Source organism: Rhodobacterales bacterium HKCCA1288 (genome assembly GCA_015693905.1).
Taxonomy (GTDB): domain Bacteria; phylum Pseudomonadota; class Alphaproteobacteria; order Rhodobacterales; family Rhodobacteraceae; genus M30B80.
The window spans coordinates 1,938,760-2,394,775 of sequence record CP065161.1; the positions used below are offsets into that span (position 1 = coordinate 1,938,760).

Below are 456,016 nucleotides of genomic sequence, written 5' to 3' on the forward strand. Positions count from 1 at the left end.
GCCTATAAGGCCGCAACGGCGGATGAGCCTTGCGCAGAAAATTTCATCCGCGCCCATGCCCTCGATTATGCACAGAAAATGGGCTGCGATATCGAGGACGCTGCCTTGCGCGTGTTCTCAAACGCCGAAGGGGCCTATGGGTCGAATGTCAACGCCTTGGTTGATAGTGGCGCATGGGGTGAAGAGGACGAACTGGCCGATGCCTATGAGGCCCGCAAAAGTTTTGCCTATGGCCGTGACGGGAAAGCCAAGAAAAACGCGAGCCTCCTTCAGGCCGCTTTGGGCGATGTTGATTTGGCCTATCAGAACCTTGAATCGGTCGAATTGGGGGTCACCACGGTTGATCACTATTTCGACACTTTGGGCGGCATTTCGCGTGCTGTTAAACGCGCAAAAGGCAGCGATGCGCCCGTGTTCATCGGCGATCAAACCCGCGGTGCGGGCATCGTGCGCAGCCTGCAAGACCAAGTGGCGCTTGAGACGCGGTCGCGCAGTCTGAACCCGAAATGGTTCGAAGGGATGTTGAAACACGGCCACGAAGGCGTGCGCCAGATTGAAGCGCAAGTGACCAACACGCTTGGGTGGTCGGCGACCACGGGACAGGTCGAACCTTGGGTGTATCAACGCCTGTCCGAAACATTTGTGCTGGATGAAGAGATGCGGCGGCGTTTGTCGGCGCTGAACCCGCAGGCTTCTGTGCGGATGGCAAACCGCCTTCTTGAGGCGTTTGAACGCAATTACTGGCAGCCCGATGATGAAACTTTGGCCGCGCTTCAGGCCAGTGCCGATGAGTTGGAAGACCGACTCGAAGGCCTGGATGTTGCAGCGGAATAGGAGAGACCACAATGCTTGACCATAAAAATCCCCCAGCCGCCCGCGCGAACGCGCGAGAGGCCGAAGGACTGGCCAAGCGGGGCTTGGCCACCCCCCCAATTTTGCGCAAGGGCGAGGATGGGGATGGCTCTGTGCAGGTGCATCAGGATGCAAGCCTGAAGATCGAAGGCGCGCAGGTCTTTGCGGTTTATGGCAAGGGCGGGATTGGCAAATCCACAACCTCTTCAAACCTATCTGCTGCGTTCAGCAAATTGGGCAAGCGTGTTCTGCAAATCGGCTGTGATCCAAAACATGACAGCACATTTACCCTGACGGGGCATTTGCAGCCGACTGTGATTGATATCTTGAAGGATGTCGATTTTCACGCCGAAGAACTGCGCCCCGAGGATTTCGTGACCACGGGTTACAATGGCGTGATGTGTGTCGAGGCAGGCGGCCCCCCCGCTGGCACGGGCTGCGGCGGTTATGTTGTGGGTCAAACAGTGAAACTGCTGAAACAGCACCACATGTTAGACGATACGGATGTCGTCTTGTTTGATGTTCTGGGCGATGTGGTCTGCGGCGGTTTTGCGGCCCCCTTGCAGCACGCAGATCGTGCCTTGATCGTCACAGCGAATGATTTTGACAGCATTTATGCGATGAACCGCATCATTGCGGCAGTGCAGGCCAAATCCAAGAATTACAACGTCCGCCTTGCGGGGTGTGTTGCGAACCGCTCGCGCGACACCGATGAGGTGGATCGTTACTGTTCAGAGGTCGGGTTCCGCCGCATTGGCCATATGCCTGATGTGGATGCCATTCGCCGTTCCCGCCTCAAGAAAAAGACATTGTTCGAGATGCCCGATGATGAGGATATCGTGCAATGCCGTGCGGAATATATCCGTTTGGCTGAAACGCTTTGGGCCGGCACAGAACCACTTGCGCCTGAACCCTTGGAGGATCGGCGCATCTTCGAATTGCTAGGGTTTGATTAATGGTCGCAACGCCGACATATGGCGCGACCCGCGCCCGTGTTGAAGAATATTTCGACAGAACCGCCACCAAAACGTGGGAGCGGCTGACCTCGGACGCGCCTGTCTCGCGCGTGCGCCAAACTGTGCGCGAAGGGCGTGATCAGATGCGCGCGATAATGCTTGGGCAATTGCCTGAGGATTTGACGGGATTGCGCATTTTGGATGCGGGCTGTGGTGCGGGGCAGATGACCGCTGAACTGGCTGCGCGGGGTGCATATGTAGTCGCGATTGATATCTCGCCCTCTTTGGTTGAAATCGCGAAAAAACGCCTTCCAGAAACTTTGCAATCTCAGGTCGAGTTCCGCGCAGGCGATATGCTGTCCCCTGATTTGGGCAGCTTTGATCATGTGATCGCGATGGACTCGATGATCTATTACGAGGCGCCAGATTTGGGCCGCGCCTTGGCGCAGCTCTGTCCGCGCGTTTCTGGTAAGGTGGTGTTCACAGTTGCACCGCGCACAGCGTTTTTGATGGCCTTTTGGGGTTTGGGAAAATTGTTCCCGCGCTCGGATCGCTCGCCTGTGATGATCCCGCACACGGCGAAATATCTGCGTCATCATACGTCACAAACAGGGGCAACAGGCTCGATTTCCGAGGTCGCGCGCGTCTCGCGCGGGTTTTATATCTCCTCTTGTTTGGAGTATGTGAAATGAGCGCCTTGTCTCGCATCTCCACCAAATTCTTGCCCTTTGCAGATGCTGCAAGTGACGCGCTGCCTTTGGCACAATTGCTACGCTTGTCCTTGTTTCAGATCTCGGTTGGGATGGCGGGGGTCATGCTTTTGGGCACGCTGAACCGCGTGATGATCGTAGAGCTGTCATTGCCCGCAACATTGGTGGCGATCATGGTCGCCTTGCCTGTGTTGATTGCGCCGTTTCGTGCCTTTTTGGGTCACAAATCGGATCACCACCGCAGCGCGCTGGGGTGGAAGCGGATACCTTATTTGTGGTTTGGCACGCTGTGGCAGTTTGGTGGTCTCGCGATCATGCCTGCAAGCCTGTTGGTTTTGGGCGGTGATGTTGTGCACGAGGTGCCCTTTGCGGGTGAGGTTCTTGCGGGGCTTGCCTTTGTCATGACGGGGTTGGGGATGCATATGACCCAAACCGCAGGGCTTGCTTTGGCTGCAGATCGCGCGACCGAGGACACACGGCCACGGGTCGTGGCGTTGCTCTATGTCATGTATTTGGTGGGCATGGCGATTTCAGCCCTCGTGATTGGCTGGCTGCTGCGCGATTTCTCGGGCTTGACCCTGATCCGTGTCGTGCAAGGCGCGGCTGTTGCGACCTTGGTGCTGAATATGATTGCCCTTTGGAAGCAGGAAAAAGTCCGCCCGATGACCAAGGCCGAGCGGGAAGAGCCTGCGCCAAGTTTTGGCGATGCATGGCGCGATTTTGCGCGCGGTGGCCCTGCGGGCAGGCTTTTGGTTGTGGTGTTCCTTGGCACCATGGCCTTCAACATGCAGGATGTCTTGCTCGAACCCTATGGCGGCGAAATCCTTGGGTTGAGCGTATCAAAAACAACGCTTTTGACCGCGACATGGTCAGCGGGGGCCTTAGTTGGTTTCGCGTTGGCCGCGCGTTGGCTGTCAGATGGCATCAACCCCTATCGGATGGGCGCGCGCGGGATATTGGCGGGGCTTGCCGCGTTTTCCGCTGTGATTTTTGCAAATCCGATGGCGTCTGAATTTATGTTCTTCTCGGGCGCCTGCCTCATTGGTTTTGGCGGCGGCTTGTTTTCAGTTTCAACGCTCACCGCCGCAATGACCATGCCCGCCGAGGGCAGCGCGGGCCGTGGCTTGGCGCTTGGCGCATGGGGCGCGGCTCAGGCAACGGCCGCAGGTCTGTCCATCGCAATCGGGGGTGGCCTGCGTGACACGATTAACCAGATCGCCATCTCTGGCGGCTTGGGCGAGGCGTTGAATAGCCCCGCCACGGGCTATTCGGTCGTCTATCATTTTGAAATTTTGCTTCTGTTTTTCACCCTTGTCGCTTTGGGCCCACTTGTGCGGACGCAAAGCACATACTCGCGCGGGGAGGCCGGCAAGATCGGGCTCGCCGACCTGCCCACGTAACCGCCGAACCTAGGAGGATAAAATCCATGGAAAATGCATTTTTCGGCAATTTTGATCTGGCCAGCCTGTCTATTTGGCTGTTTTGGATCTTCTTCGCCCTACTGATTTACTATCTGCAAACTGAAAATATGCGGGAAGGTTATCCGCTGGAGAATGATGATGGCAGCGTTTCCGCCAATCAGGGGCCTTTTCCTTTGCCAAAGGAAAAGACGTTCAAACTGATGCATGGCCGCGGTGAAGTCACTGTTCCAGGCAAGGATGTGCAAGCGCGTGACAATCTGGCTCTGCGTCAGACCAATGCTGCGAATGGCTATCCGTTTGAGCCCACTGGCGATCCAATGGTTGATGGTGTTGGCCCTGCAAGCTGGGCAAAGCGCCGTGACCTGCCCGAATTGGACGGCCATGGTCATCCGAAAATTGTCCCTATGGGGCAGATGGACGATTACCGCGTTTCAGCGGGTCGTGATCCGCGTGGCCTTGCGGTTATCGCGGGGGATGGCGCTGCAGCAGGCACTGTGACTGATATGTGGGTCGATGCGCCCGAGCAATTGGTGCGGTATCTTGAGGTTGAAGTTGCTGACGGAACCGCCCGCTTGGTTCCGATCCAGATGGCCAAGATCAAATCTGACCGCGTTGTCGTCAATTCGATCTTTGCAGAGCAGTTCACCAAAGTCCCTGTCACCAAGTCACCCAATCAAGTGACCTTGCTTGAGGAAGATAAAATCTCAGGCTTCTACGGTGGCGGCACGCTCTACGCCTCCCAAGAGCGGACAGACCCGCTTTTGTAATTTCTTACCACCTCTAAAGGAGGACGACCCATGCCACATGACGACTTTCAGACCGAGCCTGTTCGTGGTTTGCCCGAAAAGCCCCCTGCTGGAGAAGAAATTCTTTGGCAGGGCGCACCCCATTGGTTTGCTCTGGCGAAAGATGCGCTGAGTTTCTGGTGGGTCGTTGGATATTTCCTATTCCTCTTCGCTTGGCGCACCACATCTGGGGCTGCCGTCACCTCATGGGCCGACAGTGCGATTGCTGCATCCTTCTTCTTGGTGCTTGGCGCGATTGTTGCGGTTCTGCTTTTGGGTGTGGCCTATGTCCAAGCCAAAGCAACGGTTTACACCATCACAAATCGCCGTGTTGCCATGCGGATTGGTGCGGCTTTGACGATGACGTTGAACCTGCCCTACCGTCAGGTGGCCAATGCGAATTTGGGATTGCGCAAGGATGGGACTGGCACGATTGCCTTGGAATTGATGCCATCCAATGTGCGGTTATCCTATCTGAACACATGGCCCCATGTGCGGCCATGGGTGATGAAAAACACCCAACCTGCGTTGCGTTGCATTCCTGATGCGCAAAACGTGGCTGCGATCCTGTCTGAGGCGGCAGAAACCGTGGTCAGCCAACCCGTTGTCAAACGTGATCCTGCGCCAAGTGGCGCGGTTGCGGCAGAATAAGGGGGATCTGATTATGGCAATGAGCCCTGAAGATAAACTGGTCGAACGTGACCGCGAAATGGTGCCCAAGGTTCTGGTGCGCGCAATGTTTGTGCTGTGCATGAGCGTTCTTGTCATCGTGACCTATGCCAAGCTGACGGATCGCCCGCTCGCGGCAATGCCCCCATCCGCGGATGAACTGCCCGTTGTGGAAGAGCGGTTGATCCAGATTTTTGGCTCTATGGATGGATCAGCACGCGTGATGGATACCGAAGGCAATGTGATTGTCACCTTGAGCAAAGAGGAAGGTGGCTTTGTCGCGGGGATTTATCGCGTGCTTGAACGCCGCCGCGGCGCTGTTGGCGCATCTGGCAGCGATCCAATCCGTTTGGTTCGAATGGCCGATGGCCGCCTCGCCCTACGCGATGATCTGACGGATTTCCGCACCGAGCTTTATGGCTTTGGCGCGGATAACGAGCGGGTTTTTGCCCGCATCATGGAGGAATGACCCATGGGATGGATGACCAGAACGACCGAAACGGCCCCTTGCGAGGTTGAGGTGAGCCACAAATTCGAAAGCCTGCACGCGCATGTGAAATTCTTGAACGGCGCAACCATTAATCCAGGTGACGAGGTATTGGTGCATGGCGCACCAGTGATGGCGCCTTATGGCGAAGTGGTGTGTGAAACCCGCACCGCCACGATCACCCGCGCCAGCAAAATCGAACAGCTTTGGACAAAAATGACAGGTGATTTCGAGTTCATGGAGCTGTGTGAATTTAGTTTCTCAGAGGAGGTTTCGCTATGAATGTCCAAGCAAAACATTCCGCAGATGCGACCACCGTTGAAGACGCTTTGGCGGCACGCAATTACGAACAAGCAGTGGTTGATAGTGAAAGCGCAACCGCGCTTGCGATGCAAAACACGCTTTTGACCCCGCGGTTTTACACGACCAATTTTGACGAATTGGATGCGATTGATGTTTCATCAGTCCGCAGCGATTGGGATCAGCTGATTGATCAAATGAAATCCGACCCCAATAAGGGCCATTTCAAGAAAAACGAAGATTGGGATCACATCGATTGGGATGGGATGGAGCCAAAGCTGAAAAAGGAATTCATTGATTTCCTTGTTTCCTCCTGCACGGCCGAATTCTCGGGCTGTGTTCTCTACAAAGAAATGAAACGGCGCGGCAGCAATGAGGACATCACCACATTGTTCCAGTTGATGGCCCGTGATGAAGCCCGCCATGCAGGTTTTATCAATGACGCGCTGCGGGAAGCGGGGATTGCGGTGAATTTGGGCTTTCTGACGCAAGCCAAGAAATACACCTATTTCCAGCCAAAATTCATCTATTACGCCACATATCTGTCCGAAAAGATCGGCTATGCGCGTTATATCACCATCTTCCGCCATCTTGAGGCGCATCCTGAACATCGGTTCCATCCGATTTTCAAATGGTTCAAGGAATGGTGCAATGATGAGTTCAGCCATGGCGAGGCATTCGCGCTGTTGATGAAGACTGACCCCAAGTTGACGCGTGGCGTGAATGTTTTGTGGATCAAATTCTTCCTCACGGCCGTGTTCGCAACGATGTATGTGCGCGACCACCAACGCCCCGCTTTTCACGAGGCTTTGGGTGTAGATACCGATTGGTATGGCCACGAAGTGTTCCGCAAAACCAGTGACATCTCAAAGCAGATTTTCCCAATCACTTTGGACATTGATCATCCCCGTTGGCAGAAAGGTCTGACGGCCTTGCAAGCCGCCAATGCGGATTTGGCCGATGCCAAGGCGCATGGCAAATTCTTCAAGCGAATTGGCGCCAGCATTCGTGCGGGTCTGGCCTTTGTGGCGCTGTATACGATCCCTGCCAAATCTCATGCCGTGCCTGTGAGCACGCGGATGGAGCCTGTCTATTGATCGCGGCTGCGCTGCATAATCCTTGGGTGGCGGCCTTGGTCGCCTTGTTCCTGTGGTGGTTTTCCACAGGGGCAATCCTTTTGGTTGTGCGGCGCGCAGATCAGGCAGGTCGTCAGGCCCGAATTTGGGCCGTTTTGATGAACCTGCCCTTTTTGATCTTGGGTGCGGTTGGGTTTTTGGAATCCCGCTATGACGAGAGCCTAGCAGGGGTTTATGTGGCGTTTTTATCTGCCATTGCGCTTTGGGGTTGGATTGAGCTTGCCTTTTTGACGGGTGTCATCACAGGCCCCAATCGCAACCGTCTGAGGGATGGGGTTCCTGAGTGGGAACGCTTTATCCGCGCATGGGGCACCATTGCTTATCATGAACTTCTGTTGGTGTTCATGATGGTGACGATGATCCTGTTTAGCCTTGATGCGGTGAACCCCTTTGGGATGTGGACATTCGCCATTCTGTTTTTCGCGCGGATCAGCGCCAAGCTGAACCTTTATCTTGGGGTGCGAAAAATCAATGTGGAATTCATTCCCGAACCCCTGAACCATTTGCCAAGTCACTTTCGCACCGCGCGGATGAATTGGCTGTTTCCGCTCTCGATCACGGGCCTCAGCTTTGCCGCTGCCTGTTGGATGGAGCGGATTTGGAGCGCGCAAACCATGTCGCAAGAGATTGGTTTCGCTTTATTGGCAGCCCTGACCATGCTCGCTTTGTTGGAGCATTGGTTCATGGTTCTGCCCCTTCCCGATGAACGGCTGTGGCGGTGGATGCTTCCGTCTCGCCAAAGCAATGGCCAAGACGGCCCCCAGATCGCCATTTTGCAAAATGAGGACGTGCGATGAATTTTGACAAACTCTTTCAGAGCCAGTTGGACACCCTGAAACAAGAGGGCAATTATCGCGTCTTCGCAGAATTGCAGCGCAAATGTGGAGATTTCCCCCGTGTCCAAAATCACGGCGAAGGTCAAGAAGAAGTCACTGTTTGGTGCTCAAATGACTATTTGGGCATGGGCCAGCACCCCGATGTGATCAAGGCAATGATCGACACAGTCGAGGCCTGCGGCACAGGTGCAGGCGGCACGCGCAATATCTCGGGCAATGCCTATCACCACAAATTGCTCGAGGCGGAATTGGCTGACCTGCACGGTAAGGAAGCGGCCCTTCTGTTCACTTCGGGCTATGTTTCAAATTGGGCCGCCCTGTCGACTTTGGGCAGCCGTCTTCCGAATGCGGTGATTTTGTCGGATGCGTTGAATCACGCCTCTATGATTGAGGGCATCCGTCATGCACGATGCGAAAAGCGGGTTTGGAAGCACAACGATGTCGCTGATTTGGATCGGCAATTGGCAGAATTGCCCGCCAATGCGACCAAGATTGTCGCGTTTGAATCGGTCTATTCGATGGATGGTGACATTGCGCCGATCCGCGAGATCGTTGAAGTGGCCGAAAAGCACGGCGCGATGACCTATATTGACGAGGTTCACGCGGTCGGCATGTATGGCCCGCGCGGCGGCGGTGTCGCTGAGCGCGAAGGGCTGATGGATCGCATCACCCTGATCGAAGGCACGCTTGGCAAGGCCTATGGTGTGGTCGGTGGCTATATCACGGGCAGCCATGCATTGGTGGATTTCATCCGCAGCTTTGCCAGCGGGTTTATCTTTACAACGGCGCTGCCCCCTGCCGTTGCGGCGGCCGCGCGCGCCTCGATTCATCATCTGAAAAACTCAAGCTATGAGCGCGACATGCAGCAACGCCAAGTTGCTCGTTTGCGCGCCCGTCTTGATGCCGAAGGCATCCCGCATGTCCACAATGACAGCCACATCATTCCTGTGATGGTGAAAGACCCCGTGAAATGCAAAATGCTGTCGGATATTCTGATGGAACAATTCGGCATTTATGTGCAGCCAATCAATTATCCTACAGTTCCCAAAGGCACCGAGCGCCTGCGCTTTACCCCTGGCCCTTTGCACACGGATGAGGACATCGAATATCTCGTTTTGGCCCTGAAAACACTCTGGAAACAATGCGCTGTTTCGCATGCAGTCGCGTAGATGTGACAAGTTTTCTGTAAATTGCCCTTGGAGCGGCTTGAAAAAGGGCTAGGTTGCTGAGCGGTTACCTTTAACCGAGGGAGAGAGAACCATGAAAAAATCTGCAATCATCGCAGCAGTCGCAGGACTATGCGCTGCAACGTCCGCCTTCGCGGATGGCCATGGCGCATCGGGTGATGCGGCTGCAGGTGAGCGTGTCTTCAATCAATGTGTCGCCTGCCACGTGGTGGCAAACGATGCAGGTGAAACTCTGGCAGGCCGCAATGGCCGCACAGGCCCAAATCTTTACGGCGTTGCAGGTCGTCCTGCGGCTTCGATCGAAGATTTCCGTTATTCTCCATCTATCACCGCCGCAGGTGAAGCAGGGGTTGTTTGGACGGAAGAGGCGTTTGTGGCCTATGTGCAAGACCCGACCGCCTTTTTGAGAGAAGCAACCGGTGACAACCGCGCACGCAGCGCTATGGCGTTCCGTGTCCGTGGTGAAGAAGACGCGAAAAACGTCTATGCATATCTTGCAAGCCTTGCGGCGCAGTAACCGCATCGTTTTGTGACGGCAGTGAAAAGGGCAGACATTGATCTGCCCTTTTTCATTTTTTTCGATGCGATTGGACGAAGTCCGCGATCGCAGCAACCGCCTCGGCGGGATGTGATTCAGGCAAAAGATGCCCTGCATCTGAAATCACCTTCATGGTGCCCTGTGGCACCATCCCTTGGGCGCGTTTGGCGACCTCTAGTGCAACTGCTTGATCCTTAGCGCCATGCAAGAACAGGATTGGCGCTGTGATCTGGGGAAGGCTGCGGTGCAGCGCCTCTAAATCCCACTGCGCCATCATTGCTAAAGTTGCTTCGATATGCGCGCGCCTGCGCATCAATTCGCGATAATGGCCCAAGGTTTCTGCGTCAGGTTCTGAGCCTGTTGTTTGCAAAATGGCAATCAGCCTGCGGTCACTCATCCCCGAGCCTAAGAAAAGCCCCGTCAGCGGGTTCATCGCCATCATTTTTGCCATGATCGGAAAGAGCCAACCCGCAGCGCCAGAGAAATTCTCAAGCGCCCCGTTGATCGCCACGACCCCTTGCGCAGTATCAGGCGCAAGCAGCATCAGCTGCAAGGCAATCGCGGCCCCCGCAGAATGGCCAATAATCACCTCGGGCGTGATGCCTTGGCCCTGCAGCAGCCGCAAAACGTCTTGCGCCATCAAGGACAGGGATGACCGACTGCGGGTGCCAGCACGGCTAAAGCCCTGACCTGGCAGATCAAAGGCAATGACGCGATGAGTTTGTGCCAATAGTGGCATCATGGCCCGCCAAGAATGCGTAGATGCGCCTGCGCCATGGATCAAAACCAGATCAGGGCCTGTGCCCATAATCTGCACATGCCACCGATGGGGATGGGATGCGATGATTTGGCTATGGGCGCGCCATGGCCAGTTGCTTGGAATATCCGCAAGCCCGCTCATGCGCTTGGCAATGCCGCCTCGACAGCGGCGCTGAGGGATTTGGCATCTGCGCGCGGAAGCGGCACGTAAGCCGCGCCCATTACCTTGGCCAGATCATCCAGCCCTCGCGTTGGGCGTTGCCCCGTGTCGATGACAATCGCGGGAACACCGCGACCGCGCAGGGCCTTTGCCATATTCTGCGCATCTTCGCCCGCTTGCGCGCGGTTTGCGCTGCCATCCAGACTGACATTCGCGCGCCCATCCGTCAGAACCGCGATGGACGGCGTCATTCCCTTTCCACTTGTGAGAACCGCCAGATCAAGAGCCGATTTCAGCCCTGCGGCAAGCGGTGTGCCCCCGCCACCTGGTAAGTCTTGCAAGCGGCGTTTGGTCTGCACGAGGGATCGCGTGGGGTTTAGCAAAATATCCGCCCCTGCGCCGCGAAACGCAACCAAGGCCACATGATCGCGCCGCGCATAGGCCTCTGCCAGCATCAACTCAATCGCCCCCTTGGCCTCGGCCATGCGGGACATCGCGCTAGAGCCAGACGCATCCACCACAAAGATAATCACCCTGTCAGAGCTTTGTTCAAACTGCTTTACGCGGATGTCACTTTTGCGGATATGCAGGCCGCGCGGCTTGGGCGCTGTCGTCTGGGCGCGCAGCCCTTGCCATGGGGCAGCGGAGCGCAAGGTTGCCATTAAATCAATCCGCGCGCCGCCCCCCAATTCGCCACTGCGCGAGGCAACGGGGCGGCCACGATGATTGCCCTTCTTGCGGTTTCCCGTTCCTGAGCTGCCCTGGCTTTGCCGTGCGGCGCGCTGTGCTGCCAATCGTGCCAAGAGGTCGGGCGGAAGCATGGCCTTTGCTGCCTCGATCAACGCCTCGAAAGGGGGAAGATCCTCCCCCTCCTTTTGCGGATCTTCGGGATCGGACGGGTTTTCTTGCGCCTCTGGTTCTTGTGGTTGTGGTGGGGGCGCTTGTTCAGGCGGGGCTGGTTCTGGGATTTGCGTGGCGCGTGGGACAAGGGCCAATTCCACAGCCAGTTGCAAATCCGCCTGTTCGACCTGATCCGCCCCCATCAAGGCCGCTGAATGGCGGGCAAGGCGCAGCGCGTGCTGAACGGCGCGCAAGGATGTGACGCCAAGCGCCTCAGCCACCAAGCACAGATCACGATAGTCGTCAGGCGCATGTCGCACATGGGGTAAGCGCGCACGCGCCTCGGTCAAAGCTGCGCTGTCAAATTCCATTTCCTGCGCCGCCGATTGTGGAATAGCATCAAGCTGCAGATGCAGCGCGAGGCGATCACTGAGGCTATGCCCCAACCCTTCGCTTTCTTCGGCGGCTTCATCGAGGGCAATAATCGACAAGCCTGTCTCAGCGTCCAACGCCCCCGCCAATCGTGCCAAAAGCGCGGATTCGGCACGTTCGGCCATTGTCAGGATCACTGTGCCGCCCTTGTTGAGAAGTCCCTCTGTTTGAATAGGGCGCCCAGTTGCCAAGGTTGCGCTTAGGTCTAACCCGCCAAACAGGGCCTCATCACTGATATTTGGGTGAACGCGCGGAAAAAAATCAGTTTCTAACGCCTTGTTTAGAGCCTGAATAATCCGATCCCGAACGGGGCCAACGCGGGCCCGAAGCCAAATACCCCCAAGGGGTGCGGGATCAATCGCAAACAGGGCGATGGCCAGATTGAAACTGGCCCATCTGTCCTGTGCTGATGTCATGGCAGCACAGCCTCAACTGTGCGCATCACGCGCGTGGTTGAGCCTGCCTCATCTAACGGGTCGCGGCGCAAGCGGTGTGACAGCGCCATGGGTGCAACGGCCCGCAAATGCGCGCGTGTGATTTCGGAGGATCCCTCGAACGCGGCTTGCGCGCGGGCGGCGCGTAACAGGGTTAATTCGCCGCGCAACCCGTCTGATCCAAGTTCAAGGCACAGGGCGGCGCAATCCTTCAAGATCGCATCGCTTGTGCGGATTTTTGGCAGGCGTTTGCGCGCGGCAGTGATGGATTTGCGGATAGCCTCATCCGATTTGGCCCAGGATTTCACAAATTTCGCACGGTCTTGGTCAAAGGCATCGCGGCGCTTGATGACCTCAATGCGTGTGTCGATATCCTTTGGGCTTTTCACTTCAACGGAAAGGCCGAAACGATCCAAAAGTTGGGGCCGCAATTCGCCTTCTTCTGGGTTGCCCGAACCCACCAAAACAAATCGTGCAGGGTGGCGGATTGAGAGACCCTCCCGCTCGACCAGATTTTCGCCAGACTGCGCCACATCCAACAAAAGATCGACCAAGTGATCCTCGAGCAGGTTGACCTCGTCAATATAGAGATAGCCACGATTGGCCCGCGCAAGAAGGCCTGCTTCAAAGGCCTTTTCACCCTTGGCGAGCGCCTTTTCGATATCCAAGGCCCCGACCACGCGATCCTCTGTTGCGCCAAGTGGCAGGTCGACCACGGGTGTGGGTTTTTCGACCACTTCGCGATCCGCAACATTGGCCCAATCAGGTATGTCTGCCTCAGTGGCAGAATTCACAGGGCAGCCCTTTATCGCCGTAATCGGTGGCAGCAAAGCGGCCAAGCCTCGCACGGCGGTTGATTTCCCCGTGCCGCGATCCCCGAAAACCAAAACGCCGCCAATGCCCGCATCAATAGCGGTCAAAAGCATGGCTTGTTTCATCGCATCTTGGCCTACGATGGCAGAAAAAGGAAAAGTATGGCTCATATAATGGGCCTTTCATAGGTCGGGATACGGGATTGCAGGGGGCAGCCGCCCTCCCACGTGCCTTCTATATTTTTTAGGGCAAAGCGGGCGTAGAGTTCTTCTTTGAACCATGCGCCATCGCGCACGGCTTTTATGGCGCGGGCATGCGGGCCGTCATGGCGTGCAAAACGCGCCATGGTTTGCGTGTCTGGCCAAATTGAAAACGTGACCTGATGCAGGAGAGGCACTTCGCCAACGCCGATCTTGAACAGAACGTTAGGATCATCGCCAATGACCTGCGAAATATCAGGGACGCGCCGCCAGAAGCGCAGCGCATTTAGGGGTTTTACTGTGGCGCGGGTCAGCGCCGCAATCGGGCCGTTTGTTGGCTCTGACTCGGTCACAAACGGCGCTTGCCCATCCCATTCCCCCCGCGCTGTGCTGGGGGTGAGATACAGGGTGCAATCTTCGACTGCATGTGCGCGATAGCGGCGGAAGGTTGGACTTTTTGCAATCAGCGATTGTGCGGTCACATGGTCGGGCCAAGTGGCAAGGATGGCATAAACCGAAACATTCGGAATGGGCGTAAATCCCTCACCCGTGCCTGAGCCAAGCAATTTGAAAAACCCGATCCCCGCCTCACGGCGCAAGGCGAATCGTGCTGTTGCCATTTGGGCAAAGGCCCACATCCGTGCGGAGACGGTTCCAAATCGAAATAAGCTTAGCGTTACAGATTGCATGGTCGATCTTTTTATCTGTCAACTAATAGTGACAGATTTAGCCAATAAAGGAAAGAGAACAATATATTTCCATGATTTCTTTTGTTTTATTGGTGCGCTTGTATTCGTGATCGGCTTTGGCTGTGAATTCATGTTGTAAATTAAACTAGACAGTTTACGATAGGGCCTATGATGGATGACCACCGAGTGCATAGCGATCCTCGATCAGGCTTTGCCCCAAATGCGGGCGATGCTCGCCCCCATGCGATTGTGATTGGGGCGGGGTTGGGGGGATTGGCCTCGGCCATGCGGTTGGGGGCGAAGGGTTATCGCGTCACGGTCATTGATAAATTGGATATGGCGGGGGGGCGTGGTTCTGCGCTCTACCAGAACGGGCATCGCTTTGACCTCGGCCCGACCATTGTCACCGTGCCACAAGTGTTTCGGGAATTATGGGCGGCTTGCGGGCGCGATTTCGATCAGGATGTTGATCTGCGCCCGATTGAGCCATTTTACGAAATCCGTTGGCCAGACGGATCACATTTTACCGCCAGTCAAAACACCGATGCGATGCGCGCCGAAGTGGCGCGCCTATCGCCACAAGATGCCAAGGGCTATGAGCGGTTCTTGCAGGACAGCGCCGCGCGCTATTGGTTTGGGTTCGAAGATCTCGGTCGCCGTTCCATGCACAAGCTGTGGGATTTGATCAAGGTTTTGCCAAAATTCGGCATGCTGCGTGCGGATCGCTCGGTTTATGCGCATGCGGCAAAGCGGTTTAAGGATGAACGACTGCGGATGGCGTTTAGTTTTCATCCGCTCTTTATCGGGGGGGATCCGTTTAACGTGACCTCGATGTATATCTTGGTCAGCCATCTCGAAAAAGAATTCGGTGTCCATTATGCGATGGGCGGTGTCGCCGCGATTGCCAAGGCCATGGCCCGCGTTGTTCAGGACCAAGGCGGCGCGCTTCGCTTTCATCACGTTGTGGATGAAATCATCTTTCAGGATAACCGCGCCACAGGTGTGCGCCTTGCCACGGGCGAGGCTGTTGCGGCGGATATTGTCGTCTCAAACGCGGATGCGGGCCATACCTATAAGCATTTGATGCGCAATCGCCCCCGCCGCCGTTGGACGGATGGAAAATTAACCCGCGCGCGTTGGTCGATGGGTCTTTTTGTGTGGTATTTCGGAACACGCGGCACGCGCAACAAATGGGCGGATGTGGGTCATCATACGATCCTCAACGGCCCGCGGTATCGTGGTTTGGTCAAAGATATCTTTATCAAAGGCAAACTTAGCGAAGATATGAGCCTTTATGTTCATCGCCCCTCGGTGACTGACCCAAGCTGCGCGCCAGAGGGGGATGATACGTTCTACGCCCTTTCACCTGTGCCGCATCTGGGGTTTGATGATCCTGTGGATTGGGCCAAGATGGGCGAAGCCTATCGCCAAAAAGTGCAGCAGGTTTTGGAAGATCAACTATTGCCTGATTTGGGCACGCATCTTTCCGCCTCCGAGGTGCTGACCCCCGCAGATTTTGAAAGTCGCTATCTTTCCCCCAACGGGTCTGGCTTCTCAATCGAGCCGCGTATCCTGCAAAGCGCCTATTTTCGTCCCCATAACGTGTCGGAGGAGGCGGAAGGTCTCTATCTCGTTGGGGCAGGCACGCATCCTGGGGCGGGTTTGCCTGGGGTCATTTCATCGGCTGAAGTGTTGGCAAAACTGGTGCCAGATGCGGTCTCCGTTTCATCTGGCCATGAGATAAAGATGGCCGCAGAATGATTGACGATCAGGATCTTGCCTATTGCCGCGCGGCAATTGCCGAAGGGTCACATTCCTTCGATATTGCATCGCGTATCTTGCCGCGCAGAGTGCGCGATCCTGCGCTGGCACTTTATGCATTCTGTCGTATTTCCGATGATGCAGTGGATTTCAGCCAGAACAAGGCACATGCCGTTCTTGATCTTAGTAATCGGTTGGATCGTATCTATTGCGGGCGGCCTGTCGACTGTCCCGCTGATCGCGCCTTTGCTGCGGTGGTGCAGGATTTCGAAATGCCCCGCGCCTTGCCCGAAGCCCTGCTTGAGGGCCTCGCATGGGATGCGACCGAGCGGCGCTATAACACCTTGTCAGATTTGCGTGGTTACTCGGCACGGGTTGCCTCGGCTGTCGGGGCGATGATGTGCGTATTGATGGGGGTGCGTTCGGGCGATGCATTGGCGCGCGCCTGTGATCTGGGCGTGGCCATGCAATTAACCAATATCGCCCGCGATGTGGGCGAAGATGCCCGCGCAGGGCGCGTTTATTTGCCCCTAGATTGGCTTGAGGAAGAAGGTGTTAACCTTGATCGCTTTCTCGCAGATCCGCGTATTTCCCCTGCCCTTCGGCGGATCAATCGCAGGCTCTTGGCTGAGGCGCGCAGGCTTTATGAACGCTCCGAGGCGGGTGTGTCGCAATTACCCTTGATCAGCCGTGCGGGGATTTTAGCGGCGCGACACTGCTATGATGCAATTGGCGGTGCTGTGGCGCGGCGCGGGTATGATGGCGTCACGCAACGCGCTTTCACAACGGCGCGACAAAAATTTGGGTTGCTCAGCTATTCTGCAATTCAGGCCACGATCATCACTTTGGCGCCGCGCAGCCCGATGCTTTATGCCCCCCCTTTGGAAGAAACCCGCTTTTTGGTTGATGCCGCCGCCAAGCGGCAACCAGATCGCGCAGGATGGAGTGATCAGGTCATATCTGTTCTGGCGCAATTAGAGGCGCAAGATCGCGGGCGCATACTGGAACCGAACCCATAACGCGCTAACTGACCCATCATGGATTGGTCTGTTTTCATATTATTTTTTGCCGCCTGCGCTGCTGCTGCGGCCACGGGATCTATGTTTCCCCCTGGCGCGTGGTATCGCGATTTGCGGAAGCCATTTTTCACGCCGCCGAATTGGCTCTTTCCCGTTGCTTGGACAGTGCTTTATATCGCCTCCGCCTATGCAGCGGCGCGCGTGGCATTGGTGGCGGAAAATGGCCATGCGATGGGATTTTGGGCGCTGCAAATCGCGCTGAACACGCTATGGAGCCCCGTTTTCTTTGGCTTGCGCCGCATTCGCGCGGGTATGGTCATCCTCAGCGCGCTTTGGGTTGCGGTTTTGGGAACAATGCTGAGTTTCTGGGCGCTTGATCCGCTCGCGGGCGCTTTGATTGTGCCCTATCTGCTTTGGGTCACCATTGCAGGCGCGTTGAATTTTGAGGTTTGGCGGTTGAATCCTGAGGTTGCCAAAGGATCAGCATAAAAAAACGCGCCCCGTGGGGCGCGCTTTTTTGTCATGTTCAGAACGGCTTAGCTGAGCTTACGCTCAACTTCTTCGCGTTCGAAAATCTCGATCACATCGCCTTTGCGGATGTCATCGTAATTCTCAAAGGCCATGCCGCATTCCTGACCCGATTGCACTTCTTTGACTTCGTCTTTGAAGCGCTTGAGGGTTTTTAGCGTGCCTTCGTGGATCACGACATCATCGCGCAACAGGCGCACACCCGCCGAGCGGCGCGCGACACCTTCGGTGACCAGACAGCCCGCAACCGAGCCAACACCAGAGACGCGGAACACCTCTTTGATCTGGGCGTAGCCGATGAAGTTTTCACGAATTTCAGCACCAAGAAGACCTGAAGCTGCCGCCTTCACATCATCCACAAGGTCATAAATCACGCTGTAATAGCGGATTTCAACACCTTTTTGGTTGGCGGAATTGCGCGCAGGGGCATTGGCACGAACGTTAAAGCCCATGACAGGCGCACCCGAAGCCTCGGCCAAGCCGATATCGGATTCAGTGATCGCGCCCACGCCGTAATGCAGAACGCGCACGCGCACTTCGTCATTACCGATTTTTTCCATCGCCTGAACGATGGCTTCGGCCGAACCTTGAACGTCCGCTTTGACCACAATGGGCAATTCTTTTACGTTTTCATCCGCCTTGGCCTTCGCCAGAAGCTGATCCAAGGTTGTTGCTGCACCTGCTGCGGCGCGTTTGTCTTTGGCAACTTGGATGCGGTAATCCGCGATCTCGCGGGCTTGTGCTTCGGTTTGCACCACGTTCAAAACGTCACCCGCTTCGGGTGCGCCGTTCAGGCCCAGAACCTCAACAGGAACGGATGGCCCCGCTTCTTTCACGCGCTCGCCCTGATCGTTGATCAGCGCGCGGACTTTACCCCATTGCTCGCCCACAACGAAGATATCGCCTTGTTTCAGCGTGCCGCGTTGCACCAGAACAGTCGCAACAGGGCCACGGCCCACATCCAACTGCGCCTCGATGACGGCCCCTTCGGCTGAGCGGTCAGGGTTCGCCTTCAGGTCAAGCAATTCGGCCTGAAGCGCGATGGATTCAAGCAATTGATCCAAACCTTGGCCAGTGGCGGCGGAAACTTCGACATCCTGCACCTCACCTGACATCTTCTCAACGATCACCTCATGTTGAAGCAAATCGGTGCGCACCTTGTCAGGGTTGGCAGCGGGTTTGTCGATTTTGTTAATCGCCACGATCATCGGCACTTTGGCCGCCTTGGCGTGGTTAATCGCTTCGATGGTCTGCGGCATCACTGCGTCATCGGCGGCAACCACAAGCACCACGATATCCGTGACATTCGCCCCACGCGCCCGCATGGAGGTAAAAGCCGCGTGACCCGGCGTATCAAGGAAGGTCAAAAGCGCGCCGCTTTCGGTGCGCACCTGATAGGCCCCGATATGCTGCGTGATCCCGCCTGCTTCGCCAGAGACAACATTGGCCTTGCGAATGCGGTCAAGCAACGAGGTCTTGCCGTGGTCAACATGGCCCATGATCGTGATGACGGGTGGCCGTGGTTGCAGCTCGGCTGGGTTGTCTTCTTCGACCTTGATCACATCTTCCACATCCGCGTCAGATACGCGCTGCACGCGGTGACCGAATTCGCTGACGATCAATTCCGCCGTATCGGCATCGATGGATTGGTTCTGCGTGACCATCATGCCCATCTGCATCAGCGATTTAACCACATCGGCCACGCGTTCGGCCATGCGGTTGGCCAATTCGGAAACCACGATGGTTTCTGGAATTTGCACATCGCGGACGATTTTTTCGCGGTCACCTTGGGATGCCATCGCCTTCTGGCGCTGACGCTCCTGCTTGCGTTTCATGGCAGCAAGGCTGCGCTGACGCCCGCCTTCGCCATCAGAGAAAACCTGATTGACGCTCAGCTTGCCGGAACGGCGGCCATCATTGTCGCGATCACCTTTCGAGACGCGCTCGCGCTTGTCGTCCCGATCCGTATCACGGCGCGCAGGTGCTGCGGCTGATTTCGCGCGGGCAGCTGCCACCGCAGGATCAGGCAGATCTGCGGGGGATGTCACCACGGGGGCACTGTCCGCTTTACGGGACTTTGCAGCCTTTGATTCCTCAAGGCGGCGGCGCTCTTCTTCTTCCTTGGCGCGGATGGCCTCTTCGCGTTCACGCTCCTCGCGTTCGCGGGCCTCGGCCTCGGCGCGGCGGCGCTGACGCTCTTCTTCGCGTTCTTGCTCTTCGCGCTGGCGCTGTTCTTCTTCTTCGGCCTCACGGGCCTTGGCGGCCATTACGGCCTTCATACGGCGTTCGAGTTCTGGATTGGCGGAAGCGTTGCCACCCTCCATATTACCCGTGCCATCATCTTTGCCGCCTGCACCCGATTTGGGAACCATCACGCGCTTGCGCTTGGTTTCCACAACAACCGTTTTCGTGCGTCCACGCGAAAAGCTCTGGTTCACGCGTCCGCTGCGGGCGCCGCCAGATAGTCCGAGTGGTTTTTTTCCGTCTTGATCGCTCATGCGTCTTTCTTGTCCTTCCCAACGGTCTTGCCGTTGTTCAAGCTGGTTTTGGGCCTCAGCCCTTGCAGCTTTGCTGCTTCCTCTACAACACGATCGCCGAGTCCGCCAGTCGCCAGCGCGCCATGTATCACAGTTTCTCGCCCGAATGCCAAACCTAATTCAAAAGCGGTTAGGCAATCGAAGTAACGCGCGCCCTCAGGCGTCCAAAGCTTGGACTTTCCCCGTTCAGACCCGTCCGAAGCTTGCAGCAGCACCCGCACAGGGCGCGTGGCAAGCCAATCTTTGACCTTTTCGAACCCTGCAACGGCATCACCAGATTTGCGCGCCAAGGCAATCAAATCGCCAATGCGCCGCGCAAGCAGGGTTTCAAGCGTGCCCACCAAATCATCTGGCACAGTCACCTGCGCTTTGGCTGAGCGGGAGAAAAGGTTTTTCTTGACCGCCAATTCCACCGCCGCGCGATCAGCGCTGCACCATATGCCTCGGCCCGGTAGGCGTTCAAGGATATCGGGCGTCACCACATTCTCAGGGCTGACCACAAAACGCAACAGCCCCGCCTTTGGCGCTGTGTCGCCTGTTGCGATACAGCGCCGCTCGGACGTGTCTTTGGTTTTGGTGGCACCGCCACGGGACATGGATTTGGCTCCTGAAATCGGGCTTACTCTTCTTCTTCGCCTGCGTCTTCTTGGTCAGATGCAAGGTCTTCTTCGGTTACCCAACCCAAGGCCAAACGGGCGGACATGACCATATTCTGGGCTTCTTCGAGGCTGACATCGAATTTCTCAAGCACGCCTTCATCTTTGACGCGCTCGCCGTTTACGGTTGTCCAACCGCCTGCCAATTCCCAATCAGCACAGGTTGCGAAGTCTTCCAGCGTTTTGACCCCATCTTGGCCAAGCGCCTCAAGCATCTGTGGCGTTAGCCCTTCGAAATCAATCAAGCTTTGCTCGACACCAAGCGCCTTGGCGCTTTCGAGGGCTTTGCGATTTTGCTCTTCGATATAGTCACGCGCACGGGCCTGAAGCTCGTCCGCGGTTGCTTCATCGACACCATCAATGCCAAGCAATTCTTCTTGCTCGACATAGGCAACCTCTTCCAAAGAGGTGAAGCCTTCGGATACCAGAAGTTGGGCAAAGAATTCGTCCAAATCCAATGTGTCCATGAACAGCTTGGTGCGTTCGGCGAATTCGGCCTGACGGCGCGCGCTTTCTTCTTCTTCCGTGAGGATGTCGATATCAAGCCCTGTCAACTGGCTTGCCAAACGCACGTTTTGACCACGGCGCCCGATGGCAAGAGACAGCTGTTCGTCAGGAACAACCACTTCGATTTTCCCTGCATCTTCGTCCAAAACCACCTTGGTCACTTCGGCAGGTTGCAGCGCGTTCACAAGGAAGGTTGGGGCGTCCTCATTCCATGGAATGATGTCAATTTTTTCGCCCTGCAACTCGTTCACCACAGCCTGTACGCGGCTGCCGCGCATACCCACACAAGCACCAACGGGATCAATCGAGTTATCAAAGGAAATCACCGCGATCTTCGCGCGAGAGCCCGGGTCACGGGCAACGGCCTTGATCTCGATGATGCCATCGTAAATTTCAGGCACTTCCATCTTAAACAATTCCGCCATGAATTCGGGCGCGGTGCGGCTGAGGAAGACCTGAGGGCCGCGCGCCTCGCGGCGGACATCTTTGATATAGCAGCGGATGCGCTCATTGGGGCGATAGCTTTCGCGCCCAATTTTTTCATTACGGCGCAAAACTGCCTCGCCACGGCCAATATCGACAATCACATTGCCATATTCTTCGCGCTTTACGACACCGTTAATGATTGTGCCTGCACGGTCTTTGAATTCTTCATATTGGCGATCACGCTCAGCTTCGCGCACTTTTTGCAGGATCACCTGCTTGGCGCTTTGCGCGGCGATACGGCCCATTTCAACAGGGGGCACTTCATCAATGATCTCGTCACCGATTTCTGCATCTGCCTTATAGGCACGCGCATCGCGCAGTGTCATTTCAATGAAATGGTTTTCGATTTCCTCAACCACAGTGCGGACACGGGTAAATGTCGCGCGGCCTGTCTTGCGATCAATCGAAACGCGGATATCCAATTCCGAGCCGTAACGCGATTTCGCGGCGCGGGCGAGGCTTTCTTCCATTGCCACGATGACCAGATCGGGGTCGATCATCTTTTCGCGGGCAACGGCCTCTGCTGTTTGCAACAGCTCAAGTTGGTTTGCTGATGTAATAGCCATGGATTTTCAGTCCTCCGCCTCTTCGGGCTCTTGCGTGATTTCATCAAATTGGGTTTCGTCAATGACCCCCGAGGCTTTGCGCTGGCGCAGCATCTCGGCGATCAGGTCATCGGTCAGAACGAGCTTCGCATCTGAAAGCCAATCAAAATCGAGGCCAAGGGTGACCGTCTCGCCACCTTGTTCAACATTGATAAGCACTTCATCGTTTTCGATCCCTGCCAAAACACCCTTAAAGCGCTTGCGGCCATCGATCATTTCGCTTGTTTCAAGTTTGGCTTCATAGCCCTGCCAGATATCAAAATCCTTCAACCGCGTCAGCGGGCGGTCGATACCGGGGCTAGAAACTTCCAGGTTATAGGCCCCCTCAATCGGGTCTTCGACATCAAGGCTTGCCGAAATCGCCGTTGAGATATCGGCGCAATCATCCACATTGATCCCGCCTTCGGGGCGGTCTGCCATCACCTGCAGGGTTTTTGTCTCGCCGCCCATCAGGCGCACGCGCACCAGTTCAAACCCCATATCTTCGATGACAGGGGTGATGATCTCAGCCATGCGGCGATCAATGCTCGATTTTGCGATCAGGTTGGACATAAGACCTATGGACATAAAAAAACGGGCCACAGGGCCCGCGGAAGCATCTAGGGTGGAGCGTGGAGTTTGGACCCCCAAGCACCTGTTGATCCGTTATATAGAGAGAATCGGGGGTTATAGCAAGCTGCCATCTTGCGCTTTGGGGCGCGGCGTGGCCATTTGCGCGACATGAACGCGAAAATCGAAATCACAATTCGTCCAAAAACGGCACGCGATGATGCGGCGCTTGTATCCCTCGTGCTGCCTGTGTTTCGGGCGGGTGATACATATACAGTCGACCCTGACATATCCGCGGTCGATGCCTTGGCCTTTTGGACAGCCCCCGAAAAGTCGGTGTTCATAGCAGAACACGGGGGTGAGGTCGTTGGCACCTATTATATCCGTCCCAATCAGGCGGGCGGCGGCGCCCATATCTGCAATTGTGGGTATATCACTGCCACTGCGGCGCAGGGGCGCGGGATTGCGCGCGCGATGTTGGCGCATTCGCTCCAGACTGCCCGCGCCGAAGGCTATCGCGGGATGCAGTATAACTTTGTCGTTTCGGAAAACACGCGTGCGGTTGCGACATGGCAAAAGGCAGGTTTCGAGATTGTGGGCCGTTTGCCACAAGCCTTTGATCATCCAAGCAAAGGATTGGTGGACGCCCTTGTTATGTTCAAATCCCTTGTAGATTAGGCCTTGCGATACCGTGCCATAAATGTAGCCACCACCTCATCTGCGGCTTCGGACACTTCTTCATGGGTGGCTTCGCTGCTGACGCATAAAAGACGGCGCAGCATTAGATCACCACGGCACAGCTTCATGAACAAATCCGCCGCCTTCATCGGGTCATCTATATCGAGCATGTTGCCCACCTTTGGCGTGCTAAAATAGCCTGCGACATGGGACATGGCCGTTGAAGGGCCTGTTTCATAGAAAGCACGCCCCAATTCGGGGAACCTTTGGGCCTCAGCCACGCAGACGCGGAAGATCGAGACACCTTCGTCCGACATCAGAAATTCAAGCATCGAATAGGCCAAATGGTGCAAGGCATCGCGAACATCGCGCTGCAGAAATTCGATATCCATTTGCGCGCGGCGTTGCAGGTCGCATTCTTGGTTCAGAACCGCCATAAACAACGCTTGTTTGTCGGGGAAATACGAATAAAGCGTGGCTTTGGACACGCCTGCTTGGCGCGCGATCACATCGACACTTGCCCCTTCGAACCCTTGGCTTAGGAAAATATTACGCGCGCCATCAATGACTTGATCGAATTTTCGACCTTTGCGTGTCTGTGCTTGCATGTTCATGGCGCATACTCCCTGACCCCATTGTAAACCGATCAGTTCAGTTTTTGCAAGCCTTGCCGCGATCTATTGGCCCCAATCCGCCGATTGCATCTCGCGCAGGCGGCTGGCGGTGCGTTCAAATTCGAAACTGCCCGTGCCCTCGGCGTAAAGATGTTCTGGCACATCATCGGCAGATAAGATCACGCGGATACCTGCCTCGTAAAGCGCATCAATGAGGGTGACAAAGCGTTTTGCCTCGTTGAAATTGTCGATGCCAAGACGCGGGACGTTTTCCAACATCAGCAGTTTCACCGCCCCAGTGAGCGCCAAATAATCACCCGCGCCTAAAGGTTTGCCGCACAGCTCCCAGAAATCGGCGCGGGCCATGCCCGCCCAATAATGCGGGATGACGACATGGCGGCCTTTGATCTCTAAATCGAGGGGTTCTTCCTGCCCATGGGTCAGATCGTGCCAAATCTTATCAAGGCTTTGCCGCGTGGCGGCGGTGATGGGTGTGAAATAGGTGGTTTCGCCTGACAATCTGTCTTGGCGGTAATCGGTGGGTGATTGCATTTCAATCACCTCTAATTCCTGCTCTAAAAGCGTGATGAACGGCACAAATAGCTGTCGGTTCAACCCGTCCTTATACAAATCTTTTGGCGGGCGATTGGAGGTGGTGACGATGCTCACCCCTGCCTTGAACAATGCCTCAAAGAGGCGGCCTACAATCATGGCATCGGTGATATCGGTGATTTGCATCTCATCAAAACACAGCAGGCGCAGGTCTTTTGAAATCGCCTCGGCCACGGGTTTCAACGCATCATCTGTGCCTGTTTTACGCGCCTCGTGCAGGGCTGATTGGATTTCTTGCATAAAGGCGTGAAAATGGACGCGGCGTTTCCCGTTAATCGCCGTGTGCGCAAAGAACAAATCCATAATCATGGATTTGCCGCGCCCAACCCCGCCCCAGACATAAAATCCGCGACTATGTTGGCCAGATTGTGGTTTTTCCTGAAAAAAACGCGCAAGAAGCCCTGATTTTGGCCGCGCCTCAAGCGTTTCGCGCAAGGATTCAAACCGATGCAAAACCTCGCGTTGTGCGGGGTCTGCGCGCAGTAAGCCTTCGCTGACGCGGGTGTCGTATATGGCGGTTAAATGTTGCGACATAAGCGCCTCTTAGGACATCTCTGGCCCCTCTGGCCAGAGGGATTGCATGCGCAATCAGCATTGACGCTCTTGGGCTTGCGGCGCAATCTCTGTCGCAGCGTGACAGGCCTGCGGCCTTTGACAGGACAAATGAAGATGCAGCGCAATTCGATTTTCACCCCCGTCCTCATCGGGGGCTGTTTTATCATTATGATCAGCTTTGCCATTCGGGCAAGTTTTGGGGTTTTTCAAATTCCCATAGCGGACGAATTCGGTTGGCTGCGCGCCGAATTTTCTTTGGCCATTGCCATTCAAAACCTTGCTTGGGGCGTGGGGCAGCCGATTTTTGGCGCGATTGCCGAGAAGTTTGGGGATCGCAAAGCCATTATCATCGGCGCTTTGATGTATGCGGCGGGTTTGGTCTTTTCGGCTTATGCAATCACGCCCGGCGCGCATCAGCTTTTGGAAATTCTTGTGGGCTTTGGCGTTGCGGGCACGGGCTTTGGCGTGATCTTGGCGATTGTGGGCCGCGCCGCATCGGATGAGCATCGCTCACTCGCGCTTGGGATTGCCACTGCGGCGGGCTCTGCAGGTCAGGTCTTTGGTGCGCCTGTGGCAGAGGCGCTGTTGACGGTGATGCCATGGCAAAGCGTCTTTTTGATCTTTGCAGCGGCAATTTTGGCCGCGCTTTTATTCCTTCCCATGCTGCGCGCGCCTGCGCCCCTATCCAAGGCAGAACTTGAAGAAAGCATGAGCGCGATTTTGGGCAAAGCGTTTCGCGATCCCTCTTTCAGTCTGATTTTTATCGGCTTCTTTTCCTGTGGGTATCAGCTTGCCTTTGTCACCGCGCATTTTCCCGCCTTTGTGACCGAACTTTGCGGCCCGATTGAGCCTGGATCTTTCCTACATTCTTTGGGCATCACGACCACGTCCGCGCTTGGGGCTGTGTCGATCTCGCTGATTGGCTTGGCCAATATTGGTGGCACGATTTTGGCGGGCTATTTGGGCAAACGCTATTCTAAGAAATACCTGCTTGCGGGCATCTATTTTGGCCGCACCATTATTGCGGCCGCGTTCATTTTGTTGCCCATCACGCCCCTGACGGTGATTGTGTTTTCGGTTACGATGGGCGCGTTGTGGTTGGCCACAGTGCCGCTGACCTCAGGACTTGTGGGATATATTTATGGGCTGCGCTATATGGGCACGCTTTATGGTATCGTGTTCTTTAGCCATCAATTGGGCAGCTTCATCGGGGTTTGGCTTGGCGGTTGGATGTATGACCTGCATGGCACCTACACCACGGTTTGGTGGGTGGGTGTTGGCGTGGGGCTGCTTTCGGCCATCGTCCATTTGCCCGTGAAAGAAAGCCCCCTGCGCGAGCGGGCGTTGGCCGCCTAACCTTTCACCGCGTCACGGATATAGGCGGCGGTCATGAGGTCAAGATGTGCGCCGCCGCCGTTCTTGAACAGCGTGATTTCTGCGTCATTGCCCCGCGCAAAGGCGCCAGAGGCGATGTCGTAATAATCGGCCACAACATCATCTGCTGTGATCACCCCCGCCGCGATGGGGCGTTTTAATTCGCCAATATGTTCAATCGTGGTAGCACGGCTGTCGACAAAGATGCGCGCCTTTTTGAGCGCAGCATCATCCGCCTCGCGCATATCGGGGCGATAGGCCCCGATGAGGTCAATATGCTGTCCCGCCTTCAGCCATTCACCTTGCAAGATGGGCTCTGTCACCATGGTTGCACAGGTGACAATATCGGCCTGCTGCACGGCATCCGCTAGGCTTTCGGCGACATCCGTATTGGAGAAATCACGGGCAAGGGCCTCGGCCTGCGCTATATTGCGGTTCCAGATCAAGAAGCGCGCCTCAGGAAACCCCGCGCCATAAGCCGCGCGCAACGACCGGCCAACTGTGCCTGCGCCAACGATCAAAATGGTTTTACTCTCGGGTCGCGCCAGTTTCATCGCGGCGAATAGGCTATCGCCTGCGGTCTTATATTTGGTCAAAAGATGGAAATCGACCAAAGCCTCAAGAAGGCCATTCTTATCGCCATAAAGCGCTGCACCGCCATTCACAGCGGGCAAATTTTGCGCGGCGTTCTCAGGAAAGATTGTGGCCGATTTCACCAAGAGGCCAAGCCCGTCTATCCATGCGGCACGATTAAGCAACGTGTCCTTGCCGCGATAGAGGAAACTATCCGAAATCTCCGCACGCGGTAGCATATGCCCCGCCTCCAACGCCGCGCCAAGTTTGAGCCAATCAAGCTTGGCTTCGGCCTCAGGCCCGATGATTTGGAAGGGGGTTTGTGTCATAGTCCTGCTTCATCCTTGGTTAGAAGGCCATGGTCGACCAAGACTTCGGCCCATCTGTGTGGCGCTGTAAACAGATGCGCATTCCATCCGCGCGCCTCGGCCGCGGTGATGTTGTCAGGGCGGTCATCTGCAAACAAAAGCGCCTCTGGCGCGATTTTGCAATGATCCTCGACCATTTGATAAATTGTTGGATTGGGTTTGATCACCCCCATATGGCCAGAGACATAGGCGTGGTCGAATTCGTTCAGAAAATCGAAATGCTCTTGCGCATAGGCAAAGCTCTCGATCCCGAAATTGGTCAATGCGAAGACGGGCACATTCTTGGCACGAAGGCGGCGCAAGAGCATCACGGAGTGATCAATCACAGGGTTTGCCAATTCCAACCAGTGATCATGCCACATCCGAATTTCCGCGCGAAACTCAGGATAGGCTTCTGCCGTTTCATAGATGATATCGCGGAACCCTTCACCTAAATCCACGCGGTCATTCATGCCGTGCAAATCCACAGTGGCAAACATTTCGCGGCGGCGCGCTTCCCCGATGGTGCGGTCGTAGAACCGCTCAGGCTGCCATTCAATCAGCACATTGCCGATGTCAAAAATCACCGCTTCAATCTTGGACATGATCAAACCTTTCGCGATCAAGGCAGGCTGAGGCCCGCCATTTGAGACAGCCATCCGATCACAAGTGACACGGTGAGGATGGAAATAGCGGTCGACATCAGAATCGAGGCAGACACCCGTTGCGGGGCCACGTTGTAATGCTGCGCCAGCATATAGATATTTCCTGCGACAGGCAGCGAGGAGGCCGCGATCATCACTGCCGCGGCATAGGGATCAACCTCGAAAATTATAAGCGCACCAATGGCGACTGCGGCAGGGTGTAAGATCAGCTTGGCGAAGGACAGCCAAAGCGCGACCGAAGCCCGCTCAGTTGATTTGCCTGCCAATGACGCCCCTATTGCGAAGAGCGCACATGGGGTCGCCGCCGCGCCCAATAGTGCCATGAATTCATCCACAGGTGCGGGAAGGCTTAGCCCCGCGGCCGAGACGGATAGCCCCGCGACCATAGACACAATCATCGGATTTTTAATCAACCCAATCGCGATTGAGCGGAAAATAGTCAGGCTCATGCGGCCATCGCGGCTTGCCGTGATGATGATCACGATCAAGCTTGAGAAAACGATCAAATCAGTGGCCAAGATCATCAAGACAGGGCCCGCCGCCGCAGGCCCCATCAAAACCACCAACATCGGCACGCCCAAGAAACCTGTATTTCCGATCACGGCACATTGTGCTTCAATTGCCGCTTCCGAAGCGGGCCGCTTGCGGATCAAGGCAACGACAGTCGCAAGCGCATAAATCGCGAAACATCCAAACAGATAGGCCCCGATGAAATTCCAATCGAAAATATCGCCAAGCGATAAGGTCGAGGCAAAGCGAAACAACATGGCCGATAGCGCGAAGTAAAACACGAATTTTGTCAGATAGGCGGTCGCGCTTTGCGTGAAAAACCCACGATATGCGGCGAGGAAGCCCACACCGATCAGCGCAAAAAATGGAAGTGTTTTGAGGAATATCGCGAGCATGCAACAGGGCTAGGCCAGAGTGCAGGCGCTGTCTAGTAGCCTAACCGTTTTCTTTTAGAATTTCGCCCGCCAAGTAAAGGGAACCACAGATCAAAACCCGCGCATTCGGGGTTGTGGCGCAGATGTCGCGCAAGGCGCTGATCACATCTGGTGCGGTTTGGGCCGCTATACCTGCACGGGTTGCGGCTGCCTTTGTGTCCTCGGCACTCAGTGTTGCGGCTTGGCCGTCAATTGAGACAGCGTGCAGCGATGATGCGAAGGGCGCAAGCGGGGCCATGAAGCCTGTCACGTCTTTTGTGTTCAGCATGCCGCAAATCAAATGCGTTTCACGTTGCGGCAAGCCTTTGAGCGTGGCGGCAATGGCAAGCGCGGCATGGGGGTTGTGGCCCCCATCAAGCCAAAGTTCAGCATCGGGTGCAGTGTCAAACAGCGGCCCGTGGCGCAGGCGCTGCATACGCGCGGGCCAAGTGACGTTGCGCATGGCACCCTCGCAGGCCGCCTCGTCCAAACCCAACACCCGCATTGCGGCGAGGGCCGTGCCTGCATTTTGGATTTGATGCGGGCCCGCAAGGGCAGGCAGAGGCAAGTCCAAAAGGCCTGTTTCATCTTGGAAAATCAATCGCCCTGCTTCGGTCGTAACATGCCAGTGTTGGCCATAGGCATAGATGGGCGCGCCAAGCCGCGCGGCGCGTGCCTCGATCACCTCCAGTGCGGCCTCTTGTTGTGGGGCAACAATTACGGGACACCCGCGCTTGATAATGCCTGCCTTTTCGCCTGCGATATCCTCGATTGTATCGCCAAGATATTGTTGATGGTCGAGATCAACGGGGGTGATCACGCTCACTGCAGGGCTGTCAATGACATTGGTTGCATCCAAACGTCCGCCCAAACCCACCTCTAACAGCGTGTAATCGGCAGGATTTCTGGCAAATGCCAAAAGCGCGGCGGCTGTGGTGATTTCGAAATAGGTAATTGCATCTGGGCCATTGGCCGCCAAACATTCATCAAGAATGTCTGATAGATGGTTTTCGTCAATCAGCGTTCCCGCCAACCGAATGCGTTCATGAAACCGTGCCAAATGCGGTGATGTATAGGCATGTGCGCTTTTCCCTGCCGCCTCAAGCCCCGCGCGAATATAGGCGAGGGTCGACCCTTTGCCATTGGTGCCCGCAATATGAATGACAGGCGGCAACGCCTGTTGCGGATCACCAAGGGCGGCCAAGATCCGCCACATTCTATCTAGCGTCAGGTCTATGATCTTTGGGTGAAGCGCCATCATGCGCTCCAATAAGAGATCCGAGCGGGGGGTGCTCACTTTTATTTTGCCTCCGCCGCGTTTGGCGCAGCCTCAGTTGGGGCGGGCAGATCCCCTTTGACTGGGGGTTCCATGCCCATCAGCATCCGAAGGATCGAAATCAACTCATCGCGCAACGCAGTGCGATGGGTCACGCGGTCAAGCATCCCGTGATCCAAAAGATATTCGGCGCGCTGGAACCCTTCGGGCAACTTTTCACGAATGGTTTGCTCAATCACCCGTGGCCCAGCAAAGCAGATCAACGCATTTGGTTCGGCAATCTGCACATCGCCGAGCATCGCATAAGAGGCGGTTACGCCCCCTGTGGTTGGATGGGTCAGAACCACGATATACGGCAGGTTCGCCTCTTTGAGCATATTTACCGCAACTGTGGTGCGGGGCATTTGCATCAGGCTGAGGATACCCTCTTGCATCCGCGCGCCACCTGCGGCGGAGAACAGGATCAGAGGGCGCTTTAATTTAATCGCGCGCTCGGCAGCAGCAATGATGGCATTGCCGACATACATCCCCATCGAGCCGCCCATGAAGCTGAAATCTTGCGCACAGGCCACGATGGGCGTGCGCCCCATTTCACCCTCGGCCACAAGCATCGCATCGGTTTCGCCCGTGGATTTCTGTGCCGCCTTCATGCGGTCGGGATAGCGTTTCTGATCGCGGAATTGCAGCGGGTCTGCAATTGGCTTTGGCACTTTGACCTCGGTGAAAATACCGCCATCGAACAAGGCATTGAACCGCTCTCGCGGGGTGATGACCATATGATGATCGCAATTTGTGCAGACATTCAGATTGTCGCTCAATTCACGGTGGAACAGCATGGTTCCGCATTCATCGCATTTCGTCCAAAGGTTCTCGGGCATATCGCGCTTCGAGAACATCGAATTGATCCTTGGGCGGACGTAGTTGGTGATCCAGTTCATTGGGTCTTTTCCATTGGCCGATCCTTACACTCGCAATAGGCAATGGCGCGGCAGATTGCAATCAGCGATGGGCATTTTCGCGCCATATCAGGACAAAACGGATGCCAAGCCAAATCACAATTGTAACAGCAATGTCGCGCAAGATAAGGGGAACCATCGCCTCGGCATCATTGGCCGCAATCGGTAAATGATACAGGGCAAGCCCCCCCAAAGCACCAGGCAGCGAAACAGCCAACATTGCCATCACATTATTCGCAAAGTGAAATCCCCACGCTGGCCCGATTGTGCCAAAGCGATGGGTCAAATCAGCAGCGCAAAGCCCGAAAACGCCTGTGGCCAACACAAGATACCACGCCGCGCCGCCATGTTCTTCTGGTGCAAAATGGGCAAGACCAAACAGAACGGACGGCAAAACCGCCCAGATGATTGGGGATTTGAACCGCGCGGCCAGTTGGCTTTGAATATAGCCGCGAAACAGAAGTTCTTCAGCCCCTGTCTGAATGGCAATCAGCCCAAGGGCGAGAGGCAGCAAAAGCAACCATTGATTGAGGCCCAGACTTCTCACAAGCGCAAAATCGGTAGGGATCAGCGCGCTGAGTGTCGCGAGGGCAGAAAACACCGCCACCGCGACCCAGAACTGTCGGTGCATTTGGCGCAATGGGCCAAACAGTGACCATGGGCTGCGATCATGCAGCAGCCATGCCACAAAAAACGGGCCAACCAGCATTGTCACGAAACTGCCCAGAAGGATCAGCGTCAGGCTCGGGCCAGATGTTTGCGGGTCAGCCGTCCATACGGCTTCGAATTTTGTGCCGATCAGATGCGACATTGCATAGAAATAGGCCAACAGCCCCAAGACATAGGTCAAAAGGCAGATGACCATGCCCACAATCACACGCCACAAAGCAGGTTGCGCCCGCGCGGCCTCGACCATCAAATTGGGCTGATTTTGTGGTGCAAAAAATCCCCGAAGCATCAGCGCTTTAAATCCCCATTCCGCTTGAACCCATAAATGGCCCATCTATAGTCTGAAACTTAGGTTTCATGGGTCTTTTTCCAATCGCGCTTGTGCCGCAGGGGCCCAAAGTTTATGCCGAGTGTAACATTTCTATCGACCCCAAGGGAGGCTGCCATGTCGCAGAGCAAATTCGATAAGTCCAAACTGCCAAGCCGTCACGTGACGCAAGGGCCTGCGCGCGCACCGCATCGCTCGTATTACTATGCGATGGGCTTGACCGAGGACGAAATCGCGCAGCCTTTTGTGGGTGTCGCCACCTGCTGGAACGAAGCAGCGCCCTGTAACATTGCGCTCAGCCGTCAGGCGCAGGCGGTGAAATTGGGTGTAAAGCACGCCAATGGCACGCCGCGCGAATTTACCACCATCACTGTGACCGATGGGATCGCGATGGGGCATGAGGGAATGCGTTCCTCCTTGGCCTCGCGTGAAGCGATTGCGGATACTGTTGAATTGACCATGCGCGGGCATTGCTATGACGCGCTGGTGGGTTTGGCGGGCTGTGATAAATCCCTGCCCGGGATGATGATGGCCATGGTGCGCCTCAACGTGCCATCGGTGTTTATCTATGGCGGCTCCATTCTGCCGGGTCGGTTGGATGGCAAAGATGTAACCGTGCAAGACGTTTTTGAGGCGGTGGGTCAGCATCAGGCGGGCAATTGCTCTGACGAACAGCTCGCTATTTTGGAACGTGTAGCCTGTCCTTCGGCAGGCGCCTGTGGCGGTCAGTTTACGGCAAACACCATGGCCTGTGTATCTGAGGCCATCGGTTTGGCCCTGCCCAATTCAGCAGGTGCGCCCGCGCCTTATGAGTCCCGCGACCAATATGGCGTGGCTTCGGGTGAAGCTGTGATGAAGCTTATCGAAAAGAACATTCGCGCCCGCGATATCGTGACCCGCAAAAGCCTTGAGAACGCGGCGCGCGTTGTGGCTTGCACCGGTGGCTCGACCAATGCAGGCCTCCATTTGCCTGCCATCGCCCATGAGGCGGGTATTGATTTCGATCTGTTTGATGTCTGCGAGATTTTCAAAGACACCCCATACTTTGTCGACCTCAAACCCGGTGGCCAATATGTGGCCAAAGATATGTATGAGGCGGGCGGCGTTCCTGTCGTTCTCAAAGAATTGCGGAAAGCAGGTCTGATCCATGAGGATTGCTTGACCGTAACAGGCCGCAGCATTGGTGAAGAGATCGACATCATCACCCGCGAAGCAGATGGTCGCGTGATCTATCCCATCGAGAAACCCCTATCGCCAACAGGCGGTGTGGTCGGTCTCAAAGGGAATCTTGCCCCAGATGGTGCCATCGTAAAGGTTGCGGGTATGGCAAAAGAGCAGCTTGTATTCACAGGCCCTGCCCGCGTGTTTGAATCAGAAGAAGATGCTTTCGTGGCTGTTCAAACCCGTGATTACAAAGAGGGCGAAGTGATCGTCATCCGCAATGAAGGCCCATCTGGCGGGCCAGGTATGCGTGAGATGTTGGCAACCACGGCGGCCCTGTCTGGTCAGGGCATGGGTAAGAAAGTGGCGCTTATCACCGATGGCCGCTTCTCGGGTGCGACCCGTGGTTTCTGTGTCGGTCACGTTGGGCCAGAGGCCGCCCATGGTGGGCCAATCGGTCTCTTGAAAAACGGGGATATGATCACGATTGACGCGATCAATGGGAAGATCAGCGTTGATCTGTCTGACGCCGAATTGGAAGCCCGCCGCGCCGATTGGCAAGGCGCAAAGCCAACAATCTACGCCACTGGCGCGCTTTGGAAATATGCGCAACAGGTGGGTTCAGCGCGCTATGGGGCGGTCACGCATCCAGGCGGCAAAGAGGAGAAGCATGTCTATATGGACATCTAAATCCGTTCAGGCCTGCACCCTCTTGGGTGCGGGCCTTTTTCTTTTCGGCTGCTCGGGCGGTGGGGCGCCTTATGCGGGGCCCCTTCCAGATGTGGATACAGAAATTGCCGTAACCAGTGACCGCTTGGTGGTCACTGGGCCTGATGGGTTTTGCATAGATCCTGCGGCGACCCAAGATCGCGGCATAAGCGCCTTTGTGCTTTTGGGAAATTGCGCGGCTATTGGAAATTCACCGCGCCTGCCACAGCCAGAACATCCTTCAATCCTGACGGCCGCCATTTCCGAGGCAGGGCCAGAGGGCAGTTTGCGCAGCAATATCCCTGCAATGGCTGCATTTTTCACCTCCGAGCAAGGGCGTGGCTTGTTAAGCCGCGACCAAGATCCGAATTCGGTTGAAATTCTGGATATGTTTCACCAAGGCGATGTGTTCTTCTTGAATGCGCGCGACAGTTCGGCCAGCAGCATTCGGGGTGTGAAAGAAGATTACTGGCGCGTCTATATGGATGTGGGCAATCGCATCGCCACGCTCAGTGTTCTTGCGCTTGAAGACAGTAACCTCACCGAGGCGCAAAGCCTTGAGACGTTGCGCGCCTTTGCTGGTCAAATCGCTACGGTCAATAATCAAACAGGTTTACAGCCCGCGATTTTGGCCGAGGCGGAACCAACCCCCTTGCCCGATGGCCCGTATGATAGTGATCAAGCCACCGCGCAAAGCGGCGATGGTTCAGGAAGCAGTGCGCCAACCCGCCCAACCACCCGCACCGTGTCACCCGCACGGGCCGCGCGCACCGTTGTGCGCACACTTGATACGGTTGGATTGCTGCGTAGGCTTTTCAATTAGAGAAAATCCCCTTACCTCTATCTTTGCTATACTGGGAGTCATTGAAGAACCGAGATTTGAAGGGTTGACGTTCGAGTGGGCAACGATTCAGATATGCGCATGATCCGTCCCGGTTTTCTCTCCTCTTCAGAACGGCGTGAACTTGAGGTTTGCGTGCGTAGCCAGCGCGAAGATCACGGCGTTGCACGGCGCGCCAATGCAATCCTGCTCCTTGATGACGGTAAGTCCTGTCAGGCTATCGCGGAGTTTCTGTATCTGGACGATGATACCATTCGGGGCTGGTACAAGACCTACCGAGAGGGCGGCTGGGACGCGCTTTCGACCGACGGCTGGAAGGGTGGTCAGTCCCGCATGACGACAGCTCAAGAGACGGAGCTTTGCACCTGGCTGGACGACCGCTTCTGTCGATCGACTGTCGAGATCAGGGCGTACATCGCGGCACAATATGGCGTGGACTATTCCCACTCGGGCTGCATCAAGCTTCTGTCGCGGCTGGGCTATGAATACCGGAAGCCGAAAGGGCTGCCACGCGTTGCATCTGAAGAGAAACAAGCCGAATTCATTGCGCTATACGAGCAGCTGCTGAACGGGTTGGGCGCCGATGAAGCCGTGTATTTCGCCGATGCGGTGCATCCCGAATATCAGACAAAGCCTGCGTTTGGCTGGGTCAAGGCAGGATCAAAGCCCACCGTGACAACCACCGCGGGACGCGGGCGGGTTAATATCCATGGCGCGCTCAACCTTGAGAATTTTGATGCGCCCTTTGTCGAACCAACCACCGTAGACGGGGTCAGTGCCGCCCAGCTTCTGGCCAAGATTGAGGAACGCAATCCTCTCTCGCGGATCATCTATGTCATCTGGGATAATGCGGCTTACCATAAGGGCCCGGACGTGCGCGAATTCCTCAAACGACCAGACTGCCGCATACGACTGATCCAGCTACCGCCTTATTGCCCGCACCTAAATCCGATAGAACGATTATGGGCGGTCATGCACCAATACGTCACTCACAATCGCTACTACCCCACACAAAAGAAGTTCGCAGATGCGATCCTGAGGTTCTTTCGAGAGACCCTGCCCAAAGAGTGGAAAACATTCCGTGATCAGGTGTCAGATAGCTTCAGGGTCGTCACTCACGAGGATTTTCGGGTTTTGGAGTAAGCGCGGTATAAACTGGAAAAAGGCCCCCCTCTGACTGGGAGGGGCGGGCCAAGCTTGAGGGCAATGGGATGGGGTTCTGGCGCAGGCCGTCATTTTCGCAGGCCAGATGGATAAAATTCAACGCTGATATCGCGGCTTTGAAAGCGCGGCTTGGCAAACTGTCCCTATCGGATTTGCAAAAGCGCCGCGCCGAGGCCATCGCCTATGCAAGTGATCTGATGGCGTTGGCGCGATTGGCTGATCAGGATTTACGCCGCCGCGCCATTGGAAAAGACCGCCAAGAGGGTTTGCCTGAAATTGCGCATTGGGGGTATCGCCCTGATGCCTTGTTTCAACCGATTGAACCCGCGACCACAGTTGCGGTGCAAAGCCCCTTTGATCTTAAAGGGGGGCTCAAGATTTTTCATGATTGCACGCAATCAGAGATTATTTTGCGCCAAACCCCGCGCAATGATCCTCACGCAAGCGCCCCTTTTGCCATTTCCTTAGAAGTTTTTCGGTTTGATGGATCGTTTTTATCCATGGCGCTTGATGTGCCCCGTGCGCGGGCGACAAGCGTTAAGCTGTCGGATATTCTTCAAGTTTCGCTCGACATCAGCATGGATTTCCCGATTGACCTTTATGCGCGGGTCAATGTGATCCATGGCCCGAATTCCGAGCAATTGGTGCGCAAAATGGAATGGCACAACGGCAGGCTCAGTGCCGAATTCGACATGGCCTATTCCAAAGTAAACGACAAACGGATCGAAAAAATCTGGATTGATCTGATTTTCGAGCGCCCCAGCATGAACTTATTGCAGATGGGCGATTTTCTCGTGGTGTGCATGCCGCGCGCCGAACTTTGAGTAAGGGATCAAAGCATGACGGAACTGACGCTTGCGCGGTTGAGCCTGAAAGATGGGGTTTATGAGGCCACAGTTGCCCATATGACCGAGGATGCATTGCGCTTTGAGGCTGTTGTGAACGGGCAGGTCGTTGCCACCGGAACGGCCACGCGTGGCACGGGTCGCGCCTGTGTTCTGCGCCTTGAACTGCCAGCACGTCTGATTGGGGCGCAGGTGCAAATTGTCGACATCCGCCATGAGACAGGGGCGGTATTGGATCGGTTTTCTGTCGTCTGTGATCCGCAGATTGCGGGGGATCTGCGCGCTGAGTTGGACATGCTGCGCGCAGAATTTGATTTGCTAAAATCCGCCTTTCGCCGCCATTGCAGCGAAACGGGCGCAGATTAACCGCGCAAGGTTGCCCCCGTTGCCTTACCCACTTTTTCAATGATTTTGGCGGCAGTGGCTTCGATTTCGTCTTCGGTCAATGTTTTGTCGCGCGGTTGCATCCGAACGGTTAGCGCGATTGATTTGCGCCCTTCCCCAAGTGAGCCGCCGATGAATTCGTCAAAGACGCTAACATCGGTGATCAAAGCCTTATCTGCACCAAGGGCCGCATTGACCAGATCAAGGGCAGCGGTGGTGACATCGGTGACAAAGGCGAAATCGCGCTCTACGGGTTGCAGATCGCTGATTTCCAAAGCGCCACGGCTGGCCGAGGTATTTTTGGGCAATGGAATTTCAGCTGGGTAAAGAACAAACCCCATCGCAGGACCTTTCACATCCATCTCGCGCAAGATTTTGGGGTGAATTTCACCAAAAACGCCCAAGATTTTCTTGGGGCCAAGGCACAGAACCCCATGCCGCCCAGGATGCCACCATGGATCATCGCTGCGCATGATTTGCATCCGCGCAGGCGCACCCATGGCGGAAAGGGCGGCTTCAGCATCAGCTTTGGCATCAAATACATCCACAGCGCGGCGTGCCCCATGCGGGTCACGCGGGCCAGTTTGCCCAATTAAAAGACCAGCGGCCTGCGTATGCTGTTCTTCTGGCTCGCCGCCATGGAACGCGGCCCCCAGTTCAAACAAGGCCAAATCTGTCATGCCGCGCGCCTGATTGCGGGCTGCTGCCTGCAAAAGGCCAGGCAAAAGCGCGGGACGCATATGGCTCATTTCCGAAGAAATCGGATTTTCCAAACGCACCGCATCCGTGCCACCCCCAAAGAGCGCCGCAGATTTTTGATCAATAAAGCTATAGGTGACACATTCATTATACCCCAAAGCGGCGAGGGTGCGCCGCCCTGTGGCTTCACGTTTTTGCATTGGGGTCAGGACAGCGCGCGTCACGCCTGTGCTAAGGCGTGGCAAGGGCTTTGGCGCCAGTTTGGTGAGCGAGGCGACACGCGCCACTTCTTCCACCAAATCCGCCTCACCTTGAACATCGCGCCGCCACGAGGGCACCCAAACCTCAAGCGTCTCGCCACTGCCGCTGGCTGAAAAACCAAGCGCAGTCAGGATGCGCACCTGTTCCTCGCGCGGGATGTCCATACCGACAAGGCTGATCACGCGCGCAGGGTTCAAGCTGTAGCTGCGCGCCATTTTAAGCGCCGCGCCCGCCTCAACCACATCCGAGGCTTCGCCCCCGCACAGATCAAGGATCATCTGCGTTGCCGCCTCAAGCCCGTCACGGGTGAATTCAGGGTCAACCCCGCGCTCAAAGCGATACCGCGCATCCGAATGGATTTTTAGATCACGCCCTGTATAGGCGATTTGAACAGGATCCCACCAAGCCGATTCAAGAAACACATTCACGGTCTCATCCGTGCATCCCGTTTCTTCACCGCCCATGATGCCCGCGATGCTTTCGGGGCCATTGTCATCGGAAATCACCATATGGCCCGCGCCGAAGCGGTAGGTTTTCTCGTCCAAGGCCAATAATTCTTCGCCGCCTTTGGCGCGGTGAACGCGCAAGCCGCCTTTGACCTTATCGGCATCAAAAACGTGCAAGGGTCGGTTTTGGTCATAGGTGAAGAAATTGGTGATATCGACCAAGGCGGAAATGGGGCGCAGGCCGATGGCTTTGAGCTGCGCTTGCAACCACGCGGGCGATGGCCCGTTCTTTACGCCACGGATCACGCGGCCTGTGAAATGCGGCGCGCCATCAAGCGTATCGGTGTCAATCGTCACCGAGATCGGGCAGGGGTAACTGCCTTTGACAGGGGCGACCTCATAGGGTTTCAACGTGCCAAGCCCGCGTGCGGCCAAATCCCGCGCCACGCCACGCACGCCAAGCGCATCTTGGCGGTTCGGGGTGATGGCAATTTCAATCACAGGGTCAATTTTTTCTGGATCATGCTCTGCCAACCAATCGGCAAAGCTTTGACCCACCTCGCCCGAAGGCAATTCGATGATGCCGTTATGTTCGTCCGAAAGCTCCAATTCCCGCTCGGAACACATCATACCGTGGCTTTCGACCCCGCGGATTTTGCCGACCGAAAGGGTCACATCAATGCCAGGGACATAGTCACCTGGGCGCGCGACAACCACAGTGATGCCCGCACGCGCATTTGGCGCACCGCAGACAATTTGCTTGTCCCCCTCATCGGTGGCCACAGTGCAGACGCGCAGACGATCCGCATCGGGGTGTTGTTCGGCATGGGTGACGCGGCCCAGACGAAACCCTGCCAATTTCGCGGCGGGGTTTTCGACCCCCTCCACCTCAAGCCCAAGATCGGTCAGCGCATCGGCGATGTCCTCAACCGAAGCGGTGGTGTCGAGATGGGTTTTCAGCCAAGACAGCGTGAATTTCATGGCGTGGGCCTCCGTTTAAGCGGTCGGATGTCGATTAAACCACGGCGCGCGTGATTGGAAGGGTGGAATGAGGGCGCGCGCTTGCCCGCGGGGTGGCGCTGATCCAGCACTTTATCGTTTCAAGATCGGACGACCCCCGAGCGCGCGAAGGTGGTGCCATAGCGCCAGCCCGATGGGGCGGGCAGGCGCTCGCCCGGCGCCCTCGGCGTTATTCGGGCGAGGTGTTGGGGTTGATCCCCCTCACCCCCGATGCAAATTCGGCATATCCAAGCTTGCAAAGCCGTAATGGCGCAGCCAGCGCAGGTCTGAATCGAAAAACGCGCGCAGATCCGGGATGCCGTATTTCAGCATCGCCAAGCGGTCGATCCCGATGCCGAAGGCAAAGCCTTGCCATTCATTGGGGTCAATCCCGCCTGCTTGCAGCACCTTTGGATGCACCATGCCTGACCCCAACACCTCAAGCCAGTCATTGCCCTCGCCCACTTTCACCGTGCCGCCTTCCCATGAGCATTGGATGTCTACCTCGGCGGAAGGTTCGGTGAAGGGGAAATGCGAGGCGCGGAAGCGGGTTTTGACCGATGTGCCGAAAAAGGCCGAGAAGAACTCCTCCAAAACCCATTTCAGATTGGCCATGGAGATATCTTTATCAATCGCCAAGCCCTCGACCTGATGGAACATCGGTGTATGGGTCTGGTCGTAATCGGCGCGATAGACGCGACCGGGTGCAATGATGCGGCAAGGCGCGCCATTGGCCTCCATATAACGGATTTGCACGGGGCTTGTATGCGTGCGCAGCACATGGGGCGGGCGGTCATCCCCTTCGGCGCGGTGGGTGTAGAATGTGTCCATTTCCGCGCGGGCAGGGTGATGGCCTGGAATATTTAGCGCATCGAAATTGTAGAAATCGGTTTCAATCTGCGGGCCTTCTGCCACGGCAAAACCCATATCCGCGAAAATCGCGGTGACTTCTTCGGTGACTTGGCTCACGGGGTGGATGCTGCCCTGACGGCGATGGCGGGCGGGCAGGGTCACATCTAGCCATTCTGCCTTCAGCCGTTCATCTAGTGCGGCATCGCCAAGCGCGGCTTTCTTCGCCACAAGCGCGCTGTTGACCTCATCCTTCAGCGCGTTCAGCGCGGGGCCTGCCACCTGACGCTCTTCGGCGCTCATCTGCCCTAGTTCGCGCATCTTCAGGCTGATCTCACCTTTTTTGCCAAGGGCAGCCACACGCAACTCTTCAAGTGAGGCTTCGTCCGAAGCCTGAGCAATGCGATCAAGCCAAAGGTGGCGCAGGTCATCAAATGCGGTCATGGGTTTGTCTCCGTAGAATTGCCGCTTGAGCTATCACAAGAACCCTCAAATGCAAGGCCTGCAACAGGGGCAACGGCTTTTGGCTGCGTGTTCAGCAAAGAAAAACCCCCGCCAAATCGTTGGCAGGGGTTTCACTTACCAAATTTTGGCGCAAATCAGAGCGCGGCTTTCGCCTGTGCAACAATCGCCCCAAACGCTTCTGGCTCATGCACAGCGAGATCAGCCAGAACCTTGCGGTCGACTTCGATCCCTGCTTTTGCAAGACCATTGATAAAGCGCGAATAGCTCAGATCGGCGTCAAAGCTGCGCACGGCAGCGTTGATGCGCTGAATCCACAAAGCGCGGAATTGACGCTTACGCGCCTTGCGGTCGCGGGTTGCGTATTGGTTGGCTTTATCGACCGCCTGCGTTGCAGTGCGGAAGTTGCGCGAACGCGCGCCATAATAACCTTTTGCCGCGTCAAGAACCTTCTTGTGACGGCGATGGGTGACGGTACCACCTTTTGTGCGGGACATCTCAGCGCCTCCTTAACGAGCGTATGGCATGTAGGTTTTGACGATCTTCGCGTCAGGGGCCGACAATGTTGTCGTGCCGCGCGCGTCGCGGATGAACTTGGTTGTCCGCTTGATCATGCCGTGGCGCTTGCCAGCTTGGCCAGCTTTGACCTTGCCACTCGCCGTCATTTTGAAGCGCTTTTTGGCGCTCGACTTCGTCTTCATCTTGGGCATTTTCGTCTCCTTCTTAGGCAACGTTCAAGCGCGATTCGGCATGCCACTTTTGGCCGATCGCACCGTTGGAGAGCGCCGCTTACCCCCAAAACGGTGAAAGCGCAACCCCTCTTCAGCGGAGTATAAGTGCCGCCACCTCAACAAAACTTGCTGCAAATGGCGCCCATCCGATGGGAAGACCGCCGAGGGTATAAACCGCAATCAGCATCGCCAGCCCTGCCCCCAAAACGCCCGCCGCGGTGACGTTTCGTTTGCGATTTGCCCAAGCTGAGATCACCGCAACCGCGCCAAGCCCTGCGCAGAGTGTCCCTGTCACCAAAAATAGGTTCACGAGGGGCATTCACAGTTACTCAGGATCAGCAGAATAAATCAGCCGTTCATCACAAGGGGCGACCCGCAGAATATTTGTTGTGCCTTGCACGTTAAACGGCACGCCTGCGGTCACCACAATCTGATCCGTAGCCTCGGCGAAGCCGCCTTCGCGCGCGGCGCGCGCGGCGCTGATGACGGCGCCTTTGAAGCGCTCGACCTTTTCGGTCAGCACGCAGGTTGTTCCCCATGTCAAACACATCCGCCGCGCCACCCGTAAGACGGGCGTCAGGCCAATCACGGGCACGCAAGGCCGCTCGCGCGCCACAAGGGCGGCGGTGGTGCCCGATTGGGTGAAGCAGCAAATCGCTTTGATGTTGGTTGTTTCGGCGATTTCCCGCGCGGCCACCACGATTGCATCCGCAACACTGGCGCGGTTCACACGGCGGGACGCGTCAATAACTTCGCGATAGGTTTGATCACTTTCCACTTCGCGCGCGACTGCGTCCATCGTGCGAACGGCCTCAATTGGATATTGGCCCGCCGCTGACTCAGCGCTGAGCATGACAGCATCCGCACCCTCATATATCGCAGTTGCCACATCCGAGACTTCGGCGCGGGTTGGCACGGGGCTTTCGATCATGGATTCAAGCATCTGGGTTGCCACAATCACGGGCTTGGCCGCAGAACGGCATTTGCGCACCAGACGTTTTTGGATGGGCGGCACGTTTTGCACTGGCAATTCTACGCCCAAATCACCGCGGGCCACCATGATGCCATCTGAAGCGGCAAGGATTTCATCAAACGCCTTCACGGCCGCGGGCTTTTCAATTTTCGACAAGATCGCGGCACGGCCCTTCGCCAATCCACGGGCCTCTTCAACGTCAGCGGCACGCTGCACAAAGGACAGCGCCAACCAATCCACCCCCAATTCGCAAGCGAATTCCAGATCACTGCGGTCTTTTGCCGAAAGCGCCGCCAAAGGCAGCACCACATCAGGCACATTCACGCCCTTGCGGTTCGAAATTGTGCCCGCATTGAGCGCGACACAATCGGCAAAATCCTTGCCGCATTTGGTGACACGCAGTTTAAGCTTGCCATCATTCACCAAAAGATGCGCGCCAACTTCCAAGGCTTCAAAAATTTCTGGATGGGGCAGACAAACGCGGGTCGCGTCACCCGGTGTTTTGTCGAGGTCAAAACGGAAGGCTGCCCCCTCTTCGAGATCTTGCGCGGCATCGCCCTCAAACACGCCGCAGCGTAGTTTTGGCCCTTGCAAATCGGCCAAGATTGCAATGGGGCGGCCGGTTTTTTCTTCGATACGGCGAATGATTGCATGGCGGGCGGCGATGTCGTCCTGCGTGCCATGACTCATATTAAGGCGGAACACATCCGCGCCTGCTTCGAACAGCGCCTCAATTGTCGCTTCGTCACTGGAGGCAGGCCCCAATGTGGCAACAATTTTCACATTCCGCATCCGTTTCATCCGATCTTCCCCTCTGGCCGCTCTCTTGGTCTGGTTCTGCTTTGCGCGAATGTTAGCGCTCACATCTTGCGCCTCTTATAGACGAAGCGCGCATAAGAGCAATCTATCTTCAATTCGAATTGATGACCTAGCCCTTTGTCACTTCGATTGATATTCAACCCCAATCTGACAAACAAGTGTGAGCATTCCGTGACGATGGCTAAGTCAAACCTGCAAATATCGGATCCTGATTTTGTGCCCGTCACAGTCGAGGGGGAAATGCGTCCCTCTCGTTGGGTAATTTCGGTGGATCATGCGTCCAATACGGTGCCGCCTTGTGTCAACGGCGGTGATCTTCAAATCGCGCCCGAAGATATGGCGCGCCATATCGCCTATGATGTCGGTGCTTTGGGTGTCGCGCGCCATTTGGGTGTGCTGATGGATGCGCCCGTTGTCGCCTCGACTTTTTCACGTTTGGTGATTGATCCCAATCGGGGCGAGGATGATCCGACCTTGGTGATGAAACTGTATGATGGAACCATCATTCCGACCAATCGCCATGTGGACGAGGTTGAAGTTGAGCGCCGCTTGGCGAAGTTCCACCGCCCCTATCACAACGCTTTGGCCCAAGTGATTGCTGCACGGCCCAATCCTGTGCTTTTGGCGGTGCATTCCTTCACCCCGCAATTCCGCGGTCGCGCCCTGCGCCCGTGGCAGGTTGGGGTGCTCTATGCGCAAGACACGCGCTTAGCTGCGCCACTGCTTGATCTCTTGCGTGGCGAAGCGGATCTTTGTGTGGGTGATAACCAACCCTATTCAGGGGCCTTGGGTGGGGATGCAATGGATCGCCATGGCCTACAGACAGGGCGACCCCATGTGTTGATTGAATTGCGCAATGATTTGATTGAACGCCCTGAGGATCAAAAAGCATGGGCCGTGCGATTGGCCCCTTTGCTTGACCAAGCCCTTCGGAATGCCCAAGTTTAGTGTAAGATAAAGGAGAGGGCAGAATGGATCAGCAGACCCGCACCGAACTTGAAGCCGCCGCATTTCGCCGCCTGTTGGCGCATCTTGATAGCCGCAAAGATGTTCAGAATATTGATATGATGAACCTGACAGGGTTCTGCCGCAATTGCCTCTCGCGGTGGTATCAAGAAGCGGCTGAGGAACAGGGTCTTTCCATCGACAAAGAAACGGCCCGCGAAGCAATTTACGGAATGCCCTATGACGATTGGAAAGCGCAGTATCAATCCGATGCGAGCGCTGCGCAATTGGCGGATTTCGAAAAGAACAAACCCGCGGATTAAGCCGCCTTTGCAGCGGCCTCATCCCGCAGGAAAGTCGGCTTTTCTGCTGTGCTGAGCTCTGGCGCGAATTTATAGCCGCCAAGATCAAAATCCTTGAGGCCTTCAGGGTCGGTGATGCGGTTTTCAACGATAAACCGCGCCATTGCACCGCGTGCCTTTTTCGCGAAAAAACTCACGATTTTTGGCCCTGCGGGTTTGTCCTCCATGAAAACGGGGGTGATGACCTTCAGGGCGAGGCTGCTTTCATCCACCGCGCCGAAATATTCGACCGAGGCGCAGTTAACCAAATACGCGCTACCAGTGGCTTGTGCCTGCTCGTTAAGGGCTTGTGCCAAACGATCGCCCCAATAGGCATAGAGGTTGGCCCCTTTGGCGTTTTTCATGCGGCTGCCCATCTCAAGGCGATAGGGCGCAATGGCGTCCAGCGGGCGCAGAACACCATAAAGCCCCGATAAAATTCGCAAATGGTCTTGGGCATAGCGCAAACCATCGTCAGAGAGGCTTTGCGCCTCTAGTCCCGTATAAGTGTCCCCTGCAAAAGCATAGATTGCGGGGCGCAGATCGGTTTCGGCCTCAAAATTCTGGAACCTCTCATGGTTCAGCTTTGCCAAATCGTCAGAGATGGACATCAGCTTTTTCAGATCAGCGGGTTTCAGTTTCTTAGCCACGGCCGCCAATTCGCGCGCGTTCGCGGCAAAGGCAGGTGTGGTTGTGGCTGCCTCTTGCGCAGCCCAATCAAGACGCTTTGCGGGGGAAATGACGACCAGCATATCAAACCTCCTGAACCAGAACTTGACCCTAACTTAGGGTTAGGCGCGGTGATTATCCACCCGTGCGCAAAATTTCGAGAAAAGCGTCACCAAATCGTGCGATACGCTTTTCATCCAGAATTCGCGACAGGCTCTGCGTATCTCGAGGACGCATTTGCGCAATTTTCGCGATTTGCGCAGCGGTGCAACTTAAGGGTTTTTCGGTGTTATCTGCCCCGTAATAGAGCCCCGCCTGACATTCGAGCAATTGATCATAGAGATCAGCCCCTGCCTGCCCCGCCAATTTGCGGCGTGCAGGATGCAGTTTGGCGCTGCTTTCCCCTGTAATGATGGCCAGAAAATCTGCGCCATAGCGTTCCAGTTTAACCGCGCCTACGCCTGAGATGCGTGCCATAGCGTCAAGGTCTTGGGGCCGCGTTTGCGCCATTTCGATCAGGGTTTTGTCGGTGAAAATGACATAGGGTGGCACGCCGCCCGCCTCGGCCAATGCACGGCGCTTGGCCTTGAGGGCAGATAATAGGGGCGCATCATCCTCGGAAACGAGTGTTTTGACCTGCGGTTGGCGCGTTGTTTTTTGCACCGTATCGCGGCGCAGTGTGATGCCCTGTTCCCCGCGCAATATCGGTCGCGCGGCCTCAGTCATCCGCAAGGCCCCCATCCGTGTTGGGTCGGGCCGCACCAAATCATGGCCCATCATTTGCCGAAAAACGGCTGACCATCCGCGCGTATCAAATTCGCGCCCGACCCCAAATGTGGGCAAACTGTCATGGCCGCGCTCACGCACTTTTTCGGTGGGATTGCCGACCAAAATATCGGTTAGGTGGCCAACACCGAAACTTTCGCCTGTGCGCAAAATGGCCGATAGCGCCTTTTGAACGGCCTCGCCCCCTTCGAATAACGCGGGCGGGGTTTGGCACAGATCGCAATTCTGGCAAGGCGCGCTATCTTCCCCGAAATAACGCAGCAAGACCTGCCTGCGGCAAGAAATTGCCTCGGCCAAACCCAAAAGCGCGTTCAGCCGTGCGTGATCTGCCGCTTTGCGGTCTGGCGGGGCTAGCCCCTCGTCAATTTGGGTGCGGCGAAATCGGATATCTTCGGGGCCATAGAGTGTGAGCGTGTCCGCCGGTGCGCCATCACGACCTGCGCGCCCGATTTCTTGGTAATAGCCTTCAATGGATTTGGGCAGATCGGCATGGGCCACCCAACGGATATCAGGTTTATCGACCCCCATTCCAAAGGCGATAGTGGCAACCACAACCAAACCATCCTCATTGGCAAAGCGGCTTTCAACGATGCGCCGATCTTCGGCCTCCATCCCGCCATGATAATAGCAGGCATTGTGCCCCGCCTCGCGCATGGCTTGTGCCAAGGTTTCTGTCTTTGCGCGAGTGCCACAATAGACAATGCCTGACTGTCCTTTGCGCGCTGCTGCAAAAGATAAGATTTGTTGGCGTGGTTGATTTTTCACCTCGAAGGCAAGGCTCAGATTTGGCCTGTCAAAGCCGCGTAAAAAAGTTTGTGGGGCTTGGCCATCAAAGAGCCGCGTGACAATCTCGGCACGGGTTTCGGCATCCGCTGTCGCGGTAAAGGCCGCAAGCGGCACATCAAGGCTGCGCCTGAGCGCGCCAATTTTCAGATAATCAGGCCGAAAGTCATGGCCCCACTGGCTGACACAATGGGCCTCATCCACGGCAATCAAGCTGACATTCGATTTTGCCAATACCCGCTCCATCCCGCCCGAGGCCAAGCGTTCTGGCGCGATATAGAGAAGTTTCAATTCGCCTTTGGACAGACTGTCCCAGACCGCATCGGTTTCTTCGGCCGTATTGCCTGAGGTGAGCGCGCCTGCATTGATCCCTGCTTCGCGCAAGCCCCGCACTTGGTCTCGCATCAATGCAATCAGGGGCGAAATGACCAAAGTGACGCCATCACGCATCAAGGCTGGCAGCTGAAAGCAAAGGGATTTCCCCCCACCTGTCGGCATAATGGCGAGGACGTTTTCACCTTTGGCCACGGCCTCCACAATCTCCGCCTGTCCAGGGCGGAAACTTTGGAAGCCGAATACACGGGATAAAAGGGCCTCTGCGCTGCTCATGCCTGATTATTTTTTTGCTGCTTTGGCCCTTCTGTCCCATATCGGGGCCAAAGGCACAAGGTTAAGGCAAGCGCAAAAGCGCTGGCAAATCTGCCATATCGTGGAACACATAGGCCCCTTCCGCAGCAAGGCGCGCGCCGTCATCATGTTCCGCATAGCCAAAGCAGGGAATATGCGCCCGCGCGGCCGCTTTTGCGCCTGTGGGACTGTCTTCGATCACTGCGGCATGGGCGGCATCGCCCCCCATTTTCTCAGCCGCAATCAAAAACAAGCGCGGATCAGGTTTGGCCACGCCAAGTGTATGGGCCGAAAAGCGACTGCCCTCAAAGCGGCGCGCAAGCCCCGTTGCGCCAAGGGTAATCTCCATCTTTTCCTCGCTGCCATTTGAGGCCACGCAATAGGGAATATCTGCCGCCTCTAGCCGATCAAGCACGGCTTCGATTCCGCGAACGGATGGCAGGCCTTGGCGCAGGCGCGCGTAAATATCGCCGTAAATCTCATCAATCCAATCTTTGGGTAAGTCGGCCCCCAACTCGCGCGCGCGGGTCTCTACCCCCCGCATCGTGCCGCCCACAAAAAGCGTCATGCAATCGGCAAGTGACACCTGCAAACCATAACGTGCCAGATTGTCGACTAAGATTTGGTTCGTGATTGGCTCGCTATCCACCAAGACGCCATCGCAGTCGAAAATCACAAGTTGAGGGGCAGCGGAGAGGGGCATGATTAAAATCTTTGGGCTAGGGTGATCAGCGTGCCACCATAGCTGCGCTGATCAAGAAGGGTGAATTCTGGTGGCAAAACAGGGGGGGTGCTTTCCTCCCAAACCACAATGGCCTCGGGCGCGATCCAACCGCCCGACAGGGCTGCGGCAAGGGCTGCTTCGCCCATGGATTTTCCATAGGGCGGATCAAGGAAGATAAGGGTCGAGGGGGGCAATGTCGCGCGCCCCAGTTTCAGCGCGTCAATTCGGTGAATGTGGGTTGTCGCTTCGGCGCGGCAGGCAGTGACATTCTCGCGCAGAATGGCGCTTGATTTTGCGCCATTTTCCACAAATTGCACATAGCTTGCACCGCGACTATGCGCCTCCAACCCCAAGGCGCCCGTCCCCGCAAAAAGATCAAGGACGCGCGCCTCTGACACAAGATTCCCGCGCGCCCCGTTGATCAAAAGATTGAACAGGCTTTCGCGGACGCGGTCAGAGGTCGGTCGCAAATGTGCGGCCAGATCACCCGCGCCAAGCTCGGCCAATTTCTTGCCGCGCAATGTCCCGCCAATAATCCGCATCAGCGCAGGAGCGATTTTATATCGCCGCTTGTATCTTGAATGGCTGCGGCATCGGGGCTTTTGCCCGCCTCTATCAATCGCTTGCCGACCATATAAGCGCGGGGGTCATTCATCGCATCCACCGCCAAGAGCGTGTCGCCCTGATAATACCAATGCGAGCGCGCACCCTCGCCATTGTCGCGAATGACAATGCGATCATAGCCCGTGTTCAATCCTGCGATTTGCAGTTTCGTGTCATATTGATCCGACCAGAACCAAGGCTTTGGGACATAAGGTGTTGCAGCCCCAAGCATGTTACAGGCCACGGCCTCGGCTTGATCAATCGCGTTTTGGACCGATTCAAGGCGGATACGTTCCCCCCGATAGGGTAGGCTTGTGCAATCCCCAGCGGCCCAAATATGCGGAAGCGAGGTTGCCCCCATCTGGTTTGTTGCGATCCCCCGATCCAGCGCAACCCCTGCGGCTTCGGCCAGTTGGGTTTCAGGTATGATCCCTATGCCCACCAGAACCAAATCCGCCGCCAAAGTCTCGCCCGAGGTGAGATGCACTGCCTGCACCACATCGGTGCCACGGAGCCGATCAAGCCCCACGCCTTCGCGAATGGTGACACCATTGCCCTCATGCAAGTCGCGGAAATAAGTGGCGGTTTCTTCACAAGCGACACGGCCCAAGATACGTGGGGCGGCCTCGATCACGGTAACCTGCATCCCGCGCTTGGCGCAGACGGCGGCGGCCTCTAAACCGATATAACCGCCTCCGATAATCACAGCGCGTTTGCCGTCCTCTAATAGGGGCGCGAGCCTGTCGGCATCATCCATGCTGCGCATGGTTAAGACATTACCCAAATCGCCCCCTTGTTCGGCACTCAGACGGCGGGGTTCTGCGCCCGTGGTAAAGGCAAGTTGGTCATAGGTGAAAACCGCCCCCTCAGCCGTGGTGATGCTTTGTGCCGCGGCATCAATTTCGGTGATGGTCTGCCCAAGATGCAGGCTGATGTTCTGATCGGCGTAGAAGGTTTCAGGGCGAAGCAAGAGGCGCTCTTTCGGGCTTTCTCCCAAGAGATAGGCCTTTGACAAGGGCGGGCGCTGATAGGGGGGCACGCGCTCACGGCCAAAGAGCGCAATTTCGCCCTCATACCCTTCGCTGCGCAGTTTGGCGGCAAGCGCCGCCCCTGCCTGCCCGGCCCCAATAATTGCAATCCCTGCCATTTGCGCGCCCTTCGTCAGATTTGGTCTGGCGTTGTTTCGGCTTCACCCTATATGGGCGGATAGGATTTGCAAGAAGCGAGGGAAGCAAAAAATGTCCATCAGTGTCGGGGATAAACTGCCAGAGGCCCAATTGATCCGATTGGGGGCAGAAGGCCCAGAAACCGTGTCTTTGTCCGAGAAATTGGCAGGGCGTAACGTGGTGATTTTCGCCGTTCCAGGTGCCTTCACCCCAACCTGTCATTCAGCGCATGTGCCAAGTTTTATCCGAACTAAAGATCAGTTTGCATCAAAAGGCGTGGATGAGATCATCTGCATTTCGGTCAATGATCCGTTTGTGATGAAAGCATGGGGCGAGGCCACGGGTGCGACCGAGGCGGGGTTGACGATGCTCTCGGATGCAGGCAGCGCCTTTACCAAGGCGATTGGTATGGATTTCACCGCCGAGCCTGTTGGCCTTTTGGCGCGTTCCAAGCGTTACGCGCTTTATGCGCGAGATGGGGTTGTTACAGCCTTCCATCCCGAAGAAAGCCCTGGCACCTGCGAAATCTCAGGTGGCGAAGCCCTTTTGGCGGCGATCTAAAAGACATGCGCGCCCTGCCTCGCTTTGGGCAGGGCGCTCAGCTTGCAAGGCGATCCATGGCGCGGGCCAATTTGATGTCCAAACCTGTCAGGCCGCCTGCATCATGGGTGGACAGAACCACTTCGACACGGTTGTAAACGTTGAACCATTCGGGGTGATGATCCAGTTTCTCCGCCTGTAGCGCAGCGCGGGTCATCCAACCGAAAGCGGCAATAAAATTGGAAAATTGATAGGTTTTCGCGATTGCATCGCGGTTATCCACAAGTGACCATCCGTTTTCTATAAGGTTGGCCAGATCACTATCGCGCTCAGCTTGGGTCAGTTTTGCAATGCTCATTCTTGTTCCTCCACGGCTGTTTTCCGAAACGGGCCATAGCTGGTGAGGATCTCGATCTCCTCCTCCATCGCACGGGCTTCGGCTTTGAGATATTCTGCCACAGCGCGCGAAAAACTGGGCTCGCGCATCGCATGCAGCGAATAGGTTTCAACGGGCAGATATCCGCGCGCCAGTTTATGCCCGCCCTGTGCGCCCGCCTCGACCCGTGACAGACCTTGCGCGATTGCCCAGTCAATCGCCTGATAATAGCACAGCTCAAAATGCAGGCAGGGATGGTCTTCGACACAGCCCCAATAGCGGCCATAAAGCGTCTCGCGTCCGATGAAATTCAGCGCCCCCGCCACGGGCTGCCCCTCGCGCATGGCAAGGGCCAACAGCATATCGTCACGCAGGGTTTCATGGGCGATATCGAAAAAGCGCCGTGTTAGATAGGGCTGCCCCCATTTGCGCGCGCCCGTATCTTGGTAAAATTCCCAGAATGCATCCCAGTGATGCGGTTCGATCTGATCACCCGTCAAAAGCACAATCTCGCCCCCAAAATTCTGTGCTTCTGCCCGTTCTTTACGGATGTTCTTACGCTTGCGCGAGGAGAGCGCGGCAAGAAAATCATCGAAGGTTTGATAGCCCTGATTGTGCCAATGAAATTGCTGGGTTTTGCGTGGCAAGAGGGTGGCATCGGCATGGGCGGCCACCTCGTCCTTGGTGCAAAAGGTGATATGAAGCGAAGATAGGTGATGATCTTCCATCACCGAAAGCGCACCCGTGATCAGCGCGCGATCCCCAACACCTTCGGCTTCTGGGGCGACAAGCAATCTCCGCCCTGTGGCGGGGGTAAAAGGCACGGCGATTTGCAGCTTGGGGTAATAGCGTCCACCCGCCCGCATATAGGCATCGGCAAAAGCGTGGTCGAAGATATATTCGCCTTGGCTGTGCGACTTGGCATACATCGGCGCGCAGGCGATGATTTTCCCCTCGGATTTGACACTGAGATAGAGCGGCTGCCATCCTGTTCCCGTCCCAACGGAGCCGCTATCTTCAAGCGCCGCAAGAAATCTGTGGGTTGTAAAAGGGTCGCGGGGCCTGCCCCCATCGCGCGCTTCTGGGCAGGCGCAACGATCCCAATCTTCGGCATCAATTGCGCTGATCCGATCATACGTTTCGATGGTGAGATTGTCGTTGCTCATTGCGCGCGCTGTGACCCTGTTGTCAGAGTATGAGATGTGGCGCATGGCCCGCGCGGGTCAAGGCAGACCCGCGCAGCGCGAGTCCGCTTTAGGCGGAAATTTCGAAAATCGCTTCGATTTCAACCGCCACATTCAACGGCAAAGCTGCAGCGGAAACCGCAGAGCGGGCATGACGCCCTGCATCCCCCAAGGCCTCAACCAGAAAATCCGAGGCGCCGTTTACGACTTTGGGCTGATCGGTGAAATCTGGGGTAGAGTTTACAAACCCCGTCAGTTTCACCACGCGGCGTAGACGCTGAAGATCACCGCCACAGGCCGCCTTAAGTTGGGCCAATAGGGCGATGGCGCAGCATTTGGCGGCAGCCGCGCCTTCGGTCACGTCAAGATCGGCACCCAATTTGCCCGTAATCAGCGCGCCATCTTTCATCGAGATTTGGCCCGATACATAGACCATGTTGCCCGATTGCACGAATGGCACGTAATTGGCGGCAGGGGCGGGCGCGTCTGGAAGGGTCACGCCCAGTTCGGCAAGACGGGCTTCGTAGGTTTGGCTCATTGCAGTATCCCTTGTGATAACATTGCTTTGACCCTACCGCTGCCACAGCCGCCGCCAATTGGCAATTGCGATGCATTTTAGTGCAGCTGCAAATAACTTGGCCAAATGGGCACACATTGGTGATTAAATCTAAAAAATATTGTTTCTGACCTTGGGCTGGCCAACAGGCAGCACTAATCTATTATCCTCATGATGCGACTCATAGGATTTTGGTAAGTGGCGGCTGTGAAGACCTTTACATCGCAAAAGCGGGGAGCAAGAGCTGTGCTTGGCGCAGGTCTTTTTGCCATTCTGGCAGGCTGCTCGACCGTGGGCGATGGTGCAGCAAGCCGCAGCGCCAATGATCCTTTGGAACCCGTTAATCGCGGAATGCACGCGGTTAACAAAGGTGTCGATACGGTTGTTTTGCGCCCTGTTTCGATGGTCTATGGCACGGTTATCCCTGCGCCTGTGCGCACGGGTATCGGTAATATGGCCTCAAATTTGGGCGAGCCTTCAAATTTCGTGAATAATCTTCTTCAGGCCCGTTTGGATCAGGCGGCAACCAATGGGGCGCGGTTTTTGATCAACTCGACCATCGGAGTGGTCGGTCTGTTTGATGTCGCAACCCTGATGGGGATCGAGGGGCAACCCGCCGATTTCGGTGAGACGCTCCATGTTTGGGGCACGGGCGAGGGGGCGTATTTGGAATTGCCTTTATTCGGCCCGTCAACCACACGGGATGCAACGGGGCTTATTGTTGACTTTGCCATGAATCCCTTGGGGCATCTCAGCCCCAGTGATGATGCCCTGTCTGCTGCGCGGCGGGTGCGCGTAGCTGACACTGTTGGCGTGCGCTACGCGTTGCGTGGCACAATTGAGACAGTGCTTTATGACAGCGCGGATAGCTATGCGCAGTCACGACTAATTTATCTGCAGAACAGACGGTTTGAGTTGAACGATTTCGCAAGTGGTGATTTGGAAACCGTGAGTGGCGAGGGGGGGGCTGCATCCGCATCTGACCCCTATGCTGATCCATATCTGGATCCCTACGCGGATCCTTATGCACAGTGAAAGGTGGCCGCGCTATGTTTGACCGTCCAAACCGCCGTGCTGTGTTGACAGCCTTGATTGCGGCCTCGTCCTTTGCGCTTTCGACAGCGCATATGGCGCAAGGCGCGATGACCGAGGGCGATGCGGCTGCATTGATCCAGACCGTCAGCGCCGATTTGAACGCCATTGCATCGGGCAGTGCCGCGGCTTCGCCTGCACAGTTCGAGCGCATTTTGGATCGCTATGCGGATATGCCGATTATTGCCCAAACTGTCTTGGGGGTGGATTGGCGCAGTGCGTCAGATGCGCAGCGGCGCGGGTTCACACAGGCCTTGCGCGGGTATCTTGCCCGTAAATACGGCGCGCGTTTCCATGAATTTGAGGGCGGCTCAATCGAAGTGACGGGTGCACGTCCGATCCGCAGCTTTTTCGAAGTGCGCTCCCGCGCGCGTCTTGCGGGGCAGTCACCTGTTGAGGTGATTTGGCTCGTGTCTGACGGATCTGGGCAGCCGCGCATCTTTAATATCTTGATTGAAGGCATCGACCTTCGCAGCACCGAAGGCCAAGAAATGCGCTCGATTCTCGATGCCAATGGCGGCAGCATTGACGCCCTCATTGCAGCGCTCAACGCCAGTTGATTATTGGTCGCTGCGCCCTAAAAGCCCGCCCAAAACCTGCATCAAAATTTGCTCTGCGAGATCAGCCGCGCCGTCTAGGACTTGGCCTGTGCCCTCATTGGTGCTCAACACACGATTTGGCCCGCGGCTGCCTTCGGCGATTGGGTCAATCATCGGCAAAGGCGAGGCGGGTTGATTTGCTTGGATACGCTCCATTGTTTGGCGCCACAACTCAGCGGGTAATCCGCCGCCAGTGACACCTGTGAGAGGGCGGTTATCGTCATAACCCATCCAAACGCCTGCGACATAATCGGAGGTAAAGCCAATAAACCAAGCATCCCGCGCTGAGTTGGTGGTGCCCGTCTTTCCCGCCACTTCAACATCGGCAAGATTGGCCCGTTGCCCTGTGCCATTTTCGACCACTTGGTTCATCATATAGATCAATTGGCGCGCTGCATTATCCGTGATCACGCGCTCGCGAATACCACCTGTTTGGCCCATTAAGGGAGTGTCATCCCCCATCAGGCGCAATTCCAACAAGCCATAAGGCGTAACCGCAGAGCCACCATTCAAAATACCTGCATAGGCGCCCGACATTTCCAAGAGGCTTGATTCAGAAGCCCCAAGCGCCAAGGCAGGGCCAGCCGCCAAATCGCTGTCTATGCCGAATTCACTGGCCACCTGCCGCACCAAATCGCGGCCCACCTGTTCAGACAAACGCACCGCTGCGGTGTTGAGCGAGGCTTGAAGCGCCTCGGTCAGGGTGACCTCGCCATAAAATTCCCCTGAGTAATTCTCAGGTGACCATGCGCCAGAGCCTGGAATGTTCAATGTCAGCGGCGCATCAAGAATAAGGTCGTCAAAACGCCATCCCAAATCCAGCGCGGTTGCGTAGACAAAGGGCTTGAACGCCGAGCCTGTCTGCCGCTGCGCCTGTGTTGCGCGGTTGAACAAACCTGCCCCCCGCAGATCGCGGCCCCCGACCATGGCACGCACGGCCCCATCGGCGCTCATCACAACAATTGCGGCTTGCGCCTCTGATCCTTCGCGGACTTGGTTGGTAAAGACATCATTGATTGCGTCTTCAGCGGCGCGCTGCATGGCGGGGTCAAAGGTGGTGCGCAGGATCACATCTTCTGTGGTGTCGCGTGTCAGAAAGCTTGGCCCTTCGGACATGATCCAATCGGCGAAATATCCCCCCATATTGTCGCGGGCTGCATCCGAAAGCGTGGCAGGGTTGGCTCGCGCGGCGGATAATTCAGAGGCGGTCAAATACTCTTCGCGCGCCATGAGGCCCAAAATCACATTGGCCCGTTCTTGCGCACGCTCCAAGTTGCGGGTGGGGGCGAAATAGGAAGGTGCCACCAAAAGCCCTGCCAACATTGCGGCTTGGGGTGCGTTAACTTCGGCGGCGGAAATTCCAAAATACCGCTGCGCTGCCGCCTCAAACCCCCGAGTGCCCGCACCCAGATAGGCGCGATTGAAATAGATGCTCAGGATGTCATCTTTGCTGTAGCGCCACTCCATTGCGAGGGCGAAGGGCACTTCTTGTAATTTGCGGGCGATGGTTGTTTCGCGGCAATCGGCCTCATAGGCGGCTTCGCTGTCCCAAAGTTCTGGATCATAAGGTGTGCCCAAACACATCAGCTTGGCCACCTGCTGCGTGATGGTTGAGCCACCATGCCCCTGCAAGGGCCCGCGCCCCTCGCGCATATTAATGATCATTGCGCCCAAAATGCCGCGCGGGCTCACGCCAAAATGATTGTAAAAACGGCGATCTTCGGTTGCGACAACCGCATGCAAGAGGTGAGGGCTGACAGTGTCAGGTGTGATTGCGCCGCCAAATTGCTCGCCGCGCCATGCGAAAACCTCGCCGTAGCGATCTAACATCGTCACGGAGCCGCGCGCGCGCGCGTTTAACAGGTCAGACACGGGGGGCAGCTTGCTATAATAGTAGAAGGTGAAGCCAAATAGGATCAGCGCAAGCAAAAGCGCGCCACGCCACGCCACGGCAAACACCATACGCCCAATCCAACGGAAAAACCGCCCAAGCAGCGAATGATTGCCGCTTGGTTTTTTCTTCTTCTTGGAACTGCGCCGCGCAGGCCGAGCTGCACCGCTGCCACTGCGTGATGCAGAAGCGGAATTGCGGCGCGGGGCCACGAGGGGCCGTCTGCCTGAAGGGGGTTTGCTCATTTTGACCTGCCAATTTTTCTACAAAATAGGCCTTTTCGACTCACTTGTGGAGGGGGGAGCAGCCAAAGAAGTCATAAATCATGTGATTAATAATTAGGCAGATACCAAAATTTGCGCAAAATTTTTGCATTTTTCCCGTTCCAGCCCCTTGGAAACCGCCCGTTTTGTTGTCGCCACCCCCGTCTCACAGTGTTGTGAGAGCCGTGACGTCCTTAGGGGACAGCATCAACCGCAAGGGGTAAATGACGTGAAACTCATCATTGCAGCAATTAAACCGTTCAAGCTGGAAGAAGTGCGCGAGGCGCTCACTTCGATCGGCGTGCGCGGCATGATGGTGACCGAGATCAAAGGCTTTGGCTCGCAATCTGGTCATACTGAAATCTATCGCGGCGCGGAATATGCCGTGAACTTCGTGCCGAAAGTCAAACTGGAAATCGTGGTCGCTGATGGTCTTGCCGACCAGGTGGTCGACACCATCCACAAAACCGCCAAAACCGACAAAATCGGCGATGGCAAGATTTTCGTTCTGGACGTTGCGTCTTCGTTGCGCGTGCGCACGGGCGAAACAGGCGACGATGCGCTTTGAGCGCTCTTTCGACAAGAAGGACATCATTCCAATGAATACCAAATTCCTCCTTCCCCTCGCCGCCGTGGCCGCTTCGGTCGCGCTGCCTTCGATGGGGCTTGCACAGGACGCCACCGTTGCTACGGGTGAACCTGCGCTTCACACATCTTATATTCTGACGACCCTTCTTTTCTTGATGGGTGGTTTCCTCGTGTTCTGGATGGCGGCAGGTTTCGCCATGTTGGAAGCGGGTCTGGTGCGTTCCAAGAACGTAACCATGCAGCTGACCAAAAATATCGCGCTCTTTTCCTTGGCCGCGATCATGTATTGGTTGGTTGGCTTTAACCTGATGTATCCAGGCGATGGTTGGAGCATCGGCGGCTGGCTTGGGGCCTTCGCGCCAACCTCGCTTGAGCCTGTCGGCGTGTCCCCAGAAGATACCGCATTGGATTATGCATCTGTTGGTTCCGACTTCTTCTTTCAGTTGATGTTCTGTGCCACAACCGCTTCGATTGTTTCGGGCACCTTGGCCGAGCGCATCAAACTGTGGCCATTCTTGGTCTTTGTTGTCGTGCTGACTGGCTTTATCTACCCGATCGAAGCATCTTGGCAGTGGGGCGGCGGCTGGTTGTCTGAACTTGGGTTCTCCGACTTCGCTGGCTCAACCCTCGTACACGCAGCAGGTGGCTTTGCAGCACTCGCAGGTGCTATCGTCCTTGGCCCCCGTTTGGGCAAGTTCAAAGATGGCAAGACGAACCCAATGCCTGGTTCTAACCTTGCCTTGGCGACGCTTGGCACATTCATCCTGTGGCTGGGTTGGTTCGGCTTTAACGGCGGTTCGCAGTTGGCCATGGGCACTGTGGGTGACGTTGCGGATGTAAGCCGTATCTTCGCCAACACCAATATGGCCGCAGCAGCAGGTGCCGTTGCCGCCCTGATCCTGACGCAGGTTCTATATGGTAAGGTTGACTTGACCATGGTGCTGAACGGCGCTCTCGCAGGTCTCGTGTCGATTACTGCCGAGCCTCTTGCCCCGTCCTTGTTCGGCGCCCTGCTGACAGGTGCTGTGGGTGGTGTCATCGTGGTCTTTGCGGTGCCAATGCTCGACAAAATGAAGATTGACGATGTTGTGGGTGCAATCCCCGTTCACCTCGTAGCGGGTATCTGGGGCACACTTGCCGTGGCCTTCTACACAGGCAACTGGGGCGCGCAGATCATCGGTATCGTGGCAATCGGTGCCTTCGTCTTCGTCACCTCGTTGATCGTCTGGATCATCCTCAAAGGCATCATGGGTCTACGCCCATCCGAAGAGGACGAGATCCGTGGCCTTGATGTGGCAGAGTTGGGCATGGAAGCCTATCCTGACTTCACCAAAGGCTGATTGAAGAACGCGACCTCTGCCTGATCCTCCCTCCCTCCCTTCAGGCAGAGGCATACGAGAAAGGGCGCCCTATCAGGGCGCCCTTTTATTTTGCGCGAAAAAATCTATAGCTAAAAAGTATCAGAATTTAGCAATCGATTGTGTTTTTGTTGCGTTTTGGCCTGCCCATATCTGTATCACTGCTAAATTCTGGGAAGGTATTACATATGGAAAACAACGCTTCACAATCCGACACGGACGAAACACAAGTCACCACGGCCACTGTTATAGCATGGCTGAAGGCAGAGGTTGAATTCAAACTGCCGCGCGGCGTTATGGTGGGCGCTGGACTTGTTGCGGCGATCCTGTTGCTTGTTGCGCTGGACTGATATGCGCGGTGGACTGGTTTTTTTGGGCCTCATCAGGTTCAGCGTTCCGCAAGCGGTCATGGCCGAAATCACGCGCATTGCGGATTTGCAGCGCAACCAGTTTGATACGCGCAGACGGAACCACGCTTGCCATGCGGGTCTATGAGTAACGAAAAAGGGCGCCAAGATCAGGCGCCCTTTTGATCCCATCTGCGAGGTGAATTAGATCGTGTCTTCGATCCATTTCTGAAGCGCGGCTTTAGGCGCTGCGCCGACCTTGTTTGAAATCACTTCGCCATCTTTGAACATGAACAATGCAGGAATGCCGCGCACGCCCAACTCCATCGGCGAGGATGGGTTTTCATCAACATTCACTTTGACGATTTTCACCTTGCCCTCAAACTCGGATGAGAGCTCTTCCAAAGCGGGGCCAATTTGGCGGCAAGGGCCACACCATTCTGCCCAAAAATCAACGATGACGGGGATAGAGGATTGGCGAACTTCGCTATCGAAGGTCGCATCAGTAACTGCGGTCGTGGCCATGATATAGCCCTCCTTGGGATGCCAGTGGTTAACACGGAACCTATGAATGCCGTTGCCCCGCGTCAAGAACCCACGCCTTTCCCTGCGGCTCTTTGCAGCGCTTGTTCTAACAGATCATCGGGCAGTTCCATCAAGCTTGGCCCGCTTGTCCACAAAATGGCCAATTTCACGACCCGTGATGGATATAGCGCCCTGAGCATTTCGCCATAGGCCGCCATTTGGCGCAAATAACCTTCGGAAACCTCAGCAGGGCTTTGCGGCACGATTTGATTGGATTTGAAATCCACCGCCAACACTTCTGCATCGCGAAGGATCAAGCGGTCGATTACGCCATAGACCTGATGGTTCAATGTTTTGCTAAAGGCTGTCAGCGGCACTTCGGCCAAGGCATCTTCCACAAACAGCTCACGCAAATTGGGGTGGGTCAAGACGCGCTCTGCCTCCCTCAAGAGGGCTGCGCATTCCTCTGGGCTGCAATCACCCTCAGCCGCCAAAATCATCGGCGCGGTTGCAGCCCATGCGGCGGGTGTTGTTTTGGGCAAATGCTCTAACAACAGATGCAGACGCCGCCCCCGCAGTTTGGCTGCCTCCGCATCGCCCCATTGGGTTTTGAGGGCCGCCTCTTGCGGGCTGGGTGCGGGTGTCTCCCCCAAATCTGAAGGGCTGAGCGCAGGTTTGTCTTTTGCCTGTTGAGGCGGTGCTTGTCGCACCCATGAGGCGAGGGCTGCTTTCACCTGTGCAGAAACACCTTGAGGCGAGGCGGGTTCAGGGTCAGATGTGTCGAGAGCGTGACTATCCCAGTTGCCATTCTCCAGTCGCAGCCCCGTTTGCCCTGCCATGTCTATGGCTTTCACATTGGGCAGGTTTTCTGCGGCGGCGCGAATTTGATCATACCAACATAGTTTGTCGCCCGACTTTGCGGATAAATCACCTGCGGCTGCAATGACCAACCAAGTCTCTGCACGGGTCATTGCAACGTAAAGCAGGCGGTTTTCTTCCTCATTCTGCGCGGCTTTGCGCGCCTCGTAGGCTTCGCCCAGATCGGCATCGAGGTCGTCTGACGAATTCGCCCAAACCAGTGGCCCGTCTTTGGGTTCAAGCAGGTTAACCCCACCCCCGCCACGACTATTCTGTCGCGCTGTATCGGGCAGGATCACAATCGGGGCTTCTAAACCCTTGGCCCCGTGAATGGACATGACGCGGATTTGGTCATCATCCCCTGACATGTCCCGCTTGATGGTCACATCCCCGTGCCGAAGCCATGCAGCAAAGCCCGCAATGCTAGGCACATCGTGGCGCTCATAGCTCATCGCCTGTTGCAGCAGGCTGTTGATCCCATCCTCGGCCTCTTGCCCCAACCGCGCAATCAAAGCGCGGCGGCCACCTTTTTGGGTGAGGATATTTTCCAGAATCTCGTAGGGCCTCTCAAAATCGGCCTTGTTCCGCAACTCCCGCAGCGTGGACACGATCCCCGCGTAAGCAGAGTGGTTAGAGAGCGCCTGCCACAGCGTGCCCGCCCTGCCATGGGCTAACTCGTAAAGTTGGTCTTCGCTCAAACCGCCAAGGGGAGAGCGCAAAAAAGCGGCCAGTGAAAGATCGTCTTCTGGTGTCGCAAGAAAGTTCATCAATGCCGTGAGATCGCGCACAGCCAGTTCTGCGCTGATGCGCAGGCGATCCGCGCCCATGATGGGCAAATTCCGTGACTTGAGCGCACGGATGATTTGGTGAAACAAATCACTGCGCTTGCGCAGCAAGATCAAAAAATCACGCGGTCGCACAGGACGCGGGTCTACCCCTTTCAGGCGGATCATCTGCTTTGAATTGATTTTCTCCGAGATGAAATCAGCGATTTGATCAGCCAAAATCACGGTGTGGTGGCTGTCATGAACCAAATCCACGGGGCTGTCCCATTCGGGGATATCCGCTTTTTCGGTTTTTGGAATTGCGGGCCAAATATCCACCCGCCCGGGAAGGTCGCTAAAATAGGCCGCGTGTTCCACATCTTGACCCAAACCTGCATAGGCTTGATCGGCGGCCACGCGGTCAACCAATTGCAAAATGCTTGGCGCCGAGCGGAACGAATATTTCAGCACGTTTTTATGGAGTTTCGACTGCACCGCGGCAAGGCGATGATCAAACTCATCGCGCATGCGATCAAACCCTTCGGGATCGGCCCCTTGGAAAGAATAGATGGATTGCTTTTTGTCCCCCACAACGAAAATTGTGCGGGTCAAACCATCGCGCGCGGATTGGCCCGCCGCAAATTCTTCTGCCAGTTTTGCAATGATCTGCCATTGCGCGGGAGACGTATCTTGCGCCTCATCCACAAGCATATGGTCGATGCCGCCATCAAGGCGGAACAACACCCATTGGGCCAGACTGGTTTTGGTCAAAAGTCGATTGGTCAGCCGGATCAGGTCGTCAAAATCAAGCCAACCGCGCCGTTCCTTGGCGCGATCATATCGGGTGAGAAACTCTGCCGCGAATTGATGAAGCGCGTTTGATTTTTCAAACATGGTCAAGGCGCGGCGGGTCTGCCGCGCTGTTGCAAGGCGCTCCATGAAATCACAGAGGGCAGGGAAATCATCCCCCATTGCCTTGCGCACATCTGTGTTGAAAATTGTGGCGCCTTTGGCCTGATCTGGATTGGTTTTCGCCGTTGATCCGTTGACGAAAACATCTTCTATCGCAGCGATGGAAGCAAGGCTGTGTTTTGACCAATCATAGGTTTCTAGTGTGATCTTGGACTTTCTTTGCCTGTTGTTGTCATAGCTCAACAGCTTGGCCAATTTATCGCAAAGTGCCTGTTCATCCCCCATGAATGTTTCAGCGATCAGATCTGCAAAGGTCTTGGTTCCAAGCTCAAAAAACTGGCGCAGTTGGGCTTCTGTGGCGGCAGGATCAAACGCCTCTCGCTTGTTGATGACCGCCTTGGCCAGTTCGTGCCCATCGAGGTCAGACACAAACGGGGCGACCGCATCCAATGCGATACGGCCCTGTCCAAGACTATCGGTGGCCATATCTTCGAGGATTTCCGAGATGAGGTCGGTCTGGTCGCGATCGTCCATTTCCTCAAAGGCGGGCGATATGTGCGCCTCAACAGGAAAGCGCCGCAAAACTGAGGCGCAAAAGGAGTGGATTGTCTGGATTTTCAAACCGCCCGGTGCCTCGACCGCCCGCGCAAACAGCGTGCGGGCATGGGCGAGCGTGTCTGTGCCAAGGTCGTCCTCGGCTACCCCTAATTTCGCCAAGGCTTTGATTAACTCGGCATCGGCTAACATCGCCCATTTGCCAAGTTGTGCAAAAAGGCGATTTTGCATCTCCGCCGCGGCAGCCTTGGTATAGGTCAGGCATAAAATCCGTTCAGGCGGCACAGATTGCAGCAAGAGGCGCGATACGCGATCTGTCAGAACCCGCGTCTTTCCGGATCCAGCATTGGCCGACAGCCAAGTCGAGCGCAAAGGATCCGCTGAAATCACCTGCGCCAGTGTGGCTTCGTCAAATTTTTGCGGGGTCAGGGTCATTCTGGGTCAGCCTCCTGTGGTGGAAGCTCTGTTTCGTCCCATTCCCCGTAGCGTGCGAGGTGATCATAATCGCCGTCAAAATTCTGATCAAACACAGCGCGCCGCGAGATATAGCCTTTGTCGGGCGACTGATAGGCGCGGATGAGTGTCAGGAAGCTTTCATACATGCCGCGCAGATCATCTGCAGTGATGTAATCGCTGCCATCTGATTGTTTCCCAAGTGCAAGATAGCCATGCCCTGCAACGGTTTCAGGTTTGCCCGTAAAAGCGCCCGCTTCGGCCATCAAAGCCTCAAGCCAAAGTTGCTTCGTAAAGTTCGCTTCTTGCTTGGGCGTTGGAGCGGATCCTGTCTTATAGTCGTAAATCCATAAATTCCCGTTTTGATCGCGGTCAATTCGATCTGCACTGCCTGTGAGGGTGAAATCAATTTCGGCAATCGGCCAAGATCCTTTGGCCTCAAGCAATTCAGGGGTTTGGGTTTGGCGCCGCTTCGCTTCTCCTTCAAGAAACCAATCGGCGAATTTAACGACTCTGGCGCGCCACATCCGTTGGGCCGAGGGCCATGGGACATCTGTGGCGAATACCTCATCGGCCAAGGTCAAAAGGTTTGTTCGGGCGGATGTCAGGTCGCTGAAATCTTCGGCACTGCGGCATTGGTCAACGAAGCGTTCCAACACGCGGTGCAGCGCGGTTCCCCGATCTGCGGCACTGGGCAGGGCGTTTAATTCGCCCAATTTATAAAGACCCAATACATAGCGGGCGTAAATCGCATAAGGGTCGCGCACGAGGGTCTCTATGCGCGTCACCGAAAGGGATTTTGGTCGCGCATCGGCGGGGGGCTTTGGGGCAGGTCGTTTGGCGCGTGGCTTTAGGTCTTGTGCCTCTGGTTTGTCGATCTCTGCGGCAAGGCTTAACCAAAACGCGCCCCGTTCGGTCATTTCCCTCAAGGCCGTGCGGCTTGCATCGCTGCTGCCACGAAGGAGGTTCACCAAGCGGTTGAGCCATCGGGACGGGATGGTGGCGGACTCTGCATCGCGTTTGGCGCGGGTGAGCCAAACTTCCTGCGCGCCGAGTGCCTGTTGGAAATCATGCGCGGCAAGGCCGATGCGCCGATCTGGGAGGCGCAACCCCGCCTCAGCCCGCATGGCGCGATTAAGCCATGGATCAGCGCCGCTTGAATTGGGCCAAACCCCTTCGTTCAGCCCTGCAAGGATTAAAAGATCTGCGCCTTGCACCCGCGCCTCCATCGGCCCCCAGATCAACAGATCTGCATGTGGTCGAACGGGGTTGCGCAAAAGGGCCTCGCTGAGGATGCCAGAAAAGAGGTCACGATAATCACGCAAGCTCACTGCGCCTGCGGCATCGGCTTCTTCGCCTAAGCGGTTCATCAGGCGTAGCGCCTCTTCGCCCGCATTTTGGCGCCAAAGTGCGCCCGATGCTTCGGCCTCGGTTGTGGCCTGAGGGCCCGCTGCCAAACGCTCGGCCCAGGCGATATGGGCGCGCACGAACTCAACCATCGCACCCGATTGTGGCAACACGGGCCGATCTATCAATTCGCGGCAAACCCAGTCCGCCCAGATCATCAGGTCTGGATCATCGGTTTGCTTCGCTGCCCAATCCATAATCTGAGATCGTTTTGGGAACGCCCACAGACACCGCCGCATCTTTTGTTCTAGCTCACGGGTGCGGCGCAGATGCGCGCCCCGATCTTCGCCGCCAGAATGACAAAGGGGGTGTTTGAGCATGATCAACAACTGCTCGCCCGTTAAAGGCGCAAGCATTAGATCACTGACATGGCGCAAGAAGCGCCCCGTTGCCGTTTCCCCCAAGGGCACGCCCGCAGAATCGTCAGGATAGAGCGACCATCTGGCAAGAATGGCACAGGCCTGACGCACCAAAATCCGATCAGGGCATATTAACGCGACCCGTTTCTCCGCCTCGATGGCGTGACGCAGTCCGAGGGCGATGCTCATCGCCTCCTCGCGCGGGGTTTCAGCTTCAATCAAGGTTACATCGCGCAGAGCGCCTTGGGGATCGCTAAGTTTTGGCCCTTCCTCAAGCCATTGATCCGTTTGTGGGGCAGGTCTTAGGGCAAGGGATACAAGGCGATTGCGGTTTTCATTATGGGGCGTGGTTTCAATCCAACGGGGGATTTCCCAAGGGTTCACATTCAAGTCATGCGCAAATTTCGCCAATCGGTATTGCGGATGGTCTTGCCCCGTCAGGCCGCCCGTGGGGCCATCGCCCGACAAAAGCGCCTGCCAAATGTCATGCGGCAGATCATAATCCAATCCTGGCAGAACCACCGCGCCGTGATTAAGCCCTGCAACCGCCTTCATCAGACGCGCGGTGGCCCCGCGTGACCCTGTTGAACCCGCAATAATCACGGGATGGTCAGGTGGGTTGTCCTGCCAATGTTGCGCTAAACGATCAATCAAACTGCTTTGGCGTGCAGCTTGGGTGAGCAGCTCGGGGTTGTCCTCAAAATAGTGCCGCAGGATTTTGATGAACTCTAGATTGCGCTGCCAATGTTCTGAATGTCCTTCGACATTCAGACGCTCTAGCACCTCGGGCGCGACTCGTTCTTCGTGCATTTCGGCCAATAAATCGGCAAGGCTATCGGCAAGCGACCAGATCGAGGCACGCGGTGCTAAATCAGGGGCTGCATCCAAAAGTCGCCCGACCAGTTGCGCCAAATGCAAACGCAGCCGCAAATCTGAGGCAGGTTGTGCCATACCACCCAAATCAGGCAGATGCGCCATGGCCTCGAAGGGCCGAATGCGGGGCAAAAACGCCGCCTCTTTGCGCAGATATTGGGCGCGCAGATTTCGTTCCATTCGGGCGGAGTTCACCCAAATTTCCACGTGCGCAATCGCCTCGGGTGGTTGCCCTGCAAGCCGTGCGTTCAGCCCTGCAATCAATGCTGAGGTAAACTCTACCCCGATGGGGGTGGCAAAGAGGCTTCTCCCGCTCATGTGAGGGCGACCTTTTCGGTGGCAAGCAATTCTTCTGCTGACGTGATCCCCTCTGGATGCCCAACATCGGCCCATCCGCCCTGATGGATGACACCAAATAGCCTTCCCTCTCGCGCAAGGGTTTCCCACAGCATCCGAAGGCCGAACTTGGGGATATCCATGGCGGCGATTGGTGCGGTCTTTAGGATTTGTGCGCCTGTGAACACATAGGGCTTTTGGGGGTCGTCAAACAAAATCCGCCCCGATGCATCAAGGCCCAAGTCACCATCCCCCTGACGGCCTGTGGCCTTGTCCCGTGGGATGAGCAGCATCAGCGCATCCATTTCTGTGGGCCGCCAAGCAGCAGATAGCGTGGCAAAGGGGTTTGGGCCCGTCCAAACATTGTCAGAATTCAGTGTAAAAATCGCAGTATCCGAGAAGTAGCGCAGGGCATGGCGAATACCGCCGCCTGACTCCAAAATCTCTGGCTGCTCTTCGCTGAGTATAACCTCGTCTTTGCGCAGATGGTGGCGCATTTGATTGGCGTGATAATGGGTGTTGATCACGCATGGCGCGGCATGCCCCGCGCGCGCAACATCAAGCGCATGGTCAATCAAGGCCCGTCCCGCCACCCGCAGCAACGGCTTTGGCGTGGTTTTGGTTAACGCCCCCATACGCGTGCCAAACCCTGCGGCCATGATCATTGCACCGCGGGGGGCGTGATCGGCGTTGGATTGCAGATAATGCGCGCAGATCGCACGCGCTGTTGTGGCCAAAGGCGCAAGCGTTGGATGGTCTAAAGCGCGAAGAATATGGGCGGCAACCCGTGGCATATGCCGCAGATACCCTGTTTTCCCTGTCCGCGCGAGGCGGCGGAACAGCCCCAAAATACGGAAGTTGCGTTGCAGCGAGAGCAGGCTTGTCCTCAGGATCATATCATCTTCGCTGATGTTCAAAATATGCGCATGATCGCGGATCAATGTGGTGCGCAATTCCAGCGACAGATCGCGGCGTGCATCATCAATCAGCGAGACAAGATCATAGCCTTTGGGGCCGCAGAGTGCGTCTTGAAAATCAATCACGCCCGCACGTTGCAGCCCTGTACGGTCAGGTAGCCAAATCAGATTTCCCGCATGGAAATCGCGCAACACCGTCACAGGCACGCCCCGCAAGATCCATGTTGAAAGGCCTTGCAGGTCGTTTTGAAAGGCGGCTTGTTCAGATTTCAGCGCGTGATCTTCGGGTAATTCTTCAAAGGTGACTGCGGTCAATCGCGCCAATTCAGCGGCGGCCAAAATGGGTAACCCACCCATTGCGCCCGTCCGCGCCAAAACCGCCAAAAGATCATGCGCGGTGCGATAAATCTCAACCTCATGGGTCAGGCCTTGATCCAAAATTGCGCTGTAGGTTTGATCACCAAAATCCTCAACCAAGAGGAAACCTGCATCAGCATCTTCGCCAAAAACTGTGGGCGCCGACAAGCCCAAGCCGCGCAAATAGGCGGCCACATCGCGAAACGCTGCTTGGCTTTTGATTTCGCTCTTGGGCGTCTGCATCAGAACCGCACTATAGTCGTCTGTGAGATGCAGGCGGGTATAGTTGCGCGCCGAAGCATCGCCTGCAACTGGGCTTGGCTTGGCCATGCCCCATCCCATGCGGTCGAGAAAAGCGCGTGCCTCTGGTGAGAGCGTGGTCATGGATACCTCTCGGCCAAGGCGCAAAGTTGCGGAAGTTTGGGATGATCTTGGGACGCACAGAGCCTGATATGCCGCTGATCAGGCGCGCTTTGGTCATAGAGGAACGAAAGCCAGATTGTGCGCGTTGGCAGATCGGCTATCATCCGTTCGGGCCATTCGATCAGGCATATTTCGGTTTCAAACGCATCTATAAGGCCCAACTCATCCACATCACGCGGATCACCGAGGCGATACAGATCAACATGCCAAATCTCACAGGGGCAGGCCTCATAGATTTGCACCAGCGTAAAACTTGGGGAGGGGATGTCCTCCACGCGTCCGATTTGCGCGAGTCGGGTTCGGATCACCCCACGCGCGAAATGGGTTTTACCTGCGCCAAGATCACCAGAAAGCGCCAAAACATCACCTGGCTCCAAAAGCGGCGCGAGGGCCTCTGCAAATTCTGACATGGCTTCGGGCGAAGCCAAGCGCAGATGCGCATGGCAAGGTGGTAAATCAGAGAGGGGTGCAGCGGATCCATCAGACATTGCGCCAAGTTTACAAGGGATCAGACGGGGCGCAAGCCATAGAGAAGGGATCGGCCTTCGATATTTACCCGTTTTGTGATGTGGCGTAATTCATCAGCATTGTGATTGGTGACGTTGCCCGTGTCTCGGTACTGGGCTCAACCGCCTGTGGGGGTGGGGGGCGTTGCCCTGATTTTTGCAGACTCGTGCGGAATTTTATCATCGTGCGCCCCGATTTCAGGGGCGTGAGATAGATATTGAGCCGTCTGCCATCCGACATCCAGACCACATCACTCATGCTAGAGCGCACTTCGCCTTGCGCCTGTGTCATGGTTTGGCGCAACTCCTCCCAGACAAGATGCGGCAGACAGCGCCCCTCCCAGATTTGGAGGGCTTGCGCAAAATCATCGCGCGTCAACCGCTCACGCGGGTCATCTTCCCACAGCATCGCATAGGCGGCGTTGGAAACCTCAAGCTCACCATTGCCATTGAAAATCGCAATTGCCTGTTCGTCATGATCCAAGGCGGATTGGTAGATCTCCATATCTGCGCGAAATTTTCGTGTAAGCGACATTTCCGAGCTTATATTCTCAAAGATCAGCGCAACCGCTCCATCAGGGTGGGGACGGCCCAAGACGCGAAAGCTTTGACCATCAGGTAGGTTCCAGATTTCTTCGTAATTGCCGTTTTCTGCGCCTTTTTCCAACGCGATCAGGCTTGAGCGCCACGCGCGGTAATCCCGTGGTTCTGGCATACGGCGGTTGTCACGCAATTGATCAAGAAATTCAAAGAGGCTGGGTCGCCCGCTAAGCCAACGGGGGTCAAGCGTGGAAAGCTCAACCAAGGCAGCGTTGAACAAGATTAATTCGCGCTTTCGGTCGAATATGGCCAAACCAACAGGCAGATGGGCAAAGGTTTTCGACAGGGTCTGAACGAAGTTCCGCAAAGAGCGTTCTGCGGCGACAAGACGATTGCACGGCGTGGCGATATAGAGTGACCCATCTGTTGGCGGTTCCAATTCTGCGGTTTCACCTACGGGCGCGGTGCGATGTTGGCGCACCTCATACCACAATTTGCCATCAGGCCCTGTGCCCCCGCTGGGAGGATGGTCTGGCAGCAACCCAACGCGCGCTTTGTCCTCTTGTGCGCCGGCCTCGGCCAGACTGTCGCAGAACACATCGGGGATTGGCCATAACACCACCCCCGTTTCACCGCGCAAACGCTCGACAAGGTCAAAATAGGCGGCATTGGCCCAAATAATTTTCCCGTCCACGTCATGGCGCCAAATCGGATAGGGGTTTGCTTCCATAGCGTGGCGCAATGTTTTTGTTTCTTCTTGCAGGCGTTCAAGGCTGTCATGGTCAACAATGCTGCGCTGACCGCTATGGGTGAGCGGCGAGACAGTTATGGTGATCTGCCCATCTTCAAACCCGCCACTGAGCGAGATTTCATCTTGCCCCAATCGACCGATCAGCAGGAACCCCTCGCCATGGCGTGACAAACGATCCATCTTGCGGCGGATATCTGGGTGCAGATGCTCTAAGCCTAGGGCAAGATTGCGCCAAGCGCCTGCGCGATCCTCGGGATCGGCCAAATACCAATCAGTGGCTTCGACATCTGAAATCAGGTAATTTTCGCGAAACACATATTTCCGCATCGCATCTTGCGGGATGCGATCCATCCGCCCCCCCCAGTTTGCGACCTTGTTGCAAAATGACAAACTGAACCATCAGGCTGGCCACCAAAGCCGCCAAGAAGCTGACACCACCGACAATGAATAGCGGGTTTGCGCCGATTGCGGCCATACCCTCACCCCCCAGAGATGTGCATCGTCCAATTAATATTGGCGCGCTCACTGTTCAGAATGAACGCGCGCTGCGTGAAGGGCATAAACACCCCTTGGGGATAACACTGGGGATTAAATCTTAATATTCTGTTAATTATCGTAAATTTTGAGGGTTTTTCACGGAGAAAAAGGTTTGTTTTGTCCGAGGGGCGTATTTCGTTCCTCTTCAGACAAACAAATCCGCGACTTTGGCCAAACAACCTCAACCACCGCGCCGCGCTTTGCGCCTTTTTCCGCCGCTGTCAGGAATGGGTCGCTGGAATTGCGAAAGCTAACCCGCGCGCCCGAACGCTCTAATAGGGTTTTGGCGATAAATAGGCCAAGTCCCATGCCTTCATACCCGACACGTTGCGGGCTGTTGGATTGTCTGGTGCGGCGGCGTAAAAATGGATCGCCCAGCCTGCTTAACACCTCAGAGGGAAAACCCGCGCCATCGTCAATGACGCAAAGACGGATTTCGGCCAAATCCCATGTTGCCTCAATCCAGACTGTCGCATTGGCAAAGTCTACCGCGTTTTGGACAAGATTGCGAAGGCCGTGGATGATTTCAGGCTTGCGATAGATCACAGGCGGGGCACTGTCCTCATCGCCTACATCGGGTAGGGCGGGCGCCAGATCATAGAGCAGGTCAATACCCCGATCAGCATGGGGTTCCGCCGCTTCGCGGAGCACTTCGCCAAAGGGGGCGGATCGCATTTGCAAATCATCCTTGCCCGCACGCCCCATGGAATGAAGGATATCACGGCACCGATCCGCTTGGTCACGGATCAATTTTGCATCCTCGAACAGATCGGGTCGGCTTGATAGCGCCTCGGCCAGTTCATCGGCCAATTCGCTAGAGACAAGTTTTATCGTGGCTAAGGGTGTGCCCAGTTCATGGGCCGCTGCAGCGACCACGCCCCCAAGATCGGTGAGCTTTTGTTCCCGCGCAAGGGCCATTTGCGTGGCCAAGAGAGCCTGATTCATCGAATGCGTCTCTTTGGTCACGCGCCGCGCATAGGAGGATAGAAAGACGATGCCGATGACAATCGCAATCCAAAACCCAAGCAAGAAAAGCGGGGGGATTTGTAGAACTGATCCGTCCAAACTGCGCAGTGGCACATGGTAAAAGGCCAAAACTGTAATCAAACCAATGGCAATCCCGCCAAGCATGACAGTTGAGCCTAGCGTCAGTGCGGTGGCCGAAATGGTTACAGGCGCCAAGATCAACAAGGCGAAAGGATTGTTTAACCCCCCTGTCAGAAACAGCAAAAACCCCAGCTGTGTAAGGTCAAAAAGAAGGGTAAGCATCGCATCGCGATCAGACAATCTCTGGCTGCGTGGGAAAATAGCCATCGCGACAAGATTAGAGATGACACTCGCGCCAATGGCCAAAAAGCACAGGCCCAATTCCACCCGAAGGCCAATGAAATAGGCGGCAATTGCGACAGTGATCGTCTGGCCAATGATCGCCAACCAGCGCAACAGCAACAGCGTCTCTAATCGCACCCAATCGCTGCGCGCATCATCGGCAAATAATCTTTGGGCGGGGTCTTTGGTCATTGGGGCTTTCTGTCACAGTCGGGTGGGGATGAATTTCTGCGGGTCTCGCCATAGATTGCCCCACATGGGACTAACGCGGTGAAAGGCTGCTTCATGACACGGTATTTTGCAATTGGTGCCTTTGCAATTCTCGTTCTGGTTTTGGGCGGGACAACGGCATTGATCTTGCAAGGGCGCTCGCCTTTGACATTGTTTCAACAACCAAGCGCGCTTGGCGGCGCGGGGCTTGTTCAAAACGAGGATGCCTATGCGCAATGCCGCTCAACCGTTATCGCGGGCGGGTCTGATACCATTGGCGGCCCGTTTGAATTGATCACCGAGGACGGCGCGTTGGTCACAAGTGAGTCGCTGATCACTGAGCCAACCTTGCTTTATTTTGGCTACACGTTTTGTCCTGATGTTTGCCCGCTGGACACGGTGCGCAATGCAGAAGTCGTGGATATTCTTGCCGCACGCGGTGAAGCCGTCTTGCCTGTTTTCATTTCAATTGATCCCAAGCGCGACACGCCCGAAAGGTTGCGCGAATTTACCGAAAACATCCACCCTGATATGATCGGCCTGACGGGGAGTGACGCACAAGTTGCCGCTGCAAGCCGTGCTTATCGCACCTATTACAACAGCCATGATGATGGGAGCGATCCATATTATTTGGTGGATCATTCGACTTTTACCTATTTGGTGTTGCCTGATGCAGGGTTTGTCGAATTCTTCCGCCGCGATACCGCCCCTGCAGAGATGGCAGATGCGGTGCAGTGTTTCCTCGATGCAAGCAGCTAAACCTTTGCTTGCAAATCACTTTGCGTGGGTCATGGACATCGTGCATTTGACCCGCGCAGATTTTCTCCCTAATTAAGCTATACAGACCAATTTTGGCCGCCAGAGCCTTGGGCAGACTGGCTCCATGGGAGGAACGCCAATGTCGCAAGAGCGCAGTTTACGGGATATCGGGCCTGATAAGTCACTTCTCTTGGTGGATGATGACGAGCCGTTTCTGCGCCGATTGCAGCGCGCCATGGAAAAGCGTGGGTTTGAGGTTGAAGCCGCTGAAACTGTGACAGCAGGGAAAGCAATCGCGATGGCCCGCCCGCCTGCTTATGCGGTTGTCGATTTGCGGCTTGAAGATGGCAATGGCTTGGATGTTGTGGAAGCGCTCCGCGCGAAACGGCCCGATGCGCGGATTGTTGTTTTGACGGGTTATGGCGCGATTGCAACTGCGGTCGCTGCTGTAAAGATTGGCGCGACTGATTATTTGTCGAAACCAGCGGATGCAAATGACATCACCGCCGCGCTTTTGGCCAGTGATGATGATCTCCCCCCACCGCCCGAAAACCCGATGAGTGCTGACCGCGTGCGTTGGGAACATATTCAACGCGTTTATGAGCTCTGTGATCGCAATGTGTCCGAGACGGCACGGCGCTTGAATATGCATCGCCGCACGTTGCAACGGATTTTGGCGAAGCGCAGCCCGAAGTAAGCCTTAAATCCGCGCGATGAGCGCGTTGTGCCGTGCGGTGAAATCTGCGCGCACCTCTGCGGGCGGGCGCAGCGCAAGGGTGATTTGCGACAGAAGCTTGGCTTCGGGCCTGCCAAAAAATTGATCTGCTTCGGTTTCTGAAAAGCCCGCGATTTGCACGGCCTCGATCCACGCGCTGATGCGATCCGCTTGTTTGATCCGTGTTTTGACCGTTTTGGGCAATTCGGCAGGCAGGCCAAATCGCAGATGAATTGCAGCGGTTAAGCGTGCATCCAATTCCGCATATCCAGGCCCCACGGCGGATTTAACGGGGCTGATCATATCGCCAATCACATATTCGGGCGCATCGTGCAAAAGCGCAGCCAGATTCCATTTCAAGGGGCCGTTGGGATGTTGCAGGTCGTAAATCTGTTCAACCAACAGCGAATGCTCAGCCACGGAATAAGGATAATCGCCGCGCGTTTGACCGTTCCAACGCGCTACGAATGCGAGGCCATGGGCGATGTCCTCGATCTCGATATCAACGGGTGTGGGGTCAAGCAGGTCTAGCCTTCGACCCGATAACATTCGTTGCCAAGCACGGATGGGTGTTGAGCGCGGCATAGGTTCTTTTGTCCTTCACGTTTTACGAAACCATATAGCCCTTCGCTTCAGATGCAACGCATCCCACGCGAATGGACGCAGTGCCATTGCCGTGGGGCCGCAAGGCTGCTATGGCCACGCCAACTTAGAGACATGATTATCCGCCCTCAAGGAGGCTGCACTCGTGAACGATTACATCGTCAAAGATATCGCCCTTGCCGATTATGGCCGCAAAGAATTGGACATTGCTGAAACGGAAATGCCAGGCCTGATGGCATTGCGTGCGGAATATGGCGCCGAAAAGCCCCTCAAAGGCGCGCGCATTGTCGGTTCTTTGCATATGACCATTCAGACTGCCGTTCTGATTGAAACATTGGCGGCTTTGGGTGCCGATGTGCGTTGGGCCAGCTGCAATATCTTCTCCACCCAAGATCACGCGGCCGCCGCGATTGCCAAGGCCGGCATTCCTGTTTTCGCCATCAAAGGCCAAACCTTGGAAGAGCATTGGGATTATCTTGATAAATCCTTCCTCTTTGCCGATGGCCCCAACATGATCTTGGACGATGGCGGTGATGCGACCCTTTACGTTCTTTTGGGCGCGCGTGCTGAAGCGGGCGAGGACATCATCCCCGTCCCGCAATCCGAAGAAGAAGAAGTGATCAAAGCGCAGATCAAAAAGCGCATGGGGCAAAGCCCGGGCTGGTTCACCAAAGTGCGCGACCAGATCAAGGGCGTGTCTGAGGAAACCACCACAGGCGTCAACCGCCTTTATCAATTGGTGCGTGAGGGTCAGTTGCCCTTCCCCGCGATCAACGTCAATGACAGCGTCACCAAGTCGAAATTCGACAATAAATACGGTTGCAAGGAATCGCTCGTTGACGGCATCCGCCGCGCGACTGACACAATGATGGCAGGTAAGGTTGCTGTCGTCTGTGGTTACGGCGATGTGGGCAAAGGTTCCGCCGCGAGTTTGCGCGGCGCGGGCGCGCGCGTCAAAGTCACGGAGGTTGATCCGATTTGCGCGCTGCAGGCGGCCATGGACGGGTTCGAAGTGGTGCTTTTGGAAGATGTGGTCGCAAGCGCGGATATCTTCATCACCACCACGGGCAATAAGGACGTCATCCGCATCGAACATATGCGCGAGATGAAGGATATGGCCATCGTGGGCAATATCGGCCATTTCGACAATGAGATCCAAGTTGCGGCTTTGAAAAACCACAAATGGACGAATATCAAAGAGCAGGTGGATATGATCGAAATGCCCTCGGGCAGCCGCATCATTCTTTTGTCTGAAGGCCGCTTGTTGAACCTTGGCAATGCCACAGGCCACCCCTCTTTCGTGATGTCTGCCTCTTTCACCAATCAGGTGCTTGCGCAGATTGAACTGTGGAAGAATGGCGGGAATTATAAGAACGAGGTTTACATTCTGCCCAAGCATTTGGACGAGAAAGTGGCCCGTCTGCATTTGGATCGGATTGGCGTGAAGCTGACCAAGCTGGATAAATCCCAAGCGGATTATATCGGTGTTCAGCCTGAAGGCCCATTCAAGCCAGAGCATTACCGCTACTGACGCGCGACCCTGCGCGATATGGCTGAAAAGATTGAAAGATCGGGCAAAAATGCTCGATCTTTTATTTTTAGGTTTATTTTTTATCCGTGACTTGCCTGTCTACCCTTAGCCCGATGGGATTACCCTTCGGGCCAATGTGTCTTTAGGGGGAGTTTGTGATGGGCAAACGTGATGATTTAATCGCCACATATGCGGGCGATTTGAAAAACAAATGCGGCATGGATGCGGATATGGATCTTCTGACCAAGGTGACGATTGGTCTAGGGCCGTCCATTTATAATGCAGATGCCTCAACAGTGGCAGGCAGCCAACCGTCCGAATTGGAAACGGTGAAGAATAATTTTCTGATCAAGAAACTGGGTCTGGCCGATGGCCCTCAGTTGATGGATGCGATCAATAGCGTCATCGAAACCTATGGTCGCTCAGAGCGGAACAAATACCGCGCGGTGATCTATTACATGTTGGTCAAGCATTTTGGCAAAGAAAGCGTCTATCGCTGACCCTGACCGCTTTATCAGTCAAACAGGCCCCCAACTGCCACGGCGGTGTTGGGGGCCTTCTTATGTGATCGATAAAATTCGACGTGCTTTTTCTTTGATTGCTCGCAGGGGGTTATGTTATCCACACCCTGCCTGATCAGTATGGCGGGCCCTCATTCGAACACGTGCGGAGCGAGAAGAGCGCGTGGGTGGCGGAGGGTTCCGATCTGATCGGGGCCCTCCTTCTTTATTCCAGCCCACCCATTTTACAGATGATATCCCAGGCTTCTGGTGTCACGGGTTGCACCGAGAGGCGCGATTGGCGCAGCAAGGCCATTTCTGCAAGACGAGGCTCGGCCTTAACCATTTCCAAACTCACAGGGCGGGGCATGGGGCGGAGGGCTTTGATATCCACGCAGTCCCAACGCGGGTCGTCCGTGGTGCTGTCGGGGTGGCTTGTGGCGATGACTTCGACAAGGCCCACCACGGCCTTTTCGGTCTGAGAATGATAGAAAAACCCCTGATCCCCGATTTCCATTTGCCGCATGAAGTTACGCGCCTGATAATTGCGCACGCCGTTCCATTCCTCTCCCTGATCCCCGCGGGCAGATTGCTGCGCCCAACTCCACGTGTCGGGTTCGGATTTGAACAGCCAATACGCCATCAGCCGATGACCTTTTTCCATGCTTCGATACGGGTTTTCGCAAAAAGCCCTGCTTTTGCGTAAGGATCATTCGTGGCCCAAGCTTCGGCGTCTGCGCGGGTTTCGACCTCGATAATGACGAGCGATCCGATCATCTTGCCTGCCTCATCCAAAAGTGGGCCTGCCATTTCAACCACGCCTGTCTCGGCGATATAGGCCAAATGGGCCTCGCGGTTATCAAGGCGGGTTTGTAGGGCTTCGGCCTTGTCTGTGCACATCAACGCGTAACGCATTTTCTTTACTCCATGGTCAAAGGGCGCGCCAAAAGCGCCTCTGTTATTTCGTCAAACTCTACTTCACCTGCGCTGAGCCTCGCCACGGCATCGACAAGGGGTGTGTCAATTTCAGCCCGCGCGGCCAAGCCCCGCGCGGTCGCAACCCCCTCTACTGTGCTGTCCTCCGACCAAGCTGTGCCTTGGGTTAGGGACATGCCAAAGCGCATATTGCGCGATTTTTCCGAAGTGCAGGTCAGGATCAAGTCGCCAAGTCCCGACAGTCCTGAAAGCGTGTCATCCATCGCGCCAAACCCGCGTGCGATCCTGCGCATTTCGGCAAACCCGCGGGCCATAAAGGCGGCGCGCGCGCTCTCGCCCAAGCCCCGCCCCATGACTGCACCTGCCCCAATGGCGATTACATTCTTAAGGGCGCCCCCCATCTCTGCCCCGATAACATCGGTGCTTCCGTAAAGGCGCAGATTGGGCGTGGATAGCGCCTTTTGCAGCGTAGTCACGGCGGTCGCATCCTGACACGCCAAGGTCAGGGCGGTTGGTAGGCCGCGCGCGATATCGACCGCGAAACTGGGACCCGTGAGCTGTGCCGCGACTTTGTCTGGAAATCGCGCGCTCAGCAGTGATGCAGGGCCAAGACCCGTGGTCAAATCAATCCCCTTCGCGCAGGAAACAAGATGACCCGCGCGCGGCCTATAGCCATCTAAAAATGACCCAAGCTTTTGCGTGGGAATGGCCAGTAGCAAAATATCGCTTCTTAGCGCGTCTAAATCATCCGTGACCTCTACTTGGTTAGGCAAGCGGATATCGGGCAGACGTTTCGCATTTTCGCGGGATTGGCGCATGTTTTCGGCACCCTCGCGGGCCCAAAGGCGCACGGGCCGACCCGCACGGGCCAATGCTATGGCAAGGCTTGTGCCAAAGGCGCCTGCGCCTGCGATATCAATCATGCCTTCGCCCCCTTTTTTCCTGAGCCAAGCATGGCATGGGCGCTTTGATCCAAGGGCCAGCGTGGGCGGGCGGATAATGTCATATCATCCCGCGCCCCTTCGAGATAGCGTTCTAGCCCCGCCATAGCGATCATAGCAGCATTGTCTGTGCATAGGGCCAATGGTGGCGCGACAAATGGCGTATTGGCCTCATCCGAGACAGCCTCAAGCGCCTTGCGCAGGGTTTGATTTGCGGCCACCCCACCCGCCACAGCAAATCCTGTGATCCCATCTGCCAAGGCCAAGGCGCGGCGTGATTTCTCGGCCAAAACATCACGCATTGCAGCTTGGAAACTGGCACAAATATCCGCGCGGTCTTGTTCAAAAAGCCCATCTTGGGCGGCAACCAATTGATCACGTTGGCGCAGCACGGCCGTTTTTAGGCCTGAAAATGACATATCGCAGCCCTCGCGATCCAAGAGCGGACGGGGAAGTGAAAATCGGCGGGCATCCCCAGATTGTGCCGCCTTTTCCACTGATGGCCCGCCAGGTTGGGGCAATCCCATGATCCGTGCAACCTTATCGAAGGCCTCGCCTGGGGCATCGTCAATTGTGCCCCCGAGGCGCGTGAAATCGTCAGGGCCTTTGACATGTAAAAACTGGCAATGCCCCCCTGAAACCAAGAGCATCAGATAGGGGTAACGCATCCCATCTGTCAGGCGTGGGGTCAGGGCATGGCCTGCCAAATGATTAACCCCAATCAAGGGTTTGCCGAGACCATAAGCCAATCCTTTGGCGGCCATGACGCCTGACAAAACGCCCCCAATGAGACCAGGGCCCGCAGTGACCGCGATGGCGTCTATATCGGCTAAGGGGATATCTGCCTGCGCCAAGGACTCTTCGACCATGTGATCCAATTTTTCAGCATGGGCGCGCGCGGCCAGTTCAGGAACCACGCCACCAAATTCGGCGTGCAGGGATGTTTGACCTGCCACAACAGATGACAGAAGAACAAGATCCCCCGAAGCCTCGCGGCGCAGCACCGCAGCGGCCGTATCATCGCAGCTCGATTCCAGCCCCAAGATGGTTAGTCTTTGCCCTGCGGTCATGCCCCGTGGATCCTTCGCCCATTGCAGACCAAAGATATCTGCGATGGAAGCCAATTGTAAGCGCCTCGCAAGGCAGGTATCATTGCAGGCTATGGCTGACAATGCTTGCCCTTTGATCCTTCTGACCCGTTCTGCTGCGCAATCGCAGCGGTTTGCTGATGAGATGACGGCGGCTTTGGGGCAGCGGCCCGCGCTTTCGATCCATCCCCTGATGACGATGTCTGTGATCCCCGTGGATGTGGATATCTCGCGCTATGATGCGGTCGTGTTCACCTCGGAAAACGGGGTTTCTGCCTTTGCTGAATTGTCAAAGGAACCTGACGCGGCTTTGGGGGTCACAGCCTATTGTGTTGGGCAAAAAACCGCGCAAGCGGCGCGGGCTTTGGGTTTCGTGGCGCGATCTGCTGAGGGTGATGTTACTGATCTTTCAGCGTTGATCTTGGCGGATCTGCCGCGCTCGGCGCGGGTGCTCCATCTGCATGGGCGCCACCAAGCGGGCGATCTGTGCGCGACATTGCAAGCCGCAGGCCAGACGGCTGATCACTTGGCGATATACGCGCAGGTTGCACTGGCCCCTGATGCTGAATTTACCTCACTTTTTCAAAGCGATAGATCGATTGTTGTCCCGCTGTTTTCACCCCGCTCTGCAGCTTTGTTTTTTGCGGCCTTGCCAGAAAACAGGGGCGCGGACTTGCGGCTTGTTGCGATCAGTGCAGCAACCGCTGATGCCATCCCTGCCGCGTTTCAGGCGCAGGTATCTGTGGCACAATCCCCTAATGCAGGCGCGATGATTGATGCGCTAGCGAGATATCTTCGCTAAAGGCGCGATCGGGTGGCCTGCAAGGCTTGAGCGCATGGGATGGCTGCTCTAAGCTGCTGGAAAACGCTGTCAATGTAACTGGACAGCATGATTCTGACGGGTAAGAGGTCTGTATGGCGGAAAAAAAATCAACATCTTCGCAGGCTTCCACAGGGTCGCGTTCAAAACGAACACCATCACAGGCGCGCAAATCGACCTCAGCGAAGGCGACACCCAAAGCGGCTGTAAAGACCACGGCAAAACCTGCGCCGAAAGCGGCAACCAAGCCCGCAACGGATGCTGTGCCAAGCCAATCCGAAACAGCGCCTGCTGCCACGACTTTACCAAAGCCACGCAATTCGGTCTGGCCGATGGTTTTAGGGGGTGGTCTTGCTGCCGGGCTTGGCTTCGCTGCGGCCAGTCTTCTGCCAAGCGCGGAGCCCTCCAATGATATTGCCGCGCGTCTCTCTGCCATTGAAGCAACACAGGATGAACTGCGCGCAGGCCTCGCGGACCAAGGGGCTGCCACAGTCGATCTTGCACCGCTTGAGGCGGATTTGGCCGATCTTCGTGCGGATCTTGATGCAGTCTCGGTGCCGCAGGTTGATTTGACCCCAATCACCACCAAGCTTGATGGGCTTGACGCCGATCTTGCGGCGCAAGCCAACGCGCTCTCCGATCTGCAATCGCGCATTGCCACGCTTGAAGCCCGCCCCGAAGGTGTAGATGTTTCACTTTTGGGGGCAAATGGTGTCGCGTTGGATCAGCAGATTGCCACATTGCAGGCCCTAGTAGACAGCCAACGGGGCGCGCTTGAGGCCGTTTCACAAGATGCTGAAACCGAACTCGCCTCATTGCGTGAGACGATCACCAATGAAGTGGCGCGCCTGCAGGCCAGCAGCGCGATTGTGCGCCTGACATTGGCGATGGAAAGCGGTGCGCCGTTTGCAGCGGCGCTATCTGATGCGGAGGCAGGATCAGGCATCTCCGCCCCCGCCCTGTTGCACACTGCGGCCGAGACGGGACTGGTGCGCCTGTCGCAGCTCCGCACGGAATTTGCGCCCTTGGCGCGTGATGCGCTGCCAATTGCCTTGCGCGAAACAGCAGGCGATACACTAAGCGCGCGCGTCGGGGCGTTCCTGCAAGGCCAAATTGGCGGTCGGTCGCTCAGCCCGCGTGACGGGGATGATCCAGATGCAATCTTGTCCCGTGCCCAAGGGGCCGTTGATCAAGGCGATTTGTCTTTGGCTTTGGCCGAACTTTCGGCCCTGCCTGCCCCTGCCCAAGCCGTATTTTCGGATTGGGTCGCTCAGGTTGAGGCGCGTCTCTCTGTGACTGAGGCCTTCGAAACCTATCGCGCCGCAATCGGTCAAGCGGGTTAAGGGGGGCGATGTGATGTTGTGGTCCATGCTCAAGGCGCTGATTTTCGTAGCCGCCACCGCCCTTTTGGCGATTGGGGCCACCTATTTGCTCGAGATCGGTGATGTGGCGCTGATCACGGTGGCAGGGCGCGAATTTGTTCTGACACCTTTTGTGTCGGTGTTGTTGGCGCTGGCCGCTTTGGTTCTGGTGTGGGTTTTGATGCGCCTCACAGGGCTGGTCGTGGCGGGTATTCGTTTCCTCAATGGCGATGAAACTGCATTGACCCGTTATTTCAATCGCCGCAGCGAAAAACGCGGGTTTGAGGCATTGTCGGACTCGATCCTCGCCCTTGCCGCGGGTGAAGGGCATTTGGCCATCCGTAAGGCAGAGCGCGCAGCCAAGCTGCTGGCGCGGCCAGAGGTGACGAATTTATTGATTGCCCAAGGGGCGGAAATGGCGGGCGACAAGGCCCGCGCGACCGAAGCATTCAAAGCCTTGGTTCAAGATGAGCGCACCCGTTTTGTCGGTGTTCGGGGCTTGTTGCAGCAGAAATTGGCCGCAGGTGACACCGACACGGCGTTGAAACTCGCTGAAAAGGCCCTCGCCCTGCGGCCCAAAAATGCGGATATGCAGGACACCTTGCTGCGTCTTCAGGCGCAATATGAAGATTGGGCAGGGGCACGGGCCACATTGAATGCAAAACTGCGGTCAGGCACTTTGCCGCGCGATGTGCATAAGCGCCGTGACGCTGTCTTGGCCCTTGCCGATGCGCGTGAGGCTTTGGCAGATGGCCAAATTGCCCGCGCGACAGAGCTGGCAAAATCCGCCAATCGCCAATCTCCTAGCCTTGTGCCCGCCGCAGTGATGGCGGCGCGCATGTCGATTGCCGAGGGTAAGGCAAAGCAGGCCGCATCGGTGATCCAAAAAGCATGGGGTCTTGCGCCGCACCCTGATCTAGCCGCAGCTTTTGCCGAAATCGTTCCCGAAGAAACGCCAGAGGCGCGGATCAAACGCTTCCGTCCTTTGTTAAAGCAGCGTCAAGGCCACCGCGAGGCACGCCTTTTGGAGGCGGAATTGCAAATCGCCGCGAAGGAATTTGGCGAGGCCCGCAAGGCCCTTGGCAGTTTGGCACAGGATGAGCCAGATGCGCGCAGCCTGACTGTTATGGCCGCAATTGAGCGCGGCGAAGGCGGTGAAGATCGTCTGGTGCGGGCTTGGCTTGCAAAAGCAGTTACAGCATCGCGTGGGCCGCAATGGCTGTGCGAGGCCTGTGGTCATGTTCACGCTGAATGGCGCCCAACCTGCACCCATTGTGATGGGTTCGATACGTTGCATTGGGCGGTGCCACCGCAAAGTGAGGCCGCGCTCCAAGGGCCTGAACAAATGCTGCCTTTGATCGTGGGTGCCTTAGATGCCCCAAGCCCCGCTGCGGTGAAAACGCCTGAAACAGTTGCGACCCCGCAGCAGTCAGCCCCATCAGAGCCTGTGGTCGAGCCCGTATCGGGCGAGGATACGTTAACTTTGGGCCCTGAATTCCGGATTGATGATGAGGAGGACGCCAGTAAGGGCGCAGACGCGGTGCAGGCCGCCCGTGGCGTAAATTAAACACGGATCACATTAGGTCTACACAAGCGCGCACAACCTTGCTAAGAGCGCGCCCGTGGCCGCTGTAGCTCAGCTGGTAGAGCACGTCATTCGTAATGATGGGGTCGGGGGTTCGAGTCCCTTCAGCGGCACCACTCCAAGCCAAAAAATCTATATTTAACAAATTACTATGTAATCTTCACGGGCTAGGATCTACCCTTTTATTTACTTTTTTCGAGAGCGTTCCGCCCGTGGCTTTGTGCTCTACATCTTTGCGGATACCGCTCAACCAATGTTGCTACCTTAAGTGGCAATTGGGAGCTCTGGACGTATTTTTCTGGAATTGAGGCGGTCTCACGAATTAAATCGTCTTGGCGTCTATTTTCACAAATTTGAAATGATAGCGTTAACTAAGTTTAACATTGAATTGGCACTTGGCCCCTGACCGAAGGACAGGGGATTTTTTTTCTGTCCTCGGATCATCGATCGCTTCAGTGCCTGACGCACTGATACTTTCATGCTGTGGGGGCAGGGCTGTGTTTAGTCCTAGCAAATAGGCGCATGCCTGCAGCGTTTCTGTTGGAGAAAAACAAATGAAACGTCTAATTTTGTCTGCTGCAACTGGTTTGGCGATGATGTCGACTGCCGCTGTTGCGCAAACTGAGATCACATTCTGGCACGCCATGGGTGGCGCTCTGGGTGAAACCGTCAACCAAATTGCTGAGGATTTTAATGCAAGTCAGAGCGATTATGTGATCACCCCTGTTTTCAAGGGCACATACGAAGAAACGCTAACAGCAGGTATCGCAGCATTCCGTGCGGGCGAACAGCCAAATATCCTTCAGGTGTTTGACGCAGGTGCAGCGACTGTGATCGCAGCGCAGGGCGCAACCGTTCCCGTTCAGGATTTGATGGAAGCCAATGGTGTGAACTTCGATATCGAAGATTACATCTCGGGTGTGCGGTATTTCTATGCGGACAGCGATGGCAAGATGATCGGGATGCCGTTCAACTCCTCCTCGCCTATCATGTATTACAATGTTCAAGCCTTGGAGGCAGCAGGCGTCACCCCACCTGTCACTTGGGAAGAATTTCAAGATGTGACCGCACCAGCGCTGGTTGAAGCGGGTTACATTCCTTTGGCCCAATCTCACCTGCCTTGGATTTTTACTGAGAATTTCTTCTCACGTCACAACCTGCCCTTCGCGACCAACAACAATGGTTATGATGGTATCGACACCCAGATCCTTGTGAACAACCCAGCAATTCGCGCACATTTCACTGCTCTGACTGACTGGCAAGAGCGCGGGTTCTTTGAATGGTATGGCACAGGTTGGGGCGATAACCAGACCCCATTCGAAGAGGGTAAGGTTGCGATTTGGCTTGGCTCTTCGGGGTCTTTCGGTGGCCTTTCGCAGCTTGATTTGCCATTTGATTTCTCGGCAGGTTTCTTGCCTTATTGGGAAGCTGTTACTACGGCGCCGACCCAGACCTTTATTGGTGGCGCGTCTTTGTTTGCAATGGCAGGCAAATCTGATGCCGAAAATGCGGCAACTGCAGCTTTCTTCGAGTATCTGACCTCGCCTGAGGTGCAGTATATGTGGCACCGCGAGACGGGTTATGTGCCAATCACCACTGCAGCCTACGACATGGCGAAAGCAGATGGCCATTACGATCGCTTCCCTGCAGCTGAGGTTGGCATTCAGCAGCTTTCTTTGCCATCGGGCGATAACACACGCGGCTACCGTATGGGCTTTTATGTTCAGATCCGTGATGTGATGAACCGTGAATATGGCCGCATCCTGACGGGCGAAACTTCTGTAGAAGATGCGTTCAACGCAATTGAGACTGAAGCAAACGAACTTCTATCTCGTTTTGCGCAGACACAGGGTTAATTCCTGACATTCCTCGGGACGGGCGCATTTTTGATGCGCCCGTTTCCCATTCGTGAGGTCATTTTATGAAACGCGCACTTTTTTCAAATATCTGGCTGCCCGTTGCATTATTGCTGCCACAATTGGCCATTATCGCGGTGTTCTTCTATTGGCCTGCAGGATACGCGGTGCAGTCATCCTTTTACCTACAAGACCCCTTTGGATTTGGCTCTAGTTTCGTAGGCTTGGGCAATTATCAAAGCCTCTTTCGCAACAGCGAATATTTGAAAATTGCAAATTTCACAGTTTGGTTTACGGCGATTGTGACCTTCTTTTCACTCGCCATTGCGTTGGTCTTAGCGGTCAAAGCTGATCGCGTGATCCGTGGCGCAAAGACCTATCGCACGCTGTTGATGTGGGTCTATGCCGTGGCACCGCCCGTTGCGGGCTTCATCGCGGTGATCATGTTCAACCAAAGCTGGGGGCCACTGACCGAATTTTTCGCTCTCTTTGGCTATCGATTTCAGGTCGGTGTGAATTTCAATGACACCGCCTTCGCAATGATCCTGACCTCAATTTGGAAGCAGGTTCCTGTCAATTTCATCTTTTTCCTCTCAGGTTTGCAATCCATTCCACGTTCTGTGCGGGAGGCGGCTTTGATTGATAATCGGTCTGCTTCAGGGCGGTTTTGGACAGTCACATTCCCACTGTTGGCACCGACTGGTTTTTTCCTGCTGATCATCAACATAACCTACGCTTTATTCGATACGTTTGGGATCGTGGACACGGTTGTGAAGGGTGAGCCAGGCAACAATCCAATGACCCTCGTTTACAAGGTCTATGTCGATGGCTTCCGTGGCAATGATTTAGGTGGCTCATCCGCACAGTCGGTTGTGTTGATGGCCCTCGTTCTCGCGCTGACCTTCGTGCAATTTCGCTTGGTCGAGCGGCGCATTCATTACACCTGAGGGCGGATCAATGAAATTCTCACAAACACCCCTTAAGCGCATCCGTATCAGCACGGTCATGGATCATCTTGTTTTGATTTTAGGTGCGCTGTTCATGTTGGTGCCGATGCTGATGGTTTTGCAGTTGTCCAGTGTGCCTGATGTGGAGATCATCCAACGCGGTCCAAGCCTGCATATCGGGGATCAATTAGACGATAATTTTATCAAAGCCATGTTCGAGGCATCTGGTTTTTCGGGGGAAAACACAGGGCTTTCGATGTTGATGAACTCGTTCATCCTCGGAATAGGATTTGCGATTGGCAAGATTGTTTTGGGGATGATGGCCGCCTATGCAATTGTCTATTTCCGCCTTCGGTTTGCAACCTTGGCTTTTTGGGCGATTTTTACCACGCTGCTTTTGCCACTCGAGGTGCGAATCTTACCGTCCTATGAGATCGTGCAATCTTTGGGGATGCTAAACACTTATCAAGGTTTGATTGTTCCCTTGATCGCATCTGCCACGGCCACATTTTTCTTTCGGCAATTCTTTATGTCGGTTCCTGAAGAACTGGTTGAGGCCGCGCGTATTGACGGGGCGGGGCCCGTGAAATTCTTTGTCGATATCCTCGTGCCGCTGTCGCGAACAATGATTGCGGCAATGTTTATCATCATGTTCGTCTACGGGTGGAACCAATATCTCTGGCCCACCATGATCACCACCGATGAGGATATGTATACGCTGGTTCGGGGGATCAAGCAGATCATCCAAGTCTTTGAAGGCACGAATTTGCCCGAATATGGGCGTGGCAATCTCTTGGCAATGATTGCAGTGATCCCGCCTGTTTTGATCGTAGTGTTTTTCCAAAGCTGGTTCGTCAAAGGCCTGACTGAAAGCGATAAATAAGGGAATAAAAGAATGGCTCATGTCCATTTTGAAGCAGTTCAGAAAATTTACGCCAATGGGTTTGAGGCAGTCAAACCTGCAAGCTTTACAATCACTGATGGTGAATTTGTGGTTTTGGTTGGCCCGTCTGGATGTGGCAAATCAACAATGCTGCGGATGATTGCAGGTCTTGAAGAAATCTCAAGCGGTGTGCTGCGCATCGCGGATCGCGTTGTAAATGATATTGATCCTGCAGATCGTGACATTGCGATGGTTTTCCAAAACTATGCGCTCTATCCGCATATGACTGTGCGCAATAATATCGGCTACGGCCTCAAAAACCGAGCAGTGCCGCGTGATGTGATCGCAAAAAAAGTAGATGAGGCAGCAAGCATGCTGAACCTCACCGAGTATTTGGATCGCAAGCCAAGCCAACTGTCAGGTGGCCAGCGTCAGCGCGTTGCAATGGGACGCGCGATTGTGCGTGACCCCGCGCTGTTCCTGTTCGATGAACCTTTGTCAAACCTCGATGCTAAATTGCGCAATCAAATGCGCATCGAGATTAAGGCCCTACAACGCCGCCTTGGCGTGACGTCTGTCTATGTGACCCATGATCAAGTCGAGGCTATGACAATGGCTGATCGTATAATCGTCATGAACGGTGGTGTTATCGAACAAATTGGCACGCCTGCTGAGATTTACAAAAACCCTGCCTCTACCTTTGTTGCGTCCTTCATGGGGGCGCCGCCCATGAACCTGTTGCAGGTGACGCGCGAAGGGACAGGCCTGCGTCTCGCTGATCAGGTTTTGAACATTGCCGCAACTGACATTGATGAAACAGTGACCTTGGGCATCCGTCCCGAGGACATCGTGCCAGACCCAAATGGATCTTTGTCGATCCATGTGGACATAATTGAAGAACTAGGCGCGCATCGCTTGCTGCATGGGCGCTTGGATGAACAACCCATCACGGTTCATGTGCCAAAAGACCATGATGTCATGACGGGGGTATCGCGCTTTTCGATGCCACTCCATGCGGTGTCTTTGTTTGACGCAAAATCGGGGCTGAGACTGTCATGATGATTGTGTCAGAATTGCCCATTATCGAGGAGCAAATGCGCACCCGTATTCTGCGTGCGCCCAAGACGCGGCAGGCCCATATCGAGTTGCTGAGCCAAATTGAGGTGATGAATTCTGTCGAACTCGGCGGGATTGCGGCATCCTCAAAGTTACCTGCGCAAATATCGGTTGTTGCATGGAACCTTGAGCGTTGTTTGTTCCCCGAACAATCAGCCGCCCATCTTGCGCCTTTTGCTCCTGACTTGGTTCTGCTCTCAGAGATGGATTGTGGTATGGCCCGCACCGCGCAGCGCCATACAACCGCCGAAATGGCAAAAGAAATGGGCATGGCCTACGCCTATGGGGTTGAATTCTTCGAAATGGGATTGGGCGGTGAAACTGAGCTGCCCTATTGCGAGGATACCGAAAACGCGCGCGGATGGCATGGAAAACGCCATTTTATCACGTGCGCCTATGACACGGGTCGCCATGCTGCGCCTTGACAGTCATGGTCATTGGTTTGTCACAGGCCCAAATGTTGATCCAAACCAACCGCGCGTTGGGGGGCGTATGGCGCTTCTAGCTGTGATTGAAACCGATGCAGGCCCGATTTGTGCTGTCTCCACCCATTTGGAAAGCAATGCAGATGGTAAGCATCGAATGGCGCAATTCGCGCATCTCTTGGATGCGATTGATGATTTTGCGCCTGATCTGCCTGTGGTGATTGGTGGGGATTTGAACACAGGTAATCACATGCCACCCGACTTTGCGTGGCAGCGGGAAGGATTGTTCGATCTTGCGCGGTCGCAAGGCTATTCATGGGATATCAACCCAGAAGGGGACACCACGCGCCCAAGTTTGCTGACCCCCCATCCGACAAGAAAAATGAAGCTCGATTGGTTTGCTTTGCGTGGCATGCGGGGCGAGGGCGGACGCATCATTCCATCCGTTACACAAGAGGGCGATGTTTTGTCAGATCACGATGCCATTTGGTGCAGAGTGCATCCCTATGCGAGCAAAGGAGCGCAGTCATGACGCTTTCCACGATTGGTGTGGCCGTAACCCGTGACGGCTTCGATCACTTGAAGGATTGGATTTGTAGCGAAGATCGTCCCATTGAAATTCAAGACTTCGTTGCGCCTGATCTTATTGCGGGGGATTGTTCTGCAATTATAGCACATTACAAAAGCGCGCTTTCAGAGCATAAGGGGCATCGTGGGATCCATGGCCCATTTTTTGGTTTGGATTTGGCAAATCCAGATTACGATATGAGAAAACTGGTGCAGCAGCGGCTTTTGAAAGGCTTAGAGATCGCTGAGGCCCTGTCGGCAAAACATATGGTTGTTCACAGCCCGTTTTCTTATTGGGATTTGCTCAATCGTTATAATTACCCAAATTCCATTCCATCCATGAATGCAGCAGCAGCAGACTGTCTTGCTGGCATCTTGCCGCGCGCAGCAGATATTGGGTGTGATCTTGTCATCGAGAATATTGAAGACACAGACCCGACCATGCGTGTAGCGCTTGTTCAGGAAATCGGGCATCCGAACCTAAAGGTGTCAATTGACACAGGACACGCCGATTTGGCGCATGGTCAATTTACTGCGCCGCCTGTGGTCGATTTTATAGCCGCAGCGGCAGGTTATTTGGGTCATGTTCATCTTCAAGATGCAGATGGTTACTCAGATCGCCATTGGCACCCTGGACAGGGACGGCTGAATTGGCAGCCTCTTTTACAAGCGATTGATGCCCTTGATGAAACCCCTCATCTAATCATTGAAGTGCGTGATGATATGGCCCGCATTCCTCATACCGCACGTTGGCTGGGCGACCTTGCTAGGTCAAGTCTGCTAACCCCACCAACCCTGTCAATTAAGTAGTTGGCCAGGTTGGCAGGGTTGGCAAGTATCTTCAGGACGTTGCCATCAACGCGTCACGCTGATCTTTCTCGACCAATCCTCGCTCAATTAGCTTGGCGACCGCCCGAGAGACCGATCCTTTATCTGTGTCCAGGGCGTCAACGATTGCCTTTTGCATGCATCTTGGATGCTGCTTGATGAAGGCGTGGCATTTCCCTTCAGCGGCGCCACTTTTTGGCAAATTATCACGAAATATCAGTATATTGGCCAGATGGCCAATATACATGTCTTCCCCATTTACACCGCTATTGGATGCTCAGCATGCCGCTTCTGTGCTTTTGGGTGCTGGCTGGCGCTTTCGTGCCGTTATTCGACCCGTGCCCATTCGCCACCATTGCGGCAGATCAGGCCGCCTAAGACGCAGCCGTTAACAGTGATCTGGTTCGTGGCCAATTCAAGCCGCGACATATATTCTTTATCACGATCAGGCGCGTAGATGCGTCCCTCATAGGCGCCATTGGCCGCAGGGGTTAGATCCCAGACAATCATGGTGCCAATCGTGTCGGGCGTAATGGCTTGGCCTGCGCTGTTTTCGGCGCGCTCCAATCTTCCGCAATAGGCCGCATCGCAGGCGCTAATTCGGATATAGCCAACATCGCCATGATCATCGGGCGCGGTGCGCCACAGCCCCTCGATCGGGTCAGCCGAAGCTGCGCCTGTGGCCAAAAGAAAGATCATTGTCGCTTGTTTAAGATATTTCATGTTGGGAAGTCTCCTAAGGCTAAAGGTGGGGCTCTGCGCGCGTCATACGCTGCCCATTCCGATAAAGAGTTGGCGGTTTGTATCTACGATCTCACGCCGGCCATGCATCACGCGGGTGTTGTCCAAGACGGCGATATCGCCATCTTGCCAGTTGATCTCGTGGGTATGCGTCTCAGCCAATTCAGCCAATTGGCCAATTTCCTCTGCGCTGACCACATCATCTGCTGCGAAGTAATAGCGCGGGGGGGCATAGTTGTGAGATGGGCCAAGCACCGCATTGGCAAAGCCCTGACCCCCAGACAGGTTTGAGGGGCGCACTGGCGATACGGTCAGGCGGTAAGTCATCCCGCCATCTTCCAAGAGGTCAAAATCTTGGTTTGGAATAAAGGTGCGGAATTCCTCAATATGACGGTCGGTCACTTCGTCAGGGCTGGAAATCGCGGGATGCTCGTTAGCAAGATAGCGTTTCCAAAGAGCCTCAGGCAAATAGCGTTCAACCACCATCGGTTGTTGCCAACGGGCTTTTTGATCCTGGGTCATGCCTTCAAACACGGCGCGCCCGTCACAAATTGTTGTTTGCGAGCCTTCAAAGGCGGCGATTGGGCTGTAGAAGGCAACAATATCTGGGCAAACAGGTGTGTTGCCGTTTTCCGTATGCAGACCGATAGGCCCCGTGCCTGCATCAACCTTTTGCGTGTTTTTGTCGCCATACTCGCGGGCGGGGTCAAACGTGATCTTCTTGCACAAGGCGGTCGTGAGGGCACTGAATTTGGACATATCAGCGGCAAACCCGCGGAGAATGACCCACCCGTCACGGGTGAGATCTTCGCGCAGCTGTGTCAGAACAGCTGGGTCGGTGAGGGTTTGCGCCTCGGCTGTGGGGCGGATGATATTATAGCTCATGGATCATACCTTTTCGTTTTCTGACGGCACATAGGGCAAGGGATGCGTGGGGATCCGTTTGGACTGCTTGATAAGGGCGTTATCCACCACCGTGGGAATGAGCGCATTGAGCCCTGCAAAAATCCGTTCAGCCATGCCTGGGTAAACAGTGCTGCGCCGTTTGGTGATGCCGCGCCATGCTTTGCGCGCGACTTGTTCGGGACTATCTAATTTCATCTCAAAGGGTGCGATGAGGTGGTCAAATTGCGATTGCGCTGGTGTCCGTGTGGCGCGCGGCGCGATATAGCTGACGGTGATGGAATATTCCTCTAATTCGCGGCGAAGTGCATCGGACAGGCCGCGCAAGGCAAATTTGCTTGCGGAATAGCTTGTGAAATAAGGAAAAGCGATCATCCCAAACATTGAGCCGATATTGGCGATATGCCCTTTACGGCGCGCCAAGGCAGGGATCAGATCGCGCGTGAGCAAAATCGGTGCGATTAGGTTTGTCTCCATCACGCGCGCAATGTCGTGATCTTGTTGATCGGTGATCCGTCCTACGCTGAGACAACCTGCATTGTTGATCAGCAGATCCAACCCATCCCCGATTGCATCACAGATACGAAGGCGATCTTCGGAACGGGTGATGTCTGCATCGACCACAACTACGGAAACGCCCGTGATCTGTGCCGCTGTTTCCTCAAGTGCAGAAAGACGGCGACCAACCAAAACCAAATCGTAGCCTGCTCGCCCCGCTTCGAGGGCAAGGGCGCGGCCAATGCCAGAACCTGCGCCTGTGATGACAGCCAAGGGTGGATGGGACGACATTAAGCATATTCCTTTGCTGGGTAGGTGAGGGGAAATTTCGGGGCGGTTTTCGACAATTCGGACAGCATATTGCGGGCAATGCCGCCGCCTGCTTTCAATAGATTTGGCAGATTGGCAGGAACCATGATCACCGAATTTGGGCGGGCGTAACTTGGCAATGCTGCGAGATGGGTTGCGATATGCTCTGGGGTGATGTTCCCGCGCAAAGCGGCAAGAATTTCCAACTCGCCTTGTGGGGTCTGCCATAAACCTGCTGCAACAATGCGCGGATCCGCACCAAGGCAGGCTTCGACCCATTCGGGGTTTATATTGCGGCCCGCCGGGGTGACGATCAGCCAGTCCTTGCGGCCCTCGATGATAAGATACCCATCTTCAATGCGCCCCAAATCGCCTGTGCGCCATGGGGATTCAGCGGCAGGGGCGCCAAGATAGCCCTCCATAACGCTTGGGCCAGAGACTACGATTTCACCGTTATCAATCCAAGCGTTCACGCCTGATAGGATTTTTCCAACTGTGCCGTGACGCGAAGCACCCACGCAGTTCATCGCCACGACCGAGCCGCATTCTGACAGGCCGTAACCTTCGTAGACGGGAAGTCCGAGATCGGCAGCCTGTTCGAGCAATGAGGGGGACGTATGCGCCCCCCCGACTGCGACAAAGCGAAAGCTGTCGGGCGCTTTGATGCCTTTGGATTTCAGATGTGCCACGATGACCGATAGCAGAGCAGGCACAAGAATGGTTGTGCTGGGTTTGCTGTTTATCATCGCCGTGATCACGGGCTGTGGATCGCCGCCCGACAGGGCTGCGAGCGCTGCTGCGCAAAATTCAATGCGCGCGCCACATAAGAGCGGCACATAAAGACCCGCGATTTGCTCCAAAAGCTGCGCCATTGGCAAAAGTGAAAGATGCACATCCCGTGCATCAGGCGCGATCGCATCGCGTAGCCCTGTGATCACGGTTTGCATTTGTGTTTCGCCGATAACCACACCTTTAGGCGTCCCTGAAGAGCCTGAGGTGAAAATGATCCGCTTCGCACCCGCGATTGGCTCAAAATCTTCCAGATCATCATGTGCGGCAGGTGGCGCGGGTAGGGTAATCTGGGGAAGGTCAGGCTGGTCTTGTCCAATAACCGCGGTCAGGCCTGCGGCTTGGATGATATGCGCTTTTTGCGTGGTGGAAAAAAACGGGGGCAGATGCACGCTGCAATGACCGCACGCGGTTAGCGCCAGATCTGCCAATGCAGCCTCTAGTGGATCAGATGTGGCAATGCCAATCACCTGTTGTGGCCCCTGCAAATGGGGGCGGCAGGCGGCAAGGAAACCCTGCAAAGCGCCATAGGTAATTGTCCGCGCCCCTTGGCCAAGTGCGATGGCCTCAGGCCTTTGTCTGGCCGTGGTGGCGATGGCTGCAAAGACTGACGCGACCATTACACAGCCCTCGCCGTGGTCAGGTCGTGACCCGCGACTTGGGCAGGATCACGGAACGCGCAGACCCAAGGGTCTTGCTCATAATAGCAGCCCCATTGGGACGCATGCGGCACGCAGGTAGCTTCGGCTTTGCTCAGCAGGATCGGGGTGATTTTGGCGCGCGACAAAAGTCGCCTAATCTGGCGGGTGGCCGTGAATATACCCCAGCCAATCTGCTGTGACTGACCCCATTGGAACACTGTGCGCAAGGTTGGGTAAATGGCAAAAGGTGACCGACAGGCAAGCCCCCCGACCTCTAGGACATCGTGCGGTTGAACATTGCATCCCGTTTGCAGGCTCAGGCGTTCATGAATGGGTTGATCAAGATAATGCTGTGAAAAGAACCCTTCGTCATGGGTGCGAATGCCCGCTGCACAGGTGATTTGGTTGGCATCGGCCATGGTTAAAACCAAGCGCGGCGGTCGAAAGGATATCTCTGCGCCAAATGCCGCGCGATAGCTGTCACGCATATGCACCAGTCCAGACTCATAAAGCGGCGCAGTGCGGATATTATTTTGTTCAATCAGAAGTGTATTCACGAGATGGCCTCCATCTGGCCGAAAGACCCAAAGCTTGAGTCGCCTCGTGTAGATTTGCGGCTTAGGCCTGCCGTGGGCTATTGGACTATGGTTATGTTTTGATCCAAACTTTGAATTTATAACTTCGGTTTACGGCGGCCTGAAAGTGATATGGCCCATATCTTCGCTGCCCCCAATCCAAAGCCCCAGTTGGACGGGTCGCAAGGCGGCGTTAGATATTGCCTTCATCGCTTGACGCGGATCTTGATTGAGTGGCGGCGGTTACAGGGTGGGGCGATTGTCCTTCCACGGATTGACGCTGTGATAGGCATTGGCAAGCGCCAGAAGCTGCGCGTCTGATCCTTTTGGCCCGATGATTTGAATGCCCGCGGGAAGGCCTGTTTCACCAAAACCAGCTGGCAGGGTTAGGGCGGGTAAGCCGCCAAGGCTTGCGGGTGTGACGACCGCCATCCAGTGGTGATAGGTATCCATTGCGCGCCCATTGATCGCCTCGGGATAGCGTAGCTCTGCCGCAAAGGGCCATGTCTGCGTTGCGGGGAGGGCTAGGAAATCAACAGTTTCAAAGCTGCGCGCAGCGGCCCGTAGCCAGTCAGATCGATCCGCACTTGCGGCGAGAATATCGGCAGGGGTTAGAGACTGACCTCCCTCAATCTCCCAAATCGCTTCGGGTTTTAGCAGGTCGCGTTGGAGAGGATTGGACGCATAGCCCCCCAATTTTCCCAAGATTGCAAAATGCCGAAGCCTGCACCATGAGGCCCAAATCTTCTCGAATGGGAAAGGTGGTTTGTCTGGCGCAACTGTGGCACCTGCTTCGGACAGAATTGCCAAAGAGGCCTCGAGATGGGTGATCAGGCTAGGCTCCAAAGCTAAGGCCCCACCCCAATCGCCAAGCCATGCAATTTTGGCGCCAGAGAAATGCGGCGGGTTTTGAAAGTCACATTTGGGCCAATGATACGGCACGCGCGGATCAGGCCCTGCGAGTACACTTAACAAAAGCGCCAAATCTTGCGGGTTGCGTGCCATTGGCCCATCGGTAGACAAGGGATGCATGACCATTTCGCCTTGGGGTTCGGCGGGCACCAGACCATGCGTGGGCCTTAGGCTATATAGATTATTCCATGCGGCCGGATTGCGCAGGCTGCCCATCATGTCTGATCCATCAGCAAGACTGACCAAACCCGCCGCCAAAGCCGCACCTGCGCCGCCCGATGACCCGCCTGCCGATTTTTCTAAATCATACGGGTTTTTGGTTGTGCCGTAGATGGGATTAAAGCTGTGCGATCCTAAACCGAACTCAGGCACATTCGTCTTGCCGATTAAAATCGCACCAGCGGCCCTGAGGCGCGCTGCAAGAAGGTCGTCTTTGCTTGGCACGAAATCTTTGAAAATTGGTGATCCCCAGCTGCTTGTGATCCCTTTGGTGGCAACCAAATCTTTCACAGCAAAAGGCAGGCCATGCAGTGGCCCTTTTAGAGGGGCCGCGTCCATGGCGCGGGCTTCGTCCATCAAGGCAGCTTCATCACGGAGCGCCACGATGGCATTGATCTTGGGATTGATCGCCGCGATGCGCGCCAAGCTTTCTTCCATCAGCGTGCTTGGAGAAAGACTGCCTTTGGCGATTTCATCCATCAATTCATGGGCGGGGCGATAAGCTGTCGTCATGATCCATCTCGCAAAATGTGGTTGCCCCATAAAGACCGAAGCCTGCGCTGTTGTGAAGATATAGCAAATCTCAGAAATTTTTGGCTTTTTGCACAAGTTGACACGCACCTGTCACAAAGACGCGCCATCTGAGACGAAGTTTGATGGCGGATCAGCGGGGCGACTATGGGCGGCACCTCAACAGCGCCAATGCCAAAACGGGTTTTAATCATTTCGGACGCATGGGGCGGCCAGATCAATGGCGTGGTGCGCACTTACCAAAATATCATCGCTGCGCTTGAAGCGCGCAATGTGGATGTTCGGGTCATTGGCCCAGAAGATTTTCGGCGGATCGCGCTGCCGTTTTACAAAGAGATTGAACTGGCAATCTTACCCGCGCGCCCTTTGCGCCGATTGATTGAAGACTATGCGCCAGATGCAATCCATATCGCGGTTGAAGGCCCACTGGGTTGGGCAGCTTGGCGCTATTGCACAGCGCGCGGCATTCCATTCACCACGGCCTTCCACACCGATTTTGCCCGATATATTGCGCTGCGCGTTCCCAAATTTTTGAGCAGTTTCGCTGAGCGGAGTGTCATGGCCGTTTTGCGCAAATTTCACAATGCCTCGACCTGCGTATTTGTTGCGACTGCGCGGATTGAGCAGCAGTTGCGAGATAGCGGGTTTACCGCGCCGATGGTGCGGCTGTTGCGTGGTGTGGATTATGATCTGTTCTATCCCGCCCCCCTTCCAAAGCGCGCCGAGCTTCCAAGGCTTCTCTATGTGGGGCGCGTATCGAAAGAGAAGAATATCGAAGCTTTCCTCAATCTTCCCATTGCAGCGGAAAAAATCGTTGTGGGAGATGGCCCGCTTTTGCCACATCTCCGCAAAGCCTATGGCAGCGTGCGGTTTACAGGCAGCTTAACAGGGCGCGCTTTGGCCGATGCCTATCGGGATGCGGATGTTTTCGTATTTCCTTCGCGCACTGACACGTTTGGAATTGTTTTGATTGAGGCTTTGGCCTCAGGCCTGCCAATTGCGGCTTTTGATGAACCAGGCCCATCGGACATTATGGGTCACGATCCGACCCTTGGGGCGATCAGTGACACTGATCTTGCGGATGCTGTGCGCCGCGCTCTTGCTGCCAAAGGTAGCCCGCAAGAACGGCATGAAAAAACCAAGGCGCGCTATTCATGGCCCGAAGTGGCCGATGTGTTCCACAAGAACCTTGTCTGCGAGAGCCATGGCTGATCCGCGCCCTCAGCCAATCAAGATCAGAAGCTTATTTCTCTCTGATCTGCATATGGGCCACAAGGCGGCTGATCTTGCGGCCGTTCGGCGGCTCTTGGCGCGCTATGAATTCCGCAACCTGTTTTTGGTTGGCGATGTGATTGATGGCTGGAAATTAGAAAAGCGGTGGTTCTGGAATGAGGATTGTCAGAACGTGTTGGGCGAGATACTGCGCCTGCGCCGCGATGAACGTGTGCGCGTGACGGTCATCACGGGCAATCATGACGAAAAGTTGCGCGAGATTTTACCCACGGTTCTCCGACCATTGATTTTGCGAAAATTCGGGCTTCGGATTGAGGAGCGGGTGATCCATTTGGCGGCTGATGGGCGGCGGTATTTGGTCATGCATGGCGATCAATTTGACAATCGTCTGGTCAAAGGGTCGTCTAAATCCTTGGATAATCTTTGGTCTTGGTTGACTGAGAAAGGCTATGTTCAGCCCATCAACCCGCGCTGCGTCTCAGAGGTGGCCAGCCGCAAGAAACGATGGTCTTTGCGCAAATCCATTGAAGGGGGGATGCCGCTTTTGGGTCAGTCCTTCAAACGGCTCGCGCTTGAGCGCGCTGCGCGTGACGGGTTGGACGGCATCATTTGCGGCCACAGTCATATGCCTGAATTGAGCCAAGCCGGCGGGGGTGTGTTCGCCAATTGTGGCTCATGGGTGCGCCGTGACGGGCCGCATCACGCGATTGCCGAACATGAGAATGGCCAGCTTGAGTTGATTGAAACAGCGCCAACAGGGGACACGCAGTCAGATTTGCCCCGCCGCAATGATGTGCTTGGCGCGACTGTGGAAACCTATATCCGAAAACTATGGCATGACCGCCGCGTGGGCTAATTACGCGCCATTTAGGGTCACGATGCGCCGCGTGGCGGCCTCATATCCGTCAAGCCCAAGCCCTGCGATCACGCCTTCGGCACGCCCAGAGACATAGGAATGATGGCGAAACGCTTCGCGTTTATGAACATTCGATATATGCACCTCAATCACTGGTCCCTCATAGGCACAAAGTGCATCATAAATTGCGATTGAGGTATGGGTATAGGCGCCTGGATTGATGACAATACCACAAGCGGCTTCGCGCGCCTCATGGATCCAGTCAATGAGTTGGCCTTCGTGATTTGATTGGCGCAAAGAGAGGTCAAACCCTTCGGGAAGCAGCGCCTTACACCGCCGTTCAACATCTTCAAGGGTTTCATGCCCGTAAATATGCGGCTCTCGCTTGCCCAAGAGATTAAGGTTTGGGCCATTGAGAATGTAAATCATCCGCGCCATCGTTATGCCATCCTATATGAGCAGATTGTTCTTTTGCGCAGTTAACCACGGCTTTGGGGGAAGTGCAAAAGCCGTTTACCCGATCCTAAAGTTTCTCGCATTACGCTATGGGCTCGTGAGGCTTTATCTTTGGAAATGTGGATGCCGCCTATGGCTGATGATCTGAAAAATCGCCCCATTATCATTAAACGGAAAAAGGTTGTTGGCGGGGATGGTCATCACGGCGGTGCGTGGAAAGTGGCCTATGCGGATTTTGTGACCGCGATGATGGCGTTCTTTATGTTGATGTGGCTTTTGAACGCCACAACCGAGCAGCAGCGCAAGGGTATCGCAGATTATTTTAGCCCCAATGTTCCAATTGCCCGAATTTCTGGTGGTGGCGAGGGCGCATTTGGCGGTGAAAGCCCCTTTTCCGAGCTCTCCGTGGCGCAAAATGGCACAGGCGCGACAAATCGCCGACCCACAGAGGGGCGGCAGAGTTTGGGGGCAAGCGGCACAAACTTTGAAGACCAGCCCATGGGGGATCAGCATATGCAGGCGGCCAACCAGTTCCTTGAGGCCGCCGCCGCCCAAGATGCCGTGCTGGCGCAGGCCTTGGCCCATGTGCAGATGCGCGTCACGGATGAGGGCTTGATCATCGAAATCTTTTCGCGCCCCGAAGCACCGCTTTTTACCCCTGATGGGGCGGCGGGGGATATCCTGCGTATTCTTGCCCCTGTAATGGTAGAGTTGTTTGACATCGTCACAAACCCCTTGGCCCTTACGGGTCATGTGCGATCCGAGCCTGTCATGGTGGCCGAGGTGACGCGTTGGCACCTCTCTGCGGATCACGCGCAGCAGATGCGCATTTTGTTAGAGGAGGCGGGGTTTGACCCACGGCGTATAACCCGAGTGACGGGCTATGCTGATCGCCGTCCTGCGATTCCTGATCTGATGAGCCCCCGCAACGATCGGGTTGAATTGATTTTGCTGACCCGCCCCTGACAGACCCTGTGAGAAAATACACCGCATTTTAGATGTTAGGCGGATGTTAAGCCTCACTTCCCATCATAGAGGGAAATCACCCCAAAGGATTTGGGGCCTTCAAGAGACAGCAGCAGAAAGGCGCTTTCCCGATGACCATTTCTTCATCCCTCAACGCGGGTGTCGCAGGCTTGAACGTCAACGCAAGCCGACTGGCCACAATCTCGGACAATATCGCGAATTCTAGCACCTTTGGTTATAAGCGTGCAGTTGCGGATTTTCATTCCCTTGTCATTCACCAAGGGGCGGGCAGTTACTCGGCAGGTGGCGTGCGGGTGACGACCCATCGAATGATTGATCAGCGGGGCACATTAATCACGACCGACAACCCAACCGATTTGGCAATTGGTGGGCGTGGGATGCTGCCTGTTGCAGAGGCCACCCAATTGACCATTGCGGGCAGTCCGCCTGTTCTTTTGACCACAACGGGATCCTTCCGCGCGGATGCGGAGGGTGTTTTGACCACCGATACGGGCATGGTTTTGATGGGATGGCCGGCAAATTCTGACGGCACAGTGCCCACCTATCCGCGCGACACCTTTGACGGCTTGCGCCCTGTGCGGATCAACTCCAACCAATTTGCGGGCGATCCGACCACCCATATGGAACTGTCGGTGAACCTGCCCGCCACTTACACAATTGCCGATAGCGATGGCGACTCGCTTGTCACCTCTGCCGAATATTTCGACAATATGGGCACCTCGCAGAGCCTAGATATTACCTTTACCCCTACGGTTCCTGCTTCGGGCGCTTCGAACACATGGACAATGGTGGTGCGCGACAGTGCGACAGGCACAGCCCCAATTGGCGAATATACATTGGTGTTTGATAACAGCCGCGGCAATGGCGGGAACCTGAGTTCAGTGACCACAGTCAGCGGGCCAGATTATGACCCCGCAACAGGCACGTTGCCCTTGGTCGTGTCGGGCGGCCCGATTGAGGTGACGATTGGTGAACTGAACTCACCCTCAGGATTGACGCAATTATCTGATACTTTCGCCCGCGCGCCCGTGGTCAAGAATGGCTCGCCCGTGGGAAACCTCAATCGCATTGAGGTCGATAGCAATGGCTTTATGCATGCCATCTATGATAGCGGTTTTACCCGCACCATTTACCAAATTCCGGTGATTGATGTTCCCAATCCCAATGGCCTGATTTCTTTGAATAACCAATCCTTCCGTATCTCGCCTGATAGTGGATCTTTCTTTCTATGGAATGCAGGTGAGGGGCCCACTGGGCAAATGGTTGGCTTTTCGCGTGAGGAATCCGCGACCGATGTGGCCGGTGAATTGACCCTGCAGGGGGACGGCTCACATGGACGGGTGAAACAGAGGCAGGCGCCGCTTTGCCGAATGGCACCTATCGATTTGAGACGCGCGCCTATATCGAGGGAGAGGAGGTTCCAAAAACCGAACCTGTCCGCGTATTTGCCCGCATTCACGAAGCGCGGATGGAGGGGGATCAACTGCGACTTGTTATGGCAGGTGGGGTTGAAATCGCCGCCGATCAGGTTGAGGCGCTACGCATGCCATAAAGACGCCTATAGAAATTCAGCGATTGCCAAAATCCCCCCCGCCAAACCAAAGCCGAGCGCGCCATAGGCCACACGCTCCTTCCACCTTGAGACAGGCTTTGTGGGTTTGGTGTTGACCTGCGCAAGTAGCGCCGCCTCAGCTAAATCTGGCAAACGCGGGCCAAACCGCGCGAGAACCTTTGCGGTTTTCAAAAGGTCGGCGATTACGGCTTTAGGCCCAATGTTGCGGGCGATGTAATCTTCGACCACGGGCTTTGCCACATCCCAAATATTGATATGTGGATCAAGGGAGCGCGCAACCCCCTCAACAACAACCATTGTGCGTTGCAGCAAGATCAGTTCAGTGCGCGTTTCCATGCCAAATTTTTCAGTCACATCAAAGAGATATGACAGAAGCCGTGCCATGGAAATGCGGCTTGCATCCATGCCGAAAATTGGCTCGCCAACAGATCTGAGGGCTTGCGCGAATTGATCAACATCGCGATCGGCGGGCACATATCCCGCTTCAAAATGCACCTCTGCCACGCGGCGGTAATCTTTGCGAATAAAGCCCATCAAAATTTCGGCGTAGACGCGGCGCGTGTATTCATCGAGCCGCCCCATGATTCCGAAATCCAAGGCCACAATGTCACCCACAGGTGAAACTTTGAGATTTCCTTGGTGCATATCGGCATGGAAATAGCCATCCCGCAGCGCGTGGCGCAGGAACATCTGCAGCACGCGCGCGGCTAAGGCGCGGCGGTCAAAGCCTGCCGCGTCAATCGCCGCGACATCGCCAAGCGGCACACCTTTGGCCCAACTCATCGTCATTACCTGCCGTGATGACAGGCCCCATTGAATTTGGGGCACATCAAAGCCTTCGTCATTTGCCGTGTTGGCCGCAAATTCCCCTGCTGCGGCAGCTTCGATCCTCAGATCAAGTTCCTGCAGAACCACACCTTCGAAATGCTCGACCACTTCACGCGGACGCAACCGCCGCGTGGCAGGCGCAAGGGTTTCGACCAGCCATGCGATCAGGTAAAAGGCATCGATATCTTTGCGAAAGGCGCGCCCGATTTGGGGGCGTAACACCTTAACTGCAACCTCTTGTCCTGTCTCAGCCAAGGTCGCTTGATGCACTTGCGCGATAGAGGCGGCTGCGACTGGCTCGGAAAAGGCGCTGAATAATTGGTCGACAGGAATTTCCAATTCATCGGAAATGACCTTTTTGGCGCGCTCTGTCGAGAAGGGTGGCAGCTTATCTTGCAGCACGCGCAATTGTTGCGCCAATTCTGAACCCACCACATCAGGGCGGGTCGATAGAATTTGCCCAAATTTGATATAGGCAGGGCCAAGGGCCGTCAGCGCGCGTGTTACAGGTGGTAGGGCGGGGTCGCCGCGATGCCCCAGCCATGCAAACGGCAGGCCCAAAACCCGTGCTGCAATGCGCAAGGATCGCGGTGCCTTCAGCGCCTCAAGCGCCACACGCATTGCACCTGTGCGCTCGAATGTGGCGCCTGTGCGGATAACACGCCAAATATTATGTGGCCCGCGCATCGGTTAAATTTTCCAACCAGAATGCAGCGCGGCGATGCCAAAGCTGAGATTGCGATAGGATACTTGCTCAAACCCAGCGGTGCGGATCATCCCTGCAAAGGTCTCTTGATCGGGAAATTTACGGATCGACTCGACCAAATATTGATAGCTGTCGCGATCATTGGCGATCATCTGACCCATGCGCGGTATCACATTGAATGAATAGAGATCATAAAGCTTTTGCAGGCCCGTATTCGGCAATTGGCTGAATTCCAAAACCATCAGGCGTCCACCAGGTTTGAGGACACGAAACGCCTCATTCAGTGCATCCTGCACTCGGGTCACATTACGGATGCCGAAGCTGATGGTGTAGACGTCAAAACGATTGTTTTCAAAGGGCAGCGCCATGGCATCGCCCACAATCCAATTCAGGCTGTCGGCCATATGCGCGGCTTCAGCGCGCTTTTGCCCCTCGATCAGCATGGATTGCGTCATATCAAGCACTGTTGCCTTTGCAGAAGGCGCGCGTTTGAGAAAGCGGAAAGCGATATCGCCCGTCCCGCCCGCAACATCGAGCAAGTCCTGACCCGCGCGCGGGGCAAGCCAATCCATCATCGCATCTTTCCAAACGCGGTGAATACCTGCGGACATGACATCATTCATCACATCATAGCGGCTTGCCACATTGGAAAACACGCCATGCACCATGCCTGCCTTTTCATCCTCGCCCACGGTTTGGAAACCGAAATGGGTGGTGCGGCTGTCTTGGCTTTCATCTTTCGATGTCATCGGGCCTTGCCCTCCTTCTCAACTCCCCTCTCTTATAGGCAGCAAGGGCCGCCTGACAATGCGACGCTTGGAACAAGGAGTGAAGAATTTGCCAGAACTTCCCGAAGTGGAAACAGTGCGCCGTGGTCTGATCCCCGTCATGGAGGGGCAGGTGATCACAGAATTGCGCCTCAATCGTGAGGGTTTGCGTTGGCCATTCCCTGCCAATATGGCGCGGGATGTTTCTGGAGCGCGTATCCTGAGTCTGCGGCGGCGGTCGAAATACATCTTGATGGATTTAGATCGCGGCACGACTGTCTTGATCCATTTGGGCATGTCGGGGCGAATGTTGATTTCGCTGCCTGAAGGCGCACGCGAGACGCTTGCGCAGTTTGTGCATGGCCATCCTGCCCCTCAAAAACATGATCACGTTGTTTTCGAAATGGCACAAGGCGCGCGTGTCACCTTTAACGATCCACGCCGATTTGGTGCGATGGATTTGTTTGCGACTGCAGGTGAGGCGGATCACTGGTTGATCCGCGAGATCGGCCCAGAACCTTTGGGTAATCAGTTTGATGAACGCTATTTGGTCTATGCGCTGTCTGGGCGCAAAACACCGATCAAGGCGGCATTGCTCGACCAGCGGATCGTGGCGGGCTTGGGAAATATCTATGTTTGCGAATCCCTGTTTCGCGCGGGGATATCCCCAACCCGTCAAGCAGGTCGAATTGCACCTGCGCGTGTTGCGTCCCTTGTCCCAATCATTCGCGAGGTTTTATCCGAGGCACTTGAAGCGGGCGGGTCATCCTTGCGTGACTATCGCCAAGCAGATGGGGAATTAGGATATTTCCAGCATGGATTCCAAGCCTATGACCGCGAAGGCCAGCCTTGCCTCAAGTCGGGATGCGCGGGCGTGATCCGCCGTATTGTGCAATCGGGGCGGTCAAGTTTCTACTGCCCTGCCTGCCAAAGGTAGTTTCAACTTTTGGCTTATCCTGTTAACCCTGCCGCGAATGCGAACCTGCGAGGATTGACTGGCGATGGCCTATGAAACCCTGATTGTGGACATTGAAAACCATGTCTGCCTAATCAAGCTGAACAGACCCGATGCGTTGAACGCGCTGAACATTCAGTTACTCGGCGAATTGTCCAAGGTCATTAAATCCGCCAATTCTAATGATAAGGTTCGCGTGATCGTTATTACGGGCTCGGATAAGGCCTTTGCCGCTGGGGCAGATGTCAAAGAAATGTCCGAGAAAAGCTTTGTCGATGTATTCGCAGGTGATTTATTCACAACTGAGACTGAAGAATTACTGCGCTGTCGCAAGCCCATTATTGCCGCCGTTGCGGGTTATGCCTTGGGCGGGGGATGCGAATTGGCGATGATGTGCGACTTCATCATTGCAGCGGATACTGCAAAATTCGGACAGCCTGAGATCAATTTGGGCATTGTCGCGGGGATCGGCGGCACGCAGCGCCTCACCCGTTTTGTGGGTAAGTCGAAAGCGATGGATATGCATCTGACAGGCCGCTTCATGACCGCTGAAGAAGCAGAGCGGGCAGGTCTTGTCAGCCGTGTTGTCCCTGCCAAAAAATTGATGGAAGAGGTCATGGGTGCGGCGGCCAAGATTGCTGAGAAATCCATGGTTACTGTGATGGCTGTCAAAGAATCGGTCAATCGCAGCTATGAAACCACGCTCCGCGAGGGCGTTTTGTTTGAACGCCGCCTGTTTCATGCGCTATTTGCCACTGAAGATCAAAAGGAAGGCATGGCAGCCTTTCTTGAAAAGCGCGAAGCCCAGTTTCGCGACAAGTGATTCAGGGCTTCACATTCTGTCAGAATTCCCGTAATGCGCGCTTCAGACATGCGTGTGAGGCCCGCTTTGGCCAGAGGACCCGGTTATAAACCCGTGGTTGGTGCTGGACAGGCGCGCGTTGCATTTTAATTGATACGAGCCTGAGAGAAGGGATCAACCGATGGCAAATACGCCTCAGTCCAAAAAACGCGCCCGCCAGAATGAGCGCCGCTATGAAGTAAATAAAGCGCGCCGTTCGCGTATCCGCACCTACCTGCGCAAAGTTGAAGAAGCGATTGCAACAGGCGATGCATCTGTTGCTGCAGCCGCGTTGCGCGATGCACAGCCTGAGCTGATGCGCGGTGTGACAAAAGGTGTCCTGCATAAAAACACGGTTGCGCGGAAAATGTCGCGCCTGTCGGCCCGTGTGAAGGCGCTTTCGGCCAAGTAATATTGGGCTTTGACCTAATTATTATGACAAATTCGCCCGCTTCTGCGGGCGTTTTTTTTGGGAAAATCTTTGCCGATCAAGGCCGTTCTGCGGATGCATCAGATTCGGCTTTGAAAAAGAATTGTGTCAAGCGTGAAGTTCTATTGCGAGGGGGGCGCGACTCCCGCTAGCTTCGCAAGGTGATTCAGATTGTCTGGGGGGACAGCTGACAGGTGTAAGAACCAACGCGCGCAAATTTTTGTGCGCGGCGCAGGGTGGATTAATCTGCCTAAAGGTTGAGTGATGCCTTTGCGTTTCTACGCATGGTTATCGTTGTGACCTATGGCTTAGATGCCAAGCGTCTGCACCGAAGGTGTTTGTGTTCCCTCGAGAGGGTGACCGTATTTTTAAAACGGCAAAATAGGATCTCGCAAACTGCGGGTGGGCACCTTTTTTGCAAAAATCGTTTAAGACGGTTCACTCTCGCGGTTTGGGCGTTGCAAGCGGGCATAATTATGCCGTTGGACTTGCAATGGGTCAGGCAGATTTTCTGAAAACGTTAAGCGGGGATGATCCGCGTGGGAGTTGCCAGAACGGTGGTTCTCATGTGGCAAAATTAAAAATAAGCGTAGGTGCATGATGACGAACGACAAGTGGGTGGATGTGTGTAATGAACTGCAATCGGCGATTGGAAAGAATAACTTCAAATCTTGGATTGAGCCGATTGAGTTTGACCGCATCGATGCCCGCATCGCGCGTTTCCGTGTCCCCACGAATTTCTTTGGCACTTGGGTTTCGCAAAAATTTGGGGATGTAATTTTGCGCCACCTGCATGGCGCAGGGCTTGCGGTAGACCGCTTGGAATTCTTGGTGCAGAGCGCGCCCCAAACACCTAATGCACCGCAAACGCCTGCAGTTGAGGCGCCAGTGCAGTCTGCGCCTGACCTCTCGGCCGCGATCAGCGCCGATGCGGACATTCCTTTGTCTAATTTGAACCCTGCCTATACGTTCGAGAATTTTATCGTGGGCAAACCGAATGAGTTGGCCCATGCCGCCGCGCGCCGTGTTGCCGAAGGTGGCCCCGTGGCGTTCAACCCGCTGTTTCTTTACGGCGGTGTTGGCCTTGGCAAGACCCACTTGATGCATGCGATTGCTTGGGAGTTGACCAAAAACAAGCCCAATCAGCGCATTCATTACCTATCTGCTGAACAGTTCATGTATCGCTTTGTGCGTGCGTTGCGGGAAAAAGATACGATCGGCTTTAAGCAGATGTTCCGTTCGGTTGATGTTTTGATGGTTGATGATGTGCAATTCATCGCCGGCAAGAATTCTACACAAGAAGAGTTCTTTCACACGTTCAACGCTTTGGTGGAACTTGGTAAACAGATTATCATTTCGGGGGATCGTGCGCCCGTTGATATGGAGGATCTCGACAGTCGGATCGCCTCGCGTTTGCAATGCGGCTTGGTGGTGGATTTACATCCAACCGATTACGAATTGCGCCTTGGTATCCTGCAATCCAAACTCGAGACACAGCGCCAACGCTATCGTGATTTGAAAATCGCAGACGGGGTTTTGGAATTCATTGCGCATCGTGTCTCATCGAATGTGCGGGTGCTTGAAGGAGCCTTGACGCGTCTTTGCGCCTTTGCTGATCTGGTGGGTGCTGAGATCACGCTCGATCTGACCCAAGAATGCCTTTCTGACATTTTGCGCGCGACCAGCCGCAAGGTGACGATGGATGAAATCATCAAAAAAACCTGCGACTATTACAAAGTGCGTCCAGCAGATTTGATGAGCCCCAATCGCGCGCGCAATATTGTGCGTCCTCGGCAAATGGCGATGTATTTGTGCAAGAAATACACAACGCGATCCTTGCCAGAAATCGGGCGCAAATTTGGGGGCCGTGATCATACGACCATTTTGCATGGTGTCCGCAAAATCGAAGAATTGATGAGCACGGACAGCCAATTCGTGGAAGATGCAGAATTGTTGCGCCGTCTATTGGAGGCGTGATTTTCCGCACTAAGCCATGCCAATCGAAAGATTGTCATTGACCCCGACTGTGCCAATCGAAACATTGCTGATAAAATACTTGTGCTGCGGCGCAGAGATAGTAACCTCTGCGCCCCGCTATATGTTGGAGACGAGGCTATGAAATTTTCGATCGAGCGCGCGGCCCTGCTCAAAGCTGTCAGCCAAGCCCAATCTGTTGTCGAACGCCGTAACACGATCCCTATTTTGGCGAATGTGTTGATCGAGGCGGATGGTAGCCATGTTTCCTTTCGTGCCACTGACCTTGATATTGAGGTGGTCGACAAGGTGGATGCCCATGTTGAACAAGCGGGTGCCACCACGGTTTCGGCGGTCACACTGCATGAAATTACGCGCAAATTACCTGACGGGGCCTTGGTGCAAATCAGTGATGATGCAGCCTCGGGTCGCTTAATCGTTCAGGCGGGCCGATCGAATTTCTCTTTGGCGACATTGCCCAAGGAAGATTTTCCTGTGATGTCTTCGTCCGAATATAGCGCAAATTTCTCGGCCAAAGCGCCGGCGCTGCGCCGCTTGTTCGATAAATCCAAATTCGCGATTTCCACTGAGGAAACACGCTATTATCTCAACGGCGTTTATTTCCATATTGCCGAAGGTGAAGAGGGACGGATGCTGCGCGCGGTTGCCACAGATGGTCACCGCTTGGCGCGCGTGGACACTGAGTTGCCTACAGGTGCCGAGGCCATGCCGGGCGTGATCGTGCCGCGCAAAACCGTGGGTGAAATCCGCAAATTGTTGGAAGATGACGATGCGGTGATTGCGGTTTCCGTATCTGAGACAAAAATTCGGTTCGCTACACCTGAGATCACGCTGACCTCGAAGGTGATTGATGGAACCTTCCCAGATTATCAGCGCGTGATACCATCGGGCAACACCCGCAAATTGGAGGTGGATGCCTCTGAATTCGCCCGTGCAGTTGATCGTGTCGCCACAGTGTCGTCCGAGCGCTCACGCGCGGTGAAACTGTCCCTTGATGAGGATCGTTTGGTTCTGTCGGTGAATGCCCCAGATGCAGGCGCGGCCGAGGAAGAGTTGGCGGTTGCCTATGCGGATGAAAAGCTCGAGATCGGCTTTAACGCTAAATACCTCCTTGAAATCGCCAGCCAAGTGGATCGCGAGAACGCTGTGTTCATGTTCAATTCATCGGGTGATCCAACCTTGATGCGCGAAGGGAACGACACCAGCGCGATCTATGTTGTAATGCCGATGCGGGTCTGAGGCGCCGCGCGCGCCAAGTAGATTGAAAGAGCGCGCGGGATGAGTGCCTATATCTCGAATTTGCATCTGTCGCATTTTCGCAGCCATCGTGGTTTGCGGCTGTCTTTCGATGGGCGGCCTGTTGCGATTTATGGGCCAAATGGGGCAGGCAAGACAAATATCTTAGAAGCGATTTCGATGCTGTCCCCTGGTCGGGGGCTGCGCCGCGCCCCGTCCGAGGATTTGATCCGCCGCCCAGAGGTGATTGGGTGGCGCGTGGCGGCGACCCTGCAGATTGACGACACTGTGCATGAGATCATTACCCGCGCCGAGCCAAGCAGCCCCCGTCAGGTCGAGATAGATGAGAAATCCGCGCCCCAATTGGCGCTTGCGCGCCTTTTGCGGATGGTTTGGCTGGTGCCATCGCAAGATCGGCTTTGGATTGAAGGAGCCGAAGGGCGCAGGCGGTTTTTGGATCGCATTACGCTGAGCTTCTTTCCAGATCATGGTGAGGCGGTTCTGGCCTATGAAAAATCCATGCGGGATCGCAATCGCTTGCTCAAGGATCAGGTGCGCGATGCGGGTTGGTATGCAGCGCTTGAACGTCAGATGATGAGTGCCACAGAACAAATATGTGCCAATCGCAGCGCCGCCTTGACCCGCATTGCTGCCGCGCAAGAGGAGGCGAAAACCAGTTTCCCTATCGCAGATCTGACCTTGGAGGAGGGAGAGGGTTTTACCACGCCCACCGATTTGGTCACGTTGTGGTCTGATACGCGGTCACGGGACATGGCAGCAGGGCGCACGTTGGTTGGGCCGCATCGCACTGATCTTGGCGCAATTTATCGCGTCAAGGATGCTCCAGCGCGGCAATGCTCCACGGGTGAGCAAAAGGCCCTTTTGGTCTCTCTGATTTTGGCCAATGCCCGCGCGTTAAAGCAGGACACGGGCCGCGCCCCTTTGGTGCTGTTGGATGAAGTGGCGGCACATCTTGATGCAGACAGGCGAGCAGCCCTCTTTGACGAAATATGCGCGCTGAATGCCCAAGCTTTCTTGACAGGCACGGGCGCAGAATTGTTCATGGAATTCGGCGCGCGTGCGCAAGAGGTGCCGCTCGGAGTGGAAGCGGCCAATTAGGTAGGACAATGACAATAACGCTGGCCCAAATGGCGCTCTATGCGGGCGCGCTTTTCGTGCTTTTTCTCACCCCTGGCCCTGTGTGGTTGGCCTTGACCGCGCGCACATTGGCACATGGGATGCGCGGGGCGTTTCCCCTGATGCTTGGTGTGGCACTAGGCGATACTGCATGGTCAGTTCTGGCCTTGGTCGGGCTTGCATGGATTGTCGCAAGCTATGATTGGGTGATGGAGGCGCTGCGTTGGCTCGCTGTGGTTGTTTTTGTAGGTATGGGGGTCATGCTGATCCGTCATGCAGGCCACCAAATCAGCGCTGATAGCCGCCTTAATCGCAAAGGGGTCTGGGCAGGATTCATTGCAGGCCTTGCGGTGATTTTAGCCAACCCCAAAGCGATTTTGTTCTACATGGGGATGCTACCGGGGTTCTTTGATCTCAGCACGATTACCGCGACCGATATCGCGCTGATTGGGGCCATCTCCATGTTTGTGCCATTGGTTGGAAATACGTTTTTTGCGCTTTTTGTGGATCGTGCGCGCCGCCTTGTGACGAACCCAGTGGCGCTGACACGGATCAACAAGATCGCGGGCGGCCTGTTGATCTTGGTGGCCATAGCGATTGCGGTGTTCAACCGCTAAATATTGTGGCAAAGGCGTGACATTCCCACAACAACGCGTTATAAAACCGCATAAGAAACAGGCAGAGGTCCCCATGGCCGAAAACGCGCCCGCGCCGCAGGAATACGGCGCAGATTCTATCAAAGTTCTCAAAGGCTTAGAGGCGGTTCGTAAGCGTCCCGGTATGTATATCGGTGACACTGATGATGGCTCTGGCCTGCACCATATGGTGTATGAGGTTGTCGATAACGGCATTGACGAGGCATTGGCAGGTCACGCCACGCAAGTATCCGTCAAAATTCATGCCGATAATTCGGTTTCCGTGCGCGATAATGGCCGTGGTATCCCTGTGGATATGCATGCTGAGGAAGGCGTATCTGCTGCCGAAGTGATTATGACCCAGTTGCACGCAGGCGGCAAATTCGACCAGAACTCCTATAAGGTGTCTGGCGGTCTGCATGGTGTCGGCGTGTCGGTTGTAAACGCCCTTTCCGATTGGCTGGAACTGCGCATTTGGCGCAATGGCAAAGAGCATTACGCCAAGTTTGAACGTGGCGAAACGGTCGAGCATTTGCGCGTTGTTGGGGACTCCGATGGTGAAAAGGGCACGGAAGTGCGTTTTCTCGCCTCGCTGACCACATTTTCGAACTTGGACTATAGTTTCAAAACCCTAGAGACGCGTCTGCGTGAATTGGCGTTTTTGAACTCGGGCGTGAAAATCGTGCTTGAGGATGAACGCCCCGCCGAACCTTTGCGCAGCGAGATGGTCTATGAGGGCGGTGTGCGCGAATTCGTGAAATATATCGACCGCTCCAAATCAGGAATGTTGGAAGATCCAATTTTTATGTCGGGCGAGCGCGATGGCATCGGCGTTGAGGTCGCGATGTGGTGGAATGACAGCTATCATGAGAACGTGCTGCCCTTCACCAATAACATCCCACAACGTGATGGCGGCACGCATTTGGCAGGTTTTCGTGGTGCGCTGACCCGCACGATCAATCACTACGCCAATACATCGGGTATCGCTAAGCGCGAAAAGGTTAATTTCACCGGCGATGATGCGCGCGAGGGGCTGACCTGCGTGTTATCTGTCAAAGTGCCTGATCCAAAATTCTCAAGCCAGACCAAGGACAAATTGGTGTCCTCAGAAGTGCGCCCTGCGGTGGAGAATTTGGTCAACGAAAAGCTTGGCGAATGGTTTGAAGAACATCCCCAAGAGGCCCGTAATATCGTGGGCAAGATTGTCGAAGCGGCTTTGGCCCGCGAAGCTGCGCGTAAAGCGCGCGAGTTGACCCGCCGCAAAACGGCAATGGATGTGGCCAGCCTGCCCGGTAAATTGGCGGATTGTCAGGAAAAAGATCCCGCCAAATCTGAATTGTTCTTGGTCGAGGGCGACAGCGCCGGCGGTTCCGCCAAACAGGGCCGGTCGCGGCACAATCAGGCGGTTCTGCCTCTGCGCGGGAAAATCCTTAACGTGGAGCGCGCGCGCTTTGATCGCATGTTGTCAAGCCAAGAGATCGGCACGCTGATCACCGCGCTTGGCACAGGCATCGGGCGGGACGAGTTTGACCTATCAAAACTGCGCTACCACAAGATCGTCATCATGACGGATGCCGATGTTGATGGCGCGCATATCCGTACTCTGTTGTTGACCTTCTTCTTCCGCCAGATGCCGCAGATCATTGAGGCGGGAAATCTCTTTATTGCGCAGCCACCGCTTTACAAGGTCGCGCGCGGTAAATCCGAGGTCTATTTAAAAGATCAAGCAGCGCTTGAGGATTACCTTATCCAAATGGGCGTTGATGGCGCGGTTCTGCGTATGCCTTCTGGCGAAGAAATTGCAGGCGCAGATTTAGCGCGTGTTGTTGAGGGCGCGCGTGCCTTCCGCCGTGTTCTTGAGGCCTTCCCAACCCATTATCCCCGTCACATCCTTGAACAGGCCGCGCTTGCGGGCGGCTTTGATCAAGACCGCTTGAACAGCGATCTTCAGGGTGTTGCGGATCAAATCGCGGCGCGCCTTGATTTGGTCGCCGTGGAATACGAGCGCGGATGGCAAGGGCGTATCACCCAAGATCATGGGATCCGCCTTAGCCGCGTTTTGCGCGGGGTGGAGGAAATCAGAAACCTTGATGGTGCGGTTCTGCGGTCTGGCGAGGCGCGCAAGCTCTCCTCCGTCAGCGCCGAAACACGCGAGATTTTTGCAAAGCCAGCGCATCTTGCCCGTAAAGAACGCAACCAGATCATCCATGGCCCGACCGAATTGCTGGATGCCATTTTGGCGGAGGGTGAAAAGGGCCTGACCCTGCAACGCTATAAAGGTTTGGGTGAGATGAACCCAAGCCAGCTGTGGGAAACCACCCTCGATCCAGAGGCGCGCACCTTGTTGCAGGTCAAAATTGACGATCTGGCCGATGCGGATGACATTTTCACCAAACTGATGGGCGATGTCGTAGAACCCCGCCGCGAATTCATCCAAGCCAACGCTCTGAGTGTTGAGAATTTAGATTTCTAAACTTTCCTCCAAAGCCCCCAACTCGTGGGGGCTTTGGGTTATCCGTCTAGGCCCGAAGGGCCGAATTTTAGAATGACGGGAACCACCAGTTCTTCTTCATCTTGTAAATGTCGATCTAACAGACGGGACAGGCGGGCCATCTCTCGTTCAAGAGGGGCCATTGCATCTGGCCCTTTACCCGCAAGCGCGCCCGTAATCGCCCCATTTGCTGCCGTAGCAAAATCCGTCAACAGCGGATCAAGCGCGTGGTGGTCACGGTCAAGAATATCAAAACCACGTTCAAGTTTGGGCTCTTTTTGCACAAGCAACGGAAAATAATGCTGATCTTCGATCATGTGATGGCCGTGCAATTGCTCAAGAAGCATCCCACCAAAGCGCGACAGGTTGCGCGCAAAGTTTTGCGGATCATTATTGCGATCTAGCGCCTGTTGCACTGCATCGGTCAACATGGCGTCAAGTCTGCGGAACATAAGGTGGCGATCCAACCAGAATGCGACCAAGCCTCCAAAATTTGGATGCGCTTGCCATGTCTCGCGCGGGTAATCCTGCAACAGAATGCGCAGCGCATCGGGCAGGCCCTCGCGGTGGGCCAATGCAAGATGATCTATCTCAGTCATGGGAAACCTCTCATCGAAAAGGGCCGCTCTTGCAAGCGGCCCTTCGAGAAATCAGGAGGTGGGCGCGGTTAGGAAATCATCGCCCAGCCATTTCGGTTATCGCCCTTAAGGCTGCTTAAAGGCGCACCTCCATCGCTGTCCCGAACCCTTTCTCCAATACCTCTCTAGACACTGGATCACCTCCTTTCATTACGTTGCTGTTATCCAAAGGTTGCCACATATTTTGTGTTTGTCAAAAGTTTTTACGCAACCTGTGCCAAAACTTTGCGGGTAATCAAGCGGAATGGCACAAGTGCGATCAGCGCGAGCGCGAGCTTGACCAACCAGTCAGCAATGGCAAGGGATACCCACAGCGGCGCTTCGGGGCCGTGGCCCAAGATGGGCAAGATATCGCCCGCCCAAGAGACATCATTGGCAGGTTCAAGGAAGCTGAGGCTTGCTGAAAACGCGATGGTGAAGAACAGCGCGGTATCAAGGCTAGACCCAACCAAGGTCGAGACGACAGGCGCGCGCCACCATGCGCCTGCGCGCAGGCGGTCAAATATGGCCACATCCATCAACTGCGCCACGAGGAACGCAAGGCCAGAACCAAGAGCAATACGCAACGTCACCAATGGCCCAAACTCGCCCATGATTTGCGTGCCGATCAGAGAGCAGATCACGCCCGTCACAAAACCCGCAAACACAACGCGCCGCGCGGCTGCGACACCATAGACGCGGTTCATGATGTCAGTGACCAAAAAGGCCAGTGGATAGGTAAAGGCACCCCATGTCAGCCAATTGCCGAATAGAAACTGCACAAGGATATTTGAGGCCAAAACGATGGCCGCCATGGCAAGGATGCCAGGAAGATAGGAAGATTTCATAATGTTCATCCGTTTTGACAAGGTAGTCGGAGACTTGGCCCCGCGCGCATCGCGGGACAGGGCGCGCTCTATGCTGATTGCCCAGCTTGTGCAAGCGCTGAAATGGCTTCGGCCACGATGCGGCTGGCCGTGGGTGTCATTGCTGCAAGATTGATGCGGCTGTCCTCAACCAGATAAATCCCCCGCGTTTCGCGCAACTGACGCACGTCATTGGGGCTGAGGCCCAGCAGCGAGAACATCCCGCGTTGTTCCGCGATTTGATCTGCGAGGCGACCCATTTGGTGCTGACGCAAATCATTGGCAAAGCATTGGCGGTTCGCGTCAATCTCTTGGCGCATCGCCGATAGCTCGGCCACCCAGTTGGCACGCAGTTCGGGATCATCCAAAATCACTTGCACCACCCGCGCCCCATGATCTGGGGGAAAGGCATAATTCTGGCGATTAAGCCATGTCAGCAAGCCTTGCATCTCAGATTGAATGGCAGGGCTGTGGCATTGAGCCAGAACCGCACCCACGCGATCCCGATACAGCCCAAAGGATTTAGAGGCGGAAAACCCCACCAAAACTTCAGGGCATTCAGTGCAGATCACATCTAAACCCGCGCGATCTTGTTCTATCCCACTGCCAAATCCCAGATAGGCCATGTCAATCACGGGCAAGGCCCCGCGCTTGGCCAGTGTAATGGCGATCTCGCGCCATGTGTCTGGGGTTGGTTCAATCCCCGTTGGATTGTGACAGCAACCGTGGATGACCACGGCATCCCCTTGTGCCACTTGTGCCAGATCCGCCATCAGGCCTGCGTGATCCAACCCGCCTGTTGCCTCATCGCGGAAGCGATAGGTCTGAACCTGCAGACCCAAATAGCGCAGGATTGAGGCGTGGTTGGGCCATGTTGGTTCTGGCAGCCATACCGTCAGGTTTGGGCGCAGATATTTGAGCGCCTCAAAACATTGGCGCAACGCCCCCGTTCCACCAGGTGTTGCAATCGTGGCTTTGGCCCCGCGCGTGGAAAATAGCAACTCTTCGACCGCCTCAAGATAGGCCTTATCGCCTGCAAGCGAGACGTAGGATTTGCTGTTCTGTGCGTCCCAAATCCGCCGCTCGGCCTCTTTGACCGCTGCCATGATTGGGGTCTGTCCTTGGCCGTTTCTGTAGACCCCTACGCCAAGGTCGATTTTTTCAGGGCGCGGATCAGCTGCAAAAATTCCCATCAGACGGATGATTTTATCAGCTTCGGGGGCGGTCAGCGTTTCAAACATCATAGGCCTTTAGGCAGGGTGAAGCGATGTGTCTCTGTCGCGGGTCAGGATGCGACTGCGATCGTCGAACCGCTCAGCCACGAAACCCGCCGATTGATAGAGCGCCAGTGCACGCGGATGGTCAAGCGTGCAGGTGTTTATTGTGACGGATGTGACGCCTGCGCCATCCCATGCTTGCGCCAATGCTTGGTTCAGAAGGGCGCGGCCCAACCCTTGGCCAACGGCATTTGGCATAAGGCCAAAATAGGCCAGATCGCAGATCGGCGGGTCGGTGAAATCAAGCATGAAAAACCCTTGCGGCACGCCGCCACGTTTGGCGACCCACAGCTCGACCAAGGGGCTTTCGAGATAGGCGCGCAGTTCAGCCTCGGGGCGATTATGTTGATCTACCCATTCGTAATCGCGTCCCACCGCGTCATAGATCGCAAAAAAATACCAAAGGGGCGGATCCATAGCGCGCTCAAGCGTGATGTCTTGGGGCAGCGCGGTTTGGGTATCAGGCCGCGCGGTCATACGCAAAAAAGTGACGCGATAGGGAACCTTGGTTCCTGCCTTAATCAGGCTCATCCCGTCTCAACTTTCAGCTGATCGAATTGGCCCCATTCGGCCCAAGATCCATCATAAAGCGCATGATCGCGATGCCCAAGGATCTCTAGCCCCAAGGACAAAATAGCCGCCGTTACGCCAGAGCCGCAGCTTGTGATAATCCGCCGCTCCAGATCAACGCCTTGATCGGTAAAAGCGGCGCGCAAAGCCTCGCCTTTTTTCATGGTGCCATCGGAATTGAGCAGCGTGGCATAATGCACGTTCAATGCGCCTGGAATATGGCCAGCGCGCAGTCCTGCCCGCGGTTCAGGTTCCTCACCGCGGAACCGCGCGGGGCCGCGCGCATCAACAATCTGCCAATCGCGCAATTTCACGGCAGCAGCGACTTGGGTCACATCCTTGACCAAATTTGCTTGGCGTTGTGCGGTCATGTGGCGGTCGCGCAGGATTGGTGCCATATCCTCCAAGGGGCGACCCTCGGCCTTCCATTTTTTTAATCCTCCATCAAGAACGGCGATGTCCGTTTTGCCCATCAGGCGGAAAAGCCACCACACGCGGGCGGCTGAAAATATGCCCGCCCCGTCATAGACCACGACCTGATGCCCATCACCCACACCCATCGCGCGCATCCGCGACATGAATTTCTCAGAGGGTGGTGCCATATGGGGCAAGGCAGATTGGGTGTCGCTAATCTCGTCAATATCAAAGAAACGAGCACCGGGAATATGGCCCGCGTCATATTCCGCGCGGGCATCGCGGTTCATATCGGGCAAATACCAAGATGCATCCAAAATCCGCAGGTCAGGATCCGACAGATGGGCCGCAAGCCATTCGGTTGAGACAAGGGTTTTAGGATCATCAGTCATAGCAAACTCCACGGCGCGGTTGGTCAAGGCGACCTTCAAAAAGACCTAGCCCAAATTGGTGATCAGGCAAAGGGCGCATGACAGCTTACCCGTTTTGTTTAAGAATCCGCTGCTTTTGGCGGTTCCAATCACGCTTGGCGCTGGTTTCGCGCTTATCGGCGACTTTTTTACCTTTGGCGATACCAATCTTGAGCTTCACAATGCCACGATCGTTGAAATACATGACCAAGGGCACAAGGGTCATGCCTTCGCGTTGCGAGGCGTTCCAAAGACGCGCGACCTCCCGCTTCGAGCAAAGAAGTTTGCGTTTGCGCCGCTCTTCATGACCCCAAGTTTTGGCTTGGGCATATGGTGCGATATAGGCGGCCACCAACCACAATTCGCCATCCTCAACCGCCGCATAGCTGTCGGCGATATTGGATTGGCCTTGGCGCAGTGACTTCACCTCGGAGCCTTGCAAGACGATTCCAACCTCAAGGTCAGATTCAATAGCATAGTCAAACCGCGCGCGGCGGTTCTCAGCAATGACCTTGTAGTTTTTATTTTCGTCTTTCTTTGCCATATCGGCCCTTCTTGCCGATCAGGCGATCAGACCCGCGTGCTGCATGGCCGATTTGATCCGCGCTTTTGTCGCATCGCTCAGCGTGGTCAATGGCAGCCGCACCTCATCATTTGCGCGCCCCAACAGAGACAGCCCATATTTTGCACCAGCGACACCTGGCTCAAGGAAAATGGCCTCATGCAGCGGCATGAGCTTGTCTTGATATTCAAGCGCTGCCGCATAATCGCCGCGGAGAGTTGCCTCTTGCATCGCGGCACAGAGCGCGGGCGCAACATTCGCTGTGACGGAAATACAGCCCACGCCGCCTTGTGCGTTAAAGCCTATCGCAGTGGCATCCTCACCTGACAACTGCACGAAATCCGTGCCACAGGTAATGCGTTGCTTGGGCACACGGCTGAGATCACCAGTGGCATCCTTCACCCCGATAATATTTGGCAACTTGGCGAGTGCGCCCATCGTATCAGGCATCATATCCACCACAGAGCGGGGTGGAATGTTATAAATAATGATCGGAATGCCGACTTCATTTAATGCCTCGAAATGGGCAATCATGCCTCTTTGCGTGGGCTTGTTGTAATAGGGTGTTACCACCAAAGCGGCCTCCGCCCCCACATCCTTGGCGAATTGCACAAAGCGCAATGCCTCGACTGTGTTGTTGGATCCTGCCCCTGCAATAACGGGCACGCGCCCTGCGGCGGTTTTCACAACCGCCTTGATCACGGCCTCATGTTCTTCATGGCTCAGGGTTGGGCTTTCGCCTGTGGTGCCAACAGGCACAAGCCCGTGGCTGCCTTCAGTGATCTGCCACTCCACGAGTTTTTCAAGCGTGCCGAAATCAACAGCGCCGTTTGTGAACGGCGTTACCAATGCGGGCATAGAGCCTTTGAACATGACACGCTTCCTTTTTTCGTTTCTGGACAGATGATCTGCCTTGCCATCCCAACATAAGCGCAAGACCGCGCGGACACTAGCGATCTTCGACAGAATTGCCAAGTTCCTCTCTTGCAGATGTCGAGGGAAGATATAGCTTGGGGGTCAAAGAGGCGCATAATAGCGCCCGAGCAGGTTTTGACTTTTAAAATTTAGGGGTTCACCCGTGACAGGCGCGATAGGCACAGGACGTAGATGGCATAAGATCATTGTGGCCGTGGGTTTGGCTTTGGTCGCATTGGTGATGCCAATTCGCGCTGCGTTGGCCCAAAGCCCCCTCAGCGAGGCAATCGCGGCGGCAACAGAGCGCGATTTTGAGCGTGCGCGCGCGCTTCAATCGGGTCTGGCTGACGCTGTTGCCCGCGATGTTGTGCAATGGGTTATTTTGCGCGCCCAAGGGGGCACAGCGGCAGAATACCCCGATTTTCTAGAGCGCCGTAGCGATTGGCCAGGTCTGCCATATCTTCACCAACAAGGTGAGGGGGCCATGGCCGAGGGGGGCAGCCCTGATCAGGTTATTGCCTATTTTGGCGGTGCTATGCCCCTGACCACCGATGGGCTGCGCGGTTTGTTGGCGGCCCATGAGGCGCGTGGAAACAACACAGCCTATCAACAAGTGCTGCGTGAGGCTTGGGTGACCATGCCACTGTCCCGCGATTTGGTTGCAGATCTCTTGGCGCGGCATCGTTCGGATCTAGCCGCGCTGAATTTTGCGCGGCTTGATATGTTGCTCTGGGAGGGTGAAACCGCCCTTGCCGAGCAGATGATGGCCGAAGTGGAGAGTGGGGCGCGTGCCTTGGCGGTGGCGCGTTTGGCCCTTCGGGCTGGGCGCAGTGATGGGATCAATGCGCTGATTGATGCTGTTCCAGCACAATATGCAGATGATGCGGGGCTTGCTTTTGAGCGGTTTCGATGGCGCATGGAGGCGGGGCTTTGGGATGGCGCGCGTGAGATGATGTTGGCGCGCTCAACCTCGCAAGACGGATTGGGTCGCCCTGAATATTGGTCGTGGCGGCGTGCCTCATTGGCCCGCGATGTGATGCGCGAAGGGGATTTTGCGCAGGCCTATCAATTGGCCGCGCCGCATTTCCTCTCGCCCGAACGCGATGCAAGCGATTACGCGGAATTGGAATGGTTGGCAGGATATAATGCCCTGAAATCTGGCAATGCCGCCCGCGCCTTGACCCATTTTGAGGCTATGAGATCGGTTGTAGATTCACCCATTTCGTCAGGGCGTGCGGGCTATTGGATTGGGCGCGCGCATGAGGCCTTGGGCAACACAGAGGCGGCCCGTTCTGCCTATGCCTATGGCGCTGAATTCCAATCGAGTTTTTATGGTCAATTGGCCGCAGAGCGCGGAGGTTTCCCGCAAGATGAAGGGTTCCTAGGCCGCGAGCAATTTGGCGATTGGCGGCAGGCTTCCTTTGCGAATTCTTCGGTGTTTCACGCGGCGTTGTTGTTACATCAGGCCGGCGAGGGGGATTTGGCGGAACGCTTTATGACCCATTTGACCGAAAGCCTGAGCCGTGCCGAGGCAGGTGCGCTGGCCCAATTCGCGCTTGAACTGCGCGAGCCGCATTATGCGGTCATGATTGCAAAACGCGCGGCTTTGGATGGGCATGAGATCATGCCTGCCTATTTCCCCGTGACCGATTTGGCATCGGCAGATTTGGGGTTTGACCCTGCTTTTGTTCTGTCAATCGCGCGGCGCGAGTCTGAGTTTAACCCCACAGTTATCAGCCCTGCAGGGGCGCGCGGTTTGATGCAGGTGATGCCGCGAACCGCCCAATCCGAGGCGCGCCGACAAGGCATTGCTTATGAAGAGCAGCGCTTGCTGAGCGACCCCGCCTATAACGCGCGGCTTGGCGCGGGATATTTGCAATATCTTAGCGAAGATTTCGGGACGAACCCCGTGCTTTTGGCTGTCGCCTATAATGCGGGGCCTTCACGCGCGACCGCTTGGATCGAGCGATTTGGTGATCCGCGCGATCCCTCCGTTGATATTGTGGATTGGATCGAAGCCGTGCCTTTTACTGAAACGCGCAATTACATCATGCGCGTCACGGAGAGCCTTCAGATTTACGAGGCGCGTCTGACGGGGGCGTTGCAGCGTCCGCATTTGTCGGAACTGCTGCAACGGCGTTGATTTGCTCTGCTTTTTCTTTGGCGCGGGCGCGGAAGAGGGTGAACAACCCTGCCGCAACCACAAGCCCTGCGCCCAGTGCCACGTTTTCCCTCAGCACATCGCCGAAGATTAATATCCCGATGATCGAGGAAAACGGCATCTGCAAGTAGGCGAAAGGCTGCACGGCACTGGCTTCGGCCACCTCATAAGCGCGGATCAGCAAATAATGCCCAAGCGCGCCTGTCATGCACAAAAACCCCATCCAGATCCAATCGGTTGGGGCCATGGCCTCCCAAAACCAGATGCCAACTGCGGTCATAAAGATCGCACCCGTGATCCCCGTCCAAAAGAAACTGGTTGCCGCGCTGTCTTGGCGGGACACATAGCGCGTCAAAAGCCCATAGACCGCGAACATCAGCGCCGATGCCAATGGGATTAGCGCCTCAATGGCAAAAACAGTCACGCCAGGCTCCAAGATGATGAGGATGCCGATAAAGCCCGTGCCAATGGCCGCCCATCTACGCCAGCCCACCTTTTCCCCAAGGATTGGCCCAGATAGGGCCGCAACCAAAAGCGGATAGCACGCAAAGATCGCGTGGCTTTCGACCAGACCGAGAAGCGTGAAGGACAACACCGCCACGCAAATTTCGGCTGCTAACAGAATCCCACGGAAGGCCTGCAAAAAAGGTTGGTTGGTGGCGGCAGCCGCCTTGAGCCCGCCTGCCTTGCGGGCGGATATGGCGATGACGAATGCCGCAAAGAACCAATAGCGGATCATCACGACCATCATGACATTATATTCACCCGCCAAATGGCGGCTGATCCCGTCTTGAATTGCAAAGACGATGGTCGTGGCAATCATTAGGAAAATGCCCTTGCGGGTGTTCTGCTCGATCAATTCTTGCGCCCCTTCGTCATATGGCGTTTGCGGCCAAACCCTTGCGCCCTCGTGATAGAAAACCCCGCGCGCTCAAGGGCGCGGCGCACTGCGCCTGCGGCGGTGTAGGTCGCACAAGTGCCGCCCTGCTTGGTATGCTCTGCCACGGCTTGCATAAGATCATCTTCCCAAAGCTCGGGGTTTTTGGCAGGTGAAAACCCGTCAAGAAACCACGCATCTGCGACCCCATCCCATTGGGGTAATGTCATGCGCGCATCCCCGAAAACAAGCTGCAAAACGTAGTCAGGGCCTATGATTTGTGGTGGCAAATTAGGGCTTTGGGTCAGCGCGGCACAGGCATCGGCGGGCAAATTCGCGCGATGCGCCCCCCATGCGCGGGTCAAGTCATCACTTTGCAGCGGGAAGGCTTCAAAAGATGTGAAATGTAAAACGCCCGTGGTCTTGGCCGCGCGAAACGCGGCAAGGCTGGCCAGAAAATTCAAGCCTGTGCCAAAGCCAAGTTCCGCAATGTGAAACCCATCGCAAAACCGTTCGGGTAGGTCATTGCCGCTGAGGAAAACATAGGTGGTTTCCGCTAATCCGTTATCGAGCGAAAAGAACGGATCATCGAATTGGCGCGAGACGGGAATATCACCCGTCCGCCATTCAAGGGGATGTGGCTGGCTCTTATTCATGGCTTGCCTTAAAAGACCCGCGACATTGCGGGCTTGTGGCAAACTGAGCCTGTCGCCGAAATTTGGCAAGGGGCGAAATCATGCGCTACGATGTAACAGTTTTGGGGGCAGGGATCTTTGGGCTTGCCATTGCATGGGCCTGTGCCGCGCGCGGCGCAAAGGTGCAAGTCATCGATCCTAACGGCATTGGCGCAGGTTCTTCTGGCGGTGTTGTGGGGGCCTTGGCCCCTCACGTGCCCGAACAATGGAACGCGAAAAAACAATTCCAATTTGAAGCTCTTGATGGGGCAGCCGTATTTTGGGCAGGTGTCGCTGATGCTGCAAACCTGCCTTCTGGCTTTGCGCGGGTCGGACGCGTGCAGCCGATCATGGATCAGGCAGGGCTTGATCTGGCGCGCGCGCGTCAAAGCGGGGCCAAGACCCATTGGCAGGGCCGTTATATCTGGGACATCCGCCCTGCCGCCGATTATGCGCCATGGATCACAAGCCCCACCGCGCAGGTTATTTTCGACAGTCTCAGCGCAAGGCTTGCCCCGCGTCAGGGTTTGGTCGCCTTGGCCGCAGCTTTGCGGGCCAAGGGTGGGCAGATCGTCAGTGATGCCCCGCTGATGGGGGCCGTGGTTGAGGCTACAGGTGCCGCAGGTTTGGCAGAGCTATCCGATGCTTTTGGCGGGGTGGTGGGCGCGGGCCAAAAGGGACAGGCGGCAATCCTTGATGCGGATATGGGCCGCCTTCCACAGCTTTTCATAGATGGGGTGCATTTCGTGCCGCATGAAGGGCCGCAGGGGCGCGGGCAGGTTGCCATCGGGTCAACGTCAGAGCGCGACTTTAACGATCCATCCACCACGGACGCCAATCTAGATCTTTTGATTGAAAAGGCGCGCAGGCTATGCCCTGCTTTGGCAAAGGCGCAGGTCGTCACGCGTTGGGCGGGGCTGCGCCCCCGCGCCAAAAGCCGCGCGCCGATGCTGGGGCGGCATCCGCTTCGGACGGATCACTTTATTGCAAATGGTGGCTTTAAGATTGGGTTCGGCATTGCCCCCCGTGTTGCCGATGTCATGGCCGATTTGGTGCTAGAGGGGCGCGATACTATCCCCTCTGATTTCGCACCCGCTGTGTCCTTGCCAGCACAGGCCTAAAGCCCCGCTGCACGCCGCAATTCACCCATCAATTCATCAAGGGTTTTTTGCGCGCGCGCATTGATCAGGACCTCGCCATCAAATTGATCTGGCCCTTGCGCCAAACAGAGCTCGGGCCCAGTCAAAAGATGTGGACGAAATGGCGTTAGACAGAGGCGCAGCGAATATTGCGCCCGCTCGCCGCCTGCGCGCCCTGCTGCTGAAGACATAATCGCAACGGGTTTATCGCGCCACGGGTTGCTGTCGGTGCGACTGATCCAATCAAGCGCATTTTTCAAAACACCTGACAGCGCCTTGTTATATTCAGGGGTCGAGATGACCACCGCATCCGCCGCTGCGATTTGATCGCGCAGGCGGATCACCGCCTCAGGGATGCCTTGGCTGTCTTCAACATCCCCATCATAGAGCGGAAGCTGCAAATTCGCCTCAATAAATTCGGCGGGGTCAAAGCTCTGCGCAGCCGCGTTCATCAGTTTTCGATTGCTTGATCCTTTGCGCAACGCCCCGCACAGCCCGATTAATCTTCCTCTGGACATCTCGCACCCTTCTTCGTCTATGCTCCTCGCAAAGATAGTCAGGATAGAGATTGAAACAATGACCCCCCCTTCACGCCATGGCGGCAGAATCCTTGCAGATCAACTTGCAGCGCATGGGGTACGGCGTGTTTTCTCTGTTCCAGGTGAAAGTTTTCTGGCCGCATTGGATGGGCTTTACGATCACCAAATCGAGAACATCGTGTGTCGCCAAGAGGGGGGTGCGGCCATGATGGCCGAGGCCCATGCAAAAACCACGGGCGAGGTGGGCGTTTTATTCGTTACCCGCGGGCCTGGGGCCAGCAATGCCGCCTCTGGTCTGCATGTGGCCATGCATGACAGCACCCCGTTGGTCTGTTTTGTCGGGCAGGTTCCGCTGGCGCATCGGGATCGCGCAGCTTTCCAAGAGGTTGATTATCGTGCGTTTTTTGGCCCGCTCGTGAAATGGGTCGCGGAGGTGGAGCAAACTGACCGATTGCCAGAATATATCGTGCGCGCGTTTCGCGTAGCGCAATCGGGCCGCAAGGGGCCCGTGGTTTTGGCTCTGCCCGAGGATATTCTTTCGGCTGTGGCGGACTGTGTTGATTTGGCCCCTTCGGGTGTTTCGTCCTCTTTGCCTGATCCGCAGATTGTTCGGGAATGGCTTGGCGCCCTCGCCGCGTGCAAATCACCCATGATCGTGGTGGGTGGCAGCGATTGGTCAGAACAGACCCGCGCGGATGCTGAAACGATTGCAGCACATTTGGACATCCCAATCGCCACCAGTTTCAGGCGGCAGGATTACGTTGATAATCATCACCCTTGCTTCGCGGGGTATCTGGGTGTCGGGGCCTGTCCCGCAACTATGCAAAGTTTTGCCAAGGCGGATGGGGTTCTGGCCCTAGGCACCCGCATGGGTGAGGTGGTGACAGGCGGATATGTGTTGCGCGATCCGCGCAAGGGTTGGCAGGGGCGGCTTTATCACGCGCATCCTGATCCGGATGAATTGGGTCGCGTCTATCGCCCTGATGCAACTATGGTTTGTGACATCCCCGCTTTTCTGCGGGTGGCGCGGGCGGTTCTAGATGATATCCCCGCACAAGATCAGGGTCGCGCCGCGCGCGCGCATGCGGCCTATCGCGCGTGGCAAAACCCCCAAACCACAACGGGTGATGTGCGCCTTGAGGAAGTCGTGCTTGAGATGTCCCGTATTCTTGGGGGGCGTGGGATCGTGACCAATGGCGCAGGCAATTACGCGGCTTTTGTGCATCGCTATTTCTCTTATCGCCGCTACGGTCAACAGCTTGCGCCGACTTCTGGCTCGATGGGATATGGATTGCCTGCGGCGGTCGCGGCCAAATTGGCGCATCGTGAAACCCCTGTGATTTGCATGGCGGGGGATGGTTGTTTGCAAATGACCTTGCAGGAGCTGTCGACCGCGCGGCAATTCGGGGCGGATATTGTCGTGCTGATCGCCAATAATGGCCGCTACGGCACCATTCGGATGCACCAAGAGAAAACCTATCCAGCGCGCGTGTCTGGCACGGATTTATTCAACCCTGATTATGTTGCCTTGGCAAAGGCCTATGGCGGGACGGGTCATTTGGTGACCTGCACAGCTGAATTTGCGCCTGCCTTTGAGGTGGCTTTGGAGGGAGGCTTGCATCTGATCGAATTGCAGCTTGACCCAGATATGCTGGCGCCATCCTTTAACCTCTCTGATCTCAAAGGCTAGGTGGCGCGCTCACCGCTTGCGCCGCAGCCTCAAGCGCAGTAAATGGCCCATATGACACGGGTGTTTGACATGGATGATCGCGCGCGCCTGCCGTGGCGCTTTTTCGGGCGTGCCTCTGGCGACAGGGGGCGTTTGCCGTCCTTGTGACGCAAACCGATTTCCCTGATCCAATCGCCCGTAAGGAGTAAAGACATGACCGCAGGAAAAACGCTTTATGACAAAATCTGGGATGCCCATCTCGTCCATGAGGCTGAGGATGGCACCTGCCTTTTGTATATTGATCGCCACCTTGTGCATGAGGTGACAAGCCCGCAGGCCTTCGAGGGTCTGCGTATGGCAGGGCGCACTGTGCGTGCGCCAGAGAAAACCATCGCTGTGCCAGATCACAACGTCCCCACCACACCTGATCGTTTGAAAGGTGGGATGAATGAGGAAAGCCGCATTCAGGTTGAGGCGCTTGATAGAAACGCCAAAGATTTTGGGATACACTATTACCCCGTTTCTGATGTTCGTCAGGGCATTGTGCATATTGTTGGCCCTGAACAGGGTTGGACATTGCCAGGCATGACCGTGGTTTGTGGCGACAGCCATACCGCGACCCATGGGGCCTTTGGGGCGCTTGCGCATGGGATCGGCACATCTGAGGTTGAGCATGTTCTGGCCACCCAGACCCTGATTCAGAAAAAATCCAAGAATATGAAGGTCGAGATCACAGGCAGTCTGCGCCCAGGCGTGACGGCCAAGGACATTACCCTATCCGTAATCGGCCATACGGGCACGGCGGGCGGCACAGGCTATGTGATCGAATATTGCGGCCAAGCCATTCGTGAATTGTCGATGGAAGGGCGCATGACGGTCTGCAACATGGCGATTGAGGGCGGCGCGCGCGCGGGCCTGATCGCGCCTGATCAAAAGACCTTTGACTATGTCATGGGCCGCCCCCACGCGCCAAAGGGCGCGCAATGGGAGGCCGCTTTGACATGGTGGAAGACCCTGTTCTCGGATGAGGACGCACATTGGGATAAGGTCATCACCATCAAGGGCGAGGACATTGCGCCCGTGGTGACATGGGGCACTAGCCCTGAGGATGTATTGCCAATCACCGATTTTGTCCCTGCACCCGAAGATTTCAAAGGCGGCAAGGTCGATGCGGCGCGCCGTTCCTTAGAATATATGGGCCTCAAACCGGGTCAGCGTTTGCAGGATGTCGAGATTGACACGGTGTTTATCGGGTCTTGCACAAATGGCCGCATCGAAGATTTGCGCGCGGCAGCTGAAATTCTGAAGGGTAAGAAAATCGCTGTAAAGCGCGCGATGGTTGTGCCCGGCTCTGGCCTTGTGCGCGCGCAGGCTGAAGAAGAAGGTTTGGCTGATATCTTCATCGAGGCAGGTTTTGAATGGCGTCTTGCGGGATGCTCCATGTGTCTTGCGATGAACCCCGACCAACTTCAGCCCGGTGAACGCTGTGCGGCAACATCAAACCGCAACTTTGAGGGGCGTCAGGGGCGCGGTGGTCGCACCCATTTGATGAGCCCTGCAATGGCTGCGGCTGCGGCGATAACAGGCCGCCTCACTGATGTGCGCGAGATGATGTAATTTCGCCCTTTGTGAATTTCGAAAAAGCCCCGCCGATTTGGCGGGGCTTTTTTGTTGCGTTACAGCAAGGTGCGCTCGACCACCCAATAGGCCCCAATGGCGGAGATGACCACCGAGGCGGGGATTGCGATGAAGGGGCGATACCAATCGCGCTTGCCAAACCAGAGGCCAACCGCAAGGAAAGCCAGACCGATTACCGCAAGCTGACCAAATTCGACCCCAATATTGAACCCGACCAATGCCACGCCAAAGCGGTCTGCGGTGATCCCAAAATCCCCAAGAACTGAAGCGAAGCCAAGCCCGTGCAGCAGGCCAAACCCGAACACCAACGCCGTGCGGGCGCGTAGGTTTTCACGGCCAAGAATGTTTTCGACACCCACATAGACGATTGAAGCAGCAATTAATGGCTCGACCACCGAGGCGGGGACGCGCACAATCTCAAGACTTGCAAGGGCAAGCGTAATGGTATGGGCCAAGGTAAATGCGCTGACCTGAAGCAACAAAGGCTTGAGGCGCAGCGAGAAGAAAAACAGGCCCAAAACAAACAGAATATGATCTATCCCTAAGGGGATAATATGCTCAAACCCTGCGACAACATATCGGGTAAAGACGGGCCATGCCCCCTCGCTAAGGGCAGTGCCGCGGGGCAAGGGTGCTGATAATTCGCCATTGGTGAGAAAGCCTTGATAGGCATCCGCGCCGCCGCCCACCTGACGCAGCACCAATTCGCCATAAGACGCGCTCCAGCCAATTTGAACGGGCGCATCCCCCATAGGTAAATCGGCGCGCAGGGTCAAAGTGGTGTCGCGTGGTAGTTCCAAATCGGGATTGGGGGTGATGCTGACACCCACAAATTCAGGGGGCAGTGTCACTCCATCCACGATAATCTGGATATTTTCCTGAATGCGCGGCCATGCCCCCTCGAACGCGGCGCGCAGGGCCTCGGGCGATTGCGCGCGCAATTGGTCATAGATCAACGCCTCTGGCGCGTCATTGGTATTTTCTAGACCCGCAAGGTTAATACCTGCAATCAGCGGCTCTAGCGTCAGGGAGATGCTCATCTCCACCGCATCGGCGGTGACAGACACATCGGCCACTGCAGGGCGGATTTCATGGGCCCGCGCTGATGTGCTGAACATCAAGCAGAGGGCCGCCAACAAAAAAGTGATGTGGGAATTGTTTGACAAAATGCGTCTTAAGATCATGGTCACTGCCTAGATTAAAGGGGAGAGATGCAATGAAACTGGCCGTTTGTTTGAACATTGGCGCAATTTTGTTGGCGGGCAAGTTATTTGCGCATGAATTTTGGATTGATCCCCTCGAATACATGGTTCCGTCAGGCGGGGATATTCGCGCTGACCTGCGTGTGGGCACCGAATTTCGTGGTGCGCCGATGGTATATCTGCCGCGAGATTTCACGCGGTTTGAAATTGCTGATGCCAATGGTTTGCGGCCTGTTGAGGGGCGTTTTGGGGATCGCCCTGCCGCCCATGTTTCGGGTGTTGCTGATGGATTGGTGGTGATGATCCACGAAAGCACGCCGAAATTGGTCACATGGTCAGAGTGGGAAACATTTGCAGCATTTGCCGCCCATAAAGATTTTGGCGCCATCGAAGCGCGCCACAATGCACGCGGACTGCCGCGCGCAGGTTTTTCCGAGGCCTATACCCGCCATGTAAAGGCGTTGTTCGCCGTAGGCGAGGGGGCGGGACAAGATCAGCGATTTGGTCTGTCGACCGAATTCGTTGCATTGGAGAACCCCTATCTTGACGATGTGAGCGATGGGTTCTTGCTGCAGCTTTTTGACCAAGACACCCCGCGCGCCGCTGTTCAGGTTGAGCTGTTTGCGCGCAGCCCCGAAGGCGAGGTTACGATCACGCTGCATCGCACCAATGATCAAGGCGAGGTGAACTTGCCTGTCATGTCAGGTTACGCCTATTTCGCCGATGCTGTGGTTTTGGATGAGATTACACCCCAAGAAGATGGCCCCGTGTGGGGCACGCGTTGGGCAGGCCTGAGTTTTATGATCCCATGAACGCAGGGTGTGAGTATGGCTTGCCCCTGCGTGCCAGATTGGCTAAAGCCTGACCGATCTCAAGGAGAGGCCTATGGATAAGTTTACAACCCTGACGGGGATTGCAGCCCCGCTTCCGCTGATCAATATCGACACAGATATGATCATCCCCAAGCAGTTTTTGAAAACGATCAAACGCTCTGGTTTGGGAAAAAACCTCTTTGACGAGATGCGCTTTGATCAATCAGGCAATGAACTCCCCGAGTTCGTTCTGAATAAACCTGCTTATCGGGACGCGCAGATTTTGGTCGCTGGCGACAATTTTGGCTGCGGCTCCTCGCGCGAACACGCGCCTTGGGCCTTGTTGGATTTTGGCATTCGTTGCGTGATTGCACCGAGCTTTGCTGATATTTTCTTCAACAACTGCTTTAAGAACGGGATTTTGCCGATCCCCCTGCCGCAGGAAGAGGTCGATAAACTGATGGATGACGCGTCAAACGGCGCGAATGCCACCTTGACCATCGACCTTGAGGCTCAAGAGATCACCCGCCCCGATGGCCAGAAGATCGCCTTCGAAATCGACCCGTTCCGCAAACATTGCTTGCTCAATGGATTGGATGATATCGGGCTGTCCTTGACCAAGGTCGAGGCCATTGACGCCTTTGAAGCAACCGCGCAAGCCGCGCGTCCTTGGGTCTAGTTTCAAGCGCGTCTGCGCTTTTGCCCTGATCTGACTGGATAAATTTCAGGCCCCTGCATCCTCATCGGTGTGGGGGTCTTTTTTAATGTGTTTCATTAGGTATTAAATTTAGGCAATATTGTGGCAATTGAGGCGGCCTTATCGTCAGAATGAGGCGAAATTGTGGAATAAGGGGCAGGCACGAACCGACCCCATCCAGAACGAGGAAGAGCAGGTGCTTTCACAGCTTTTTGGCGCTGTGCTTAGGGCAGTATTGGTGTTTTTTGTCATTGCGACACCATCGCTTGTCCTTGGCGATACATCCCGCGGGGATGTGGAAGGCGTTATGCTGTTTGGATTGATTGCGGCCCTCTTTGTGGTGTTTGAATACAGCGCCCGTCATCCCGCTATCATCGAGTTTCGCGATGCGCCGCCCTATAATCGTCTGCGCATTTTGGCCCTGTTTTCGATGTTATTCTTGCTGAGCCTTGTTTCAGCTGATCCTGTTCATTTGCAGCATTTCAACGGACCAGAGGGTGCAGTCAGTGCAATGGCCAATAGAGCGCACCATTGGGGTGGCGTGCTGTTTGACAGCGGGCTTTCGCACCTTAGCCCTGACTATTTGTTGCAACGCTTGTTTGGGGCAGCGCCCCTATCCGTGCAGGCCATGGATCACGTCAGGGTCATGGCCGCTTTGGCCCTGACCATCGCCCTTGGCACATTGTTCTTATTCGCCCTGTTCATACGTTTTAGCAAATGGCCCGGACGGGGAATGTCGATCAATATGTGGGTGAACTTGCCCATGTTCGACCCGACAGTGGGCAGCGATGTGACCCATCGTTTAAAATGTGATGCGCGCAGAAATATCATATGGGGCTTAGGCCTGCCGCTGATATTGCCGCCCGTCTTGGGGGCTGTGTTTTCACAGACAGGCAGCACCCTTGCCTATGATGGGCAAGGCGCGGTTTGGGTTGTGACCCTATGGGCCTTTTTGCCAATGTGCCTGTTGATCAGGGCAATGGCCCTGCTGCGGTTGCGCTACATGATCCGCAGCTATCAAAAGAGGATCATCGCGGCGCTGACACCTGATGAAAGACTGGCCCTTTCTTGACCCTGACGCAGCCAAAGGATAGGGCGTGTGCAATCAGGATTTTCAAGACGGATTAGTTCCATGAGCAACCCATCGCTTCTCATTCTTCCCGGTGACGGGATCGGCCCCGAGGTTATGACCGAGGTGCGCAAAATCATCGACTGGTATGGCGCAAAGCGTGGCCTGACCTTTGATGTCACCGAAGATCTGGTGGGCGGTTGCGCCTATGATGCGCATGGCACGCCTTTGACCGATGAGACGATGGAAAAAGCGCAAAGCGTTGATGCCGTGTTGCTTGGCGCGGTCGGCGGCCCGAAATATGACAATCTCGATTTCAGCGTAAAGCCTGAGCGCGGCCTGCTGCGCCTGCGCAAGGAGATGGATCTCTATGCGAACCTGCGCCCTGCGCAGTGTTTTGATGCCCTCGCGGATTTTTCTTCGTTGAAGGCGGATGTGGTCGGCGGCCTCGACATCATGATTATCCGTGAACTGACCAGCGGCGTTTATTTCGGTGAGCCACGCGGCATCCATAAAGAAGGCAATGAGCGCGTTGGCGTGAACACCCAGCGTTACACTGAAAGCGAAATCGCCCGCGTGGCGCGGTCGGCCTTCGAACTGGCGCGCCGCCGCAACAATAAGGTCTGCTCAATGGAGAAGGCCAATGTTATGGAATCGGGCGTGTTGTGGCGTCAGGTTGTGAGCGAAGTGCATGCTGCTGAATATTCTGATGTGGAATTGTCGCACATGTATGCTGACGCAGGCGCAATGCAGCTGACCCGTTGGCCAAAGCAGTTTGATGTGATCGTGACGGATAACCTCTTTGGTGATCTGCTATCGGATTTGGCAGCAATGTTGACAGGGTCTTTGGGCATGCTGCCTTCGGCAAGTCTGGGCGCACCGATGGCCAATGGCCGCCCCAAAGCATTGTATGAGCCCGTTCACGGCTCTGCACCTGATATTGCAGGTCAAGGCAAAGCAAACCCGATTGCGTGCATTCTCAGCTTTGCGATGGCGCTGCGCTATAGCTTTGATCAAGGGGATGAGGCGACCCGTTTGGAAAAAGCGGTTGAGGCCGTTTTGGCCGATGGCCTGCGCACAGCCGATTTGATGGGGCCAGAAGGCGGCTCGCCCGTTTCGACCGCTCAGATGGGTGATGCCATTGTCAAAGCGCTAGACGCGTCTTTGTAAGTTTCGGCCCTGTTCTGATTTGCACCCGCTTGACCGCACGGTTGAGCGGGTGTTTTTGTGCAGATACGCCACCCGATGCAAAGCTGCAGCATCGGGGGCAGGAATATCGCCATCTCGCATATTCAATCTTGGCAAGCGGCTGTGCCGATGCCTTGATTGAGGAATAAGCCAAGGAAATGCCATGTCCAAAGATCGCAAGAGCACCAATATCAAAGGCGCATTGATCGCATTGGCGGCATTCGGAATTTACGCGACCCACGATGTGGTGATCAAATATCTTGGCTCAAGCTATTCGGTCTTTCAGATCGTGTTCTTCTCGGTTTTGTTTGGCTTTCCCGTCACCATGTTGTTGCTGATGGGCGAGCCCAAGCCAGAAACATTGCGGCCCAAATACCCGTTCTGGACAGCATTGCGGTCAATTGCGGTGGTGTTCACGGGGGCGACTGCATTTTACGCATTCTCAACCCTGCCCTTGACCCAGACCTATGCGATCATTTTTGCGATGCCAGTTCTGATCACATTGCTGGCCATCCCTATGTTGGGCGAACGCATTGGCATTCGGCGCGCAAGCGCGGTGGTCGTGGGGCTTGTCGGTGTTTTGATCGTGCTTCGACCAGGGGCGGCGGATTTGAACCTTGGGCATTTATCCGCGTTGGCGGCGGCATTTGGCGGCGCCTTAGTCTCGGTGATTTTGCGCAAGATCGGGTCTGAGGAACGCTCCGTTACCCTGATGCTTTATCCGATGATGGCCAATTTTATCGTCATGGGCGCGCTTCTGCCTTTCGTCTACGAGCCGATGCCGCTCTTGGATATGGCATTGATGGCGCTGGTCGCAATTTTGGCCTTGCTTGCGATGTGGCTTGTGATTTTGGCCTATCGCATGGCGGATGCGGTGATCGTTGCGCCCATGCAATATTCGCAGATCCTTTGGGCCGTGTTTTTTGGCACAATGTTTTTCGGCGAAGGGGTGGATCAAGCCACAGTAATCGGTGCAGCCGTTATCATCGCGTCAGGTGTTTATATCGTGCTGCGCGAAGATAGCCGTCCTGCGGATAGCCAAAAGCCTGTCTTGCGCACCCATGGCCGCATTGGGGCACCAAGCGTGCCACGGATGACGGCAATTTTGCGCGGCAAGGAAGAAACAGACTAGTCGTGCATATTTCCGACTGTTTTAATCGGATGTCTTCCCTCAGGTCTGAAAATCACATAAGCCCTCTCTCATGACTGAGAAAATGCGCATCACGGGGGATCATTGGTTTGGCCTTTTGGGCAAGCTTGTGGTCGCATTATGCCTTCTGCCGATGATTGCTGTGGCGATTGCCGCGCTTTCGGGTGGGTTCGACACAGTTGTTAGTCTTAGCCAAAGCGTTCTGCCCCGCTATGTCGGGGCGACCTTGCAACTCAGTGTGATCGTAGGGCTAGGAACGGCTGTAATTGGGACGGGTGCCGCATGGCTTGTCACCATGACGCGGTTTTTTGGGCGGCGGGTGTTGGAAATTGCCCTCGCCCTGCCTTTGGCCTTCCCAGCCTATGTTCTGGCTTATGCCTATACGGATTTGCTTGATCATCCAGGTCTTGTGCAGTCCACCTTGCGCGCCTTTATGGGATGGGGCCCTCGCGATTACTGGTTCCCTGAAATCAGATCACTTGGTGGTGCAGCGGCAATGTTGGTCTTGGTGCTTTACCCTTATGTTTATCTTCTGGCGCGCGCAGCGTTTCTGCGCCAAAGCGCTACCGCCTATATCGCGGCGCGTACGTTGGGGCAGGGGCCATGGGGCGCATTCTGGCGCGTCAGTCTGCCTGTTGCTCGCCCGGCGATTGCAGGGGGTGTGCTGCTTGCTTTGATGGAAACCTTGGCTGATTACGGAACCACCGCCTATTTCGGTGTTCAGACTTTTGCCACGGGCATCTATGTCAGTTGGTTTGGCTTGTTTGACCGCGCGGCGGCGGCGCAGCTTGCCCTGTGTCTGTTGGTTGTGGCCTTGACCCTTGCCACGTTCGAACGCCGACAGCGCCGCCATTCCCGTCATCATGACGCGGGCCGTAGATTTGAGGTGATGGAGCCTGTCACCCTCAATGGCCGCGCTGCTTTGGGGGCTATTTTATTCTGCGGTTTGCCCGTTCTCTTTGGCTTTGTTTTGCCCGTGTGGATTTTGATCACGCTTGCGGCTGATCAAGCGCATATCCTTTTCACAGAACGCTATTTGGGCTTCTTGCGGCACTCTTTGACACTTGCCGCGATTGCGGCCTTCCTGACTGTCGGGGCGGCCATTGCGCTTGGATTTCGTGCGCGCTTGCGGCCCACGCGGATGTCAAAAACGGCCCTTAGGGTAGCGGGCATTGGGTATGCTGTGCCCGGTGGTGTGATTGCGGTGGGTCTGTTGTTTCCCTTTGCGGCTTTTGACAATGCGCTTGACCACTTCATGGAGACGAATTTCGGTATTGATACGGGCCTTTTGATCAGCGGGTCGATCTGGCTGATGATCATGGCCTATATGGTGCGTTTCATGGCGGTGGCGCTGAACACCTATGAGGCGGGCATGGCCACCCTGAACCCGAATATGGACGCGGTCGCGCGCACATTGGGGCATGGGCCTGCACCTATGTTGCGGCGGATCCATGTGCCGATCTTGCAGCCTTCGATCTTGACCGCGCTGCTGATTGTTTTCGTGGATGTGATGAAGGAGCTGCCCGCCACCTTGATCCTGCGCCCCTTCAACTATGATACGCTCGCCGTGCAAGCGCACCGATTGGCCGCGGATGAACGATTGGCTGAGGCCGCAGTTCCCAGTCTGATCATCGGTGCCGTTGGTTTGATCCCAGTGGCCATTTTATGTTGGAGCCTAAGCCGAGAAGATAGGTGAACGGGTTGATCATACCCCGCGCCCATAGGTGGGCAATCTGGGGTCAGGACATAACACGCCTCAGCGCCCCAAAAGCAAACGAGCGCCCCTTGAGAGGGCGCTCGTGAGTTGTTTGGTGGTTCGTGGCCTGTTGCGCGAATCTATTCCCAACCTGCGGTGTTCAGAACCTCAACCGCTGCGCCGACATTTTCGGCAATATCCGACAGATCAATCGCATCAGGGCGGAAGATGCCCAGTGCCGCGACCGATGGGGCGAGGCCAACACCCGGAACGGCAGGGTATTCATCATTGCCCGCTGAGAAATACTGTTGCGCCTGATCCGAGGTCAGATATTCCAGAAAGGCAATCGCGTTCTCGCGGTTCGGGGCATGGGCCGCGACCCCACCGCCAGACACGTTCATATGCGCGCCGATATCGTTCTGGTTTGGAAAGACCCATCCGATATTGGCCAGTTGGTCGGGGGTGATTTGGTCATCCCCTTGGCGCAGGATGCGGGCGAAGTAGTAGGTGTTCGACATCGCAATATCACATTCACCAGAGGCAATGCCGCGCAGCTGATCCGTGTCGCCACCTTGGGGCGCGCGGGCAAAATTTTCAACCACGGCGTTGGCCCAGTCCTGCACAGCATCGACACCCAAATGTGCGATCAAGGCTGCTGTGAAGTTCTGTGTATAGACATTCGTGGCAGAGCGGATGCAGATCTGGCCTGCATATTCTGGCTTGGCCAAATCTTGATAGGTTTGGGGCGGGTTGGCGACATCGGTTTTGTCATAGAACAAAATCCGTGCGCGCTGCGAGAACGCAAACCACTGGTTGCTGTCATCTTGAAGATAAGAAGGAATGCGGGTTTCTAGCACATCGCTTTCCACGGGCTGCAGCAGTCCCATTTCGGCAGCCCGCGCCAAGCGCACTGTGTCAACAGTCAAAAACACATCTGCAGGGCTATTGGCGCCCTCGGCCTGCATCCGCGCGATCAGCTCATCTGCATTGCCTTCGATGCGGTTGATGGTGATGCCTGTTGCAGCGGTAAAATCAGAATATAGCCGCTCATCCGTGTCGTAATGGCGGGATGAATACAGGTTCAATTCCTGCGCCTGTGCCGCGGTCAGGGTGGTTAGAAAAACGACGCTGCCAAGCAGCAGGGAGAGGGGTCGGGTCATCCTAAAGCTCCTGTTCGAGTTATTTCCGACAATTTTAGTCGGGATGCTGCTTTTGATCACGATTCACGCAGCGGGTCAAATAAATTCCGACAAAAATTATCAGATTTAACTTCTGGCTTGCCCTTGCCTTGGTGCTACGGCATCAGTTTGGCTAAGGGATGAGGAGGACAGCCAGCCATGAAAGCGGGCATTGCTTTTCTTGTGCTCGCCTATGTGCTGAGCCAGTTTTATCGTGCATTTTTGGCCGTCATGGCCCCTGTTTTGGCATCGGATATCGGGGCTACGCCGCAAAGCTTGGCGACAGCTTCGGGCGTGTGGTTCGCCGTTTTTGCAGCGATGCAAATTCCTGTGGGTATCGCACTTGACCGTATTGGACCGCGCCTGACCGCATCGGTGTTGCTGCTTGTTGGCGGTGCGGGGGGTGCTGCGCTGTTTGCGACTGCGGCGGATGTGCGCGATGTGCAAATTGCAATGGGGTTGATCGGATTGGGCTGTTCGCCCGTTTTGATGGCAACCTATTACATCTTTGCGCGGGTTTATTCTGCGGCCATCTTTGCCACGCTCGCAGGTGTGACGATTGGCATTGGATCAATGGGCAACTTGGCAGCTGCAACACCCATGGCTTGGGCGGTTGAGGCCGTGGGGTGGCGCGAAACTGTTTGGGGCTTGGCGCTTGTGACAGGTCTTGTTGCGCTGGCTTTGTTCCTTTTGATCAAAGACCCCGCCAAACCAGAGGGGGATCAAAAAGGCAGCTTGATGGATCTGCTGCGCATTCCTGCGCTTTGGCTTATCTTCCCGTTGATGTTAGTGGGCTATGCCCCGTCAGCGGGGGTGCGTGGCCTGTGGGTTGGGCCTTATATGGAGGATGTCTTTGGTCTAACTGTTGCTCAGATCGGCACGGTAAGCCTGATCATGGGGGTTGCGATGGTGGTGGGCAGTTTTGCCTATGGCCCGCTGGATCGGTTTTTTGGCACGCGCAAATGGGTTATCTTGATTGGGAACCTGTTGGGCGCCCTCGCCTGTTTGGCGATTTGGGCTGTGCCCGAAAGCAGTATTTTGACAGCCACCGTTCTGGTTGCGGCCTTGGGGTTATTTGGGGCGTCCTTCCCTGCCCTTGTTGCCCATGGGCGCAGCTTCTTTCCCCCGCATTTGGTTGGGCGTGGTGTGACCTTAATGAATTTGTTTGGCATCGGTGGGGTGGGTGTGATGCAATTCGCCTCAGCCCCTTTCTTCACTGCGCTGTCAGGCACGATGGCCTTGCCTGCCGCCTACGGGGCCTTGTTTGGGGTTTTTGGGCTTGCCGTTCTGATCGGATGCGCAATTTACCTCTTTAGCGAAGATCGCCTTGACTAAGCGCGACCAGATTGCGCGCCAAGTGCCCCTTTCGCTTTGGTCGCACATGATTTAAGGGCATGCGCAGTCGTAAGCCTGAAGGATATGGAACATGGGTTACAAAGTTGTCGTTGTCGGCGCCACGGGCAATGTGGGCCGCGAAATGCTCAACATTCTAGACGAACGTCAATTCCCCGTTGACGAGATCGCCGTGCTTGCCTCGCGTAAATCGCTTGGCACGGAATGCAGCTTTGGTGACAAGACCCTAAAGACCAAGGATCTCGATACATTCGATTTCACAGGCTGGGATATCGCATTTTTCGCGGTTGGGTCTGAAGCCACAAAAACCTATGCACCGATTGCGGCCTCGCAGGGTTGTATCGTGATCGATAATTCCTCGCTCTATCGCTATGATCCTGATGTGCCTTTGGTTGTCCCTGAGGTGAACCCTGAGGCGGTTGAGGGCTATGCGAAGAAGAACATCATCGCAAACCCCAATTGCTCCACCGCCCAGATGGTTGTGGCATTGAAGCCGCTTCATGATCGCGCGCGGATCAAGCGTGTTGTGGTCTCGACCTATCAGTCTGTGTCTGGCACAGGCAAAGATGCGATGGATGAGCTGTGGAACCAGACCAAGGGAATGTTCGTTCCAGGTCAGGAAGTTGCCCCGAGCGTTTACCCCAAGCAGATTGCCTTCAACGTGATCCCGCATATTGATGTGTTCATAGAAGATGGGTCTACCAAGGAAGAGTGGAAAATGGTCGCTGAGACCAAGAAAATCCTCGATCCTTCGGTTAAGGTGACTGCAACCTGCGTGCGTGTGCCTGTCTTTGTGGGCCATTCCGAGGCGATCAATATCGAGTTTGAAGATTTCCTAGACGAGGAAGAAGCCCGTGACATCCTGCGCGAGGCCCCAGGTGTGATGGTGGTCGATAAGCGTGAGACGGGCGGTTATGTAACGCCCGTGGAATGTGTCGGCGATTATGCCACCTTTATAAGCCGAATCCGTCAGGACAGCACGATTGAGAATGGTCTGAATATTTGGTGCGTCAGTGACAACCTGCGCAAAGGTGCTGCGTTGAATGCGGTTCAGATTGCAGAAACCTTGGGCAATCGGGTTCTGAAAAAAGGCTGACGCATGGCTTTGCGCAACAAATATGACGGGGGGCCATTGGCCCCCCTTTTTCTTAAAATCGTTCGGCGCGGAGGACTTCGCAGTCAGTCACGCTGACCACACCGATATGCCGCTCCACCACCGCGAATGCCGCTTTGAGCAGCGCCTCTAGCTTTTCTGGGCGAATGATGCAGACCACGTTGATCATTCCGCCTGCGCGGCTGACCTGACCCTCGCGGCTCCATTGTCCTGAACGGCCCGACCCGCCCAACACGGGCAGGATGGTGAAGCCTGTCACCCCCGCCTTGACCAATGCATCCGTGAGGCGGGTTTCCATGACCGCCTCAATTGTGATCTCAACCCGTTTTGCCTTATGCGTTTCCATTGCCTTAGCCTCCCGTGGCGGCGCGCGCCAATGCCAGATAAATTGGTATGCCCAATGTCAAATTGAACGGGAACGTAATCCCGAGCGATAGGGTGAGATAGATTGAAGGATTGCCCTCAGGCAGGGCCACGCGCATTGCAGCAGGCACCGCGATATAAGAGGCCGAGGCGGAGAGCGTCATCATCAACATCACGCCGCCTGTCGACAGACCCAAAAGCAACCCAGCTCCGAGGCCAAGGCAACTGCCGATTAAGGGCATCAGCACGCCAAAGGCAAAAAGCCCTGGCTTCAGCAAATGCCGCGCATCCCGCAGGCCGCGCCCCGCTACAAGGCCCATATCCAAAAGGAAAAGGCACAGCACCCCTTGGAAGGGAGATACGATGAAAGAGGCAATTTTATCCAAGCCCTCTTGGCCTGTGATCCCGCCAATAATGAAGGATCCGATGAGCAAAACAATAGACCCATTCAGCAGGATTTCCCGCAGCAGACCCGCATCCATACCGCCGCCTTGATCCGCTTTTGCATCGGCCCGTGCCACAAGCCACAGGGCGGCCAAGATTGCAGGGGCCTCCATCGCGGCGGCGACCGCGACCATATAGCCTTCGCTCATCAAACCTGCAGTTTGCAGCACTGAACTTGCCGCGACAAAGGTCACGATCGAGATCGAGCCGTAATGTGCCGCCACTGCGGCGGCATCAATGGCCGTTAGCCCTGTCATCACGCGCAGCAAAGCGAAGGCGATGAAAGGCAGAACAAACGACAAAATCACCCCAGCCAAAATTGAGAAGATCAACGTTTGGTCAATGCCATGCGCGGCCACGCTAGCCCCGCCTTTGAAGCCAATGGCAAAGAGCAAATAGAGCGACATCCCTTTCGCTACGGCCTCGGGCACGCTGAGGTCAGAGCGCGCAAAAGCAGCTGCAAATCCTAAGACGAAAAACAAGATGATGGGCGAGATCAGGTTCTGCGCCGCGAGCGACAGGATCGAGTCCATGAACACCTCCAGATTTTGCTCAGCGTTGCCTAACGAAGCGGGGCCAAGTGGTAAAGTTTAGACTTTGACAAAATGGCGTAATGTGCCGTCATAGCTTTCGATATCCATATCCGCGATATCGGCCCAAATCCCATGCAGGGTCAGGTTCTTTGAACCTACAGCCTCGGCCACCACGGGATAGCTCATCAGATTTTCAAGCGAGACTTGTATCCCCTCTTTCTCAAGCATGGTTTGTTGAACCTCAGGGGGGGTGATATCTTTGACCCTGTCAAATCCTGGCCGCAAAACATCCAACCAACGGCCCACAAAGCTTTCTTTCTTTTCCAAATCGGGGGCGCGGCCTTGGCACATGTCAATACACCCCCGCACGCCGCCGCAATTGGAATGGCCCATGATGATGAGATGCTCGATTTTGAGGTTCTTAATTGCAAACTCGACCGCGGCAGCGGTGCCGTGATGCTGCCCGTCAGGGGTAAAAGGGGGCACCAGATTGGCAATGTTGCGGTGAATGAATAATTCGCCTGTGCGTTGCCCAAACACGGATGTCACAGCAACGCGGCTGTCGCAGCAGGCTATGACCATGGCCTTTGGATTCTGCCCTTCGGTTGCCAATTTGCGAAACCAATCCCGGTTCTCAGGAAAGGATTTCACTTTCCAATCCTGATAGCGTTCAAGCAAATAACTTGGCAGTGATTTAATGCGGTGCATCCATAACGTCCCTTCAGAGCACTTGATCACAATCTCTGATATTTTTCTATAAACTGTCTTTTCATTCCTGCCTCAAATCAACCTTTTCTTCACCCCCAAATATCACCCTGTGACCACATGCAGCGCATGGTGGGATGGGAAAATGACGGATGTGGTGACCGTCTTGCGTTTTGAGGAACCTGCGCGGTTTGATCCCGACAGGTTAGAGCGGCTTTGTCGCGATATTGGCGAGACGCAAGCAGAATATGAAGTGGCTGTGGGGCTAGAGCGCATCATGATCGCGCTCGCGCAGATTGACTGTGTCGACAGCACGCTTGAACGGAAAAAGATTGTTGCTGAGATTGCCGACTCTGCCAGCAAGATCGGTATGGCGACTTTGGCGCGGGTGGCGCGCGATGTTCATATCGTGATGGCGCGCCAAGATATGGCCGCAATCGGCGCAACCTTGGCCCGTTTGCGCCGTGTGGGTGAGCGATCAGTTTATGCGATTTACGATATTGAGGATATGAGTGTGTGATCGCCCTTGCGGCGCGGGATGGTGTTGTTACTTTGCGTTGCAGCGATATTGCCCTGACCTCAAAGGAATGACGGAATGTCCCACGCGCTGCGATTTGCCCGCCCAGATGAATTTCCTGATACGGATGCAATCCCCGTTCATGTGATCAGCGCCGATGGGGCTGATGCGGCTTTGGCTCAGTTGGACGCGGCCTCACGGCAATGGGCCATAACCCATGGCTTTAGCGGGGCATTGGGCAAAACCTGTCTTCTGCCCAATGCGGCGGGTGGAATTGCCGCCGTTTTGTTGGGGGTGGGAACGTCCGCTGATCGGATCAGGAAACGGTTCGCTGCAGGTGCCGCGATTTCTGATTTGCCAAAAGGTCTTTATGAGGTGGCCTCAGCCTCATTGGAGGGCCACCCGCAAAACCTTCGCGAAGAAATTGCACTGGGGTATTTACTGGCGGGATATCGGTTTGACCGCTATCGTCAAAAATCAGGTCGCGAGGCGGCCTTGGTGGCGCTTGCGGGCATAGATGCCCCGCATTTTGAACGGCTCGCCGAAGCCGAGGCCATGGTGCGTGATCTGGTTAACACCCCTGCGCAAGACATGGGCCCCGAAGAATTGGAGGAGGCCGCCCGCGATTTGGCGGCGCGCTATAACGCCAAGATTTCCGTGATCCTTGGGGACGATCTATTGGCGCAGAATTTCCCGATGATTCATGCGGTCGGTCGGGCCAGTCCCCGCGCGCCTCGTTTGATTGATATGACTTGGGGCGAAGGCGGGCCGCAAATCACCTTGGTGGGCAAGGGCGTGTGTTTTGACACAGGCGGTTTGAACCTGAAACCTGGATCATCTATGGGCACGATGAAAAAGGATATGGGGGGGGCTGCCAATGTTTTGGGCCTTGCTCGGATGATTATGGATGCGGGTCTAAAGCTGCGGTTACGGATCTTGATCCCTGCAGTTGAAAATGCCGTTGATGGTTCAGCCTTTCGCCCCAGTGATATTTTGACCGCGCGCAACGGCATGACGGTCGAGATCAACAACACTGATGCCGAGGGGCGGTTGGTCTTGGCTGACGCCTTGGCGCTTGGGGCCGAAGGTAGCCCCGATCTTATGATTTCTATGGCAACATTAACTGGGGCTGCGCGGGTCGCAGTGGGGCCAGATCTTGCACCATTTTACACTGATGATGAGGGTCTTGCCGCGCAGATCAGTGCCAAGAGCCCTGAACAGTTCGACCCTGTTTGGCGTATGCCCTTTCACGCCCCTTATGAGGCTATGATTGAACCGGGCATTGCCGATCTGGATAACGCGCCCTCTGGGGGCATGGCAGGGTCGATTACGGCGGCCTTGTTTTTGCGCCGCTTCACCCAAGGCGCCGCGCGCTATTGTCACTTCGATATTTTTGCTTGGCAGCAAAGTGATGCACCTGCGCGCCCAAAAGGGGGTTTGGGTCAGGGCATTCGTGCGCTATACGCGGTGCTGTCTGAAGGGGTTTAAGACATGGCAAGCGATCCACGGATCACGGCAAGCAATGGGCGGGTGGCGCTTCGGGCGCTGCAAGGTCAGGTTATGGCGGATGAATTCTTGGATGGCACATGGATGACGGTGCAGCAACCGTTGGCCAATATCATGACCGAACCAAAGGGCACACGGGCGAGCCAATTGTTGTTTGGCGAGCGGTTTTTGGCGCTTGAAACGCGCGATGGGCAAGTTTTCGGTCAAGCAGAGCGGGACGGCCAAGTCGGTTATATTTTATCGCAGGCCCTTGCGGCAGAAACGCCCGTCACCCATTGGGTCACCGCCCCTGCAACCCATCTCTATCCGCGCCCCGATGTAAAATCGCCGCCCGATGTGTCGATCTTTTTCGGCGCACGTGTGAATGTGGTTGAGCCTGCGAAAGAGGGCGAAAGCTTTCACCGCATCCAGACGGGGCATCATGTTCCAAAATCCCACCTGCGCCCCTTAACAGCGCGGTTTTCGGATACGGTGGGCGTGGCTGATCTATTCCTTGGAACCCCCTATCTTTGGGGCGGCAGCAGCCGATGGGGCATTGATTGCTCTGGCCTGATCCAATTGGCGATGCGCGCCTGTGGACAAGACTGCCCACGGGACAGTGACCAACAAGAGGCAGCGCTCGGCGCGCTTTTGCCCGAGGATGCACCGCTGCGCCGCGGGGATTTGGTGTTTTGGAAGGGTCATGTCGGGATCATGGCCGATGAAGAGATGCTGTTGCACGCAAATGCCCATCACATGGCGGTGGCCTATGAGCCGCTTGCCCATGCCGAGGCGCGTATTCGCACGTCTGGCGGTGGCGAGATCACCGCGCGCAAACATGTCTTGATAGAATGACGGGGTATTAATCGTCTACGGCGCGGATCAATTTGCGCTCTAGCACGCGCAGGACATTGCGCAGATCATGCCCGCGCTTGAGAATGCGCCCGTCCATCCCAATCACGGAATACATTCCCTGCTTGCCTGCCAATTTGGGGCGCTTTTCAATCCGATAAATGGGGTGTTCGGCGGTGCGGCGGAAAACTGAGAAAATCGCAACATCACTCAGCAGCGACATTCCATAATCGCGCCATTCACCTGCAGCCACCATGCGGCCATAAATCGACAGGATCGCCGATAATTCGCCGCGATCAAAGGCGACCTTTTCGGGAATATGGGAAGCGCCAAAGGATTGAGTATGCATCACCATAGGCTGATGGTGGCATGAATTCTAAGAAATGCAAGGGAGATCATAAAAAGGCCCGCAAGGTCAGCTGATCTTGCGGGCCGTGATGCGCGGTGTCGCTTAGGCGCGAACCAGTTTTTCGTAGGCGTCCGAGATGTTCCGCGTCAGGGCGCCAACCTCGAAATTATAGCTGCCAATCTGACCCACTGGGGTGACTTCTGCGGCGGTGCCCGTCAGCCAGCATTGTTCAAACCCTTCCAATTCTTCGGGCATGATATGACGCTCATGCACCTTGATTTGGCGATCGTTCAACATACCGATAACTGTCTGGCGGGTTAGGCCATTGAGGAAGCAATCTGGCTTTGGCGTATGCACTTCGCCATCTTTGACGAAGAAGATATTTGCGCCTGTCGCCTCGGCGACATAGCCACGATAATCAAACATCATGGCATCCGAGCAGCCTTTGGCTTCGGCCTCATGCTTGGACATTGTGCAGATCATATAAAGGCCTGCTGCCTTGGCATGGCTTGGCGCCGTTTCGGGCGAGGGGCGTTTCCACCGCGCGATATCAAGTTTGGCGCCTTTGGTTTTTGCATCCCCATAGTAATTGCCCCAGCCCCATGCCGCGATGGCCAAACGAACGGGGTTACGGCGAGAGGAGACACCCATATCCTCACCCGCGCCGCGCCACGCAACCGCGCGCACATAGGCATCGCTCAGGCCATTGGCCGCGAGAACCTCGGCCTTGGCAGCCTCAATTTGGTCAACAGTAAACGGAATTTCGAAGTCCAATTGGCCTGCGGAAAAATGCAGCCGTTCGGAATGGGCGCGGCTGAGGAAAATTTTGCCACCATAGGCGCGCTCGCCCTCAAAGACGGAAGATGCATAATGCATCGCATGGGTCAGAATATGCACATTGGCCTCGCGCCAATCGACCAAAGCCCCATCCAGCCAGATTTTCCCATCGCGGTTATCGTAGGTGCCGCTCATCTTTCCAATCCCATCTTTCCTTCAGGGCGCATATCTGCGCCAGTTTGCAAATGTTGTGCAAAATACGGCCGTTTCGGACATAATATTTCGCAAAACTGGCAATTCGGTAACAATTGATTCTTGGAAAGTCAACAAGGCTGACATAAACTGTGAAGTGTTCCTTGGTTCCGATGCCAAAGATCAAAAATGATGCGGGAGGTGAAGATGGCAGAGCGTGCAGTCAATAACCCCATCGGCACGGGCGAAAGCTTGCTCTTTTTGACGGATGAGCAGCTGCGCCGCGGGATTGAGGCGATGTTTTTCGCCTATCGGGGATTTACCGCTGATCCTGATCGCATTTTGCAGAATTACGAATATGGTCGCGCTCATCATCGTGCCATCCATTTCATCAACCGCACCCCTGGAACGACAGTCAATAACCTGCTGAATATTCTGGGCGTGACCAAGCAGTCCCTCAATCGCGTTCTGCGCAGTCTGATCGCTGATGGTTTGGTCGAAAGCCGCGTTGGGGTGCAGGATAAGCGCGAACGGCATCTTTATCTCACCGAAACAGGTGCCAAGCTTGAACGCGAATTGTCAGAGGCGCAGCGCAACCGCATGCGCGCGGCCTATCGCAATGCGGGGCCAGAGGCCGTGGCAGGATTTCGTGCTGTCCTTGAGCAGATGATGGATCCTGAGATGCTGCGCCATTTCCAAGCAGGTTTGGATACCTAAAATGGCAGACACCAACCCGCATATCTTGATCGTGGATGATGATGAACGCATCCGCGGGCTGTTGCAAAAATTTCTCATCCGCAACGGGTTTCTGGCCAGTGTTGCACGCGATGCTGCGCAAGCCCGCCGCCTGTTGCAAGGGTTGGATTTCGATTTGATTGTGCTTGATGTTATGATGCCGGGTGAGGATGGCATTAGCCTGACACAAGATTTGCGCAAAACGATGGATTGCCCAATCTTGCTTTTGACGGCCAAGGGCGAGGCGCAAGATCGTATTGCGGGTTTTGAGGCGGGGGCAGATGATTATTTGCCAAAACCCTTTGAGCCCAAGGAATTGCTATTGCGTATCGGCGCGATCCTGCGCCGTATGCCGCAACCCGAAGCCAGCCAAAATCTGCCCAAATTGCTGCATCTTGGGGCCATGCGCTTTGACATTGATCGTGGCGAGTTGTGGCAGGGTGATCAGCCTTTACGCCTGACTGCCACCGAGGCCGCATTGATGCGGATCTTTGCAACCCATGTGAACAGTTCTGTGACCCGTCAGCAGTTGGTCGAAGAATTGGGCCGTGACAAGATGGCAGGCGGTGACCCTGCGCAAGAGCGCGCAATTGATGTGCAAATCACCCGCCTACGCCGCAAGATTGAAGCTGACCCGAAACAACCCCGTTATCTGCAAACTGTCCGCGGCGCGGGCTATATGTTGGTGCCTGACTGATGGCGACATGGCTTTTTGAAAATCCATTTGCGCAAGATCATCGGACGCCAGAGGGCCATCCCGAACAGGTGGCGCGCATTGCGGCCATAAAGGCCCATTTGGATAGCTTAGATTTCGTGGGGCTTGAACGCCACGCGGCCCCATTGGCCACGGAAGACGATCTGCGATTGTGCCACCCCCAAGCCTATATTGACCAACTCAAAGCGGCTTTGCCCACGCAGGGGCAAGTTGCGCTTGATGGCGATACCTTTCTGTCGCCCGCCTCATGGCAGGCCGCGCTTTCGGGCGTAGGGGGTGTGATTGCAGCAATAGATGCCGTGATGGAGGGCCGCGCCAAAAACGCATTTGTCCTCACGCGGCCACCTGGGCATCACGCCGAAACTGCAACAGCCATGGGGTTTTGTCTGTTTGGGTCAGTGGCGATTGGGGCCAAACATGCACTCGAGCGGGCGGGGGCCGCACGGGTGGCCGTGATAGATTTCGATGTGCATCACGGCAACGGCACGCAAGATTTGCTGTGGGGTGAAACCCGCGCTTTGTTTGTCTCGTCACACCAGATGCCGCTTTATCCCGGATCGGGGGCGCGTGGCGAACGTGGCGTGGCGGGTAATATTCTGAATGTGCCCCTTCCACCCAATTCAGACGGGGCCCTGATGCAACAGGCCTATCTTCGCGATGTATTTCCGCGATTGGTTGAATTTGCGCCTGACCTTATCCTGATTTCCGCAGGTTTTGACGCGCATCAGGCGGATCCATTGGCCAATCTAAATTGGGATGAAACGGATTTTGCATGGCTGACGCGAGAAATTTGCGCATTTGCCGAAACCCAATGCGCGGGGCGGGTGGTCTCGGCGCTAGAGGGCGGTTATGATCTGCCCTCACTGGGGCGCAGTGTTGCGGCCCATGTCACAGAATTGATGGAAGCTTCTAAATGACAGATGACAACGACCTTGCGCAGATGAGTTTTGAAGACGCCTTGCGCGCCCTAGAGGAAGTCGTGGCCAAGCTTGAGCGTGGGGATGTGCCACTTGACCAATCCATCGCGCTCTATGAACGGGGGGCTGCGCTGCGCGCACGCTGTGAGGCCAAGCTCAAAGAGGCCGAAGAAAAAGTCTCCAAAATCACCCTAGATGGCACAGGCGCGCCAACGGGCAGCACCCCAGTTGAGGGGCTTTGAGCGCCTTTGGCCCCTATTGAGTTTCAAACCCGCCTCAGCACCCAGTCCCGCGTCATTGCTGCGTTCTTGACCGAGGCGCTTGCACAATATGGCTCAGATGATGTTGCTGCGGCGATGCGCTATGCGTTGCAGGGTGGCAAGGGTTTGCGTGGGTTTTTGGTGCTTGAGGCATCGGCGCTATATGGCATTCCTGCGGCCTCCGCGCTTCCTGCGGCGGGTGCGGTTGAGGCCATCCACGCCTATAGTCTGATCCACGATGATCTGCCTTGCATGGACGATGACGACCTGCGCCGCGGTCAACCCACTGTTCACAAGAAATGGAACGAGGCGATTGCGGTTCTCGCGGGGGATGCGCTGCAAAGTTTTGCATTCGCGCTTTTGGCTGATCCTAATCTTGGGGCTGCGGAGGTGCGGATCAAATTGGTGGCGACCTTGGCTGAAGCCGCAGGTGCGCGCGGTATGGTTTTAGGTCAGGCGCAGGACATTGCTGCAGAAACCGCTGCGTCCCCCTTGACCCTTGAGCAAATCACGGAATTGCAAAGCAATAAAACGGGCGCGCTGTTGGAATGGCCCGCCCATGCCGCAGCGATCATAGCGGGCCAAGATCCCGCACCACTGAGGGCATATGCCCGTGCAATTGGCCTCGCCTTTCAGATTGCTGATGACATTTTGGATGTGGAGGGTGACAGCAGCAAGGCAGGTAAGGCCCTGCGCAAAGATGCCGATGCGGGCAAAGCGACCTTTGTCACACTTCTGGGGCTAGACGGTGCCAAGGCTGAGGCAGCGCGCTTGGTCGCTGAGGCGGAAACGGCCCTCGCACCATTCGGGGATAAAGCCCAAAGCCTGCGCGACCTTGCCCGATTCATCATTGCCCGCGACAGATAGGCGTGATCCGTTGCCCTTGGCCCCTGTCATGGCTATATGGCGACCACTGGAGGGCCGATGACAGATAGACCTAAAACACCGCTTTTGGATCAAGTGACCACGCCGCGTGATTTGCAGCGGTTTTCTGATCATGATCTGATCCGCTTGGCCGATGAATTGCGCGCCGAGACGATTTCGGCTGTCTCCGAGACGGGTGGGCATTTGGGGGCTGGTCTGGGTGTAGTTGAATTGACCGTGGCACTTCACGCCGTATTTGACGCCCCGCGTGACAAGATCATTTGGGATGTCAGCCACCAATGTTATCCGCATAAGATTTTGACAGGGCGGCGGGATCGTATCCGCAGTCTGCGCCAAAAGGGTGGCTTGTCAGGCTTCACGAAACGCAGCGAGTCGCCCTATGACCCGTTTGGCGCTGCGCATAGCTCCACCTCTATTTCTGCGGCGCTTGGCTTTGCCGTTGCGCGCGATTTAAGCGGTGCCTGCGAGACAGGTTTGGGAGATGCGATTGCGATTATCGGTGATGGTTCGATTTCCGCAGGCATGGCCTATGAGGCCCTGAACAATGCGGGCCATCTGAAAAAGCGGTTGATTGTGATCCTCAACGACAATGAAATGTCGATTGCACCGCCGACAGGTGCGATGTCGGCTTATTTGTCCCGCCTTTATGCAGGCGCGCCGTTTCAGGAATTCAAAGCCGCCGCCAAGGGCGCAGTATCGCTTTTGCCTGAGCCTTTCCAACATGGGGCGCGCCGCGCGAAAGAACTGCTGAAATCCGCGACAGTCGGCGGCACCTTGTTCGAAGAATTGGGCTTTGATTACATCGGCCCGATTGATGGGCATGATATGGATCAGCTGCTTGCGGTTCTGCGCACCGTCAAGGCGCGGGCGGATGGGCCGATGCTCATTCATGCGATTACCAAGAAGGGCAAAGGTTATGCTGAAGATCGCCCAGATCGCGGCCACGCCACCGCGCGCTTCGATGTGGTCACGGGCAAGCAACATAAAGCACCCTCAAACGCGCCCTCATATACGCGTGTCTTTGCAGATGCGCTGATTGCCGAAGCCGCCGAGGATCCGTTGGTGACGGCTGTCACGGCGGCGATGCCAGACGGAACAGGCCTGAACCTTTTTGCAGAACGCTTTCCCGAACGCTGTTTTGATGTGGGCATTGCCGAACAGCATGCGGTGACCTTTTCGGCGGGTATGGCCGCGGGTGGATTAAAACCCTTCTGCGCGCTTTATTCGACCTTCTTGCAACGCGGCTATGATCAAGTTGTGCATGACGTGGCCATACAACGTCTGCCTGTGCGCTTTGCGATTGATCGCGCCGGGCTTGTTGGTGCCGATGGCGCCACCCATGCGGGCAGTTTTGACATCGCCTATCTGGCAAATTTGCCCGATTTCGTGGTGATGGCGGCCGCCGATGAAGCGGAATTGGTGCATATGGTGCGCACCGCCCTCGAGATTGGGGATCGCCCCTCTGCCTTCCGCTTTCCGCGCGGCGAAGGTGTTGGGGTCGAGTTACCTGCACGCGGTCAGGCGCTTGAAATTGGCAAGGGGCGGATGATCGCGGACGGCAATCGCGTGGCTCTCTTGAACTTTGGCACCCGTCTGAAAGAAGTGCGCGAAGCTGCAGAGATTTTGGCCCAGAAAGGGATCACGCCCACGATTGCTGACGCGCGTTTTGCCAAACCCTTGGATACAGATTTGATCGACCAACTCGCCCGCCATCACGAGGCGCTGATCACCATCGAAGAAGGGGCGATTGGCGGCTTTGGCAGCCATGTGGCGCAGCATCTCGCGGAAACGGGCGTGTTTGATCGGGGGATCAAATATCGCTCCATGGTGCTGCCCGATATTTTCATCGACCAAGCCAGCCCGCGCGACATGTATGCGGTGGCAGGCATGAATGCCGAGGATATCGTGACCAAGGTTCTCATGACCTTGGGTGTAGATGTTTTGGGGAAGCGGGCTTAAACGCCTATTTCCCCAACCGCTCCTCAATCTTGCGCAGCCGCTCAAGCACCTCATCGCGATAGGCATCAGTGGCGGCGTTGCTTTCTTCGGCATGCGCGTCTTGCATGGAATTGACGATCAGGCCAACCAGCAGGTTCACCACCGCAAAGGTCGTGACCATGATGAATGGCACAAAGAACAGCCACGCATAAGGATAAACATCCATCACGGGGCGCACGATGCCCATGGACCAACTTTCCAATGTCATGATTTGGAAAAGGGAATAGAAAGACGCGCCAAGCGTGCCGAACCATTCGGGGAAAGACGCCCCGAACAGTTTGGTTGCCATCACGGCACCGATGTAAAAGATGATCCCCATCAGCAAGAATACGCTGCCCATTCCTGGCAAGGCGGTGACAAACCCCTCGACCACGCGGCGCAATCGTGGCGCGGCTGAAATGACACGAAGCACCCTCAAGATGCGCAAGGCGCGCAGAACTGACAGCCCGTGGGTGGCGGGCATCAGCGCGATCCCAACGATCAAGAAATCAAAAACGTTCCATCCTGAGCGGAAAAACCGCGCGCCATGGGCCACCAGTTTCAGCGCAATTTCGATCACGAAAATCGCAAGGCAAATCCAGTCCAATGTCAGGATAATGGTGCCCGCCGTGCCCATAACTTCGGGCGATGTCTCAAGGCCCAAAAGAATGGCGTTAAAAATGATCACGCCGATGATGAATTGGCGGATGCGGGGGCGGTCTAGCCAATCGGCAAGTATCTGTCGCGTGGTCGCAAAATCACGGGTCATAGCAGCCATCCTTGAGCGCGTTACCGCGCCATATGGGGTCGGGTAAAGCGGGCGGCAAGTTCTATATGCGGCGACCAACGGAATTGGTCGATGGGCTGCACCCATTCAAGGCAATAACCTGCGTCAATGAGCGTTTTTGCGTCACGGGCAAAACTGATCGGGTTGCAAGATAGAAATGCAATCTGGGGGATCTCGGTTTTCGCCAATTCATGCACCTGTGCCTGTGCGCCTGCACGGGGCGGGTCGATGACCACCGCGTCATATTTGGCGAATTCGTCACTTAAAACGGGGCGGCGAAACAGGTCGCGGGTTTCGGCGGTAATGGGCTTTAGCCCGTCCGCATAGCGGGTGGCGTCTTGCAAGGTCTTGACCATATCGGCGCTGCCTTCGACTGCGTGCACGGGTGCTGTTTCGGCCAGCGGAAAGGTAAAGGTTCCACATCCCGCAAAAAGGTCAATGATGCGTGTGGCCCCCGAAATCGCGCTGCGTGCAGCGGCCAAAAGCGCTGCTTCGCCCGATTTGGTGGCTTGCAAAAATGCACCTGCGGGTGGGGTGACACGCGCGTGCCCCATTTGGTGATAGGGTGGGGTTTCCATAAAGACGACCTCATCCCCCCATGTCAGGCGCAGAAATTCGGTGCGGAATTTTGGCAATTCAGCCCGCAGCGCATGATCTAAGGGCTTGCCGCCCGTCACGTGGAGGTCAAGGCCGATGTCGGACTGGGTTAGGCTAAAGCCCAAAACCGCACTGCGCGATCCCCCTAAACGGGCGATCTCGGCCAATACGGGCAGCGTGGCCACCATCTCATCGGGCAAAAGGTGACATTCGCCGATTGGCACAATGACGTCCGATTTTCGGGCATGAAATCCCACCATCGCCCCCGATTTCGTGCGCCGCGCTGCAAAGGTGGCGCGCCTGCGTGAGTGCGCAGGCGAAGTTAGGGTTGCGCGGATATCGGTTGTGATCCCGTGCGCGGCAAGCGCAATGGCAATTTGGTCTGCCTTCCACGCACTGACAAATGTGTCCGAGGCATGTTGCAGGCTGCACCCGCCACAGGATTTATAATGCACGCAGACAGGTTTTACCCGCGCGGGGGAAGGGGTCACAATTTTGGCCCCGTCCAATTGACCTTCGTTTACCACGCCGCGCACCACCTCGTCTGGCAAGGTGAGGGGGACGAGGATTTGGCCTCCGTCTGCGTTCTGTGCAATACCATCGCCGCGATGTCCGAGGCGGGTGATTGTGAGGGTTTCTTCGCTCACGCGGAACCTCCGTCTGGATTAAGAAAGCCGCCCGATTGGCGGTTCCACAGCGAAGCATAGAGCCCGCCCTTTGCCAAAAGCACCTCATGCGGGCCATCTTCGATGATGTGGCCTTCATCTAAAACGATGATGCGATCCATCTGCGCAATGGTCGACAGTCTATGCGCAATCGCAATCACGGTTTTGCCTGCCATCAGGTCGCTCAGCGTGTTTTGGATGCTCGCTTCAATCTCGCTATCAAGCGCGCTTGTGGCCTCGTCCAAAATCAAAATCGGCGCATCTTTCAGAACCACCCGCGCAAGCGCAATGCGCTGTCTTTGCCCGCCCGAAAGTTTCACCCCGCGTTCGCCAACATGGGCCTCAAACCCTGTGCGGCCCTCTGGGTCTTCAAGATCATGGATGAACCCTAAGGCCTCGGCGCGTTCTGCGGCGCGGATTACGTCAGCATCACTTGCATCGGGGCGGCCATAGGCGATGTTGTCGCGCACGGAGCGGTGCAACAGGCTGCTGTCTTGCTGCACAACGCCCATTGTGGCGCGCAGGCTGTCTTGTGTCACATCGGCAATATTTTGGCCATCAATGCGGATTACGCCGCCTTCACAATCATAAAAACGCAGCAAAAGTTTCACGAGGGTTGATTTCCCAGCGCCAGAGCGCCCGACAAGCCCGACCTTTTCGCCGGGCTGGATGGTTAAACTGAGGCGATCTAAGCCACCCGCGCCGCGCCCATAATGGTGACTGACCGCGTCAAATTCGATCAATCCTTTTTCGAATTTGAGGGCGGATGCGTTATGGTGGTCACGCAATGTGATCGGTTGGGCAATGGTCTCCATCCCCTCCATCACCACCCCCAATTCCCGGAATAGGCTTGAGAGAGCCCACATGATCCAGCCCGTCATTGCATTGAGCTGTAAGGTCAGGGCGGTTGCCGCAGCCACAACGCCAACAGTTGCCGTTCCCGTATACCACAACCAAACCGACCAACCGACAACGGACACGATCAAAAGTCCGTTCAAGGTCAATAGCGTGACGTCCATTATCGTGAATATCCGCATCTCGCGGGCGAATGTTTGGCGGGTGTGCTCAATGGCCTCGCGGGCATAGTCCAGTTCGCGTGTTGTATGCGCGAAAAGCTTGACTGAGTGGATGTTGGTATAGCTGTCAACGACCCGTCCCGTTGTCATGGATCGCGCATCTGAACTGGCCTTGGAGGCGGGGGTGACATTGCGGATTGTCCAGCGCACCAACAGCCCATAAAGCCCGCACCAAATCACCAAGGGCACGGCAAGCCGTGGGTCTGACTGGGTCAGTAGGATCAGCGCGCCGATGAAATAGGCGATGGAAAATGTGATGGCGTCAAAAATCTGAAAAACCGCATCGCCTGCGGCGGGTGGGGTTTGCATAATCCGCCCTGCGATACGGCCCGCAAAATCATTTTCAAACCATCCGACCGATTGACGTAAAACATGCCGATGTGCCCGCCAACGGATCAGCGTGCCGAAATTCGGCAGGATCGCATTGTTCAAAAGCCCCACATCCAAAAGCTGCATCAAAGGGCGGACTAGCACCACAAAAAGCGCGACTAAGCCAAGCTCGAGCCCGTGATTTGCAAAGAGTTCTGCGGGACTATTGACCGATAGCAGATCAACAACGCGCCCCAAATAGACGATCAACCCCAATTCAATCGAAGCGACCACCATCGACATAAAGGCGGCTGCGATGAACACCCGTTTGAAGGGTTGCGCATAGCTGCGCAAAAATGGCCAGAGTCGATTGGGGGGCGTATCCTCATCGGCGTAGGGCGTATAGGGATCTACCAGTGTTTCGAAAAATCGGAACATTGCATCGGGCCTGATTGGTTGATTGGGTCGCAGCCTGACCCTGTGGCGCAATATAGGGCGGGGCTCACATAAAGACCATTGCGGCTGTCAGCGCGAGGGCGCTTGCCATGGTTTTGCGAAAAATATTCCATGCACGCGGCGTGGTCAGAAGCCGCGCTAAGGCCGTTCCTGCCGCGGCCCAAAACAGACAGACAAAAAGATTAATTCCTGAAAAGGCGGAGGAAAGGCGCAAGGCTTCTGTCAAAAGCGTGCCGCCCGCGCCAAAGCCCGCGGCGGCGGCAAGGCTGACGGCCCAGACCTTGGGATTGACCCATTGAAACATCACAGCCTGAAGAAAGGTAAACGGCTTTGCGACCTGTCGCGCCTTAGGATCCGCCGGTTTGGCCCGCCATAGGGTGAATGCCATATAAAGGATCCAAGATGCTGCGGCTATTTTCATCAATAAGGCAGCCACTGGATAGGCCAATAAAATTGCGCTGACGCCAAGACTTGAGGCCGCGGCAATCACCCCCACCCCTGCGGCGACACCGAAAATATGCGGAATGGTCGCGCGAAACCCGAACAGCGCGCCTGATGTGGTCAAGAGGATAACATTTGGCCCAGGCGAAAACAGCCCTGCAAAAACAAATGGGTAAAGCGGATCCATGGGCGATGGTTAGGCAGGCTCACGCAGGATGCGCGGCACTTTGAACTCAACATTTTCCACGGCAGTCTCAACCTGTTCGACTGTCACATCATAACGCGCCCGCACGGCATCAATCACTTCATTGACCAACAGCTCTGGCGCAGATGCGCCCGCCGTCAGACCAAGGCTGGTAATCCCCTCAAGCGCGCGCCAGTCAATATCGGTCGCCCGTTGCACAAGCTGCGCATAGTTGCAGCCCATTTTTGCCCCCACCTCGACCAAGCGTTTTGAATTTGAGGAATTGGGCGCGCCCACGACAAGCATGGCATCTGCCTTGACCGCCATCGCCTTGACGGCCTCTTGGCGGTTGGTGGTGGCGTAGCAAATATCTTCTTTGTGCGGGCCGATAATCGCAGGGAACCGTGTCTTGAGGGCCGCAACAACATCGGCGGTGTCATCAATCGAAAGGGTGGTTTGCGTCACAAAGGCCAGTTTCAGAGGGTCGCGTACCGTGAGGGTCGCAACATCCGCCACTGTTTCAACCAAGACAACTTCGCCCTCGGGCAATTGGCCCATAGTGCCAATCGTTTCAGGATGGCCCGCGTGGCCGATCATCACGATCTGCAACCCCGCCTCATGATGTCGCGCCGCCTCGATATGCACTTTGGATACAAGCGGGCAGGTTGCATCAACATATATCATCTGCCGCCGCTCTGCGGTTGCGGGAACAGATTTGGGCACCCCATGGGCAGAAAAAATCACGGGTCGATCATTTGGGCACTCGTCCAATTCTTCGACAAAAACTGCGCCCTTTTCGCGTAGGGCATCCACCACGAATTTGTTATGCACGATTTCATGGCGCACAAAGACGGGTGCGCCCCATTTCTCGAGAGCCATTTCCACGATTTTAATTGCGCGATCTACACCTGCGCAAAATCCGCGCGGTGCGGCCAAATAGAGGGTGAGGGGCGGTTTTTGCATAGTATCTCTCCGATCACCCCACAGTTAAGTCTTTGTGGCCCCGCCGTCTAGCGTTTCTACCTACACCGCATCCGTGCAAGCGCCTCACACATGCCACATTTCCTGCGCATCAATGGGCAAGGTTGATCAACCCATCGATCAAAATATCTTCTGGTTATCGATAAATTTAATATTTTTCGGCACGATATTTGCATGGGTTTAACGCGTGAGGGTGAGTGCTATGTGCGGTGCTAAGGCGATGTTCAGAATTATCTTCCAAATTGGCCGCCATCGCGGGGAGATGTGATGAAAAGGCAATCAAACCAAACGGTGCAGATGCAGCCCACCCATTCGAGCCAAACACTCAATGCGCTCCGCAATCGTTCCGTCTATGTGTCAAATATTGTGGTAACCGTAACCGCCGCAGGGTGGTGCGCGATTGGCTTCGCGCTTGGGGAAATGCCGATTGTCTATCTTGCCCTGTTCATGATGGGCTCGACCACGCTTGCCATTTTAGTCACGTTTTTTGGTCATCACACCATCGGCAAAATCCTGTGGTTTTTTGCAGGCTTGGTGACAATTACGGGTGCATTCTTTGTCTCACATCCAACAGCGCGGGTTGAATTCATGTATTTCGCGGTGGTGGCGGGGCCGTTTTTGGTTTTTTCCACGCGCTATCAACGCGGCCTCATTGTGACGCTGTTATCCATTGCTATCTGCACATGGATGCTCGCTGAATATCTTGGGTATGATTATTTTGGCGGGCCTTACATCTCGGAAGAGATCGGCAGCGTGCTGCGCTATGTGGTCTATCTGACCGTGTTTGCAGTTTTAGCAATTGAATTATTGTTGATCGGTAATCTGACAGAAACCTTCAATCAGCGCCTGACCGAAAGTGAGGAACGCGCCATTGCCGCCAATCAGGCAAAATCTGCCTTTCTTGCTGCGATGAGCCACGAAATCCGAACCCCAATGAATGGGGTGGTGGGGATGATGGAATTATTGGATCAGTCCCCCTTAAGCCACGAACAAAAACGCTTCTTAGCAACAGCGCGCCGTTCGTCCTATGCCCTCTTGCGGTTCATTGATGACGTATTAGACGTCTCCAAAATTGATGCGGGCAAACTTGAACTTGCCCCAGAAAAGACGGATCTCTTGGCGCAGGTTGAAAGCACGGTCGAGGTCATGCGCGGCTATGCTGATGAACGCAATGTCACTGTGCGGTTCCGTTATGATTTAAGCCTGCCAAAATTTGTGATGATGGATGGTGGCCGCTTGGGGCAGATCACGCTGAACCTTTTGTCCAACGCGATTAAGTTCTCCAGTCCCCGCGATCGCGATGGATTGTCAGCCCCCCGCGCGGAAGTGGTTGTTCAGGTTACCCGCTTGGGTGAAATCCATGATGGCCGCGGGCAATTTGTATTAGAGTTCCGCGATAATGGCATTGGCATGGATGCTGACTTCATGCGCGAGATGTTCGAGCCCTTCACACAATCGGGCGCATCTACGGCCTTGCATTTTGGCGGCACAGGTTTGGGCCTGACAATTGTCAAGCAATTGGTCGATAAATTGGATGGCCAGATTGCCGTGCAAAGTGCTGTTGGCAAGGGCACAACCATTCGCATCACGTTGCCCCTCATTGAGGCATGCGAAACATTGGATTGCCCGCAGCTTGATGGATGGGCGATCCAAGCTTGGGCGAATGCCCCCGAAGATCGTGCGACCCTTTCCCCCTATTTTGAGGCCCTTGGCGCCACCCAAAATTGGGTTGAAACCATGGAAGATTTGCAGAGCCTCGCGGAAACGGCACCCGATAAGTCACTTTTTGTAATGGTTTTAGAAAATGCTGACCTGCCTGATCCTACGCAGGATTTGGGCGCGTTTTCGAAGGTCAAGCTTTTGGGCCTCACGCGCCGCCGTGGGATGAGAACGGGACATTTGTCCCCAGATTTATTTGTTGCCCAAATTCGCCCACTATTGGCCAGTGACCTGCTTGCAGGTTTACGCCACCTCACAGGGCATCCCATTGCGGCACAATCCCCGCTTTTAAGCGCCGATATGATGCACCGCCCTGATCTAGCCTTTGAGAATGCCGAACGGGACCGCCGCGATATCGGCAAGACAAATTCACCCAATACCAAGCCACGGATTTTGTTGGTTGAGGATAACGAGGTGAATCAAATCGTGCTGACATCACAATTGCGACTTCTGGGATATGAAAGCCAGATTGCCATCAATGGGCGCGAGGCGCTTGCGGCGCTGGATCAAGACTGTTTCGATCTGATCCTCACCGATTGTCACATGCCCACGATGAATGGTTTTGAAATGACCCGCGAAATTCGGGCGCGTGAAAGTGCGTCAGGGTTCTCAAAAATCCCTATTATCGCCATCACGGCTGACGCCGTTGGCCATGACCGCCAAAAGGGGATTGATGTCGGCATGGATGCCTATCTGACCAAGCCTGTGCGCTTGGGGGATTTGTCGCAGATGTTGTCGCTCTATCTGGTGGGGGAGGAAGAGGGGCGCGGTGCCATGCGCAGGGCGCCTTAATAGCTTTCCTCAAAGTCATCCTCACCGCCATTTTCGCGCGGGGGGCGTCCTACTGCGTCTTTTAACTCGTCCAATTCAATGAAATTGTCCGCCTGCCGCCTTAGGTCATCGGCAATCATGGGTGGGTTCGAGCGGATGGTGGACACAACCGAAACCCGAACGCCCTTGCGTTGGATGGCAGCCACAAGCGGACGAAAATCGCCATCGCCAGAAAACAGCACGATATGATCGACATGGTCTGCGATTTCCATCGCATCGACCGCCAAATCAATATCCATATTCCCTTTGATCTTGCGGCGCCCTTGCGCATCTGTGAATTCCTTGGCGGCTTTCGTCACCATGGTGAACCCGTTGTAGTTCAACCAATCCACCAGAGGGCGAATCGGGGAATATTCGTCATTCTCAAGAAGGGCCGTATAATAAAATGCGCGAAGAAGTTTTCCGCGTTGCATGAATTCTTGGCGTAAGAGTTTATAGTCGATATCAAACGCCAAAGCCTTGGCTGCCGCATAAAGATTTGAGCCGTCAATAAAGAGCGCGAGGCGCTCATCACGATAAAACATTTGAAAGACCTTATAACAAACAGACCAATCGCGGCCTTGAATAATTCGTCAAAATATCACGATCAGCAATGCAGAGCAAAATAGGGGATAAATCATTTGGCGCAAGCTTTCCTTTCTAATGCGGAGCCGCGCAAAGCACTTGTCGCGCTTGGCTCAAATCTACCTGTCGAGGGGCAGGCGCCGCGCGTGGTTTTGGATCGTGCGATTGCACAGTTGCGGGACTATGTGACCGCACAGGGTGGTGGCGATTTCAAATTGAGCCAACTCTATCGAACCCCTGCATTTCCTGCAGGTTCTGGCCCTGATTTTGTGAATGCGGCGATCTCCTGTGACTGGCCATTAGACCCAAATTCGCTGCTGGAAAAGCTGCATGCTATAGAGGCCGATTTTGGCCGCAGCCGTTCACAACGCTGGGCCGCGCGTGGGTTGGATTTGGATCTTTTGGGCCTCGGCAATTTGGTTTTGCCAGACCCAGACACATGGCAAGTTTGGGCCAATCTCTCGACAAAAGAGGCGCAATCGCGCGCGCCTGATCAATTGATTTTACCTCACCCCCGCATGGCTGAGCGCGGCTTTGTTTTAATCCCGCTCTGTGATGTTGCCCCAAATTGGTGTCACCCGATCCTTGGCGAAACGGTTTCTGAATTGCGCGCAAAATTGTCGCCCGAAGAGTGTCGTGAGATCAATCCACTGTGAGGGCGCGTGCGGTCTTTTGCACTTGTATTTCGGGGGCGGTCTGACTATTTACGAGGCTTGCGCCCCTCCCTTAATCAGCCTTGGAGAGTTTAGTATGGCCCGCGTGACGGTAGAAGATTGCGTAGACAAGGTTCCCAACCGCTTTGAATTGGTGATGCTTGCTGCACATCGCGCCCGCGAAATGGCGTCTGGCTCGCCGCTTACTGTGGATCGCGACAATGACAAGAATCCTGTCGTTGCGTTGCGCGAGATTGCAGAAGAGACACAATCCGCAGATGGCCTGCGCGAGCGTTTCATTGAATCGCATCAAACTCAGATTGAGGTTGATGAGCCTGAAGAAGACACGATGACATTGTTGCAAAGCGCCGATCAGGATCGTCCACAAGCGGATGATATGACTGAAGAACAGATGTTGCGTGCCCTGCTTGAAGCGCAGGGGCAGAACTAAAACAGGCGATTTATGGACGGAAATGGATCAGATCGAAGCGGCCTTCTCGATGCCGATGATCTGATCAGTCTTGTCCGAAACTACAATCCAAAATGCAATGAGGCCCTCCTGCGGGGGGCCTATTCCTATGCGCAGGATATGCATCAGGGGCAAATGCGCCAATCGGGTGAGGCCTATTTCACCCACCCTGTTGCGGTGGCCGCGATCCTGACCGAGATGCGGCTGGACGATGCCACAATCGCAACGGCGCTGCTGCATGACACGATCGAAGATACCAAGGGCACCTATTCCGAACTGGAAAGCCGTTTTGGGACGGATGTTGCGGAATTGGTCGATGGCGTGACCAAGCTGACCAATTTGCAGCTATCCAATCGCGAATCAAAGCAGGCTGAGAACTTCCGCAAATTGTTCATGGCCATGTCCAAGGATCTGCGCGTGATCCTCGTGAAACTGGCCGACCGATTGCACAATATGCGCACCATCCGCCATATGCGCGCCGAAAAGCAGCTGCAAAAATCGCGCGAGACAATGGATATCTACGCGCCGCTTGCAGGCCGTATGGGGATGCAATGGATGCGCGAGGAGTTGGAAGACCTTGCCTTTCGCGTGGTCAATCCCGAAGCCCGCAATTCGATCATGCGCCGCTTTTTGACCCTGCAGAAAGAATCGGGCGATGTGATCCCAAAGATCACCGATGATATCGAAGCCGTTTTAGCTAAGCATGGCATTTCTGGCGATGTCTATGGCCGTGCCAAAAAGCCCTTTTCGATTTGGCGCAAAATGCAGGAAAAAGACCTCGCCTTTTCGCGTTTGTCTGACATTTACGGATTTCGCGTCATCGTTGAGACAGAGGATGAATGCTATCGCGTTTTAGGGGCGATGCATCAAAGATGGCGTTCTGTTCCGGGAAGATTCAAGGATTACATCAGCCAGCCCAAGTCGAACGGCTATCGTTCGATCCATACCTCTGTTTCAGGGCGAGATGGTAAGCGTGTTGAAATCCAAATCCGCACGCGCCAGATGCACGAAGTTGCTGAATCTGGTGTCGCGGCGCATTGGTCCTATCGAGACGGGGTGCGCGCGGCGAACCCGTTTGCGGTTGATCCTGCAAAATGGTTGTCCACGCTGACAGAACGCTTTGAGATGGCCGAGGACCATGATGAATTCCTCGAACATGTGAAGTTGGAAATGTATTCCGACCAAGTGTTTTGCTTCACGCCTAAAGGGGATGTTGTGAAGTTGCCGCGCGGGGCGACCCCGTTGGATTTCGCCTATTCGATTCACACGCGCATTGGCCATTCTTGCGTGGGGGCCAAGGTTGATGGCATTCGCGTGCCGCTTTGGACACGCCTGAAAAATGGCCAATCGGTCGAGGTTGTGACCGCCGAAGGTCAAAGCCCGCAGGCCACATGGATTGATATTGTGGTGACAGGCCGTGCTAAGGCCGCAATCCGCCGCCGCCTCCGCGAAGAGGATCGGGGGCGTTATATCAAATTGGGGCGCGAATTGGCGCGGGTGGCGTTTGAGCATGCCAATAAGAAATCCACCCCCAAGGCCTTGGACACAGCCGCCAAGGCGCTTGGCCTCGAAGATGGTGACGAGGTTTTGGCGCGGATCGGATCTGCTGAAATTTCGGCGCGCGATGTGGTGACCAAGCTTTATCCAGAACTCGCCACCAGCGGTGATTTTGTCGATGTCGATCAAAAGCGGGCTGTGATTGGTTTGCCCTCGGGGTCAGATGTGCAGCGTGCCCAATGTTGCCAGCCTGTGCCAGGTGAACGGATTGTGGGCATCACCTATCGCGGGCGTGGGCCAATGGTTCATGCGATTGACTGCGAATCTTTGGCTGAATTCGACAACGCGCCCGAGCGTTGGATTGATCTGCATTGGTCAGAAGGTCGGCACGCTGCGGTGCATAACGTCACGATCAACGTGACGATTTCGAATTTTAACGGTGTTTTGGGAAGAATCTGCACATTGATTGGCGAACAAAATGCCAATATCTCTGATTTACATTTTATCGACCGAAAGCCAGACTTCTTTCGTTTATTAATTGATGTTGATGTAAGGGATGCTGAACATCTGCATGCGGTGATGATGGCATTGGAGGCTGATAGCGATGTCGCCAAGCTTGGCCGTTATCGAGATGTAGAAAGGCGTCCTTAGACCCGACACGGCGCGGGTGTAGCTACGCGAGTAAGGGAGAGGAACAATCCGTGGTGTTTAAGCGAAGGGATCAGCGACCCTTGCTTCGGATTGTGGCCGAATGGGTCTATCCGCGTGGCGGATGGATGCGTGCCTTCCAATATGTCACCCATCGTCTGAACCGCCTGCCGGGATCGGCGGAATCGATCGGGCGTGGTGTTGCCGCTGGTGTATTTGCTGTCTTTGCGCCCTTTTTCGGGTTCCACTTTTTCATCGCAGCTCTGCTTGCATGGATTTTGCGGGGCAATGTGATTGCTTCGCTTCTGGCGACTTTTGTCGGCAACCCGCTGACCTATGTGCCGATTGCGATAATCTCGCTTGAAACAGGGCATTTCATGCTTGGCTCAACGATGCGCAGTGATGTGAATGCAGGGTTGATTGCGCGGTTTCGGGGGGCGGCGGGTGATTTGCTGCATAACCTGTGGTCGATCTTCTCAGGGGCGCCCGCGCATTGGCATGAACTCAAGATTTTCTATGACACGGTATTTTTCCCATGGATGATTGGGGCGATTATTCCAGGGATTTTATCATCAATCTTGGCCTATTTTATCAGTGTGCCTCTGATCCGTGCGTATCAAAAGCGCCGTATTGCCAAGCGCAGAGCGAAGATTGAGAAACGCCGCGAACAGGCTGGCACTTCGGCCGCAAAACGCTAGATTAATTTTCATTGTCCAATGGGTGGGAGGCACCAGATGACCCGCGATCTTAGGCTGGGGGTCAATATTGACCATGTCGCAACATTGCGAAACGCGCGCGGTGGTGCGCTTCCTGATCCTGTGCGGGCCGCCCTCTTGGCCGAAGCGGCGGGGGCTGATGGCATTACGGCGCATTTGCGCGAAGACCGCCGTCACATTCGGGACGAAGATATCGCGGGGCTGATGGCGGCGATTAAAACCCCGCTCAATTTCGAGATGGCCGCCACCGCAGAGATGCAAAAAATCGCCCTGTCTCATCGCCCGCATGCCGCCTGTATCGTTCCTGAGCGGCGCGAAGAACGCACCACCGAAGGTGGCCTTGATGTGGCAGGGGACGAGGCGCGCCTTGCGGAATTCATTGCGCCTTTGCGCGATGCCGGTATCCGTGTGTCGATGTTCATCGCCGCAGACCCGCAGCAAATTGCGGCAGCCGCGCGCATTGGGGCGCCTGTGATTGAACTGCATACGGGGGCCTATTGCGATTACCACGCCGAGGGTGAGATGGAGGCCCACAAAGCCGAACTTTCCCGCTTGATTGCAGGTGCAAAACAGGCGGCTGATCTGGGCCTTGAGGTGCATATGGGGCACGGATTGAATTATGAGACAGTCACCCCGATTGCGGCCATCAAAGAGGTGCGCGAATTGAATATTGGTCATTTCTTGATCGGCGAGGCGGTGTTTACAGGGTTATCTGCCGCTATTGGTGAAATGCGCCGCCTGATGGAGGAGGCCCGCGCGTGATTTTGGGCATCGGAACGGATTTGGCAAATATCGAACGCATCCAACGTGCGCTTGATCGGTTTGGTGATCGGTTCCGCAACCGCGTATTCACCGAACATGAACAAAAACGTGCCGAACGCATGCAAAACCCCGCTGCGGTTTACGCCAAAAGATGGGCCGCCAAAGAGGCCTGTTCCAAGGCACTGGGAACGGGGCTGCGCATGGGGATTGCGTGGCGCGATATGTCGGTGACGAATTTGGAAACGGGCCAGCCCGTGATGCACGTCACAGGATGGGCGCAAGAGCGGCTCAACGAAATGACCCCAGAAGGGTATGATGCCGTTATCCACGTTACATTGACCGATGATCACCCATGGGCGCAGGCATTCGTGGTGATCGAGGCGCTGCCAGATGGGATATCTGCGCAACTTCCCGCTATGCCAACCCCGCCAAACCGTTCGCTTGCTTGACAGCAGGGCGCGCGCGGCCCATGAGGGGCGTGGGTCGGTTGACGTTTTGGCAATCCTGCCGCGATGCGACACAAGGGTGCCACAGGCGAAGGCCACCGCGATTTTTTAGCGGATGGGGCAAAACGCATGGCAAGCTATAAGGCAAAAAAAGAGGGAATCGGCGAGACGATCAAAACGATTGTCTACGCGCTGCTGATTGCAGGTGTCTTTCGCACCTTGTTCTTTCAGCCATTTTGGATCCCGTCAGGCTCGATGAAAGACACGTTGCTGATCGGTGATTTCCTGTTTGTGAATAAAATGGCCTATGGCTATTCGCGTCACAGCTGCCCTTTCTCGATGTGTCCCTTCTCGGGCCGCATCTTCGAGACATTGCCCGAGCGTGGCGATATCGCCGTATTCCGCCATCCCACCAATGATGCAGATTTCATCAAGCGTGTTATTGGTCTGCCCGGGGATGTGATCCAAGTTCAAGACGGCCAGTTGATCATCAACGGCACGCCCGTCCCACAAGAGCCAACAGCACCTTTCGTGGAGGCGTTTGAGCCACAAGGCCCGCTGGGCCACCTGCCGCGCTGTTCCAATGCGCCTGTTGGGGCGGGTGGGGTCTGCGAAAAAGACCGCGCGATTGAAACGCTTCCCAATGGGGTATCGCATGCGGTGTTAAATATTGATGATCGCTCCTTCGCGGATAACACCCCCGAATTTACCGTGCCCGAGGGTCATGTCTTCGTGATGGGCGACAATCGTGACAACTCTCAAGATAGCCGTTTCCCACGTTCTATTGGCGGGGTTGGATTCGTGCCTGTTGAAAATCTTTTGGGTCGCGCAGATCGGGTGATCTTTTCTTCTGCAGGGGATCGCATGGTCTATTTCTGGACATGGCGCAGTGATCGGTTTTTTAGAGCATTACAGTGAAATTATCGCGTGAGATTGATGAGTTTTGCGCCCGTTTAGGGCATAGCTTTTCCCGCCCCGAATTGATTTTGCGGGCTTTGACCCATTCTTCGCTCTCCTCTCCGACCCGTGCGGATAATCAACGCTTGGAATTCTTGGGGGATCGCGTGTTGGGATTGGTCATTGCTGAGCTGTTGCTCGAACAGGATCAAGACGCGCCAGAGGGGCAATTGGCCCCCCGCTTTAACGCACTTGTGCGCAAGGAAACCTGTGCCGAAGTCGCGCGCAGCGTAGATTTGGGCGCGGTGTTGAAATTGGGCAAATCCGAGATGATGACGGGGGGGCGCCGCAAAGATGCCCTTTTGGGCGATGCGATGGAGGCTGTGATTGCCGCCGTTTACTTGGATGCAGGTTATGACGCAGTGCGTGGGCTGATCCGCCGTCTTTGGGCGGGCAAGGCCGATACTGTGGCCGATGATGCCCGCGATGCGAAAACCGCCTTGCAGGAATGGGCGCAGGCCAAGGGGAAAGGCTTGCCTCGCTATGCCGAGCTAAGCCGTGAAGGGCCAGATCATGCCCCCACCTTCACCATCGAAGTGACGCTCAGTTCGGGCGAGGCCGCGCAGGCTAGTGCCAAAGCCAAGCGCCACGCCGAACAAGAAGCCGCAAAAAAATTGCTTGCCGCCCTCGAGGGTGGTTCCGCTTAATGCGTCTGGCGCTAGGGCTGATTTCCCTCTATGCCCAAAGATCGTTGAAAAAAGGAACTGCCTATGACCAGCCGCGCTGGATTTGTTGCCCTTATTGGTGAGCCGAACGCAGGTAAATCTACCTTGCTTAATCATATGGTCGGGGCAAAAGTTTCAATTGTGACCCATAAGGTGCAGACCACCCGCGCGCGTATTCGTGGTGTGGCGCTTGAGGGCGACAGCCAGATTGTTTTTGTCGACACGCCTGGTCTGTTTCGGCCGCGCCGCCGTTTGGATCGGGCGATGGTCGCGGCCGCTTGGACAGGGGCCGCAGATGCGGATGTGGTTGTCCTGCTCATCGAGGCCCATCGTGGATTGACCGAAGGGGTCAAGGAAATCTTAAGCGGTTTGCTTGAAAAGGCCTCGGGTCGGAAGATCGCTTTGGCGATAAACAAAATCGACCGTGTTGAGGCCCCTCAGTTGTTGAAGCTGACCGAAGAGGCCAACGCGGCTTTTCCATTTGTGAAAACCTTTATGATCTCCGCAGAGCGCGGCCATGGTGTGGGCGATTTGCGCGAATGGTTGGCGCAAGAGATGCCAGAGGGGCCGTGGCTTTACCCTGAGGATCAGATTGCGGATTTGCCAATGCGCATGATCGCGGCAGAGATGACCCGTGAGAAACTGACCCTGCGCCTGCATCAAGAATTGCCCTATCAATTGACGGTGGAAACCGAGAGCTGGCAGGAACGCGATGATGGCAGCGCGCGCATAGATCAAGTGATTTACGTCAGCCGTGACGGACATAAGGGCATTTTGTTGGGCCATCGGGGCGAAACAATTAAGGCCGTTTCGCGCGCCGCGCGCGAAGAATTGGCCGAGTTTCTTGGCCGCAAGGTGCATCTATTTTTGCAGGTTAAAGTGCGCCCGAATTGGCTCGAAGAATCTGAGCGCTATTCAGAAATGGGCCTCGATTTTAAGGACGGGAACACCAAGTGACCCCCCGTCTGCGCGCAGAGTTTTGGGTTCAAGCCTATCTGCGGCGGCTGTCTTTGTCCGAGATCCCCGCCTTTGTCGTGGCGCGGGGTGATAGTGATGCGGGTGCGGTCTTGGTTAAGCTGTCCTTGCTTGATGGCACCGCCTCCTTGTTTCATCGTGGGTTTGATCTAGAGACCGGTGCGCGGGTCTGGGATGTGCTGACGCAAGGGCCAGAGGCGGAGGTCGATGCAGCCATCACCAAACAGCGCGAATTTGACCCTGATCTTTGGGTAATTGAGGTGGAAGATCGTGCGGGTCGGCATATGCTAGATCAAGAGGGATTGCTTTAGCCGCAGCAAAGGGTCTGATCTGATGGAATGGCACGCAGAAGGTGTATTGCTCGCGGCGCGGCGCCATGGGGAATCTGCCGCCATCCTTGAAATTTTCACGGCAGAGCAGGGCCGTTTCGTGGGCGTTTTGCGGGGTGGCGCCTCTCGCAAAATGGCCGCCCATTTGCAAGTTGGCACGCAGCTTCAGGCGACATGGCGCGCGCGCCTCGCGGATCATATGGGCGTCTTCACAATCGAGCCTTTGATCGCGCGCGCGGCCCCTGTAATGAGCGACCCTGTGCAGCTTGCAGGGCTCAACGCGGTTTGCGCCCTTTTGTCTTTTGCCCTGCCTGAACGCAGCGCCTACCCCGCGCTTTATGCACATAGCCTTGCACTGTTGGATGGGCTTGGTGCGGATCATTGGCTCGATGCCTATGTGCAATGGGAATTGGCGCTGTTGTCTGAGTTGGGCTTTGGCCTTGATCTGAGCCACTGCGCCCGCACAGGCGTGTCGCAGGATTTGGCCTATGTGTCGCCGCGCACAGGGCGCGCTGTGGCGCGCGATGCGGCGGGTGAATGGGCAGATCGCCTTTTGCCCTTGCCGCGTTTTTTGCAGGGGGTTGGCCCCGCTGATCACGCTGAACGGCAAGCAGGCTTGCGCCTGACAGGGCATTTCTTGGCCAATCATTTGGCCCCCAGTTTGGGGGATCGCCCACTTCCCGCCGCGCGTGGGCGCTTGGTGGATATCCTCAACCGTCAAGGCTGAGGGCTGAAAACGAGGGCTGCGCCCTCAGCACTGCGCAGAACCAATTGCCCATCCTCCACAGCCGTGCTGCGGGTCGCCTCAAGGGCGCTGAAATAGGCGAATTCTTGGTCGAGATTGGGGCAGGCCATCAGCGTAGCGCCAATTGGGCCTGACCTGAGGCCAGTTTCCACCACTTCGAACCGACCAAAATAACGGTTGCAGGGGCCTTGACCATAAAAGTTAAATTCTGCGTCCACCTCCAAGGTTATGCTTGGATCAGACTGCAATACCCATGCCCCGACAGGGGGCATGGGCTTGTCTTCATTGCAGGCGGCGAGTGCCAGAAGGGCGGCACATGCCCTCAAGGCGCGCATGATTAGCCAAGAAGGCGGCGCGCAATCACCTGAGCTTGGATCTCTGCCGCGCCCTCAAAGATGTTGAGGATACGGGCATCGCACAAAATACGGCTGATTTTATATTCAAGCGCAAACCCATTGCCGCCATGGATTTGCAATCCGTTATCCGCGGCGGCCCATGCCACCCGTGCGCCAAGCAATTTGGCCATTCCTGCCTCAAGGTCGCAACGGCGGTCATTGTCTTTTTCGCGAGCGGAGAAATAGGTCAATTGCCGCGCAATCATGATTTCTACGGCCATCATGGCCAATTTTGAGGCAACACGCGGGAATTCGATTAGGGATTTTCCGAATTGTTTGCGATCTTGGGCATATTGCATCGAAACATCCAATGCGGATTGTGCCACGCCGATGGCGCGGGCAGCGGTTTGGATGCGCGCGCTTTCAAAAGTTTGCATCAGTTGCTTAAAGCCTTGCCCCTCTTGGCCGCCCAAAAGGTTCTCGCCCTTCACCTCGAAATTGTCGAAGCCAAGTTCATATTCTTTCATGCCTCGATAACCCAATACCTCGATCTCGCCGCCCGTCATACCTGCGGTGGGGAAGGGGTTTTCGTCATCGCCCGGTGTCTTTTCAGCCAAGAACATCGACAGGCCACGGTAATCGGTGGTCGTGGGGTCAGTGCGGGCCAAGAGGGTCATGACATGGGTGCGTGACGCGTGCGTGATCCATGTCTTGTTACCCGTGATGCGGTAATTGCCCGCCTCATCCTTGACCGCGCGGGTGCGCAGGCTGCCCAAGTCTGAGCCAGTGTTGGGTTCGGTGAACACGGCTGTTGGCAGCTTCTCCGCGCTTGCCAAGGCGGGCAGCCATTTTTCCTTTTGCTCATCCGTTCCCCCAGCAAGGATCAACTCAGCCGCGATTTCTGAACGCGTTCCAAGGGACCCCACACCAATATATCCGCGGCTAAGTTCCTCCGAGACGACACACATCGCCGCTTTGGAAAGGCCAAAGCCACCATACTCCTCTGGAATGGTGAGGCCGAACACGCCCATCTCTGCCAGCTCTTCGATCACCGAGAGGGGGATCAGCTCGTCTTTCAGGTGCCAGTCATGTGCGAAAGGCTCGACCTTTTCCAGCGCATAGCGGCGGAATTGTTCGCGGATCATTTCCAATTCATCTTCAAGGCCTGAAGCGCCAACAGTGATTTCTGCGGCGCGTTCCTGCATCAACTCAACAAGGCGCAAACGGGCTGCTTGGGTGTTGCCTCGTGTGACCAATGTGGCGATTGCATCCGTTTTCAGAAGATTTGCATCTGCGTCCCCAAGCCCAAGTTCAGACAGGCGCAGCACTTCGCCTTGGTTCATAGCAATCCCGCCCTGAAGTTGGGCCAGATATTCGCCAAAGGCAATTTGCAAGATTAATTGTTCAATATCACCAAACTTGCCCTCACTGCCCAAGAGTTCGGCCCATGTTTGCATCTGGCGCAGCGCCTCAACATAGGTGGCAAGCCAGGCCAGACCATGGGCAGCAGTCTGTTCCGCCTCAATCGCCGCGCCTGAGATTTTCCCGTCCACTGTCACCAAATCGCGCACGGCGTCTTTGGCACGGGCCAAAACCGCCTCGACTGGGGGCAGGGCCTCTGCTGTCAAAGCGGTGAGATTGGCCAAGATCACAGGGGCAGCGGTCATTTCGGCGTCACGGGGCATAGCGTCTCTCCAAATTGAGGGTGCGCAAGGGCAAGCTTATCTTTCGATTCTGCACCTGCTTCTAAATCATTTTGCAGATGCAGCGCAACATTAATTCGAAAAAATGCATCGAAAAGAATTAAAATGTCGCGCTTGTTTTGGTGTTGGATGTGCGCAATACCCTGACCAAGGCAGGGAGCAGCCATGACAGATTTCTTACACCTTATGCCATATTGGGCTTTCGCCCTCGCCCTTGGCGTGACTTTTGCAGCAGGTTTCGTGAAAGGTGCGGTTGGCTTTGCCATGCCCTTGATCATGATTTCGGGTCTGTCGATGTTTCTAGAGCCGCAATTGGCGATTGCAGGCATCATTTTCCCGATCGTCCTTTCCAACGGATTGCAGGTGGCCCGTTATGGATGGGCTGAGGCCAAAACGGCGTTTGAGGAATATTGGCGGTATATCCTGATCGTCTGTGTGATGATCGTTATCGTTGCGCAATTTGTGACCGTCATACCAACCCAAACGATGTATCTGATCCTTGGTTTGCCTGTGGTGGTGTTAACCCTGATCCAGTTGATGGGCATCAAATTTCACATTCCACCGCAGCACCGCCGCAAGGCGGAATGGGGTGTCGGCACTTTGGCGGGGGCTTTGGGGGGGCTGACAGGCACATGGGGGCCGCCCACGGTTCTTTATCTCATTGCCCTTGATACCCCAAAGGCCCGCCAAATGTTGGTGCAGGGTGTGGTCTATGGTCTGGGGTCGGTCAGCCTGTTGACGGGGCATCTTTCCTCAGGGGTGCTGAACCTGACCACGGCACCGTTTTCGGTGGCGCTGCTCATCCCTGCCTTTCTGGGCATGCAGGTGGGGTTTAAGCTGTCTGATCGGCTTGATCCCGTCAAATTTCGCAAGATCACATTGGTCGTTCTACTTGTGGCAGGGGCCAATTTGGTGCGCCGTGGTTTGATGGGCTGATAAAAAAACCGCCCCAGTGTCGGGGGCGGTTTTCGAAGCCTTGCTCTTGCGATGAGGTTTAGCTGATCGCTGCTGCTTTTACGTCTTCGTCTATGTAGGGCACATATTGCGCAAAGTTATCGGCGAACATCCCAACCAATTTTGCGGCCTGCGCATCATAGGCTGCGGCATCTGACCATGTGCTGCGTGGATCAAGCAGGGCATCATCTACCCCTTTAAGGCTGACAGGCACTTCGAAGCCGAAATTGGGGTCTTTGCGGAATTGGCCTTGATTGAGTGACCCATCCAGTGCCGCGGTCAAAAGGGCGCGTGTTGCTCTAATGGGCATACGCGACCCTGTGCCATAGGCCCCGCCCGTCCAGCCCGTGTTCACAAGCCAGCAGGTCGACCCGTAAGTGGCGATTTTTTCGCGCAGAAGGTTGCCATAGGCCTCAGGGCGGCGCGGCATAAAGGGGGCGCCAAAACAAGTTGAGAAGGTTGGTTCTGGCTCGGTCACGCCGCGCTCTGTGCCGGCAACCTTAGAGGTGAAACCTGACAGGAAATGATACATCGCCTGCGCAGGGGTCAGGCGCGCAATCGGAGGCAAAACACCAAAAGCATCACAGGTCAGCATGATGATATTTTTCGGATGCCCACCAAGCCCTGTGTCGGACGCGTTTGAGATCTGCTCCAACGGATAGGCGCAGCGGGTGTTTGCCGTCAGGCTTGCATCGTCAAAATCAAGCTCAAGCGTTTCTTCGTCATAGACCATATTTTCGATCACAGTGCCGAAACTATGGGTCGTGGCGTAGATTTCTGGTTCTGCCTCTTTGCGCAGGTTGATGGTCTTGGCGTAACAGCCACCCTCAAAATTGAAGATGCCGTTTTCTGACCATCCATGCTCATCATCACCAATCAAGACGCGAGCAGGATCAGCGGAAAGCGTGGTTTTTCCTGTGCCAGAAAGACCAAAGAACACCGCGCTATCATCAGGGTTGCCCGTGGCGTGATTGGCCGAGCAATGCATTGGCATGACGCCCTTCTCAGGCAAGAGATAGTTCAACAAGGTGAAAACCGATTTCTTGTTTTCGCCCGCATATTCGGTGCCACCGATCAAGATCAGTTTTTTGTCAAAATTCAGCGCGATCACCGTATCCGTGCGGCAGCCATGTTTCGCAGGATCCGCCTTAAAGCTGGGGCAATTGATGATTGTAAACTCGGGCACAAAGCTGTCCAGTTCTGTGCGCGATGGGCGGCGCAGCAGGTGGCGGATGAACAGGTTGTGCCATGCCAACTCCGAGATCACGCGCACATCAAGGCGGTGGTCTGCATCCGCGCCGGCATAGAGATCTTGCACGAAATATTCGCCGCCCTTCATATGCGCGACCATGTCGGAATAGAGGCGATCGAAGGCATCCATTTCCATGCGGGCGTTGTTGTCCCACCAGATATGCGGCTCGACCGACGGGGTTGCGACAACAAATTTATCTTTAGGAGAGCGGCCCGTATATTTTCCCGTGCTGACCAACAGAGTGCCGCCGTTGCCAAGGCGACCCTCATTGCGGGTCAAAGCGGCCTGAATCAGTGCAGGTTCAAGCAGATTATAGTGAACCTGGCCCAGATCCGAAATGCCTTGATGCTCCAGCCGATGGGCGGGGTTCACGCGTCCTGTGCTCATGTTCTCTTATGCTCCTGTGCCGATGCTGCTCGGCAGTGATGAAAATCAACGCGGGAACAGAGCTGCACTCAACCCCGCGTAAGCCCCGTATAACATGACGGTTTTATTACTGAACAGGACGCATCCGCACAGTTAGCGCAACCATTTCCCCGATTGGACAAATTTTGTCGAACTCGCCCGATTTGTTGAGGCGCTAACGGTTCGTTCACACGCAGATGCCACATTCTGGCCGCAGAAAAACCGTGATTCGAAATATTTCGATTGATTCTCTCGCTCAGAAAAAGTGTTATACACAAAAAATAAATATAAATTGAGCAGGCATAAGGAGCCAAGACAATGTCGCGGATTGCTCTTGTGGATGACGATCGTAACATCCTGACCTCTGTTTCTATTACATTGGAGGCAGAAGGGTTTGAGGTCGAAACCTATAATGACGGCCAATCGGCCCTTGATGGGTTCAACAGGCGGATGCCCGAATTGGCTGTGTTGGATATCAAAATGCCCCGTATGGATGGCATGGATTTGCTGCAACGCTTGCGGCAAAAATCAAACATCCCCGTGATCTTTTTAACCTCAAAAGATGATGAAATTGACGAATTGATGGGTCTGCGCATGGGTGCGGATGACTATGTCAAAAAGCCATTTTCTCAACGTCTTTTGGTAGAACGCATTCGTTCTATTCTGCGCCGCCAAGAGGCAATCGCCACGGATGCAACGGGCGTTCCTGAAGAAAGCCAGATTTTGGTGCGGGGCGAATTGACGATGGATCCCCTCCGCCATGCGGTGAAATGGAAGGGTCGGGATGTTTCTTTGACTGTGACCGAATTCCTGCTGCTTCAGGCCCTCGCGCAGCGGCCAGGCTTTGTCAAAAACCGCGATCAGCTCATGGATGTGGCCTATGATGATCAGGTCTATGTCGATGATCGCACCATCGACAGCCATATTAAGCGACTGCGCAAAAAGATGCGCGAAGTAGACGATGAATTTAATGCCATCGAAACCCTCTACGGCATCGGCTACCGCTATAATGAGGAATAGATGACACTGACCTCTGACTTTTCGACTTCCGATCCCTCAGGGCGCGATACCCCGCGCTCTGAAGTGGTTTTAGGCGAGGATTGGGAAAAGCCAGAAATTGTCGTGGAACAAGAACTGCGCGCTGCCCGTGATCGGCGCAGCGTTTTCGCGCTGAACCGATCCCCTTTGGCGCGCAAGATCATTCTGTTTAATCTTTTGGGTATTGTCGTGCTGGTGGCGGGGATGCTCTATCTCAACCCGTTTCGTGACAGCCTTGTATTGCAGCGCGAGCGTGCGCTTGCCTTCAAAGCGCAGCTCATTGCCGATGTCTTAGAGGAACGTATCGCGAGTTTTGGCGGCACGATAGACCCGTCCCGCGCGGATCAGGCATTGGCACGCATTGGTCTGGCCGAAGGTTTGTTTGTTCATATTTTTGCACCCGATGGAACAGTCTTAAGCAGCAGCAGCGACATCTCCGTCAACCCCGCTCGACCTGTGCAGGGATTGGTTGAGCGCCCCGAACGGATCATGTGGATCACGGATTTTCTCAACCGTCTTTGGGACTAGACGGCCGACCTGATCACCCGCGACACGGGCGGGGCCGCGCCGCTTGATGTTCAGGCACAGGCGCAGGCCCTTATCCCTGAGGCGCTGTCTGGGGCCACGGTCTTAAGCCGCGGGCAATCGCCTGATGGTGCAATTTATCTTGCCGTCAGCGCCGTTGACGGAAGTGCGGGTATTGCCGCGGTGGTTGCCGTTAGCACCGCGGCAGGTGAGGTGGATGATCTGGTGCGCGCAGAACGTGAACAGCTTTTGCAGTTCTTTGTTGTGGCATTGTTGATTTCGATTGTTTTGTCGCTTGTCTTGGCCTCAACCATTGCCAACCCTCTGTCCGATTTGGCCGATGCCGCCGAACTGGGCCGCGATAAAAATGCCCGCAAGCTTAGCCCCACCCGTGTGCGCATCCCTGATCTGACGGGGCGGCCAGATGAAATAGGCCGTCTCTCTGCGGCCCTGCGTGGTATGGTGGGCGCGCTCTATGATCGGATTGAATCAAACGAGCAGTTTGCCGCAGATGTCAGCCATGAGATCAAAAACCCATTGGCCAGTTTGCGGTCAGCGGTCAGCACTTTGCAGCGCGCCAATACGGATGATCAGCGCAGCAGGCTCTATGAGGTGATCACCCATGATGTGCAACGATTGGACAGGCTTGTGTCAGATATTTCGAATGCCTCGCGATTAGATGCTGATTTGGTAAAGGAGGAAGAAGAAGAATTCGATCTTCTGCGAACCTTGCGCAACATCTGCGACTATCACGCGGGCGAGGCGCGCGCGAAAGATGTAAGTTTCATCACGGATTTGCCAGATGCGCCCATCCTGATCACTGGGCTAGAGGGGCGTTTGGCGCAGGTCTTTGTCAACCTCTTGTCCAATGCCTTGTCTTTCTGCGATGCTGGGGATGCTGTCCGCATCTGGGCGCGCAAAAGAGAGGATCGCATTTTGGTGGTGGTAGAAGATACAGGGCCAGGCATTCCTGATGACGCGCTGACGAAAGTGTTCACCCGTTTCTATTCAGAGCGGCCCCAAGCACAATTTGGCAACCATTCGGGCCTCGGCCTTGCGATTTCCAAGCAGATTGTTGAGGCGCATGGTGGGGTGATTTGGGCTGAAAATATTCGCCCCACTGAGGCTGATGTCACCTCCGACCCGCTTGGTGCGCGGTTCATCGTGGGCTTGCCGATTTAATCTATGGCTGAGGATCGTGGGGATTTCGCCAATGCGCTCGATTTGGCGCAGTTTGGCCATATGCATGGTGCTGCGCTGCGTTTGCACGCCACGGCGGTGGCGTATGAAGGGCGGGGGGTTCTTATCTTGGGGGCATCTGGTGCAGGCAAATCCTCGCTTGCGCTTGATTTGATAGCGTTTGGTGCAGAGCTGATCTGCGATGACGCGATCCTGCTTGAGGCCGATACCGAAGGTTTGAGCTTGCGCGCGCCGCCTGAACGCCTGCCGATGATTGAGGCGCGGGGGATTGGGCTTTTGAATGCGGGGCCATTGGTGGATCAGGCCGCCCTTGCGCTTGTCTTATATCTGCAAGATATGCCGCAGCCACGCCTGCCTGCCACCCGCATGGCGATGTGGCGCGGGCATTTTGCGCGTCTTTTGGGTGTCAATGCGCGCGTCCCGCAGACCAGCGCGGTGGTTCACGCCCTGCGACATGGCTTCGCCCCGCTCGCGTAATCGCTTGGATCGCAGCCCATTTGCGCTACAGTTGTGAACAAGCGCCAATGCCACCCGTCCTTAACAAGTGCCAAGCCGATGGATCGCGAAGATAAAACAGGCCACCCAAAGCACAAGCGCCCCTCAGGAGATGACGAGGCGCAACGGGTGGTTTTTGTTACAGGGCCATCTGGTGCGGGCCGCAGTAGCGCCATTCATACATTAGAGGATTTGGGATACGAGGCGATTGATAACCTGCCATTGTCGCTCTTGCCCCGCCTCTTGGAAGGCCCACCTTTAACGCGGCCTCTGGCGCTGGGCACAGATCCACGAAACCGCGATTTCTCCGCACAGGCATTGATTGCTGCGGTCGATGGATTGGCCGCGCATGAGCAGGTTTTATCCGAACTGGTTTATCTCGACTGCGCCGATGATGTTCTTGCTCGCCGCTTTTCAGAGACGCGGCGGCGTCATCCAATGGCCCCCGCTGAGGATACACTGACAGGCATACGCCGTGAGAAGGAATTGCTTAGCCCCGTGCGCGCCCGCGCCACAAGCCTGATCGATACCAGCACCCTCAGCCCGCATGAGTTGCGCGAGGAGATTGCGCGCCATTTTAGCGCAACAACCCCGCATCGCTTGGCGCTGACGATCCAAAGCTTTTCTTACAAGCGCGGCCTGCCGACTGGCGCCGATATGGTGTTTGACTGTCGCTTTTTGGAAAATCCGTATTGGCACGATGATCTGCGCCGATCTGATGGGCGCGACCAAGCCGTGCGCGATTTCATTGCCAAAGATCCGCGGTTCGCACCCTTTTCCACCCAAGTCTTGGGACTGATTGAAACGCTCCTTCCTGCTTATGTTGACGAAGGAAAAACGCATCTGACAGTTGCGTTTGGATGCACGGGGGGGCAACACCGCTCTGTTGCAATGACGGAAATCATCGTAAGCCACCTTGCACAAGCGGGCTGGCAAGTGTCAAAACGTCATAGAGAATTGGAGCGGCGCGGCCTCATCGCCACGCCCTGAAATACAATAGGGTCTTGCGGGTGATAGGGATTGTTATCGTTGCACATGGTGGATTGGCCCGCGAATTGTTGGCCGCGACTGAACATGTGGTGGGGCCTGTTCACGCGGCCCGCGCGATTCCCATCGGCCCCGAAGATGATCGCGCCACCTGCCAACGTGATATTTCTGCCGCCGCAGATGCCGTGGATACTGGCTATGGCGTGGTTGTGGTCACCGATATGTATGGTGGTTCACCCTCGAACTTATCCTTGCCCGCGTGTCGCAGTGCCAACCGCAAAATTCTGACCGGCGTTAATCTGCCGATGCTGATCAAATTGGCCAAATCGCGCCATTTGCCCTTGGATCAAGCGGTGGCGCGCGCCACCGAGGCGGGGCGGCGCTATATCAACAGCTTTGATGGAACCCCTGAATGACCGAGACGGTACGCTGCGTTCTGAAAATCGTGAATGAAAAAGGCCTACACGCGCGGGCCTCTGCGAAATTTGTCGAAACAGTCGAAAAATTCGATGCCGAAGCGACAGTGAGCAAAGATGGCATTTCTGCTTCGGGCGACTCGATTATGGGCCTTTTGATGCTTGCTGCCTCGATTGGCACTGAAATTGAGGTTGAAACAACTGGCACTCAAGCGCAATCTCTGGCAGAGGCGCTGACGGAGCTTGTCGCAGATAAATTTGGCGAAGGCCGTTAAGGCCCGTTTGCGACAGGCGGCTGGAGGGGACAGACTGCGTGACTGAGACGACAGAAACAAAATCTGGCGCAGCGCCCATCGTGGCGGCCGAAGTGCCGCAAGGCCCCGTCTATGATCGGCGCAGCCTGACCTACTCCAACACATTCGACAGCCCCGTCACACGCACGATTATTCGGGCGATAGAATGGATGACGGGCAAGATCACGATCATCCGCCGCGTGCGTGCATTTGAAAAACTTGGTGCCCCGAAAGGGCAGGAGTTTTGGCCTGCTACGATGAAGGTCATGGGCATTGATTTGCTGACCCCAGAGGCACAGCTTGACCGTATTCCCGCAACAGGGCCCGTGGTGTTGGTGGCCAATCATCCGCATGGTTTGGTGGATGGCATGATCTTGGCTGATCTGATCGGGCGCAAAAGGCCAGATTACCGCATTTTGACCCGCGCGCTGTTGACTGGGATTGATGAAAGCGCGGCTCAATACATGATCCCCGTGCCGTTTCCCCATGAATCCGAGGCCCAGCGCAAAATGGTTGAAATGCGCGACAAAGCGATGAGTCATCTCAAGGCGGGCGGTTTGATTGCGCTTTTCCCATCAGGGGTGGTCGCCGCCGCAAAAACCGCCTTTGGCCCTGCGGTTGAAGCGGAATGGAATGTGTTTACCGCAAAGATGATCCGCACATCGGGGGCAACAATTTTGCCGCTCAATTTCCCTGGATCAAATTCGCGGTGGTATCAAATTGCCAATCGGATTTCGCCCATTTTGCGGCAGGGTCTTTTGCTGCATGAGGTGGCCCATGCGTTTGATAAACCGCAGGCCCCTGTAATCGGGCACCCGATCCTACCAGAAGACTGGAAGGAGGCCAGCGCCTCCCCGCGTCAATTTATGGCCGATTTGCGGGAGCATGTTTTGTCTTTGAAAGACAACCCTGACGCGCGATTTATGTCTAGGCCCTAGCGGGTGGGCACGGGCACTTCGCCCCGATAATCGTAAAAGCCACGCTCGGTCTTGCGTCCTAGCCACCCTGCCTCGACATATTTGGTCAAAAGCGGGCAAGGCCGATATTTCGTATCGGCTAATCCATCATGTAAGACATTCATAATGGCAAGGCAGGTGTCCAAACCGATAAAATCCGCCAATTCAAGCGGCCCCATTGGATGATTGGCGCCAAGCTTCATCGACTCGTCAATTGATTGCACGCTGCCGACACCTTCGTAGAGGGTATAAACCGCCTCGTTGATCATCGGCATCAGGATGCGATTAACGATGAACGCAGGAAAATCTTCTGCTGTGGCCGATGTTTTCCCAAGGCGATCCACGACCGCCTTACATGCCGTAAAGGTTTCGTCATCTGTTGCGATGCCGCGGATCAGTTCAACCAACTGCATCACGGGCACAGGGTTCATAAAGTGGAACCCCATAAATTTCTCAGGCCGATCCGTGCGACTGGCCAAGCGCGTGATGGAGATAGAGGAGGTGTTGGATGTCAAAATCGTATGCGGCTGCAAATGTGGAAGCAGATCTTCGAAGATGGCTTGCTTCACAGTTTCGCGTTCAGTCGCGGCCTCGATGATGAGATCAGTTTTGCCCAAGTCAGAGAGGTGCAATGTCGTATGGATGCGCGCCAAGGCATTTGCCTTATCTGCGGCCGAGATTTTCTCGCGGCTCACTTGGCGCTCAAGGTTGCGGTCAATCAGCGCTACGCCCTTGTCCAACTGATCTTGGCTGACATCGTTCAGCCAGATTTCATAACCTGCCAAGGCGCAGACATGCGCGATGCCATTGCCCATCTGGCCTGCGCCTACGATGCCGATTTTGCTGATTTCCATCGCTGAACCTTTGTCTTGAAAACGCGTGGTCTTTGCACGCCGCACCATAAAAGGCGAAGCCCCAAAGACACAAGCCGTAACCGCGCAAAAGCGGTGCAGCAGTTGAGAATGCAAAGCTGCAGGACCATTCAAAAATCAACATAAAATCTCGTAAAATCTGATGGTTAGGGAATTCGTAAGAGGCTTTGGCCATTCTTTCCGTTGGGTGAGACGAATCAAGGTGGGAGCAGGCAATGAGCTTTGCCTTCAAGGGGCATGGCCCCCTCGATTATAAACTTGTGACCTATGAGGGGTCACAGATGCGGTTTCGTGGGCCGCAAATTGATCTAACCAAGCCGTTTTTGCTGTGTTTGGGCGGCTCTGAGACATTCGGCAAATTCGTGCCGCAGCCCTATCCTGACCGCTTGTCGGCGATGTTGGGGCGCCCCGTGGCGAATATGGCCGCAATGAATGCGGGGTTGGAATTGGCGCTTGGCGATGGGGCTATCGCCGATGCGATGAGTAGGGCCGAGGCGATTGTGTTGCAAATTACAGGTGCGCATCACCTGACCAACCGCTTTTATCAGGTGCATCCACGCCGCAATGATAGGTTCCTGCAACCCTCTGACATATTGCGGGTAATCTATCGCGAGGTTGATTTCACGGATTTCCACTTCTCGCGCCATATGTTGGAACATCTTTTAACCTGTTCCGAAGATCGGTTTCAGATCGTTGTGGATGAATTAAAGATGGCTTGGATGGCGCGTATGCGCAGCCTTTTGAACCGCGCCATTTGTCCAGTTCACTTGCTATGGATCGGGCACCGCCCTCCTGCGGAAACGGGCTATTGCCGTGAGTTGGGGGCAGACCCGCTTTTCGTCACCAAAGGAATGTTGGAAGAAATTGCTGCGCAAGCGGCCTCATTGACGATCTGCGTGACAACGCGTGAGGAGCAACAAAAACCAACGCGGGGTATGTTTTTTGGATTGGGAGAAGAGAAAATAGCGCGTGCTTTGCTTGGGCCTGACATCCATGTCCGCGCGGCGCGTGATCTCTCAGAAAAAATCCTCAAGCTTTAGAAAAAACAAAACCCGCGCCACAAATTCGGGGCGCGGGTCTTTAGAGCCAAGTTTGATTGGATCAGAGCTTGCCTGTCAATTCAGGCACGACATCAAACAAATCCCCAACCAGCCCGTAATCCGCCACTTGGAAGATGGGGGCTTCTTCGTCTTTGTTGATTGCCACAATCACCTTGCTGTCTTTCATACCTGCAAGGTGCTGAATGGCACCTGAGATACCAACGGCAACATAGAGATCCGGCGCGACAACCTTACCCGTCTGGCCCACCTGCCAATCATTGGGGGCGTAGCCAGAATCGACCGCTGCACGGCTTGCACCAACCGCAGCGCCCAGCTTGTCGGCCAGTCCTTCAATGAGGGCGAATTGTTCTTGGCTGCCAACGCCGCGACCGCCAGAAACAACGATCCCTGCAGAGGTCAGTTCGGGACGATCCGAAGCAGCCACCTTATCCTCAACCCATTGAGACAGGCCTGTTGTGGCGGCTGTGCCAAGGGCCTCAACAGGGGCTGAGTTGCCAGTGGCGGCGGCATCGAACCCTGCGGTGCGGATGGTCATGACCTTCACGCTGTCGTTTGATTTTACCGTTTGGATGGCGTTGCCCGCGTAAATGGGGCGCTCGAACGTGTCGGCATCCACAACGCCCACAACTTCGGAAATGATCATCACATCCAGCAAAGCGGCCACACGGGGCAGCACGTTTTTTGCGTCCGAGGTCGCCGCAGCAGCAATATGGCTATAGCCACCCGCCATCGACACGATCAAATCGGCAACGGGTTCGGCCAACATGTGGCAAAAGCCGTGATCGCCCGCAAAGATTACTTTGGATGCGCCTGCAAGGGTCGCGGCCTCTGCAGCAGCGGCATCGCTACCTTCGCCTGCAACCAGAATATGAACATCGCCCAAACCAGATACGGCTGTCAGGGCCTTGGACACCTGATCAACGGCAAGCTGGCCGTTGGTGACATCTGCAAGAAGAAGAACCGCCATCAGATTACCCCCGCTTCGTCTTTAAGTTTCGAGATAAGCTCTTCAACCGAAGCCACCTTGATGCCCGCCTTGCGGGTTTCTGGCTCGGTCGTTTTGATCACTGTCAAACGCGGGGTCACATCCACGCCGTAATCTGCCGCCGTTTTTTCATCGAGGGGCTTTTTCTTCGCCTTCATGATGTTTGGCAGTGACGCGTAACGCGGCTCGTTCAAGCGCAGGTCAACCGTGACGATTGCGGGCATTTTGACTTTAATTGTCTGCAAGCCGCCATCAACCTCGCGGGTCACAGTGGCGCTGTCGCCCTCGACCTCAAGGGCAGAGGCGAAGGTGGCTTGGCTCCATCCCAGAAGGGCGGCAAGCATCTGACCGGTTGCGTTCATGTCATTGTCGATGGCCTGCTTGCCTGCAATCACAAGGCTTGGGCCCTCGTCTGCAATCACAGCTTTCAGGATTTTGGCAACGGCCAGAGGCTCGATATCCTGATGCACATCATCGGCGGCTTCTACAAGGATCGCGCGATCTGCCCCCATGGCCAAAGCGGTGCGCAATGTGTCTTGCGCCTGTTTGACGCCGATGGACACAACCACCACTTCCTCAGCCTTGCCCGCTTCTTTCAGGCGGATTGCCTGTTCCACGGCAATCTCGTCAAACGGGTTCATCGACATTTTCACATTGGCGAGATCAACACCCGAGCCATCCGCTTTGACACGAACTTTTACGTTATAGTCGATCACGCGCTTGACCGGCACCAGAATTTTCATCCGCACGTTCTCCAGTTAAAGCATTTCGATCACGCGCCGCAGCGCGATTATTCAGACGTTGTTGTAATCGCTGATTCCCTGCGGCAACAGACCAAAAGCGGCATCTGAGACGCTCTAACGCGGCGCTGCTCTCGAGAAAACTAATTTTAAAGGCTTGTTTGCGGTAACCTAGTCAGCCTCGCGATTGGCGCCTGGTGTCCACAAAATATCGGCTTTGCCACCCTCATTGGCCACGCGACCCGCAACGAAGAACCAATCAGAGAGGCGGTTTAGATATTTCACCGCCATAGGGTTGACCGATTCCATCGTTGCCAATTCCACGCAATTGCGCTCGGCACGGCGGCAGACGGTGCGACACATGTGCAGATGTGCCGACAAGGCGGTGCCACCTGGCAAAATGAAACTGCGCAGCGGTTCCAAATCGGCGTTCATCTTGTCGATTTCTTTTTCCAAACGCGCCACTTGCGCCTCAACAATACGTAGGGCGGGATAGGGGCGTTCGGCGTCTTTCTCGATATTTGGGGTGCAAAGATCAGCCCCGAGGTCGAAAAGATCGTTTTGAATGCGGGCAAGATGCGCATTCATGTCATCACTGGCTTCAAGCCGCGCGATGCCCAAGGTCGCGTTCAACTCGTCCACGGTTCCATAGGCTGTAACGCGCATGGAATGTTTCGCCACGCGGCTGCCATCACCCAAGGCGGTTTCACCGTCATCACCTGTTTTTGTGTAAATTTTGTTCAAAACGACCATAGGTCTGCTCCCTTAATTGGCTGGCTAGCCGCGCAAAATGACAAAAAGAACGATCAAAATCACCGCCACAAATTGTGCGATGATACGGGCTTGCATGAATTTATTGGATTGCTTCGCGCTTTCGGCGGTGCCTTTGCGGAAAGAATTAATGCCAAGAAACAAGATCGCCACAACGACCAGACAGGCCAAGGCGACAACAATAAAAAGTGGGTCGTTGATCATTTGGGTTTCCCTTCGGTCGTGGCGGTCTGTGATAGGCCACAGCTAGGGCGTTTTTCACAGAGGCGAATTATTTTTGCCAGAGGGCAGTGGACGGATGCGGCAATCTCACCCTTTTGCGATCAGCCAATCAAGGGCGCGGGTCGGTAACACCCGTTTCGCGGTCGACATGAAATAGCTTGGCGTTGTGATGTAATAGCGCGGCTTGGGGCGTGGTGCCTCAAGCGCATGAACAAGCTTCTTCAGAACCGCCTCGGGAGGCAGTTCAAAGGGGTCAGGCCCGCGCTCTTCGTAGAGGCGTTTCAACAAGCCGTTGCGATATTGATCCGCGCGTGCAGAATTTTCCCAATCAATCCATTTTTCGAAAAGCGGAATAGAATTCTGTCGGATTTTCGAGGTGACGGGCCCCGTGTTCAATGTGCTGATGCTGATATTTGTATCCCGCATCTCAAGGCGCAGCGTGTCGGTTAGCCCTTCAAGCGCGAATTTGGTCGACACATAGGCCGCGCGCCATTTCAAGGTCACAAGGCCTAAGATAGACGAATGTTGCACGATGCGGCCATGCCCCTGTGCGCGCATCACAGGGATCACGCGGCGCGTCAGATCATGAACGCCAAAGACATTGGTTTCGAAAATCTCGGCCAAAGCGCCGCGTGGCAAATCTTCGACTGCACCAGGGATACCAAAGGCCCCGTTTGAGAAAAGCGCGTCAAGGGTGCCGCTCGTCATCTCAAGGCAGTTTGCAAGCCCTGTCTCCACAGATGCAGGGTCGGCGTAATCCAATTGCACGGCCTCGAACCCATTGGCGCGCAGCGCCGCAACATCCGCCGCTTTGCGGGCGCTTGCGATGACCCGCCAACCGCGTGCCCGCAACCCGCGCGCGCAGCACGCCCCGATGCCGGACGAACAGCCTGTTATCAGAATAGATTTTGTCATGGTCTTTGCCTTTGCCCTGTCGCAGCCTTTGCTATGTGTGACGCACAAAATGCGCAATCACGGATCACAGCGGTGACCTGCTATTCTGGCGATCTGGGGCAAAAAACCGCGCAGGCGAGGAATAATTTATCGCAATGGGCGCACGGGGCGCTTGTTTGGTCGGGGCAATTTGCCTATCAGGTTGTGCAATGAGCGAGCAGAATGACAGTTTTGACGAGAAGCGGGAAGTTGAGCCGCTCAGCCGTGCCATTGGCACGCGCTATCTGCAATATGCGCTGTCCACCATCATGCATCGCGCCCTGCCTGATGCGCGTGATGGCCTGAAACCTGTTCATCGCCGCATCCTGTTTGCAATGCGCGAGTTGCGTTTGGCCTCGAACGGGGGCTTCCGTAAATCTGCGAAAATCTCGGGCGATGTGATGGGGAATTACCACCCACATGGCGATGCCGCGATTTATGACGCAATGGCGCGCTTGGCCCAAGATTTTAACCTGCGCTATCCACTGGTTGATGGTCAGGGAAATTTTGGAAATATTGATGGCGATAACCCCGCGGCAAGCCGATATACTGAGGCGCGCATGACCGCGATGGCCGAGGCGCTGCTTGAAGGGTTGGACGAAAACGCCGTTGATTTCCGCCCCAATTACGATGGCACCTTGACGGAACCCGAGGTTCTGCCCGCAGCCTTCCCCAATCTTTTGGCCAACGGGGCGAGCGGGATTGCGGTGGGCATGGCCACAAACATTCCTCCGCATAATTTGGACGAGCTCATCGCCGCGTGTTTGCATTTGATCAAAACCCCAGATGCCCGCGATGAAACACTTTTGAATTATATCCAAGGCCCCGATTTCCCCACAGGCGGCGTGATTGTCGAGCCGCGTGATAGTATCGCGGAAACATATCGCACGGGCCGTGGCGCGTTTCGTTTGCGTGCAAAATGGGAGGTCGAGGATCAAGGCCGCGGATCATGGGTGATCGTGGTTACAGAAATCCCGTTTCAGGTTCAAAAATCCAAGCTGATCGAAAAGCTGGCCGAACTGATCCAAACAAAAAAAGTGCCGATTTTGGCGGATCTTCGGGATGAATCGACCGAAGATATTCGCATCGTGCTTGAGCCGCGCTCGCGCAATGTAGACCCAGAAGTTTTGATGGGGATGCTGTTCCGCAATTCAGACCTTGAGACGCGGTTTTCGTTGAATATGAATGTGCTGATCGATGGGCGCGTGCCAAAAGTGTGCAGCCTCAAGGAAGTGCTGCGCGCCTTCCTCGACCATCGCCGCGATGTATTGATCCGCCGTTCCGAGCATCGCATGGCAAAAATCGATCACCGCTTAGAGGTTCTTGAAGGCTTTCTGATCGCCTTCCTCAACCTTGACCGCGTGATTGATATTATCCGCTATGACCAAGACCCCAAAGCTGCATTGATGCGCGAAGATTGGTCACGCACATTCGTGCGCGCCACCTCCGAATTGGATTATCAGACCCCGCCCGAAGGCGAGGGTGAACTGACCGAAACGCAAACCGATGCCATTCTCAATATGCGTCTGCGCAGTCTGCGCCGACTGGAGGAGATGGAATTACAGCGCGAACGTGACGCGCTGATGGAGGAGCGTGCGGGCCTAGAGGATTTGTTAGAAACCGAAAGCCTGCAATGGGCGCGGATTGCCGATGAATTGCGTGAATTCCGCAAGAAATTTGGCGCAAGCGCCGAAGGTGGCGCACGCCGCACCGCCTTTGCCGAAGCGGGCGAGATTGAAGATGTGCCGCTTGAGGCGATGATTGAGCGCGAACCGATTACGGTGGTGTGTTCAGCCATGGGATGGGTGCGGGCGGTCAAAGGCCATGTTGATCTTGGCACAGAGATGAAGTTCCGCGATGGCGATGCGGGCCGTTTCCTGTTCCATGCGGAAACAACCGATAAGTTGCTGGCTTTTGCCTCCAACGGACGTTTCTACACGATCCAAGCCTCAAACCTGCCTGGCGGGCGCGGCTTGGGCGAGCCGTTGCGCTTGATGGTCGATTTGCCCAATGAGGCCGAGATTTTGGCGTTCTTCCCCTATCGTGAGGGGCAAAAGCTACTTTTAGCCTCCAGTGCGGGGGATGGGTTCCTCGTTGCTGAAGATGAGGTTTTGGCGCAGACGCGCACGGGGCGGCAAGTCTTGAATCTGCGCGAAGGTGTGCGTGCGGTTGTCTGCCATAGATTGGCGGCAGAGGATGATCACATCGCCGTTGTCGGTGAAAATCGCAAAGTGCTGATCTTCCCTCTTGACGAATTGCCCGAACTTGGGCGCGGTAAAGGTGTGCGGCTGCAAAAATACAAAGATGGCGGTTTGGTCGATGCGCGTGGCTTGCGTTTGGCTGATGGTCTAAGTTGGTCTGATCCTGCGGGACGCACTCGCACGGAAACAGAACTTGCCGATTGGATTGGCAAACGGGCCACAGCAGGGCGCATGGCACCGCGCGGTTTCCCAAGGGATAACCGCTTTACATAACCGCTTTGACAACACTGGGGGTCTGTCATGCGATTTTTAACATTCTCAAGGCGCAGTGTTGCGGCGGGAATGATGTCCCTGCTGCTACTTGGTTGTGCAGCCCCCGATCCTTTGGGTCAGGCGCAAATCCCGATGGGGGATTTTGCCTTGGGGTTCAATATTGTTGTTGCTGATAATATGCAGCAAGTCCCCCCCTCACGCGATGCCACACCCGAAGAGTGGATTGCGGTGATCTCCTCAGAGATTGATCGCCGATTTGGCGCATATGAGGGGGATAAGCTCTACCATATTGCGCTGAGTGTAGATGCCTATTCTCTGGCCCCTCCTGGTATTCCCGTCCTTCTCAGCCCAAAATCGGTTTTGGTGATTTCTGCCAATATTTGGGACGATGCGGCAGGGGTGAAATTGCATGAGGTGCCCAACCAAATCACCATTTTTGAGGGCGCGTCACCCGATACGATATTTGGGTCGGGCTTCACCCGTGACCGCGAAGAACAGATGCAGATTTTGGCCCGCAACGCGGCCAAGCGCGTGCAGGCATGGATGCTTGAAAACCCGCAATGGTTTGGCATTGACCCAGATGCGGCAAATGCGGCGCTTGAGGGATTAGATGTGCCCCCCGATCCTTTGGCTGAGGCGGATCTTACTGCCCTTGAGGTGCCCGAAATGGCCGTGACAGAAACCAGTGCCACGCCAACTGTCACGCCCGTTCCACGTCCTGCGCCCTAACCCAGTTTGCAACCATGGGCTGAATGGTCTGAATGTCGTCTTGATTTTTTGTCTCAAGCCTCGTAACGAGCGCGCGTGTTGAACTCGGGCACAGATTTTGCCCCCCAAAAAATGAGGCGCCAGGGCTATGGCAAAGGAAAAGTTTGAACGTAATAAGCCGCACGTGAACATTGGCACGATTGGTCACGTTGACCACGGCAAGACGACACTGACAGCGGCGATCACGAAGTATTTTGGTGATTTCAGAGCGTATGATCAGATTGACGGCGCCCCTGAAGAGAAGGCGCGCGGGATCACGATTTCGACTGCGCATGTTGAGTATGAGACAGATGCGCGTCACTACGCGCATGTGGACTGCCCTGGTCACGCTGACTATGTGAAGAACATGATCACCGGTGCGGCGCAGATGGACGGCGCGATCTTGGTTGTGAACGCGGCGGACGGCCCTATGCCACAGACGCGCGAGCACATTTTGCTTGGTCGTCAGGTTGGTATCCCTGCGATGGTTGTTTACATGAACAAAGTCGATCAGGTTGATGACGAAGAGTTGTTGGAACTTGTTGAGATGGAAATCCGCGAGCTTCTGTCTTCTTACGACTTCCCTGGCGATGACATTCCTGTTGTTAAAGGGTCTGCTTTGGCGGCGATGGAAGGCCGTGACGCAGAGATCGGTGAGAACTCGATCCGCGCGTTGATGGAAGCTGTTGACAGCTACATCCCAACGCCTGCACGCGCAGTTGACCAGCCATTCTTGATGCCAATCGAAGACGTGTTCTCGATTTCTGGCCGCGGCACCGTTGTGACGGGCCGTGTTGAGCGTGGTGTGATCAATGTGGGTGACGAGATTGAGATCGTTGGTATCCGCGACACCTCCAAGACGACCTGCACAGGCGTTGAGATGTTCCGCAAGCTGCTTGACCGTGGTGAAGCGGGCGACAATATCGGCGCGCTTCTGCGTGGTGTTGATCGTGAGGGCGTTGAGCGTGGTCAGGTTCTCTGCAAGCCAGGTTCTGTGAAGCCACACACGAAGTTCGAAGCTGAGGCTTATATCCTCACGAAAGAAGAAGGTGGTCGTCACACCCCGTTCTTCGCGAACTACCGTCCTCAGTTCTACTTCCGCACCACGGACGTTACCGGCACTGTGACCCTGCCTTCTGGCACGGAAATGGTTATGCCCGGCGACAACCTGAAGTTCGAAGTCGAGCTGATCGCCCCCATCGCGATGGAAGATGGTCTGCGCTTCGCCATCCGCGAAGGCGGCCGCACAGTCGGCGCAGGCGTGGTCTCCAAAATCATCGCTTAATCGCTGGCGATTTTCTAAACTCAAAGAAAGCCGCGCCTTCGGGGGCGGCTTTTTCATTAAAGCTGTGCGGTATTGTGACCTACTTTGTGATCTGCTGCGAGCGCCTCTGCATCCATGAAGGATTGCAGTCTTTCGGCCAGTGCGGCGGTCTCGGCCTCCGAGAGCTTCGGGGGCACAGTCTCCTCCCAAACCCGCCAACGCAGATGCAGTTTGGTAAAGGGCAGCGGGAAGATCAGCCGATCCCATGTTGGCCATATGAGATAATGTTTGGCTGAAAACGTAAAACTGACCACGGGCACTTGGGCGGAGCGCGCCCATTGGATTGGGGTTGATTTTGCGACCCGCGCAGGCCCGCGTGGCCCATCTGGCGAGACACCAATCGAGATACCCTCGCGCAACCCTTTTAGGATGAGGCGCATTTCGGCGGCCCCAAGGATACCGCGCGGCATTGGCACGCTTTCATAGCCGAAATGGCGGTGGATATGGCCCACCAACCGCCCCGCCCGTGCATCAGACGTCAGGCTGCGACAGCGATATTTAGAAAGATCAAACATAAAGGGCGTCATCATCAGCCGTTGATGCCAACAAACGATGATCACAGCGCCGTGGGTGGCCAATGCCGTCTCAACCTGTGTCCAACCCTCTTCCTCGCGGCGCGAGGTTATGCGCACCAACCGCGCCCATGCCCCAAAAACCGCTGCAACCGCGCGATTTGCAAAGGCGGAATTTGCGATCCTTTTGCGTAGGGTTGTTGCGGTCTTGGTCATAGCTAGGTTCCTTCGCGCAAACTGTCCCGCCGTGCAAGCGCCAAGCGGGAGATAAACCATGGAAATCTGCGCAGCCTTCCTCTTGCATTGGGGGCCAAGCCCCGCTATCAGCATGCACGGCCTTAGGGGTATAGCTCAGTTGGTAGAGCAACGGATTCCAAATCCGTAGGCCGCGGGTTCGAATCCTGCTGCCCCTGCCACTTTCCCGATTATCAACCTTGGACTGCACATAGCGTGCTTCGCGGCTTGCATCATCGGGCGCGCTTGCCTATATCAGCCGACAATCGAAAGAGGTAAAAGACCATGGCCAACCCGATCCAATTTGTTCAACAAACCCGCGCCGAGATTGCCAAGATCGTTTGGCCGACCCGCCGCGAGCTTGTGACCACCACCGCGATGGTATTCGCGATGGCGGTTTTGGCGGCGTTGTTCTTTTTCATGGTCGATTGGCTGATCCGCCAAGGTTTGGAATTGCTGCTGACGGCGGTAGGCTAAGACCCTTGAACCCTTGATTTTCCCTATTTCGGGGGGTAGGGGGACGGAGAATATTTCCCGGCGGCGTGTATCGATTCGAGATACACGCTGATTTTTTGTTTCGGGACGGCACGCGCGGCATGATGCCAAGCGGTTGGACACTAAAATAACTGGCGCGCGATCGCGCCTTATGTCGAGGATGGAAGAAGCGGATGGCGAAACGGTGGTATTCGGTGAGCGTGCTGTCAAATTTTGAGAAGCGCATCGCCGAGCAGATCAGAAACGCCGTGGCCGAAAAGGGCCTCGAGGATGAGATCGAAGAAGTTCTCGTTCCTGAAGAGGAAGTGATCGAGATTCGCCGTGGCAAGAAAGTCACCGTCCCGCGCCGCTTTATGCCTGGTTATGTTCTGGTGCGCATGGAATTGACCGACCGCGCCTATCATGCTGTGTCTTCGATCCCGCGCGTCACAGGGTTCCTTGGGCCGCAGGGCCGCCCCATGCCGATGCGCGATGATGAAGTGAACGCGATCCTGAACCGTGTCGAAGAGGGCGAGGCCAGCCCCCGCTCAACCATCACCTTTGATGTTGGTGAAAAGGTTAAGGTTAATGACGGGCCGTTTGAAGATTTCGATGGCATGGTCGAAGAAGTTGATGATGAGAACCAGCGCCTCAAGGTGACGGTCTCGATTTTCGGGCGCGCAACGCCCGTGGAATTGGAATTCACGCAGGTGTCGAAAACCGCCTGATGTGGGTGCGGCGCGCAAGCGCCGCTCATTCGTGGGAGGCAGGATCATGCGCGCATGATGTGCCGAACCACGCTAGCGACTGGGAAAGGGACGCGTCCCGATCCTGATAGGGTGCAGCCAAGCTGTGCCGATGAAAAAAAGGAGAGGCCAGATGGCCAAGAAACTTGCTGGAACGATGAAGCTGCAGATCCCTGCAGGTCAAGCTAACCCATCCCCACCTGTTGGCCCTGCATTGGGTCAGCGCGGGATTAACATCATGGAATTCTGCAAGGCGTTCAACGCCAAGACCGCAGATATGGAGCAAGGCGCCCCTTGCCCCACCGTGATCACCTATTACCAAGACAAATCTTTTGCGATGGAAATTAAGACGCCGCCTGCGTCTTATTACCTGAAAAAGGCCGCAGGTTTGAAATCTGTTGGCAAGCGCAACCGCCCACGCGGTGCCGAAAATCCTGGTCGTGAGACCATCGCAACTGTGACTGTTGCTCAGGTTCGTGAAATCGCTGAAGCCAAGATGAAAGACCTCAGCGCGAACGATGTTGAAGCGGCAATGAAAATCATCCTCGGCTCTGCAAAGTCGATGGGTATTGAGGTGAAAGGGTAAGTTATGGGCAAGATTGGTAAGCGCGTAACGGCAGCCCGTGCCGCCTTCGCAGGAAAAGAAGACATCACAATCGAAGAAGCCGTTGAGCTGATCAAAGCGAATGCTTCGGCAAAATTCGATGAATCGGTTGATATTTCAATGAACTTGGGCGTTGACCCTCGTCACGCTGACCAAATGGTGCGCGGCACAGTGACCTTGCCAAATGGCACAGGCAAATCTGTGCGCGTTGCGGTTTTCGCACGCGGCCCTAAGGCAGATGAAGCCAAGGCTGCGGGCGCGGATATCGTTGGCGCGGAAGACCTGATGGAAATCGTTCAGGGCGGCAAGATCGAGTTTGATCGCTGCATCGCAACCCCTGACATGATGCCAATCGTGGGCCGTTTGGGTAAGGTTCTTGGGCCTCGTAACCTGATGCCAAACCCAAAAATCGGCACTGTGACCATGGACGTTAAAGAGGCCGTAGAAGCGGCCAAAGGCGGTCAGGTTCAGTTCAAGGTCGAGAAGGCGGGCATCGTTCATTGTGCGGTTGGCAAAGCCAGCTTTGACGCAGCGAAACTGGCGGAAAATATCCGCGCCTTTGTTGACGCTGTATCGAAGTCCAAGCCAGCAGGCGCAAAAGGCACTTATTTGAAGCGTATCACGCTCAGCTCCACCATGGGGCCTGGTGTGTCGGTTAGCGTTGAAAGCGCGACCAACGCGTAAACAGTTTTGGCCCTCTCTGTGCGAGGGGGCCGAAAGCCGCGGGGTTTGACCGCAAGAACTCGGATGGGGCAACTTTGGTCACAAAGTGGTGTTCCCTCTTGGGTTTCTTTGCGTTCTGTCGTATGGCCCCGTTTCGACCTGTGTCTGCGATTCGCTCGTGGGCGCGGTCACCTGTCCGAGACGGAGGGTGGGCGCATGCCCGTAAATCCTTCCTGAGATGGGAAACGAGTTTCGGATTTCCGCAAGGCCACCGCGCCTTCGGGCGGTCTGGCTCGGGCCCCTCACTTGGACCCGAAGAGGTAGGGAAACCTGCCAAACTTGAGCCGGGGGGTGACCCCCTAATTGGAGTAGAACTGTGGATAGAGCCCAGAAAGAGAGAGTGGTCGAGGAACTCGGCCAAATCTTTGAAAGCTCTGGCGTTGTCGTGGTGTCTCACTACGCGGGCCTCACGGTTGCTGAGATGCAAGACCTGCGCGCGAAAATGCGCGAAGCTGGTGGGTCTGTACGCGTCGCCAAGAACAGGCTCGCCAAGATCGCCCTTCAAGGAACGCCTGCCGAAGGCATTGCTGACCTGATGACGGGTATGACTGTGTTGTCCTATTCCGAGGATCCTGTGGCTGCGGCCAAGGTTGCCGAGGACTACGCCAAGGCGAATGCTAAATTCGTTATCATTGGCGGTGCTATGGGTGGCACTGTGCTTGATCAAGCTGGCGTTAAAGCCGTTGCGTCCATGCCATCCCGTGAGGAGCTTATTGCTTCGATCGTGGGCTGCATTGGGGCACCTGCTTCCAACATCGCTGGCGCAATTGGCGCACCTGCTTCGAATATTGCGAGCATCCTTTCGACCATCGAAGAGAAGGCCGAAGCCGCATAATGCAACCTTGAGACCCGTTATGTTTGGCTATGCCGCATGACGTTGGATCACAAATTTTAGATACGGAAACCGAAAAATGGCTGATATCAAAAAACTTGCCGAAGAGATCGTGGGCTTGACCCTTCTCGAAGCACAAGAACTGAAGAACTACCTCAAAGACGAATATGGCATCGAGCCTGCTGCAGGCGGCGCTGTCATGATGGCAGGCCCTGCTGCTGGTGGTGACGCCGGCGCAGCTGCTGAAGAGAAAACCGAATTTGACGTTATCCTGAAATCTGCTGGCGGCAATAAAATTGCTGTCATCAAAGAAGTTCGCGGCATCACAGGTCTTGGCCTCGTTGAAGCGAAGAACCTCGTTGAAGCAGGTGGCAAGGCCGTCAAAGAAGGCGTTGCAAAAGCAGAAGCAGACGACATCAAAGCCAAGCTCGAAGCAGCTGGCGCAGAAGTCGAACTCAAGTAATCATGGAAGGAATGCGCGTGGCGCATTCCCCATGTTGCGATGTGGCTGGGCGGGTTTTTCCTGTCCAGCCATCCTCACCTAGATGAGGGCCTTGGTGGCCAAGACCTTCTTCTAGGTGTGGTGCAGGATCGGGAGCTTGCCGGTGGGACGGCAGGCATGAATGGATCCTCCATCCGCTTGTTTCAAAGCCCCCCGTGCCGTGGCCCCGACGGTGCGCGTGGAGCGAAAGAAACGAAAGGTGTATCAGAGCATGGCTCAGACCTACGCAGGCCAGAAGCGCATTCGCAAATTCTATGGCAAAATCCGTGAAGTATTGGAAATGCCGAACCTCATCGAGGTTCAAAAATCTTCCTATGACCTTTTCCTGAAATCAGGCGACCAAGACACGCCTTTGGATGGTGAAGGCATCAAGGGTGTTTTCCAGTCGGTTTTCCCGATCAAAGATTTCAACGAAACTTCGGTTTTGGAATTCGTTAAATACGAATTGGAAGCCCCGAAGTTTGATGTCGAGGAATGCCAAAGCCGCGATTTGACTTATGCTGCGCCGCTCAAGGTGACCTTGCGTTTGATCGTATTTGATGTTGACGAGGATACGGGCGCAAAATCCGTCAAAGACATCAAAGAGCAAGATGTGTTCATGGGCGATATGCCTTTGATGACGCCAAATGGCACGTTCATCGTGAACGGCACCGAACGCGTGATCGTCAGCCAAATGCACCGTTCCCCTGGTGTGTTCTTCGACCATGACAAAGGCAAAACCCATTCTTCGGGCAAGCTTTTGTTTGCTTGCCGCATCATTCCTTATCGCGGCTCTTGGTTGGATTTCGAGTTTGACGCCAAGGACATCGTATTTGCGCGCATTGACCGCCGCCGCAAATTGCCAGTGACCACGCTGCTTTATGCACTTGGTTTGGATCAAGAAGGCATCATGGATGCCTATTATGACACTGTGATGTTCCGCTCTGTTAAGAACAAAGGTTGGGCAACCAAGTTCTTCCCCGAGCGCGTGCGCGGCACCCGTCCTACATTTGATCTTGTTGATGCAGCCACGGGTGAAGTCATCGCTGAGGCAGGCAAGAAGATCACCCCGCGCGCCGTGAAGCAGCTGATTGATGAGGGTAAAGTCTCCGAGCTGTTGGTGCCTTTCGATCACATCGTGGGCCGCTTTGTTGCGAAGGATATCATCAACGAAGAAACTGGCGCGATTTATGTCGAAGCTGGGGACGAGTTGACATGGGAAACCGACAAGGATGGCAATGTCACGGGCGGCACGCTGAAGGATCTGATGGATGCGGGCATCACCGACATCCCCGTTCTCGACATCGATAACATCAATGTTGGCGCCTATATCCGCAACACTATGGCCGTTGATAAGAACATGAACCGCGAAGGCGCGTTGATGGATATCTATCGGGTCATGCGCCCAGGCGAGCCACCAACCGTTGAAGCGGCAAGCGCCCTCTTTGACACGCTGTTCTTCGACAGCGAGCGCTATGATCTGTCTGCCGTTGGTCGCGTGAAGATGAACATGCGCCTCGATCTCGATGCGCCTGACACAACCCGCATTCTGCGCCGCGAAGATATCGTTGCCTGCATCAAGGCCTTGGTCGAACTGCGCGATGGCAAGGGCGACATTGACGATATTGACCATTTGGGCAACCGCCGCGTGCGTTCGGTGGGTGAATTGATGGAGAACCAGTATCGCGTGGGCCTGCTTCGTATGGAGCGCGCGATCAAGGAACGTATGTCCTCGGTCGAAATCGATACTGTGGTGCCACAGGATCTGATCAACGCGAAACCCGCCGCTGCGGCTGTTCGCGAATTCTTTGGCTCAAGCCAGTTGTCTCAGTTCATGGACCAGACCAACCCACTGTCGGAAGTCACCCATAAGCGCCGCTTGTCGGCTCTTGGGCCTGGCGGTCTGACGCGCGAGCGTGCAGGGTTCGAGGTTCGTGACGTTCACCCAACCCATTACGGCCGTATGTGCCCGATTGAAACGCCTGAAGGGCCGAATATTGGTCTGATCAACTCGCTTGCGACCTTCGCGCGGGTGAACAAATACGGCTTCATCGAAACCCCATATCGCCGCGTTGTGGACACCAAAGTGACCGATGAGGTCGTCTACATGTCCGCGACCGAAGAAATGCGCCACACAGTTGCGCAGGCCAACGCCACTTTGGACGCAAGCGGCAAGTTCATCAATGATCTGGTGAACACCCGTCAATCGGGCGAATACACGCTTGCACCGCGCGATCAGGTTGACCTGATTGACGTATCGCCCAAGCAGTTGGTTTCGGTTGCTGCCTCGCTCATTCCATTCTTGGAAAACGATGACGCGAACCGCGCTTTGATGGGCTCGAACATGCAACGTCAGGCGGTTCCGCTGTTGCAAGCTGACGCGCCTTTCGTGGGCACAGGCATCGAAAGTGTTGTCGCACGCGATTCTGGTGCGGCGATCATGGCCAAACGTGGCGGGATCATCGACCAAGTGGATGCAGAACGTATCGTTGTGCGCGCCACCGAAGATCTGGAACTGGGCGATGCTGGCGTGGATATCTACCGCCTTCGTAAATTCCAGCGCTCAAACCAGAACACCTGCATCAACCAGCGCCCCTTGGTGAAAGTGGGCGATCGTGTTGGCAAAGGTGAAGTGATTGCCGATGGCCCCTCGACCGATATGGGCGAATTGGCCTTGGGTAAGAACGTGGTCGTGGCGTTTATGCCATGGAACGGCTACAACTACGAAGACTCGATCCTCATTTCCGAGCGCATCGTGCGTGATGATGTTTTCACCTCGATCCATATCGAGGAATTCGAAGTTGCTGCCCGTGACACTAAGCTTGGGCCTGAGGAAATCACCCGCGACATTCCAAACGTAGGGGAAGAAGCCCTTCGCAACCTCGATGAGGCGGGCATCGTCTATATCGGCGCCGAAGTTGGGCCGGGTGACATTCTTGTTGGTAAGATCACGCCAAAGGGTGAAAGCCCAATGACCCCAGAAGAAAAACTTCTGCGGGCGATCTTTGGCGAAAAAGCGTCTGATGTGCGTGATACATCGTTGCGCCTGCCACCCGGTGATTTCGGGACAGTCGTGGAAGTGCGCGTTTTCAACCGCCATGGTGTCGACAAGGACGAGCGCGCGCTGCAAATTGAGCGCGAGATTGTCGAGCGTCTGGCACGCGACCGTGATGACGAGTTGGCAATTCTTGAGCGCAACATCTATGCGCGTCTCAAGTCCATGCTGCTTGGCAAAACTGCGGTAAAAGGGCCAAAAGGCGTCAAAGCAGGGTCTGAGATCACGGAAGAGTTGCTTGAAACGCTCAGCCACGGCCAGTGGTGGCAGCTTGCCCTTGGTGATGAGAAGGACGCCGCTGAAGTAGAGGCGCTGAACCAACAGTTTGACGCACAGAAGCGCACCTTGGATCACCGTTTTGAGGATAAGGTCGAGAAAGTTCGCCGCGGCGATGACCTGCCTCCAGGCGTGATGAAAATGGTCAAAGTCTTTATCGCCGTGAAGCGCAAGCTTCAGCCAGGTGATAAGATGGCGGGCCGTCACGGCAACAAGGGTGTGATCTCGAAAGTGGTTCCGATGGAGGATATGCCTTTCCTTGCAGATGGCACCCCTGTCGATTTCGTTCTGAACCCTCTCGGCGTGCCTTCGCGTATGAACGTGGGTCAGATTTTGGAAACCCATATGGGTTGGGCCGCACGCGGTCTGGGTCTGAAGATTGACGAAGCCTTGGACGAATATCGCCGCTCTGGTGACATGACGCCTGTGCGCGATGCCCTCAAAATCGCTTATGGTGATGAGGTGTATGGCGAGGCCTTTGCCGATCTGGACGACACAGCATTGGTTGAGTCCGCTTCAACCGTGACCCGCGGTGTTCCGATTGCAACGCCTGTATTTGACGGTGCAAAAGAGGCCGATGTAAACGATGCGCTGACCCGCGCGGGCTTTGACACATCGGGCCAATCGGTTCTTTACGATGGCCGCACGGGTGAGCAATTCGCCCGTCCCGTCACCGTGGGTGTGAAATACCTGCTGAAACTGCATCACCTCGTGGATGACAAAATCCACGCGCGCTCGACAGGGCCATACAGCCTTGTCACCCAACAGCCGCTCGGCGGTAAGGCGCAATTCGGTGGGCAGCGCTTCGGTGAGATGGAGGTCTGGGCCTTGGAGGCTTATGGCGCTGCATACACCTTGCAGGAAATGCTCACTGTTAAGTCGGATGACGTTGCAGGCCGCACCAAGGTCTATGAATCGATCGTCAAAGGCGAGGACAATTTCGAAGCAGGCGTGCCTGAATCGTTCAACGTTCTCGTCAAGGAAGTGCGTGGCCTCGGCCTCAACATGGAACTCCTGGATGCGGAGGATGAAGAGTAAGCGGTTGGCGGGGCCCGTCCCCGCCGCTGCCTGATCCCCCATCTCTCTGCCCGAATTCAAGGATTTGAAAATGAACCAGGAACTCACGAACAACCCGTTCAACCCGCTTGTCGCGCCAAAAGCGTTTGACGAGATCAAAGTCTCGCTTGCCAGCCCTGAGCGTATTCTCAGCTGGTCGTATGGCGAGATCAAAAAGCCTGAGACGATCAACTACCGCACCTTTAAGCCCGAGCGTGACGGCCTGTTCTGCGCGCGGATCTTTGGGCCCGTAAAAGATTACGAATGTCTGTGCGGCAAATATAAGCGCATGAAGTATCGTGGCGTTGTCTGCGAAAAATGTGGCGTTGAGGTGACCTTGCAAAAGGTGCGCCGCGAACGCATGGGCCATATCGAATTGGCTGCACCTGTTGCGCATATTTGGTTCCTGAAATCGCTGCCATCCCGCATTGGTCTGATGCTGGATATGACGCTGCGTGATCTGGAGCGGATCCTGTATTTCGAAAACTATGTGGTGATTGAGCCAGGTCTGACCGATCTGAGCTATGGTCAGCTCTTGTCCGAAGAAGAATTCCTGGATGCGCAGGACGCCTATGGGGCGGATGCGTTCCAAGCGAATATCGGCGCGGAAGCAATCCGCGAAATGCTTGCCAATATCGACCTTGAGGCTGAAGCAGCACAGTTGCGCGAAGACCTTAAGGAAGCCACCGGTGAGTTGAAGCCGAAGAAGATCATCAAGCGCCTCAAGATCGTTGAAAATTTCATCGAGTCTGGCAACCGCCCAGAATGGATGGTGCTGACAGTGATCCCCGTGATCCCACCAGAGTTGCGTCCGCTTGTGCCGCTGGATGGTGGTCGTTTCGCGACATCGGATTTGAACGATCTTTATCGCCGCGTGATCAACCGCAACAACCGTCTAAAGCGTCTGATCGAATTGCGCGCACCTGACATCATTATCCGTAACGAAAAGCGGATGTTGCAGGAATCTGTGGATGCGTTGTTTGACAATGGCCGCCGTGGTCGCGTGATCACAGGTGCCAATAAGCGCCCGCTGAAATCGCTGTCTGATATGCTCAAGGGCAAGCAGGGTCGTTTCCGTCAAAACCTTTTGGGTAAGCGGGTCGACTTCTCGGGTCGTTCGGTCATTGTGACGGGCCCAGAGTTGAAACTGCACCAGTGTGGCCTGCCAAAGAAAATGGCGTTGGAACTGTTCAAGCCGTTTATCTATTCGCGCCTTGAAGCCAAGGGCCTGTCTTCGACAGTCAAGCAAGCCAAGAAATTGGTTGAAAAAGAGCGGCCCGAAGTTTGGGATATCTTGGACGAAGTGATCCGCGAGCATCCCGTTCTTTTGAACCGCGCGCCGACCTTGCACCGCTTGGGCATTCAGGCATTCGAGCCTGTCTTGATTGAAGGTAAGGCTATTCAGCTGCACCCCTTGGTCTGTTCTGCGTTTAACGCAGACTTTGACGGCGACCAGATGGCCGTTCACGTTCCATTGAGCCTTGAAGCGCAGCTTGAAGCCCGCGTTTTGATGATGTCCACGAACAACGTTCTGTCGCCTGCAAACGGCGCGCCGATCATTGTTCCGTCTCAGGACATGGTTTTGGGTCTCTACTATGTGACCATGGAACGCGAAGGCATGAAGGGTGAAGGCATGTCCTTCTCCTCCATCGAGGAGGTCGAGCACGCCCTGACCGCAGGTGAGGTGCATCTGCACGCCAAAGTGACCGCGCGCATCAAGCAAATTGATGACGAGGGCAACGAGGTTTATCAGCGGTTTGAAACCACGCCTGGCCGCTTGCGCATTGGCGCGCTTCTACCGCTAAACGCAAAAGCGCCGTTTGAATTGGTGAACCGCTTGCTGCGCAAAAAAGAAGTGCAGCAGGTCATCGACACTGTCTATCGCTATTGCGGTCAAAAAGAGAGCGTCATTTTCTGTGACCAGATCATGAGCCTTGGTTTCCGTGAAGCGTTCCGTGCTGGTATCTCCTTCGGTAAGGACGACATGGTTGTTCCTGACACGAAATGGACGTTGGTTGATGAAACCCGCGACCAAGTGAAGGAATTCGAACAGCAATATATGGACGGTCTCATCACCCAAGGTGAGAAATACAACAAGGTGATTGATGCGTGGTCGAAGGCCAATGACAAGGTCACTGACGCGATGATGGCGACCATCTCGGCCAAGAAATTCGATGAGAATGGCGCAGAGTCCGAACCAAACTCCGTTTACATGATGGCCCACTCGGGCGCGCGGGGTTCTGTGACGCAGATGAAGCAGCTGGGTGGTATGCGCGGTCTGATGGCCAAACCATCGGGCGAGATCATCGAGACGCCAATCATCTCGAACTTTAAGGAAGGTCTGACCGTTCTTGAATACTTCAACTCGACCCACGGCGCCCGTAAGGGTTTGTCTGACACGGCGCTTAAAACGGCGAACTCGGGCTACTTGACCCGCCGTTTGGTGGACGTGGCGCAGGATTGTATCGTGCGTATGGTCGATTGCGGCACTGATGCCACAATCACCGCTGAAGCAGCGATCAATGATGGCGAGGTTGTCTCTTCATTGGCAGAGCGGATTTTGGGCCGCTCGGCTGGCGAAGACGTCATCGCACCTGCAACGGGCGAAGTAATCGTCTCCAAGGGTGAGCTGATTGACGAGCGCAAGGCAGATGCGGTGGAAGCCGCCGGTCTGGCATCGATCAAAATCCGTTCGCCTTTGACCTGTGAGGCGGAAGAGGGTGTTTGCGCCGTCTGTTATGGTCGTGACCTTGCACGCGGCACCCGTGTAAACGTGGGTGAAGCGGTCGGTATCATCGCGGCTCAGTCCATTGGTGAACCTGGCACGCAGCTGACGATGCGCACATTCCACATTGGTGGGGTTGCACAAGGTGGCCAGCAGAGTTTCCAAGAAGCTGGTCAAGAAGGCAAAATTGAGTATCGCAACGCCAACACGCTGAAGAACGCCGCAGGCGATGTGATCGTTGTTGGCCGCAATATGCAGATTGCTATCATTGATGATAACGGGGTCGAGCGCGCCGCGTTCAAACTGGGTTACGGCACCAAGGTGCATGTGGCCGAGGGCGCCAAAGTGTCTCGTGGCGACCGCTTGTTTGAGTGGGATCCATATACCCTTCCAATCATCGCTGAGAAATCGGGCACAGTGAAATATGTCGACCTCGTCAGTGGCATCGCAGTTCGCGATGAAACCGATGACGCGACTGGCATGACCCAGAAGATCGTGATGGATTGGCGCGCTGCGCCAAAGGGCAATGAACTTAAGCCCGAAATCTTGATCGTGGGTGCCGATGGCGAACCTGTGCGCAATGATCAGGGCAACCCTGTGACCTATCCGATGTCGGTGGACGCCATTCTTTCGGTGGAAGATGGCCAATCTGTTGAGGCGGGTGATGTTGTGGCCCGTATCCCGCGCGAAGGTGCAAAGACCAAGGACATTACCGGTGGTCTGCCGCGCGTTGCGGAATTGTTCGAGGCCCGCCGTCCAAAAGACCACGCCATCATCGCAGAGGTTGATGGTTATGTGCGCTTTGGCCGTGACTTCAAAAACAAGCGCCGCATCAGTGTTGTGCCTGTTGATGAGTCAATGGAGCCCGTGGAATACATGGTTCCAAAAGGCAAGCACATCCCCGTTGTTGAAGGTGATTTCGTTCAGAAGGGCGATTACATCATGGACGGCAACCCTGCACCGCATGATATTTTGCGGATCATGGGGATCGAGGCTTTGGCAGATTACCTCATTGACGAGGTGCAGGATGTCTATCGTCTGCAAGGTGTGAAGATCAACGATAAGCATATCGAAGTGATCGTGCGCCAGATGTTGCAGAAGATTGAAATCCTCGACTCAGGCGAGACAACGCTGCTGAAGGGTGAGCATGTCGACAAGGCGGAATTCGATGAGGAGAACGCCAAAGTCGAAGCCCGTGGTGGTCGTCCAGCGACAGGTGAGCCCGTGCTGCTTGGTATCACTAAGGCCAGCTTGCAGACTCGTAGCTTTATCTCTGCGGCGTCCTTCCAAGAGACAACCCGCGTTCTCACCGAGGCTTCGGTGCAGGGCAAGCGTGACAAGTTGGTTGGCCTCAAGGAAAACGTCATCGTGGGTCGCTTGATCCCTGCGGGCACAGGCGGCGCGACACAGCGTGTTCGCCGCATCGCAGCCGAGCGTGACAACAAGGTGATTGAGGCGGCCCGCGCTGAGGCAGAAGCCGCTGCAGCCCTTGCTGCGCCAAGCGAAGCTGATCTGGCCGATGCTACTGCAGACGCTGCAAGCGAAGGCGAAGAGTAAGAGCATCTTGCGCTATGCGCAGTAAGCTATTGAAGCGCCCCGTTGCGATCTCGCAATGGGGCGTTTCCTTTTTTATACCGCCTCTTTTCCGATGCGCGCCCATCCCGTAAGCTTGGGGTGCTAAACTGGGAATGAAAGCGGCATATGGCCAAGGATTTATCCAATCAGATTGTGGGCGTCTGCCGTTTTTCCTATGCGGGCGAAGGTGGCTTTGCTTCGGCCACGATGGAGCAATGGGCGCTAGAGGCCATGCTCTATGATCCTGCTCGCATGAAGCAGCGCTTTGTGTTGTTTGAACAAATCTGCCTCCCGTCCTTGGCCGCTCAAACGGATCAGGATTTCAAATTGATCGCTTTGATCGCGGATACGATGCCCTATCGGTGGCGGCGGCGTCTGAAGGATTTGATGGCCCCTTATCCCTTCCTGCAGGTTTGCACCCTTGAGGCAGCGGGGCCTCTAAACTCCACCCGCCGCGCCTTTCGGCGTGGGTGGGATCGGCATTCGAAATTCATCACGGGGTTTCGCATTGATGATGATGATGCTGTGGCCTGTGACTATATCGCCAAGACCCGCGCGGTCGCAGATCAGTTGTTGGAACTGGGGTGGGCTGATGAAGACACCCCTGCCGCTATCGCCTTTCATCGGGGCATTTATTGGAACATGAATTCCCAAGAAAAACCCTATTGGGAATTTTCGGAAATCGGCCCTTTGGGATTGGCCAGCGCGATGGTCACGCATAATGACAGTCTCGCCAATGTTTATCGGTGGAACCATCGCAAGATTGCGGCCAATGTGCGCACATGGTGCGATCCAAATGATGTGATGTTCGTGCGCACGCTGCATGGGGTGAATGACAGTGATCGTTCTATCCCCCCCACTGCCGAGTTGATGGAGATCACCAAAGCACAAACCCTGATGCGCGACCGCTTTGCGCTGCAACCGATCAAGACCCTTGCTGCGCTTGCACGATTGCGCGAAAATGACCCCAATAGTGACGATGACTGAGCCTAGATTTCCGCTCAGACCACAAGGAGCGCGGTTTTTGACACCCAATATCAAGGGCGCATTGCTGATGTCAGGCGCCATGGCCGCCTTTACGCTCAATGATACATTGGTGAAACTGGTCACCCAGACTGTGCCACTGTTTCAGATGATCTTTTTGCGGGGGGTTCTGACAGCCATTATGATGGTGGCCCTGCTTTGGTGGATGGGGCAGCTGCGCTTTCACATTCCACCTGTGGATCGCGGCAAGGTGATCGGCCGCATATTGGCCGAAATAGCCGCCATGATCACGTTTATGATTGCATTGATCCATATGCCCTTGGCCAATGTTGCCGCAATTCTGGCGGCTCTGCCGCTAAGTGTGACATTGGTTGCCTTTCTCGTGTTCCGCGAACCTGTGGGGTGGCGGCGGATGCTGGCCATTACGGTTGGTTTTGCGGGTGTCATGTTGATCGTAAAACCCGGGGGCGAGGGGTTCACTATCTACTCCATCTATGCGCTGATGACTGTGGGTTTCGTGACCATTCGTGATCTTCTGACCCGCCGCTTGTCACCCGAGGCCCCCTCGATGGGTGTGGCATTTATTACGGCCGTTGCTGTTGGCCTATCGGGTGGGGTTTTGTCCATCAGTGAAGATTGGCAACCGATCAACATGATTGAGGCGACCTATATCATTGGCGCTGCAATCTGCATCATTGGGGGTTATCTGTTTTCTATCATGACCATGCGGGTGGGTGAAATTGGCGTGGTCGCGCCGTTTCGCTATACAGCCCTTGTTTGGGCGCTGATTTTGGGGTTCCTCGTGTTTGGGGATTGGCCCGATCTTTTGACCTTACTTGGGGCTGCGATTGTCGTGGCCTCGGGCATTTTCACGCTACTGCGTGAACATCGCGTGGCGCGCCGTGCTGAACGGTTGGCGGCCTCGCTGACGGCAACCGCAGTGGCCGATGCCCCAATATCTGGCCCGTCTCAAATGCAGCGGGACTAGCGCAGACCCTGCCGCTGTTGACACCCCATACGATTCCCCCTATACGCCGCGCCATGAGCGGCATTTTGCGCCTTGCGCGAGCTTGCCCGAGATACAGAACTGAGTGGTCATGATCCAGGCGATTTGATGCCTCGATCCTCTGAGAATTCCACCGCGGCGGCCTCCAGGTAGGGAAAGGGCGCTTGCGGTTTTGGTGTTTTGCATACGCAAGATGCCCTTTGACATGAGCAAGACGGGGAACCGAATGCCTACGATTCAACAGCTGATCCGTAAACCACGGCAGCCCAAAGTAAAACGCTCCAAGTCGCAGCACTTGGAATCCTGCCCGCAGAAGCGCGGCGTATGCACACGCGTCTACACCACGACGCCAAAGAAGCCGAACTCGGCTATGCGTAAGGTTGCCAAGGTGCGCCTGACGAATGGTTTTGAGGTCATCAGCTACATTCCTGGTGAGAAACACAACCTCCAAGAGCACTCTGTTGTTCTGATCCGTGGCGGCCGTGTGAAAGACCTTCCAGGTGTGCGTTATCACATTCTGCGCGGTGTGCTTGATACGCAGGGCGTTAAAGATCGCCGTCAGCGTCGTTCGAAATATGGCGCGAAGCGTCCGAAGTAAGAGGATACAGACATGTCCCGTCGTCACAGCGCTGAAAAACGCGAAGTTTTGCCCGATGCCAAATTTGGTGATCGTGTTCTGACAAAGTTCATGAATAATCTGATGATCGATGGTAAAAAATCGGTCGCAGAAAAGATCGTTTACAACGCGTTTGATCGCGTTGAGCAGCGTCTCAAGCGCGCGCCTGTGGAAGTGTTCCACGAAGCGCTCGACAACATCAAACCTGCTGTTGAAGTGCGCTCCCGCCGTGTGGGCGGTGCGACCTATCAGGTTCCTGTTGAAGTGCGCCCTGAGCGCCGTGAAGCGCTTGCGATCCGCTGGCTGATCAACGCGGCCCGTGCTCGTAACGAAAACACCATGGAAGAGCGCCTTGCAGGCGAATTGGTGGATGCGGTCAACGCACGCGGCGCAGCCGTTAAGAAACGTGAAGACACCCACAAGATGGCGGATGCGAACAAAGCGTTCAGCCATTATCGTTGGTAATTTTAATTCTAGCCTGAGGACCACCAGATGGCACGCGAATATCCGCTGGAGCGCTACCGCAACTTTGGGATTATGGCCCATATTGACGCGGGCAAAACCACAACCACAGAACGTATCCTGTATTACACAGGCCGCTCGCACAAGATCGGCGAAGTGCATGATGGCGCGGCCACCATGGACTGGATGGAGCAGGAGCAGGAGCGTGGGATCACCATTACCTCCGCTGCGACCACCACGTTCTGGCAGTGGCAGGAAGACCCATCCGCGGAAGGCACTTCGGACACGAAGTTCCGCTATAACATCATCGACACACCCGGACACGTTGACTTCACCATCGAAGTTGAGCGTTCTTTGGCTGTTCTCGATGGCGCGGTTTGCTTGCTTGATGGTAACGCAGGCGTTGAGCCTCAGACGGAAACCGTTTGGCGTCAGGCGGATCGCTACAAGGTTCCCCGTATCGTGTTCGTCAACAAGATGGACAAGATTGGCGCTGACTTCTTCAACTGCGTGAAGATGATCAAAGACCGCACAGGTGCAACACCTGTTCCTGTGAACTTCCCCATCGGTGCCGAAGACAAGCTGGAAGGCATTGTCGACCTGGTCACGATGGAAGAATGGGTTTGGCAAGGCGAAGACCTTGGTGCATCTTGGAAGCGCCAGCCAATCCGCGCTGACTTGCGGGATACGGCTGACGAGTGGCGCTCGATCCTGATCGAGAATGCGGTTGAGCAGGACGATGCGGCGATGGAAGCCTATCTCGAAGGCAACGAGCCAGACATCGCAACCCTGCGCAAACTGATCCGTAAAGGCACCTTGTCCTTGAGCTTTGTGCCTGTATTGGGCGGTTCTGCGTTCAAGAACAAAGGCGTTCAGCCTTTGCTCAACGCTGTGATTGACTTCTTGCCCGGCCCTCTCGATGTGGTCGACTACATGGGCTTTAAGCCAGGCGATGAGACGGAAACTCGTAACATTGCACGCCGCGCAGATGACAACATGGCCTTTGCAGGTCTGGCGTTCAAAATCATGAACGACCCGTTTGTTGGCTCCTTGACCTTTACCCGTATCTACTCGGGCAAATTGGAAAAGGGCGGTTCTATCCTCAATGCGACCAAAGGCAAAAAAGAGCGTGTTGGTCGTATGATGATGATGCACTCCAACAACCGCGAAGAGATTGATGAGGCCTTTGCAGGCGACATCATCGCCTTGGCCGGTCTGAAAGAAACCACAACAGGTGACACGCTTTGTGATGCGGCAGATCCTGTGGTTCTCGAAACCATGACCTTCCCCGATCCCGTGATCGAGATCGCGATTGAGCCAAAGACAAAGAACGACCAAGAGAAAATGTCTCAAGGTCTTCAGCGTCTGGCGGCAGAAGACCCCTCCTTCCGTGTGGAAACTGACCTTGAATCAGGCCAGACCATCATGAAGGGCATGGGCGAATTGCACCTCGACATTCTGGTGGATCGTCTAAAGCGTGAATTCAAAGTGGAAGCGAATATTGGTGCGCCTCAGGTGGCCTATCGCGAAACCATTGGTCACGCGGTTGAGCATACCTACACCCACAAGAAGCAGTCGGGTGGTTCGGGTCAATACGCCGAAGTCAAGTTGGAAATCACGCCAACTGAACCTGGCGAAGGCTATAGCTTTGAGTCGCGCATCGTTGGTGGTGCTGTTCCTAAGGAATACATCCCTGGTGTTGAAAAGGGCATCCAGTCCGTTATGGACTCTGGCCCGCTCGCAGGCTTCCCTGTGATCGACTTCAAAGTCGCGCTTTTGGACGGTAAATTCCACGATGTGGACTCCTCCGTTCTCGCCTTCGAAATCGCATCTCGTATGTGTATGCGCGAAGGTCTGAAAAAAGCAGGCGCGAAACTGCTTGAGCCGATGATGAAGGTCGAGGTGATCACCCCTGAAGAATACACAGGGTCGATCATTGGCGATTTGACATCGCGCCGTGGTCAGGTTTCTGGCCAAGAGCCACGCGGTAACGCTGTTGCGATCAATGCCTTCGTTCCGTTGGCGAATATGTTCGGCTACATCAACACTCTGCGTTCGATGTCTTCGGGCCGCGCGCAGTTCACCATGCTGTTCGATCACTACAATCCTGTTCCGCAGAACATCTCGGACGAGATTCAATCGAAATACGCCTAAACCAGGGTGGCGGGGTGAACCCCGCCCTACCCACCAACCGTAGGGCGGGCAGTTTCCCGCCGCTCTGAACAAGACAAGGAGGCCATCATGGCAAAGGAAAAGTTTGAACGTAATAAGCCGCACGTGAACATTGGCACGATTGGTCACGTTGACCACGGCAAGACGACACTGACAGCGGCGATCACGAAGTATTTTGGTGATTTCAGAGCGTATGATCAGATTGACGGCGCCCCTGAAGAGAAGGCGCGCGGGATCACGATTTCGACTGCGCATGTTGAGTATGAGACAGATGCGCGTCACTACGCGCATGTGGACTGCCCTGGTCACGCTGACTATGTGAAGAACATGATCACCGGTGCGGCGCAGATGGACGGCGCGATCTTGGTTGTGAACGCGGCGGACGGCCCTATGCCACAGACGCGCGAGCACATTTTGCTTGGTCGTCAGGTTGGTATCCCTGCGATGGTTGTTTACATGAACAAAGTCGATCAGGTTGATGACGAAGAGTTGTTGGAACTTGTTGAGATGGAAATCCGCGAGCTTCTGTCTTCTTACGACTTCCCTGGCGATGACATTCCTGTTGTTAAAGGGTCTGCTTTGGCGGCGATGGAAGGCCGTGACGCAGAGATCGGTGAGAACTCGATCCGCGCGTTGATGGAAGCTGTTGACAGCTACATCCCAACGCCTGCACGCGCAGTTGACCAGCCATTCTTGATGCCAATCGAAGACGTGTTCTCGATTTCTGGCCGCGGCACCGTTGTGACGGGCCGTGTTGAGCGTGGTGTGATCAATGTGGGTGACGAGATTGAGATCGTTGGTATCCGCGACACCTCCAAGACGACCTGCACAGGCGTTGAGATGTTCCGCAAGCTGCTTGACCGTGGTGAAGCGGGCGACAATATCGGCGCGCTTCTGCGTGGTGTTGATCGTGAGGGCGTTGAGCGTGGTCAGGTTCTCTGCAAGCCAGGTTCTGTGAAGCCACACACGAAGTTCGAAGCTGAGGCTTATATCCTCACGAAAGAAGAAGGTGGTCGTCACACCCCGTTCTTCGCGAACTACCGTCCTCAGTTCTACTTCCGCACCACGGACGTTACCGGCACTGTGACCCTGCCTTCTGGCACGGAAATGGTTATGCCCGGCGACAACCTGAAGTTCGAAGTCGAGCTGATCGCCCCCATCGCGATGGAAGATGGTCTGCGCTTCGCCATCCGCGAAGGCGGCCGCACAGTCGGCGCAGGCGTGGTCTCCAAAATCATCGCTTAAGATTTGAGATTGGCACGCGGGGGAAACCCCGTGTGCCAACTTCACCCGCTGGGTGCAATATCGCACCCAAATTGAAACCGGTTCGACGAGGGGATGTGGTGACACATTGCCCTCCTCTCAATCGTAAAGGATCAGAGTAATGGCCATTCAAAGCCAAAACATCCGTATCCGCCTCAAGGCGTTTGATTACCGCGTTCTGGATGCCAGCACGCAGGAAATCGTGAACACCGCCAAGCGGACGGGTGCACAGGTGCGCGGGCCTATCCCGCTGCCAAACAAGATCGAAAAATTCACTGTTCTGCGTGGGCCTCACATCGACAAGAAGAGCCGCGACCAGTGGGAAATTCGCACCCATAAGCGTCTGTTGGATATTGTTGATCCAACACCACAGACTGTGGATGCATTGATGAAGCTCGACCTCGCCGCTGGCGTGGATGTCGAGATCAAGGTCTAAGGGGGGCATCGGATATGTTGCGCTCTGGAGTGATCGCTAAAAAATTGGGTATGACCCGCCTGTTCATGGAAGATGGTCGTCAGATCCCTGTGACCGTTTTGCAATTGGATGGTCTTCAGGTTGTGGCACAGCGCACCACTGACAAAGATGGCTACACTGCCATCCAGCTCGGTGCAGGTTCCGCAAAAGCAAAGCGCGTTTCGGCGCCAATGCGCGGCCATTTCGCCGCTGCAAAGGTTGAGCCTAAGCGTAAGCTTGCGGAATTCCGTGTTGACCCTGAGAATTTGGTGGCCGTTGGTGAAGAAATCACCGCAGACCATTATTTCGAAGGCCAATTCGTTGACGTGTCTGGCACCTCGACTGGTAAAGGTTTCGCGGGTGCGATGAAGCGCCATAACTTCGGCGGTTTGCGTGCGTCTCACGGCGTGTCGATCAGCCACCGTTCGCATGGTTCGACAGGTCAGTGTCAAGATCCTGGTCGCGTGTTTAAGGGCAAGAAAATGGCAGGCCATTTGGGTTCGGTGCGCGTCACCACTCAAAACCTGCAAGTTGTTCGCACCGATGCAGATCGTGGCTTGATCATGGTCAAAGGCGCTGTTCCTGGCACCAAAGGTGGTTGGGTGACCATCAAAGACGCGGTGAAAAAGCCATTCCCTGAGAATGCTGTTTTGCCTGCTGCTTTGAAATCCGCCGCCGCCGCAGCTGCGCCTGCAACCGAGGCCCCCGCAGAGGACGCCCCTGCCGAGGGAGGTGAAGCATAATGAAACTTGACGTCATTAAATTGGACGGTGGCAAAGCGGGATCTGTTGATCTTGGCGATGACATTTATGGTCTTGAGCCCCGTGCTGACATCCTGCACCGCGTTGTCCGTTGGCAGCGTAACAAGGCGCAGGCCGGCACGCACAAGGTTAAAACCCGTTCTGAAGTCAGCTATTCGACCAAGAAGATCTATCGCCAAAAGGGCACTGGTGGCGCGCGCCACGGGTCTCGTAAGGCGCCGATCTTCCGTAAGGGTGGCATTTACAAAGGCCCAACCCCACGCAGCCATGCGCACGAGCTTCCTAAGAAGTTCCGTAAGCTTGGTCTGAAGCACGCTTTGTCTGCCAAAGTGGCAGCAGGCGAGTTGGTGATCATCGAAGCAGCGGCCATGGCCGAGGCGAAAACCGCGCAATTGGCCAAGCAGGTGAAGAACCTTGGTTGGAAGCGTGCCTTGATCATTGACGGTGCAACGGTTGATGCGAACTTCGCCCAAGCGGCGCGTAACATCGAGGGTCTCGATGTGCTGCCATCCATGGGCGCGAATGTCTATGACATCCTCAAGCGCGACACTCTGGTGTTGACGAAGGCGGGTGTCGAAGCACTGGAGGCTCGCCTAAAATGAGCACGAAGCCAGAACATTATGACGTGATCCGCCGCCCGATCATCACGGAAAAAGCCACTATGGCCTCCGAGAACAATGCGGTTGTGTTCGAAGTTGCGATTGATGCGAATAAACCTCAGATCAAGGAGGCTGTTGAAAGCCTGTTTGGTGTGAAGGTGAAAGCGGTCAATACAACTGTCACCAAAGGCAAGAACAAGCGTTTCCGTGGCATCGCGGGCACCCGTAAGGATGTCAAGAAGGCCTATGTAACGCTGGAAGAAGGCAACACAATCGACGTGGCCACAGGTCTTTGATCTGTCCCACGTTCGGGCGTTTTGCCTGATCTGACCTCAGCGAGGCCCCGACTGCGGATGCGGTTGGGGCCTTGTTCATCGCAAAGGCGGCTGCACAGTCGGGAAGGGGCCTTGACCTTAGGGCGTCACTTTCCTACACAGCGCCATCGCGATAGCCCCAGATTCGTCTGGGGCTTTGCTGTTGTTCGCATGAACGACATTTCACTGGGACCTTCGGGGCCCTCATTTATCGGTCACCCAATTCGGGGGACTTACAACATAGGTGGGTTTTTAATGACCTGCCGTTAGCAAACGGAAGACAGAAAGCATGGCACTTAAGTCGTATAAGCCGACGACGCCGGGCCAGCGCGGGCTGGTGCTGATCGACCGTTCGGAGCTGTGGAAAGGACGTCCTGTCAAATCCCTGACTGAGGGTTTGACGAAAAAGGGCGGTCGGAACAATACCGGACGGATTACCGCACGCCGCCGCGGTGGTGGCGCGAAGCGTCTCTATCGTATCGTGGATTTCAAGCGTCGTAAATTTGACGTCACAGCCACGGTTGAACGGATCGAATACGATCCTAACCGCACCGCCTTCATCGCGTTGATCCGCTACAGCGATGGCGAGCAGGCCTATATCCTCGCGCCACAGCGTTTGGCTGTTGGGGATGCGGTTGTCGCCTCTGCAAAAGCAGATATTAAGCCCGGTAACGCAATGCCATTTTCTGGCATGCCCATCGGGACAATCGTTCACAATATCGAATTGAAGCCCGGTAAGGGTGGCCAAATCGCACGCGCGGCGGGCACGTATGCCCAGTTCGTTGGTCGTGACGGTGGCTATGCTCAGATCCGCCTCTCTTCTGGTGAATTGCGTCTGGTGCGTCAGGAATGCATGGCAACCATTGGTGCCGTGTCAAACCCTGACAACTCGAACCAAAACCTTGGTAAAGCGGGCCGCGTCCGCCACATGGGCAAGCGTCCAAGCGTCCGTGGTGTTGCGATGAACCCAATCGATCACCCACATGGTGGTGGTGAAGGCCGCACATCTGGTGGCCGTACGCCAGTTACCCCATGGGGTAAGGATACCAAGGGCACCCGCACCCGCAACAAGAACAAGGCATCGCAGAAGCTGATTATCCGCTCGCGTCATGCCAAGAAGAAAGGGCGTTAATAGATGAGCCGTTCTGTATGGAAAGGCCCTTTTGTCGACGCATACGTCCTCAAGAAGGCAGAAAAAGCGCGGGAGTCTGGGCGCAACGAAGTGATCAAAATCTGGTCGCGCCGTTCAACCATCCTGCCACAATTCGTTGGCCTCACCTTTGGTGTCTATAACGGGCAAAAGCACATCCCCGTGAACGTCACTGAAGACATGATCGGTCAGAAATTCGGTGAATATTCTCCAACGCGCACCTATTACGGGCACGCTGCGGATAAGAAAGCGAAAAGGAAGTAAGCCATGGGCAAGGATAAGAATCCCCGCCGCGTGGCGGACAATGAAGCGATGGCAAAACTGCGCATGTTGCGCACAAGCCCGCAGAAATTGAACCTCATCGCGCAAATGATCCGTGGGAAGAAAGTTGACAAGGCTTTGACCGCGTTGACCTTCTCCAACAAGCGCATCGCGATTGACGTGAAGAAATGCCTTCAGTCTGCCATTGCGAATGCTGAAAACAACCACAGCCTTGATGTGGATGAATTGGTCGTTGCCGAAGCATATGTCGGCAAGAACCTGATCATGAAGCGTGGTCGTCCACGTGCCCGTGGTCGGTTTGGCCGCATCCACAAGCCGTTCTCTGAACTAACCATCAAGGTTCGCCAGGTCGAGGAGCAAGCGTAATGGGTCATAAGGTAAATCCAATTGGCATGCGCCTGCAGGTCAACCGCACTTGGGACAGCCGCTGGTATGCGGACACCAAGGATTACGGCAACCTGTTGCTCGAAGATCTGCGTATGCGTGAATTCGTGGCGAAAGAGTGCAAGCAAGCTGGTGTCTCCAAAGTCATCATCGAGCGTCCGCACCGCAAGTGCCGCGTCACCATCCACACCGCTCGCCCTGGTGTTATCATCGGGAAAAAAGGTGCGGATATTGAAGGCCTGCGCAAAAAGCTGGCCGCAATGACCGACAGCGAATTGCACCTCAACATCGTTGAAGTGCGCAAGCCAGAAGTTGATGCGGCATTGGTGGCAGAGTCCATCGCGCAGCAGCTTGAGCGCCGCGTTTCGTTCCGCCGCGCAATGAAGCGCGCCGTGCAGAACGCGATGCGCATGGGTGCCTTGGGTATCCGTGTTAACGTGGCTGGTCGCTTGGGTGGCGCTGAAATCGCCCGCACCGAATGGTATCGTGAGGGCCGCGTGCCGCTTCACACATTGCGCGCAGACATTGACTACGCGCATGCAGAAGCGTCCACACCTTACGGGATCATTGGGATCAAGGTCTGGATCTTCAAGGGTGAAATCCTTGAGCATGATCCATCGGCGCGTGATCGCCGTTTGGCCGAAATGCAGGATAGCGGTGGGGCACCACGCCCGCGCCGTGATCGCTGAGGAGTTTGACAGATGCTGCAACCAAAGCGCACAAAATTCCGCAAGATGCACAAAGGCCGCATCAAGGGTGAAGCAAAAGGCGGGTCTGACCTGAACTTTGGCACCTTTGGCCTGAAAGCCCTTCAGCCTGAGCGCGTTACCGCGCGCCAGATCGAAGCTGCCCGCCGCGCCCTGACACGCCACATGAAGCGTCAAGGTCGTGTATGGATCCGCATCTTCCCTGACACCCCTGTAACTTCGAAACCAACCGAAGTGCGTATGGGTAAAGGTAAAGGTTCGGTCGATTACTGGGCATGCAAGGTCAAACCAGGCCGTGTTATGTTTGAGATTGACGGCGTTAACGAAGAAATCGCACGCGAGGCGCTGCGCCTTGCCGCGATGAAGCTGCCAATCAAAACACGCACAGTGGCACGCGAAGACTGGTAATTTCAGCTTCGCTTGTGAAAATCAAAACCCCCGCAGAGCAATCTGCGGGGGTTTTTCTTTAGTCCCAACGATAATTAAAGCTGACGCTGATCCGCTCATCCTCGGCCATATTCATCGGCACCTCATGGCGCAACCAGCTTTCCCAGAGCAGCACATCACCGACATTTGGCTTTACATAGATAAAGGGCTGTAATTCTGCGCGTGCGGTCTTGGCCCGCGTTGGGGCCGCCATCATGCGCGACAGGCGCGGGTCTTCCAGTTTCAACGCCGATGCACCTTCGGGCATTGCAACATATGTTGTCCCCGAAATTACCGAATGCGGATGAATATGCGAGCTATGCGTGCCGCCTTCGGGCAGGATGTTGATCCATAAATCCTCAAGAACCAGAGCGCGGCCATCCAAATCGAATTCCAAATCCTTGACGAATTCCGCGACATGATGATCGAGAATTTTCACCAAATCCGCAAAGATCGGAAAGCGCCAAGGCAGATCGGTGAGCGAGGCATAGGACGTATATCCAGGATATCCGTTTTCCTCGCACCATGTTTGACCCGCTTCGTCATCCTCTGCGATAACGAGGCAAGATTGCTCTAACTCGGCCAAATCAAGCTGAGGGGCTGCCTCGTGCAGATTGCCGTGATAGAGGCGTGTGACGAATAAGGATGATATCTGTGCCATAGGCCTTCCTTAGATCAAGATGCGCCAAGCCGCGCGGAACGGATGACGGAACCATAGCCTAGGTCTAGGTGCGGGGCGAGGGTAGACCACAACAGCCTTTGAAAAACGCGGATAAATTCCCCCGTGGGGTTGCCATATGCCCAAGATGCGCGTATGTGCCGCCTCTATCCACCTACTCCAACGGAATCAGGGTGACGCTTTTTGCGGCCCTCCGTTGATTGTTGAAAAGGAAGACCAACGCGATGAACGCGCAAGACCTACGTGATAAAACGCCTGACCAGCTGCGTGATCAGCTTGTTCAGTTGAAGAAGGAAGCGTTTAACCTGCGCTTCCAACAGGCCACTGGCCAATTGGAAAACACCGCCCGTATGCGCCAAGTGCGCCGTGACGTGGCCCGTGTGAACACGATTCTATCTCAGAAGGCAGCAGCAGCCGCAGGGGAGGCCAACTAATGCCCAAACGTATCCTGCAAGGTGTTGTCACCTCTGATCAGAATGAACAAACCGTCACCGTGTCTGTAGAGCGCCGCTTTACGCACCCAGTGATGAAGAAGACGGTTCGTAAGTCCAAGAAGTATCGGGCCCACGATCCGCAGAACCAATTCAAAGTTGGCGATATCGTCCGCATTCAGGAATGTGCGCCAATTTCGAAGTCGAAACGCTGGGAAGTCATCGCAAACTAAGCGCTGAATTTCAGTTTAACGAAACCCTGGGGGTAATGTCCGCATCGGCGCCCCCAAAGGTCGGGAGATACCACTATGATCCAGATGCAGACCAATCTGGATGTAGCTGACAACTCTGGCGCTCGCCGAGTTCAGTGCATCAAGGTTCTGGGTGGATCCAAGCGGAAATATGCCTCGGTGGGTGACATCATCGTGGTATCCGTGAAGGAAGCCATCCCACGCGGTCGTGTAAAAAAGGGCGATGTCCGTAAGGCCGTTGTCGTGCGCACCGCAAAAGAAGTTCGCCGCGAAGATGGCACAGCCATCCGTTTCGACCGCAATGCGGCCGTGATCCTCAACAACAACAACGAGCCTGTTGGCACCCGTATCTTCGGGCCAGTTGTGCGTGAGTTGCGTGCGAAGAACTTCATGAAGATCATCTCGCTCGCTCCGGAGGTGCTGTAATATGGCTGCCAAGTTGAAAAAGGGCGACAAGGTCGTCGTGCTTGCTGGCAAGGATAAGGGCAAAGAGGGTGAAATCTCTGCCGTTATGCCAAAGGCCAACAAAGCCATTGTGGACGGCGTGAACATCGCCATCCGTCACACCCGCCAATCTGCACAGGGCCAAGGCGGCCGCCTTCCAAAGGCGATGCCAATTGACCTGTCCAATCTGGCGCTTCTGGACAAAAACGGCAAACCCACCCGTGTTGGCTTCAAGGTTGAAGACGGCAAGAAGGTGCGTATCGCCAAAACCACGGGGGAGGTCATCTAATGCTTGATACGGCAAACTATACCCCACGTCTGAAGGCGGCTTTTGCTTCGACTGTTCGCCCTGCGATGAAGGAAGAGTTCGGCTATAAGAACGATATGCAAATCCCACGTTTGGATAAGATCGTTCTGAACATTGGCGCAGGCGCCGAAGCCGTGCGTGACAGCAAAAAAGTGAAATCCGCTCAGGAAGACCTCAGCGCGATTGCAGGCCAGCAGGCCGTTGTGACCAAGGCAAAGAAATCCATCGCGGGCTTCCGTGTTCGCGAAGATATGCCTCTTGGCGCAAAGGTTACCCTGCGCGGCGACCGCATGTATGAATTCCTTGATCGTCTGATCACTGTGGCTATGCCGCGCATCCGCGACTTCCGCGGTGTGTCTGGCAAGTCCTTTGACGGCCGTGGCAACTACGCCATGGGGATCAAAGAACATATCGTTTTCCCTGAAATCAACTTCGACAAGGTCGATGAGGTTTGGGGGATGGACATTATCATTTGCACCACCGCGAAAACTGACGCGGAAGCCAAGGCGCTGTTGAAGCATTTCAACATGCCCTTCAATTCGTGATCGCGGGAGGAGAGTAGAACAATGGCAAAGAAGTCCATGGTTGCACGCGAAGTGAAGCGCCAAAAGCTTGTTGCGAAATACGCAGCAAAGCGTGCCGCGCTGAAAGAAATCGCGAATGATGAATCGAAGCCGATGGAAGAGCGTTTTAAGGCTCGTCTGAAACTGGCAGAGCTGCCACGTAACAGCTCCGCCACTCGTCTTCATAACCGTTGCCAGCTCACGGGGCGCCCAAAGGCCTATTACCGTAAGCTGAAAGTCTCGCGTATCATGCTGCGTGAATTGGCCTCGAACGGCCAAATCCCCGGCATGGTTAAGTCGAGCTGGTAAGGAGGTCTGACAGATGAATGATCCTCTTGGTGATATGCTGACCCGCATCCGCAATGCACAGATGCGTGGTAAGTCCACAGTCGTGACGCCCGCTTCCAAGCTGCGTGCTTGGGTTTTGGATGTGTTGGCCGATGAAGGCTATATCCGCGGCTACGAGCGCACCTCTGATGCCGCAGGGCATCCTGCGCTGGAAATCAGCCTGAAATACTATGAAGGCAGCCCCGTGATCCGCGAGATTAAGCGCGTATCCACCCCCGGTCGTCGTGTTTACATGAACGTGCAGGATATTCCGCAGGTTCGGCAAGGTCTTGGTGTTTCCATCGTCTCCACCTCCAAAGGTGTGATGTCCGATGCGAATGCACGTCAGGCCAATGTCGGCGGCGAAGTTCTCTGCACCGTATTCTAAGGAGGCCTGAAGCATGTCTCGTATTGGGAAAAAACCGGTCGGACTGCCTGGTGGTGTAACAGCCACTGTGTCGGGCCAGACGATTGAGGTGAAGGGGCCAAAAGGCACCCGTAGCTTTACCGCCACCGATGATGTCACAATCGCAGTCAATGACAACGCGGTTGATGTGACACCACGCGGCAAGTCCAAGCGTGCGCGCCAGCAATGGGGTATGAGCCGTTCGATGGTTCAGAACCTCGTCACTGGCGTGACGGATGGCTTCAAGAAAGAGCTGGAGATCACAGGTGTGGGTTACCGCGCCGCGATCCAAGGCAATGTTCTGAAACTGTCCTTGGGCTACAGCCACGATGTGGATTTCCAAGTGCCACAAGGTGTGACGGTGACAACACCAAAGCCAACCGAAGTGGTGATCGAAGGGATTGATCAGCAATTGGTCGGTCAGGTTGCAGCAAACATTCGCGAATGGCGCGCGCCCGAGCCCTATAAGGGCAAGGGGATCCGCTATAAGGGCGAATATATCTTCCGCAAGGAAGGTAAGAAGAAGTAAGGGCGACGAAGATGGCAAACAGCAAACGAGAACTGTTCCTCAAGCGCCGCCTGCGCGTTCGGAACAAGCTGCGGAAAATGGCAGACGGGCGCGCGCGCCTCTCTGTTCACCGCTCGAACAAGAATATCAGCGTTCAGTTGATCGACGATGTAAAAGGCGTGACTTTGGCCTCGGCATCTTCGCTCGAAAAAGATCTGGGCGTTGTTGGCAAGAACAATGTCGAAGCGGCCGCAAAAGTGGGCGCAGCGATTGCAGACCGTGCAAAGAAAGCGGGCGTGTCGGAATGCTATTTCGACCGTGGCGGTTTCTTGTTCCACGGCCGCGTCAAAGCTTTGGCTGACGCAGCCCGCGAAGGTGGTTTGAAGTTCTAATCCATGTAGGCGGCGCGCAAGTGCCGCCTCGATGATCGGGGAGAGGGCCTTTTATGTGCCCCTCACTGCGATTGACCAAAACAGGCGCGCGGGATGCGCCAGAACTAAAGGATGCCAAACATGGCAGAACGTGAACAACGTCGGGGCCGTCGCCGCGAAGAGCGCGAAGAAACCCCAGAATTCGCCGACCGTCTGGTCGCAATCAACCGCGTATCGAAGACCGTAAAAGGTGGTAAGCGTTTCGGCTTTGCCGCTCTGGTGGTTGTCGGTGACCAGCGTGGTCGTGTGGGCTTTGGCAAAGGTAAAGCCAAAGAAGTGCCTGAAGCGATCCGTAAGGCAACCGAACAAGCCAAGCGCAACCTTATTCGCGTGCCTCTGCGCGAAGGCCGCACCCTGCACCACGATGCGCAGGGCCGTCATGGCGCAGGCAATGTCGTGATGCGCACCGCCCCTGAAGGGACGGGGATCATCGCGGGTGGTCCAATGCGCGCCGTGTTCGAAATGCTTGGTATCAAGGACGTTGTTGCGAAATCATTGGGCTCGCAGAACCCCTATAACATGATCCGCGCAACCCTTGATGGTCTGCGTCAGGAAAGCTCGCCTCGTCAGGTGGCTGCGCGCCGCGGCAAGAAAGTTGCCGACATCCTGCGCAAGCCCGAAGCCGAAGTTGCGGCAGACGCCTGAGGAGAGTGAGCAATGGCTAAAACTATCGTTGTAAAACAGATCGGCTCGCCGATCCGCCGCCCTCAAGATCAGCGCGCAACGCTGATTGGTTTGGGTTTGAACAAGATGCACAAAACCCGCGAGTTGGAAGATACCCCTTCCGTGCGTGGCATGATCAACAAGATCCCGCATCTGGTAGAAATCATTGAGGAGCGCGGTTAATCCGCGCCCTTAATCCTGCCCCATCTGTCTGGGGCGCTTTTGATCATTGTGCCGCGTTTGCCGCCACGGTCGCTCGGGTGGTAATTCCGGCTAGAGGAGTAGCGACATGAAACTGAATGAATTGCGCGATAACCCAGGTGCAACCAAGAAAGCCAAGCGTATTGGCCGTGGCCCTGGTTCTGGCAAAGGTAAAATGGGTGGCCGTGGTATCAAAGGTCAGAAATCCCGTTCGGGTGTGGCCATCAACGCCTATGAAGGCGGTCAGATGCCCCTCTATCAGCGCCTTCCAAAGCGTGGCTTCAACAAGCCAAACCGCAAAGAATTCGCTGTCATCAATTTGGGCCTGATCGAGAAATTCCTCGAGGCGGGCAAATTGGACGCAAAAGCAGAAATCACCGAAGATGCATTGGTTGCATCGGGCTTGGTGCGCCGGAAATTGGACGGCATCCGCGTTTTGGCCAAAGGTGACATCTCGAAGAAAGTAACGATCACTGTCACAGGTGCTTCCAAAGCAGCGGTTGAAGCTGTTGAAAAAGCAGGTGGCAAGCTCAACGTAGCGGCACCAGCAGCGACAGAGTAATCTGCCGCAGGCTTTCGACCAAGATGAGCCTTGAGACTTGCGGCTGAGCCGCATACATCAAGGGCAGGGTTTTTCGCGCCGCAAGATCGCAAGCTCGGTCTTGCGGCGCAATACATGATGAGGGGCGGTATGGCTTCAGCAGCTGAACAGATGGCGGCTAATCTGAGTTGGAAGTCGTTTGGCAAAGCGTCCGAATTGCGCCAGCGCATTTGGTTCACGCTTGGTCTTTTGATCATTTATCGGATCGGCACCTATATTCCTGTTCCAGGGATTGACGGGCAAGAGTTGCGCAATTTCTTTGACGCGGCCTCTGCAGGTCTGGGCGGTGTTTTGAACATGTTCACAGGCGGCGCCCTAAGCCGCATGGGTGTGTTCGCATTGGGGATCATGCCATATATCTCGGCCTCGATCATTGTGCAGCTGATGACCTCGATGGTGCCTGCCTTGGAGCAGTTGAAGAAAGAGGGCGAACAGGGCCGTAAGAAAATCAACCAATATACGCGCTACGGCACGGTCGCCTTGGCAACCGCGCAGGCCTATGGTCTGGCTGTCAGCATGGAGTCGGGCGGTCTTGCCTCGGATCCGGGTTGGTATTTCCGCGCGGCCTGTGTGATCACCCTTGTGGGCGGCACGATGTTCCTGATGTGGCTTGGTGAGCAGATCACGCAGCGCGGCATCGGTAACGGCATTTCTCTGATCATCTTTGTCGGTATCATCGCAGAAATCCCTGCAGCTCTGGCGCAGTTTTTTGAACAGGGCCGTTCTGGTGCCTTGTCCACGCCTATGGTTTTGGGCGTGATTGTGATGTTGATCGCAACGCTGTTTTTCGTGGTGTTTATGGAACGCAGCCTGCGCAAGATCCACATCCAATACCCCCGCCGCCAAGTCGGCATGAAGGTCTATGATGGCGGCAGCAGTCATTTGCCGATCAAAGTTAACCCTGCGGGCGTGATCCCAGCGATCTTCGCATCATCCTTGTTGTTGTTGCCAACAACCATGACGACCTTTTCGGGCAGTGAGGCGGCAGGGCCAGTTCTGTCATGGATCCTTGCAAATTTTGGCCCCGGTCAGCCCCTCTATCTGCTGTTCTTTGCAGGTATGCTGATTTTCTTCACCTATTTCTACACGCTGAACGTGGCCTTTAAGACCGATGATGTGGCGGACAATCTGAAAAACCAAAATGGGTTTATCCCAGGCATCCGTCCTGGTCAGCGCACTTCGGAATATTTGGAATATGTGGTGAACCGCGTTCTTGTGCTTGGTGCAGGGTATTTGACCTTGGTCGCCCTCTTGCCGGAGATTGTGCGCTCGAACTTGTCAATCACGGCTTATTTCGGCGGCACATCCATTCTGATCATCGTATCGGTCGGCATGGATACGGTGCAGCAGATCCAATCGCATTTGCTAGCCCATCAATACGAGGGCTTGCTTGAGCGCTCTCAATTGCGTGGTCGCAAAGGGACGGGCGCGGGGCGTGCCAAGCGCCGCACGCCACAGCGCAAATGACCGCGATTATTCTTCTCGGCCCCCCAGGTGCGGGCAAGGGAACCCAAGCGCGCCTCTTGGTTGAGGCGCGTGGCATGGTTCAGCTTTCCACTGGGGATATGTTGCGCGAGGCGCAGGCCTCTGGCACGGAAATGGGCAAACGGGTCGCCGATGTGATGGCCCGTGGTGAATTGGTGACGGATGAGATTGTCATTGGCCTGATCCGCGAGAAACTAGATGCTGGCCCTGCTGGCGGCGTCATCTTTGACGGGTTTCCCCGCACCTTGGCACAGGCAGATGCGCTTGAGGCATTGCTGGCCGAGATGGGTCTTGCACTTGATGCCGTGATTGAAATGCGTGTGGATGATGAGGCCCTTGTGGCGCGGATCACGGCGCGCTCAACCTGCGGTGGTTGCGGTGAGGTGTATAATGACATCACCAAACCAATTCCTGCCGATGGCACCTGCAGCACCTGTGGCGCTACCGAGTTCAAGCGCCGCGCGGATGACAATGAAGACAGTCTGCGACAGCGCCTGATGGAATATTACAAAAAGACATCGCCGCTGATTGGCTACTACTATGCCAAGGGGCATTTGCAGGCGGTGGATGGTTTGGGCGAGATTGATGCGGTCGCAAGCGGCATCGCAGCCATATTGGATCAGCCCAAATCTTAACCCCTATCCCCTTGACTGGCGGGGGGAAAAAGCCTATGCGCAGGCTTCCCATTAAGGGAATCATCGGGCGGATGCCGCCCGGTAAATCGAAAAAGGTCTTGCGGCTTTTTTGCAGCAAGACCTTTTGGTTGTGAAAAAAGGTTCTGGGGCTACGGAACCGCAACGAGAGGAAAGATAAGTGGCACGTATCGCAGGGGTCAACATCCCCACAGCCAAGCGCGTTCCTATTGCGCTGACATATATCACTGGCATTGGCCAATCATCCGCATATTCAATCTGCGAAGCCGTAGGGATCGACCCTGCGCGCCGCGTGAATGAATTGTCTGACGCCGAAGTCTTGAAAATTCGTGAACATATCGATGCGAACTTCACCGTAGAAGGTGACTTGCGCCGTGAAGTTCAGATGAACGTAAAGCGTTTGATGGATTTGGGGTGCTATCGTGGCCTCCGTCATCGCCGCAACCTGCCTGTGCGCGGTCAGCGCACCCACACCAACGCGCGAACCCGTAAGGGGCCTGCAAAGGCAATCGCGGGTAAGAAGAAGTAAGGGGAGGCAGATAAATGGCTCGTGATAAGACCCGCGTAAAACGCAAAGAACGTAAAAACATCGCCGCTGGTGTGGCGCATGTGAACAGCTCGTTCAACAACACAAAAATCCTGATCTCTGACGTGCAGGGCAATGCGATCTCTTGGTCGTCTGCTGGCACGATGGGGTTCAAGGGCAGCCGTAAATCCACCCCCTATGCCGCGCAGATGGCCGCAGAAGATGCGGGCCGCAAGGCACAGGAACATGGTGTTAAAACACTCGAAGTCGAAGTGCAGGGGCCAGGCTCTGGTCGTGAATCCGCACTTCGTGCTTTGGCCGCTGTTGGGTTTCAGATCACGTCTATTCGTGACGTGACCCCAATCGCGCACAATGGCTGCCGCCCGCCAAAGCGTCGCCGCGTGTGACAAGTGCGATTTTTCTTGGGCCGCGTGCGCGTCACGCGGCCTGAGTGGTTATTTGATCCTCGAGCGTCTCTGGCCTTGGATCGGTCAGCGACAGGAATGGAGGCTCCACAATGATCCATAAGAATTGGCAAGAACTGATCAAGCCAACCCAGCTGGTTGTAAACCCTGGCACCGACCCTGCGCGCAAGGCAACAGCGATTGCCGAGCCGCTTGAGCGTGGCTTTGGTCTGACGCTTGGCAACGCGCTTCGCCGCGTTTTGATGAGCTCGCTGCAAGGCGCGGCCATTACCTCTGTGCAGATCGACAACGTCTTGCACGAGTTTTCCTCGGTCGCTGGTGTGCGCGAGGATGTAACGGATATCGTTCTCAACCTCAAAGGCGTGGCCTTGCGCATGGAAGTTGAGGGGCCAAAGCGCCTTTCCGTGACCGCAAAAGGGCCTAAGGTTGTCACCGCAGGCGACATTTCCGAAAGCGCAGGTATCGAAGTTCTGAACAAGGATCACGTGATCTGTCACTTGGATGACGGCGCGGATTTCTTCATGGAACTGACGGTGAACACGGGCAAAGGCTATGTCTCTGCAGACAAAAACCGCCCAGAAGATGCGCCAATTGGTCTGATCCCGATTGACGCGATCTATTCGCCCGTCAAGAAAGTATCCTATGACGTGCAGCCGACCCGTGAAGGTCAGGTTCTCGATTATGACAAACTGACTGTCAAAGTCGAAACAGATGGCTCGGTCACCCCTGAGGATGCCTTGGCCTATGCTGCACGTATTTTGCAGGATCAATTGCAGATCTTCGTCAACTTTGACGAGCCAGAAGCCGCAGGTCGTCAGGATGATGATGATGATCTCGAATTCAACCCACTGCTTCTCAAGAAGGTGGACGAGTTGGAATTGTCGGTTCGCTCTGCAAACTGCCTGAAGAACGACAACATCGTCTATATCGGTGATCTGATTCAGAAAACCGAAGCCGAGATGCTGCGCACGCCAAACTTTGGCCGCAAATCCTTGAACGAGATCAAGGAAGTGCTGTCTGGCATGGGTCTGCATTTGGGAATGGATATCGTTGATTGGCCGCCAGACAATATCGAAGAGCTGGCCAAGAAATACGAAGACAATTTTTGATTTCGCAAGGGGCGCGTGTGATGCGCGCCTCTCGCACCCCCCGGGCATCCCGCCCCAATAAGGAGAGAGACGCAACGCACGGCTCTCGGACAAAGCATGAAATGAAGGAGATTTAACCATGCGTCACGGATCTGGCTATCGCCGTCTGAACAGAACCCATGAACACCGCAAAGCGATGTTCTCGAACCTTGCTGGCTCATTGATTGAGCATGAGCAGATCAAAACCACCCTGCCTAAGGCGAAAGACCTGCGCCGTGTGGTTGAGAAGCTGATCACATTGGGCAAGCGCGGTGACTTGCACGCACGCCGTCAAGCGGCTGCTGCGCTGAAGCAAGACGCCCATGTAAAGAAATTGTTCGAAGTTCTTGGCCCCCGCTATGCGGAGCGTCAGGGCGGCTATGTGCGCGTTCTCAAGGCGGGTTTCCGCTATGGTGATATGGCGCCAATGGCCATCATCGAATTCGTGGATCGTGATCCCGAAGCAAAAGGTGCCGCAGACCGTGCGCGCCTTGCTGCAGAAGAAGCGGCTGCTGAATAAGCACACCCCTTTTGCGAATAGTTTTGAAAACCCCTCGCGCCAATCGCGGGGGGTTTTCTTTTTGTGCGACCGCGCATGGGGGATTTTCCTCTGCCCCTGCAAAGGCTAGGCTTTGGCCATGAGTGATCTCTTTCAATCTGATCCAGACCCCTCCTCAAAGGCGCAGGCTATGCGCCCCTTGGCAGATCGTGTGCGCCCGTCCGAGTTGAAGGATGTGATTGGTCAGCAGCATTTGCTAGGGCCTGAGGGCAGTTTGCGGTTGATGTTGGATGCCGGGGCGCTGTCCTCGTTGGTTTTCTGGGGGCCACCTGGTGTGGGAAAGACCACGCTTGCACGGCTTTTGGCGCGCGAGACGGATTTCCACTTTGAACAAATCAGCGCGATTTTTTCTGGCGTGGCAGAGCTGCGCAAAACATTCGATGCCGCAAAGCTGCGCCGCAAAGCGGGGCAGGGCACGCTTTTATTCGTGGATGAAATCCACCGCTTTAACAAAGCCCAACAAGATAGTTTTTTGCCCCTGATGGAGGATGGCACAATCTTATTAGTGGGGGCCACGACCGAGAACCCCAGTTTCGAGATCAATTCCGCTGTGCTGTCCCGCGCGCAGGTTCTCACCTTGAACCGCCTCAGCGAGGGCGACCTGCGCGCCCTTTTGGCACGGGCTGAGCGCGAATTGGCGCGCGATTTGGCCTTGCCTGAAGAAACTCAAGCGGCACTCATTGCAATGGCCGATGGGGACGGGCGTGCCATGTTAAACCTCATCGAACAGGTGGCTGCATGGCCCGACCATGCGGGGGTGTCCGCAGCAACGCTCTCTGCGCGGCTACAGCGCCGCGCTGCGCAATATGACAAGTCGGGCGATGGCCATTACAACCTGATTTCTGCTTTGCACAAATCCATTCGCGGGTCTGATCCAGATGCGGCTCTCTATTGGTTCTCGCGCATGTTGGAGGGGGGCGAAGACCCGCGGTTCTTGGCGCGCCGTCTGACGCGTATGGCGGTAGAGGATATTGCCCTTGCTGACCCACAGGCGCAGCAGGTGTGTTTGGCCGCGTGGCAAAGCTACGAGAGTTTGGGGTCGCCCGAGGGTGAGCTGGCCTTGGCCAATGCTGTGATTTATCTGGCCCTCGCGCCAAAATCGAATGCCGCCTATGTCGCCTATAAGGCCGCGCGTAAATTGGCGGCGCAGACAGGGTCACTTGCCCCTCCGAAGCATATCTTAAACGCCCCGACCAAGCTGATGAAAGAGCAGGGCTATGGCGCAGGCTATGCCTATGATCACGATGCAGAAGATGGGTTTTCTGGGCAGAATTACTTTCCCGATACAATCACGCGCCCCAGTTTCTATGAACCTGTGGAACGTGGGTTTGAGCGCGATCTTGGAAAGCGGGTAGCATATTTTGCGAAGCTTAGGCGCGACCGAAACCGCGATGAGTGACCCGTGCCGCGGCTTTTGGTTGACAACAGACAGGCAGGGGCAGAAAGAGCCACCCATGATTTGGACAGTTTTTCAGGTGGCCCTTGGGGGCGCGATTGGTGCATCGCTGCGCTATCTCGTTGGCGTGGGTCTACATCGTGCGCTTGGGCAGACCGCGTTTCCTGTTGGGGTGATCTCGGTCAATATTCTTGGCTCTTTATTGATGGGTCTTTTTGTGGGCCTTGCCGCACAGCGCGGGCTGACCCATTTATCCCCTTTCGTCATGACGGGGATCTTGGGCGGGTTTACAACATTTTCTTCCTTTTCGCTTGAGGTCATCACGCTTTATGAGCGGGGCGATTTAGGGTTGGCGGCGGCCTATATTCTGGGCTCGGTCATCCTCTCTATCGTTGCGATTTTCGTGGGGTTACTGCTGACACGGGTGGCGCTGCCATGACGGGTGTTCAGGTTTTGGCTGTCGCGGATTCAGATGCGGATCAGCGGCTTGATCGGTGGTTCCGCCGGCTTTTCCCGCATATCCCGCAAGGCCGCATTGAGAAGATGTGCCGCAAAGGTGAAATCCGTGTCGATGGCGGGCGCGTGAAACCCGCCACACGCCTGCAATCTGGGCAGGAGGTGCGCATCCCCCCCTTGCCTGACCCAATGCCCGGAGATGCGCTTGGCGCGCCGCGGGTGCAGAAATCGGCCATCTCGGACGCGGATGCCGCGATGATGCGCCGCGCGGTCATCTATCAAGACGATCATCTGATCGCGATTAACAAACCCGCAGGCTTGCCCACGCAAGGCGGCAGCGGGCAAGGGGCGCGGCACGTTGATGCGTTGGCGGCCTGTCTCGCGCGCGAGGGTGAGGATAAGCCGCGCCTTGTTCATCGCTTGGATAAGGACACATCGGGCGTTTTGCTTTTGGCGCGCAGCAGGCAAGCCGCGCAGGCCCTCACCGATGCCTTTCGCCATCGTGAGACGCGCAAGATTTACTGGGCCGCCGTTGCAGGCGCGCCTTTGCCCCGAATGGGCAAAATCAAGTTTGGACTGGTAAAGGCTGCAGGCCATGGCAAAGGGGGCGAAGGCGAAAAGATGCGCTGCCTTCATCCATCTGAAATCGCCACCACCGATGGGGCCAAGCGGGCCGAGACAGATTATGCAACGCTCTCTGCGCTTGGGGGGCGGGTGTCATGGGTGGCGATGGTGCCGATTACTGGTCGCACCCATCAATTGCGCGCCCATATCGCAGAACTTGGCCACCCGATCGTGGGGGATGGCAAATATGGCGGCAGCAGTCAGGAAAATTTGGGCGATGGATGGGGCGCGCAATTGGGGGGTGAAATCAGCCGCAAGCTGCATCTTCACGCGCGCTATCTGAAATTCCGTCATCCTTTCTCCAAACGGGATCTCACGCTAACCGCAGCCTTGCCTGATCACATGGCCCGCACATGGGATTTGTTCGACTGGCGCGCCGAAGATGTGCCCGTTGACCCGTTTTATGACGAGCTCGGATGACTGCGCCTTATCTGATCATTTTCGATGTCGATGGCACGTTAATCGACAGTCAGGCACATATTGTAGCTTCGATGGAGGCGGCATTTAGCGGCCTGGATTTGCCTGCGCCAAGCCGTGCGCAGACCTTGTCAATTGTAGGCCTATCGCTACCGGTGGCCATGCTGCGCCTTGCGCCTGATCATAGTGCCGAGATGCGCGCTGATTTGGTCGAAGGGTATAAGGCGGCTTTTCAATCATTGCGCCTCAGCGCGGATGGCGCGGCCTTATCGCCGTTGTTTGAGGGGGCGATGTCAGTTCTAGAGACACTGCAGGCTGACCCGCGCTTTGTTTTGGCTATTGCGACTGGCAAGTCACGGCGGGGGATGGAACATATTTTGGATCAACATGGGCTGCGACCCTATTTTGCCTCCGTTCAGGTCGCCGATGATCACCCCTCAAAGCCACATCCCGCGATGGTGAAGGCTTGTTTGTTCGAATGTGATGTGCCCGCCGCGCGGGCCGTGGTGATCGGTGACACGACCTATGATGTCGAAATGGCGAAGGCTGCTGGCGCACAGGCTATTGGCGTCTCTTGGGGGTATCACAGCGTAGAGGATTTGCGGCAGTCTGGGGCCGACCCCATTTTGCGGCGCTTTGGCGAATTGCCCGCTGCCCTTGAACGAATTTGGAGCCTGACATGAGCGAATGGAAAGCCCGCCGTTTTTGGACATCTGCCAGCGTTGAAACGGTGGAAGGTGGCTATACGGTTCACTTGGACACACGGGCGGTCAAAACACCGCTGAAGGCGCCGCTGATTTTGCCAACCCAAACTATGGCCGAGGCGATTGCAGCAGAATGGATGGCCCAAGCCGAAGAGATCAATCCCCTCACCATGCCTGTCACACGGTCGGCAAATGCCGCGATTGATAAGGTCAGCGCACAAAAGCCAGAGGTTGTGGCGATGCTAGCGGCCTATGCTGAGACAGATTTACTCTGTCACAGGGCTGATCACCCACAGGAATTGGCCACACGCCAAGAAGCGGGATGGCGACCCGTTTTGGACTGGGCTGCAAGCGAGTTGAACGCGCCCTTGATTGTCACAATCGGCGTTTTGCCCGTGCCGCAACCGCAAGATAGCCTTGATCGGGTGCATCAACTTCTCTCGCAGTTTGATAATTTTTCTTTGACCGCATTGCATGACCTGATTTCTATCTCTGGCTCAGCCCTATTGGGGCTTGCTGTGGCGAAAGGGCAGTTCTCGCCGCAAGAAGCATGGAATCTGTCGCGAATCGATGAAAATTTTCAGGCAGAGCTTTGGGGCGAAGACGAAGAAGCCTTGGATGTGGCCGCGAAGAAAAAGGAAGCTTTTCTTCACGCAGCACATTTTTACAGACTTGCAGGCGGGCACGAGGCCCTTGGGGCAGGTTGAGGCCTTGTTTTTTAATGAATATGTAATCTGCCTAAGCAGCAAGCATCCCTCGAACGGCTGCTATAAAGTTAGGCTTTACGTTTCGTAAACCTAGCTTCAAGCCTTGACCTTGGGCGGTATATTTGCCCAATTAAGCGGCATTGGCTCGCTTCTGCGGGCCACTGACATGAAGGTGGTCTTACGGCCATTGAGGAAACAGCCCAAAAGGGCGGTCCAATAGGAAGAGGTAAACATGAAAAAATCTGTAGTCCTAGCTACGCTGGCAGTTGCTGGTATGGCTGCGGGTATGTCCCAAGCGTCGACCCTTGATGAGGTCAAAGCGCGTGGCAGCCTGAACTGTGGTGTGACCACAGGTCTCACAGGCTTCGCAGAACCAAATGCCAGCGGCGTTTGGGAAGGTTTTGACGTTGCGGTATGCCGTGCCGTTGCAGCCGCCGTATTCGGCGACCCAATGGCGGTTGAGTTCGTTCCAACCACTGGTCAGACCCGCTTCACCGCGTTGGCCTCTGGCGAAGTTGATATGTTGGCACGTAACACCACATGGACCTTCAGCCGTGACGTTGATCTGAAGTTCGAATTCGTGGGCGTGAACTACTATGACGGTCAGGGCTTTATGGTTCCTGCATCCTTGGGCGTGTCTTCCGCGCTTGAGTTGGACGGTGCAACCGTATGTATCCAGACTGGCACAACCACCGAGTTGAACTTGGCTGACTTCTTTGCTTCGAACAACATGAGCTACGAGCCCGTGCCTATCGAAACAAACGCGGAAGCACAGCAGCAGTATCTCGCAAACGCCTGTGACGTTTACACCACAGACGCGTCTGGCCTTGCGGCAACCCGCGCGACCTTCGAGAACCCAGGCGACCACGTTCTTCTGCCTGAAATCATCTCCAAAGAGCCTCTCGGGCCGCTTGTTCGCCACGGCGACAACGAGTGGGGCGACATCGTTCGCTGGTCTTTGAACGCTTTGATCGCAGCTGAAGAGCTGGGCATCACTTCGGCAAACATCGCTGAATTGGCTGCTGCACCTGGTCAGAACCCAGAAATCAACCGTATTCTTGGCACTGAGGGCGACCTCGGCGCGATGCTTGGTCTGGAGGCAAACTGGGCGGTTAACGCGATCTCTGCTGGTGGTAACTATGGCGAGATCTTTGAGCGTTTCTTGGGCGAAAGCACCCCAATCGGTCTGGCACGCGGCTTGAACGCGCAGTGGACTGATGGTGGCCTGCTCTACTCCCCACCATTCCGCTAAGGTCTGAACGGAAGTTGGGCGCGGCATTCCCGCGCCCTTCTTCTATTCTAATATCCAAAATTACGCTGAAAGTGTTGCGACCCGTTTGTGCCGCACTGAAACTTTTTTACGCTGATATAATGACAGGATTCCGCCATGGCCTCGATACCGGATCCAAGTTCTGAACCCTTCCGCTTGGGTCAGTTGATTTATGATCGTCGTTATCGCTCAATGACGATCCAAGTATTCGCTTTCATTATGATCATGGCTTTTCTTTGGCAGCTTGGCTGGAACACGGTTCAAAACCTGTCCGCGCTTGGCAAAGATTTTGATTTTGGCTTTCTAGGGTCGCGCGCGGGCTATGATATCAACCAGCGCTTGATCGAATATTCCAACGACAGCACCCATGGCCGTGCTGCGATTATTGGGATCTTGAACACGCTGCTTGTCGCCTTTCTGGGCTGTATTCTTGCCACGATAATTGGCGTGATAGCAGGCGTTTTGCGTCTTTCGAAAAACTGGATCGTAGCGCGTTTGATGACGGTTTATGTGGAAGGGTTCCGCAATGTGCCGTTGCTGTTGTGGATCCTTGTGATCTTCGCCGTCATGACCGAAGCCACCCCACAGCCGCGCGATTTCCGCGAAGGCGGGGATGCGTCCATGATCCTGTTCGACAGTATCGCGATTACAAATCGCGGTATCTTTATCCCGCGTCCGATTTGGGGTGAGGGCTCAACCCTGCTTGTGGCGGTGTTTTTTGCTTCACTCTTTGCGATTTGGGCTTTCCGCCGCTATGCGCGCAAAAAACAAGAGGCAACGGGTCAAATCTTGCCTGTGTTCTGGATTTCTACGGCTTTGTTCTTTGTGCCTTCAATTATTTTCTACTTCATTCTGGGCGGGCCAGTCACGCTGCAGTTGCCTGAATTGGGTGGGTTCAACTTTACGGGCGGCCTACAGGTGCGCAACTCGCTGATTGCCTTGTGGTTTGCGTTGTCGCTCTACACGGGTGCGTTCATCGCAGAGATTGTGCGCTCAGGTATTTTGGCGGTATCACGCGGGCAAACCGAAGCAGCCTTTGCCTTGGGCTTGCGCCCCAACCGCACGATGAATTTGGTGATCCTGCCGCAGGCCTTGCGCGTGATCATCCCACCCCTGATTTCGCAATATCTGAACCTGACCAAGAACTCCTCCTTGGCGATTGCTGTGGGTTATATGGATGTGCGGTCTACCTTGGGTGGGATCACGATCAACCAAACAGGCCGCGAGCTTGAAGGGATGCTCCTCTTGGGCGTCTTTTACTTGGTCACATCCCTAATCATTTCGAGCGTGATGAATGTCTACAACAACGCCGTTAAGTTGAAGGAGCGCTGAGATGGCAAATTCTGCGAATAGCTCCGTTTCTTATGTGCGCACCGAGATGCTGCCCGAGCAGGCCCCGCCTGTCTCGGAAGCGGGCGTGGTGAAATGGGTGCGTGAAAACCTGTTCTCTGGGCCGCTCAATACAATCCTAACAATCCTGTCTTTGGTCGCGATTTATTGGGTGGTCAGCCATGTTTTCCAATGGTTTGCCTATGGCATTTGGACTGCAAATTCACTGAGTGAATGCCGTGAGGTGCGTGATGCGCTTTACGCCGATGGTCGCAATGTCGCCTGTTGGGCCGTCTTGAGCGAGCGTTGGAACCAACTTCTCTTTGGGTTCTACCCCGCCGATGCATATTGGCGCCCTGTTGTGGCTTTGATTGTGTTCTTCATCGCCGTTGCGCCTGTGATGTTCAACTTTGGTGGCCGCAAATTGGCGATCTTCTCGGCCGTGTCGCCCTTCATTTGCTACTGGCTGTTATGGGGCGGGTCGATTTGGGGGCCAATCCTGACGGCTCTGGGCTTTGTTTTGGCATGGTTGGCCTATGGCCAGATCACACGGCAATTCGGGGCTTTGGCAGGCGTTGTGGCGAGCATCCTTGTGCCGCTGATCTATTGGCGCTTTGGGGTTGCCCCACTAACGGGACTGGCCGATGGCATCTTGCCCATTGGAATTGAAAATATCCAATCCAAGGATTTCGGCGGGTTCATGTTGGCGCTGATCATCGGGATCACGGGCATTGTTCTGTCTTTGCCGCTTGGGATTTTGCTTGCGCTTGGGCGTCAGTCTGATTTGTTCATCATCAACAAATTCTCGGTGATCTTTATTGAGGTGATCCGCGGCGTTCCGTTGATTGTGTGGCTGTTCACGGCATCGCTTTTGTTGAACTACTTCCTGCCGCCTGGAACGAATTTTGACCTGATGCTCCGCGTGATTATCATGGTCACGCTCTTTGCCGCTGCCTATATGGCCGAGGTTGTGCGCGGTGGTTTGGCCGCCCTGCCTCGTGGGCAATATGAGGGGGCAGATAGTCTGGGCTTGGATTACTGGCAATCCATGCGCTTGATCATCCTGCCTCAGGCTTTGAAAATCTCAATTCCGGGCATCGTGAACACGTTTATCGGTTTGTTCAAAGACACAACTCTCGTGGTGTTCATCGGTCTGCTTGACCCGATCGGTCTGTCTAACGCAATCCGCGCCACGACCGAATGGAACGGGATTTACTGGGAATTGTTCATCTTCATCGGGCTTTGCTTCTTTGTGTTTTGCTACGCGATGTCCCGCTATTCGCAATATCTTGAGCGCAAGCTCGCAACAGATCGTCATTAAGGAGAGGCCGATATGAGTGAAGCCACCCCCTCCATCCAAGATCGTGAGATCAACCGTTCGCAGATGAAAGTCACCGATGAGGTGGCGGTTGAAATTCGCGATATGAACAAATGGTATGGTTCGTTCCATGTTTTGCGGGACATCAACCTTACTGTGAACCGCGGCGAACGTATCGTCATCTGTGGGCCATCTGGCTCGGGGAAATCTACGCTGATCCGCTGCATCAATGCATTGGAGGAGCATCAAAAGGGCTCCATCACTGTGGATGGCACATTGCTGTCAAATGACCTCAAGAACATTGACAAAATCCGTTCCGAGGTCGGGATGTGCTTTCAGCATTTCAACCTGTTTCCGCATTTGACCATTTTGGAAAACTGCACATTGGCCCCAATTTGGGTGCGCAAGACGCCCAAGAAAGAGGCCGAAGAAACGGCAATGTATTTCCTTGAGAAGGTGAAAATCCCCGATCAAGCGCATAAATATCCAGGGCAGCTGTCAGGGGGCCAGCAGCAGCGTGTGGCCATCGCGCGCAGCCTCTGTATGCGTCCGCGTATCATGCTGTTTGACGAACCGACATCGGCACTTGATCCTGAGATGATCAAGGAAGTTTTGGATACGATGATCCAATTGGCTGAAGAAGGTATGACCATGCTCTGTGTGACCCATGAGATGGGCTTTGCCCGTCAGGTTGCCAATCGCGTGATCTTTATGGATGCAGGCCAGATTGTTGAGCAAAACGAGCCTGAGCCGTTCTTCACCAACCCGCAAAATGACCGCACCAAGCTGTTCTTGAGCCAAATCTTGGGCCACTGATCCCGCTTAGGGCAAGTCACGCGGTGTGATAAAGGCGCGGGCAACCCCCGCGCCTATTTCTATGTTGGCCCAAGATGTTGCGTTAAAGTCCACGACCAAGGTCGCGGCTGTAGGGTAGCGGGTGAATTTCTCGTGTTGGGGCTGTGTCGCCACCAGAGAGCGCGCTAAGCTCCCAATACCAGGATTATGCCCGATGACGGCCAATGTGTGGCCCTCACTGGCCCTGATGACATTCAGCATATCAGGCGGCATCGCGAGATAGAGCGCGCGTGTATAAGAAACTTCGATTTCCGCACCGCTGAGGCATCGGGAAATCGCTGCCCATGTATCGACAGCACGGGTTGCGGTCGAGCAAAGCACATGATCAGGCCTATACCCCTGCGCCTCAAGCCATGTTCCAACGCGCGGTGCATCCTCTATTCCGCGGGCATTGAGGGGGCGGTCATGGTCATCCAACCCTGCATCGCCCCAATCTGATTTTGCATGGCGGATTAAGATCAACGTCAGGGTCATGGGTGAAAGCTCCGCATGTGGAAATGTGATTGCGCCTCAACGCGTCCAAAGTTTTGTGAGATCGGGCAGGCGCGCCGCGCCCTGCAGCCCTTGGTCATGCAATCTGCCCCCGCCATTGTGTTCAGATGGTCGTGGCATCGGATCGTATCATAGCCCGATCCGTCAAAGGCTGCGACAGGGCATGCGCTGCGGCAGGGTTGGTGCGTGCAGCTGTCGCATGGGCGGTCTTGGGCAGGCGCTTGAGGCATTGCATAGGGCAAGCCAAGTGCGCCGCGAAAGGAAACAAACAATCCCGATTGCGCATGGATGAGCAACCTTATTGGGCTAGGCCATACCGCACCTGTCGCCAAAGCCCATTGGTAAAATGGTGCATAGGGTGGGCCACCAAAGGGAAAATAGGCTTCCCCCCCAATCTCGCGGGCCCAGTCACCGATGACCCGCGCAGACCAGCGATCCATCGGGTCAGGGGCGCCATCACGATATTCGGAGCTGTCTTCAAACGCAGACCAAAAGCGAGGCTCATCTGGCCCCAAAAGCACCACGGTTTTTACCTCAGGGCCTAGGCCGTGACTGTCCTCTGGGGCAAAATGCCCCAAAATGCGAAGGTGCCGCGCATGCGCGCCTTGTGAAAGGTCGGTTAGGTTCATTCTTTAGCCTGCGCTGATTGCTCTGCGCTGCGCAAGCGAAACTAAGCGCGGATGATTGATCCTGCCCCGTGATCCGTGAACAATTCCAAAAGGCAGGCATTGGGCGCGCGCCCGTCCAAAATAACGGCGGCGCGCACGCCTGCGCGCACGGCTGACAGGGCCGTTTCGGTTTTGGGGATCATTCCGCCTGCGATGACCCCGCTTTCGGTCATGGCCTCAACATCGGCGGCGCTCAATTCGGTTACCACTTCGCCATCGGCATTTTTGACGCCCGACACATCAGTCAAAAGCAGCAGGCGATCTGCCTTCAGGGCGGCGGCAATAGCCCCCGCTGCCGTGTCGCCATTGATATTATAGCTGTGACCATCACGATCTGCACCAATGGGGGCAATCACAGGGATCATCTCGGCCTCAAAGAGTTGCCGGAGAAGGGTCGTGTCTACCTCGCTGGGTTCGCCGACAAAGCCAAGTTCGGGGTCGGCCATTGTGCAGGTGATCATCGAGGCATCTTTGCCCGACAGACCAACTGCGCGCCCGCCTTCGGCGTTGATCGCCTGCACGATCCGCTTATTGACCTGACCCGATAGAACCATTTCCACAACATCCATCGTGGCGGCATCCGTGACCCGCTTGCCGCGCGTGAAGGTGGAAGTCACGCCAAGCTTTTCAAGCATCTCATTGATCATTGGCCCGCCGCCATGCACCACCACAGGGTTCACCCCAACAGTGCGCATCAGCATCACATCGCGCGCGAATGAGGCCATCCCCTCATCCGATCCCATCGCATGACCGCCCAATTTGATCACCACTATCGCCCCGTGATAGCGCTGCAAGTAAGGCAGGGCTTCGTTCAAGGTGCGGGCGGTCGAGAGAAAATCACGCATTTTGGCTGTCTGCTTCTTCATCTTTGGCGTTCCAAACTGATCCCGCGCCATATTGGGCGCGCTCGATTACTTCCATAAGGCAGGAAGGCTTGGCTGTGAAGGTGGCTGTTCTCAAGCAAGCCCTGCGATCAAGGCCCGAAGGTTTTCAATACCCCAACCTTTTTCTGACGAGGTCATCAAGAGCTCGGGATAGGCGGCAGGGTGTTTTGACAGCGCCTTGCGCACTTGGGCCAAAATCTTATCGCGTTCAGCTTCTTTTACCTTGTCGGCTTTGGTCATCACGACCTGAAAGGTCACAGCTGATTGATCAAGCAGGGTCATGATCTCGTCATCAACCGCCTTGATCCCATGCCGTGTGTCGATAAGCACGAAAGCGCGGCGCAATGAGACGCGGCCTGACAGATAGGCTTTGAGCAATTTCTGCCATTTCTCGACCACCGCAACAGGCGCTTCTGCATAGCCATAGCCCGGCAAGTCGACCACATAATGGCTCTCGCCAAGTGTGAAGAAGTTGATCTCTTGTGTCCGTCCGGGTGTGTTTGAGGCCCGTGCCAAGTTTTTACGCCCAGTCAGCGCATTGATCAGCGAAGATTTCCCAACATTCGAGCGCCCAGCAAAGCATATTTCAAGCCGATCTGCTGGGGGCAGGCCATCCATGGCAACAACGCCTTTGACAAAATCTGCACCGCGCGCAAACAGCAGCCGCCCCTTCTCAAGGCTGATCTCATCGGCATCTTCGGCCAGCGGGAAAGGCAGGGCTGCACTCACCAGATAATCTCCACTTTATCCCCTTGGGCGATATGCCCCGCTTGGGTGGTTTCAGCGTATACGCCAAATTCGCTGTGATCCCAACCGCTTTGCAATATTTGCAGAGTTGGCACATCCCTTACCCCTGTGTCAGGATTTGCTTCAGTTGCACGACAACGGGTTATTGGTTCTACGATTTTTAGGCGGGCCTCGCCAATCACGAGGGTCGCCCCAATCAGGTCAAGCTCTTCCCAAGGGGCTAGACCCTCAAGCCAAAGATTCCCACGAAAGCGGCGCGGATCCAGTGGCATATCGGCCCGCGCCTCTAAGGCGCGCAGTGAGGCAAGATTTAGAATTGAGATCGAGGCAAAATTCGCATCGGTCATGCCTGATTTAGGCGCTGTGACCACCGCCATCGGGGCGGGTCGTTCGGGCGGATAAATTGCCCCTAGCCATGCAATCAAATCGCTGTGGTCGCCTTTTGGGTCGAATATGTGATCGGGCAAATCAGGGTGCGACAGGCGGATTGTGCCATTGTCCAAACAGCAAGCCGTGATGGCCATAAGCTGAGGGGCCTTTGCGCCGCGCAGGAAATTTCGGCAGGGCTGCCATTGCCCCTGCAAGGGGTCAGCCCCCGCTTCAATAACCGCATAGGCGCGATCAAGCGGCAAAGCGCAATCGGGGGCCATAAAGGCCCCCGAAATACGTTCTGCGCCAATACCCTTAATCGGGTGTCGCCATATTTGGTCGAGTGTGATGCTCACTTAGCGTTCTTTGCGCCGCCGCGTTTGAAACTTGCGCGGATATTGCCAAACAGATCGGGCTTATACCCTTGGTGACGCATGATCGTGTATTGCTGCGCAAAGGTCAGGGTGTTGTTCACGATCCAGTAAATCAACAAGCCTGTCGCGAAATGGCCCAACATGAACATAAAGATAAAGGGCAGCCACGCGAAAATCGCGGCCTGTGTTGGGTCAGTGGGCGCTGGATTCAGCTTTTGCTGCAACCACATCGAGATGCCCAAAAGGATGGGCAGAACCCCGATAAAGACCAGCGCAAGCATCGTGCCTGGCTCTGGCGCTGGCCATGGGAACAGGCCGAACAGGTTGAAGATCGAGGTTGTGTCAGGTGCTGACAGATCCCGAATCCAGCCAAAGAACGGTGCGTGGCGCAATTCTAGCGTCACGAAAATCACCTTATAGAGCGAGAAGAAAATCGGGATTTGCAGCAAAATCGGCAAGCAGCCCGAAGCGGGGTTCACCTTGTTCTTCTTATACAGCTCCATCATGCCTTTTTGCATGGCTTCGCGGTCATCACCTGCGCGCTCTTTCAGCTTCTCCATCTCTGGTTGAAGCTCTTTCATCCGCGCCATGGAGGCATAGGATTTATAGGCAAGCGGGAATAAGACAGCCTTGACGATGAAGGTCAGGGCGATAATCGCAAGACCCATATTGCCAATCATCACATTCAGATTGTGCAGCAGCCAGAACATCGGCTTGGTGATGAAATAGAACCAACCCCAGTCAATCGAGTCGAGAAAGCGATCAATCCCGCCTGCGTCCTGATAGTTGCGGATGGTTTCCCATTCCTTCGCCCCTGCAAAGAGCATGGTGGTGACTTCGGCCGTTGCCCCAGCAGCAACATCAACTGCGGGCATCCGCGCTTCTGTTTGATAGATGTCCGCCCCCGCCACGTGGCGCGTTGCGGCCACAAAGGGCTGACCCGCGCCGGGGATCAAGGTGGTCATCCAATATTTATCGGTAAAACCGATCCAGCCGTTTTCGGCAACATCCACCAATTCTGCCGCCGCGCCTTCGCTGGGCATGACATCGAATTCGGTGACTTTTTCATAACCGATCTCGTCCAAAGTGCCGTCTGCTTTACGAACAACACCTTCGTGAAGGATGAAGAAATTCTGCAAATCTGCGGGTAGGCCGTGGCGGGCCACGATACCGTAAGGGGCCAAGCGCACAGGCGCGCCCGTGGTGTTGCGCACAGATTGCGTCACAGAGAAAATGAAATTCTCATCGACTGAGATCACGCGATTGAAAATCAGGCCGTTGCCATTATCCCATTCAAGGGTAACGGGGGTCGTGGTCGTTAGGGTTTCGCCCTCGACCAAACGCCATTCGCTGTTGGGGCCAGGCACTTGGTCAAAATCAAGCGCGCCGCCGGGCGCCCATCCATAAAGGGCGTAATAGGCATTCGGGCCGCCAACTGGCGATAGAAGGCGCACGATATTTGCGTCTTCATCAATCGTTTCACGGTAGTTTTTCAGGGATAGGTCATCAATCCGCCCGCCCAAGAGTGAGATTGAGCCGAGCAATTCATCGGTTTCAATCGCCACGCGTGCCGAGGAGGATAAAGCCACGGCGCGTGTTTCTTCCGCACCGATCAGAACGGGGTCGCTTGACCCTGCGCTCGGCGGCAGAATGGCATCTGCGGGCGCGGTCGTATCGGATGCGACTGCCGCGTCCGTTTGCGTTACCTGTGGGTCTTCAGGGGGAAACAGAAGAAACCACACCAAAATGACGAGAAAGCTCAAGGCCGTGGCCAGGATCAGGTTCTTGTTCTGATCTTCCATGATCGCGCTATGCCCTATGATTTATTGACAGTCGGGTTCAATAGGCTAGCGGCGCAAAGGTCAAGGGGTTTGCGCCGAATATCGCGAGAACTGCGCCAATCTGGCCTAGTCTTGTCCCGTATTTTCGGCACGCCGCGTCAGGCCGATGAAATCAAATAATTCAGGGTCAAGCAGATGCGATGGGCGCGCATTCATTAAGGCCGAGAAAATCTTTTGCCGCCGCCCAGGTGCGCGGGCTTCCCACTCATCCAAGAGGCGTTTGATGGCTTGGCGTTGTAGCCCGTCTTGCGATCCGCACAGATCACAGGGAATGATGGGATAGTTCATCGCGCGGGCGAAGGTTTCACAATCCGCTTCGCTGACATGGGCCAGCGGACGATAGACAAAAAGATCCCCTTCATCATTCAAAAGCTTGGGTGGCATTGAGGCCAGTTTGCCGCCGTGAAACAGATTGAGGAAAAATGTTTCCAGAATGTCATCGCGGTGGTGGCCCAAAACAACGGCTGAACACCCTTCTTCGCGGGCAATGCGATATAAGTTGCCACGGCGCAATCGTGAACACAGCGCGCAATAGGTGCGGCCTTGCGGCACTTTATCCATCACAATTGAATAGGTGTCTTGATATTCAATCCGATGCGGCACGCCCATCTTTGTGAGAAACTCTGGCAATACCGTTGCAGGAAATCCAGGTTGGCCCTGATCTAAGTTGCAGGCCAAAATCTCTACGGGCAGCACGCCGCGCCACTGCAATTCGGTCAAGGCTGCCAAAAGCGTGTAACTGTCTTTGCCACCCGACAGACAGACCAACCATTTCGCGCCGCGCTCGATCATCCCGTAGCGGTCAATCGCCTCGCGAGTTTCACGGATGATCCGCTTGCGCAGTTTTTTAAATTCGGTGCTTGAGGGCGCGCCGTGAAAGAGCGGGTGGATATCCTCTGCATCGTCCAACATGGTGCGGCCTTCATCTTCACGCGGTTTTGATGTGCCTGCCATAGGCGAGGCAAGGCAGAAACGTCAAGTAAACTTGCTTTCTGCTCGTTTGCGCTAGCTTCGAAAATAGGCAGAAAAGGACGGGGCATCATGAAAAAATTGGCATTGGCGGCGCTTTTGATGTTGGCGGCCTGCACGGGCAAACCTGCGCTTGATGATCCAAATCTCAGCACCCGCGCCTTGAACCTAGAAGAATTTTTTCAAGGTGATCTTGTGGCCTATGGTCAGTTTCAGGATGTCTTGGGCGAGGTGCGCCGCCGCTTCGAGGTGAAGATCAACGGGACATGGGATGGAGAAACCCTGCGTTTGGTCGAAGATTTCGTTTATGAGGATGGCAGCACCGAACAGCGTATTTGGCTCTTGGAAAAGCTGGATGAACAACGATGGCAAGGAACGGCTGACGGGGTGATCGGCATCGCAACGGGCGAGGAGCGTGGAGATGTCTTTAATTGGGCCTACACGATTGACCTGCCAGTGGGGCAAGGTGAAACCCTGCGGGTCAGCTTTGATGACTGGATGTGGCTCTTGAGTGATGACCGATTGCTCAACCGTGCCTATATGAAGCGCTTTGGCGTGACCATCGGCGAGGTCATCATTTATTTCGAACGGGTTTGATCTCCGCCCTTGGGTGGCACTGGGTCGTAACCTGATCCGCCAAGAGGGTGGCAGCGTCCAATGCGGCGCAGCAAAAGATAGCTGCCTTTGATCGGCCCATGTCGCTCAAGCGCCTCAAGCGCATAGGCGCTGCAGGTTGGCTGATAGCGGCAGTTAAACCCTACCCATGGGCTGAAAATCAGCCGATAAGCCCGAATGGGCAAAGATAAGATCCATGCCAATATGCGCATCTACGCCCCCCGCTTTCGCGGCGCGTGGATGCGGGATAAGGCTGCGGCCAACTCTACCTGCATTTGCGCAAAAGGATGCAACAAGGTGACTTCGGGACGGCCCACCAACACATAGTCCCACCCCGCTTGCCCATGCAGGGCCAGTGTGTCGCGCGCAATTTCACGCAAGCGGCGCTTTGCGCGGTTACGCGCCACCGCATTGCCGATCTTTTTAGAGCAGGTATAGCCAACGCGGATCACCTTTGGATCCACGCCCTCAGCCGCATCGCGCTTGCGCGCCTGAAGCAAGAAGGCAGGCGCAGGCGCACGGGCCGCTTTGGCAGCCCGTAAGAAATCGGCACGTTTGCGCAAGGTTTCCATGATCCAAGCCCGATTTGGCGTTCAAATGCAAAAAGCCCCTGACGAAATCTCGGCAGGGGCGCGTTGAGGGTTGCCCCTCAAAGCCTGAGAAACGCTTATGCGCTCAGAGATTTGCGGCCACGCGCGCGGCGCGCGTTCAAAACCTTGCGGCCTGCTTTGGTCGCCATGCGTGCGCGGAAGCCATGACGGCGCTTGCGCACGAGGTTTGAAGGCTGAAAAGTCCGTTTTGACATCGGCTTGCTCCAGTTTGCTGGTCGGCGCGCGCCTACGCGCGCAAGTCACACGACCAAAAGAATCCGTATAAGGCCTGCGGCATACGCAAAGCAAAGCGGCGTGTCAATAAATGCGCGCGGTAAAATGCAACCTAACTCAAGTTTATTGTGATGGGCATAGAATCGCGCAACATATGCGCGGGGCGTTACAATTCCACAATAAAACAACTATCTATGTGGCTGAGGGTATGCGGGGAAGGTTTCGTGTTTAACACACTCTCGGGACGATTTTTGATTTTGACCCTGTGCTTTGTAATGTTGGCAGAGGTTTTGATCTTCGTGCCATCGGTGGCCCGATTCCGTGAGGGTTATCTTTTGTCGCGCCTTGAGAGGGCGCAAATTGCGTCACTGGCCCTTTTGGCGAATGATGGGATGGTTGATCCTGCGCTTGAGGATGAATTGCTGCGCAATGCAGATGTTTTAAACGTTGTGTTGCGGCGGGACGCGGTGCGGGAACTGGTGCTCGCTGCGCCGCAAATCCCACCTGTGGCCACCACCTATGATCTGCGCAATCCTCCATCCTTGGGTTTGATCCGCGATGCCATGATGCAGCTTTGGGATCAAACGGATCGCACAATCCGCGTGATTGGCGCGCCTGTGCGCGATGCGGGCCTTGAGATCGAGGTGACCATGCACAGCGCCCCCTTACGCGCCGCGATGGTCGAGTTTGGCCTGCGGATCCTTGCCCTGTCGGCGGTGATTTCTGCTTTCACGGCGGCGCTTTTATTTTTCTCTGTGCGGTATTTCCTTGTGACACCGATGAACCGCGTGGTCGGGCAGGTGCGCGCCTATGCGGATGCACCCGAAGATGCCCGCCGCATCATAACGCCAAGCGCGGGCTTGCATGAGTTGCGGGATGCCGAGGTCGCTTTGAACAAGATGCAGACCCAATTGACCGCCGCCCTGAAGCAGAAGGATCATCTTGCGCAGATGGGTGCGGCTGTGGCCAAAATCAGCCATGATTTGCGAAATATCCTGACCACAGCCAGTCTGATGGCAGATCGTTTGGAGGGCAGCGATGATCCTGCCGTGCAGCGCACCGCACCAAAGTTGCTGCAATCTTTGTCACGGGCGGTCAATCTTTGCGAAGGCACCTTGGCCTTTGGCCGTGCGCAAGAGCCACCACCTGCCTTGGCGCGGGTGGATGCCGCGGGGCTCCTGCGCGATGTGGTGGAAAGTGAATCGTTGGGGCCAGATGCAGAGGCGATTGAATTCGATGTCTCTGTTGAAACAGGTTTGACCCTGCGCTGTGATGCTGAACAGATTTTCCGCGTGTTGAGTAACCTTATCCGTAACGCAAGGCAGGCCATTGCAGCACAAGGGGGCGCAGGCGTGATCCGTATCTCGGCTCAAGCTGCGCCAAAGGAAGACGGGTGGGAAATTCGTATTCGCGACACGGGGCCGGGACTGCCAGAAAAGGCGCTAGAACATTTGTTCAAACCTTTCCAAGGCGGCGCGCGCAAAGGTGGCTCGGGTCTAGGACTTGCCATAGCGGCGGAATTGGTGCGCGGGCATGGGGGCGCGCTGACTTTAGAATGCAGTACCTCTGAGGGCACTGAATTTAGAATTTGGCTGCCCTCGCAACCTTTGGGGTGAATTCGCCCTTGCGCTGCGGTGACATGGGCGTTAAGAGCCACCTCCACGCGCTGGTAGCTCAGTTGGATAGAGTACTTGACTACGAATCAAGGGGTCGGGGGTTCGAATCCTCCCCAGCGCGCCATTTCCCTTACATTGTAGATTTGTTTGTCCGTGGTGCCTCGCCTCTGCGTTTGAGTTTCAGTGGCATGACGCCAGTAGAGCTTTGGCTTAGGTTGTGAGTTCTGCGACAGGAATAAAGGGAAAGAATGTCCCGCAAGACCAAACGCCAAACCAGTCTGCGCCGCCCGTGTTATGCGCCACACCAAGATCGACAAGCCGATAAAAGCTCTTGCGATCGATAAGTGCCTCAAGGCCGCGGCGCACCATAACGTAAGGCGAAGGTTCCCCATCTGCGCTGCGGGTGAGGCGAATGGGGCTTTGGGCGCTGGCGCTGACGGTGTCGCCCACATTGGTCGTGAATTGCACCTCCTGCGCCGCGCCCTCGCCTGTCACGATAAAATCCTGCGCTACGAACGGGGCATCTTCGACCCTGATCCCCACCTTTTCTACGGGGGTCACGAGGAAATATTTATCCCCCTCCCGTTTCAGAATCGTAGAAAACAGGCGCACCATGCGCGGTCGCCCAATCGGGGTGCCGTTGTAAAACCATGTCCCGTCACGCCGAATTTCCATGTCGATATCGCCGCAAAAAGGTGGGTTCCATTGATCAACAGGGGGCAGTTTGCCTTGCTTTTGCGCATTGGTCGCGGCGGCCAATAGGGATTCAGGCGTCATGGTCACGATGTTTTGTCTCCTATGGGCTTTTGCCATTTGTGGTCGGCGCCATAGTTAGATTTACTAGCGAACAGGTTACGACCCCAACATAATCATTATGCGGAGCATTTCTATGGCTGAGCTTGAAAACCTGACATCCGAGATTGATCGGCTTGGTGCGCAGCTTGGTCAGGCGCGGGCAGAAATTTCCAAACGCATTATCGGTCAAGATCAAGTGGTCAGTTTGGCCCTGGCGGCGATGTTGTCAAACGGCCATGCCCTGCTGATGGGGTTGCCTGGTTTGGGGAAAACACGGCTTGTCGACACAATGGCCCAAGTCATGGGTCTGCGTGCCAATCGGGTGCAATTTACCCCGGACCTGATGCCCGCCGATATTCTAGGGTCTGAAGTTTTGGATACAGGCCCCGATGGGCAGCGCAGCTTTCGCTTTTTGGAGGGGCCTGTATTTTGTCAGCTGTTGATGGCCGATGAGATCAATCGCGCCAGCCCGCGCACGCAAAGCGCCCTTCTGCAAGCGATGCAGGAGCGAGAGGTCACAATCGCAGGTGCTGCACGCCCATTGCCCGCCCCATTTTTGGTTCTGGCCACGCAGAACCCGATTGAACAAGAGGGCACATATCCATTGCCTGAGGCGCAGCTTGATCGCTTTTTGTTGCGCATTGATGTGACCTATCCTGATCGCGCGGCGGAGCGGGACATATTGATTGCGACAACGGGCCCAAGTGAGGCGGCAACAGCCCAAGTTTTTACCGAAGCCGATTTGATTGCGGCACAAAATTTGGTGCGCCACATGCCCGTAGGGGATCGGATTTGTGACATGATCCTTGATCTGGTGCGCGGATGTCGCCCTGACCCTGCGGCTGATCCCGCGCGGATCGCGGCGCATTTGGCTTGGGGTGCGGGGCCGCGTGCTGCGCAGGCCTTGATGGTTTCGGTGCGCGCACGGGCGTTGATGGAGGGGCGATATGCGCCTTCTGTCGAGGATATTCGCGCTATGGCCCCCGCTGTTTTGATCCACCGCATGGCGCTTGGTTTTGCTGCGCGGGCCGAAGGCCATGATCTGGCCGCTCTCTTAGCCCGCGAAATTGATCTTGTTTTGAATCGCGCAGCCTAAATGCCCCCACGCGCCTTGCATAGTGATCCAAACGATCTCATGCGCCTCCGCGCTGATGCGGCTGCCCATGCCGCACGTTTGCCCGCGTTGTTGGTTGCGGCAGAGCATTTGGCGTCCAGCCTGCATTTGGGGGATCATGGCCGCCGCCGCGCAGGCGGGGGGGATGAGTTTTGGCAATATCGACATGTCCAAGCAGGGGACAGCGCCACAGCGATTGATTGGCGCAGGTCGGGGCGAGGGGATGGATATTACGCCCGCCAAACCGAATGGCAGGCCGCGCAAAGCCTGCTGATATGGTCTGACCCTGCAGCCTCTATGCGGTATAGTTCTCTTTCTGATCCAATGGCGCAAAAACGGATGCGCGCGGATGTGATTGCGTTGGCCTTGGCCGAATTGGTGTTGCGCGCGGGTGAGCGGGTCGGGTGGTTAAATAGCCAGACCCCGCCGCGTGCAGGGGTCACGCAGCGCGAAGCTTTGGCGCGCGATTTGCTTGCCCCAAAATCAGGCACGGTCATGGCGCAGAGCATACCCAAAGGCGCAAAGATCGTGATCCTGTCCGATTTTCTGCGGGGGACGGATGAATTGGCCATGGTTCTGCGCAAGGCGACCGAGGCGCGCGCGCGCGGGGTCATTCTTCATCTTATGGATCCCGCTGAAATGGCCTTCCCTTTTGCGGGGCGTGTTTTGTTCCAAGATCATCACGCAGGGCCCGAGTTCGAGACGCAAGCGGCAGATGCATTGCGCCATGAGTATCAAGCGCGGTTAGACGCCCATCGTGCCAATCTGATGACCGAGGCACAGCGCCATGGATGGCCCTTCTTCACTCATGTAACCGACCACCCTGCCAGTGTGGCGTTGATGTCTATCTATCAGGCTTTGTCAGAGGCGCGGCAATGATTGGGGCGCTTGGATTTTCGGCGGCATGGGTCTTGGCGGCTTTGGCGGTGTTGCCCGCCCTTTGGTGGCTGTTGCGCGTTGTGCCGCCGCAGCCAAGGCGCGTTTACTTCCCCGCGCTGATCTTTTTGCTGGGATTGACCGATAAAGAAAATGACAGTGCCAAAACCCCGTGGTGGCTGTTGATGCTACGCCTTATGGCGGCAGGGTTTTTAATCTTGGCATTGTCTGGCCCCGTGGTGAACCCGCCTCCGTCTGAGGGGGATGAAACGCCACAAGCCCCTTTGGTGATTTTGCGCGATGGGGGTTGGGCAAGCGCGCTTGATTGGTCTGCAGAACAACAGGCCATCGAGGCGAATTTGCGCGCCGCCATCCGCGATGGGCGTGCTGCTGTCGTCATTAGCCTGACCGAGCAGCCTCAGGCTTCGCTTGAGGCGCTGCTGACCTCTGGGGATGAGCAAATCACGCGGTTGTCTGCGATGCGTCCCGCACCCTTCGCGCCCGATTATGCCGCATGGTCAGACTGGTTCGCAGAGCAATCCATCCCCTTTGACGGGCTTTGGTTTTCGGACGGCTTGGCGCATGGCAGTGAACGCGCGGGCTTAGCTGAGCTTTTGGCGGCGCGGGCGGCGCGGCTGCGCGTGATCGAAACGGGTGACAATCTTTTGCGAATGGTCGCCCTTGCCCCGCTTGAGCAAGGCGGGGCTGGTGTCACACTCAGGCTCTTGCGCGCAGAATGGCCCGCGTTGCCAACGGCGCGTTATCGCGTGCAAGGGTTTGGGCCCGATCCATCAGGCGTGCCGCGCGTGTTGGTTGAGGCTGAAGCGGTCTTTGAAGAGGGGGCTGTAGAGGCCAACCTTGCCCTTACCCTGCCGCCCGAATTGCGCAATCGCCTGACCCGCTTTGAGGTGGCGGGACAGCCGCAGGCGGCTGCGCGTTTATTGATTGATGACAGTCTCGCACGGCGCGAGATCGGGTTGGTCGCGACAAATGCTCCTCAGGAGGGGCAGGCCTTGCTTTCCCCCTTTCATTATCTGCGCGAGGCGCTGGCCCCGAATGTCGATCTTATCGAGGGCGGTTTGGCCGAGATTTTGCCCGCAAACCCCGATGTGATCATTTTGGTTGATGTGACCCGTTTGCCTGAAACAGAACAATCCGATTTGACGGCATGGGTGGAACAAGGCGGTCTGTTACTGCGCTTTGCTGGGCCACGAATGGCCGCATTGTCACCCGCTGAGATGCAAGCCGATGCACTGATGCCCGTGCAACTGCGCCAAGGTGGGCGTGCTTTGGGCGGGGCGATGTCATGGGCCGATCCGCGCAAGCTTGACCCTTTCCCAGAGACATCCCCCTTTTTTGGCCTTGCCATTCCTGATGAGGTTACGGTCAGCCAACAGGTTTTGGCGCAGCCAGGCCCAGATTTGGCGGCGCGCAGTTTGGCCGCCTTGGAAGATGGCACGCCATTGGTCACGCAAATGACACGGGGCGCAGGGCGTGTCGTCTTGTTCCATGTGACCGCTAATGCAGAATGGTCAAACCTGCCTCTGTCGGGTCTGTTTGTGCAGATGTTGGAACGGCTCTCTGTCTCTACCCGCCCGATCAGCGCCGAGGGCAAAGATTACACAGGGCTTAGCTTTGTTTCCGCGCAAGTGTTGGACGGGTTTGGTGCGCTTTATGATTCGCAGGGCGAAATCACAGTTGCAGGTGAAGATTTGCAAAGCGGGGCGCTATCGGCCGATATGCCGCCAGGCCTGTATCAGACCACTACGGGTCGCGTGGCGCTAAATGTGATTAAATCTGCGCAGGATCTGACCGTGGCAGATTGGCCTGAAAATGTGTCGGTCATACGGGGGCTGGGCGCCCCACCAACGCCCCTTGCGCCTTGGTTGTTCCTGTTGGCGCTGATTGCGCTTGCCGCAGATATGATTGGCAGCTTGGCTGTTACGGGGCGGCTGCCTGTGCGGGCCAAAGCCGCGCTTTTTGTGGTGGTCTTGATTGCACCCTTCGCACCCAGTGACGCGCAAACCCTAACGCCCGAAGACATGTTTGGCTTGATGGCTACCGAAGATTTGCGCTTGGCTTATGTCCTTACCGGCGATGATGCGGTGGACGAGATTTCGCGCGCAGGGCTTCAGGGTTTGTCCGATACGCTTTGGGCGCGCACCACGATTGAGCCGAGCCCACCCGTAGGCGTGGATTTGACGCGCGATGAGTTGGCGTTTTTCCCGCTCCTATATTGGCCCGTGACAGAAAGTCAAAACCGCCCTTCTGATGATGTTTATCAGCGCCTCAATGCCTATTTGCGCGGTGGGGGCATGATTGTTTTCGATACAAGAGATGGGGATCTTGGTGGCATTGGTGGCGCAACGCCCGCTGCACGCCGTTTGCAGGATTTGGCGCAGGGTTTGGACATTCCGCCCCTCGCGCCAATCCCAGAGGATCATGTTTTGACCCGCGCCTTCTATTTATTGGCTGATTTCCCAGGGCGCTATACATCGCGCGATATTTGGGTCGAGGCGGCCCCACCCGAACCTGACCCTGCCGAGGGTATGCCCTTTCGCGCGCTCAACGATGGGGTGAGCCCCGTCATTATTGGTGGCAATGACTGGGCTGCGGCATGGGCGGTTGATGGGGCAGGTCGCCCACTCTTGCCCATTGGGCGCGGATATGCCGGTGAACGGCAACGCGAAATTGCGCTGCGGTTTGGGGTCAATCTTGTGATGCATGTCTTGTCAGGAAATTACAAATCCGACCAAGTCCATGTGCCAGCCTTGCTGCAAAGATTGGGGAATTAAGGGATGGGTATGATGATCCTATTCGATCCTTATCTCCCTCCCATGGTCGTGGCTGTTGTGGCGGCTGTGTTGTTGGTGATCACGGGCTATGCTGCACTGCGCGGCCTGCGCGGGTGGCCCTATCGTGCCCTTGCGGCGATGGTTGCACTTGTGGCGCTGATGCGCCCAATCTGGCAGGAGGAAACCCGCGCCCCTCTGGCCGATATCGCCCTCGTGGTGGTGGATCAATCGGCATCGCAAAGCTTGGCTGATCGCCCCGCCCAAACCGAAGCCGCGCTTGTCGCCCTTGTCGCAGAATTAGAGACAAAAGGGGTCGAGGTTGAACTGCGCTATGTGGCCGATGCGGATGGCAATCAAGGGACGCAGCTTTTGTCTGCCTTAAGCGGGCTTGCCGCGGAATTGCCCCAAGAGCGCATTGCTGGCGCATTTTTGCTGACAGATGGGCAAGTACATGATCTGGACGCAATGCCCACAGGGATTGGCCCCGTTCACGCGCTGATCACGGGGCAGGCAGATGATTGGGATCGCGCCCTTCAAATTGAAACGGCCCCCGCCTATGGCATTTTGGGCGAAGATGTAAAAATCGCATTGCGTGTCAGTGATTTCGGCCCCCTCCCTGATGGGGTGGATGCGCGCCAGACCGAGGTGATTTATTCGATTGACGGGAACGAGCCACAACGCGCCTTTGTGCCCGTTGGGCAGCCGCTCGAATTAACATTGAACCTCGCCCATGCAGGGCGGAACGTTGTGCGCTTTGAGGTGCCTGTGCAGGCGGGGGAATTAACCCCGCGCAACAATGTCGCTTATGCGCAGGTCAATGGGGTGCGAGATCGTTTGTCGGTGTTGCTTGTCTCAGGCGAGCCACATATGGGCCAACGGACATGGCGCAATTTGTTGAAATCTGACCCTGCGGTGGATTTGGTGCATTTTACCATTCTGCGCCCCCCTGAAAAGCGCGACAATGTTCCTGTGTCGGAATTGTCCTTGATTGCCTTTCCCACGCGTGAGCTGTTCATGGATCAAATTGATGATTTCGATTTGATCATCTTTGATCGGTATCAACGGCGCGGGATATTGCCCCTGATCTATCTTGAAAATGTGGCGCGCTATGTCCGCGATGGCGGCGCGGTTTTGGTGGCGGCAGGCCCAGATTTTGCGGGGGCAGGGTCGCTGTATCGCTCACCTTTGGCCGATATTTTGCCCGCCGAACCGACCGCGCGCGTGTTTGAAGAACCATATGTGCCGCATCTTTCCCGCCTTGGTGCGCGTCACCCTGTGACGCGGGGTCTTGAGGCGGCGCATTTACCCATTGCAGGATCAGATCAGCCATGGGGGCGGTGGTTCCGGCAAGTTGAGGTTGCCCCAAATGCGGGCGATGTCGTGCTTGAGGGGGTAGGTGATGCGCCGCTTTTGATCCTTGATCGCGTGGGTGAGGGCCGTGTCGCGCTCTTGGCCTCGGATCATGCATGGCTGTGGGATCGGGGATACGAGGGCGGCGGCCCACAATTAGAGCTTTTGCGCCGTCTGGCCCATTGGATGATGAAAGAGCCAGATCTTGAGGAGGAGGCGCTAAGCGCCGAAGCCGATGGTCGCGAGATGCGCATTACCCGTCAAACTATGGGGGCGGGTGTTGCCTCAGTCATTGTGACAGCGCCAGATGGGGAAGACATCACCGTGCCATTGCGTGAGGCGGCCGAAGGCATGTTTGAAGGCAGCTATCTTGCCCCCGAAGATGGGCTTTACCGCGTAAGCGATCCAAATGCGGCAGATTTGTCAGATATCGTTGTGGGCATTGGCCCTGCCAACCCGCGCGAATTTAACGAGGTTATAGCGACAGGCGATCTTCTTCGTCCTCACCTAGAGGCAACGGGCGGGGCGGTGTTTTTCCTCCGCGATGCTCTGCCTGATCTGCGTCTTGTGCCCGAAGGGCGCGGTGCAGTGGGGCGCGGTTGGATGGGGATTTATACCCGTGACGCCTTTGTCACTGAGGATGTGCGCGCCCGACCGCTTGTTCCTGTTTGGGTGTATCTGATCGCAGGTTTGGCTGCGCTTGCCGCCGCATGGCTGCGCGAAGGGCGCTTTAGAAGGGCTTGAAGACCACCACGATCAAAACGGCGATGGCGCCAAACACGCTGACCTCGTTAAAGACCCGCAGGTAAAAATCGCTTTCGCGGAATTCGCCCTTTAGGGCGCGCAGGATCAAGCGACCCGTCCACGCGTAATGCACGCCAAGCAGACTGACGAGGCCCAGTTTCACCCAGACCCAAGGCGCGAAATTCCAAAACCACCCAAGCCATAGCCCAGTGGCAATCGCAATGACACCAAGCCCTAGCGAAAAGCGGTAAATACGAATCGTCAGATCGCCTGTTGGGCCAAATTCACCAAGCCGCGCATATTCCCGTTTCCAAAAGATAATGGCGCGGGGGACGGCAAAAATACCTGTCATCCAGCCCATGACGCAAAGAATATGTATGACTTTGACCCAATCCATGCTGCCTTGCTGCCTGTTTTGTTATGTCTCGTCTATGGGCAATTCGGTCGCGCATGGCTTTTGCTTGCGCAATCCTTCAAATTGGTCTAGAAATCTTACCAATACCGCAGGGAGGGCTGATTATGGAAATGCCAAAACCAAACCCCGCCATTTTGGCCAAGCGCACGCGGATCATTTCGCGGTTGCGCGATGTGCTGCCCCATGATGCGGTTATTGATGATCCGCATGAAACGCGGGCCTATGAATGTGACGCTTTGACGGCCTATCGCTGCCCGCCTTTGGCGGCGGTGTTGCCCCAGTCCACGGCTGAAGTCTCTGAGGTGCTGCGCATTTGCCACGAGGAGTGTGTGCCCGTTGTTCCGCGTGGTTCTGGCACCTCGCTTGCGGGCGGGGCCTTGCCTACGGCCGATAGCGTCATTTTGGGGGTGGCGCGCCTGACACAGGTGTTGGAAACCGATTACGATAATCGATTCATCCGTGTGCAGACAGGGCGCACCAATCTCAGCGTGACGGGCGCTGTTGAGGCGAATGATTTTTTCTACGCCCCCGATCCATCAAGCCAATTGGCCTGCGCGATTGCGGGGAATATCGGAATGAATTCTGGCGGTGCGCATTGCCTGAAATATGGGGTGACGACCAATAACTTATTGGGCGTCACGATGGTGATGATGGATGGCACAGTCGTTGAGATTGGTGGCGCGCATTTGGATGCGGGCGGCCTTGATCTTTTGGGCGTGATTTGCGGCAGCGAAGGACAGCTTGGCGTAGTCACGGAGGCCACTTTGCGTATCCTCCGCAAACCCGAAGGTGCGCGCCCCGTATTGATGGGATTCGACAGCAATGAGGTCGCAGGGGAATGCGTCTCGGATATTATCAAGGCGGGCGTTCTGCCTGTGGCAATCGAATTCATGGATCGACCCTGTATCGAGGCGACCGAGGCCTTTGCCAAGGCGGGCTACCCGATGTGCGAGGCCTTGTTGATTGTCGAGGTTGAAGGATCTGAAGCGGAAATCCGCGAACAACTTGATGTGATCCTCGACATTGCCAAGCGCCACAATCCCGTGGAATTGCGCGAGGCGGCAGATGCCGATCAGGCTGCACGCATTTGGTTGGGCCGAAAATCCGCCTTCGGTGCGATGGGTCAGATCAATGATTATATGTGCCTTGACGGCACGATCCCCGTCTCAAGCTTGCCTTACGTTCTGCGCCGCATCGGCGAGATGAGCAAGGAATACGGACTTGGTGTTGCCAATGTCTTTCATGCAGGGGATGGCAATATGCACCCGTTGATCCTGTTTGATGCCAACAAACCAGGCGATCTGGAACTGTGCGAGGCTTTTGGCGCGGATATCCTCAAGCTCTGTGTTGAGGTGGGCGGTTGTCTGACGGGCGAACATGGGGTGGGCATTGAAAAGCGTGATTTAATGCTGACGCAGTATACCCCAACAGACCTCGAGGCGCAGCTTTGGGTGAAGGATGTGTTCGACCCCAAATGGCTCTTGAACCCTGCAAAGGTGTTTCCGCTTTCGGTCACTGAATCCCGCCGCGATCACGCTGCCTAAGCGAAATTTCATCCCCCGATCTCGCTCTTGGGGGCCTACCTTATGAAAGGGGCGTTGCGCTATGTTGCAACCGAAATCCGAGGCTGAATTGGCCGATTGTCTCGCCGCAGCAAAACATCCCATGGCGATCCGTGGTGCTGGCACCCGCCCGATTGGCCGCGCGGTTGCGGGCGAAGTTTTGTCAACGGCGGCTTTGACGGGGATCACGCTTTACGAGCCGGGTGCGCTGACCTTGGTTGCGCAAGCTGGCACGCCCTTGGCCGAAATTGAGGCCGTGCTTCATGCCGAGAACCAGCGCCTGCCCTTCGAGCCGATGGATCATCGCGCGCTTCTGGGCACAGATGGCACGCCCACAATCGGTGGGGTGGTTGCTGGCAATGTTTCGGGGCCGCGCCGCATTCAAGCGGGCGCCGCGCGTGACAGCTTGATCGGCGTGCGTTTTGTTGATGGGGCGGGAACCGTCATCAAGAATGGCGGTCGCGTGATGAAAAACGTTACGGGCTATGATCTCGTGAAACTGATGGCAGGCAGTTACGGCACGCTTGGGGTTCTGTCCGAAGTCTCCTTCAAGCTTCTTCCTGAAGTCGAAACCTGCGCCTGCCTGATCCTTGAGGGGCTGTCGGATCAGTCCGCCGTGGCTGCGCTGTCGCGTGCCCTAGCCTCGCCCTATGAGGTGACAGGGGCCGCGCATGCCGCCAATCGTGGTGGCAGGTCACGCACCATGCTGCGTCTCGAAGGCTTTGCCAAAAGCGTGGCCTATCGCACAGATGCCCTACGCGCCGTTCTTGCCGAGTTCGGGGAAGTGGAGGTGATATCTGATCCCGATCTGGTGCGCCAGATGTGGAAAGATCAACGCGATGTGACCGCGTTTGCGGGGCAAACGGGCGATGTCTGGCGCATCTCGTGCAAACCCAGTGACGGGCCTGCAATCGGCGCGAAAATCAAGGGCGAAGTGATCTATGACTGGGGCGGCGGTCTCATTTGGGCCTTGGTTGGCGAAGGGCATGATCTGCGCAAGACCCTTGGTGCATTTGGTGGCCATGCCACGCTGATCCGTGCATCTGAGGCCACGCATGCGCGCATCCCGACCTTCCACCTTGAGCCTGCGCCTTTGGCGGCGCTGTCAGATGGGTTGCGCCGCAAATTCGACCCAAAAGGAATATTGAACACAGGGCTGATGGCCACGGCCATGCCCGCCGCATAAGGAAGGGCGTGTTTCGCCATGCAGACGACATTCACCCCAGAACAGCTTGCTGATCCCGCCACTGCGCGCTCGAACGAGATTTTGCGCGCCTGTGTCCATTGCGGATTTTGCACGGCCACTTGCCCAACCTATCAAGTGTTGGGCGATGAATTGGACAGTCCGCGTGGGCGGATTTACCTGATCAAGGATATGCTTGAATCTGGGCGTCCAGCAGACGCAAAGACCGTCAAACATATTGACCGCTGTTTGTCCTGTTTGGCCTGCATGACCACCTGCCCTTCGGGGGTGCATTACATGCATTTGGTCGACCACGCCCGCGCCCATATTGAGCGCACCTATAAGCGCCCCTTTATGGATCGTGTTCTGCGCTTTGCCTTGGCGAAAATTCTGCCCTATCCGACACGGTTTCGCCTTGCACTTTTGGGGGCGAAGATTGGGCGGCCTTTTGCCTTTTTGATGCCCGATGCGCGGCTCAAGGCGATGTTGAACATGGTGCCTGCGCAAATCCCGCCCGTTAGTCGCAATGATGATGCACAAAGTTTTGCGCCGCATGGCGCGCGCAAAATGCGGGTTGCTTTGATGACGGGATGCGCACAACGGGCGCTGAATACGGATATCAACGATGCCACAATTCGCCTGTTGCGCCGTTTGGGCTGCGAGGTGGTTGTGGCCGAAGGTGCAGGCTGCTGTGGGGCCTTGACCCATCACATGGGCCGCGAGACGGAATCGCATGGCTTTGCGGCAGCCAATATCAAAGCATGGATGCGCGAGGCGCGCGGCGCAGGTTTGGACGCGATTGTGATCAACACGTCTGGCTGTGGAACCACAGTCAAGGATTACGGACATATGTTCCGCAATGATCCTTTGGCGGAAGATGCTGCAACGATATCAGGTCTTGCGATGGATATTTCGGAGCTTCTGCAAAAGTTGGACTTGTCTGCCGCCAAAGCCCCTGAAGATTTGAACGTGGCCTATCATGCGGCCTGTTCGCTGCAACATGGGCAAAAGGTGAAAACTGCGCCGAAGGATTTGCTCAGAGCCGCGGGGTTCACGGTGCTGGAACCTGCCGACAGTCACCTATGCTGTGGATCGGCAGGCACATATAACCTGATGCAACCTGAAATCTCGGGCAAGCTCAAGGCGCGCAAAATCCGCACGCTTGAGGCCCTGCAGCCCGATGTGATTGCTGCGGGCAATATCGGCTGCATGATGCAAATTGGGTCAGGCACAGGGCATCCTGTGGTGCATACGGTCGAGTTGCTGGATTGGGCCACAGGTGGGCCGAAACCGCCTGCGATATCGCGCGCACCGCAGGAAATGCCTGTGCCAATCTTGCGCTAAATCCCTGTTTCAAGGGTCTTGAAACGCGAACAGCTGCTTCCAATATCAGAACGGTCGGTGCCGCCAAGCGGGCCGACCTGAACCTTTGTTGGCGTGTCTCATGATGTAGAGCGCCACGAAAACCTTGGTATCGCTTCTGATGGAGGATGTCCTATGCGAAACTACGACCTAACCCCCCTATACCGCGCCACTGTCGGCTTTGATCGAATGGCCGATTTGTTAGACAGCCTGCTGACGCAGGAAACGGGCGCGAACAGCTATCCCCCCTATAATATCGAAAAAACCGATGAGAATACCTATCGCATCTCAATCGCTGTTGCGGGTTTTTCAGAGGCTGAATTGCGTGTTGAGCAACGCGAGACGGAACTGGTCATCGCGGCCCGCAAAGAGAAAGACGACACCGCCCGCACCTATTTGCATCGTGGCATTGCGACCCGCGCTTTTGAGAAGCGGTTCCAATTGGCCGATCATGTGCGCGTGACCCAAGCAAGCCATGAGAACGGCATGTTGCATGTCGATCTCTTGCGTGAGGTGCCAGAGGCAAAAAAACCGCGTCAGATTGCAATCACATCTGGCAAGGCATCCAAACAAACACCTGCACTTGAAGTGACAGATATAGAGGTCTGAGACAGACCTTCAGACACCCCTGCGCGTGCGCCCTCCCTCGCGCGCGCAGGCGGTGATCGGTGGCAGGACTGGGCGTGGCCCTAGAACCATTGCCCTGGTTCCATCAGCCCCAAATCCATCAATTGCTGACTAGACCATTGGAACCGCTTTGAGCGGTGCCAGCGAAAATCCCCGATATCATAGCGAGACCCTGCATTGCTGCGCAGTGCTTTGGCCACGCGAAACGAACAGATGGTTGCGGTGATGGAATGGTGCCATTGGCACGCAAAAGTGTTCATTTCCTCGTCACTGAGACGATGATCTTCGAACATTTGCAGCCCTTCCTTCGCCCGAAAGAACCCGATCCGATCAATGCGCCGCCGTTCTTTGGGAACATGTTCCTCAAAGCGCCAGCGTAAACCGCCAAAAAAATCATGTTGGCGATCCTTAGCGCGGCCCGTTTCATCACGGCGCGCATCGGCAAAATACCCTGCACTGTCGAGCATGGCATGATCTAGGTTCACGGCATTTGGTGCGATGTTCAGGTCTTGTGCGTAGAGATCAATCACATAGGTCAGCGCGCAGTCGCGGCGTTCTTCCGCGATAAAGGCTGCCATTTCTCCCACAGTGCGATCCTCGCAGAACGGGTAAAAGAAATATTCAGCGTTATAGCAGTAATGAACCCATTCATTTGGCACGAGAGGGATCAGCGCATTCACAAGACTGGCAGCGGCATCTGCGCGGCGGGTTTGCGCGCGAATAATCGAAACAGTGTTTGGGGCGTGCCCCTCTGTCTCGGGGGTAATGTCCAAACCAGTGGGGGCTGCGATGAACACATGGCGAAACCCCAATTGCATCAAATGAGACAGTGTCGAGGCCAATTCAACCCGATCCTCTGCAATCAAAATTGCAAAAGGCCCCTTGCCAAACCCGCCCCGCGGCAGGCGGCGAAATTCGGCCAAAGATGCATAGTCTTTGATCTGCATATGCGGTTTATTCCGACCAATTCTGAAATTTTTGTAACCCAACCCCAATTTGCGGGGCTTTGTGGTCTATTGCAATGGGTCACATGCGTTGATGTGCGCCCGCTCTTGGGCTAAATGACCCTGTGCTGCGATCTGCGAAAAAGGCCCCGTGCAATGACTGAACCCAAAAAGCTATTCGTGAAAACCTATGGCTGCCAGATGAATGTCTATGACAGCGAGCGTATGGCAGAGGCGCTGTCTGGTCAGGGTTATGAGCAGGTGGGCAGTGCGGAAGAAGCGGATATGATCCTGCTGAATACGTGCCACATTCGCGAGAAGGCATCGGAAAAGATCTATTCGGAATTGGGCCGCCTGAAACCTTTGCGCGATGACAACCCCAATCTGAAAATTGGTGTTGCGGGCTGTGTCGCGCAGGCCGAAGGCGAAGAGATTATGCGCCGTCAACCGATTGTGGACTTGGTCGTTGGCCCGCAAACCTATCACCGCCTTCCTGCCATGATGCGCGCGGTTGAGGCAGGGGAAAAGGCCCTTGATACGGATTTCCCCGAAGAAGATAAGTTTCTGCATCTGCCAAAAGATCGCCGTGCCAAGCGCGGGCCTTGTGCGTTTTTAACGGTGCAGGAAGGCTGCGACAAATTCTGTGCGTTTTGCGTTGTGCCCTATACCCGCGGCGCTGAGGTCAGTCGCCCCGTTGCGCGCATTTTGGGGGAGGCGCGCGATCTGGTCGAACGCGGCGTGCGCGAAATCACGCTTTTGGGGCAAAATGTGAATGCCTATCACGGCCAAGATGAGGATGGGCGTGAATGGGGGCTTGCGCGCCTGATCCGTGAATTGGCGAAAATCGAAGATTTGGCGCGTATCCGCTTTACCACATCGCACCCCAATGACATGGAAGATGACCTGATCGCGGCTTTTGGCGATTGTGATAAGCTGATGCCCTATCTTCATTTGCCTGTGCAATCGGGGTCTGATCGTATTCTCAAAGCGATGAATCGCAAACATACCGCGCAGGACTATCTCGACCTGATCGCACGCATCCGTGACGCGCGCCCTGATTTGTTGCTGTCAGGGGATTTCATCGTGGGCTTCCCCGGCGAGACAGATGAAGATTTTGCGCAAACGATGGATTTGGTGCGCAAAGTGAATTACGGACAGGCCTATTCCTTCAAATATTCCGCGCGTCCCGGCACGCCCGCGGCCGAGCGTGCAGATGTTGCGCCTGAGATTGCAGATTCCCGTTTGCAAGAACTGCAGGCGCTTTTGACCGAACAACAAAGGGCGGCTCAAGACGGCATGGTGGGGCGCGAACTGCCAGTTCTGTTTGAAAAGCATGGGCGCCAAGAGGGGCAATTGATTGGAAAATCGGGCTATTTGCATTCGGTTCATGCTGTCGCGCCTGCTGAATTAATTGGTCAAGTGGCAATGGTTCGAATCATTAAGTCTGCCACCAATTCCTTGACAGGCGCGTTGGTATAGTCTGCGGATGTCTGGGGTGGCCTTCGGCGGGTAGGATGCCCCAACAGGAACAATTTCTCACAATTTGTTGAGATTGTTTCTCTATTTATATCTAAATATTGATATATTTTTCTTTCCGAAGCGAAATTGCTCGGATATTCTCTCGAATAATCGCGCTGTTAACCACTCTTCCGCATTTTAGCGGGATGGTCGCAGGGAAAGAATTTTGAGATTGGGCGTGCTTTTGAACAGCTTTATCCAACATGGAATGGCACATGCTGTGCGGTTTTTGGCGATTGGGCTGCTTGCCTTTGTGCCACAATTCGCGGCAGCGCAGAGTGGGGCTATTTCTGGTCGCGTGCAGCCGGGGATCTGGATTGATCCTGACGGCTGTATGCATTGGGTCGCCGATGGCGGTCTTGAGGGCTACATGGAGGGACGTGTGAATCCCCAAACGGGGATGCCTGTCTGCATGCGCGTCAACACCTGCGCAGTGACGAATAGCGATGTTCTTTTCGCGACAGACAGCGCGCATTTGACCGCAAATGGTCGCGCGCAGTTGGAACAGTTTTTCCGCTCGGCGGGTGCGTTTGCCTATGCGATTTATGGGCATACTGATGCGCGCGCCTCAGATGAATACAATATCCGCCTCTCCCAGGCCCGCGCCGAATCGGTGGCCAATGTGGCGCGCGGTGTTGGGGCGCGCGTGGCGCGTGAAATTGGCTATGGCGAACGCCGACCAATTGCACCCAATGACAGCGCCTCCAATATGCAGCGCAACCGCCGCGTTGAAATCGTATGTTATAGATGAAGGGGGCCATGATGCGTCAGCGATATTTGGCGATTGCCCTAATTGGGGCGGCTACAGTTTTGTCGGGCTGTTCAGGTCTAGACCGCCCAATTGCGAGCAATCGTGATCGCGGTTTTGACGCAAAAGACCTTAGCCAATTACAGGCCGCCATCTATGTCGACCCTGATGGTTGCCACATTTGGATGATTGACGATGGCGCGGAAGAGTATTGGTCGCGCCGCCGTGATCCCGTGTCTGGCTTGCCTGTTTGCACGGCTGTTGCGCCGCCAAATTCAGTTGTTGGTGACTACGCTACAGGTGGGGTTGTGCCTGATATTCGCTCTGCTGGTCTGTTCTAGGCGCAAAAATCGGTCAGCTGTCGCCTAGATATGTGAAATTTTCGTGCATATCACACTAGCTATTGATTTGGCTGCGAGGGCTTGGCACTCTCAACTCAGGAATCTTCTCTGAGCGAAGGAGAGTATGTTGGCATTGTCCACGTTGAGCGCACCCGCCACCCCTAAATCTGGCCCCCCTGCGGATTTGCAGCTGAGCTTTCCTGACAATCGCCTTCTGATCGACCTTTGTGGAGAATTCGACCGAAATCTCACGCAAATTGAAACAACGCTGTCGGTGCAGATCATTCGCCGTGGCAACCAATTGGCCGTGCATGGCGAGGCGCGGGAGCGCGCGGCCGAAGTTTTGGGCAGTCTCTACGCGCGATTAGAGGCAGGAAAATCAGTAGAGGCCGAAGATGTCGAGGGCGCAATCCGTATGCGTGGCTCTGTTGAGGGGACAGGCGTTCGCGCAGGTGACCAGATTGAAATGTTTGGTGCATCCTCGTTGGAAATCGGCACCCGCAAGAAAACGGTCGAGCCCCGCACCGATGCGCAAAAAGCCTATGTTCAAAACTTGCTAAAAAACGAACTGGCCTTTGGGATTGGCCCAGCGGGAACGGGTAAAACCTATTTGGCGGTTGCTGTCGCTGTAAACCGCTTGATCAATGGCCATGTGGATCGGATCATCTTGTCGCGCCCTGCTGTGGAAGCGGGCGAGCGTTTGGGATTCTTGCCTGGGGATATGAAGGACAAGGTCGATCCCTATATGCAGCCCCTTTATGATGCGCTGCACGATTTTCTGCCCGGTCGGCAATTGCAGAAATTGATGGAAGAAAAAACCATTGAAATTGCACCTTTGGCGTTCATGCGGGGGCGGACATTGGCCAATGCCTATGTCGTTTTGGACGAAGCCCAAAACGCAACCACAATGCAAATTAAGATGTTCTTGACCCGTCTGGGACGCGGCAGCCGCATGGTTATCACGGGTGATCGCAGTCAGGTTGATTTGCCGCGTGGCGTAAATTCTGGCCTTGCTGAGGCCGAACGCATTTTGGGTGCTGTCTCAGGGATCAGCTTTAACTATTTCACCGCAAAAGATGTGGTGCGTCATCCGATGGTCGCCAAGATTATCGAGGCCTATGACGCCGATGAGGTTAAAGGTTAGGCGCAAGGCGCATGGAAATTGACATTCTGATTGAAACCCCTGCGTGGCAGGCCTGTGACATTGAAGATGTCACTGCGCGCGCGGCAGAAGGTATATGTGCCGAGCTTAGGCTTGATCCTGCGCGGTTTGCAGTTTCAGTTTTGGCCTGTGACGATACCCGCATCGCAACCCTAAACAGCGATTTTCGGGGCAAGCCGACATCGACCAATGTGTTGTCTTGGCCCGCAGAAGAGATTGACCTGCCCCTTGGTCAAATGCCCCAATTGCCGACCCCCGCCGCGGATGGCCCACCACATGAATTGGGCGATATTGCAGTCGCCTATGAGACTTGCGCCCGCGAGGCGGAGGAGCAGGGCAAAGATTTTGATGATCATTTGACCCATTTGATGGTTCATTCGATCCTTCATTTGTTGGGATTTGATCATATAAATGACCCCGATGCCACGGTGATGGAAAGTTTAGAGACACGCATCCTTGCCAGACTGGGGGTTGCTGACCCATATTAGGGCGGATGGCACAAGTTTTGTCAGTGTAACCTTGGAAAGGGGCTATGAGCTCAAATCCCGAACCCTCGTCTATCGCGGCGCAAAGCGCGCCCCTTGATGACGAGCCTCTGCCGCAAAGGCAAAGTTTCTTCTCCCGTCTTTTTGGGTCTAGCCCATCAGACCCCGATCATGCAGATCATGCCGAAGGCGAAAGCCTGAGCCACCCCGCAAGCGAGGGTAAATCCTTTGCGCAATTTGGCATGTCCAATCTGCGCCGTTTGCGGGTCGAGGATGTGTCGATCCCGCGTGTCGAGATCACAGCGGTGCCCGCTGATATCAGCCTTGACGATCTCATCGCGGTGTTTCGCGAAAGCGGCAACACGCGCCTGCCAGTTTACGATGGCACCCTCGATAGCCCCATCGGCCTCGTCCATTTGAAAGACGTTGCTTTAGGCCATGGCTTTCACAAGTCGGACGGCGATTTCGATTTACGCTCTATGCTGCGGCCCTTGCTTTATGCGCCGCCCTCCATGCCGATTGGGGTGCTTCTGCAAAAAATGCAGACCGAGCGCACCCATATGGCTTTGGTGATTGATGAATATGGCGGTGTCGATGGTTTGGTGACCATCGAAGATTTGATCGAACAGGTCATCGGTGAGATTGAAGATGAGCATGATGTCGAAGAAGACAGCCCATGGAGCCATGAGAAATCAGGCGCTTATCTCGCCCTTGCCCGCGCCCCATTAGACGAGTTTGAAGCCGAGATTGGGATCAAACTGCTGGACACTGACGAAGATGAGGAAATCGACACCCTTGGTGGTTTGGTGTTCAAACTGACGGGGCGTATTCCCGCGCGCGGGGAAATCGTTCCGCACCCTTCTGGCGCCGAGTTTGAGGTTGTCGATGCCGATGCGCGGCGGATCAAACGGTTGCGTGTGCGATTGCCCAAAGGTGACGCTGCGTGATCATGACACGGCTGCGCGATCCGCGTCTGTTGGCATTTTGCGCAGGTTTCGGCGCGGCTCTGGGCATTGCGCCGTTTAACATACTCATCGCGACCCCATTGGGTTTGGGCGCTTTGATCTATCTCTTGGCCCAATCACCAACCTCCAAGGCCGCGGCGGTTTCCGCGTTTTGGGGGGGATTGGGCTACTTCATCCTTGCGCTGCATTGGATTGTCGAGCCCTTCATGGTCTATGCAGCGCAAGAGGGGTGGATGGCCCCTTTCGCGATTTTGGGCTTATCAGGTGGGTTGGCTCTGTTTTTCGCACTGCCCGTCTGGGCGATATGCGCCTTGGCCCGGCCCCAAGGCCGTGCGGCCCGCATCATGGCGATTGTTCTGGCGCTGTCATTCGGGGAATATCTGCGCGCCTATATCCTGACGGGGTTTCCTTGGGCAATGTTTGGCCACGCCATGATTGGCACCAATTTGCGGATTTTGGCGGGGGTCATCGGTGCGCATGGGATGGGCCTCCTGTTGCTCAGTGCTGCGGGTCTTTTGGCCCATTTTACAATGAACGGCGCGTGGCGTTTCGTTGGGGGGCTGTTGGGCGGCATTGTGGCGCTTTGGGTGTTCATGCCAGTCTTTCCCGCGCCACAGGCGGCCCCAGATGCGCCGCTCATCCGCATCATTCAACCCAATGCTGCACAAGACCTCAAATGGCGGCCTGAGATGAAGCCGTTTTTTCAAGATCGGATTCTGGATCTCACCGCTCTGCCCGTCCGTGAGGCAGGGGGCGCACGGCCCGATTTGATGCTTTATCCCGAAACGGTTTTAACTTCGCTCTTGGAGAATACCGAAACCATCCGCCAAGATCTGGCCTCTGCTGCAGGCGGCGGCCTGTTGATTTTGGGCGCACAACGTCTTGAGGGGGAGGTTGCCTATAACTCCCTTGCACTGGTGGATCAAACCGGCGCAGTGACTGCAACCTATGATAAGCATCATTTGGTGCCTTTCGGGGAATATATGCCCTTGCAATCCCTTGCGCGCGAGATGGGGCTACACGGGCTCGCAAATCGCATGGGTCTAAGTTTCTCACGCGGGTCAGGGCCACAGGTCTTTGACCTCGGCGCAGATATTGGAACCGTGTTCCCGATGGTCTGTTACGAGGCGATTTTCCCGCATTATATCACGGATGTGCCACGCCCTGATTGGATGTTCCATGCCACCAATGATGCGTGGTTTGGTCAGTTTTCAGGCCCGTACCAGCATTTGGCCCTGCTTCAGCTGCGCGCAGCAGAGCAAGGTTTGCCCGTTTTGCGCGCCGCCAATACAGGTGTCAGCGCCGTGATAGATGCGCGTGGCGAAATCGTATCTGCTTTGGGAATGGGAGAGATGGGTGTGATTGATGCCACCTTGCCCCCATCCTTACCCCCGACCCTTTATGCGCGGTTTGGGGATGTAGCTTATGGGGTGATGCTTTTGGGGCTCTTGGGCGCATTTTTGCGCAAGCGGCGTGTTGATATGGTTGATCCCACCCGCACTTGAAGATAAAGCGGCGCAATCTTGGCCCCACAACGGCTTCCTGACGTGGCGGCTTTAACCCCAATGGAGCACTTATCATGTCCCGTAAGCACTATGTTTTCACCTCCGAATCCGTTTCGGAAGGTCATCCTGATAAAGTATGCGATCGTATCTCTGATGCGGTCTTGGACGCGTTTTTGTCCGAAGAACCAGAAGCGCGTGTTGCCTGCGAGACTTTCGCCACGACCAATCGCGTTGTGATCGGTGGCGAGGTTGGTTTGTCCGACCAAGATAAGCTGCGCGACTACATGGGCCGTATCGAAGATATCGCCCGCGCGTGTATCCGCGACATTGGGTATGAGCAGGACAAATTCCATTGGAAAACCTGTGAGATCACCAACCTCTTGCACGAGCAATCCGCCCATATCGCACAAGGCGTGAACGCCGCAGAGGATAAAGACGAGGGTGCAGGCGACCAAGGGATCATGTTTGGCTTTGCCACCAATGAAACCCCTGATCTGATGCCCGCCCCGATCCAATATTCCCATGCGATCCTGCGCCGTTTGGCTGAGGCACGCAAATCGGGCGCGGCCCCGCAGCTTGGGCCAGATGCGAAATCGCAGCTTTCTGTGCGCTATGAGGATGGCAAGCCAGTTGAAATCACTTCCTTGGTTTTGTCGACACAGCATTTGGACGAAAGCATGACCTCCGCTGATGTGCGGGACTTGGTCGAGCCGTATATCCGCGAAGTGCTGCCCGAGGGGTGGTTGACCGCCGCTACAGAATGGCACGTTAACCCAACGGGTAAATTCGTCATTGGTGGCCCCGATGGCGATGCGGGTCTCACAGGGCGCAAGATCATCGTAGACACCTATGGTGGCGCGGCCCCACATGGCGGCGGTGCGTTCTCGGGCAAAGATCCAACCAAGGTGGATCGCTCAGCCGCCTATGCGGCGCGCTATTTGGCGAAAAACGTGGTGGCTGCGGGTCTTGCAGATCGCTGCACTATTCAGCTGTCCTATGCGATTGGTGTGGCCAAGCCCTTGTCGATCTATGCCGACACACATGGCACCGGCAATGTCGATGAGGCCGCGATTGAGCGCGCCGTGGCGCAGGCGATGAACCTGACCCCACGCGGCATTCGCCTGCATTTGGGTTTGAATAAGCCAATCTTCCAGCGCACTGCGGCCTATGGCCATTTTGGCCGCGCCCCCGAGGCAGATGGTGGCTTCTCGTGGGAGCGCACTGATTTGGTCGATGCGATCAAATCCGCGCTCTAATTTGAACCTTGCAGATGGAGTATGGCCCTGACCGATTTGGTTGGGGCCTTCTTTCAAAGATGACCGAAGCCAGACCCTACCGCAATTTCTATGGCCGCCGTAAAGGGCATAACCTGCGCGACAGCCAAGAAGCCTATTTGGAACAGGACTTGGCCAAGCTTAGTCCTGGCGCGGTTGATTGGGATGAGAACCCCGATCGCACAGCCCTTGATCTTGAGACGCTGTTTGGCGGGCGCGATGTTTGGCTTGAGGTTGGGTTTGGCGGCGGCGAGCACATGGTGCACCAAGCCGCGCTGAACCCCAATGTCGGATTGATTGGTTGCGAGCCCTATATCAATGGCGTGGCCATGCTACTTGGCAAAATTCGCGCCAGCGGTGTCGCCAATCTGCGGGTTTTTCCGGGCGACGTGCGCGATATGTTTGATGTGCTGCCTGATGCATCAATAGCGCGTGCGTTTTTGCTTTATCCTGATCCGTGGCCGAAGAAACGCCACCATCGCCGCCGTTTCGTCACGCCCGAGCATTTGGAACCTTTAGCGCGGGTTTTGCAGCCCGGCGCGATTTTTCGGGTTGCAACCGATATTCCCGACTATGTCCGCCAGACATTGGAGGAAGTTCCAAAGGCAGGGTTTGAATGGTTGGCCGAAGGGCCAGAGGATTGGCGCAAACCTTGGGGCGATTGGATTTCCACCCGTTACGAACAAAAAGCCCTGCGGGAGGGGCGGGTTCCCCATTATCTGACCTTCCGCCGATTGGGGTAATACCCCCAAAGCCTGTGGACGCGGCGGGCTGTCACCGCTATCAGATGGGCCAAGTTAATTTGCGAGGGAATGAAGCATGTCTGCCCACGGAAAACCTATCAAAATGCAGGCGCGGAAATCCGCGGGTTTGTCGGGCGAGGCGCATGTGCCAGGCGATAAATCCATCTCGCATCGCAGCCTTATTTTTGGGGCGATGGCCATTGGGCAAACGCGCATCAAAGGGTTACTTGAGGGGCAAGATGTTTTGGATACGGCCAAGGCGATGGCCTCCTTTGGTGCCCGCGTCACGCGTGTTGCGGATGGCGAGTGGCATGTGGACGGCGTTGGTGTTGGCGGCTTTGCCGAGCCTGATCATGTGATTGATTGCGGCAATTCTGGCACAGGCGTGCGTCTGATTATGGGGGCTATGGCCACAACCCCAATTGCCGCCACCTTTACAGGCGATGCAAGCCTTAATAAGCGCCCCATGGCACGGGTCACAGACCCGCTCGCTCTTTTTGGTGCACAGGCCTTTGGGCGCTCAGGCGGGCGCTTGCCGATGACGATTATCGGTGCGGAAACCCCCGTGCCTGTGCGCTATAAGTTGCCTGTGCCCTCAGCACAGGTCAAATCTGCGGTTCTGTTGGCGGGCTTGAATGTGCGCGGACAAACTGTGGTCATCGAAGAAGAGGCCACGCGGGACCATACCGAACGGATGCTTGCGGGTTTTGGCGCAACGATTACGAGCGAGCAGACCGATGAGGGCCGTGTGATCACCCTAGAGGGCCAACCAGAATTGCGCCCTCAAGATATCACTGTGCCCCGTGATCCCTCCTCCGCGGCCTTCCCAATTTGTGCGGCGCTGATCACGGAAGGTTCAGATGTATTGGTGCCAAATATCGGACTTAACCCCACCCGCGCAGGTTTGTTTGAAACCCTGATCGAGATGGGGGCGGATTTGACCTATGAAAACATCCGCGATGAAGGCGGAGAGCCTATGGCAGACATCCGTGCGCGTTTCTCACCTGATCTCAAGGGGATCGAAGTTCCGCCTGAGCGCGCCGCAAGTATGATTGATGAATACCCAATTCTGTCGGTCGTGGCCGCGAATGCCACGGGCGCGACTGTGATGCGCGGGGTCAAAGAACTGCGCGTCAAGGAAAGCGACCGCATTGATGCCATGGCCACAGGTCTGCGCGCAAATGGGGTTGAGGTGGAGGATGGCCCTGATTGGTGGATTGTGCAGGGTCGCGGTGCGGGCGGTGTGCAAGGCGGCGCGATATGTGCAACGCATTTGGATCATCGGATCGCCATGTCTTTCTTGTGCTTGGGGCTGTCCACGAAAGAGCCCGTGCAAATTGATGATGGCGGGCCAATTACGACTTCATTCCCCATCTTCATTGACCTGATGCGGGGGCTTGGCGCCACGCTTGGCGAGGTGGACGTTTGATTTTCACGGTCGCCATTGATGGGCCTGCGGCCGCAGGTAAGGGCACGATTAGCCGCCGCTTGGCTGATCAATTTGGCTTTGCCCATCTCGATACAGGCCTGCTTTATCGGGCCGTTGGGGCAAAAGTGGCTGATGGCGCCGCGCCTGAGATGGCCGCGCAAAATCTGACAGCCGCCGATCTGGCCCGCACTGATCTGCGCAGCCATGCGGCGGGGCAAGCCGCCTCAAAAGTTGCTGTGATCCCCGAGGTGCGCAGTGCCTTGGTGACATTTCAACGCGAGTTTGCCCGTCAAAGTGGCGGCGCCGTTTTGGATGGGCGCGATATTGGCACGGTGATCTGCCCCGATGCGGATTTGAAATTATTCATCACAGCCCGCCCCGAAGTGCGCGCGCATCGCCGCTATTTGGAACTTGGGGGAGATGAAGCACAGATCTTGAACGAGATCATTGAGCGCGACAGCCGCGATATGTCGCGTGCAGATGCCCCATTGCGTGCCGCCGAGGATGCGGTGGTGATCGACACCAGCGATTTGGATATTGAGGCGGCTGTTCGCCTTGCGGCAGAACATGTGACAGCTCGCCTCAAGGGCTAGTGTGAAAAATGGCCAAAACCCTTGTCATACTGGCGCAATGACTGTATGAGCCACGCAATCAAGCAGACGGTCAACGTCTCGGATTGAGCAGGGTCGGGATATCCTCCGGCCCTTCATCATTTTCGAGGGGGCGATTGAAAACGAAACCAAAGACCTGCGGAGACAACCGCATGGCCCGAATAGCTCTATGAAAAGGAACTGAATATCTATGTGCGCTAAAGCAACTATGGAAGAATTCGAAGCCCTTCTGAATGAAAGCTTCGAGATTGACACCCCCGCGGAAGGTGCGGTTGTCACTGGTAAGGTCATCGCAATCGAAGCGGGCCAAGCCATCATTGATGTGGGCTACAAAATGGAAGGCCGCATCGACCTTAAAGAATTCGCAAATCCCGGCGAGGCCCCCGAAATCGCAGTAGGCGATGAGGTAGAGGTTTACTTGCGCAATGTGGAAAACGCGCGTGGCGAAGCGGTTCTGAGCCGCGAAATGGCCCGCCGCGAAGCCGCATGGGATCGCTTGGAAAAAGCATATGCCGCAGAAGAGCGTGTCGATGGCGCAATCTTTGGCCGCGTCAAAGGTGGCTTCACCGTTGATCTTGGCGGTGCTGTTGCGTTCTTGCCTGGGTCTCAGGTTGACGTGCGCCCCGTGCGGGATGCAGGGCCTTTGATGGGCCTCAAGCAGCCATTCCAAATCCTGAAAATGGATCGCCGCCGTGGCAATATCGTTGTGTCCCGCCGTGCAATCCTTGAGGAAAGCCGCGCCGAGCAGCGCGCCGAAGTTATCGGCAAACTGGGCGAAGGCGACATCGTGGATGGTGTGGTCAAGAACATCACCGAATACGGCGCATTTGTCGACTTGGGCGGTGTTGACGGCCTGTTGCACGTCACCGACATGGCATGGCGCCGTGTGAATGATCCAAAAGAGGTTCTCACAATTGGTGAGACCGTGAAGGTTCAGGTGATCAAGGTCAACAAAGACACCCATCGCATCAGCCTCGGCATGAAGCAGCTGTTGGACGATCCATGGGATTCCGTTGAAGCGAAATTCCCGCTTGAATCCGTTCACATGGGCCGCGTGACCAACATCACCGATTACGGTGCATTTGTTGAGCTGGAGCCTGGCGTTGAAGGTCTGGTGCACGTTTCCGAGATGTCTTGGACAAAGAAAAACGTGCATCCTGGCAAGATCGTTTCGACCAGCCAAGAAGTCGAAGTTATGGTTCTGGAGATCGACAGCTCCAAGCGCCGCGTATCGCTTGGCCTCAAGCAGACCATGCGCAACCCATGGGAAGTGTTTGCAGAAACCCATCCTGTTGGCACAGCGGTTGAAGGCGAGATCAAGAACATCACCGAATTCGGTTTGTTCATCGGTCTCGAGAACGACATTGACGGCATGGTTCACCTGTCTGACCTGACATGGGAAGGCCGTGGTGAGGATGTGATCGGCGATTACCGCAAAGGCGATATGGTCAAAGCGGTTGTTACCGAAGTTGACGTTGAGAAAGAGCGTATCTCTCTGTCGATCAAAGCTGTTGATGGCGATCCATTCGCAGATGCAGTTGGCGGCGTGAAGCGTGGCTCGGTCATCACTGTTGTTGTGACTTCGGTCGAAGAAGGCGGTTTGGAAGTGGAATATGAAGGCATGAAATCCTTCATTCGCCGCTCTGACCTCAGCCGCGACCGTGGTGATCAGCGCCCTGACCGTTTCTCGGTTGGTGACAAGATCGATGTGCGCGTAACCAATATCGATGCGAAGACCCGCAAACTGGGCCTGTCGATCAAGGCACGCGAAATCGCCGAAGAAAAAGAAGCGGTCGAGCAGTATGGCTCATCCGATTCTGGTGCAAGCTTGGGCGATATCCTTGGCGCTGCATTGAACAAAGACGAATAATCATCACGCGGGCCTTTGGCCCCGTTATGAGATCGAATTGCCCCGCTCAGCAGAGCGGGGCTTTTTCTTTGTCGGAACGACAGGCTGTCGCAGCCCATAGATTTTTCATCTTTTGCGCCTAACTCGAATACTAAGCATCAATGCGGGCAGGGCAGAGATGCATGATTTTATGCCGAAAGGTTGCCCGATGGACGTTGCAGACACGCTGTTGCTGTCGCGAATTCAATTTGCCGCGAATATCTCGTTTCATATCTTGTTTCCCACGATCACCATCGCCTTGGGGTGGGTGCTTTTGTATTTCCGCCTGCGGTTTTGGCGCACGGGCGAGGCGCGGTTTATGGCGGCCTATCTGTACTGGGTGAAAATCTTTGCCCTGACCTTTGCCATGGGGGTGGTGTCTGGGATCACCATGTCCTTCCAATTCGGCACGAATTGGCCCGGGTTTATGGAAACTGTGGGCAATATTGCAGGGCCGCTATTGGCCTACGAGGTGTTAACCGCGTTTTTCCTTGAGGCGGCTTTTGTCGGCATCATGCTGTTTGGGGCCAGCCGTGTGCCTGCTTGGCTGCACATCTTGGCCACGGGCTTGGTCGCCTTCGGCACGACCTTGTCTGCGTTTTGGATTCTTGTGTTGAACAGTTGGATGCACACGCCAGCAGGGTTTGAGATGATTGATGGCGTGGCGCATGCCACTGATTGGGCGGCGATTATCTTCAACCCCTCAATGCCCTATCGCCTGTTGCATATGCTTTTGGCATCAGGGCTGACAGTAGCCTTCCTGATGGCGGGCTTGGCGGCCCTGCGCTGGCTGTGGGGGGATCGTGCGGCAGAACTGCGCGTGATGCTTCGCACGGGTCTTGTGATGGGTGCTGCGTTGATCCCACTGCAAATTCTGGCGGGCGATCTACATGGGCTTAACACGCTCGAACATCAGCCGCAAAAGGTTGCCGCAATGGAAGCGAATTGGGAGACGCAAGGGAATGTGCCCTTGGTTCTTTTCGCTTTGCCAGATGAGGCGGCTCGCGAAAATCGTTTTGAGATTGCTATCCCAAATGGCGCCTCATTGATCCTGACTCATAGTTTTGATGGGGTCGTTCCGGGGCTGAATGAGTTTATTGCCGAGGATGGCACGGCCCTACACCCGCCTGTCGCGCCTGTGTTCTTTTCGTTTCGCGTGATGGTGGCCACAGGCTTTGCCATGTTGTTCCTGTCATGGGGCGCGTTGGCCTATATGCGCCGCGGGCGTGTTGCGGGTGAAGCCCTCTCTCCCGAAGGGCTGCCAAAACTAATGCTTTATGCGCTCGTGCCAATGGCGTTGTCGGGATGGGTGGCTACCCTTGCGGGGTGGTATACGACCGAGATTGGGCGGCAGCCTTGGTTGGTGCAAGGCGTGGTCACAACCGCTGAGGCCGTGGCCGAGGTGCCCGCACCGATGGTGATGGGAACGCTGATCGTTTATCTGGCGATCTACGCAGCGCTTTTGGCCGCTTATGTGGGCGTATTGGTCTATCTTGCGCGTAAGGCCGCCATGGGGCAGGGCGGGGCGCGCCCTGCACGCCCGCAACAGGGCCTTGAAGCTGCATTGGTCGCAGGGGAATAGGGCGATGCTTGATCTCTTTGGTGATCCAAATATTTGGCTGCCGTGGGCCTTTGCCTCGTTGATGGGGTTTTCGATCTTGGTCTATGTGACCTTGGATGGGTTCGACCTTGGCGTGGGGTTGTTGTTCCCCTTCGCATCTGCCGAGGAAAAAGACCGCATGATTGCCTCCATCGGCCCGTTTTGGGACGCGAATGAAACATGGCTGGTTTTGGCTGTCGGGCTGCTTTTGGTGGCCTTTCCAGTGGCGCATGGGATCATTTTGACCGCGCTCTATCTGCCCGTTTTCGTAATGTTGGTGGGCCTCATCCTGCGCGGGGTTGCTTTTGAATTCCGCGCCAAGGCAAGCCTTCGGTTCAAATCCACTTGGAACCGCGTGTTTTTTGCAGGCTCGTTGATGACCTCTTTGGCGCAAGGATTCATGTTGGGCCTCTATATTCTTGGCCTTGAATATACAGGGGCGCATGTGTTTTTCGCGATATTGACAGCGGGCTGTTTAACAGTGGGCTATAGCTGCATTGGGGCCATGTGGTTGATTTACAAAACCGATAGCGGGCTACAGGCCAAGGCAATCACATGGGGCAAGCGCAGCCTCTGGGGTGTGATCCTTGGAATTGGATTGGTTTCTGCGGCAACACCATTGGTGTCGCTGCGCATCTTTGAGAAATGGTTCAGCTATCCTTCATTTCTCTATCTCGCGCCTTTGCCAATTCTCTCTGTCTTATTGGTGGCTGTTTTGTGGGTTATGCTAAGGCGCATGCCATTCAAGGGGGATCACGCGTCTTGGGCGCCTTTCGCAACAGCAAGCGCGCTTTTTGCGATGGCCTATATCGGGCTGGCCTATAGTTTTTACCCCTATGTCGTGCCCGAACGATTGACCATATACGAGGCGGCATCCGCCCCCGAAAGCCTGCTGATTATCCTGATCGGCGCCTTGTTCGTGGTGCCAATCATTATCGCCTATTCAATCCTTGCCTATGTGATCTTTCGCGGCAAGGCGACAGCCCTCAGTTACGACTAGGTTCAGAAAGAAACCGCAACATTGGGCAGGCGCAAATCTTTGATTAGGTCGCGCAGTTCTTGCTTTGCGGCGAGGTTTGAGATGTTTAGCTTGTCAACGCCAACCTCTTTCAAATCAAGAAGGGTCAGGCCTGATGGGAATAGCTCTCGAAAAATCACGCGCTCGGCAAAGCCCGAGCTGACGCGAAACCCGATCCGCTTGGCCAAGGCTTCCATCGCCGCGCCGACTTTGCGCTTATTGTGCATCTCTTGCGCGCCGAGGCGGTTGCGCAGCACGATCCAATCAAACGGCTTAAGCCCCGCCTGCGCGCGCAATTTGCGCGAATGCCACACCATTTCGGAATACACGCTTGGGCCTGTGATGTCGTAGGTTTCGGGATCAACCCGCGCCAAAAGATCAAAATCAACAAAGCTGTCATTCATGGGCGTCACCAAGGTATCTGCCATGGAATGGGCGACTTGGCTGAGCCGCGTATGCGATCCGGGGCAGTCGATAACGATGAAATCGACCTGGTTTTCCATGCCCGCAACCGCCGCGGACAGGCGTTTGTCGAAAATATTCTCACCTTCGGCCAAGGATGCAGGGTCAATTTCTGGCAGCGTCATCAAAATCGGACAAGGCAAAGAGATTGCACGTTTTTGCATCGTGGCTTGGCGGTTTTCGATATAGCGGTGGAAACTGCGCTGCCGCAAATCCAGATCTAGACCGCCAACCTTAAACCCCTCGCGCACCAGTGCTGTGGCCACATGCATGGTTGTGGTCGACTTGCCCGAACCGCCCTTTTCATTCCCGAATACGATAATATGCGCCAAAACGAACCTCACTTACCCCACTGCGCACCCGATATTGTGGGCGCATTCCGTTGATCCTCAATATACGGAAGGAATGCTGCGCTGTTAAGCAAGAAAGACATTTAACTTATGGCTAAAATGAAAAACACCGCCCCAAAGGGACGGTGTTTTGAAACAGTTAAGTGCGTTTGGATTAGAAACCCAGACCTTCGTATTTCTTTTTGAACTTGGAAACGCGGCCGCCTGTATCCATCAAGCGCGCGCCACCACCTGTCCATGCAGGGTGCACAGAAGGGTCAATATCCAGCGCAAGCGTATCGCCCTCGGAACCCCAAGTGGATTTCATCTGAACAACGGTGCCATCGGTCATTTTGACATCGATGACGTGGTAATCGGGATGGATGTCTTTTTTCATCGTCTAAGCCCTTCTTACGCTTCGGCGTTATCGCTGAGTTCGCGATAGTTTGTTTTCTCGGCGATACGGGCCGACTTACCACGGCGATCACGCAAGTAGTACAGCTTCGCGCGGCGAACACGGCCGCGGCGCACCACTTCGATTGAATCCATATTGGTCGAGTAGAGGGGAAATACGCGCTCTACGCCTTCACCAAATGAAATTTTGCGAACAGTGAACGAACCTGCGATCCCTTTGCCGTTTTTACGGCTGATGCAAACGCCTTCATACATCTGCACACGAGAGCGCGACCCTTCGGTCACTTTAAAGCCAACGCGAATGGTGTCGCCAGCTTTGAAATCGGGAATGGTCTTCCCAAGGGCGGCAATCTGTTCCGCCTCGATTTGTGCGATCAGATCCATTGGATCTTCTCCTCTAAATGCTCGCGGTTGCTCCGCGAAGGTGTGGTCGCATCTGAGAGCTCTGGTCTTCGACCGGATCCACCTGTTCCCATATGGGGGTGTCCGCCAGAGGTCACGCTGACTTTCCTAATGTGATCTTTGGCCAATCTGCCTTGCGCCGAAGTTCCGCTAAAGCGCGGGGACAAAGCCCCAAGAAAAACCAAAGAGGCCCGATCAGCCGATTCCGACTGCGGACGGATGGCGTATAGGCTGCAAATCCCAAAGGATCAAGCCTTATCGCGCCCGGTCTTGCCCTGTTTAGAGAGATATTCCGCCCAAAGATCAGGGCGGCGCGATTGCGTCAAAGCCTCGGCTTGGGCATGGCGCCACTCGGCAACGCGGGCGTGATTGCCAGATGTCAAAACCTCGGGGATCACCATCCCACGCCATTCAGCGGGGCGGGTATAGTGCGGATGCTCCAACAGGCCATTGGAAAAACTTTCTTCTTGGGTCGAGTCAAAATTTCCCAAGACACCCGGAATAAGGCGAATGGTGGCATCTAGCACCGCTTGGGCGGCAATCTCGCCGCCCGTCAGAACAAAATCACCTAGTGAAATTTCTTCCATCTCGTAATGGTCAATCACACGTTGATCCACCCCTTCGAACCGCCCGCACAACAGGGTCATGCCGTCACAGCCCGCAAAGCGCGCGGCATCGGCCTGTGTAAAAGGCCGCCCCCGAGGTGACAGATAGACACGTGGCCATCTTGCAGGGTCAGGTGGTGTGTTATCAGCGGCCATGTCCATGGCGCGCCCCAAAATGTCGGGACGCAAGACAAGCCCTGCGCCGCCCCCTGCGGGCGTATCATCAACATTGCGGTGCTTGCCCTCGCCGAAGATGCGCAGGTCGATGGTGTCTAATGCCCAAAGACCGCTTTGCAATGCCTTCCCCGTCAGTGAGCCCCCCAAGACACCTGGAAACATGTCAGGGAAGAGTGTGATGACCTTCGCGCACCATGCGTCCTTCAGGCGCTGCGGCCCCATCAAATCGCGTGGGGTCGCATTGGCCGAAATCGACAGACGGCCATAGCTGCGGGGTGGTTTAGACGTCATCGTCAAACAAGCCTTCTGGCGGATCAATCACGATGCGCTTGGCGCTGAGGTCGACTGTGGGAACAACCGCCTGTGTAAAAGGCACAAGAACGCTGCCCTTGTGATTGGGCACGCTGCGCAGTTCGAGAATATCACCTGCGCCATGGTTCAAAACGGCCGCCACCTTGCCGCGCGCCGCGCCGCCTGTGTCGACCACGTTAAGACCGAGAAGGTCGCTGTGATAAAACTCGTCATCAGGAAGGACGGGCAGGGCGGTGCGCGGTGCAAACAGACGGGTGCCGCGAAGGCCATCTGCCGCTTCTTTTGTCATCACCCCAACAACCCGCGCGGCAAAGCCACCTTTGACGGCACGGGTGATTTTAAGATCAAAGCTGCGGTCGCCTTTTTCAGAAAACAGTGGCGTGTAAGTGCCGATATCTTCGGGATTGGCGCAAAAACTTTTGAGGCGCACTTCACCGCGCACGCCAAAGGAGCCTGCAATCGCACCGACACAAATCAGGTTTTGATTGCTCATTCCACGGGGCCCTCTCTTAGGCATAACCGATCTGCGCTGACCCAGTCGCCCGAAAGGGCGAGACAGGCCGCTTGCGCATTGCGCCGTTCTTCAACGCGCCCACCTATATAGGCGAAAAGGCAGAGGATCGAAATTAGGATCAGGCGGCGCATTTAAGATACTCAAAGCCACATCTACGCTTGGCCCAAAGGCCGCCTTGCCCCCAGTACACAACAAGCGGGGGCAAGGCAGGGGGCTGATTACTCAGCCTTTGCTTCTTCTGCGGCTTCCTCAGCGGCAGGCGCTTCTTCAGGTGCAGCTGCTTCTTCAACAACGGCCTCTTCTGCGGGCGCTTCTTCAGCGGCAGGTGCAGGTGCGGCTGCTGCTTCGGCTGCTTCTGCGGCCTTAGCGGCTTTTTCTTCTGCGCGCTCTTGTGCTTTTTTGCCTGGAACGGCTTTGTTCGGGTTGTTGCGGGTTTTCGCGGCCAACACGCCAGCTGCTTCCAAGAAACGGCTTACGCGGTCGGTGGGCTGTGCACCCTGCTCGAGCCAGTATTTCACGCGCTCCATGTTCATTTTCACGCGATCTTCGCTGTCTTTTGCCAAGAGCGGGTTGTATGTGCCGAGCTTCTCGATGAAGCGGCCATCGCGGGGCATGCGGCTGTCAGAGGCCACGATGCTGTAGAATGGGCGCTTTTTCGAGCCACCACGGGCCAAGCGGATTTTCATTGCCATGTTAGTCTTCTCCTTCGGATAGATGATCGGGGCGTCTTTGTTTATTGCCCGTTTTCAATGTGTTGTTCATGGTGACGGATGACCTCCTGAATGATGAATTTCAGAAAGGTCTTGGCGAATTCGGGGTCGAGATCGGCCTCCTCAGCCAAACGCTCAAGCCGCGCGATTTGTTTGGCTTCGCGGTCTGGGTCGGAAGGGGGCAAATCATGCTGTGCCTTCAACTTCCCTACGGCTTGGGTGTGCTTAAACCGCTCGCCAAGGGTATAGACAAGGATTGCGTCCAAGCGATCAATCGAGGCGCGATGTTCCTTGAGCAGCGCTGCGGCGCGGGCGGCTGTATCGGTCATGATGCGATCCCTTTATTTCTTTTTGCCAAAGCCCGTCAGGGGCGGCAGACCACCGCCGCCACCCAAGCCGCCAAGCCCCATCTTGCGGGCTGCGGCCTCCATCGCTTTGGGATCCATTGCTGAAGGATCCATGCCCGCCAAATCTTTGGGTGCGCCTTTGCCCATTAATGCGCCAAGGCCCTGCTTGAGCATCCCGCCTTTGCCCATTTTGCCGAGCTTCTTCATCGCATCGGCCATTTGGCGGTGCATTTTCAAAAGCTTGTTCAGGTCAGAGACATCTTGCCCTGCGCCTGCGGCAATGCGCTTTTTGCGGCTTGCCTGCAAAAGGTCAGGGTTGGCCCTTTCCCGCTTTGTCATAGATTGGATCAGCGCGATCTGGCGTTTGATTACCTTGTCATCAAGCCCTGCATCATCAAGCTGCTTTTGCATCTTGGCCATGCCCGGCATCATCGACATCATGCCCTGCATCCCGCCCATTTTCAGCATCTGCTCTAACTGGCCTTTAAGGTCGTTCATGTTGAACTGACCTTTTTGGAAGCGCTTCATCATGCGCTCGGCCTGTTCAGCCTCAAGGGTTTCTTGGGCTTTTTCAACAAGGGCCACGATATCGCCCATGCCCAAGATGCGGCCAGCGACACGCTGCGCTTCGAATGTTTCAAGCGCCTCGAGCTTTTCACCCAACCCCACAAAGCGGATCGGTTTGCCTGTGACGGCGCGCATCGACAGTGCCGCGCCGCCGCGACCATCGCCGTCCATACGGGTCAAAACGATGCCAGAGACGCCAATTTTATCGTCAAATTCCTGCGCAACATTCACTGCATCTTGGCCCGTGAGGCCATCCACGACCAAGAGTGTCTCGCGCGGGTTGGCAATGTCACGCACGGCTGCGGCCTGCGCGATCAGGTCTTGATCAATATGCAAGCGCCCTGCGGTGTCGAGGATATAGACATCATAGCCGCCAAGCCCCGCTTGGGTTTTGGCGCGCTTTGCAATCGTCTCAGGGTTTTCACCTTGGATGATGGGCAGGGTATCCACGCCAATTTGTTGGCCAAGGATGGCCAACTGCTCCATCGCGGCAGGGCGGTTTGTGTCAAGGGATGCCATCAACACGCGCTTGCCTTCGCGCTCCTTCAGGCGCTTGGCCAGTTTCGCGGTTGTTGTGGTTTTCCCTGAGCCTTGCAGACCCACCATCAGGATGGGTGCAGGCGGGTTGTCGATTTTCAGTGCGCCAATCTCGCCTTCGCCCTGAAGCGTGGCGATCAATTCGTCATGCACAATTTTGACGACCTGTTGACCCGGGGTCACCGATTTGGTCACCGCAGCGCCTGTGGCCTTTTTCTCGACCGCGCGAATAAATTCACGTGCCACGGGCAAAGAAACATCTGCCTCAAGCAAAGCCACCCGCACTTCGCGCAGGGCTGTTTTTACATCATCAGCAGACAAAGCGCCTTGCTTTGTCAGCCCCTCAAAGACCGAGGAGAGGCGTTCTGAAAGTGTTTCAAACATTGGCCAAGGCCCCTTTGTCACGTCATCTCTTTGGTGATCTGTGCATCAGGCCACCGCATTGCAATGCACCAAGGCCCCCGTGGGCGAAACTCGCTGACGGGGGGCGATCTTGGACATATCCTAAGACCAGAAAGCCAAAGCTTGCTGGAAGTTGCGCTGCTCTTACGCGCGCGAAGAGGGGAATGTCAAGCCTTCGCGCCTTAGTTCAAATGGCGCAAGAGCCGCGCATGACGATCAAAGGCCGTGATCAACTGTCCCAAATTTTGGATATCTGTCGCCTCAAGCATGGGCAACATCTTCACAAAGGCCCGCGCCGTTCCCAATGTGTCGCCAAGTGCGGTATGACGGGCATTGTCGGGTATGCGGATGCTGAGGCGGTCACAGAGCGCGTCCAATGTGTGTTCCGCAGACTGACCAAAAAGGATGGCCGAACACAGAACAGTGTCCAAGATCGGCTGATCAAAACGCGCACCAATGGCCCCTTCGCGCCGCTGTAGAAAAGCCATGTCAAAGGGGGCGTTATGGGCCACCAGAACCGCGCCATCGGCAAAGCGATGAAACCGCGATAAGGAATCAACGACCGATGGAGCGTCTGCCACCATCTCATTGGTGATGTGATGCACCGCTGTTGAGGCCGCAGGGATTTTGCGCGCAGGGTTGACCAATGTGTCAAAGCGTTCGCTCTCGACCAATTTGCCGTTTACAATTCGCATCGCGGCGATCTGACAGATTTCATCGACTTGCGGGTTCAGCCCGGTGGTTTCTGTATCGAACACCACGAAAGACAAGTTCTTCAGCGGGGCCTGTGACAGCTCAGCAGGCAGTGCGGTTTGCAACAGGTCAAAATCATATTGGATCACGCGCGGCGTTTGCAGCGTTTCGGGGGCGGCGGCTAGTGACAGGCTGATCCGTTGATCTGTGGCTTCGATCTTGGCGCCGTGGCTGCGCAAAACATCTGCCCCTGCAAAGCGTGAATGGCCCGTGATCAGGGGGCTGTCTAACCAATCATTGAGTCGTGCCGCGTCAGGGGCCTTTGCATCTCCCTGCAGGTCAAGAATGGCCTCTCCCTCTGACAGTCGGGCCGAAAGTCGAATGTCAGACGCCCCCGCGCCAATCCACGACAGCGTCAGGCGCTCTAACAAGCGGCTGATGGCAAAGCCATCGGCGCGCAGTCGCAGGTCAGGCAGCGCGTCATACTGCAGTTGGATATCCTTTTGCGCCAAGCGCGTGGCAAGCGCGATTCCAATATCGGATAGGTCAAGCTGCTCAAGGGGCCACCATGCTGTATCGGTTTTGGCTTTTTCTTTTTGCACATCGTGCAACGTCTTTTCCAACTGCGCACGCGGCGCCCCATGGGGCAGGTCTGGCAAAACGGCATCCACGGCCTCAATTAAATCGGCAAACAAAGCCTCGCGCATGCCATGCAGTGCCAAATCCTCGGATCGGTCTTGCAAGCACAAGAGATAGGCAGGATCGGCTGTTTCCTGACCTTCGAGCCAGAATAAGCGCATCCGTGCCTCGAACAGGCGGGCATCGTGGCGGGTTGTTACCAAAATATCCGTGCCCTTAGCGCTCTGTGCGCGCAACAGCCTGCCATAAGCCTCGCGCAAGGGGGCCATGCGCAAAAGCTGATCAAGGGGGCGGTTCAGACCCAACCCCTCATCATCATTGAAGAGGTCCCGCATCTTGCCATTGTAAAGTGCGATTTTATGGTCAGGCGTGCAGAACACGACCCCAGCGGGAATTTCAGCCAGTAAGGTTTCAAGCCGCTGCTTCTCAAGGCCGAGCCGTGCTGTTTCACGCCCCACGGCCAATGCCATTGCGTTGCGCGTTTCGGTCAAATGCGCGGCAACAGCCGCAGCAGCAGGGGCTAAATCACCCAAATATCGCGCATAGTTTGGATTGATTTCATCATCCACATCGGCATGGGCGCGGGCGCGCATATCCGCGGCCAATGCTTCAAGGGGGCGGGCGACATACTCATCGAACTTCGTCCAAACCCAAGCAGACAGGCCGATAATTGCAAATGCCCCAACCGCCCCTGCGGTGATAAAGGCCGATAGCGCGTGATCCTCGCCCAAACGAACATACCCGATCACCAGACCCGCGGTCAGCAGGGCCGCGCCCCCAAGGGCCAAGAGCGCAAAGAACAAAAAGATGCGCAAACGCAAACTAAGATGGGTGAACATGGGCGTGCGGGCCTCCTCCTCCCGCAGCGGTGACGCGGCCTAGCCGCCCAAAGTTGGGCAGACCACCGCAATCAACGGATCATCTGCGGAAACCGCTAACCAATCGGCATTCTCGGCGCGGCCATCAGCATCAAAACTGGTGGTTGGAAAAATCTCTGCGCGGGCGGGGGTCGTGCAATCCACCAAGATGGGTTTGATGATCGCGGGCTGCCACCGCTCATGCAGGCGCGTTTGCACAACCCATTGGCCCGAGCCTTCGACTGTTTCGACAGTCTCTGACGGGGTAACTGCGACAAAACCTTTGATCCATGGCTTCACATATGTCCACGGCTGCCAAACAGCGCGCTGTTCGCGCGTGGCGATCATTACAGTGTCTGTGGGCAGGGTGGCCATGACGCCGCGCGCCCATGAATATTCGAGGGATATTGTGGTCAGGATCATCGCCAGCCCTGCGCCTGCAGGCACGAACCATTTTGGTATCCGCTCTCCTATCAGGCGGCGCAGGCCATAGGCGATGCCTGCCCCTGCAAAGGCTGAGGACAGTGCCGCAATAAGGACGAGGAACATTTGCATTTCGTTGGTCTTTCTCTTTTCGTGACAACCAAAAACAGGTGCGGGGGTTATAGAAATCCGCTGCGCTGTCCGATTGCCGATTGCATTGTTTTAATCACAACGAAGGCATCGCGGAGATGACTTCGATCAAAATCCGATAAATAAGCAGGTGCCATGAAATTATCGGGCGCGTGGCCATTGCGGATTTGGCGCGCTTGATGCGCAAGCCGCGCTTCTGCGATCATGTCATAGGCATCCAACAAATCACGTCCGCCCGAGGCAGAAACCGCACCTCCGTCAATTGCGGCAACCAAGCGCGCGCGGGTGTTTACTTCGGTCAACTGTCCTTTCAGCGCATAGATGCGCCCCAATTCCACCACGGGCACAACGCCGTTATGCTTGAGATCAATGCGATCTTTATGCTCGCCCGACCGAACAGTGGCAAAGCCCCGAAAGAGACCAAGCGGGGGCGTATGCTTGAGCGAATTGGAAATCATATGAGCCACAAAAATCGAATTTCCCGAAGCCTCTGCAAGGGTCGAGGCGTGAAGATCGTCAAACAGGGCCATCGTGCCGCCAATGGGCCGCAGGTCAAACATCACCGATGCCAACATCTGCGCCTCGGTGTCAGGTTTGTTGATCCATTTCGAGAAATAGTTTCGCCAAACGCGTAAGGGTTGCCGCCAACGCGCGGCGGTCGCCATCATATCACCTGGGCAGTAGAAATAGCCTGCCTCATCTAAACCATCCGAGACGAACTTTGCCAAAGCGGCGAAATACGCGTCATCTTCTGGGCGCATGGCATCGTCTATGATCAGGCAATTGTCTTGGTCGGACACGCCCGTTTGTTCTTGCCGACCTTGGCTGCCGCAGGCCAGCCACAGATAGGGCACAGGCGGCGGCCCAAGATGGTCTTCGGCAAGTTTTAGCAACCGCCGGGTCGCGGCATCGCCGATATCGGTGATCAGGCGTGTGACCACCTGATGATCATTATTTGCCCCAACCAATTGCATCAAAAGGGCAGGGATGCCTTTTACATATTTGGCAATTTCTGCGCTATTCGCGGCATAGGCGATATCCATGATGATTGAGGCGGAACTGGTCGCCTGAAAGCGCATCATATCGGTCTGGCTTAATATGCCTTCGGGCTGTCCGCGATCCATGACGGGCATATGGGTAAACCCATGCTCGACCATCAAATGCAGCGCATCAGCCACAAGGGCGGAGGCGGGCAAGGTCTTGGGCGCGCGCGTCATCACTTCAGCCACGGCCGTGTCTGATGGCAGCCCCGCCGCCATCGCGCGATTGGTTAAGTCGCGTGTGGTGATGATCCCTTGCAGCGCCCCCGTTTCGGAGGTGACAAGCAAGCAAGAGACGCGGTGATCCCGCATCTTCTGCGCGGCTCTCAGCAAGCTGTCTTGCGCTGTGCAGGTCAGAGGATTGCGCGTCATTAAATCGCCCAAGGTTTGGGTCGACAAGGCACTGCGCTTGGCGCGGGCTGGGCGGGTGCGGTCAAAGAAATCTAGAAAGGCGGGGTGCTCTTTCACCAATTTATGGAAAAGTGGCGCCGAGATCTCCAAAAGTTCGGTTGGTTTCACGGCGGTTGCGGTGACAGGCGCAATACCATCGCGCATCAAGCCGCGCTCCCCGAAGGAGTTTTTGGGGCCGAGGATCGAGACCAGTTCACCATTGGGTTCGGTGATATCAACCTGCCCTGACACGATGAGGTAAAGCGCCTCAAGCGGCGCGCCCGCGTGATAAATCACAGCGCCCGCTTTTGCCATGGAGCGGTTCACCTGCCCTGCCAGTTCCGCCAGATAATCATGCGGTAAGCTGTCATAGGGGTGCGTTTGTGACAGAAGTGTCAGGATTTCTTTTGGCATCTGGATCTGGGTCTGATTGGTCGGTCTGGCTCAGCCTAGACTATTTATGAAAAAGGCGCATCCCGATTGATCGGAATGCGCCCATTTTTCTTAAGGGGTAGCCCCTAAGTGATCAAAGGATCACTTGTTGATGGCTGCACCTGCGCCACGTGGGATACGTACGGATTCCACGAGGTCTTGGATCTCCTGCGGAGGCTCTGCTGTCACGCGGGATACTGCGAACGCAACGGCAAAGTTCAGCAATGCGCCCACTGGCCCGAAATGGGTTGGTGGGATGCCGAACAGGTAGTTCGCTGCAGTGTTATCCAGCATGTTGGTGCCTGGGATGAAGAACCAACCCAAGAATGTGAACAGGTAGAGACAGGTTGAAATCAGACCTGCAAGCATACCTGCTGTTGCACCTGCGGAGTTCATGCGCTTGGAGAAGATACCCATCATCAGTGTTGGGAACAGCGAAGCTGCTGCCAGACCGAATGCCAGAGCCACGGTTTGCGCCGCGAAGCCTGGAGGGTTTAGACCAAGATAGGTTGCCAAAGCAATCGCGCCTGCCATCGAGATACGGGCAGCCAGAAGCTCGCCTTTTTCGGAGATGTCAGGATTGATCACCGACTTGATCAAGTCGTGGCTGATGGCAGAGGAGATCGCCAACAGAAGACCCGCCGCTGTGGACAGAGCCGCTGCCAGACCACCTGCCGCGATCAGAGCGATAACCCAACCTGGCAACTGTGCGATTTCTGGGTTTGCCAGAACGAGGATGTCACGGTTGAAGGTCACAAGCTCGTTGCCTGCCCAACCACGCTCGGCTGCCATTTCAGCCATACCAGCACCATTTTCATTGTAGTACTGGATCAGGCCATCGCCGTTCTTGTCTTCAACAGCCAGAAGGCCAGTGACCGACCAAGTGTTGAACCAATCAGGCAGATCAGCTTGTGCAACAGGCTCACCTTCAACGCCATTTGGCCACATGGTGGTCATGATGTTCAAACGTGCCATGGCACCTACCGCAGGAGCGGTCAGGTAAAGCAGCGCGATGAACACCAGCGCCCAACCAGCAGACCAACGTGCGTCAGCCACTTTGGGAACGGTGAAGAAGCGAATGATAACGTGGGGCAGACCCGCGGTACCAATCATCAGCGACAAGGTGAACAACGCCATCAACCATGGGCTAGAGCCTGTGGTGTAAGCATTGAAGCCCAAATCTGTCAGCAAGCCGTCCAATGTGGTCAGCAGAGGCTGGCCAGAGGCGGTGTGCTCGGAGAAGAGGCCGAGGCTTGGGATTGGGTTACCTGTCAGTTGCAGCGAGATAAACACAGCAGGGATCGTATACGCTGTGATCAGAACGCAATACTGCGCCACCTGCGTATAGGTGATGCCCTTCATGCCGCCCAAAACCGCGTAAACGAAAACGGTTGCGGATGCGATGTAGAGACCTGTTGTGCTGTCCACTTCGAGGAAGCGGGAGAAGGCCACGCCAGCGCCAGTCATCTGACCGATAACATAGGTCACGGACATAACGATCAGCGAGATAACGGCCACAACGCGTGCAGTCTGGCTGTAGAAACGGTCGCCTACGAATTCAGGAACCGTATACTTGCCGAACTTGCGCAAATAGGGCGCAAGAAGCATCGCCATAAGCACGTAACCACCCGTCCAGCCCATGAGGAAGGTCGAGTTGTTATAGCCTACGAATGCGATCAGACCTGCCATCGAGATGAAGGAGGCCGCCGACATCCAGTCCGCTGCAGTTGCCATGCCGTTGATGACAGGGTTAACACCACGCCCTGCGGCGTAGAATTCAGATGTGGAACCCGCGCGGGCCCAAATCGCGATACCGAAGTAGAGCGCAAACGACAGCCCCACAACGATAATATTGAGTGTTGTTTGATCCATAATCTGGCCCGTCCCTTACTCTTCGTCCACGCCATATTCTTTGTCTAATTTGTTCATACGCGCTGCGTAGAAGAAAATCAGAACAAGGAATACGAGGATTGAACCTTGCTGAGCAAACCAGAAGCCCAGATCTGTGCCACCCACCGCGATGCCGCTAAGCATCGGGCGGAAAAGAATAGCAAAGCCATAGGAACACAGCGCCCAGATCACCAAGCATAGGGTGACCAAGCGGATGTTCGCGGCCCAGTATTCAGAGTTATTTGCCTTTTCGGCCATTGATATCTCCCTTCGGTTTCTAACCAGTGAGGCACTGCCCCAACGGTGACATCTGACGCCGCCTCCTCCTAAGGCGCCGACAGAATTCTTTTGCCCAATTACGCCCCAGTAAGGTGGGACACGATCTTGCCAAGTGCCTTGGCAATATCGTCAATAGCCCCCATAGCCGCGACTTTGCTAAGCGTGCCGCGGGCATTGTAATACTCGATAAGGGGGGCCGTTTGGGCATGATATGCCGACAGGCGCGTGCGCACTGTTTCGGCATTATCATCAGGGCGGCGCTTAAACGCGCTGCCCTGACATTTGTCACAAACACCCGCTGTTGCAGGCTGCTTGAATTCGTCATGATATCCTTCGCCACAATCCGCGCAGGTATAGCGACCCGATACGCGGGCCACCATCGCTTCATCATCCACCTCAAGGCTGATGACAGCGTCAATCTGCTGGTTGCGTGCCGCCAAAAGGCCATCAAGCGCCTCGGCTTGCGCGGCGGTGCGGGGGAAACCATCCAGAATTGTGCCTGCGGCCACATCGGGCTGCTGAAGGCGTTCTTCGAGAACGGCGAGCACAATCTCATCCGAGACCAATTCGCCCTTTTCCATAACCGATTTCGCGGCCAAGCCTGCGGGTGTGCCTGCATTGACTGCGCCGCGCAGCAAGTCACCAGTGGACAGCTGCACAAGCCCGAATGCCTCTTCTAGCATGCGGGCTTGGGTGCCCTTCCCAGCGCCCGGAGGCCCGAGAAGGATTAAGTTAACTGGTCGTGTCATCGTATCTGCCGTCATTTACTGAATTCCACGCGTTACTTAACGATGCGATTGGCGATGAGGTCATCCACCACGCTTGGATCTGCCAAGGTCGATGTGTCGCCAAGGCTGCCGAAATCGTTTTCGGCGATCTTACGCAAAATGCGGCGCATGATTTTCCCCGACCGCGTTTTGGGCAGGCCAGGTGCAAATTGCAGCGCGTCTGGTTTTGCAATTGGGCCGATCTCTTTACGCACCCAATTGGTCAATTCTGCCCGCAATTCTTCGGAGGGCTCTTCGCCCGCCATCAACGTGACGTAGCAGTAGATCCCCTGACCTTTGAGATCATGGGGGAAGCCCACCACTGCGGCCTCTGATACTTTTTCATGTGCCACAAGCGCCGATTCAACCTCGGCTGTGCCCATGCGGTGGCCCGACACGTTGATCACATCATCCACGCGGCCCGTGATCCAGTAATAGCCATCTTCGTCACGGCGGCATCCGTCCCCTGTGAAGTAATAGCCTTTGTAGTCACTGAAATAAGCCTGCACAAAGCGATCAGGATCACCCCACAGGGTGCGCATCTGACCAGGCCAGCTGTCTTTGATACACAAAACGCCTTCTGCGGCGGTTTCGTGGATTTCTTGACCAGTGGTGGCATCCAACAGCACGGGCTGAACGCCGAAGAATGGATTTGTCGCTGAGCCTGGCTTAAGCTTGGTGGCACCTGGCAGAGGCGTAATCAAATGGCCGCCCGTTTCGGTCTGCCACCATGTGTCAACAATGGGGCAGTTCCCCTTGCCAACAACGTCATTATACCAATTCCATGCTTCTGGGTTAATCGGCTCGCCCACCGACCCCAAAAGTTTGAGGCTAGAGAGATCATATTTGGTCACGAATTCATTGCCCTGACCCATCAGCAAACGAATGGCTGTAGGGGCGGTGTAGAATTGGTTCACTTTGTGCTTTTCACAAACAGCCCAGAAACGGCCCGCGTCTGGATAGGTTGGCACACCTTCAAACATCAAGGTTGTCGCGCCATTCGCAAGCGGGCCGTAGATGATATAGCTGTGGCCTGTTACCCAACCCACATCGGCGGTGCACCAGAACACATCGCCATCATGATAGTCGAATGTGTATTGATGCGTCATTGCAGCATAAGTCAGATAGCCACCTGACGTATGAACAACGCCCTTGGGCTTGCCAGTTGAGCCCGAGGTGTAAAGAATGAACAGCGGATCTTCAGCGTTCATTTCTTCCGCAGGGCAGGCGGTGGATTGGCCCGCAGAGGCCTCATGATACCAGATATCGCGACCATCGGTCCAAGTTACATCTTGACCTGTGCGCTTCACGACCAAGCATTTCACGTGGTCATCACAATGCAAAAGCGCCTTATCCACGTTAGATTTCAGATCGGTCACACGACCGCCGCGGGGGGCGCCGTCCGAAGTGATGACAACCCGTGCTTCCGAGTCATTGATCCGATTTGCCAATGCGTCAGGCGAGAAGCCCGCGAAGACCACGGAGTGGATCGCGCCGATGCGCGCGCAGGCAAGCATGGCATAGGCGGCCTCGGGGATCATCGGCAAATAGAGAACAACACGATCACCGCGCTTAACACCCAATGATTTCAGGGTGTTGGCAAAACGGCCCACTTCATCGCCGAGCTGTGCGTAGGTGATATGCTGCGCGGCTTCGTTGGGATCGTCTGGTTCAAACAAAATCGCGGTCTGGTCGCCGCGCGTTGCCAAATGGCGATCAATGCAGTTTGCCGCTACGTTCAGCGTGCCGTCCTCATACCAACGGATATCTACATTGTCATAGGCAAAGGAGGTGTTTTTGACCTTGGTGTAGGGCTTGATCCAATCAAGGCGCTTGCCTTGCTCGCCCCAAAACGCCTCAGGATCGGAAATGGAGGCCTCATACATTGCTGTGTATTTATCCGCGTCAATATGCGCGCCAGCAAGAAGGTCAGGGAATTTCGAAGTCGTTGGCAATGTAGTTCTCCCTCAAAGGTGGCGGCGCGGATGTCGTTTGACAAAGGGTGCCGCGCCGCAGCTTGGGTGTCGCTCACCCCGATCCCTTCGTGGAAATATGGCGGTTCGTGCTTGTTCAATGTAAACAAACGACACAAACGCAGCTCATGTGATGACTAAAACAGATCCTCCCCGATCCCCAAATTTTGCGTCCTTGCCCCCTCCATTGGGCGGTTTCGCAAAGTCGACAGTGGCCCCATCCTTGGCCTGATTTCCCGATCAGGCACACCGCTATCAATCACGAACAGTTTACAACAAGTTTTTGGCTTCAGAAGGAATACATCCTGATTTCCGCGATTTCTGTGTAACAAATTTACACTGCGTTGCGGAATTTGTAAATTTATTAACAATATTGGAAAATTTCCTTGGAAAACATACCTAGTTTGGTGGCGAGCGTATTTAAACCATAGGTTGTATTTGTGCGTTTTTAGAGAGTTAGCGCTAAATTCTGCGCTGCGGCGCAACCCCAACATGTGGTGTTTTTCCTGATTATCGGTTGATGGAGGGCCAAAGCCGCGCGCGAGTCACCCGAAATTAAGGGCGCTAAAGCACGCGGAAATCCGCCCCCAGCCAAGGCATCCTTTGCAGGGCTGGCGCAATGAACAGCTTCTGTGAAAGATCGCGGATCAGGTTCGCCATTTCACTGGGAATGGCGCCCGTCCAGTCATCGGTGCAATAGAGCATGATCTGGCGCGGTTGCGCGGGTGAGGGCAAAGGGTAGGTGTCAATCCCATCTGCAAATCGCTCGCCCCGCATCAGGCTTAGGGGCGTTGTGATGGTGAAGCCAAGCCCTGCCGCCACGAGGGCCGAAATGGATTGGTTCGAGTCGATCTCAAATCTGCGACTAACCTCCATATTATGCTTCTGAAGATACTCATCAATATGCTGCGCCATAACCTGCGCAGGGTCGCGCCCCAAAAAAGCAAGCCCGCCCAAATCTTCGAACTTTCCCTCAAAGGCATATCCTTTTGGGAGGGCCAAAATATAGGGATCCTGCACAATCGGGTGCGCCACGATATCGGCGGGCGCGGTCTGCGGTGCGGCGCAAATGATCATATCAAGGTTCCGCTTGGTCAACATATTCAGCAAGATGTGGCTCGCCCCAGTTTGTAGGCGGAATTTACAATCGCTGAGCGTCTCGGCCAAACGTGCGGCCAATTGTGGGGTTAGATCATTCTCAAAATCATCAATAACCCCAAGACCAAGGGCGGATATGCCCGATAGGTTTAGGCGGCTGAGATCTTTTTGCCCTGCACGCAGCGCACCAAGCGCCACTTCCACCCGTTTTAGGAACAACCGTCCCGCAGGTGTCAGGCCAATAGGCCGCCTGCGGGTGTCAATCAATTCAACCCCCACTGCCAAAGATAAATTGCGCAGTTGCTGCGAGGCGGCGGGAACGGATAGACCCATCTCCTCTGCCGCATCGGACAGCGATCCCGTGCGCGCCATGACCTCGAAGGTCTCAAGGCTCTTGAGGCTGATCCCCTTAAGATCGGGTCGCGTCATGCGGCGATGATCCGTTCCAATAGCGCCTGAGGCACAGCGACCCCTTCTGTCAGCGCGGTTTCAAATTTTTGCCTACGCGAAAGCGCCTGCAACCTGTTGGGGGCATCGGCAAGAAGGGCTTGGGTGAATTGCTCAAGCGCCGATACCTGCCCGTATGATTGCGGCTTGATGGCAAAAAGACAATGCCCCATGCGCAGCGGCCCGCTGCTTGGATCATCAGGGTCACCGATCATGGCAGAGGCCCCCGCCCCAACAAGGCTGAGCACGAGAATTTCGACCATCACCGCAATATTGAACCCGTAGTTGCCTTGAACAGGCAAGATGCTGCCCTCAATCGCCGCGCGGGGATTTTGCGTGGCGCGCCCGTGGTCATCAAGCGCAAGGTGGAGCGGCAGCGTGGTTCCTGATTTGACGTGATCAAACACAGTATCGCGCGATATCGCGGCTTGGCCTTGTTCAAAAATCAACACACCCTGTCCGCGCTTGTCAGGGACTGCCAGTGCCATTGGATTATCCCCCAAAGTCGGGGGCAAAGGCGGGTTTGTGCTGATGCATGCCGTGTCGGTCGATAGCGCCAAGCTCACATAGCCGCGCCGCGCAACGCTTCGGCCATCTGCGGCAGAAATCCTGGGCTATGACCATTGACAAAGGCCAAACAGGCCGTCCCTTCCGCCTCGGCGATCTGCAGAAACTCGGGCAGGGCCAGATCAAAGGCCGCGGGCAAAAAGCCGTTGGCGATGTCACAATGTAACCGCACGCCGTGTCTGGTCTGCAATTTCGGCATCGCCCCCCCATCACAGCGACCAAGCGCCAGATCCTCAAGGCAATGCAATAAATAGCGAAGGCCTGCGCGGGCGCGTCCTTCAGCTTCGGCGCGGGCGATGCGGCGTGCAAGGGGTTTGGCTTGATGTGTTTTGGCCGACAATCTGCTGAGGCTGTCAAAACTCAGCGCCTCTAAATCGGCAAGGCTTAGCCGTTGATTGTTTTCGTCTTGCTGCTCATTCATACCCTGTCGCCTTTTACACTGCGGCTCAACATTGAGCCTCTATGGGACAGATTGTTTCACTCAAGAACGGCGGCAGAAGGGCGCAAGCGCGGCAAAAGCGGTGCGATATTGGGGCGCGCCTAGCCCTCGATGATCAGTTCGGGCAATTGACGCGCATAGCCGCGGATCACATCGGCCAATTGCCGATGCGCAGTGCTGGCCCCTGAGGTTGAACGCCATACAAGCCCGATAGAGCGCGAAAAACGCTTGCCCTTAAAGGGCCTTACCGCAACATCCTGCGCGCGCCCCGATATTTCGGAACGCACATAAAGCGCAGGCAAAAACGTGGCCCCCATCCCCATTGCAACCATCTGGCGCAGGGCATCAAGCGATGTGCCCTCATATTCGCGCGACAATGTCGCCCCTGTTTCAACACAAAGTGCAGATATCTGATCATGCAGCGCATAATTCGGCGACAGTGACAGGATTGTTTCGCCGCTGAGGTCTTGCGGTTCAATTTGGCTGCGCTGCGCGAGCGGATGATCGGCCGAGATTGCCACGACCAAGGGCTCTCGGAACAACCGCTCCGTAATCAAAGACGCGCCAGGGATTGGCAATTGCGTTAGGATCAGATCATGGCCCCCTTCGCTGATTTGACGGGCAAGGTCATGTGGGGCCGCCTCGCGCACATAGAGACGCAGATCAGGGTGGGAGCGATGCAAATCGCCCACGATATGTGGCATCAGATAAGGCCCCAGCGTGGTGGACGTGCCAAGGCGCAATGTGCCCGCGAGGCCCGTTTGCAAGGTTGCGGATAGATCAACAATCGCTTGAGTCGCGTCCAAAATATCGCGCGCGCGCGCCACAACTTCGCGTCCCGCTAGGGTCAATTTCACAGGCCCGCGCCCCCGTTCAATCAGGGTCAGGGATAATGCCTCCTCCAAGGTTTTGATCTGCACCGAGAGCGAGGGTTGCGATATCCCACAGGATTCTGCCGCTAGGCGGAAATGGCCCGTTTCCTCAATCGCGACCAAGTACCGAAGTTGGCGCAAGGTAAGCGGAATTTTTGGAATTGGCATGGCGGATGCCTCATTAGTTTTTTCCTATCAAAATATGTTGTAATGCAATATTTTCTTTCAGCAAGGGTGACCCTAAATCTTGGTCATGATCAGGCGCAAACCTGATTGGGCCGATGCGAAGGCACGCGCGCAAAGGCCATTTACACGCAAGGCCCAAGTCTCTGGTTGTTAGTCCCTTCCAGTGGTTTGAGATGGGCAAAGCGTTTCGGGTGTCCTGACGGGATCCTGCCGTCACCCCTGAGGGACACCCGATTTCTCCTTAAAAGCGCGGATTAATCAGCTCTCCCCGGTTAATCCGCGCTCACCTCTCTCTTAGGTATGAAATTCGGTGGTGCTGCCATCGGGCAAAATTGCCACAGCGCTTAAGCGTCCTGTTTCATCGGGGCGCGTGTTTAGCGCGATGCGCCCCTCCGCTTGGGTTACGCTGTCGACTGCGTTATGGCCGTGGGCTATCCATAGGCCATCTCCACGCAGGCGATAGGCAAATTCAGGATGGCCCCAGATCAGATTGCGCCCGCTTTGTTGGTCAAGCGGATGATGCGGATCAGCGCCAGCATGGGTTGCAGCCAAGCTGCCTGATTTCCAAAACAACGGCAGGTTGGCTAACCACGCAATGCGCGCCTCTCCCAAGACTTCTGATAGATGTGCAACCAAGTCATCGGGGGGCAGGTTCGGGTCAAGCTTGAGTTCCTGCAAAAATCGCGGTGCCCCTGCACGCAGCCAGCGTTGAAGTCGCACCGCCGGCGCATCTAAACTATCGAGCAAAAGCCGTTCCTGCGCACCGCAAAGACAGGTGACGTTATTTGGAAATTCTTGGGTCAAATCCATCAGGCGGTCGAGCGTGGCTAACCCTTGCCCGCCCGCGTGCAGGTAATTTCCAACGAAAACCAATTGTGGATTTGTTGCGCCACTATTGCCGATATGGGCATCAATGCGCGCCAAAATGCCTTCAAGCAAACTGGCGCAGCCCATAAGGTCGCCCACGATATAGCTTGCCAATTCAGGCCGCGGTTGCCCGCCTTTGCCCTGACCGAAGGCTGCCTGTCCTGTGGGTTTGGGGGTGCGCTTGAACAGTTTGAACATGGTTAAAATCTGCGCGGATATGGGCGCATAAGCAAGGCTAAATTTGCGGTGCAGCTGCGCGCTTAATCGCGCGCGCGCAACCGTCCCGCAGGGCGCATGGCCAAAGGTCGCCATGCGTAACCAAGCCCCGCAGCAAGGCTGACTAAGGCACCGCCCCCAATGATGAGAATGGCCGAGGTGAGGTCAAACTGAAAGGGCGCCTCCATCACAAATTCCATGACTGCAAAGCCGCCAAGCGTGCCTGCGCCAAGGGCGACCAAGCCCGCCATCGCCCCTAACAATGCGGAACGAAGGGCGAAGGATGACAGGATTTGCCCACGCGAGGCGCCGAGGGTTTTCAAAAGTGCCGCCTCATAGCTGCGCGCCCGTTCGCCCGATGCGGCCGCACCGATTAATACGATCAATCCTGTCAACAGGGTCACGCCTGCGCCAAGGGACGTTGCCGTTGCAATGGCCCCAAGCGCCTCGGCCACGCGGTCTAGTGCATCACGGATACGAATGGCGGTAATGTTGGGGGCATCGCCCGCAATATCACGCAACAACTGCGCTTCTGCCGACTCTTCGGCATAGACTGTTGCGATGAATGTATGAGGTGCGTCTGCAAGCGCGTTAGAGGAGAGGGTCATAACAAACCCAATCCCTGCATTCGAAAAATCAACCTCACGCAGCGCGGCTATGGTCGCGGTGATGTCCCGCCCCAAAACGTTAACAGTGATCTGATCGCCAAGCCCGACACCTAATTCGGCGGCCTCTTCGGCGGCAAAGGCCATCAATGGTGGCCCGTCATAGCCTTGATCCCACCATTGCCCTGCAACGATTTGGTCAGATGGTGGGGCTTCGTCCAGATAGGTCAGGCCACGATCCCCGCGCACGACCCAGTGATCCCCTGCCACTTCGCGCGCGTCTTGCCCGTTGATCCCCGTCACGATGCCGCGCAGCATGGGCGCGGTTTCCACCCGTGATACCGCAGGGTCGCTTGCCGTGCGGGTGAGAAAGGCGTCAATTTGGTTTGGTTGGATATCGACAAAGAAATAGGAGGGGGCAACCTCGGGAAGGTCGCGGTCAATCGCATTTTGTAGATTGGACGAGATTTGCCCCACCGCCGCCAGAACTGACAGGCCCAGCCCCAGCGAGATCATCACCGCGGTTGCTTCTGAACGGGGGGCGGCAATCGCAGCGAGGGCCGCGCGCAGCATGACCCGTCCGCGCAAGGCGCGCCCGCGCGCCAAATTGCGCAAGACACGGCGCAACACCCATGCAGCCACCCATAGGATCAAAAGGGCTGCGGCAATCCCCCCTGCTGCGCCAAGCGTCAAAATCGGCACGCCAGACCGCCATAGCGCCAATCCCAAGAGCGCGGCGCATAGGCCAAGCAGCGCTGCGATATAGCGTTTGCGCGGGGTGGCAATGGCTGGGCTTGCCGCATCTCGAAAGATCGCTGCGGCGCGCAGGCGTTCGGTTTGCGCCAAGGGTAGCAGCGTAAAGATTAACGCCGTCAGCGCGCCATAGCTCGCCGCCTCAAGAAGGGCAGCAGGGGCGATGGTTATGTTCAAATCCACAGGCATATGCGGGGCCAAGAACGGAGCCGCCACAAGCGGCAACACCGCCCCAAGCACCACACCCATGCCAACACCAAAGGCGCCCAAAATAATAATTTGGATCAGATAGGCGGCAAAGATCGTATGCCCCTCGGCCCCGATGGTTTTCAGGATCGCAATGGTGGATAGACGATTTTCCAAATAGGCCCGCACCGCGGCAGCAATGCCAACTCCACCTACGGCCAGACCTGCAAGGCCAACCAACACAAGGAACGTGCCGATACGATCGACAAAGCGTTGCACCCCCGGGGCCGCGCGGCGGCTGTCTTGCCAGCGGATACCGCCTTCGGGAAAAGCTGCCTCCATCTGACCGCGCAAGCTATCGAAATTTGCCCCTTCGGGCAGTTTCAACCGCACTTCGGTTTCATATAGTGTGCCGGGTTGGATCAGGCCTGAGGCGGTCAATCCGTCCAGCGATATGATGGTGCGCGGGCCAAGGCCAAAGCCGCCTGCCGCGCCATCAGGTTCTGCATCAAGGGCGGCGCGCAGTTGAAATTCTGCCGTTCCAATGGTGAAGACATCACCAATTTGCATGCCCAAACGATCAATCAGCACTTGCTGCATCACTGCGCCATGCAGGCCGTTTTGTGCTGAAATGGCCTCTTGGATCGGGTGATCTGGTATAAGATCCGCCGCGCCATAAAGCGGATAGGCCGCATCGACCGCCCGTAATTGGGTCAGGGCGTAATCCATCCCCTCGGGCCCCGTGAAACCCGCCATAGACCGCAGTTCGATGGTCTCAGAGAGATCTGTTGAGATTGCCGCCATAAAGGCGCGCTCTTCATCATTTGGGCCGCGATAGGTGAATTCCATTTCAGCGTCTCCGCCAAGGATCACCGCCCCCTCACGCGACAAGCCATCGCCAATTGCGCTGCGCACTGTGCCAACAGTGCCGATAGCCGCCACGCCCAAAATCAAACAGGCGAGAAAAATGCGAAAACCACGCAACCCCCCACGCCATTGCGCGCGCAATTCGCGCTGCGCAATTCGCCACGCCATGATCATGTGCGCGATCCTTTTTGCGGGCGTGTTTCTGAGACGACCCGACCATCACGCAAGGTGACCATGCGGTCACATTTTGCGGCCAGTTCCGAAGAATGGGTGACGAGGATCAGCGTAGCCCCGTGACGGGTTTGCAGATCCATCAGAAGGTCCATGATCTGCGCTCCATTGGTTGCGTCCAAATTCCCTGTCGGTTCATCCGCCAACAAGATCGAGGGGCGCGGTGCTGCCGCACGGGCCAAGGCCACGCGCTGTTGTTCACCGCCTGACATTTGCGCAGGATAATGCCCCGCGCGATGCGCAAGGCCAACCGAAGCCAGTTCCGCCTCGGCCCGATCAAACGCATCGGCCACCCCTGCCAATTCAAGGGGCGTTGCAACATTCTCCAGCGCGGTCATGGTTGGGATCAGGTGAAAAGATTGAAAAACAACGCCCATATGGTTGCGGCGAAACCGCGCTAAGGCATCTTCATCCATACGTCCCAAATCATGATCAAGCGCACGCACTGTGCCCGATGTGGGGCGCTCTAATCCACCCATCAACATTAAGAGCGAGGACTTGCCCGAACCCGATGGCCCAACGAGGCTGACGCTTTCCCCTTTGCTTATCGCCAAAGACACCCCATGTAGGATATCGACAGGGCCCGCATTGCCCATCAAGGACAGACCCGCGTCTTCAAGCGAAAGGATGGTTTCAGCCATGTTCAATAACCCCGCATACTTGGTTGCATCTCGATATGGGGTTTTGCCGCGCTGCGGCAAGGGGCGGCCTGTCTGGGCGGCGCTCTTTGGCGTGCTGCTGATGCTGCTGCCACAGACGGGGGCCGCACAGGTGCAGGTCGTTGCCTTGGGCGACAGTCTGACCCAAGGATACGGCTTGCCCCAAGGCGAAGGTTTTGTGCCGCAGCTGCAAAATTGGATCAATGAGCAAGGTCTTGATGCACAAGTCGTCAATGCGGGTGTCTCGGGTGACACGACCGCAGGGGGGCTGTCTCGGATTGACTGGACGCTGACCCCTGATGTGGATGCCGTGATCGTGGCATTGGGGGGGAATGACCTGTTGCGTGGGATTCCACCTGCAACTAGCCGCGCCAACCTTGAGGCAATTTTGCAGAAAATATCTGCGCGCAATTTGCCGGTTCTTTTGGTGGGCTTGCCCGCGCCCAATAATTACGGCCCCGCATTTAAGGCTGAATTTGACGCGATTTACCCCGATCTCGCGGCCCAATATGAGACTAGTCTTGTGCTTGATTTTCTTGGGCCTATTGCCGCGGCCGCAGAAAGTAACCGCCAAGAGGCATTGAGCGATTTGATGCAGCCCGATGGCATTCACCCTAATGCCAAGGGCGTGGCTTTGGTGGTCGAGGCACTTGGCCCTGAGGTTGCAAACCTTATTGCCCGCGCCGAGGCAGGCGGGTCATGAGCGAGGCTGCCGATCATCTGCGTGTGGCTCTTGGGCAGATGTGTTCTGCCACGACCCACGCCCCAAATATCGCCGTGATGCAAGAGTTTGCACGCGATGCGGCGGCAGCGGGCGCAGATCTTTTATGTCTGCCTGAAGTGGCGGGTTTGATGTGCCGCGATCGTGAGAAAGCTTTGGCACAGGTCAAGACCGCTTCGGAAGATCCGTTTCTGGATGCCGCGCGCAATGCGGCGCGCAGGCACAACCTTTGGATCCAAGCAGGCACAACACCGATCCGACCTGAAGGCGCAGAAAAATTCCGTAATCACGCTGTTTTGATCGCGCCTGATGGGGATGTGGTCGCGGCCTATGATAAAATTCATCTGTTTGATATCGCACTGGACGGGCAGGCCCCAATTGGAGAGTCGAGCCGATTTGACGCGGGGGATCAGGCGGTGTTGGTCGACACCCCTTGGGGCGCGTGGGGGATGAGCGTGTGTTATGATCTCCGCTTTGCCCATCTCTTTCGCGACTATGCCAAGGCCGGCGCGCGCATGATCTTTGTGCCATCGGCCTTTACGGTGACCACGGGCCAAGCTCATTGGGAGGTTCTGCTGCGTGCCCGTGCCATTGAGACGGGCAGTTTTATCGTAGCCGCCGCTCAATCAGGCAGCCATGAAGATGGGCGCAGCACCTATGGTCATTCGATGATTGTCGCGCCATGGGGCGAGATTTTGTTGGATGCAGGCACGGCAGTGCCCGCCTTACATATCTGCGATTTGGATTTGAGTCGTGCGGATCACGCGCGGGCACAAATTCCGAACCTGTCCAATGAAAGACCCTATCAGCTATCGCGAAAGGATGCGCGCACCAAAGCGCGCAATCCCAACGAAAGATAGGTGTGTCTACCGCTAAGATGGCGTGACCTGCTCTCGTCCTTCTTGGGGCGTTGGGATAAATTAAACCTATCGAAAGCGTGGATGTCTTTGCGATGGATGACGCGGCTTTTGCCAAAGGGGACGGATGGTTTTTGAGTAAGTCTGTCCAGATTGTTGTTGTCGTGAATTCTTTCTGTGGCAATGCGCTGAGGGCGGCATCGTCAAACGTGAAAGGGTTTTCTGCCTCTGGTTTAACCACCAGCAACGCATCATTTGCCAAAGCGCTTTGGGTAGCGGCGCTTAAAAATGCGCCACAAAGCATCAGCCTTGCTGCGCCGCGAAAACTTGCGCGGTTTATCATCATCGTCTCAATCCCAGTTTAGCTTGCATGAATCTATAGCATGACGGTTGTCTTTTTTATGGTATCGAAAGATAGTTATGCCTATCTATCGTTTATAATTTTTCGAGTAAGTATGCTGTGCTGCGAAAGGCTGGCATATTTTTTGAATAAGTAGTCATATAGTATAACTCTATATGATCTTTGTGTATTTAGTTTCGAGGTCGCAGGCGTTGGACAAGGCAAAGTGATCTTGAATATGTGGACGTATCTATTGGGAGATTGTGAATGTCCGAGGGGAATGGGAACGCTGCTGCTGCCCTTCAGGTTTTAATTGCCGATGATCACCGCCTCTTGGGTGAGGCAGTCGCAAACCTTCTGAAAACGGGGGCGGGCTATGGTGTGAAAACCGCTGAAACCTACGACAGCACCCTCAGTGCACTTGCCGAGGCGCAATATGATATTGTGCTGCTTGACCTGAAAATGCCGGGCATGGTGGGTTTGGCCTCTGTGCGCACAGTGATCGAAAAAGCGGGCGCAGGGAAAGTTGTTCTTTTCACTGGCCAAGTGGATCGCCATTTCTTGAATTCTGCGCTTGAGCTGGGGGTCAAGGGATTGATCCCGAAAACTATGCCGCTGCAATCATTGGTATCAGTCATTCAACTGATCGAGTCGGGTCAAGTTTTTGTGCCTATGCAAGAAACGGGCGCGGCGCTGCCCTCAGCGGGTCAAAGCGATGTGCCCCTGACGGAAAAAGAATTTTTCGTGCTGCGTTTGGCGGCAGATGGTCTAACCAATAAGGAAATTGCCCGCGATATGGGCACGACTGAGGTGACGGTGAAGATGCATATGCGTTCAGTTTGTAAGAAACTGGGCGCGCGCAATCGGGCGCATGCCGCAATCATCAGCCGCGAGCGCGCCATTTTGTGACCTGTCGGGTGTAGCGGTCAGTTTTTGGAAGAATTGGCTGGGGTGGTAGGATTCGAACCTACGGTACGCGGTACCAAAAACCGTTGCCTTACCACTTGGCTACACCCCAACCGTGACGCGCTAGTTACTTTGCGCGGGTCGCAGGATCAAGACCCTTGTGCGAAAAATCTTTGGTTTATTTTCGTGGTCTCAAATCGTTTGATCATAGGCCCCGACATCGGGTTCTGTTCGAATGATCGCGTCTAGGTCTTGGAAGATTGCGCGCATTTCTGCTTCGCTGGCGGGACTTTCGCAGACAACCACCAAATTCGGCGTGTTGGATGAGGCGCGCACAAGGCCCCATCCGCCATTTTCCAACATCACCCGCGCGCCATTTACCGTGACAACATCCACGATTTTCTGCCCGCCCAGTGAGCCGCCTTGACCCTGTAAAGCCACGAGTTTTTCCACCAACCGAGCGAGAACATCGTATTTTATCGTGTCCGCGCAATAGGGTGACATGGTCGGGGTGGCGTAGGTTTGGGGCAAAGCGCGGCGCAGATCCGCCATAGAGGCGTCAGGGTTGCGATCCATCAATTTACAGATTTCTACCGCAACGCGCATGCCGCAATCATAGCCACGCCCCAGAGGCGGCGCGAAGAAATAGTGGCCCGATTTTTCGAACCCCGCGAGTGCGCCCAATTCATGCACGCGGCGTTTCATATGGCTGTGGCCGGTTTTCCAATAATCCGCCCGCGCGCCAAGCGCCCGCAATTCAGGATCAGAGGCATAAAGCCCCGTAGATTTCACATCCGCTACGAAAATCGCGCCCTTGTGATGTTTGGCCAGATCGCGGGCCAAGATCACGCCCATCTTATCGGCGAAAATTTCTTCACCTTCATTGTCGGCCACGCCGCAACGATCGCCGTCCCCGTCAAACCCAAGCGCAAAATCAGCGCCGCTTTCACGCACAGTGTCGGCCATGTCATGCAACATTTCCATCGCTTCGGGGTTTGGGTTGTAATGTGGGAATGTGTAATCAAGCGCATTATGTGATGCGACCACCTCGACCCCCATGCGCGCGAATAACTCAGGGGCAAAGGCCGAAGCCGTGCCATTGCCCGTGGCGCAGACCACGCGCAGCTTGCGGGTCATTTTGAAATCGCCAACGAGATCATCCAAATAGGCCTCTTTGACCCCATCGACAAACTCATACGCGCCGCCCGTGCGCGCCACACCCGCGCCGCCCAAAACGATATCGCGCAAACGCGCCATCTCGACTGGGCCATGGGTGAGGGGCTTTTCAAATCCCATTTTCACCCCTGTCCATCCATTGGGGTTATGGCTGGCTGTCACCATGGCCACGGCTGGCGCATCAAGGTGAAATTGCGCGAAATAGGCCATCGGGCTGAGGGCGGGGCCGATATCCCGCACCTTGATCCCCGCCTGCATCAAACCCAAGATCAGCGCGTTTTTAACCGAGAGCGAATAGTCGCGGTAATCATTGGCGACCACGATCTCAGGGCGGATGCCCGCCTCATGCATTTGTGTGCCAAGCCCTAGACCCAAGGCAGTAACGCCTGGCAGGTTGATCTCTTCGGGAAAACGCCAGCGTGCATCATATTCGCGAAACCCGGTCGGTTTAATCATGGGATCGCGCAAAAAGGCCCATGTATTCGGGGTGACCTCGGCGAGGGGTTTTGTCATGACGAATACCTTATTGGGCTTGGGTTAAATGCGGATTGGGTTGGCTTTGGCCAATTGGTCAAGCTGCATCAACATTTCAATTAATGCGGGCATATCCGACAGTCGGATCATATTGGGGCCATCGCAAGGGGCGTTGTCGGGGTCTTGGTGCGTCTCGGTAAAGACCGCGGCCACACCAACCGCCACGGCGGCACGGGCCAAAACTGGGGCGAATTCGCGCTGCCCGCCTGATGCGCCACCCAAACCCCCAGGTTGTGCCACAGCGTGGGTTGCATCCATTACAACGGGGCAGCCCGTTTTTGCCATCTCGGGCAGAGACTGCATATCAACCACGAGGCGGTTATAGCCGAAACTGACCCCGCGCTCGGTGAGCAGGATCCGATCATTGCCCGTGCTTTCGATTTTGGCGACCACATTGGGAATATCCCACGGGGCAAGAAACTGTCCCTTTTTGACGTTGATCACGGCACCCGTCCTTCCCGCCGCTAGCAAAAGGGCGGTTTGGCGGCACAGAAAAGCAGGGATCTGGAGAACATCCACCACCTCGGCCACGGGGGCGCATTGCTCTTTTTCGTGAATATCGGTCAGAACAGGCACGCCAAGCGTGGATTTAACAGATGCTAAAACCTCAAGGCCTTTATCCAAACCCAAGGGGGGCGCGGCATTGAGTGAGGTGCGATTGGCCTTATCAAAGCTGCCCTTGAAAATATACTGCGCGCCTGCCTTTTCGCAGGCCTCTTTTAGGATACCTGCAATCATCTGCGCATGGTCTGCGCTTTCCAATTGGCAAGGCCCCGCAATAAGCGTGAGCGGGCGGTCGTTGCCGACCGTCAGATTTCCGATTTGCACGTCTCTCATAGTTTTTACGCCGATACCTGTTCGCGAAGAATGGATGCTGTCATTGATATCAACAGGTAGATGCCCGAAAACACAAGGAAGGCAAGCAATGTATTTTCAAAACTGCGCGGATAGGCCGCCTCGTCAGGGGCGATAGGAAAGACCCCGATAGAGAGGTAAAGCGTTTGGCGATTGGCCTCGATCCGTGCGCCCTCCATCTGTTGCAGAGCTTGGCTGAGCATTTGTTGGCGTGTTTCTAAATCGGTCTAAGCCACCATCAATTCCGACTGCACCCGTGCAAGTGAGGTTTCGCCTGTATCCGTATCGGTCAGGCCACTGCGCAGGCTTTCGATTAAGGTTTCAAGGCTTGCAATATTGCGTTCAGCCACCTCAACACGGGTCGAGTTGGGGCGAGGGTTCGATAACAGTTCACTCAAGCGCAGTCTTTCTTCCTGCAATTGCAGCTCGAAATTCGAGATCTGCTGGAACACGGTTGCAACCTCGCGATCAGCTGACAAAATCCCGCGCCGTTCTTGCAATTCGATCACGCGTTGACGCGCGGACATCATATTAGCCTCGGCTTCTTCATAACTTTCCCGCGCGCCACGCATTTGATCTTCGCGTAAACGTTGGCTCATTTGATCCACCCGCTCTTCAGCGTAGGTGATCAAGGCGGTTGAGAAATTCTGCGAGGTTTCAGGATCAGAGGCCAGAACCTCCATCTTGATTAAGCCTTCGGTCGGGTCATAGCCAATGGTCAGGTGACGCAGATAGGTGTCGTATAGCTCTTCGTCACTGGCATTGGCGGGTAAACGCGTCAGTGGGTCAAGGGCGGGGTCACTGAAATGTGCGCGCAGGTTCATCTCTTCATCAAGCCGCAGCATTGCTTCGCGACTTGTCAAATAGCTTTGGACGGTGATGCTTTCTTGGACTGTAGCAAAACTTGATCCGCCAAGTAGCCCACCCAAGCCCGAGGAACTGCTTTGTGCCTCGGCCTTTTGGATCAAGAATTCGGTATTGGTGGCATACATCGGTGTCGCCACCATGTAGAAATACCACCCCACAAGCATGGTGGGTAAGAGCACGAAAAATGCCAAACGTGCGCCAAGTAGCACCAATTTACGTTTGCGCCGCCGTGCGATTTCCATCTGCACATGGCGAATTTCGGCCAGCCGGCCCGCCTCGTCCATAGGGGCTGCAGCCGTGGGAGAGGCAGGCAGGGTTTGGCGAGTAATGCGCGCGGGCAAGTTTTGGCTTGCACCCTCCTCCGCCTCAGGGCCGCTGTTTGAAAATAGGTTGATCATCGGCGTGCGGGCAAATGGGTCAAGGCCACGTTGGCGCAGCATCCGCACCGCATCAAAATCCGAAGCGGGCTCCAGACCATGCTTCAACGCTAAGCGCCGTGCCATCCGCAACTGCCGACCTGTCAGACCTTCACGCCGTATCTCGGCCAGCGCCTCTTCGATCTGCTGCGCCTCAGAATTTGCAGGGGGCAGGGATGTGGTGCCTGCTGCATGTGCCGCTGATCCTGGGAAAACGCGATCACCGAATCCGTCATCATTGGGGTCAAAGGGACGATCTTCGGTTGCGGCTTGATCCGTTTGATGGGGTGCAGTTCCGCCTGCAATGCTGCCTAATCGGAATTTGCGTGCCTTAGGTGGAGTAGTCATAAAGCGCCTTTGCCTCCTCCAAATTGTTGAAACGATAGAGCGCGCCATCGCGCAGAACGGCGGCTTTCTGGGCAAAACGCTCTACGGTTCGCATTTGGTGTGATACGATAATGACTGTGGCTGATTTCAAACGCTCCGCGAGGATAGAGCCCGCACGGCGGTTGAATTCCGCATCAGTGGATGAGGGCATCCCCTCGTCAATCAAGTAAATGTCAAACTCAAGCGCGAGCAGCAGCGAAAACGAAAACCGCGCCCGCATGCCCGAGGAATAAGTGCCAAGGGGCCGATCAAAATATTCACCTAGATCGCAAACCCATCGACAAAAGGCTTGAACATAGTCGGCATCAAGGCCGTAAAGATGGGCGATGTAGCGTGCGTTCTCACTGGCTGAGAGGCGCCCGACCACCCCGCCCATAAACCCAAGCGGAAAGGAAATGCGACAGCCCCGGTGAATTTCTCCTTCGTCAGGTTTTTCAAGGCCCGCCATCATGTTGATCAATGTGGTTTTCCCAGTGCCGTTTGGGGCCAGAATCCCCAAAGACTGTCCGAGATCGACCCGAAACGAGGCGCGATCAAGGATCACCTTTCTCTGGGTGCCCGTCCAAAACGATTTGGAAACATTCACAAATTCGAGCATTCTCAGCCCTATACTGCTTGCCTAAGCGCCGATTATTCTTCGCGCATTTTCCCATATATGACATTTATGCATGGTTTATGTCTATGAATTATGTGTGAGGTGGGGCGGGTTTGGCAATTTGTTGCAAGATTGGGTGTGATCCTGCGCCCCGCCCTTGCGCAGGCCGAGGCAGGGCAATACGGGATGGGGGAAATAATCCTGGCCTGCGCGTCTTTTGCGCAAGATGTTGGAGTGTTGATGGATGACCGAAACGCCCTTGGATCATGCCCATGCGCAAATGCAAGCAGACCCTGATGCCCAGATGCCGCGAATGCGGTTCTATGACCGCCTTTTGGGGGCTGAGCTATTCGTGCTGCTTGAGCGCCCAATGGCCGCTGGGCAGGATCGGATTGAGCCAAAAATCCTGACATCTGAGGGGGTTTCCTTTGTCTTGGCCTTTGACCGCGAAGAACGGCTGTCGCAGTTCGTGGACGGGGTAGAAGCTCCCTATGCTGCGCTTACGGGGCGGGCCTTGGCGAAAATGTTGGCACCTCAGGATATTGGTCTGGGCTTGAACCTTGGGGTCGCGCCCAGCGAGATCTTGCTTGACGGCGCTGCGATGATCTGGCTGCGCGATATTGCCGAGCAGGGGCCAACATCCATAGATGCGCGCCCCGTGTCGCTGAACGCACCACGCGGCCTGCCGCAAGATGTTTTGATTGCGTTGGACGCCAAATTAGCAGGGCTGACGGGGTTGGCCGCAGGGGCCTATCTTGCCTTAGCCGATTATGCCGATGGCAGTCACAGCCATATTCTATGCTTTATCGATGCAGCGCCTGAGGCGCATGAGGCCTTGGCGCGCGCCGTTTCAGAAACGCTCCATCTGTCTGGCGTTGAGGCGGGCATGCTTGACGTGGTGTTTTTGCCGTCACATGAGGCCTTTGTTGCCAAATTGGCGAAGGTTGGCTTGCGTTTTGATCTGCCACAGGTTGAAAAGCCACGGGAACGCCCCGCGCCGGGATCGGACCCAGATAACCCACCCAAGCTGCGATAGCTTGGCCCGCTGCAACGAAAGGCTTAGCCATGCAAACCGCATTGACGACCGAGCTCTACATTCTCGCCCTCGCTTTCTTTTTACAGGTATTCCAATTGATGCTGTATGGCGTTGTTGCGAATTTACAGGTCGGGGTTGGGTATTCCATGAGTGCGCGGGATACAGCCAAAAGCCTAACGGGTGTGGCAGGCCGATTGCAGCGCGCCTTAAACAACCATTTTGAGGCATTGATCCTCTTTGCCATCGCGGTGGGGTTGGTAACGGCGCTTGGGGCGTCTAATGCTGCCACCGAAATTTGCGCCCATGCCTATTTGGTGGCGCGGATCCTTTATGTGCCAGCCTATGCGCAGGGACTCACGCCGTGGCGGTCTGTCATTTGGGCGGTTGGGTTCTTTGCGACAATCGCTATGGTTGTGATCGCAGTTTTTTAATTTGTGATCACAAAGCCGAAAATCACCCCCTGAGCCGCGCTATTTTGGCCCGTTTTCGGGGGGGTGAGGGGTGAAAATCCTTGTTTCGCGCACGCCAATTTCCTATGCGCTTGGCAAATTCGGCCTGACACAGGGCCACGACCAAGCGCCAAGGAGGCGAAGATTATGGCAGATTATGATGTTATCGTTATTGGCGCAGGCCCTGGTGGCTATGTGTGTGCAATCCGTTGCGCACAGTTGGGCCTAAAGACCGCCTGTGTCGAAGCCCGCGACACATTGGGCGGCACATGCCTTAATATCGGCTGCATTCCGTCTAAGGCGCTGCTGCACGCTAGCCATGCCTTGCACGAGGCAGAACATAACTTCGCCAAGATGGGCCTCAAAGGTGCTGCGCCCAAGGTCGATTGGAAAGGTATGCTGGCCTATAAAGATGATGTGATTGGCCAAAACACCAAAGGGATCGAATTCCTGTTCAAAAAGAACAAGGTGGATTGGATTAAAGGCTTTGGTTCCATCCCCGCAGCGGGGCAGGTGAAGGTTGGCGACACAACCCATAACGCAAAATCGATCATTATTGCATCTGGCTCAACGCCGTCCACGCTGCCAGGCATTGAGGTAGACGAAAAAATCGTGGTCACGTCTGAGGGTGCCTTGGCTCTGGGTAAAGTGCCCAAGAAAATGGTTGTCATTGGTGCTGGGGTTATCGGTCTTGAGCTTGGGTCGGTCTATGCCCGTCTTGGGGCCGAGGTCGAGGTGATTGAGTATCTCGATACCATCACCCCCGGTATGGACAGTGAAGTTGCCAAGAATTTCCAAAAAATTCTTTCAAAACAGGGTTTGAAATTTACGCTTGGCGCCGCTGTTCAAGGGGTAAAAACGACCAAGACCAATGCGACTGTCAGCTACAAATTAAAGAAAGATGACAGCGACCATCAGGTTGTTGCGGATGTGGTTCTGGTTGCGACTGGGCGCAAACCCTACACCGAGGGGCTTGGCCTTGATGCGCTTGGGGTGGAACTGTCCGAGCGCGGCCAAATCAAAACGGATGGCCACTGGCAGACCAATATCAAGGGCGTTTATGCGATTGGCGATTGTATCGCAGGCCCAATGTTGGCGCATAAAGCCGAGGACGAAGGCATGGCCGTTGCCGAGGTTGTCGCGGGCAAACATGGTCATGTGAATTATGGTGTGATCCCTGGCGTGGTTTACACAAACCCCGAAGTGGCTTCGGTTGGCGCGACTGAGGAGATGCTGAAGGCTGAGGGCCGCGCTTATAAGGTTGGGAAATTCTCCTTTATGGGCAACGGCCGCGCTAAGGCGAATTTCGCGGCGGATGGTTTTGTGAAAATCCTTGCCGACAAAGACACTGACCGCATTTTGGGGGCTCATATCATTGGCCCTGCAGCAGGGGATTTGATCCATGAGGTTTGTGTCGCGATGGAATTTGGCGCCAGTGCGCAGGATTTGGCGCTGACCTGTCATGCGCATCCTACATTCTCTGAGGCAGTGCGCGAGGCGGCATTGGCCTGTGGGGATGGGGCGATCCACGCCTGACTTGCGGCGTTTGAAACAAAGAGATGCCGAATGCAGGGGAGGCATTCGGCATCTTTCCTTTGGGGTGACTTGCGCAACAGTCGGGGAAACCTTGGGCAAGTCTAACGGCGGTTTCCTGATTGGGGGACTGCAAACCGCATGGCTCATTTAAAACCCGATTCGGTTTAAGCAATGGTTAATGGTCAGCCTCAGGCGGCCAGCAGCCTTAATCCATGGGTGACATCGGCCCGAACGGCCAAGCGCAACCCTGGCTCATCTCCAGCCTTTAATGCAGCGAGGATTGAGCGATGATGCTGCGGTGCATCGGTTCGGTTGAGCCGCCCGTAGAGGGCGCGCATGGTCGGCCCCAATTGCAGCCAAACCGTTTCCGCCAAAGCCAACATTGCGGGCGCTTGTGCGCGCAAATAGAGCGTGCGGTGGAATTCAAGGTTATAGCGAATATAGGCAATGGCATCGCCCGTATGGATCACCCCTGCAATCGCGCTATTGGTGCTTTCCATACGTTCGATAAGGGCCATATGCGCCCGCGGCAGGGCGCGTGCGGCCAATTCAGGCTCAAGCAAGGCGCGTAACGCTGCCAATTCTTCGATCCGTTCATTACTAAGTTCTGGGGTCGATACGCGGCCAGAAGCCGATAAAAACAATGCACCTTCGCTGACCAAACGCCGCACCGCCTCGCGCGCAGGGGTCATGGATACCTGAAATTCTTGGCCAATTCCGCGCAGCGTCATTGCCCGCCCCGGTAAAATTTCGCCATGCATGATGCGCGAGCGCAAAGCGCGATAGACCCGTTCATGGGCCACGGCAGCGGTTTGTTCAGCTGGGCGCGGGTTGATCAACATAGGCTATATGTGATCACAAACCTTATCCCGTTGGCAAGCTCTCAAAACGCCAAGCCAAAATCTCGTTCCCATGGGTTTTGAGCCATGCGCGATGCCGTTGATACTCAGGGCAAAGCGCGGCGCAATGTGCCCAGAATTTTGGGCCGTGGTTCATTTCTGCCAAATGCGCAACCTCATGGGCGGCGACATAATCTAGCACCTCAGGCGGGGCCATGATCAGTCGCCAAGAATACATCAAATGACCCTGCGCCGAGCAACTGCCCCAGCGGCTTTTGGTGTCACGAAGTGTGAGCTTGGAAAACTGTCTTCCCAGTTTATTCGCGTAATATTCCGAGGCTGTGTGGAGCCGCGCATTGGCGCGGGTTTTTAGAAAGGCGGCCACGCGAATGGGCAGGCGTGGATCATCGGCAACGCTTAAACATCCATCGACCAGCTTTGCGGAACGGCCACTGCCTGCGATGATTGGATGGGGAACACCTTCGATGGGAATCACCGCACCAATGACGGGGCGCTGTGCTGTGGGGCGGTTTTGCAAATGCCCCATCAACCAATCACGGCGAGCGTGCAGAAAGGCCAAGGCCTCACCTTCTGGCGCCCAATGGGGCATGGTTAGGCTGACAGTGCCATCTCGATTGGACACCCGTAACGAAAATCGCGTGGCGCGCACGGATTTCTTCATCACCACCTCAACGGGCTGTGGCCCGTCCAACTGGTGAATCCAAGATGATGTCTTGCGCCGCATCGCAATAAGCCTCTGTGTTTCGTCAATCGAACGGGCAATCCGCGCATTAGTTTTCGGAAAGCCTTTGACACCCTATTCACATTGTGGCAGGGGATCGCAATTCTCTCGATAGCGTTCATTGAAGGGGGTGTCATGCCCAAAGAGGAATGGGGTGTTAAACGCGTATGCCCAACCACAGGCAAGCGTTTCTACGACCTAAACAAAGACCCAATCGTCAGCCCATATACGGGCGAGGTGGTCACATTAGATACTGGTAAAGGCAGCCGCAGCTTGGTCGCCGAAAAACCATCTGCCGCCTCTGCGGCTAAGTCCAACGCCCATGCGGATGATGAGGTGGTCTTGGATGATGAAGATGATTTGGTGTTGGATGATGATTCCGATCTCGATGATGATCTTCTCGAAGATGACGATGACGACAATGTCTCGCTCGATGACATTGCCGATGTCGGTTCGGATGATGACGAGTAAACCACTTTGAAAACCGTTGCGTGTGGGGCGGATTTTTCGCTTGATCTGCCCCGCGCGACACCATAAACCGCAGATCGCAACAAATGTTGCGCATGGTTACGGGGCCTTAGCTCAGCTGGGAGAGCGCTTGCATGGCATGCAAGAGGTCAGGGGTTCGATCCCCCTAGGCTCCACCAAATCCTCATAACCCATTGATTTCCTTATTTCGTTGACCTAATTTAGCCTATGTGCCACCATTTGGGGTATACGGTGGGGTATACGGTGGGGTATACGGAATGACTGTTTACGAGAAGGCCACACTCTCTAAGAGATCAGGGCGCAAGAACTGGTACGTCTACTGCACTGTGCCCATTCCTCTCCGTGGTATGATGGGGGGCGCCAAGCAGATTCACATTAGCACTGGCACCAGTGACCTCGAATTTGCTCGTGATAAGTTGCGTGATCTTGAGGCCCAATTGTGGGCAAGGCTTGATGAAGCCCAGTTGACAAATCACCCACTTTCTAAGGCTTACCTGCAACTTGAAGCGTTGATCAATAAGTATACTCCCGCGCAAATGCCTAAAGATCTGAATGATGTCTGCAAGAAGCTGTTTGATGAAGAAACACGATACCATCTTGAAGATGACCTTCGGGTTCGAGCCGGGGGTATCATTGAGGCACAAGCTACTGATTGGGAGGACGCTCCTCTCATAGCAGAGCACGCTGACTTAGTGCGGGATGCATTATACTGGGAGTCATTGAAGAACCGAGATTTGAAGGGTTGACGTTCGAGTGGGCAACGATTCAGATATGCGCATGATCCGTCCCGGTTTTCTCTCCTCTTCAGAACGGCGTGAACTTGAGGTTTGCGTGCGTAGCCAGCGCGAAGATCACGGCGTTGCACGGCGCGCCAATGCAATCCTGCTCCTTGATGACGGTAAGTCCTGTCAGGCTATCGCGGAGTTTCTGTATCTGGACGATGATACCATTCGGGGCTGGTACAAGACCTACCGAGAGGGCGGCTGGGACGCGCTTTCGACCGACGGCTGGAAGGGTGGTCAGTCCCGCATGACGACAGCTCAAGAGACGGAGCTTTGCACCTGGCTGGACGACCGCTTCTGTCGATCGACTGTCGAGATCAGGGCGTACATCGCGGCACAATATGGCGTGGACTATTCCCACTCGGGCTGCATCAAGCTTCTGTCGCGGCTGGGCTATGAATACCGGAAGCCGAAAGGGCTGCCACGCGTTGCATCTGAAGAGAAACAAGCCGAATTCATTGCGCTATACGAGCAGCTGCTGAACGGGTTGGGCGCCGATGAAGCCGTGTATTTCGCCGATGCGGTGCATCCCGAATATCAGACAAAGCCTGCGTTTGGCTGGGTCAAGGCAGGATCAAAGCCCACCGTGACAACCACCGCGGGACGCGGGCGGGTTAATATCCATGGCGCGCTCAACCTTGAGAATTTTGATGCGCCCTTTGTCGAACCAACCACCGTAGACGGGGTCAGTGCCGCCCAGCTTCTGGCCAAGATTGAGGAACGCAATCCTCTCTCGCGGATCATCTATGTCATCTGGGATAATGCGGCTTACCATAAGGGCCCGGACGTGCGCGAATTCCTCAAACGACCAGACTGCCGCATACGACTGATCCAGCTACCGCCTTATTGCCCGCACCTAAATCCGATAGAACGATTATGGGCGGTCATGCACCAATACGTCACTCACAATCGCTACTACCCCACACAAAAGAAGTTCGCAGATGCGATCCTGAGGTTCTTTCGAGAGACCCTGCCCAAAGAGTGGAAAACATTCCGTGATCAGGTGTCAGATAGCTTCAGGGTCGTCACTCACGAGGATTTTCGGGTTTTGGAGTAAGCGCGGTATAGAAGTCTTCCTGTTAGAGTTTCGTCAGCTCAACAAGGAGAGGTTTGCGCCAGTAAAACAAACTAAGACTTTTGATGCCGTTGCGGCGGAGTATCTGCAACATCCCTCGTTTTTGCGAAATCAAAAGACTGGAGAGCCAAAGCGCAACAAAACTCTTAAGGATCAGCGCAATAAAATCGAAACGTTCAAGAAATGGGCAGGGCGAGTTCGGTTATCAGAGTTTAACCTGCCATTCGCCTATAGTTACATGGATGCGCTGCACGAAATCATTGATGCAGAAGATAAGGAAGTGGGCGTTGGAGTTGAAACCATCAAGCAGTATTTCGTGCCGCTTAAAGGTGTTCTGAAATTTGCGTACCAACAGGGCTATTCTTCGGGAGTTTTATGGGAAGGTCTAGAGTTTACTGGGCGTGGTGCTCCAACAAAGTCTTATCGTGATTTCCGCGAGCATGAATACGCAAAGCTGTGGTCTATGCAGATACCCGAGCAGGATCGCCTTTGTTTGGCGATGCTTGCGGCTACTGGTTGTCGCTTGGAGGAAATAGCTGCTGCCAGATGGAGTGATATTCACGAAGAAACAGTCGATGGTCTTGCTGTTCACTGGCTCGATACTCGCAACATGGTTGTGAAGAATGCGCCCTCTCGTAGACTTGTGCCCCTTCATCCTGAAATAGTACGGTTAATGCCCAAACGGGGTTTCAGTTGGAACAAGCATGATGAAGATCGGTTGTTCAGTTATCCAGTCTCTGGCGATGACAATAAGGTTTCAAACAAAGCCTCCAACAAGTTAATGGGTTATGTCCGCGCTGTGCGCGATGATCCCACAGACAGGACTTTAGCACTCCATAGTTTCAGGCATACTTTCACCACCATCTGCCGAAATGCTGAGCCGACAATTGACTGGGAAATGCGAGAACGTTTATTGGGTCACGGAGGTAGTGAAACAGCGCGAACATATGGTCAGGCAGCACGCGTGGCCAATGTCCTCAAAGAAATTCGCCGATTAGACTTTTCCTTTTTGCGCAAGAGCCAGTGAGAAATTAACTGGCGTGGACATGAGTGGTGCGATTACGATCAACACGTTCGACTATTCAGTAGCGCGGCTAAAGCCGCTCCTTGAAAAGCCGTTGCCTCATAGCCCATCCAGACTTCTCAGCATCAACAGATAATGCTCTGGCAACGTACTTTGTCGCCTTGAATACGGTGTCTTTAATCTTTGATGGTTGTTTCCCACGAGACCAAGACAGAAGGGTTGTATCAATCTTGCCGATGCGGTGGCCTGTGACCTCGAAGTAGGCCTTGCGCATCACCTCTTCTAAATCGCCACTACCTTCGACATGCCGATTAACTATGAAGCTGTCATGGACAGGCAGGACTGGAATGTCGCGTTGGGCGAACTCCAGCATCACCTTTTCAGCAATACAGCTATCAGTGAATTGAAGGCTGTTGCCTATGCCTTTGAAGAACAGGTCTGCTACGGGAGCATGGGCTTCGAGAATGCTGTCACGTAGCGTAGCCCAAGTTATGCCTGCCTTTTCTAAGCCAGCCTTGAAGCCATCGTCTTTGGGGCCATCGGGAGAGAAGCGTGACATTTGGAGCATGGCATTGAAGGCCTGTTTTACGAGCTTACGATGCTGTCCATCTAGAATGCGGCCATAGGCATCAGTGTTCCCCATGTCCTTGCCAGCCATGTGATACAACAGTTGGGGGTGGAGCTGGGAATAGTCGGCTTCAGATGTGCGCTCACCGTCAATCGTGATCAACATGCGATAGTTCTTCGGCACATTCTGCCACCATGCACGGTAGAACCTACCGCCCAGTGTAAAGCGGTCAGTGGCTGCATCATCGCCAACCGTGAATATCCGCACGAGGGTACGCTGTGAGAAATCTATTGGGGCCTTGTCGCTGCTTCGCTTCATATCTTCTGCGAGTTTAGGAATGTCGGCCGTATTGAGTTCGAGGTCTGGCCAATGCCGAAGCAAGCAATCGTTTATCGTAGCTAGGTTAGAGCGGAACAGATTGGTCTTGTCAGTGTCGATATAGGGTAAGTCTTCGGTGCTACGGATCGTATCCTTTGTTTCAGGATTCCATGTCTTCGTAATCTTACGCAGGATAATTGGCTCAGGTGTTTCGACATGAACGCCATTGATTGCAGGATGACCATCCAACGCATTTAGCATGTCTACCATGGGAGCGGTGGGCCAATACTTGGTTAGAATGCCTTTGCCAGTATTGAGGTCTTTACGCCCTGTTTCATCGATGATCAGGTTCAGACGCTTCAAGCCATCGAATGCATCCATCATGGTACGGTGGGAAACATTGGTGTAGCTGTAACGCTGTCGAGAATAATACGCCTTCTTCTTATGGATCAGGCAATCACGTGGCGGAATAGATTGGATAGCCTTCCACATATCCAAGACCAAATAAGCCACGGAATAGTTGAAGCGGATTTGAGTAGAGGCATCCCTCGCACGCTTACGAACTTCAGAAGCTTCGATCTGAGACACAATATCTGAGACAAGATCAGTAAACATTACGAGCTAATATTCCTAAGATTTGGAAAGGCACGTGTCGCATTGAGTCTCGCGTAGAGAGGGAGGTCGGCCCTTCGGGGGGCCGCCCCTACTATCATAGTCTCACTTATAGCTATACTATTAGGGAACCGATAAGGATTAAGACAGACAAGCATCACGCCAGCCTCCTATAATACAGTGTGCCTTTGATCCGCTCAATGGCTCGAACATCCACCAACACTTTGATAACATCCTTGGTGTGCTGGCCCTTGGCTACGCCTGCCCATTCAGATGCTTGTGAATCAGTCATCTTGAATTGTTCGTCTATTTCGTAGGGCTTGGATTTAATCTGGCCCCATAAGAAATAGGCACTTTTGTATCTGCTACGATCCTTGGCATTTTGTGGGTTTAGGAGTGCTTTTTCTACACGTAATGTTTTTGCTCTAGGTGCTGGCTGTTCAACAGGGGTCACCTGACGCTTTTTACTTTTGGAGACAGGAGCCATTGCCGATTTGATAACGGTGTTGATGTATCTTTTTGCTTCTTCTGTAGGATCAGCAGAAGATTCCGCCGACATGATAACCGTGTCGTCTTTGATTGGCGCTTCATTGGCTGGCCTTGGAGATTGTTGCCATGGTGGAGTTTCAGCCCCTATGACTCCGATGTGCAGTAGCATTTTCTTGATGACGTTCTGCATCTCGAACTCAGAACTTGGGTCTGGCTGGAGTGCATCAAGCTCAGAGATAACGGTTTCAATGAGTTCTCGATGCTCAGGCTTGGTTATGTCTACACCTTCGGCTTGTGCCGCTTTGACGATGGCCTGAGCATAGAAGTCACGATCCAACGAAGCGTTGATTTCTTGTTCTTGCGCTTTTGGATTTAGGTTGGAAAATCGCTTTGTATCTGCGTTTTTCTTGGCCTTGTATTGAGTGACAGCATTGGGCAGTGCCTTTGCAAGGTCAGAAAAGGCATCGTCTTTTTCTGCCTGCCGCTCAAGTTTCTTTTGGTACTCGTAAGCCAAGCCTTGATCTGCTGTCCACGGCATACCGATTGCCATGCGGTGATGCATCATTGCCATCTCCATATTTGCATCGTCCGCTATCTCAGCGCCCTGCCACGCTTCAGGGCCTACAATGCTCATGAAGAAACCTTTTGCCCAAGCGTCTTTGGGTAACGAGATGAATGCGACTTCCCATTTCTTGAGTTGTTTTTTGGCGTGAGGATAAGCCTTCGCCATGGCCGCATCATCGTTATCAAGATACAACGCACGAATGTAATGCCACTCAAGAAACCGAGCTACTAGATCATCAAACTCTGTTAATCGCGGCAGTGACATTTGAATCCGTTACCTTTGATGTCAGGCTGTTAGTGTTGCCGCGAGCTACGCTCGCTCCTCGCTGTTGATGGCTTCATGCTCTTTGATTGCACGGTAAACAGAACTACGTGAGATGCCTAGAAACTTGCATATCTGCGTGGGCGAAATCTTTGCTTGGTGCAACTTGATGATCTCCTCGCTGTCGATAGTAGGCTGGCGTCCCTTGAACTTACCAGCCGCTTTTGCTTTGGCTATCCCTTCCGCTTGACGCTTGCGGATGAGGGAACGCTCAAACTCTGCGAATGCCCCCATCACGTGTAACTGTAGCTTGGCCATGGGGTCATCGTTATCTGCACTGAACGTCAAACGCTCAGATAAGAATGTGATGCTGCACCCCTTGTCCACGATGGTTTGCACGATGCCTTGTAAGTCGATCAGGGAACGAGCAAGGCGGCTTAACTCATGCACCACCACCTCATCGCCTGGCCGTATGAAGTCTAGCATTTCGTTGAGCTGGGGCCGCTCACGCACGGCCCCTGACATTGTTTCTTCGAATATACGCTCACAGTCAGGCAATTCCTGCCGCTCCATGTTCTGCGTATCGCTTGATATTCTTCTGTAGCCAACTCGCATTAGTGCAATCCTTCTGCTCGACTAATCATTATTGCCCCACTGGCTTTGCAGAGTTCGTCAATATCTTCATGCGTTGTCCCCAAGGGGAATGAAAAGCCGCATGCATCCTCGAGCTTCAGCGCTTTGCCTGCAACCCACCAGTTGGCGACATAATCGGCTTTGCAGTCCATGCAGATGTCAGGAGACTCCAAGAATTCTTCATCCAACATATAAATTGGATCATCAATTGGGCCCTGCATTGGTTCTAAATCCAACTCCAACTGTTCGCCTATTTCAATCCAGCGTTCAGCGTCTATTTGTTCGGCTTCGAACACGACACCATATTCCAGCTTTGTTGGATCATAAGGCTCACGGTCGGGGTTAGCTCCAGCGAAGTCTTGGCCGAAATCAAATTCAAGCTGTTCTTCGTGTGGCGCTTCTGACCACTCTGGTTTGTCGATTTGGTTCAACCAGACGAAGGTCTCACCATTCGCTGGATCGATTTGGCCGTTTTTCAACAGTGCCATCATGCCCAACAAGTCTGTTTTGTATTCAAGCCAAGCGCTCATGTGCGAACCCCCCCTACATTTACAGGTATACTGTGTCGTATAACTGTCTCAGAATTTTTGAACATTATCGTCATCGTTATCATATCCTTTATGTTAGTGTGTCATTAGACCCATAGAGTCAAGTTGGAACGGCTCCTTTTGTGCCGATAATCAGAATATGACACTCTATAAGAAACAATTCAAGCATTTCTGTGTCGTTTACCATGAGGGTGTACCCTTGAGACACAGATATGAAGTATAGGATATACCTATTATAAAGCCTTGTATTATTGAGCTTTGATTAGAAATATTGAGATCAATAGGGATTATTGCTATTTGTATAACATAAACTATTTGAATTTCTATGTGTTTGATTATAAACACTTAAATTAAATAATACTGAGTCTGTTCAATGGCTTGTGGGTATAGGTTAAACCAAAAACGTCTAGGAGATAGGGCTATTTTGACTAGGATTAGTACTAGCCAAATAGGCTTATTCCCCTTGTTTCATTGGACATTGGAGGAGCTACACCTGAATACTGTGACCCTGAAGGCTTGACCATTAGGGAACCAATAACGTGAGGCTTGAAGGGGGTGCGGGCAGCGGCCAGTGCCACCCACTCCGTTAGTGTATAGGTGGCTTTTTACACACGAGGGTTCAACATTTAGAGAATGTATCGGCCCTGATTCTTCACTTTAGGCACACTGATTCCATGAGGTCGTGGCGGTCAGAAGCGTCTTGTTGCGGTTACGCAAGTGCCTTCGGTTGCTACGCCGTTCTCGCCACCATTGGTCAGGATCAACTTCCAGAAGGTTCCACTCATTCGATTTACAGTAATCGTAACGGAGCCGTCAGGTTTTTCACAGCGAACCAGAATTTCATCCATATCGACCCTGTCGTAAGTCATCTGTGCTGTATGGCAGAACGCAGACGCAATCTCATCCACTCCTGTTTCTGAAAAGGATATCAGCGTAGGCTCTTCGCTGTACCATTCAGCGCTCGCCCAAACGTCATTGGTAGAGATACGAGCTTCCGTCATGGAGCATTCGATAAGCTCAGCAGAAGCGGCCCCTGCCAAACTAGCGGCTGCGATGGTTGTGGCTAAGATGATGCGCTTCATGGCGTGGCTCTATCGTCTATGGCTTGCACGATCACTGATGGCATCTCTTGCGGTGTCTCTGGCGGCATCTGTCTCGAGTCTTGAATATCGGCCGCCTGAATATCTCCTGCAATCAAGCGCAAAACCGTTTCTGGTTGCTACAGCCTCTGTATAATCGCGATCTTAGTAACAAAGAAATTACTAATGGTGAAACATGTGTTTCTAAATGCATTAGGTAGTCACGTGAGAATAGACCGTATTTCTGGACACACCTAACTTTCGTGATGCCAACGCGACGTTAGAGTTGCATTGGCGAAAAACCCTGTTGATTTCATTACACTTTGCTTCGCGTGCAGTGTTGCCAATGCATTTTGGGCATGCTGTTTCTTTACTTTGCGACTGAGTCAAGTGACGGATTACTTGCTCCTCGCGGATGATGCCACCTGGGCACTGTACCATTAATATTTTTAGGCGGTTATCGAGGTCGTTTAAATTTTGGTCATAGGGCATTCTTTTCAACGCCTCGATCGCTCCAGTAGACAATCGATAATCTTCAGACATTTTGTCTAACATTGCTTGTGCTATCTGACTAAAGTCAGTCCGTTCCAAAAGATTTGGTAATTGTAGACTCACCTGTGAAAGGCCTGAAAGTGACATCTTAACGGTAGGTAACCAATCCTTGTCGCAGACAAACTTCGCTGTACCAGTCGAGATTATCAGCCAGTTGGATTTAGTTTTGGATTGAAGCAGGCGATTGACGACATGGGCAAGTTTTTCTGCTGCGGCCGTATCAATTTTAGCTAAATTCTCAAGGACTAGAGTACCGCCTGAATTAATATTGAAATTAGTTTTTTCAGTCGCGCCTAATACTTCTGCTATCAAGCCTTCACCGTCTGACTCAAACTTTATCATTGAGCAGTCCAAAACTATTAGTGGTTTTGCTGGGTTGATCTCGGTGTGAACCGTTTGAGCAAAAGTTGTCTTGCCAGTCCCAGCATCCCCAATAACAGCCAATGGTGCGCCGACTTTGGCCGAGCGTAACGCAAGCCTGAAGCAATCTGCAACTTGCTCATCTCTGATTACTAGACGCCCCGTCGAAGCTTTTAGGCTAAAAACTGCGGGTACGCTTAAAGACACGGACTGTCTTGAAATAGTCCCGCGCGCATGAGGGCGTGTAATGCGGAGGCGGGCAAAATACGAAGAGTTCAACCAGTCAACGAGGCGAATAACATCTCCCTGCATCAAAGGCTTTAGGGCTGCGCTGAACCTATTTTGGAAAACTTGTTCAAACGATTTTTCGCCATGCGTCTCAATGCCATTCAAAATGTCGGCTGCTCGACGATTTATCCCAGTTAAGTTGCCATGTTGATCAATACTAATCATACCCACGCTCTGAGTGCTAAGATACTCTTCGCGTGGATGGAACTGTAAGATTATATCTTTTCGATGCTCATCAACAAATAAACGATTTTCAATATTGAGGGCGGCGAGGCTAACAAGTGCTTGGGTATGGAACTGGCGTGCTGCCACTTCTGAAGAAGCATCTAGAAGGCCAACGATCTCACCTTTGCTGTCGAATATCGGAGTTGAGACACAAGAAACTCCACCGTGTTTCGAAAAAAAATGTTCTCCCCCAGTGACCATCGCTGTTTTGCCAGCATGAAGAGCTAGGCCGAGCGCGTTCGTACCGCGCATTTCTTCGCTCCAAATTGATCCCAAGTTGATACTGCGAGAGCAGTCACTCTCCTTAAATTCATTGTCCATTATAACGTCGAGAACAATGCCCTCGCGATCGGCGAAGGCAGTAAGATAATTAGTGCCTGCAATTTGTTTGCTAAGGAGCTCTAATTCTGGCCGTACAATCGATAGTAGCCGCTCATGTTTTTCGAGACGCTCTCTCAACTTCCCGTAGGAGAGTACTGCGTCAGTCGGTTCGCCTAACGGGTCCAGTCCATGTCTCAAACATCGATGCCAGCTGTCAGCAATCATTTCTGGAACTGCACCAGCAGCAAAGGCGCCTTTATTTTCTAAAGACGCACGCGCTCTCATGAATAATGACTGCAAGGCCCTCACCTCCCAATGACGGCGGTCCGGTCCAAGGCAGTAAGAACGTTGTTTACTTAAATTTCAACTGTATTGCGCATTTTTTGAACACCAAACACGAGTTGGGAAACAATTTCTGAACACGAAGCAGACACATAAATCGCTCCAAGTGCGCCATCGTAATGACAGCTAAATCGACACGCGTTTGGGAGGACAGACATGAAGGCGCAGGTGCTACACAAATATGACGACGATCTGACGGCGTCATCATGGTTGAGCTATGACAATGTGGATGACCCGGTAATAGCCAAGGGCTCAGATGTCATCGTCCGTATTGGTGGTGCAGGCGTCTGCCGAACTGATTTGCACGTCATTGAGGGGGTCTGGAGGCCCCACATGGACCCGACAGGCAATGGCTTGTTGCCCCTCATTTTGGGTCATGAAAATGCTGGATGGATTGAAGATATTGGGCCCGAGGTGGAGGGTCTAAAAAAGGGTGACCCTGTCATTGTTCATCCCAAGATATCTAATGGAACCTGTTTAGCTTGTCGCCGTGGTCAGGATATGCATGGGGATGGCACATTTCCCGGTTTGGATAGTCATGGCGGTTATGCGGAAGCGCTAGTCACATCAGCTCGTAACGTTGTGACACTGCCAAAGTCGTTAGCGCCTAAGGATGTGGCGCCTTACTCCGACGCGGGCTTAACGGCATATCGAGCGGCCAAGAAAGCGACGCGGCACCTTTTGCCAGGCGAGTATTGCGTGATTATCGGTGCAGGTGGTCTCGGGCACATAGCGATCCAGGTCCTACGTGCAATGTGTGCGGCAGAAATAATTGTAGTCGATACATCCAGTGCATCTTTGCAACTCGCTGAGGAGTGTGGGGCCGATCACCTAGTCCGCGCGGATGGTGGCGAAGTGGAAGCCGTTTTATCCCTCACGAGGGGCCGGGGCGCCGAGGCAGTCTTGGACTTTGTAGGCGAAAAAGGAACCACCGCAAAAGGCATTCAAATGACCCGCAATGCGGGCAGCTACTACGTCATCGGCTATGGAGAAGACGTACAAGTTCCGACCGTCGACCTAGTGATTACTGAAAAGAATATCATCGGTAATTTGGTCGGCACTTGGGCCGAACTGACTGAACTTATGGAGCTTGCCAACCGTGGTTTAGTCAATCTCGAAACCCGTGAGTACAAACTTTCTGACGCCAATCTTGCACTGCAGGATCTGCATCACGGGAAAATTAGCGGGCGGGCAGTCCTAGTTCCGTGAACAAACCAATACATAGGGAGGAATACCAATGAAAAGACAGCTGAGTTGTTCTTTTTCTGCTCTAGCACTTGGAATGGCAAGCTTCGTGGCTGCCCCTCAGGCGGTGGCACAAGATTACACATCTTTTGGCATTGATGCCGATTTGCCAGGCACTTGTAATTATGCCGCGATCGATGCCAAAGACTATTCGGGCCGCACTTTAAATATTATTACTCATGCGATCCCCGTTATTGGAGAGCCTACCGCACTACATGCGGAACAATTTGCCGAATTGACCGGTGCTGAAGTCAATGTGGTCCACGTACCATTTGGCGATCTGTTCCAGCGGATCATGATCCCGTTCCAAAGCGGTCAGAATGCCTATGACGTCCTTTTTTATGGGTCTCTTTGGATCGGCGACTTCAATCAATTTCTTGAGCCGGTTCCAGATACTTATCTGAACTCAACGGGCATGTCAGACGTAACAGATAGCTTCCTCGGTGTGGCTACTTGGAATGGTCAAATGATCCAATACCCAATGGATGGAGACCGTCACTACCTGAAGTATCGTACCGATGTGTTTGAAAATGACGAGCTTCGTGCGCGTTTCCTTGCAGAAACTGGCCGCGAGCTGACGATTCCAGCGACTTGGGAGGAGTACAATCAAGTTGCTTCGTTCTTCTCCGGCTTTGACTGGGATGGCGATGGTGAGATCAATTATGGCTCAGCTGAAGTAGCCAAACGTGATGACTTGATGTTCTCTGCTTTTATTAGCAGAGCAGCCCCATATGCGAAGCATCCAGAAGTTACTGGTGGTTTTTTCTTCGATCTCGAGACTATGGAGCCGTTGATCAACACTCCTGGTTTTGTGCGAGGTCTGGAGCTATTCGTTGAGGCCCAGCAAGCGTTCCCTCCAGGAGGAACGAATTTTGGGCTCGGGGATGAGATTTTCTCGTTTGGTGGTGGCCAGACTTTGATGAGCTATTCGTGGGATGACGCGTTTATTCAAGCCCAACAGGAAGACAGCCGTATAAGAAACATGGTCGGCGCGGCCCCGCTTCCTGGCGCAACTGAAGTTTGGAATCGTATCTCTGGTCAGTGGGATACGTTTGAAGAGCCAAGTCGCGCACCATACATGACGTGGGGTTGGTCCTCCGCGGTATCGGCTCTGTCCGATGAGCAAGAGATGGCGTTCGATTATCTCTGCTTCTTTGCCAACGAGTCCAATACATTCCATGATCTTCAAATTGGCCGTTTCGGAGTTAACCCCTACCGCAGCAGCCATTTTGACAGCGGCTTCTGGCAGGGACTTGGCTGGGATGCTTCTGTGGCAGATAGCTACGTAACCACTCTGTCTGAAATGGAAGAAAGCCAAAATCGAGTCTATGACCTAAGGGTTCCTGGAGTTGGTCAGTTTATGTCTTCAATGGCTAACGGGGTGGCTGCCGCACTAGCAGGTCAGAAGACGCCACAGGAAGCTCTCGATCAAGTTGCCGTTGAATGGTCGGAGATTGTTGAGCGTATCGGTGTCGACAGACTGCGTGAAGCATATGCTAACGTCGTGCGTCTCGAAGACAATGAAGGCTGAGGTAAACTGAAATTTGGTGGGAGGTCAGACAGCTGACCTCCCATTTACCTAAGGTAATCTACATGTTTAAGGCCAAACATTTTTTTCTCCTACCTGCGTTATTGACGCTTGTGGCAATTATTATTTTTCCACTGATTTTCACCGTGCGTGTCAGCTTTTCAAGTTGGGACGTCTACCAGGCAGGCCTCGACTATATTGGCGGACGAAATTACTTGCGTGTGTTTGCGGACGCACGATTTTGGGAAAGTTTAGTGCGGCTTTGTGCCATGAGTGCTGTCACTGTAACGTTGCAATACGTGATAGGGTTTGCTCTGGCGCTAGCAGTCTGGAAGCAAATGGCTGGTGGCCGAATATTTCGAGTTTTATTTCTCGTTCCGATGATGACCACGCCGGTCGTTATGTCCGTAATTTGGCGGACTATGTTTCATGAAAGTCTCGGCCCAATAAATGACATACTTTTATCTTTAGGGATGGGGCCTGTTCCATGGCTATCTAGCGCAACGGGTTCGTTTGTGAGCGTGATGGTTGTGGAAATCTGGCAGTGGACGCCATTTATGTTCTTGTTGATGTTCGCTGGGCTCGTCTCTCTACCCCGAGAACCATATCTCGCAGCGTCGATTGATGGGGCTGGGCCGATCCGGACATTTTGGCAAGTGACCTTCCCCCTAATGGCACCAATTTCTATTGGCGCGGTAATTATTCGACTTATTGAGGCCTCAAAGATTATGGACACGGTCTACGTGCTGACCTCCGGTGGGCCCGGTACTGCTACTGAGACGCCTTCCTATTACATCTACATCAGAGGGCTGAGAGATTTTCAGGTCGGATATTCAGCCGCTTTGTCTCTGACCTACCTTGTTCTGATGATCATTACACTCACGGTCATCGCCAAGCTTTTGATGCGCTTTCTTGTTGGAAAGGATGCATGAGATGAGCCGTAGCTATCAGTTGATCAAATATCTTTGCCTGCTCGCATGGTCTGCCTTCGTGGTGTTTCCTTTTCTTTGGGCACTCTCAACTTCCTTTAAGGACGCTAACGCTGTGACCAGCGGAGCACGTTATATTCCGTGGCTCGAATTTGAGCCATCTACCATTGGTTGGCGGACACTCTTCGCAACCGGAAGCCAAGGCATCAATATCGTGGGGCCGTTTATCAACTCTGCCACGGTAACTTTAATAGCCAGCATTATAAGCCTCTCACTAGGGACTTTGGCCGCCTACGGGCTTAGCCGTTATCAATTTCGTGCGGGTTTCGTAAAGAATAGCGACATCACGTTTTTCTTCATTTCGCAGAGAATTATGCCGCCCATCGTCTTAGCGATCCCGTTTTTTTTGATGCTGCGAGAAATCAATGCACTCGATACCGTGGCTGGTTTGGTCATAGTCTACATAGCCTTACTACTCCCGATAGCCGTGTGGGTAATGATTGACTTTTTTGGGTCAATCCCTCGTGAACTGGATGAGATGGCAATGATTGATGGCTGTACACCAGTAGGCGCTTTTTTCCGGGTAGTGCTACCAAATTCAATCGCGGGCTTGGTAGTGGCGGGAATGTTTTGCCTCATTTTCGGCTGGAATGACTTCTTCTTTGCCTTCACGCTGACTTTCACGGAAACGCAGCTTCTGCCAGTGGCAATCGTTTCGCTCAATTCGTCAGTGACGCCGTGGTGGTCGCTATCAGCTTTTGCGTTAATCTCAGTGACACCCCTGGCACTCATAGCGGTAGCCGTTGAACGCTTTATGTCGCGTGGATCACTAGCCGGAGCATTCAGGTAAGATCATGCTGAAAGTAACTAACCTATCCACTCACCATCATAAGCTCCCATTAAAGGCTTTAAACGCCTCATTTGAAGCTGGAAGAATTTACACTGTCTTGGGTCGTACCGGCGCAGGAAAGACTGAATTGTTGCGCTCGCTTATTGGCCTGGATGCCATCTCTGGAGGGCATATTGAGCTGGACGGAGCTGATTTGGCTCGCACTCCCATAAGATCTCGCCAAATGGCAATGGTCTATCAACAATTCATTAATTATCCGCATCTTAACGTTCTTAAAAATGTTACGTTTCCGTTGCTTCGTATGAAGCTTGAAAAGGCTGAGGCAGAAACCCGAGCGCGGACTGCTTTACGCTTAGTTGGCCTCTCGGACTTTGAGGAGAGGATGCCGTCGGAATTGTCAGGTGGGCAGCAGCAACGCGTTGCTCTCGCGCGCGCCATTGTCAAACAGTCGCGTATACTGTTGATGGACGAACCTCTGGCAAACCTTGATTATAAATTGCGCGAACAGTTGCGAGAAGAATTTCCGCGTCTTTTGGAAAATAATGCTGATGGCATCATCATTTACGCCACGACTGAACCTGGTGAAGCGATGCAATTGGGCGATCAGCTCGTTATCATGCACGAGGGAAGGATTATTGCGCAAGGAGATCCGGCCGATCTTTTCCAAAACCCGCCGAACATAGATGCAGCTCGCGTAATAAGCGAGCCACCAATTTCCATCTGCGAGGCATGCGTGGAAGGAGGGCGTCTGTTCATGTCAGGGGGATTTGAAGTTGTTGATAGTTCACTTGAGCTGCCCAGTGATGGGAAAGTTTTTGTTGGTATAAGGCCTGTTTCTCTCGCACCTGGGGGAACTATTCGCGCGCGCGTCAAACTCGCCGAGTTTTCCGGATCGGATACGATTGTCCACTTGGCTCTACCTTTTGGTGAAGCCGTGATGCTGGTTGAAGGCATCCAAAACTATGAGCCAGACGACTGTTTCGGTGTTTCACTTGACACAAAATCGCTGTTGGTTTTCTCGCAACAGGGCCAAAACATAACCGTTCGGAGGTCATGATGGCTGAGATCACTTTAAAGGGCCTAGGCCATTCCTACAAAGCAAATCCCAAATCCGAGGCGGATTACGCTCTCAAGCCTGTTGATTTGGTTTGGGAACAGGGCAAGACTTATGCGTTATTGGGGCCATCTGGCTGCGGTAAAACAACAATGCTCAACATCATTTCAGGGCTGTTGAAGCCCTCTGACGGTCAACTTTTGTTTGATGGCAAAGATGTTACTGCTGCCACAACTTCTGAGCGTAACATTGCACAGGTTTTTCAATTCCCAGTAATTTACACGACAAAGTCTGTACGAGGCAACTTAGCCTTTCCGTTAGAGTGTCGAAATTGGCCGAAAGAGCAAATCAAAGATAGAGTGGAATACATTGCTGCTCTTTTGGATTTAACGGAGATCCTTGACTATCCTGCACGGAAGCTCAGCGCAGACCAAAAACAACTCATTTCGCTGGGGCGCGGGTTGGTTCGTAATGACGTTAGTGCTGTTTTACTCGATGAGCCACTAACTGTTATTGATCCACAGATGAAGTTCACGCTTCGCCGCAAATTGCGAGAAATAAATCGCGCCACCGGCATCACTATGATTTTGGTTACCCACGACCAAAGCGAGGCAATGTCTTTCGCAGACGAAGTGGTGGTAATGAAAGATGGCTGCGTTCAACAAAGTGGCTCCCCAGAGCAACTATTTGCACGGCCAAATAATGAGTTTGTGGGTTATTTTATTGGCTCGCCACCCCTCAATCTTTTCTCCGTACAATTTAGAAATGAATGCTTATATGTACCCGTCCTAGACCAATTGCTGCCTGCTGACGCAGGTGGATCCATAGAAACGATAAAAGTCGGCGTGCGGCCCGAGCATTTGAAAGTCCAAAAGTCTTCGGAAGAGGATCCCCAAGCCCAGGTCACTGGGATTGACGATCTGGGTATTGAGCAAGTGTTTTCAATGCTTGGGAGAAATGGAGAACTCTTCAAAGTTAAGTCGCGGTTAAACCGAGACCTATTGTGCGGGGACTCTGTTGAAGTGACGGCAGCGGAAAAAGATCTAATGATTTTTAAAGAGGGTTTATTAGTACGCTAGTAATTGTTGGGACACCCTATATCCGACCGTCCGCCTCGGACCTCGGGCCTTGGTCATAGGTCGTTAGATTCATTGAAGGGCTTTTTCGTTGGATAGCACTTGGAGAGCAATCCTATTGGTCAGCAGTAGGATGCGCGCTCAATAGACGCGATGGCAGCACCTGTCTCGAGCCCTACATATCGGCCGCCTGAATATCTCCTGCAATCAAGCGCAAAACCGTTTCTGATTGCTATGGCTCCGATATCCTCTTCATTGAGATAGCAAATGCCTATTAGCCGGTCATGACTGCGTTCACCTGTAAGGTTGCAAACGACTTCTCTATTCAAGACAAGTTCAGCCATAAAAAGTTTTGCTTCTTGTCCAATCCGCTCTGAGAGTTCTGGCCCATCGATGCCGTTAAGCCTTACAGCAACACCACCCAACTCAACTGTGTCGACGTCTCTGACATGGGAAACTATCCCTAATACCTGAGTTTGGTTGGCGGCTAACTTTCCCGATGAAGCAATTATGCACAGCACGGGTAACATCATGCTGAACGTGTAAAATAGATTTATCCGTTTGACCCTAGGTTTTTCTGACATTCTTGCGAGCCATTCTTTATCTGAACACCTTTTTAATCGACCCAGTTCTCCCAACCCAGCACAACCCTCAGCAACATCCTCGAGTTATACTCGTCCTGTTCGAGCAGCAGGTCAGTCATCTCAGCTAGGTCGTCATCTGAACACGCATTCACATTGGTGCAGACGCTGTATTCCTCAGCCATACTAGCAAGGATCATCGTTCCATCGTCATGCAGCTTCGAGATAGTGAAGAGACAGGCTGCGATAATGGCTATGATGGCGAGGAGGAGTTTCATGCTAACTCACCCCCTCTTGTAACCCACACTCAGATTGTGATCAGTCTCACACGTATCGCCTGAACAGCACTCAAAGATGTTGGACTTGCATACTGCACATTGCTCATGCCCATGCACAACAACGGTGTTCAGAGGTGACTGACATCTAGGGCATCTCTGCTTGTGATGATTGGCTGGGTGAAGGAGGTTATCCATTACTTATTCAATTCCAGAGATTGTCTTTGTTCATAGCTCGTACAAGAATGACACCATCGCAGCTGATTGCGTCAAGCTTAGGATTGGATAGGATAGCTACAGCAAGATGGTGCAACCCAAGCTAATTATTTGTAAAATATTATACATAAATAAATTAAATTGTGCGGTGGGGAGAGGCATGTGCAATGTAACGGCCTGGGATGTTGCGCCATTGTTATATTGTAAGATTAGAACTGAGGGGGCGTACTTTGCCAACATTGAACTGGATCGGAAAAGACGCGGTCGAACACCACCACACCGAGGTGCCGTATCGGCTTGTTCATTGCGACAGTGAGCTTTCTGCCGGTGATCCCGACGCGGGCAACCTTCTAGTTCAGGGTGACAACTTGGAGGCTTTGAAGGCCCTGTTGCCGTATTACGCTGGGCAGGTGAAATGCATCTATATTGACCCGCCGTATAACACCGGCAATGAAGGCTGGGTCTATAATGACAATGTTGCCTCACCCGAGATCAAGGCTTGGCTGGGCAAGGTAGTTGGTAAGGAAGCCGAAGACCTATCTCGCCATGATAAATGGCTTTGCATGATGTATCCTAGGATGCGATTGCTTCGCGAGTTCTTGGCAAATGACGGAATATTTTTTGCTTCATGCGATGAAAATGAGTTTCATTCTTTTAAGTTCCTGTTGGACTCAATTTTCAAGCCGCACAACTATGCGGCGACGCTTGTTTGGAATACAGAAGGCAACACCGATAACCAATTTCAATTCAAAGTAAATCATGAATATATTCTCGTTTATACTGGGAGTCATTGAAGAACCGAGATTTGAAGGGTTGACGTTCGAGTGGGCAACGATTCAGATATGCGCATGATCCGTCCCGGTTTTCTCTCCTCTTCAGAACGGCGTGAACTTGAGGTTTGCGTGCGTAGCCAGCGCGAAGATCACGGCGTTGCACGGCGCGCCAATGCAATCCTGCTCCTTGATGACGGTAAGTCCTGTCAGGCTATCGCGGAGTTTCTGTATCTGGACGATGATACCATTCGGGGCTGGTACAAGACCTACCGAGAGGGCGGCTGGGACGCGCTTTCGACCGACGGCTGGAAGGGTGGTCAGTCCCGCATGACGACAGCTCAAGAGACGGAGCTTTGCACCTGGCTGGACGACCGCTTCTGTCGATCGACTGTCGAGATCAGGGCGTACATCGCGGCACAATATGGCGTGGACTATTCCCACTCGGGCTGCATCAAGCTTCTGTCGCGGCTGGGCTATGAATACCGGAAGCCGAAAGGGCTGCCACGCGTTGCATCTGAAGAGAAACAAGCCGAATTCATTGCGCTATACGAGCAGCTGCTGAACGGGTTGGGCGCCGATGAAGCCGTGTATTTCGCCGATGCGGTGCATCCCGAATATCAGACAAAGCCTGCGTTTGGCTGGGTCAAGGCAGGATCAAAGCCCACCGTGACAACCACCGCGGGACGCGGGCGGGTTAATATCCATGGCGCGCTCAACCTTGAGAATTTTGATGCGCCCTTTGTCGAACCAACCACCGTAGACGGGGTCAGTGCCGCCCAGCTTCTGGCCAAGATTGAGGAACGCAATCCTCTCTCGCGGATCATCTATGTCATCTGGGATAATGCGGCTTACCATAAGGGCCCGGACGTGCGCGAATTCCTCAAACGACCAGACTGCCGCATACGACTGATCCAGCTACCGCCTTATTGCCCGCACCTAAATCCGATAGAACGATTATGGGCGGTCATGCACCAATACGTCACTCACAATCGCTACTACCCCACACAAAAGAAGTTCGCAGATGCGATCCTGAGGTTCTTTCGAGAGACCCTGCCCAAAGAGTGGAAAACATTCCGTGATCAGGTGTCAGATAGCTTCAGGGTCGTCACTCACGAGGATTTTCGGGTTTTGGAGTAAGCGCGGTATACTTTGCTGATCAGCGTTATAAGAAATATGCAGTGGGAAATGTTATTGACCCCAACACTCCAGAAGACAGTAATCTTCGCGCTGGGTTTGCCGACAACAATATCACTAAGAACGGTGTCAAAAATCCACCAAGCATAGTGAGCCTTCCAGCGGGATTTCCAGCAAATGTGGATCAATTAAGCCTTCCTGCCGAGCGAGTTGATCAAGCATTTTTTGACCGAACAAAGGCAGATGCCCTCATTGGCAAGTCTATTCAGGCAGAATATGGCATTTCGCAGATACCCGTTCGGTTAGATGACATGGAGATTGTTGGTGGAAGGCTCACAAAGCCATGTCGATTATATTCTGGCTGGGCGAACGCACGCAAACTCGACGCATTTATTGAGAACGGATGCAGACCAGTTTCCGAAGGTGAAGATGAGATTGCGTTCTATTTGAACAGAAATGGCTGCATACGGTATCGGAAGTCCAGAGAGTCCGCACGCAACATTCTGTCTGTACTGCGCAATCTTGGAACTACGGAACGAAGTCGAACCTACTTGCGTAAGATGGGAGTTGACTTCGACTACCCGAAGCCCGTTGAGCTAATCCGATATCTTTTCGAGATAGGCGCGTTTCCTGACGATGCAATTGTAATGGATACCTTTGCTGGCTCTGGAACGACAGGCGAAGCTATTCTTTCGATGAATGCGGCTGACGGTGCAAAGCGTCGCTTCATCATGGTCGAAATGGATCAGGAAAATTCGGAAAAAAGAACCGCTGTTAGGCTATCAAAAATCATAGAGGGTTATAGTTTTTCAGAAGCAAGCGGGAAAAAGGTCGATGTAGCCCCGCTCGGCGGTGGCTTTCGCTACTGCCGTCTTGGCACGCCGCTGTTTAATGAGTTTGGCGATATCGACTCTACCGTTAGCTTTCCTGATTTAGCTGCTCATATCTTCTTTGCTGAAACTGGCGTACCAATCCTGTCCAAGGTCGATGGTACTAGCCCTTACCTTGGAAAGTATGGTGATAAAGCGGTCTATCTGCTTTTTGCTCCGGGTCAAGAAGCCACGCCGCGGGAGGCCATGGGCAATGTGCTGACCCCTGATGCACTAGCCAAGCTGAGCGCGCCGCCTGAGGGATTTGAAGGGAGCCGTGTGGTCTATGCCGAAGGCTGCACCGTTTCCCCCGAGCGTCTCAAATCTGAGGGCGTTGAGTTCAAACAAATCCCCTATCAGATCGAGGGCGCGTAATATGGTCGCGACCAGCTTAGAGCTGACAGAGTATCAGAAAATCTCGCTGGATCGGTTCACGACCTACCTACGGGACGCCACAACGATGGGAGCTAACATGGCCTTCTACAAGGCTACAAGCTTCCCTTATCGGAACGCCCCCGCCGTAGCCGAAGGCACTCCCTATGTTTGCCTGCGTGTACCCACAGGCGGCGGCAAAACCTTGATGGCTGCGCATTCCATCGGCATTGCCGCGCGGGAATACCTGACAGCCTCAAACCCAATGGTTCTGTGGCTGGTGCCGTCCACCGCGATTCTACATCAGACCATTGACGCCTTGAAGACCGATGGTCACCCGTATCGCGCGGCCTTGGCTAAGGATTTCAGCCGCAACTTCACCGTTATGACCAAGGCCGAGGCGCTAGCCATGTCGCGCGCCGACGCGACCGGTGAGGCGGTGGTGATCGTATCTACCATTCAGTCTTTCCGCCGCGAGGATGACAGTGGCAAGGAAAACCCAGAGGGTTTGAAGGTCTATGAGGACGCTGGCGCGCTCATGGATCACTTTGAGAATCTGACCGATCAGCAGAAAGCCCCATTGGAAAAGGTCGAAGGCACAGGGCGCCCAATTGCGTCACTGGCCAACCTGTTGCGCTTACATCGTCCGATGGTGATCGTGGACGAGGCACACAACAGTCGCAGCGATCTTTCCTTCCGCACGCTGGCCCGGTTCAGCCCGTCGCTTATCCTTGAGTTGACCGCTACACCGCAGACCGAACATAATCCGGCACACGGCAAGCACGCCTCGAACATCCTCTATTCCGTTTCTGCCGCTGAACTGAAAGCGGAAGAGATGATCAAGATGCCTATCCGCCTCACAACAGACGGTGAGTGGACTAAGACAGTCGGCGCAGCACTGGACAGCCAACGAATGCTAGAAGAGGCTGCGAAAGCCGAAAAGGTCGAGACTGGTGAGTATATCCGGCCCATTATTCTGTTTCAGGCGCAAAAAGCATCTAAGTCTGATCCGCATCGCCTGACGTGGGAAAAGATCGAAAGACATTTACTGGAAGATCAGCGAGTTCCCAAAGATCACATTGCTGTTCATACTGGGTCGCGTAAAGACCTTGATGACATCCCCAACATTCAAGACCCCATGTGCCCGGTGCGCTATATAATCACCGTAGATAAGCTAAAAGAGGGTTGGGATTGTCCCTTTGCATACGTACTGTGTTCAGTGGCTGATCAAGTGTCTCCGATAGCTGTAGAGCAAATTCTCGGCCGTATTCTGCGAATGCCCAAGGCAAGGCGGAAGCGGCGTGATGCTCTGAACCAGTCCTATGCCTATATTGTGTCACGCAGCTTCGACAAGACCGCCCAACAGCTCAAAACGGGGCTTGTGGAAGGCGCTGGCTTCAACAGGTTGGAGGCCGACGACATCATTGCCCCGCAGCACGACATGGGCTTCTCCGAGGCCGCTGAACAGTATCAGCACGAGTCTGACCCCTTGCCGGAAGATACCGCACTGCCCGAGACGATCACCGCCGCCATTGAGAAACTGCCCCCATCCGTGAAGACGCGGGTTTCGTTCAATTCCGAAACGCGGACGATCACTTATATGGGGCCTATGACGCGCGAGAGCCGCAACATCCTTCACCTCGGATTGGCGTCGGTTCCACAGGTGGGTAAGACTATCGATCGCCTTTACGCTAAGTCCAATAACTTCCAGACCAGCGCCGCAGATGACGACGACAAGCCGCCGTTCATCGTGCCGATGCTGGGGTTCCGCAAACAGGGTGAGCTTCAGCTCTTCTCACAAGAACATTTCCTAGACTTGCCGTGGCGGCTGGACGAGTGCGATGTGAGCGACATTAAAAATCGGTTCAGCGTGTCAGACACCAGTCGAACCGGGACTATCAATGTGAGCGATAAGGGTCAGGTTGAAATCAACTTTGTGAAACAGCTTCAAGGCCAGCTTGCACAGGTCATCAAAGAACCGACTTGGACACTTCCACGCCTTGCCAACTGGATTGACGCTGGTATCGTTCACCCCGACATCACCAAGCCAAGTGCTATAGTATTCATATCAAAGGCTATTGAGGCCCTGATGGTCTCGGGCTTTGAATTGGATGTGCTGGCCCGCAACAAGTATGACCTGCGCAAGGCGACGGCCCAGTTCATCAAAGACTTGCGCGGAGAACGCGAGACTAGCCAATACCGCGCTCTGTTTGCCGCCAATGCCAACGACTTCTCCACCAGCGGGGACCTGTCGATCATATTTGATGAACAGACCTACGCGCCCAACCAGCCTTATTCTGGGGCCACCAAGTTCAACAAGCACTATACCCACCTTGTTGGCGATTTGGCCGCGACTGGCGAAGAGTTTGACTGCGCGGTTCATCTCGACCGGCACAATAAGGTTCGCTATTGGATTCGAAATGTCGAAGGAAAGAAATCTTCCTTCTGGCTTCAACTACCTAATGCCAAGTTCTACCCGGACTTTGTAGCGATGCTGACCGATGGGCGCATTCTTGTTGTTGAATACAAAGGGCAGCATCTTTACGAGGGAGAGGCGGTAAAGCGGCAGATTGGAGCCGTTTGGGCTGATGCCAGTAATGGCCAGTGTCTTTTCTGTATGCCGACTAATCGAGATTTCGGATTAATTGATCGAACAATTGGATGACTAAGTTGGTTGCGTGCAAACTGAAATATTGTGAACTGCGCCTAGAGTACTCAACACCCCACCCTGCCACGCTCTCAGCGCCTCTACGGCCCTGCTACAGGCTTACCTTTGGATCGTCAGGATTGACCAGCCATGCGCCGTGCCGGAAGCCAATACTATCCCATTGAACGTGGTAAGTCAGATTGCGATACCGTCCGCCCTTGAACTTCTGCACAATGAATTGCTTCGGGTAGCGTGATGAATCCTTGCCATGAATAATCCTATAGTTGCCACGCTCCAGAATGATGTCGTCATAGAATACAGAACTCTCTTGCGTGGATGCGGCTGCGAAGTTGGGATCGTGTTTCATGACTGCGATCCTCTGAAACGATTCACATAGTCAGATATACTCGTACCAAGGGCGTCGTGTGGATCGTATTCGCCGCCTGACCTGACGTGGCGCTTCATCCCTCCAACGCCGCCAATGTGACTTGCTGCGATCAGCGAATTGCGTGACCAGTTCGCAGCTTCATCTCCAAGCTCTGCCATGAATGCATCAACCTGCCGTGCAAGATCACGCATATGCCAGTCATTCACCGTATTCTGAATTGCTTGGTTATTGATCAGATCGTCTTGCGAATAGTTCGTGCCAAGTGCTGCATTGGCGTCAGCTAGGCGCATAGCCCCAATCTGAAGCGCACCAGAATACCGTGACCCATCGTCAGCCACATATTCGGCTTGTGGGTTGCCACTGCTCTCTGACGCAATGAGGGCTGAAGTGATGTCCGTTAGATCGTCATTAGGCTGTGGCGCTGGGCGTTGCGGTTCTGATAGCGCAGCTTGTGTCTGGACATTGAGCCTCTCACGAGAAGCTCTGCCTGCAGCTAACACCTCTTCAATCGGGCGTAGCTTATCCCATTCAGCCCATGCCTGTTCACGCGCTGAATCTTGAGCGGAGTAATCAGGACGTTCTTCTTGTGCGCCTAAGATGGCCAGAAAGACTTTGCGCCGCTCCATGCCCATATGAGGGAAATACTGATTGAGGATGGCGGCAGGTGACGCTCCCGAAACACGGCTTAATTGGTCGATCTGTTTGACGACATGCAGCACCACGTTGCGTTCACTTTCACTCATGGCCTGCAAGAGTGCTTCTGGATCACGTGACACATTTGAAGCCAAGCGATTACGCAAGTCTTCGATAATTGATGAGGAGGGAGTGCCTGTTGGTTTGCTCATGATAGCCATTCTTCTGGCCTTTCTTTGTTGTGTTGTTGGGGGAGGGGTTGCACCAGAGCTGCTAAAGCAAAGGGTGCGAAGACAGTAGCAAAAGACTACTGATAATATGTAGTTATTTAGGTATTATTGGAGGGTACTTTAGCTGACAGATGAATACGGCTTCACAGTGTTCTGTCCATATAAGGTAAGTGTTTGATAGCCATGTCAGGCAACAAACCTGCTGACAAGACTAGTAACTCTCAGCTTCCCGTGTGGGATATTCTTGTCGTTATCCGCTTCAAGAATGCCAGTTTCTAGGCATCGAGTAAGCCATTTAGGTATCATCGTACTCTGACCATCAGCGTGATACAGGGCGGCAGAGCGATGTCGAATATCGAGCGTGGTGTTTAGCTCGTGTGCTAGGGCTATAGCGCCTGCGAGTTCATGATGCCTGTGTCCATTCTGTATTGATCTGCGATAACTCAGAACCTGTTTGGCACGAAGCAGGCATGTAACGATTTCTACTTTTTCTGCAAAGGCGGGTTTCAGAGCAGCTCTATCCTGAGCCTGTTGAATTGCTGCGACTATGTTCATTCGTTCTCCTTATTGCTCAACTCAAAGAATGCGGGGTTAGCTTTGGCTGCATCAACGATCAGCTGTTGATACCTATTCGTATAAAACCAGTTCGGGAATTGGCGTCTGACCGCCAGTGCATCAGCAAAGGAATCGACTGATAAAGCTCTCATGGGGGAGCCTCCTTATTTGTAGCGACTTAGGGAGATGATTTATGCGTATAGTTATATCATAAATGCTATCTGATGTCAAGAACAAAAATAGAACATTTGGAGTTTTGAGGCACAAAGTGGGGCATATAGCGGGGTATACAGTGGGGTATATAGAGAGAGGTATATTTCGGGTAAGAATTATTTAAAATATTGATATTAATATGAAAATATAGAGACTAAAGGAAACTGGTGGCCATCCCCCTAGGCTCCACCAAACCCCCTTGGATAAAACCAGTAAGAAGCGCGCATATTTGTGCGGTTTTCATGCCGTTTTTGCTAAATCATCGCTCTGCCGAGCCGTTCTTGTGACTACGTCCCAGATAGAGGAAGTGGCGCAATGAACGCAGAGCCAACCAAGCAGTTTCATGAGGCCGCAGCGCCTATTGCCTCGGGTCGCACTGACGAGACGATAGACTCGATAAAAGGGATCGCGCGGCGTGTTGGTAATCTGTCAATCGCCATTGCCCAAGTTTCTGGCGATGTTCAGGATGTCTCAGAAGGTGCCGAGCAACAACGCAGCACCTTTCATATTATCCGTGATCGGATGCGCGCCATGGCCTTGCGGGGGAATGACGTGATGATTGCCGCGACCCAAGCACGCGATGGGTCGAACGCGGCGAGTCATCAGATTTCTGAAACCACGCAAAGCATTGCGCAAATGATGCAAAGCGTGACGACCTTGACCGATCAGGTCAATGAAATTGCATCGCATTTAGGGCGCGTTGCCTCCTCGTTGGAGCGGGTTGCCAAAGTTTCGCATCATGTCAGTGGCATTGCGCGTCAGACCAATCTTTTGTCTTTAAATGCCTCGATTGAGGCCGCACGTGCGGGCGTGCATGGGCGCGGCTTTATGGTGGTCGCAGGTGAAGTCAAACAGCTGTCCAATCAAGCGGGTCTTGCCACAGCCGAAATTTGTGACACGATTGAGGAACTCAGCAGCGAAATGCAGGCGGTGATCTCGCAAGCGACCCAAGCCAGTGAAGTAGCCCAGATGATCCGCGCCCATACGGGCAATGTTGGTGATGAGGTTCAGACCCTACCACAGACCTTAGAACAAATGCGCCAAACCCAAGAGCAGATCGTTGCGGCCGCGCGCGCGATTGATGCAGATATCAACGAGACACAAGTCGATATCGACCAAATGACGCAAAGCGTGGACAGTCAGGCGGCCACCTTGGCCAAAGCCAGCCAATCGCTTTTGAGCATAACCGACCATTCAGAGGCGCTGACAGGGATCTCGGCACGACTTGGGGTCGAGACAGTCGATAGCCCCTACATCGCCGCAGTTAAAGAGGTTGCCGCGCTGATCTCGGGCATATTCGCGGCGGCTGTGCGTGACCGAAAGATCAGCGAAGCCGACTTATTTGACGAGCGTTATGTTGAAATCCCGCAATCTGATCCCAAGCAGCATATGACCAAATTTGTTGGCTTCACCGATCAAGTTTTGCCGCCGCTTCAAGAGCCCGTATTGACCCTATCGCGCGCGGTTGTGTTCTGTGCTGCGATTGATCGCAACGGGTTTATTCCTACCCATAATTTAAAATTCAGTGAACAGCAGAAATTAGGTGATCCTGCTTGGAATGCGAAACATTGCCGAAACCGCCGCATCTTTGATGATCGTGTCGGATTGGCCGCAGGCCAAAGCCAACGCCCATTTCTGTTGCAGGCCTACCGCCGTGACATGGGCAATGGCGAGTTCCGAATGATGAAGGATGTCTCTGCACCCATCACGGTCAATGGTCGTCACTGGGGCGGGCTGAGGTTGGCCTATTTGATTGACTAGGTCAAATCTTAGATGGGGCCATCACATCATGGCCCCATCCCAAGTGGCTTATCCCAAGACCTCTTTGATGGCCTCGGTCGTTACGCTAACGACAGTATCCGCTTCCTCGCGGCTGAGGCAGAGCGGCGGCGCATAGCCAATGATATCGCCCTGCGGCATGGCCCGTGCAATCACGCCGCGCCGCGCCATTGCGGCGACAATCTGTGGGGTGATCTTTTTGGCGGGGTCAAAGAAAGTGCGCGTGTCGCGATCCTCGACCAATTCCACCGCGCAAAGCATCCCATCACCGCGCACTTCGCCCACATGGGCATGCTCGGCAAGGGCGGTGCGCATGGCTTGGTTGAAATAGGCGCCCGTGTCACGGGCATTCTCAACCAAATTCAGGCTGTCCAAAAGTTTGATATTGGCAACACCTGCAGCCGCGCCGATGGGGTGGGCGGAATATGTCCAACCATGCCCCAAGGGGCCGAATTCATCGGTGCCGTCCTCAAGAACCTTCCAAACTTTGTTGGAAATAATGGATCCTGAGAGCGGCGCATAGGCCGAGGTTAGGCCCTTGGCGATGGTCATGATATCTGGAGTGATGCCATAATGGGGTGAGCCAAACATTGATCCCATGCGGCCAAAGCCCGTGACCACTTCATCTGCAATCAACAAGATGTCATGCTTTTGCAGAACGGGTTGGATTGCCTCCCAATACCCTGCGGGCGGCGGCACAATCCCGCCTGTTCCCAGTAAGGGTTCTGCGATAAAGGCCGCGATTGTGTCAGCACCTTCGCGGGCGATCAGCTCCTCAAGATCAGCCGCGCATTTGGCCGAGAATTCCGCCTCGGAGAGGCTGAGGTCATCACGGCGGAAGTAATAGGGGCTGGTCGTGTGCAAGACCGCATCAAAAGGCAGGTCAAATTTTTGATGGAACAGGCTCAACCCTGTCAGGGATCCCGACATCAGGCCTGAGCCGTGATAGCCGCGCCAGCGCGAGATGATCTTTTTCTTCTGCGGCAACCCACGGATATTGTTGTAATACCAAACCAGTTTGATGTTGGTTTCATTGGCATCTGATCCACCAAGCCCGAAATAGACCTTTGACATATGGTCGGGCGCACGATCCATGACCATCTGCGCAAGCGTGATTGAGGCCTCAGTGCCATGGCCTACATAGGCGTGGTAATATGCCAATTCGCGGGCTTGCTCGGCAATCGCCTCGGCCACTTCTTGACGGCCATAGCCGATATTCACGCAGTAAAGCCCGGCAAATGCATCCAAAAAACGATTTCCATCGCGATCGGTGATGTGACAGCCGCTTGCGGTTTGCACGATCCGATTAGGGCTTTCGCCGCGGGCGTGCTGCGCAAGATGTGTTGAGGGGTGCATGAAGTTGTCGCGATCCCATTTCGACAGCTGATCATTGGTAAGCATCGGCTTTGTCCTTTGTCATGTGGTTTGGCACGTTTGCCGCAAGCCTAAGGGAAAATCCGCCCCAGTGCCATGCCTTGCGGCGAAGTCATGGATCACAGACCCGACACTGTGATTGGCGCAAGCGACGTTTTTGGTGCAAGCAATGACGCGAAGCGGGAAGCGGTGGGCGCTGAATTATCGAAAACTTGGCCCACCAACAGGAGGCGGCAGATGGTTTCTCGTATTCATAACTTTCCAACCCAAGAATATCAGGCGCGTATTGCGCGCACACGCGCCGAGATGGCCGCGCGAAATTTGGATTTCATCATTGTAACGGACCCGTCCAATATGGCGTGGTTGACGGGCTATGACGGTTGGTCATTTTACGTCCATCAAGCAGTGCTCTTGGGCCATAAAGGCGAGCCGATTTGGTGGGGCCGCGCGATGGATGGATTGGGTGCCTTACGCACGGTCTGGATGTCAGATGACGCTGTGGTTGGCTATGATGACACCTATGTGCAAAACCCAGAAAAACACCCGCATGAAACCCTTGCAAGCCTGATCCATGATCATGGCGGCGTGCGAGGGCGCATTGGCGTTGAGATGGATAATTACTATTTCTCTGCTGCGGCCTATGCGGCTCTGGTGAAGGGGTTGCCGGATGCTGAATTTGTGGACAGCACAGGTTTGGTCAATTGGCAACGCGCGGTGAAATCCGAGCAGGAAATCACCTATATGCGCCGCGCTGCAAAAATAGTGGAGCGGATGCACGAAGTCATCCGTGAAACGGCCGAGCCCGGCATGCCGAAAAACGCCCTTGTGGCCGAGATTAGCCGCACGGGCATTTTGGGTGCAGATGGTCATTGGGGCGATTATCCCGCCATCGTGCCCCTGACCCCCTCAGGTGTGGATGCCACCGCCCCGCATCTGACATGGGATGACAAACCTATGGCTGCAGGCGAAGCGACCTTTTTTGAAATCGCAGGCTGTTATCGCCGCTATCATTGCCCTCAATCGCGAACCCTATTCTTGGGCGAGCCGCCTGAAAAATATCGCCGTGCTGAAGAGGCGGTGGTTGAGGCAATCCATGCAGGCCTTGAACAAGCGAAGCCAGGTAATTTCTGTGAAGATATTGCGAATGCCTTTAACAAAAAGCTCAATGAAATGGGGTTCGAGAAAGACAGCCGCTGTGGCTACGCGATTGGTCTAAGCTATCCGCCTGACTGGGGCGAGCGCACAATGAGCTTTCGGCGCGGGGATCGTTCCGTTCTTAAACCAGGAATGACCTTCCATTTCATGCCTGCTTTGTGGTTGGATGATGGCGGGCTTGAAATCACTGAGCCGATCCTGATCACCGAGACAGGTGTTGAATGCCTGTCTAACTTGCCACGCGAGGTATTTGTGAAATGACCCCAACCATTGCCCTTGATGGCATGGGCAAGGCGCATGGCCATTTGCGCCTGCCCCATAGCCGCGATGACAGCGCATGGGGCCATGTTATGATTCCGATATGCGTCATCGGCAATGGGGATGGCCCGACCGTTTTGTTGACGGGCGGCAATCATGGGGATGAGTATGAAGGGCCGATTGCCCTGCATGATTTGGCCTATTCGCTTGAGGCCTCTGATGTCGCGGGACGGGTCATCATTCTGCCGCAGATGAATACGCCCGCCTTTTTGGCGGCAAGCCGCACATCGCCGATTGATCAAGGCAATATGAACCGCGCCTTCCCTGGAAATGCGCGGGGCACGGTCACACAGAAAATCGCAGCATATCTCAACGATGAACTCCTGCCGCGGGTTGATGCGGTTTTGGATTTCCACTCAGGCGGCAAGACGTTGGATTTTCTGCCCTTTGCCGCAAGCCATGTCTTGTCCGATGCGGCTCAAGATCAGGCTTGTGCGCAGGCCGCCCGCGCCTTTGGCGCACCTTATACTGTTAAAATGCTTGAGATTGATGACACAGGTATGTTTGACGGCGCGGTTGAGCGCGCAGGGAAAACCTTCGTGACGACCGAGCTTGGTGGCGCAGGGATGGCGCGCGCGGAAACAGTCGCGATTGCCAAGCGCGGGGTGCGCAATTTTTTGGTTCATTTGGGCGTTGTGCAGGGCAAGGTAGAAGAGGCGCCAAGCAGTCTGTTAGATATGCCTGATGCGGATTGTTTTACCTTTGCCGAGATGAATGGGCTTTATGAACCCGTTGTTGATTTGGGCGCGCGCCTGCGCGCGGGCGATCTTGTTGCCCGCATTTGGCCTGTTGAGGCCACAGGCAAACCCCCGCTCGGCCTTCTGGCCAAGCGTGATGGTTTGCTTGTGGCCCGCCATGCACCTGGCTTGATCAAATCAGGCGATTGTGCAGCGGTCGTGGCTGTCGAGATGGGTGCCGCCTAATCTGCGCCCTCAACCTTGTGCAGGTCTTGCATGAGCGCGGGATCGACCCCACGCTGGGTGAGTTCGTAAGCCGTGTAAGAGAGCCATAACGCGAACTCACGCCCTTTGCGGATGTCTTGACGATTTTCGCCATCCTTGAAAGTGCGTGCGATCACTTCGCAGGCCTTTAGCACTATGCCGATCACATCGGACACGCGCACTTCGGGCCATTCTTTTGCAAGTTTTTTGGCGCAGTCGCTGAAATCTGATGTTTCAGACATAAGCAAAGCCAAAACTGCCTCAAGCAGTTCTTCATCTTCCATGGACATGTGGGGTTTTCCCGTACCAATTAATTATGGCCGGATTCTCCGAGCCGTATCCCGACAGGCTTTTCCTGCGGGCGCTCTGGTGCTGCACATGCCGTGCCAAGATGAATAAAAAAACCCCAAAATTTGAAAAACACTTTCCATGAATTTTGGTTAACTTCTCCGAAGCGGTGTTTTTGCCGTGGAAGGGGGGCATCTTGGGCGTTAGGGTGCGCCCATGTCTGCGTTGACCTTCTCCTCTGATCAGGCCGAGGCCTTTGATAATGTTGCCGCCATGTTGGCGGGGCATGGTGTGGACATTGAAGCTGAGACGATTACCCCAATCTCAGATGGCCAATCAGGCGTTCTGGCGATTACGGGAAAAGCGGGCTCTGGGAAAACAATGCTGTTATCGGCCTTGGTAAAAGGTCTTGAGGCCGCAGGGGTCGACCTGATCACAGGTGATTTCGAGCCGCGCCGCCGAAAAGACCGCAGGTCTGCTGCAATCCTTGCCCCCACCAATAAAGCCGCAAGCGTTTTGCGCATGCGCGGGGTGCCAGCCACAACGATCCACCGCATTCTGTATACGCCTGTTTATGACCCTGAATTTGAAAAGGTCGCAGAATGGCTGACAGGGCAGGGGGAAAGGCCGCAGATTGAAGCCCTGAGTGATGAGGCGCTCGAGCGCGCGCGCCTGACCTATGAAACCCATAAATCCGTTCCTGCAGCCTTGGCTGCAGCGGGCTTGCGTGGGTCGGATTTCATCACAGGCTGGAAACGGCGAGAGGAGCCATTGGATATCGGTCTGGTCGATGAGGCCAGCATGCTGGATGATAAGCAATTCACGGATTTGCGCGAGATATTTCCCGCGCTTGTTCTGTTCGGCGATCCCGCCCAATTGGCGCCCGTGGGGCAGTCTGGCAAAATGGTGTTCGAGCAGATCAACCAAAAAGCGGTTTTTTCCTTGGGCCGTATCCATCGCCAAGATGCAGATAACCCGATCCTTGATCTGGCCCATGCCTTGGGGGATCCCGCGCTTGAGTTCGAGCAATTTGAACGGATGATTGAACAGGCGGCCGCGCGGGATGAGCGCGTGGTTGTTTCGCCGCGCGCTGATAGTGATTTGATGGCCCGCAGCCCCGTTTTGGTTTGGCGCAATGCCACACGGGTGCGATTGATCACGGGCTTCCGATCGGTGCATGGCGCGCCCTCTGATGCGCTATTGCCAGGCGAACCTCTGATTTGTGATGGGATTGAATTGCCGCTGAAGCATCGCAAGAAGCGCATCGATCTGGAGGCGCGCGGATTGATTAAGGGGGCGCAGGTTGTCTATGTTGGGCCAGGCTCAAAACCTGGGTTTTCGCGCTTGCATGTCATAGGGGCCGAGGCGCCGCGCCTTTCGGCAGCCTCTATCGTGAAAATTGAACTGCCCGATGAGGAGGAACCATTCATCCCCTATGCCGCCCATATGGGCGCTGCGTTTTTGCACGGGGCTGCGGTGACGATCCATAAGGCACAAGGCAGCCAATGGCGCGATGTGCAGGTCTTTGCCCCTGATCTTTACGCGGCAAGCCGCATGGGCCGTGTCGAAGCGGGCCAACCATTGTGGAAACGCTTGGCCTATGTGGCGATTACGCGGGCCGAGAACCGCTTGATTTGGGTGACGCGCTATATGCTGTCAAAACCCAAAAGCCCGCTTGGGGTCGGTGATCTGGAGGTGCCAAGCGCGCCTTTGGTCTTAGATGCCCAATCAGGCGCGGATCATGCGGAATAGGGCGGAGACAAGCCACCCCACGGCAATGGCGATGAAGAGCGCCAAAAACCCGTAAAGCAACGGCTGTTCATTGGCGAGACGATAGGCTGCGCGCTCAATCCCGACTTTGCGAACGGCAATCGTGTTTTCATGTGCACTGATGACGCGCCCTTCACGGGTCAGGAAAATGCGCACCAAGTAATCTCCCTCAACCAAATTTGCGGGCAGGGCGATAGAGGTCGAAAATAGGGTGTCTTCCCGCAGATCGACACTGTTTTCATTGATCTGATAGAGGCCTTCTTCGGCGCGCAGACGGGCTAGGGCTTCGAGGAACCCACTGGCATGATCTGCGCCGCCAGCGACATTGCGAAACGCACGCGGCAGAGAGATGCTATAAAGCACATCAGACACACTGCTAATCGCGTCACGATAGGGGGCGCTGGTGGCGACAGCATAAAATGTTGGCGCAGCATCGATATGCGCAAAGGCGCGGTTGATCCAAATCCCGCCAAAGCGTTCCTTACGCCGCATTGTGACAGGGCGGCTTGGGCCTGCAACAGTCACCACGACCTCAAGGTCTGTATCGCGTGCAATGGGCGCTTCGCGCCGCACAGCACCAAAAATCAAAATTTCGGAACCAGAGAAATTGGTCGTAATCGAGATGCTGTCTTGGCTGAACCCTGCGACCACATCTTCGGCCCAGACCGGCAGAAGCGTGGTCAGATAAACTAAGACTGCGACAAGCATTCTCATCGTCCCACCCCCGCTTGGTAGGAGATGGAATAGAGCTCGGCGGGTTCGACCAAGAGATCAAAAGCCAGTTTTGCACAGACGATCAAAACGAGGCTTGCCAATAAAATCCGCAATTGCTCGGCCCGTAATTTTGTGCCGATCTGCGTCCCGATTTGCGCGCCAATCGCGCCGCCCACCAAAAGAACAATCGCCAAAACAATATCGACCGTGCGGTTCGTTGCGGCATGCATCACAGTGGCAAAGCCAGTGACAAAAATAATCTGGAACAGAGATGTGCCAACCACAACTTTGGTGGGCATTCCCAAGAGATAGATCATGACAGGCACCATGATGAACCCGCCACCGACCCCCATGATGGCCGCCAAAAGCCCGACAAACGCCCCTGCAATAAGTGGGGGGATTACCGATATATACAGCCCCGAAACACGGAATTTCATCTTGAAGGGAAGGGCATGAACCCAGTTATGTTTGCGCCGCTTGGGGGCTGTGCCATGGCGACTTTTGCGCAAGGCGCGTAGGCTTTCGACAAACATCATGCTGCCGATAATGCCCAAGAACACCACATAGGAAATCTGCACCACCAGATCGACCTGACCCATGGCGCGCAAAATCGCGAAAAGCTGCACACCTGCGCCCGCGCCGATCAAGCCGCCAATCAGCAAAACCACACCCATGCGCAAATCAACTGTGCGCCGCTTGAGATGGGCCATCACGCCTGAAACGGATGACGCCACGACCTGACTGGCGGATGTGGCAACCGCCACGGCGGGGGGGATGCCGATGAAAAACAGCAAAGGCGTGATCAAAAAGCCGCCGCCGACCCCAAACATACCTGACAATATGCCAACCAATCCGCCAATCCCGAGAATGGCAAAAGCGTCAACACTGACTTCGGCGATGGGCAGATAGATTTGCATAAGGGGGGCCGTTCATCACTCTTATCCCCTTACAGCACAGGCAGACAGTCGGGAAAAGTTAAATTTCTTTAACCATTTTTGAGATAGTGCCGCAAAAGGCTTTCGAATTTCTGCGCGCCCAAGGGGGCCATGGCCTTTGTATGGGCATGGCTGATGGCTTCATCAGACAGGCCCGCTGCCATGTTTGTGATGACCGATACCGCCGCGACCTCAAGACCTAAAAAGCGACACAAGATGACTTCGGGCACGGTCGACATTCCCACTGCATCTGCGCCAAGAATGCGGATAGCGCGAATTTCGGCGGGCGTTTCGAATGAGGGGCCAGAATACCACGCATAAACCCCCTCTGGCAGGTCGATGCCTTCGGACACCGCAGCCCTGCGCAGCGCGTCACGGATCACGGGGTTATAGGCGTCTTTCATCGGAACAAAGCGCGCATCATCCTCGACCCCGATCAACGGGTTGCGGCCCGAGAAATTGATATGATCATTGATCAGCATCACATCGCCAGGGCGGCACTCGGGCGTAAGGGAACCTGCGGCATTGGTGATCAACAGTTTCGAGCCGCCAAGCGCCTTGAATACCTCAAGAGGTAGGCGCATTGCATCAGCTTGGCCTTGTTCATAATAGTGAACACGGCCCCCGAAAATGAGAACGCGCCGCCCCTCAAGCTGACCTATCGCCAGTTGGGGCGAATGCCCTGACACGCTTGCATGGGGAAATCCCGCAAGATCGCTGTAGGGGATTTTGACCCCCTCAACCATATCGACCAAATGGCCAAGGCCCGAACCAAGGATCAGGCCGAGTTCAGGCGGTGTGTCCCCTGCGAGGGATTGTATCTGTCTGGTGAGGGCTTCAACGTTCTTTGACATAAGGCTCGCCTCCCGCGCGGGGGGGGATTGCACGCCCCACGAACCCCGCCAAAATTACAACTGTCAGAATATAGGGCAAGGCCTGCATGAATTGGACGGGGATCACGAGTCCTGCGATATCGATATTCTGATAGCGGTTGCCAACAGCATCCAGCAGGCCAAACAGGAAGCAGGCGGATAGCGCATACCATGGCCGCCATTTTGCGAAGATCAGTGCCGCCAGTGCGATAAAGCCTCGACCTGCACTCATGTCTTTGACAAAGCCCGCAGAAAGCCCAGTGGCCAGATAAGCCCCCGCAAGACCACAGAGCAGCCCGCAGATCAAAACCGCGCTGTAGCGCATCGCGGCCACAGAGATGCCCGCTGTGTCAACTGCGGCGGGGTTTTCTCCAACTGCACGCAAGCGGAGACCAAACCGCGTGGCATAAAGCAGCCACGCCGTGGCGGGAACAAGCGCTAGGGCCACATACACCAAGATCGAATGACCAGAGATCACCTCAGCATAAAGCGGGCCGAGATAGGGGATTTGTCCCAACGTTTCGGTAAAGGGCAAAGTGATTTCGCTAAAGCGCGCATTGCCCGTCAAGGAGGGCGTGCGCCCACCTTGGGCGAACCATGTCTGCGATATGACCACGGTTAGGCCTGCGGCTAGGAAATTAATCGCCACACCTGAGATCAGCTGATTGCCGCGAAAGGTGATTGACGCCAAGCCATGCAAGGCCGCCAACAGGCTAGAGGCGACAATCCCCGCCGCAAGACCAATCCAGACACTGCCTGTCACAAAGGCAATCGCTGCTGAGAAGAAAGCCGCGACCAACATTTTTCCCTCAAGGCCAATGTCGAACACGCCTGCACGCTCAGAGTAAAGCCCTGCAAGACAGGCCAAAAGGAGCGGGGTGCCAAGACGGATTGAACTGTCCAAAATTTGCAGGATCGTTGCGTAATCCATCACATATCCCCCGCTTGACGGGTGCGCGTGCGCGCAAAAAATGCCTCAAGGGGAAGACGCACCATCGTGTCCAAGGCCCCCGTGAACAAGATGACCAAGGCTTGGATGACCACGATCATTTCACGGCTGATTGCGGGGATGACGAATTCTAATTCCGATCCTCCTTGATAGAGTGCGCCAAAAAGTAAGGCCGCCAAACAGACACCAATCGGGTGAGAGCGCCCCATGAGGGCCACGGCAATCCCCACAAAGCCCGCGCCTTGCACGCTGCTGATAACCAGTCTTTCAGCCTCGCCCATAACCGAGTTAATCGCCATGAGCCCTGCAAGCGCGCCCGAGATCAGCATAGTGACGATGATAATCCGCACAGGCGAAATCCCTGCGTAAATCGCGGCCCGTTCCGAATGACCAAAGGCGCGGATCTCATAGCCAAGTCGCGTGCGCCAAATCAGAACCCACACCGCAAAAGCGGCCAAGAGTGCGACAAAGAAGGTCACATTCAACGGGGTTGAGGGGCGAAAGCCTAAAAAACCTGCGAATTGCGAGGCATTTGGCAAATGCACAGCCTCAGCAAAGCGCGCGGTTTCTGGTGCCATGGATCCAGGCACGCGGAACACATTGACCAAGAGGTAAACCAACAAAGCGGCCGCGATGAAGTTAAACATGATTGTGGTGATCACCACATGACTGCCGCGTTTGGCCTGCAACCATGCAGGGATAAGCGCCCAAACCGCGCCAAAGGCGGCGGCGGATAAGGTTGCAGCGAGCAATGCGATACTCCAATGGGGCCAAGCGACAGAGAGGCATATCACCGCCACCCCAAGCCCGCCCAATGTGGCCTGACCTTCACCGCCGATATTGAACAGGCGCGCATGAAAGGCCACCGCCACCGCAAGCCCCGTGAAGATGAAATTGGTGGCGTAGAACAGGGTATACCCCCACCCATAGGCGGAGCCCACCGCGCCTTGCACCATCACCGCCATCGCGTGAAACGGGTTTTCGCCGATTGCCGTGACCACAAGCCCTGAAACAATCAGCGCCAAAAAAATGCTGATGACAGGAACCAGAAAAATATCGGCCCATTTTGGCATGCGTTCCATCACGCGGCCCCCTTTGTGAGGCCTGCCATCAACAGGCCCAGTTCCGCCTCATCGGTTTTGGCGGCATCGCGCTCGCCCATGATTTGGCCGTCAAACATCACCGCGACCCGATCGGCAAGCCCCATGATCTCGTCCAATTCGACCGAAACCAAAAGAATGGCACAGCCCTGATCACGCAAGGCAATGATCTGACGATGGATGAATTCAATCGCCCCAATATCGACACCGCGGGTCGGCTGCCCAATCAGCAGTAGATCGGGCGTATGGGCCATCTCGCGCGCGACCACGATTTTTTGTTGATTGCCGCCCGAGAAATTGCGCGCAGGCAACATAATGTCAGGTGGACGAATATCGAATTGCGCCATTTTCTCGGCGCAATCTTTTTGGATTGCGGCATTGTCCATCAAGATTGCACCCGCCTGATAGGCCGCGCGTTCATGATAGCCAAAGGCAATATTTTCCCATGCCATAAAGGGCATAATCAGCCCTGCGGTTTGGCGATCTTCGGGGATATGGGCAATACCCATTTGCCGCCGAGCGCGGCCATTTGCAGTGGCGCCAGATAGGGGCAGAGGTGCGGATTTATAGAGGGCTGCGCCTGCGCTTGCATGGCGCATACCGCCCAGAATCTCCAAAAGCTCGGATTGGCCATTGCCTGCCACACCCGCGATCCCCAGAATTTCACCTGCGCGCAGTTCTAGGTTGATATCCTTCAGGCGCGCCACGCCGCTTGCATCCACGAAAGACAGGTTTTGCACCTCTAGCACGATGTCCTTGGGGCGCGCGGGTTCTTTTTCGACCCGCAGTAGAACTTTGCGCCCTACCATCAGTTCGGCCAAACCCTCAGGCGTGGTGTCTGCGGTTTTGACAGTGGCGGTCATCTCGCCACGGCGCATCACGCTGACAGTATCCGTAATCTCCATGATCTCGCGCAATTTATGGGTGATCAGGATGATGGTTTTCCCTTCTTCGCGAAGGCGGCCCAAAATCCGAAACAGTTGGTCTGCCTCTGCAGGGGTCAACACCCCTGTGGGCTCGTCCAAAATCAAAATATCCGCTTCGCGATACAGCTGTTTGAGAATTTCGACCCGCTGCAAATGGCCGACCGATAAATCCTCAATCACCGCATCGCCATCAACCTTGAGCCCATATGTCTCGGAAAGATCCGCCAGTGCTTTGCGGGCTTTGGCAATCGAGCCGTGCAAGAGCCCGCCTTCCTCTGCGCCAAGGATGATGTTTTCCAGAACTGTGAAATTCTCAACCAATTTGAAATGTTGGTGCACCATCCCAATACCCGCCGCGATGGCGGCTTGGCTGTCGGTGATCTCGACCGCGCGTCCATTGATGAAAATCTCACCCTGATCCGCGCGGTAGAACCCATAAAGAATGGACATCAGCGTGGATTTGCCCGCGCCATTTTCCCCCACAATCCCGTGGATCGTGCCGCGCGCAACTGTCAAAGAAATATCTTTGTTGGCCTGCACAGGCCCGAAGGATTTTGAAATCCCTCTCAATTCAATGGCGGGTGCGGAGGTCATAGGGTGTCCTTGCCTTTTGGTGCAATGCGAGAGGGGCGAAGAGGGTATGATCCGCTTCGCCCCCGCATCTGTCACGCGCAAATTGCGCGCGTGTCGTTATTGCATCTGCACGGGGCAGCTGCCGTCATCGGTGTAGTTGTGAACCGCAATTTCACCCGCGATGATCGCCTCACGCGCGGCATCAACAGCGGCCTGCATTTCAGGGGTGATCAGAGCCGCGTTATTTTCGTCCAACGCATAGCCTACGCCATCTTCGGCCAAGCCCAACACAACCAAACCTGGCTGAACGTTTTCGCCTGCGCTGAATGCGTTATAAACGGCAACGTCAACGCGCTTAAGCATCGAGGTCAGAACCGAACCAGGGTGCAGGTGGTTTTGGTTGCTGTCCACACCGATAGAGTAAACGCCAGCATCGGTTGCGGTTTGCAATACGCCCACACCTGTGCCGCCGGCGGCTGCGTAGATCACATCAGCACCACGGTCAATCTGACCACGGGTCAATTCACCACCACGCACAGGATCGTTCCACGCGTCAGGCGTGGTGCCGGTCATATTGGACAGCACCGTCACATCTGCGTTGGCAGCCACGGCACCTTGGGCATAGCCACAGGCAAAACGAGAGATCAAAGGAATGTCCATGCCACCGATAAAGCCAACAGTGCCGCTTTCCGAGGCCATGGCCGCCAACATGCCAACCAAATAGCTGCCTTCATGCTCGCGGAAAATGACTGATTGCACATTTGGGGCATCGACAACGCCATCGATGATGACGAATTTTGTGTCAGGGTATTCTGGGGCGAGAACTTCTAACACGGAACCCCATGCGAAGCCTGCCATCACGATTGGGTTGGAGCCGTTTTCCGCAAAGCGGCGCAGGGCTTGTTCGCGCTGTGCGTCATTTTGCAATTCGATTTCTTGGTAGCTGCCGCCTGTTTCGCTGGCCCATGCTTCGGCACCACCAAATGCAGCTTCGTTGAAGGAGCGGTCAAACTTGCCGCCGAGATCGAAAATCAGCGCTGGATCAGCAAAGGCACCAGTCGCGCCCAAAGCGAGGCCCGCTGCAGCGCCCATCAAAGATTTCAATGCGCGTGAGGATTTTGTCATTGTGTTACTCCTGTTGTGCAAAGCCCTATTTGCAGCTTCCAATAAGCGGCAGAAATCAATGGGGCCTGTTTATTAATTGGCACCTATAAAGCGGGGCTTGCGCGAAATGGTCAATAAGATTCGCGCAGCTATCCACCGCTTTATGGCATGTGCCTTAAATTCAGGCCTTGCCGCTTTGATCAGTAGAAAAACGTCTTTGCCAAGAGGATCGCATCACCAAATGCACCGTTTTTGTAGCGGTAATAGTTTTTGCGCAGGCCCGTCTCATCAAACCCCGCAGATGCATAGAGGGCGCGCGCGGCATGGTTGGTGCTGTCGACCTCAAGAAAGATATCTTCTACGCGCGCCTCTTGCGCATGCGCCATCAATTCCTGCAACAAAACGCGCCCAAATCCCTTACCTTGATGGCTTGGGTCAACCGCGATGGTTAGGATTTCTGCCTCAGGTGGCACGATCCGCAAAACGGCAAAGCCGTGGTCGTGATGGCAGATGGTCATGTTGCGCGCCACGAGTAGCTCTTCAAAATCTTTGCGCGTCCACGCGCCACCTCTGCTAAAGGCACGAGCGTGTAAGGCGGCCATTTGGGTGGCGGTGCGGGTCACAGCAAACGTGGCCCATAGTCGCGCGCGGGGGCTGCATCCGCCGCGCGCAAGTAAAGCGGCGCAGGGCGCGGAAACGGCATATCCGTCGCGCGTTTTGCCTCGGCAATGTGGGCGATGGCCGTGGCAATCATGACAGGTGGGGCGACATAGGTTCGCCCATAAGCATCGGCAATTTGCGGCCCCAGACTGCCTGTGACCTGCTGAGCCAGTTCACGAGCAGAGAGCGTGTTCAAGCTGACAAGCCGCGCCTCATCTGCGCGGCCCTGATCATCAAAGCTTTGCAGATAGGCCTCATCACGGCGGGCATCTTCGATCACGCTGAGCGGGCCCTTGATCCCATAACGGCGCGCCTCAAAAACAGAGACACCAATCGCAGGTCGCGCTAAGGCCAGTGCAAGACCACGGGCGGCTGAGACGGAAATGCGAAGGCCTGTGAAATTGCCCGGCCCGATGCCGACACCAATGGCACCCAAGTCTTCGGCTGTTTTGCCTGCTTCTGCGAAAATCTCATCGACCAAAGGCATCAGGCGTTCCGCCTGACCTTTCGCCATTGGTTCAAACCGCGCAGCAAGGACTGCGCCCCCGTCTACCAAAGCGGCCGCGCAATGCGCGGCCGATGTATCTATCCCTAAGCAAAGCAAGGGGGATTAGACCGTGACAGGGCGCACTTCCACCACTTCGGGGATGTAATGGCGCAACAGATTTTCAATACCCATTTTCAGGGTCAAGGTTGATGAGGGGCAGCCCGCGCAGGCCCCTTGCATATGCAGATACACCACCCCACGATCAAAGCCGTGAAAGGTAATGTCGCCGCCATCTTGCGCCACAGCAGGGCGCACACGGGTGTCGAGCAATTCTTTGATCTGACCCACGATCTCGGCATCCTCGCCGCTGTGGTCAGCATGGCCCCCTGCGGCGGGCCCCTCATCCCCCATCACGGGCGCGCCAGACTGAAAATGCTCCATAATCGCGCCAAGAAGGGCCGGCTTGATATGATCCCATTCGATTGTATCGGCCTTGGTCACAGTCACGAAATCGGTGCCAAAAAATACCGCCGTCACGCCATCAACCGCGAAAATGCGCGCGGCAAGTGGCGATTTATCCGCCGTCTCGCGCGATGGAAAATCGGCTGTGCCCATGTCCAGAACGGTTTGCCCTGGCAAAAACTTCAGCGTGGCTGGGTTCGGGGTGGATTCCGTTTGAATAAACATTGGGCTATCTCCTGCGCGCAAGCATGAGCCTGATATGATATGACACCCTCGATAAGTCAAGTTTTAGAATAGTTCTAAAACTTAGCAATCAGGTGATCTGCTCAAGCTGTTCTTTGGTCAACTCACCTGGAACAATTGTGATCGGCGCGGGCAAACTGCCGGCCTGTTTCGTCAATTGCGTGACCAATGGGCCAGGCCCACCCTTGCCCGATCCTGCCCCAAGAACCAACACACCAATATTGGGATCATCGTGAATATGGGCGAGAATTTCTTGGACAGGTTCCCCCTCACGGATGGCGAGACTGGGATCAATCCCCTGTCGGTCGCGCATCCATTTTGCAAACACTTCGAAATGTGCCTCGATCCGTTCCCGCGCTTCGGCGCGCATCAAATCGCCAATGCCGATCCAGTGTTGGAATTCCTCAGGTGGGATGATGGAGAGGATTTCAACCGCACCCTTGGTGTTGGCTGCCCGCATCGCGGCAAAGCGCATCGCGTTAAGACATTCACGCGTGTCGTCTAGAACCACCAGAAACTTGCGCATCTTTCCATCCCCTCTCACCGCGTCAAAGGATGCGCATTTGCACGCCCCATTTCAACAACAAACGCGTGATGCTTTACGAGGTCGCCTCGCTGCGTGCCCAATCCCAATAGAGATCGCGCGCTTTCAAGCTGATGGGTCCGATCTCATAGGTGATCTCGTCAAAGGCGCTGACAGGGGTGATTTTTTGCAAGTTACCCGTCAAAAACACCTCATCGGCGCGGCGGAAATCATCAAAACTGAGCACGGTTTCAACCACCGTGATGCCATTTTCGCGCATGTTTTTGATATGGCGCGCCCGTGTTATGCCTGCCAAAAATGTGCCATTTGGAATTGGCGTATAGACCACGCCATCGCGCACCATAAAGACGTTTGCGGTGGCGGTTTCCGCAACATTCCCCATCGCATCGGCCACAAGTGCGTTGTCAAAACCCTTGGTTTTCGCCTCAAGAAGCATCCGCGCATTGTTGGGGTATAGGCAGCCTGCTTTTGCGTTAACCACATTATCCGCCAAGACGGGGCGGCGGAAGGATGTGGTGGTCAGGCGCACGGTTTTCTTGGGGTCGGGCATTGGGATTTCTTCAAGGCTGATCGCAAATCCTGTTGCGCCCGCCTTTGGCAATATCCCCAATTCGCCCCCATCAAGCGCCCAATACATGGGGCGAATATATACGGCGGCATCCGCGGGATAGCGCGCCAATCCTTCCCAAATGATTTCAAACATGGCCTTCGGGCTATGGCTTGGCGTGATCATCAACGCCTCGGCAGATCTGTTGACCCTTGCGCAATGCGCCATCAAGTCTGGCGCAAGCCCGTCCACATAGCGCGCGCCGTCAAACACATTCGAGCCAAGCCAAGCGCCATGATCAGCGGCGCGGATGACAGGGATATCCCCATCATGCCACGCGCCGTTGAAATAGGTTTTTATATTGCTGCCAGTTGCCATGAGTGATCCTCCTCATGGCTACCTATAGGCTGCTTCAGCCCGTTGGGCCAGTCGCAAAGCCCAATTGATATTCCATCGCTGATGACGCGGGTTTTGGGCCAGCTTTCGGATCTTGAGCAGGCTTTGCCGCCTGTGGTGCTGCGCCCAATTTGGGCGACTGCGGTGTTCCATTCTTCGATATCGTAGTCATGTCGAACCTCCGTTTCGTGTGAACCGTCGACCGAAATCAGCCAACGGAGGTTGAGGGCGCAAAAGCGCCCTGCCTTAGGATGCGTGCAAACCTTAACAACGGTATGACAAAGAAAGTGTTAAGCGCGGCACTATTCTTGCCGCGTTTGCAAAATATACGCCGCAATGCAGCAAAAAGTCAAGCCTCCGCCAAGAGCGCCTCTAGATCAAGCGGGGCGTTGACCATCTCCAATGCGCCTGATGCATCGCGGGGCCAATCAGCAGGCGCGCGGTCGCGGTAGAGTTCAATCCCATTGCCATCGGGGTCAGAAAGATAAAGCGCCTCAGACACGCCATGATCCGCTGCCCCTTCAAGCTGCACACCTTTGGCAACCACATTCGCTAGGGCACGGCCAAGGCTTTTGCGGTCAGGATAGAGAAAAGCCACGTGGTAAAGACCAGCCGCCCGCCGCGGTGCGGGGCCAGCCCCCGCGGATTCCCACGTGTTAAGGCCAATATGGTGGTGATACCCCCCGGCCGATAGAAATGCCGCTTGGCGGCCATAGCGTTGTTTAAGCTCTAACCCCAAGACATCGCGATAAAATGCGATAGAGCGCTCAAGATCGGTGACTTTCAGATGGACATGGCCAATGGCCAAGCTGTCAGGTGCAGTATATGTCATGATGTTCTCCTTTGCAGGCAATCTGCCCCCAAAGCACGCGCACATAAACTGACCATTTCGCAGGGGTTCTGTGCAAAAATGCACTAACGGCGTCTAGCTGCGCACCATCCCGACAATGTCATAGGCCTGCGCCAAAATCGGCGCTGCAATTTCGCGCGCACGTTCTGCACCGCGACCGAGAATGCGATCAATTTCGGCCTGATCCTGCATCAGGCGCGCCATTTCTGCCGAGATTGGGGCAAGTTTTTCCACAGCCAAATCAGACAGCGCCATTTTGAAATGACCAAAGAGCGCGCCTTGATGCTGATCCAAAACGGCCTGCGGATCAATTTCTGCCAAAGCGGCATAGATATTGACCAGATTGCGGGCCTCGGGCCGCGCCGCCAGTTCGGCCAATACATCCGGCAGCGGATCAGGGTCCGTCTTCGCCTTGCGGATTTTCTTGGAAATCGCATCCGCATCATCGGTCATATTGATCCGACTTGCATCTGCGGGGTCGGATTTCGACATCTTCTTAGTGCCGTCTTTTAGGCTCATAACCCGTGTTGCCGCCCCTTCAATCACGGGCTCAGCGATCGGGAAGAAGTCGACCCCAAAATCATGGTTGAACTTGGCCGCAATATCGCGGGTCAGTTCCAAATGTTGTTTTTGATCTTCGCCGACTGGCACATGGGTGGCGTGATAGACCAAAATATCGGCGGCCATCAGCGCGGGATATGCGAATAACCCAAGCGAGGCGTTTTCGGCGTTTTTGCCCGCTTTGTCCTTCCATTGGGTCATGCGGCCCATCCATCCCATGCGAGCCACGCAATTAAACAACCACCCAAGCTGCGCATGTTCAGGCACTTGGCTTTGATTGAAGAGGATGGATTTTTCTGGATCAATCCCTGCGGCAATGAAGCCCGCACAAAGCTCGCGGGTGTTTTTCGTAAGGTCACTTGGGTTCTGCCAAACGGTAATCGCGTGCATGTCCACCATGCAATAGATGGTCTGAAATCCGCCTGCCTCTTGCATATCTACAAAACGCTTCATCGCGCCCAAGTAATTCCCAAGGGTCAGCCCGCCCGAAGGTTGGATGCCGGAAAAGACGCGTGGTGTGAATTTTGTCTCAGCCATTGGTGACCTATTGCGGTTGTGATTGGATGCCAGAAGAAAATCATTCCACAATACTGGCATTTGCCTTGCGCATCGCTTACCCACGAGGCGCAACAAGGTCAACCGAAGGTGCAGCCATGGATCAAGAGAATAATAGCCTGTTCAACGACCTTCACCCAGTCGTTCTTGGTTTGGCTGTGGTGATCTTCGGCCTTGAGGTGATGTTTCAGCTGGCCACTGCTGGGCTTTTGGGCGGGTCAGGCGGGATTGGGTGGCGCATGGCCGCGGTGCGGGATTATGGCGTGTTCCACGAAATTGCCGCTTGGATGTTTGCCAATAACAGCTATCCCGCACATGATCTGATGCGTCTTGTGACCTATCCGCTGATCCATGGCGGTTTTATTCATGCCGTGTTCGTGAGCGTGTTCATATTGGCCATTGGCAAAATGGTGTCACAGGTTTTCTCAGGGCTGTCGATCTTGGTTCTGTTCTTTGCGGGTTCCATCATCGGGGCTTTGGCCTTTGTGGGCTTGTTAAACAGCACCTACCCCCTGATCGGCGGGTATCCGGGTGTCTATGCTCTGATCGGTGCCTTCACCTTCATCCTCTGGGCCAATATGGGTCGGACAGGCGACAATCCGATGCGTGCTTTTTCCCTGATTGCAATGCTTTTGGGCATTCAAATCTTATTCGCTTTTTTGCAAGGCGATTGGGGCAGCGTGGTCTCTGATCTTTCAGGATTTGTGACAGGATTTGCTCTGTCTTTTGTATTGATCCCAGGGGGGTTGGCCTTGCTTTTGCAACGCCTTCGCAAACGCTAATCTAGCGGGCGGCAGCCACGATTATTGGCTGAATAGGGGATGTTGTTACCACCGCTTGTGGCGTGTTTGTGGTCATGGCCAAGATGGCCAAGCCAAAAATCACCGCAAGCGGCGCGTGAAGGATCAACCCGCGAGAAATGCTGTCACCTCATGCGATTGCGCCTCAAGGGATTTGCGCATCTTGGCAAATGCGGCAGCCTCAAGTTGGCGCACACGTTCCTTGGACAGGCCCAGTTCTTCGCCCAAGGATTCCAATGTGCGCGGTTCATCCCGCAATTTGCGTTCGCGCACAATGAACCGCTCGCGCTCGTTTAATGATGACAAGGCATTCAACAACCATTCGCGCAGTTGCGCGCGGTCGCGGGCGTGCTCAACCAAATCGGCAGCCTGTTCGCTGTCATCCTCAAGCGTGTCGATCCATTCGCGCCCCTCATCCTCAACAGATTGCGTGGCGTTCAAAGAATAATCAGACCCTGCAAGGCGACCTTCCATCATCTCAACATCATGCAGCGGCACGCCGACCTCTGTGGCGATCATCTGCAACAATTGATGCTTGTCGAGGTTTTGGCCTGCGGCCATTGCCTCGCGTTCGATGCGCGTCTGCACGCGGCGCATATTGAAGAAAAGTGATTTTTGGCTGGAGGTAGACCCCGTGCGCACCATCGACCAATTGCGCATCACGTAATCTTGGATAGATGCCTTGATCCACCACACGGCATAGGTTGAAAACCGCACGCCACGATCAGGGTCAAATTTATCTGCCGCCTTCATCAAGCCCAGACCCGCCTCTTGGATCAGGTCATTCATCGGCGCGCCGTAGCGCTTGAATTTCGCGGCCATGGAAATCGCAAGGCGCATATAGGCCGTCACCAGACGGTGCAAGGCTTCCTCATCTCGATGATCGCGCCAAGCATAGGCCAGCCGCAATTCCGTCTCTGCGTCTAACAGTTCCGCTTTCATCGCACGGCGCGAAAGCGCTTTTTCTCCACCCATGTCCAAAGCCATAACGCACCCCCTGTTGGCGTATCATTTTTGGCAGTGTCTTGTTCCGCATCTTGTGCGGTTCTATTGGTGTTACGCGGCAGCATGATGAATGGATCACTTTTGGTGAGGAATTTCTTTTGACGGGTTTGGCGGGTTTGACATTGGTTTTTGGCGGTGCGGCGTCTGGCAAGTCGCGCTTTGGCGAGGATTTGGTGCTGAATACGGGGCTGTCGCCCGTTTATCTCGCGACAGCACAGGCCCACGATGCCGAGATGGAAGCCAAAATCGCCAAGCATAAATCCGCGCGTGCGGCGGCCCAGTGGCGCACAGTCGAAGTGCCGACCGATATTCCTGCGGCTCTGACACAACTGCACAAAAGCGAGGCCGTGTTGATTGATTGCGCCACGCTGTGGTTGGCCAATTTGGGTATGACTAAACGGGACTGGCGGGCTGAATGGGCGGCGCTGGCCCGCGCCATAGCTAATTGCCCGGCCCCTGTTGTCATTATTTCGAACGAGCTTGGAATGGGCGTTGTGCCAGATCATCCCCTCTCGCGGGCCTTTCGTCAGGATCAAGGGGAATTGAACCAAGCCATTGCTGCTGCAGCGGATCTTGTGGTGATGGTGGCCGCAGGTCTGCCTCTCGTCCTCAAAGGGCAATTGCCAAAGGGGCAGGGGTGATGCGCCGTGCCTTTTGGCTGCGTCATGGGCCGACCCATGCCAAGGTGATCACGGGGTGGCGTGACGTTCCTGCTGATCTCAGCGATCACGCGCAAATCGCGCGGCTTGATGCCTATCTTCCCGCACAGGCCGTGATGATTTCCTCTGACCTCATCCGTGCTAAGGCCACTGCAGATGCGCTATCGCCGCGCCTGCGCCTGCCTCATGAGCCTCATTTGCGCGAATTTCATTTTGGCGAATGGGAGGGGCAGGGGTTTGATGCGGTTAGCCAATCTGCCCCTGAACTTTCGCGCGCCTTTTGGGAGGGGGGGGAAGACATCTGCCCGCCCAACGGGGAAAGTTGGGCGATGGTCATGGCACGGGTGAGCCGCGCGTCTGATCGCGTTCTGGCGCAGCACCCCGATCAAGATGTGATCTTTACATGCCATTTCGGCGCAATCCTAACGCAAATCGCGCGTCATTCAGGGCTAAGCGCATATCAGGCTTATGCCCATACCATCCCCCCTCTCTCGGTCACAGAATTTCACCAGAGAGAAGGCAGATGGTTTGTTGTGAGAATCGGGTATTGCCCCTAGCGGTGGTGTCCTTGGCACAGGATGGGGTGAGGCATGACATACAGGCTTTTGATCGGGCAACGATCCTATTCCAGTTGGTCACTTCGGGGTTATCTGTGCTTTGCGCTTTTCGATATTCCCGTGACCCTCGAAGAGGCCGTGATCTACAGCCCTGACTTTGCTGCACAGGTTCGTGCCTTTGGCGGTGGGTCAAGCGTGCCTGCCGTGGCCACGGAAAACGGCACTATCTTACGCGATAGCCTGTCCATTGCGTGGCATTTGAGCGAGGCTTTCCCGCGACATGGTCTGTTGCCCCGAGATGATGCTGCGCGGGCTGAGGCGCAAAATCTTATCGCTGAAATGCATGCGGGCTTTGGTGCCTTACGCAATGCGTGCCCGATGAATCTACGCACGGCTTGGGCCGATTTCGTTCCCAGTGACGCGGTGATGGCCGATCTTGCGTGCCTTGAGGCCCGCTTGGGCGCCGCGCTTGAAAAATCGGGCGGGCCTTTCCTATTTGGCGCGCCTACAGTGGCGGATGCATTTTATGCACCTGTCGCCATTCGCATTGCAGGCTATGGTCTGCCCGTCAGCGCGCGCCTGCGGGCCTATGTCAACGTCATCCTTGCTCTGCCTGCGATCCAAGAGTGGCGCGAGGCGGGTCTTGCACAGGATGAAGAGGTGTCTGTTTATGACATGGCCCCGCTTGAGCGGCGGCGGTTTCCACAGCAAATTTGAATTAACCACCCGCTAACCATGTGCCGCCTATGCTGCGGCCTATGTTTGACGCGCCCAACCCATCTTCGCTTGCCACGATCCACACCGTCAGCTTTGAGGGGTTGGAGGCGCGGCGCGTTGAGGTGCAATGCGCGGTCACGGCGGGCACGCCGCAATTCAACATCGTGGGCTTGCCCGACAAGGCCGTGACTGAAGCAAAGGAGCGTGTCCGCACCGCTCTGACGCATATGGCGATTGCCCTTCCTGCCCGCCGGATCACGATAAATCTGTGCCCCGCAGACCACCCCAAGGAAGGGGCGCATTATGATTTGCCGATTGCCTTGGCGCTGTTGGCCGCACTTGGCGTGATCCCAAAAGATCGCAGTGAGGAAGCGTTGGCTTTGGGCGAGTTGTCGCTCGATGGCAGGCTTCTGCCTGTGTTGGACAGCTTACCCGCTGCCTTGGCCGCAGGCGAGGATGGGCGGGTTTTACTCTGCCCTGCCGCATGTGGCGCAGAGGCGGCATGGGTCGGGGCAACGGCCGTATTCGCCGCGCGCGATTTGGCGCAAATGATTGCGCACCTCAACGACAAGCGCCCTCTTTTGCCCGCAGAACCGGGTGAGGTGCGGGGTGGGGATCACACCACCTGTTTCTCCGAGGTGCGTGGACAAGAGCGCGCCAAGCGTGCGCTGGAGATTGCAGCCGCAGGGCGCCATCATGTTTTGATGATTGGCCCGCCCGGATCGGGAAAGTCGATGTTGGCCAGTCGAATGTCCACCATCTTGCCACAACTCAGCGCGTCCGAAGCCTTGGAAACCTCGATGATCCATTCCATCGCAGGGCTTTTGGATGAGGGTGGCATTTCGCGGGATCGGCCCTTTCGCGCGCCCCATCATACGGCCTCAATGGCGGCACTTGTCGGGGGTGGACGGCATGCGAAACCGGGCGAGATCAGCTTGGCTCATAACGGGGTTCTGTTTTTAGATGAGTTCCCTGAATATCCGCGCCCCGTTTTAGAAACTTTGCGCCAACCCATTGAGACGGGTGATGTTCATGTGGCGCGCGCCAATGCGCATGTCAGCTACCCGTGCAGGTTTTTACTTGTGGCGGCGGCAAACCCCTGCCGCTGTGGTCAGCTTTATGACGCAAACGCCGCCTGTTCGCGCGCGCCGATCTGTGGATCTGATTATCTCGGTCGGATCTCTGGCCCGCTGATGGATCGGTTTGACATCAGGCTTGAGGTGCCCGCCGTAGCCTTTAGTGATCTTGATCTCCCGCCTGCGGGGGAGACATCCGCCATTATCGCGGCGCGTGTGGCTGCCGCCCGCATGCGTCAAACTGCGCGGTTTGAGCGATTGGGGGTGGAGGCGCGGGTGAATGCCGATGCCACAGGAAAATTGCTAGAGGAGATCGCGCAGATCACCCCTGCCGCACGCGCCGTGATGACACGGGCGGCAGAGCGGTTTGGACTATCGGCGCGTGGCTATCACCGCGTATTGCGTCTGGGGCGCACCATTGCGGATTTGGCAGCATCCGACAAAACCGAAGAGGCGCATATCCTCGAAGCGGTCAGTTATCGCATCAGCACAGGGCGTGAAGATTAGCCCGCACGCCGTGCCTCGATGGCTTGCCAAATGATTTCGGCGACATTGATTCCGTCAAAGCGTTCTAACTCTTGAATGCCCGTAGGTGAGGTCACGTTAATCTCGGTTAGGTAATCGCCGATCACATCAATCCCCACAAAAATCTGGCCTTTTTCGCGCAGCAGCGGGCCAATTTTGGCGCAGATCTCATGTTCACGCGCGGTCAGCCCGATTTTTTCAGCCCGTCCGCCAACATGCATATTTGATCGGGTTTCGCCTTCGGCAGGCACGCGGTTGATCGCCCCAACGGGCTCGCCGTCAATCAAGATGATCCGCTTGTCCCCCGCCGTCACATCAGGCAAGAATTTTTGCGCAATCAGGGGTTCGCGGCTGATAGAGGTGAACATCTCATGCAAGGAATTGAGGTTGCGATCCGTAGGTTCAAGACGAAACACGCCCGCGCCACCATTGCCGTAGAGCGGTTTGATGATGATATCCCCATGGCGCGCGCGGAACTCACGCAAAGCACCAATATCGCGGGCGATCATAGTGGGCGGGGTTAAATCGGGGAATTCCAGAACCAACAATTTTTCAGGATAATTGCGCACCCAAAACGGGTCATTCACGATCAAGGTTTTGGGATGAATCCGTTCCAAAAGATGGGTGGTGGTGATGTAACCCATGTCAAAAGGCGGGTCTTGGCGCAAAAGCACCACATCCCAATCGCCTAGGTCGATGGTCTGTTCTGCCCCAAGGGTGAAGTGGTTCCCTTTTTCGCGGCGCAAGGTGATCGGCCACCCGCGCGCGCAGACACGACCCTCGTCAAAAAACAAACGGTCTGGAGTGTAATAAAACAGCTCATGCCCCCGCGCCTGTGCCTCCAGCCCCACGCGAAACGTGCTATCCGCGTCAATGTTAATAGGCGCGATTGGATCCATCTGAATTGCGACTTTGAGTGCCATGTCTCACCCCGTATCTATACCCACCCTTTCATGGCCTTTGGCAGGGGGGGACGCAATGCCCAATTCATGTGAGGCAGGCTATTCGAGAAACGCATTCGCGATGATGTGAACCTGTCCGATCTGGTTGAGGGCTGCGAGATCATAACGGCAAGGGGTCGCAAGGCCCATGGGACAAAGACCTAAATACTCATCACCTGTCTGTAGGATGCGCGCCCTTTGTGCGGGGCTAACCCGTGATGCAGCGGTGTCAAAATCCCGCGATTTTTTAACTTCCACAAAAGTTATTTCGCCTGATTTTTCGAAGATCAGATCTATCTCGCCGCCCCGCCCGCGCCATCGCCGCGCCCGCAAGTGATAGCCATGGGTTTCATAGAGCCGCGCCACCTGATACTCGGCTGAAAGCCCCGCAAGATAGGCGGTTTTCCCGCTCACGGATCCGCGTCCAAGGACAGACCCAATTGATAAACATCGCGTTTCGGCAGGCCCAGTTCGGTTGCCACCTGTGCCGCAGCCTCTTTCAGCCGTGCAGTCTTAAGTCGCGCCCGAAGCGCCGTAATCACGGTGGCCTCATCAGCGGCCTGCTTTTCCGCGCGGTCAATGACAAGCACGATCTCACCTTTCAATGCTCGATCTTCGATCGCCGCAATCACATCTGCAAGCGATCCGCGAATGACCTCCTCAAATTTCTTGGTCAATTCGCGGCACAGAGCGATCTGGCGATCTTGGCTCCAAATCTCGGCCATCTCGTTTAACAATTTATGAATGCGCTTCGGGCTTTCATATAAGATCAGCGTTGTTTGGGTCTGATCCAAATCTTGCAGAAATTTGCGCCGTTCCCCTGATTTTGGGGGTGGGAAGCCCGCAAAAAGAAAGCGGTCACTGGGCAAGCCCGACACGGTCAGTGCGGCCAATGAGGCGGATGCCCCCGGTGCGGTGGTGACCATATGCCCATCCGCAATGGCAGCACGCCCCAAGGCAAAACCAGGGTCGGCCACCAACGGCGTCCCTGCCTCTGATGCATAGGCCACGGATTTTCCTTCGCCCAAAAGGGACATGATCTTTGGCCGCATCTCTGCGCCGTTATGATCGTGATAGGGCAAGACTGCGCGGCCATTCAGCGCCACCCCATGGATTTCCATCAAATGGCGCAAGGTGCGCGTGTCTTCTGCGGCGATGACATCGCAGGTGGCAAGGATGTCTAACCCGCGCAAGGTGATGTCGCGCGCGCTGCCAATCGGGGTTGCGACAAAATACAAACCTGCGGCCAGTTTGCTGTCGCGGGGGGTGTAGGCAAATTCGCGCCCGTTTTCTGTGTCGTTTCGCATCAGCTCACTTACATATCTGCGCAGTCTGTCCATTGCGAGCGTTTACTTGGCGGACAGGACTGGCTAGGGTTTGTGCAAATTGGCCCCACTGGGAGAGATCACTATGATCCCTGCTTTGACAAGATTTCGCAAGTTCTTGCGGTTGAGTTTGCTTTTGCTCTTTGGCGTGGTTCTGTCGGCCTGTCAGGCCACAATGGGAACAGGGCCACAGGTCGGGCAATCTGTGCGCGTTGCGATGCTGCTGCCCTATGGTTCGCCCAATGCAGGGGACGACCTTCTGGCCAGTAGCCTTGAGAACGCCGCGCGCCTCGCCGCCGCCGAGGCCGTTAGCACGCAAATCGAATTGGTGGTTTATCCAACGCAAGCCGATGCAGGCACGGCCGCAGCTGTGGCACAGCAGGCGGTTGCGGAAAGGGCGGATGTGATCCTTGGGCCATTGCGCTCGGACGCGGCGGCGGCGGTTGGTGTGGCCGTGGCGAATACCAATGTCTCGGTTCTTAGTTTCTCGAATAATGCCAGCATTGCAGGGCGCAATCTGTTTGTGCTTGGCCTGACTTACGACAATGCCGCCGCGCGGATGGTGTCCTATGCGGCGGCGAATGGCCGTGATCGCATCATGGTGGTGCATGCGCGCAATTTGGCGGGTGAAGTGGCGCGTGATGCAGTGCGCCGTGCGGCGGCGGCCTCAGGTGCCACTGTTGTGGGTGAAATCGCCTATGAGTTCAGTCAGACTGGCGTTGTTGCTGCCTTACCTGAGGTTGAGGCGATGGTCGCACAAACTGGCGCAAATGCGATGATTTTGACTGCGGACGCCTCAGGGGCTTTGCCGCTTTTCGGTCAACTCTTGCCAGATAATGGCTTTGACACTGAGGCCACCAAAATCATTGGTCTGACCCGTTGGGATATCCCTGCGCAGACCTTGGAAATTCGTGGCTTGCAGGGCGGGTGGTTTGTCCTGCCCGATCCCAATGCCGAAAGTGCGTTCCGCACCCGCTATCAATTGGCCTATCAGCAAGCCCCCCATAACCTTGCACCCTTGGCCTATGACGGGATGCGCGCTGTGATTGACACCGTGGGTCGCACGGGCCGTTTGGGCGGTGTGGATTTTGCATCAGGCTCTGGCTTTGCGGGCGCGAACGGCGTATTCCGATTGCTACCCGATGGCTCTATTGAACGCGGCCTTGCCGTAGTGACTTTGCAAGACAGGCAGATCATCCTTGTTGACCCCGCCCCAAGAACCCTCGGCGCTGGATTCTGAGCAGAACCCACGCCTTTCGGTCATCCCATCTGCTGCGGGGCAATTGATTTGTCCCGCTGAAGATATTTTTGATGCAGAGGCCGTGACGGCGGCGATTGATGGCGCGATATCTGATCTCAGCGATCCTGCCAAAATCCGCGCGGCGGTCGTGGCGATCTTGCAAGATGCCCAAGCAAAGGGTCGATCTGCCATTGATGCGGCCTTTGCGGAAAATCCCCTGACCGCACGCCGTGTGACCCGCGCCTATGTCCATCTGACCGATGGGTTGGTGCAGCAGGTGCTGCGTGTTTCATCTACGCGCTTACACCCCAATCCCACCCCGACTGAGGGGGAGAGGATGGCGATCTTGGCGGTTGGCGGCTATGGGCGTGGCGAGATGGCCCCGTTCTCGGATGTTGATCTTCTGTTTTTGACCCCATGGAAAAGCACAGGTTGGGTCGAAAGCGTGATTGAATCTAGTCTCTACATGCTTTGGGATCTTAAGCTGAAAGTGGGCCACGCCACCCGCAACATCAAAGATTGTCTGCGTCTGGGGCGCGAGGATTTTACAATCCGCACGGCCTTGTTGGAGATGCGCCACTTGACGGGCAATGCCGAATTATCGGCCAATCTCAAGACGGCACTGCGCAAAGATTTGTTTGAGGGCAGCCTTTCCGAATTCATCGAAGCCAAGCTGGAGGAACGGGTCAGCCGCCACAAAAAGCAAGGTGGCCAACGCTATATGTTGGAGCCGAATGTAAAAGAGGGGAAGGGCGGTCTGCGCGATTTGCAGACGCTCTATTGGATTGCGAAATATCAGCATGGCGTGGCGCGGGCTGAAGATCTGGTTGCCCTCAAGGTGTTCAGCCGCGAAGAATTTGACGCGTTTGATGCGGCCGAACGGTTCTTGTGGTCGGTGCGCTGTCATTTGCACGCAATTGCAGGCCGCGCGCAGGACGGTTTGAGTTTCGATTTGCAAGTGCAGGTCGCGGAACGCATGCAATATGCCGATCACTCAGGCCGCCGTGCGGTTGAGCATTTCATGCAGGATTATTTCCGCCATGCCACCCGCGTGGGCGAATTGACCCGCATCTTTTTGACCGCGCTTGAGGCCAGTCACGCCAAAAGCGAACCGATGATCTTAGGCTTTTTGCGCGGGCGCAGCCGCAAAAAGAAACTCAAAGACGGCTATGCGCTGAAACAAAATCGTCTGACTGTCGAAAATGAAAAGGCGTTTTTGGCCGATAAGATCAATCTATTACGCATTTTTGAGGAGGCGTTGCGCACAGGCTATCTTCTGCACCCCGATGCAATGCGGATGATCTCGGCCAATTTGCACCTCATTGACACAGCAATGCGCCGCGACAAAGAGGCGAACCGCATTTTCCTTGATTTGCTTTTGAAACAAGGCAACCCCGAACGTGCCTTGCGGCGGATGAATGAATTGGGGTTCTTGGGCGCATTCATCCCTGATTTCGCGGCTATCGTGGCGATGATGCAATTCAATATGTATCACAGCTACACAGTGGACGAGCATACGATCCAAGTTGTCTCTACCCTTGCGCAGATCGAACGGGGCGAATTGGTCGAGGAATTGCCGATTGCATCTGGTATTTTGAAGCGTGGGGTAAACCGCAAAGTGCTTTATGTGGCCTGCTTGCTGCATGACATTGGCAAAGGTCGGAAAGAAGATCATTCGATTTTGGGCGCGCGGATTGCGCGTGCACTCTGCCCTCGCTTGGGCCTCAAACCCGATGAGACTGAAACAGTCGAATGGCTTGTGCGCTACCACCTGTTGATGTCCGACATGGCCCAAAAACGCGACATTGCGGATCCGCGCACAGTGCGTGATTTTGCCAAACTGGTAAAAACGCGGCAGCGTCTGGATTTGCTGACTGTTTTGACAGTTTGCGATATTCGCGGGGTTGGGCCTGACACATGGAACAACTGGAAAGCCACGCTGTTGCGCGGCCTCTATCGCGCCACGGCTGAAGCCTTGGAAACGGGTCTTGAGGATCTTAACCGCGACAAATTGGAAAGTGAGGGCAAAAAGGCCCTGCGCGATGCCTTGGCAACTTGGCCTAAGGCGGATCTTAAAACTGAAATAGACCGCCATTATGGCCCCTATTGGCAAGGGCTTGATCTGGCCAGCCAGATTATCTTTGCCAATATGCTGCTTGGCCTTCGGGATGATGAAATCCGGATTGACACACAGCGTGATACTGACCGCGATGCGACCCGCGTCTGCTTTGCGCTTGTGGATCACCCAGGCATCTTTAGCCGCCTTTCTGGCGCCCTGTCACTGGTGGGCGCGAATGTGGTCGATGCCCGCACCTATACCTCGAAAGATGGCTATGCGACTGCCGTGTTCTGGGTTCAAGATGCTGATGGCAACCCCTATGAGGATGCTCGCCTGCCGCGTCTGACCTCGATGATCGACAAAACCCTAAAGGGCGAGGTAGTAGCCTCAAAAGCGTTTGAGGGGCGCGACAAGATCAAAAAGCGCGAGCGCACGTTTAACGTGGCGACCAATATCACATTCGATAATGACGGGTCGGAAATCTACACCATCATCGAAGTGGATACACGCGACCGCCCTGGTCTGCTATATGATCTGACCAAGACCTTAGCCGCGAACAATATTTACATCGCCAGTGCGATGATCGCGACCTTCGGTGTTCAGGTGGTAGATGTGTTTTACGTGAAAGATATGTTCGGTCTCAAACTCCACTCCAAATCCCGCCAAGATGTGTTGGAGCGCAAGTTGCGCGATGCCATCGCGCGCGTGGCCGAGCGGGCAGGGGTCTAGCGGCTGTGGCGGCCCCGCAAATCAGATTGGGCTTTGGCTTTCTCACGGTCGGCGGTTGGACATTGGTCAGCCGCGTCTTGGGATTTCTGCGCGATATTCTGATTGCCCGCTATCTTGGTGCGGGCGGCGTGGCCGAGGCGTTTTTGGTGGCGTTTTCTTTGCCAAATATGTTCCGCCGCTTTTTTGCTGAGGGTGCAATGAACACGGCCTTTGTGCCGATTTTTTCCAAAAAACTCGAAGGCGGCAGCGATGCGATGCCATTTGCGCGCAATGCACTATCCATGCTCGCTGTGTTTCTGATTGGCTTCACCCTGCTTGCGCAGATTGCCATGCCTTGGTTGGTTTTGGCGATGGCATCGGGCTTTGCCGATGATCCCCGCTTTGGGATCGCGGTGGAATTTGGCCGGATCTGTTTCGCCTATATTTTGCTGATCTCACTGGCGGCGTTGATTTCGGGCATGCTGAATGCGGCGGGTCGCTTTGCGGCTGCTGCTGCGGCGCCTGTGCTGTTGAATGTGATCCTTGTCTCGGCGCTGATCTTTGGCGCGCAGAGCGCTAAGGACAGCCCCGAAGCCGCGCGCATGATCGGGCTGGCCCTGTCTTGGGGGGTGCCCGTGGCGGGCGTGGCGCAACTGGCTCTGGTGTGGGGGGCGGCTGCACGCGCAGGGTTGGTCATCCGCCCAACTTGGCCGAAATTCACGCCTGATCTGCGCCGACTGGCCGTTGTGGCAGGGCCTGCCATGCTTGCAGGTGGGGTGGTGCAGGTCAATCTTTTGGTGGGGCGTCAGGTTGCAAGCTTCTTTGATGGGGCGATTGCATGGTTGTCTTATGCCGACAGGCTATATCAATTGCCGCTCGGTGTGGTTGGGATCGCAATAGGGATTGTGTTGTTGCCAGATCTCTCGCGCCGCTTGCGGGCAGGCGATGATGCAGGGGGGCGGCAGGCCTTATCGCGTGCGGCTGAGATTGGGATGACCCTGACCATTCCTGCCGCGGTTGCGTTGATGGTTATCCCAGTGCCTTTGGTCTCGGTCTTGTTTGAGCGTGGGGCCTTTGAGGGCCAAGACACTATCGCCACGGCTTGGGCGGTGGCGATTTATGGGGCAGGGCTGCCCGCCTTTGTTCTTCAGAAAATCTGGCAGCCCGTGTTTTACGCGCGCGAGGATACTAAGCGCCCATTTCACTATGCCGTGGTGGCAATGGTCATAAATGCCGCTCTCGCCATCGGGCTTGCCTTTTTCATCGGCTATATTGCCGCCGCATTGGCCACCACCATTTCTGCATGGGTCATGGCCTATCAGCTGCGCCGTGGTGCAAAGACCTATGGTGATGTCGCTGCCTATGATGCGCGGTATCTCGCGCGCATTCCACGCATTGCGGGGGCGGCCATCGCGATGGGGGCGGTGCTCTATGGTTCGGGATTGATCCTTGCCCCCGTTCTTGAGGGGGGGGGCGTGCGCTATCTCGCGCTTGCGGGGCTGATTGCAGTTGGCGCGGGAGCCTATGCCCTTTTTGGTCGCCTGTTTGGCGCCTTTTCATTCGGAGAAATTCTGGGCGCGCTGCGCCGCAAAGGGGCCGCGTGAGGGGCATTTCCCATTGCCCCACGCCGCCGCGCCACATAGGTTTCGCAACAGAACAGGCGAAAAGGTGAGATCATCATGATTTCGGGGAAACGTATATTGTTGATCATCGGGGGCGGGATCGCGGCCTATAAATGCCTTGAGCTGATCCGCCGTTTGCGCGACCAAGGGGCCGCTGTTACCCCTGTTCTCACACAGGCGGCACAAGAATTTGTGACACCACTCTCGGTCGCAGCCCTCGCGGGTCAAAAGCCATATACGCATCTTTTTGATCTGACCGATGAGGCCGAAATGGGCCATATCGAATTATCCCGCGCCTCAGATCTAGTTGTGGTGGCTCCAGCAACGGCGAATTTGATGGCCAAAATGGCGGGCGGTCATGCAGATGATCTGGCCTCGACCCTGCTGATGGCAACTGACAAGCCGGTGCTGATCGCCCCTGCAATGAATGTGCGGATGTGGGAACATCCCGCCACGCAACGCAATTTGGCGCAGCTTTTGGGGGATGGGATTCGGTCTGTTGGCCCCAATGAGGGCAGCATGGCCTGCGGTGAATTTGGCCTAGGCCGCATGGCCGAACCCGATGAGATTGTCAGCGCCATTGCCGCGCAATTTGCGGAAGGCCCGCTTGCGGGGCGACATGTTCTGATTACTTCTGGCCCAACACATGAACCCATAGATCCCGTGCGCTATATTGCCAACCGCTCGTCAGGGGCGCAGGGGGCGGCACTTGCTGCGGCCTGTCGCGATTTGGGCGCGCGGGTCAGTTTCGTCACAGGCCCTGCATCCGTGCCACCGCCTCATGGTGTAGATGTGATCAAGGTCGAGACTGCCGCGCAGATGGCAAAGGCCGTGACAGAGGCCCTACCTGCAGATGCCGCTATATTTGCCGCTGCCGTTGCCGATTGGCGCGTGGATAATGCCGCGAACCAAAAGATCAAGAAATCGGGCGATGGCGCGCTGCCCCGTCTCAGCTTTGCGGAAAACCCCGATATTTTGGCATCTGTGGCGCAGATGAAAAAAGGCCGCCCGACCTTGGTTGTAGGCTTTGCCGCCGAAACCGAAAATCTGGTTGATCATGCGCAAGCGAAATTGGCGCGCAAAGGATGTGATTGGATTGTGGCCAATGATGTGTCCCCTGAAACGGGGATCATGGGGGGTGCATATAATGCGGTCACGCTGATCACGCGCACAGGCGCCGATCCATGGCCACGCTTGAGCAAATCTGAGACTGCAGCACGGCTTGCCCTGCGCGTGGCCGAGGCTTTGGGGCAGGCATAATGGCGCAAGTAGAAGTAAAGTTCTTACGCGAAGACTGGGCCGATCCTGACCTGCCCCTGCCGCGATATGAAACCGATGGGGCGGCGGGTTTTGATCTGCGCGCACAGTTCACGGCTGACGCCCGCGAGGCCGGGCTGACGCTTGCCCCGCAGACGCGCGCCTTGATCCAAACAGGGTTTCGTGTGGCTGTGCCTCGCGGGTATGAGCTGCAAATTCGGCCGCGATCTGGCCTTGCCCTGAAACATGGGGTGACGCTTGCCAATGCGCCTGGAACGGTTGACTGCGATTATCGCGGGCCATTGGGGGTTATCCTCATCAATTTGGGCGATGCACCTTTTGTTATTGGCCATGGGGATCGGATTGCTCAAGGCGTTGTCGCGCCAGTGACGCAAGTCCGTTTTACGCTTGTGTCGCGTTTGGATGAAACCGCGCGTGGGGCGGGTGGTTTCGGCTCAACTGGGCAGGGCTGATGTTCACGGTTCTTGCAATCATGGCTGCGCTTTGGGGCTTTGGGGCCGTGATGAAAACCGCCTATACCCCCCGTCTTGTGATGGTCGCCCTTGTCTATGGGGTGGTTGTCTTGGGCCATTTCGTATTGCCCGAGGGCCACCCTTTGCGCATCGCGACAGGCGAAACTGCCGCGCCATGGTTGATTTTAGGCGGTGCGGTTCTGTTGGTTCTGGCCTATCGCGCGGGTCTAAACCGCTTGCGCCGCGTGGCCCAGCCCATGATCACGCCCGCGCCGCGCCAAAGCGGCACCTTCACGCCAGAGGAATTAGAGCGCTATGCCCGCCACATCACCTTGCCTGACATTGGTGGGCAGGGGCAAAAGGCGCTGAAATCGGCCAAGGTTTTGGTGGTGGGGGCAGGTGGCTTGGGCTCGCCTGTTCTGCTGTATCTCGCAGCTGCGGGGGTCGGGCGCATTGGGGTGATTGACGCGGATCATGTCAGCCTGTCGAACCTACAACGCCAAATCATTCACCGCGATGCCGATCAAGATATGCCCAAAGTGTTTTCAGCAGAACGTGCGATGAAGGCGATAAATCCACATCTTGATATCCGACCTTACAATCGTGCTTTGGACGAGACGATCGCGGCAGAGCTATTCGCGGGCTATGATCTAATCATTGATGGCACGGATCAATTTGAAACGCGGGCAATGATCAACCGCGCTGCGGTGTCCGCCAAGCGCCCGCTTTTGGCAGGTGCAATTTCAGCATGGGAGGGGCAGATTACCCTCTACGATCCAAGTGCTGGCGGGGCATGCATGGCCTGTGTCTTTCCCAATCCGCCTCAGGCAGGGATGGCTGCCACCTGTGCCGAGACGGGTGTCATCGGCGCGCTTCCAGGGGTGGTGGGCACCATGATGGCACTTGAGGCCATCAAGCAGATTACAGGTGCGGGTCAGGGGATATTGGGGCGTATGCTGCTCTATGATGGGCTTGCGCCTGAGACGCGGATCGTCAAGCTAAAGCGCAATGCTTCTTGCCCCGTTTGCGCAGGGGACTAGTCGAAAATCTCGTCCTCCATCACGCCCCAAAGGGCGGATTTCTCGACCCATCCTGTAAACCCATCAACGGCAAAACGACACCAGTCGCGTTCGCATTCGCTTACCCGTCCGACCACGCCGCGTTGGGCTTGGGCAATGACAGTGGCCTCTGCATCAGGGCGTTGGTGCAAATCGGCAAGGTCAATGTCAATTTGCGCTGTGCGCCGCCCTGACAAAAGGGCGTAATGCATCCATCCGCCCACCCCGTCATGATCCACGACCCGCCGCCAATGCCCATGCTCGGCCACAACCATCAGCGGCATATTGCGTTCTTGAAAGACCCAATCAATGCGGTGGTTGCGCGAGGGGCCGCGCCGTGCATAGCCGCGTGTTGCATCCATCGAAACATAGCGCGGCAGCGGAAAACCTGTTTCAGGCCCAGTGGTCGGGGCGTCAAAACTGGGCGTTGGCGTGGGGGTGGCGGTCTCAAGTTCAGGTGTCTCGACTGGCACAAGATTGTCGGGGCGTGGCAACGGCACCGCGCCATCGGTGCTTTGCGCCCCTGCGTTGGCTGCAAACACAAGACAAACCGCACCAATCGCTAGGGTTATGCGCCAATCTGACCGTGGCATGACTATCCTCAATAGGCCTCGTCCCGCCGCTTTGGGCTGGGTTATTTTGATCTTTCTCACACCATAGCGAGAAAGCCATCGCGGGGGAAGATGACATTACGAAGCGCCTGTCGCGGCCAAGGCCCCGCGAATGCTTGCACCCGCGCGCAGAATGGGGAAGGGTAACAGCGTCAGACATGCCATCCGCCTCAGGAGAAGCCCATGCCCGCACCAAGGTTAAAAGTTGTCGTTACCCGCCATTTGCCCGAAGCGGTGGAAACCCGCATGAGCGAATTGTTTGATGTTCAGCTCAATGACGAAGACCGCAAAATGAGCCGCGATGATCTGGTCGCAGCGATGAAATCAGCGGATGTTCTGGTGCCATGTGTGACGGATCAGATTGATGCAGGCATGTTGGGGCAAGCGGGCGAACGGCTCAAGCTGATTGCCAATTATGGTGCAGGGGTCGATCATATTGACGTTGCCACCGCACGCCAACGCGGGGTCTTGGTCACCAATACACCCGGTGTCATGACGGATGATACCGCCGATATGACTATGGCGATGATCTTGGGTGTTCTGCGCCGCGTGCCAGAAGGGCAGGCTGTCATGCAAACGGGCACATGGCAGGGATGGGCGCCAACCGCCTTTATGGGGGGGCGTATCGCGGGTAAGCGTTTGGGTATTCTGGGAATGGGTCGCATCGGTCAGGCCGTGGCCCGCCGCGCGGCTGCTTTTGGAATGCAGGTTCATTACCACAACCGCCGCAGAGTTCACGCTGATATAGAGACAGCGCTCGGCGCGACTTATTGGGAAAGCTTGGATCAAATGTTGGCGCGGATGGATGTGATTTCAGTGAATTGCCCGCACACCCCTTCGACCTTTCATTTGATCAATGCACGCAGGTTGAAGCTGATGAAGCCATCAGCGGTGATTGTGAACACATCGCGGGGAGAGGTGATTGATGAAAAAGCACTCACCCGCATGTTGCGCGCGGGTGAGATCGCGGGTGCGGGCTTGGATGTGTTTGAGCGTGGCCATGATGTGAACCCCCGATTGCGGGAATTGGATAACGTGATCCTCCTCCCGCATATGGGGTCAGCCACGCTTGAAGGGCGGATTGAGATGGGCGAAAAGGTGTTGATCAATATCAAGACCTTTGCAGATGGCCACCGCCCCCCCGATCTGGTTTTGCCGAGCATGCATTGAGACAGCGGGGATATGCGGCAAAAATCGCCTCATCCCCGACAGTCGCGCCTGACCTCGCGTTCCCTCAGCCCTGTCTCGACCAACATGCATCTGTCCCGTGCTACATAGTAATAGCCACGCGCGTAATGCATGACGGCCGTGTCATAAGATCCATCTGACAGCAGCCATGCGCCGCGCAGATATTTGACGGCATAGGTGAGATTGGTTTCTGCATCCAATAAATCGGCATCTTCACCCGTAAACCCCATATTGCGGGCTGTGGCGGGCAAGATTTGCATCATCCCGTAATAGGGGCCGTTGCGGGCATGGGCACGATAGTCGCTTTCCCGTTGGATCACGCGGTGGATCAGGGGGGCGGGCACATCATATTGGCGCGCCATTTTATTCACGAGGGCCCTAATTTCTGCTGTTTCGCCCGGGTAAAGATCAGGTTCGGGTGTGCCAATGCAGGCCACAAGCATCACGCAAAGGGCTGTGATCATAAGGCGGCGCATAGATCAATTCCCCCCGAACAGGCCACGCAAGGCACCTTCGACCTCATTGCGCAGTTGATTTTCGATGGCATCGCGCGCATCGCCCTCGGCGGGCAGGTTAAGCCGATCGCGCGCCTCTTGTTCCAGCCTAGCACGCTCTTCGTCAATACGGGCTTGGGCCGCAGCTTCAAGTTCTGCGCGTTCCAGTTCTAGCCGCTGATTGGCCAAATATTCTAGATCAGGTGCAAAACTAAGATCAGCCCAAGGGCCGCGCACGATGACGGGCACGGCAATATTCGACCCATCGGAGGATGTTTGCACAGCGGGGATCACGCGATATTCCACTGACTGGCCCCCAATATTGATCTCGCCCGTCCCTGTGACACCGCCCCATCCAGCGGTCAAGGTGAGGTCGTCATTGCGCGCCACACCGCCCGCAATCGCAAGGGTCGCGGTGATGCTGTCATAGACTGTGCGCGCGCCTTCGCCCCGATAGGAGCTGTCGAGATTGCGGATCATCCCCGCAAGATCAAGCCCCTCAATCGCCCCCTGACCAAAGTCAAGCGCGGCACTGCCCTCAAGGCTGTTCATCCATGCCGCTACAGACCGCCCGCCCGCTAAAATGTTGAAGGTGACGTTTCCCGTGCCTGAAAGGCGGTCATAATCTGCAAAATCTTGCAGCAAGGGTTGCAATTGCACCGCACGGATCGCCATGTTGCTGGCCACGGATCCATTGCCACGGCCATTTATTACAGTTTGCCCTGCAATCGTGCCGCCATAGGCCACGGCGCGCGCCAAATCGAGCTGCAGACGACCCGCATCAAGCGTGGTTTGTAGCGCAATATCTGACAGCCGCATCATACCCAAATCCAATTCGGCAAGGGCCAGATCAAGATCGGCATCTACCGCGAAGAGGCCCGTGAGGTCGATTTCGTCACGCGGCCATCCGCCGCCTGCGCTGCTGCCCTGGGTTGCGCTGCCTTCTGTCAGGTCGCTTAGGTCAACGCGCCCGCCCGCGATGCGGCCCGTGATCTTAGGGCGCTCACCGCCTGTGCTGAGCTCTGCAGATAGGGTTATGGCCGTGTCATCTAGCGCAAGGGTTGCATCCATGATCTGCGCAACGCCCTCGGGCGTGATCGCAATGGGGCCGTTCAGCGCGATACGATCGCGACCCAATCCCGTCGGTAAAGTCACCGCTGCAATACCCGCCGCAGTCGTGATCGGGGTCAGGTCGGTGATATCGGCATTCACCTCGCCCGCAAGGCTGAACGGGGCAAGCATAAGCGCGCCGCGATAGCCAAGGCTGCCGCCTGTCCAAGACAGGGACAGATCAATGCGCGCCTCACGCCCTGCAAGCGCATCGGCAAGAGTGGTGAGGGTCACATCGCCCCTCAAGCGCGCGCCATTGATTGCGGCGTTAAAGCTGCCTGTCAGACCGCCGTTCAGATCGGGCGCTTCAAGGCGAAGATTGACCGCTTCGGCCGCATAGCTTTGCGCTGTTGTGGCATCAGTATAGCGCAGGGTGCCATCGCTGATCTGTGCAAGGCTGAGGCTGATTTGCGGCAGGTCACCGCTTGTGCCTGTCTCGGCTGTGGGGGCGGTGGTTGAAAATTCCCAATTGGCCTGTCCATCTGCGTTTCGCAGCAAAATGATGTCAGGTTTTATAAGTTCCGCGCGCGCAATCCGCACCTCGCCAGAAAAAAGGGGCATGATTTCGACCCCGATATGCAAGGCCTCAGCCCGCAGCATCGGGCCTTGATCCGCAGCCCAGTAAGGGTTGGAAATTTCAAAACCTTCGGCGCTGATCCCGATCATGGGGTAAAAACTTGGCCGCACTGCGCCCGTCAGGGTCACATCACGCGCGAGGCTGGCCGATAGCCGCTCTGTCGCCAATCTGGCAATGGTATCCGTTGGAATTAACGCAATCCCTCCAACAGCCACGCCTACGAAAATCACGACAGCCAAAATGACCCGCAACACCCACTTCATCGAGAATCCCCCAAGCTATTTTTGTAACCCCAAGCACCTTTGTGTTTAGCGGCTATGGTTTGGGGCCGTAAAGCCTTGGCGGTGCCTTTTTGTTCAAGGTTGCGCGAGGTCATGGCAGAACAAGATGAGGCTGGATGTTGGCCCGCGCCGATGGTGCCTGAGTGCTTTCTTGCTTCACGATGGCCAAAAGCCACGCTATAGCGCGGGATATGACACAGAACCCACCAAATCTTCGCCCAGATCTTGCCCGTGCGCGCGTAGAGGAGACGATCCGCGAGGGTCAGCCCAAAATCGGGATGGTCTCGCTTGGCTGCCCCAAGGCGCTTGTGGATAGTGAGCGGATCCTGACCCGACTGCGCGCCGAAGGCTATGGGATCAGCGCCGATTATAGCGGTGCCGATGCTGTCATTGTGAACACCTGCGGCTTTCTCGACAGCGCCAAGGCCGAAAGTTTGGACGCGATTGGCGAGGCGCTGCGCGAAAATGGGCGCGTGATCGTGACGGGCTGTTTGGGGGCCGAGCCTGACTATATCACAGGTGCGCATCCGCGTGTTCTGGCCGTAACGGGCCCACACCAATATGAGCAGGTCTTGGATGCGGTGCATGCCGCCGTGCCACCCGCGCCTGATCCGTTTGTCGATCTATTGCCAAGTTCAGGCGTAAGCCTAACGCCCCGTCATTACAGCTATCTCAAGATTTCCGAGGGCTGCAATCACAAGTGCAAGTTTTGCATCATCCCCGATATGCGGGGCCGCCTGCAAAGCCGTCCCGCAAAGGCCGTGTTGCGTGAGGCAGAAAAACTGGTTGAGGCAGGGGTGAAGGAACTTCTGGTCATCAGTCAGGACACCTCGGCCTATGGCACGGATTGGGCTGGTCGGGATGAGAAATTCCCAATCCTTCCTTTGGCGCGCGATTTGGGCCAACTAGGCGCGTGGGTGCGGTTGCATTACGTCTACCCCTATCCGCATGTGCGGGAGTTGATCCCTTTGATGGCCGAAGGGTTGGTTCTGCCTTATCTGGATATCCCATTCCAACATGCCCATCGCGATACGTTGCAACGTATGGCCCGCCCTGCGGCATCAAGTAAAACCTTAGACGAAATCGCGGCTTGGCGTGCGGACTGCCCTGAGATCACCCTGCGCTCAACCTTTATCGTGGGGTATCCGGGCGAAACAGAGGCCGAATTCCAGACCCTGCTTGATTGGTTGGATGAGGCGCAGCTCGATCGGGTCGGCTGTTTCACCTACGAAAATGTTGCGGGTGCGCGGTCAAATGATTTGCCAGGCCATGTGCCGCAAGAGGTCAAGGACGAGCGTTTTGCGCGCTTTATGGAAAAGGCGCAGAGTATTTCCGAGGCGAAATTGGCCGCCAAAATTGGCACGCGTCTTGAGGTGATCGTGGATGAGGTGGACGATGAAGGGGCCACCTGCCGCACCAAATCAGACGCGCCAGAGATTGATGGCAATCTCTTTATCGATGAAGGGTTCCAAGATCTCAAAGCGGGCGACATCGTGACTGTGACAGTTGATGAGGCCAGTGAATATGATCTTTGGGGTCAGATCGCCTGACCCCCACCCTTAGCGCAAGCTTGCCATCGTATCCCGCACGATTTGAATGCGGTTTGCATTGGGCGGGTGCGTTCCAAGAAAGGTTTCGCCCGGATCAGGCAGGCGGGTGAAATATTGCGCGCCACGCTCGGGATCAAACCCTGCGCGATAGGCGATGACAGTGCCCAAAGCATCGGCTTGTAATTCGTGATCTTGGCTAAAACGGCGCGCGCCCACTGTGGCGCCAATATCGGCCGCATTTTGCACCATAGAGGCATCGCCACCCGCAATCCCTGCAAGCACGCCGAAAATTAACGCCCCCCCTTGGGCAGAGGCCCGTTGGCGGGGAATATGGCGGGCGATGTGATGCGCAGCCTCATGACCCATCACAAAGGCCAATTCGTCAATATTGCGCGCATCTTCAATCAGGCCAATCGTAAAGACCAGATATGGGTTGCCCGCATTGTCCAAGGTTTGAAACGCGTTGATGCCTGCATTTCTGTCACGCTCAATCGCAATGGTGAAATTACAGTTTTGATCTGGTGTTTCTTGACGGCAAATATCTTCGGCAATGGGTTCGACCTTGGCGACCACTGTGCGGAAATTATTCATTGCCACATCTGGGGCCAGTTTGGGCAGATTATCGCTGCTGGCCGTGCTTGTAGGTGCGCCGCTTGGTGGGGGGCTTGCCACCTGACACGCGGCAAGGAATGCAAGCATCGGCAAAATCAGAATTGCACGCATCAGAACCAAATACCTTTTTGTTGAGGCCAACCCTATTTTGCAGCCCATTTTGAGATATCTCAATCGAATTCTCATCACGAGAGGATCACATGATTGCCAAGAGGGAAATTCCCGCCTAGCGTGATCTTATGTTTAGCATTGAGCATGATTTTGACGCCACAGTTGTGACCTTGATGGATGAGGGGGAAAGCCCTCTCCAAGAGGATGTCGTGCTGACGGCTTTTGAAGAGGTCGTTCAGGTTGAACAATATGACCCGCGCAGTGATAGCATTCAGAAAATCTCAATCTCTATGGCGCAGTTGCGCGAGTTGGCGGCAGCGCTGAACTTGCCAGAAGGGGTGTATCGGATTGATCGCCCGACCCGCTAAGGCCCCTCAATGATCCCTGACACATCCCATCACGCGGCCAATTTGCGCGGCAGTTTGTTCATGGTTTTGGCAATGCTTGCCTTTACCCTTGAGGATGTCTTTATCAAGGCGGCAGCGGCGCATATCCCCTTGGGCCAAGTTATGGTGACCTTTGGGCTTGGTGGGCTGTTGGCCTTTGTGGTCATGGCGCGCCTTCGGGGCGAGGTGATCTTGCACCCTCAGGCCTTTGGTCGCGCCATGGCGTGGCGTGCTTTGTTCGAAATCACGGGTCGGGTATGTTACACGGTCGCGATTGCCTTAACGCCCCTGTCCTCGGCCAGTGCGATTTTGCAAGCCACGCCTTTGGTGGTGGCGGCAGGGGCGGTGATGGTGTTTCGCGAAACCGTGGGCTGGCGGCAATGGGCGGCGATTGGCGCAGGGTTTGTTGGGGTGCTATTAATCCTACGGCCTGGGCTGGACGCGTTTGAACCGCTGTCCCTCTTCGCGGTCTTGGGCATGATCGGCTTTGCTGGCCGTGATCTGGCGACACGCGCCGCACCAAAGAGCATGACAACGGCGCAGCTTGGCGTTTACGGGTTTATCATGCTGAGCATCGCAGGTGGTATCGTTTGGGGTTATCAGGGCGGCGTGGCCCCACTGGGCGCGGGCGGCATGGTGCTGACAGGGCCTGCCATCTTATTTGGCGTTGCCGCCTATATGTGCCTGACTATGGCCATGCGAACAGGGCAAATTGCCGTTATTGCCCCATTTCGGTATACTCGTTTGGTTTTTGCGATGATCTTGGCCGTGGCCGTGTTTGGCGAACGCCCCGATGCCCAGACCTTGATTGGCAGTTTGATTATTGTTGCCTCGGGCCTTTATACGGTTTGGCAAAGCCGCAGGGTTTAGCCCATATTCACGCCAACCACTTTGTTCCGATCCGTCTCGCCGCGTATCAGCGTCAGGCATGAGGGCGCGATCCCGATTGCCTGAGCCAAGAGTTTGAGAACGGCACGATTTGCTTTGCCGCTATCGGGTGCTTGGGTCACATAGACCCGCAACAGGTCTTCTTCGACCACGATACGGTTCTGCGCGGCTTTTGGGGTGACGCGTAAATTTAGCCGTATACCGGTCTGCGCATAGGCGCTGAGGTCGGGTAGGGATTTGCGCAAGGGGGGCCTCTCAAAAGCCAATGAGCTGCAAACTTGCACTCTGTCTCCTAGGGTGCAAGATGCGCGCGGTGGATTTGGTGATGAGGAAAGGTTTGATCATGGCAACAGGGTTTTTCTGGGATGAGCGCTGCTTTTGGCATTCGGGTGGCAATTATGCCTTTCTCGCCCCTGTGGGCGGATTGGTTCAACCTCTTGCCGCAGGCGGCCTGCCCGAAAATCCTGAAACGAAGCGGCGCTTGAAAAACCTTCTTGAGATCACGGGACTGTGGTCTGAACTTGCGCCTCGCCACGCGGATCCTGCAACCGAAGAAGATATTTTGCGCATTCATCCCGAAACCTATTTGCGCCAGTTTCAAGATATTTCAGCGCAGGGTGGGGGCGAGTTGGGGTTGCGCACACCTTTCGGCCCCGATGGGTTCGAGATTGCAGCCCTGTCTGCGGGTTTGGCCAAATCAGCCCTGTTTGCCGTGCTAGAGGGGGATTTGGAGAATGCCTATGCGCTGTCTCGTCCGCCAGGGCATCACTGCTTGCCTGATTTTCCCAATGGGTTTTGCCTCCTTGCCAATATCGCCATCGCGATTGAGGCCGCGCGGGCCGAAGGGCTGGCCACGAAATTTGCCGTGATTGACTGGGATGTGCATCACGGCAATGGAACTGAGGCGATTTTCTATGATCGTGATGATGTTCTGACCATCTCCCTTCACCAAGATCGCAATTATCCCCGCGATAGCGGTGCGTTTGAGGATCGTGGATCGGGTGCTGGGGCAGGGTTTAACCTCAATATCCCGCTGCCCCCCGGGGGCGGGCATAATGCCTATCTTGAGGCGATGGAGCGTTTGGTGATCCCCGAATTGGAACGCTTTGCGCCTGAAGTGATTATCATCGCTTGTGGGTTTGACGCGTCAGGTGTTGATCCTTTGGGGCGAATGATGGCAGGCAGCCACACGTTCCGTGCGATGGCAGAACAGGTGCGGGACGCGGCTGACGCGCTGTGCGAGGGTCGCCTCGTGATGGTGCATGAAGGCGGTTATTCCGAATTGCACGTGCCGTTCTGCGCCCATGCGGTTCTGGAGGTTATGAGCGGCAGTCGCATCACCGCCCCTGATCCTTTGTCAGAACGGATCACCGCACAGCAACCCGATGTGCGGTTTGATGCATTTGTGAGCGAATGGATCGCCGAGATGGAAGCAAGCCTTTCTGATATGCGCTAACAGACCCGCAAACTGATATTTGCTGCATTGCAGCACGTTGACACCGCGCAGGTTGCGGGTCAATTTGCCACAAATCTTTTTGGAAAAAGGGTGAGACCCGATGAAGAAAATCTATGGCTCTGCTGCTGAGGCTTTGGATGGCCTTTTGCAGGATGGAATGCTGATCGCGGCAGGCGGCTTTGGCCTCTGCGGGATTCCTGAATTGCTGATTGATGGCATCGTGGACAGCGGTGTTAAAGATTTGACCGTGGCCTCCAACAACGCGGGCGTTGATGATTTTGGTTTGGGCAAACTTCTGGCCACACGCCAGATCAAAAAGATGATGTCTTCTTATGTGGGCGAGAACGCAGAATTCATGCGCCAATATCTGGCGGGTGAATTGGAACTGGAATTCAACCCCCAAGGCACTTTGGCCGAGCGGATGCGCGCAGGGGGGGCAGGCATTCCGGGGTTCTACACCAAGACAGGTGTGGGCACAGTGATTGCCGAAGGCAAAGACCACAAAGATTTTAACGGCGAAACCTATATCCTTGAGGAAGGGATCTTTGCGGACATCTCTATCGTCAAAGCGTGGAAGGCTGATGAAACGGGCAATGCGATTTTCCGTAAGACCGCGCGGAACTTCAATGTGCCTGCTGCGACCTGTGGCAAGGTTTGCATCATGGAGGTCGAAGAAATCGTGCCCGCGGGCAGCCTAGACCCTGATCATATCCATTTGCCTGGAATTTTCGTGCATCGCTTGATCAAGGGGCAGCATGAGAAACGAATTGAACAGCGCACTGTGCGCCAGCGTGAGGAGGCCTAATCCATGCCATGGGATCGCAATCAAATGGCCGCCCGCGCGGCACAAGAACTTGAAGACGGGATGTATGTGAACCTTGGCATCGGGATTCCGACCCTCGTGTCAAATTATATTCCAGAAGGCATGACCGTGACCTTGCAATCCGAAAACGGAATGCTTGGCATGGGGCCTTTCCCCTATGAGGGCGAGGAAGATCCAGACCTGATCAATGCAGGTAAGCAGACGATCACTGAATTGCCCCATACCGCCTATTTTGACAGCGCGACATCATTTGCGATGATCCGTGGCGGCAAGATTGCGATGGCAATTTTGGGCGCGATGGAAGTGTCTGAGACGGGCGATCTTGCCAATTGGATGATCCCTGGCAAATTGGTCAAAGGGATGGGTGGCGCGATGGACTTGGTCGCAGGCGTGCGCCGTGTTGTGGTTGTGATGGATCACACCAATAAGCATGGGGAAAGCAAGGTTTTGAAATCTTGCACCTTGCCGCTGACAGGAACGGGCGTTGTGCATCGTATCATCACCAATTTGGGCGTTCTGGATGTGGTCGAAGGCGGCCTCAAGATCGTTCAACTGGCCGATGGTGTCACCGAAGCTGAACTGCGCGCGGCAACAGAGGCGCATATTGTCTGACCCTTAGGGTTGCATGGTTGCAAAAACGCAGCCATCCGAAATCAACTCAGGTGGCGTGATGCATAACAGCCGTGCCACCTGCCACGCCTCAGCCACTTTTGGCACATAGGCACGGGTCTCGGCAAAGTTTGGCACGCCACCCGCCGTATCCACTGCCCCTTCTCCCGCATTATAGGCCGCGATGACCAAAAGCGGGTCACGGGCGAAGCGCCCCATTAGAAAATCCAGATAGGCCACGCCGCCGCGAATGTTTTGCGCGGGGTCAAAGGGATCATCTACGTTAAAGCGCGCCGCTGTATCAGGGATTAATTGCATCACCCCTTGGGCGCCTGCGCGGCTTTGGGCATCTGCGACCCCAGCCGACTCCACCGCCAAAATGGCTAAGGCGAGAGCAGGGGATACCTGCGTTTCGATTGTCTCGCGCAGGATCACTGCGCCATAGCGGCGCGCCAGATCACCCATGCCCGCAGCGTTATATCCGTGTTGCCTATCAGGTGCGTTGGCGATCACATTCAGCGCGGCCTCAAATCTTGGCACCCCGCCCGTAAGCCCATCGGGGATATCTGCCCAGAACCATGCGCTATGGGCCCCGTCATCATGCGGGTTTCGCGGCAGGGGGTTCGCCGCAGGCGTGGCGTCTGGGACGGGCGGTGTGATTTGAATAGTGATCCGTGGCCCTTGGTGATTGGCATCCGGCACAGTCACCCGGCGAAAGTTAAATTCGGGCCAAGCTGGGGGGTCTGTGGCCTCTTGTGCAGGCAATGCGCTGCCCATGCCCAAGAACAGGCACAGAATCCCGAGTCGCAAAAATCCCGTTTGCATGACTGATATTGCCAATAATTTCGTAACCCAGGTCCATGCTTTGCCGCGTTTCTTCAATAAATCAAGCATTTAGCGCCAAGCCGAATGCTTTGCGCCATTAACTTACCCTTAAGATTTCGCGAGAATTTCCCATCTCCGCCCAATTCCCGCCCTGATCTGGGGGCAAAACAGGCTCATCAGCGGGCCAGATAGCCCAAAGGTATCAAGGCAAACATACAGCAAATTAACACTGGAGTGAAAACTATGAACATGATCAAATCTTTCTTCGCATCTGAATCTGGCGCAGTCACCGTTGACTGGGTTGTTCTGACTGGCGCAATGGTTGGCGTTGGTATTGCAGCGGCAGCAGCTGTAAGCACAGGCATCACTGGCTTGACAGACGATCTCGCAGCCAACCTCGGCGCGCAAGTGACCAACCCGAACGACTAATCTCCAAGTCACAGACTTGCACAAGAATTTATAAGGCCGCGCCCCGATGGGTCGCGGCCTTATCATTTCATTTCCTGCATATTAAAATTTAACATTCATTGTCAGAAACGGGCCCAGAATAAGCGCCGAAGGGTCACGGCTGCGCCACGATTGGCGTGGGATTTTAGCTCACCAAACGGCCAGAACGGCGTGCGGTGAACAGACAAATCACACGTAAATTCTGGAGCGCATATGATGACCAAGATTAGCGATTTTCTCGCGTCCGAGACGGGTGCGGTCACAGTCGATTGGGTTGTTTTGACGGGGGCGATGGTGGGCACAGGCATTGCCGCAGCAACCGCAATAAGCAATGGGATTGATGTCATTACGACCGACATTGCCGCCAATCTTAGCACCCAACTTGCAGGCCCCGCCTCGTCTCTCCCGCAAGGGGGCATTGCATCATCGTCTGAAATGTCGGGTGGCAGCCCGTCTTATTACGGGCCCAGTCACGATGATGATGACGAAGATGACGACTATGATGACACCGATGAGCGGTATTCATATCGCGATGACGATGACGATTATGACGATGATGATGACGATCAGGGCGAGGATGATGATGATTAGGCCGATCTGACCTTGTCCCTCACTCTAAAGGCCGCGCTGATATTTGGCGCGGCCTTTTCACAATCCACCCTCATCCATTTTCATAAAATCAGGGCAATTTGGCGCAAGGCTGCGCATCTTTTGCCGTATTCTGGCCCTATGGCACGCTTAAACCCAATCCCTGCGGCGGGCGGTGTCATGCGCTTTGGTCAGATGCATGATCCCGCCTTGCACCGCACGAGGTTGATGACTTCGGTCACCTTGGGGCCTGCCGCTCTGCCCCCTCTGACAGGGGCGGCGGGCCATCCCAAAGATTTCGCACCCTTTCCATCATTCTGCCCGAATCCGCCGCGATAAAGGCGTCTGAGGCAGTTTGTGCCGCGCACAGATCGCGGCAACTTGAGAAAGGATAGACCATGCGGATCATCTTTGGATTGGTTTTGTTTTTGGGGATCGGTTTGGCGGGTCTTGCCGTGACCTATGCCAAGGATCGGATGGAACAATATAGCACTGCGCTCGATCAGCAGCGCGAAGCGGTGATTGAAACCACCAAAGTGGTCATTTTGACCGCGCCGATGCGCTATGGTCAGTCGTTAAGCCGCACCAATGTGCGCTTGATTGATTGGCCCGCTGAATTTGTGCCAATGGGGGCGTTTACGTCACTTGACGAAGTGTTCCCGCCCGATGCTGAGGGTGATCGCGTTGCCCTGCGCGCTATGGAACGTCACGAACCGCTGTTGCGCGCCAAAGTCACTGCGCCGGGTGAGGATGCCGGCGTTGCTTCGCGGCTTGGATCAGGTATGCGGGCCTTTTCGTTGAGTGTTGATGTGACCACTGGCGTTGCAGGCTTCATCCGACCAGGTGACCGCGTGGATGTATATTGGACGGGCGGGGGCCGTGGTGAACGGGTGACGCGTTTGATCCAAACCAATTTGCAGATTATCGCGGTTGATCAGCAATCTGACCAAGATCAGAACAATCCAATGCTCGCCCGCACAATCACAGTAGAAGCGCCACCAGAACGCATTGGTGCCCTGGCGCAGGCGCAGGCATCAGGCACGCTCTCGCTTGCGTTGGTGGGGGTGCATGATGAAACCGAAAGCGGCATGGTTGAAGTAGGGCTTGATGATATCTTGGGTATTGTTGATGAACCCGCCGCCCCTGCCGAGGTGGCACAGGCCCCACAGGTTTGCACAGTGCGCGCGCGCCGTGGCGGCGAAGTGCAAATCGTGCCTGTCCCCTGTTCAAATAATTGAGTGCCAGACTGATGCGGGCAGAGGGATCTCCCTTGCCGTTTGCCCGCACTTTTTTGGCATCTATGGATGGCTTGCAAAAATACGTAATCTCATTCATACTGAAATAAAATATATAAAAATACAAAAAATGTGATCAGAGAGGCAGGATCACGATGCATATACGGATTTGGGGTTTCGCCAGATTAGCGTCATTTTTTGTGGCGCTTGTGGTGGTTTTTGCCATTCCAACGCCCCACGTGGCGGCGCAAAGTTTGCGCGTGCTCGAAGGGGGGACATCCTCGACCTTGCGGGTTCCGATGAACCGCGCCGTTGTTGTTGAGAGCGATGCGCCATTTGCCGAATTATCCATCGCAAACCCAAGCATTGCCGATATCGCAACCTTGTCTGAGACAAGCATCTATGTGCTTGGTCGCGCCCCAGGGCGCACCACGATGACGCTCTTGTCGCTTGAAGGGCGGTTGATTGCGAATGTCGAAGTGCAAGTTGTGCCAGATGTCACCGAACTGCGCGAACGTCTGCGTGAAATCTTGCCCAATGATCAGATCGAGGTGCGCACAGCGAATGATGGTATCGTTCTGTCTGGCCGTGCCAGTTCATTGGCTGCGGCAGAAAGCGCGATACAATTGGCTGACCGTTATGCGCCTGGTCGGGTGTCCAATCTGTTAACGATTGGCGGCGCGCAACAGGTGATGTTGCAGGTGCGTTTCTCTGAAATGTCGCGCAATGTGCGCCAAACTTTGTCCTCTAGTTTTTCGGGCGGCGCGTCAGATGTGCTGACAGGCACGGGAAATTTGATCGAAGGCACAGGCCTCGCCAACCCGACATTGCCTTCGGCTGTTGCCTCAAACGGGGCGCTGTTGGGGCGGCAAGGCGCGCTTTCTGTGACCTTTGGTGCGGGTGCGGCGCAAATGGGTATTTTGCTTGAGGCGCTCGAGGTTGAGGGCCTTGTGCGCACCTTGGCTGAACCCAATCTTACCGCCCTGTCAGGTCAGCCCGCCGCGTTCCTTGCAGGCGGCGAATTTCCTGTGCCTGTTCAAACCAATAATGGCCCTGCGATTGAGTTCAAAGAATTCGGTATTCAATTGAACTTTACCCCCACAGTGGTCAGTGACGGGGTGATCAATTTGCAGCTCGACACCGAAGTGTCATCGCTTGGTGAAACGGTCACTTTGGTGGGCAACCAAGTGCCCAGTTTGCGCACCCGCTCGGCATCGACCACGGTCGAGATGCGCGATGGCGAAAGCTTTGCCATTGCGGGCTTGCTGCAAGATGATTTCCGCGACTCCATTGGCCGCGTGCCATGGTTGGGTGATTTGCCCGTGATTGGGGCCTTGTTTCGGTCAACCTCCTATCAGCGTGAGCAGACAGAACTTGTGATTATCGTGACGGCGCATCTGGTGTCGCCCACCTCCAGTTCTGCCCTCGCCTTGCCAACTGATCGGGTGACAATCCCCACGGAAAGCGAGCTGTTCTTGCTCGGGCGCACTGCAGGCACGGGGCGCACTGGCCCCGCAGGCGATGTCGCGCGGCAAGATTTTAGTGGCTCATACGGCTATGTGATGGAGTAGGCGCGATGAAACTGTCCCACATCTTCGGCCTGATCGCCGTAACGGCCCTCTGCGCCTGCGAGCCGTTCAATCGCCCCCTTGGCGATGGGTTGGATGAGGGTGGCTTTGGTAATCCCACGATGCAGAATATCATGGCGCATCGTCAGGCACAGCGCACCAATCCGATCACCTACACTGTCAGTGCCGCGCAAGAACGCCAAGCCGCCGCTGCGACAGCACCTGCGCCCACAATGGGCGTATCCCCAACTGCTTTGACGAATATTTTAAGCGGTGCCGCAGGGCAGGGGGCAACGACCCCTTAGGTTGTTCGTAAAAATTCGACAAAGGCACTGAAAATTCCTCAGTGTTTCGGCTTTTTGGCCCCAATCTCGCCGCAGTTTGTCGCCATCATCATCCTTGCCCGCATTGGGTATGTCGTGATGTCCCGTCTGGTTTGGCCCCCAAACCACGATGTCAACGGGATATTCGTTCAGTTGGAAGTGAACAGATGAGCGCGGATTTGGAACTTGGAACCTCAAAGCAGGCTTTTGAGCCGCCCCTTGCCTGCACGGTCGCACGGGATGTCTATCATTTTGACCTCTTGATTGAGGATATGGAGAACCTCTGGGGGGATAAATGGGGGGATCTTAGCTTTGCCGATGCGGTGGAATATTTTGGGCAACCTGAGGCGCAAAGCCTGAAATTGATCACTGTCGCGGTCAGTCATCGCGATGAGGAAGATATTGCTGTGGTGGCTGAGATCATCCGCCGCGCCAAAGGGCGCGGGATTCGGGTCTTGCTTGTTGCAGGTGATGTAAGCCCCGCCATGTTGCACCAATTCTTGAAACTCGGTGCCGATGATTTTGTGCCTTACCCCCTGCCTGATGGCGCGTTGAAGGATGCCGTGACGCGGGTCTTAACGGCACCAAGTCCAACTGCGCAGTCGGGGCAGGCACCACAAACGGCGCGCACATTGGCGGGCCCATCAGATCTGGGTGGGTCTGTCTTTGCGGTGCATGGCCTTGCAGGGGGGGTGGGGGCGACCTCCTTTGCGGTCAATCTGGCGTGGGAAATGGCCACCATTGATGCAACCTTAAAGGGGGCGGTCGCGCCACGGGTCTGTGTCATTGATTTGGATTTGCAATTTGGCAATGTGGCGACCCTCTTGGATCTGCCCCGCCGCGAGATGATCGTAGAAATCCTATCAGATTTGCAGAGCATGGACAGTGACGCATTTTGCCAAGCACTGCTGGGGTATCGTGACAAGCTGTCAGTTTTCACCGCACCCGCCGATATTCTGCCCTTGGATTTGATTGGGCCAGATGATGTGCGCGCCTTGATTTCCCTCGCACGCAAGAATTTTGATCTCGTCATCCTTGATCTGCCCTCTGCTTTGACGGGGTGGAGTGATGCGATTTTGAACGAGGTGGATATCTATTTCGCCGTTCTCGAATTGGAGATGCGCTCGGCCCAAAATGCACTGCGTTTTGCGCGGCTTGTGCGCGGCGAAGGTCTGCCGATTGACCGGGTGAAATTCATTCTAAACCGCGCGCCGGGGCTGACAGATTTGAACGGCAAGTCACGGATCAAACGTCTGGCAGAGAGTTTGGACGTTTCCATCAAGACCTTGCTGCCTGATGGCGGCAAGCAGGTCGCAGGCGCCTGCGATCAGGGCGAACCCTTGGCCATTGGGGCGCGCAAAAATCCATTGCGCCGCGAAATTCAAAAAATCGCCACCAGCCTTCATGGCGGTTTGGTGCAGACGGCGACAGCTGCATAGGACGGGGTAGGTTATGTTCTCACGTTACAAAAAACCACAAATGGATGGTGTGGCCCCAATCGCGCGCGCAAGCGGTGCGGAAAAAGTGGAGCCTCTACAGGCCGCGGCACCTCTGCCACCGCCCATCTCTGCAAAACCCCTCGAACAAGAGCGCGACATGAAACGCCGCGCGCGGCTGGATGAATTGACGGGCGAGTTGCATCACCGCATTTTGGACAACCTCAACCTTGCCGCACTTGATACGGCGCAACCGCAGGAATTGCGCGCCGAAATCAATGTAATCGCCGCCGAAGAACTGGCGGAGATGGGGGTTTTGCTGAACCGCGAAGATCGCCAAACCATTCAAGACGAATTGTTTGACGAGGTGATGGGCCTTGGGCCGCTAGAACCACTTTTGCGCGATGACAGTATCGCGGATATTTTGGTGAATGGCCCGAACCGTGTGTTTGTCGAACGGGGCGGTCGATTGGAACTTAGCCCCGTGCGCTTTAAGGATGAAAAGCATCTGATGCGCATCATCGACAAGATCGTGTCGGCCGTGGGGCGCCGCGTAGACGAGTCGACCCCCTATGTGGATGCGCGCCTAAAGGATGGATCGCGATTTAACGCCATGGTGCCACCTGTCGCGGTCGATGGCAGCCTCGTGTCGATCCGTAAATTCAAGAAGGAAAAGTTGAAAATTGAGGATCTGATCAATTTCGGCGCATTTTCTGACGACATGGCAAAATATCTTGAGGCGGCCGTGGCCACGCGCCTTAACGTGATTGTGTCGGGCGGGACGGGGTCGGGGAAAACCACGACCCTTAATGCGCTGTCCTCCTATATCGACAATAAAGAGCGCATCTTGACTATCGAAGATACGGCTGAATTGCAGCTTCAGCAGGTGCATGTGGGCCGCATGGAAAGCCGACCCGCCAATATCGAGGGCAAGGGTGCAGTAACGCAACGTGACTGTCTGCGCAACGCGCTGCGGATGCGGCCTGATCGCATCATCGTGGGAGAAACCCGTGGTGAGGAGGTGATCGATATGCTGCAGGCGATGAACACAGGCCATGACGGATCTATGACCACGATCCACGCAAACAACGCGCGCGATGCGGTCAGCCGTTTGGAAAACATGATCGCCATGGCAGGGATTGAAATGCCGCTCAAGGCTGCGCGCGCGCAGATTGCCAGCGCCGTGAACCTGATTGTGCAGGCCTCGAGACTGCAAGATGGCAGCCGCCGCATGGTGTCCATCACCGAGATCACCGGGATGGAGGGCGAGGTGGTCTCGATGCAAGAAATCTTTCGTTATCAGCGCCTTGGTCTAGAGCCCAATGGAAAAATCATTGGGCGCTTCACGGGCTGTGGTGTGCGCTCGCATTTCTCGGAGCGGTTCCGCCAATGGGGTTATGAGCTGCCGCCAGAGATTTACGAACCCGCTGTTTAGACCAGCGATGGAAAGGGATTAAGACCATGCAATTCAATGTCGAAACGCTGATCTATATCGGGCTTTTCCTTGGCACGCTTTTGTTCGTGGGCGGGCTCTATTTGGTAGTTTTTGGTGCGACCTTGACCAAAGCCAGCAAGTTTAATCGCCGTATGGCGATGCTTGAGGCAGGAAAGACCCGCCAAGATGTGCTGACCACGCTGCGTAAAGAGATCAACAAGCAAAGCCGCACAGGAAAAATCCCGTTTTTGAGCGGCCTTTTGTTGCTCAGTCGCCGTGCAAATTTGAACCTGACTTTGAAGGTTCTGGTAATGGCGATTTTGGGCATTGCGGTCGCCATTTTTGCTGCATTGAGCATCTTAACCGAAGCGGCGTTTGTCCTTAAATTGGCCGTGGGCCTGATTGGCGGCGCGGTTGCGGTGCATAGTTTCATTTCAAACAAGGCCAAGGCGCGCATTAAGCTGATTGAAGAACAATTGCCCGATGCGGTCGAATTGTTGGTGCGCAGTTTGCGCGTTGGGCACCCGTTCAGTGCCGCCCTTGCTGCCATCACCCAAGAAATCCCTGACCCTCTTGGCACCGAACTGGGACTGATTGCCGATGAAGCCGCCTATGGTGGTGATGTGGCGCAAGGTTTGGCGGATTTAGCCGATCGTTTAGATAATCAGGATTTACGCTTTCTGGCGGTGTCCGTCTCAATTTCGCAAAGTTCTGGGGGCAATCTTGCGGATGTTTTTGATGGTTTGGCAAAGGTCATTCGCGCGCGGTTTAAATTGTTCCGCCGCGTGCAGGCCATCACGGCGGAGGCAAAGTTTTCGGGAAAATTCCTATCGAGCTTCCCCGCGCTGATGTTGGGGGCCACCAAATTAATGAAGCCCGATTATTTTGACGGCGTTCAACAAAGCAGCCTGTTTATCCCTGGTGCAATCACGGTTTTTGTCCTGATGGCGGTGAACGTGTTTTTCATGAAACTCATGGTCAACATCAAGGTTTGAGGGGGGGGCGCAAAGATGATCAATCAAATCTGGCATGATCTCTCGCGTGTAGTTGAGAATTTTGTGGGTGATCTGGGTGTTATGGCCCTTTTGGGCATGGTGGGCGTGGCTCTGATCGCTGTTGCCTTGCCTGTGCTTCTCATCAAGCCAAAGGATCGTTTTGGGAAACTCGATTTGCGCGGTGTCGCGGAAAAGCCCGTGGAAGGCGAAAAGCGCGCGTTGCGGATCGCGAACACCGACAACCGCCTTGATCGCTACAAGCAATTTCTAGAGCCGACCGATGCCAAGGAATTGGATGCAACCCGCCTAAAACTGGTGCGTGCGGGCTATCGCAATCGCGATGCGGTGCGCAATTTCCATTTCGCGCAATTTGCTTTGGGTGTCGGTGGTTTGGTCGTAGGGCTTATTTATGGATTGTTCTTCAGCGGTGGATCGATCCAAGCTGTTGCCCTCAGCGTGGTTATCCCCGGCGCTCTGGGATACATGCTGCCCCGCTATATTGTCACCAAACGGCTACAATCCCGTATGGAAGAAATCGAGCTTGGTTTCCCTGACACATTGGATTTGATGCTTGTTTGTGTTGAGGCGGGGCAATCTCTGGATCAGGCCATTGTGCGCGTTTCAAAAGAATTGCGCTCTGCTTATCCTGCCTTGGCCGATGAGCTAGAAATTGTCGCCTATGAATTAAAAGCGGGCAAAGACCGCGCCACCGTGTTGCGTGAATTTGCGCATCGGGTGGATTTGCAAGATGTGCGTAGCTTTGTCACCACCCTGATCCAATCGACCAGCTTTGGCTCTTCGATTTCTGAGGCCATCCGTGTCTATGCTGATGAGATGCGTGACAAGCGCGTGATGCGGGCTGAGGAGAAAGCCAATAAGCTGCCCACGAAATTGACATTGGGCACGATGGTTTTTTGTTTGCCGCCCTTGTTGTTGATCCTCGTTGGGCCTGCGATTTACGATATTTTGCAGAATTTCAGTGGTGGTAATTAAGGCGATGCGGGCCGCGAAGGTCAGTTTCATCACCATTCTGACCCTGACCTTGGTTGCAGGATGCGGTGATCCCATGCGTGACCCGCTTGCAACTGGTGAAGCGCGCGCGGTCATCGACCCCGCGGGACAGTCGGTGGATGGGTTGATAGTGGGCCATCGGTTGATGGAGGCGGGCGAATATGAACTGGCCTTGCGCGCCTATTATCGGGCGGCCTCCGATCAGGGCATGACGGCCGATGTCCTCAGCGCGATTGGGTCGGCCAACTTGCGGTTGGGGCGTTTAGGCCAAGCGGAACAAGGGCTACGACAGGCCATTGAACTGGACGAGAGATTTGCCGCGGCTTGGAACAACCTTGGTGTTGTCTTGATGGAGCGTGGCGATTTTGGCCAAGCCCGCCGTGTTTTTGAGACCGCTTTTGCCCTTGATGGCGGCAAATCCCCCCCGCTGCGAGAAAATTTGCGCTTGGCTATCCAAATGATGGAAAATAATGTATATCATGAAGATATAAATAATGACGCGTTTGAGTTGGTGCGCCGGGGTGGTGGTCGTTACGAATTGCTGCAAACCCCTTAAGGCCCTCAATTACAGCGCGCCCGAGCAGTTGTGATTGGATTTCAGAATGCGTCTGTCCCCGTTTCGGTGGCTTTTGCTTGGCTTGGCATGCCCGCTTTTGGCGGCCTGCCTTGTCCAATCGGAACAGCCCGATCAAGCGGCGCAGGCCATTGGTGCCGCGAATTTAGAGTCGATCATGCTGACCTCGGCAGACCCCGAAGATGCAATCAGCTATTTTTCACGCCAAACCACGGAAAACCCCAACGATATTGGCGCGCGCCGTGGCCTTGCGCAAAGTCTGACACGGGCGGGGCGTGCGGCGGAAGGGGTCGTGATATGGCGGCAGGTTTTGGCCCATCCCGAAGTGTCTGATGAAGATCGGGTTGGCTTTGCCGAAGCCTTGATCCGCGCGGGGGAGTGGAATGAGGCACGCAGCGTTTTGGATCAAGTGCCGCCGACCTATGAAACCTATGAACGCTACAGGCTTGAGGCCATGTTGGCCGATTATGCGCAGGATTGGGGCCGTGCTGATGCGTTTTATGAGACTGCAGCGGGGATGACGACACGCCCCGCATCGGTCTTAAACAATTGGGGCTATTCCAAGCTGACCCGCGGCGATCACGCCGAGGCAGAGCGCCTCTTCACCGAGGCGATTGCCTATGATCCAAGTGTTTTCACAGCAAAGAATAACCTTGTGCTGGCGCGCGCCGCACAAGGTGAGTTTACCCTTCCGCTTGTCAATATGACCCAAGTGGAGCGCGCACAGCTTCTCTATACGATGGCATTGGCGGCCATTCGACAGGATCGCATTGATCTAGGCCGTGGCCTGCTGGCTGAGGCCATTGATACCCATCCACAATATTTCGAGGCCGCTGTCGCAACACAGCGCGCCTTAGACAGCGGGGTTCGCAACTAATGACACATTTGATGCAGATTGAGGCTTTGGTTTTTTTAATCCTGACCGCACCGTTGTGCCTTTATGTGACTTGGACAGACCTGAGCCAAATGCGCATTCCAAATCTGTCAGTGCTGATCCTAATTGCGATTTTCGCGGTTGCGGGACTGTTTCTATTACCGCTTGAGGTTTACGCCATGCGTTGGGTTTGGGCCTTGGGGGTTTTGGTTGTTGGGTTTTTGATGTCCACAATCGGCCCGATTGCCATTGGGGCGGGGGATGCAAAATTTGCAGCCGCTTTGTCCCTGTTCATCGCCAAAGGGGATGGGCTGCAATTTTTGGTTCTTTTTGCAGGCGTTTTGTTGGCGTCGTGGTTGGTGCATCGTATCGCGGGCAAAATCACCTTGATCCGCAAGGCTACCGCAACATGGGCCAGTTGGGAGGCTGGCAAATTGTTTCCTATGGGCGTGGCCTTAGCGGGCACATTGATCCTTTATCTTGCCTTAGGCGCGGCGCAAATCTGATCTTTGATTGGACGGGCAGGCGGGCCGCCCTATGATCGGGGTATGGACGCATTGCCTGCCCAAATTGACAATTGGTTCGCTGCGCGCGGATGGCAGATGCACCCGCATCAGCGCGCGATGCTGCGCGCGACATCACCTGCGCAGGTTTTGATCGCCCCCACGGGCGCGGGCAAAACCCTGTCGGGCTTTCTCCCTTCGCTTGTGGATTTGATCCATGCACCCAAACAAGGGCTGCACACGCTCTACATCTCGCCGCTTAAGGCGCTTGCGGCAGATATCAGGCGCAATCTTCAGACCCCTGTTGCCGAGATGGGCCTTGATATTCGTATTGAGGATCGAACGGGTGATACATCGGCCCATATGCGGCGGCGCCAACGCGCTGACCCGCCTCAGATTTTGCTGACCACGCCTGAATCGCTTGCGCTGTTATTGTCCTATCCTGAGGCGGATAAAATTTTTGCCTCGGTGAAGCGGGTTATTCTCGATGAAATTCATGCGCTGATTGACAGCAAACGGGGCGATCAACTGATGTTGTGTCTCGCGCGGCTTGCGCGGTTGTCCCCCCAGATGACCCGTGTGGGTTTGTCCGCCACAGTAAAAGAGCCCTCTCAAATCGCGGCCTATTTGGCGCCTGACGGCGGGGCTGAGATCATTACCGCGCCGCAAGGCCCCGCGCCCGATATCGCCATTCTTGAGGCGGATATCCCGCCCCCATGGGCGGGGGGCGGCGGGCGATATGGCGTGCAGGCGGTCTATGACCAGATTAAACGCCATCGCGCTACGCTGATTTTTCACAACACCCGCGCAAATGCCGAACTGTTTTTCCATGAATTGTGGCAGGCCAATGAGGACACCCTGCCGATTGGCATCCATCACGGCGCGCTGTCGCGCGAGGCCCGCGCTAAGGTCGAGGCCGCGATGAGTGAGGGCAGCCTGCGCGCAATCGTCTGCACAGGCAGTCTCGATCTGGGGATCGACTGGGGCGATGTTGATCTGGTGATCCAAATCGGTGCGCCCAAAGAGGTTAAGCGCCTTGTGCAACGTATCGGGCGCGCGGGGCACCGCTTTGATCTTGCATCTAAGGCGCGTATTTTGCCCGCCAACCGCTTTGAATATCTCGAATGCCAAGCGGCGCTTGAGGCGGTACGCGATGGTGGGCTTGAAGATGACCCCATCCGTCAGGGCGGGTTGGACGTTCTGTGCCAGCATATCTTGATCTCTGCCTGTGCAGGGCCGATTGCACCCGATGATCTTTATGCCGAGATCACAACAGCCGCGCCCTATGCGGGAGTAACCCGTGCCGAGTTTGACCGCGCCTTGGAGTTTTGCGCGACAGGTGGCTACGCGCTGCGCGCTTATGATCGCTGGCAAAGACTGGTCACGCGGCCCGATGGGACGCTAGCTTTGCGAGATCCACGCAGTGCGGCGCGCATCCGCCAAAATATTGGCACGATTATCGAAACCGACAGGTTGAAAGTGCGCATGGCCAAACGGCGCGGCGGGGCACCTTTGGGCGAGGTTGAAGAAAACTTTGCCGCGCAATTGCGCCAAGGTGACAGTTTCCTCATCGGGGGGCAGATCGTGCGCTATGAGGGTATGCGCGAATTGGTGGTTGAGGTCAGCCCAAGCCCGCAAAAGCGGCCGAAAATTGCAACATTCATGGGCACGAAATTCGCAACCTCGCTGCAACTTTCTGATCGCATTTTGGCGCGATTGGAAAGTGGCGATTGGTCGGGCTTGCCCGCCCATATTGCCGACTGGCTGGATTATCAGACGCGGCTGTCCCGCTTGCCGCAGCGTGACCGATTGCTGGTGGAAACCTACCCCCATGAGGGCCGCGCACATCTTTGTGTGCATGGTTTTGCGGGGCGCAATGCACAGCAGACCCTTGGCCTTGTTCTGACCCATCGCATGGATCAACTGGGTCTCGCCCCTATGGGCTTTGTGGCCAATGATTATGCCACGCTGATTTGGGGGCTTGATCCCATAGCTGATCCAAGGCCGCTCTTTGCGCCTGATTTATTGCGTGCGGCCTTTGAAGGGTGGCTGTCAGAAAACGCCGTCATGAAGCGCAGTTTCAAGGCGGTTGCGTTGATCTCTGGGCTGATCGAGCGCAGCGTGAACGGCACCAAGAAAACAGGGCGGCAGGCTGTGTTTTCGTCAGATATCCTTTATGACACGCTGCGCAAATATGACAGCGACCATATCTTACTTGAGATGACGCGCCGTGATGCGTTGCGGGGTTTGGTCGATTTTGGTCGCATTGATGAAATGTTGGCCCGCGTAGGCGGGCGTATTGACCATATCGCGCTGCCCCGCGTCAGCCCATTTGCAGCGCCCTTGTTGCTTGAGGCGGGGCGCATCCCTGTCCATGGTTCTGCCGATCAACGTCTGTTGGAGGAAGAAGCCGCAAAATTCCTGCCCCAAGCCGCGCTTGGTCACAGGTGAGAGGACTTGCCCCTGTCTTTGGCTTGGCGCATCTATAGGCGATGCAAGCCCATCTTGAATTTCAGTTTGGCATGGAACGCCTTTTGGCTACGCCGCAAGGCGCGCTTTATTGGCCAAAGGCGGATGTTCTCATCGTGTCCGACCTTCATCTGGGAAAATCTGAACGGATGGCGCGGCGTGGTGCAGGGTTATTGCCGCCCTATGACACCCCCGAAACCCTTGCGCGATTGACAGAAGAGATTGCCACCTATGATCCCGCTGTGGTGATCTGTCTGGGGGATAGTTTTGACGACCTAGAGGCCGCGCGGAACCTCTCGCCCTATTTGGCGCGGCGTTTAGGGCCAATCCAAGCAGGGCGCAAATGGGTTTGGATTTTGGGCAATCATGATGCAGGCCCTGTAAATCTTTCGGGCGAACATCTGGATGAATTTGAAACGCCGCCCTTTATCCTGCGCCATATCGCGCGGGCTGATTTACCTGAAGGGCAGTTTGAGATTTCAGGTCATTATCATCCAAAAATGCGCGTGGCTTTGCGTGGGCGTAGCCTGTCGCGCGCTGCGTTTTTGATGGATGCACAGCGCCTGATCTTGCCCGCATTTGGGGCTTATACGGGCGGTCTTTGGGCCGATGATCCCGTCTTTGCGGGGCTGTTGGGGGCAGATGCGGCGGCCATCGTTTTGGGACAGCCGCCTGTCATGATCCCGCTTAAGCGGTAAGCCCTTCGGGCTCGGGCAAGCCATGGCTGCGCGCGCAGGCGGTGAGCGTATTGGCCAAAAGGCAGGCAATGGTCATTGGCCCGACACCGCCAGGAACAGGGGTGATCGCGCCGGCTTTGGCCGCGCAGCTGTCATAATGACAATCGCCGACAAGGCGCGTTTTGCCCTCAGGGGTGGCGATGCGGTTGATGCCCACATCAATCACCGTAGCCCCCTCTTTGACGAAGTCACCCGTGATCATCTCGGGGCGGCCGACAGCGGCCACCAGAATATCTGCGCTACGGCAAATTGCGGCCAAATCCTTGCTGCGGGAATGGGCGATGGTGACAGTGCAGCTGTCGCCAAGCAAAAGTTGCGCCATAGGTTTGCCCACAATATTCGAGCGCCCAACAACCACAGCGTTGAGGCCAGAGAGGCTGCCGTGATGATCGCGCAACATCATCAAGCAGCCCAATGGCGTGCAGGGCACCATGGACTTTTGCCCCGTTCCAAGCAGACCCACATTCGAGATATGGAACCCATCCACATCCTTCGCAGGGTCAATCGCATTGATCACAAGCGCGCTGTCAATGTGGTCAGGCAGGGGCAATTGCACCAAAATACCATGCACCGATTGATCCGCGTTCAATTGATCAATCAAGGCCAGCAGTTCCGCCTGCGAGGTTGTGGCATCAAGGCGGTGTTCATAGGAATTCATCCCCGCCTCAACTGTGCGCTTGCCTTTTGAGCGCACATAAACCTCGCTTGCAGGATCTTCGCCGACCAACACCACAGCAAGGCCTGGGGTGATGCCATGATCTGCTTTCATTGCGGTCACATGGTCAGTCACCATTTGCTGAACTTTGGCTGAGAAAGCTTTGCCGTCAATGATATGGGCGGTCATGGCGTCATTCCTTATTCGGGGTCGTTTTTCGGTCTGTTGACAAGGCACATATCCCCACCGCGTTACTGCTGCAACGGGCGGGGATCGCGTTATTGAAAAAGGCGCTTAGAACAGCCCCTCAACCTCGCCTGCATCATTCAGGCGGATATTCTCCGCACTGGGGACGCGCGGCAGGCCAGGCATGGTCATGATCTCGCCGCAGATCACAACGATAAACCCTGCACCTGCCGAAAGACGCACTTCGCGCACGGGCAAGGAATGGCCTGTTGGTGCGCCGCGGCGGTTTGGATCTGTGGTAAAGCTATATTGTGTTTTTGCCATACAGACGGGCAGGTTTTGATAGCCTGCATCCTCCCATGCTTTGAGCTGATCACGGATTTTTTGATCCGCCAAAACCTCATCCGCGCGATAAATCCGCTTGGCCACTGTTTCGATTTTTTGGAACAGTGGCATGTCATCGGCATAGAGCGTTTGGAAGGCAGCAGAGCCGCTATCCGCCAATTCCGCCACTCGGGTCGCAAGGTCGGTGATCCCCTTTGATCCTTCTGCCCAGTGGCGGCACAAGATGGCCTCAGATCCCAGTGATTTCACATAGTCCTGAACGGCGGCGACTTCGGCATCCGTGTCGCTGTAGAAATGGTTGATTGCGACAACCACAGGAACACCAAAACCTTTGAGGTTCTCAATGTGGCGACCAAGGTTTGGGCAGCCTTTTTTGACCGCTTCAACATTTTCTGTGCCCAAGTCAGCCTTAGCAACGCCGCCATTCATTTTCATGGCCCGCACAGTGGCAACCAAGACCACGCAATCGGGCGAAAGCCCTGCTTTGCGGCATTTGATATTCATGAATTTTTCAGCGCCCAGATCCGCACCAAAGCCCGCTTCGGTGACCACATAATCCGCCAATTTCAGCGCGGTTTTGGTGGCAATGACCGAGTTACAGCCATGCGCGATATTGGCAAAGGGGCCACCATGCACAAAAGCGGGGTTGTTCTCGAGGGTCTGCACGAGGTTTGGCTGCATGGCATCTTTGAGCAGAACAGTCATTGCGCCATCGGCCTTGATGTCGCGTGCGTAAATCGGGCTGCGGTCACGGCGATAGGCCACGATCATATCGCCCAAACGGCGCTGCAAATCCGCCAAATCATCTGCCAAGCACAAGATGGCCATCACTTCGGAGGCCACTGTGATGTCAAACCCGGTCTGCCGTGGGAAGCCGTTGGACACACCGCCAAGCGAGGTCACAACATCGCGCAATGCGCGGTCGTTCATATCGAGAACACGGCGCCAGACCACGCGGCGCTCGTCAATCTGCAGCTCGTTGCCCCAGTAGATATGGTTGTCGATCATCGCAGAGAGCAGGTTATGCGCCGCCGTAATCGCATGAAAATCGCCTGTAAAATGCAGGTTCATTTCTTCCATTGGGACAACTTGCGCCAAGCCACCGCCAGCTGCACCACCCTTCATACCAAAGTTTGGCCCAAGCGAGGCTTCGCGGATACAAATCGCGGCCTTTTTGCCAATTGCACAAAGGCCATCCCCAAGCCCCACCGTGGTGGTGGTTTTGCCTTCGCCCGCAGGGGTGGGGTTGATCGCTGTTACAAGGATCAGCTTGCCATTGTCGCGGCCCTCAAGTCTGTTGATGAAATCCTGAGACACTTTTGCCTTGTCGTGCCCATAGGGCAGCAGCGCCTCATATGGGATTTCCAGCTTTTCGCCGATGTCTTTGATTGGCTGTTTGTTTGCGGCGCGTGCGATTTCGATGTCGGTTTTGAAGGCCATGATGCGCGTGTCCCATTCATAGTTTGGGGTTGAGAAAAAAGGTCGAATTCAGCGCGACTATAGGGAGGCGATTCTGAATCGCGCGGACTGTTTTCGACCTTTTCGCGCCGTGGTGCGCCAGAAGCAGAGCGCGCAGAAATGAAAACACCCCCAGATCGAAACGGATCGGGGGGTGTCTTGTGGTCTAGAAAACCATGGCCGCTTAGGGCGTGGGTTCAGGCTCCATCCCGCCATCGTCATTGCGCGGTTTGCGCGACTTGGTTTTTGGAATCGCGGTGATCGAGGCGCCACCGCCTGTGCCTGTGTCATCCCCATCATCGCCACGGTTCAAAGGTTCGCCCGCGATAACACGGGTGATCTCAGAGCCCGTGAGGGTTTCATATTCAAGCAGACCTTGTGCCAAACGCTCAAGGTCATCGCGCTTTTCGGTCAAAATGCGCTTGGCGGTCTCATAACCTTGATCCACCAATTCCTTGACCTTGTCGTCAATGACCTTTTGCGTGGCCGCCGAATGGTTCGTGCCGCCGCCATAAGAGCCCAAATAAGATTGCTGCTCATTGGCGTAATCGACATAGCCTAGCTCTTCAGCATAGCCAAATTGCGTGACCATGGCGCGCGCAATGCGGCTGACCTGTTGAATGTCAGAGGCCGCCCCAGAGGTGACGTTCTCTTTGCCAAATACCAACTCCTCAGCCACACGGCCCCCCATCGCCATTGCGATTTTCGAGGTGTATTTTGTGTAGCTGACGGACAGTTGATCGCGTTCAGGCAGGGAGAGAACTAAACCCAAGGCACGACCGCGCGGGATGATTGTCGCTTTGTGAATTGGATCGTGCTGCGGCACGTTCAATCCAACCACCGCGTGGCCCGCTTCGTGATAGGCGGTAAGGCGTTTTTCATCCTCAGTCATCACCATTGAGCGGCGTTCAGCCCCCATCATCACCTTGTCTTTGGCATTCTCGAAATCTTCCATCGTGACAAAGCGGCGATTGACGCGGGCCGCCATCAAAGCGGCTTCATTCACCAAATTGGCCAAATCAGCGCCCGAAAAGCCTGGCGTGCCCCGTGCGATGATTCGCAGATCGACATTCGGGCCAAGAGGCACTTTGCGCGCATGAACGCCCAAGATTTTTTCACGTCCCTTGATGTCTGGGTTGGGCACCTGCACCTGACGGTCGAAACGACCTGGACGCAGAAGGGCAGGGTCAAGAACATCGGGGCGGTTGGTCGCCGCTACGATGATAATACCCTCGTTGGCCTCGAAGCCGTCCATCTCAACCAGAAGCTGGTTCAAGGTTTGCTCGCGTTCGTCATTGCCGCCGCCATAGCCAACACCGCGCGAGCGCCCGACCGCGTCAATCTCGTCAATAAAGACGATACAAGGCGCGTTCTTTTTGGCCTGCTCAAACATATCGCGCACGCGGCTTGCGCCGACACCCACGAACATCTCGACAAAGTCAGAGCCAGAGATGGTGAAGAAGGGCACACCCGCCTCGCCAGCGATGGCGCGTGCAAGCAAGGTCTTACCCGTTCCAGGAGGGCCGACAAGCAGCGCGCCCTTGGGGATCTTGCCACCAAGCTTGCTGAATTTCTGCGGATTCCTTAGGAATTCAACGATTTCTTCCAATTCTTCCTTGGCTTCATCAATCCCCGCAACATCGTCAAAGGTGACGCGGCCATGCTTCTCGGTCAGCAGTTTCGCCTTGGATTTTCCAAAACCCATTGCCCCGCCACGACCGCCGCCTTGCATGCGATTCATGAAGAAAATCCAGATCCCGATGAGAACTAGAACGGGCAACCACAGCGACAAAATGGACATGAATCCCGATTGCTCCTGTGGGCGCACTTCGACCCGCACCCCTTGGTCAATCAAGGCGGTGGCGATGTCACTGTCCGCAGGACGGGTGGTTTCAAATGTGCCCTCCGAAGTGGTGAACTGCACCGCTTCGCCATCTATCGTTGCCGTGCTCACCGAGCCTTGTTCGACTTGAGAGATGAAATCAGAATAAGCCACTGATCGGGCATTGACCGATGACTGGTTGCCGCTGAACAGATTGAACAGCGCAAGGATCAACAAAAACAAAATGACCCAAAAGGCGATATTACGAGCATTGCCCAAGAGAATTCTCCTCGCTTTCGCGGCAGCCGCGCCACATGCGCGCTTGCGTTCCCTCTAAGATAAGGAAGCTTTGGCTGACTTCAATGCGATAATATGGATCGGTGGAACTCTGCCGATGGATCATATTGCGGCGCGCATAGTCCCTCGCGCGCCAAATAGGGCACGGCAACCAAGGCTTGGCCCGCCCAAAGCGCGGGATAAGACTGAAACGCGGCCTTTGGCAAACCCTTTGGCAACTCAAGCGCAGCAAGGCTTTGCGCGCCCAAGGGGCGGATCACCGCCTCGCCCAAACGGCGCCCTTTGATGCGCCACCGCCCGTCCCATGCTGACGCCCCATCTGCAGGGCATTCATAATCGGCCACTGCGCGCAATTCACGCACCAAGATCAGCGCATCATCTTGCACAAAACTTTGCGCCCCTTGAAGCGTTGCCCCGCGCCCCGCATATGCGGCTTCTGCCAAGGCCTCTAAGCTGCTGAGGCGGGGCCTGTAGGGGGCTTGGGTCAAGCACCCAATCCCATGTGCCAAGAGGCGCAATTGGGTTTCTTCTTCAATCCGTTCAAGGCGTGTCAGGTCAAACCGCAGAATGCCTGGATAGGGCTCGGTGACAACATCGCGGGCCACATCCGCCGCGCGCGCCCAAAGTGCAACGCTGGCGCGGGCCATGTGGTCTGCCGTGCGCGTGAGAGTGTCGACATCAAGACCAATTTCGGCCAGATCGCGCATCGCCTTGCGCGTGCGCACGCGCAGATAATCTTCGTTATCGTTTGAGGGGTCATCAATCCATTGCATCCCGCGCGCTTGCAGGGCCGCACGCAGATCAGCGCGGGACGCCCAAAGGATTGGGCGAATAACCGGGGCAGCCCCTGCCGCATCTGCGGCCTTATGCGAGAGCGGCAAGGCTTTCATCGCGGCCAACCCCTCAACGCCCGATCCGCGCGATAGGCGCATCAAAAAGGTTTCGGCCTGATCATCACGGGTATGGCCCACAAGGATCGCGCCAATTTCAGGCCGTTTGCGTCTGCGCCATTCTTGAACAAGACTATAGCGCGCAGCGCGCGCGGCGGCCTGTAAGTTGCCCACGCCATCCCATTTCCATTGCAAGGTGACGTGATCAATCCCAAGATCATGCGCGATTTTCGCCACCCCTTCCGCCTCGGCGGCGCTTTCGGGGCGTAGTCCGTGATCCACAGTAATCGCAATCAGCGTCACGGGGCCATTGTCAGGGTCTTGGCGCATCTCTGCGGCCCAGTCATGGGCCAGCATCATCAAGGCAAGGCTATCGCTGCCACCTGAAACCATGATGGCCAAAACTGGCGGTAAAGGCGCGGGGCATAGCCGCGCCATCTCACTGTGAAATTTATCGCTCAGGCTCAATTGCACGCAAGCGCCGCGCGCGTTGCTTCGGCAGTCGCAATTTCGCTGCGTGCCTCTGGATAGCGCGTAGCGACCTCCGACAGCGTGATACAGGCTTCCTCAATTTGGCCCAATTCGCCTAAGGATTGCCCAAGGCGGGCCAAGGCCGCAGGCGCGCGCGCGCCATCGGGGCTGCCTGAGAAACTGTCAAGAAAGGCACGGGCTGCACGGCTCCAAGCCCCTTGCTGGACTTCGGCCTCACCGCGCAGGAAATGTGCTTCGCCCGATAATGGGCCGCCCGGATAAGTTTCTGCGAAGCGGCTAAAGGCTTGCGCGGCCTCTGCCCAATTGCCCGCATCATAGGCCGCAAGGGCGCGGTCAAAATCCGATTGTTCGGCAACGGCCAATTGCGGGCCATCGCTGGCCCCGCCGGTGCTTGGCGCGGGCGCAAGGGTGCTGCCTTGGCCCAAGGGCGTGCCTGTGTCCCCACTGGGGGCAACACCGCCCAAGGAGGGCGTATCGCCCAGCGTTGCGATATCGCAGTCAGGTTCCAATTCACACAGGCGGAATTCCAGATCACCAATGCGGTTGGTGCCGTCCCCCACAATCGCCTCGATGCGCAATTGCAGCGTTTCGGTTGCGGCGGTCATACGGCGCAATTCCGCCTCAATGGCATCAAGCCGCGAAAGCGGGTTCGCCGTTCCTGCGGGCAGGCTTGGCCCGCCCGTTGTTGAGAGCTCAAGCCTGAGGCGCTGTATCTCGAAGTAAAGCACCGATAGCTCTTGCCGAATATCGGCAAGGCTTTGGGCTTGGTCAGTTTGGGCAAAGGCCGCTTGGGGGGGCATGCCGCCCCCAAGGCCAATGACCATAACCCCGCAGATCAGCGCCCGCTTGAGCATATCGTTTAGGCCCCCGCACCAGCGGCAATCACCGTCACCGCGCGGCGGTTGCGGCTATAGCACGCTTCGTTCGAGCAAATCTCAATCGGGCGCTCTTTACCATAAGAGATGGTCGACAGACGATTGGGCGCGACCCCACGGCTGATCAGATATTCCTGTGCCGATGCCGCGCGGCGCGCGCCAAGCGCAAGGTTATACTCGCGCGTGCCTTGTTCATCCGCGTGACCCTCGATAATCGCGGTGTAGTTTGGGTTGCTCAACAGCCAGTTTGCCTGTTGGTCTAGGGTCGCAATTGCCTCAGCCGACAGGTTCGATTGATCGACCGCAAAGAACACGCGGTCACCAATGGTTTGGTTGAAATATTCGGGGCTTGCAGGGTCGTAATTCCCGCCTGCGCCAGCGCCATATTGGCCACTTGCACCATTGCCGCCAAGCCCTGCTTGCGAACAGGCTGCAAGACCAAGCATCGCAACCATCAAAGTTGATTTTACCAAAAGTTTCATCGTTTACATTCCTAAGACAGGGGGCAGGTCATTCCACCCCGATTGTGGGCACCGCTTTGGCCCTGTGTAACATGTCCAAAGCGCGTTGTGAATCGGGCATAATGATTTGGCCAATCACGTGCGGGTTATTGCAACAGCGGCGACCAAGCGGGATCGGACGCCATTCCTGGTGTCGCGACACGCTGAAGGTTGCGCCCCGAAATATCGACCGAATAAAGCGCAGGCGCCCCATTTGTGCCTGCAGTTTCGCGGGTGAACATAACCACGCGCCCATTCGGCGCCCAAGTTGGCCCTTCATCAAGGAAAGACGCTGTCAAAAGACGCTCTTCGCTGCCATCAATGCGCATCACGCCGATATGGAACCGCCCTGCCTCTTGTTTGGTGAAGGCGATATAGTCGCCGCGCGGGCTCCAGACGGGGGTGCCATAACGACCACTGCCGCGGCTGATACGCTGCGCAGGGCCACCCGTGGCAGGCATGATGTAAAGCTGCTGGTTGCCAGAGCGGTCGCTTTCAAACACGACTTGGCTGCCATCTGGTGAAAAGCTTGGCGCCGTTTCAATCGAAGGCGCTTCGGTCAAACGTGTCTGCGTGCCCGTGACCAAATCAAGCATATAAATATCGCTATTTCCGCCCCGTTCGACCGAAAACACAACGCGCTGCCCGTCAGGGGAATAGCGCGGGGCAAAGGTCATGGTTCCAGGAAGATCGGCCAAAGGACGGTGGGTCACGCTCGCAATATCCATCTGATAGATGCGCGGTGTGCCACTTTCATAGGATGTATAGAGCAAGCTGCGCCCATCTGGCGAAAAGCGGGGCGCAAGAACAATCGCGCTGCTATCTGTTAGATATTGAACATTTGCGCCGTCATAATCCATCAGGGCCAGACGCTTGAGCCGCGCGTTTTTGGGGCCTTCCTCGTTTATGAAGGCCACGCGTGTGTCGAAATATCCGCTTTCGCCTGTAATGCGGCTATAGACTTGATCTGCCACCCGATGCGCCATGCGCCGCCATGTTTCGGGCGTTGCCACGAATTGCAGCCCATCCCCGAGTGGCAGTTGCGAGAACACATCAAAAAGCCGAAAACGCACAACCATCTGCCCCTCTGGGGTGCGGCCCACCGAGCCCGTGATCAGGGCTTGGGCATTGATGGCTTGCCAGTCGGCAAATTGCACGGGGCTGTCAAAACTGGTGATTGTGGAAATATGGGCCTCGGCTGGGATTTCGCGAAACAGGCCTGTGCCACGCAGATCGGCGGCAATCACCCGCGTGATATCTTGGGCGGCATCAGCCATATCAGGCGTGTCCGCGATAAAGACGGGCAGGGCAAAGGGGAGCGGCTCAATCACACCTTCGGTGATCTCAATGCGCAAAGGCCCGCCTGCACCTTGGGCCCATGCGGGTAGGCTGCTTGCGCCAAGCGCAAGGCACAGCCCCAAGCCGCGAAAAACTGTAATCAACTGCGCCTTCATCTCAGCCTCATCTGTTCAGGGTTGAAGACCATCTCGATGGTTTGCCATTGGTCGTATTTTTCCGGGGGCAGGTTAAACCCGTTTGCGCCACAGCGCAAAATTGCACGGCGTCCTGCTTCAAATGCTTGGGAGACCGATGCATCCGAGCCACCAGAACTGTCGATCATTCGGATAGACCCCGCATCTGGCCGCCCATCTTGGCCCAAGGTGACCGAGATGGTGACAATTGTGCGCTGCGCTTCGGAGGATAGCGCGCCCACATTCCAACAGGCGCGCACATCGGCGATCAAACCATCCACCTCGCCACTGCTGAGGGGCGGGCCAGAGGGGACGGAGGGTGTCGCAGGGGCGCTGACCGCATCTGCAACCGCCGCCGCAATCGCATCAACGAGCGGGTCAGCAGGTTCAGGCGCGGGTTCAGGTTCAGGCTGCGGCTCTGGTTCGGGTGTTGGTTCGGGTGTGGGGCGCTGTGGCCGTGCGGTCGGCACTGGTGACGCAATCGGTGCAAGGCTTGCCGCGGGTGTTTCGGCCTCTGTTACGATCTGGGTCGTTGCGGCTTCGGGGGCTTGGGCCACCTCTTGTTCAACGGGTGTTTCACTTTGCGTATCAGGCTCAGGGGTTGCCTCGACAACAGTCGGCGCGATTTCGGCATCAGGCGGCGGTGCGGGCGCGGGTGTTGGTGCCACGCGCGGCGCGGCCTCAGGTGTTGGCGTGTCTGACGGGGGCGCATCCTCCGCACCCAAAGGGGGCGCGCTGATTTCTGGGGGCTGTGGTTGCACCTCGGGTTGCGGTGCGGGGTCTGGCGTTGGCTCTGGCGCAGGTTCGGGCGCAGGTGGCAGGCTCGCCGCTTGGGTGAGTTCCTCAAATTCAGCGGTTGAGATGATTTGAACGCCCGTCACCTGAAAATCGGTTTCCGTGTTGCGGTGAAACAAAATATCTCCAAACGCCACCCATAAGAGCAGCGCGATGTGCAGCCCAGCCGAGACATAAAGCTCCCGCCGCATCAAACTTACCCCTCAGGCCCGCTGCCCGCCGCGCCATCCAGCGCAGGCCCGCCCGCATCGGTCACAAGGCCAATTTCGCGAAAGCCGCCCGCATTCAGCGCGCCCATGATTTGCATCACTTGCTCATAGGAAATCGCGCCATCCGCGCGTAGGAAAATGCGCGTGCTGTCGCGCTCACCTGCAATGGCCAACAGCCGCGTGACCAGTTCATCCCGCGAAACTTCGGTGGTTTGGATCATCACCCGCCCATCGGGGGCGATGGTTACAGTGAGCGGTTCTTCTTCCTCACTCGGCAGGGCTTCTGCGGCAGTGTCTGGCAGGTTAATCGGCACACCAACAGTCATCAACGGGGCGGCCACCATAAAGATGATCAAAAGGCACAACATCACGTCCACGAAAGGCGTGACGTTGATTTCGGACATGGCGCGGCTGCTGCCCGCCCGTCTGCGGCCGCGTCTGCGACCGCCGCCCGATTTTTGCGCAACCGAGGCCCCCATCAGTCAAGCTGCCTTGACAGGAGGGTGGAGAACTCATCTGCAAAGCTCTCATAGCCTGCAATGATCCGATCTGAGTCGGACGACAGTTTGTTGTAGAAAATCACGGCAGGGATCGCGGCCAATAGGCCAAGACCTGTAGCCAGTAGGGCCTCGGCAATACCAGGCGCCACAACGGCAAGGGATGTGTTGCCAGAAATCGCGATTTCTTGGAAGGATCGCATGATCCCCCAAACTGTGCCAAAGAGGCCAACAAATGGTGCCGTTGCGCCTGTTGTGGCAAGGAAGGTCAAGCCTGCGGTTAGGCGCTCTGCTTCGCGGGCAATCGCCACATCCATTGAGCGATCCACGCGCTGCTGCACTCCAGGGATGAGCGCGCCATCGTCACGCAGCGAGTTGCGCCATTCGGCCATGCCCGCCACAAAGACACGTTCCGCGGCTGATTGCGGGCTTTCGGCGATTTGATCATAGAGCAAATCAAGCGGCTGACCCGACCAAAACGCTGCGTCAAAATCCGCTGTGTTTTGCCTTGCGCGGCGATAAATCCGAAATTTGTTAATCGTGATCGCCCAGACCCAAACTGAGGCCACGATCAGTGCGATCATCACGGCCTGCACAATAAAGGATGCGCGGAAAAACAGCGCCATGAGGGTGAAATCAGCCTCTTGCGCCATGCTAAGCGTTGTAGCGTCCATGCCCGTTCTTTCTATTTGCCTCGATGCCCGACCTTGCCTTTTGGGCAAAGCACCCCCAAATCGGCGCCGTTCTTTTTGCGGCACTCAGTATGGGGTCACATTCCCCTATATCAGGTTCAAAATCACTTGGGAATGGGCGCGCGCTCAAGCCCGCGTGATTGGCAAATCCTTGCGCTCAGGGCTTAGCAGAATTTCGACAGCATTTCGGGCGGCAGTTTCGCCACGCCGCCTTGACCATTGATGGTGGCGAGGGTGACTTTGGCGGCAAAGATCACGGTGCCTGCGCGCATGACATCTTGGCTCAATTCCAAGCGCACAGGGCTTGCGCGCAGAATTTTGGTTTCAACCACCAATTCATCATCGAATTTTGCGGGCGCGCGGTAATCAGCCTCAACGCGGCGCACGGCAAATACGATATCTTGGGTGGCCTTTAGCGCCGCTTGATCAATGCCAAGGTCGCGCACCATCTCGCTGCGGGCGCGCTCGATGAATTTTAGGTAATTGGCATAATAGACGATCCCCGCCAGATCGGTATCTTCGTAATAAACACGGATGGGCCAGTGATGCGTCATGCTCAATTTCTATGCTCCAAGACAGCCACCCGTGCCGCCATGCGTAGGCCATGCGTGCTGTCTTGCGCACAGACGGGCATCACAGGATCATAGCCTGCACGAATAATCGCTGCAATTTCAGGTTTCAGGCGCGCCGCGCCATCCGTCCCTGCGGCCAGTGGGGAGTGCCCTAGAAAGGCTTGATCCGACCAAAGTAAAATCGTCTGCACCGCTTGTGACAGCGCGATGGTATCGGCGGGCAGACGCGATAAATCCGCATCCATGCGCACAAAAACAAAGGCCGCTTTGATGCCACCATCGGCATCAAACCGAAATGCGCGATATTGATTGGCATCTACCGATTTGAGCCGCGCAATGATCTCGGCCAAATCGGGCAGCAGGCGATCCATATTGGGTGTGGCAAGCACCTCGTCCCAATCACGGATGAAAAACATCATGAAATTCGCGCCCAGTTCGGGATCTGTCTCGGCCATCTGGTGGCCGGCGAGTGCGACAACCGCCTCAAGCGCGCCCTTGACGATGGACACGGTCGCATCCTCAACCCCAAACACTACAGGGGCGATAGGCCGACCCCAACGGGCGAAGAGATAGCTGCCATCAGCGCGGGTGAAATAGGGTGTGACTGCATCTTGGGTCATAGGCCACGGGATTAGCGGCTTGGGGGCTGTGGTTCAATCCCCTCAACTGATCTCAAGCCTGCCAGTTTGATCCGTTATCTCGCCAATAACCCATCCGGTGTGGCCTGTGGCCTGAAGTCCCGCTTGCACCTCTGGCAGGGCGGTTTGGGGCAAGGCTGCCAAAAGCCCGCCTGCGGTTTGAGGATCAAATAACAAATCGGCGTGCGGGCCCGATGTGGTGCCCCGTATTTGCCCCAAAAGATGCGCGCGGGTTTGCGGGTAGAGGGTCGATTGAAACCCCGCTGCCGCCAAATGAAGCGCGCCTTGATAGAGAGGAATTCGATCAAGCCAAATCTGCGCCCCCACGCCCGAGGCGCGGGCGATATTCATGATATGGCCTGCAAGGCCGAACCCCGTCACATCGGTCATGGCGCAGGCATGGGGGGCGAGAATATCCGCCACCGCCCCCTGCGGTGTCGTAAGCCCCTGATAAAGCCGCGCAATGTCGCGGCCCTTTGCCAATCCTTGCATCTCTGCCGCCAGAAGAACCCCTGTGCCAATGGGTTTGGTCAGGATCAGCGCATCCCCTGCTTGCGCCCCCGTAAGTCCGATTGCGCGATCTGCAACAAGACCTGTGACTGTGAACCCGATGCTCAGTTCCGCCCCCGCCGCACTATGGCCGCCGATAATATCGGCCCCTGCCGCTGACATCACCTCGGCGGCGGCTGACATGATTTCGGTCAACCAAGCACTTTGCAGCGGTTCTGATAAGGGGGGCAGGGTGATCATTGCCAAGGCCGATTGCGGGGCGGCCCCCATGGCCCAAATGTCGCCAAGTGCGTGAATGGCAGTGATGCGCGCCATCACTGCAGGGTCATTGCAAAACGCGCGCAGATGATCTGTGCTGATCACTTGGCGCGCGCCGCCCATATGCAGCACCGCCGCATCATCCCCCCGCCCAATCTCAATGTCTTTGCGGTGGGTTGGGGGTGGGGGCAGGGCGGCCTCAAGCGCGGCTTGGCCCAGTTTCGCGCCACAGCCGCCGCATTGCGGTTTTGGCCCCATGGCCTCGATTATGCCAAGTGCGTGGTCTTGTGGCGGTTGCGGTCGTGCCGCCATCTCAGGCAACTGCGTCAGCTGTTGCATGAACTTGCGATCAATTTGGTCTTTCCACGTCCACAGAAAGGGAAAGGATGCAGCCACCCTCCCGCGCGTGGCAATGGCCCGCTTATCGCCCAAGGAAATCAGCTTGAGATAATGGCGTTGCGGCTGGTAGGTGCGCAAACTGCGCCCCATCGCAGCCGCGCGCAGATTGTGAAACAGGGGCTTTGCCGCGCGCACCGCATAAACGCCCGCCTTACTGCGGGGGGCATGATCAAAATGCGCGCAATCCCCTGTCGCGAAAATATCGGGGTCTGTCACGCTGCGCAGATCGGCGCCCACGCGGATGAACCCATCTTTCAGGGCAAGCCCTGTCTGTGCCAGCCACGGATGCGCCCGCGCGCCTGCCGCGCCAAGGATCAAATCAAAGGGCAGCGGAGGCTCATCCCGCAGATGGATCATTTGCGCGGTGATCTCGGTGATCTCAACGCCCTCGCGCAGGGTAATATTTTGGGTGCGCAAGTCTTGTCGCAAAAGCCGTGCCGCGCGCGAAGGCAATTCTTGCAACGCTTGTGCCCGCTCAAATATCGTCACCTCGGGCTTGCGCCCTGTGGCGCGCAGGCGGTGCGCCACGGCCATGGCGACCTCACCCCCCGCAATTCCGCCGCCGATAAGGGCGATGCGCGCAGGATTGGGCGCTTGGTTTAGAAAGCCCTCCCATGCGGCTGCAAACCCCTCGAGAGGTTTGACGGGCAAAGCATGATCTGCAAAGCCTGCTAAGGCGGGCATATCAGTCGTAATGCCAATATCAATCGACATTATGTCATAGGAAATAGACCTGCCCCCCGCGAGATGCAGGCGTTTTTCCGCTCGATCAATCCCAATGGCGGGGGCAAGGATGAGGCGGGCATTGGCGAAACGGGCAAGGCGAACCAGATCAATCTCGATTTCGTCTTGTTGGTAATGCCCTGCAATCGCACCGGGCAGCATCCCTGAATAGGCCGCCGTTGGGTTTGGCGAGACAAGGGTCAAGCGTGCACCCGCAAGTGGCTGCATCCCCCACATGCGCGCGACCAGCGCGTGACTATGCCCGCCCCCCACAAGCACAATTTCGCGGGTCACGGGCCAAGCGGTGGGGGTCATGATCCTTGACCCCTAAACGGATCATCTGGATACCCCACGCCCGTCAAGATTAATCCATCTGGCGGTGCAACAGGGCCGCAGGCGGCCCGATCGCGCGCCTCTAGGCTGATGCGCACATCGTCAGGCGCCCATGATCCCGCCCCAACCCGCTCAAGCGTGCCGACAATCGAGCGCACTTGATTATGCAGGAACGAGCGCGCGCGCAGGTGAAATTGAAATTCGACCGCATCGCCGCGCGGGAAGGCCTCAATCCGTATCTCATCAAGGGTTTTGATGGGTGATTTTGCCTGACAGATAGAGGCACGGAAGGTTGTGAAATCATGCTTGCCGATCAAATGGCGCGCGGCTTCTTGCATGGCGGCAAGATCAAGGGGCTGCTTGACGGCCCATGCCTGCCCCACATCAAGGGTCAAGGGCGCGCGGCGGTTGATCAGCCGATAGGTATAGCGCCGTTCAACTGCGGAAAACCGCGCGTGCCAATCCTCTGACACGGGCGCACAGGCCACAATCGCCACGGGCAAGGGTTTCAAATGATAATTCAGCGCCTCGGACAGGCGAAAGGGCTGCCATTCTTGGGCCATGTCGCATTGGGCAACCTGACCCGTGGCATGAACGCCCGCATCTGTGCGCCCTGCCGCAGCGATGGAGGGCACATCCGCCTCAAGCTGTGCAAGCGCAGCCTCAATCGCACCCTGCACTGAGGGTTGATCAGCCTGACGTTGCCACCCCGCAAAGGGGCGACCATCATATTCGACTTTGAGCGCATAACGGGCCATGGCTTTGGCTAGCGGAAACGCGCGCGCCATGCAATTGCCCATAACCCCCTATCCATGGCGGCTTTGGCATCCTATCTTTGCGCAAGGCATCAGATGGGGGCAGGCCAAGCGTGATATCATCTTTGGGCGATATGCTGCGTGACAGCGTGGAGGGCACGGGCGAAGCATTGACGCGCGCCTTTTCAGACCCAAGCCTGCGCTTGGGGGTGACAGGGCTGTCTCGCGCGGGAAAGACGGTGTTTATCACCTCTCTCGTGGCCAATTTGATGGAGCGGGGCCGCATGGCGGCATTCTCGCCCGAGCGCGAAGGTCGGATTGAAGCGGCCTATCTGCAGCCACAACCCGATGATACAGTCGCGCGATTTGATTACGAAAGCCATCTCGCCGCGATGACGGGGCCAGAGGCGCATTGGCCGATTGGCACGCGCAGCGTTTCGCAATTGCGCTTGTCCTTGCGCGTCACGCCAAAATCACGGCTTGCGCGTCTGACGGGTCCACGCCGCTTGCATTTGGATATCACTGACTATCCGGGTGAATGGTTGCTGGATTTGGGACTGTTGACGCAAAGCTACGCGCAATGGTCTAAGGCCAGCTTGGCGCAGATTTCCGCCAAGGCGCAGAACTTGGTCGAAGCACGAGATTTCTTGGCGATGGCCACCGAAGCCGTGGCTGAGACGCGCCATGATGAGATGCAGGCCTCGGCCCTTGCGCAAAGTTTTACCGCCTATCTGCACGCGGCGCGCGCGGCGGGGTTTAGCCAATTGACCCCTGGTCGCTTTATCCTGCCGGGCGAATTGCAGGGCAGCCCCGCGCTGACCTTTTGCCTCTTGCCGATTGAGGCCCTGAGGCGTGGCACAATCGCGCGCGAGGCCGCGCGGCGCTTTGAGGCCTATAAATCGCAAATCGTGAGGCCGTTCTTTCGCGCGCATTTTGCGCGCATTGATCGTCAGGTGGTTTTGGTGGATCTGCTCAGCGCCATGCAAGGTGGGCCTGAGGTCTTAGAAGATCTGCGACAGGCAATGGCGGGTATTTTGTCGGTGTTCCGCCACGGCGCGAATGGCCCTTTGGCAGCACTCTTGGGGCAAAAAACCGATCGCATCCTTTTTGCCGCGACCAAGGCAGATTACCTGCATCAATCCCAGCATCAGGCCTATGCCAATCTTCTTGAGGCTTTGGTGCAAGAGGCCAAACAGCGCGCCGATTATCGGGGGGCGAAAACGCGGGCTATGGCGATTGCAGGCCTGCGCAGCACCGTTGAGGAAAGCCGCGTTCTAGACGGGGCCGAGGTTGATCTGGTGCGGGGCCGTGTTGGGCAATCTAATCAGATGCGCGCCCTTTATGCGGGGCACTTGCCCGACCATCCCGACCATATCCTTGCCCCTGCACGCGAAGGCGCGCGGGATTGGTCGGATCATGAATTCGCGGTGACAGATTTCGCCCCGCCGATATCAAGCCTGCGCGCGGGGCTTGGCCCCCCGCATATTCGCCTTGATGCGGCGGCGGAATTTCTTTTGGCAGATCGTATGGGGTGAAAGTTTCAATTGCCAAGCCTAGCCCTTCGGGCCTATGGCAAAGTCTATGAAGCTCGTGCCCCTTTCTGAAACCTCACATTTGCCGCGCTGGCAGCGCCCGCAGGTTCTTTTGTTCCTGATGGCCTTTGCGATGCCTGTGGCCTTTGCCACATGGTCTGCATTGCTCAATAATTTTGTGATTGAGGCGGCAGGGTTTGACGGGGCCGATATAGGATGGCTGCATTCAGTGCGCGAAATTCCTGGGTTTCTCGCGATTGGCGTGATCGCCTTATTGCTTGTGATCCGCGAGCAAAAATTGGCGATTGTGTCCTTGGTTATGTTGGGTCTGGCCACGGCGCTGACCTCGCAATTCCCCTCCTTGGGGGGATTGTTGATCGTAACCCTGATCTCCTCCATCGGGTTCCATTATTACGAGACAGTCAACCAGTCGCTGCAATTGCAATGGATCGACAAAAAGCGCGCGCCACAGACCATTGGTTGGCTGATGTCGATGGGGTCTTTGGCCACGCTTTTGGCCTATGGGTTAATCGTGCTGACATGGCGTGCTTATGATTTGAGCTATGACTTGGTCTATGGCGTGGCAGGTGGCTTTACCGCCTTGGTTGCAGTGATTGCATTTTTCGCCTTCCCCCAATTCGAGGGCCCAACCCCGCAGAACCGCAAAATGATCCTGCGCCGCCGCTATTGGCTCTATTATGCGCTGCAATTCATGTCGGGCGCGCGGCGGCAGATTTTCGTGGTCTTTGCAGGCTTCATGATGGTCGAGCGCTATGGCTTTGCCGTGCATGAGATCACCGCGCTGTTCATGGTCACATTGGTCGCCAATATGATCGCAGCCCCGCTATTGGGTCGTGCTGTTGCCTTTTTTGGGGAACGTGCGGCCTTGATGTTTGAATATGCGGGATTGTTCGTGATTTTCTTACTTTATGCGGGCCTCTATCATTTTGATTGGGGCGTGGGTATGGCGGCGGTGCTCTATGTCGGCAACCATATCTTTTTCGCGTTGGCCCTCGCCATCAAAACCTATTTTCAGAAAATCGCAGATCCCGCTGATATTGCGCCTACGGCCGCTGTGGCCTTCACCATCAACCATATCGCTGCGGTGTTCTTGCCTGCGATCTTGGGGTATATCTGGCTGACCTCGCCGATTGCGGTGTTCCTGCTTGCATCAGGGATGGCTGCCACATCTTTCGCCTTATCGCTTTTGGTGCCGCGTCATCCAGAGGCGGGGAATGAAACCTTACTTGCGCGGCGCGGTTTACCCGTGGCTGCGCCCATCACCACCGTGATCAAATAGGGTGCTTATGACGACCTTTACCGCCTTTACCACATTGCCTGCTAAATCCGCCGCCGAAGCCTTAGGTGAGGCTATAGAGGCCCTTGATCCCGCGCCCTATGGCGTAGGGGTTTTTGAGATCGAAGATGGCTCTGGCCGGTGGGAGGTGGGCGGCTATTTCCTTGATGCCCCTGATGAAATCGGATTGGCGCTTTTGGCGGCATCGCATGGCGCGCGGGAATTTGTCGTTTCAGAATTGCCCGAAACTGATTGGGTCGCGCAGGTGCGCCGTGAATTGCACCCTGTGCGCGCGGGGCGGTTTTATCTTTACGGCAGCCATGATGCCGATACAGTTCCAAACGATGCCGTGCCCTTGCTGATTGAGGCCGCAATGGCCTTTGGCACAGGGCATCACGGCACCACCTCTGGATGTTTGATTGCCTTTGATCGCCTGCTCACTGAGGGCCATGTTTTCAAAAATGTGGTTGATATTGGTTGTGGCACGGCGGTCTTGGCCTTGGCTGCCGCCCGGGTCTTTCCGCAGACTGTTCTGGCCTCGGATATTGATGAGATCGCGGTTGATGTCGCCCGTGTAAACGCCCAAGCAAATGACCTCGCAGATCGGATCGAGGCTGTGCAAGCCGCAGGGTTTGATCATCCCACCCTTGCAGCCCGTGCGCCCTTTGATTTGATCTTTGCCAATATCCTAAAGGGGCCACTGATCGAACTGGCCCCCGATATGGCGCGTCATGCCGCGCAGGGCGGCTATGTGATCTTGTCGGGCCTTTTGTTGGAGCAGGCTGAGGACGTCACTGCCGCCTATCTGGCGGCAGGGTTCGAGCGGGTTTATGCGTCCGAGCATGGGGAGTGGGCGGCGCTGACACTGCGTTATCTGGGGTGATTGGCACGCCCCGCTTGTTGAATGTTCTTGTTTCGTGCTATTGATGGGCTAAGCTGACGCAAAGAACCACAAAGGGCGAGCAGGCCATGCGTATCATCGGTATTGACCCAGGGCTTCGCTATCTTGGGTGGGGCGTAATCGAGGCGGATGGCCCGCGCCTACGCCATATATCAAATGGCGTTGTCGAAGGGGTGGGCGATGATCTCGCCCCGCGTCTTTTGGCGCTATATGATGGATTAATCGCCGTCCTTGCCGAATTTGCACCAGATTGTGCGGCGGTCGAACAGACCTTCGTCAATCGTGATGGGGTGGCCACGTTGAAATTGGGGCAGGCGCGTGGTGTTGCGATGTTGGCCCCTGCCAAGGCAGGCTTGCCTGTGGCTGAATATGCGCCAAACACAGTAAAGAAAACCGTGGTTGGGGTGGGGCACGCGCATAAAGATCAGATTGGACATATGGTGCGCCTGCAATTGCCCGGATGCGCGCCAAAATCCCCTGATGCTGCTGACGCTTTGGCGATTGCGATATGTCATGCCCATCATGCGCAATCGCAAAGGCGGATCATGAATGCAGTGGGGGCAAGCCTGTGATCGGGAAATTGACAGGTCGCGTGGATTACCGCGCCAGTGACCATGTGCTTTTGGATGTCGGCGGCGTGGGCTATGTGGTTCATTGCTCAGAACGCACTCTTGCGAACCTGCCGAATGCGGGGCAAGTGGCAAGCCTTTACACCGAACTTCTGGTGCGCGAAGACCTTTTGCAGCTTTTTGGGTTTTTAACCCCCTATGATCGTGAGTGGCATCGTTTGCTGGTGTCTGTTCAGGGCGTGGGGGCCAAAGCTGCGATGGCAATCTCAGGCGCGCTTGGCACAGAGGCCTTGGCCCGCGCCATTGCGATTGGGGATTGGGGCGCGGTCAAAGCGGCCCCTGGTGTGGGCCCGAAATTGGCGCAGCGCGTGGTCAATGAACTAAAGGATAAAGGCCCCGCTTTGATGGCGATGGGCGGTAGTCTGGCCCATGATTTGACGCAGAATGCCCCTGCGCCCGTGGTGGACGGCCCGCAGGGGCCTGTATCCACCCCTGCGGAACCGCCGCCGCCTGCAACCGCGCAGGCCGATGCGCAAAGTCATGCTGAGGCAATTTCAGCCCTGACCAATTTGGGCTATGGCCCTTCTGACGCGGCAAGTGCGGTTGCGCGCGCGGCAGATGAGGCCGACACGACCCCTGCGCTGATCCGCGCGGCACTGCGCCTTTTGGCCCCGAAGGAGTGATATGAGCACGCCTGATCCAACATTGCGCCCCGATCCGCACCCGCAGGATGATCTGCGCGAAGATCGCGCTTTGCGTCCTGAACTTCTGACCGAGTTTATTGGTCAGGCCGAAGCGCGGGCAAATTTGCGGGTGTTTATCGAAAGTGCCCGCAAGCGCGGTGAGGCGATGGATCATGTGCTGTTTCATGGCCCCCCCGGCTTGGGCAAGACCACCTTGGCGCAAATTATGGCGCGCGAATTGGGGGTGAATTTTCGCATGACCTCTGGCCCCGTTTTGGCAAAAGCGGGGGATTTGGCCGCGATCCTCACCAATCTTGAGCCGCGTGATGTTTTGTTTATTGACGAAATTCACCGCCTGAACCCCGCAGTCGAAGAGGTGCTCTATCCCGCGATGGAGGATTTTGCACTGGATCTGGTCATAGGTGAGGGGCCTGCCGCGCGATCTGTGCGCATCGAATTGCAGCCCTTTACCTTGATCGGGGCCACTACCCGCTTGGGGCTGTTGACCACACCCTTGCGGGATCGGTTCGGCATTCCCACGCGTCTGGTTTATTATGACACGCCCGAGTTGGAGCAGATTGTGACCCGTGGTGCGCGCCTGATGGGCGCCCCTGCGGATGAGGAAGGCGCGCGCGAGATCGCCAAGCGTGCGCGCGGCACCCCGCGCATTGCAGGCCGCTTATTGCGCCGCGTGGTCGATTTCGCCGTGGTCGAGGGGGATGGCCGCGTAACGGCGGCGATTGCAGATCGCGCTCTGACACGGCTTGGGGTCGATAAGCTTGGGCTTGACGGGGCAGATCGGCGGTATTTGCGCCTAATTGCGGAGTCTTATGGCGGCGGCCCTGTTGGGATTGAAACGCTTGCAGCCGCCCTTTCCGAAAGCCGCGATGCGCTCGAAGAGGTGGTTGAACCCTATCTCTTGCAGCAAGGTCTGATCGCGCGCAGCCCGCGGGGGCGGATGCTGACGCAATCGGCCTTTGCGCATCTAGGGCTGCCCGTTCCTACCCCGCCTGCGCAAACGGGGCTTTTTGAATGATCAGCCAAATTTCTCGGCCCATGTGGGCAGGGGATCATGCGCGGCAGGGGTGGCTTCAAAGACCGCGCGGGCAATCGCGCGGCTCAGACACAGGGCAGCTGCATTTCCCAAATGTAGCGTGTCCATCAGCGGATCACGCAGCGGCTGCGCGCCCGTTGCAGCTGCAAAGACCAAATCCCCATCCATCGGCGTATGCGCGGGGTAAATCGCGCGCGCCATGCCATCATGCGCGGCGGTGGCCATGCGGGTGGCTTGCGCTTGGGTTAATGCAGCATCTGTCGCCACAATCGCGATGGTGGTTGCCCCGTCCCGATGCCCTTTGACCAAGGGGCGTGCGGATGGATCGAACGCCCCTGTCCCAAGCGCCCCTGTTCCAAGCGCCCCTGTCCCAAGCCCGCCAAATTCTGCACCCAATTCAAATGGGGCTGCCCAGAATTGAGGGCCATCGCCCATAGTCACGCGGCCCAATGCGTTGACAGCGACCAGAGCGCCCACCGTGATCCCGTCAAAGGTGACCGAGGCTGAGCCAAGCCCACCCTTGAGGTCAGCGGTCAGCGCCCCTGTTCCTGCGCCCACTGTCCCAAGGACAAAATCAGGGGATGCTGCCTCAAACGCCGCACGTCCCAAGGCAGGATAGGGGTTCTGACCCCATGCTTTGTCACCGCCATTGATCAGATCGAAGAGAATTGCGGCGGGCACGATTGGCACAAGCTGATCGCCAACGGCGAAGCCGCGCCCCGCGGCCCGCAAGCCATCCATCACACCTGAGGCCGCATCAAGGCCAAAGGCAGACCCGCCCGCGAGAACCAGTGCATCCACCTCCTGCACCAATCGCTCAGGCGATAAGAGCGCCGTTTCTCGCGTGCCAGGCGCACCGCCCATGATATGCACCCCTGCCACAAAGGGGCGCTCGGCTGTCAGAACAGTGACCCCTGTTTTGATCACGTCATCCTGAGCGTGGCCGACATATAGGCCCGCGACATCGGTGATTAAGTTTTTCGCGCCTTTCTCAAACATCGCCATCCCCTTAGATGCAGCGCCCGCCATCAACCTCCAAGGCGGCACCTGTGATCATTGAGGCTTCATCCGAGCACAGGAAGCAGGCAGCATTGCCCATATCCTCGGGCGTGGAAAACCGGCCCAAGGGGATGGTTGATAGAAATTTTTCCCGCATTTCGGGCGTGTCCTCGCCCATAAAACTGGACAACAGCGGGGTTTCCCCCGCCACAGGGCATAGCGCGTTGACGCGGATACCTTGCGGGGCGAGTTCTACCGCCATCGCCTTGGTTGCGGTGATCATCCAGCCCTTGGAGGCATTATACCAATTCAGCTTGGGGCGTGGGCTGAGGCCCGCAGTTGAAGCAATATTGAGGATGGCGCCCGCTTTTGCAGTTTTCATATGCGGAACGATTTCACGGGCCATCAGATAAACAGATTTCGCATTCACCGCGAGGACGCGGTCGAACATCTCCTCGGTAACATCTTCCATCATCTGCGGCAGATGGGTGATGCCCGCATTGTTCACAACAATATCAATACGCCCCCACGCGGAAAGCGCAGATTGGGCGAGGGCGGCCACGCTCTCGCCCTTGGCGACATCGGTTTCATGGGCAAGGCTGCCCGTGGCCTGGGCCATGTCATGGGCTGCCGCGCCATTGAGATCGGCAATCATCACCTCGGCCCCTTCGGCGCGGAATTTGCGCACGATCCCTGCGCCAAATCCCGATGCGCCGCCTGTTACAATTGCGGTTTTTCCTGCAAGCCTCATGAAACTGTCCCTTTCTTTGGGGCCGCGTCCAAGCGGGGCGCGGTGTTGAGTAAGTTTTGTGTATAAGGATGTCTGGGGCCAGATAGAATTTGGGGCGCTGGCCCCTGTTCGACAATCACCCCATTTTCCATCACCGCAATAGTGTCGGCCATATGGGCCACAACCGTGAGATCGTGGGTGATGAAAATATACGAAAGCTGCAATTCCTGTTGCAGTGATTTTAGCAAATCCAAAACCCGTGCGCGCACGGAGACATCAAGGGCAGAAACAGCCTCATCAAGCACCACGATATCGGGTCGCGTGATCAGCGCGCGGGCAATGGCAATGCGTTGTCTTTGCCCGCCTGAGAATTGATGCGGGTATTTTTGCGCATCCTGAGGCGAAAGCCCGACCTGCTCAAGTGCAGTCGCAACGCGAGATGTGACCTCATTAGATGGGACATTTTGCAGATCAAGCGGTTCCGCGATCACGCGCCCCACCCGCCAACGGGGGTCAAAGCTGCCATAGGGGTCTTGAAACACAATTGACAGACGTCGCCGATTTTCAAGCGGCATGTTCGGATGCACCTCTGTGCCGTCTAAGACAATCCTCCCTGATTGCGCGGCCTCTAGCCCCAAAATGGCACGGGCGAGCGTGGATTTTCCGCATCCAGAGCCCCCTACGATCCCCAAACATTCCCCTCGCCTAAGGGTAAGATTTGCATCACGCACCGCAACGAAGGGTTCAGATTTGCGCAAGCCTAGGCGTTTGGGCGGATAGATGCGACTGACGCCTTCCACGGATAAGAGTGTCTCGCCTGTCAGGGGTTCGGTCTCTTTTGGGGCGGGGCGGGCGGCGGATAAGAGCGCCTTGGTGTAAGGGTCGCGCGGGCGGGACAAAAGCCGCTTTGTCTCGCCTTTTTCAATGATGCGGCCTTGGTTCATCACCGCCACCTCATCAGCCATCGAGGCCACAACGGCCAGATCATGCGTGATCAGCAAAAGCGCCATGCCATCCTCGGCAACGAGGGTTTTCAAAAGTGCTAAAATCCCCTGTTGTGTGGTGACATCAAGCGCGGTTGTCGCCTCGTCCGCGATTAAAACATCGGGCGCTGCCGCGATCGCAGCGGCAATGGCCACGCGCTGCCTTTGTCCGCCAGACAGCTCATGCGGATAACTATCAAGCGCGATCTGCGCCAAGCCAACCCGATCTAAAACGGTGCGCGCCTGCGCCATTGCGGCCCGCCGATTGGGGGTGATGCGATGCACCATAAGGGTTTCGGCGACCTGTGCGCCGATTTGCATAACGGGGTTCAGCGCGGTCATGGGTTCTTGGAAAATCATCCCAATCCTTCGACCGCGCAACTGGCACATTTTTTGATCTGACAGGCCCAAGAGACTGTCAGTGCCATTGAGCAGAACCGAACCCTGCGCGCAGCATCCTTGGGGCAATAGGCCCATAATCGCCAGCGCCGTCATCGATTTACCTGATCCAGATTCCCCAACCAACGCCGTGATCCGATGCGCGGCGAGCGTCAGGGAAAGATCAGAAACCAATGCACCCTCGTCATGGGTGATTGTCAGGTTCTTCAGTTCAAGGCGGGGCGAAGCGGTCATTTCAGGGCGCGCTCCAGTCTTGGGTCAAGGTGATCGCGCAGCCCATCCCCCGCCAAGTTCAAGCCAAGAACCAAGGCCATGATGCAGGCCCCGGGAAGAATGGCCAGCATCGGATGGGTGTAGATCATGGTTTGCGCCTCGGCCAACATGCGGCCCCAACTGGGGGTTGGCGGTTGCGCCCCAAGCCCAACATAGGAGAGCGCGGCCTCAGCCAGAATCCCAAGGCTGAATTGGATCGTGGCCTGCACGATGATCAGGTTCAGAATATTGGGCAAGATATGTTCAAGGCTGATCCTAAACTTGGATTTTCCCGCCACACGCGCGGCAAGGATGTAATCCAATGTCCAAAGTGGCAGCGCCCCTGCACGGGTCACGCGGGCAAAGACGGGGATATTGAAAATGCCAATTGCAAGGATCGCGTTAAACGCTGAGGGGCCGTAGGTTGCAGTGATCAGAATGGCGATCACCAACGCGGGAAAGGCAAAGATCAGATCATTGCCCCGCATAATCAGTTCATCGCCAAAGCGCCCATGCTGTGCGGCTGCCAGCAGACCCAAAGGCACGCCAATGCCTGCCCCAATGCCAATGGCCGCCACCGCCACCGCAATAGAGGTTTGCGCGCCCACCATCAGCAAAGATAGGACATCGCGCCCGAATTGATCCGTGCCAAGCAGATAGGTGGCGCTTGGCCCTTGCAGGCGATTGGCAATCGCAAGGCTTGTGACCTCATGGGGCACCCAGAGGAGGCTAAGGGAGGCGAGAGCAAGGAAAAACAGGCTGATCGCACCGCCAATGATCAAGGATCGCTGCACCTTCATCTGCGCAGCCTAGGATCAAGGGCGGCATAGGCCAGATCAACCAAAAAGGTTACAAGGATCACGGCGAACACAAGCAGCATAGTGACCGACTCGACCACGATCAAATCGCGTTGGGTGATGCCCTGAAAGATCAGGCGACCAAGCCCAGGAAGAAAGAAAACATTTTCGATGATAATGGCGCCCGCAAGAAGAAACGAGAATTGAAGGCCTAAGATCGTCATCACGGGAATGCCTGCATTGCGCAAGGCATGACGCCATAGGGTTTGCCTGCGGCTTAGGCCCTTGGCGCGGGCGGTGCGGATATAGTCTTGCTCTAATGTCTCTAAGAGGGCCGAACGCAAAACCCGCGCCAAAATGGCCGCCTGCGGCAGGGCCAAGGCGAAGGCGGGCAGCGTGAGCGAGGCGAGCCCCGCCCCAAAGCTGTCCCATCCCGCAAATCCACCCGCCGACACCCATTGTAATTGTATCGCGAACAGCAGCACCAACAGCATTGCAAACCAGAAATTGGGGATCGCAATGCCGATTTGCGCAGCCGCCATCACCCCAAGATCGGGCCATGCGCCGCGCTTGGCCGCGGCCAGCACCCCCACAGGGATCGCGAGGGCAGTTGACAGGATCAGCGCGTAAATGGCCAAGGGCAGTGAAACGGCAAGCCTATCTTGGATCAAATCGGCTACGGGCACGCGATAGGTGTAGGATAGGCCAAAATCTCCCTGCACCATGCCCCCGACCCATGCCAGATATCGGGGCAGAAGCCCCCCATCGAGGCCCAGTTCCGCCCGAAGGTTTGCAACCGCCTCGTCTGTGGCATTTAGGCCAAGCATGAAACTGGCAGGATCACCGGGGATCACCTCAATGAGGCAAAAGATAACCACGCTTGCCACGGCAAGGCTAAGGATCATCGCAAGCGCCCGATTGAGAAAATAGCTCAACATGGCAAAACCTTAGCCCGAAGGCGTGCTAGGCCGCTAGAGGGGACTTGCGCGACTCAAGGCTTTCGCGGCAGATAGTGCCACGAGGTTGGGGACGATGGCGTCGTCCTATGGCAGACCTTAACCGCCCTGAACGCCGGGGTCTTCTGTCAAAGGAGGGTCGGCGATGCAGCGACCTGAATTCTTCCGTTTCCACAATGGCGAAAAAGCCATTCTTCCGTTTTCTCAAGCTGAGTATGACGCCCGCCTGATGGGGCTGCGCGCGATTATAGATGCGCAAGGCCTGGATGCGGTTGTGCTGAGTTCGATGCACAATATCGCCTATTACTCGGGTTTTCTCTACTGTGCCTTTGGCCGCCCCTACGCGTTGGTTGTGACCGCATCTGAGGCGGTCGTGATCTCTGCGGGTATTGATGCGGGGCAGCCATGGCGGCGCTGTGCCTGTGATGGGATCACCTATACCGATTGGCAGCGCAACAATTACTGGCGCGCCGTGGCCCATGTGGCGGGGCAGGGCAAGGCAGTTGGTTACGAAGCCGATCATCTGGTCTTGAGCCAATTTGCGCTTCTCACTGAGTTCTTGGCACCAAAATCCACCGCCGATGTTGCGCCTGCTACGATGCGCCAGCGCATGGTGAAATCTGTCGCCGAGCGCGAGTTGATCCGCGCAGGCGCGCAAGTTGCCGATGTGGGCGGTTATGCCATTCGGGACGCCGTGAAGGCGGGGGTGCGTGAGATTGATGTCGCCATGGCAGGGCGCGATGCGATGGAGCTAGAAATCGCCAAACGCTTTCCCGATGCCGAATATCGGGACACTTGGGTATGGTTCCAATCGGGGCTTAACACCGATGGCGCGCATAACCCTGTCACGGGGCGGGTTTTACAGCGCGGCGATATCCTGAGCCTCAATACCTTCCCAATGATCTCGGGCTATTACACCGCGCTTGAGCGCACGATGTTTGTGGGCGAAGTGGATGCGGCAAGCCTTGGTTATTGGCAGGCGAATATCGAGGCGCATGAATTGGGTATGAGCCTGATGAAGCCGGGTGTCAGCTGTGCTGAGATCACCCATGCGATCAATGATTTCTTCGCGGAACGCGATTTGCTGCAATATCGCAGTTTTGGCTATGGCCATTCCTTTGGGGTGTTAAGCCATTATTACGGCCGCGAAGCAGGTCTTGAGCTTCGTGAGGATATCGACACTGTTCTCGAAGAAGGCATGGTGATTTCCATGGAACCGATGCTGACAATCCCCGAGGGGATGGCAGGCGCGGGCGGCTATCGCGAACATGATATTTTGATCATCACCAAGGATGGGGCCGAGGACATTACGGGCTATCCATACGGCCCTGCCGAAAACGTGGTGGGGTAATCTATCGGAAGGGGCGGTCAGGTGGCCGCCTCATTCCGTTGAAGTTTCTGCTTCAACCTTGCCCCCTGCATGGCATAAGCTGACATCAGGCTTGCGGAACGCACGGGGGATCTATGGCACGCAAAGGCATCATTTTGGCGGGTGGCACGGGAACGCGGCTTTATCCGATTACCATGGCCCTCTCGAAACAGCTTTTGCCGATTTATGATAAGCCTATGATCTATTACCCGCTTTCGGTGCTGATGTTGGCCGATATCCGCGAGATTGCGATCATCACCACCCCGCAGGATCAAGCCCAGTTCAAAAGCGCCCTTGGCGATGGCAGCCAATGGGGCATTCGGTTGGACTGGATTGAACAACCCTCGCCCGATGGTCTGGCCCAAGCCTATCTTTTGGCGGAGGATTTCTTGGCAGGGGCACCTTCGGCGATGATTTTGGGTGATAACCTGTTCTTCGGTCACGGATTGCCTGAATTGATGAAAGAGGCCGATCATAACAAAGCAGGTGGCACTGTCTTTGGCTATCATGTGTCAGACCCGCAGCGATATGGCGTGGTCGGGTTTGATGCTGAGGGCCGCGTGCGCGAAATCATCGAAAAGCCAGAAGTGCCGCCTTCAAATTATGCGGTGACAGGCCTCTATTTTCTGGATGGCACGGCACCTGCGCGCGCCAAATCGGTGACCCCATCGGCGCGGGGTGAGTTGGAGATCACCTCGCTTTTGCAAAGTTATCTTGACGATGGGCAATTGGATGTTTGCCAAATGGGGCGCGGGTATGCGTGGCTTGACACAGGCACTCATGCCAGTCTGCTCGAGGCTTCGGAATTCGTCTATACATTGCAAAAACGCCAAGGTTTGCAGACGGGCAGCCCCGATGAGATCGCCTATCACAAAGGCTGGATTTCGGCGGCAGATCTTGTCGCGCGCGCCCAGTTGTTTGGCAAGAATGAATATGGGCAATATTTGCAGGCACTCATCAAAGGGGGTTGACCTTCCAGTAACTGGAACCCTTATCTGAACGGGGAAATGCCCCAACTGAATGATAAGTGACCCTTTAGAATGCTAGACCACCAAGCGCAGCGCGTGATCCCTTTGACTGTTGAGAACCTCTCTTGTGGGGGCTGTGCTGCGCGGGCGGAAAAGGCGCTTGCGGCCTTGCCGCATGTTCGTTCTGCTCAGGTCAATTTGACCACCAAAACCGCCCAAGTGACAGCCACGCCAGAGTTTGATCTGTCGGCGATGGATGCAGCGATGCGCAAGGCGGGGTATCCCGTTGCGCTTGACCCTGCGCAGACCAATCACTGGCGTTTTGCCGTGGAAAATCTCAGTTGCGGGGGCTGCGCCTCCCGCGCTGAAAAAGCCTTGAATGCCTATCCCGCCGTGATCAAAGCCGAAGTCAATCTGGCCATGAAAGAGGCCTATGTCACCGCGGCCCCCGATTTGGCCCTTTCCGATTTGACCGATATGATGCGTCAAGCAGGTTATCCAATCCTGCCTGAGACACCGGCGGCAGAGGTGCAGTCCGAGAGCAGCGCAGAGGATGAAGGGCACCTGCTAAAGCGACAGTTGATCTTGGCGGCGCTCCTGACCCTGCCTGTTTTTATCATGGAGATGGGCGGGCATCTTTTTCCCGCGTTTCATCACTGGCAGGTCGCGACCTTTGGAGAATTTACAACCCGTCTGGTGCAATTTGCCCTGACCACCTTGGTCTTATTTGGCCCCGGTGCTGTGTTTTTCCGCCTAGGGGTGCCTGCATTGCAGCGCGGCGCGCCAGAGATGAATTCCTTGGTTGCGATGGGGGCCACGGCGGCGTGGGCCTTTTCCACCGTGGTCACATTCGCACCAGACTTAATCCCAGAAGCCAGCCGTTTCATCTATTTCGAGGCCGCTGCGGTCATCGTCACCTTGATCCTCTTGGGACGTTTTTTGGAATTTCGCGCGCGCGGTCAGGCGGGCGCAGCTATTCGCAGCCTCATGGAACTGCGCCCTGACACCGCCACCCTCTTGCAAGATGGGGCCGAGCGGCAGGTGGCAGCGTCTGAACTGCGGATCGGGGATCTGATCCGCGTCAAACCAGGTGAGAAAATTGCCACCGATGGCATCGTGACCGAGGGCGAGGCCTTGGTTGAAGAAAGCATGATCACAGGCGAGCCTGTTCCAGTGACGAAATCTGTGGGTGATAGTGTTGTGGGCGGCACGATGAACCGCGCGGGCAGCGCCATTTACCGCGTGACTGCGACAGGTGGGCAAACGGTTCTCGCGCAAATCGTGGATATGGTCACAAAGGCGCAGATGACGCGCCTGCCCATTCAATCTTTGATCAATCGCGTTGCGGCGGTGTTTGTGCCTGTCGTGATCGCTGTGGCGTTTGTAACCACGGCGCTTTGATGGGTCTTTGGCCCATCCCCCGTGCAGGCTATGGTGATTGGCGTGTCTGTTCTCATTATTGCCTGCCCCTGCGCAATGGGTCTGGCGACACCTGTTTCTGTTATGGCAGGAACGGGGCGCGCTGCGGAATTGGGGGTGCATTTCCGCGAGGGACGCGCACTGCAAGATTTGCGGCAAGCCGACATTGTGGCCTTTGACAAAACAGGCACCCTCAGCACGGGCGCGCCTGCGCTTTTGGCGTGTTACAACGCGCAGAACGAAGATCGCCTGATTGCCTTGGCTGCAAGTGTTGAGCGTGGATCAGAACATCCCTTCGCCCAAGCAATTGTGGCCGAGGCCGAGGCACGTGGGCTGACCATCGCGGCGATGCAAGGGTTCCAGAACAGCATCGGTGGTGGCGTCCGCGCGACTGTCGGGGGCGCGGAGATCGCCCTAGGCACAGAGGCCTATTTGGCAGAGTTGGGTGTTAGTGTCCCAGACATTCCCCCTCAGGGCGCAAGCCTGATCCACTTGGCACAGGATGGTGCCTATGCCGGCAGTCTGGCCTTTCGTGACCCTGCTAAGAAAGATGCCCGAGACACGATTGACGCGTTGAAAAACATGGGTCTGAAGATCGCGCTTCTTTCAGGCGATGCGGCGCCTGCGGTTGATGCGCTTGCCGCAGAATTGGACATCACAGAAGCCCATGCTCGCCTCAAGCCCGAAGATAAATTGGCACTTGTGGCGGCGTGGCAAAAGGCGGGGCAGCGCGTTGTTTTTGTCGGTGATGGGATCAATGACGCCCCTGTTTTGGCGCAGGCAGATGTGGGCATCGCGCTTGGCAGTGGCACCGATATCGCGATGCAGGCGGCAGATGTGGTTCTGGTGTCTGGCGCGCCATGGGGTGTTGTGGATGCCATGACCCTGTCGCGGGCCACTTTGCGTAATATTTGGCAGAATCTGTTTTGGGCTTTTGGCTATAATGTGGCGTTAATCCCTGTCGCAGCAGGGGCATTGGCCCTGATCGGAGGGCCGCTTTTGAACCCGATGTTGGCGGCGGGCGCGATGGCGGCAAGCTCGGTCTTTGTGGTGATGAATGCGCTACGCCTGCGTCATGTGGGGGGGCATTGATGAATATATCGCAAACGGCCATGGCCACGGGGCTGCCCGCCAAAACCATCCGCTATTACGAGGAAATTGGTTTGATTGCGCCTGCGCGCGGTGAAAACGGATACCGCAGTTTTTCGCAACAAGATGTGCATAAGCTGGGCTTTCTTGGGCGCGCTCGTGAATTGGGGTTTTCCATCGAGGAATGCCGCGCGCTTTTGGCCCTTTACGAGGATCGCGGGCGCGCAAGCGCCGATGTGAAAGAGATCGCGCAACAACATTTGCAGGATATTGATGCGAAAATGGCCAAATTGGCCGCGATGCGGGCGACCTTGGCCGATCTTGTGTCGCGCTGTTCGGGGGATCACCGCCCCGATTGTCCAATCTTGGAGGATCTCGCGATTGAGCCAAGCGGGCGGGTGGATTGAAAAACTGCGCAGGCGCTTCGATTTTGAGGTTGACGCTTGCCCCCGCTTGTCCTACTTCCGCGATGCTTCTGGCGGAGTAGCTCAGTTGGTTAGAGCAGCGGAATCATAATCCGCGTGTCGGGGGTTCAAGTCCCTCCTCCGCTACCAAGCCCTTCCTTGCACATTCAGCACTGTGATTGACGCAGCAGCGGCGCTCGTGCGCCGCCGCGTTCATCTTAGCACAATTCCGCCAAACGCGCGAAGGCGGTTTTAATCTTGGCTTCTTCTTCCTCACGGGCCGCAAGGTTTTCGCGGGCCTCCGCGACCACATCTTCGGGGGCGCTTGCCACGAATTTGGGGTTGTTCACGCGGCCCTTCAGCCCGCCGATTTCCTTGGCCAACTTATCCAGCAGCTTTTGCAAGCGCGCCTTTTCCTCGGCCACATCAATCAGATCAGCCACGGGCAGGCCGAACGTGCCGCCCTCAACCGCAACTGTGACCGCGCCTTTGGGCATGGTCTGGGTATGGGTCAGCTCCGAGATGCGGGCAAGCCGTTCGATCATCGCTGCGTTATTGTCCCACGCGGCCTGACCGCGCGCATCGAGATCAAGCTGCAGCAATTGCACCTTAAGCCCCACAGGGACATGCATTTGCGCGCGCACGGAGCGGATTTCTTCGATCAGCGAAATCACCCAAGTCATCTCGCGCGCAGCCTCGGCATCGACCAGTTCCGCGCCATAGTCGGGCCAATCTGTATGCACCAGCATCTTGGGGCGATCTGCAATCTCGCCCCACAGCTCTTCGGTGATGAAGGGCATTGTGGGGTGCAAAAGGATAAGACATTGGTCGATCACCCATGCCATGGTTGCGCGGGTTTCGGCGATGACAGCCGCGTCATCAGAGGCAAAAAGCGGCTTGGCGAATTCCACATACCAATCGCATACTTTGCCCCAGACAAAGGCATAAAGCCCGTTTGCCGCATCGTTGAACCGATATTGCGACAGCGCCTCGTCATGGGCCAAACGCGCCTGCGCGGTTTCGCCGATGATCCATTTGTTTACAGTTTGACTGACCGATTTTGGATCAAACCCTGCAACAGGTTTGCAATCGTTCATTTCCGCAAACCGTGCGGCGTTCCACAGTTTCGTGCCGAAATTGCGATAGCCTGCGATGCGGTCTTTCGACAGTTTCAAATCGCGCCCCATCGCGGCCATGGAGGTCAGCGTAAAACGCAGCGCATCCGCGCCAAACTCGTCAATCAATTCGAGGGGATCAAGCACGTTGCCGATGGATTTCGACATCTTGCGCCCCTTTTCATCGCGCACCAGCGCGTGGACGTAAACGTCACGGAAGGGGATATCATCGACCACGGCCAATTGCATCATCATCATCCGCGCAACCCAGAAGAAGATGATGTCAAAGCCCGACACAAGCGTTGAGGTCGGGAAATAGCGTTCCAATTCTGGTGTCTTTTCAGGCCAGCCAAGCGTGCCAATGGGCCAAAGGCCAGAAGAGAACCAAGTGTCGAGAACATCGGGGTCGCGGGTCAGGGATTTGCCGCCTGCCATCGCCTGCGCTTCTGCCTCTGTTGGGGCGCAATACATTCCGCCTTCGTCATCATACCACACAGGGATCTGATGCCCCCACCAGAGTTGCCGCGAGATCGTCCATGGCTCGATATTCTCAAGCCAGTGGAAATAAACCTTGCGGTGTTGTTCGGGCATGATCCGCGTGCGGCCCGTGCGAACGGCCTCTAGCGCGGGTTCCACGATCTTGGCGGTATCGACAAACCATTGGTCGGTCAGCATCGGCTCGATCACGACCTTTGAGCGATCCCCGAAGGGCTGCGTGATGGTCTTTTCTTCGACCAAAGGCACCAGCGCATCCGCGCCTTCCGCATCCGCTTTCAGGGCGACTTTGCCAAGGCGGGGATCATCGGCGCGTGTCATCACAGCCAGACCTTCGGCGGTGATCTCGGCCACAACCGCATCACGGGCGGCGTAACGCTCCATCCCGCGCAGATGGTCGGGAACAAGGTTCAGCGCGTCCACTTCGGCCTCGGAGAGCGTGCGCGCGCCATTGGCCACTTCCTGCGCAATCTTCGCCGCCTCGGCATAGGCTGCGCCATCGGCGCGCAGATGCGCGCGCGTGTCCATCAGGCGATAGCAGGGGATATTGCCCCGCTTGGCCACGGCGTAATCGTTGAAATCATGCGCACCCGTGATTTTAACCGCGCCCGAGCCGAAAGTCGGGTCAGGATATTCATCGGTGATGATCGGGATCAGGCGGCGATGTTCCTTTGGCCCGACAGGAATTTCGCAGAGCATCCCCACGATGGGCTTGTAGCGTTCGTCATCGGGATGCACCGCCACCGCGCCATCGCCCAGCATGGTTTCAGGCCGTGTGGTGGCAATCGAGATATAATCGCGCGTCTCGCGCAAGGTGACGTTTCCGTCCTCATCCTTCTCGACATATTCATAGGTGGCCCCATCCGCGAGCGGATATTTGAAGTGCCACATATGGCCTGTCTGGTCGATGTTCTCGACCTCTAGATCGGAAATCGCGGTCTCAAAATGGGGATCCCAATTCACCAACCGCTTGCCGCGATAGATGTAGCCTTTGTTATACATATCGACAAAGACCTTGATCACCGCATCATGGAAATTGCCCTCTTCGCCTGCGGGCGCATTGGGTGCACCCGACATGGTGAAGGCCTCGCGCGACCAGTCGCAGGAGGCGCCAAGGCGTTTGAGCTGTTCGATGATCGTGCCGCCAGATTTCTTTTTCCACGCCCAAACATGGGAGAGGAATTCCTCGCGGCTCATATCGCGGCGTGCTTTGCCCTCCTTGGCCAATTCGCGCTCGACTACCATCTGCGTGGCGATGCCTGCGTGATCGGTGCCAGGCTGCCACAGCGTGTCAAAGCCGCGCATCCGATGCCACCGCACAAGCACATCTTGCAGCGTGTTGTTGAACGCATGGCCCACATGCAGCACGCCCGTCACATTGGGGGGCGGGATCATGATGCTAAACGCCTCGGAACCTGCTTTGGCATTGGCCCCTGCCTTAAAGCATTCCCCTGCTTCCCATTTCGCGGAAATCCGCGCTTCGGCTGATTTTGCGTCGAATGTCTTTTCCATTTGATCTGCCTTCGGGCTGCATCTGCGTGTGGGTTCTCAGTGCCTCCCTTACCCAATGGGGCGGGTGAGGCCAAGGGGCAAGGGGGCGCTTCTCCACGGGAAATCGTGAGAAAGCGGCGGGCGAGACTGGACAGATCGATCTGGCCCGCTACTGTGCGACATAAGCGAAGGCGCGTTTCGCAGGTCAGCGCCATGCCAGTAGGAGGGATCATGAAAAAGTTTGGATCAAGCCAATCGGTAAAACGCCTTGAAGATGCTCGTCTTTTGACGGGGCAGGGGCGCTATATTGATGATATTGCGCCAAAGGATGCCTTGGTGGGGTTCGTGCTGCGCAGCCCTGTTGCACATGGCACTATCACCACCCTTGATCTTGATGCCGCGCGCGCCGCGGATGGGGTGCATATGATCATCACGGGCGCTGATATCGAGGCGGCGGGGTATCTGAATGCGATGCGCTATGTCACCGTGAAAAACGGCGATGGCAGCGATGCGGCTGCCCCGCGCCGCCCCGTCCTGACCACCTCGCGGGTGCGGTTCGTGGGCGAGGCCGTGGCCTTTATCGTGGCAGATAGCCTTGCGCAGGCGCGAGATGCGGCTGAACTGATCGAATTGGATATTGATGACCTGCCCGTGAAATTAGATCTTTCTGCAGGCGGCGCGGCGCTGCATGACGAGGCGCCCGATAACGTGGCCTATAATTGGGAACATGGCGACGAGGCGGCTGTCAAAACTGCGATGGCACAGGCCAAACATCGTGTCAGTCTGCGCATCGAAGACAACCGCATTATCGTCAATTCAATCGAGCCACGTGGGTGCTTCGCGGAACCGCAGGGTGAGCGTATCCATCTGGGCGTAAATGGTCAGGGGGTCTGGGGCACCAAAGGTGATCTATCCAAATTCTTTGGCATTGATCCTTCGCACGTCCGTGTGACCACGCCCGATGTAGGCGGTGGGTTCGGGATGAAGACCATGGGCTATCCCGAATATTTCTTAACCGCGATGGCCGCCCGCCATCTGGGCCGCCCTGTGCGGTGGATGTCCGATCGCACCGAGGCCATGTTGGCCGATAACGCCGGCCGCGATTTGGTCACAGTAAGTGAGCTTGGCTTTGACGAGAATTATCGCCTCGTGGCCTATCATTTGGACAGTTGGTCGAACCTTGGGGCCTATGTCTCGCAATATGGGCAGCTGATCCAATCAAACCTATTCGCTCGCGTTTTGACGGGCACCTATGACATTCAAAATGTGTTCTTCCGCAACCGTGCGGTATTTACAAACACCGCGCAGGTCGATGCCTATCGTGGGGCGGGACGCCCTGAGGCGATTTTCTGCCTTGAGCGCAGCATGGATCACGCTGCCCGCGTCTTGGGGGTGGATCCCGCCGAACTACGCCGGCGCAATTTCATTCGCCCCGATCAGATGCCCTATCGCACCGCAACGGGGGAGTTATACGATGTGGGCGAGTTTGGGGCGCTTTTGGATCGTGCTTTGGAAAAAGCGGATCTGTCAGGCTTTGACGCACGCCGTGCGGCCAGCGCCGCCAAGGGCAAACTGCGCGGCGCGGGGATTTGTTACTATATCGAGTCAATCCTAGGCGACCCCGATGAGCGGGCCAAGATCGAACTCACCGATTCCGGCGCGCGCGTTTATGTCGGAACGCAATCAAACGGGCAGGGCCACGAAACGGTCTATCCGCAGCTTGTCCATGATCAAACGGGCCTTCCACTTGAGGCGATTGAGATCGTGCAGGGTGATAGTGATTTGATCGAAATGGGTGGCGGCACGGGTGGATCGCGCTCGGTCACTGTGCAGGGTATGGCGCTGCGCGCCGCAGGTGATAGCCTCATCGGTGGCTTGCGTGATTTCATGGCGGATCATCTTGATGCGGATGATGTCAATTTCGATGCCGATGAAGGTGTCTTCCGTGCGCCTGGCTCCAATGTGGTGGTTACGCTCCTAGAGGCTGCAGAGGCCGCGCGCGGTGCGGGCCGTGCTGATCTGTGTGTGGTGCAGGAATATGTCAAACTGCCCGGGCGTTCCTATCCCAATGGGTGCCATATTGCTGAGGTCGAGATTGACCCCGAAACGGGTGTGATGGCCGTGGATCGCTACACTGTGGTAGATGATTTCGGAAATATGATGAACCCAATGCTGGCCGAGGGCCAAGTGCATGGTGGCGTTGCGCAGGGGATTGGTCAGGCGGTTTGCGAGCGCGTGGTTTATGACGCAGATGGTCAGCTGTTGACAGCAACTTTCATGGATTACGCGATGCCGCGCGCCGATAATATGCCCTTTATCGGCTTCTCCATCCGTCCTGTTCCTTCAACCGCAAACCCGTTGGGGATGAAGGGCTGTGGCGAGGCAGGCACAGTGGGTGCGCTGGCGGCAGTTTCCAATGCGGTCAATGATGCGCTTGCGGATATGGGCGCCAAGGTTGAGATGCCCTTCACCCCCGCCCGCCTGTGGGAGGCCATCGAAGCCACCCGTGCGATTGCGGCAGAATAGGGTTATGTCCCGCGCGGTTTGGCCCGCAGGGTTGGGTCAGCCGCGCGTGGATCTTCGGGCCAAGGGTGGCGGGGATATTGCGCGCGCATATCCTTGCGCACATCCGCATAAGAGCCTTCCCAAAATTGCGGCAGATCTTGCGTCACCTGAATAGGGCGCTGCGCAGGAGAGAGCAGCGTGAATTTAATGGGCAAGCGATCTGGCCCGATGCGCGGATGCTCGGTCACGCCAAAGACCTCTTGGATGCGCAGTGCAATGGCGGGTTGGGCATCGCCGTAGTCAATCGCGACTTGTCGCCCTAAGGGGGTTGTCCAATGCGCAGGTGCAAGGCGATCAAGCTCGGCCAAGGCCTCATATCCCACCAACAGCTTTAGCCCCTCGCTTGGATCGAACCGCCCCAGATCATCTGCGGTGCGCGCTGTGCCGAGGAAGGGCAAAGCCCAATCTTCAAGCTGTGCCAAAAGCGCCTCATCGCTGACATCGGTCAAGCCTGCGAAGGCAATGCGCGCCCGCAGAAATGTTGCGCCGCGTGTCCACCCTAACGCGTTTAGACCAAGGTCGCGAATACCCGCGCAGAGGGCTTTTGCAACCTCCTCGGGGTTTGGCTTGGGGTCATGCCTCTCGTCTAGGATGAGCGCACCAAGGCGTTCTTGCAGCTTGGTTTCAACGCGCCGCAGGCGCGGGTTCCAGTCGCAAATCTTCTGCCATGCAATCTGATCGCCATAGATGTCGCGCAACTCGGCGTCGGTCAGGGCAAGCGCGCCCCTGATCCGGGCTTCGCGCGGGTTGCCATCAAGGTCACTGGCAACAATCAAGCGCGCGCCTGCCAATTCATCGCCTGCGTCAAAGATGGCACCTTTTCCACCTGAAAGAATATATCGCGGGGCGTCCCCCTTGCGGCGCATCCCGATGCGGTCGGGATAGGCCAAAGCCAGATATTGCGCGTCACTTAATGCGCGACCTTTGGCGAAGGGTTTGAGGCGCGCCATTTCCTGACGGATACGCGCAAGGGCAGGGGATTTTCCTGCAGGGTCATCCACAAGGCGCAGACGCAGCTTCAGATCACTTTGCGAAGTTTGCCCCTGCAGGGGGTCACGCTCGCCCAAAAGGGCAGCAATTCGGGCGGCGCGCGCATCCCCAGACAACAGCATATGCGCAAGACGCGGGTGCAAGGGCATTACCGCCATCGCGCGCCCGTGAGCCGTGATCCGCCCTTCGGCGTCCAAACCCCCAAGCCCCTGCAACAAGGCCCGCGGCTCGGCCAGGGCGCCCAGAGGGGGCTGTGTGAGAAAAGCCAAGCCATCCGCGCTGCCCCAAAGGGCCAATTCCAATGCCAAGCCTGTCAAATCGGCGGCCTCGATTTCGGCGGGGGGGAAAGCGGGTAGCGCGCCTTCGCTGCCCTTCGTCCAATTTCGATAACAAATGCCTGCCGAGACACGACCCGCGCGGCCACGGCGTTGATCCGCCTCGGCGCGGCTGACGGGTTCGGTTACAAGCCGTGTCATGCCTGAGGCGGGGTCAAACCGCGCGCGCCTTGCGCGGCCACTGTCGATGACCACGGATATATCCGCAATGGTCAGTGAGGTTTCTGCGATGGATGTGGCAAGCACCAATTTTCGCGCACCATCTACCTCGGGGGTAATGGCCGCGCGTTGCGCGGCCAAGGGCATTGCCCCATAAAGTTGATGCAGGCGAATATCGCGGGGTAAATCAAGCAGGGCTGCGGTGCGCGCAATCTCGCCTTGACCCGGCAAAAAGGCCAAGATGCCCCCCTCCGTTTCGTGCAGGGCCTGCAGGATAAGATCGGCCATCGCGCGCTCAAGCCGCGTCTCCTTGGGTAGGGGGGCGGGCAGATGATGGGTCAGCACCTCAAAGGCTTGGCCCGCTGATGTGACAAGGGGCGCGTCATCAAGGAGTGCCGCCACGGGGGCCGCATCCAATGTGGCCGACATGACCAAGATCTTTATATCTGGCCTAAGCGCGCCGCGTAATTCCCAACTCAAGGCAAGACCAAGATCAGCATTGAGCGACCGCTCGTGGAATTCATCAAAGATGATCGCGCCAATGTCAGGCAGGTCAGGCGCGTCTTGGATCATGCGGGTGAGAATGCCTTCGGTCACAACCTCAATCCGCGTGGCAGGGCTTGTTTTGCTGTCGCCGCGCATGCGGTAGCCGATGGTCTGCCCCACCCCCTCGCCCAAGGTTTGCGCCATGCGTTCGGCAGCGGCACGCGCGGCCAAACGGCGGGGTTCAAGCATGAGGATACGACCCTGCACCACCCCCGCCTCCAGTAAGGCAAGGGGCACACGGGTGGTTTTGCCCGCGCCGGGCGGGGCCTGCAAAACGGCGCGGCCTGCGCGTGCAAGGGCGGCGATCAGCTCAGGCAGGATATCATCAATCGGCAGGCGCATGGGGCGGCAAAAGTCTTTCGGGGTGGACGTAGCTTGGCCGAACAGGCAGAAAAGCCCTTGTAAGGTCAAGGAGTAATCAGCCCCGATGACGGCAGAATTGGACATTCTCGATCTCAAGGATCGGATTTTGGCGGGTGAACGCCGTGCGCTTGCCCGTGCCGTGACCTTGGTCGAAAGCAGCCGCGCCGATCATCGTGCGCAGGCGGCCGCACTTTTGGACGCGCTGCGCGGCCATGGGCGTGAGGCGCTGCGCATCGGCCTCTCGGGCACGCCCGGTGTAGGGAAATCTACCTTTATCGAGGCCTTTGGGATGATGCTGACCGATGCAGGGCTGCGCGTGGCGGTTTTGGCGGTTGATCCCAGCTCTGCGCGCTCGGGCGGGTCAATCTTGGGCGATAAGACACGGATGGAGCAGCTCTCGCGCGTGCCCTCGGCCTTTATCCGCCCCTCACCCAGTCAGGCAAGCCTCGGCGGCGTGGCGCGCCGCACCCGCGCGGCGGTGTCGCTGTGCGAGGCGGCGGGGTTTGATGTGGTCTTGATCGAGACAGTGGGCGTGGGCCAATCCGAAACGATGGTGGCCGAGATGTGCGATCTTTTCGTGCTGCTTTTGGCGCCCGCGGGTGGGGATGAATTGCAAGGGGTCAAGCGCGGGATCATGGAAATCGCCGATCTGATCTTGGTGAACAAGGCTGATGGTGATTTGCGCGCCACCGCCACCCGCACAGTGGCCGATTACGCAGGCGCGCTGCGGCTGTTGCGCAAACGCCCGCAAGACCCCGAAGGGTTCCCCAAGGCACTGGCCGTTTCTGCCGTGGAAGGGGCAGGGATTGAGACAGCATGGGCCGAGATGCAGAATTTGGCGCAGTGGCGAAGGGAGGCGGGCATCTGGGAAGAAACCCGCGCCACGCAAGCGGCCCATTGGTTCGAGACAGAATTGCGCGAGGGGCTATTGGCGCGATTGCGCGAGGATCAAACGATCCGCGCCGCCATCGAGACCCGCGCGCGTGATGTGGCAGAGGGCAAAATCAGCCCCGATGCGGCGGCGGCGGAGATTTTGGGAAAAATGGCCCCTTAGGCCGTTTTCCGCATGAGCGCGACTTTGGCGATCAACAAAAGCCAAGGCAGGCCGTGCAGCAGCAGATCAAAGATATCGATGGCCTGCGTCAACCCACCCGCCGCCAGCAATTTCAGCTTTTCCCAGATATGGGGTTCGGGCGTGAAGGGCGCGAGGCCGAGTGTCAGGCACATCACGATCAGGATCGGGAAAGACAGTTGGTCTAGAAGGCGGCGGAGATTGGTCATGGCGGGCATCTAGCGGCTACGGGCGATGGGGGGAAGGGGAAAGGCGGCGCGCGACGGATTGGTTGCGGATTTTACCGCGACCGACACGCGGGGGCGTTAAAGGTGCGACCATCGTCGCGCCCGCCACAGGGTCTAAAGAATTTGGGGACGGTTTGGGCGCAGTTCACTGTCACAACCCAATGCGGGTAAGGAAAATTGCGACAACACTTGCAACTTAAATTTTTTCATAAATAAAATTTGTGTAAATTTAATATATCAGTGTGATACTGTTGTTACTTGATTAAATTCAACTAGGGAAATCATTCAATGATTGAGTTATCAATAAAGCCGATGGGCTATAGCCAACAACAATTCATTACATTTATAATGACCCAGGATACTTTAGAGGTAGTCGGAAAAAGTCAGTCACTCATAATCGATGACACGGATTGGAAACTGACAAAAAATCCAAACAAGCTTTCAAAAAACGAAGCTTTCAAAGTGATCTTTGAAGGATTAAATTGGCCTGAAAATTTACCAGATTGGCTTGAACTAATCTGGAGACGTTGGACAGAAGGCGTTTCCAGCGAACTTGATACACGCGCTAAGCTTTTGAATATTGAACAAGTCTTGACAGAGGTAAGCAAACTAACCCGTTCTTGGGGCTAATAGAAATGCACCCAAAGGGGCGCATTTCTCCTCACTGATCCAAGAAACTCCGCAGCTTTCTGCTCCGCGAGGGGTGCTTCAGCTTCCGCAGGGCTTTCGCCTCGATTTGGCGGATGCGTTCGCGGGTCACGCTGAATTGTTGGCCGACTTCCTCCAACGTGTGATCGGTGTTCATCCCGATGCCGAAGCGCATCCGCAGCACGCGTTCCTCACGCGGCGTGAGCGAGGCCAGAACGCGGGTTGTGGTTTCCTTCAGGTTTTCCTGAATGGCACTGTCCAACGGTAGCACGGCGTTCTTGTCTTCGATGAAATCGCCAAGCTGGCTGTCTTCTTCATCGCCAATCGGGGTTTCCAAGGAAATAGGTTCCTTGGCGATTTTCATGACCTTGCGCACTTTCTCAAGCGGCATTTGCAGCTTTTCGGCCAATTCCTCGGGCGTGGGTTCGCGGCCGATTTCGTGCAACATCTGACGGCCTGTGCGCACCAGTTTGTTGATCGTTTCAATCATATGCACAGGGATACGGATCGTGCGGGCCTGATCCGCAATCGAACGCGTGATCGCCTGCCTGATCCACCATGTCGCATAGGTCGAGAATTTATAGCCGCGGCGATATTCAAATTTATCCACCGCCTTCATCAGGCCGATATTGCCCTCTTGGATCAAATCCAAGAATTGCAGGCCGCGATTGGTGTATTTCTTGGCGATCGAAATCACGAGGCGCAAATTCGCCTCGACCATTTCCTTCTTGGCCTGACGCGCTTCTTTCTCGCCCTTTTGAACTTGGTTCACGATGCGGCGGAATTCGCTGATATCAAGGCCGACATATTGACCAACTTGGGCCATATCGGCGCGCAAGTCTTCGACCTTATCGCGGGAGCGTTCCATCAGGGCTTGCCACCCACGGCCAGGTTTTTCAGCCATGCGATCCACCCATGTGGGGTCAAGTTCATAGCCGCGATAGGCCTCGATGAATTCATGGCGATTGATGCGGGCCTGATCCGCCAGTTTCACCATGGCGCTGTCGATCGACATGATGCGGCGGTTGATGCCGTAAAGCTGGTCAATCAGCGCCTCGATACGGTTGTTGTGCAGGTGCAGTTCATTCACCAATTCCACAATCTCGCCGCGCAGTTTTTGATAGGTGGCCTCATCGCCCGAATCAAAGCTCGAATCTTCATTCAGCGTGGCCGAGATACGCTTGTCCTGCATTTCGGCCAGATAGATGTAATCATTGGCGATACGATCTAGGGTTTCCAAAACGCGTGGCTTAAGCGCGGCCTCCATCGCGGCCAAGCTCATATTGGCTTGATCGTCCTCGTCCTCGTCATCATCGCGGGCGATTGGGTTCCCGTCCGCGTCCAATTCTGGTTCGTCACTCTGGTTTGATGCAGCACTGCCGCTGTCGCGGTTGTCGCCATCCAAACCACCAACCACGGGCGCATCGTCATCTTCTTCACCGATTGAGCGGCCAAATGTGGCGTCTAGGTCAATCACATCGCGCAGAAGAATATCTTCTTCTAGCAATTCGTCCCGCCAGATGGTGATCGCCTGAAAGGTCAGGGGGCTTTCACAAAGCCCTGCGATCATGGTGTTGCGGCCCGCTTCAATGCGCTTGGCAATCGCAATTTCACCTTCACGCGAGAGCAACTCAACGCTGCCCATTTCGCGCAGATACATCCGCACAGGGTCATCTGTGCGATCCAGCTTTTCGGTCTCGCTGCTGGCCAAGGCCACTTCGCGCGAGGTGGAGGTTTCCACCAACTCACCGCCAGAGGATTTGTTTTCCTCGTCCTCGACCTCATCATCTTCGATGATATTCACGCCCATCTCAGACAGCATCGACATGACATCTTCGATCTGTTCAGAGGAGACCTGTTCAGGCGGCAAGACAGCGTTCAATTGATCATAGGTGATAAACCCACGCGCGCGGGCCTCGGCGATCATTTTTTTGACGGCAGCTTGGCTCATATCTAGACCGATTTCGGTCTCTTCGCCTTCGGGTTTGCCGTCATCGCTGTCTTTGGCCATCGGCGATTATCCTTTTCGTTCAAGCTCGGCCAAGGTCGGCTGACGCTTGCACCTGAAATCATTGTAGTGCGAATCAGTGATTCGCAAAGCGGATTAACGTTTTTTCTTCTCCCACACACGCTCCTCTATCAAGTGGCGCAGGCGGTTTGAATATGCAGATGTGTCTTCACTGGCATCCGCTTGGTCGTTTCTTTTCGGCTTTGTGGCTTGTTGTAACGTCTTTAAGGCCTGAGTTAAACGCCATGACAGGTGCGGATCGTCTTCGGTGCGATCCAACCCCTCAAGGGCTTCGGCCATTTCATGGTCGATCCCATGCCACGCGGCCAGTTTCGCGAATTCCTCCGTGAGGCAGTCTCGTGCTTTGTCTTCGGCGCCCTGCGATAAAACGGGCGGTGTAATGCGGACATGGCCCATTGAGAGCAGATTTTCAAGAAGGGGAGATAACCCAAAAGCCTCTAATTCTTGGTTAAGGCTTTCTTTGTCACGGCATCGCGTCCCCAAAAGATGCGCGCTCAGGCGGCGATATTCCTCCAGCTCAGGGTGCAGTCGGTCAAGCTGCGGCTCAAAATGATCGAGCAAGGCGGGGTAAAGACACAACAACGCCAAGATGACCGACCAACGCAGATCTTTTTCGCTAATTGCCCCTGATGCGAGGGCCGAGGCACGGGTTTCCGCCAAAGGTTCGAGAGGGAGGTCAGGGCGCATAAACCCAGCCTTGCGGGGGCTGCGGGCTGTTTTAGGTGCTGCGGAACTCTGCCGTTTTTGGCGGAACAGCTGCCATTTGAGGTCTTTGAATGCTGTATCGTAGTGGTGGCGTAAATCAGGATCTTGGATCTGTGCCGTGGCGCGGCGCAAAGATTTGTCCAACTCGGCGCGCCGTTCGGGGCTGTCAAAAACACGGCCTTCGGTTTCGCGTTGCCACAAGAGGTTGACCAAGGGCTGCGCCCCTTCAATCAGGGTTTGCATTGCGCCGCGCCCTTTGGCACGGATCAGATCATCAGGGTCCTGGCCCTCAGGAAGGATGCAAAACCGCAGGGATTTTTGCGCACCCAACAAGGGCAGGGCTAGATCAATCAGGCGCATTGCGGCGCGCAAGCCCGCCTTGTCGCCGTCAAGGGCGATGATCGGCTCGGGCGAAATGCGCCACATGAGTTGTAATTGATCGGCGGTGATGGCGGTGCCAAGCGGGGCCACCGCCGCCTCAAACCCTGCACGCCATAGCGCGATGACATCCATATAGCCTTCTGCCACGATCAAAGGCTGGCCCTTGCCCGCGGCTTCGCGGGCGGGGCCGTGATTGAACAAGGCGCGCCCCTTGTCGAACAGAGGTGTCTCGCGACTGTTGAGATATTTGGCGCGTGCGTTCGGATCCATCGCGCGCCCGCCAAAGCCGATGCAGCGCCCGCGCGGATCACGGATGGGAAACATGATCCGATCTCGAAACGCATCATAAGGCGCGCCACCATCATCGGGTTTGCTGGCAATCCCTGCGGTGATGATATCCTCGGCAGCGATACCTTTGGCCTGCAATGCCTCAAAGGTCCCGCGCCGTGCTGATGGGGCAAAGCCGATTTCAAACCGTGCAAGCGTGGCTTCATCTAGGCCCCGCTTTTCAAGATAATCCCGCGCGTCACGGGCCGCAGAGGATTTCAACTGTAGCTTATAGAATTGCACCGCCGCCTCGGTGGCCTGTGCCAATTTCTCGCGCGCGTCTGATTTTTCCTGTGCGCGTGGATCTCGTTCTGGCATGGGCATCCCTGCCTCACGCGCAAGAATTTCAATCGCCTCTATGAAGCTGACATTTTCAGTATCTTTCACAAAGCTGATTGCATCGCCTTTGGCCTGACAGCCGAAACAATAATAAAACCCCTTGCGATCATCGACATGGAAGGATGCAGTTTTCTCTTGGTGAAAGGGGCAAGGGGCCCACATATCCCCCTTGGCCGCATTGGATTTGCGGTTGTCCCACATGACTTTGCGCCCGACCACCTGCGACAGCGAGATGCGGGTGCGCAATTCATCCAAAAATCCAGGCGGCAAACTCATGGGGCGAGTATCTTCGCGAACGCGGGCGCTGTCCAGATGCCGCCGTGTGATCCTCTGTGGAGAACCCTGTGGGCAAACTCATAGTGCGGCTGATCTGCGCGCCGCCACCCCTTGCATTGCATGGGTCAGTTCGGTCAGGGCGGATTGCGCCATGGATCGCATCACAAATATCTCGATGTGACCTTCGTCATCGGATGTCACAAATAGCGCATCAATATGGCCCAATAAACTGCGCGCAGAACGCCATGGCCCGAAGGCGGTGGGGCGCAGGTCCAACGGACAAAGCCGCGCCAAAACCTCGGCCAGATCAGGCCCTGTCAGCGTGAACCGCGCCAAAGCCCCGCTTTGATCTGCCAAAAGCGCGTAAGGTGCCAAGGGGGCGAGGGGGGCTGAAGTCCCCAAAAGAAGCGCATGATCTAGCCCGTTCCAAATCAGCCGCAGTGTGTCGTGTGTGACGACCTCACTAGGCGCAGGAAATTTTAGGCCCAAATCAGATTTCAGGATCGTGTTCACCGCATCAAGGCAGTTTGGATGGGGCAAGAGTGCCGTGATGTTTTGGGGGGCATCAATGCTGAGCTGCATCGCGCCATGAGAGATTTCACTGGGGCCCGTTACAACTGGGGCTAGGGAAAGATCAGTCACGCATCCGCCCTCCGTCAGGGTCAAAGAAGACAGGCGGGCAAATCTCGCAAAGGGTTTCTTGCCCGCGCAGATGATCAACCATTTTTACTTGATCCCCATGTCGTGCGCGCCCATCCACAAAGAAGCCAAGTGCGATTGGATGGCCCAAGGTCGGCGAGAAACAGGCGGAAGATACGTAGCCTTTTGAGGTTTCCCGACTGGGTTTTGCATCGGCCTCGAACAAATGCCCGCCTGCAAGAATTTTTGATTGGCCATCAACAGGGCGCAACCCGATTAATGCAGGGCGCGCAGGGTCAAGCAGCCCTTCGCGCGCTGCGCCTGCACGGCCGATGAAATCACTTTTCTTCTTGGACAATAGCCCCGCCATGCCCAAGTCACCCGCGGTCACGCGGCCATTGATTTCGGCATGGGTGATAAAGCCCTTTTCAAGGCGCAAGACGTTGAGGGCCTCGACCCCATAAGGCCCGCCCTCCATCGCTTCGGCGCGGGTCAAAAGCACGTCATAAAGGCTTGCGCCATAGCCCACGGGAACCGCGATTTCATACCCTTCCTCGCCTGAGAAAGAGATGCGGAAAATGCGGGCAGGCACGCCCAAAACATCCCGCGCGACCCATCCCATAAAGGGCAATTCATCGCGGCGCAGTCCTTTGGTCAGACCCGCCACGAGGTCGAACGCCTTTGGCCCTGCAACCGCGAATTGCGCCCAAGCCTCTGTTGTAGAAGTCAGGCTGAGTTTCCAATTAGGGCAAAAGACCTGCGCCACAAATTCCAGATGCGCCATGACCTCGGCTGCGGCGGCGGTTGTCGTGGTGATCACATAGTTATAGGGGCCTACGCGCGCGCAGGTTCCGTCATCCATAACAAACCCATCTTCGCGCAGCATCAAACCATAGCGCACACGCCCCTCTGGCAGGGTCGACATCATATTGCTGTAGACAAAATCAAGGAACCGCGCGGCATCCGGGCCAGACACGGCGATTTTGCCCAAAGTGGAAACATCGACAACACCGACCGCATTGCGCACATAGCCCACCTCGCGGTTGCAGGATTGCAGCCACGTTGTCTCGCCATTTTGTGGGAAATAGGACGCACGATACCACAGGCCCGTGGCCACCATCGGGGCATTGCGAGCAACACTTGCTGCATGGCTGGTGGTCAGGCGTTCGGGTGCAAACCCTTTGCCTTGCGCGCCTGCGCCAATCGCACCAAGGGACACGGGCACAAAAGGTGGGCGATAGGTTGTCGTGCCAGTCTCGGAAATTCCACGACCCGTGGCATCTGCCAAAACCGCAATCGCGGTCGTGTTTGAACTGCGTCCTTGATCGGGCGCCATTCCTTGGGTCGTGTAGCGCTTCATATGTTCGACCGATTGATACCCTTCTTGCGCGGCAAGGCGGATATCTTTGGTGGTCACATCATTGGCGAAATCTATCCATGCCCGCTTTTTGCCAGAAACCACCCAATGGGGCCTCGCTGTCTCGCGCGAAGCGGGGGCGATTGGGCAGGGCGTATGAGGGGCCGTCAGGCCCAATTCGGACAGGGCATTGATCGCCGCTGCAAACCCCGAGGTGAAACACTCGGCAGTGCTGAAATATCCTGCAGCACTGCCTGCGTAATGCAGGGCAGGCACCGCGCCCTCAGGGGCAAGAAAACAGGATTTCTCCGCGTTCCAAATTGCGCGGGCGCCCATATGGCAGGCAAGGTGAATATTGGGGTTCCATCCCCCAGACATTCCCAAAGCGCCGATGTCCATATCGGTGGTTTTTCCCGCGGCATCACGAATGGTTATGCCCGAGATACGCGTGCGGCCGCGTGTCGCCACGACCTCCGCACCACGATAAAGGGGATAATCGCCAAGCGCAGGTGCATCGCTGCGCGGGTCGATGACGGCGGCAAGGGTTGCCCCCGCGGCCTGCAAGGCAAGCGCATCGCGATGTCCTTGATCCGTGCTGACAAACAGCGCGATTTTGCGCGCTGGTAAGACGCCGTAGCGGTCGAGATAGGATCGCATTGCGCCTGCCATCATAATGGCCGGGCGGTCATTGTCTGCAAATGCAATGGGCCGTTCAACCGCGCCCGTGGCCAAAATCGCAGCGCGCGCAGTGATGCGCCAGAAACATTCGCGCGGCACAGTGCCACTTGGGGCCTGCTCAAGTCCCACGCGCTCGATCATGCCATAGGTGCCACCATCATAGGCCCCCGTGACTGTGCAACGCGGCATGATCCGCACATTGGGCATTGCAGAAAGCTTGGCCGATATCTGCGCGAGCCAAGTTTGCGCAGGCATATCGTCAATCGCAGCATCCTCAAGCCAAAGCCTGCCGCCGAGTTCTGTGTTCTCGTCAACAAGGATCACATCCGCGCCCGCTTCAGCCGCGACAAGGGCGGCAGTCAGGCCCGAAGGGCCAGCGCCAATGACCAGAAGATCACAATGCCCAAAGGCCTTTTCAGATGGTTCTGCCTGCATCTCGCGGGACAAGCGGCCCAAACCCGCTGCGCGGCGGATCAGGGGTTCGTACACCGCTTCCCAAAAGCGGCGCGGCCACATGAATGTTTTGTAGTAAAACCCCGCGCTTAAGAAGGGCGCGGCCAGATCATTCACGGCCAAAAGATCAAACCCAAGCGGCCCGAGATGGTTTTGACTGTGCGCAACAAGCCCCTCATAGAGGGATTGCATCGTGGCGCGTGTGTTCGGGATTGCGGCCCCATATGGCCCGCGTGACAGTTCAACCAAGCCGTTTGGATCATCCGAGCCTGCCGTCACGATCCCGCGAGGGCGGTGATATTTGAAACTGCGCCCGACCAATGCGACATCATTGGCCAGAAGGGCAGAGGCAAGGCTATCGCCCTCGAACCCCTGATAGGTTTTGCCGTCAAAGGTGAAATTGAGCGGCTTGTCGCGATTGATCCGTCCTTTGCCCTCAACCCGCATGATCTTGCCCTCGATCGCGGAGCAACTGTGCCCCTAGGATGGCGTGGCTGACTGTGTTTCGAGTGACAGATATCCACGCCCCGCAGCCGTGTGCATGACGCCAAATCTCAACGATTTGGCCCGGTTGATTGTCTCGCAAATGCAGATAGCTGTGCCACTCCGCCGCGCCCGCCTCAGCCGCAGGGCGATCTGCATATGTGATATCGCCTTTGGGACGAAATTCGCGGCTGTCTCTTTGGCCGCAAATGGGGCAGGGGATACGCATAACCGTCTCGATCTCTAATGCAAATTATGTTGGCTGCCGCGGCCTTCTTCATCCATGAGGCCCCGCCCCGTCTCAAACCGGTCGAGGCGATAGCGCTCGGCGCTTTGATGCGGCTGATCTGTGGCCATAAGATGTGCGAAGGCATAACCCGATCCCGGCACGGCCTTAAAGCCGCCATAACACCACCCACAATTCAAATAGAGGCCCTCAATCGGGCTTTTGTCGATAATGGGGCTGCCATCCGAGGACATATCCATAATCCCGCCCCAAGAGCGCAGCATTTTGGCCTGTCCGATCATCGGCATGAGAGTCATACCTGTTTCCACCACATGCTCTGCAGTGGGCAGGTTCCCGCGCGAGGCATAGGATGCATAAAAATCAAGGTCACCGCCAAAGACCAGTCCGCCCTTGTCAGACTGGCTGATATAGAAATGCCCCATGCCATAAGTGATCACATGGTCAATTGCGGGCTTTAGCCCTTCGGTGACAAAGGCCTGCAACACATGGCTCTCAATGGGCAAGCGCAGACCTGCCATTGCGGCCACCTGAGAACTGCGTCCCGCCACCACAACGCCAATCTTGCGTGCGCTAATGGCACCCCGCGTGGTTTGGACACCCGTGACGCGGCCCTGATGCACATCAATCCCTGTGACTTCGCAATTCTGGATGAGGTCTACACCACGTTGATCCGCCGCGCGGGCATAGCCCCAAGCCACCGCATCATGGCGCGCTGTGCCGCCGCGTTTGTGGTAGAGCCCGCCAAAAATTGGGAAACGGGTTTGATCATAATCGAGATAGGGGATCATGCGCCGCAATTCATCACGATCCAACAAGATCGCATCATCGCCTTGATTGATCATCGCATTCCCGCGCCGCGCAAAGGCATCGCGTTGCCCGTCTGAATGGAACAGGTTGATGATGCCGCGCTGGCTGTGCATGACATTGTAATTCAGGTCTTGCTCTAGCCCTTCCCACAGTTTCAGAGAATGGCTGTAAAATTGAGAATTGCCTTCAAGTAGGTAATTTGCGCGCACAATGGTGGTATTACGACCGATATTGCCACCGCCCAAATAGCCCTTCTCAAGCACGGCAATATTTGTGATGCCATGATTTTTGGCGAGGTAATAGGCGGTTGCCAGACCGTGGCCGCCACCGCCAATGATAATCATGTCATACTGCGCTTTTGGAGCAGGATCGCGCCACGCGCGCGTCCATGATTTTTGCCCTCGCAATCCTTCGCTGATCACACGAAGGCCTGAATAGCGCATCTGACCTCTCCCTTTGTCCCTAAGCTCACCCTAGGACAGCAGCGCAGAAGGGTTTCGTCAAGTTGCGACAAACTCGGGTATTTTGCCGACTCTTTCAGTATCACCTAGGGCTGGGGCAGGGTGGGCGCTTCGCCCTCGGGCGCAGGGACAGGTTCCATCCCGATCCCTTCTGAGATGTTGCAATTGCTGACGCAGTATTGCGCACCAGACGCCAAGGAAAAGATCACCCGATCCCCAAATCGAGGCCGTGTTGGCATGAAGTTGTCGAACACCCGCGTAGGCATATCGAAATTCAAAATCGGCTCGTAGACAAAGCGGGTTTCGACCAACAAGATGTGGCTGCCCTCTGGCAAGGCGGGAAGGCGTGAACGGGCTGAGATGGCGGTGGCGCCATCCATTGCTGCAAGATCGCCTGCCCCATATGACCAATCTAGCGTTACCTCATCATTGATCCGCTTAAACTGCGACACGCGCAAAGACGTGCCTGTTTCTTGATGGGTCATGTAGCGAAACACGTTCAATAATCCCTCAATATCCTCAGGGGTCAGAACGGCTTCAATGCGCGATATGGACTCTGCCAAAACATTACTGGCGCGCGTGGTCATGGTGTAATGACGAAACCCGTCATACAGCGCCAAGCAAGTGACGATAATGGCGATCAACACGGGCAGGATAAGCGCGACTTCAATCGCGATTGCGCCCTGTGTTTGGTGCAGGAATTTTTTAATTACGCGCCTCATTGTTGGGCCACCTCAGTGATGGGTTCAGACACGAAAATCGTGCTTGCTTCCATGAACAAACGCCCGCTGGTGTCGCCATTGATTTGGGCCATCAAGGCCGAAACCCGCAATAACGGATCAATCTCGACACAGACGCGCAGAAGCATCAATTCATTGGGCAAGGTCTGGCTTGGCTCAAACCGCGTCACGGGACGTAGCAGGGTGTTGCGGTCGATACACATCGCATCGCGTGAAGGCAGCACATAGCTTGGCCGCACAATCGAGCGCAGATCGAGAGAGATTGTCTCGTGGCAATTCCGGATAATCCGTGCCTTGTCACAGATCATGTCTGCGACTGTGTCAGTTGTCAGATCAAGTCGCGAAGAGAGGCGTAAGCTCCGCGAGGTGATGTCGACCGCCCGTTCCAACATAGCTTGGCGCACGATGATGATGGATGTCTCAAGCGACATCAAAAACACCGAAAAGACCACGGGAAATAAGAGCACGAATTCGAGGGTCGAAGCGCCGCTCTCGTCTTTGATCCATGTGTGAAGATGTTTCATTCAATCAGCCTCAACATACCGATGGCCTCGGAGATCGAGGCGAAAGCATCCGTCAGGTTGCTGCTGCGCGTTAAGTAATGGTTGGAGGTTGTCGCAGCGCAATTTTGCAATATAGCGGCGTCTGATTCAGTCGCATCCAGCGAGATCGTAAAGATCACAATGTCACGCGCCGCAGCTGCCGCGCAGAGGGTCTCGAAATTCTGGTTTGAGCGGGCGGTCGTATCGGCCAGAGAGATCGCATTGTCGCTGAAGTTAAAATACGCATCATACGCGTTGCCCCATCCGACCAAGCCGTCTAGGGCCGCGCGGATTGTCATCGGGTAATAAAAGTCAAACAGGATCGACCTTGATGTCCGCGTTGCCCAAAGTTCAGGCCACGTCAGTTGCTGCGCTGCTGCACCGCCAAAGGGCTCAGACTGCCATGTGCCTGCGGTATCAAAGGGGGCTGCGCCGCTTGTGACATAATAACGACCAGCCGCGGCATGATAGGTTGACCATCGCACAACACCGCCCGCTTCAAAGCGGTAGATGGGCGCAAATCCGCGTTTGAATTGTTGTGCCACATCAGGGCTTTCACCGCTGGCCATGCCATCGGCGATCAAGACGATGACCTTTAACGCGTCATTGCTATAAGCGGTTGGTCTATTTGCAAAGCTCGCGGGAATCTCGCCATCGCTGGCCAGAACTGCCGCGGCAGGCTGTGCCGCAGGGTCAAGCAGGGCCGCGCCCCATTTCAACGCTTGGTCAGGTCGCGCAAAACCTTCTGCCACCAAGCCTTGGATATGGGCATTAATCTCGGCTTCATCGTTAGACCAAGGCAAGATCGCGTTCACGTCATCCGTTGGGCAATAGGCCTGTGCGAAGGGTATCCAATTATATTGGTAGATATAATCGAAATGCATGGTGCGCTCGATTGGGTCAAATGGGGTGACCGCAACCGATGAGAAACTGTCATCTGGAAATTTGGCACAGGTGCTGAAGGAGTGTTCTTCGGTAAAATTGAACACGCCCGCCAGTGCAGTCCCCGCAACAATGCGATCATTGAAAGGAATGACTGAGATCGAAACCACATCGCTGCTTCGGTTATTTCCAAGCATCTCTGTCACGAAATTGGTCGCTGCGGTCTTCATCCAGTCCAACTTGGAATTGTCCAGCATGGAACCTGAGCGATCCAGAACCAGCGAGATTTCGACTGAGCGAATATTCTGTTCCGCCCGCGAATTGGCCTCTGCCCGCAAGGTGTTGAATCCGAAATAGCGCAAGAAATAGGTGCGAACATCTTGTTCTACGCGCACCCCTGTGATCCGCCGACCATCTTGGATGAAATAATCAGGGGTTAATCGCGAGGGCGTAATGTTTTGCGCGTTCAAATATTGTGTGACGATGCTAGAAACTTCGGCCTCATCATTGGCGGTGCCTGCCGCAGAAAGAACCGCACGATCAATCGCGCTTTGCAATTGCGCCCGTTGAGATTCGAAGCGGATCACATCCACCGCCAAGCCGCCAAGGCTAACCATGACCATCGTCAACAGCACCACAAAGATCGTGACCGATCCTTGCTCGTCCCGCCAGAATCGGTTCGCGCCCAAACCATGGCGGCAAAGCTGTGCCGTTTTCGGTTTTCCCTGCATCATCCTCAATCCATTGACCTGACCCACCGCAGATTTGGCGGAGGCTTTCCTGTCATGTCCTCAAAGAGCGGCGAAAATGCGGCGATTACGGGAAGAGTTTACGAAGTTTTTTGCAATCTTCGTGGCAAGGCGTAGGGTTCGAAGTGTGACACAGATCACAAACCCTTTTTGAGTGTCATGATTTGGCAAAGTTTGGGTGCGATGAGGGGGGATATGTAAATTTAATCGCACCCGCGCCGTTTTGTTCGCTGTCTAAGGAAGGAACAGCTATGGCCAGCATCCCTGCAAATGAACCGAGTTTTCGTCAATCCGTTGAACTGATGTTCAACCGTGCGGCCGCGTTGATGGATCTCTCCCCCGGATTGGAGGAGAAAATTCGCGTCTGCAATTCCACCTATGTGGTGCGTTTTGGCGTTAAGCTACGCGGCGAAATTAAGACCTTTACAGGTTATCGCTCGGTGCATTCCGAGCATATGGAACCTGTAAAAGGTGGCATCCGCTATGCCCCCAATGTCAATCAAGATGAGGTTGAGGCCTTGGCGTCCCTGATGACGTTTAAATGTGCGCTTGTAGAGGCGCCATTTGGTGGCTCGAAGGGTGGTCTGTGCATTGACCCGCGCGAATGGGATGAAGATGAACTCGACCGCATCACCCGCCGCTTTGCCTATGAGTTGATCAAGCGTGATCTCATCAACCCCAGTCAAAACGTGCCCGCCCCAGATATGGGCACGGGCGAGCGTGAGATGGCGGTGATTGCAGATCAATATGCTCGCATGAACACAACCGACATTAATGCAAAGGCCTGCGTTACAGGGAAACCCATTCATGCGGGGGGTATTCAAGGCCGTATCGAGGCCACAGGGCGAGGCGTGCAATATGCCTTGCGGGAATTCTTTCGCCATCCAGAGGATATCAAGGCGGCCAATCTATCGGGCGACCTTGAGGGCAAGCGTATCATTGTGCAGGGCTTGGGCAATGTGGGCTATCATGCGGCGCTGTTTCTGCGTGATGAGGATGGCGCAAAGATTACCCATGTGATCGAACGCGATGGCGCGGTTCATAATGATCAGGGTTTGGATATCGAAGCCCTGCGCGCACATATCGTTGCCACGGGCGGTGTGCGTGATTTCAAAGGCGGCACCTTCATCGAGGATGGCGCCTCTGCGCTTGAGGCTGAGTGCGATATCCTGATCCCTGCAGCGCTTGAAGGGGTGATTAACCTGTCCAATGCCGCGCGGATCAAAGCACCGCTCATCATTGAGGCGGCCAATGGCCCGATCACCGCTGGCGCGGATGATGTGCTGCGCGAAAAGGGCGTGGTGATTATTCCTGATCTTTACGCCAATGCGGGTGGCGTGACCGTGTCCTATTTCGAGTGGGTGAAGAACCTGTCACATATCCGATTTGGTCGGATGCAGCGCCGCCAAGAAGAAAGCCGCCATGAATTGATCGTAAATGAGCTGGAGCGGCTGTCGCGCGACACGGGCATTGGTTGGACGTTGTCGCCCGATTTCAAACAAAAATATCTGCGCGGCGCAGGAGAGTTGGAATTGGTGCGTTCGGGCCTCGATGATACGATGCGCACCGCCTATCAGGCGATGCGCGAGGTCTGGCACGATCGCCACGATGTGCCTGATTTGCGGATGGCGGGATTTTTGGTGTCCATTGCTCGTGTGGCGGCAAGCTATCGCGCAAAAGGGTTATGACCTCTTTCGGGGGCGGGTTCGCGCTTTAGGATTTCGCCCCCAAATCCCGCTCCGCCAATATGATTTTGATCAAATCAGCTACGGCCTTGGCTTCGCCTGCGGATGTGACGCCGCCAACAGCCACAGATTTCCCCCAACGCCGCCAAAGACCAGGGGCATAAACGCGACCCCCTTCCTCGGGTTTGTGCAAAAAGACGATAAAGCCTCCCGCGGGCTTCATCGCGAAAAACCCGCGATCCACGCTTTCGACATTGTCTATATGGAACAGCACGCGGCCATTCTCTTCGCGTAGGCATTCGCGGGTTAGGATCAATTTGTGCGATGAGGCTTCCCACAATTTATAGGTCATCCCCAATGACCCCACGCCAAACACAATCAACAGCAAGAGCCAGAAGATATGTTGGGGCGGGTTTGTGGCCGCAATCATGATCAGAAGAAACCCTAGGCCACCCAAACAAAACACCGCAAAGCTGCGGCGGGCAATATTGGGGGCGATATAGCCGATAATCTCGTCTTGGGCGCGTTTCTTGGCCACGAAGCATTCCTTTCGCTGAAATCTGCTCCCCGCTCATACATGGAATATCGGCCCTCGCAAAGATGCACATCTTTTTGCGGATTTGTGCAGATTGTCATGGTGCGGGATGCGCCCTAGTTTCACTCACGACACGCCCCAAAGATCTTAAGGGGCATGAGAAGGAGAAAGCTTATGTCGATCCGTCCTGTTGTCGAAGCGCGCAGCGCAAAGCCCACGTTGGAAGGGGCAGGGGTGCATTTGCACCGCGCCTTTGGCTTTCAAGATCCAACCGAACTTGATCCGTTCTTGTTGTTTGACGATTTTCGTAACGAAGATCCCGCCTATTTCCAGAAAGGGTTCCCTTGGCATCCCCATCGTGGGATTGAGACAATCACCTATGTGCTGGCAGGCACGGTTGAGCATTCAGACAGCCTTGGCAATACTGGCAAATTGGGGGCAGGTTCGGTGCAATGGATGACCGCAGGGCGGGGCATCTTGCACCAAGAAATGCCGCTCGGAAACGCCAAAGGGCAAATGCACGGATTTCAGCTGTGGGGCAATCTGCCGTCATCTATGAAAATGACAGATCCGCGCTATCAAGATGTCGCCGCGCAAGAAATCCCAGAGGTGATTGATGATGATGGCACCCGCGTCAAAGTGATCGTTGGGGAGTTTTGGGGCAAGAAGGGCCCCGTTGATGGCATTGCCGCTGATCCTCAATATTTGGATATTTCGATCCCTGCGGGCGTGAAGAAAACCTTCCGCATCGACACCTATCGCCGCGCCTTTGCCTATGTCTTCGAAGGCCAAGCCGCATTCGCGGATGCAAGCCAACCCACAGGCGTGCTTTTGGAAAAAGAGGTCATGGGGCAAGAAGTGAACATTCGCGATATGTCGGGCGATCGCACCTTGATCCGATTTGGCACAGGCGATGAGATCACTGTGCAGGCGGGGCCTGAAGGTGTGCGGTTCCTTCTGATTTCGGGTGCACCGATTGAAGAACCTGTCGCGTGGCATGGGCCAATTGTGATGAATACCCAAGACGAAATCCGCCAAGCCATTGCGGATTTGCGCAATGGCACCTTTGTGGCGCCCGCGCATTAAGTCACCTTTCCAAGGGGCGGGGGATCCCCTAAGAAGCGGCCTATGTTGAACATTGTCGAACATGGCACGCCGCAGGATCGCCCGCCTCTTTTAATCGCGCATGGTCTTTATGGATCAGCGCGCAATTGGGGTGTGATTGCGAAACGGGTCGAACGGCATTGCCTCACCGTTGATATGCGCAACCACGGCGCAAGCCCATGGTATGACAGTCACAGCTACCCTGATCTGGCCAATGATCTGGCCCAAGTGATCGAGGCGCATGGCGCCTGTGCCGATGTGGTTGGCCATTCGATGGGAGGCAAGGCGGTGATGATGCTGGCTCTGACGCGGCCCGATTTGATCCGCCGCGCCGTGATCGCGGATATTGCCCCCGTGACCTATGGCCATTCGCAACAACCGATGATTGATGCCATGCGCGCAGTTGATCTCAGTGCGGTTGCGACACGCGGGGATGCAGATCGCCAATTGCAGGCCCATGTGAACGATGCAGGGGTGCGCGCGTTTTTGCTGCAATCGCTGGATGTTAAGGCACAGGCGTGGCGGCTAAACTTAGATGTTCTCTCGCGCGAAATGGCGAAGATCACAAGCTGGCCTGAGGGGGATTTCACCCCCTTTGCGGGGGATATCTTGTTCCTGTCGGGCGGGCGTTCCGATTATGTCCGCCCCGAGCATCGCCCCGCCATTAAGGCGCTGTTTCCCAATGCGAAATTCGCAAAAATTCCGCAAGCGGGGCATTGGCTGCATGCTGACACCCCGCGGGAATTTGTGGAAAGCCTCAAGGTGTTCTTAGGCTAACCTGCGCGTTTCATGCGCTGCATGATATTGGTCTTCCAGACAAATTGATGCACCAAGACCGCGCCCACATGCACCAAGACCAAAAGCATGAGAAGCGACTTGAGAACCTCATGCACCTCGGCGCTCGCCTCAATCTGACCGCCCCATGCCAGCATCCCTGTGATTGGCAAGGCCAGCATCAGCGCATAAAAGGCCCAATGGGCGAGATGCGATAGCCGCGCGAAAATCGCGGGCTCTTCTGCGGGGGCATCAGGCGCGCCGCGCCGCAGGCGCAGAACAAGCCGCCAGATCACCAAAAGCAGCACCAAAATCCCAGGAATGGCGTGGCTCGCCCATCCCAAGGATTGCGCGTAAACGCCTGTTTCAAGCGCCTGCTCATAGGCCTCTTCAATGCCTTCGTGGTAGACGAATTGATAAATGATCAGGGCGGCTATGCCCCAATGCAGCGCAATCTGCGTGCCGCTATAGCCCAGTGGTTTTGACATCTCTTTTCCGTTCCTATCAGGTTAATGCCTTAATACGCCCCGCTATGATCCACGCAGCGGGCAAGGCAATGACCGCACCACCCCCTGCGGCAATGGCAATCGGCTGCCACCCGTCAAGACCTGCGGCCAACACAGCTGTTACGCCGATCCCCGCCAAAGCTGTCGCGGCCAATGTGAACAAAAGCAAGAACAGGCGCATCTAACACCCCCTTTATCGCATGAGGCGCGTTCCCCATGAGGGCAGGATGGCAGAGGTGGGGCCAGTCCGCCTTGATTTTGGTCAATTCATTGAGAAAATATGACCTGCGCCGAAAGCGTGGCCCCAGACCCTACTTCCGACGCAGCACAAGGCCACCATTTACCCCCATCACTGCGCAAAGCCGCTGGCCCGACTGTTGCGCCCCCTCATCAGAGCGCGCGCGGGGCCGTGATGTCAAGGCAAAGCCGCGGGTCAGTTGGCTACAAAAAGGGCGTGGGAGTATTGGACGCGGGAGGGATAGCTGTTTGTTACCCTGCGCTTCAATGCTCATCGCTGGAGTTGCTAATGCGGTAGTTTTTGATTGGAGCGCGAGCTTGGGGCGTACGGGCAATGATTCCGATGTTGTCATTACAAAAAAAATATATATTTTTAACAACAAACAGACGTCACACTGAGCATATCATGACACCCGATCATTTTGACAGGTCGATCTTCGAGGTTGTGAACAACCGAGCGCAAAAACTTGAAGGCGTGCTGGAGTCAGACGTAATTTTTTATCATGGAAGCATATACCCTCAGTATTTTCGATACTTCCGCGATTTTGTTGAACAGGTAAAGCGCGCAAGCAAACGTAGTGACAACGCAATATCTGTGATACTAAGAACTGGTGGCGGGTCAGCCGAAACCACAGAACGTATGGTCGGGGTCCTTCGTAAGCATTACAATACAGTCAACTTCGTCGTGCCGGACGTTGCGATGTCGGCAGGAACAATATTTTGTATGTCTGGTGACAAGATTTATATGGACTATGCATCAACCTTAGGTCCGATTGATCCTCAAGTGCCCACCCCAGATACTGGAGACTACGTGCCAGCGCTTGGATACCTTGATAAAGTGCAAGAGTTGACGGTTAAGGGGCAGCTTGCACCAGCCGACGTTGTAATGTTGAAAAGCCTTGATCTCGCTAAACTTGCACTTTTCGAGCAAGCTCGTGAGCTCTCAATAGAACTTCTTAAGAAGTGGTTAGTGGAGTACAAGTTCCGCAATTGGACGCAACATCGCACTACAAATCGTGGGGCGCCAGTCACTGAACACGAAAAAGCCGAACGCGCTGAGCAGATTGCGCGGGATTTAGCCGATCATCGAATGTGGCGATCTCACGGACGGAGCCTAGACGTGAAAAAGCTTACTGATCTAAGAATTGAGATTGACGATTATTCTGATGATGAGGCACTGCGAAATGCCATACGAGAATATAACGATCCTTTAACTGGTTTTGTGGATCGTATGCGTACGGAATTCATGCTACATAGTCACAATGTTCCGTTGTGAGGGAGGAAGCGATGAGCATAACTGGTGATGTACGGAAGCTGCTCGCCCACCAGCGGCAGCCTGAAGAGTTGGAAGGCGCTTTGCGCGATGCCGAGCTATTAGCGGACCTTTTTTCGGATGTAAGACCAATCCCGTACATTGTGCCGATAGAGAGGTTCGCTGGGTTGCCAATCTTAGGCGAGGAAAAGAGCAGCTTTCTACCTTAGCCCGCTTCATACGCAGTGCATAATTTTGCCTGCCTACGCCCTAAGTGGTTGAGCGTAACTTAAGGCACTGTAAGCGGTTAACTGGGACCTAGCATTGGCCCCCGACCAATTTTTTGATGGTGGTAGTTCTAGGACGCATTGTCTTATTACCATTGGCACGACCTGTGCGTGATTGGCATCGCTTGAAAAATTACTGAACCAAACGCTCTGATTAATGCTCAATCATCCATCTTCAACGCGTTGATGAACGCGCTTTGCGGGATTTCGACCTTGCCGAATTGGCGCATCTTCTTCTTGCCCGCTTTCTGCTTATCCAAGAGTTTCCGCTTGCGGGTGGCATCCCCGCCATAACATTTTGCGGTCACGTCCTTGCGCAGCGCGGCCAAGGTTTCGCGTGCGATGATGCGCCCGCCAATCGCGGCTTGGATCGGGATTTTGAACATATGGCGGGGGATCAGCTCTTTGAGCTTTTCGCACATCATGCGGCCCCGCTGTTCGGCGCGGTCCCGATGCACCATGGTCGATAGGGCATCAACTGGCTCATCATTCACCAGAATTTGCATTTTGACCAAGTAATCCTGCTGATAGCCCGTCATCTGATAGTCAAAGCTGGCATAGCCTTTGGTGACCGATTTCAGGCGGTCGTAGAAGTCAAACACAACTTCGTTCAGCGGCAAATCATAGACCACCATCGCGCGGTTGCCCGCATAGGTGAGGTCAAGCTGCACCCCGCGGCGGTCTTGGCAGAGTTTCAGGACATCGCCCAAGAAATCATCAGGCACAAGGATCGTGGCCTTGATCCGCGGTTCTTCGATATGATCGACATAGGTCAGGTCGGGCATATCGGCGGGATTGTGCAATTCCACCATCGACCCATCCCGCATATGCACATGATAAATCACCGAAGGTGCGGTGGTGATAAGGTCGATATCATATTCACGCTCGAGACGGTCGCGGATGACCTCAAGGTGCAAAAGACCCAAGAACCCGCAGCGGAAGCCGAACCCAAGCGCGGCCGAGGTTTCCATCTCATAGGTAAAGCTTGCGTCATTGAGGGCCAATTTCTCAATCGCATCGCGCAGGTCTTCGAAGTCATTGGCATCCACAGGGAAAAGGCCGCAGAACACCACAGGGATCGAGGGCTTGAACCCAGGAAG

Annotated in this window: 446 protein-coding genes, 6 tRNA genes, 6 pseudogenes and 1 riboswitch (2 of these 459 running past the window's edge); of the genes and pseudogenes, 254 read left to right on the top strand and 204 right to left on the bottom strand. The window is 55.6% G+C overall.

The window, feature by feature from the left end:
• The 12 genes from I3V23_09485 to I3V23_09540 form a co-directional block, all read left to right on the top strand.
• On the top strand, positions 1–834 hold the 3' end of the coding sequence (locus tag I3V23_09485; protein QPI84815.1) for a magnesium chelatase subunit H. It extends 2,727 nt beyond the left edge of the window; only the last 834 of its 3,561 coding nucleotides appear in the window; the start codon falls outside the window, past its left edge; its stop codon occupies positions 832–834.
• Positions 835–845: 11 nt separating this feature from the next.
• Entirely contained in the window at positions 846–1,808 is a 963-nt protein-coding gene (locus tag I3V23_09490; protein QPI84816.1) for a ferredoxin:protochlorophyllide reductase (ATP-dependent) iron-sulfur ATP-binding protein, read from the top strand.
• The gene (locus I3V23_09495; protein ID QPI84817.1) at positions 1,808–2,500 is read left to right on the top strand and encodes a magnesium protoporphyrin IX methyltransferase; all 693 of its coding nucleotides are present in this window, start codon (positions 1,808–1,810) and stop codon (positions 2,498–2,500) included. Before I3V23_09490 ends, I3V23_09495 begins: the two co-directional genes overlap by 1 nt.
• Entirely contained in the window at positions 2,497–3,918 is a 1,422-nt protein-coding gene (locus tag I3V23_09500; GenBank protein QPI84818.1) for a PucC family protein, read from the top strand. Before I3V23_09495 ends, I3V23_09500 begins: the two co-directional genes overlap by 4 nt.
• 26 nt (positions 3,919–3,944) lie before the next feature.
• Complete coding sequence (gene puhA, locus I3V23_09505; protein ID QPI84819.1) at positions 3,945–4,706, top strand: photosynthetic reaction center subunit H; 762 nt, start codon at positions 3,945–3,947, stop codon at positions 4,704–4,706.
• 30 nt (positions 4,707–4,736) lie between these two features.
• Entirely contained in the window at positions 4,737–5,375 is a 639-nt protein-coding gene (locus I3V23_09510; GenBank protein ID QPI84820.1) for a PH domain-containing protein, read from the top strand.
• 13 nt (positions 5,376–5,388) lie between these two features.
• Positions 5,389–5,862 (top strand): pullulanase, encoded by a 474-nt coding sequence (locus I3V23_09515; GenBank protein ID QPI84821.1) that lies wholly within the window; start codon positions 5,389–5,391, stop codon positions 5,860–5,862.
• 3 nt (positions 5,863–5,865) lie between these two features.
• On the top strand, positions 5,866–6,162 hold the full coding sequence (locus tag I3V23_09520; protein ID QPI84822.1) for a hypothetical protein: 297 nt from the start codon (positions 5,866–5,868) through the stop codon (positions 6,160–6,162).
• Complete coding sequence (gene acsF / locus I3V23_09525) at positions 6,159–7,277, top strand: magnesium-protoporphyrin IX monomethyl ester (oxidative) cyclase (protein ID QPI84823.1); 1,119 nt, start codon at positions 6,159–6,161, stop codon at positions 7,275–7,277. Before I3V23_09520 ends, acsF begins: the two co-directional genes overlap by 4 nt.
• 11 nt (positions 7,278–7,288) lie before the next feature.
• Positions 7,289–8,113 carry a DUF3623 domain-containing protein gene (locus I3V23_09530; protein QPI86777.1) on the top strand — a complete coding sequence of 275 codons (825 nt, stop codon included), beginning with the start codon at positions 7,289–7,291 and terminating at the stop codon, positions 8,111–8,113.
• Positions 8,110–9,321: a 5-aminolevulinate synthase gene (hemA, locus tag I3V23_09535; GenBank protein ID QPI84824.1), complete on the top strand. Its 1,212-nt coding sequence runs from the start codon at positions 8,110–8,112 to the stop codon at positions 9,319–9,321. Before I3V23_09530 ends, hemA begins: the two co-directional genes overlap by 4 nt.
• A 91-nt stretch (positions 9,322–9,412) precedes the next feature.
• Positions 9,413–9,856 (top strand): c-type cytochrome, encoded by a 444-nt coding sequence (locus tag I3V23_09540; protein QPI84825.1) that lies wholly within the window; start codon positions 9,413–9,415, stop codon positions 9,854–9,856.
• 52 nt (positions 9,857–9,908) lie between these two features.
• Here the strand turns inward: I3V23_09540 and I3V23_09545 are convergent, their stop codons facing one another.
• The 4 genes from I3V23_09545 to I3V23_09560 are packed head-to-tail and all read right to left on the bottom strand — an operon-like array spanning position 9,909 to position 14,204.
• The gene (locus I3V23_09545; protein QPI84826.1) at positions 9,909–10,778 is read right to left on the bottom strand and encodes an alpha/beta fold hydrolase; all 870 of its coding nucleotides are present in this window, start codon (positions 10,776–10,778) and stop codon (positions 9,909–9,911) included.
• Positions 10,775–12,484 carry a magnesium chelatase subunit D gene (locus I3V23_09550; GenBank protein ID QPI84827.1) on the bottom strand — a complete coding sequence of 570 codons (1,710 nt, stop codon included), beginning with the start codon at positions 12,482–12,484 and terminating at the stop codon, positions 10,775–10,777. Before I3V23_09550 ends, I3V23_09545 begins: the two co-directional genes overlap by 4 nt.
• The gene (bchI, locus tag I3V23_09555; protein ID QPI84828.1) at positions 12,481–13,485 is read right to left on the bottom strand and encodes a magnesium chelatase ATPase subunit I; all 1,005 of its coding nucleotides are present in this window, start codon (positions 13,483–13,485) and stop codon (positions 12,481–12,483) included. Before bchI ends, I3V23_09550 begins: the two co-directional genes overlap by 4 nt.
• On the bottom strand, positions 13,482–14,204 hold the full coding sequence (locus I3V23_09560) for a spheroidene monooxygenase (protein ID QPI84829.1): 723 nt from the start codon (positions 14,202–14,204) through the stop codon (positions 13,482–13,484). Before I3V23_09560 ends, bchI begins: the two co-directional genes overlap by 4 nt.
• 171 nt (positions 14,205–14,375) lie before the next feature.
• On the opposite strand from I3V23_09560, the gene I3V23_09565 reads away from it, so the two are divergent.
• The 3 genes from I3V23_09565 to I3V23_09575 are packed head-to-tail and all read left to right on the top strand — an operon-like array spanning position 14,376 to position 17,473.
• The gene (locus I3V23_09565; GenBank protein QPI84830.1) at positions 14,376–15,965 is read left to right on the top strand and encodes a phytoene desaturase; all 1,590 of its coding nucleotides are present in this window, start codon (positions 14,376–14,378) and stop codon (positions 15,963–15,965) included.
• A complete protein-coding gene (locus I3V23_09570) occupies positions 15,962–16,984 on the top strand; it encodes a phytoene/squalene synthase family protein (GenBank protein QPI84831.1) in 1,023 nt (340 codons plus the stop codon). The genes I3V23_09565 and I3V23_09570 overlap by 4 nt, the downstream gene beginning before the upstream one ends.
• Before the next feature lie 18 nt (positions 16,985–17,002).
• Positions 17,003–17,473, top strand: coding sequence for a tryptophan-rich sensory protein (locus tag I3V23_09575; GenBank protein ID QPI84832.1), 471 nt, complete (start codon positions 17,003–17,005; stop codon positions 17,471–17,473).
• Positions 17,474–17,520: 47 nt separating this feature from the next.
• On the opposite strand, the gene infB is transcribed toward I3V23_09575, so the two are convergent.
• The 4 genes and pseudogenes from infB to rimP form a co-directional block, all read right to left on the bottom strand.
• Positions 17,521–20,157 carry a translation initiation factor IF-2 gene (gene infB / locus I3V23_09580; GenBank protein QPI86778.1) on the bottom strand — a complete coding sequence of 879 codons (2,637 nt, stop codon included), beginning with the start codon at positions 20,155–20,157 and terminating at the stop codon, positions 17,521–17,523.
• Positions 20,064–20,645: pseudogene (locus tag I3V23_09585) on the bottom strand (RNA-binding protein). Before I3V23_09585 ends, infB begins: the two are co-directional and overlap by 94 nt.
• Positions 20,646–20,668: 23 nt before the next feature.
• The gene (nusA, locus tag I3V23_09590) at positions 20,669–22,264 is read right to left on the bottom strand and encodes a transcription termination/antitermination protein NusA (protein ID QPI84833.1); all 1,596 of its coding nucleotides are present in this window, start codon (positions 22,262–22,264) and stop codon (positions 20,669–20,671) included.
• A gap of 6 nt (positions 22,265–22,270) precedes the next feature.
• Complete coding sequence (rimP, locus tag I3V23_09595; protein QPI86779.1) at positions 22,271–22,855, bottom strand: ribosome maturation factor RimP; 585 nt, start codon at positions 22,853–22,855, stop codon at positions 22,271–22,273.
• A gap of 168 nt (positions 22,856–23,023) precedes the next feature.
• Here rimP and I3V23_09600 point away from each other — a divergent pair, with 168 nt between their 5' ends.
• Positions 23,024–23,530 carry a GNAT family N-acetyltransferase gene (locus I3V23_09600; protein ID QPI84834.1) on the top strand — a complete coding sequence of 169 codons (507 nt, stop codon included), beginning with the start codon at positions 23,024–23,026 and terminating at the stop codon, positions 23,528–23,530.
• Here the strand turns inward: I3V23_09600 and I3V23_09605 are convergent.
• Entirely contained in the window at positions 23,527–24,144 is a 618-nt protein-coding gene (locus I3V23_09605; protein ID QPI84835.1) for a TetR/AcrR family transcriptional regulator, read from the bottom strand. The genes I3V23_09600 and I3V23_09605 overlap by 4 nt on opposite strands.
• Positions 24,145–24,207: 63 nt before the next feature.
• The gene (locus tag I3V23_09610; GenBank protein QPI84836.1) at positions 24,208–25,290 is read right to left on the bottom strand and encodes an AFG1 family ATPase; all 1,083 of its coding nucleotides are present in this window, start codon (positions 25,288–25,290) and stop codon (positions 24,208–24,210) included.
• 135 nt (positions 25,291–25,425) lie between these two features.
• Between I3V23_09610 and I3V23_09615 the strand changes: the two genes are divergently transcribed.
• On the top strand, positions 25,426–26,667 hold the full coding sequence (locus tag I3V23_09615) for an MFS transporter (protein QPI84837.1): 1,242 nt from the start codon (positions 25,426–25,428) through the stop codon (positions 26,665–26,667).
• Here the strand turns inward: I3V23_09615 and I3V23_09620 are convergent.
• From I3V23_09620 to I3V23_09645, 6 genes are all read right to left on the bottom strand, one after another.
• Positions 26,664–27,587, bottom strand: coding sequence for an NAD(P)-binding domain-containing protein (locus tag I3V23_09620; GenBank protein ID QPI84838.1), 924 nt, complete (start codon positions 27,585–27,587; stop codon positions 26,664–26,666). The two genes, I3V23_09615 and I3V23_09620, sit on opposite strands and share 4 nt — an antisense overlap.
• A complete protein-coding gene (locus I3V23_09625) occupies positions 27,584–28,210 on the bottom strand; it encodes an HAD family phosphatase (protein QPI84839.1) in 627 nt (208 codons plus the stop codon). Before I3V23_09625 ends, I3V23_09620 begins: the two co-directional genes overlap by 4 nt.
• Before the next feature lie 17 nt (positions 28,211–28,227).
• On the bottom strand, positions 28,228–29,175 hold the full coding sequence (locus I3V23_09630; protein ID QPI84840.1) for an AEC family transporter: 948 nt from the start codon (positions 29,173–29,175) through the stop codon (positions 28,228–28,230).
• A gap of 40 nt (positions 29,176–29,215) precedes the next feature.
• Complete coding sequence (locus I3V23_09635; GenBank protein ID QPI86780.1) at positions 29,216–30,454, bottom strand: bifunctional folylpolyglutamate synthase/dihydrofolate synthase; 1,239 nt, start codon at positions 30,452–30,454, stop codon at positions 29,216–29,218.
• A gap of 38 nt (positions 30,455–30,492) precedes the next feature.
• Positions 30,493–31,407, bottom strand: a complete 915-nt coding sequence (locus I3V23_09640; protein QPI84841.1) for an acetyl-CoA carboxylase carboxyltransferase subunit beta — start codon at positions 31,405–31,407, stop codon at positions 30,493–30,495.
• A 61-nt stretch (positions 31,408–31,468) separates the two neighbouring features.
• Positions 31,469–32,383, bottom strand: coding sequence for a CPBP family intramembrane metalloprotease (locus I3V23_09645; protein QPI84842.1), 915 nt, complete (start codon positions 32,381–32,383; stop codon positions 31,469–31,471).
• Between the two features lie 156 nt (positions 32,384–32,539).
• On the opposite strand from I3V23_09645, the gene ilvD reads away from it, so the two are divergent.
• The 5 genes from ilvD to I3V23_09670 all read left to right on the top strand — a co-directional run bounded on the left by ilvD (position 32,540) and on the right by I3V23_09670 (position 37,507).
• A complete protein-coding gene (gene ilvD, locus I3V23_09650; protein ID QPI84843.1) occupies positions 32,540–34,273 on the top strand; it encodes a dihydroxy-acid dehydratase in 1,734 nt (577 codons plus the stop codon).
• On the top strand, positions 34,254–35,114 hold the full coding sequence (locus tag I3V23_09655) for a hypothetical protein (GenBank protein QPI84844.1): 861 nt from the start codon (positions 34,254–34,256) through the stop codon (positions 35,112–35,114). Before ilvD ends, I3V23_09655 begins: the two co-directional genes overlap by 20 nt.
• A 99-nt stretch (positions 35,115–35,213) precedes the next feature.
• The gene (locus tag I3V23_09660) at positions 35,214–36,275 is read left to right on the top strand and encodes an IS630 family transposase (GenBank protein ID QPI86781.1); all 1,062 of its coding nucleotides are present in this window, start codon (positions 35,214–35,216) and stop codon (positions 36,273–36,275) included.
• Positions 36,276–36,343: 68 nt separating this feature from the next.
• Positions 36,344–37,120 carry a hypothetical protein gene (locus I3V23_09665; GenBank protein ID QPI84845.1) on the top strand — a complete coding sequence of 259 codons (777 nt, stop codon included), beginning with the start codon at positions 36,344–36,346 and terminating at the stop codon, positions 37,118–37,120.
• Positions 37,121–37,135: 15 nt separating this feature from the next.
• On the top strand, positions 37,136–37,507 hold the full coding sequence (locus tag I3V23_09670; GenBank protein QPI84846.1) for a hypothetical protein: 372 nt from the start codon (positions 37,136–37,138) through the stop codon (positions 37,505–37,507).
• On the opposite strand, the gene I3V23_09675 is transcribed toward I3V23_09670, so the two are convergent.
• From I3V23_09675 to pyk, 6 genes are all read right to left on the bottom strand, one after another.
• Complete coding sequence (locus I3V23_09675) at positions 37,504–39,912, bottom strand: phenylalanine--tRNA ligase subunit beta (GenBank protein QPI84847.1); 2,409 nt, start codon at positions 39,910–39,912, stop codon at positions 37,504–37,506. The two genes, I3V23_09670 and I3V23_09675, sit on opposite strands and share 4 nt — an antisense overlap.
• A gap of 240 nt (positions 39,913–40,152) precedes the next feature.
• Positions 40,153–41,223: a phenylalanine--tRNA ligase subunit alpha gene (gene pheS, locus I3V23_09680; protein QPI84848.1), complete on the bottom strand. Its 1,071-nt coding sequence runs from the start codon at positions 41,221–41,223 to the stop codon at positions 40,153–40,155.
• A gap of 155 nt (positions 41,224–41,378) precedes the next feature.
• Entirely contained in the window at positions 41,379–41,738 is a 360-nt protein-coding gene (gene rplT / locus I3V23_09685) for a 50S ribosomal protein L20 (protein ID QPI84849.1), read from the bottom strand.
• Positions 41,739–41,750: 12 nt separating this feature from the next.
• Complete coding sequence (gene rpmI / locus I3V23_09690; protein ID QPI84850.1) at positions 41,751–41,951, bottom strand: 50S ribosomal protein L35; 201 nt, start codon at positions 41,949–41,951, stop codon at positions 41,751–41,753.
• 112 nt (positions 41,952–42,063) lie between these two features.
• Positions 42,064–42,291, bottom strand: a complete 228-nt coding sequence (locus tag I3V23_09695) for a hypothetical protein (protein QPI84851.1) — start codon at positions 42,289–42,291, stop codon at positions 42,064–42,066.
• Between the two features lie 6 nt (positions 42,292–42,297).
• The gene (gene pyk, locus I3V23_09700; GenBank protein ID QPI84852.1) at positions 42,298–43,746 is read right to left on the bottom strand and encodes a pyruvate kinase; all 1,449 of its coding nucleotides are present in this window, start codon (positions 43,744–43,746) and stop codon (positions 42,298–42,300) included.
• Positions 43,747–43,941: 195 nt separating this feature from the next.
• On the opposite strand from pyk, the gene I3V23_09705 reads away from it, so the two are divergent.
• On the top strand, positions 43,942–44,712 hold the full coding sequence (locus I3V23_09705) for an N-formylglutamate amidohydrolase (GenBank protein ID QPI86782.1): 771 nt from the start codon (positions 43,942–43,944) through the stop codon (positions 44,710–44,712).
• Between the two features lie 23 nt (positions 44,713–44,735).
• A complete protein-coding gene (locus I3V23_09710; protein ID QPI84853.1) occupies positions 44,736–45,032 on the top strand; it encodes a DUF1244 domain-containing protein in 297 nt (98 codons plus the stop codon).
• Here I3V23_09710 and yaaA read toward each other — a convergent pair.
• The 5 genes from yaaA to I3V23_09735 form a co-directional block, all read right to left on the bottom strand.
• Positions 45,029–45,802, bottom strand: coding sequence for a peroxide stress protein YaaA (yaaA, locus tag I3V23_09715; GenBank protein QPI84854.1), 774 nt, complete (start codon positions 45,800–45,802; stop codon positions 45,029–45,031). The two genes, I3V23_09710 and yaaA, sit on opposite strands and share 4 nt — an antisense overlap.
• 52 nt (positions 45,803–45,854) lie before the next feature.
• Positions 45,855–47,897 carry a DNA helicase RecQ gene (recQ, locus tag I3V23_09720; GenBank protein QPI84855.1) on the bottom strand — a complete coding sequence of 681 codons (2,043 nt, stop codon included), beginning with the start codon at positions 47,895–47,897 and terminating at the stop codon, positions 45,855–45,857.
• A 61-nt stretch (positions 47,898–47,958) separates the two neighbouring features.
• On the bottom strand, positions 47,959–48,618 hold the full coding sequence (locus I3V23_09725; protein ID QPI84856.1) for an HAD family phosphatase: 660 nt from the start codon (positions 48,616–48,618) through the stop codon (positions 47,959–47,961).
• Positions 48,619–48,620: 2 nt separating this feature from the next.
• A complete protein-coding gene (rsmD, locus tag I3V23_09730) occupies positions 48,621–49,181 on the bottom strand; it encodes a 16S rRNA (guanine(966)-N(2))-methyltransferase RsmD (protein ID QPI84857.1) in 561 nt (186 codons plus the stop codon).
• Positions 49,181–50,389 carry an FAD-dependent oxidoreductase gene (locus I3V23_09735; GenBank protein QPI84858.1) on the bottom strand — a complete coding sequence of 403 codons (1,209 nt, stop codon included), beginning with the start codon at positions 50,387–50,389 and terminating at the stop codon, positions 49,181–49,183. Before I3V23_09735 ends, rsmD begins: the two co-directional genes overlap by 1 nt.
• 91 nt (positions 50,390–50,480) lie before the next feature.
• Here I3V23_09735 and I3V23_09740 point away from each other — a divergent pair, with 91 nt between their 5' ends.
• On the top strand, positions 50,481–50,969 hold the full coding sequence (locus tag I3V23_09740; GenBank protein ID QPI84859.1) for a peroxiredoxin: 489 nt from the start codon (positions 50,481–50,483) through the stop codon (positions 50,967–50,969).
• A 37-nt stretch (positions 50,970–51,006) separates the two neighbouring features.
• On the opposite strand, the gene I3V23_09745 is transcribed toward I3V23_09740, so the two are convergent.
• From I3V23_09745 to I3V23_09755, 3 genes are all read right to left on the bottom strand, one after another.
• Positions 51,007–51,306, bottom strand: a complete 300-nt coding sequence (locus I3V23_09745) for a 4a-hydroxytetrahydrobiopterin dehydratase (protein QPI84860.1) — start codon at positions 51,304–51,306, stop codon at positions 51,007–51,009.
• The gene (locus I3V23_09750) at positions 51,303–52,490 is read right to left on the bottom strand and encodes an N-acetyltransferase (GenBank protein ID QPI84861.1); all 1,188 of its coding nucleotides are present in this window, start codon (positions 52,488–52,490) and stop codon (positions 51,303–51,305) included. Before I3V23_09750 ends, I3V23_09745 begins: the two co-directional genes overlap by 4 nt.
• A gap of 88 nt (positions 52,491–52,578) precedes the next feature.
• A complete protein-coding gene (locus tag I3V23_09755; GenBank protein QPI84862.1) occupies positions 52,579–53,046 on the bottom strand; it encodes a RidA family protein in 468 nt (155 codons plus the stop codon).
• A 264-nt stretch (positions 53,047–53,310) separates the two neighbouring features.
• Here I3V23_09755 and I3V23_09760 point away from each other — a divergent pair, with 264 nt between their 5' ends.
• Complete coding sequence (locus I3V23_09760) at positions 53,311–54,099, top strand: VacJ family lipoprotein (GenBank protein QPI86783.1); 789 nt, start codon at positions 53,311–53,313, stop codon at positions 54,097–54,099.
• Between the two features lie 14 nt (positions 54,100–54,113).
• Positions 54,114–54,716 carry an ABC transporter substrate-binding protein gene (locus tag I3V23_09765; GenBank protein QPI84863.1) on the top strand — a complete coding sequence of 201 codons (603 nt, stop codon included), beginning with the start codon at positions 54,114–54,116 and terminating at the stop codon, positions 54,714–54,716.
• On the opposite strand, the gene I3V23_09770 is transcribed toward I3V23_09765, so the two are convergent.
• Positions 54,717–56,891 (bottom strand): penicillin-binding protein, encoded by a 2,175-nt coding sequence (locus tag I3V23_09770; protein QPI84864.1) that lies wholly within the window; start codon positions 56,889–56,891, stop codon positions 54,717–54,719.
• Between the two features lie 247 nt (positions 56,892–57,138).
• Between I3V23_09770 and I3V23_09775 the strand changes: the two genes are divergently transcribed.
• The 3 genes from I3V23_09775 (at position 57,139) to I3V23_09785 (ending at position 59,205) form a co-directional block, all read left to right on the top strand.
• Entirely contained in the window at positions 57,139–57,477 is a 339-nt protein-coding gene (locus I3V23_09775; GenBank protein QPI84865.1) for a P-II family nitrogen regulator, read from the top strand.
• A 31-nt stretch (positions 57,478–57,508) separates the two neighbouring features.
• A complete protein-coding gene (locus I3V23_09780; GenBank protein ID QPI84866.1) occupies positions 57,509–58,837 on the top strand; it encodes an ammonium transporter in 1,329 nt (442 codons plus the stop codon).
• Between the two features lie 206 nt (positions 58,838–59,043).
• A complete protein-coding gene (locus I3V23_09785) occupies positions 59,044–59,205 on the top strand; it encodes a hypothetical protein (protein QPI84867.1) in 162 nt (53 codons plus the stop codon).
• 201 nt (positions 59,206–59,406) lie between these two features.
• On the opposite strand, the gene trxA is transcribed toward I3V23_09785, so the two are convergent.
• The 7 genes from trxA to I3V23_09820 form a co-directional block, all read right to left on the bottom strand.
• On the bottom strand, positions 59,407–59,727 hold the full coding sequence (trxA, locus tag I3V23_09790; GenBank protein ID QPI84868.1) for a thioredoxin: 321 nt from the start codon (positions 59,725–59,727) through the stop codon (positions 59,407–59,409).
• 62 nt (positions 59,728–59,789) lie between these two features.
• Complete coding sequence (gene addA / locus I3V23_09795; GenBank protein QPI84869.1) at positions 59,790–63,251, bottom strand: double-strand break repair helicase AddA; 3,462 nt, start codon at positions 63,249–63,251, stop codon at positions 59,790–59,792.
• Positions 63,248–66,226 (bottom strand): double-strand break repair protein AddB, encoded by a 2,979-nt coding sequence (gene addB, locus I3V23_09800; GenBank protein QPI84870.1) that lies wholly within the window; start codon positions 66,224–66,226, stop codon positions 63,248–63,250. The genes addA and addB overlap by 4 nt, the downstream gene beginning before the upstream one ends.
• Entirely contained in the window at positions 66,223–67,902 is a 1,680-nt protein-coding gene (locus tag I3V23_09805) for a phosphotransferase (GenBank protein ID QPI84871.1), read from the bottom strand. Before I3V23_09805 ends, addB begins: the two co-directional genes overlap by 4 nt.
• Positions 67,899–68,429: a tRNA (adenosine(37)-N6)-threonylcarbamoyltransferase complex ATPase subunit type 1 TsaE gene (gene tsaE / locus I3V23_09810; GenBank protein ID QPI84872.1), complete on the bottom strand. Its 531-nt coding sequence runs from the start codon at positions 68,427–68,429 to the stop codon at positions 67,899–67,901. Before tsaE ends, I3V23_09805 begins: the two co-directional genes overlap by 4 nt.
• Before the next feature lie 64 nt (positions 68,430–68,493).
• A complete protein-coding gene (locus I3V23_09815) occupies positions 68,494–70,089 on the bottom strand; it encodes a PAS-domain containing protein (protein ID QPI84873.1) in 1,596 nt (531 codons plus the stop codon).
• 282 nt (positions 70,090–70,371) lie between these two features.
• A complete protein-coding gene (locus tag I3V23_09820; protein ID QPI84874.1) occupies positions 70,372–71,796 on the bottom strand; it encodes an ActS/PrrB/RegB family redox-sensitive histidine kinase in 1,425 nt (474 codons plus the stop codon).
• Positions 71,797–71,889: 93 nt separating this feature from the next.
• Here I3V23_09820 and I3V23_09825 point away from each other — a divergent pair, with 93 nt between their 5' ends.
• Complete coding sequence (locus I3V23_09825) at positions 71,890–72,573, top strand: SCO family protein (GenBank protein ID QPI84875.1); 684 nt, start codon at positions 71,890–71,892, stop codon at positions 72,571–72,573.
• 139 nt (positions 72,574–72,712) lie between these two features.
• Entirely contained in the window at positions 72,713–73,270 is a 558-nt protein-coding gene (locus I3V23_09830; protein ID QPI84876.1) for an ActR/PrrA/RegA family redox response regulator transcription factor, read from the top strand.
• A gap of 3 nt (positions 73,271–73,273) precedes the next feature.
• Here the strand turns inward: I3V23_09830 and I3V23_09835 are convergent, their stop codons facing one another.
• The gene (locus I3V23_09835; protein QPI84877.1) at positions 73,274–73,873 is read right to left on the bottom strand and encodes an HD family hydrolase; all 600 of its coding nucleotides are present in this window, start codon (positions 73,871–73,873) and stop codon (positions 73,274–73,276) included.
• A 163-nt stretch (positions 73,874–74,036) separates the two neighbouring features.
• On the opposite strand from I3V23_09835, the gene I3V23_09840 reads away from it, so the two are divergent.
• Positions 74,037–75,422 (top strand): adenosylhomocysteinase, encoded by a 1,386-nt coding sequence (locus tag I3V23_09840; protein QPI84878.1) that lies wholly within the window; start codon positions 74,037–74,039, stop codon positions 75,420–75,422.
• A 158-nt stretch (positions 75,423–75,580) separates the two neighbouring features.
• Entirely contained in the window at positions 75,581–75,922 is a 342-nt protein-coding gene (locus tag I3V23_09845) for a DUF2853 family protein (GenBank protein QPI84879.1), read from the top strand.
• Positions 75,923–76,148: 226 nt separating this feature from the next.
• Here the strand turns inward: I3V23_09845 and I3V23_09850 are convergent, their stop codons facing one another.
• The 4 genes from I3V23_09850 to tsaD are packed head-to-tail and all read right to left on the bottom strand — an operon-like array spanning position 76,149 to position 78,869.
• Positions 76,149–76,565 (bottom strand): EVE domain-containing protein, encoded by a 417-nt coding sequence (locus I3V23_09850; protein ID QPI84880.1) that lies wholly within the window; start codon positions 76,563–76,565, stop codon positions 76,149–76,151.
• On the bottom strand, positions 76,565–76,837 hold the full coding sequence (locus tag I3V23_09855; GenBank protein ID QPI84881.1) for a YciI family protein: 273 nt from the start codon (positions 76,835–76,837) through the stop codon (positions 76,565–76,567). Before I3V23_09855 ends, I3V23_09850 begins: the two co-directional genes overlap by 1 nt.
• Positions 76,838–76,842: 5 nt before the next feature.
• Positions 76,843–77,781: an NAD(P)-dependent glycerol-3-phosphate dehydrogenase gene (locus I3V23_09860; GenBank protein QPI84882.1), complete on the bottom strand. Its 939-nt coding sequence runs from the start codon at positions 77,779–77,781 to the stop codon at positions 76,843–76,845.
• Positions 77,778–78,869 carry a tRNA (adenosine(37)-N6)-threonylcarbamoyltransferase complex transferase subunit TsaD gene (tsaD, locus tag I3V23_09865; GenBank protein ID QPI86784.1) on the bottom strand — a complete coding sequence of 364 codons (1,092 nt, stop codon included), beginning with the start codon at positions 78,867–78,869 and terminating at the stop codon, positions 77,778–77,780. The genes I3V23_09860 and tsaD overlap by 4 nt, the downstream gene beginning before the upstream one ends.
• Positions 78,870–78,960: 91 nt before the next feature.
• On the opposite strand from tsaD, the gene I3V23_09870 reads away from it, so the two are divergent.
• The 10 genes and pseudogenes from I3V23_09870 (at position 78,961) to I3V23_09915 (ending at position 89,257) form a co-directional block, all read left to right on the top strand.
• Positions 78,961–79,689 carry a uroporphyrinogen-III synthase gene (locus tag I3V23_09870; GenBank protein QPI84883.1) on the top strand — a complete coding sequence of 243 codons (729 nt, stop codon included), beginning with the start codon at positions 78,961–78,963 and terminating at the stop codon, positions 79,687–79,689.
• 113 nt (positions 79,690–79,802) lie between these two features.
• Entirely contained in the window at positions 79,803–81,050 is a 1,248-nt protein-coding gene (locus I3V23_09875) for a hypothetical protein (protein ID QPI84884.1), read from the top strand.
• A 13-nt stretch (positions 81,051–81,063) separates the two neighbouring features.
• Positions 81,064–82,635 carry a tetratricopeptide repeat protein gene (locus I3V23_09880; protein ID QPI84885.1) on the top strand — a complete coding sequence of 524 codons (1,572 nt, stop codon included), beginning with the start codon at positions 81,064–81,066 and terminating at the stop codon, positions 82,633–82,635.
• Positions 82,636–82,693: 58 nt separating this feature from the next.
• Positions 82,694–82,769, top strand: a tRNA-Thr gene (locus I3V23_09885).
• A gap of 438 nt (positions 82,770–83,207) precedes the next feature.
• Complete coding sequence (locus I3V23_09890) at positions 83,208–84,509, top strand: extracellular solute-binding protein (GenBank protein ID QPI84886.1); 1,302 nt, start codon at positions 83,208–83,210, stop codon at positions 84,507–84,509.
• Between the two features lie 65 nt (positions 84,510–84,574).
• Entirely contained in the window at positions 84,575–85,456 is an 882-nt protein-coding gene (locus I3V23_09895) for an ABC transporter permease subunit (protein ID QPI84887.1), read from the top strand.
• 10 nt (positions 85,457–85,466) lie between these two features.
• Complete coding sequence (locus tag I3V23_09900) at positions 85,467–86,339, top strand: ABC transporter permease subunit (protein ID QPI84888.1); 873 nt, start codon at positions 85,467–85,469, stop codon at positions 86,337–86,339.
• Positions 86,340–86,351: 12 nt separating this feature from the next.
• A complete protein-coding gene (gene ugpC / locus I3V23_09905) occupies positions 86,352–87,398 on the top strand; it encodes a sn-glycerol-3-phosphate ABC transporter ATP-binding protein UgpC (GenBank protein QPI84889.1) in 1,047 nt (348 codons plus the stop codon).
• Positions 87,395–88,412 (top strand): annotated as a pseudogene (locus tag I3V23_09910) (endonuclease). Before ugpC ends, I3V23_09910 begins: the two are co-directional and overlap by 4 nt.
• On the top strand, positions 88,409–89,257 hold the full coding sequence (locus tag I3V23_09915; GenBank protein ID QPI84890.1) for a sugar phosphate isomerase/epimerase: 849 nt from the start codon (positions 88,409–88,411) through the stop codon (positions 89,255–89,257). The pseudogene I3V23_09910 and the gene I3V23_09915 overlap by 4 nt, the downstream one beginning before the upstream one ends.
• 31 nt (positions 89,258–89,288) lie before the next feature.
• On the opposite strand, the gene I3V23_09920 is transcribed toward I3V23_09915, so the two are convergent.
• The 7 genes from I3V23_09920 to I3V23_09950 all read right to left on the bottom strand — a co-directional run bounded on the left by I3V23_09920 (position 89,289) and on the right by I3V23_09950 (position 95,375).
• Positions 89,289–89,522, bottom strand: coding sequence for a MarR family transcriptional regulator (locus tag I3V23_09920; protein QPI84891.1), 234 nt, complete (start codon positions 89,520–89,522; stop codon positions 89,289–89,291).
• Between the two features lie 80 nt (positions 89,523–89,602).
• Positions 89,603–89,998 (bottom strand): DUF2147 domain-containing protein, encoded by a 396-nt coding sequence (locus I3V23_09925; GenBank protein QPI84892.1) that lies wholly within the window; start codon positions 89,996–89,998, stop codon positions 89,603–89,605.
• Positions 89,999–90,040: 42 nt separating this feature from the next.
• Entirely contained in the window at positions 90,041–90,901 is an 861-nt protein-coding gene (locus tag I3V23_09930; GenBank protein ID QPI84893.1) for a TauD/TfdA family dioxygenase, read from the bottom strand.
• Positions 90,902–90,904: 3 nt separating this feature from the next.
• Positions 90,905–91,708, bottom strand: coding sequence for an SDR family NAD(P)-dependent oxidoreductase (locus I3V23_09935; GenBank protein ID QPI84894.1), 804 nt, complete (start codon positions 91,706–91,708; stop codon positions 90,905–90,907).
• Positions 91,708–93,135 carry an AMP-binding protein gene (locus tag I3V23_09940; protein QPI84895.1) on the bottom strand — a complete coding sequence of 476 codons (1,428 nt, stop codon included), beginning with the start codon at positions 93,133–93,135 and terminating at the stop codon, positions 91,708–91,710. The genes I3V23_09935 and I3V23_09940 overlap by 1 nt, the downstream gene beginning before the upstream one ends.
• The gene (locus I3V23_09945; protein QPI84896.1) at positions 93,135–93,713 is read right to left on the bottom strand and encodes a thermostable hemolysin; all 579 of its coding nucleotides are present in this window, start codon (positions 93,711–93,713) and stop codon (positions 93,135–93,137) included. The genes I3V23_09940 and I3V23_09945 overlap by 1 nt, the downstream gene beginning before the upstream one ends.
• Before the next feature lie 261 nt (positions 93,714–93,974).
• Complete coding sequence (locus I3V23_09950; GenBank protein ID QPI84897.1) at positions 93,975–95,375, bottom strand: amidase; 1,401 nt, start codon at positions 95,373–95,375, stop codon at positions 93,975–93,977.
• 189 nt (positions 95,376–95,564) lie between these two features.
• Between I3V23_09950 and I3V23_09955 the strand changes: the two genes are divergently transcribed.
• Positions 95,565–96,605, top strand: coding sequence for a glycosyltransferase family 1 protein (locus tag I3V23_09955; GenBank protein ID QPI86785.1), 1,041 nt, complete (start codon positions 95,565–95,567; stop codon positions 96,603–96,605).
• Positions 96,598–97,482 carry a UDP-2,3-diacylglucosamine diphosphatase gene (locus I3V23_09960; GenBank protein ID QPI84898.1) on the top strand — a complete coding sequence of 295 codons (885 nt, stop codon included), beginning with the start codon at positions 96,598–96,600 and terminating at the stop codon, positions 97,480–97,482. The genes I3V23_09955 and I3V23_09960 overlap by 8 nt, the downstream gene beginning before the upstream one ends.
• Here I3V23_09960 and aroQ read toward each other — a convergent pair whose 3' ends face one another.
• The gene (gene aroQ, locus I3V23_09965; GenBank protein QPI84899.1) at positions 97,483–97,920 is read right to left on the bottom strand and encodes a type II 3-dehydroquinate dehydratase; all 438 of its coding nucleotides are present in this window, start codon (positions 97,918–97,920) and stop codon (positions 97,483–97,485) included.
• A 150-nt stretch (positions 97,921–98,070) separates the two neighbouring features.
• On the opposite strand from aroQ, the gene I3V23_09970 reads away from it, so the two are divergent.
• Positions 98,071–98,904, top strand: a complete 834-nt coding sequence (locus tag I3V23_09970) for a chemotaxis protein MotB (protein ID QPI84900.1) — start codon at positions 98,071–98,073, stop codon at positions 98,902–98,904.
• Between the two features lie 131 nt (positions 98,905–99,035).
• Positions 99,036–100,544, top strand: coding sequence for a flagellar hook-basal body complex protein (locus I3V23_09975; protein ID QPI84901.1), 1,509 nt, complete (start codon positions 99,036–99,038; stop codon positions 100,542–100,544).
• Here I3V23_09975 and ubiB read toward each other — a convergent pair.
• Both ubiB and ubiE read right to left on the bottom strand, forming a co-directional pair.
• Complete coding sequence (gene ubiB, locus I3V23_09980; GenBank protein ID QPI84902.1) at positions 100,484–102,013, bottom strand: 2-polyprenylphenol 6-hydroxylase; 1,530 nt, start codon at positions 102,011–102,013, stop codon at positions 100,484–100,486. The two genes, I3V23_09975 and ubiB, sit on opposite strands and share 61 nt — an antisense overlap.
• 3 nt (positions 102,014–102,016) lie before the next feature.
• Positions 102,017–102,781, bottom strand: coding sequence for a bifunctional demethylmenaquinone methyltransferase/2-methoxy-6-polyprenyl-1,4-benzoquinol methylase UbiE (gene ubiE, locus I3V23_09985; GenBank protein ID QPI84903.1), 765 nt, complete (start codon positions 102,779–102,781; stop codon positions 102,017–102,019).
• Between the two features lie 88 nt (positions 102,782–102,869).
• Between ubiE and mutM the strand changes: the two genes are divergently transcribed.
• From mutM to gyrB, 8 genes are all read left to right on the top strand, one after another.
• On the top strand, positions 102,870–103,736 hold the full coding sequence (gene mutM / locus I3V23_09990; protein QPI84904.1) for a bifunctional DNA-formamidopyrimidine glycosylase/DNA-(apurinic or apyrimidinic site) lyase: 867 nt from the start codon (positions 102,870–102,872) through the stop codon (positions 103,734–103,736).
• Between the two features lie 64 nt (positions 103,737–103,800).
• The gene (locus I3V23_09995; protein QPI84905.1) at positions 103,801–104,577 is read left to right on the top strand and encodes an enoyl-CoA hydratase; all 777 of its coding nucleotides are present in this window, start codon (positions 103,801–103,803) and stop codon (positions 104,575–104,577) included.
• Between the two features lie 160 nt (positions 104,578–104,737).
• Positions 104,738–105,007, top strand: a complete 270-nt coding sequence (gene rpsT / locus I3V23_10000) for a 30S ribosomal protein S20 (protein ID QPI84906.1) — start codon at positions 104,738–104,740, stop codon at positions 105,005–105,007.
• Between the two features lie 615 nt (positions 105,008–105,622).
• Positions 105,623–107,002 (top strand): chromosomal replication initiator protein DnaA, encoded by a 1,380-nt coding sequence (gene dnaA, locus I3V23_10005; GenBank protein ID QPI84907.1) that lies wholly within the window; start codon positions 105,623–105,625, stop codon positions 107,000–107,002.
• Positions 107,003–107,140: 138 nt separating this feature from the next.
• Positions 107,141–108,259 (top strand): DNA polymerase III subunit beta, encoded by a 1,119-nt coding sequence (locus I3V23_10010; protein ID QPI84908.1) that lies wholly within the window; start codon positions 107,141–107,143, stop codon positions 108,257–108,259.
• Positions 108,260–108,298: 39 nt separating this feature from the next.
• The gene (gene recF / locus I3V23_10015; GenBank protein ID QPI84909.1) at positions 108,299–109,375 is read left to right on the top strand and encodes a DNA replication/repair protein RecF; all 1,077 of its coding nucleotides are present in this window, start codon (positions 108,299–108,301) and stop codon (positions 109,373–109,375) included.
• 8 nt (positions 109,376–109,383) lie between these two features.
• Complete coding sequence (locus I3V23_10020; GenBank protein QPI84910.1) at positions 109,384–110,010, top strand: LysE family translocator; 627 nt, start codon at positions 109,384–109,386, stop codon at positions 110,008–110,010.
• 73 nt (positions 110,011–110,083) lie between these two features.
• Positions 110,084–112,501, top strand: coding sequence for a DNA topoisomerase (ATP-hydrolyzing) subunit B (gene gyrB, locus I3V23_10025; GenBank protein ID QPI84911.1), 2,418 nt, complete (start codon positions 110,084–110,086; stop codon positions 112,499–112,501).
• 38 nt (positions 112,502–112,539) lie between these two features.
• On the opposite strand, the gene I3V23_10030 is transcribed toward gyrB, so the two are convergent.
• From I3V23_10030 to I3V23_10060, 7 genes are all read right to left on the bottom strand, one after another.
• Positions 112,540–113,118, bottom strand: a complete 579-nt coding sequence (locus tag I3V23_10030; protein QPI84912.1) for a hemerythrin domain-containing protein — start codon at positions 113,116–113,118, stop codon at positions 112,540–112,542.
• Positions 113,119–113,360: 242 nt separating this feature from the next.
• On the bottom strand, positions 113,361–113,984 hold the full coding sequence (locus tag I3V23_10035) for a queuosine precursor transporter (GenBank protein ID QPI84913.1): 624 nt from the start codon (positions 113,982–113,984) through the stop codon (positions 113,361–113,363).
• 68 nt (positions 113,985–114,052) lie between these two features.
• Positions 114,053–115,243, bottom strand: a complete 1,191-nt coding sequence (locus tag I3V23_10040) for an aspartate/tyrosine/aromatic aminotransferase (GenBank protein QPI86786.1) — start codon at positions 115,241–115,243, stop codon at positions 114,053–114,055.
• 9 nt (positions 115,244–115,252) lie between these two features.
• Positions 115,253–115,810: a GNAT family N-acetyltransferase gene (locus tag I3V23_10045; protein ID QPI84914.1), complete on the bottom strand. Its 558-nt coding sequence runs from the start codon at positions 115,808–115,810 to the stop codon at positions 115,253–115,255.
• Complete coding sequence (gene sseA / locus I3V23_10050; protein ID QPI84915.1) at positions 115,807–116,655, bottom strand: 3-mercaptopyruvate sulfurtransferase; 849 nt, start codon at positions 116,653–116,655, stop codon at positions 115,807–115,809. Before sseA ends, I3V23_10045 begins: the two co-directional genes overlap by 4 nt.
• A gap of 85 nt (positions 116,656–116,740) precedes the next feature.
• Entirely contained in the window at positions 116,741–117,217 is a 477-nt protein-coding gene (smpB, locus tag I3V23_10055; protein QPI84916.1) for an SsrA-binding protein SmpB, read from the bottom strand.
• A gap of 18 nt (positions 117,218–117,235) precedes the next feature.
• Positions 117,236–118,108, bottom strand: coding sequence for a 4-hydroxy-tetrahydrodipicolinate synthase (locus I3V23_10060; GenBank protein QPI84917.1), 873 nt, complete (start codon positions 118,106–118,108; stop codon positions 117,236–117,238).
• Between the two features lie 283 nt (positions 118,109–118,391).
• Here I3V23_10060 and I3V23_10065 point away from each other — a divergent pair, with 283 nt between their 5' ends.
• Positions 118,392–120,293, top strand: coding sequence for a lytic transglycosylase domain-containing protein (locus I3V23_10065; GenBank protein QPI86787.1), 1,902 nt, complete (start codon positions 118,392–118,394; stop codon positions 120,291–120,293).
• Here the strand turns inward: I3V23_10065 and I3V23_10070 are convergent.
• Together I3V23_10070 and mnmD are read right to left on the bottom strand one after the other, a co-directional pair.
• Positions 120,208–121,170, bottom strand: a complete 963-nt coding sequence (locus tag I3V23_10070) for a DMT family transporter (GenBank protein QPI84918.1) — start codon at positions 121,168–121,170, stop codon at positions 120,208–120,210. The genes I3V23_10065 and I3V23_10070 overlap by 86 nt on opposite strands.
• Entirely contained in the window at positions 121,167–121,844 is a 678-nt protein-coding gene (gene mnmD, locus I3V23_10075; GenBank protein ID QPI84919.1) for a tRNA (5-methylaminomethyl-2-thiouridine)(34)-methyltransferase MnmD, read from the bottom strand. The genes I3V23_10070 and mnmD overlap by 4 nt, the downstream gene beginning before the upstream one ends.
• Positions 121,845–121,924: 80 nt before the next feature.
• On the opposite strand from mnmD, the gene I3V23_10080 reads away from it, so the two are divergent.
• Positions 121,925–122,983, top strand: a complete 1,059-nt coding sequence (locus tag I3V23_10080) for an FAD-binding oxidoreductase (protein ID QPI84920.1) — start codon at positions 121,925–121,927, stop codon at positions 122,981–122,983.
• On the opposite strand, the gene I3V23_10085 is transcribed toward I3V23_10080, so the two are convergent.
• Positions 122,980–123,519: an NAD(P)H-dependent oxidoreductase gene (locus I3V23_10085; GenBank protein QPI84921.1), complete on the bottom strand. Its 540-nt coding sequence runs from the start codon at positions 123,517–123,519 to the stop codon at positions 122,980–122,982. The genes I3V23_10080 and I3V23_10085 overlap by 4 nt on opposite strands.
• A gap of 58 nt (positions 123,520–123,577) precedes the next feature.
• Between I3V23_10085 and I3V23_10090 the strand changes: the two genes are divergently transcribed.
• Together I3V23_10090 and leuC are read left to right on the top strand one after the other, a co-directional pair.
• Positions 123,578–125,230: a thiamine pyrophosphate-binding protein gene (locus I3V23_10090; GenBank protein ID QPI84922.1), complete on the top strand. Its 1,653-nt coding sequence runs from the start codon at positions 123,578–123,580 to the stop codon at positions 125,228–125,230.
• A 192-nt stretch (positions 125,231–125,422) separates the two neighbouring features.
• Positions 125,423–126,826, top strand: a complete 1,404-nt coding sequence (gene leuC / locus I3V23_10095; GenBank protein ID QPI84923.1) for a 3-isopropylmalate dehydratase large subunit — start codon at positions 125,423–125,425, stop codon at positions 126,824–126,826.
• Between the two features lie 59 nt (positions 126,827–126,885).
• Here leuC and I3V23_10100 read toward each other — a convergent pair whose 3' ends face one another.
• Positions 126,886–128,031, bottom strand: a complete 1,146-nt coding sequence (locus I3V23_10100) for a HupE/UreJ family protein (GenBank protein QPI84924.1) — start codon at positions 128,029–128,031, stop codon at positions 126,886–126,888.
• Positions 128,032–128,063: 32 nt separating this feature from the next.
• Here I3V23_10100 and I3V23_10105 point away from each other — a divergent pair, with 32 nt between their 5' ends.
• The 6 genes from I3V23_10105 to I3V23_10130 all read left to right on the top strand — a co-directional run bounded on the left by I3V23_10105 (position 128,064) and on the right by I3V23_10130 (position 134,661).
• The gene (locus I3V23_10105) at positions 128,064–128,861 is read left to right on the top strand and encodes a DUF4198 domain-containing protein (protein ID QPI84925.1); all 798 of its coding nucleotides are present in this window, start codon (positions 128,064–128,066) and stop codon (positions 128,859–128,861) included.
• A 73-nt stretch (positions 128,862–128,934) separates the two neighbouring features.
• Positions 128,935–129,540, top strand: a complete 606-nt coding sequence (leuD, locus tag I3V23_10110) for a 3-isopropylmalate dehydratase small subunit (protein ID QPI84926.1) — start codon at positions 128,935–128,937, stop codon at positions 129,538–129,540.
• A gap of 256 nt (positions 129,541–129,796) precedes the next feature.
• The gene (locus I3V23_10115; protein ID QPI84927.1) at positions 129,797–130,630 is read left to right on the top strand and encodes a hypothetical protein; all 834 of its coding nucleotides are present in this window, start codon (positions 129,797–129,799) and stop codon (positions 130,628–130,630) included.
• Between the two features lie 60 nt (positions 130,631–130,690).
• Positions 130,691–131,797 carry a 3-isopropylmalate dehydrogenase gene (gene leuB, locus I3V23_10120; protein ID QPI84928.1) on the top strand — a complete coding sequence of 369 codons (1,107 nt, stop codon included), beginning with the start codon at positions 130,691–130,693 and terminating at the stop codon, positions 131,795–131,797.
• A gap of 181 nt (positions 131,798–131,978) precedes the next feature.
• Positions 131,979–132,947: a DMT family transporter gene (locus tag I3V23_10125; GenBank protein QPI84929.1), complete on the top strand. Its 969-nt coding sequence runs from the start codon at positions 131,979–131,981 to the stop codon at positions 132,945–132,947.
• Positions 132,948–133,017: 70 nt separating this feature from the next.
• Positions 133,018–134,661, top strand: coding sequence for an iron ABC transporter permease (locus I3V23_10130; GenBank protein ID QPI84930.1), 1,644 nt, complete (start codon positions 133,018–133,020; stop codon positions 134,659–134,661).
• A 140-nt stretch (positions 134,662–134,801) separates the two neighbouring features.
• Here I3V23_10130 and I3V23_10135 read toward each other — a convergent pair whose 3' ends face one another.
• On the bottom strand, positions 134,802–135,821 hold the full coding sequence (locus I3V23_10135) for an extracellular solute-binding protein (protein QPI84931.1): 1,020 nt from the start codon (positions 135,819–135,821) through the stop codon (positions 134,802–134,804).
• Positions 135,822–135,998: 177 nt separating this feature from the next.
• Between I3V23_10135 and I3V23_10140 the strand changes: the two genes are divergently transcribed.
• Both I3V23_10140 and I3V23_10145 read left to right on the top strand, forming a co-directional pair.
• Positions 135,999–137,174: an MFS transporter gene (locus tag I3V23_10140; protein QPI84932.1), complete on the top strand. Its 1,176-nt coding sequence runs from the start codon at positions 135,999–136,001 to the stop codon at positions 137,172–137,174.
• A 91-nt stretch (positions 137,175–137,265) separates the two neighbouring features.
• Complete coding sequence (locus I3V23_10145) at positions 137,266–138,288, top strand: aspartate-semialdehyde dehydrogenase (protein QPI84933.1); 1,023 nt, start codon at positions 137,266–137,268, stop codon at positions 138,286–138,288.
• Between the two features lie 52 nt (positions 138,289–138,340).
• Here the strand turns inward: I3V23_10145 and I3V23_10150 are convergent, their stop codons facing one another.
• From I3V23_10150 to I3V23_10160, 3 genes are read right to left on the bottom strand one after another with little or no spacing between them, the layout of a single operon-like run.
• Positions 138,341–138,652, bottom strand: coding sequence for a transcriptional regulator (locus tag I3V23_10150; protein QPI84934.1), 312 nt, complete (start codon positions 138,650–138,652; stop codon positions 138,341–138,343).
• 4 nt (positions 138,653–138,656) lie between these two features.
• The gene (locus I3V23_10155; GenBank protein QPI84935.1) at positions 138,657–139,646 is read right to left on the bottom strand and encodes a sodium-dependent bicarbonate transport family permease; all 990 of its coding nucleotides are present in this window, start codon (positions 139,644–139,646) and stop codon (positions 138,657–138,659) included.
• A 57-nt stretch (positions 139,647–139,703) separates the two neighbouring features.
• A complete protein-coding gene (locus I3V23_10160; protein ID QPI84936.1) occupies positions 139,704–140,354 on the bottom strand; it encodes a carbonic anhydrase in 651 nt (216 codons plus the stop codon).
• Positions 140,355–140,496: 142 nt separating this feature from the next.
• Between I3V23_10160 and I3V23_10165 the strand changes: the two genes are divergently transcribed.
• From I3V23_10165 to I3V23_10175, 3 genes are all read left to right on the top strand, one after another.
• Positions 140,497–140,871, top strand: coding sequence for a hypothetical protein (locus tag I3V23_10165; protein ID QPI84937.1), 375 nt, complete (start codon positions 140,497–140,499; stop codon positions 140,869–140,871).
• Between the two features lie 75 nt (positions 140,872–140,946).
• Positions 140,947–142,356, top strand: a complete 1,410-nt coding sequence (locus I3V23_10170; GenBank protein ID QPI84938.1) for a leucyl aminopeptidase family protein — start codon at positions 140,947–140,949, stop codon at positions 142,354–142,356.
• 3 nt (positions 142,357–142,359) lie between these two features.
• Positions 142,360–143,208 carry a C40 family peptidase gene (locus I3V23_10175; GenBank protein QPI84939.1) on the top strand — a complete coding sequence of 283 codons (849 nt, stop codon included), beginning with the start codon at positions 142,360–142,362 and terminating at the stop codon, positions 143,206–143,208.
• Between the two features lie 7 nt (positions 143,209–143,215).
• Here I3V23_10175 and I3V23_10180 read toward each other — a convergent pair whose 3' ends face one another.
• On the bottom strand, positions 143,216–143,560 hold the full coding sequence (locus tag I3V23_10180; protein QPI84940.1) for a DUF2794 domain-containing protein: 345 nt from the start codon (positions 143,558–143,560) through the stop codon (positions 143,216–143,218).
• 96 nt (positions 143,561–143,656) lie between these two features.
• Positions 143,657–144,526, bottom strand: a complete 870-nt coding sequence (locus I3V23_10185; protein ID QPI84941.1) for a branched-chain amino acid aminotransferase — start codon at positions 144,524–144,526, stop codon at positions 143,657–143,659.
• A gap of 204 nt (positions 144,527–144,730) precedes the next feature.
• On the opposite strand from I3V23_10185, the gene I3V23_10190 reads away from it, so the two are divergent.
• The 6 genes from I3V23_10190 (at position 144,731) to I3V23_10215 (ending at position 149,994) form a co-directional block, all read left to right on the top strand.
• On the top strand, positions 144,731–145,240 hold the full coding sequence (locus I3V23_10190; protein ID QPI84942.1) for a MarR family transcriptional regulator: 510 nt from the start codon (positions 144,731–144,733) through the stop codon (positions 145,238–145,240).
• A 1-nt stretch (position 145,241) separates the two neighbouring features.
• Positions 145,242–145,955 carry a response regulator gene (locus I3V23_10195; GenBank protein ID QPI84943.1) on the top strand — a complete coding sequence of 238 codons (714 nt, stop codon included), beginning with the start codon at positions 145,242–145,244 and terminating at the stop codon, positions 145,953–145,955.
• Positions 145,955–146,890, top strand: a complete 936-nt coding sequence (locus I3V23_10200; GenBank protein QPI84944.1) for a histone deacetylase family protein — start codon at positions 145,955–145,957, stop codon at positions 146,888–146,890. Before I3V23_10195 ends, I3V23_10200 begins: the two co-directional genes overlap by 1 nt.
• The gene (locus I3V23_10205) at positions 146,887–147,132 is read left to right on the top strand and encodes an exodeoxyribonuclease VII small subunit (GenBank protein QPI84945.1); all 246 of its coding nucleotides are present in this window, start codon (positions 146,887–146,889) and stop codon (positions 147,130–147,132) included. Before I3V23_10200 ends, I3V23_10205 begins: the two co-directional genes overlap by 4 nt.
• 114 nt (positions 147,133–147,246) lie before the next feature.
• The gene (locus tag I3V23_10210; protein ID QPI86788.1) at positions 147,247–148,017 is read left to right on the top strand and encodes a polyprenyl synthetase family protein; all 771 of its coding nucleotides are present in this window, start codon (positions 147,247–147,249) and stop codon (positions 148,015–148,017) included.
• Between the two features lie 57 nt (positions 148,018–148,074).
• A complete protein-coding gene (locus tag I3V23_10215) occupies positions 148,075–149,994 on the top strand; it encodes a 1-deoxy-D-xylulose-5-phosphate synthase (GenBank protein QPI84946.1) in 1,920 nt (639 codons plus the stop codon).
• 4 nt (positions 149,995–149,998) lie between these two features.
• Here the strand turns inward: I3V23_10215 and I3V23_10220 are convergent, their stop codons facing one another.
• The 5 genes from I3V23_10220 to ispH all read right to left on the bottom strand — a co-directional run bounded on the left by I3V23_10220 (position 149,999) and on the right by ispH (position 155,490).
• Positions 149,999–150,781 carry an ion transporter gene (locus I3V23_10220; protein QPI84947.1) on the bottom strand — a complete coding sequence of 261 codons (783 nt, stop codon included), beginning with the start codon at positions 150,779–150,781 and terminating at the stop codon, positions 149,999–150,001.
• 20 nt (positions 150,782–150,801) lie between these two features.
• The gene (locus I3V23_10225) at positions 150,802–152,043 is read right to left on the bottom strand and encodes a class I SAM-dependent RNA methyltransferase (protein ID QPI84948.1); all 1,242 of its coding nucleotides are present in this window, start codon (positions 152,041–152,043) and stop codon (positions 150,802–150,804) included.
• On the bottom strand, positions 152,040–153,884 hold the full coding sequence (locus I3V23_10230) for an ABC transporter ATP-binding protein (GenBank protein QPI84949.1): 1,845 nt from the start codon (positions 153,882–153,884) through the stop codon (positions 152,040–152,042). Before I3V23_10230 ends, I3V23_10225 begins: the two co-directional genes overlap by 4 nt.
• 64 nt (positions 153,885–153,948) lie before the next feature.
• Entirely contained in the window at positions 153,949–154,530 is a 582-nt protein-coding gene (locus tag I3V23_10235) for a LysE family translocator (GenBank protein QPI84950.1), read from the bottom strand.
• A gap of 9 nt (positions 154,531–154,539) precedes the next feature.
• Positions 154,540–155,490, bottom strand: coding sequence for a 4-hydroxy-3-methylbut-2-enyl diphosphate reductase (ispH, locus tag I3V23_10240; GenBank protein ID QPI84951.1), 951 nt, complete (start codon positions 155,488–155,490; stop codon positions 154,540–154,542).
• A gap of 285 nt (positions 155,491–155,775) precedes the next feature.
• Here ispH and I3V23_10245 point away from each other — a divergent pair, with 285 nt between their 5' ends.
• On the top strand, positions 155,776–158,019 hold the full coding sequence (locus tag I3V23_10245; protein ID QPI84952.1) for a response regulator: 2,244 nt from the start codon (positions 155,776–155,778) through the stop codon (positions 158,017–158,019).
• Here the strand turns inward: I3V23_10245 and I3V23_10250 are convergent.
• Entirely contained in the window at positions 158,016–158,582 is a 567-nt protein-coding gene (locus I3V23_10250; protein QPI84953.1) for an NYN domain-containing protein, read from the bottom strand. The two genes, I3V23_10245 and I3V23_10250, sit on opposite strands and share 4 nt — an antisense overlap.
• Before the next feature lie 96 nt (positions 158,583–158,678).
• Here I3V23_10250 and folK point away from each other — a divergent pair, with 96 nt between their 5' ends.
• The 11 genes from folK (at position 158,679) to recO (ending at position 167,466) form a co-directional block, all read left to right on the top strand.
• On the top strand, positions 158,679–159,278 hold the full coding sequence (gene folK / locus I3V23_10255) for a 2-amino-4-hydroxy-6-hydroxymethyldihydropteridine diphosphokinase (protein QPI84954.1): 600 nt from the start codon (positions 158,679–158,681) through the stop codon (positions 159,276–159,278).
• Between the two features lie 94 nt (positions 159,279–159,372).
• Positions 159,373–159,726, top strand: a complete 354-nt coding sequence (locus I3V23_10260; GenBank protein QPI84955.1) for a DNA-directed RNA polymerase subunit omega — start codon at positions 159,373–159,375, stop codon at positions 159,724–159,726.
• 12 nt (positions 159,727–159,738) lie between these two features.
• Positions 159,739–161,892, top strand: a complete 2,154-nt coding sequence (locus I3V23_10265; protein QPI84956.1) for a bifunctional (p)ppGpp synthetase/guanosine-3',5'-bis(diphosphate) 3'-pyrophosphohydrolase — start codon at positions 159,739–159,741, stop codon at positions 161,890–161,892.
• Between the two features lie 50 nt (positions 161,893–161,942).
• Positions 161,943–162,587: a DUF2062 domain-containing protein gene (locus I3V23_10270; GenBank protein QPI84957.1), complete on the top strand. Its 645-nt coding sequence runs from the start codon at positions 161,943–161,945 to the stop codon at positions 162,585–162,587.
• A gap of 36 nt (positions 162,588–162,623) precedes the next feature.
• Entirely contained in the window at positions 162,624–163,367 is a 744-nt protein-coding gene (locus tag I3V23_10275) for a pyridoxine 5'-phosphate synthase (GenBank protein ID QPI84958.1), read from the top strand.
• Positions 163,364–163,816, top strand: coding sequence for a holo-ACP synthase (locus tag I3V23_10280; protein QPI84959.1), 453 nt, complete (start codon positions 163,364–163,366; stop codon positions 163,814–163,816). The genes I3V23_10275 and I3V23_10280 overlap by 4 nt, the downstream gene beginning before the upstream one ends.
• Before the next feature lie 126 nt (positions 163,817–163,942).
• On the top strand, positions 163,943–164,731 hold the full coding sequence (gene lepB / locus I3V23_10285; GenBank protein ID QPI84960.1) for a signal peptidase I: 789 nt from the start codon (positions 163,943–163,945) through the stop codon (positions 164,729–164,731).
• Entirely contained in the window at positions 164,728–165,417 is a 690-nt protein-coding gene (rnc, locus tag I3V23_10290; GenBank protein QPI84961.1) for a ribonuclease III, read from the top strand. Before lepB ends, rnc begins: the two co-directional genes overlap by 4 nt.
• A 63-nt stretch (positions 165,418–165,480) precedes the next feature.
• A complete protein-coding gene (gene era, locus I3V23_10295; GenBank protein ID QPI84962.1) occupies positions 165,481–166,392 on the top strand; it encodes a GTPase Era in 912 nt (303 codons plus the stop codon).
• Positions 166,389–166,721, top strand: a complete 333-nt coding sequence (locus I3V23_10300) for a DUF1491 family protein (GenBank protein QPI84963.1) — start codon at positions 166,389–166,391, stop codon at positions 166,719–166,721. The genes era and I3V23_10300 overlap by 4 nt, the downstream gene beginning before the upstream one ends.
• A 22-nt stretch (positions 166,722–166,743) precedes the next feature.
• Complete coding sequence (recO, locus tag I3V23_10305) at positions 166,744–167,466, top strand: DNA repair protein RecO (GenBank protein QPI84964.1); 723 nt, start codon at positions 166,744–166,746, stop codon at positions 167,464–167,466.
• On the opposite strand, the gene I3V23_10310 is transcribed toward recO, so the two are convergent.
• From I3V23_10310 to I3V23_10320, 3 genes are all read right to left on the bottom strand, one after another.
• The gene (locus tag I3V23_10310) at positions 167,457–167,756 is read right to left on the bottom strand and encodes an META domain-containing protein (protein ID QPI84965.1); all 300 of its coding nucleotides are present in this window, start codon (positions 167,754–167,756) and stop codon (positions 167,457–167,459) included. The genes recO and I3V23_10310 overlap by 10 nt on opposite strands.
• A 65-nt stretch (positions 167,757–167,821) precedes the next feature.
• Entirely contained in the window at positions 167,822–169,504 is a 1,683-nt protein-coding gene (locus I3V23_10315) for an acyl-CoA dehydrogenase family protein (protein ID QPI84966.1), read from the bottom strand.
• Positions 169,483–169,689, bottom strand: coding sequence for a hypothetical protein (locus I3V23_10320; GenBank protein ID QPI84967.1), 207 nt, complete (start codon positions 169,687–169,689; stop codon positions 169,483–169,485). Before I3V23_10320 ends, I3V23_10315 begins: the two co-directional genes overlap by 22 nt.
• On the opposite strand from I3V23_10320, the gene I3V23_10325 reads away from it, so the two are divergent.
• A complete protein-coding gene (locus tag I3V23_10325; GenBank protein ID QPI84968.1) occupies positions 169,688–170,458 on the top strand; it encodes a sulfite exporter TauE/SafE family protein in 771 nt (256 codons plus the stop codon). The genes I3V23_10320 and I3V23_10325 overlap by 2 nt on opposite strands.
• 58 nt (positions 170,459–170,516) lie before the next feature.
• Here I3V23_10325 and I3V23_10330 read toward each other — a convergent pair whose 3' ends face one another.
• Positions 170,517–172,115 carry a phosphoenolpyruvate carboxykinase gene (locus I3V23_10330; protein QPI84969.1) on the bottom strand — a complete coding sequence of 533 codons (1,599 nt, stop codon included), beginning with the start codon at positions 172,113–172,115 and terminating at the stop codon, positions 170,517–170,519.
• 336 nt (positions 172,116–172,451) lie between these two features.
• Between I3V23_10330 and I3V23_10335 the strand changes: the two genes are divergently transcribed.
• The 7 genes and pseudogenes from I3V23_10335 to I3V23_10365 all read left to right on the top strand — a co-directional run bounded on the left by I3V23_10335 (position 172,452) and on the right by I3V23_10365 (position 178,025).
• On the top strand, positions 172,452–173,153 hold the full coding sequence (locus I3V23_10335; protein ID QPI84970.1) for a response regulator transcription factor: 702 nt from the start codon (positions 172,452–172,454) through the stop codon (positions 173,151–173,153).
• A pseudogene (locus I3V23_10340) lies at positions 173,154–174,878 on the top strand (sensor histidine kinase).
• A 3-nt stretch (positions 174,879–174,881) separates the two neighbouring features.
• A complete protein-coding gene (locus I3V23_10345; protein QPI84971.1) occupies positions 174,882–175,373 on the top strand; it encodes a serine kinase in 492 nt (163 codons plus the stop codon).
• A 78-nt stretch (positions 175,374–175,451) separates the two neighbouring features.
• A complete protein-coding gene (gene rapZ / locus I3V23_10350; protein ID QPI84972.1) occupies positions 175,452–176,381 on the top strand; it encodes an RNase adapter RapZ in 930 nt (309 codons plus the stop codon).
• Between the two features lie 20 nt (positions 176,382–176,401).
• Positions 176,402–176,794, top strand: a complete 393-nt coding sequence (locus I3V23_10355; protein ID QPI84973.1) for a PTS fructose transporter subunit IIA — start codon at positions 176,402–176,404, stop codon at positions 176,792–176,794.
• Positions 176,791–177,069, top strand: coding sequence for an HPr family phosphocarrier protein (locus I3V23_10360; GenBank protein ID QPI84974.1), 279 nt, complete (start codon positions 176,791–176,793; stop codon positions 177,067–177,069). Before I3V23_10355 ends, I3V23_10360 begins: the two co-directional genes overlap by 4 nt.
• Before the next feature lie 188 nt (positions 177,070–177,257).
• Positions 177,258–178,025 (top strand): lysophospholipid acyltransferase family protein, encoded by a 768-nt coding sequence (locus I3V23_10365; protein ID QPI86789.1) that lies wholly within the window; start codon positions 177,258–177,260, stop codon positions 178,023–178,025.
• On the opposite strand, the gene I3V23_10370 is transcribed toward I3V23_10365, so the two are convergent.
• A complete protein-coding gene (locus tag I3V23_10370; GenBank protein QPI84975.1) occupies positions 178,022–178,897 on the bottom strand; it encodes a 3-hydroxybutyryl-CoA dehydrogenase in 876 nt (291 codons plus the stop codon). The genes I3V23_10365 and I3V23_10370 overlap by 4 nt on opposite strands.
• Before the next feature lie 233 nt (positions 178,898–179,130).
• Between I3V23_10370 and I3V23_10375 the strand changes: the two genes are divergently transcribed.
• Positions 179,131–179,955, top strand: coding sequence for a hypothetical protein (locus I3V23_10375; GenBank protein QPI84976.1), 825 nt, complete (start codon positions 179,131–179,133; stop codon positions 179,953–179,955).
• A 61-nt stretch (positions 179,956–180,016) separates the two neighbouring features.
• On the opposite strand, the gene I3V23_10380 is transcribed toward I3V23_10375, so the two are convergent.
• The 5 genes from I3V23_10380 to I3V23_10400 form a co-directional block, all read right to left on the bottom strand.
• Entirely contained in the window at positions 180,017–180,943 is a 927-nt protein-coding gene (locus tag I3V23_10380; protein QPI84977.1) for an FAD-binding protein, read from the bottom strand.
• Positions 180,943–181,704, bottom strand: a complete 762-nt coding sequence (locus I3V23_10385) for an electron transfer flavoprotein subunit beta/FixA family protein (GenBank protein ID QPI84978.1) — start codon at positions 181,702–181,704, stop codon at positions 180,943–180,945. The genes I3V23_10380 and I3V23_10385 overlap by 1 nt, the downstream gene beginning before the upstream one ends.
• A 168-nt stretch (positions 181,705–181,872) precedes the next feature.
• Entirely contained in the window at positions 181,873–182,454 is a 582-nt protein-coding gene (locus tag I3V23_10390; GenBank protein ID QPI84979.1) for a cob(I)yrinic acid a,c-diamide adenosyltransferase, read from the bottom strand.
• Between the two features lie 24 nt (positions 182,455–182,478).
• Positions 182,479–182,676: a twin transmembrane helix small protein gene (locus I3V23_10395; protein ID QPI84980.1), complete on the bottom strand. Its 198-nt coding sequence runs from the start codon at positions 182,674–182,676 to the stop codon at positions 182,479–182,481.
• A gap of 105 nt (positions 182,677–182,781) precedes the next feature.
• Positions 182,782–183,609, bottom strand: a complete 828-nt coding sequence (locus I3V23_10400; protein ID QPI84981.1) for an SDR family NAD(P)-dependent oxidoreductase — start codon at positions 183,607–183,609, stop codon at positions 182,782–182,784.
• Positions 183,610–183,797: 188 nt separating this feature from the next.
• On the opposite strand from I3V23_10400, the gene I3V23_10405 reads away from it, so the two are divergent.
• From I3V23_10405 to tuf (I3V23_10415), 3 genes are all read left to right on the top strand, one after another.
• Positions 183,798–186,101 (top strand): DNA topoisomerase IV subunit A, encoded by a 2,304-nt coding sequence (locus tag I3V23_10405; GenBank protein ID QPI84982.1) that lies wholly within the window; start codon positions 183,798–183,800, stop codon positions 186,099–186,101.
• 27 nt (positions 186,102–186,128) lie between these two features.
• Positions 186,129–186,830: a hypothetical protein gene (locus I3V23_10410; GenBank protein QPI84983.1), complete on the top strand. Its 702-nt coding sequence runs from the start codon at positions 186,129–186,131 to the stop codon at positions 186,828–186,830.
• 127 nt (positions 186,831–186,957) lie between these two features.
• Positions 186,958–188,133, top strand: coding sequence for an elongation factor Tu (tuf, locus tag I3V23_10415; protein ID QPI84984.1), 1,176 nt, complete (start codon positions 186,958–186,960; stop codon positions 188,131–188,133).
• 56 nt (positions 188,134–188,189) lie between these two features.
• Here the strand turns inward: tuf (I3V23_10415) and I3V23_10420 are convergent, their stop codons facing one another.
• Entirely contained in the window at positions 188,190–188,900 is a 711-nt protein-coding gene (locus I3V23_10420) for a DUF374 domain-containing protein (protein QPI84985.1), read from the bottom strand.
• A gap of 124 nt (positions 188,901–189,024) precedes the next feature.
• On the opposite strand from I3V23_10420, the gene I3V23_10425 reads away from it, so the two are divergent.
• The 24 genes from I3V23_10425 to rplP all read left to right on the top strand — a co-directional run bounded on the left by I3V23_10425 (position 189,025) and on the right by rplP (position 213,027).
• Positions 189,025–189,100, top strand: a tRNA-Trp gene (locus I3V23_10425).
• A 103-nt stretch (positions 189,101–189,203) separates the two neighbouring features.
• Positions 189,204–189,395 carry a preprotein translocase subunit SecE gene (secE, locus tag I3V23_10430; protein QPI84986.1) on the top strand — a complete coding sequence of 64 codons (192 nt, stop codon included), beginning with the start codon at positions 189,204–189,206 and terminating at the stop codon, positions 189,393–189,395.
• Positions 189,396–189,586: 191 nt separating this feature from the next.
• A complete protein-coding gene (nusG, locus tag I3V23_10435; GenBank protein QPI84987.1) occupies positions 189,587–190,120 on the top strand; it encodes a transcription termination/antitermination protein NusG in 534 nt (177 codons plus the stop codon).
• A 151-nt stretch (positions 190,121–190,271) separates the two neighbouring features.
• Positions 190,272–190,724: a 50S ribosomal protein L11 gene (rplK, locus tag I3V23_10440; protein QPI84988.1), complete on the top strand. Its 453-nt coding sequence runs from the start codon at positions 190,272–190,274 to the stop codon at positions 190,722–190,724.
• 3 nt (positions 190,725–190,727) lie between these two features.
• On the top strand, positions 190,728–191,426 hold the full coding sequence (rplA, locus tag I3V23_10445; protein ID QPI84989.1) for a 50S ribosomal protein L1: 699 nt from the start codon (positions 190,728–190,730) through the stop codon (positions 191,424–191,426).
• A 355-nt stretch (positions 191,427–191,781) separates the two neighbouring features.
• Positions 191,782–192,300, top strand: a complete 519-nt coding sequence (gene rplJ, locus I3V23_10450) for a 50S ribosomal protein L10 (protein ID QPI84990.1) — start codon at positions 191,782–191,784, stop codon at positions 192,298–192,300.
• A gap of 76 nt (positions 192,301–192,376) precedes the next feature.
• Complete coding sequence (rplL, locus tag I3V23_10455) at positions 192,377–192,760, top strand: 50S ribosomal protein L7/L12 (GenBank protein QPI84991.1); 384 nt, start codon at positions 192,377–192,379, stop codon at positions 192,758–192,760.
• A gap of 250 nt (positions 192,761–193,010) precedes the next feature.
• Positions 193,011–197,147, top strand: coding sequence for a DNA-directed RNA polymerase subunit beta (gene rpoB / locus I3V23_10460; GenBank protein ID QPI84992.1), 4,137 nt, complete (start codon positions 193,011–193,013; stop codon positions 197,145–197,147).
• Between the two features lie 70 nt (positions 197,148–197,217).
• Positions 197,218–201,447 carry a DNA-directed RNA polymerase subunit beta' gene (rpoC, locus tag I3V23_10465; GenBank protein ID QPI84993.1) on the top strand — a complete coding sequence of 1,410 codons (4,230 nt, stop codon included), beginning with the start codon at positions 197,218–197,220 and terminating at the stop codon, positions 201,445–201,447.
• A 144-nt stretch (positions 201,448–201,591) separates the two neighbouring features.
• Positions 201,592–202,452, top strand: a complete 861-nt coding sequence (locus I3V23_10470; protein QPI84994.1) for a hypothetical protein — start codon at positions 201,592–201,594, stop codon at positions 202,450–202,452.
• The gene (locus I3V23_10475) at positions 202,445–203,437 is read left to right on the top strand and encodes a DMT family transporter (protein QPI84995.1); all 993 of its coding nucleotides are present in this window, start codon (positions 202,445–202,447) and stop codon (positions 203,435–203,437) included. Before I3V23_10470 ends, I3V23_10475 begins: the two co-directional genes overlap by 8 nt.
• 244 nt (positions 203,438–203,681) lie before the next feature.
• On the top strand, positions 203,682–204,053 hold the full coding sequence (locus I3V23_10480; GenBank protein QPI86790.1) for a 30S ribosomal protein S12: 372 nt from the start codon (positions 203,682–203,684) through the stop codon (positions 204,051–204,053).
• Between the two features lie 12 nt (positions 204,054–204,065).
• Positions 204,066–204,536: a 30S ribosomal protein S7 gene (gene rpsG / locus I3V23_10485; protein ID QPI84996.1), complete on the top strand. Its 471-nt coding sequence runs from the start codon at positions 204,066–204,068 to the stop codon at positions 204,534–204,536.
• Between the two features lie 27 nt (positions 204,537–204,563).
• Positions 204,564–206,687 (top strand): elongation factor G, encoded by a 2,124-nt coding sequence (fusA, locus tag I3V23_10490; protein ID QPI84997.1) that lies wholly within the window; start codon positions 204,564–204,566, stop codon positions 206,685–206,687.
• Positions 206,688–206,774: 87 nt separating this feature from the next.
• Positions 206,775–207,950, top strand: coding sequence for an elongation factor Tu (tuf, locus tag I3V23_10495; protein QPI84998.1), 1,176 nt, complete (start codon positions 206,775–206,777; stop codon positions 207,948–207,950).
• A gap of 145 nt (positions 207,951–208,095) precedes the next feature.
• Entirely contained in the window at positions 208,096–208,404 is a 309-nt protein-coding gene (gene rpsJ, locus I3V23_10500; GenBank protein QPI86791.1) for a 30S ribosomal protein S10, read from the top strand.
• A 14-nt stretch (positions 208,405–208,418) separates the two neighbouring features.
• Positions 208,419–209,165: a 50S ribosomal protein L3 gene (gene rplC, locus I3V23_10505; protein ID QPI84999.1), complete on the top strand. Its 747-nt coding sequence runs from the start codon at positions 208,419–208,421 to the stop codon at positions 209,163–209,165.
• Complete coding sequence (rplD, locus tag I3V23_10510; protein ID QPI85000.1) at positions 209,165–209,785, top strand: 50S ribosomal protein L4; 621 nt, start codon at positions 209,165–209,167, stop codon at positions 209,783–209,785. Before rplC ends, rplD begins: the two co-directional genes overlap by 1 nt.
• Positions 209,782–210,078, top strand: coding sequence for a 50S ribosomal protein L23 (locus tag I3V23_10515; GenBank protein ID QPI85001.1), 297 nt, complete (start codon positions 209,782–209,784; stop codon positions 210,076–210,078). The genes rplD and I3V23_10515 overlap by 4 nt, the downstream gene beginning before the upstream one ends.
• A gap of 307 nt (positions 210,079–210,385) precedes the next feature.
• Positions 210,386–211,228, top strand: a complete 843-nt coding sequence (rplB, locus tag I3V23_10520) for a 50S ribosomal protein L2 (GenBank protein ID QPI85002.1) — start codon at positions 210,386–210,388, stop codon at positions 211,226–211,228.
• A 3-nt stretch (positions 211,229–211,231) separates the two neighbouring features.
• Positions 211,232–211,510 (top strand): 30S ribosomal protein S19, encoded by a 279-nt coding sequence (gene rpsS / locus I3V23_10525; protein QPI85003.1) that lies wholly within the window; start codon positions 211,232–211,234, stop codon positions 211,508–211,510.
• A gap of 3 nt (positions 211,511–211,513) precedes the next feature.
• On the top strand, positions 211,514–211,894 hold the full coding sequence (gene rplV, locus I3V23_10530) for a 50S ribosomal protein L22 (protein QPI85004.1): 381 nt from the start codon (positions 211,514–211,516) through the stop codon (positions 211,892–211,894).
• Positions 211,894–212,601: a 30S ribosomal protein S3 gene (gene rpsC / locus I3V23_10535; protein QPI85005.1), complete on the top strand. Its 708-nt coding sequence runs from the start codon at positions 211,894–211,896 to the stop codon at positions 212,599–212,601. Before rplV ends, rpsC begins: the two co-directional genes overlap by 1 nt.
• A 12-nt stretch (positions 212,602–212,613) precedes the next feature.
• Positions 212,614–213,027, top strand: coding sequence for a 50S ribosomal protein L16 (gene rplP, locus I3V23_10540; protein QPI85006.1), 414 nt, complete (start codon positions 212,614–212,616; stop codon positions 213,025–213,027).
• A 58-nt stretch (positions 213,028–213,085) separates the two neighbouring features.
• Here rplP and I3V23_10545 read toward each other — a convergent pair whose 3' ends face one another.
• Positions 213,086–213,706: a 2OG-Fe(II) oxygenase family protein gene (locus I3V23_10545; protein ID QPI85007.1), complete on the bottom strand. Its 621-nt coding sequence runs from the start codon at positions 213,704–213,706 to the stop codon at positions 213,086–213,088.
• A 242-nt stretch (positions 213,707–213,948) separates the two neighbouring features.
• On the opposite strand from I3V23_10545, the gene rpmC reads away from it, so the two are divergent.
• The 27 genes from rpmC (at position 213,949) to I3V23_10680 (ending at position 232,669) form a co-directional block, all read left to right on the top strand.
• Entirely contained in the window at positions 213,949–214,158 is a 210-nt protein-coding gene (rpmC, locus tag I3V23_10550) for a 50S ribosomal protein L29 (protein QPI85008.1), read from the top strand.
• Positions 214,158–214,388 (top strand): 30S ribosomal protein S17, encoded by a 231-nt coding sequence (gene rpsQ, locus I3V23_10555; GenBank protein ID QPI85009.1) that lies wholly within the window; start codon positions 214,158–214,160, stop codon positions 214,386–214,388. The genes rpmC and rpsQ overlap by 1 nt, the downstream gene beginning before the upstream one ends.
• A 75-nt stretch (positions 214,389–214,463) precedes the next feature.
• Positions 214,464–214,832: a 50S ribosomal protein L14 gene (rplN, locus tag I3V23_10560; protein QPI85010.1), complete on the top strand. Its 369-nt coding sequence runs from the start codon at positions 214,464–214,466 to the stop codon at positions 214,830–214,832.
• 1 nt (position 214,833) lies between these two features.
• The gene (locus I3V23_10565; protein QPI85011.1) at positions 214,834–215,139 is read left to right on the top strand and encodes a 50S ribosomal protein L24; all 306 of its coding nucleotides are present in this window, start codon (positions 214,834–214,836) and stop codon (positions 215,137–215,139) included.
• Complete coding sequence (gene rplE / locus I3V23_10570; GenBank protein ID QPI85012.1) at positions 215,139–215,702, top strand: 50S ribosomal protein L5; 564 nt, start codon at positions 215,139–215,141, stop codon at positions 215,700–215,702. The genes I3V23_10565 and rplE overlap by 1 nt, the downstream gene beginning before the upstream one ends.
• Before the next feature lie 21 nt (positions 215,703–215,723).
• Positions 215,724–216,029: a 30S ribosomal protein S14 gene (gene rpsN / locus I3V23_10575; protein QPI85013.1), complete on the top strand. Its 306-nt coding sequence runs from the start codon at positions 215,724–215,726 to the stop codon at positions 216,027–216,029.
• Positions 216,030–216,042: 13 nt separating this feature from the next.
• On the top strand, positions 216,043–216,435 hold the full coding sequence (rpsH, locus tag I3V23_10580) for a 30S ribosomal protein S8 (protein ID QPI85014.1): 393 nt from the start codon (positions 216,043–216,045) through the stop codon (positions 216,433–216,435).
• A 13-nt stretch (positions 216,436–216,448) separates the two neighbouring features.
• A complete protein-coding gene (gene rplF, locus I3V23_10585) occupies positions 216,449–216,982 on the top strand; it encodes a 50S ribosomal protein L6 (GenBank protein ID QPI85015.1) in 534 nt (177 codons plus the stop codon).
• An 11-nt stretch (positions 216,983–216,993) separates the two neighbouring features.
• Complete coding sequence (gene rplR, locus I3V23_10590) at positions 216,994–217,353, top strand: 50S ribosomal protein L18 (protein QPI85016.1); 360 nt, start codon at positions 216,994–216,996, stop codon at positions 217,351–217,353.
• A gap of 120 nt (positions 217,354–217,473) precedes the next feature.
• Positions 217,474–218,037, top strand: a complete 564-nt coding sequence (gene rpsE / locus I3V23_10595; protein QPI85017.1) for a 30S ribosomal protein S5 — start codon at positions 217,474–217,476, stop codon at positions 218,035–218,037.
• A gap of 12 nt (positions 218,038–218,049) precedes the next feature.
• Positions 218,050–218,238, top strand: a complete 189-nt coding sequence (gene rpmD / locus I3V23_10600; protein QPI85018.1) for a 50S ribosomal protein L30 — start codon at positions 218,050–218,052, stop codon at positions 218,236–218,238.
• A gap of 106 nt (positions 218,239–218,344) precedes the next feature.
• The gene (locus I3V23_10605; GenBank protein ID QPI85019.1) at positions 218,345–218,818 is read left to right on the top strand and encodes a 50S ribosomal protein L15; all 474 of its coding nucleotides are present in this window, start codon (positions 218,345–218,347) and stop codon (positions 218,816–218,818) included.
• A 129-nt stretch (positions 218,819–218,947) separates the two neighbouring features.
• Positions 218,948–220,324, top strand: coding sequence for a preprotein translocase subunit SecY (gene secY / locus I3V23_10610; protein ID QPI85020.1), 1,377 nt, complete (start codon positions 218,948–218,950; stop codon positions 220,322–220,324).
• The gene (locus I3V23_10615; protein ID QPI85021.1) at positions 220,321–220,977 is read left to right on the top strand and encodes an adenylate kinase; all 657 of its coding nucleotides are present in this window, start codon (positions 220,321–220,323) and stop codon (positions 220,975–220,977) included. Before secY ends, I3V23_10615 begins: the two co-directional genes overlap by 4 nt.
• A gap of 178 nt (positions 220,978–221,155) precedes the next feature.
• Positions 221,156–221,524, top strand: coding sequence for a 30S ribosomal protein S13 (gene rpsM, locus I3V23_10620; protein ID QPI85022.1), 369 nt, complete (start codon positions 221,156–221,158; stop codon positions 221,522–221,524).
• A 14-nt stretch (positions 221,525–221,538) separates the two neighbouring features.
• On the top strand, positions 221,539–221,928 hold the full coding sequence (gene rpsK, locus I3V23_10625) for a 30S ribosomal protein S11 (GenBank protein ID QPI85023.1): 390 nt from the start codon (positions 221,539–221,541) through the stop codon (positions 221,926–221,928).
• A 110-nt stretch (positions 221,929–222,038) separates the two neighbouring features.
• Complete coding sequence (locus I3V23_10630; protein QPI85024.1) at positions 222,039–223,055, top strand: DNA-directed RNA polymerase subunit alpha; 1,017 nt, start codon at positions 222,039–222,041, stop codon at positions 223,053–223,055.
• 118 nt (positions 223,056–223,173) lie between these two features.
• Positions 223,174–223,593, top strand: coding sequence for a 50S ribosomal protein L17 (rplQ, locus tag I3V23_10635; protein QPI85025.1), 420 nt, complete (start codon positions 223,174–223,176; stop codon positions 223,591–223,593).
• Between the two features lie 118 nt (positions 223,594–223,711).
• Entirely contained in the window at positions 223,712–225,031 is a 1,320-nt protein-coding gene (locus I3V23_10640) for a replication-associated recombination protein A (GenBank protein QPI85026.1), read from the top strand.
• Positions 225,032–225,086: 55 nt separating this feature from the next.
• Complete coding sequence (gene crcB / locus I3V23_10645; GenBank protein QPI85027.1) at positions 225,087–225,467, top strand: fluoride efflux transporter CrcB; 381 nt, start codon at positions 225,087–225,089, stop codon at positions 225,465–225,467.
• Positions 225,464–226,528, top strand: coding sequence for an RluA family pseudouridine synthase (locus I3V23_10650; GenBank protein ID QPI85028.1), 1,065 nt, complete (start codon positions 225,464–225,466; stop codon positions 226,526–226,528). Before crcB ends, I3V23_10650 begins: the two co-directional genes overlap by 4 nt.
• On the top strand, positions 226,525–227,208 hold the full coding sequence (locus I3V23_10655) for an HAD-IA family hydrolase (protein ID QPI85029.1): 684 nt from the start codon (positions 226,525–226,527) through the stop codon (positions 227,206–227,208). Before I3V23_10650 ends, I3V23_10655 begins: the two co-directional genes overlap by 4 nt.
• On the top strand, positions 227,205–227,936 hold the full coding sequence (locus tag I3V23_10660) for an ATPase (GenBank protein ID QPI85030.1): 732 nt from the start codon (positions 227,205–227,207) through the stop codon (positions 227,934–227,936). The genes I3V23_10655 and I3V23_10660 overlap by 4 nt, the downstream gene beginning before the upstream one ends.
• Before the next feature lie 232 nt (positions 227,937–228,168).
• A complete protein-coding gene (locus I3V23_10665) occupies positions 228,169–229,188 on the top strand; it encodes an amino acid ABC transporter substrate-binding protein (GenBank protein ID QPI85031.1) in 1,020 nt (339 codons plus the stop codon).
• 135 nt (positions 229,189–229,323) lie between these two features.
• The gene (locus I3V23_10670; protein QPI85032.1) at positions 229,324–230,538 is read left to right on the top strand and encodes an ABC transporter permease subunit; all 1,215 of its coding nucleotides are present in this window, start codon (positions 229,324–229,326) and stop codon (positions 230,536–230,538) included.
• 1 nt (position 230,539) lies between these two features.
• Positions 230,540–231,856, top strand: coding sequence for an amino acid ABC transporter permease (locus I3V23_10675; protein QPI85033.1), 1,317 nt, complete (start codon positions 230,540–230,542; stop codon positions 231,854–231,856).
• Between the two features lie 63 nt (positions 231,857–231,919).
• Positions 231,920–232,669 (top strand): amino acid ABC transporter ATP-binding protein, encoded by a 750-nt coding sequence (locus I3V23_10680; protein ID QPI86792.1) that lies wholly within the window; start codon positions 231,920–231,922, stop codon positions 232,667–232,669.
• Positions 232,670–232,675: 6 nt separating this feature from the next.
• Here the strand turns inward: I3V23_10680 and I3V23_10685 are convergent, their stop codons facing one another.
• The 7 genes from I3V23_10685 to ttcA form a co-directional block, all read right to left on the bottom strand.
• Positions 232,676–233,182, bottom strand: a complete 507-nt coding sequence (locus tag I3V23_10685) for a histidine phosphatase family protein (protein ID QPI85034.1) — start codon at positions 233,180–233,182, stop codon at positions 232,676–232,678.
• Positions 233,179–233,781, bottom strand: a complete 603-nt coding sequence (locus I3V23_10690) for a ferredoxin (protein ID QPI86793.1) — start codon at positions 233,779–233,781, stop codon at positions 233,179–233,181. Before I3V23_10690 ends, I3V23_10685 begins: the two co-directional genes overlap by 4 nt.
• A gap of 89 nt (positions 233,782–233,870) precedes the next feature.
• Positions 233,871–234,734, bottom strand: coding sequence for an acetylglutamate kinase (gene argB / locus I3V23_10695; protein QPI85035.1), 864 nt, complete (start codon positions 234,732–234,734; stop codon positions 233,871–233,873).
• A 90-nt stretch (positions 234,735–234,824) separates the two neighbouring features.
• Positions 234,825–235,481: a YihA family ribosome biogenesis GTP-binding protein gene (locus I3V23_10700; GenBank protein ID QPI85036.1), complete on the bottom strand. Its 657-nt coding sequence runs from the start codon at positions 235,479–235,481 to the stop codon at positions 234,825–234,827.
• Positions 235,478–236,224, bottom strand: coding sequence for an MOSC domain-containing protein (locus I3V23_10705; GenBank protein ID QPI85037.1), 747 nt, complete (start codon positions 236,222–236,224; stop codon positions 235,478–235,480). The genes I3V23_10700 and I3V23_10705 overlap by 4 nt, the downstream gene beginning before the upstream one ends.
• Complete coding sequence (gene yidC, locus I3V23_10710) at positions 236,221–238,044, bottom strand: membrane protein insertase YidC (protein QPI85038.1); 1,824 nt, start codon at positions 238,042–238,044, stop codon at positions 236,221–236,223. The genes I3V23_10705 and yidC overlap by 4 nt, the downstream gene beginning before the upstream one ends.
• Positions 238,045–238,149: 105 nt before the next feature.
• Positions 238,150–238,995 (bottom strand): tRNA 2-thiocytidine(32) synthetase TtcA, encoded by an 846-nt coding sequence (gene ttcA / locus I3V23_10715; GenBank protein ID QPI86794.1) that lies wholly within the window; start codon positions 238,993–238,995, stop codon positions 238,150–238,152.
• A gap of 129 nt (positions 238,996–239,124) precedes the next feature.
• Here ttcA and I3V23_10720 point away from each other — a divergent pair, with 129 nt between their 5' ends.
• Positions 239,125–239,649 carry a DUF3833 domain-containing protein gene (locus I3V23_10720; GenBank protein ID QPI85039.1) on the top strand — a complete coding sequence of 175 codons (525 nt, stop codon included), beginning with the start codon at positions 239,125–239,127 and terminating at the stop codon, positions 239,647–239,649.
• Here I3V23_10720 and yidD read toward each other — a convergent pair.
• From yidD to rpmH, 3 genes are all read right to left on the bottom strand, one after another.
• Positions 239,631–239,879, bottom strand: coding sequence for a membrane protein insertion efficiency factor YidD (yidD, locus tag I3V23_10725; GenBank protein ID QPI85040.1), 249 nt, complete (start codon positions 239,877–239,879; stop codon positions 239,631–239,633). The genes I3V23_10720 and yidD overlap by 19 nt on opposite strands.
• On the bottom strand, positions 239,880–240,239 hold the full coding sequence (gene rnpA / locus I3V23_10730; protein QPI85041.1) for a ribonuclease P protein component: 360 nt from the start codon (positions 240,237–240,239) through the stop codon (positions 239,880–239,882). It lies immediately after the preceding gene.
• Positions 240,240–240,334: 95 nt separating this feature from the next.
• Complete coding sequence (gene rpmH, locus I3V23_10735) at positions 240,335–240,472, bottom strand: 50S ribosomal protein L34 (protein QPI85042.1); 138 nt, start codon at positions 240,470–240,472, stop codon at positions 240,335–240,337.
• A gap of 243 nt (positions 240,473–240,715) precedes the next feature.
• On the opposite strand from rpmH, the gene I3V23_10740 reads away from it, so the two are divergent.
• Both I3V23_10740 and I3V23_10745 read left to right on the top strand, forming a co-directional pair.
• The gene (locus I3V23_10740) at positions 240,716–242,107 is read left to right on the top strand and encodes a HAMP domain-containing histidine kinase (protein QPI85043.1); all 1,392 of its coding nucleotides are present in this window, start codon (positions 240,716–240,718) and stop codon (positions 242,105–242,107) included.
• Positions 242,108–242,154: 47 nt separating this feature from the next.
• Positions 242,155–242,231, top strand: a tRNA-Arg gene (locus tag I3V23_10745).
• Positions 242,232–242,317: 86 nt separating this feature from the next.
• Here I3V23_10745 and I3V23_10750 read toward each other — a convergent pair.
• A complete protein-coding gene (locus tag I3V23_10750) occupies positions 242,318–242,920 on the bottom strand; it encodes a DUF1285 domain-containing protein (protein QPI85044.1) in 603 nt (200 codons plus the stop codon).
• A gap of 76 nt (positions 242,921–242,996) precedes the next feature.
• On the opposite strand from I3V23_10750, the gene I3V23_10755 reads away from it, so the two are divergent.
• Genes I3V23_10755 through I3V23_10770 form a run of 4 tightly spaced genes read left to right on the top strand, consistent with a single transcriptional unit; the run spans position 242,997 to position 249,781 of the window.
• The gene (locus tag I3V23_10755) at positions 242,997–243,998 is read left to right on the top strand and encodes a MoxR family ATPase (protein QPI85045.1); all 1,002 of its coding nucleotides are present in this window, start codon (positions 242,997–242,999) and stop codon (positions 243,996–243,998) included.
• Positions 243,999–244,895 carry a DUF58 domain-containing protein gene (locus I3V23_10760; GenBank protein ID QPI85046.1) on the top strand — a complete coding sequence of 299 codons (897 nt, stop codon included), beginning with the start codon at positions 243,999–244,001 and terminating at the stop codon, positions 244,893–244,895.
• On the top strand, positions 244,892–247,687 hold the full coding sequence (locus tag I3V23_10765) for a DUF4159 domain-containing protein (GenBank protein ID QPI85047.1): 2,796 nt from the start codon (positions 244,892–244,894) through the stop codon (positions 247,685–247,687). Before I3V23_10760 ends, I3V23_10765 begins: the two co-directional genes overlap by 4 nt.
• 3 nt (positions 247,688–247,690) lie before the next feature.
• Complete coding sequence (locus I3V23_10770) at positions 247,691–249,781, top strand: hypothetical protein (GenBank protein ID QPI85048.1); 2,091 nt, start codon at positions 247,691–247,693, stop codon at positions 249,779–249,781.
• Here the strand turns inward: I3V23_10770 and I3V23_10775 are convergent.
• Positions 249,768–250,178, bottom strand: coding sequence for a CopD family protein (locus I3V23_10775; protein ID QPI85049.1), 411 nt, complete (start codon positions 250,176–250,178; stop codon positions 249,768–249,770). The two genes, I3V23_10770 and I3V23_10775, sit on opposite strands and share 14 nt — an antisense overlap.
• Positions 250,179–250,300: 122 nt before the next feature.
• On the opposite strand from I3V23_10775, the gene I3V23_10780 reads away from it, so the two are divergent.
• From I3V23_10780 to I3V23_10795, 4 genes are all read left to right on the top strand, one after another.
• A complete protein-coding gene (locus I3V23_10780) occupies positions 250,301–251,740 on the top strand; it encodes an FAD-binding protein (protein QPI85050.1) in 1,440 nt (479 codons plus the stop codon).
• 64 nt (positions 251,741–251,804) lie between these two features.
• The gene (locus I3V23_10785) at positions 251,805–252,944 is read left to right on the top strand and encodes an FAD-binding protein (GenBank protein QPI86795.1); all 1,140 of its coding nucleotides are present in this window, start codon (positions 251,805–251,807) and stop codon (positions 252,942–252,944) included.
• Between the two features lie 18 nt (positions 252,945–252,962).
• A complete protein-coding gene (gene glcF, locus I3V23_10790) occupies positions 252,963–254,285 on the top strand; it encodes a glycolate oxidase subunit GlcF (protein QPI85051.1) in 1,323 nt (440 codons plus the stop codon).
• A gap of 153 nt (positions 254,286–254,438) precedes the next feature.
• Complete coding sequence (locus I3V23_10795) at positions 254,439–254,912, top strand: Hsp20 family protein (GenBank protein QPI85052.1); 474 nt, start codon at positions 254,439–254,441, stop codon at positions 254,910–254,912.
• An 80-nt stretch (positions 254,913–254,992) separates the two neighbouring features.
• Here the strand turns inward: I3V23_10795 and I3V23_10800 are convergent, their stop codons facing one another.
• Complete coding sequence (locus I3V23_10800; GenBank protein ID QPI86796.1) at positions 254,993–255,853, bottom strand: hypothetical protein; 861 nt, start codon at positions 255,851–255,853, stop codon at positions 254,993–254,995.
• Positions 255,854–256,030: 177 nt separating this feature from the next.
• Here I3V23_10800 and miaB point away from each other — a divergent pair, with 177 nt between their 5' ends.
• The 14 genes from miaB to I3V23_10870 all read left to right on the top strand — a co-directional run bounded on the left by miaB (position 256,031) and on the right by I3V23_10870 (position 271,143).
• The gene (gene miaB / locus I3V23_10805; GenBank protein QPI85053.1) at positions 256,031–257,353 is read left to right on the top strand and encodes a tRNA (N6-isopentenyl adenosine(37)-C2)-methylthiotransferase MiaB; all 1,323 of its coding nucleotides are present in this window, start codon (positions 256,031–256,033) and stop codon (positions 257,351–257,353) included.
• A 373-nt stretch (positions 257,354–257,726) separates the two neighbouring features.
• On the top strand, positions 257,727–258,143 hold the full coding sequence (locus I3V23_10810; protein ID QPI86797.1) for an OmpA family protein: 417 nt from the start codon (positions 257,727–257,729) through the stop codon (positions 258,141–258,143).
• A gap of 11 nt (positions 258,144–258,154) precedes the next feature.
• A complete protein-coding gene (locus I3V23_10815; protein QPI86798.1) occupies positions 258,155–258,481 on the top strand; it encodes a hypothetical protein in 327 nt (108 codons plus the stop codon).
• Positions 258,482–258,605: 124 nt separating this feature from the next.
• On the top strand, positions 258,606–259,625 hold the full coding sequence (locus I3V23_10820) for a PhoH family protein (protein QPI85054.1): 1,020 nt from the start codon (positions 258,606–258,608) through the stop codon (positions 259,623–259,625).
• 11 nt (positions 259,626–259,636) lie between these two features.
• Complete coding sequence (gene ybeY, locus I3V23_10825) at positions 259,637–260,131, top strand: rRNA maturation RNase YbeY (protein QPI85055.1); 495 nt, start codon at positions 259,637–259,639, stop codon at positions 260,129–260,131.
• 44 nt (positions 260,132–260,175) lie between these two features.
• Positions 260,176–261,075 carry an HlyC/CorC family transporter gene (locus I3V23_10830; GenBank protein ID QPI85056.1) on the top strand — a complete coding sequence of 300 codons (900 nt, stop codon included), beginning with the start codon at positions 260,176–260,178 and terminating at the stop codon, positions 261,073–261,075.
• On the top strand, positions 261,072–262,598 hold the full coding sequence (gene lnt / locus I3V23_10835) for an apolipoprotein N-acyltransferase (protein QPI85057.1): 1,527 nt from the start codon (positions 261,072–261,074) through the stop codon (positions 262,596–262,598). The genes I3V23_10830 and lnt overlap by 4 nt, the downstream gene beginning before the upstream one ends.
• 18 nt (positions 262,599–262,616) lie before the next feature.
• Positions 262,617–262,666, top strand: a riboswitch (SAM riboswitch).
• A 6-nt stretch (positions 262,667–262,672) separates the two neighbouring features.
• Positions 262,673–263,854, top strand: coding sequence for a methionine adenosyltransferase (locus I3V23_10840; protein ID QPI85058.1), 1,182 nt, complete (start codon positions 262,673–262,675; stop codon positions 263,852–263,854).
• A gap of 59 nt (positions 263,855–263,913) precedes the next feature.
• A complete protein-coding gene (gene trmB, locus I3V23_10845) occupies positions 263,914–264,615 on the top strand; it encodes a tRNA (guanosine(46)-N7)-methyltransferase TrmB (GenBank protein QPI85059.1) in 702 nt (233 codons plus the stop codon).
• Between the two features lie 76 nt (positions 264,616–264,691).
• On the top strand, positions 264,692–266,044 hold the full coding sequence (gene aroA, locus I3V23_10850; GenBank protein ID QPI85060.1) for a 3-phosphoshikimate 1-carboxyvinyltransferase: 1,353 nt from the start codon (positions 264,692–264,694) through the stop codon (positions 266,042–266,044).
• On the top strand, positions 266,041–266,637 hold the full coding sequence (locus I3V23_10855; GenBank protein ID QPI85061.1) for a (d)CMP kinase: 597 nt from the start codon (positions 266,041–266,043) through the stop codon (positions 266,635–266,637). Before aroA ends, I3V23_10855 begins: the two co-directional genes overlap by 4 nt.
• 226 nt (positions 266,638–266,863) lie before the next feature.
• Complete coding sequence (gene rpsA / locus I3V23_10860; protein ID QPI86799.1) at positions 266,864–268,525, top strand: 30S ribosomal protein S1; 1,662 nt, start codon at positions 266,864–266,866, stop codon at positions 268,523–268,525.
• A gap of 187 nt (positions 268,526–268,712) precedes the next feature.
• Positions 268,713–270,125: a cytochrome ubiquinol oxidase subunit I gene (locus I3V23_10865; GenBank protein QPI85062.1), complete on the top strand. Its 1,413-nt coding sequence runs from the start codon at positions 268,713–268,715 to the stop codon at positions 270,123–270,125.
• 4 nt (positions 270,126–270,129) lie between these two features.
• The gene (locus I3V23_10870; GenBank protein QPI85063.1) at positions 270,130–271,143 is read left to right on the top strand and encodes a cytochrome d ubiquinol oxidase subunit II; all 1,014 of its coding nucleotides are present in this window, start codon (positions 270,130–270,132) and stop codon (positions 271,141–271,143) included.
• A gap of 2 nt (positions 271,144–271,145) precedes the next feature.
• On the opposite strand, the gene I3V23_10875 is transcribed toward I3V23_10870, so the two are convergent.
• The 22 genes from I3V23_10875 to I3V23_10980 form a co-directional block, all read right to left on the bottom strand.
• Positions 271,146–271,955 (bottom strand): division plane positioning ATPase MipZ, encoded by an 810-nt coding sequence (locus I3V23_10875; protein QPI85064.1) that lies wholly within the window; start codon positions 271,953–271,955, stop codon positions 271,146–271,148.
• Positions 271,956–272,127: 172 nt separating this feature from the next.
• Entirely contained in the window at positions 272,128–272,349 is a 222-nt protein-coding gene (rpmE, locus tag I3V23_10880) for a 50S ribosomal protein L31 (protein QPI85065.1), read from the bottom strand.
• Between the two features lie 14 nt (positions 272,350–272,363).
• On the bottom strand, positions 272,364–272,750 hold the full coding sequence (gene rplS, locus I3V23_10885; GenBank protein QPI85066.1) for a 50S ribosomal protein L19: 387 nt from the start codon (positions 272,748–272,750) through the stop codon (positions 272,364–272,366).
• 266 nt (positions 272,751–273,016) lie between these two features.
• Positions 273,017–273,841 carry a tRNA (guanosine(37)-N1)-methyltransferase TrmD gene (gene trmD, locus I3V23_10890; protein QPI85067.1) on the bottom strand — a complete coding sequence of 275 codons (825 nt, stop codon included), beginning with the start codon at positions 273,839–273,841 and terminating at the stop codon, positions 273,017–273,019.
• Complete coding sequence (gene rimM / locus I3V23_10895; protein QPI85068.1) at positions 273,831–274,355, bottom strand: 16S rRNA processing protein RimM; 525 nt, start codon at positions 274,353–274,355, stop codon at positions 273,831–273,833. The genes trmD and rimM overlap by 11 nt, the downstream gene beginning before the upstream one ends.
• Positions 274,356–274,594: 239 nt before the next feature.
• Complete coding sequence (gene rpsP, locus I3V23_10900; GenBank protein ID QPI85069.1) at positions 274,595–275,068, bottom strand: 30S ribosomal protein S16; 474 nt, start codon at positions 275,066–275,068, stop codon at positions 274,595–274,597.
• A gap of 41 nt (positions 275,069–275,109) precedes the next feature.
• Positions 275,110–275,415, bottom strand: a complete 306-nt coding sequence (locus I3V23_10905) for a chorismate mutase (protein ID QPI85070.1) — start codon at positions 275,413–275,415, stop codon at positions 275,110–275,112.
• Between the two features lie 12 nt (positions 275,416–275,427).
• Positions 275,428–276,921, bottom strand: a complete 1,494-nt coding sequence (gene ffh, locus I3V23_10910) for a signal recognition particle protein (protein QPI85071.1) — start codon at positions 276,919–276,921, stop codon at positions 275,428–275,430.
• A 200-nt stretch (positions 276,922–277,121) separates the two neighbouring features.
• Positions 277,122–279,110, bottom strand: a complete 1,989-nt coding sequence (locus tag I3V23_10915) for a DNA polymerase III subunit epsilon (protein ID QPI85072.1) — start codon at positions 279,108–279,110, stop codon at positions 277,122–277,124.
• 39 nt (positions 279,111–279,149) lie between these two features.
• A complete protein-coding gene (locus I3V23_10920) occupies positions 279,150–279,683 on the bottom strand; it encodes a hypothetical protein (protein ID QPI85073.1) in 534 nt (177 codons plus the stop codon).
• A 47-nt stretch (positions 279,684–279,730) separates the two neighbouring features.
• Positions 279,731–281,551: a cyclic nucleotide-binding/CBS domain-containing protein gene (locus I3V23_10925; protein ID QPI86800.1), complete on the bottom strand. Its 1,821-nt coding sequence runs from the start codon at positions 281,549–281,551 to the stop codon at positions 279,731–279,733.
• Positions 281,552–281,665: 114 nt separating this feature from the next.
• The gene (locus I3V23_10930) at positions 281,666–283,435 is read right to left on the bottom strand and encodes a cation acetate symporter (protein QPI85074.1); all 1,770 of its coding nucleotides are present in this window, start codon (positions 283,433–283,435) and stop codon (positions 281,666–281,668) included.
• A 15-nt stretch (positions 283,436–283,450) separates the two neighbouring features.
• A complete protein-coding gene (locus tag I3V23_10935; GenBank protein QPI85075.1) occupies positions 283,451–283,711 on the bottom strand; it encodes a DUF4212 domain-containing protein in 261 nt (86 codons plus the stop codon).
• A 98-nt stretch (positions 283,712–283,809) separates the two neighbouring features.
• The gene (locus tag I3V23_10940) at positions 283,810–284,496 is read right to left on the bottom strand and encodes an adenylate kinase (GenBank protein QPI85076.1); all 687 of its coding nucleotides are present in this window, start codon (positions 284,494–284,496) and stop codon (positions 283,810–283,812) included.
• 17 nt (positions 284,497–284,513) lie between these two features.
• The gene (acs, locus tag I3V23_10945; protein ID QPI85077.1) at positions 284,514–286,454 is read right to left on the bottom strand and encodes an acetate--CoA ligase; all 1,941 of its coding nucleotides are present in this window, start codon (positions 286,452–286,454) and stop codon (positions 284,514–284,516) included.
• Positions 286,455–287,036: 582 nt separating this feature from the next.
• Entirely contained in the window at positions 287,037–287,999 is a 963-nt protein-coding gene (locus tag I3V23_10950; protein ID QPI85078.1) for a LysR family transcriptional regulator, read from the bottom strand.
• Positions 287,996–288,583, bottom strand: a complete 588-nt coding sequence (locus tag I3V23_10955) for an Ldh family oxidoreductase (GenBank protein QPI85079.1) — start codon at positions 288,581–288,583, stop codon at positions 287,996–287,998. Before I3V23_10955 ends, I3V23_10950 begins: the two co-directional genes overlap by 4 nt.
• A complete protein-coding gene (locus tag I3V23_10960; GenBank protein QPI85080.1) occupies positions 288,580–289,005 on the bottom strand; it encodes an Ldh family oxidoreductase in 426 nt (141 codons plus the stop codon). Before I3V23_10960 ends, I3V23_10955 begins: the two co-directional genes overlap by 4 nt.
• A 119-nt stretch (positions 289,006–289,124) precedes the next feature.
• Positions 289,125–290,063 (bottom strand): hydrogen peroxide-inducible genes activator, encoded by a 939-nt coding sequence (locus I3V23_10965; protein ID QPI85081.1) that lies wholly within the window; start codon positions 290,061–290,063, stop codon positions 289,125–289,127.
• A gap of 312 nt (positions 290,064–290,375) precedes the next feature.
• Complete coding sequence (locus I3V23_10970) at positions 290,376–291,260, bottom strand: serine/threonine protein phosphatase (protein ID QPI85082.1); 885 nt, start codon at positions 291,258–291,260, stop codon at positions 290,376–290,378.
• Positions 291,209–293,749, bottom strand: coding sequence for an FtsX-like permease family protein (locus I3V23_10975; protein QPI85083.1), 2,541 nt, complete (start codon positions 293,747–293,749; stop codon positions 291,209–291,211). The genes I3V23_10970 and I3V23_10975 overlap by 52 nt, the downstream gene beginning before the upstream one ends.
• Positions 293,746–294,447, bottom strand: coding sequence for an ATP-binding cassette domain-containing protein (locus I3V23_10980; GenBank protein ID QPI85084.1), 702 nt, complete (start codon positions 294,445–294,447; stop codon positions 293,746–293,748). Before I3V23_10980 ends, I3V23_10975 begins: the two co-directional genes overlap by 4 nt.
• 100 nt (positions 294,448–294,547) lie before the next feature.
• Between I3V23_10980 and I3V23_10985 the strand changes: the two genes are divergently transcribed.
• The 4 genes from I3V23_10985 to I3V23_11000 all read left to right on the top strand — a co-directional run bounded on the left by I3V23_10985 (position 294,548) and on the right by I3V23_11000 (position 297,292).
• A complete protein-coding gene (locus tag I3V23_10985) occupies positions 294,548–295,168 on the top strand; it encodes an arylesterase (GenBank protein ID QPI86801.1) in 621 nt (206 codons plus the stop codon).
• Positions 295,165–296,046 (top strand): carbon-nitrogen hydrolase family protein, encoded by an 882-nt coding sequence (locus I3V23_10990; protein QPI85085.1) that lies wholly within the window; start codon positions 295,165–295,167, stop codon positions 296,044–296,046. Before I3V23_10985 ends, I3V23_10990 begins: the two co-directional genes overlap by 4 nt.
• 92 nt (positions 296,047–296,138) lie before the next feature.
• On the top strand, positions 296,139–296,408 hold the full coding sequence (locus I3V23_10995) for a hypothetical protein (GenBank protein ID QPI85086.1): 270 nt from the start codon (positions 296,139–296,141) through the stop codon (positions 296,406–296,408).
• Between the two features lie 242 nt (positions 296,409–296,650).
• Entirely contained in the window at positions 296,651–297,292 is a 642-nt protein-coding gene (locus I3V23_11000; GenBank protein QPI85087.1) for a response regulator transcription factor, read from the top strand.
• Positions 297,293–297,326: 34 nt separating this feature from the next.
• Here I3V23_11000 and I3V23_11005 read toward each other — a convergent pair.
• The 5 genes and pseudogenes from I3V23_11005 to I3V23_11025 all read right to left on the bottom strand — a co-directional run bounded on the left by I3V23_11005 (position 297,327) and on the right by I3V23_11025 (position 302,122).
• Positions 297,327–297,401 (bottom strand) — tRNA-Gln (locus tag I3V23_11005).
• A gap of 80 nt (positions 297,402–297,481) precedes the next feature.
• Complete coding sequence (locus I3V23_11010; GenBank protein QPI85088.1) at positions 297,482–298,978, bottom strand: phosphomannomutase/phosphoglucomutase; 1,497 nt, start codon at positions 298,976–298,978, stop codon at positions 297,482–297,484.
• Positions 298,979–299,002: 24 nt separating this feature from the next.
• Complete coding sequence (gene kdsA / locus I3V23_11015) at positions 299,003–299,836, bottom strand: 3-deoxy-8-phosphooctulonate synthase (protein ID QPI85089.1); 834 nt, start codon at positions 299,834–299,836, stop codon at positions 299,003–299,005.
• Positions 299,837–299,841: 5 nt separating this feature from the next.
• A pseudogene (locus I3V23_11020) lies at positions 299,842–301,485 on the bottom strand (capsule biosynthesis protein).
• The gene (locus I3V23_11025) at positions 301,469–302,122 is read right to left on the bottom strand and encodes an ATP-binding cassette domain-containing protein (GenBank protein ID QPI85090.1); all 654 of its coding nucleotides are present in this window, start codon (positions 302,120–302,122) and stop codon (positions 301,469–301,471) included. The pseudogene I3V23_11020 and the gene I3V23_11025 overlap by 17 nt, the downstream one beginning before the upstream one ends.
• Before the next feature lie 241 nt (positions 302,123–302,363).
• On the opposite strand from I3V23_11025, the gene I3V23_11030 reads away from it, so the two are divergent.
• From I3V23_11030 to lpdA, 3 genes are all read left to right on the top strand, one after another.
• On the top strand, positions 302,364–303,155 hold the full coding sequence (locus I3V23_11030) for an SseB family protein (GenBank protein ID QPI85091.1): 792 nt from the start codon (positions 302,364–302,366) through the stop codon (positions 303,153–303,155).
• 41 nt (positions 303,156–303,196) lie between these two features.
• Positions 303,197–303,586, top strand: coding sequence for an MAPEG family protein (locus I3V23_11035; GenBank protein ID QPI86802.1), 390 nt, complete (start codon positions 303,197–303,199; stop codon positions 303,584–303,586).
• Positions 303,587–303,751: 165 nt separating this feature from the next.
• On the top strand, positions 303,752–305,140 hold the full coding sequence (gene lpdA / locus I3V23_11040; protein QPI85092.1) for a dihydrolipoyl dehydrogenase: 1,389 nt from the start codon (positions 303,752–303,754) through the stop codon (positions 305,138–305,140).
• A 188-nt stretch (positions 305,141–305,328) separates the two neighbouring features.
• On the opposite strand, the gene I3V23_11045 is transcribed toward lpdA, so the two are convergent.
• Both I3V23_11045 and I3V23_11050 read right to left on the bottom strand, forming a co-directional pair.
• Positions 305,329–305,982, bottom strand: coding sequence for a GntR family transcriptional regulator (locus I3V23_11045; GenBank protein QPI85093.1), 654 nt, complete (start codon positions 305,980–305,982; stop codon positions 305,329–305,331).
• 22 nt (positions 305,983–306,004) lie between these two features.
• Positions 306,005–306,724 (bottom strand): M48 family metallopeptidase, encoded by a 720-nt coding sequence (locus tag I3V23_11050; protein ID QPI85094.1) that lies wholly within the window; start codon positions 306,722–306,724, stop codon positions 306,005–306,007.
• 132 nt (positions 306,725–306,856) lie between these two features.
• On the opposite strand from I3V23_11050, the gene I3V23_11055 reads away from it, so the two are divergent.
• The 5 genes from I3V23_11055 to I3V23_11075 all read left to right on the top strand — a co-directional run bounded on the left by I3V23_11055 (position 306,857) and on the right by I3V23_11075 (position 310,094).
• Positions 306,857–307,192, top strand: a complete 336-nt coding sequence (locus tag I3V23_11055; GenBank protein QPI85095.1) for a TIGR02300 family protein — start codon at positions 306,857–306,859, stop codon at positions 307,190–307,192.
• 100 nt (positions 307,193–307,292) lie between these two features.
• Positions 307,293–307,368: transfer RNA gene (locus I3V23_11060), tRNA-Ala, on the top strand.
• Positions 307,369–307,467: 99 nt separating this feature from the next.
• Positions 307,468–307,956: a hypothetical protein gene (locus I3V23_11065; GenBank protein QPI85096.1), complete on the top strand. Its 489-nt coding sequence runs from the start codon at positions 307,468–307,470 to the stop codon at positions 307,954–307,956.
• A gap of 31 nt (positions 307,957–307,987) precedes the next feature.
• The gene (locus tag I3V23_11070) at positions 307,988–309,049 is read left to right on the top strand and encodes an IS630 family transposase (protein ID QPI86803.1); all 1,062 of its coding nucleotides are present in this window, start codon (positions 307,988–307,990) and stop codon (positions 309,047–309,049) included.
• Positions 308,988–310,094 carry a tyrosine-type recombinase/integrase gene (locus I3V23_11075; protein ID QPI85097.1) on the top strand — a complete coding sequence of 369 codons (1,107 nt, stop codon included), beginning with the start codon at positions 308,988–308,990 and terminating at the stop codon, positions 310,092–310,094. The genes I3V23_11070 and I3V23_11075 overlap by 62 nt, the downstream gene beginning before the upstream one ends.
• A gap of 67 nt (positions 310,095–310,161) precedes the next feature.
• Here I3V23_11075 and I3V23_11080 read toward each other — a convergent pair whose 3' ends face one another.
• From I3V23_11080 to I3V23_11105, 6 genes are all read right to left on the bottom strand, one after another.
• Positions 310,162–311,592: a hypothetical protein gene (locus I3V23_11080; protein ID QPI85098.1), complete on the bottom strand. Its 1,431-nt coding sequence runs from the start codon at positions 311,590–311,592 to the stop codon at positions 310,162–310,164.
• A 154-nt stretch (positions 311,593–311,746) separates the two neighbouring features.
• Positions 311,747–312,907 (bottom strand): hypothetical protein, encoded by a 1,161-nt coding sequence (locus I3V23_11085; protein QPI85099.1) that lies wholly within the window; start codon positions 312,905–312,907, stop codon positions 311,747–311,749.
• Positions 312,908–312,952: 45 nt separating this feature from the next.
• On the bottom strand, positions 312,953–313,519 hold the full coding sequence (locus I3V23_11090) for a recombinase family protein (GenBank protein QPI85100.1): 567 nt from the start codon (positions 313,517–313,519) through the stop codon (positions 312,953–312,955).
• Positions 313,519–314,067: a hypothetical protein gene (locus I3V23_11095; protein QPI85101.1), complete on the bottom strand. Its 549-nt coding sequence runs from the start codon at positions 314,065–314,067 to the stop codon at positions 313,519–313,521. Before I3V23_11095 ends, I3V23_11090 begins: the two co-directional genes overlap by 1 nt.
• Positions 314,068–314,774: 707 nt before the next feature.
• Positions 314,775–315,167, bottom strand: a complete 393-nt coding sequence (locus I3V23_11100; GenBank protein QPI85102.1) for a hypothetical protein — start codon at positions 315,165–315,167, stop codon at positions 314,775–314,777.
• Between the two features lie 210 nt (positions 315,168–315,377).
• Positions 315,378–317,195, bottom strand: a complete 1,818-nt coding sequence (locus I3V23_11105; GenBank protein QPI85103.1) for a sigma-54-dependent Fis family transcriptional regulator — start codon at positions 317,193–317,195, stop codon at positions 315,378–315,380.
• 213 nt (positions 317,196–317,408) lie between these two features.
• Between I3V23_11105 and I3V23_11110 the strand changes: the two genes are divergently transcribed.
• The 6 genes from I3V23_11110 (at position 317,409) to I3V23_11135 (ending at position 323,937) form a co-directional block, all read left to right on the top strand.
• Positions 317,409–318,461, top strand: coding sequence for an NAD(P)-dependent alcohol dehydrogenase (locus tag I3V23_11110; GenBank protein ID QPI85104.1), 1,053 nt, complete (start codon positions 317,409–317,411; stop codon positions 318,459–318,461).
• Positions 318,462–318,489: 28 nt separating this feature from the next.
• Entirely contained in the window at positions 318,490–320,028 is a 1,539-nt protein-coding gene (locus I3V23_11115; protein QPI85105.1) for an extracellular solute-binding protein, read from the top strand.
• Between the two features lie 62 nt (positions 320,029–320,090).
• Positions 320,091–320,957 carry a sugar ABC transporter permease gene (locus I3V23_11120; protein ID QPI85106.1) on the top strand — a complete coding sequence of 289 codons (867 nt, stop codon included), beginning with the start codon at positions 320,091–320,093 and terminating at the stop codon, positions 320,955–320,957.
• Position 320,958: 1 nt separating this feature from the next.
• Positions 320,959–321,804: a carbohydrate ABC transporter permease gene (locus I3V23_11125; GenBank protein QPI85107.1), complete on the top strand. Its 846-nt coding sequence runs from the start codon at positions 320,959–320,961 to the stop codon at positions 321,802–321,804.
• Positions 321,805–321,808: 4 nt separating this feature from the next.
• Positions 321,809–322,861: an ABC transporter ATP-binding protein gene (locus tag I3V23_11130; GenBank protein ID QPI85108.1), complete on the top strand. Its 1,053-nt coding sequence runs from the start codon at positions 321,809–321,811 to the stop codon at positions 322,859–322,861.
• The gene (locus I3V23_11135) at positions 322,861–323,937 is read left to right on the top strand and encodes an ABC transporter ATP-binding protein (protein ID QPI85109.1); all 1,077 of its coding nucleotides are present in this window, start codon (positions 322,861–322,863) and stop codon (positions 323,935–323,937) included. Before I3V23_11130 ends, I3V23_11135 begins: the two co-directional genes overlap by 1 nt.
• 119 nt (positions 323,938–324,056) lie before the next feature.
• Here I3V23_11135 and I3V23_11140 read toward each other — a convergent pair whose 3' ends face one another.
• Entirely contained in the window at positions 324,057–324,464 is a 408-nt protein-coding gene (locus tag I3V23_11140) for a thermonuclease family protein (GenBank protein ID QPI86804.1), read from the bottom strand.
• 86 nt (positions 324,465–324,550) lie between these two features.
• Positions 324,551–324,793: a hypothetical protein gene (locus I3V23_11145; protein QPI85110.1), complete on the bottom strand. Its 243-nt coding sequence runs from the start codon at positions 324,791–324,793 to the stop codon at positions 324,551–324,553.
• A 443-nt stretch (positions 324,794–325,236) separates the two neighbouring features.
• Here I3V23_11145 and I3V23_11150 point away from each other — a divergent pair.
• The 4 genes and pseudogenes from I3V23_11150 (at position 325,237) to I3V23_11165 (ending at position 330,819) form a co-directional block, all read left to right on the top strand.
• A pseudogene (locus I3V23_11150) lies at positions 325,237–325,686 on the top strand (site-specific DNA-methyltransferase).
• Positions 325,687–325,854: 168 nt separating this feature from the next.
• A complete protein-coding gene (locus tag I3V23_11155) occupies positions 325,855–326,916 on the top strand; it encodes an IS630 family transposase (GenBank protein QPI86805.1) in 1,062 nt (353 codons plus the stop codon).
• 308 nt (positions 326,917–327,224) lie between these two features.
• Positions 327,225–328,157 carry a hypothetical protein gene (locus I3V23_11160; protein QPI86806.1) on the top strand — a complete coding sequence of 311 codons (933 nt, stop codon included), beginning with the start codon at positions 327,225–327,227 and terminating at the stop codon, positions 328,155–328,157.
• 1 nt (position 328,158) lies between these two features.
• Positions 328,159–330,819, top strand: coding sequence for a DEAD/DEAH box helicase family protein (locus I3V23_11165; GenBank protein QPI85111.1), 2,661 nt, complete (start codon positions 328,159–328,161; stop codon positions 330,817–330,819).
• Between the two features lie 94 nt (positions 330,820–330,913).
• Here I3V23_11165 and I3V23_11170 read toward each other — a convergent pair whose 3' ends face one another.
• The 4 genes from I3V23_11170 to I3V23_11185 form a co-directional block, all read right to left on the bottom strand.
• Positions 330,914–331,168, bottom strand: a complete 255-nt coding sequence (locus I3V23_11170; protein QPI85112.1) for a hypothetical protein — start codon at positions 331,166–331,168, stop codon at positions 330,914–330,916.
• The gene (locus I3V23_11175) at positions 331,165–332,043 is read right to left on the bottom strand and encodes a hypothetical protein (GenBank protein QPI85113.1); all 879 of its coding nucleotides are present in this window, start codon (positions 332,041–332,043) and stop codon (positions 331,165–331,167) included. The genes I3V23_11170 and I3V23_11175 overlap by 4 nt, the downstream gene beginning before the upstream one ends.
• A gap of 195 nt (positions 332,044–332,238) precedes the next feature.
• Complete coding sequence (locus tag I3V23_11180) at positions 332,239–332,607, bottom strand: hypothetical protein (protein ID QPI85114.1); 369 nt, start codon at positions 332,605–332,607, stop codon at positions 332,239–332,241.
• Positions 332,604–332,759, bottom strand: a complete 156-nt coding sequence (locus tag I3V23_11185; GenBank protein ID QPI85115.1) for a hypothetical protein — start codon at positions 332,757–332,759, stop codon at positions 332,604–332,606. Before I3V23_11185 ends, I3V23_11180 begins: the two co-directional genes overlap by 4 nt.
• Before the next feature lie 376 nt (positions 332,760–333,135).
• Here I3V23_11185 and I3V23_11190 point away from each other — a divergent pair, with 376 nt between their 5' ends.
• Complete coding sequence (locus tag I3V23_11190; protein ID QPI85116.1) at positions 333,136–334,581, top strand: chemotaxis protein; 1,446 nt, start codon at positions 333,136–333,138, stop codon at positions 334,579–334,581.
• A 48-nt stretch (positions 334,582–334,629) separates the two neighbouring features.
• Here I3V23_11190 and I3V23_11195 read toward each other — a convergent pair whose 3' ends face one another.
• A complete protein-coding gene (locus I3V23_11195) occupies positions 334,630–336,000 on the bottom strand; it encodes an aspartate aminotransferase family protein (protein QPI85117.1) in 1,371 nt (456 codons plus the stop codon).
• Between the two features lie 210 nt (positions 336,001–336,210).
• Here I3V23_11195 and doeA point away from each other — a divergent pair, with 210 nt between their 5' ends.
• Together doeA and doeB are read left to right on the top strand one after the other, a co-directional pair.
• On the top strand, positions 336,211–337,389 hold the full coding sequence (gene doeA, locus I3V23_11200; GenBank protein ID QPI85118.1) for an ectoine hydrolase DoeA: 1,179 nt from the start codon (positions 336,211–336,213) through the stop codon (positions 337,387–337,389).
• Positions 337,386–338,369 carry an N-alpha-acetyl diaminobutyric acid deacetylase DoeB gene (doeB, locus tag I3V23_11205; protein QPI85119.1) on the top strand — a complete coding sequence of 328 codons (984 nt, stop codon included), beginning with the start codon at positions 337,386–337,388 and terminating at the stop codon, positions 338,367–338,369. Before doeA ends, doeB begins: the two co-directional genes overlap by 4 nt.
• Here doeB and I3V23_11210 read toward each other — a convergent pair.
• A complete protein-coding gene (locus I3V23_11210; protein QPI85120.1) occupies positions 338,366–338,677 on the bottom strand; it encodes a hypothetical protein in 312 nt (103 codons plus the stop codon). The genes doeB and I3V23_11210 overlap by 4 nt on opposite strands.
• Before the next feature lie 214 nt (positions 338,678–338,891).
• Between I3V23_11210 and I3V23_11215 the strand changes: the two genes are divergently transcribed.
• Complete coding sequence (locus tag I3V23_11215) at positions 338,892–340,427, top strand: AAA family ATPase (GenBank protein ID QPI85121.1); 1,536 nt, start codon at positions 338,892–338,894, stop codon at positions 340,425–340,427.
• Here the strand turns inward: I3V23_11215 and I3V23_11220 are convergent.
• From I3V23_11220 to trpS, 15 genes are all read right to left on the bottom strand, one after another.
• A complete protein-coding gene (locus tag I3V23_11220) occupies positions 340,404–341,153 on the bottom strand; it encodes a TIGR02186 family protein (protein QPI85122.1) in 750 nt (249 codons plus the stop codon). The two genes, I3V23_11215 and I3V23_11220, sit on opposite strands and share 24 nt — an antisense overlap.
• A 2-nt stretch (positions 341,154–341,155) precedes the next feature.
• Positions 341,156–342,076, bottom strand: a complete 921-nt coding sequence (locus I3V23_11225; GenBank protein QPI85123.1) for a sulfite exporter TauE/SafE family protein — start codon at positions 342,074–342,076, stop codon at positions 341,156–341,158.
• Between the two features lie 68 nt (positions 342,077–342,144).
• Complete coding sequence (locus I3V23_11230; protein QPI85124.1) at positions 342,145–342,948, bottom strand: purine-nucleoside phosphorylase; 804 nt, start codon at positions 342,946–342,948, stop codon at positions 342,145–342,147.
• A complete protein-coding gene (locus I3V23_11235; GenBank protein ID QPI85125.1) occupies positions 342,932–343,897 on the bottom strand; it encodes an ABC transporter permease in 966 nt (321 codons plus the stop codon). Before I3V23_11235 ends, I3V23_11230 begins: the two co-directional genes overlap by 17 nt.
• Positions 343,897–344,997 (bottom strand): ABC transporter permease, encoded by a 1,101-nt coding sequence (locus tag I3V23_11240; protein QPI85126.1) that lies wholly within the window; start codon positions 344,995–344,997, stop codon positions 343,897–343,899. Before I3V23_11240 ends, I3V23_11235 begins: the two co-directional genes overlap by 1 nt.
• Positions 344,997–346,535 carry an ABC transporter ATP-binding protein gene (locus I3V23_11245; GenBank protein ID QPI85127.1) on the bottom strand — a complete coding sequence of 513 codons (1,539 nt, stop codon included), beginning with the start codon at positions 346,533–346,535 and terminating at the stop codon, positions 344,997–344,999. The genes I3V23_11240 and I3V23_11245 overlap by 1 nt, the downstream gene beginning before the upstream one ends.
• Before the next feature lie 96 nt (positions 346,536–346,631).
• Positions 346,632–347,639 carry a BMP family ABC transporter substrate-binding protein gene (locus I3V23_11250; GenBank protein QPI85128.1) on the bottom strand — a complete coding sequence of 336 codons (1,008 nt, stop codon included), beginning with the start codon at positions 347,637–347,639 and terminating at the stop codon, positions 346,632–346,634.
• 179 nt (positions 347,640–347,818) lie between these two features.
• On the bottom strand, positions 347,819–348,241 hold the full coding sequence (rimI, locus tag I3V23_11255; protein ID QPI85129.1) for a ribosomal protein S18-alanine N-acetyltransferase: 423 nt from the start codon (positions 348,239–348,241) through the stop codon (positions 347,819–347,821).
• Entirely contained in the window at positions 348,238–348,882 is a 645-nt protein-coding gene (tsaB, locus tag I3V23_11260; protein QPI85130.1) for a tRNA (adenosine(37)-N6)-threonylcarbamoyltransferase complex dimerization subunit type 1 TsaB, read from the bottom strand. Before tsaB ends, rimI begins: the two co-directional genes overlap by 4 nt.
• A 6-nt stretch (positions 348,883–348,888) precedes the next feature.
• Positions 348,889–349,452 (bottom strand): NifU family protein, encoded by a 564-nt coding sequence (locus I3V23_11265; GenBank protein ID QPI85131.1) that lies wholly within the window; start codon positions 349,450–349,452, stop codon positions 348,889–348,891.
• Between the two features lie 88 nt (positions 349,453–349,540).
• Positions 349,541–349,996, bottom strand: a complete 456-nt coding sequence (locus I3V23_11270) for a universal stress protein (GenBank protein ID QPI85132.1) — start codon at positions 349,994–349,996, stop codon at positions 349,541–349,543.
• A 73-nt stretch (positions 349,997–350,069) separates the two neighbouring features.
• Positions 350,070–350,939: a branched-chain amino acid aminotransferase gene (locus tag I3V23_11275; protein QPI85133.1), complete on the bottom strand. Its 870-nt coding sequence runs from the start codon at positions 350,937–350,939 to the stop codon at positions 350,070–350,072.
• Positions 350,940–350,973: 34 nt separating this feature from the next.
• Complete coding sequence (locus I3V23_11280; GenBank protein ID QPI85134.1) at positions 350,974–351,129, bottom strand: hypothetical protein; 156 nt, start codon at positions 351,127–351,129, stop codon at positions 350,974–350,976.
• 177 nt (positions 351,130–351,306) lie between these two features.
• A complete protein-coding gene (locus I3V23_11285; protein QPI85135.1) occupies positions 351,307–351,789 on the bottom strand; it encodes a VOC family protein in 483 nt (160 codons plus the stop codon).
• 93 nt (positions 351,790–351,882) lie between these two features.
• The gene (gene trpS, locus I3V23_11290) at positions 351,883–352,905 is read right to left on the bottom strand and encodes a tryptophan--tRNA ligase (protein ID QPI85136.1); all 1,023 of its coding nucleotides are present in this window, start codon (positions 352,903–352,905) and stop codon (positions 351,883–351,885) included.
• 116 nt (positions 352,906–353,021) lie between these two features.
• Here trpS and I3V23_11295 point away from each other — a divergent pair, with 116 nt between their 5' ends.
• Entirely contained in the window at positions 353,022–353,705 is a 684-nt protein-coding gene (locus I3V23_11295) for a rhomboid family intramembrane serine protease (GenBank protein QPI85137.1), read from the top strand.
• Positions 353,706–353,828: 123 nt separating this feature from the next.
• On the opposite strand, the gene I3V23_11300 is transcribed toward I3V23_11295, so the two are convergent.
• Entirely contained in the window at positions 353,829–354,710 is an 882-nt protein-coding gene (locus tag I3V23_11300) for an RNA polymerase factor sigma-32 (protein QPI85138.1), read from the bottom strand.
• Positions 354,711–354,826: 116 nt separating this feature from the next.
• Here I3V23_11300 and cobU point away from each other — a divergent pair, with 116 nt between their 5' ends.
• From cobU to I3V23_11320, 4 genes are read left to right on the top strand one after another with little or no spacing between them, the layout of a single operon-like run.
• Entirely contained in the window at positions 354,827–355,369 is a 543-nt protein-coding gene (gene cobU, locus I3V23_11305) for a bifunctional adenosylcobinamide kinase/adenosylcobinamide-phosphate guanylyltransferase (protein QPI86807.1), read from the top strand.
• Positions 355,369–355,944: a histidine phosphatase family protein gene (locus I3V23_11310; protein QPI85139.1), complete on the top strand. Its 576-nt coding sequence runs from the start codon at positions 355,369–355,371 to the stop codon at positions 355,942–355,944. Before cobU ends, I3V23_11310 begins: the two co-directional genes overlap by 1 nt.
• Positions 355,945–355,977: 33 nt before the next feature.
• Positions 355,978–356,661, top strand: a complete 684-nt coding sequence (locus I3V23_11315; protein QPI85140.1) for a glutathione S-transferase — start codon at positions 355,978–355,980, stop codon at positions 356,659–356,661.
• A 41-nt stretch (positions 356,662–356,702) separates the two neighbouring features.
• Complete coding sequence (locus I3V23_11320) at positions 356,703–358,244, top strand: YifB family Mg chelatase-like AAA ATPase (protein QPI85141.1); 1,542 nt, start codon at positions 356,703–356,705, stop codon at positions 358,242–358,244.
• Here the strand turns inward: I3V23_11320 and gshB are convergent.
• The 3 genes from gshB to rsmI form a co-directional block, all read right to left on the bottom strand.
• A complete protein-coding gene (gene gshB, locus I3V23_11325; GenBank protein QPI85142.1) occupies positions 358,241–359,185 on the bottom strand; it encodes a glutathione synthase in 945 nt (314 codons plus the stop codon). The two genes, I3V23_11320 and gshB, sit on opposite strands and share 4 nt — an antisense overlap.
• A 78-nt stretch (positions 359,186–359,263) precedes the next feature.
• Positions 359,264–359,617: a YraN family protein gene (locus I3V23_11330; GenBank protein QPI85143.1), complete on the bottom strand. Its 354-nt coding sequence runs from the start codon at positions 359,615–359,617 to the stop codon at positions 359,264–359,266.
• Positions 359,614–360,510 (bottom strand): 16S rRNA (cytidine(1402)-2'-O)-methyltransferase, encoded by an 897-nt coding sequence (rsmI, locus tag I3V23_11335; GenBank protein ID QPI85144.1) that lies wholly within the window; start codon positions 360,508–360,510, stop codon positions 359,614–359,616. Before rsmI ends, I3V23_11330 begins: the two co-directional genes overlap by 4 nt.
• A 103-nt stretch (positions 360,511–360,613) precedes the next feature.
• Here rsmI and I3V23_11340 point away from each other — a divergent pair, with 103 nt between their 5' ends.
• From I3V23_11340 to moeB, 6 genes are all read left to right on the top strand, one after another.
• Complete coding sequence (locus tag I3V23_11340; GenBank protein ID QPI85145.1) at positions 360,614–361,768, top strand: ABC transporter substrate-binding protein; 1,155 nt, start codon at positions 360,614–360,616, stop codon at positions 361,766–361,768.
• Positions 361,731–364,556, top strand: a complete 2,826-nt coding sequence (locus I3V23_11345) for a [protein-PII] uridylyltransferase (GenBank protein ID QPI86808.1) — start codon at positions 361,731–361,733, stop codon at positions 364,554–364,556. Before I3V23_11340 ends, I3V23_11345 begins: the two co-directional genes overlap by 38 nt.
• Before the next feature lie 20 nt (positions 364,557–364,576).
• Positions 364,577–366,139 (top strand): murein biosynthesis integral membrane protein MurJ, encoded by a 1,563-nt coding sequence (gene murJ / locus I3V23_11350; GenBank protein QPI86809.1) that lies wholly within the window; start codon positions 364,577–364,579, stop codon positions 366,137–366,139.
• 72 nt (positions 366,140–366,211) lie between these two features.
• Entirely contained in the window at positions 366,212–367,417 is a 1,206-nt protein-coding gene (coaBC, locus tag I3V23_11355; GenBank protein ID QPI86810.1) for a bifunctional phosphopantothenoylcysteine decarboxylase/phosphopantothenate--cysteine ligase CoaBC, read from the top strand.
• Positions 367,417–367,887 (top strand): dUTP diphosphatase, encoded by a 471-nt coding sequence (dut, locus tag I3V23_11360; GenBank protein QPI85146.1) that lies wholly within the window; start codon positions 367,417–367,419, stop codon positions 367,885–367,887. The genes coaBC and dut overlap by 1 nt, the downstream gene beginning before the upstream one ends.
• Positions 367,887–368,927, top strand: a complete 1,041-nt coding sequence (gene moeB, locus I3V23_11365; protein ID QPI85147.1) for a molybdopterin-synthase adenylyltransferase MoeB — start codon at positions 367,887–367,889, stop codon at positions 368,925–368,927. The genes dut and moeB overlap by 1 nt, the downstream gene beginning before the upstream one ends.
• Here the strand turns inward: moeB and I3V23_11370 are convergent.
• Positions 368,924–369,538, bottom strand: a complete 615-nt coding sequence (locus I3V23_11370; protein QPI85148.1) for a hypothetical protein — start codon at positions 369,536–369,538, stop codon at positions 368,924–368,926. The genes moeB and I3V23_11370 overlap by 4 nt on opposite strands.
• Before the next feature lie 201 nt (positions 369,539–369,739).
• Here I3V23_11370 and I3V23_11375 point away from each other — a divergent pair, with 201 nt between their 5' ends.
• Positions 369,740–370,726 (top strand): D-glycerate dehydrogenase, encoded by a 987-nt coding sequence (locus tag I3V23_11375; GenBank protein QPI85149.1) that lies wholly within the window; start codon positions 369,740–369,742, stop codon positions 370,724–370,726.
• A 29-nt stretch (positions 370,727–370,755) separates the two neighbouring features.
• On the opposite strand, the gene I3V23_11380 is transcribed toward I3V23_11375, so the two are convergent.
• Together I3V23_11380 and I3V23_11385 are read right to left on the bottom strand one after the other, a co-directional pair.
• The gene (locus I3V23_11380; protein QPI85150.1) at positions 370,756–371,220 is read right to left on the bottom strand and encodes a lytic transglycosylase domain-containing protein; all 465 of its coding nucleotides are present in this window, start codon (positions 371,218–371,220) and stop codon (positions 370,756–370,758) included.
• 3 nt (positions 371,221–371,223) lie between these two features.
• Positions 371,224–373,188 carry an AsmA family protein gene (locus I3V23_11385; GenBank protein ID QPI85151.1) on the bottom strand — a complete coding sequence of 655 codons (1,965 nt, stop codon included), beginning with the start codon at positions 373,186–373,188 and terminating at the stop codon, positions 371,224–371,226.
• A 209-nt stretch (positions 373,189–373,397) separates the two neighbouring features.
• Between I3V23_11385 and rimO the strand changes: the two genes are divergently transcribed.
• The gene (rimO, locus tag I3V23_11390) at positions 373,398–374,756 is read left to right on the top strand and encodes a 30S ribosomal protein S12 methylthiotransferase RimO (protein ID QPI85152.1); all 1,359 of its coding nucleotides are present in this window, start codon (positions 373,398–373,400) and stop codon (positions 374,754–374,756) included.
• Positions 374,757–374,765: 9 nt separating this feature from the next.
• Here rimO and I3V23_11395 read toward each other — a convergent pair whose 3' ends face one another.
• Positions 374,766–375,479, bottom strand: coding sequence for a M48 family metalloprotease (locus I3V23_11395; protein ID QPI85153.1), 714 nt, complete (start codon positions 375,477–375,479; stop codon positions 374,766–374,768).
• Positions 375,480–375,607: 128 nt separating this feature from the next.
• Here I3V23_11395 and I3V23_11400 point away from each other — a divergent pair, with 128 nt between their 5' ends.
• Both I3V23_11400 and I3V23_11405 read left to right on the top strand, forming a co-directional pair.
• On the top strand, positions 375,608–375,847 hold the full coding sequence (locus I3V23_11400; protein QPI85154.1) for a hypothetical protein: 240 nt from the start codon (positions 375,608–375,610) through the stop codon (positions 375,845–375,847).
• A gap of 9 nt (positions 375,848–375,856) precedes the next feature.
• Complete coding sequence (locus tag I3V23_11405; GenBank protein ID QPI85155.1) at positions 375,857–376,735, top strand: DMT family transporter; 879 nt, start codon at positions 375,857–375,859, stop codon at positions 376,733–376,735.
• Here I3V23_11405 and I3V23_11410 read toward each other — a convergent pair.
• Positions 376,732–376,998, bottom strand: coding sequence for a DUF167 domain-containing protein (locus I3V23_11410; protein ID QPI85156.1), 267 nt, complete (start codon positions 376,996–376,998; stop codon positions 376,732–376,734). The genes I3V23_11405 and I3V23_11410 overlap by 4 nt on opposite strands.
• A 98-nt stretch (positions 376,999–377,096) precedes the next feature.
• Here I3V23_11410 and I3V23_11415 point away from each other — a divergent pair, with 98 nt between their 5' ends.
• The 3 genes from I3V23_11415 to I3V23_11425 all read left to right on the top strand — a co-directional run bounded on the left by I3V23_11415 (position 377,097) and on the right by I3V23_11425 (position 379,644).
• A complete protein-coding gene (locus I3V23_11415) occupies positions 377,097–378,209 on the top strand; it encodes a class II histone deacetylase (GenBank protein ID QPI86811.1) in 1,113 nt (370 codons plus the stop codon).
• Between the two features lie 100 nt (positions 378,210–378,309).
• A complete protein-coding gene (locus I3V23_11420) occupies positions 378,310–379,014 on the top strand; it encodes a CoA transferase subunit A (protein QPI85157.1) in 705 nt (234 codons plus the stop codon).
• A 3-nt stretch (positions 379,015–379,017) separates the two neighbouring features.
• Complete coding sequence (locus I3V23_11425) at positions 379,018–379,644, top strand: CoA transferase subunit B (protein ID QPI85158.1); 627 nt, start codon at positions 379,018–379,020, stop codon at positions 379,642–379,644.
• Positions 379,645–379,647: 3 nt separating this feature from the next.
• Here the strand turns inward: I3V23_11425 and I3V23_11430 are convergent, their stop codons facing one another.
• Complete coding sequence (locus I3V23_11430) at positions 379,648–380,466, bottom strand: lytic transglycosylase domain-containing protein (GenBank protein ID QPI85159.1); 819 nt, start codon at positions 380,464–380,466, stop codon at positions 379,648–379,650.
• A gap of 243 nt (positions 380,467–380,709) precedes the next feature.
• Between I3V23_11430 and I3V23_11435 the strand changes: the two genes are divergently transcribed.
• The 15 genes from I3V23_11435 (at position 380,710) to pdeM (ending at position 394,622) form a co-directional block, all read left to right on the top strand.
• A complete protein-coding gene (locus I3V23_11435; protein QPI85160.1) occupies positions 380,710–380,895 on the top strand; it encodes a hypothetical protein in 186 nt (61 codons plus the stop codon).
• Between the two features lie 234 nt (positions 380,896–381,129).
• Complete coding sequence (locus tag I3V23_11440; protein ID QPI85161.1) at positions 381,130–381,504, top strand: hypothetical protein; 375 nt, start codon at positions 381,130–381,132, stop codon at positions 381,502–381,504.
• Between the two features lie 12 nt (positions 381,505–381,516).
• A complete protein-coding gene (locus tag I3V23_11445; GenBank protein QPI85162.1) occupies positions 381,517–381,840 on the top strand; it encodes a hypothetical protein in 324 nt (107 codons plus the stop codon).
• 59 nt (positions 381,841–381,899) lie between these two features.
• Entirely contained in the window at positions 381,900–382,739 is an 840-nt protein-coding gene (gene cpaB, locus I3V23_11450; protein ID QPI85163.1) for a Flp pilus assembly protein CpaB, read from the top strand.
• Between the two features lie 152 nt (positions 382,740–382,891).
• On the top strand, positions 382,892–384,307 hold the full coding sequence (locus I3V23_11455) for a type II and III secretion system protein family protein (protein ID QPI85164.1): 1,416 nt from the start codon (positions 382,892–382,894) through the stop codon (positions 384,305–384,307).
• Between the two features lie 5 nt (positions 384,308–384,312).
• Positions 384,313–384,609 (top strand): hypothetical protein, encoded by a 297-nt coding sequence (locus tag I3V23_11460; protein QPI85165.1) that lies wholly within the window; start codon positions 384,313–384,315, stop codon positions 384,607–384,609.
• 185 nt (positions 384,610–384,794) lie between these two features.
• Complete coding sequence (locus I3V23_11465) at positions 384,795–386,066, top strand: pilus assembly protein CpaE (protein ID QPI85166.1); 1,272 nt, start codon at positions 384,795–384,797, stop codon at positions 386,064–386,066.
• Between the two features lie 13 nt (positions 386,067–386,079).
• Positions 386,080–387,498, top strand: a complete 1,419-nt coding sequence (locus tag I3V23_11470; GenBank protein QPI85167.1) for a CpaF family protein — start codon at positions 386,080–386,082, stop codon at positions 387,496–387,498.
• A gap of 26 nt (positions 387,499–387,524) precedes the next feature.
• Positions 387,525–388,493: a type II secretion system F family protein gene (locus I3V23_11475; GenBank protein QPI85168.1), complete on the top strand. Its 969-nt coding sequence runs from the start codon at positions 387,525–387,527 to the stop codon at positions 388,491–388,493.
• Between the two features lie 15 nt (positions 388,494–388,508).
• Positions 388,509–389,486, top strand: a complete 978-nt coding sequence (locus tag I3V23_11480) for a type II secretion system F family protein (GenBank protein ID QPI85169.1) — start codon at positions 388,509–388,511, stop codon at positions 389,484–389,486.
• 4 nt (positions 389,487–389,490) lie between these two features.
• Positions 389,491–390,060 (top strand): tetratricopeptide repeat protein, encoded by a 570-nt coding sequence (locus tag I3V23_11485; GenBank protein QPI86812.1) that lies wholly within the window; start codon positions 389,491–389,493, stop codon positions 390,058–390,060.
• A gap of 46 nt (positions 390,061–390,106) precedes the next feature.
• Positions 390,107–390,955 carry a hypothetical protein gene (locus I3V23_11490; protein QPI85170.1) on the top strand — a complete coding sequence of 283 codons (849 nt, stop codon included), beginning with the start codon at positions 390,107–390,109 and terminating at the stop codon, positions 390,953–390,955.
• An 11-nt stretch (positions 390,956–390,966) separates the two neighbouring features.
• Positions 390,967–391,458: a prepilin peptidase gene (locus tag I3V23_11495; protein ID QPI86813.1), complete on the top strand. Its 492-nt coding sequence runs from the start codon at positions 390,967–390,969 to the stop codon at positions 391,456–391,458.
• Positions 391,459–391,500: 42 nt separating this feature from the next.
• Positions 391,501–393,906 (top strand): ligase-associated DNA damage response DEXH box helicase, encoded by a 2,406-nt coding sequence (locus I3V23_11500; protein QPI85171.1) that lies wholly within the window; start codon positions 391,501–391,503, stop codon positions 393,904–393,906.
• 41 nt (positions 393,907–393,947) lie between these two features.
• Positions 393,948–394,622 carry a ligase-associated DNA damage response endonuclease PdeM gene (pdeM, locus tag I3V23_11505; protein ID QPI85172.1) on the top strand — a complete coding sequence of 225 codons (675 nt, stop codon included), beginning with the start codon at positions 393,948–393,950 and terminating at the stop codon, positions 394,620–394,622.
• Here pdeM and folD read toward each other — a convergent pair.
• The 14 genes from folD to truA form a co-directional block, all read right to left on the bottom strand.
• Positions 394,612–395,505, bottom strand: coding sequence for a bifunctional methylenetetrahydrofolate dehydrogenase/methenyltetrahydrofolate cyclohydrolase FolD (gene folD / locus I3V23_11510; protein QPI85173.1), 894 nt, complete (start codon positions 395,503–395,505; stop codon positions 394,612–394,614). The genes pdeM and folD overlap by 11 nt on opposite strands.
• Positions 395,506–395,610: 105 nt before the next feature.
• Entirely contained in the window at positions 395,611–397,287 is a 1,677-nt protein-coding gene (locus I3V23_11515; GenBank protein ID QPI85174.1) for a formate--tetrahydrofolate ligase, read from the bottom strand.
• A 202-nt stretch (positions 397,288–397,489) separates the two neighbouring features.
• Positions 397,490–399,406 (bottom strand): ATP-dependent zinc metalloprotease FtsH, encoded by a 1,917-nt coding sequence (gene ftsH / locus I3V23_11520; GenBank protein QPI85175.1) that lies wholly within the window; start codon positions 399,404–399,406, stop codon positions 397,490–397,492.
• 80 nt (positions 399,407–399,486) lie between these two features.
• Positions 399,487–400,788 carry a tRNA lysidine(34) synthetase TilS gene (tilS, locus tag I3V23_11525; GenBank protein ID QPI85176.1) on the bottom strand — a complete coding sequence of 434 codons (1,302 nt, stop codon included), beginning with the start codon at positions 400,786–400,788 and terminating at the stop codon, positions 399,487–399,489.
• Positions 400,779–401,660 carry a tol-pal system protein YbgF gene (gene ybgF, locus I3V23_11530; protein QPI85177.1) on the bottom strand — a complete coding sequence of 294 codons (882 nt, stop codon included), beginning with the start codon at positions 401,658–401,660 and terminating at the stop codon, positions 400,779–400,781. Before ybgF ends, tilS begins: the two co-directional genes overlap by 10 nt.
• 5 nt (positions 401,661–401,665) lie before the next feature.
• On the bottom strand, positions 401,666–402,163 hold the full coding sequence (gene pal / locus I3V23_11535) for a peptidoglycan-associated lipoprotein Pal (GenBank protein ID QPI85178.1): 498 nt from the start codon (positions 402,161–402,163) through the stop codon (positions 401,666–401,668).
• A 125-nt stretch (positions 402,164–402,288) separates the two neighbouring features.
• The gene (tolB, locus tag I3V23_11540; protein QPI85179.1) at positions 402,289–403,635 is read right to left on the bottom strand and encodes a Tol-Pal system protein TolB; all 1,347 of its coding nucleotides are present in this window, start codon (positions 403,633–403,635) and stop codon (positions 402,289–402,291) included.
• Positions 403,632–404,639 (bottom strand): energy transducer TonB, encoded by a 1,008-nt coding sequence (locus I3V23_11545; protein ID QPI85180.1) that lies wholly within the window; start codon positions 404,637–404,639, stop codon positions 403,632–403,634. The genes tolB and I3V23_11545 overlap by 4 nt, the downstream gene beginning before the upstream one ends.
• A gap of 5 nt (positions 404,640–404,644) precedes the next feature.
• On the bottom strand, positions 404,645–405,136 hold the full coding sequence (tolR, locus tag I3V23_11550) for a protein TolR (GenBank protein QPI85181.1): 492 nt from the start codon (positions 405,134–405,136) through the stop codon (positions 404,645–404,647).
• On the bottom strand, positions 405,136–405,828 hold the full coding sequence (gene tolQ, locus I3V23_11555; GenBank protein QPI85182.1) for a protein TolQ: 693 nt from the start codon (positions 405,826–405,828) through the stop codon (positions 405,136–405,138). Before tolQ ends, tolR begins: the two co-directional genes overlap by 1 nt.
• Positions 405,829–406,010: 182 nt before the next feature.
• Positions 406,011–406,400 (bottom strand): tol-pal system-associated acyl-CoA thioesterase, encoded by a 390-nt coding sequence (gene ybgC / locus I3V23_11560; protein QPI85183.1) that lies wholly within the window; start codon positions 406,398–406,400, stop codon positions 406,011–406,013.
• 2 nt (positions 406,401–406,402) lie between these two features.
• Positions 406,403–407,038 carry a hypothetical protein gene (locus tag I3V23_11565; protein ID QPI85184.1) on the bottom strand — a complete coding sequence of 212 codons (636 nt, stop codon included), beginning with the start codon at positions 407,036–407,038 and terminating at the stop codon, positions 406,403–406,405.
• Positions 407,039–407,080: 42 nt separating this feature from the next.
• Positions 407,081–409,261: a selenide, water dikinase SelD gene (gene selD / locus I3V23_11570; protein QPI85185.1), complete on the bottom strand. Its 2,181-nt coding sequence runs from the start codon at positions 409,259–409,261 to the stop codon at positions 407,081–407,083.
• Positions 409,258–410,037 carry a tRNA pseudouridine(38-40) synthase TruA gene (truA, locus tag I3V23_11575; protein QPI86814.1) on the bottom strand — a complete coding sequence of 260 codons (780 nt, stop codon included), beginning with the start codon at positions 410,035–410,037 and terminating at the stop codon, positions 409,258–409,260. The genes selD and truA overlap by 4 nt, the downstream gene beginning before the upstream one ends.
• Before the next feature lie 131 nt (positions 410,038–410,168).
• Here truA and I3V23_11580 point away from each other — a divergent pair, with 131 nt between their 5' ends.
• From I3V23_11580 to ruvB, 6 genes are all read left to right on the top strand, one after another.
• Complete coding sequence (locus I3V23_11580) at positions 410,169–411,569, top strand: YcjX family protein (GenBank protein ID QPI86815.1); 1,401 nt, start codon at positions 410,169–410,171, stop codon at positions 411,567–411,569.
• 46 nt (positions 411,570–411,615) lie between these two features.
• Entirely contained in the window at positions 411,616–412,866 is a 1,251-nt protein-coding gene (locus tag I3V23_11585) for an MFS transporter (GenBank protein QPI85186.1), read from the top strand.
• Between the two features lie 7 nt (positions 412,867–412,873).
• The gene (locus I3V23_11590; GenBank protein QPI85187.1) at positions 412,874–413,746 is read left to right on the top strand and encodes a 50S ribosomal protein L11 methyltransferase; all 873 of its coding nucleotides are present in this window, start codon (positions 412,874–412,876) and stop codon (positions 413,744–413,746) included.
• 86 nt (positions 413,747–413,832) lie between these two features.
• Positions 413,833–414,336 carry a crossover junction endodeoxyribonuclease RuvC gene (ruvC, locus tag I3V23_11595; GenBank protein ID QPI85188.1) on the top strand — a complete coding sequence of 168 codons (504 nt, stop codon included), beginning with the start codon at positions 413,833–413,835 and terminating at the stop codon, positions 414,334–414,336.
• Complete coding sequence (gene ruvA / locus I3V23_11600; GenBank protein ID QPI85189.1) at positions 414,333–415,016, top strand: Holliday junction branch migration protein RuvA; 684 nt, start codon at positions 414,333–414,335, stop codon at positions 415,014–415,016. The genes ruvC and ruvA overlap by 4 nt, the downstream gene beginning before the upstream one ends.
• A gap of 1 nt (position 415,017) precedes the next feature.
• Positions 415,018–416,052: a Holliday junction branch migration DNA helicase RuvB gene (ruvB, locus tag I3V23_11605; protein QPI85190.1), complete on the top strand. Its 1,035-nt coding sequence runs from the start codon at positions 415,018–415,020 to the stop codon at positions 416,050–416,052.
• Here the strand turns inward: ruvB and I3V23_11610 are convergent, their stop codons facing one another.
• The 5 genes from I3V23_11610 to I3V23_11630 are packed head-to-tail and all read right to left on the bottom strand — an operon-like array spanning position 416,053 to position 421,168.
• Positions 416,053–417,099, bottom strand: a complete 1,047-nt coding sequence (locus tag I3V23_11610; GenBank protein ID QPI85191.1) for a P1 family peptidase — start codon at positions 417,097–417,099, stop codon at positions 416,053–416,055. It abuts the gene before it with no gap.
• Positions 417,080–417,820 carry an SDR family oxidoreductase gene (locus I3V23_11615; GenBank protein ID QPI85192.1) on the bottom strand — a complete coding sequence of 247 codons (741 nt, stop codon included), beginning with the start codon at positions 417,818–417,820 and terminating at the stop codon, positions 417,080–417,082. The genes I3V23_11610 and I3V23_11615 overlap by 20 nt, the downstream gene beginning before the upstream one ends.
• A complete protein-coding gene (locus I3V23_11620; GenBank protein ID QPI85193.1) occupies positions 417,817–419,415 on the bottom strand; it encodes an ABC transporter ATP-binding protein in 1,599 nt (532 codons plus the stop codon). Before I3V23_11620 ends, I3V23_11615 begins: the two co-directional genes overlap by 4 nt.
• Positions 419,412–420,227, bottom strand: coding sequence for an ABC transporter permease (locus tag I3V23_11625; protein QPI86816.1), 816 nt, complete (start codon positions 420,225–420,227; stop codon positions 419,412–419,414). Before I3V23_11625 ends, I3V23_11620 begins: the two co-directional genes overlap by 4 nt.
• A 2-nt stretch (positions 420,228–420,229) precedes the next feature.
• Positions 420,230–421,168 (bottom strand): ABC transporter permease, encoded by a 939-nt coding sequence (locus tag I3V23_11630; protein ID QPI85194.1) that lies wholly within the window; start codon positions 421,166–421,168, stop codon positions 420,230–420,232.
• Between the two features lie 163 nt (positions 421,169–421,331).
• On the opposite strand from I3V23_11630, the gene I3V23_11635 reads away from it, so the two are divergent.
• From I3V23_11635 to I3V23_11655, 5 genes and pseudogenes are all read left to right on the top strand, one after another.
• Entirely contained in the window at positions 421,332–422,537 is a 1,206-nt protein-coding gene (locus I3V23_11635) for an aminopeptidase P family protein (protein QPI85195.1), read from the top strand.
• A gap of 113 nt (positions 422,538–422,650) precedes the next feature.
• Complete coding sequence (gene rfbA, locus I3V23_11640; protein ID QPI85196.1) at positions 422,651–423,526, top strand: glucose-1-phosphate thymidylyltransferase RfbA; 876 nt, start codon at positions 422,651–422,653, stop codon at positions 423,524–423,526.
• A 69-nt stretch (positions 423,527–423,595) separates the two neighbouring features.
• Positions 423,596–426,034: pseudogene (locus I3V23_11645) on the top strand (copper-translocating P-type ATPase).
• Positions 426,034–426,438, top strand: coding sequence for a Cu(I)-responsive transcriptional regulator (gene cueR / locus I3V23_11650; protein ID QPI85197.1), 405 nt, complete (start codon positions 426,034–426,036; stop codon positions 426,436–426,438). Before I3V23_11645 ends, cueR begins: the two are co-directional and overlap by 1 nt.
• A 70-nt stretch (positions 426,439–426,508) precedes the next feature.
• Positions 426,509–426,585: transfer RNA gene (locus tag I3V23_11655), tRNA-Met, on the top strand.
• A 68-nt stretch (positions 426,586–426,653) separates the two neighbouring features.
• Here I3V23_11655 and I3V23_11660 read toward each other — a convergent pair.
• Positions 426,654–429,557, bottom strand: coding sequence for a valine--tRNA ligase (locus I3V23_11660; protein QPI85198.1), 2,904 nt, complete (start codon positions 429,555–429,557; stop codon positions 426,654–426,656).
• Positions 429,558–429,767: 210 nt separating this feature from the next.
• Between I3V23_11660 and I3V23_11665 the strand changes: the two genes are divergently transcribed.
• The gene (locus I3V23_11665; GenBank protein ID QPI85199.1) at positions 429,768–432,062 is read left to right on the top strand and encodes a xanthine dehydrogenase family protein; all 2,295 of its coding nucleotides are present in this window, start codon (positions 429,768–429,770) and stop codon (positions 432,060–432,062) included.
• A gap of 2 nt (positions 432,063–432,064) precedes the next feature.
• On the opposite strand, the gene hrpB is transcribed toward I3V23_11665, so the two are convergent.
• Positions 432,065–434,473, bottom strand: a complete 2,409-nt coding sequence (hrpB, locus tag I3V23_11670) for an ATP-dependent helicase HrpB (GenBank protein QPI86817.1) — start codon at positions 434,471–434,473, stop codon at positions 432,065–432,067.
• Between the two features lie 97 nt (positions 434,474–434,570).
• On the opposite strand from hrpB, the gene meaB reads away from it, so the two are divergent.
• On the top strand, positions 434,571–435,548 hold the full coding sequence (meaB, locus tag I3V23_11675) for a methylmalonyl Co-A mutase-associated GTPase MeaB (GenBank protein ID QPI86818.1): 978 nt from the start codon (positions 434,571–434,573) through the stop codon (positions 435,546–435,548).
• On the opposite strand, the gene I3V23_11680 is transcribed toward meaB, so the two are convergent.
• Complete coding sequence (locus I3V23_11680; protein QPI85200.1) at positions 435,545–435,775, bottom strand: RND transporter; 231 nt, start codon at positions 435,773–435,775, stop codon at positions 435,545–435,547. The genes meaB and I3V23_11680 overlap by 4 nt on opposite strands.
• Positions 435,776–436,081: 306 nt before the next feature.
• On the opposite strand from I3V23_11680, the gene I3V23_11685 reads away from it, so the two are divergent.
• Positions 436,082–436,423 carry a hypothetical protein gene (locus I3V23_11685; GenBank protein ID QPI85201.1) on the top strand — a complete coding sequence of 114 codons (342 nt, stop codon included), beginning with the start codon at positions 436,082–436,084 and terminating at the stop codon, positions 436,421–436,423.
• A 31-nt stretch (positions 436,424–436,454) separates the two neighbouring features.
• Here I3V23_11685 and rpoD read toward each other — a convergent pair whose 3' ends face one another.
• The 9 genes from rpoD to I3V23_11730 form a co-directional block, all read right to left on the bottom strand.
• Positions 436,455–438,452, bottom strand: a complete 1,998-nt coding sequence (rpoD, locus tag I3V23_11690) for an RNA polymerase sigma factor RpoD (protein QPI85202.1) — start codon at positions 438,450–438,452, stop codon at positions 436,455–436,457.
• A gap of 93 nt (positions 438,453–438,545) precedes the next feature.
• Positions 438,546–440,498 (bottom strand): DNA primase, encoded by a 1,953-nt coding sequence (locus I3V23_11695; GenBank protein QPI85203.1) that lies wholly within the window; start codon positions 440,496–440,498, stop codon positions 438,546–438,548.
• A gap of 78 nt (positions 440,499–440,576) precedes the next feature.
• A complete protein-coding gene (locus tag I3V23_11700) occupies positions 440,577–441,140 on the bottom strand; it encodes a sarcosine oxidase subunit gamma (protein QPI85204.1) in 564 nt (187 codons plus the stop codon).
• Entirely contained in the window at positions 441,133–444,072 is a 2,940-nt protein-coding gene (locus I3V23_11705; protein ID QPI85205.1) for a sarcosine oxidase subunit alpha family protein, read from the bottom strand. The genes I3V23_11700 and I3V23_11705 overlap by 8 nt, the downstream gene beginning before the upstream one ends.
• A complete protein-coding gene (locus tag I3V23_11710) occupies positions 444,062–444,337 on the bottom strand; it encodes a sarcosine oxidase subunit delta (protein QPI85206.1) in 276 nt (91 codons plus the stop codon). The genes I3V23_11705 and I3V23_11710 overlap by 11 nt, the downstream gene beginning before the upstream one ends.
• Before the next feature lie 14 nt (positions 444,338–444,351).
• On the bottom strand, positions 444,352–445,605 hold the full coding sequence (locus I3V23_11715) for a sarcosine oxidase subunit beta family protein (protein QPI85207.1): 1,254 nt from the start codon (positions 445,603–445,605) through the stop codon (positions 444,352–444,354).
• Between the two features lie 104 nt (positions 445,606–445,709).
• The gene (locus I3V23_11720) at positions 445,710–446,345 is read right to left on the bottom strand and encodes a hypothetical protein (protein ID QPI85208.1); all 636 of its coding nucleotides are present in this window, start codon (positions 446,343–446,345) and stop codon (positions 445,710–445,712) included.
• Positions 446,342–446,887, bottom strand: coding sequence for a pilus assembly protein (locus I3V23_11725; protein ID QPI85209.1), 546 nt, complete (start codon positions 446,885–446,887; stop codon positions 446,342–446,344). The genes I3V23_11720 and I3V23_11725 overlap by 4 nt, the downstream gene beginning before the upstream one ends.
• Positions 446,884–448,521: a hypothetical protein gene (locus tag I3V23_11730; protein ID QPI85210.1), complete on the bottom strand. Its 1,638-nt coding sequence runs from the start codon at positions 448,519–448,521 to the stop codon at positions 446,884–446,886. The genes I3V23_11725 and I3V23_11730 overlap by 4 nt, the downstream gene beginning before the upstream one ends.
• 266 nt (positions 448,522–448,787) lie before the next feature.
• On the opposite strand from I3V23_11730, the gene I3V23_11735 reads away from it, so the two are divergent.
• A complete protein-coding gene (locus I3V23_11735; protein ID QPI85211.1) occupies positions 448,788–450,224 on the top strand; it encodes a glutamate dehydrogenase in 1,437 nt (478 codons plus the stop codon).
• Positions 450,225–450,249: 25 nt separating this feature from the next.
• Here the strand turns inward: I3V23_11735 and I3V23_11740 are convergent, their stop codons facing one another.
• Entirely contained in the window at positions 450,250–450,759 is a 510-nt protein-coding gene (locus I3V23_11740; GenBank protein QPI85212.1) for a hypothetical protein, read from the bottom strand.
• 171 nt (positions 450,760–450,930) lie between these two features.
• Here I3V23_11740 and I3V23_11745 point away from each other — a divergent pair, with 171 nt between their 5' ends.
• Complete coding sequence (locus I3V23_11745; protein QPI85213.1) at positions 450,931–451,842, top strand: pirin family protein; 912 nt, start codon at positions 450,931–450,933, stop codon at positions 451,840–451,842.
• A 42-nt stretch (positions 451,843–451,884) separates the two neighbouring features.
• Positions 451,885–452,637: an alpha/beta fold hydrolase gene (locus I3V23_11750; protein ID QPI85214.1), complete on the top strand. Its 753-nt coding sequence runs from the start codon at positions 451,885–451,887 to the stop codon at positions 452,635–452,637.
• On the opposite strand, the gene I3V23_11755 is transcribed toward I3V23_11750, so the two are convergent.
• Both I3V23_11755 and I3V23_11760 read right to left on the bottom strand, forming a co-directional pair.
• Positions 452,634–453,122 carry a cytochrome b/b6 domain-containing protein gene (locus tag I3V23_11755; GenBank protein QPI85215.1) on the bottom strand — a complete coding sequence of 163 codons (489 nt, stop codon included), beginning with the start codon at positions 453,120–453,122 and terminating at the stop codon, positions 452,634–452,636. The two genes, I3V23_11750 and I3V23_11755, sit on opposite strands and share 4 nt — an antisense overlap.
• Before the next feature lie 16 nt (positions 453,123–453,138).
• Positions 453,139–453,321 (bottom strand): CTP synthetase, encoded by a 183-nt coding sequence (locus tag I3V23_11760; protein ID QPI85216.1) that lies wholly within the window; start codon positions 453,319–453,321, stop codon positions 453,139–453,141.
• Positions 453,322–453,783: 462 nt separating this feature from the next.
• Between I3V23_11760 and I3V23_11765 the strand changes: the two genes are divergently transcribed.
• On the top strand, positions 453,784–454,653 hold the full coding sequence (locus I3V23_11765) for a serine dehydrogenasease (GenBank protein ID QPI86819.1): 870 nt from the start codon (positions 453,784–453,786) through the stop codon (positions 454,651–454,653).
• 424 nt (positions 454,654–455,077) lie between these two features.
• Here the strand turns inward: I3V23_11765 and lepA are convergent, their stop codons facing one another.
• Positions 455,078–456,016, bottom strand: the 3' portion of a protein-coding gene (lepA, locus tag I3V23_11770; GenBank protein QPI85217.1) for an elongation factor 4. It continues 861 nt past the right edge of the window; the window shows 939 of its 1,800 coding nt (coding positions 862–1,800); its start codon lies off the right edge, out of view; it ends in the stop codon at positions 455,078–455,080.

What these genes read in the sequence shown, in the direction of transcription:
- I3V23_09955 (QPI86785.1), top strand. Translation starts at nt 95,565, where the DNA reads ATGCCAAAACGGGTTTTAATCATTTCGGACGCATGGGGCGGCCAGATC.
- ugpC (QPI84889.1), top strand. Translation starts at nt 86,352, where the DNA reads ATGGCTCATGTCCATTTTGAAGCAGTTCAGAAAATTTACGCCAATGGG.
- rpsG (QPI84996.1), top strand. Translation starts at nt 204,066, where the DNA reads ATGTCCCGTCGTCACAGCGCTGAAAAACGCGAAGTTTTGCCCGATGCC.
- I3V23_09600 (QPI84834.1), top strand. Translation starts at nt 23,024, where the DNA reads ATGAACGCGAAAATCGAAATCACAATTCGTCCAAAAACGGCACGCGAT.
- rplR (QPI85016.1), top strand. Translation starts at nt 216,994, where the DNA reads ATGGCAAACAGCAAACGAGAACTGTTCCTCAAGCGCCGCCTGCGCGTT.
- I3V23_09510 (QPI84820.1), top strand. Translation starts at nt 4,737, where the DNA reads ATGCCACATGACGACTTTCAGACCGAGCCTGTTCGTGGTTTGCCCGAA.
- I3V23_11340 (QPI85145.1), top strand. Translation starts at nt 360,614, where the DNA reads ATGATCCCTGCTTTGACAAGATTTCGCAAGTTCTTGCGGTTGAGTTTG.
- I3V23_09620 (QPI84838.1), bottom strand. Translation starts at nt 27,587, where the DNA reads ATGACACAAACCCCCTTCCAAATCATCGGGCCTGAGGCCGAAGCCAAG.
- I3V23_10475 (QPI84995.1), top strand. Translation starts at nt 202,445, where the DNA reads ATGACTGAGCCTAGATTTCCGCTCAGACCACAAGGAGCGCGGTTTTTG.
- I3V23_11435 (QPI85160.1), top strand. Translation starts at nt 380,710, where the DNA reads ATGAACATGATCAAATCTTTCTTCGCATCTGAATCTGGCGCAGTCACC.
- rplQ (QPI85025.1), top strand. Translation starts at nt 223,174, where the DNA reads ATGCGTCACGGATCTGGCTATCGCCGTCTGAACAGAACCCATGAACAC.
- I3V23_10980 (QPI85084.1), bottom strand. Translation starts at nt 294,447, where the DNA reads ATGGCTGAAACCATCCTTTCGCTTGAAGACGCGGGTCTGTCCTTGATG.
- yidC (QPI85038.1), bottom strand. Translation starts at nt 238,044, where the DNA reads ATGGAAGATCAGAACAAGAACCTGATCCTGGCCACGGCCTTGAGCTTT.
- gshB (QPI85142.1), bottom strand. Translation starts at nt 359,185, where the DNA reads ATGGCACTCAAAGTCGCAATTCAGATGGATCCAATCGCGCCTATTAAC.
- recF (QPI84909.1), top strand. Translation starts at nt 108,299, where the DNA reads ATGAGTGCCTATATCTCGAATTTGCATCTGTCGCATTTTCGCAGCCAT.
- rsmI (QPI85144.1), bottom strand. Translation starts at nt 360,510, where the DNA reads ATGCGAAACGACACAGAAAACGGGCGCGAATTTGCCTACACCCCCCGC.
- I3V23_09655 (QPI84844.1), top strand. Translation starts at nt 34,254, where the DNA reads ATGTCTATATGGACATCTAAATCCGTTCAGGCCTGCACCCTCTTGGGT.
- I3V23_11705 (QPI85205.1), bottom strand. Translation starts at nt 444,072, where the DNA reads ATGCGGGTTGAGGGCAAAGGACGGATCAATCGCGACAAGCCGCTCAAT.
- I3V23_10985 (QPI86801.1), top strand. Translation starts at nt 294,548, where the DNA reads ATGCTGCTGCCACAGACGGGGGCCGCACAGGTGCAGGTCGTTGCCTTG.
- I3V23_11430 (QPI85159.1), bottom strand. Translation starts at nt 380,466, where the DNA reads ATGCAAACGGGATTTTTGCGACTCGGGATTCTGTGCCTGTTCTTGGGC.
- I3V23_10370 (QPI84975.1), bottom strand. Translation starts at nt 178,897, where the DNA reads ATGGAAATCAGCAAAATCGGCATCGTAGGCGCAGGCCAGATGGGCAAT.
- I3V23_10760 (QPI85046.1), top strand. Translation starts at nt 243,999, where the DNA reads ATGCCCCCACGCGCCTTGCATAGTGATCCAAACGATCTCATGCGCCTC.
- I3V23_10035 (QPI84913.1), bottom strand. Translation starts at nt 113,984, where the DNA reads ATGAAATCTTCCTATCTTCCTGGCATCCTTGCCATGGCGGCCATCGTT.
- I3V23_10675 (QPI85033.1), top strand. Translation starts at nt 230,540, where the DNA reads ATGGCAAATTCTGCGAATAGCTCCGTTTCTTATGTGCGCACCGAGATG.
- I3V23_09950 (QPI84897.1), bottom strand. Translation starts at nt 95,375, where the DNA reads ATGACGACAGCTTATCGCCCCGCCCATGAATTGATGGATGAAATCGCC.
- lpdA (QPI85092.1), top strand. Translation starts at nt 303,752, where the DNA reads ATGGCAGATTATGATGTTATCGTTATTGGCGCAGGCCCTGGTGGCTAT.
- trmB (QPI85059.1), top strand. Translation starts at nt 263,914, where the DNA reads ATGACCGAAGCCAGACCCTACCGCAATTTCTATGGCCGCCGTAAAGGG.
- secE (QPI84986.1), top strand. Translation starts at nt 189,204, where the DNA reads ATGGCCAACCCGATCCAATTTGTTCAACAAACCCGCGCCGAGATTGCC.
- I3V23_11420 (QPI85157.1), top strand. Translation starts at nt 378,310, where the DNA reads ATGAAGAAAATCTATGGCTCTGCTGCTGAGGCTTTGGATGGCCTTTTG.
- I3V23_09890 (QPI84886.1), top strand. Translation starts at nt 83,208, where the DNA reads ATGAAACGTCTAATTTTGTCTGCTGCAACTGGTTTGGCGATGATGTCG.
- I3V23_09630 (QPI84840.1), bottom strand. Translation starts at nt 29,175, where the DNA reads ATGCTCGCGATATTCCTCAAAACACTTCCATTTTTTGCGCTGATCGGT.
- rimO (QPI85152.1), top strand. Translation starts at nt 373,398, where the DNA reads ATGACACAGAACCCACCAAATCTTCGCCCAGATCTTGCCCGTGCGCGC.
- I3V23_10765 (QPI85047.1), top strand. Translation starts at nt 244,892, where the DNA reads ATGATTGGGGCGCTTGGATTTTCGGCGGCATGGGTCTTGGCGGCTTTG.
- I3V23_11415 (QPI86811.1), top strand. Translation starts at nt 377,097, where the DNA reads ATGGCAACAGGGTTTTTCTGGGATGAGCGCTGCTTTTGGCATTCGGGT.
- I3V23_10215 (QPI84946.1), top strand. Translation starts at nt 148,075, where the DNA reads ATGACAGATAGACCTAAAACACCGCTTTTGGATCAAGTGACCACGCCG.
- I3V23_10185 (QPI84941.1), bottom strand. Translation starts at nt 144,526, where the DNA reads ATGAGCGGCACCTACGATAACCGCGATGGGAAAATCTGGCTGGATGGG.
- I3V23_11585 (QPI85186.1), top strand. Translation starts at nt 411,616, where the DNA reads ATGAAGCTCGTGCCCCTTTCTGAAACCTCACATTTGCCGCGCTGGCAG.
- I3V23_11265 (QPI85131.1), bottom strand. Translation starts at nt 349,452, where the DNA reads ATGTTTATTCAAACGGAATCCACCCCGAACCCAGCCACGCTGAAGTTT.
- I3V23_10010 (QPI84908.1), top strand. Translation starts at nt 107,141, where the DNA reads ATGAAATTTTCGATCGAGCGCGCGGCCCTGCTCAAAGCTGTCAGCCAA.
- rapZ (QPI84972.1), top strand. Translation starts at nt 175,452, where the DNA reads ATGGATCGCGAAGATAAAACAGGCCACCCAAAGCACAAGCGCCCCTCA.
- I3V23_11225 (QPI85123.1), bottom strand. Translation starts at nt 342,076, where the DNA reads ATGCAAATCTATCTGCCCATCGCCGAAGTCAGTGTTGACGCTTTTGCC.
- addB (QPI84870.1), bottom strand. Translation starts at nt 66,226, where the DNA reads ATGAGCGGGAGAAGCCTCTTTGCCACCCCCATCGGGGTAGAGTTTACC.
- I3V23_10360 (QPI84974.1), top strand. Translation starts at nt 176,791, where the DNA reads ATGACCGAGACGGTACGCTGCGTTCTGAAAATCGTGAATGAAAAAGGC.
- rfbA (QPI85196.1), top strand. Translation starts at nt 422,651, where the DNA reads ATGGCACGCAAAGGCATCATTTTGGCGGGTGGCACGGGAACGCGGCTT.
- I3V23_10130 (QPI84930.1), top strand. Translation starts at nt 133,018, where the DNA reads ATGACTGAGAAAATGCGCATCACGGGGGATCATTGGTTTGGCCTTTTG.
- recO (QPI84964.1), top strand. Translation starts at nt 166,744, where the DNA reads ATGGAATGGCACGCAGAAGGTGTATTGCTCGCGGCGCGGCGCCATGGG.
- I3V23_11080 (QPI85098.1), bottom strand. Translation starts at nt 311,592, where the DNA reads ATGTTTACTGATCTTGTCTCAGATATTGTGTCTCAGATCGAAGCTTCT.
- rpmC (QPI85008.1), top strand. Translation starts at nt 213,949, where the DNA reads ATGAACGCGCAAGACCTACGTGATAAAACGCCTGACCAGCTGCGTGAT.
- I3V23_10145 (QPI84933.1), top strand. Translation starts at nt 137,266, where the DNA reads ATGGGTTACAAAGTTGTCGTTGTCGGCGCCACGGGCAATGTGGGCCGC.
- ruvB (QPI85190.1), top strand. Translation starts at nt 415,018, where the DNA reads ATGAGCACGCCTGATCCAACATTGCGCCCCGATCCGCACCCGCAGGAT.
- I3V23_09960 (QPI84898.1), top strand. Translation starts at nt 96,598, where the DNA reads ATGGCTGATCCGCGCCCTCAGCCAATCAAGATCAGAAGCTTATTTCTC.
- I3V23_09500 (QPI84818.1), top strand. Translation starts at nt 2,497, where the DNA reads ATGAGCGCCTTGTCTCGCATCTCCACCAAATTCTTGCCCTTTGCAGAT.
- I3V23_09920 (QPI84891.1), bottom strand. Translation starts at nt 89,522, where the DNA reads ATGTATATTGGCCATCTGGCCAATATACTGATATTTCGTGATAATTTG.
- rpsE (QPI85017.1), top strand. Translation starts at nt 217,474, where the DNA reads ATGGCAGAACGTGAACAACGTCGGGGCCGTCGCCGCGAAGAGCGCGAA.
- I3V23_10275 (QPI84958.1), top strand. Translation starts at nt 162,624, where the DNA reads ATGACCCGCGATCTTAGGCTGGGGGTCAATATTGACCATGTCGCAACA.
- I3V23_09560 (QPI84829.1), bottom strand. Translation starts at nt 14,204, where the DNA reads ATGCAATCTGTAACGCTAAGCTTATTTCGATTTGGAACCGTCTCCGCA.
- I3V23_09605 (QPI84835.1), bottom strand. Translation starts at nt 24,144, where the DNA reads ATGAACATGCAAGCACAGACACGCAAAGGTCGAAAATTCGATCAAGTC.
- I3V23_09725 (QPI84856.1), bottom strand. Translation starts at nt 48,618, where the DNA reads ATGCCCCTCTCCGCTGCCCCTCAACTTGTGATTTTCGACTGCGATGGC.
- I3V23_09860 (QPI84882.1), bottom strand. Translation starts at nt 77,781, where the DNA reads ATGATTGATATCGCAGGCGCAGGCGCCTTTGGCACAAGCCTTGCCATA.
- I3V23_09645 (QPI84842.1), bottom strand. Translation starts at nt 32,383, where the DNA reads ATGCTTCGGGGATTTTTTGCACCACAAAATCAGCCCAATTTGATGGTC.
- I3V23_10175 (QPI84939.1), top strand. Translation starts at nt 142,360, where the DNA reads ATGGCAAGCGATCCACGGATCACGGCAAGCAATGGGCGGGTGGCGCTT.
- I3V23_11695 (QPI85203.1), bottom strand. Translation starts at nt 440,498, where the DNA reads ATGAGTTTGCCGCCTGGATTTTTGGATGAATTGCGCACCCGCATCTCG.
- leuC (QPI84923.1), top strand. Translation starts at nt 125,423, where the DNA reads ATGACCGCAGGAAAAACGCTTTATGACAAAATCTGGGATGCCCATCTC.
- I3V23_10065 (QPI86787.1), top strand. Translation starts at nt 118,392, where the DNA reads ATGCCAATTCGCGCTGCGTTGGCCCAAAGCCCCCTCAGCGAGGCAATC.
- I3V23_11000 (QPI85087.1), top strand. Translation starts at nt 296,651, where the DNA reads ATGTCCGAGGGGAATGGGAACGCTGCTGCTGCCCTTCAGGTTTTAATT.
- rpsQ (QPI85009.1), top strand. Translation starts at nt 214,158, where the DNA reads ATGCCCAAACGTATCCTGCAAGGTGTTGTCACCTCTGATCAGAATGAA.
- I3V23_11495 (QPI86813.1), top strand. Translation starts at nt 390,967, where the DNA reads ATGCAGATTGAGGCTTTGGTTTTTTTAATCCTGACCGCACCGTTGTGC.
- yidD (QPI85040.1), bottom strand. Translation starts at nt 239,879, where the DNA reads ATGCGCATATTGGCATGGATCTTATCTTTGCCCATTCGGGCTTATCGG.
- I3V23_10230 (QPI84949.1), bottom strand. Translation starts at nt 153,884, where the DNA reads ATGTTCCGATTTTTCGAAACACTGGTAGATCCCTATACGCCCTACGCC.
- I3V23_10020 (QPI84910.1), top strand. Translation starts at nt 109,384, where the DNA reads ATGACAATAACGCTGGCCCAAATGGCGCTCTATGCGGGCGCGCTTTTC.
- I3V23_11730 (QPI85210.1), bottom strand. Translation starts at nt 448,521, where the DNA reads ATGATGCAGGGAAAACCGAAAACGGCACAGCTTTGCCGCCATGGTTTG.
- I3V23_11135 (QPI85109.1), top strand. Translation starts at nt 322,861, where the DNA reads ATGGCTGAGATCACTTTAAAGGGCCTAGGCCATTCCTACAAAGCAAAT.
- I3V23_11620 (QPI85193.1), bottom strand. Translation starts at nt 419,415, where the DNA reads ATGACCGCTTCGCCCCGCCTTGAACTGAAGAACCTGACAATCACCCAT.
- I3V23_11680 (QPI85200.1), bottom strand. Translation starts at nt 435,775, where the DNA reads ATGACCAATCTCCGCCGCCTTCTAGACCAACTGTCTTTCCCGATCCTG.
- I3V23_10045 (QPI84914.1), bottom strand. Translation starts at nt 115,810, where the DNA reads ATGAGCCTGATTAAGGCAGGAACCAAGGTTCCCTATCGCGTCACTTTT.
- I3V23_11310 (QPI85139.1), top strand. Translation starts at nt 355,369, where the DNA reads ATGCGCCGTGCCTTTTGGCTGCGTCATGGGCCGACCCATGCCAAGGTG.
- rplD (QPI85000.1), top strand. Translation starts at nt 209,165, where the DNA reads ATGAAACTTGACGTCATTAAATTGGACGGTGGCAAAGCGGGATCTGTT.
- I3V23_11210 (QPI85120.1), bottom strand. Translation starts at nt 338,677, where the DNA reads ATGTCCATGGAAGATGAAGAACTGCTTGAGGCAGTTTTGGCTTTGCTT.
- I3V23_10140 (QPI84932.1), top strand. Translation starts at nt 135,999, where the DNA reads ATGAAAGCGGGCATTGCTTTTCTTGTGCTCGCCTATGTGCTGAGCCAG.
- I3V23_11685 (QPI85201.1), top strand. Translation starts at nt 436,082, where the DNA reads ATGATTGAGTTATCAATAAAGCCGATGGGCTATAGCCAACAACAATTC.
- I3V23_11140 (QPI86804.1), bottom strand. Translation starts at nt 324,464, where the DNA reads ATGTTACCCGTGCTGTGCATAATTGCTTCATCGGGAAAGTTAGCCGCC.
- rimP (QPI86779.1), bottom strand. Translation starts at nt 22,855, where the DNA reads ATGTCCAACCTGATCGCAAAATCGAGCATTGATCGCCGCATGGCTGAG.
- nusA (QPI84833.1), bottom strand. Translation starts at nt 22,264, where the DNA reads ATGGCTATTACATCAGCAAACCAACTTGAGCTGTTGCAAACAGCAGAG.
- I3V23_09850 (QPI84880.1), bottom strand. Translation starts at nt 76,565, where the DNA reads ATGGCGTATTGGCTGTTCAAATCCGAACCCGACACGTGGAGTTGGGCG.
- I3V23_11665 (QPI85199.1), top strand. Translation starts at nt 429,768, where the DNA reads ATGAAAAAGTTTGGATCAAGCCAATCGGTAAAACGCCTTGAAGATGCT.
- trxA (QPI84868.1), bottom strand. Translation starts at nt 59,727, where the DNA reads ATGGCCACGACCGCAGTTACTGATGCGACCTTCGATAGCGAAGTTCGC.
- I3V23_11055 (QPI85095.1), top strand. Translation starts at nt 306,857, where the DNA reads ATGCCCAAAGAGGAATGGGGTGTTAAACGCGTATGCCCAACCACAGGC.
- I3V23_11130 (QPI85108.1), top strand. Translation starts at nt 321,809, where the DNA reads ATGCTGAAAGTAACTAACCTATCCACTCACCATCATAAGCTCCCATTA.
- pdeM (QPI85172.1), top strand. Translation starts at nt 393,948, where the DNA reads ATGCAAGCCCATCTTGAATTTCAGTTTGGCATGGAACGCCTTTTGGCT.
- I3V23_09830 (QPI84876.1), top strand. Translation starts at nt 72,713, where the DNA reads ATGTCGCAAGAGCGCAGTTTACGGGATATCGGGCCTGATAAGTCACTT.
- I3V23_11180 (QPI85114.1), bottom strand. Translation starts at nt 332,607, where the DNA reads ATGAACATAGTCGCAGCAATTCAACAGGCTCAGGATAGAGCTGCTCTG.
- ilvD (QPI84843.1), top strand. Translation starts at nt 32,540, where the DNA reads ATGTCGCAGAGCAAATTCGATAAGTCCAAACTGCCAAGCCGTCACGTG.
- I3V23_09675 (QPI84847.1), bottom strand. Translation starts at nt 39,912, where the DNA reads ATGAAATTCACGCTGTCTTGGCTGAAAACCCATCTCGACACCACCGCT.
- I3V23_09705 (QPI86782.1), top strand. Translation starts at nt 43,942, where the DNA reads ATGGCTAAGTCAAACCTGCAAATATCGGATCCTGATTTTGTGCCCGTC.
- I3V23_10310 (QPI84965.1), bottom strand. Translation starts at nt 167,756, where the DNA reads ATGCCCCCTGTCGGGGCATGGGTATTGCAGTCTGATCCAAGCATAACC.
- I3V23_11710 (QPI85206.1), bottom strand. Translation starts at nt 444,337, where the DNA reads ATGCGTATCCCCTGCCCCATTTGCGGCCAAAGAGACAGCCGCGAATTT.
- I3V23_11580 (QPI86815.1), top strand. Translation starts at nt 410,169, where the DNA reads ATGCTGCGTGACAGCGTGGAGGGCACGGGCGAAGCATTGACGCGCGCC.
- rplF (QPI85015.1), top strand. Translation starts at nt 216,449, where the DNA reads ATGTCTCGTATTGGGAAAAAACCGGTCGGACTGCCTGGTGGTGTAACA.
- I3V23_11485 (QPI86812.1), top strand. Translation starts at nt 389,491, where the DNA reads ATGCGGGCCGCGAAGGTCAGTTTCATCACCATTCTGACCCTGACCTTG.
- moeB (QPI85147.1), top strand. Translation starts at nt 367,887, where the DNA reads ATGTTCACGGTTCTTGCAATCATGGCTGCGCTTTGGGGCTTTGGGGCC.
- rplE (QPI85012.1), top strand. Translation starts at nt 215,139, where the DNA reads ATGCTTGATACGGCAAACTATACCCCACGTCTGAAGGCGGCTTTTGCT.
- I3V23_09875 (QPI84884.1), top strand. Translation starts at nt 79,803, where the DNA reads ATGGCGGAAAAAAAATCAACATCTTCGCAGGCTTCCACAGGGTCGCGT.
- I3V23_11165 (QPI85111.1), top strand. Translation starts at nt 328,159, where the DNA reads ATGGTCGCGACCAGCTTAGAGCTGACAGAGTATCAGAAAATCTCGCTG.
- I3V23_11615 (QPI85192.1), bottom strand. Translation starts at nt 417,820, where the DNA reads ATGAGGCTTGCAGGAAAAACCGCAATTGTAACAGGCGGCGCATCGGGA.
- I3V23_10775 (QPI85049.1), bottom strand. Translation starts at nt 250,178, where the DNA reads ATGGATTGGGTCAAAGTCATACATATTCTTTGCGTCATGGGCTGGATG.
- era (QPI84962.1), top strand. Translation starts at nt 165,481, where the DNA reads ATGACCAGCCGCGCTGGATTTGTTGCCCTTATTGGTGAGCCGAACGCA.
- I3V23_09695 (QPI84851.1), bottom strand. Translation starts at nt 42,291, where the DNA reads ATGCCCCTCGTGAACCTATTTTTGGTGACAGGGACACTCTGCGCAGGG.
- I3V23_10220 (QPI84947.1), bottom strand. Translation starts at nt 150,781, where the DNA reads ATGACCCGTGATTTTGCGACCACGCGACAGATACTTGCCGATTGGCTA.
- I3V23_10315 (QPI84966.1), bottom strand. Translation starts at nt 169,504, where the DNA reads ATGCCCCGTGACGCCGAAATGACCGCTGCCCCTGTGATCTTGGCCAAT.
- I3V23_10470 (QPI84994.1), top strand. Translation starts at nt 201,592, where the DNA reads ATGGCCAAGGATTTATCCAATCAGATTGTGGGCGTCTGCCGTTTTTCC.
- I3V23_10965 (QPI85081.1), bottom strand. Translation starts at nt 290,063, where the DNA reads ATGCCAATTCCAAAAATTCCGCTTACCTTGCGCCAACTTCGGTACTTG.
- I3V23_10830 (QPI85056.1), top strand. Translation starts at nt 260,176, where the DNA reads ATGAGCTCAAATCCCGAACCCTCGTCTATCGCGGCGCAAAGCGCGCCC.
- I3V23_10915 (QPI85072.1), bottom strand. Translation starts at nt 279,110, where the DNA reads ATGTTCACCCATCTTAGTTTGCGTTTGCGCATCTTTTTGTTCTTTGCG.
- rpmH (QPI85042.1), bottom strand. Translation starts at nt 240,472, where the DNA reads ATGTCAAAACGGACTTTTCAGCCTTCAAACCTCGTGCGCAAGCGCCGT.
- I3V23_10030 (QPI84912.1), bottom strand. Translation starts at nt 113,118, where the DNA reads ATGACTGAGATAGATCATCTTGCATTGGCCCACCGCGAGGGCCTGCCC.
- I3V23_10655 (QPI85029.1), top strand. Translation starts at nt 226,525, where the DNA reads ATGACTGCGCCTTATCTGATCATTTTCGATGTCGATGGCACGTTAATC.
- rplK (QPI84988.1), top strand. Translation starts at nt 190,272, where the DNA reads ATGGCCAAGAAACTTGCTGGAACGATGAAGCTGCAGATCCCTGCAGGT.
- I3V23_10100 (QPI84924.1), bottom strand. Translation starts at nt 128,031, where the DNA reads ATGATCTTAAGACGCATTTTGTCAAACAATTCCCACATCACTTTTTTG.
- I3V23_09710 (QPI84853.1), top strand. Translation starts at nt 44,736, where the DNA reads ATGGATCAGCAGACCCGCACCGAACTTGAAGCCGCCGCATTTCGCCGC.
- I3V23_10545 (QPI85007.1), bottom strand. Translation starts at nt 213,706, where the DNA reads ATGGCACAGATATCATCCTTATTCGTCACACGCCTCTATCACGGCAAT.
- I3V23_10665 (QPI85031.1), top strand. Translation starts at nt 228,169, where the DNA reads ATGAAAAAATCTGTAGTCCTAGCTACGCTGGCAGTTGCTGGTATGGCT.
- I3V23_11400 (QPI85154.1), top strand. Translation starts at nt 375,608, where the DNA reads ATGTTTAGCATTGAGCATGATTTTGACGCCACAGTTGTGACCTTGATG.
- I3V23_10815 (QPI86798.1), top strand. Translation starts at nt 258,155, where the DNA reads ATGCGTCAGCGATATTTGGCGATTGCCCTAATTGGGGCGGCTACAGTT.
- I3V23_10170 (QPI84938.1), top strand. Translation starts at nt 140,947, where the DNA reads ATGTCCCACGCGCTGCGATTTGCCCGCCCAGATGAATTTCCTGATACG.
- rpmD (QPI85018.1), top strand. Translation starts at nt 218,050, where the DNA reads ATGGCTAAAACTATCGTTGTAAAACAGATCGGCTCGCCGATCCGCCGC.
- rpsC (QPI85005.1), top strand. Translation starts at nt 211,894, where the DNA reads ATGGGTCATAAGGTAAATCCAATTGGCATGCGCCTGCAGGTCAACCGC.
- I3V23_09870 (QPI84883.1), top strand. Translation starts at nt 78,961, where the DNA reads ATGGCTGACAATGCTTGCCCTTTGATCCTTCTGACCCGTTCTGCTGCG.
- I3V23_09550 (QPI84827.1), bottom strand. Translation starts at nt 12,484, where the DNA reads ATGACATCAGCACAGGACAGATGGGCCAGTTTCAATCTGGCCATCGCC.
- kdsA (QPI85089.1), bottom strand. Translation starts at nt 299,836, where the DNA reads ATGAGAGACGTGCAAATCGGAAATCTGACGGTCGGCAACGACCGCCCG.
- acsF (QPI84823.1), top strand. Translation starts at nt 6,159, where the DNA reads ATGAATGTCCAAGCAAAACATTCCGCAGATGCGACCACCGTTGAAGAC.
- rpmI (QPI84850.1), bottom strand. Translation starts at nt 41,951, where the DNA reads ATGCCCAAGATGAAGACGAAGTCGAGCGCCAAAAAGCGCTTCAAAATG.
- I3V23_11375 (QPI85149.1), top strand. Translation starts at nt 369,740, where the DNA reads ATGCCCGCACCAAGGTTAAAAGTTGTCGTTACCCGCCATTTGCCCGAA.
- glcF (QPI85051.1), top strand. Translation starts at nt 252,963, where the DNA reads ATGCAGACGACATTCACCCCAGAACAGCTTGCTGATCCCGCCACTGCG.
- I3V23_11085 (QPI85099.1), bottom strand. Translation starts at nt 312,907, where the DNA reads ATGTCACTGCCGCGATTAACAGAGTTTGATGATCTAGTAGCTCGGTTT.
- I3V23_11480 (QPI85169.1), top strand. Translation starts at nt 388,509, where the DNA reads ATGATCAATCAAATCTGGCATGATCTCTCGCGTGTAGTTGAGAATTTT.
- I3V23_10195 (QPI84943.1), top strand. Translation starts at nt 145,242, where the DNA reads ATGGCAGACACCAACCCGCATATCTTGATCGTGGATGATGATGAACGC.
- I3V23_11155 (QPI86805.1), top strand. Translation starts at nt 325,855, where the DNA reads ATGATCCGTCCCGGTTTTCTCTCCTCTTCAGAACGGCGTGAACTTGAG.
- I3V23_10410 (QPI84983.1), top strand. Translation starts at nt 186,129, where the DNA reads ATGCGATTTTTAACATTCTCAAGGCGCAGTGTTGCGGCGGGAATGATG.
- I3V23_11460 (QPI85165.1), top strand. Translation starts at nt 384,313, where the DNA reads ATGAAACTGTCCCACATCTTCGGCCTGATCGCCGTAACGGCCCTCTGC.
- I3V23_09915 (QPI84890.1), top strand. Translation starts at nt 88,409, where the DNA reads ATGACGCTTTCCACGATTGGTGTGGCCGTAACCCGTGACGGCTTCGAT.
- I3V23_11320 (QPI85141.1), top strand. Translation starts at nt 356,703, where the DNA reads ATGTTTGACGCGCCCAACCCATCTTCGCTTGCCACGATCCACACCGTC.
- I3V23_10720 (QPI85039.1), top strand. Translation starts at nt 239,125, where the DNA reads ATGAAAAAATTGGCATTGGCGGCGCTTTTGATGTTGGCGGCCTGCACG.
- smpB (QPI84916.1), bottom strand. Translation starts at nt 117,217, where the DNA reads ATGGCAAAGAAAGACGAAAATAAAAACTACAAGGTCATTGCTGAGAAC.
- yaaA (QPI84854.1), bottom strand. Translation starts at nt 45,802, where the DNA reads ATGCTGGTCGTCATTTCCCCCGCAAAGCGTCTTGATTGGGCTGCGCAA.
- I3V23_10480 (QPI86790.1), top strand. Translation starts at nt 203,682, where the DNA reads ATGCCTACGATTCAACAGCTGATCCGTAAACCACGGCAGCCCAAAGTA.
- I3V23_10335 (QPI84970.1), top strand. Translation starts at nt 172,452, where the DNA reads ATGTCGCGGATTGCTCTTGTGGATGACGATCGTAACATCCTGACCTCT.
- I3V23_11190 (QPI85116.1), top strand. Translation starts at nt 333,136, where the DNA reads ATGAACGCAGAGCCAACCAAGCAGTTTCATGAGGCCGCAGCGCCTATT.
- I3V23_10380 (QPI84977.1), bottom strand. Translation starts at nt 180,943, where the DNA reads ATGGCGGTTCTTCTTCTTGCAGATGTCACCAACGGCCAGCTTGCCGTT.
- I3V23_10865 (QPI85062.1), top strand. Translation starts at nt 268,713, where the DNA reads ATGGACGTTGCAGACACGCTGTTGCTGTCGCGAATTCAATTTGCCGCG.
- I3V23_11295 (QPI85137.1), top strand. Translation starts at nt 353,022, where the DNA reads ATGGATCAAGAGAATAATAGCCTGTTCAACGACCTTCACCCAGTCGTT.
- I3V23_10125 (QPI84929.1), top strand. Translation starts at nt 131,979, where the DNA reads ATGTCCAAAGATCGCAAGAGCACCAATATCAAAGGCGCATTGATCGCA.
- I3V23_11715 (QPI85207.1), bottom strand. Translation starts at nt 445,605, where the DNA reads ATGCGCTATTCAGGCCTTCGTGTGATCAGCGAAGGATTGCGAGGGCAA.
- rsmD (QPI84857.1), bottom strand. Translation starts at nt 49,181, where the DNA reads ATGCGGATTATTGGCGGGACATTGCGCGGCAAGAAATTGGCCGAGCTT.
- rpsN (QPI85013.1), top strand. Translation starts at nt 215,724, where the DNA reads ATGGCAAAGAAGTCCATGGTTGCACGCGAAGTGAAGCGCCAAAAGCTT.
- rpoC (QPI84993.1), top strand. Translation starts at nt 197,218, where the DNA reads ATGAACCAGGAACTCACGAACAACCCGTTCAACCCGCTTGTCGCGCCA.
- I3V23_11100 (QPI85102.1), bottom strand. Translation starts at nt 315,167, where the DNA reads ATGAAGCGCATCATCTTAGCCACAACCATCGCAGCCGCTAGTTTGGCA.
- pheS (QPI84848.1), bottom strand. Translation starts at nt 41,223, where the DNA reads ATGACCGCATTTGATGACCTGCGCCACCTTTGGCTTGATCGCATTGCT.
- I3V23_09825 (QPI84875.1), top strand. Translation starts at nt 71,890, where the DNA reads ATGACACGGTATTTTGCAATTGGTGCCTTTGCAATTCTCGTTCTGGTT.
- I3V23_10235 (QPI84950.1), bottom strand. Translation starts at nt 154,530, where the DNA reads ATGGATCCGCTTTACCCATTTGTTTTTGCAGGGCTGTTTTCGCCTGGG.
- leuD (QPI84926.1), top strand. Translation starts at nt 128,935, where the DNA reads ATGGATAAGTTTACAACCCTGACGGGGATTGCAGCCCCGCTTCCGCTG.
- dnaA (QPI84907.1), top strand. Translation starts at nt 105,623, where the DNA reads ATGATGACGAACGACAAGTGGGTGGATGTGTGTAATGAACTGCAATCG.
- recQ (QPI84855.1), bottom strand. Translation starts at nt 47,897, where the DNA reads ATGAGCAGCGCAGAGGCCCTTTTATCCCGTGTATTCGGCTTCCAAAGT.
- I3V23_09940 (QPI84895.1), bottom strand. Translation starts at nt 93,135, where the DNA reads ATGGTCGCGTCAGTCTTTGCAGCCATCGCCACCACGGCCAGACAAAGG.
- I3V23_09635 (QPI86780.1), bottom strand. Translation starts at nt 30,454, where the DNA reads ATGATGGCGCTTCACCCAAAGATCATAGACCTGACGCTAGATAGAATG.
- I3V23_11630 (QPI85194.1), bottom strand. Translation starts at nt 421,168, where the DNA reads ATGTTGAGCTATTTTCTCAATCGGGCGCTTGCGATGATCCTTAGCCTT.
- hemA (QPI84824.1), top strand. Translation starts at nt 8,110, where the DNA reads ATGAATTTTGACAAACTCTTTCAGAGCCAGTTGGACACCCTGAAACAA.
- I3V23_09615 (QPI84837.1), top strand. Translation starts at nt 25,426, where the DNA reads ATGCAGCGCAATTCGATTTTCACCCCCGTCCTCATCGGGGGCTGTTTT.
- I3V23_10105 (QPI84925.1), top strand. Translation starts at nt 128,064, where the DNA reads ATGAAACTGGCCGTTTGTTTGAACATTGGCGCAATTTTGTTGGCGGGC.
- I3V23_10345 (QPI84971.1), top strand. Translation starts at nt 174,882, where the DNA reads ATGGCTGAGGATCGTGGGGATTTCGCCAATGCGCTCGATTTGGCGCAG.
- I3V23_11230 (QPI85124.1), bottom strand. Translation starts at nt 342,948, where the DNA reads ATGTCAAAGAACGTTGAAGCCCTCACCAGACAGATACAATCCCTCGCA.
- I3V23_09545 (QPI84826.1), bottom strand. Translation starts at nt 10,778, where the DNA reads ATGAGCGGGCTTGCGGATATTCCAAGCAACTGGCCATGGCGCGCCCAT.
- folD (QPI85173.1), bottom strand. Translation starts at nt 395,505, where the DNA reads ATGACCGCCCATATCATTGACGGCAAAGCTTTCTCAGCCAAAGTTCAG.
- I3V23_11275 (QPI85133.1), bottom strand. Translation starts at nt 350,939, where the DNA reads ATGGCAACTGGCAGCAATATAAAAACCTATTTCAACGGCGCGTGGCAT.
- rplN (QPI85010.1), top strand. Translation starts at nt 214,464, where the DNA reads ATGATCCAGATGCAGACCAATCTGGATGTAGCTGACAACTCTGGCGCT.
- I3V23_11285 (QPI85135.1), bottom strand. Translation starts at nt 351,789, where the DNA reads ATGACATATACTGCACCTGACAGCTTGGCCATTGGCCATGTCCATCTG.
- I3V23_10395 (QPI84980.1), bottom strand. Translation starts at nt 182,676, where the DNA reads ATGATCAACGACCCACTTTTTATTGTTGTCGCCTTGGCCTGTCTGGTC.
- I3V23_11635 (QPI85195.1), top strand. Translation starts at nt 421,332, where the DNA reads ATGCAGCGACCTGAATTCTTCCGTTTCCACAATGGCGAAAAAGCCATT.
- I3V23_11405 (QPI85155.1), top strand. Translation starts at nt 375,857, where the DNA reads ATGATCCCTGACACATCCCATCACGCGGCCAATTTGCGCGGCAGTTTG.
- I3V23_09780 (QPI84866.1), top strand. Translation starts at nt 57,509, where the DNA reads ATGAATACCAAATTCCTCCTTCCCCTCGCCGCCGTGGCCGCTTCGGTC.
- I3V23_09735 (QPI84858.1), bottom strand. Translation starts at nt 50,389, where the DNA reads ATGGCAGGGATTGCAATTATTGGGGCCGGGCAGGCAGGGGCGGCGCTT.
- I3V23_09820 (QPI84874.1), bottom strand. Translation starts at nt 71,796, where the DNA reads ATGACCAAAGACCCCGCCCAAAGATTATTTGCCGATGATGCGCGCAGC.
- I3V23_10685 (QPI85034.1), bottom strand. Translation starts at nt 233,182, where the DNA reads ATGACCCTGACGTTGATCTTAATCCGCCATGCAAAATCAGATTGGGGC.
- I3V23_11220 (QPI85122.1), bottom strand. Translation starts at nt 341,153, where the DNA reads ATGCTTGTCGCAGTCTTAGTTTATCTGACCACGCTTCTGCCGGTCTGG.
- I3V23_11240 (QPI85126.1), bottom strand. Translation starts at nt 344,997, where the DNA reads ATGGAACGCATGCCAAAATGGGCCGATATTTTTCTGGTTCCTGTCATC.
- fusA (QPI84997.1), top strand. Translation starts at nt 204,564, where the DNA reads ATGGCACGCGAATATCCGCTGGAGCGCTACCGCAACTTTGGGATTATG.
- mnmD (QPI84919.1), bottom strand. Translation starts at nt 121,844, where the DNA reads ATGAATAAGAGCCAGCCACATCCCCTTGAATGGCGGACGGGTGATATT.
- I3V23_09670 (QPI84846.1), top strand. Translation starts at nt 37,136, where the DNA reads ATGACGGAACTGACGCTTGCGCGGTTGAGCCTGAAAGATGGGGTTTAT.
- rpsT (QPI84906.1), top strand. Translation starts at nt 104,738, where the DNA reads ATGGCAAATACGCCTCAGTCCAAAAAACGCGCCCGCCAGAATGAGCGC.
- leuB (QPI84928.1), top strand. Translation starts at nt 130,691, where the DNA reads ATGAGCAACCCATCGCTTCTCATTCTTCCCGGTGACGGGATCGGCCCC.
- I3V23_10155 (QPI84935.1), bottom strand. Translation starts at nt 139,646, where the DNA reads ATGGACTCGATCCTGTCGCTCGCGGCGCAGAACCTGATCTCGCCCATC.
- I3V23_10630 (QPI85024.1), top strand. Translation starts at nt 222,039, where the DNA reads ATGATCCATAAGAATTGGCAAGAACTGATCAAGCCAACCCAGCTGGTT.
- doeB (QPI85119.1), top strand. Translation starts at nt 337,386, where the DNA reads ATGACCCCAACCATTGCCCTTGATGGCATGGGCAAGGCGCATGGCCAT.
- I3V23_11395 (QPI85153.1), bottom strand. Translation starts at nt 375,479, where the DNA reads ATGCGTGCAATTCTGATTTTGCCGATGCTTGCATTCCTTGCCGCGTGT.
- I3V23_10960 (QPI85080.1), bottom strand. Translation starts at nt 289,005, where the DNA reads ATGAATGAGCAGCAAGACGAAAACAATCAACGGCTAAGCCTTGCCGAT.
- I3V23_10200 (QPI84944.1), top strand. Translation starts at nt 145,955, where the DNA reads ATGGCGACATGGCTTTTTGAAAATCCATTTGCGCAAGATCATCGGACG.
- cpaB (QPI85163.1), top strand. Translation starts at nt 381,900, where the DNA reads ATGCGGATCATCTTTGGATTGGTTTTGTTTTTGGGGATCGGTTTGGCG.
- trpS (QPI85136.1), bottom strand. Translation starts at nt 352,905, where the DNA reads ATGGCTGAGACAAAATTCACACCACGCGTCTTTTCCGGCATCCAACCT.
- I3V23_11195 (QPI85117.1), bottom strand. Translation starts at nt 336,000, where the DNA reads ATGCTTACCAATGATCAGCTGTCGAAATGGGATCGCGACAACTTCATG.
- rimM (QPI85068.1), bottom strand. Translation starts at nt 274,355, where the DNA reads ATGAGCAATCAAAACCTGATTTGTGTCGGTGCGATTGCAGGCTCCTTT.
- I3V23_11090 (QPI85100.1), bottom strand. Translation starts at nt 313,519, where the DNA reads ATGCGAGTTGGCTACAGAAGAATATCAAGCGATACGCAGAACATGGAG.
- pal (QPI85178.1), bottom strand. Translation starts at nt 402,163, where the DNA reads ATGAAACTTTTGGTAAAATCAACTTTGATGGTTGCGATGCTTGGTCTT.
- I3V23_11120 (QPI85106.1), top strand. Translation starts at nt 320,091, where the DNA reads ATGTTTAAGGCCAAACATTTTTTTCTCCTACCTGCGTTATTGACGCTT.
- I3V23_11425 (QPI85158.1), top strand. Translation starts at nt 379,018, where the DNA reads ATGCCATGGGATCGCAATCAAATGGCCGCCCGCGCGGCACAAGAACTT.
- pyk (QPI84852.1), bottom strand. Translation starts at nt 43,746, where the DNA reads ATGAAACGGATGCGGAATGTGAAAATTGTTGCCACATTGGGGCCTGCC.
- I3V23_10515 (QPI85001.1), top strand. Translation starts at nt 209,782, where the DNA reads ATGAGCACGAAGCCAGAACATTATGACGTGATCCGCCGCCCGATCATC.
- I3V23_09625 (QPI84839.1), bottom strand. Translation starts at nt 28,210, where the DNA reads ATGTCCAAGATTGAAGCGGTGATTTTTGACATCGGCAATGTGCTGATT.
- I3V23_09845 (QPI84879.1), top strand. Translation starts at nt 75,581, where the DNA reads ATGGGCAAACGTGATGATTTAATCGCCACATATGCGGGCGATTTGAAA.
- I3V23_09900 (QPI84888.1), top strand. Translation starts at nt 85,467, where the DNA reads ATGAAATTCTCACAAACACCCCTTAAGCGCATCCGTATCAGCACGGTC.
- tuf (QPI84998.1), top strand. Translation starts at nt 206,775, where the DNA reads ATGGCAAAGGAAAAGTTTGAACGTAATAAGCCGCACGTGAACATTGGC.
- sseA (QPI84915.1), bottom strand. Translation starts at nt 116,655, where the DNA reads ATGACTGATGATCCTAAAACCCTTGTCTCAACCGAATGGCTTGCGGCC.
- I3V23_10390 (QPI84979.1), bottom strand. Translation starts at nt 182,454, where the DNA reads ATGGTCGTTTTGAACAAAATTTACACAAAAACAGGTGATGACGGTGAA.
- rplL (QPI84991.1), top strand. Translation starts at nt 192,377, where the DNA reads ATGGCTGATATCAAAAAACTTGCCGAAGAGATCGTGGGCTTGACCCTT.
- I3V23_09815 (QPI84873.1), bottom strand. Translation starts at nt 70,089, where the DNA reads ATGGATCGCATCCCGCAAGATGCGATGCGGAAATATGTGTTTCGCGAA.
- I3V23_11095 (QPI85101.1), bottom strand. Translation starts at nt 314,067, where the DNA reads ATGAGCGCTTGGCTTGAATACAAAACAGACTTGTTGGGCATGATGGCA.
- I3V23_11720 (QPI85208.1), bottom strand. Translation starts at nt 446,345, where the DNA reads ATGAGGCGCGTAATTAAAAAATTCCTGCACCAAACACAGGGCGCAATC.
- I3V23_09995 (QPI84905.1), top strand. Translation starts at nt 103,801, where the DNA reads ATGGCCTATGAAACCCTGATTGTGGACATTGAAAACCATGTCTGCCTA.
- I3V23_10160 (QPI84936.1), bottom strand. Translation starts at nt 140,354, where the DNA reads ATGCACCGCATTAAATCACTGCCAAGTTATTTGCTTGAACGCTATCAG.
- I3V23_11070 (QPI86803.1), top strand. Translation starts at nt 307,988, where the DNA reads ATGATCCGTCCCGGTTTTCTCTCCTCTTCAGAACGGCGTGAACTTGAG.
- I3V23_11115 (QPI85105.1), top strand. Translation starts at nt 318,490, where the DNA reads ATGAAAAGACAGCTGAGTTGTTCTTTTTCTGCTCTAGCACTTGGAATG.
- I3V23_11440 (QPI85161.1), top strand. Translation starts at nt 381,130, where the DNA reads ATGACCAAGATTAGCGATTTTCTCGCGTCCGAGACGGGTGCGGTCACA.
- I3V23_11145 (QPI85110.1), bottom strand. Translation starts at nt 324,793, where the DNA reads ATGAAACTCCTCCTCGCCATCATAGCCATTATCGCAGCCTGTCTCTTC.
- I3V23_11025 (QPI85090.1), bottom strand. Translation starts at nt 302,122, where the DNA reads ATGCTCGAATTTGTGAATGTTTCCAAATCGTTTTGGACGGGCACCCAG.
- I3V23_10750 (QPI85044.1), bottom strand. Translation starts at nt 242,920, where the DNA reads ATGGCAAAAGCCCATAGGAGACAAAACATCGTGACCATGACGCCTGAA.
- gyrB (QPI84911.1), top strand. Translation starts at nt 110,084, where the DNA reads ATGGCCGAAAACGCGCCCGCGCCGCAGGAATACGGCGCAGATTCTATC.
- rpsH (QPI85014.1), top strand. Translation starts at nt 216,043, where the DNA reads ATGAATGATCCTCTTGGTGATATGCTGACCCGCATCCGCAATGCACAG.
- miaB (QPI85053.1), top strand. Translation starts at nt 256,031, where the DNA reads ATGACTGAACCCAAAAAGCTATTCGTGAAAACCTATGGCTGCCAGATG.
- I3V23_11380 (QPI85150.1), bottom strand. Translation starts at nt 371,220, where the DNA reads ATGCGCCGCCTTATGATCACAGCCCTTTGCGTGATGCTTGTGGCCTGC.
- I3V23_10190 (QPI84942.1), top strand. Translation starts at nt 144,731, where the DNA reads ATGGCAGAGCGTGCAGTCAATAACCCCATCGGCACGGGCGAAAGCTTG.
- dut (QPI85146.1), top strand. Translation starts at nt 367,417, where the DNA reads ATGGCGCAAGTAGAAGTAAAGTTCTTACGCGAAGACTGGGCCGATCCT.
- I3V23_10650 (QPI85028.1), top strand. Translation starts at nt 225,464, where the DNA reads ATGACGGGTGTTCAGGTTTTGGCTGTCGCGGATTCAGATGCGGATCAG.
- I3V23_10320 (QPI84967.1), bottom strand. Translation starts at nt 169,689, where the DNA reads ATGGCTGCTCCCTGCCTTGGTCAGGGTATTGCGCACATCCAACACCAA.
- I3V23_11185 (QPI85115.1), bottom strand. Translation starts at nt 332,759, where the DNA reads ATGAGAGCTTTATCAGTCGATTCCTTTGCTGATGCACTGGCGGTCAGA.
- rplS (QPI85066.1), bottom strand. Translation starts at nt 272,750, where the DNA reads ATGGATCTGATCGCACAAATCGAGGCGGAACAGATTGCCGCCCTTGGG.
- I3V23_09660 (QPI86781.1), top strand. Translation starts at nt 35,214, where the DNA reads ATGATCCGTCCCGGTTTTCTCTCCTCTTCAGAACGGCGTGAACTTGAG.
- I3V23_09665 (QPI84845.1), top strand. Translation starts at nt 36,344, where the DNA reads ATGGGGTTCTGGCGCAGGCCGTCATTTTCGCAGGCCAGATGGATAAAA.
- I3V23_11565 (QPI85184.1), bottom strand. Translation starts at nt 407,038, where the DNA reads ATGACCCAAGATGCAGTCACACCCTATTTCACCCGCGCTGATGGCAGC.
- aroQ (QPI84899.1), bottom strand. Translation starts at nt 97,920, where the DNA reads ATGGCGCGGATGATTTACATTCTCAATGGCCCAAACCTTAATCTCTTG.
- tolB (QPI85179.1), bottom strand. Translation starts at nt 403,635, where the DNA reads ATGAAGGCGCAGTTGATTACAGTTTTTCGCGGCTTGGGGCTGTGCCTT.
- I3V23_09495 (QPI84817.1), top strand. Translation starts at nt 1,808, where the DNA reads ATGGTCGCAACGCCGACATATGGCGCGACCCGCGCCCGTGTTGAAGAA.
- I3V23_09895 (QPI84887.1), top strand. Translation starts at nt 84,575, where the DNA reads ATGAAACGCGCACTTTTTTCAAATATCTGGCTGCCCGTTGCATTATTG.
- rplV (QPI85004.1), top strand. Translation starts at nt 211,514, where the DNA reads ATGGGCAAGGATAAGAATCCCCGCCGCGTGGCGGACAATGAAGCGATG.
- addA (QPI84869.1), bottom strand. Translation starts at nt 63,251, where the DNA reads ATGACCCTGACCCCGCAAAAATTTGACGAAGCCACACTGGCGCAGGTG.
- I3V23_10165 (QPI84937.1), top strand. Translation starts at nt 140,497, where the DNA reads ATGACGGATGTGGTGACCGTCTTGCGTTTTGAGGAACCTGCGCGGTTT.
- I3V23_10950 (QPI85078.1), bottom strand. Translation starts at nt 287,999, where the DNA reads ATGACGCGACCCGATCTTAAGGGGATCAGCCTCAAGAGCCTTGAGACC.
- I3V23_11280 (QPI85134.1), bottom strand. Translation starts at nt 351,129, where the DNA reads ATGACTACGATATCGAAGAATGGAACACCGCAGTCGCCCAAATTGGGC.
- puhA (QPI84819.1), top strand. Translation starts at nt 3,945, where the DNA reads ATGGAAAATGCATTTTTCGGCAATTTTGATCTGGCCAGCCTGTCTATT.
- I3V23_10940 (QPI85076.1), bottom strand. Translation starts at nt 284,496, where the DNA reads ATGACGGCAGATACGATGACACGACCAGTTAACTTAATCCTTCTCGGG.
- I3V23_11235 (QPI85125.1), bottom strand. Translation starts at nt 343,897, where the DNA reads ATGGATTACGCAACGATCCTGCAAATTTTGGACAGTTCAATCCGTCTT.
- I3V23_11765 (QPI86819.1), top strand. Translation starts at nt 453,784, where the DNA reads ATGACACCCGATCATTTTGACAGGTCGATCTTCGAGGTTGTGAACAAC.
- rnpA (QPI85041.1), bottom strand. Translation starts at nt 240,239, where the DNA reads ATGGAAACCTTGCGCAAACGTGCCGATTTCTTACGGGCTGCCAAAGCG.
- I3V23_10405 (QPI84982.1), top strand. Translation starts at nt 183,798, where the DNA reads ATGAGCGAGCAGAATGACAGTTTTGACGAGAAGCGGGAAGTTGAGCCG.
- I3V23_10080 (QPI84920.1), top strand. Translation starts at nt 121,925, where the DNA reads ATGCGCTACGATGTAACAGTTTTGGGGGCAGGGATCTTTGGGCTTGCC.
- rpoB (QPI84992.1), top strand. Translation starts at nt 193,011, where the DNA reads ATGGCTCAGACCTACGCAGGCCAGAAGCGCATTCGCAAATTCTATGGC.
- I3V23_11045 (QPI85093.1), bottom strand. Translation starts at nt 305,982, where the DNA reads ATGTTGATCAACCCGCGCCCAGCTGAACAAACCGCTGCCGTGGCCCAT.
- aroA (QPI85060.1), top strand. Translation starts at nt 264,692, where the DNA reads ATGTCTGCCCACGGAAAACCTATCAAAATGCAGGCGCGGAAATCCGCG.
- I3V23_09520 (QPI84822.1), top strand. Translation starts at nt 5,866, where the DNA reads ATGGGATGGATGACCAGAACGACCGAAACGGCCCCTTGCGAGGTTGAG.
- doeA (QPI85118.1), top strand. Translation starts at nt 336,211, where the DNA reads ATGGTTTCTCGTATTCATAACTTTCCAACCCAAGAATATCAGGCGCGT.
- I3V23_11385 (QPI85151.1), bottom strand. Translation starts at nt 373,188, where the DNA reads ATGAAGTGGGTGTTGCGGGTCATTTTGGCTGTCGTGATTTTCGTAGGC.
- I3V23_11545 (QPI85180.1), bottom strand. Translation starts at nt 404,639, where the DNA reads ATGCGGCGGGAGCTTTATGTCTCGGCTGGGCTGCACATCGCGCTGCTC.
- I3V23_11750 (QPI85214.1), top strand. Translation starts at nt 451,885, where the DNA reads ATGTTGAACATTGTCGAACATGGCACGCCGCAGGATCGCCCGCCTCTT.
- I3V23_09610 (QPI84836.1), bottom strand. Translation starts at nt 25,290, where the DNA reads ATGTCGCAACATTTAACCGCCATATACGACACCCGCGTCAGCGAAGGC.
- rplB (QPI85002.1), top strand. Translation starts at nt 210,386, where the DNA reads ATGGCACTTAAGTCGTATAAGCCGACGACGCCGGGCCAGCGCGGGCTG.
- I3V23_10260 (QPI84955.1), top strand. Translation starts at nt 159,373, where the DNA reads ATGGCCCGCGTGACGGTAGAAGATTGCGTAGACAAGGTTCCCAACCGC.
- I3V23_10605 (QPI85019.1), top strand. Translation starts at nt 218,345, where the DNA reads ATGAAACTGAATGAATTGCGCGATAACCCAGGTGCAACCAAGAAAGCC.
- ruvC (QPI85188.1), top strand. Translation starts at nt 413,833, where the DNA reads ATGCGTATCATCGGTATTGACCCAGGGCTTCGCTATCTTGGGTGGGGC.
- I3V23_10420 (QPI84985.1), bottom strand. Translation starts at nt 188,900, where the DNA reads ATGACCAAGACCGCAACAACCCTACGCAAAAGGATCGCAAATTCCGCC.
- tsaD (QPI86784.1), bottom strand. Translation starts at nt 78,869, where the DNA reads ATGACCGCAGGGCAAAGACTAACCATCTTGGGGCTGGAATCGAGCTGC.
- rpmE (QPI85065.1), bottom strand. Translation starts at nt 272,349, where the DNA reads ATGAAAAAAGACATCCATCCCGATTACCACGTCATCGATGTCAAAATG.
- I3V23_09565 (QPI84830.1), top strand. Translation starts at nt 14,376, where the DNA reads ATGGATGACCACCGAGTGCATAGCGATCCTCGATCAGGCTTTGCCCCA.
- truA (QPI86814.1), bottom strand. Translation starts at nt 410,037, where the DNA reads ATGGCCCGTTATGCGCTCAAAGTCGAATATGATGGTCGCCCCTTTGCG.
- tolQ (QPI85182.1), bottom strand. Translation starts at nt 405,828, where the DNA reads ATGGACGCTACAACGCTTAGCATGGCGCAAGAGGCTGATTTCACCCTC.
- lepB (QPI84960.1), top strand. Translation starts at nt 163,943, where the DNA reads ATGGCAAGCTATAAGGCAAAAAAAGAGGGAATCGGCGAGACGATCAAA.
- I3V23_11215 (QPI85121.1), top strand. Translation starts at nt 338,892, where the DNA reads ATGTCTGCGTTGACCTTCTCCTCTGATCAGGCCGAGGCCTTTGATAAT.
- trmD (QPI85067.1), bottom strand. Translation starts at nt 273,841, where the DNA reads ATGACGTCTAAACCACCCCGCAGCTATGGCCGTCTGTCGATTTCGGCC.
- I3V23_09925 (QPI84892.1), bottom strand. Translation starts at nt 89,998, where the DNA reads ATGAAATATCTTAAACAAGCGACAATGATCTTTCTTTTGGCCACAGGC.
- I3V23_10245 (QPI84952.1), top strand. Translation starts at nt 155,776, where the DNA reads ATGAAAAGGCAATCAAACCAAACGGTGCAGATGCAGCCCACCCATTCG.
- I3V23_10975 (QPI85083.1), bottom strand. Translation starts at nt 293,749, where the DNA reads ATGATCATGGCGTGGCGAATTGCGCAGCGCGAATTGCGCGCGCAATGG.
- I3V23_11250 (QPI85128.1), bottom strand. Translation starts at nt 347,639, where the DNA reads ATGACAAAATCCTCACGCGCATTGAAATCTTTGATGGGCGCTGCAGCG.
- tolR (QPI85181.1), bottom strand. Translation starts at nt 405,136, where the DNA reads ATGGGGGCCTCGGTTGCGCAAAAATCGGGCGGCGGTCGCAGACGCGGC.
- I3V23_10135 (QPI84931.1), bottom strand. Translation starts at nt 135,821, where the DNA reads ATGACCCGACCCCTCTCCCTGCTGCTTGGCAGCGTCGTTTTTCTAACC.
- I3V23_10870 (QPI85063.1), top strand. Translation starts at nt 270,130, where the DNA reads ATGCTTGATCTCTTTGGTGATCCAAATATTTGGCTGCCGTGGGCCTTT.
- I3V23_10680 (QPI86792.1), top strand. Translation starts at nt 231,920, where the DNA reads ATGAAAGTCACCGATGAGGTGGCGGTTGAAATTCGCGATATGAACAAA.
- crcB (QPI85027.1), top strand. Translation starts at nt 225,087, where the DNA reads ATGATTTGGACAGTTTTTCAGGTGGCCCTTGGGGGCGCGATTGGTGCA.
- I3V23_10930 (QPI85074.1), bottom strand. Translation starts at nt 283,435, where the DNA reads ATGGATCAAACAACACTCAATATTATCGTTGTGGGGCTGTCGTTTGCG.
- I3V23_09770 (QPI84864.1), bottom strand. Translation starts at nt 56,891, where the DNA reads ATGAGCAAACCCCCTTCAGGCAGACGGCCCCTCGTGGCCCCGCGCCGC.
- ybgF (QPI85177.1), bottom strand. Translation starts at nt 401,660, where the DNA reads ATGCTCAAGCGGGCGCTGATCTGCGGGGTTATGGTCATTGGCCTTGGG.
- I3V23_11110 (QPI85104.1), top strand. Translation starts at nt 317,409, where the DNA reads ATGAAGGCGCAGGTGCTACACAAATATGACGACGATCTGACGGCGTCA.
- I3V23_11475 (QPI85168.1), top strand. Translation starts at nt 387,525, where the DNA reads ATGCAATTCAATGTCGAAACGCTGATCTATATCGGGCTTTTCCTTGGC.
- I3V23_10970 (QPI85082.1), bottom strand. Translation starts at nt 291,260, where the DNA reads ATGGCGACCTTTGGCCATGCGCCCTGCGGGACGGTTGCGCGCGCGCGA.
- I3V23_09490 (QPI84816.1), top strand. Translation starts at nt 846, where the DNA reads ATGCTTGACCATAAAAATCCCCCAGCCGCCCGCGCGAACGCGCGAGAG.
- I3V23_10060 (QPI84917.1), bottom strand. Translation starts at nt 118,108, where the DNA reads ATGTTCAAAGGCTCTATGCCCGCATTGGTAACGCCGTTCACAAACGGC.
- I3V23_11245 (QPI85127.1), bottom strand. Translation starts at nt 346,535, where the DNA reads ATGACCTCCGCACCCGCCATTGAATTGAGAGGGATTTCAAAATCCTTC.
- I3V23_09750 (QPI84861.1), bottom strand. Translation starts at nt 52,490, where the DNA reads ATGAGCAACGACAATCTCACCATCGAAACGTATGATCGGATCAGCGCA.
- rplC (QPI84999.1), top strand. Translation starts at nt 208,419, where the DNA reads ATGTTGCGCTCTGGAGTGATCGCTAAAAAATTGGGTATGACCCGCCTG.
- rpoD (QPI85202.1), bottom strand. Translation starts at nt 438,452, where the DNA reads ATGGCCAAAGACAGCGATGACGGCAAACCCGAAGGCGAAGAGACCGAA.
- I3V23_11725 (QPI85209.1), bottom strand. Translation starts at nt 446,887, where the DNA reads ATGAAACATCTTCACACATGGATCAAAGACGAGAGCGGCGCTTCGACC.
- I3V23_09540 (QPI84825.1), top strand. Translation starts at nt 9,413, where the DNA reads ATGAAAAAATCTGCAATCATCGCAGCAGTCGCAGGACTATGCGCTGCA.
- I3V23_10820 (QPI85054.1), top strand. Translation starts at nt 258,606, where the DNA reads ATGTTGGCATTGTCCACGTTGAGCGCACCCGCCACCCCTAAATCTGGC.
- I3V23_09930 (QPI84893.1), bottom strand. Translation starts at nt 90,901, where the DNA reads ATGAGCTATAATATCATCCGCCCCACAGCCGAGGCGCAAACCCTCACC.
- I3V23_10565 (QPI85011.1), top strand. Translation starts at nt 214,834, where the DNA reads ATGGCTGCCAAGTTGAAAAAGGGCGACAAGGTCGTCGTGCTTGCTGGC.
- I3V23_09765 (QPI84863.1), top strand. Translation starts at nt 54,114, where the DNA reads ATGTTTGACCGTCCAAACCGCCGTGCTGTGTTGACAGCCTTGATTGCG.
- I3V23_09880 (QPI84885.1), top strand. Translation starts at nt 81,064, where the DNA reads ATGTTGTGGTCCATGCTCAAGGCGCTGATTTTCGTAGCCGCCACCGCC.
- I3V23_10615 (QPI85021.1), top strand. Translation starts at nt 220,321, where the DNA reads ATGACCGCGATTATTCTTCTCGGCCCCCCAGGTGCGGGCAAGGGAACC.
- I3V23_10265 (QPI84956.1), top strand. Translation starts at nt 159,739, where the DNA reads ATGGACGGAAATGGATCAGATCGAAGCGGCCTTCTCGATGCCGATGAT.
- I3V23_11755 (QPI85215.1), bottom strand. Translation starts at nt 453,122, where the DNA reads ATGTCAAAACCACTGGGCTATAGCGGCACGCAGATTGCGCTGCATTGG.
- I3V23_10660 (QPI85030.1), top strand. Translation starts at nt 227,205, where the DNA reads ATGAGCGAATGGAAAGCCCGCCGTTTTTGGACATCTGCCAGCGTTGAA.
- I3V23_11065 (QPI85096.1), top strand. Translation starts at nt 307,468, where the DNA reads ATGACTGTTTACGAGAAGGCCACACTCTCTAAGAGATCAGGGCGCAAG.
- ttcA (QPI86794.1), bottom strand. Translation starts at nt 238,995, where the DNA reads ATGTTGGACGATGCAGAGGATATCCACCCGCTCTTTCACGGCGCGCCC.
- I3V23_11455 (QPI85164.1), top strand. Translation starts at nt 382,892, where the DNA reads ATGCATATACGGATTTGGGGTTTCGCCAGATTAGCGTCATTTTTTGTG.
- I3V23_10770 (QPI85048.1), top strand. Translation starts at nt 247,691, where the DNA reads ATGGGTATGATGATCCTATTCGATCCTTATCTCCCTCCCATGGTCGTG.
- rpsS (QPI85003.1), top strand. Translation starts at nt 211,232, where the DNA reads ATGAGCCGTTCTGTATGGAAAGGCCCTTTTGTCGACGCATACGTCCTC.
- I3V23_10205 (QPI84945.1), top strand. Translation starts at nt 146,887, where the DNA reads ATGACAGATGACAACGACCTTGCGCAGATGAGTTTTGAAGACGCCTTG.
- I3V23_10330 (QPI84969.1), bottom strand. Translation starts at nt 172,115, where the DNA reads ATGAGCACAGGACGCGTGAACCCCGCCCATCGGCTGGAGCATCAAGGC.
- bchI (QPI84828.1), bottom strand. Translation starts at nt 13,485, where the DNA reads ATGAGCCATACTTTTCCTTTTTCTGCCATCGTAGGCCAAGATGCGATG.
- I3V23_09855 (QPI84881.1), bottom strand. Translation starts at nt 76,837, where the DNA reads ATGCGTTACGCGTTGATGTGCACAGACAAGGCCGAAGCCCTACAAACC.
- selD (QPI85185.1), bottom strand. Translation starts at nt 409,261, where the DNA reads ATGACCCCCACCGCTTGGCCCGTGACCCGCGAAATTGTGCTTGTGGGG.
- I3V23_11125 (QPI85107.1), top strand. Translation starts at nt 320,959, where the DNA reads ATGAGCCGTAGCTATCAGTTGATCAAATATCTTTGCCTGCTCGCATGG.
- I3V23_10365 (QPI86789.1), top strand. Translation starts at nt 177,258, where the DNA reads ATGACGGGCAAGATCACGATCATCCGCCGCGTGCGTGCATTTGAAAAA.
- I3V23_11175 (QPI85113.1), bottom strand. Translation starts at nt 332,043, where the DNA reads ATGGCTATCATGAGCAAACCAACAGGCACTCCCTCCTCATCAATTATC.
- I3V23_10670 (QPI85032.1), top strand. Translation starts at nt 229,324, where the DNA reads ATGGCCTCGATACCGGATCCAAGTTCTGAACCCTTCCGCTTGGGTCAG.
- I3V23_09755 (QPI84862.1), bottom strand. Translation starts at nt 53,046, where the DNA reads ATGAGCCAAACCTACGAAGCCCGTCTTGCCGAACTGGGCGTGACCCTT.
- I3V23_09975 (QPI84901.1), top strand. Translation starts at nt 99,036, where the DNA reads ATGACCATTTCTTCATCCCTCAACGCGGGTGTCGCAGGCTTGAACGTC.
- ybeY (QPI85055.1), top strand. Translation starts at nt 259,637, where the DNA reads ATGGAAATTGACATTCTGATTGAAACCCCTGCGTGGCAGGCCTGTGAC.
- rpsK (QPI85023.1), top strand. Translation starts at nt 221,539, where the DNA reads ATGGCTCGTGATAAGACCCGCGTAAAACGCAAAGAACGTAAAAACATC.
- ispH (QPI84951.1), bottom strand. Translation starts at nt 155,490, where the DNA reads ATGCAAAAACCGCCCCTCACCCTCTATTTGGCCGCACCGCGCGGATTT.
- I3V23_09575 (QPI84832.1), top strand. Translation starts at nt 17,003, where the DNA reads ATGGATTGGTCTGTTTTCATATTATTTTTTGCCGCCTGCGCTGCTGCT.
- I3V23_10150 (QPI84934.1), bottom strand. Translation starts at nt 138,652, where the DNA reads ATGGAAACGCATAAGGCAAAACGGGTTGAGATCACAATTGAGGCGGTC.
- ffh (QPI85071.1), bottom strand. Translation starts at nt 276,921, where the DNA reads ATGTTTGAAACACTTTCAGAACGCCTCTCCTCGGTCTTTGAGGGGCTG.
- I3V23_11515 (QPI85174.1), bottom strand. Translation starts at nt 397,287, where the DNA reads ATGGCCTTCAAAACCGACATCGAAATCGCACGCGCCGCAAACAAACAG.
- cueR (QPI85197.1), top strand. Translation starts at nt 426,034, where the DNA reads ATGAATATATCGCAAACGGCCATGGCCACGGGGCTGCCCGCCAAAACC.
- ybgC (QPI85183.1), bottom strand. Translation starts at nt 406,400, where the DNA reads ATGACGCATCACTGGCCCATCCGTGTTTATTACGAAGATACCGATCTG.
- secY (QPI85020.1), top strand. Translation starts at nt 218,948, where the DNA reads ATGGCTTCAGCAGCTGAACAGATGGCGGCTAATCTGAGTTGGAAGTCG.
- I3V23_09805 (QPI84871.1), bottom strand. Translation starts at nt 67,902, where the DNA reads ATGACCACGCTCTCACCAGAGGCACGCGCTTTTCTCGACCGCATGGGA.
- I3V23_10995 (QPI85086.1), top strand. Translation starts at nt 296,139, where the DNA reads ATGGATGACGCGGCTTTTGCCAAAGGGGACGGATGGTTTTTGAGTAAG.
- I3V23_11590 (QPI85187.1), top strand. Translation starts at nt 412,874, where the DNA reads ATGACGACCTTTACCGCCTTTACCACATTGCCTGCTAAATCCGCCGCC.
- I3V23_10905 (QPI85070.1), bottom strand. Translation starts at nt 275,415, where the DNA reads ATGACCGATACAGCCGCCCGCGCCGCAGCGCTGCTCAAGGAACATCGC.
- argB (QPI85035.1), bottom strand. Translation starts at nt 234,734, where the DNA reads ATGAAGAAGCAGACAGCCAAAATGCGTGATTTTCTCTCGACCGCCCGC.
- I3V23_11270 (QPI85132.1), bottom strand. Translation starts at nt 349,996, where the DNA reads ATGCGCAAGTTTCTGGTGGTTCTAGACGACACGCGTGAATGTCTTAAC.
- nusG (QPI84987.1), top strand. Translation starts at nt 189,587, where the DNA reads ATGGCGAAACGGTGGTATTCGGTGAGCGTGCTGTCAAATTTTGAGAAG.
- I3V23_10755 (QPI85045.1), top strand. Translation starts at nt 242,997, where the DNA reads ATGGCTGAGCTTGAAAACCTGACATCCGAGATTGATCGGCTTGGTGCG.
- rplT (QPI84849.1), bottom strand. Translation starts at nt 41,738, where the DNA reads ATGTCCCGCACAAAAGGTGGTACCGTCACCCATCGCCGTCACAAGAAG.
- I3V23_09935 (QPI84894.1), bottom strand. Translation starts at nt 91,708, where the DNA reads ATGTCGTCCCATCCACCCTTGGCTGTCATCACAGGCGCAGGTTCTGGC.
- I3V23_09740 (QPI84859.1), top strand. Translation starts at nt 50,481, where the DNA reads ATGTCCATCAGTGTCGGGGATAAACTGCCAGAGGCCCAATTGATCCGA.
- I3V23_10990 (QPI85085.1), top strand. Translation starts at nt 295,165, where the DNA reads ATGAGCGAGGCTGCCGATCATCTGCGTGTGGCTCTTGGGCAGATGTGT.
- rpsP (QPI85069.1), bottom strand. Translation starts at nt 275,068, where the DNA reads ATGGCAATGAAAATCCGCTTGGCCCGTGGTGGCTCGAAAAAGCGCCCA.
- I3V23_10640 (QPI85026.1), top strand. Translation starts at nt 223,712, where the DNA reads ATGAGTGATCTCTTTCAATCTGATCCAGACCCCTCCTCAAAGGCGCAG.
- ubiE (QPI84903.1), bottom strand. Translation starts at nt 102,781, where the DNA reads ATGACATCGAAAGATGAAAGCCAAGACAGCCGCACCACCCATTTCGGT.
- I3V23_10795 (QPI85052.1), top strand. Translation starts at nt 254,439, where the DNA reads ATGCGAAACTACGACCTAACCCCCCTATACCGCGCCACTGTCGGCTTT.
- I3V23_11315 (QPI85140.1), top strand. Translation starts at nt 355,978, where the DNA reads ATGACATACAGGCTTTTGATCGGGCAACGATCCTATTCCAGTTGGTCA.
- I3V23_11170 (QPI85112.1), bottom strand. Translation starts at nt 331,168, where the DNA reads ATGAAACACGATCCCAACTTCGCAGCCGCATCCACGCAAGAGAGTTCT.
- rplA (QPI84989.1), top strand. Translation starts at nt 190,728, where the DNA reads ATGGGCAAGATTGGTAAGCGCGTAACGGCAGCCCGTGCCGCCTTCGCA.
- ubiB (QPI84902.1), bottom strand. Translation starts at nt 102,013, where the DNA reads ATGCGCGGGCCACATAATATTTGGCGTGTTATCCGCACAGGCGCCACA.
- I3V23_11105 (QPI85103.1), bottom strand. Translation starts at nt 317,195, where the DNA reads ATGAGAGCGCGTGCGTCTTTAGAAAATAAAGGCGCCTTTGCTGCTGGT.
- rplP (QPI85006.1), top strand. Translation starts at nt 212,614, where the DNA reads ATGCTGCAACCAAAGCGCACAAAATTCCGCAAGATGCACAAAGGCCGC.
- I3V23_11490 (QPI85170.1), top strand. Translation starts at nt 390,107, where the DNA reads ATGCGTCTGTCCCCGTTTCGGTGGCTTTTGCTTGGCTTGGCATGCCCG.
- I3V23_09640 (QPI84841.1), bottom strand. Translation starts at nt 31,407, where the DNA reads ATGAACTGGATCACCAACTACGTCCGCCCAAGGATCAATTCGATGTTC.
- I3V23_11610 (QPI85191.1), bottom strand. Translation starts at nt 417,099, where the DNA reads ATGGCGGGCGCTGCATCTAAGGGGATGGCGATGTTTGAGAAAGGCGCG.
- I3V23_09970 (QPI84900.1), top strand. Translation starts at nt 98,071, where the DNA reads ATGGCTGATGATCTGAAAAATCGCCCCATTATCATTAAACGGAAAAAG.
- I3V23_10810 (QPI86797.1), top strand. Translation starts at nt 257,727, where the DNA reads ATGCATTGGGTCGCCGATGGCGGTCTTGAGGGCTACATGGAGGGACGT.
- I3V23_11010 (QPI85088.1), bottom strand. Translation starts at nt 298,978, where the DNA reads ATGACAAAACCCCTCGCCGAGGTCACCCCGAATACATGGGCCTTTTTG.
- I3V23_10180 (QPI84940.1), bottom strand. Translation starts at nt 143,560, where the DNA reads ATGGTGATGCATACTCAATCCTTTGGCGCTTCCCATATTCCCGAAAAG.
- I3V23_11660 (QPI85198.1), bottom strand. Translation starts at nt 429,557, where the DNA reads ATGGAAAAGACATTCGACGCAAAATCAGCCGAAGCGCGGATTTCCGCG.
- I3V23_09745 (QPI84860.1), bottom strand. Translation starts at nt 51,306, where the DNA reads ATGAGCATTGCAAAACTGACCCAAGCTGAGCGCGATAGTGATCTGGCC.
- I3V23_10385 (QPI84978.1), bottom strand. Translation starts at nt 181,704, where the DNA reads ATGAAAATTCTGGTGCCGGTCAAGCGCGTGATCGACTATAACGTAAAA.
- I3V23_11050 (QPI85094.1), bottom strand. Translation starts at nt 306,724, where the DNA reads ATGCGGCGCAAGACATCATCTTGGATTCACCAGTTGGACGGGCCACAG.
- I3V23_11500 (QPI85171.1), top strand. Translation starts at nt 391,501, where the DNA reads ATGGACGCATTGCCTGCCCAAATTGACAATTGGTTCGCTGCGCGCGGA.
- I3V23_10210 (QPI86788.1), top strand. Translation starts at nt 147,247, where the DNA reads ATGCGCTATGCGTTGCAGGGTGGCAAGGGTTTGCGTGGGTTTTTGGTG.
- I3V23_11370 (QPI85148.1), bottom strand. Translation starts at nt 369,538, where the DNA reads ATGCCACGGTCAGATTGGCGCATAACCCTAGCGATTGGTGCGGTTTGT.
- rpsA (QPI86799.1), top strand. Translation starts at nt 266,864, where the DNA reads ATGGAAGAATTCGAAGCCCTTCTGAATGAAAGCTTCGAGATTGACACC.
- I3V23_10325 (QPI84968.1), top strand. Translation starts at nt 169,688, where the DNA reads ATGACAGATTTCTTACACCTTATGCCATATTGGGCTTTCGCCCTCGCC.
- I3V23_10920 (QPI85073.1), bottom strand. Translation starts at nt 279,683, where the DNA reads ATGCAAATGTTCCTCGTCCTTATTGCGGCACTGTCCTCAGCCTTTGCA.
- I3V23_10040 (QPI86786.1), bottom strand. Translation starts at nt 115,243, where the DNA reads ATGTTTGAAACGCTGACCGCCCCCGAAGCTGATAAAATCATCCGTCTG.
- I3V23_10375 (QPI84976.1), top strand. Translation starts at nt 179,131, where the DNA reads ATGAGCTTTGCCTTCAAGGGGCATGGCCCCCTCGATTATAAACTTGTG.
- I3V23_10085 (QPI84921.1), bottom strand. Translation starts at nt 123,519, where the DNA reads ATGTCCAGAGGAAGATTAATCGGGCTGTGCGGGGCGTTGCGCAAAGGA.
- I3V23_11470 (QPI85167.1), top strand. Translation starts at nt 386,080, where the DNA reads ATGTTCTCACGTTACAAAAAACCACAAATGGATGGTGTGGCCCCAATC.
- I3V23_10090 (QPI84922.1), top strand. Translation starts at nt 123,578, where the DNA reads ATGACCCCCCCTTCACGCCATGGCGGCAGAATCCTTGCAGATCAACTT.
- I3V23_11030 (QPI85091.1), top strand. Translation starts at nt 302,364, where the DNA reads ATGACCGAAACGCCCTTGGATCATGCCCATGCGCAAATGCAAGCAGAC.
- I3V23_11300 (QPI85138.1), bottom strand. Translation starts at nt 354,710, where the DNA reads ATGGCTTTGGACATGGGTGGAGAAAAAGCGCTTTCGCGCCGTGCGATG.
- tsaE (QPI84872.1), bottom strand. Translation starts at nt 68,429, where the DNA reads ATGTCTGATGGATCCGCTGCACCCCTCTCTGATTTACCACCTTGCCAT.
- I3V23_09570 (QPI84831.1), top strand. Translation starts at nt 15,962, where the DNA reads ATGATTGACGATCAGGATCTTGCCTATTGCCGCGCGGCAATTGCCGAA.
- I3V23_11160 (QPI86806.1), top strand. Translation starts at nt 327,225, where the DNA reads ATGGAGATTGTTGGTGGAAGGCTCACAAAGCCATGTCGATTATATTCT.
- I3V23_09785 (QPI84867.1), top strand. Translation starts at nt 59,044, where the DNA reads ATGGAAAACAACGCTTCACAATCCGACACGGACGAAACACAAGTCACC.
- I3V23_11760 (QPI85216.1), bottom strand. Translation starts at nt 453,321, where the DNA reads ATGCGCCTGTTCTTGCTTTTGTTCACATTGGCCGCGACAGCTTTGGCG.
- I3V23_11735 (QPI85211.1), top strand. Translation starts at nt 448,788, where the DNA reads ATGGCCAGCATCCCTGCAAATGAACCGAGTTTTCGTCAATCCGTTGAA.
- I3V23_10840 (QPI85058.1), top strand. Translation starts at nt 262,673, where the DNA reads ATGTCCCGTAAGCACTATGTTTTCACCTCCGAATCCGTTTCGGAAGGT.
- I3V23_10400 (QPI84981.1), bottom strand. Translation starts at nt 183,609, where the DNA reads ATGACAAAATCTATTCTGATAACAGGCTGTTCGTCCGGCATCGGGGCG.
- I3V23_10250 (QPI84953.1), bottom strand. Translation starts at nt 158,582, where the DNA reads ATGTTTTATCGTGATGAGCGCCTCGCGCTCTTTATTGACGGCTCAAAT.
- hrpB (QPI86817.1), bottom strand. Translation starts at nt 434,473, where the DNA reads ATGCGCCTGCCGATTGATGATATCCTGCCTGAGCTGATCGCCGCCCTT.
- I3V23_11745 (QPI85213.1), top strand. Translation starts at nt 450,931, where the DNA reads ATGTCGATCCGTCCTGTTGTCGAAGCGCGCAGCGCAAAGCCCACGTTG.
- tuf (QPI84984.1), top strand. Translation starts at nt 186,958, where the DNA reads ATGGCAAAGGAAAAGTTTGAACGTAATAAGCCGCACGTGAACATTGGC.
- I3V23_09515 (QPI84821.1), top strand. Translation starts at nt 5,389, where the DNA reads ATGGCAATGAGCCCTGAAGATAAACTGGTCGAACGTGACCGCGAAATG.
- I3V23_10935 (QPI85075.1), bottom strand. Translation starts at nt 283,711, where the DNA reads ATGGCCGAAAAGGCAAATAACTCTGAATACTGGGCCGCGAACATCCGC.
- I3V23_10780 (QPI85050.1), top strand. Translation starts at nt 250,301, where the DNA reads ATGGAAATGCCAAAACCAAACCCCGCCATTTTGGCCAAGCGCACGCGG.
- I3V23_09835 (QPI84877.1), bottom strand. Translation starts at nt 73,873, where the DNA reads ATGCCGCGCTCAACACCCATCCGTGCTTGGCAACGAATGTTATCGGGT.
- I3V23_11465 (QPI85166.1), top strand. Translation starts at nt 384,795, where the DNA reads ATGAGCGCGGATTTGGAACTTGGAACCTCAAAGCAGGCTTTTGAGCCG.